Genomic DNA, 461373 nt, shown 5'->3' with positions numbered 1-461373 from the left:
CGCGCCGAAACCTACAGCAGGACCGAGCAGATCATCGGCAGCTACTTCAAGCGGCATGGCGACCGCGCCGACTGGATTCTGGCGAGCAAGATCGCAGGCCCCGGCAACGGCATCAGCCACATCCGCGACGGCCAGCTCAAATTCAACCGCGAGCACATCGTCGCCGCACTGGATGCCAGCCTCAAGCGCCTGCAGACTGACTGGATCGATCTGTACCAGCTGCACTGGCCGGAACGCCCGACCAATTTCTTCGGCCAGCTTGGCTACCAGCATCGCGACGCGGACTTCACGCCACTGGAAGAAACCCTGGAAGTGCTGGACGAGCAGGTCAAGGCAGGCAAGATTCGCCACATCGGCCTGTCCAACGAAACGCCGTGGGGCACCATGAAGTTCCTGCAACTGGCCGAGAGCCGCGGCTGGCCACGCGCAGTATCGATCCAGAACCCCTACAACCTGCTCAACCGCAGCTTCGAGGTGGGCCTGGCAGAGGTGGCGATTCGCGAACAGTGCGGCCTGCTGGCCTATTCACCGCTGGCATTCGGCATGCTCAGCGGTAAATACGAGGGCGGTGCACGCCCGGCCGGTGCACGCATCAGCCTGTTCAGCCGCTTCGCCCGCTACACCAACCCGCAGGCCGAAGCAGCCTGTTCGCGCTACGTCGCCCTGGCCCGCGAGCATGGCCTGGATCCGGCGCAGATGGCGCTGGCTTTCGTCACCGCGCAGCCCTTCGTGACCAGCAACATCATCGGCGCCACCAGCCTGGAGCAACTGGACAGCAACCTGGCCAGCGCCGAGCTGAAGCTGTCCGAGGAAGTGCTCGCCGGCATCGAGGCGATTCACAAGGCACAGCCCAACCCCGCGCCCTAAAAAAGAGAGGACTGATCGCTCCTGGTATCGCGTCGCGATGCCAGGCGATCGGCCAGCCGGGTCGGTTCAGGCAGGCGGTGACGCCTGACGCACGCCATCACCAGCTCGGGCGCCCGCTCTAGACTGACCCGATTGCCCGGCGAAACGATCAGCGGCCGCACGCGATCCTTGCTGCGCAGCACCCAGCCGATCTGCTCGCCTCTCCTGCTCAGCAGCTCGACCCGCGCTCCACGCGTCTCGGCCAGCTCGGCGTGATGCCCGGTCAGGATCTTCTTGGCCACGCCAATGGTTGCAAAGCCGCTGACCACCCCCAGGTGCGCGGCGATGCCCAAGCCGCGCGGGTGGGCGATACCGTGCCCGTCGACGAAGATCAGATCCGGCTCCTGCGGCAAGCCGGCCAATGCCTGCAGCAGGGCCGGCAATTCGCGAAAGGACAGCAGCCCAGGTACGTAGGGCATGCTGGTGGGAATGCGGACCACGCATTCGGCCAGCGGCTGCAGCGTATCGGCATCGAGCAGGACCGCGGCCGCCCGGGTGATGCTGCCGCCCTCCTCGAACCCAACGTCCACGCCCGCCAGGCGCCGCAGCGGCGGGTAGTCGTCCTCCAGGCGCACTCGCCTGGCCAGGTGCGTCTGCAGCTCACGGGCAGCCGCCGGGCTGCCGTCCCAATCCGGGAACGGGGACGCGGCCAGATCGCTCAATCGGCTCATGAAGTTCTCCAGACATTTCTGCCTTGGAGCCGCGGGGCAACGTCCGAGTTCGCCCCGCGGGGCGCTCCCGATCACACCAACGAGCGGGAAATGATCTCCTTCATGATCTCGTTGGTTCCGGCATAGATGCGCTGCACCCGCGCGTCGGCCCAGGCGCGTGCGATCGGATACTCCCACATGAAGCCGTAGCCGCCGTGCAGCTGCACGCATTCGTCGAGCACCTTGCACTGCAGATCGGTGGTCCAGTACTTGAGCATCGCCGCAGTCGGCACGTCGAGTTTGCCCTGCAGGTGCAGCTCCAGGCAGCGGTCGATGAATACCCGCCCAACCTGGATTTCGGTGGCCATCTCGGCGAGCTTGAAGCGGGTGTTCTGGAAGTCCGCCACGACCTTGCCGAATGCCTTGCGCTCGCGGGTGTAGTCCAGCGTCCACTGCAGCGCCGCCTCGGCCGAGGCCAGTGCGCCGACGCCGACGGTCAGACGTTCCTGCGGCAGCTCCTGCATCAGGTAGGCGAAGCCCATGCCCGCCTGGCCCAGCAGGTTTTCCTTGGGTACGCGCACGTCCTGGAAGAACAGCTCGGAGGTGTCCTGGGCCTTCATGCCGACCTTCTCCAGGCGCTTGCCCTTGGAGAAACCTGGGGTGTTGGCCTCCACCAGGAACAGGCTGGTGCCCTTGGCACCGGCCTTGGGGTCGGTCTTGGCCACGACGATCACCAGATCGGCCAGCCAGCCGTTGGTAATGAAGGTCTTCGAGCCATTGATCACGTATTCGTCGCCATCGAGCACCGCGGTGGTCTTCACGCCCTGCAGGTCGGAGCCGGCGCCCGGCTCGGTCATGGCGATGGCGGTGACCATCTCGCCGCTCACCAGCTTGGGCAGGTAATGCTGCTTCTGTGCCTCGCTACCGTAATGCAGGATGTAGGGCGCGACGATGTCCGAGTGCAGCGAGAAACCGATGCCGGTCAGCCCCAGGCGACCGATCTCCTCGATCACCACGGTGCTGTAGAGGAAATCGGCGGCCATGCCGCCGTACTCCTCGGGAATGTGCGAACAGAGCAGGCCAGCCTCGCCTGCCTTGTTCCACAGCGCGCGATCGACATGGCCATCCTTCTCCCACTGCGCATGGAAGGGCACGGCTTGCTGTTCGAGAAACTTGCGCACGCTGTCGCGAAACAGTTCATGGTCGGAGCTGAATATCGTTCTGGGGATCATGGCCTCACCTGCATCTGTCACTGCGTGAAAAGTGGCCTCGACTTTAGCCAAGCAAACGCTTGGTCACACTGGACACATGCGCCAAAAAATAAGACGATCCAGCCGCAGCATGACCACTTAGCCTTTAAAAAGAAGAACAATCATGGTGATCTCCCCGCCGCGTGCGGCTCTGCATCGCGTCAGCATTCTCGCCACCGACGGCGTGTTCGCCTCCACTCTGATGCAGGCCAAGGACTTCTTCCACATGGCCGGCATCCGTTACGCCAAGCAGCAGGGGCTTGGCCATGAGCCGCCCTTCGAGATTCGCCTGGTCAGCCCGGATGGCCAGCCGGTGAACAGCTTCAGCAAGGTGCAGGTTCCCGTGGATGGGAGCCTGGAAGCCTGCGACGTGATCATCCTGCCGGCCTTCTGGGACGATTTCGATGCACTCAGCCGCCGCTACCCGCAGGTGCTGGACTGGCTCAGACGCCAGCATGCGGCCGGTACGGCGATCTGCGGCGAAGCCAGCGGGGTGTTCTGGATGGCCGAGGCCGGCCTGCTCGACGGCAAGGAAGCGACCACCTACTGGCGCTTCTTCGGCGAATTCGCCCAGCGCTTCCCCAAGGTGCTGCTCAACCAGGACAAGCACCTGTCCGATGCCGACAACCTGTATTGCGCCGGCGGCGTCACCTCGGCCTGCGACCTCTACATCTACCTGATCGAACGCTACTGCGGCGCCAGCGTGGCCCAGGGCGTGGCCCGCGACATCCTCTACGAGGTGCAGCGCAGCTACACACCCGGACGCATCGGTTTCGGCGGGCAGAAACTGCATCAGGACGTCACCGTGCTGCAGATCCAGCAGTGGCTGGAGGAGCACTACGCCGACAAGTTCCGCTTCGAGGACGTGGCCCGTGAACACGGCATGAGCATCCGCAACTTCATGCGCCGCTTCCAGGGCGCCACGGGCGACAAGCCGCTGCACTACCTGCAGCGCCTGCGCATCGAAACCGCCAAGAGCCTGCTCTCCTCCACCCGCAAGAGCATCAAGACCATCAGCTACGAGGTCGGCTACGACGACGCCAGTTTCTTCGCCCGCCTGTTCCGCCAGCACACCGAGCTGTCGCCCAACCAGTACCGCCGCCAGTTTCAGCACAAGGACAACCCGGGCTGAGCGCGTCACGCCGCACGACGGCATCCGCCGCCAGCCGGCAAAGCGCCAGCCCACCCTTGGTTAGGTTGGCGCATCCCCTGAGCGCCCTATGATCGGGAGGCGACCATAACAACAACAGGTTCATCGCCATGCGCCGTCTACTGATTGCCCTGCTTGCCACCTGCAGCCTCAGCGCTGCCGCGGCCGACAACTGGAAACCCTTCCCGCTCGACCAGAGCGCCTACGACTACAGCGGCGACAAGCTGCGTCAGGCCTGGCCGCAGCTGACCCGCGGCTTCGGCGACTATCCCTTCCCCGACGCCGACTGGGTGGTGAACATGGCCACCCGCCATCCGCAGGCGCTGGAGAAGACCGTGGCAGCCGGCACCGGCTTTACCGGCCAGCCGGAAGAGGCCGATATCTATGCCCAGAAACTGCAGGACGTCTGGCGCCTGATGTTCCGCGGCGATTTCGCCCAGGCCAAGGAACAGGGTCTGGCGCTCGGCGTCGGCGGCCAGGTCCCGGCCATGTTCGCCCAGGTCATCTACGCCATGTTCCTGGTACCGGACCAGGCCGAGAAGCATCGCCTGCTGGAAGAAGTGATTGCCTATACCGACGAAGCCGGCGAACTGGTGCAAGCCGATACCGTCGCGCAGTTCGGCCGCGTCTACGCCAAGGCGCGCCTGGGCGAGGAACTGTCGGTGCCGGTGGTACTCAAGCGCGGCTATACCACGCAGATTCCCAACGAGCTCAAGGCTCTGCTGGCCAAGCAGCCGCAGCAGCCGTTCGCCCTGGCGCTGTATGGTGGTTATGAAGCGGGAGTGATCCGCAAGGTGGGCAAGCTGGTGGGCAAGATGACCTACGGGGTCAGCGCCGACAACATGGAGAAGTACTTCCAGCGCAGCTTCCAGGCCCGCGACGACCTGCCCATCGGCCATTACGAGTACGCCAACGCCCTGACCTACGTGTACGGCGACGATCAGGAGGACAAGGTGATCACCCACCTCGAGCGCGCCGCAGCGATCAAGCCGATCAATGCCATGGAGGCCCTGGAAGTGGCGCACGCGCAGAAGATGCTGGCGCAGTATCGGCAGAAGCTGGCGAAGAATTGAACGGTGACCGGCGTAGGGTGCGCCGTGCGCACCAACAAACAGGCGCCGACGTAGGGCCTTGATAAGGGGCTTTTGGTGCGTGCGGCGCACCCTAGGTGAAGCACGCACCACCCAGGACACAAAAAAGGCGACCTCTCGGGTCGCCTTTTTCGTGGTTCGGCAGTTGTCAGGGCCGGTGCGGGCGCGAGAGGAACTCGTGCGACTGCATTTCCAGCAGGCGGCTCAGGGTGCGCTGGAATTCGAAGCTCAGGCGGCCACCGGTATACAGGTCCTTGAGCTCCACCTCGGCGGAGATGATCAGCTTGACGTTGCGGTCGTAGAACTCGTCCACCAGGTTGATGAAGCGCCGCGCCATGTCTTCCTTGGCCACGCCCATCTGTTCGACATTGGCCAGGATCACCGCATGGAAGATCTTGCCCAGCTCGATGTAGTCGTTCTGGCTGCGTGGGCCATCGCACAGCTCGCGGAACTCGAACCAGGCCACGTCTTCGCAGACCCGCACGGCGTTGATGGCGCGGTTCTCGATCATCAGCGCCTCGTTCTCGACCATGTGCGTGCAGTCCGGCAGCAGGCTGCGGAAGCTCTTCATCAGGCTGGCATCGGCCTCGGCATCCAGCGGGAAGTGGAACAGCTCGGCCTGCTCCAGCGCCCGCAGACGATAGTCCACACCGCTGTCGACATTGACGATGTCGGTGTGCTCCTTGAGCAGGGCGATGGCCGGCAGGAAGCGCGCACGCTGCAGGCCGTCCTTGTACAGGCCGTCCGGCACGATGTTGGAGGTGGCCACCAGCGATACGCCGTTCTTGAACAGTTCTTCGAGCAGGGTGGCCAGGATCATGGCGTCGGTAATGTCGCTGACGAAGAACTCGTCGAAGCAGATCACCCGCGCCTCGTCGGCGAAGCGCTTGCCGATGATGGTCAACGGGTTCTTCTCACCCTTGAGGGTCTTCATCTCCTCATGCACACGCTTCATGAAGCGGTGGAAGTGGGTGCGCATCTTCTGCTCGAACGGCAGCGCATCGAAGAAGGTATCGACCAGGTAGGTCTTGCCGCGCCCTACGCCGCCCCAGAAGTACAGCCCCTTGACCGGCCCTTGCGGTTTCTTGCCGAACAGCTTGCTCATCAGGCCGGACTTGCCCTGATCGCGCGCGATCAGGTCGTCGTACAGACGCTGCAGGTGACGAACGGCGTTTTCCTGGGCCGCATCATGGAAGAAGTCGGGCCGTTTGAGATCGGCCTGATAACGCTCTAAGGGGGTCATGATTCGTTAGCCGGGCAAGTAAAAACGGGGGCGTCACTTTAGCGACGCCCCCGTTGGTTGGCAATCATGGCCGTAGCCCGGATTGCATCCGGGCTACTTCACTCCTGCGGCGCCAGCGCCTCACGCAGACGGGTGATGGCCGCTTCCAGCGCCTGACCATCGGCGAATTCGGGGCTGCTGGCCACGTTCTCGCCATCGATCCACACCGAGAACGCCAGGCCTTCGGCACGCACATCCAGCGGCTCGCCGGATTGCAGGCGCTTGTTGATCATGCCGGCCGACTTGCCATCGGCGAAGGATTTCGACAGCAGCAGTTGCTCACCATCGGCGTCCAGCAGGCGGAAGCGGAAGCTGCCGTCGTCGTCGCGGAAGCTGACGAAGCGTGCACTCTTGCTGGCTTTCTTCTTCTCGCCGGTAGCCACCTGCACCTGCTCGCGGAACGAGCGCAGGCCCACCGCCTCGCGCAGCTCACCGAGGAAAGGCGTGGCGATCTTGCGCGCCTTGGCAGCGCCGGCGAGGAGGATGTCCTCCAGATCGGCCGGCCGGGCGATCAGCGCGTTGTAGCGCTCGCGTGCCTCGCCCAGGGTGTCTTCGAGCAACTGATACAGGCGGTTCTTCGCCTCGCCCCAGGCCAGCCCGCCTTCCAGCTCGGCACGGAACTCGGCCTGCTGCGCCGGAGTGGCGAAAGCCTGGTACAGGGTGAACAGGTGCGAACCTTCGGCGTCCTTGGGTTCACCCGGCAGCCTGGAGTCGGTGACGATGCGCGCCACGGCGTCCTTGAGCTGCTTGGCGCTGCCGAACAGCGGGATGGTGTTGTCGTAGCTCTTGCTCATCTTGCGTCCATCGAGTCCCGGCAGCGTGGCCACCTCTTCCTCGATCACCACCTCGGGCAGCACGAACAGGTCCTTGCCCTTGCCAAACAGGTGGTTGAAACGCTGGCCGATGTCGCGAGCCATTTCCACATGCTGGATCTGATCACGACCGACCGGCACCTTCTGCGCGTTGAACATCAGGATGTCCGCCGCCATCAGCACCGGGTAGCTGAACAGGCCCATGGTCACGCCGGCATCCGGGTCCTCGCCCTGCTCAAGGTTCTTGTCTACCGAGGCCTTGTAGGCGTGGGCGCGGTTGAGCAGGCCCTTGCCGGCGACACAGGTCAGCAGCCAGCACAGTTCGGGAATCTCGGGAATGTCGGACTGGCGGTAGAAGGTCGCCTTGTCGGTGTCCAGGCCCAGGGCCAGCCAGGTCGCGGCGATTTCCAGACGCGAGCGCTGGATGCGCGCCGGGTCGTCGCACTTGATCAGCGCGTGATAGTCGGCGAGGAAATAGAACGAGTCCATCTGCGGGTCGCGGCTGGCCGCGATGGCCGGGCGAATGGCGCCGGCGTAGTTGCCCAGGTGCGGCGTGCCGGTGGTGGTGATACCGGTAAGGATACGGGTGGTCATGTCAGATTCGCTTTGCTTGAACTATTCGCTGATCGCGCGAGCCGAGGCCGCGGGACGCCTTGAATGCCAGATTGATCGTAGGGTGCGCCGTGCGCACCAGCTTTGTGGTGCGCACGGCGCACCCTACGCCAAGCTCACAGACGCGGCAGAAGGAGGTCCTTCAGATCGGTCAGCTTGCCATGAAAGAAGTGGCCGCATTCTGCCACTTTCAGCAGCTCATGGGCACGTCCGAGGTGAGCCGACCAGTCGTAGACCGCCTGCGGTTCGACCACTTCATCGGCATCGGGCTGGATCAGCACCAGCGGGCACTGGCTTGCAGGCGGCGTGTCGGCCGTCAGCCGGTGCACTGCCGGTGCCACCATAAACAGCTTGCTCGGCACCTGGCCGCGCACCTCCAGGCGTGCCCCCAGCGCAGCGGCGACGAAGCCTCCGAAGGAAAAGCCCAGCAGGGTAATCGGCAAATGCGGATACTTGTCCTGCAGCCACGCCGCCACGGCTTCGGCGTCATCCACCTCGCCCGTGCCCATGTCGTGAGCCCCGGCACTGGCACCAACGCCGCGGTAATTGAAACGCAATGTGTGATAGCCGCAGTCGCGCGCGGTGCGCTGCAGGGTGGACACCACCTTGTTGAGCATGGTGCCGCCCTGCACCGGGTTGGGGTGGCATATCAGGGCTACGCCACGGGCTTCGGGCACTTCGAGCAAAAGGGCTTCGAGCTGCCCCACCGGGCCGGCGATGGAAAGGGGGGTTTCGCGACTGAGCAACACTGAACTCCGTGACCCCGTACCGGGTCGACTCGTCTAGCAAACTGCCTGTGCGGCAAAGCGGCATGACCGTATACAGCACAGGCTCGAGCCGCTAACGTAAAGCAAAGCCGTTTTGAGAGGAAGGACTCGTGGAACAGACACTTGCAGCCTGGTTGATACCCGCCCTGACCCTGGTGGTCGGCATCGCCGTGGGCTTTCTGCTCGCCCGCCTGGCCCCCAATGCCGCACCGGGCCGTACCCAGCGGCAGATGGATGAAATGCAGGCTCGCTTCGAGGCCTACCAGAACGAAGTGGTGACCCACTTCAACACCACCGCCAGCCTGGTGAAGAAACTCACCCAGAGCTACCAGGACGTGCAGGAGCATCTGTCCGACGGCGCCAACCGCCTGGCTCTGGACGAGCTGACCCGTCAGCGCCTGCTGGCCACGCTCAACAGCACCGAAGCCGGCGAGAAGCGCGAGCGCCTGACCCCGCCGAAGAACTATGAGATGCCCAAGGACTATGCGCCCAAGAGCGACGGCCCCGGCATGCTGGACGAGAGCTACGGTCTGAAGAAGTAACCCGTCAGCCAGAAACACCGAGCCCCGCCATTGCGGGGCTTTTTGTTGGGCAAAGTTCGCCCCTACGGCCGCTGCCAGGAATGAAAAAGCCCCGCACGAGGGCGGGGCTTTTCGTTCAGCGCAAGAGCGTCAGATCGCGCCGCGGATACGCAGCAGATCCAGTACTGCCTTGACGCCCTCCTCGACCGACTGCGTCTGGGTGTCGATCACCAGATCGGCATCCAGCGGCACGTCGTAGGGGAAGCCCTCGCCCGGGATGTTGTCGCCACCGGCGGCGTACAGGCCCTGCGGGTCGCGTTCACGGCAAACCTGCGGCGAGGCCTGCACGTACACGGTAACCAGGCGTTCGCCGCCGATCAGCACCTTGGCCTGCTCGCGACCTTCGGCATCCGGGGCGACGAAGGCGGCCAGGGCGATCATCCCGGCCTCGTTGAACTGACGCGCCACATGCGCGGCGCGGCGCCAGTTCTCGGCGCGGCCGGCGCGGTCCTGCGGCAGGCCCTTGTTCAGGTCATGACGCAGGTTCTGCCCGTCGAGCACGTATACCGCACGGCCCATGTCGAACAGCTTGCGTTCCACGGCATAGGCCAGGGTGCTCTTGCCGGCGCCGGACAGGCCGCTGAACAGCACGGTGGCCGGCTGCTGGCCGAAGCGCGCGGCGCGCTCCTCGGTCGATACGTGGGCCAGACGACCGTGCTGGCCGCCACCCTGCGCCACCGGGTCGGCGATGATCATGCCGGCGCCGACGGTGCCGTTGGTCAGGCGGTCGATGACGATAAAGGCACCGGTGGTGCGGTTGTACTCGTAACCATCCAGGGCAATCGGCGCATCCAGGGCGACCTTGACCCGGCCGATCTCGTTGAGCTTCAGCTCGCTGGCCGCGCCCTGCTCCAGGGTGTTCACGTCGACGCGGTGAACGATGCTGGGGATCGAGCCCGGCACATAGCTGGTGGCACGCTTGATGTCGTATTTCTTGCCCGGCAGCATCGGCTCTTCGCCCATCCACACCAGCATGGCCTCGAAGCTGTCGGTGACCTGCGGACGATTGTCGGCATGCACCAGCATGTCGCCGCGCGACACGTCGATCTCGTCTTCCAGGGTCAGGGTGATGGCCTGGCCCGGACCGGCGTGCTCCAGCTCGCCCTCGAAGGTGACGATGGACTTGACCCGGCTGGTCTTGCCCGACGGCAGCGCCATCACTTCGTCGCCCTTGCGCACGATGCCGCTGGCCAGGGTGCCGGCGAAGCCGCGGAAGTTCAGGTTGGGACGGTTGACGTACTGCACCGGGAAGCGCAGGTCGTCGAAGTTGCGATCGCCCGCCACTTCCACGGTCTCGAGGATTTCCATCAGCGACTGGCCGTCGTACCAGGGCGAGCGCTCGGACTTGTTGACCACGTTATCGCCCTTGAGCGCCGACATCGGCACGAAGTGCAGCGTGCTCGGCTTGAGCGCGATGCCTTCGGCGAACTTCAGGTAATCGGCCTTGATCTGCTCGAACACAGCCTGGTCGAAGCCCTTGAGGTCCATCTTGTTGACCGCGACGACGATATGCTTGATGCCCAGCAGGGAGGCGATGAAGCTGTGGCGCTTGGTCTGGGTCTGCACGCCGTAACGGGCGTCGATCAGGATGATCGCCAGGTCGCAGGTGGACGCGCCGGTGGCCATGTTGCGGGTGTACTGCTCATGGCCGGGAGTGTCGGCGATGATGAACTTGCGCTTGGCGGTGCTGAAGTAGCGGTAGGCCACGTCGATGGTGATGCCCTGCTCGCGCTCGGCCTGCAGGCCGTCGACCAGCAGCGCCAGGTCGATGTCGTCGCCGGTGGTGCCGACCTTCTTCGAGTCGCGGCTGATGGCCTCCAGATGGTCCTCATAGATCATTTTGGAGTCGTGCAGCAGGCGCCCGATCAGGGTGCTCTTGCCGTCGTCGACGTTGCCGCAGGTGAGGAAGCGCAGCAGCTCCTTGCGTTCGTGCTGGGCCAGGTAGGCGAGGATGTCCTCGCTGATCAGATCAGACTGGTGACTCATGATGAGGAATCCTTAGAAGTAGCCCTGGCGTTTCTTTTCTTCCATCGAACCGGCGGCGTCGTGGTCGATGACCCGGCCCTGGCGTTCGCTGGTCTTGGTCAGGAGCATTTCCTGGATGATGTCCGGCAGGGTCGCCGCGGTGGACTCCACCGCGCCGGTCAGCGGGTAGCAGCCCAGGGTACGGAAGCGCACCATCTTCTTGTGGATGCTGGCCTTCTGCTCGGGTGTCAGGTAGTTGAGGATGCGCTCGTCATCGATCATCACCAGCGTGCCGTTGAGCTCCACGACTTCGCGCTCGGCGGCGAAGTACAGCGGCACGATCGGGATCTGCTCCAGGTAGATGTATTGCCAGATGTCCAGCTCGGTCCAGTTCGACAGCGGGAAGACGCGGATCGACTCGCCCTTCTTGACCTTGCCGTTGTACACGTTCCACAGCTCGGGGCGCTGGTTCTTCGGGTCCCAGCGGTGCTTGCTGTCGCGGAAGGAGTACACACGCTCCTTGGCGCGGGATTTCTCCTCGTCGCGGCGCGCGCCACCGAAGGCGGCGTCGAAGCCGTACTTGTCCAGCGCCTGCTTGAGGCCTTCGGTCTTCATCACGTCGGTGTGCTTGGCACTGCCGTAGGTGAAGGGATTCATGTCCTGCGCCACACCATCGGGGTTGATGTGGGTGATCAGCTCCAGGCCCATCTCGCTGACCATCTTTTCGCGGAAGCGGTACATTTCCTGGAACTTCCAGCGGGTATCGACGTGCAGCACCGGGAACGGCAGCTTGCCAGGGAAGAACGCCTTGCGTGCCAGATGCAGCATCACGGCGGAGTCCTTACCGATGGAATAGAGCATCACCGGGTTGTCGAATTCGGCGGCCACTTCACGAATGATGTGGATACTCTCCGCCTCCAGCTGCTTCAGGTGGGTCAGTTTATCGAGCATGGCTACTCACGGTTTGCTGTAATGGGGCCGGCGGGCCGTGGACGAGCGCGCACTCTACCACAGCATCTGCTTATACTCAGGGCGCCGGTTAGACCGAAAAGATCTAGCGTTATAGCTGCACGAAAGTCCGAATCAGACCGGATTCGGGCAGTCGATGAACAGGTGTTCCAGGGCGAAACGCCGCGCCAGATAATCGCCCAGCGCCTGCACGCCGTAGCGCTCGGTGGCGTGATGGCCGGCGGCAATGAAGCTCACGCCATTCTCGCGCGCGCTGTGGAAGGTCTGCTCGGAGGCTTCACCGGTCAGGTATAGATCGACACCGGCGGCGATCGCCTGATCGATATAGCCCTGCCCGCCCCCCGTACACCAGCCGACCCGGCGGATCAGGCCTTCGCCTTCGACCAACAGCGGCTCGCGCCCCAGCACCTGCTGCACGTGACGGGCGAAATCGACGGCGCTCATCGGCTCCTCCAAAGAACCCACGAGGCCTACCGTGCGCGGATTGTCCGGCTCCAGCGGGCCTTCGACGACGATGCCGAGCTGACGCGCCAGTTGCACGTTGTTGCCCACCTCGGGGTGCACGTCCAGTGGCAGGTGATAGGCCAGCAGGCTGATGTCATGGGCCAGCAGCGCTTTCAGACGACGCTGCTTCATGCCGGTGACGCAGGGGTTCTCGCCCTTCCAGAAGTAGCCGTGATGCACCAGCAACACGTCGGCTTCGGCCTCGATCGCCGCCTCGATCAGCGCCTGGCTGGCGGTGACGCCGCTGACGATGCGCAGCACCTGCGGCCGCCCCTCGACCTGCAGGCCATTGGGGCAGTAATCGCTGATGCGTGACGCGTTGAGCAGCTGGTCGGCTTCGCCAACCAGGGTAGACAGGGCAATGGCCATGAAAGATCCTCACAAGCTGTTGCGAGCCGCTGCCTAATTGGCGAGCTCCTCACTATAATGCGCCACCTTAAAGGGCCGCCTTTGGCCCTCGCAACCCTCAGGATGCTCTCGATGCCCCAGGCCCTGCGTTTTCTCGGATGGCCCCTGCTGGTCGGCGTGCTGCTCGCGCTGCTGCTGATCCAGCGCTACCCGCAATGGGTAGGTCTGCCAAGCCAGGACGTGCAACTGGTGCAGGCGCCGCTGTACAGCCGCCTGCAGGAGGGCCCGGTGTCCTATGCCGAAGCCGTGGATACCGCCTCACCGGCAGTAGCCAACCTGTACACCACCAAGCTGGTGAGCAAACCGGCGCATCCGCTGTTCGAAGACCCCACCTTCCGCCGCTTCTTCGGCGACAACCTGCCACGCCAGCAGCGCATGGAATCGAGCCTGGGCTCGGCAGTGCTGATGAGCAAGGAAGGCTATCTGCTGACCAACAATCATGTGGTCAGCGGCGCCGACCAGATCATCGTGGCCCTCAAGGACGGCCGTGAAACCCTGGCCCGAGTGATCGGCAACGACCCGGAAACCGACCTGGCGGTACTGAAGATCGACCTGCCCGATCTGCCGGCGATCACCCTGGGGCGCTCCGACAGCATCCGCATCGGCGATGTCACCCTGGCCATCGGCAACCCCTTCGGCGTCGGCCAGACGGTGACCATGGGCATCATCAGCGCCACCGGCCGCAACCAGCTGGGCCTCAACACCTACGAGGACTTCATCCAGACCGACGCGGCGATCAACCCGGGCAACTCGGGCGGCGCGCTGGTGGACGCCCACGGCAACCTGGTGGGCATCAACACCGCGATCTTCTCCAAGTCGGGTGGCTCGCAGGGCATCGGCTTCGCCATTCCGGTCAAGCTGGCACTGGAGGTGATGCGCGCGATCATCGAGCACGGCCAGGTGATCCGCGGCTATCTGGGCGTCGAGGTACAGCCGCTGACGCCCGAACTGGCGGAATCCTTCGGCCTGGAAGGACGCCCCGGCATCGTCGTCGCCGGCGTCTATCGTGACGGCCCGGCGCAGAAGGCCGGACTGCAGCCCGGCGACCTGATCCTCAGCATCGATGGCGAACCGGCCAGCGACGGCCGCCGCTCGATGAATCAGGTGGCGCGCACCAAGCCGGGCGACAAGATCCGCATCGAGGTGATGCGCAACGGCAAGTCGCTCACCCTGACCGCAGAAGTCGGCATCCGCCCTCCCATCAACGGCAACTGACAGGTTCTATTTTTCACCTGGGAACTTTTCTCGATAACATTTAATGTTATGTTATTACATCAAATGTCATCGACTGGAGTTCCCCCTTGCGCGCCGTTCCCGCCCTGCTCGCCAGCCTGCTAGTGCCTTGCGCTCTGGCTGGAGAATCCCCCGCACAGCTGGAAGACAGCATCATCAGCGCCAGCCCGGAGCTGGCCGACGGCCCGGTACAGGGCTATCGCGCCACGCGTTCGGCCAGCGCCACCCGCACCGACACGCCGATCAACGAGATTCCCCAGGCCATCAGCGTGGTGCCGGCTCAGGTGCTAGAAGACCTCGGCAGCAGCCGTATCGACCGAGCCCTGGACTTCGCCGGCGGCGTGTCTCGACAGAACAACTTCGGCGGCCTGGCCTTCCTCAACTACAGCGTGCGCGGCTTCACCACCGGCGAGCTGTACCGCAACGGCTTCGCCATCAACCGCGGCAGCTACAGCTCACCGGACGCCTCGGCCATCGAGCGCCTGGAAGTGCTCAAGGGCCCGGCAGCCGCCCTGTACGGCCGTGGCGATCCGGGCGGGCTGGTCAACATCGTCACCAAGCGCCCGCAACAGGAAGCCTTCACCCAGTTCAAGGCCAGCGCCGGACGCTGGGATCGCTACCGCAGCAGCCTCGACGTCAATACCCCGCTGAACGACGAGGGCACGCTGCTCTCGCGCGTCAACCTGGCGGTGGAGGACAACGGCAGCTTCCGCGATCACGTCGGCAATCAGCGGCAGATCGTCAACCCGAGCCTGAGCTGGCAGCTGTCGCCGGACACCCTGCTGATGATCGACAGCGAGTTCTCGCGCACCGATTCGGTGTTCGACCGCGGCATTCCCGCCGTTGACGGCAAGATGGGGGCCGTCAAGCGTTCGACCTTCCTCGGCGAACCCAACGACGGCGAGATCCGCAACGACAACCAGCTACTGCAGGTGAGCCTGGAACACTTTCTCAGCGATGCCTGGAAGCTGCGCCTGGCCAGCCATTACAGCCAGGGCACCCTGGACGGCAACAGCTCCGAGCCGTCGCGACTGATCGGCGACCAGGTCACGCGCTTCTACCGCGAGCGCAGCTTCGAGTGGAACGACAGCATCACCCAGGCCGAGCTGCACGGCCAGTTCGAGCTGGCCGGCTGGCAGCACCAGACGCTGCTGGGCCTGGAGTACGAGAACTACCGCAACAGCCAGAAGTACCCGCAGAGCGTCACCGGTCTGGGCTACGGCCAGAACATCTACAACCCGATCTATGGCCAGCCCAAGCCGCCCCTGGTCAATCCCAACGACTTCCACGAACACACGGAAAGCTACGCCCTCAACCTGCAGGACCAGATCACCTTCAGCGAACGCTGGAGCGGCCTGCTCGGCGTGCGTCTGGAGCGTTTCGAGCAGACCGCGCGCAACCGCAGCACGCGGGTCAGCAACGAGCAGACCAAGGAGGTCGCCACCCCGCGTGCCGGCGTGCTCTACCAGCTGACGCCGGAAGTCGGCGTGTTCGCCAACGCCTCGATGTCGTTCAAGCCCAACACCATCGGTGCCCAGGGGCAGGTGTTCAAGCCGGAGAAGGGCCTCGGCTACGAGACCGGCCTGAAACTCGACCTGTTCGACAGCCGCCTCGGCGCCACCGTGGCGCTGTTCCATATCGAGAAGGAAAACGTGCTGACCGCCGACCCGAACAATCCCGGCGACAGCATCGCCGCCGGCAAGGCCCGCAGCCAGGGCCTGGATCTGCAGGTCAGCGGCCAGCTCACCGATGCCCTACGGGTGATCGGCGCCTATGCCTACATCGACGCCGAGGTGACCAAGGACAACAGTATCCCCGAGGGTAGCGATCTGCTCGGCATCGCCCGCAACAGCGCCAGCCTGATGGGCGTCTACCAGTTCCAGGGCGGCTCGCTGCAGGGCTCGGAATTCGGCGCCGCAGTCAACTACGTCGGCGACCGTTCCGGGCAGACCGGCAGCAACTTCGAGCTGCCGGCCTACACCACGGTCGATCTGCTGGCCCGCTGGCAGGCCACCAAGGACCTGAGCCTGGGCCTGAACCTCAACAACCTGTTCGATCGCAAGTACTACGAGCGCTCGTTCAACAGCGTCTGGGTAATGCCCGGCGATCCCCGCAACCTCAGCGTCAACCTGACCCTCAACCTGTGAATTGGAGATATTCATGCGCATTCCCGCCTGCCTGCTGCTCGCCGGCCTGTTCGCCAGCAGCGGCGCCCTCGCCCACGGCCTGTGGACCGAAGAGCGTCGCGGCAACATCGAAGTGGTCTACGGCCATGGCGCCGAGGACGACGCCTTCAAGCCGGAGAAGATCAGCGGCTCCTGGGCCTATGACACCGCCGGCAAGATGATTCCGGTGACCGTCGAGCGCCTGGCCGACCATGCCCGCCTGCAACCCTTGAAGAAACCCGCCGTACTCGGCGTGGCACTGGACAACGGCGCCTGGTCGAAGACCCCGGACGGCCAGTGGATCAACCAGGGCCGCAGCCAGGTGCCGAACTCGACCCAGTCGCTGCACACCTACAAGTACAGCCTGGCGATCTACGCCGAAGACGCCAAGCTGCCTGCGCTGGAGCCGCTGAAGATGGTCATAGTGCCGGAAACCGACCCGCTCAAGGTCGGCCCGGGCAAGCCGCTGCCAGTGCGCGTGCTGGTGGACGGCAAGCCGATGGCAGGCGTCGAGCTGGTCGGTGACTATCGTGGCGCGCCGCACCAGGTCAGCGCGGTAACCGATGCCGAGGGCCGTGCCCAGGTCACGGTGCGCAACGAGGCGCTGAACATCATCAGCGCCTCGGTCTACGTACCGGTGGAAAACGACCCGAATATCGAGAGCCGTGGTCTGTTCACCTCGCTGACCTTCCTTGGCCAGCCGCACCACGAATAAGCCCCTCGGTGCCATGAAAAAAGCCGGTGACGCTGACGCGCCACCGGCTTTTTTCAGCCCGCCTGGATCAAAGACCTTGCAGGGCATCCAGCAGGGCCTGGTTCTGCTCCGGCGTGCCGATGGTGATACGCAGGAACTGGGCGATGCGCGGCTGCTTGAAGTGGCGCACGATCACGCCCTGCTCGCGCAGACCGGCCGCCAGGGTGGCGGCATCCTTGCCCGGGTGACGAGCGAAGACGAAGTTGGCGGCCGACGGCAACACCTCGAAACCCAGCCCCTGCAGCCCGGCGACCACCGCCTCGCGACTGGCGATCACCTGCTTGCAGGTCTGCTCGAAATACTCGCGATCGGCGAACGCCGCCGCTGCGCCGGCGATGGCCATGCGATCGAGCGGATAGGAGTTGAAGCTGTTCTTGATCCGCTCCAGCGCCTCGATCAGGTCCGGGTGACCAACCGCGATACCGACGCGCAGACCGGCCAGCGAACGCGACTTGGACAGGGTCTGGGTGACCAGCAGATTCGGGTACTTGTCGACCAGGGCGATGGCGCTCTGGCCGCCGAAGTCGATATAGGCTTCATCCACCAGCACCACCGAATCCGGGCTGTCCTGCAGCAGACGCTCGACGGCCTCGAGTGGCAGCAGGCAGCCGGTCGGCGCGTTGGGATTGGGGAAGATGATGCCGCCATTGGGCCGGGCATAGTCCTCGACACGGATCTGGAAATTTTCGTCCAGCGCCAGCGCCTCGAACTCGATGCCATACAGGCCGCAGTAGACCGGGTAGAAGCTGTAGGTGACATCCGGGAACAGCAGCGGCTTGTCATGCTGGAACAGGCCATGGAAGGCGTGCGCCAGCACCTCGTCGGAGCCGTTGCCGACGAACACCTGCGCCGTGCTCACGCCGTAGTAGTCGGCCACGGCCTGTTTCAGCCGGTCGCCGTTGGGGTCCGGGTACAGGCGCAGGTCGTCGTTCAGCTCGGCCTGCATCGCCGCGATGGCCTTGGGCGACGGGCCGTAGGGGTTCTCGTTGGTATTGAGCTTGACCAGCTTGCTCAGCTTGGGCTGCTCACCCGGCACATAGGGCACCAGGTCCTTGACGAAGGGGCTCCAGAACTTGCTCATCTGCCCTTCTCTCCTCGAAATGCGTTGCATGGGCGATGGATATCGCTTCGTGCAACCTGCGAAGCGTGATCCCGTAGGGTGCGCCGTGCGCACCAAAACATTCACAAGGTGCGCGCGGCGCACCCTACCCTCAGGGCTTGATGCGGTACTCGGCGCTGCGAGCGTGCGCGGTCAGCGACTCGCCACGGGCCAGCACCGAGGCGCTCTTGCCCAGCTCCGATGCACCGTCCGGCGAGCAGAAGATGATCGACGAGCGCTTCTGGAAGTCGTACACCCCCAGCGGCGAGGAAAAGCGCGCGGTGCCGGAAGTCGGCAGCACGTGATTGGGGCCGGCCACGTAGTCGCCCAAGGCCTCCGCGGTGTAGCGACCCATGAAGATCGCGCCGGCGTGACGGATCTCGGGCAGCCAGGCTTCCGGATCGGCCACCGACAGCTCCAGGTGCTCGGGGGCGATGCGGTTGGCCACCTCGATGGCCTGGGCCATGTCGGCCACCTGAATCAGCGCACCACGGCCTTCCAGCGAGGTGCGGATGATCTCGGCACGCTCCATGGTCGGCAGCAGGTTGGCGATACTTGCGGCAACGCGGTCGAGGAAGGCAGCGTCCGGGCTGACCAGGATCGACTGGGCGTCCTCGTCGTGCTCGGCCTGGGAGAACAGGTCCATGGCGATCCAGTCCGGATCGGTCTGGCCATCGCACACCACCAGAATTTCAGAAGGCCCAGCAATCATGTCGATGCCCACCTTGCCGAACACGTGGCGCTTGGCGGTGGCCACGTAGATGTTGCCTGGGCCGACGATCTTGTCCACCGGCGGCACGCTCTCGGTGCCATAGGCCAGCGCCGCCACGGCCTGGGCCCCACCGATGGTGAACACGCGGTCGACGCCGGCGATGGCGGCGGCAGCCAGGACGATCTCGTTGATCTCGCCGCGCGGGGTCGGCACCACCATGACCACCTCGGGCACGCCGGCGACCTTGGCCGGGATGGCGTTCATCAATACCGAGGATGGATAGGAAGCCTTGCCGCCCGGCACGTACAGACCGGCGCGATCCAGCGGCGTGACCTTCTGCCCCAGCACGGTGCCGTCGGCCTCGCTGTAGCGCCAGGAATCCTGCTTCTGCTTCTCGTGGTAGCTGCGCACGCGCTCGGCGGCGACTTCCAGCGCCTGGCGCTGTGCGGGGGAAATACGTTCGAGGGCCAGTTCCAGACGCTCGCGCGGCAGGATCAGGTCGGCCATGGAGGCGACCTCCAGGCCATCGAAACGCTGGGTGTATTCGACCAGCGCGGCATCGCCACGCTCGCGCACGGCCTGGATGATTTCCAGCACACGCTGATTGACGCCATCGTCGGAGACGCTTTCCCAGCTCAGCAGATGATCCAGGTGTCGGGCGAAGTCCTGGTCAGCGGCGTTGAGTCGACGAACGGCAATGGGAGCGGTCATGGCAAAGCCTCGTGTAATGGCAAATCTCAGGCGCCGCTAGAGTAGCAAGCCCACCGTGCGGGCACCCAAGAAAAATGGCTATGACACGGATAGGCTGCCGCGACCAGAAGTCGCGGAAAGGAGTCAGCCTTGGTGTCGCGCCTCGACCGCGCCACGCAGGGTTTCGATCAGCGCCTGGATGCGGCCGTGCTGCATCTTCATCGAAGCCTTGTTGACGATCAGGCGCGAGCTGATGGTGGCGATCAGCTCCTGCGGTTCCAGGCCGTTGGCGCGCAGGGTGTTGCCGGTGTCGACCACGTCGATGATCTTGTCGGCCAGGCCCACCAGCGGCGCCAGTTCCATCGAGCCGTAGAGCTTGATGATGTCGACCTGACGGCCCTGCTCGGCGTAGTAGCGCTTGGCGACATTGACGAACTTGGTGGCTACGCGCAGGCGCCCCTTGGGCTCCGGCGCGCCGACCTTGCCGGCGGTCATCAGCTTGCACTTGGCGATCTGCAGATCCAGTGGCTCGTACAGGCCCTGCCCGCCGTATTCCATCAGCACATCCTTGCCGGCCACGCCGAGGTCGGCCGCGCCATGCTCGACATAGGTCGGCACGTCGGTGGCACGCACGATCAACAGGCGCACGTCATCCTGAGTGGTCGGGATGATCAGCTTGCGGCTCTTGTCCGGATTCTCGGTCGGCTCGATGCCCGCCGCTGCCAGCAGCGGCAGGGTGTCGTCGAGGATACGGCCTTTGGACAGGGCGATGGTCAGCATGAAACGGTTTCCTTGAGCGGAAGCGGCCGCTCCGACAGGGAGCGGCCCTACGACAACGGAGGCTTAGCCCGGTACGCGGCGGATCTTGGCGCCGAGAAGTTGCAGCTTCTCCTCGATGCACTCGTAACCGCGGTCGATGTGGTAGATGCGGTCGATCAGGGTATCGCCCTCGGCCATCAGCGCCGCCAGTACCAGGCTGGCCGACGCGCGCAGGTCGGTGGCCATGACCGGTGCGCCCTTGAGCTTCTCGACGCCGGTGACGATGGCGGTGTTGCCCTCGACCAGAATGTTGGCGCCCATGCGCAGCATCTCGTAGACGTGCATAAAGCGATTTTCAAAGACGGTTTCGATCACCGTACCGGTGCCTTCGGCCACGGCATTGAGGGCGATGAACTGCGCCTGCATGTCGGTAGGGAACGCCGGATACGGAGCGGTGCGCAGGTTGACGGCCTTGGGACGCTTGCCCTTCATGTCCAGCTCGATCCAGTCCGGACCGGTGGTGATCTCGGCGCCGGCTTCCTGCAGCTTGGCCAGCACGGCCTCCAGGGTCGACGGATCGGCGTCCTTGACCTTGACCCGACCGCCGGTGACGGCAGCGGCCACCAGGTAGGTGCCGGTTTCGATACGGTCGGGCATCACGTTGAAACGCGCGCCGTGCAGGCGCTCGACGCCATCGATGATGATGGTGTCGGTGCCGGCGCCCTGGATCTTCGCCCCCATGGCGATCAGACAGTTGGCCAGGTCGACCACCTCGGGCTCACGAGCGGCGTTTTCCAGCACGCTGCGGCCCTTGGCCAGGGTCGCGGCCATCATGATGTTCTCGGTGCCGGTCACGCTGACCACGTCGAAGAAGAAATGCGCACCGCGCAGGCCGCCCTCGGGCGCCTTGGCCTTGATGTAGCCGCCTTCCACGTCGATCTGCGCGCCCATGGCCTCGAGACCGCGGATGTGCAGGTCGACCGGACGCGAACCGATGGCGCAACCGCCGGGCAGGGCCACTTCGGCCTCGCCGAAGCGCGCGACCATGGGGCCGAGCACCAGGATCGAGGCACGCATGGTCTTCACCAGCTCGTAGGGCGCCACCAAGGTCTTGATCGAGCGTGCATCGACTTCCACGGACAGCTTCTCGTCGATCACCGGCTCGACGCCCATGCGACCGAACAACTCGATCATGGTGGTGATGTCGTGCAGGTGCGGCAGGTTGCAGATGGTGACGGGCTCGTCGCCCAGCAGGGTCGCTGCGAGAATCGGCAGGGCGGAGTTCTTCGCCCCGGAAATGCGGATTTCGCCATCGAGGCGAACGCCGCCGGTAATGATCAGTTTGTCCATAGGAATCTCGTCGCCCGCAGGCTCAGGAACGCGCGGCCCAATCGGCCTGGCTGAAGAATTTCATGGTCACGGCATGGATGCTGCCATTGGCGATCCAGGCGTTGAGGTGGGCATAGATCTGTTGCTGACGCTTGACCGGGCTGAGGGCGGCCAGCTCGTCGCTGATCAGGTTGAGCTGGAAGTTGCAGCCTTCGCCTTCCACTTCCACCTGGGTATTCGGGAGTTTTTCCTCTAGGAGGCTTTTTACTTCTGCAGCCTGCATGCTCGACCTCGACTGACGCATTCGGGCACCTGAGCCCGCGGGTCGGCCATCATACAAAAAAGCCTCCCGCCTGCGAACCCCGCATGCAGCGCTGCTGACGGAACGACGGCAGTGCGCCGCGCATGCCTCGCACCCGCGGCACCGCTACTCCAGCGGCAACAACTCCAGCAGCTCGCTGACCTGAGCGATCTGCCGCATGTCCTCCGGCAGGCCGGTGATCACCAGCTCGCGCCCGGCCTTGCGCGCATCGCGGACGAATGCCAGCAGCAGGGCCAGACCGACGCTGCTGGACTTCTCAACCGCGCCGCAGTCGAGCGACAGACGCGCCGCACTGCTGGCGGCGATCCGGCGCGCGCCCTGCTCGCGCAGCAGCGGGCCGGTGCTGTAGTCGAGCACGCCGGAAAGCTGCAGCTGCCCCGGCGCGCTTTCGCTGATGCTCGCCTGACTCACGACTCGCCCCGTGCCTGACGCGCCCTGGCGACGGTGTCGGCCCAGGTGTCGATGACCTTGTCCAGGTCGTTGCGGTTGTTCTGCATCGACTGGGCGAACTGATCACGGAACAGCTTGCCGACGTTGATGCCGTTGATGATCACGTTGCGCAGCTTCCAGGTCCCGTCCATCGCCACCATGGTGTAGGACAGCGGATAGACCGCGCCCTTGGCATCACGGATCTCCATGCCCACCGAGGTGCGCTCGGCATCCTGCTTGCCGCCGGCCGGCAGCACGCGGATGTCCTGGTTGTCATACTCGAGCAGGGCGTTGCCGTAGAACTGCATCAGGCTGCGCTTGAAATTCTCCTGAAAGCGGCTCATCTGCTCCGGCGAGGCCTGGCGCGAATAGCGCACGGTCATCACCCCACGGGAGATGCCGTCGACATCCACCACCGGGCCGAGAATCTGGTTGAGCGAATCGTAGAAGGCAGCGGGATTGCTGCGGTACTGCTCCTTGTTGGCCTTGAGATCGGCCAGCAGGGTGTCGGTGGTCTGCTGCACCACCTCATGGGCGCTCGGCGCAGCCAGCGCCAGCAGCGGCATGGCGGCCAGCAACGCGAACAGGGAATTACGCAAGGTCTTGAGCATCTGGGGAGCCCTCATCAATTGGCTTCATCTTTATTGACCGAATTGAGCAGGAATTTGCCAATCAGGTCTTCCAGCACCAGCGAGGACTGGGTGTCGTGAATGGTGCCGCCATCCTTGAGCACCTCCTCGTCACCGCCGACGCTGATGCCGATGTATTTCTCGCCGAGCAGACCCGCGGTCAGAATCGACGCGGTGGAATCCTCGGGCAGGTTGTTGACGCTACCGTCGAGCTCCAGGGTCACCCGGCCCATGTAGCTGTCGCGATCCAGATCGATGGCGGTGACCTTGCCGATGGTCACACCGGCCATGGTCACCTTGGCGCGCACGGTGAGCCCGGCGATGTTGTCGAAGTAGGCATAGACCTTGTAGGTGTCGCCCGAGGTACCGACGCTCAGGCCGCTGACGCGCAGGGCCAGCAGCAGCAGGGCCAGCACACCGGCCATGAGGAACAGGCCGACACCAATCTCCAGCGTGCGGTTTTGCATCAGAAATCTCCAAACATCAAAGCGGTCAGAATGAAATCCAGGCCAAGCACGGCCAGCGAGGCATACACCACGGTACGCGTGGTCGCGCGGCTGATGCCTTCGGAAGTGGGCTCGCAGTCATAGCCCTGGAACACGGCGATCCAGGTCACCACGAAGGCGAAGACGATGCTCTTGATCACGCCGTTGAGCACGTCGTCATAAAAGGAAACACTGTTCTGCATGTTGGACCAGAACGAGCCCTCGTAGACACCCAGCCAGTCGACGGCGACCATCGCCCCACCCCAGATGCCGACGACACTGAAGATCATCGCCAGTAGCGGCATGGAGATGAAGCCGGCCCACAGGCGCGGCGCGATGATGTACTTGAGCGGGTCGACGCCGATCATTTCCAGGCTGGACAGCTGCTCGGTGGACTTCATGTTGCCGATTTCGGCGGTCAGCGCGGACCCCGCGCGACCGGCGAACAGCAATGCGGTGACCACCGGTCCCAGTTCGCGCAGCAGGGTCAGGGCGACCATCTGCCCCACCGCCTGCTCGGAGCCGTAGCTGACCAGGATGTTGTAGCCCTGCAGGGCCAGTACCATGCCGATGAAAATGCCGGAAACGACGATGATCGCCAGGGACATCACGCCCACGGCGAACAGCTGCTTGATCAGCAGCTGCAGCGGCTTGCCGGCGCGACTGCGGCCGAACACCGCGCCGACGAGAAACAGCACCGAGCGCCCCAGGGTCGCCACCACATCGATACCCGCACGACCGAACAGACGCAGCCGTTCGAGCGGTGAAATTCTGCGCATCAACCTCTCCCCAACAGATCTTCGCGGTAGTCCGGTGCCGGATAATGGAACGGCACCGGACCATCCGGAGTGCCTTTCATGAACTGGCGAATGCGCGGGTTATCCGACTCCATCAGCTCGGCCGGCGTACCATGGCCCAGCACCTGGGCATCCCCGACCACGTAGATGTAGTCGGCGATGCTGGCGGTTTCCGCCAGATCGTGGGACACCACCACGCTGGTGATGCCCAAGGCATCGTTGAGCAGACGGATCAGCCGTACCAGCACGCCCATGGCAATGGGGTCCTGCCCGACGAAGGGCTCGTCGTACAGGAGAATCTGCGGATCGAGCGCGATGGCCCGGGCCAGCGCCACGCGGCGCTTCATGCCACCGGACAGCTCGTCGGGCATCAGCTCCAGCGCACCGCGCAGACCAACGGCCTGCAGCTTCATCAGGACGATGTCGCGAATCATCTCTTCCGGCAGCTGGGTGTGCACGCGCAGCGGAAAGGCCACGTTCTCGAACACGTCGAGATCGGTGAACAGCGCACCACTCTGAAACAGCACGCCCATCTGCTTGCGCATGTCGAACAGTTCGTCACGCGACAGGCTCGGCAGATTGACGCCCGCCACCCGCACCTCGCCGGCGGACGGCCGCAGCTCGGCGGCGATCAGACGCAACAGCGTGGTCTTGCCGCAACCCGACGGCCCCATGATACCGGTGACCTTGCCGCGCGGAATGCGGATGTCGACCTTGTCGAAGATCGCCCGCGTACCGCGCTGAAAGCTGACGCCCTGCAACTCGATCGCGTACTCGTGCTCGGCGCTCATCTGAACTCCTTGAAAATCGGGCCTTCCTGGCAGACGCCCCCTCCACGAGCGAGGACACGCGCCAGCCAGAGGGGCAAAATGGCCGCGGACTATAGCATTTGCCGCTTATCGCGCCCAATAGCAGCCAGATACGGCGTTCAGACTTGCGACAGCTTCGGCATGACGCTGCGCTTCAGCAAAGGTGAGCGCGATCATCTTTTCCGTTTATAATCCCCGTCTTTTTCGTCCGGCAGCCCCATTCGAGCATGAACCAGACCCGCGACCTGATTGATTCCGCACAGCGTACCATCCGCCTCGAACTCGAAGCGGTGCAGGAACTGCTGCCTCGCATCGACGCCAACTTCATCAAGGCCTGCGAACTGATTCTGGCCTGCAAGGGCCGCGTCGTGGTGGTCGGCATGGGTAAATCCGGACACATCGGCAACAAGATCGCCGCCACCCTGGCCAGCACCGGCACCACGTCCTTCTTCGTCCACCCGGCAGAAGCCAGCCATGGCGACATGGGCATGATCACCAAGGACGATATCGTTCTGGCCCTGTCCAACTCCGGAAGCACCGCGGAAATCGTCACCCTGCTGCCGCTGATCAAGCGTCTCGGCATCCGCCTGATCAGCATGACCGGCAACCCGGACTCGCCCCTGGCCAAGGCCGCCGAGGTCAATCTCGATGCCCGCGTGTCGCAGGAAGCCTGCCCGCTGAACCTGGCGCCGACCTCCTCAACCACCGCCAGCCTGGTGCTGGGCGACGCCCTGGCCATCGCCCTGCTGGAAGCGCGCGGCTTCACCGCGGAAGACTTCGCCTTCTCCCATCCCGGTGGCGCCCTCGGCCGCCGCCTGCTGCTCAAGGTGGAAAACGTCATGCACGCAGGCGACGCCCTGCCACGGGTGAATCGCGGTACCAGCCTGCGTGATGCGCTGCTGGAAATGACCCAGAAGGGCCTGGGCATGACCGTGGTGCTGGAAGCCGACGGCCGCCTCGCCGGCATCTTCACCGACGGCGATCTGCGCCGCACCTTGGACAAGGGCATCGACGTGCGCCAGGCCTCGATCGACGAGGTGATGACGCCGCACGGCAAGACCGCCCGCGCCGAAATGCTCGCCGCCGAGGCCCTGAAGATCATGGAAGACCACAAGATCAATGCGCTGGTGGTGGTGGACGACCAGGATCGACCGGTCGGCGCACTGAACATGCACGACCTGCTGCGCGCGGGGGTGATGTGATGAACGACCTGCTGCAGCGTGCCCGCGCGGTGAAACTGGCGGTGTTCGACGTCGATGGCGTGCTCACCGACGGCCGCCTGTACTTCCTCGAAGACGGCAGCGAGTTCAAGACCTTCAATACGCTCGACGGCCACGGCATCAAGATGCTGATCAACTCCGGCGTGCGCACCGCCATCATCAGCGGGCGCAAGACCCCGGTGGTCGAGCGCCGCGCCAACAACCTGGGCATCCAGCACCTGTTCCAGGGCCGCGAAGACAAGCTGGTCGTTCTCGACGGTCTGCTCGCCGAACTCGGCCTAAGCTATGAGCAGGTCGCCTATCTGGGCGACGACCTGCCGGATCTTCCGGTGATGCGCCGGGTCGGACTGGGCATGGCCGTGGCCAGCGCCGACAGCTTCGTGCGCCAGCACGCTCATGGGGTGACCCAGGCGCGTGGCGGCGATGGCGCGGCGCGGGAATTCTGCGAACTGATCATGCGTGCCCAGGGCACGCTGGATGCGGCCCAGGCCGCCTACCTGTAGAGAACAGCATGCCGCGCAAAATCCTCAACACCCTGATCTTTGCCCTGATCGCCGTGATCGTGGCGGCGCTCGGCTACTGGAACATCGCTCCGGACAGCACGCGCCGGACCCAGCAGAGCAATCACGAGCAGGCCATCGACTTCTACGTGATCGGCGCACGCTCCGTGCAATATCAGGACGACGGCAAACTGCACTACCGCATGACCGCCGACAAGCTCGAGCACATCAAGAGCACCGACATCACTCTTATCGAAATGCCCAAGCTGGATCTCTACCGCGGCGACGAACTGCCCTGGAACGTCACCAGCAAGCGTGCCGAGGTCTCGCCCGGCGGCGTCGAGGTAGAACTGATCGACGACGTGCGCATTGCCCGCACAGACGCCAAGAATCGCCCGACCATCATCACCAGCAGCCGCATGACCGTTATTCCCGACAAGGAATATGCGCAGACCGAGCAAGCCGTTAGAATCGTCGCGGCCAACGGGGTGACCACGGCACAAGGAATGAAAGCGTATTTGAATGACGGCAGGATGCTCCTGCAGTCCAACGTAAGAGGCCAGCATGAGGTTCGTTAACACCCTCCCCCTGATTCTCGCCCTCGGCGCCGCATTGGGAAGCGCGAGCGCCTGGGCTCTGCCGTCCGACCGCAACCAGCCCATTCGCATCCAGGCCGACAGCGCCGAACTGGATGACAAGCAGGGCGTGGCGGTGTACCGCGGCGACGTGATCATCACTCAGGGCACCCTGAAGATCACCGGCGACACCGTGACCATCACCCAGACCGCCAGCGGCGACATCGACGTCTTCACCTCGGTGGGCAACCTTGCCTATTACGAGCAGAAGCCGGCAGTGGACAAGGAAATCGTCAAGGCCTACGGCCGTACCATCCAGTATTTCGCCAGCAACGAACGCATCGTGCTGATCGATCAGGCCAAGGTGATCCAGGAAGGCAATACCTTCGAAGGCGAGAAGATCGTCTACGACACCCGTCGCCAGATCGTCAACGCCGGCCGCGCCACTGGCGGCAATGTCAGCACGCCGCGTCCGCGCATCGACATGGTCATCCAGCCGAAGAACAAACCCGCGGACCAGCAGGCAGAGCAGTAATGGCCATTCTCAAAGCCCAACACCTGGCGAAAAGCTACAAGAGCCGCCAGGTCGTGCGCGACGTCAGCCTGAGCATCGAAAGCGGCCAGATCGTCGGCCTGCTTGGCCCCAACGGCGCCGGCAAGACCACCTGCTTCTACATGATCGTCGGCCTGGTACGCGCCGATCAGGGCCGCGTGCTGATCGACGACCTCGACGTCAGCCATCAGCCGATGCACGGTCGCGCCCGTGCCGGCATCGGTTATCTGCCGCAGGAAGCCTCGATCTTTCGCAAGCTGTCGGTGACCGACAACATCATGGCGATCCTTGAGACGCGCAAGGACCTGGACCGCGCCGGGCGTCAGGCAGAGCTGGAGAACCTGCTGCAGGAGTTCCACATCCACCATATCGCCGACAGCCTGGGCATGAGCCTGTCCGGCGGCGAGCGGCGCCGCGTGGAAATCGCCCGCGCCCTGGCCACCAACCCCAAGTTCATCCTGCTCGACGAGCCCTTTGCCGGCGTCGACCCGATCTCGGTGGGCGACATCAAGCAGATCATCCATCACCTCAAGGCCAAGGGCATCGGCATCCTGATCACCGATCACAACGTGCGCGAAACCCTGGATATCTGCGAAACCGCCTATATCGTCAACGATGGCCAGCTGATCGCCGAGGGCGATGCGCAGACCATCCTCGCCAACCAGACGGTGAAAGAGGTTTACCTGGGCCACGAGTTCCGCCTGTAGGCTGCCCGCTGTTTCGCTACAGAAATATGGCAGCCTCTAGGCAAAGCCCAGAAGTTCAGGCATATAATTTGCTTCCTGGCGGCGCTTCGGCGCCCTGATGTGGAAGGCGTAACTCGCCAGTAAATTAAGGTCTGCAATGAAACCATCGCTAGTCCTCAAGATGGGCCAGCAGCTGACGATGACCCCGCAGCTGCAACAGGCTATCCGCCTCCTCCAGTTGTCGACCCTGGACCTGCAACAGGAAATCCAGGAAGCCCTGGAATCCAACCCCATGCTCGAGCGCCAGGAAGACGGCGACGACTTCGACAACAGCGACCCCATGGCCGACGGCGCAGAGAGCGCCCCCCCTTCCCCGGCCAAGGAAGAGAGCTACCAGGAAACCGCGCCGACGGTGGACAACCTGGAAGAGGGCGAATGGGGCGAACGCATCCCCAACGAGCTGCCGGTCGACACCGCCTGGGAAGACATCTACCAGACCAGCGCCAGCAGCCTGCCGAGCAATGACGACGACGAGTGGGATTTCACCACCCGTACTTCCAGCGGCGAGAGCCTGCAGAGCCATCTGCTCTGGCAGCTGAACCTGGCCCCCATGTCGGACAAGGACCGGCTGATCGCCGCCACCCTGATCGACTGCATCAACAACGACGGCTACCTGGAAGAATCGCTCGAAGAAGTCACCGACTCCTTCGACCCCGAGCTGGACATCGAGCTGGACGAAGTGGAAGTGGTGCTGCACCGCATCCAGCAGTTCGAACCCGCCGGCATCGGCGCGCGCAACCTGCGTGAATGCCTGCTGCTGCAACTGCGCCAGCTGCCCGCCAAAACACCCTGGCTCAGTGAAACCCAGCGCGTGGTCAGCGACTATCTGGAACTGCTCGGCAGCCGCGACTACGCCCAGCTGATGCGCCGCACCAAACTCAAGGAAGACGAGCTCAAGCAGGTCATCGACCTGATCCAGCGCCTCAATCCGCGCCCGGGTTCGCAGATCGAATCCAGCGAGCCGGAATACGTGGTGCCGGACGTGATCGTACGCAAGCACAACGACCGCTGGCTGGTGGAACTGAACCAGGAGGCGATGCCGCGCCTGCGCGTCAACCCGCAGTATGCCGGCTTCGTCAAACGCGCCGACTCCAGCGCCGACAACACCTTCATGCGCAATCAGTTGCAGGAGGCGCGCTGGTTCATCAAGAGCCTGCAGAGCCGCAACGAGACGCTGATGAAGGTGGCCACGCAGATCGTCGAGCATCAGCGCGGCTTCCTCGACTATGGCGACGAGGCGATGAAGCCTCTGGTTCTGCACGATATCGCCGAGGCGGTGGGCATGCACGAGTCGACCATCTCACGCGTCACCACACAGAAGTTCATGCACACCCCGCGTGGCATTTACGAGCTGAAATATTTCTTCTCCAGCCATGTCAGCACCTCCGAGGGCGGCGAATGCTCGTCCACCGCGATCCGCGCCATCATCAAGAAACTGGTCGCCGCAGAAAACGCGAAAAAGCCGTTGAGCGACAGCAAGATCGCTGGTTTACTGGAGGCACAAGGCATCCAAGTCGCCCGTCGGACGGTCGCCAAGTACCGCGAGTCCCTCGGCATAGCGCCCTCCAGTGAGCGCAAGCGACTGATGTAGGCCAGATCGACTGGAGACCCCAGGTCCCAGGCCAACGTGTTCCGGCGGCGGGTCGCACATGACCCGTCTCTTACACAAGGCAACAAGGAGAAAGCGGTATGCAAGTCAACATCAGTGGACATCAGCTGGATGTGACCGACGCCCTGCGTGACTATATCGGCGAGAAACTGGGCCGACTGGAACGCCACTTCGACAAGATCACCAACGTTCAGGTGACCATGGAGGTCGAGAAACTCAAGCAGAAGATCGAAGCCACCCTGCACGTCGCCGGCGGCGAAGTCGTCGCCAACGCAGAACACCAGGACATGTACGCAGCCATCGACCTGCTGGCCGACAAACTCGACCGTCAACTCATCAAGCACAAGGAAAAGCAGCTCGAACGCCTGCAAGGCGCCACGGCCCGCTGACATTCCCCATCCATGATCCGACTTGAAAACATCCTGACCCCCGGCCGTTCCCTGGTGAACGTGCCGGGCGGCAGCAAGAAACGCGTGCTCGAACAGATCGCCAACCTGGTGGCGCGCGACCTGCCCGACCTGGACGCCCAGGATATCTTCGAAAGCCTTATCGCCCGCGAGAAGCTCGGTTCCACCGGCTTCGGCAACGGCATCGCCATTCCCCACTGCCGCCTGGCCGGCTGCAGTGCTCCGATCAGCGCCGTGCTGCACCTGGAGACCGCCGTCGACTTCGACGCCATCGACGGTGCGCCGGTGGATCTGCTGTTCGTCCTGTTGGTACCGGAAGCGGCAACCGATGCCCATCTGGAGCTGCTGCGCCAGATCGCCAGCATGCTCGACCGTCAGGATGTACGTGAACGTCTGCGCCAGGCAGCGAGTGGCGGAGATCTCTACCAGGTGGTCGTGGACATTCAGAACGGTCTATAAGCATGCGCCTGATCATCGTCAGCGGTCGCTCCGGCTCGGGCAAGAGCACCGCCCTCGATGTACTTGAGGACAACGGTTTCTACTGCATCGACAACCTGCCTGCCGGCCTGTTGCCGGACCTGGCCGAACGCGCCCTGCTCAATACCGAGATGCTGCTGCCGCAGGTGGCCGTGTCGATCGATGCGCGCAACCTGCAGAGCCATCTGCGGCGTTTCCCCGAATTGCTCGAGCAGGTGCGCCAGCGCAATATCCGCTGCGACATTCTCTACCTCGACGCCGACGACGAGACGCTGCTCAAGCGCTTCTCGGAAACCCGCCGGCGTCACCCGCTGACCGACGAGAACCGCTCGCTGGCCGAAGCCATCGCCGACGAGACCCAGGTGCTGGCGCCCATCGTCGACCTGGCCGACCTGAAGATCGACACCACCCATCTCAACCTCTATCAGTTGCGTGACAGCCTCAAGCTGAGGCTGCTCAACCAGCCGGAACCGGGTACTGCCTTTCTCTTCGAGTCCTTTGGCTTCAAGCGTGGCATGCCGGTGGATGCCGACCTGGTGTTCGATGCCCGCTGCCTGCCGAACCCCTACTGGAAACCGGAGCTGCGCGATTTCTCCGGCCTGCAGCAGCCGGTGATCGACTACCTCGCCGCGCAACCGGAGGTGGAGGAAATGTATCAGGACATCCTCGCCTACCTGGAAAAATGGCTGCCGCGCTTTGCCGCCAGCAACCGCGCCTACGTGACCATCGCCATCGGCTGTACCGGCGGGCACCATCGCTCGGTGTACCTGGCCAATCGCCTCAGCCAGGCCCTGAAGAAACCGCTGAAGAACGTCCAGGTACGTCACCGCGACCTCAGCTAAGGAACCATGCCGCGATGCCTGCACGTGAAATCACCATCATCAACAAACTCGGCCTGCATGCTCGCGCGGCCGCCAAGTTCGTTGGCGTGGCCAGCGCCTACCCCTGCGAGGTACGCATCGGCCGCACCAGCGACAGTCTGGTGGACGGCAAGAGCATCATGGCGGTGATGATGCTGGCAGCCGGCAAGGGCACCCCGGTGCACCTGCACACCGAGGGCGAACGGGATCACGAGGCGCTGGAAGCACTGGTCGGGCTGATCGAGAACTACTTCGAGGAAGGCGAGTAAAGCTTCCAAAACGAACAAGGCCACCCGCGGGTGGCCTTGTCGTCTCTACCATCTCAACTGCCGGCGACGGTCATCTTCTCGATCAGTACCGACCCGGTGCAGATATTGCCGCGCCGTTCCAGGTCGCGCCCCACGGCAACGATCTGGCGGAACATGTCGCGCAGGTTGCCGGCGATGGTCACCTCCTGCACCGGGAACTGAATCTCGCCGTTCTCCACCCAGAAGCCTGCAGCCCCGCGCGAATAGTCGCCGGTGACCAGGTTCAGGCCCTGGCCCATCAGCTCGGTGACCAGCAGACCGCGCCCCATGCGGCGAAGCAGCGCCTGCTGGTCTTCATCGCCATGGGTGACGAACAGGTTGTGCACGCCGCCGGAGTTGGCCGTACTGGGCAGGCCGAGCTTGCGCCCGGAATAAGTGCCGAGCATGTAGGAAACCAGCTCGCCCTTCTCCACGAACGGCTTGGCATAGGTGGCCAGACCGTCGCCGTCGAAGGCTGCGCTGCCCAGCGCGCGTGGCAGGTGCGGACGCTCGTCCAGACTCAGCCACTCGGGGAACAGGCACTGGCCGAGGGCGCCTTCGAGGAAGGACGAGTGACGGTACAGATTGCCGCCGGAAATGGCTGCCAGCAGATGGCTGAACAGCCCGCCAGCCAGCTCGGCTGCGAACAGCACCGGTACCTCGCAGGTCGGGACCGGCCGTGCGCCGAGGCGGCTGACCGCGCGCTCGGCCGCGCGCTGACCGATGCCCGCAGGATCGGCCAGCAGCTCGCCCTGGCGATTGACGTCGTACCAGTAGTCGCGCTGCATCTGCCCTTCGCCCTCGGCGATCATCACGCAGCTCAGGCTGTGGCGGGTGCTGGCGTAGCCGCCGATGAAGCCGTTGCTGTTGCCGTATACGCGGCAACCCTGGTGCGTGTTGAGGCTGGTGCCGTCGGCGTTCTTGATCCGCGCGTCGGCAGCGAAGGCGGCCGCCTCGCAGGCCAGTGCCTGCTCCACGGCCTGCTCCGGGGTGATCGACCAGGGGTGGTAGAGATCCAGCTCCGGCATGTCGCGGGCCATCAGCGCGGCGTCGGCAAGGCCCGCACACTCGTCTTCGCTGGCGTGCCTGGCGATGGCCAGGGCGGCAGCCACGGTTTCGCGGATGGCGGCCTCGCCAGTGGCCGAGGTACTCGCCGAACCCTTGCGCTGGCCGACATAGAGGGTGATGCCGAAGCCCTGGTCGCGATTGAACTCGACGGTTTCCACCTCGCCCTGGCGCACCGTGGTGGACAACCCCTGGCCCGCGGAAACCGCCACTTCACAGGCGCTGGCGCCCTGCCGCGCGGCCTCGGCGAGAATCGCCTCGACCTGTTCCTGCAGCGCCGGCAAGGCCTGCGGCCCGATCCGTTCTACTTCACTCATAACCCACTCCTGATCCATGTATCGCGGGCGCCAGTGGCCCGCTCTCGACTGCCCGCCCACAGGCCGCCAGTCACGGTTGCTGCTATCATGGCGGCGTTTCCCTCTGGACCCACCCCATGTCTGATTCCTACGACGACTTCTCCCTGGAGAAGAGCAAATCCCAGGTCAAACGCGAACTGCATGCCCTGCAGGATCTCGGCGAGCGCCTGACCACGCTCAAGGCGGATCTGCTGGCCAAGCTGCCGCTGACCGATGCCCTGCGCCGTGCCCTGGCCGAAGCGCCGAAACACACCGCCAATGCCGCGCGCAAGCGTCATATCCAGTTCATCGGCAAGCTGATGCGTGAACAGGATATCGAGGCGATCCTCGCCCTGATCGACCAGGTGGACAGTTCCACCCGTGAATACAACGAGCGCTTCCACGCCCTGGAACGCTGGCGCGACCGCCTGATCGGCGAGGGCGACAGCGCGCTGGAAGGTTTCGTCGAGCTCTACCCCGACGCCGACCGCCAGCACCTGCGCGGGCTGATCCGTCATGCCCAGCACGAGGCTGCGCACAACAAGCCACCGGCCGCTGCGCGCAAGGTGTTCAAGTACATCCGCGAGCTGGACGAGATACAACGCGGTCTGCGCTGACTCCCCAGGGCATGTCCGGCGCCCGTCGGGCACGCCCCGCTCCGCTCACCCAGGTGCGCGTGCATCCCAGGATCTACGCGCCGGTTCCACCGACCGTGATCGCATCGATCTTCAGCGTCGGCTGACCGACACCCACCGGCACCGACTGGCCGTCCTTGCCACAGGTACCCACACCGCTGTCCAGGGCCAGGTCGTTGCCGACCATGGACACGCGGCTCATGGCCTCCGGACCGTTGCCGATCAGGGTGGCGCCTTTTACCGGCGCGGTGATCCTGCCGTCCTCGATCAGGTAGGCCTCGCTGGTGGAGAAGACGAACTTGCCGCTGGTGATGTCCACCTGACCGCCGCCCAGGTTGGCGCAGTAGATGCCCTTCTTCACCGAACGGATGATCTCCTCCGGGTCGCTCTCGCCGGCCAGCATGTAGGTGTTGGTCATGCGCGGCATCGGCAGGTGCGCGTAGGATTCGCGGCGACCGTTGCCGGTGGCGGCAACGCCCATCAGGCGGGCGTTGAGCTTGTCCTGCATGTAGCCCTTGAGCACGCCGTTTTCGATCAGCGTGGTGCACTGGGTCGGGGTGCCCTCGTCATCGACGCTGAGCGAGCCACGTCGCCCGGCTAGGGTGCCGTCGTCGACGATGGTGCACAGGCTGGAAGCGACCTTCTGGCCGACCTGGCCGCTGTAGGCCGAGCTGCCCTTGCGGTTGAAATCGCCCTCCAGGCCGTGGCCGACCGCTTCGTGCAGCAGCACGCCGGACCAGCCGGCGCCCATCACCACCGGCAGCGTGCCGGCCGGCGCGGGGATCGCCTCCAGGTTGACCAGCGCCTGGCGCAGGGCCTCGCGGGCGTAGCCCATGGCGCGATCCTCTTCGAGGAAGTAACGGTAGTCGGTACGCCCGCCACCGCCGTGGCCGCCGCGCTCGCGACGACCGTTCTGCTCGACGATGACGCTGACGTTGAAGCGCACCAGCGGACGGATGTCGGCGCTCAGGCTGCCGTCATGAGCGGCCACCAGGATGCGGTCCCAGACCCCGGCCAGGCTCACCGTGACCTGCTTGATGCGCGGGTCCAGCGCGCGCGTGGCGCGGTCGATCCGCTTGAGCAGCTCGACCTTCTCGGCACGCTCCAGCACATCCAGCGGGTTGCCTTCGGCATACAGCTGGGTCACCTGAGGGCTGGCGAAGGCCTGCACGCGGCCCTGCTGGCCGGCGCGGGAGATGGAGCGGGCGGCGCGCGCCGCCTGGCTCAGCGCATCGAGGCTGATCGCATTGCTGTAGGCGAAACCGGTCTTCTCACCGGACTGGGCACGCACGCCAACCCCCTGATCGAGGTTGAAACTGCCTTCCTTGACGATGCCGTCCTCAAGCACCCAGGTTTCCGAAATCTGGCTCTGGAAGTACAGATCGGCGGCATCGATGCCTGGCCCTGCGACTTCGCCCAGCACGCTGCTGAGGCTGTCGAGCGTCAGCTCGCCGGGGGCGAGCAGGTGCTCGCTGACGGATTGCAACATCGTATTCATGGTCACTCCACAACGATCGGACGCGGCACGTCCGACAAGAAAAATCGGCGGTGCTGCTGCACCGGCATGCGTTGGCGGATAGCCGCCTGCTCGGCGGCATCGCGGGCGGCCAGCAGGGCGCCCTCGCCCTGATCCTGCTCCACCAGCACCGTTCCCCAGGGATCGATGATCGCCGAATGGCCGAAGGTCAGACGCTGCCCCGGATGCTCGCCGCCCTGCCCCGCTGCCAATATGTAGCACTGGGTCTCGATGGCTCGGGCCCGGGTCAGCACCTGCCAGTGGGCGGCCCCGGTCACGGCGGTGAAGGCCGCCGGCACGCTGATCAGCTCGGCGCCAGCCTCACGCAGTGCGCCGAACAGCTCGGGAAAGCGCAGGTCGTAGCACACCGTCAGGCCCAGGCGCCCAACCGGCGTGTCGGCCACCACCAGGCGCTGGCCATGAACGAAATCGTCCGACTCGCGGTAGCGGCCGCGGTTATCGGTCACGTCGACGTCGAACAGGTGCAGCTTGTCGTAGCGCGCCACGCGCTCGCCCTGCTCGTCGATCAGCAGCGAGCAGGCATGCGGCCTGCCTTGCGGTTCGTCATCCGGCGGCAGCGGCAAGGTGCCGGCCACTATCCATAAGCTGAGGTCGCGGGCGGCCTGTTTCAACCAGGGCAGGATCGGCCCTTCACCAGCGGCTTCGGCATGGCCGATGGCAGTGAGATCCCGGCGGCCCATGGCGGCGAAGTTCTCCGGCAGCACAACCAGGCGCGCACCGCCCTGGGCCGCACGCTCGAGCATGCGCCGGGCCAGGCGCAGATTGGATTGCACGTCGTCCTGGCTGACCATCTGGATCACAGCGAGATTCATGGGGCTACTCATCGGTTCTGATTGCCACAGAGTACGCCAAGCCGTCCGCTCATTGCGGTTTTTCGAACGGCTTGTCGAAGCTGATTTCCGGATCCTGCAGTGGCCCCTTGACGTCGTACTGCACGCTGGCGAAGCGCGCGACCCTGTCTCCCAGCAGCTTGTCGACCACGAACAGCGCACCGCCGACGGCCGGCGCCCCGACGATCAGCGCGGCCAGCGGCAGGTTGTTGGTCACCGGCAGGGTCACCAGCAGCTTGGCGTCGATACGCTCGTTGCGCATGTCCAGGTTGCCCTTGAGTTCGAGGTTGCTAGACGGCCCGGTCAGGGTGATCGGTTCGCGGGTAACGAACAGACCGTCGTTGGCCTGCAGGTTGCCCTTGACCCGGTCATAGCTCAGGCCCTTGCCGAGCAGGTCCGAGAAGTCCAGGCGCAGGCGGCGGCCGATGGAGTCGAAGTTGAGCAGGCCGAATACCCGCAATGCCTGCGCCGAGCCCTGCACTTCGACGAACTGTCCCTTGCGCAGGGAGGGTTCGAAGGTGCCGGAAAAACGCTTGAGCGAGAACCAGGCCAGCGAGCCCGGCCAGCTGCCGTCGATGTCGACACGAAAACTTTCGCTGGTGGCGCTGGGGGCGAAGTCCCAGGCCAGCAGTACCTTGCCCAGGTCCCCGCCCTGCATGCGCCCCTTGTACCAGCTGCGCGTGGCGCCCGGCGCGCCGCGCCAGCCTGCGCTGCCGCCGATCTTCAGCCCCTGCAGGTCGAGATCGAGTTCGTCGAAGCGCACCCCCTGTTCTTCCGGGCGCACCTTCAGCGACCAGGCACCCAGCACCTTGTCGCCGCGCTGCACGCGCTCGATACGGATGTCCAGCGCCGGAATCTGCCGGGGGTCGACGTCCGCCAGCGGATCGGGCGCATCGCCGGCCTTCGCAGCCTCAGGATCGGGTGCCGGCAGCCTGACATGCTGCAGATCGATGCGGATAGGCACACCCTCGGCATCGGCGCGCAGCACCCGCCCGGCCGCCAGCTCGCTGTCGAGCTGCAGTTCCCAGGCCTGCCCCTGTCGCGTCAGGCCGATGCGCAGCTGCTCGACCTCCTGACCAAACCCGCGGAAACGCCCGATATTCAGCTGCCCCCCACGGAACAGACGCTGGCTGTCGTCGTCCACCTTTACCGGGTGATCCACGGACAGCTGCTTCCAGGCATCGAGATCCAGCTCCGCCAGCGTGCCACGCACCCCCAGCCCCTGCGCAGTGGGCAGCCGAGCCGGCTCGCCGCCCACTACAAGTTCACCGCGTCCGTCGGCCAGAGCCCCTGCCGGCGCCGCCAGATTGAGACTGGCCACCCCCTCGTAGTCGGCCCAGTAGCGCCGCTCGCGTCCGCTCAGGGTCATGCGCCACTCGGCATGGCGCTCCTGCTCGGCCGTCTTGCCGAAGGGCGCGGGCAGATCGATGGCCACGCCGCGCAGATTCGAGTCGACACGCAGCTGACTGTCGTCTCCGTCGAGGGTCAGCCGCAGGCGATAGGGCAGCAGCCCGCCGACCGGAAGCTTCTGCGGACCACCCAGCCACTGACTGAGCGTTTCCACCTGCACCTGGCCGCGCAGATCGAAGAGCGTGCGCGCCTGGCCGCGCGAGCCTTCGGCGCTGACCTTGCCGCGCACCTGACGCCCGAACACCTGCGCCCGCACGTCCGGAGCACTGAGCCCCGACGCGCTGTCGAAGCGAAACGCGCCCTGCACCTGGCTCAATTGCAGATCCGGGTTGCTCAGCTTGAGGCTGGCGCCCTCGGTGGCGAAGTCCACTATCACGCCCGGCTTAGGCCCTTTCTGCAAAGGGACATCCAGCTGCAGGCGTCCGCTCAATGGCCCTTCACCCTGCCAGCCGGCAACGATCTCGGCGGTACCGATGGGGGCTTCGCGCAGCAGCTTGATGGCATCGCCCAGGCTGCTCTGCACCTTGCCGTCGAGCTTCAGGCGCGGCGGCTTGCCGTCATGCAGCAGGGGAATGTTGGCGGTCACCTCGCTGACCCGGCTGTCCAGCAGACGCCCGCTCTGCAGGCGCACGCGTACCGCGTCGTCCTCGATCAGCACCTCGCCGTTGCCTTCGCGCAGAGACGGCCAGTCCGGCTGGAAGGCCAGTTCGGCATCCTTGACCTGGAAGAACAGGCTGAGGCTGCGCGCCCCCAGCGAAGCGCCCTTGTTCAGCGATCCCTGATACTGGAAGTAGCCTTCCTCCACCCGGCCAGAGCGAATGGCAGTCTTCAGCCACTTGTCCAGCTCGGCGCTCATTCCCGGTGAACGGCTCGGCAGATACTTCTCGGTGTAGGCCGCATCGCCGTCACGCAGACCGACGCGCAGGTCCATGTAGTCCTCGGCATCGGGATCGCGACGCAGGCGAATCAGCATGTCTCCGGCGATCTGCCCTTCCTCGCCATCCAGGCGCATGTAAGGGCTGGCCAGGGTCAGGCCGTCGTCGTTCCACGCCCAGCTCAGGCGCGCCTGGGCATGACGGTAGCGCCAGGGCTCGGGGAACAGCTGATCCAGATGCAGGGCGAAGTTTTCGCTGTTCAGGCGCAACTCGCCCTGGAACAGATTGCCCGACGCACTGCCGCTGACGTTCTCTGCCGCCGGCGCGCCGTGGTAGGCGGCGATGCCCACGCGCTCGAGGTTGGCGGCGAAGCGCAGACGCTCGGCGCCTTCTGCTTGCGGGAAGTAGTCCAGCAGCAGATTGCTGACGCTGCCCTGCGGCGCCAGGCCGACCAGCGCCTGCTCGGCGGCCTCCGGCAGGGGCGCCAGGGCGTGCACCAGGGGCGCCCAGGCCGCCAGATCGAGGCGGTCGGCGCTCAGCGCCCAGCGCTCTTCTGCACTGCCGGCGCCGTGCTGCGCCAGGTTCAGATGCACTTCGCCAATGCGCTGCTCGCCATGGGTCATGGCCAACGAATCGAGCTGCGCGTGCACCCCGCCTGCCTCCTGACGGAAGTAGGCATTGAAGGCCAGGTCGTCCAGGGTGATCGGCTCCTGCTCGCCATGCGCGCCGACCACCTGCGGTGCATGCAGGCGCAGGGCACCCTGCTGCAGGGCCAGCCCGCGCGCCTTGAGCCAGAGTTCGCCGCCGGCCTGCAGGCGCTCAAGGTGCCAGTCGCCGGTCAGGCGCTGCGGCAGCCAGGCCGCCCAGTCGCTCTGCGGCAGGCTCAGGTACAGCTCGGCTTCGGCCTCGCGCCAGCTCTGCGGCTGCATCCGCGTGCGCAGGCGCAAGGCCAGCGGCTGACCATCGGGCAGCAGCAGGCGACCATCCAGGCGCTGGCTGTTGCGGCCATAACCCAGGCTGAGGTTGACGTAGCTGAGCAGCAGCGGCTCCTGGTCGCGCGGCTGCAGGACGATACGGCTGTCGAACAGGCTGATGCGCCGCACTATCCGCAACTGTTCCAGCACCTGCTGGACATCCGCGTCGGGGCCGTCACGCTGTGGCCAGCCTTGCAGGTGCCAGGCACCCTCGGCGTCTTCCTGCAGGTTCAGCTGCAGGCCATCGAACTGCAGATGAGCGATGCGCGGTTGCCGCGCCAGCAGGCTGCCGAGCATATCCGGCAGCAGCTGCACGCGATCCAGGCCGAGCCCCAGATCCTGCGCACCGATCTGCACATCGTGAGCCACCAGCACCGGCGCGAAGCCCTGCCAGCGCCCCTCCAGCCGACCGATGCGCACCGGTACGCCCAGCGCCTCGCTAGCGTGGTCCTCCGCCTCCAGGCGGTACTCGGCCACCAGCGGCACCAGCTCGCGACCCAGGCTGACATACAGCGCCGCCAGCACCAGCAGCGCGGCGCACAGACCGAGCCCCCAGCGCAGCAGCTGCAGAAACAGACGCCCCAGACCACCCACCTCAGGGCTTCCCGTGCTCAGAGCAGCACCACATCGTACTGTTCCTGGGAGTACATGGTTTCCACCTGAAACTTGATGGTGCGGCCGATGAAGGCCTCCAGATCGGCGACGTTGCCCGACTCCTCATCGAGCAGGCGGTCGACCACCTTCTGGTTGGCCAGCACCCGATAACCCTCCGCCTGGTAAGCACGAGCCTCGCGCAGGATCTCGCGGAAGATCTCGTAGCAGATGGTTTCCGGCGTCTTCAGCTTGCCGCGGCCCTGGCAGGCGCTGCACGGCTCGCAGAGGATCTGCTCGAGGCTCTCGCGGGTGCGCTTGCGGGTCATCTGCACCAGGCCCAGCTCGGTGATGCCGATGATGTTGGTCTTGGCGTGGTCGCGCTCCAGCTGCTTCTCCAGGGTGCGCAGTACCTGGCGCTGGTGCTCCTCGTCCTCCATGTCGATGAAGTCGATGATGATGATGCCGCCCAGGTTGCGCAGGCGCAGCTGACGGGCAATGGCGGTGGCCGCCTCCAGATTGGTCTTGAAGATGGTCTCTTCCAGCGTGCGGTGACCGACGAAGGCGCCGGTGTTGACGTCGATGGTGCTCATCGCCTCGGCCGGATCGACCACCAGGTAGCCACCGGATTTCAGCGGTACCTTGCGCTCCAGCGCGCGCTGGATTTCGTCTTCTACGCCGTACAGGTCGAAGATCGGCCGCTCGCCGGGGTAGTGTTCCAGGCGGTCGGCGATTTCCGGCATCAGCTCGGCGACGAACTGGGTGATCTTTTGAAAGGTCTCGCGCGAGTCGACACGGATCTTCTCGGTGCGCGGGCTGACCAGGTCGCGCAGGGTGCGCAGCGCAAGGGACAGGTCCTCGTAGATCACCGAGGGGGCCTTGGCGTTCTGGATCTGAGCGGCGATCTGGTCCCACAGGCGGCGCAGGTAACGGATGTCGATGAGAATCTCGTCGGCGCCGGCCCCTTCCGCCGCGGTGCGCAGGATGAAGCCACCAGCCTCCTCGATGCCCTCGGCGGCGACGCAGTCGGCCACCACCTGCTTGAGCCGATCGCGCTCGGCTTCTTCCTCGATCTTCAGCGAGATACCGACATGGCTGGTGCGCGGCATGTACACCAGGTAACGCGAGGGAATCGACAGCTGGGTGGTCAGGCGCGCGCCCTTGCTGCCGATGGGGTCCTTGGTGACCTGCACCACCAGACTCTGCCCTTCGTGCACCAGGGCGCTGATCGGTTCGACGGCAGCGCCTTCACGGGTGGAGATCTCCGAGGCATGGATGAAGGCCGCACGTTCCAGGCCAATGTCGACGAACGCCGCCTGCATGCCGGGCAGCACCCGCACCACCTTGCCCTTGTAGATATTGCCGACGATGCCGCGCTTCTGCGTGCGCTCGACGTGCACTTCCTGCAGCACGCCGTTTTCCACCACCGCCACGCGCGACTCCATCGGCGTGATATTGATCAGAATCTCTTCGCTCATGCATCCGTCCCGCTGGATTCGTTGTCGGTTCGACGTGACGCCGATTGTTTCTGCAGGCGCGAATTCATGGGCGATTCCATCCTGAACGTCGCGCCTGCACCTAGCCTTGCGTCGGCATCTGCCAGCAGGGGATGCCGAAATCCGCCAGCAGTTGCGCCGTTTCGCACAAGGGCAGACCGACCACCGCCGAATAACTGCCCTCGATACGACTGACGAACACCGCCGCCAGTCCCTGAATACCATATCCGCCTGCCTTGTCGCAGGGTTCGCCGCTGGCCCAGTAGGCCTCGATCTCCGCCTCGCTCAGGGCGCGGAAGGTGACGTCGCTGGCCACCACACGCGCCGCTTCGCGATCGCCGCTGACGAGGGCTACGGCCGTCAGCACCTGATGGGTACGTCCGGCCAGGGCGCGCAGCATGCGCTGAAAATCGGCGAAATCCTGGGGCTTGCCCAGAATGCGTCCATCCAGCACCACGGCGGTGTCGGCGCCCAGCACCACGGCATTGGCGCGGCCGCCCAGGGCGGTCAGTCCGGCACGTACCTTTTCCCGCGCCAGACGCTCTACATAGGCCGTGGCAGGCTCATCTGGCAACGGGTTTTCATCTATCGAGGCGATTTGCGTGACGCAGGGCACGGCAATCTGTGCCAGCAGCTCGCGCCGGCGGGGCGAGGCGGAGGCCAGGAACAGCTCGGCCATACGGGTATCTCCCTTGGCGAACCGCGACCAGCCGTGCGGCGGGCCGCGCTCAGTTGACGTTGAGGCGCAGGTGCAGGCCGCGCAGGATGCCGCAGATCCAGGGCCAGAGCAGTGCGCTGACCAGTGCCGGCAGGACGAAGGCCAGGGTCGGCGGACGACTGCCGGTCAGGGCGTTGAGCCACAGCTGCACCAGCTGGGCCAGACCGAACACCACCATCAGCACCACGCTCTGCTGCCACAGTGGGAACATGCGCAGACGCTGATGCAGGCTCAGCACCAGAAAGGTGATCAGGGTCAGGATCAGCGCGTTCTGCCCCAGCAGGGTACCGAACAACACGTCCTGTGCCAGCCCCAGCAACCAGGCCGTGGTCATGCCGACGCGATGCGGCAACGCCAGCACCCAATAGGTGAGGATCAGCGCGACCCACAGTGGGCGGCCGATCTGCATGAACTCGGGCAGCGGTGAAACACTGAGCAACAATCCAAGCGCCAGGCTGAGCCAGATCACCCAGCCGTTGCGCGATTGAACACCGACCATCAGTTCGTCTCCTGGGCGGCAGCAGGGGTCACCGGCGCATCGCCCTCGGCAGGTTTCTGCTCGCCCTGCTCGCGCGCCCGCTCGGCTTCGCGATCAGCCGCTTCCTGGGCCTCGGCCGAATCGTTGGCACGCTGCTCCGGGGTACGCTGATCGGAGAACACCAGAAGCAGGTAACGGCTGCGGTTGAGCGCGGCGGTGGGCACAGCGCGGACGATGGCGAAGGGCTGGCCCGAATCGTGGATCACTTCCTTGACCGTGGCCACCGGGTAGCCGGCCGGGAAGCGCTGGCCCATGCCGGAGCTGACCAGCAGATCGCCTTCCTTGATGTCGGCGGTATCGGCGACGTGACGCAATTCGAGGCGCTCGGGGTTGCCGGTACCGACCGCGATGGCGCGCAGGCCGTTGCGATTGACCTGCACCGGGATGCTGTGGGTGTTATCGGTGAGCAGCAGCACGCGCGAGGTGTAGGGCATGATCTCCACCACTTGGCCCATCAGGCCCCGGGCATCGAGCACCGGCTGGCCGAGGAACACGCCGTCCTTCTCGCCCTTGTCGATCAGAATGCGGTGGGTATAGGGGTTGGGATCGACGCCGATCAGCTCGCCGACCAGCACCTCTTCGTCCACCAGCGCGGCGGAGTTGAGCAGTTCGCGCAGGCGCACGTTCTGCTCGGTGAGCGCGGCCAGTTTCTGCAGACGGCGCTGCAGCAGCAGAGCCTCGGCCTTGAGCTTCTCGTTCTCGGCCATCAGCTCGCTGCGCGAGGAGATCTGCTGGGTAGCACCGTCCCAGGCGCGTACCGGCAGGTCGGCCAGCCAGTAGAAGGGCGTCAGCACCAGGCCCATCTGGCTGCGCAGTGGCTTGAGCGCCTCGAAACGCGCGTCGACCACCATCAGCACCGCCGAGAGCACGGCGAATACCAGCAGGCGGATGCCCAGCGAGGGACCTTTGGCGAAGAGCGGCTTAATGACCTGCTCCTTGTGCGCCACATGGGCGGAAAGCGCGCGATTTCATGCGAAGGGCAAAACCGGTCAGGCGAAGGTTGGGCCGAGTGTACTGCAATGCTCGAATATGCGCGTGCCGCCCGGAGGCGGCACGACAGCGAGCCACTAGCGGAACCCTTACTCGGTGGAGAGCAGGTCCATGGCGTGGCGATCCATCATTTCCAGCGCCTTGCCGCCGCCACGGGCGACGCAGGTCAGCGGGTCTTCGGCGACGATCACCGGCAGACCGGTTTCCTGGGCCAGCAGCTTGTCCAGGTCACGCAGCAACGCGCCGCCACCGGTCAGCACCAGGCCGCGCTCGGCGATGTCCGAGGCCAGCTCGGGCGGCGACTGCTCCAGCGCGCTCTTGACCGCCTGGACGATGGTCGCCAGGGATTCCTGCAGCGCTTCGAGCACTTCGTTGGAGTTCAGGGTGAAGCTGCGTGGTACGCCCTCGGCCAGGTTGCGACCGCGCACGTCGACTTCGCGAATCTCGCCGCCCGGGTAGGCGGTGCCGATTTCCTGCTTGATGCGCTCGGCGGTGCCTTCACCGATCAGCGAGCCGTAGTTGCGGCGCACGTAGGTGATGATGGCTTCGTCGAAACGGTCGCCGCCGACGCGGACGGACTCGGCGTAAACCACGCCATTGAGGGAAATCAGCGCGATCTCGGTGGTACCGCCGCCGATATCGACGACCATCGAACCGCGGGCCTCTTCGACCGGCAGGCCGGCACCGATGGCAGCGGCCATCGGCTCTTCGATCAGAAACACTTCACGGGCACCGGCGCCCAGGGCCGATTCGCGAATGGCGCGACGCTCGACCTGGGTCGATTTGCACGGCACGCAGATCAGTACGCGCGGCGACGGCTGCAGGAAGCTGTTTTCGTGAACCTTGTTGATGAAGTACTGCAGCATCTTTTCGCAAACGCTGAAGTCGGCGATCACGCCATCCTTCATCGGGCGAATCGCAGAAATGTTGCCGGGGGTACGGCCGAGCATGCGCTTGGCCTCGGTGCCGACGGCCACGACACTCTTCTGGTTGCCGTGGGTACGGATGGCGACCACGGACGGCTCGTTCAGCACGATGCCGCGTTCGCGCACATAAATAAGGGTATTGGCAGTGCCCAGGTCGATCGAAAGATCGCTGGAGAACATGCCACGCAGTTTCTTGAACATTAGGAAGGGACCCTAGGCAACGCGTGGGTGAAGGCCAGGCGCGGAAAACGCGCAGGTAAAAAGTGCGGCAAACTCTAACAACGGCAGGGATTTTGAGCAAGGCGGCAATATGGTAGATTGCCTGTTTTTCCGGGCCTTGCAGCCGCACATCGCGGCCTTTGACCGCCAGCTCACGACATCCGTTCCCTGCAGCCTGGCTACCCGCGCGCCCTTCACACTTCCACTGGAGAACCCCCGATGGCGCTTGAACGCTCCGAGGTGGAAAAAATCGCCCACCTGGCCCGCCTTGGCCTGAACGAAAGCGATATTCCGCAAACCACCGAAACCCTGAACAGCATCCTCGGCCTGATCGACCAGATGCAGGCGGTCGACACCCAGGGCATCGAGCCCCTGGCCCACCCGCTGGAAGCCACCCAGCGCCTGCGCGCCGACGTGGTCAGCGAGCACAACCAGCGCGACGCCTATCAGGCCATCGCCCCGGCCGTGGAAAGCGGCCTGTACCTCGTGCCGAAAGTCATCGAATAAAGGAAAGGGCTCGACATGCATCAAATGACCCTCGCCGAGATCGCCAAGGGCCTCGAGGCCAAGCAGTTCTCCGCCGAAGAGCTGAGCCGCGCCCTGCTGGCGCGCATCGCGCAGCTCGACCCGCAGCTCAACAGTTTCATCACCGTCACCGAAGATCTGGCCATCGAACAGGCCAAGGCCGCCGACGCCCGTCGCGCGGCCGGCGAAAACAGCCCGCTGCTCGGCGCCCCGATCGCCCACAAGGACCTGTTCTGCACCAACGGCGTGCTGACCTCCTGCGGCTCGAAGATCCTCACCGGCTTCAAGGCGCCCTACGACGCCACCGTGGTGGAGAAGCTCAAGGCCGCCGGCACCGTCACCCTCGGCAAGCTGAACATGGACGAGTTCGCCATGGGCTCGGCCAACGAATCCAGCCACTACGGCGCGGTGAAGAACCCCTGGGACACCAGCCGCGTACCCGGCGGCTCTTCGGGCGGCTCGGCTGCTGCCGTGGCCGCACGCCTGCTGCCGGCCGCCACCGGCACCGACACCGGCGGCTCGATCCGTCAGCCGGCGGCGCTGACCAACCTCACCGGCATCAAGCCCACCTACGGCCGCGTTTCGCGCTGGGGCATGATCGCCTACGCCTCCAGCCTCGACCAGGGCGGCCCGCTGGCCCGCACCGCTGAGGACTGCGCCCTGCTGCTCGGCGCCATGGCCGGCTTCGATGCCAAGGACTCCACCAGCGTCGATCAGCCGGTGGATGACTACCTGGCTGCGCTGGCCCAGCCGCTGGCCGGCCTGCGCATCGGCCTGCCCAAGGAATACTTCGGCGCCGGCCTCGACGCGCGTATCGGCGAGAAGGTGATGGCTGTGGTCGAGGAGCTGAAAAAGCTCGGCGCCACCGTCAAGGACATCAGCCTGCCGAACATGCAGCATGCGATTCCCGCCTACTACGTGATCGCCCCGGCAGAAGCCAGCTCCAACCTGTCGCGCTTCGATGGCGTGCGCTTCGGCTATCGCTGCGAAAACCCGGTGAACCTCGAAGACCTGTACAAGCGTTCGCGCGGCGAAGGCTTCGGTGCCGAGGTCAAACGGCGCATCATGGTCGGCACCTACGCGCTGTCGGCCGGCTATTACGACGCCTACTACATCAAGGCGCAGCAGATCCGCCGCCTGATCAAGAACGACTTCGTCGCCGCCTTCAAGGATGTCGACGTGATCCTCGGCCCGACCACGCCCAACCTGGCCTGGAAGCTGGGCGAGAAGAACGCCGACCCGGTGTCCGCCTACCTGGAAGACATCTACACCATCACCGCCAACCTGGCCGGCATCCCCGGTCTGTCAATGCCGGCCGGCTTCGTCGATGGTCTGCCGGTGGGCGTGCAGCTGCTCGGCAACTACTTCCAGGAAGGTCGTCTGCTCAATGTCGCGCACCAGTACCAACAGGTCAGCGACTGGCACAAACAAGCACCGACTGGTTTCTGAGGAATAGACAGATGCAATGGGAAACCGTAATCGGGCTCGAGATCCACGCTCAGCTCAGCACGCAATCGAAGATCTTCTCGGCCAGCGCCACCAGCTTCGGCGCCGAGCCCAACACCCAGGCCAGCCTGATCGACCTCGGCATGCCCGGCACCCTGCCGGTGCTCAACGCCGAGGCGGTACGCATGGCGGTGAAATTCGGCCTGGCGATCGACGCACATATCGCGCCGCAGAACGTCTTCGCCCGTAAGAACTACTTCTATCCGGACCTGCCCAAGGGCTACCAGACCAGCCAGATGGATCACCCCATCGTCGGCAAGGGCCATCTGGACATCACCCTGGAAGACGGCACCGTCAAGCGCATCGGCATCACCCGCGCGCACTTGGAAGAGGATGCCGGTAAGAGCCTGCACGAAGACTTCCACGGCATGAGCGGCATCGACCTGAACCGCGCCGGTACGCCGCTGCTGGAGATCGTCTCCGAGCCGGATATCCGCAGCGCCAAGGAGGCGGTGGCCTACGTCAAGGCCATCCACGCCCTGGTGCGCTACCTGGGCATCTGCGACGGCAACATGGCCGAAGGCTCGCTGCGCTGCGACTGCAACGTTTCCGTGCGCCCGAAAGGCCAGGAAGCCTTCGGCACCCGCGCCGAGATCAAGAACGTCAACTCCTTCCGCTTTATCGAGAAGGCGATCAACCACGAGATCCAGCGCCAGATCGAGCTGATCGAGGACGGCGGCAAGGTCATCCAGGAAACCCGCCTGTACGACCCGAACAAGGACGAGACCCGCTCCATGCGCGGCAAGGAAGAAGCCAACGACTACCGTTACTTCCCCTGCCCCGACCTGCTGCCGGTGGTGATCGAGCAGAGCTTCCTCGACGAGGTGCGCAGCCAGCTGCCGGAACTGCCGACGCAGAAGCGCGAGCGTTTCCAGAGTCAGTACGGTCTGTCCACCTACGACGCCAGCGTGCTCTCGGCCAGCCGCGAGATGGCCGAGTACTTCGAAGAAGTGACCAAGGTCTGCGGCGATGCCAAGCTGGCGGCCAACTGGGTGATGGGCGAGCTGTCCAGCCTGCTCAACAAGGAAGGCCTGGAGATCGAGCAGTCGCCGGTTTCCGCCGAGCACCTGGGCGGCATGATCCTGCGCATCAAGGACAACACCATCAGCGGCAAGATCGCCAAGATGGTGTTCGAGGCCATGGCCGCCGGTGAAGGCAGCGCCGATGCGATCATCGAGAGCAAGGGCCTCAAGCAGGTTACCGACAGCGGCGCCATCGAGGCGATGCTCGACGAGGTGCTGGCCGCCAACGCCGAGCAGGTCGAGCAGTACCGCGCCAGCGACGAAGCCAAGCGCGGCAAGATGTTCGGCTTCTTCGTCGGCCAGGCCATGAAAGCCTCCAAGGGCAAGGCCAACCCGGGGCAAGTGAACGAACTGCTGAAGAAGAAGCTCGAAGGCTGAGCCAGGCCGTTTCGCTTGATACTGAAAAACGCCGGTTCCCCCGGCGTTTTTTCATGGGGAAAGAACAGATGACGATCCGTAGCCCGGATGCAATCCGGGAACCTTCATTGCCCCGGATTACATCCGGGCTGCGCACCTGCGCATTACTCGGCGCGCTCGCCCTGCTGGTCGGCTGCTCCACCTTCGGCGGCGGCTCAGGCAGCAGCGAGACCGGCAAGGCCTCCTACTACGGCGACCGCCACCACGGGCGCAAGACCGCCAGCGGTGAACGCTTCGATCAGCAGGCGCTGACCGCCGCACACCGCAGCCTGCCGTTCGGCAGCCGGGTCAAGGTCACCAACCTGAACAACGGCCGCACCGTGGTGGTCCGTATCAACGACCGCGGTCCCTTCGTGCGCGGGCGCATCATCGACGTGTCGCGACGCGCGGCGCAGCAGCTGGACATGCTGCGTGCCGGCGTGGTGCCGGTGCGAGTCGAAGCGCTGGACTGAACAGGGTCGGTAACAAATCGCTGCCAGCACCCACTGGCGCGGCGATACGCCATCGCTACACTAGCCGCACTTTTTTCGGAGCTTTCCTGCAATGACAATGATGACCTACGTCTACCTGATCGCCGGCCTGGTGCTGCTGGTTGCCGGTGCCGAAGTGCTGGTGCGCGGCGCCGCCAAGCTGGCTGCGCAGTTCGGCATTCCGCCCCTGGTGATCGGCCTGACCGTGGTGGCCTTCGGCACCAGCGCCCCGGAAACCGCGGTCAGCGTGCAATCGGCCTTCAACGGCAGTGGCGATCTGGCCATCGGCAACGTGATCGGCAGCAACATCGCCAACGTGTTGCTGATTCTCGGCATGACCGCCCTGGTGGCGCCGCTGATCGTCTCGCGCCAGCTGATCCGCCTCGACGTGCCGATCATGATCGGCGCCAGCCTGGTGGTCTATGCCCTGGCCTGGGACGGCGCGCTGAGCCGCCTCGACGGCGCCCTGCTGTTCGGCGGCGTGCTGACCTACACCGGTTTTCTGATCTACAGCGCACGCAAGGAAAACAAGAGCGACGATGACGAGTTCGCCAAGGAATTCGGCCTCGATGAACCGGCCAAGCCCTATGCCTGGGTCATCAACCTCGGTCTGATCGTCGCCGGCCTGGCGCTGCTGGTCGGCGGCTCCAACCTGCTGGTCGAAGGCGCCGTGCAACTGGCCCGTGCCCTCGGCCTGTCGGAACTGGTGATCGGCCTGACGGTGATCGCCATCGGCACCTCGCTGCCGGAGCTGGCCACCTCGATCATCGCTGCCTTCAAGGGCGAGCGCGACATCGCCGTGGGCAACATCGTCGGCAGCAACATCTTCAACCTGCTGTGCGTGCTGGGCCTGGCCTCGCTGGTATCGCCTGCTGCCATTTCGGTATCGCCCAATGCCCTGGCCTTCGACTTCCCGGTGATGATCGCGGTTGCCGTCGCCTGTCTGCCGATCTTCTTCACCGGCTTTCGCATCAACCGCTGGGAAGGCGCCCTGTTCCTCGCCTATTACGTGGCCTACACCCTGTATCTGGTGCTGTTCAGCACCGGTCGCCCGTTCGCCCAGACCTTCGGCGACGCCATGCTCGGTTACGTGCTGCCGCTGACCGCCGTCACCCTGGTGATCGTCGCCGGGCGCTCCTGGCACAACCATCGCAAGGGGGGCATCTGAGCATGACCGACAACCATGACCGCGGCGTGCAGGTGCGCCGCGAGGTGATGGGCGACGCCTTCGTCGACCGTGCCCTGGGCAATGCCACCGAGTTCACCCAGCCGCTGCAGGACTTCGTCAACGAACACGCCTGGGGCGGCGTGTGGACCCGCAGCGGCCTGCCGCGCGCGACCCGCAGCCTGATCACCCTGGCAGCGCTGACCGCGCTGAAATGCCCGCAGGAACTCAAGGGCCACGTGCGCGGCGCACTGAACAACGGCTGCACCGTCGAGGAAATCCGCGAGACCCTGCTGCACTGCGCGGTCTACGCCGGCGTACCGGCCAGCATCGATGCCTTCCGCGCGGCGCAGGAAGTGATCGAGGAATACCAGCGCAACGTTTCCTAGGACTTCGTAGGGTGCGCCGTGCGCACCAGCCATCACCGCCATCGGGCGCATGGTGCACCCTGCCGCCCGCCCTTAGATCCAGCCGCCCCACTGCAGTATCAGCAGCCCGACGTTGGTGGTGATCACCGCCGCCAGCGTGGTGATGACGATGATCGCCGCCGCTAGTTCATGGTTGGCGCCCACCGCGCGGGCCATGACGAAACTGGCGGCCGCCGTGGGGCTGGCGAAGTAGAGAAAGAGGATCGCCAGGTCCGCCTCACGGAAGCCGTACATCCAGGCGCCGTAGGTGGCTAGCAACGGCAACCAGACCATCTTCATCAGGCTGGCGCTCAGCGCAATGCCGCTGCTCTGCCGCAGGGAAGCCAGGCTGAGGGTGCCACCGATGCAGATCAGTGCCAACGGCAGGGTCATCTGCGCGAAGTATTCGGCCGAGGTCATTAGCCACGCCGGCAGCGCGATCTGCCAGTAGGCGAAGGGAATGGCCAGCAGCACACCGATGATCAGCGGGTTGATCAGAATGCTCCTGGCGATGGCCAGCGGCCCGGTCCTGGCTCCTGGGCTGTAGATGGCCAGGACGATGGCCGAGAGCACGTTGTAGCAGAGGATCACCACGCCACCGAGCACCGCGCCCAGGGACAGGCCGTAGTCGCCGTAAAGGCTGGTGGCCAGGGCCAGACCGATGATGCCGTTGTTGCCGCGAAAGGCGCCCTGGGTGTAGATGCCGCGCTCGGCATGGGCAATGCGCCAGATCGCCCAGCCCCAGGCCAGCAGGAAGCAGACCAGGGTGGCGGCGACGAAGAACAGCAGCAGCGCCGGTTGCAATGCCGCGCTCAGATCGGCGCGCACGATGCCGAGAAACAGCAGGGTCGGCATGGTGCCGCGAAACACCAGGCTCGAGGCGGTGTCGATAAAGGCGCGATCGATCCAGTGCAGGCGCTTGAGCGCCACGCCGAGAAACAGCATGGCGAACACGGGCGCGGTGATGGCGAGGGTTTGTGCAGCGACGGCGAACATGGCGACACCAGCAGGTTGTCTGACGACCTATGTTAGCTGGCTAAGCATCCTTCGACCATGGGCAATAGCCGCGCAGTTGTAGGGTGGGCCGGGGCATGCTTCGCCATTGGCAAAAGCTACGCAGTTGTAGGGTGGGCCGGGCGGCGGGTCTAGGTATGCAAAGGCTCAGCGACGAACCGGGCGCTTCTGCAATTTGCGCTGCAACGTGCGGCGGTGCATGCCCAGGGCGCGGGCGGTAGCGGAGATATTGCCCTCGTGCTCGGCCAGCACACGCTGGATGTGCTCCCACTGCAGGCGGTCCACCGACATGGGGTTTTCCGGCACCAGACTGTCGAGGTCGGCATGCTCGGAAAGCAGCGCGGTGAGCACGTCATCGGCATCGGCCGGCTTGCACAGGTAGTTGGCCGCGCCGCGCTTGATGGCCTCCACCGCAGTGGCGATGCTGGAATAGCCGGTGAGGATCACCACACGCATCTCGGCGTCCAGCTCCAGCAGCTTGGGCAGCAGCACCAGACCGGAGTCGCCCTCCATCTTCAGGTCGACCACGGCGTAGTCCGGCAGGTCTTCCTTGGCCAGCGCCAGGCCCTCGTCGGCGCTGGAGGCGGTGGACACGCGCAGGCCGCGGCGGCTCATGGCCCGCGCCATCACACGGGTAAAGGTAGGGTCGTCGTCGACCAGCAGCAGATGGGGCTGCTCTTCACCTTCGAACAGGGATTCTTCGCTCATGCTGGGTTTTCCTTGTCAGGCCACGCCGTAGGCTCGCGGTAACTTCAATTCGGTGAGGGTGCCGCCTTCCTCGTGGTTATACAACTTAACCGTGCCGCCGGCACGGGTCACGCTGGCCTGGCTGAGGAACAGACCAAGACCGAAGCCCTTGCCCTTGGTGGTGAAGAAAGGCCGCCCGAGCTGCTCGGCGATGGCCAGCGGCACGCCGGCGCCGTGGTCGCGGATGCTCAGGCGCAGCCACTGGTGGTCCCAGTCCAGGCGAATGTCGAGTTTGTCCGGGCAGGCGTCGGCAGCGTTGTTGAGCAGGTTGAGCAGCGCCTGGGTCAGATCCGCCGGCGGCATGATGCGCGGCGGCGTGCCACGCCCCAGGCACTGGTAGCGGTAGCTGGCCTCGGGGCGCATCAGGTGCCAGCGGTTGAGGGTGGTTTCCAGCCACTCGACGCAGGATTGCTCCACCACCGCCTGACGCCGGTCGTTCTCGGCGGCACGCACCAGTTGCTGCAGAGTGTACTTGCACAGCTTGACCTGCTCCTGCAGTAGCGCCAGGTCGTCCTGCAGCGCCGGGGTGTCGCGGTACTCCTGGCGCAGCTCCTTGAGCAGCACACTCATGGTGCCCAGCGGCGTGCCCAGCTCGTGGGCAGCGCCGGCAGCCTGGGTGGCCACGGCCAGCAGTTGCTGGTCGCGCAGGCTTTCCTCGCGGCGCTCGGCGCGCAGCTCGTCCTGGCGGCGCAACTCCTCGGCCATCTTGGCGACGAAGAAGGTGATCAAGGACGCCGCCAGGGCGAAGCTCAGCCACATGCCGTAGACCAGCAGGCTCTCGCGCGCGGCGGGCAGCTCGAGCGGGTGGGTCCATACCAGCAGCAGGGTGTAACCGGCCAGCGCCAGACCGGCCAGGACGATGGTGAACATCCACGGCAGGGTCGCCGCGGCGATGGTCAGCGGCACCAGGTAATAGGAGACGAAGGGGTTGGTCGAGCCGCCCGAGTAATACAGCAGCACGCTGTGAATGATCAGATCGCAGGCCAGTTGCACGGCGTATTCGAACTCCGTCACCGGCCAGGGGCCACGCAGGCGCACAGCCGTGCCCAGGCACAGCAGCAGGGAAATGCCAAGGGTGACCGACAACTGCAACCAGGGCAGCGGTAGCATGCCCGACTTGTAGGCGAGACCGACCGAGCCGGCCTGAGCCGCCAGCACGAGAATACGGATGAGGGTCAGGCGCCAGAGGTTCTGGCGACTGGCGGATAGCAACTGCACGGGCTCGAGCATGGCGACTCCATTGGTTGCGGCGAGTATAACCAAGCCTGGCGCGGCCTTCCGCCGCTGCGGCAACCGGCCGCACGCCCCCGCTGCCGGCGGATTGCCGAGCGGGCTGAAAAAAATTTCATCGGCGTTAACCCGGATCGCCACTCGCCTACGTCTAACCTCGGGAAACGGCCAACAGGCCATCGAAAAAAGGAACCGCACCATGCGCACCATGACCCGTATCGCCACCGCCCTCGCCCTGACCGCCGCCAGCCTGGCCAGCACCGGCCTGCTGGCCGCCGAGGCGCGCTACAACCAGATCGCCCTGCGCGCCGAGGTCAACCAGGAAGTGGCCCACGACCTGATGCACGTCACCCTCTATACCGAGGCGCAGCATGCCGACCCGGCCAAGCTGGCTGCCGAGATCACCAACACCCTGAACAAGGCGCTGGAGCAGGTGCGCCAGGTCCGTGGCGTTTCGGTCAAGCTGGGCAGCCGCCACAGCTATCCGGTGTACGACGACAAGGGCCAGAAGATCACCGCCTGGCGCGAGCGCGCCGAAGTGCGCCTGGAAAGCGCCGACTTCGCCCGCCTGTCCGCGCTGACCGGTGAGCTGCTGCAATCGATGAAGATGGCCGGCATGGACTTCAGCATCGCCACCGACACGCGCAAGACCCGCGAGGACGCCATGCTCAAGGACGCCGTCAACGCCTTCAAGGCACGCGCCCAGCTGGCCACCGAAGCACTCGGCGGCAAGGGCTACAAGCTGGTCAGCCTGAACCTCAACACCGGTGGCTTCCAGCCGCCGATGCCGATGCGCGCGTATGCCGCCAAGGGCATGGCGATGATGGAGGCGGCACCGACCCCGGAAATCGAGGCCGGCACCAGCCAGGTCACGGTCAGCGCCGACGGCGTCATCGAAGTGCAGATGCCCTGAACCACGCCCCGCAACAACGCAACGCCGTTATCGCCAGATAACGGCGTTTCGCCATCTTTTTCCTGCGATTTTTTCATAAATGCGACAGCAAGTTACAACGCTGTAGCGCTAACCATTTCCGGCGCGACATCTCGCTTGCCTCGGGCACAGGGGCTGCATAGCTTCGGTGGTGGCCTCCACAAGAGGCTCCTCAAGGATCACAACCACAACAACGATGAGGTCAAGATGCGCAAGAACGCCGTTATCCAGGCTTTGCTTACCGCTGGGCTGATCGCCAGCGCCCCCCTCGCCAGCGCCGCCAATCTGGTGTTCTGCTCCGAGGGCAGCCCCGCCGGTTTCGACCCCGGCCTGTACACCACCGGTACCGATTTCGACGCGGCAGCGGAAACCGTCTTCAACCGCCTGACTCAGTTCGAGCGCGGCGGCACCCAGGTCGAGCCTGGCCTCGCCGAGAGCTGGGAGGTCTCCGACGACGGCCTGACCTACACCTTCAAGCTGCGCCCCGGGGTGAAGTTCCACACCACCGAGTACTTCAAGCCCAGCCGCGAATTCAACGCCGACGACGTGCTGTTCACCTTCAACCGCATGCTCAACAAGGACGACCCGTTCCGCAAGGCGTACCCCACCGAGTTCCCGTACTTCACCGACATGGGCATGGACAACAACATCGCCAAGATCGAGAAACTCGACGAGCACACGGTGCGTTTCACCCTCAACACCGTCGATGCCGCGTTCATCCAGAACATGGCCATGAGCTTCGCCTCGATCCACTCCGCCGAGTACGCCGACCAGTTGCTCAAGGCCGGCAAGGCTGCGGACATCAACCAGAAGCCCATCGGCACCGGCCCCTTCGTGTTCAGCCGTTACCAGAAGGACGCGCAGATCCGTTACAAGGGCAACCAGGACTACTGGAAGCCGGACGACGTAAAGGTCGACAACCTGATCTTCGCCATCAACACCGACCCGTCGGTGCGCATGCAGAAGCTGCGCGCCGGCGAGTGCCATGTCAGCGTATTCCCGCGCCCGGCCGACCTGGAAAACCTGAAGAAGGACCCCAAGCTGCAAATGCCCGAGCAGGCTGGCTTCAACGTCGGCTACCTGGCCTACAACACCGAGCACAAGCCACTGGACAAGCTCGAAGTACGCCAGGCGCTGGACATGGCGATCAACAAGCCGGCGATCATCAACGCCGTCTACCAGGGCGCCGGCCAGGTGGCGGTCAACGGCATGCCGCCGACCCAGTGGTCCTATGACGACACCATCAAGGACACCCCCTACAACCCGGAAAAGGCCAAGGAACTGCTCAAGGCTGCCGGCGTGAAGGAAGGCACCGAAATCACCCTGTGGGCCATGCCCGTGCAGCGCCCATACAACCCCAACGCCAAGCTGATGGCCGAGATGCTGCAGGCCGACTGGGCCAAGGTCGGTATCAAGGCGCGCATCGTCAGCTACGAGTGGGGCGAGTACAACAAGCGCGCCAAGGCCGGCGAGCACGACACCCTGCTGATCGGTTGGACCGGCGACAACGGTGACCCCGACAACTGGCTGGCCGTGCTGTACGGCTGCGACGCCATTGGCGGCAACAACTACAGCCGCCTGTGCAACAAGGAGTTCGACGCGCTGATCAAGAAGGCCAAGGCGATCAACGACCAGGAAGAACGTACCGTGCTCTACAAGCAGGCTCAGCACCTGCTCAAGGCCGATGTGCAGAACACGCCCATCGCCCACTCCACCGTGTACCAGCCGATGCGCAAGGAGGTGCAGGACTTCCGCATCAGCCCGTTCGGCCTCAACTCCTTCTATGGTGTGAGCATCGGCAACTGACGGCAGACGGCGCACCTTGGGGTGCGCCGTTTCTATCTGGATCGGGAGTTCAAATGTCTACCCTGCCCCTCAAGCGCGGTGGCGTGCTGCTGGCCGCCCTGTTTGCTGCTCAGGTCCAGGCGGCCAATCTGGTGGTGTGCAGCGAAGCCAGCCCGGAAGGTTTCGATATCGTCCAGTACACCGCTGCCACCACCGCCGACGCCACGGCGGAAACCCTGTTCGAACGCCTGGTGGCCTTCGCCCCCGGCAGCACCGACATCGTTCCGGCGCTGGCGCAGAGCTGGGAAATCAGCGATGACGGCCTGAACTACACCTTCACCCTGCGCGAGGGGGTGAAATTCCACGCCAACAAGGAATTCACGCCAAGCCGCACCTTCAACGCCGACGACGTGCTGTGGAGCTTCCAGCGCCAGCTCGACCCGGCGCATCCCTGGCACAAGCTGTCACTGCGCGGCTTCCCCTACGCCGAGTCCATGGGTCTGGCGCAACTGATCGAGCGCATCGAAAAGCTCGACGAGCATCGCGTGCGCTTCGTTCTGAAGCATCCCGAGGCGCCTTTTCTGGCCAACCTGGCCATGGGCTTCGCCTCGATCTACTCGGCCGAATACGCCGAGCATCTGCTCGCCAGCGGCAAGCCCGAGCGGCTGAACAACGCCCCCATCGGCACCGGCCCCTTCGTCTTCGAGCGCTACGCCAAGGACGCCCAGGTGCGCTTTCGCGGCAACCCGGACTACTGGGACGGCGCACCGGCAATCGAACGCCTGATACTGGCCATCACCCCCGAGCCCAACGTGCGCCAGCAACGGCTCAAGGCCGGCGACTGCCAGATCGCCCTCTACCCGCGGCCGGTGGACATCCCGGCGCTCAAGGCCGATCCGCAACTGCAGGTGCTGGAGCTGGATTCGCTGCTGACCGCCTACATCGGCATCAACACCCGCCATCCGCGGCTGGGTGACGTGCGCGTGCGCCAGGCGATCAACCTGGCGTTCGACAAGGCCGCCTACATTCGCGCGCAGTTTGGCGAGGGCAATGCCACGCCGGCCGTGGCGCCCTACCCGGCGCCCCTGTGGGGCCATGACGAAACGCTGCAGGACTGGCCGCACGATCCCGAACGGGCCCGTCAGCTGCTGGCCGAGGCCGGTCACCCCGATGGCTTCGCCCTGTCGATCTGGACTCGCCCCGGTGGCGGGCCGACCAACCCCAACCCCGGTATCGGCGCGCAGATGCTGCAGGCCGATCTCGCCGCCATCGGCATCCGCAGCGACATTCGCGTGTTCGAGTGGGGCGAGCTGATCAAGCGGGCCAAGAACGGCGAGCACGATCTGGTGTTCATGGGCTGGGCCGGCGACAACGGCGACCCGGACAACTTCCTCACCCCCAATCTGTCCTGCGCCGCCGCCGAGAGCGGCGAGAACCAGGCGGGCTGGTGCGACAAGGCCTTCGATACGCTGATCGCCCAGGCGCGCCGCGAACCCGAGCAGGATAAACGCGCCGCGCTGTATCGCCAGGCCCTGGGCATCTTTCACGAACAGGCGCCGTGGATCGCCCTGGCCCACCCCAAACAGTTCGCGGCGCTGCGCAAGGGCGTCGAAGGCTTCGTGCTCAGCCCGCTGGGCTCGAACAATTTCGCCAAGGTGAAAGTACCCTGACGCCGGGAACCGGTGACGGCGCTCCGGCACCGGTTCCGCGCGGTTAAACGTCCAGACCGAAGGGGTCGTCCACCGAATGGCTGGGCTGGGTAAACCAGCGCGGGCCGTCGGCGGTCATGTAGAAGTGATCCTCCAGGCGGATGCCGAACTCGCCCGGCACGCAGATCATCGGCTCGTTGCTGAAGCACATGCCCTCTGCCAGCGGTGTGTCATCGCCGCCGACCAGATAGGGTCCCTCGTGAATGTCCAGGCCGATACCGTGCCCCGTACGGTGCGGCAAGCCCGGTAAGGCGTAACCAGGCCCAAGCCCTGCGGCCTCCAGGCTACGCCGCGCCGCCGCGTCCACCGACGAACAGGGCGCCCCCAGGGTGGCGGCCTCGAACGCTGCCTGCTGCGCGGCTTTTTCCTTGTTCCAGAAGTCGCGCTGGCGCGCGCTGGGCGTGCCGAAGACGTAGCTGCGGGTGATGTCCGACAGGTAACTGTGCACCTTGCAGCCGGTGTCGATCAGCACCATGTCGCCGTCCTTGAGCCGCTGCGCATGCTTGACCCCATGCGGAAAGGCGCTGGCAGCACCGAACAGGACGATGCAGAAGGTCGAGCCAGGCGCACCGACGCGGCGGTGCGCCTGGCGGATGAACTCGGCGACCTCGGTGGTGCTGATGCCTTCATGGAGGATGCTCGCAGCAGCCTTGTGCACCTCCAGGGTCATGTCCTTGGCGCGCTGCATCAGCGCGATTTCCGCCGGCGACTTGCATTGGCGGCAGGCCGTGGTGACGCACCCGGCGTCGACGAAGCGATAACCGCCGGTCAGCTGGCGGATGCCTTCGAACATGAAAAAAGGCAAGGAAGAACAAAGGCCTACCTTCGGCGGCGCACCATCATTGGGCAATACCCCGAGGCGCTTCAGGCAGTTCAGAAACAGCACATAGGGGCTTTCGTGCTCCTGCCAGGTATTGATCGTGCCGGGCACCACCTGAAAGTCGCGCACCGTGCCCTCCTCGAAGGCCGGCGCCAGATATTCCAGTGCGCCGCTGGCCGGCAGAATCGCACCGACCATGCGCTCGCTGGCATTCCACTGCACGCCGGTGAAGTACTGCAGGTTGCTGCCGGCGGCAAGGAACAGCGCGGCGATATCCTGGTCGCGCATCAACGCCTGAGCGCGGGCGATGCGTGCCTGGTACTCCGCCTCGCTGATCGGCTCCGCGCCGGCCATCATGTTCTGCAGGCGCGCCAAGGCCTGCTCCGGCGTACTGCCGCCGACTCCCAGTGTCATCTGCACATCCTCGTCTGGCCCCAAGACGGACATCGTCGGCGGGCAACTTGTCGCAAAAATTTAAGTTCTACTTAAATTTTGGTCAAAGCCTTTTTCAGCCTGACTTAAAAAGCTCGCCGGTATCGGGCTGGAGTCGCGGCGGCTCATGGGTATACTCCGCTGACCCGAATAGCGAGCCACTTTCATGACCGCAGATCGCATTGGCGAACGTTTGCGCCGCTACCGGCGGGCCGCCGGCAAGACTCTCAATCAGGTGGCGGCCGAGGCCGGCCTGACCGCCAGCTTCCTGTCCCAGGCAGAGCGCAACCTGACCGGCGTCTCGCTATCCTCGCTGGCCAGCATCGCCAAGGCGCTCGATGTGCCGCTCAACGTGCTGTTCGACCAGCCCGCCCAACCGCAGCCGGATTCGCACGTGAACGAGCGGGTGCGCTACACCGTCGGCGGCCAGCTGCTGGCCTACGAACGCCTGTCCAGCTCTTTTCCTGGTAACTCGATCAATGCGGTGAAGATGAACATTCCGGTGGGTTACCAGTCGGAGCTGATTGCCCACGAAGGCGTGGAGTTTTCCTACGTGCTCAGCGGGCGGATCGTCTACACCATCGAAGGTCGCGACTACCCGCTCGGCCCCGGCGACTCGGTGCATTTCGATGCCGGCAAGCTGCATCGCCTGGCCAACAGCGCCGACACCCCGGCCGAAGTGCTGACCATGACCACCATGGCGCTTTTCGACGATCACCCCGTCAACGAGTGATTTTTGCCCCGATTTAGGGCAAACATGCGCAATGTTAGTGCTGCTTAATTTTTGTTGACCCCTATTTCAGCATGACTTAATTTCGAGTTCGACCCGGTTGGGCTACCCGCCTTCACCGCATACCGAGCTCGCGCTGCACCCAGGCGCGAACAAAAAAAGAAAAAAGAGGTTCGCATGCGTATGTCTCCCCTGTGCAAGGCCCTGCTTACCGCAGGCCTGCTCACCAGTGCTTCGTTCGCCCACGCCAGCAATCTGGTGTATTGCTCCGAAGGCAGCCCGGGTGGTTTCGACCCCGGCCAGTACACCACCGGCACCGATTTCGACGCGGCCTCGGAAACCATCTTCAACCGCCTCGCCGAATTCGAACGCGGCGGCACCAAGGCCCAACCGGCCCTCGCCACCTCCTGGGACGTCAGCGAAGATGGTCTGACCTACACCTTCCATCTGCGCGAAGGGGTCAAGTTCCACACCACCGATTACTTCAAGCCGACTCGCGACTTCAACGCCGACGATGTGCTCTTCACCTATCAGCGCATGCTTGATCGCAACCACCCGTTCCGCCAGGCCTACCCCAGTGAATTTCCCTACTTCACCGACATGGGTTTGGACAAGAACATCGCCAAGGTCGAGAAGACCGACGACATGACCGTGGTCTTCACCCTCAACGCCGTCGACGCCGCCTTCGTGCAGAACTTGGCGATGAACTTTGCCGCGATCCACTCGGCCGAATACGCCGACCAGCTGCTCAAGGCCGGCAAGGCCGCGGAGATCAACCAGAAGCCCGTCGGCACCGGCCCCTTCGTGTTCAGCCGCTACCAGAAGGACGCGGTGATCCGCTTCAAGGGCAACACCCAGTACTGGGCGCCCGAGCAGGTGAAGATCGACAACCTGATCTTCTCCATCAACACCGACGCCTCGGTGCGCGCCCAGAAGCTGCGCGCCGGCGAATGCCACGTCACCCTCAACCCGCGCCCTGCCGATCTGCAGAGCCTGCAGGCCGACAAGAACCTCAACGTACCGACCGAGCCGGGCTACAACCTCGGCTACATCGCCTACAACGTCACCCGCGCGCCCTTCGACAAGCGCGAAGTCCGTCAGGCGCTGGACATGGCCGTGAACAAGACAGCCATCATCGACGCCGTGTACCAGGGCGCCGGCCAGCTGGCGGTGAACGGCATGCCACCGACCCAGTGGTCCTATGACGAGTCGATCAAGGATGCCGCCTACGATCCGGAGAAAGCCAAGGAGCTGCTCAAGGCCGCCGGCGTCAAGGAAGGCACCGAGATCACCCTGTGGGCCATGCCCGTGCAGCGCCCCTACAACCCCAATGCGCGGCTGATGGCCGAGATGCTGCAGAACGACTGGGCCAAGATCGGCATCAAAGCGCGCATCGTCAGCTACGAATGGGGCGAGTACATCAAGCGCGCCCATGCCGGTGAACACGACGCAATGCTGATCGGCTGGACCGGCGACAACGGCGACCCGGACAACTGGCTCGGCACCCTGTACGGCTGCGCCTCGGTAGACGGCAACAACTTCTCCAAGTGGTGCGACGCCGAATACGACAAGCTGGTGGTCGCCGCCAAGCGCGTGACCGAACAGGAGCAACGCAGCGAGCTGTACCGTCAGGCACAGGCGGTTCTCAAGCGCGAAGTGCCGATCACGCCGATCGCTCACTCCACGGTCTACCAACCGATGCGCAGCAGCGTCAAAGGCTTCGAGATCAGTCCCTTCGGGCGCAACAGCTTCAGCGGTGTCAGCAACAACTGATAGCCCGCTGCGCGACCGCCGTTGCGCGACCGCCATCGTGAGACAGCCACGCACGACGGCCCGAACAAACCTTCGGGCCGCGTCGTGATCGAACGGCTAACCTGCTACCTGCGCGAAGCGATCGCCGGAATTCCAGGCGGCTCGATACCGTTCTGACTAGGAGTTACCCACCGCCATGCTGAGCTTCATTGCACGCCGCCTGGGCTTGCTGATCCCCACCTTCTTCGGCGTCACCCTGCTGACCTTCGCGCTGATTCGCCTGATCCCCGGTGACCCGGTGGAAGTGATGATGGGCGAACGCCGTGTCGACCCGGAGATGCACGCCCAGGCCATGGAGCGCCTGGGCCTGAACAAGCCGCTGTACCAGCAGTATTTCGACTACATCGGCCAGCTTGCCAGCGGCAACCTGGGTGAGTCGCTGCGCTCGCGCGAGAGCGTGTGGCGCGAGTTCCTCACCCTGTTTCCCGCCACCGTCGAACTGGCCCTGGCGGCCTTGTTGTTCGCCGGCACCCTGGGGGTGATCGCCGGCGTGGTCGCGGCGCTCAAGCGCGGCTCGCTGTTCGACCACGGGGTGATGGGCATCTCGCTCACCGGCTATTCGATGCCGATCTTCTGGTGGGGTCTGCTACTGATCATGTTCTTCTCGGTGGGCCTGGGCTGGACGCCGGTCTCCGGGCGCATCGACCTGCTCTACGACATCCCGCCGGTCACCGGCTTCATGCTGATCGACACCCTGCTCAGCGACGAGCCTGGCGCCTTCGGCAATGCCCTGCGCCACCTGATCCTGCCGGCCATCGTGCTCGGCACCATCCCGCTGGCGGTGATCGCACGCATGACCCGCTCGGCCATGCTCGAGGTGCTGCGCGAGGACTACATCCGCACCGCACGGGCCAAGGGCCTGTCGCAGGCGCGGGTGGTCTTCGTGCACGGCCTGCGCAACGCCCTGATCCCGGTGCTGACGGTGTTCGGCCTGCAGATCGGCAGCCTGCTGGCCGGTGCGGTGCTGACCGAGACCATCTTCTCCTGGCCCGGCATCGGCAAATGGCTGATCGAATCGATCGGCGCGCGCGACTACCCGGTGGTGCAGAACGGCATCCTGCTGATCGCCTGCCTGGTGATCCTGGTCAACTTCACCGTGGACATCCTCTATGGCCTGGCCAATCCACGTATTCGCCATCAGAAGTAAGGAAGGCGTGATGAATCGTCTTGTAGGGTGCGCCGTGCGCACCAATAGCGGCGACCAACCATCGGTGCGCACAGCGCACTCCACCCAGGGGGCATGCCCATGACTGCAGCCACCAGCCTCGACCAGAGCCTGCTCTACCCCTCGCCGCTGAAGGATTTCTGGCAGGCCTTCAGCCACAACAAGGGCGCGCTTGGCGGCCTGGCGTTCATGCTGCTGATGGTGTTCTGTGCGCTGTTCGCTCCCTGGGTCGCGCCGCACCATCCCAGCGAACAGTACCGCGACTTCCTGCTCACCCCGCCGGTATGGCTGGACGGCGGCCAGTGGCGCTTTTTGCTCGGCACCGACGAGCTGGGCCGCGACCTGCTCTCGCGGCTGATCCACGGCGCGCGCCTGTCGCTGATGATCGGCCTGGCCTCGGTGGTGCTGTCGCTGATCCCCGGCATCCTCCTGGGCCTGGCTGCCGGCTTTTTCCCGCGTCTGCTCGGCCCGTCGATCATGCGCCTGATGGACATCATGCTGGCGTTGCCGTCGCTGCTGCTGGCGGTGGCCATCGTCGCCATCCTCGGCCCTGGGCTGATCAACACCATCTTCGCCATCGCCATCGTCTCGCTGCCTTCCTACGTGCGCCTGACCCGCGCGGCGGTGATGGGCGAACTGGGCCGCGACTACGTCACCGCTGCGCAATTGTCGGGCGCGGGCCTGCTGCGGCTGATGTTCGTCACCGTGCTGCCCAACTGCATGGCGCCGTTGATCGTGCAGGCCACGCTGAGCTTTTCCTCGGCGATTCTCGACGCCGCCGCACTGGGCTTTCTCGGCCTCGGCGTGCAGCCGCCCACGCCCGAGTGGGGCACCATGCTGGCCTCGGCGCGCGACTACATCGAACGTGCCTGGTGGGTGGTGACCCTGCCTGGTCTGGCCATCCTGCTCAGCGTGCTGGCCATCAACCTGATGGGCGACGGCCTGCGCGATGCGCTCGACCCGAAACTGAAGAACGCCATCTGAGGAGGCCCATATGCACATGATGATCCCGGTGCGCATGGCGCACCCTACTGCACGGCCCCCTCGGGTGCGCCGTGCGCACCACGGCGGACTGGAGACCACACCATGAGCCTGCTGGATATCCGCAACCTCTCGGTGCGCTTCGGCGCTGCCGACGCCGTGCCGGTGGTCGACGGTCTCGACCTGCGGGTGGACAAGGGTGAGGTGCTGGCCATCGTCGGCGAGTCCGGCTCCGGCAAGTCGGTGACCATGATGGCGCTGATGGGCCTGATCGATGCGCCCGGCATCGTACAGGCCGACTGCCTGCAGTTCGACGGCACCGACATGCTGCGCCTGAAGGGCCGCCAGCGTCGGCATATCGTCGGCAAGGACCTGGCCATGGTGTTCCAGGACCCGATGACCGCCCTCAACCCCAGCTACACCGTGGGCTTCCAGATCGAGGAAGTGCTGCGCCAGCACCTCGGTCTGAAAGGCAAGGCGGCGCGGGCCCGTGCCCTGCAGCTGCTGGAAAGGGTGGAGATCCCCGGCGCCGCCAGCCGCCTCGAGGCCTACCCGCACCAGCTTTCCGGCGGCATGAGCCAGCGCGTGGCAATCGCCATGGCGATCGCCGCCGAACCCAAGCTGCTGATCGCCGACGAACCCACCACCGCGCTGGACGTGACCATCCAGGCGCAGATCATGGAGCTGCTGCTGAATCTGCAGCGCGATGAAGGCATGGCCCTGGTGCTGATCACCCACGACCTGGCGGTGGTCGCCGAAACCGCCCAGCGCGTCTGCGTGATGTATGCAGGACAGGCGGTGGAACTGGGCCGGGTGCCGACCCTGTTCGACGCGCCCAGCCACCCCTACACCGAGGCACTGCTCAAGGCCATTCCCGAACACAGTGCCGGCGCCCATCGGCTGGCCACGCTGCCGGGCATCGTTCCCGGTCGCTACGACCGTCCGCAGGGCTGCCTGCTGTCGCCACGCTGCCCCTACGTGCAGGAGCGCTGCCGCCAGCAACGCCCGACGCTGGACGCACACGAGCGAGGCGCCGCGCGCTGCTTCTTCCCTCTGGTACCCACGGCGGAGGTGGCCTGATGCACACCGTACTGCAAGCCCACGAGCTGACCCGTCACTACAGCGTCTCGCAGGGTCTGTTCAAGCCATCGGCAACGGTGCAGGCGCTCAATGGCGTGTCATTCACGCTGGCGGCCGGCAGGACCCTGGCGGTGGTCGGCGAATCCGGCTGCGGCAAGTCCACCCTGGCCCGCGCCCTGACCCTGATCGAAGAGCCCAGCGCAGGCAGCCTGCAGATCGCCGGGCGCGAGGTGGCCGGCGCCAGCAGGACCGAGCGCAAGCAATTGCGCCGCGACGTGCAGATGGTGTTCCAGAACCCCTATGCCTCGCTCAACCCGCGGCAGAAGGTCGGCGATCAGTTGGCCGAACCGCTATTGATCAACACCGACCTGTCGCGTGCCGAGCGCCGTGAGAAGGTGCAGGCGATGATGCAGCAGGTGGGCCTGCGCCCCGAGCACTACCAGCGCTACCCGCACATGTTCTCCGGTGGCCAGCGCCAGCGCATCGCCCTGGCCCGCGCCATGATGCTGCAGCCCAAGGTATTGGTGGCGGACGAGCCGACCTCCGCGCTGGACGTGTCGATCCAGGCGCAGGTGCTCAACCTGTTCATGGACCTGCAGGAGCAGTATGAGACCGGCTACGTGTTCATCTCGCACAACCTGGCGGTGGTGCGCCACGTCGCCGACGAGGTGCTGGTGATGTACCTCGGCCGCCCGGTAGAGATGGGCGCGGCCGAAGCGCTCTACGCCCGCCCGCTGCATCCCTACACCCGCGCCCTGCTGTCGGCGACGCCGGCCATCCATCCCGATCCGGACAAGCCGCGGGTACGCATCAGCGGTGAGTTGCCCAATCCGCTGAATCCGCCCTCCGGCTGCGCCTTCCACAAGCGCTGCCCGCATGCCGATGAACGCTGCCGCGGCGAACGCCCGGAGCTCAGGTTGATCGATGCGCGGCAGGTGGCCTGCCATCATGTGGAGCGGATCGTCGACTAGCTCCCGGCCATGGCGCGACGCCGGTGTCGCGGGACCGCCCAGGTCATGCGCACCAGCCGTGGTGCGCACGGCGCACCCCAGGTTACAAGGTGGGCGAGCAATGGATGGCGCGGCGCCGGGTCATGGCGCCGATGGCAGGGTCAGTTCGATGCTTTCGGCCAGCGAATCTTCCAGCCGCTGCAGCTCGACGCCGACCGCAGCGGCGTCGTCGGCCAGGGATTCGGCGATACGGATGAACTGCGGCGTCGCTTCGACGAAGGCCAGCACCACCATCGGATCGAAGCGCGTGGCGCTGGCCGCGCTGATCTGCGCCACCGCCTGCGCCGGGCTGATGCGCGGCAGATAGGGGTGCGGGCAGGTCAGTTCCTCGAAATGGACGATCAGCGCCATCAGTCGCGCCGACAACGGAATCTGCTCGCCATGCAGCCCCTGCGGAAAGCCCTTGCCATCCCAGCGCTCGTGCTGACCGTAGACGATGTCCTTGGCATCGGAGAGGAAGCCGGCATTGCCGCCCAGCTTGCGCTCGGCGCGCTCCAGGGCGTCACGCGCGGCCGTCACGCCCTCCTGCAACAGGCGCAGATCGGCCTCCTCCGGCTCGCCGTGGCTGAGCAGCACGCGGTCGGGCAGGGTCAGACGCCCCAGTACGTGGAGCATGGCCGAACGTCCCAGCTGGGCGATGCGCTCGGCGTCCAGCTCGGCGCTCAGCGCCGGCTGCTGCCGGGCCAGGGCCGTGGCCAGGCACCTCATGTAACGCTCGATACGCTGCAGATGGCGGCTGCGCGGGTTGTCGCGCATCAGCGCCAGGCTGGCCATGGCCTCGATGGTCACGTCCTGCAGTTTCTGGATGTCGCGGGTGCGCCGCTTGACCTCCAGCTCCAGGTATTCGCTCTTGTCGCGCAGGTAGTCGGTGGCAGCCTTGAGCTGCAGCTGCGCCCTGACCCGGGCGAGCAGAATGGGCGGGCTGATCGGCTTGGTGATGTAGTCGGCGGCGCCCAGGTCGAACCCCAGCTGCTCGGCGGCCACCTCGCTCTTGGCGGTGAGGAAGATCACGGGAATGTCGCGGGTCTGCGGGTCGGCCTTGAGCTGGCGGCAGACCTCGTAGCCGTCCATCTCCGGCATCATGATGTCGAGCAGGATCAGATCCGGCGCCGGGCTGGCCTGAGCGATACGCAAGGCCTTGGCGCCGTTGCTGGCGACCTTGACCCGATAACGGTCGATCAGCAGCTCGCTGATCAGCTGCAGGTTGTCCGGGGTGTCATCCACCACCAGCACCATTTCCTGTTCGGGTCTGTCGAGCATCTCGACCATCGCGTCTCTCCGTGCCTCAGCACTCAATGCCTCGTTAGCACTCTATGCCTCGTTGCGCCGCGGCCTCGCGCAGCACCTGCAGCGCCCGCTCGAAGTCGTAGCCCTGTACCGCACGGGCGATGGCTGCATACCCCTCATTAAAGGCGCTCTGCAGCATTTCGCCCTGCTCGGCCAGCAGTTTTCCGCTGCGCGGATCGTCGTCGTCGAGCAGGTGCGCGAGCTGCCGGCAGACCGTTCGCAAGTGCTCCTGATCGAAGCCCTCCGCCGCGCTGCTCGGTACCTGCGGCAGGTGCATGGCAATGGCAGCGAGCAGCGGTTGCAGTTGCCGCTCCAACTCGGCCAGCAGCGCCTCGAACGCATCGCTGCCGCTGGCGAGCGCACGTTCCAGTTCGGCCGCCTGCGCCTGCAGGGCGCTGGCACCGATGCTGCCGGCCAACCCCTTGAAGGTATGAGCCAGGCGCTCGCCACGGGCGTTGTCGCCATCGGCAAGGGCACCGCGCAGCTGTGCCGGAAAATCGGCCTGCACGCTGGCGAACTTGCCGAGCAGCTCCAGGTACAGCTCGCGCTTGCCCAGTACCCGACGCAAGCCAGCGGCCACGTCGACTCCGGGCAGCTGCAGGTCCAGCTCCACCGTCTCCTGCGCCTGCCGCAGGCCGCTGTCCGCGCCCGGCAGCCAACGCATCAGAGTGCTCCACAGGGCCGTAGGTTCGATGGGCTTGCTCAGATGATCGTTCATGCCGGCCGCGAGGCAGGCCTGACGATCGTCGGCCAGGGCATTGGCGGTCATGGCCACGATGGGCAGCGCGGCGAAGCGCGCCTGGGCGCGCAGCAGACGGGTCGCGGCCAGGCCATCGAGCACCGGCATCTGCATGTCCATCAGCACCAGCTGGTAATGGTCGTCCGCCGCAGCCTGCAGCCGCGCGATGGCCTGCTGCCCGTTGCCGGCAACCTCCACCTGCAGGCCGGCCTCCTGCAGCAGGGCACTGGCCACCTCCTGGTTCAACGCGTTGTCTTCCACCAGCAGCACGCGGCGCCCGGCGAAATCCGGTATGCCGGTGCTGACGGCGCCGTGTGCGTGACCGCTGTCGGCGCGGCCATCCAGGCAGCGCATCGCCACATCGAACAGCAGCGAGGGGTTGAGCGGTTTCAGCAGCACGTCCTCGACCCCCATGCGCCGTGCGCCCTGCAGCAGATCCTCGCGGCCGTGGGCGCTGACCATCAGCACCTTGGGCTGCGGAGACAGCGCCAGTGCGCGTACCCGCCGCGCCAGCTCCAGCCCGTCGATGCCGGGCATCTGCCAGTCGATGAACAGCAGTTCGAAGGCATCGCCCGCCGCCTGGGCCTGCTCCAGCAGCGCCAGCGCCTGAAGGCCGTCGGCCGCCTCGCTGACACGGAAGGTCATGCCACGCAGCATCTCGCTGAGCACCAGGCGGGCGTTGGCATTGTCATCGACCACCAGCACGCGTCGGCCACGCAGATCGGCCTGCGGCTGCAGCGCCGCACGCTGGCGGTCGCCCAGGGCGAACGGCAGGCGGCACCAGAAGCGGCTGCCACGGCCAAGCTCGCTGTCCACCCCCACCTCGCCCCCCATGGCCTCGGCCAGCCGCTTGCAGATGGCCAGGCCCAGTCCGGTGCCGCCGTACCGGCGGGTGGTGGAGCTGTCCGCCTGCTGGAAGGATTCGAACAGCCGCGCCTGCTGCGCCGGGCTCAGGCCGATGCCGGTATCGCGCACCGAGAACAGCAGCCAGACCTGCTTGCCGTCGCGCTTCTCCAGTTCGATGGACACCTCGACCTCGCCGTGCTCGGTGAACTTGACCGCGTTGTTGGCGTAGTTGATCAGGATCTGACCGAGCCGCAGCGGATCGCCGAGCAGGACGCAGGGCACCTGCGCATCGCGTCTGAACAGCAACTCCAATCCCTTGCCGGCAGCCTTGTCGCCGATCAGGTTGGCCAGGTTGTCGAGCACCTGCTCGAGGTCGAACTCGATGCACTCGACGCGCACCTTGCCGGCTTCGATCTTGGAGAAGTCGAGGATGTCGTTGATCACCCCCAGCAGGTGCTGGCCGGCCTGCTGGATCTTGTTCAGGTAATCGCGCTGGCGGGGATCGAGATCGGTCTTCAGGGCCAGGTGCGACATGCCGATGATGGCGTTCATCGGCGTGCGGATTTCGTGGCTCATGTTGGCGAGGAAGTCGGCCTTGGCCTGCGCCGCCTGTTCGGCCATCGCCTTGGCCCGCGCCATGGCGACCTCCACCTCCTTGCGCACGGTGATGTCGCGGCCGGTACCGACCAGCCCGAGCAGCTGCCCGCGGTCGTCGTAGAAGGCCGCACGCAGGGTGTCGTAGAACACCCGGCGGCCGTCGGCATGGGTCAGCCAGGTCTCGGTCTCCAGCGGCATGCGGCTGGTCAGGGCACGGCGGTCGAGGCCGGCACGCTCGCGGCTCAGCTCGGCATCGAACAGTTGCTCGTCGCGGCAACCGACCACCGTCTCCGGGCTGCGCCCGAAGATTGCCGCGAACGCCGGGTTGCAGCCGCGGTAGACGCCGTCGCAGTCCTTGAACCAGATCGGATCGGGTATCGCGTTGATCAGCGCCAACAGGGTACTGCGCTGACGCCTGGCCTCGGCTTCGGCGCGCTGACGTTCGGCGATCTGCACGGTCAGGCGGCGATTCCAGATCAGCACGAAGACGATCAGCACGAACAGCCCCAGCACGTAGGGCCAGCCCACCTGCAGGGCCTTGCGCCAGTTGAACTCGGTGAGCGGCGGCAACCAGCGCACCCGGATGGTCTCGCGCTCCTCGCCGCTCAGGCTGGCCAGGGCGCGGTCGAGCAGCTCCACCAGCTGTGGCAGGTCGCGGCGCACGCCGAAGCGGATCTCGCTGCTGCTGAGCCCCGATTCGCCACGCAGCTCCAGGTTGGTCAGGTTGTGCCGGCGGATCAGGTAGCTGGCCACTATCATGTCGCCGAGGTAGGCATCGGCGCGCCCCGAGGACACCGCGCGCAGGGCCTCCTCGGTATTCAGCGCCTCGATCAGCAGCACGTCGGGCACTTCATCGCGCAACCGCTGCTGCAGGACGTAGCCACGCTCGATGGCCACACGCTTGCCGGCCAGGTCGGCGACCCGCTGGATCTGCACCTCGGGGCGACTGAAGATCAGGCTGCTGCTGATCAGGTAGGGGTCGCTGAAACGCATCCAGCTTTCGCGCTCCGGGGTGCGCGCCACCGAGGGCAGGATATCGATCTCCCCCTTGCGCAGCGCCGCCAGGGCCTGCTCCCAGTCGTCGTAGTACACCGCGTCGACCTGCACGCCGAGGCGCTCGCCGAGCAGGCGCAGGTAGTCGGCGCTGATGCCCTGGTAACGACCGTTCTCCACCATGTCGAAGGGCGGCCAGCCGGTACGCTCCACCCCCACCAGCAAGCGCGGATGCTGCGCCAGCCAGGCCTGCTCCGCCTTGCTCAGCGGCAACGCCCTTGCCGGTAGCAGTGCACTGCAGCACAGCAGCACCAGTACCCAGCCAATCAATCGCCGCATGCGCCCTCCCCGGGTTTGCTCGAGCTGCCACCACGTCGCCCGTCCTGGCGCGGCAGCTCCCAGACAGCCTTTAGACTAGCCCGGCTTTGAAAGCGCATTACGGATTGGCACTGACCCGGCCGCGGGCCGACAATCGAGTCAGTCACGAGGAACATACCGATGCTCGACTCCGACCACTGCTGGCAGGCCGTCTGCGCGCGCGATACGCAACACGATGGCGCCTTCGTCTTCGCCGTGCGCACCACCGGCATCTATTGCCGGCCGAGTTGCCCGGCACGGCGGCCGCGGCGCGACAACGTGGTTTTCTACAGCGACGCCGCCAGCGCCGAAGCCGCCGGTTTCCGCCCGTGCAAGCGCTGTTCGCCGCAAGGACAAAGCCCGGCGCAACAGCTCGATACGCTGGTCGCGGCCGCCTGCGCGCTGCTGCGTGGTGAGCAACGCCTGACGCTGCCACAGCTGGCGGCACGCATCGGCCTGTCGCCCTCGCATCTGGCGCGTGCATTCAAGGCGCGCACCGGCCTGACGCCCCATGCCTGGGCTGCAGCTGAACGCCGCAGCCGTTTCGACGAGCGCTTGGCACAGGCGCACAGCGTGCTCGACGCCGCCTTGGCCGCCGGCTACTCCGGCACCCGTGCCCTGTACGAAAAACCCCAGGCCATGACGCCCGCACAGCGCCGCCAGCGTGGCGCCGGCGAATGCCTGCGCTACAGCATCGCCCCCTGCCCGCTCGGCCAGGTGCTGCTGGCGACCAGTGACCGGGGCGTCTGCGCCCTGCTGTTCGGCGATGATCCACAGGGGCTGCGCGAGGAGCTGCAACAGCGCTTCGCCGCCGCCCGCCTCGAAGAGGATGCAGAGAGTTTGCGCAGCTGGCTGCAGCAGGTGCTGACGCAACTGGAAGAACCGCAGCGCGCCATCCATCTGCCCCTGGACATTCGCGGCACGGCCTTTCAACAGCGGGTATGGCAGGCGCTGCAGCGCATACCCAAGGGCGAAACCCGCAGCTACGCCGAACTGGCCGGGCAGCTGCACAGCCACCCACGCGCCGTGGCCCGTGCCTGCGCCAGCAATGCCATCGGCCTGCTGGTGCCCTGCCACCGCGTGGTGGCCAGCGATGGCAGCCTCAGCGGCTACCGCTGGGGGCTGCAGCGCAAACGGCGCTTGTTGGAGCAGGAGCAGTCGTAAGGCATCGCGGATTCTCGGTGCGCGTGGCGCACCCTACACGCCGATGCGCGTGGCAACCGGTGCGCCGTGCGCACCAGCTCTGCTGGGTTTCCACACCAGCTCGTAGGGTGGGCTTTAGCCCACCATTCCTGGACGGCGCTTTGCGTAGCCGGATGCAATCCGGGGACAGATTCAGTGCCGCGGTCCTACACCAGCATCGCCTTCGCCACCTCGTTGCGCGTGCTGCGGCCGACCAGCTGTTCCACCAGGGTCAGGGCGAAGACCAATGCCGTACCCGGCCCCTGACTGGTGATGCAGTTGCCGTCGACCACCACCGCCTCGTCGACGAAGGTGCAACCGCTGAGGCGATCGCTGAAGGCCGGGTAGCAGGTCATGCGCCGTTGCCGCAGCACGCCGTACTGCTGCAGCGCCAGGGCGGGCGCAGCGCAGATGGCGGCGAACAGCTCACCGGCCTTGGCCTGCTGGCGCACCCGCTCGGCCAGCGGCTCGAACTCGGCCAGGTGCTGCGCACCGGGCATGCCGCCAGGCAGCACGATCAGGTCGAAATCCTGCGCCAGCACGTCCACCAGCATGGCATCGGCGGTCAGGCGGGTGCCACGGGCGCAGGTGATCATCCGGCGCTCCTCGATGCTGGCTACCAGCACCTCGATCTCGGCACGGCGCAACACGTCGATCAGGGTCACGCATTCGAGATCCTCGACCCCCTCGGCGACGGCGATCAATGCTCGCTTGCTCATCTTTTTCACTCCTTCGGGCTGAAGCAGAAACTGTCTGCTCGGTCATGAAAATGGCCTCAAGGTTGCATGGCAACGGCCGCTGGGCCGGCCGTCTGCGTCGCAGGCCCATAAGTTCACCGGCGAAAAACCTTGCTGGTATCATGCGCGGCTTTTGCAGAAACCGGCAATTTCCGGCCGGAATATGCTTTGCTTGCTTCTGAGCATTTTTGGTGCACTTGCGCCTCGGGGAGACTCCATGCTGGAAAGACTGTTCCAACTCAAAGCCCACAACACCTCGGTACGCACCGAGGTACTGGCCGGGATCACCACCTTCCTGACCATGGCCTACATCCTCTTCGTCAACCCCAACATGCTGGCCGAGACCGGCATGGATCACGGCGCGGTGTTCGTCGCCACCTGCCTGGCCGCCGCCATCGGCTCGCTGATCATGGGTCTTCTGGCCAACTACCCGATCGCCCTGGCGCCGGGCATGGGCCTCAATGCCTTCTTCACCTATACCGTGGTCATGACCATGGGCTACAGCTGGCAGACCGCCCTGGGCGCGGTGTTCCTCTCCGGTGCGATCTTCTTCCTGCTGTCGATCTTCAAGATCCGCGAGTGGATCATCAACAGCATCCCCCTGGCCCTGCGTGCCGGCATCGCCGCCGGTATCGGCCTGTTCCTGGCGATCATCGCGCTGAAGAACGCCGGCATCGTGGTCGACCACCCGGCCACCCTGGTCGGCCTGGGCGACATGAGCAAGGGCGGCGCGCTGCTGGCCTGCCTGGGCTTTTTCGTCATCGCCGCGCTGGCCTATCGCAAGGTCACCGGCGCGGTGATGATCGGCATCCTGCTGGTCACCGGCCTGTCCATCGTGCTCGGCCTGTCCGAGCTGCCGGGCGTGGTCTCGATGCCGCCGTCGCTGATGCCGACCCTGCTGCAGCTGGATATCGCCGGCGCGCTGGATATCGGCCTGATCAGCGTGATCTTCGCCTTCCTCTTCGTCGACCTGTTCGACACCTCCGGCACCCTGGTCGGCGTCGCGCAGAAGGCCGACCTGCTGGACAAGGACGGCAAGATGCCGCGCCTGGGCCGCGCGCTGATGGCCGACAGCACCGCCACCATGGCCGGCGCCGCGCTGGGCACCAGCACCACCACCAGCTACATCGAATCGGCTGCCGGCATCAGCGCCGGCGGGCGCACCGGCCTGACCGCCTGCGTGGTCGCCGCGCTGTTCCTGCTCAGCCTGTTCTTCGCCCCGCTGGCCGGCTCGGTGCCGGCCTACGCCACCGCTCCGGCGCTGCTGTTCGTCGCCGTGCTGATGATGAGCAGCCTGGCGCAGATCGACTGGGACGACCTGACCGTCGCCGCCCCGGTGGTGGTCGCCGCCCTGGCCATGCCGCTGACGTTCTCCATCGCCAACGGCATCGCCTTCGGCTTCATCGCCTGGACCGCGGTCAAGGTGCTGTCCGGCCGCTGGCGTGAACTGAACCCGGCGATGTGGGTGCTCTCTGCCCTGTTCATCGTCAAGCTGGCCTACTTCGCCTGACCCTCCTCCCACCGACGACCGGCCGCCCAGCCGGTCGTCGCCGCTTTAGAGTGTTGCCATGAGTGCCCCCGTATTCGACCCCGCCACCTACGACGCCCAGCTCGCCGAGAAGAAGCAGCGCCTGATCGAGCTGCTGGCCCCCTTCGCCGCGCCCGAGCCCGAGGTGTTCGATTCGCCGCGCGAGCACTACCGCCTGCGCGCCGAGTTCCGCCTGTGGCGTGAAGACGGCCAGCGCCACTACGCGATGTTCGCGCCGGGCGACAAGCACACGCCGATCCTGCTCGACGACTTCCCCATCGCCAGCCTGCGCATCAACGAGCTGATGCCGCGCCTGCGCGCCGCCTGGCAGGCCAGCGAGGCGCTGTCGTTCAAGCTGTTCCAGGTGGAATTTCTCACTACCCTGGCTGGCGACGCGCTGATCACCCTGGCCTACCATCGCCCGCTGGACGAGGCCTGGCAGGCCGCGGCGGAAAAACTGGCCAGCGAGCTGAACGTCTGCCTGGTCGGCCGCTCGCGTGGCCAGCGCCTGGTGATCGGCCGCGATTACGTGGAAGAGGAACTCACCGTGGCCGGGCGCCGCTTCCGCTATCGCCAGCCGGAAGGTGCCTTCACCCAGCCCAACGGCGCGGTGTGCGAGAAGATGCTGGGCTGGGCGTATGAGGCTCTAGGCGAACGCGATGACGACCTGCTGGAGCTGTATTGCGGCAACGGCAACTTCACCCTGCCGCTGGCCACCCGCGCGCGGCGCGTGCTGGCCACCGAAATCAGCAAGACCTCGGTGAACGCCGCCCTGGCCAACCTGGCTGACAACGGCGTGAACAACGTCGAGCTGGTGCGCCTGTCCGCCGAGGAGCTGACCCAGGCGCTGAACGAGGTGCGCCCGTTCCGCCGCCTGGCCGGCATCGACCTGAAAAGCTACGACTTCGGCAGCGTCTTCGTCGACCCGCCGCGCGCCGGGATGGACCCGGACACCTGCGAGCTGACCCGGCGCTTCGAGCGCATCCTGTACATCTCCTGCAACCCCGAGACCCTGGCCGCCAACATCGCCCAGCTGAGCGACACCCACCAGGTGACGCGCTGCGCCCTGTTCGACCAGTTCCCCTACACCCACCATATGGAAGCGGGTGTATTGCTGGAACGGCGCTGAAGCACCTGCCGTAGCCCGGATGCAATCCGGGCTACGGTTCAGCGTGACAAGCCGCGCAACGCCCACCAGGCCAGGCCGGCCGAGACCACCTCGAGCAGCAGCGCGTAGAGGTTGAAGGTCTGCTGCGTGCCGCCATCGAGCCACAGCCCGGCAATGCGCGCCAGCGCCAGCACGCTGTACAGCAGCACCAGCAGGATCAAGGCCGGACGCAGCAGGTCCTGGCGCATCAGCGCCATCGCCAGGTAGGCCGCCAGCCCCAGTTGCAGCCCTCCGTAGTAGGCCCGGACTTCGGTCACCGCGGCGTTGCTCATCAGCAGCGCGCCGCTGAGGCTGGTCATTTCTTCGGGGCGGATGAAATAGGCCAGCCCCAAGCCGACCAAGGCAGCGATCTGGATCAGCAGGACGATTCGTGCAAGCAGCATCGACGGGTTCCCGGTAGCCAAGGATGCACGCAGCATAGGCCGCCGTCGGTCGCGACGCATAGTCGCAATGGCTTGGGCCATGCCACAGCCGGCGCTATGCTGGGCATTCGTTTTCCCTGGAGCCTTGCCATGCGCCGTTCACTGCTCGCCCTCTTTCTCTTCACCAGCCTGGCCCAGGCCGGCGAAGCCCTGACCATCGACGTGCATCGCGACGCCAACTGCGGCTGCTGCAAGGCCTGGATCGATCATCTGCAGGACAACGGCTTCACCGTCAACGACCATGTCGAGGCCGACATGAGCGCGGTTAAGCAGCGGCTCGGCGTCCCGCCACGTCTGGCGTCCTGTCACACCGGGGTGATCGACGGCAAGTTCGTCGAAGGCCATGTACCGGCCGCCGACATTCTCAAGCTGCGTAAGCGCGTCGACCTGATCGGTGCTGCCGTGCCCGGCATGCCCATGGGCTCGCCCGGCATGGAGTACGGCGACCGTGTCGATGCCTACCAGGTGATCGGCCTGGACAACCAACGCCAGGATGTCGTGCTGAGCGACTATCCGGGCAACTGACCGCACCTACCGCAACGACCGATCAGGGGAGCGAACGATGCGCTGGCAACGCGGCAGACGCAGCGACAACGTGGTGGATGCCCGTGGCCGCACCGGCAGACGCGTGGGCGGCGGCCTGAGCCTGGGCGGCGTCGCCCTGGTGGTCATCGTCAGCCTGATGATGGGCCAGGACCCGCTGCAGATTCTCGGCCAGATCGCCGACCAGGCCACCCAGTCCCAGGTCGGCCCGTCAGGTGGCGTACCGGCCGCCAATGACCAGCAGCGCGAGTTCGTCCGCGCCATTCTCGGCGACACTGAAGACACCTGGCGCGAGCTGTTCCAAAGCGCCGGCCAGCAGTATCGCGACCCGCAGCTGGTGCTGTTTTCCGGCGGCGTGAACTCGGCCTGCGGCTTCGCCAGCTCGGCGGTCGGCCCCTTCTACTGCCCGGGCGATCAGCGGGTCTACCTCGACATGACCTTCTTTCGCGAGATGGAGCAGCGCTTCGCCGCCGCCGGCGACTTCGCCCGGGCCTACGTGATCGCGCATGAGGTCGGCCACCATGTGCAGACCCTGCTCGGCGTCTCGGCCAGGGTTCACGCGGCTCGCCAGCGCGGCGAGCGGGTCGAGGGCGACGGCGGCCTGCTGGTGCGTCAGGAACTGCAGGCCGACTGCCTGGCCGGCGTCTGGGCCCACCATGCCCAGCGCCGCCACGACTGGCTCGAACCCGGCGATCTGGAAGAGGCGCTGAATGCCGCCAGCGCCATCGGCGACGACCGCCTGCAGAAGCGCACGCAAGGCCAGGTGGTACCGGATGCCTTCACCCACGGCACCTCGGAGCAACGCGTGCGCTGGTTCAGCACCGGCTTCGAGACGGGCCAGCCGGGACGCTGCGACACCTTCAAGGCAGCCCGCCTGTAACGCGCCGTATCAGACCACGAAGCGCTTGCTCCAGCAGGCGAAAGCACAGGCGACGCCGCCACACAGGGCGATCACCAGGGCCATCGGCATGGCCGAGCCATCATGCAGGAAGGCCACCAGTGCCGAGGCGCTGGCCGCCACGCTGAACTGCATGCTACCCAGCAGACCCGATGCGCTGCCGGCATGCCGGCCCTGCCCGGCCATGGCACACGCCGTGGCATTGGGCAGCACGCAGCCCAGGCTGGCCACGCAGACGAACAGTGGGATCAGCAGCGGCCACAGCTGCGCCGGCTGCCACAACGCCAGCGCCAGCAGGCACAGGCCGCTGGCCAGATACACCAGCACCATGCGCCGCAGCCACAGCGCCGGGCCGCCGCGCAGCACCAGACGCGCATTGACCTGCGCCATGAGCACGAAGCCCGCCGCGTTGCTGCCGAACAACCAGCCGTAATGCTCGGCCGGCACGCCGTACAGCTCGATGAAGACGAAAGGCGAGCCGGCGATGTAGGCGAACATCCCGGCCATGGCCACACCACCGGCCAGGCTGTAACCCATGAACGGTGCATTGCCGAGCAGGGCCCGGTACTGGCCGAAGGCGCCGCTCAGGGGCGCGGGCTGCAGATGCTGCGGACGGGTTTCCGGCAGCCACAGCAGCACGGCCAGCAGGCACAGGCCGGAGAAGATCGCCAGGCTGTGGAAGATCCAGGGCCAGCCGAGGGTTTTCAGCAGCAGACCACCACCCAGCGGCGCGAGGATAGGCGCCAGGCCCATCACCAGCACCAGTTGCGAGAACACCTTGGCCGAAGCCAGCGGATCGCACAGGTCGCGCACCACTGCGCGGGTAATGACCATGCCGGCGCAGCCGCCCAGGGCCTGCACGAAGCGCGCCCCGATCAGCCATTCCAGGCTCGGCGCCAGGGCGCAGGCCAGCGAGGCCACGGTGAACAGCGCCACCCCCGCCAGCAGCGGCACGCGCCGGCCGTAGCGATCCGCCAGCGGGCCGTAGAACAGCTGACCGATGGCGATGCCGACGAAGTAGGCCGCCAGCGACAGCTGCACATGCTCGACGTCGGTGGCGAACTGCTGCGCCAGGGTGGGGAAACTTGGCAGGTAGAAATCAATGGCCAGCGGGCCGAAGGCGCAGAGCGCGCCGAGAATCAGAAGCGTGCGGAGGTTCATGAGCGTTCCGGGCTATTTGTTAGCCGACTAATCATCTCACCGACCGCACGCTCGACGGAAGGCCGGGCCGCCAGATAGCGGCCCGCCATGTCTCAATGCGCCTCGTCTCCCACCTGCGCCTTGCCGCGACGACTCAGGCGCTGCGCCCCGGTCTCCACCAGCAGGTAGAACATGGGAATGAGGAAGGTGGCCAGCAATGTGGCCGCGAGCATGCCGCCGATCACCCCGGTGCCGATGGAGTGGCGGCTGGCCGAGCCGGCCCCGGAGCTGATTGCCAGCGGCACGCAACCGAGGATGAACGCCAGCGAGGTCATGACGATCGGGCGGAAACGCAGCTTGGCCGCCTCCAGCGCCGAGTCGAAGATACCCTTGCCTTCGGCGCGCAGCAGCACGGCGAACTCGACGATGAGGATGGCGTTCTTCGCCGCCAGACCGATCAGGGTGACCAGGCCGACCTGGAAGTACACATCGTTCTGGATGCCGCGCAGCCACACCGCGAGAATCGCCCCGAACACCGCGAAGGGCACCGCAGTGACCACCGCCAGCGGCAGCGTCCAGCGCTCGTACTGCGCCGCCAGGATCAGGAACACCAGGATCAGGCCGAAGACGAAGGCCTGGGCGCCCGAGCCCTGAGTCGCCAGTTCCTGATAGGCCGAGCCGATCCAGCCCAGGCTGTAGTCCTCGCCGAGCACCTCGTCGGCCACCGCCTGCATGGCCGCCAGCGCCTGCCCCGAGCTGTAGCCGGGCGCCGGGCCGCCGAGTACCTTGGCCGAGGGATAGACGTTGAAACGGTCATAGGAATCCGGCCCGAGGATGCGCCGCACCCGCAGCAGGGTCGACAGCGGCACCAGATCGCCGGTGCTGGAACGGACGTAGACCTGGCCCAGATCCTCCGGTTTGCGGCGGAACTCCGATTCGGACTGCAGGCTGACCTGCCAGGTACGCCCGAAGAGGGTGAAGTCGTTGACGTAGTAACTGCCGAAGGTGGCCTGCATGGCGGTGAACACGTCGCTGACGCTCACGCCGAGCGCGCGGGTCTTGGTGCGATCCAGGTCGATGTAGTACTGCGGCACGTTGGCGCTGAAGGTGCTCTGCACGCCGGCCAGTTCGGGACGCTGGCTGGCAGCCTGGACGAAGGCCTGCACCTTCTCGCCGAGCTGCTCGACGCTGCCACCGGAACGATCCTGAATGTAGGATTCGAAGCCGCCAGTGGTGCTCATGCCGGTGATCGGCGGCGGGTTGAACGACAGCACCAGGCCGTCCTTCTGCGCGGCGCCCATGCCCATGAACTCGTGGGTCAGGTTGCGCGCATCGAGCTCCGGCGTGCGTCGCTCGCTCCAGTCCTTCAGTGGCACGAAGGACACCCCGGCGTTGCTGCGCACGCCGAAGGTGAGCACGTCGAAACCGGCGAAGGTCACCACATCCTCCACCGCCGGGTGCTCCATCAACTGCTGGCTCACCGCACTGCTCAGCGCCTCGGTGCGATTGAGCGAGGCGGCCGGCGGCAGGTAGTAGGCGTTGATCACGTAGCCCTGATCCTCGTCGGGCACCAGCGAGCCGGGCACCCGTGCGAATAGCAGCATGATCAGCGCGATCATGCCGCCGAACAGCAGCAGGCCGACCAGCGAGCGCTTGAGGAAGAAGCGCACCCCGGCGCCGTAGCCCTCGGTGGCCTTGTCGAAGAAGCGGTTGAAGGCGCGGAAGGGCGCCGCCGGCTCATGATGGCCGGGCTTGAGCAACAGGGCGCAGAGTGCGGGCGAAAGGGTCAGGGCGACGATCCCGGAAATCACCACCGACACCGCGATGGTGATCGCGAACTGCTTGTACATCTGCCCGGCCAGGCCACCGAGGAACCCCACCGGCACGAACACCGCGCAGAGCACCAGGACGATGGCGATGATCGGCCCGGTGACCTCCTCCATCGCCTTGATCGACGCCTCACGCGGGCCGAGCCCCTGGGTGCGCATCACCCGCTCGACGTTTTCGATCACCACGATGGCGTCGTCCACCACGATGCCGATGGCCAGCACCATGCCGAACAGGGTCAGCAGGTTGATGGAAAAACCCAGCATGTACATCCCGGCGAAGGTGCCGACCAGCGACACCGGAATGGCCAGCACCGGAATCAGCGTGGCGCGCCAGTTCTGCAGGAAGATGAATACCACCAGCACCACCAGCACCAGCGCCTCGAAGAAGGTGTGGATTACCTCCTCGATGGAGACCTGGACGAACTTGGTGGTGTCGTAGGGAATCTTGTAGGCGATGCCCTCGGGAAAGCGCTTACTCAGGCGCTCCATGGTGCGCTGCACTGCTTCGGCGGTGTCCAGGGCGTTGGCGCCGGGCTGCAGGTAGATGCCGAAGGCGGCGTTCTGCTGGCCGTTCAGGGTGGTGACCAGCGAGTAGTCCTGCGCCCCCAGTTCGACCCGGGCCACGTCCTTGAGCAGCAGGCTGGCGCCGGTGGCATCGGTGCGCAGGATGACGTTCTCGAACTCCTTGGGATCGGTGAAGCGGCCCTGGGTGGTGACCGTGTAGGTGAAGTCCTGCGGCTCCTTGAGCGGCTGCTGGCCGAAGCTGCCGGCGGCGAACTGCGAGTTCTGCTCGCGGATGGCGTTCACCACATCGGTGGGCGTGAGGTTGTACTGCGCCAGCTTGTCCGGGCGCAGCCAGATGCGCATGGAATAGTCCTTGGAGCCGAACTGGCTGGCATCGCCCACGCCGGGCAGGCGCTTGAGCTCGTCGATGACGTTGATCAGGGCGTAGTTGCTGATGAAGATCGGGTCACGCGAGTCATCCGGCGAGTAGAGGGTGATCACCTGGAGAATGTCGGAGGACTTCTTCTCCACCTTCACGCCCTGGCGGCGCACCTCCTCGGGCAGCTTGGCCAGCGCCGCCTGCACCTTGTTGTTGACGTTGATGGTGGCCTGATCGGGGTCGGTACCCACCTCGAAATAAACCGTCAGGCTCATCGCCCCGCTGCTGGACGAGTTGGACAGCTGGTAGATCATGTCCTCGACGCCATTGATCGCCTGCTCCAGCGGCGCCGCCACGGTCTCGGCGATCACCTGCGAACTGGCGCCGGGATAAGCGGCCGAAACCGAGACCTGAGGCGGCAGGATTTCCGGGTACTGGGCGATGGGCAGCGCGCGCATGGCGGCCAGGCCCGCCAGCACGATGACGATGGAGATGACGGTGGCGAATACCGGGCGATCGATGAAGAAGCGCGAGATCATGGCCGTTACTCCTGAGCCGGGGTCTGGGCCGTGGCCGCCTTCGCCTCCTCGACCTGCACCGGGCTGTCCGGACGCACCTTGGCCAGGCCATCGACAATCACCCGCTCACCATCGCTGACCCCGGACAGAAGCAGCCAGCGCCCGCCCGATGTATCGCCCGTGGCGACCTGGCGCATGCGCGCGATGCCCTGATCGTCGACGACGTAGACGAAGGTGCCGCGCGGCCCCTGAGCCACGGCCCGCTCGGGCACAGTGATGGCCTGCGGGCGCGTCAGCCCCTTGACCTTGACGCGCACGAACTGCCCCGGCAGCAGCTTCTGATCGGGGTTGGGCACCACGCCGCGGGCACTGACGGTGCCCGTACCGCGATCGATCAGGCTGTCGGTGAAGTCCACCTCGCCGGGCACCGGATAGGCCGAACCGTCGCCGAAGTGCACCTCCACACTGAGCTTGCCGCTGGCCGGCGGCACCAGGCTGCCCTCGGACAGCTCGCGCCGCAGGCGTTCGGCCTCGGCATCCGGATAGGCGAAATTGACGAAGATCGGGTCGAGCTGGGTGATCTGCGTAAGCAGGCTGGCACTGGGGTCGCCAGCGACGATCAGGCTGCCTTCGGAGACGCTCTCCTTGCTGGTGATGCCGGTGATCGGCGCCTTCACCGTGGTGTAGTCGAGGTCGATCTGGCGCGACTGCACCTCGGCCTGGGCCGCCTCGATATTGGCCTTGCTCTGCTCGAAGTTGGACACCGCATTGTCCAGCTCGCTCTCGCTGGCGAAGCCCTTCTTCTGCAGTTCACGGATGCGCTTGAGGTCGCGGTCGGTCTGTCGGAAACGCGCCTGCTCCTGCGCCAGCGCGCCCTTGGCACGAGCCAGGGCGGCCTCGTAGGGGCGCGGGTCGATGCGAAACAGCACCTGATCCTTCTGCACCCGGCTGCCTTCCTGATAGGTGCGTTCCTGCAGGATGCCGCCGACCTGCGCGCGTACCTGCACCTCGCGATAGCCCGTGGTGCGGGCCGGGTACTCCAGCACGATCGGCAATTCGCCGGCCACCACGCGCTCCACCGTCACCGCGGCTGGCGGCGCATCGGCAGCCAGTGCAACCGACGACAACAGAGCTAGATTGAAGGGCAGGCAGCAACGCAGCAGACGAACGAGCGGCATGGGGAACTCCTCTCCTTGGCGACACGCACTGCAGAAGAGGCGCAACGGACCGGACGGTCACGCTGCGCCACCAGCTGGCAGGGTAAAATCGGTACACTCGGCACCAAAAAAAGCCTAGCTTCAATTAACCGGAGCGCCATGCGTAGAACCAAAGAAGATGCGGAGAAAACCCGCTGCGCCATCCTCGCCGCAGCGGAGCAGTTGTTTCTCGAACAGGGGGTGGCCCATACCAGCCTGGAGCAGCTGGCACGACGCGCCGGCGTGACGCGCGGCGCCATCTACTGGCACTTTCAGAACAAGGCGCACCTGTTTCACGAAATGCTCAACCAGGTGCGCCTGCCGCTGGAGCCGCTGGCCGAGCAGCTGGAGGCGGCCGACAGCCTTGTCTCTCTGCAGATGCTGCGCGATCTGTGCGTCGAGGCCATGGCCAACCTGGTGCAGGACGAGCAACGCCGGCGCATCTTCACCATCCTGTTGCGGCGCTGCGAGTTCACCGAAGAGCTGCGTGAAGCCGAGGAGCGTCACGAAGCCTTCATCAATCAGTTCATCGACCTGTGCGAACGCCAGTTCGCCCAGGAGGCGGTGCAGCCCCTGCTGCAGCCGGGCATCACCCCTCGCCTGGCGGCGCGCACCCTGCATGCGCTGATCGTCGGCCTGTTCAGCGACTGGCTGCGCGACCCCAATCTGTTCGATCCGCAGCTCGACACCCCGGCAATGGTCGACAGCTGCTTCAGGGGGCTGCTGACAGCCTGGACATAGCATCGCCATGGAGCCCTGCGCTCGGCAGGGCTCCGGGCCGAAGGGTGCTCAGGCTGGCTGCGCCTCGTAGCCCTCTTCGCGAATCGCCGCCAGCAACTGCTCCTGACTCAGCCGGCTGGCCACCCGCACTTCACCGCTCGCCAGCTCGACCTGTACTTCGGCCGCCGCATCCAGCGCCCTGATCGCTTCGCCGATGGCCCGCACGCAGTGCCCGCAGGACATGCCACTCACCTTGAAAATCTGCATCTGCCAACTCCTTGAGGTTGATTTGCCTGCAGCCAGTCTCAAGCTTGCCACCATGGCAAGGTCAAGCCCCTGGCCTGGATCACTTGCTCATCCCACCATATCGGCCAAGCTCTGTAGACCACCGAAGGGAGAGTCGCCATGCGCCCCGTTCTGTTGCTCGCCGCCCTGCTGAGCCCGACGCTCGCCGCCCAACCCCTGGCCCCGCTGCCTACCACGACCCAAGGCGAAGGCTATGCGGTGCTGATCGTCTCGCGCGAGCGTCTCGAGGTGGCCACCACCTGCGAGGTGGCGCTGTATCTGTATGACCAGATGGCCGCACGTCTGCACCAGGGCCAGTCGGTGGCGTTCAACCTGCCACCGGGCAAGGTCTCGTTGCGCCTCGGCCTGACCGGCAGCGGCTCCTGCGAGGGCGGGATCGCCCAGCTCAATGGCGAGGCGCTGGACCTGTACGCAGGCGAGGTCCGGCGTTATCGCATCGCCATGGACAGCAGCGGCCTGCGACTGCATGCCGCGCCGCCCTCGCACTGAAGGCTTGACCTTGCCATGGGGTCAAGGTTGATCCTGTAGCCATGCCGTTACAGGGAGCCCGACCATGACCACCTTCGACCTGCCGATCCAGGGCATGACCTGCGCCAGTTGCGCCGGACGTGTCGAACGCGCACTGCGCAAGCTGCCACAGGTGACCAGCGCCAGCGTCAACCTGGCCAGCGAGCAGGCACGCGTCGAAGCGCCGGGCGCCAGCCTGACGCAGCTGATCGCCGCCATCGAGGACGCAGGCTACGCCGTACCCAGCCAGCCGCTGGAACTGGGCATCGAGGGCATGACCTGCGCCAGCTGCGTCGGCCGTATCGAACGCGCCCTGCACAAGGTGCCCGGCATCCGCCAGGTGGCGGTCAACCTGGCCGACGAGAAGGCTCACCTGCAGGTGCTCGCCGGTTTCGATCCGCAGCAGGCCGTGAAGGCCGTGGTCGCTGCCGGATACAAAGCCACCCTGCCCGACGCTCGCCCGAGCACCGACGACGCACACCGTCGCCTGCGCCGCGAGCGCCTGACACTGCTGGCGGCCATTGCCCTGACCCTGCCGCTGGTGCTGCCGATGCTGGTGGAGCCCTTCGGCCTGCACTGGATGCTGCCGGCCTGGCTGCAGTTCCTGCTCGCCACGCCGGTGCAGTTCATCTTCGGCGCACGCTTCTATCGCGCCGCCTGGCAGGCGCTCAAGGCGCGTGCCGGCAACATGGATCAACTGGTGGCCATCGGCACCAGCGCCGGCTACGGCCTGAGCCTGTATCAATGGGCCGTAACGCCGCCTGGCGGCATGCCGCACCTGTATTTCGAGGCCTCGGCGGTGATCATCAGCCTGATCCTGCTCGGCAAGTACCTGGAAAGCCGCGCCAAACGCCAGACCGCCAGCGCCATCCGCGCCCTGCAGGCGCTGCGCCCGGATCGCGCCGTGCGCCTGATCGACGGCCGCGAGGAAAACGTGGCCATCGAGGCCCTGGCGCTCGGCGACCAGGTGCTGGTCAAACCGGGCGAACGCTTTCCGGTGGACGGGCGCGTGACGGAGGGACACAGCCACGCCGACGAGGCACTGATCAGCGGCGAAAGCCTGCCGGTGGCCAAGCAGCCGGGCGACAAGGTCACCGCCGGCGCCATCAACGGTGAAGGCCGCCTGCTGGTGGAAACCACCGCCCTGGGCGCGGAAACCGTGCTGGCACGCATCATCCGCCTGGTGGAAGACGCCCAGGCGGCCAAGGCGCCGATCCAGAAGCTGGTGGACAAGGTTAGCCAGGTCTTCGTCCCGGCGGTGCTGCTGGTCGCCCTGGCCACCTTGCTCGGCTGGCTGGCATTCGGCGCGCCACTGGAAAACGCCCTGCTCAACGCCGTGGCGGTGCTGGTGATCGCCTGCCCCTGCGCGCTGGGCCTGGCCACGCCGACCGCGATCATGGCCGGCACCGGCGTCGCCGCGCGCCACGGCATCCTGATCAAGGACGCCGAAGCGCTGGAAGTGGCCCACGCCGTCGACACCATCGCCTTCGACAAGACCGGTACCCTCACCGAAGGCAAGCCGCGCATCGTCCATATCGGCCTGGCCGAGGCCAGCGAGGACGAACTGCTGCGCCTGGCCGGCGGCCTGCAGCAGGGCAGCGAGCATCCCCTGGCCAAGGCCGTGCTGCAACGTTGCGCCGAACGACAGATCGCCCTGCCCGCGCTCAGCGACAGCCGCGCCCTGCCCGGCCGCGGTATCGCCGGTACGGTGAGTGGCCGTGCGCTGCAGTTGGGCAGCCATCGCCTACTCGACGAGCTGCACCTGCCAAGCGGCCCGCTGGCCGAATACGCCCGCTCATGGGAGGCCGAAGGCCGCACCCTGTCCTGGCTGATCGAAACCGGCGAGACGCCGCGTCTGCTGGGCCTGCTGGCCTTCGGTGACACGCTCAAGGACGGCGCCGTGCAAGCCATCGCCAAGTTGCGCGAACAGGGCATCGGCAGCCACCTGATCAGCGGGGACAACCCGGGCAGCGTCGCCGCCGTTGCCGACGCACTGGGCATCGATCAGCCCCACGCCCAGGTGCTGCCGGCAGACAAGGCGCGCCTGATCGGCGAACTGCGCCAGCACGGCACCGTGGCCATGGTCGGCGACGGCATCAACGACGCCCCCGCACTGGCCGCCGCGGATGTCGGCATCGCCATGGGCGGCGGCACCGATGCCGCCATGCACGCGGCCGGCATCACCCTGATGCGCGGCGACCCGCGCCTGGTGCCCGCCGCGCTGGAAATCAGCCGACGCACCTACGCCAAGATCCGCCAGAACCTGTTCTGGGCCTTCATCTATAACCTGGTCGGCATTCCCCTGGCCGCAGCCGGCCTGCTCAACCCCATGCTCGCCGGCGCCGCCATGGCGCTGTCCAGCATCAGCGTGGTGAGCAACGCCCTGTTGCTGACCCGCTGGAAACCGCAAGACCTCTAGCAAGGGAGCGAGCCCGGACGCCTCGGCGCTTTTTTCATGACCCGGTGCATAGTATGGGAATGCCATCATTGAACCGAGACGCCGCGTCCGGCACCCTTCAGGCCTCGCCCAACTCAAGGATGGAGGCCACGGCATGCTGGATGCCAACCAGGCGCATATCACCCTCGCCATTCCCGCCGTCGACAACGACCTGCAGGTACTGAGCTTCGAGGGGCGCGAAGCGCTCAACAAGCCCTACCGTTTCGATATCGAGCTGGTCAGCCAGCGCGCCGATCTCGACCTCGACGCGCTGATCAACCAGACCGCCTACCTGACCTTCGGCCCCTCCGGCAAGGGTGTGCATGGCGTGGTCTACGCCATCGAACAGGGCGACTCGGGCAAGCGCCTGACGCGCTACCGCATCAGCCTGCGGCCTCAGCTCGCCTATCTGGCTCATCGCCACAACCAGCGCATCTTCCAGCACCTCACCGTGCCGCAGATCATCGGCCAGATCCTCGAAGAGCACGGCATCCAGAGCGACGCCTATCAGTTCCAGCTCGGCTACCTCTACCCCGAACGCGACTACTGCGTGCAGTACGACGAGAGTGACCTGCACTTCATCCAGCGCCTGTGCGAGGAAGAAGGCATCAGCTTCCATTTCCAGCACAGCGAAGACAGCCACCGCCTGGTGTTCGGCGACGACGCCAGCGTCTTCCCCAAGCTCGATCCGCTGAATTACCAGCAAGGCAGCGGTCTGGCCGCCGATCACGAAGTGGTACGCGCCTTCGGCGTGCGCCTGGAAACCCGCAGCACCCATGCCACCTGGCGCGACTACGACTTCGAGCAGCCCAAACTGAGGATGGAGGCGGACTACCGCAGCGAGTTCAGCCCGGCGCTGGAAGTCTACGACTACCCTGGTCGCTTTACCGACCGCACACGCGGCAAGCACCTGGCCAAACGCAGCCTGGAGCGCCTGCGCAGCGACTACGAACTGGCCGAAGGCGAGAGCGATGCGTACCTGATCAGCGGCCACTTCCTCGCCCTGGCCGGCCACCCGCGCCAGCAGTGGAATGACCTGTGGCTACTCGATGAAGTGATTCACGAAGGCAAGCAGCCGCAGGTGCTGGAGGAGTCGGTCACCAGCAACACCCTGCCCGGCGATGGCTTCCAGCAGGGCTACCGCAACCGCTTCACCGCCACGCCCTGGGACATTCCCTACCGCCCGGCGCTCGAACATCGCAAACCCAAGGTACTGGGTAGCCAGACGGCCGTGGTCACCGGTCCGGCTGGCGAGGAAATCCACTGCGACCAGTACGGCCGGGTGAAGGTGCAGTTCCATTGGGACCGCGAAGGCCTGGGCAACGACACCACCAGTTGCTGGCTGCGCGTGGCCTCCAACTGGGCCGGCAAGGCCTACGGCGGCATCGCCATTCCCCGGGTGGGCATGGAAGTGCTGGTCACCTTCCTCGAAGGCGACCCCGACCAGCCGCTGATCACCGGCTGCCTGTACCACGCCGAGCACGTCGTGCCCTACGACCTGCCGGCGAACAAGACCCGCAGCGTGTTCAAGACCCTGAGCAGCCCCGGCGGTGGCGGCTACAACGAATTTCGCATCGAAGACCGCAAGGGCGCCGAGCAAATCTACATCCACGCCCAGCGCGACTGGGACGAGAACATTGAGCACAACCAGAAGATCCGCGTCGGCAACGAGCGCCACGATACGGTCGAAGCCAACAGCTACACCGAGCTTAAGGCCGAAGAACACCGCACCACCGACCTCGACCGCAAAGTGGAAGTGCGCGCCAACGACCACCTCACCGTCGCCGTCACCCAGCACAACAGGATCGGCACCGGCCAGTTCATCGAAGCCGGCAACGAGATTCACTACAACGCCGGCAGCAAGGTGGTGATCGACGCCGGCATGGAACTCACGGCTTCTGGCGGCGGCAGCTTCCTCAAGCTCGACCCGAGCGGCGTGACCCTGAGCGGGGCGACGATCAAGATGAATTCGGGGGGTGGGCCGGGTAGAGGGTCGGGGTTGAAGATTTTGATGCCGGTGATACCGGGGATGGCCGATAGCGACCAAGCGGGCAGTTTGCTCGAACGCGTCACGGCCGGAAAAAAGTTAACGCCCCCCAAGGGCATCTGCCTCGAATGCCTGCGCAAAGCCATGCGCGAAGGTAACGCAATCCTGGCAGGAATCTCGATATGAATGATCTGGACGTCTCGCGCAGTGACTGGGAACAGGCGCTGGCCGCTAGCCATAGCCTGACCATGGTGGTGGAGCTTGGCCTCCTCTCCACCGATGCCCGCCAAGCGCTGCTGGCCGAGCATAGTATCTGGCCGTTGCTGCACCAGGCAGACATGGAGCATCTGCGCTACGAAGGCCCGGCAATGGTCGAACTGAGTGGCCAACCGTTCAGCGCCTTGCAAGAACAATACGAACGGCTCGCACCCGCTGCCCGGCATGGCTGGCTGAGTAGCCGCCTGAGCATGCTGCAGTTGCAGCAACACCTGGGCGATGCCCTCGCCTGCCGCGACATCGATGGCGACACGCTGCTGATACGCAGCTACGCGCGCAACGTGCTGCCCGTCCTTCATGCACGCCAGGAACAACCCTGGCACGCCTGGCTATTCGGGCCCATCGAACACTGGTGGCTACCGAGCGCCCAGGGCTGGCAGCGCTTCGAGGGCCTGGCGCAAGGCAGCGTGCCTGCCTATCACCCCATCGAACTCGACCAGGCGCTGGTCGAAGCGCTGGGTGTCGATCTGCATGCCCAGGCGCTGGTGGAGGAGTTGCAACAGCATGCCCCGCAGGTATTTCTCAGCGACTGCCATGGCGAGCGCCTGGATCAGGTAAGCCAGGCACTATCGCACGCTCGAGAAGCAGGCTTGAGCCAGCAGTCGGATCAAGCCTTCCACGCGCTCTACAGCTTGATGAGTGGCCAATCGTTAAGCCTGCATCCCGATTGGCCATTGATGCTGCAGCGCGTGGAGCATGAGGGGCTGGCCCTCGCCAACGCGCTCGCCGAGCGGGACGAACAGGGATGAAGTGGGCGCCATCATCGCCACACAAAAGCCTGATCGGTTTGTTGCTAGTGGGGGCGTTACTGCTGGTTTGTATGGCTTGGGCTTACCGGCAAATGCCCGGCGCAACTCTGTACGTACACAACCACACCGACCGCCCCATCTTCAGCTACGCCGTCAACGAAGCCTGGGGTGGAAATGCATCGGCTTTTGGCGGAGGAGGTGCCGCCTGCTGCTCACGTATCGAGGGTGATGTGCTGAGCGTGCAATGGATCAAGAGCACCACCCAAGCCCAGTACGATGCTGGGCTGCGTGAGGAAACCATCACCCGGCAAGTACCCAGCCCGCCCCGCACCCGGCAAGACAATTACCTGCATGTGCATTTCTTTCCGGGGGATCAGGTACGTCTGTTCTGGAGCCCCACCCCAGGCAGCCCTTACAAGGCACTAAAGGAAGCCCCCGAACAAGAGATGGCAGATGAACCCCGTTGATCAAGGGCTCCGCCGCTGGCGGGCCTTGCCGGCCTCAGCCAGATCGCTGATCAAACTGCTGCTGCCGATAGTGTTAGTGCTCACCTACGTAGCCTGGGTTTACACCCGCATGCCCGGCGCCATTCTGTATGGACACAACCATACGGATCGCCCTGTCTTCAGCTATTTCGTTAACGAGGCCTGGGGTGGCAATGGTGGGGCCGTATGCTGCACGCGTATCGAAGGCGATGTGCTGACAGTGCAATGGATCAAGAGCACCACCCAAGCTCAGTACGAGGCTGGGCTGCGGGAGGAAACCATCACCCGGCGAGTGCCCAACCCGCCTCGTACCCGGCAAGACAAGTACCTGCATGTGCACTTCTTCCCCGGTGATCAAGTCCGTCTGTTCTGGAGCGCCAATCTGGACAGTCTTTACGAAAACTTCAAGGAAGCACCCGAACAGGAGGTAGCAGATGAACCGCATTAATAAAGGGCTCCGCCGCTGGCGTGCCTTGCCGGCCTCGGCCAGATCGCTGATCAAATTGTTGCTGCCGGTAGCGCTGGTGCTCACCTATGCAGCCTGGGCTTACACCCGTATGCCCGGCGCCATTCTGTATGGACACAACCATACGGATAGACCTGTCTTCAGCTATTTCGTCAACGAGGCCTGGGGTGGCAATGGTGGGGCCGTATGCTGCGCGCGTATCGAAGGCGATGTGCTGACAGTGCAGTGGATCAAGGGACGCACCGGGGAACAGGTTCGCCAGGGCGTTGAAAAAGAGACCATCACCCGGCAAGTGCCCAACCCGCACCGCACCCGGCAAGACAAGTATCTGCATGTGCACTTTTTTCCGGGGGATCAGGTGCGTCTGTTCTGGAGCCCCAATCTGGACAGCCCTTATGAAAACCTCAAGGAAGCACCCAAGGAAGGTACTACGCCATGAGCAACACCATTGCCGAACAGGCAGCGGCCATGTCCGCACGCTGCAACCCTGCGCAACGCAGCTCGCATATCGCGCCCTGTGAACATACCTTGAGGATCGGTTTTTTCTTCGACGGCTTCGGGCGTCACCGCATCAAGGATATGCAAACGGGGCGGGTCAGTAACATCGCTAAACTGTTCCTTGTACATAAGTTTGATCAACCCAATCAGCCTCAGGATCCACTCTTTTCATATAGAAAATTCTATGCATCCGGCCTGGGTGAGGATTTTTCCGCTGACTTGAATCTAATCGCCAATAGTGGACTAGCTAGCTTCGAGTCGACGGCCAGCGATATACCGGCTGACGCGGTCAAGGATGAGGCCATCGAGACTGCTAAGGATATCCTCGATGCCAAACGCAGTTGGTGGGAACGCATCAGCCGAGACCTCAAGGCCTTTCTGCAAAAGCCTGTCAAGGCGGGGAAGTTGCTCCAGGGAGCTTTAATCGATGCCAGCGTCGAGCTATTGGCTCCTGTGCGTGATAACGCCTTCGTAGCCGAGCTGTTGAAGACCGGCGCTGATACGCGTATCGAGGGCGCAATTGATTTCATCAATGACGCAATAGGCAAGATCGAGGCACAAACCGGTCGCCCCCTTCTCAAACGGATCGAATTGACCGTCTATGGCTTCGATTACGGCGCCACTTTGGCACGCGCCTTCCTGCATGAACTGCTAAGCCGTGAGCCGCAACCCGCCGACGGCACTTACCGCTATCAGGGCAAGACGCTGACTATCCTCTTTGCTGGGCTCTTCGATGGTGTTGACCGCAGCCATGTCGACCTTCCTTACCTGCCCTTGCCCGTGCGCACCGTGCTGGACGATGGCGGCCCCTTGCCCGAGCACGTCAAGCAGGCGTTGCATCTGGTGGCGGCCCATGAACGTCGCTTCTACCGCCGTGCTCGCCTGCTTGGCAGCAGCAAGGCCAACTGGCGGGAGAAATGGATGCCCGGCGTTAGCGAGGATATCGGCGGCAGCCTGCTCCCCGGGGAGCAGAAGCCCAGTGCCGAACTGGCCCTGGTGAGCCTGCATGAGATGTATCACGCCGCGCGCAGAGCGGGGGCGCCATTTCCTTCGTTGGATCAGCTGTATGAAATCGATGCGGATACTGCCTCTCTCTTTATCTTCAACGATCACTTCGAGCAGGCCAGCGCCAAAGGGCTGAGCCGCCATTATGAGCGCGAGGCGCAAACCAGCATCGCCGAATTGAAGAGCGTCAAGCCCTTCTATGCCGTCGCCCCCATGCGCCCGCAGGAGTTGCTCTTCGCCGCCCATATGCGTCTGTACATCCGCTGGCTGGCCGCGCTGTGGAGGCCCTACCAGGAACGCCTGCGACAACTGGCAGAAGAGGAAGAGCGCCTGCGCATCAGTGCACTGGGCAGCATGAGCGGCATGCTTGGTATCTCTCGCGAAACTGCGGCGCAACGTGATGACCGTACACAGCGCCTGCAAGCCATCACCGACGAGCGCGCCAGGCTACGGGATGACTTCGGCTGGCTGGAAGAGGTCGATGAAGAGGCCAATGACATGCGCCTGGCCCTGAACAATCCCAAGCTGGGCTGGCGCGCAGCGGGTACGCGGGAGCAGGCCGATATCTGGCTGGTACTGCTGTCGGAATGGTTCGACAAGAACCCCAGAGAAGTCAGTGAGTCCGTGCATCGCTTCTTCGGACACTTCGTCCATGATCGACTCGTGTTCAGCGTCGCGCAGCGCTCAGCACAGCAGTTTCAAGGGCAGAGCTTCTTTGCGTTGCGCGGATTCGATGTGGCTTCGTGATCACGATGTTCGCCATCCCGGGTTGCTGACCTAGCCGGAGAGTGTCTCTACCACCGACTGCACCCACCACTGGCTGGCCGCTGTGCACAGCCAGTGGCTGTCCATCCATCAGGGTATGGGCCTGCGCCTGAGCGGCAAGCTGCCGGCACAGCCGGAGGGCAGCTACTGGCAGTTGCAGGTGATCTACCATAACCCCCTGGCCATGCTGACCGGCACCCTTAACCCCGCCAACTAGTGGTCGGTGGTGCCCAGGGCATGCGCTATATCATCCGTGGTACCAGTATTACCGAGCATGGCAGCAGCGACGGCCCATTGCTCAGCGACAGCCTACCCGCCGTTGAGGTCGAACGGACAGTCTTGACTCCCGAGGATCAGTAATGAACGCACAGGCCGGCGATATCGAACGCGGCTTTCTCCGCCAACAGGAGCATCTGGCCCCTTTGCCGATACCAACCGGGCAGCCACCCCAGGATCTGATGAATATCATCTGGCGCAAAAACTCGGTTTATCTGGATATCGGTAGTTTCGCCATGGGGGGGGGGTGGATGACGCTGCATGCCATGTCCCTCGTATTCATTGCGATTTCTGTTTGGGTCGTTGCAAGCTCTTCTGCCGTTCCAGGTGTAACTTGGGTCTATCTGGGGATTATCCCATTGGTGGGGGCGGCGATCATGGGGCCGCTTTGGTACTTTTTTATAAAGCAATGGCGTAAACCACTGACACCGCCCCTGCGCTTCAACCGACAGCGCCGTGAGGTCTGCGTGACCGAGCCGGACGGCAACTACTGGTTCGTTCCCTGGGAGCGTGTGCATGCTGTGTCCCCCAGCGCGCTTAGCCTCAATACCGGCGGCGCCAGCAAGCAGGGTGCACTTATCCTCTGGTTGCCCCTCGAAGGGCAGGAGCATGAGGCCTATTCGGAGAACAAACCGGGCTGGGTGATGATGCTCAATACCGGAGGTGGCACTGGCTCCATGGCGCAGTGGGAATGTATTCGCAGCTTTATGGAAATCGGCCCGGAGGCGGTGCCTGATACCACCCGTGAAGACGCCTATGAGAAGGTTCAGCGCGGCGGCTACCTGGGGGCATGGATCGAGGCATTCCAGCAGTTGTTCCGCGAGCTGAAGCAAGGCCAGTTCGGTGCTGCCTGCATGACCTTTCTCGGCCTGACCATTTTCGGTTTGCCCTGGATTGCGGTACTGCTGATCCGAAAACTCGCCAATATCCCCGACCTGACCGCCCCAGAAGCGGTGGAATGGTCAAACCCCCTGCCACCCGAACAATGGGCCAAGCGCTCCCCGGAACTGGAGCGTGCTATCGCAGAGCGGGAGGCTGAGCTGGCCCGACAGGTAGGCACAGCGGACGATGAATCGAGCCGATAATGGACGCCACACTATCGGTCAGGGCCGTTCTGGCGAATACCCTATTGCTCATACTGGTGACCGGCACCCTCAATCATGTCTATGCTGCCTTCTTCGGGATTCGCAGGCTGGATAGGTACTTCTCCAGCAAGCCTGATCCAAGCTGGGAATCACGGAGCCCATTCGATGGTTTCTATAGATTGCACAAGTACAGTTTTCTCTACTCGCTAGGCATACGCCGCCCCACTGTAGGCGCGGGTCTATCGCTCTGGCTGTATTTCTCGTTCTTCAGCCTCACCATCATTTGGATCACATTAGGCTTGGCGGCGCTCGGCAGGTATTTACAGATTGGCCCCTTTGCCTAGGCGTATCCCGGCGTGAGTGACGCATCGCCCCTGGAAATCGTGCTGGTCCTCGTCTGGGTGCTGCTTTTCGTCGCCGGCGGCTTCAACGGCATCTACATGTGCTTCCATGGGATAAGTCGGCTCGACCCATACTTTTCCAGGCTTCCTGATTTCAGGCAGGAGTCCGTCAGCCCTTTCGACCGTTTCTGCCGGATGCACCGTTATAGCTTCCGCTACACCCTGGGCTTGAACAAACCCAGGGTCAGCCTACCCCTGTCGATATGGTTGTACTTCACTTGCTTCAGCCTGACGGTATTCTGGATCAGCATGATCATCGGCCAACTCAAGATTCATTTCGGGTTCAACCCTCTGGCATAGTCACGCGGAGTTTCTGCCGACAAGAAGGCTGCATCCATGAACATCGGCCAAGCCGCCAAGCACACCGGCCTCAGCGCCAAGATGATCCGCTACTACGAGTCCATCGACCTGCTGCCGCGCGCCGGGCGGTCGGAGAGTGGTTATCGGCAGTACAGCGCGTCGGATCTGCACCGCCTGGCCTTTATCAAGCGGGCGCGGGATCTGGGGTTTTCTCTGGAGGAAGTGGGCCGGCTTCTGGCCCTGTGGCAGGACAAGCAGCGCGCCAGTGCCGATGTGAAGGCGCTGGCCGAGGGACATATCGCAGAACTGGAACGCAAGATCGCCGAGATGAGCGCGTTACGCGATACGCTGGTGGAGCTGGCCGACAGTTGTCAAGGCGATAGCCGGCCGGATTGTCCGATTCTGCAGGGATTGGAGGAAGGGGTGGGCTGCGGTGCGCCGGGGTGTTCGTCGCACCGTCAACCGTAGGGCCGCGCCAGTTATAAAGTCCCACCCGCGGCACCGGGCGCAGTGTGAAGATGGTGCGAACGGCGCACCCTACGCCCCCTCTCAACGCATCCAGGGTGGTGTGGGTTCGACGTCCTTGGGCTCGTCTTCGGCGTTGCGCAGCGCCTGTTTCTTCGCTTCTTCGGCCAGGGCGGCCTTGATCTCGCGCATCACCGCATCGATATCGGCGGCGTCCTCAGGTTCGGCGAACTCGCCGGTCAGCTGGGTGTGCGGCGTCAGTTTGCCGGCCTCGTAGAGTGCCCACATTTCCTTGGCGTACTTGGTGTATCTCAGCTCGGGGGCGAACTGGCCGAAGTACTCGGCCATGTTGCGCACGTCGCGCTCGAGCATGCTGAAGGCATGGTTGTTGGCCGCCGCGTCCACCGCCTGCGGCAGGTCGATGATCACCGGGCCGTCGGGGCCGAGCAGCACGTTGAATTCCGACAGGTCGCCATGCACCAGGCCGGCGCAGAGCATCTTGACGATCTCCTGGATCATGAAGGCATGGAATTCACGGGCGTCGTCCGGGTGCAGGTCGACGTCGTTGAGCCTGGGGGCCACGTCACCCTCGCCATCGGTGACCAGTTCCATCAGCAGCACGCCATCGAGAAAGTCATAGGGCTTGGGCACCCGCACGCCAGCACTGGCCAGGTGAAACAGCGCAGCGACCTCGGCGTTCTGCCAGGCCTGCTCCTGCTCCTTGCGCCCGTACTTGCTGCCTTTGGCCATGGCGCGCGCCTGGCGGCTGCCGCGCACCTTGCGCCCTTCCTGATACTCGGAGGCCTGGCGGAAGCTGCGCTTGTTGGCTTCCTTGTAGACCTTGGCGCAGCGCAGCTCGTCGCCGCAGCGCACCACATAGACCGCTGCTTCCTTGCCGCTCATCAGCGGGCGAAGCACCTCGTCCACCAGGCCATCCTCGACCAGGGGTTCAATACGTTTGGGCGTCTTCATCGGTGCGAATCACGGGTCCTTTCTGATGGAGAGATTGATTGCCGGCCATCCTCGCACAGCCAGAGACGGATGCCGACTGTTGATCATCATGCGCTGACCAGATGCCGCCTTAGCGCCTCGATGGCATAGCGCACCTTGGCCGGTTGCGCGTCGCGACGCGGGGTGACGATATGCAGGCCGATCGGCTCCAGCTGCCAGTCCGGCAGCAGGGCCAGCAGCTCGCCGCGCGCCAGCAGCTCGCGGATTTCCGGCTCCGGCTGCAGCGAAACGCCCATGCCCGCCAGGGTGAACTGGCGCGCCGCAAGAACGTTGTTGCAGGCGATGCGACTTTCCAGACGCAGGCGCTGCGTTGCGCCGCCCGGCCCGTGCAGCTGCAGATGCTGGCTGCGCTCGGTGTTCAGCGCGATCCAGTCCAGATCGAGCAGTTGCTGCGGCTGCGTCGGCCAGACGTGGCGCGCCAGGTAGGCCGGCGCAGCGCAGACCAGCATGCGCCAGTCCGCGACATGCCGGGCCACCAGGCTGGAGTCATCCAGCTGGCCGACGCGGATGGCCAGGTCGATACGCTGCTCGATCAGGTCGATCTGCTCGTCCTGGAAAAACAGACGCAGGCTCAGCGCCGGATGCGCGCTCAAGAGCGGCGCCAGCGCTTCACTCAACACCGGCCCGGAAAAGCCGACCGGTGCGGCGATACGCAGCTCACCAACCGGCGCGTCACGCTGCTCGGCCAGACGTTGCTCGGCCTGCTCGGCCAACTCGACGATTTGCCTGCAACTCTCGTAGAACTGGGCCCCCGCCTCGCTCAGGGTCAACTTGCGCGTGGTGCGATGCAGCAGGCTGACGCCAGTGGCCTCCTCCAGCCGACGGATCTGCTGGCTGACGGCCGACGCGCTCATGCCTAGGACCTCGGCGGCAGCGACCATCGAGCCCTTCTGCACCACCGTGGCGAACAGCGCCATGCGTTTGAGCTGCTCCATTATGAAGCCCTGCTTAATTATCCAAGTGCATCAAGCCAGTTTTTCCGGCGTTTATCCATAGGGATGATGTGTTCACCTTCACACACCGAGGCACTCCCCATGAAACTCGCCCTGATCGGCGCCAGCGGTTACGTCGGCGCGCCGCTGCTGCAAGAAGCCCTGAATCGCGGCCACCAGGTCACCGCCCTGGTACGCCATCCGGAAAAACTGCCCGCTCATGCCAATCTGGTCGCCGTGCGAGCGGACGTGCACGACAGCGCGGCGCTGGCCGAACAGCTGCGTGGCCACGATGCGGTACTCAGTGCCTTCAACCCCGGCTGGGGTGTGGCCGACATTCGCGAGCAGTTCATCGCCGGCAGTCGTGCCATCCTCGCTGCGAGCAGGCAGGCCGGAGTCAGGCGCCTGCTGGTGGTCGGTGGCGCCGGCAGCCTCTATGTCGCCCCCGGCCTGCAGCTGATCGACACGCCGGATTTTCCCGCCGAGTACGAGGAAGGCGCCGAGGGCGCACGCCAAGCACTGAACATGCTGCGTGACGAGCATGAGCTGGAGTGGACCTTCCTCTCCCCCGCCGCCCTGCTCGAGCCGGGGCCGCGCACCGGCAAGTTCCGCCTCGGAGGCGACGAGTTGCTGATGGACGGCGACCAGCCCGGACGCATCTCGCTGGCGGACCTGGCCGTGGCGCTGCTGGACGAAGTCGAGCAGCCGCAGCATGTCCGTCAGCGTTTCACCCTGGCCTATTGAACCGACTTGCCGCCGCTACGCGATGGAGCGGCGGCCACCAGCAGACCCGGTGCGCAATGCACCCAAGGAGCAGCGATGAACACATTGAGCAGCAGCGCTTTCGTCACCACCGACACGCCCGCGCGCTACATCGGCCGGCTGTGCAAGCACTTCGCACACAAGATTCCGGTCAGCTTCGACGCGCAACAGGGCCGTATCGAGTTCGCCTTCGGCCTGGCCTCGCTGCAGGCCGAAGCTCACGGGCTGCGCCTGCGGGTCGAGGCCGCCGGCAGCGAAGAACTGCAACGCCTGCAGGAGGTGGTGGCCAGTCATTTCGAGCGTTTCGCCTGGCAGGAGGCGCTGACCCTGGACTGGCAGCCGAACGGCCCCCGCTAGCCGGCCTGCGTAGGGGGTGTTGCGCGTACCAATCGCTGCGTGGCTTGCAAAAACTCGCTGGTGCGCACGGCGCACCCTACGTCATGTTTGGCTCGCGCCTCACAATGCATCCAGCTGCGCCCGCAAGCGTCGCAGCACGGCCAGCGACTCGGGGTTGTCGCCGTGCACGCACAGGCTGTCGGCGCGCAACTGCAGCGGCTTGCCATCGATATCGGCAAAGGGCTCGCCACGGGCGATGGCCAACGCCTGGGCGAGGATGCGCTCGGGATCCTGGTGCACCGCGCCACTGAGCCGGCGTGGAGCCAACTGGCCGTCCGAGAGGTAGGCGCGGTCGGCGAAGGCTTCGAACATCAACGGCACGTCCGCCTCGTCGGCCAGGCGCAGCTCTCGGCCGTTGTCGGCCAGAGCCAGCACCATCAACGGCAGGCCCTTGCGGTAGCAGTGGCAGGCATCGAGCACCGCCATCAGCAGCGCATCGTCGCGCACCAGATCGTTGTACAGCGCGCCGTGCGGCTTGACGTAGGCCAACTGGCCACCGGCGGCGCGGCAGAAGGCATCCAGCGCGCCGATCTGATACAGCACCAGCGCCCGCACCTCTTCGGCCGAGCATTGCAGATGGCGGCGGCCGAAGCCCTGCAGATCCGGATAGGAAGGATGCGCGCCGATGCGCACGCCATGCTCCATCGCCAGGTTGACGCTGCGCGCCATGATCAGCGGATCGCCGGCATGGAAGCCGCAGGCGAGGTTGGCCTGATCGATCAGCGGCATGGCCAGCGCATCGTCGCCCATGCGCCAGGCACCGAAGCCCTCGCCCATGTCGCAGTTGAGAAGAATACGGTTCATGCCGGCAGCTTAGAGCGCCTGGAAAACATCCGCAAAGCCTGTCCGCGCATTCGAGAATTTATCGCACTTACAAAATTTACACCTGGCTGCAGCCCAGCCACCACGGCACGTCCAGGCCGTTGCCGTGGTCATCGATCTCACCCGCGATTGAACCCTATATGCAAATCACTATCATCCCGGCCGTTCGCAACCGTTCCGCCTGCACTCTCATACTGCCAGGAGTAGATCGATGTCCGCCCTCAATTCCCGTACCGCCCTGGCTAGCGCCGTTGCGCTGGCCGCCAGCTTCGGCGCCCAGGCCAACGAGCCGATCGCCCTGGGCGACGTGGTCGTCAGCGCTTCCGGCTTCGAACAGAAGATCACCGAAGCCCCCGCCAGCATCAGCGTGATCAGCCGCGAGGAGTTGCAGCAGAAGCGCTACAGCAACCTGGCGCAGGCATTGGAAGACGTCGAAGGCATCGACGTGCGCCAGGGCACCGGCAAGACCGGCGGCCTGAACATCAGCATTCGCGGCATGCCCAGCGACTACACCCTGATCCTCATCGACGGCCGGCGCCAGAACACCGCGGGCAACGTCACGCCCAACGGCTTCAACGAAACCGCCACCAGCTTCATGCCGCCGATGTCCGCCATCGAACGCATCGAGGTGATTCGTGGGCCGATGTCGACCCTGTATGGCTCTGACGCCATGGGCGGCGTGGTCAACATCATCACCCGCAAGGTGGCCAAGGAATGGGGAGCCAGCCTGAGCCTGGACCACACCTTCCAGGAGAACCGCGACTATGGCGCCACCAGCAGCACCAGCCTCTATGCCAGCGGCCCGCTGGTCGAAGGCCTGCTGGGCCTGGCTGTGCGCGGCAGCTTCTATGACCGCGGCGAGTCGGAGCTGCAGTTCGACAACGACAGTACCGTCAGCAAGCGTGGCGCGTCGCCGGTCGAGGGCCGCAACGCGACCTTCGGCAGCCGCCTGACGCTGACCCCGAACGAAAGCCACGACTTCTCGCTGGATTTCGAGCGCGGCCGTCAGGTCTACAACAACGACGACTGCCAGCTGGGCAATCTCGATGGCAAGAACGGCGGCAGTGCGACCGACGGCTGCACCACCAATGCCCCCTTGCGTGCCAATGGTTACAAGGATGAACTGCGCTTCCAGCGCGATCAGTTCGCCCTCAGCCATACCGGACGTTTCAGCTTCGGTACGCTGGAAAGCAGCGTCACCCACAACACCACGGAAACCTTCGGCCGCACCATTCCCGGTAACCCGATCGGCAACTCGTACACCGGATTCCCCTCGATCATCATCGGCGACGACCGCGAGCTGAAGTCGACCGATCTGGTCGTCGACACCAAGCTGGTCGCTCCAGTGGGCGAATCGCACATCACCACCGTCGGCGCTCAGTGGTGGGACGCCAAGGTCACCGACGGCATCGCCGACGAAGATTTCCAGCAGACTTCCTGGGCGCTGTTCGCCGAAGACGAGTGGCGTCTGCGCGACAACCTGGCGCTGACCCTGGGCGCCCGCTACGAAGATCATGAAGCCTTCGGCGGCCACATCAGCCCGCGCGCCTACCTGGTCTGGAACACCACTGACGCCTGGACACTCAAGGGCGGCGTCAGCCGTGGCTACAAGACTCCGACGCTCAATCAGCTGCACGATGGCATCAACGGTGTGACCGGCCAGGGCTCGACCATCACCATCGGCAGTCCGGACCTCGACCCGGAGATCACCACCAACACCGAAATCGGCGCGTACTACGACAACCTCGCCAACTTCAATGCCAACGTCACCCTGTTTCACAACAAGTTCAAGGACAAGATCGACGACGGCACACCGCTGGCGAACTGTTTCTACACGGCGAACCCGAACCAGCCAGGCTGCGTGAGCTATGGCCCGGGTTTCACTCAGGAGAACTTCGCCCAGAGCGTGAACATCGGCGAAGCCGTGACCAAGGGCGTGGAAGTAGCGGGTCGCTGGCAGTTCGCACCGGCCTGGGCGCTGGCCGTCAACTACACCTACACCGACAGCGAACAGAAAAGCGGCATCAACAAAGGCGCGCCTCTCACCAATACGCCGGAGCACATGGCCCATGCGCGCCTGAGCTGGGCTGCCAATGACCGCCTGACCCTGTGGTTCAAGGGGGAGTATCGCGGTGAGCGCGCCCGCTTCACCGATCGTTACGCCAACCTGACCGCCGCGAACAAGGCCCTTTACGATGCCGTCGGTGATCTGAAGGCTTATGAAGTCTTCCACCTCGGGGGTTCGTTCAAGGCGACCGAAAACCTGACGTTCAGCGCCACGATCTACAACCTGTTCGACAAGGACTTCACCAGCGGCAGCTACTACACCACCAACACCGGTTCCACCGGATGGGCGTCCGACTACACGCAGATCGGCCAGTCGACCACCGGCACTCTGGAAGAAGGGCGCCGCCTCTGGCTGTCCACCGTCATCGAGTTCTGATTCAGGACACTGCAATGCAAAACGCCAGCCCCCGGGGCTGGCGTTTTGCTTTCTGGCGACTTCCAGGGAAGCCGCAGCGGCACTCAGAAGCTGTAGGTCGCCGACAGGATCGCCGAGCGCGCATCGCCGTACTCGATGGCCGAGGAGCGGGCGGTGGTACCGATGTTCTGCCGCACACGCTCGACGTAATCCTTGTCGAACAGGTTGTTGACGTTCAGCTGCAGGTCGAGGTTGCGGTTGACCTTGTAGCCGATCATCGCGTTGTGCAGCCAGTAGGCGTCGAGTTTGGCCTGGGTGCTGGCACTGACGTTGCGCTCGCTGACGTAACGGGCGCCATAACCCAGCGTCCAACCCTGAGCGACCTCGTAGGTGGTCCACAGGTTGAACGAGTGCGGCGGGGTGTTGCCCAGCGCCTGACCCTCGCGGTTCGGGTCGATGGTGGACTTGAGGGTCTCGCTGTCGAGGAAGGTGTAGTTGGCGTAGACGTCCCAGCGCTCGCTCAGCTTGCCGGTAGCCCCCAGCTCGACACCCTGCACGCGCTGCTCGCCCGCCAGGATATAGCTGCCATCGGCCAGCTGCTCGCGCGCATCGGTCTTGTCGACGCGGAACAGCGCGCCATCGAGCATCAGGCGGCCGTCGAACAACTCCCACTTGGTGCCCAGCTCCCAGGTCTCGTTCTTCTCGGGATTGAGGCTCTGGGTCGCGGCGTTCAAGCCACCGCCGTTGGAAGCGACGTTCTCCGCCGAGGGGTTGAAGGAGGTGCCCCAGGCGACGTAGATGCGGCCATTTTCGGCCGGCTTGTAGACCAGGCCGGCACGGCTGCTGAGCTCTTCATCGGTGGAGGTGAAGCGGCCGGTGCGCACATGACTGGCGGAGAAGGACTCGCTCTCGGCATCGAACCAGTCATAACGCAGCCCCAGGTTCAGGTCCCACTGCGGGCTCAGTGCAATGCTGTCGAACACGTAAAGCGCACGGTTATCCAGCTGGTTCTCGGTGTAACCGGTGGTGGTCTTGTTGATCGGGCCGTTCCAGCGACCGGGCGGGTTGGACAGGTCGAAACCGCTGCCCGGATACACGGCATTGCCCAGGCCATGGTTGTAGGTCTTGAGGTCGAGATTCTCGCGCGACACCTCGACACCGGTGACCAGCTCGTGGGCCAGCCCGGACGTGTCGAAGCTGGCGCGCAGGTTGGTCTGGTTGATCCACATTTCGGTGGTGACGTCACGCCCATAACCCTGCGGGCCGGCCGGACGATAATTACCCGCCGGCACGCCGGTCAGGTTCACATGCGACGCGGAAACCACCGTCTCGCGATCCACACGGCTGTAACGGGTCAGGTTCTGCAGACGCAGCGCGTCGTTGATGTCGTGCTCGAGGTTGACGGTGAACGCGTCCTGCTCGATGCGCTCCTTGTCCAGATTCTTCCAGCCGAAGTAATCCTCGCGGCTGACGCCGGCCAGCTTCTTGCCATCCAGCGCGGGCACGCCGTAGTCGGGCAGGTTGTCATCGCTCTGGTGGAAATAGCTCAGGGTCAGGCGAGTCGCCTCGCTCAGGCCCAGCGCCAGCGAAGGCGCGATGCCCCAGCGCTCACGGTCGATCTGGTCACGCCCGGGGACATCGTTCTCGTGCGCCATCAGGTTCAGGCGCACGGCGCTGCCGACACCCACGCCATCGAGGGTCTGGTTGGTGTCCAGGGTCAGGCGGTGGTAGTTGTCGGTGCCGAGGCCGGCGCCGATTTCGGTGAAGTCTCGCTGCAGCGGCTGCTTGCTGATGATGTTGATGCTGCCGCCCGTGGTACCTGCGCCCCCGAATACCGAATTGGGGCCCTTGATGACCTCGACCTGCTCGATATTGAAGGTATCGGTGCGGCTGGTCTGGGCGCTGTCGCGCAGGCCGTCGATCTGCAGGTTGGCGTTGGCGGAGAAACCGCGGATGTTGATGCTGTCACCCGAGCCGCCACCGCCCTCCCCGGCGTTGAAGGTAATGCCGGAGACGTTGGACAGCACCTGGCGCAGGCTCAGCGCCTGCTGCTCACGAATCACCTCGGCCGGCACCACATTGATGGTCTGCGGCGTATCGAGCAGCGGTTTGACGTACTTGGCCGATGCGGAGCTCTCCGTCTTGTAGCCGCTGTCCCTCTTTGCCTTGACGGTCAGATTGTCCAGCTGCACGGCGTCGTCAGCCAGAGCGGGCAGGCTCAGCGAGGCGACTGCAAGACCGACGGCAGTGGCCAGCAGGCGCTTGGAAGGCAGGGAGCGTTGGCAGTTCTTGGCGCGCATTTGATAATTGCTACCTTAGACTACTGATAATTATTCACATAAATACTCGGACGTTGCCCTTGATATCCGGGGGTCACGAGCAGCGGGTCGCGCAGGCACGGCGAAGCGGCTTGCAGCTAAATGCAAATCTATATCATCCGCATGAAATAATCAGCAACAACCTTGCGCTCTTATGCGCATGTTGCGCACAGGATCCATGCCCCAGGGGTTGGCGGCGGTCCTGCTGGCCGATGGCAGGCGGCCTAGCGTAGCGTCGAACGCCAGATGACCTGCGGCCCGATACTGGCCAGATCGGCGCAGCCGGTCAGGGCCATGGCCACTTCCAGCTCGGCCCGCAGCAGTTGCAGCACATGCGCCACGCCTATAGCCCCGGCGGTCGCCAGAGCGAAGACGTAGGGCCTGCCCACCAGCACGGCGTCCGCCCCCAGCGCCAGCGCCTTGAGGATGTCGCTGCCACGCCGGATACCGCCATCGAGCAGCAGCGGCACACGCCCCTGCACAGCGGCGGCGACTTCGGGCAGCACGTCGATGGTCGCAGGCAGACCATCGAGCGTGCGTCCGCCATGGTTGGAGACGATCAGCCCGTCCATCCCCGCCGCCATCGCCTGTTCGGCGTCGGCGCCGCTCATGATGCCCTTGAGCAGGATTGGCAAGCGCGTCTGCTCACGCAGCCAGGTGAGGTCGGCCCAGGTCGGCGCCGCGGCCAGCAGCGGGCCACCCAGCAGCAGACTGCCGTTGTGCGGCTCGGCCTGTGCCTGCAGTGGCCGCATTCCGCGCAGATTGACCGCCTCGACGCCTGCCGGCAGGGCGAAACCTGCGCGCTGCTCGCGATTGCGCACGCCATTGACGGGGGCGTCCACGGTCAGCACCAACGCCTGGTAGCCGGCGCTTTCTGCACGGCGGATCAAGGCCGCAGTGAACTCGCGATCAGGCTGGATATACAGCTGGAACCACAGGGGTGCCTGCGCCTGCGCCGCAATGGCCTCCAGCTCGACGCTGGCCTGGGTGCTGACCACCATGCCGGCGCCCAGCGCAGAAGCCGCGAGCACGCTGGCCAGCTCCCCCTCCGGATGCGCCAGCTTCTGATAGGCCACCGGCGCGAGAAAGACCGGATGGGCGAAATCCTGGCCGAACAGGCGCAGGCGCGTATTGCCGCCGCTCAGATCCTGCAGCACCCGCCCACGCAGGCGCAGACGCTCGAACGCGGCGCGATTGTCGGCCAGGCTCAGCTCGTCGGCGGCGCCGCCGGCCAGATAGGCCCAGGCCTGCTCGCTCATGCGCTCGCGGGCATAGGGTTCGTAGTCGGCGACGGCGGCGATGGTCGGTGGAATCTGCTGCAGTTTGGGCAAGGCCATGGCGTTTCTCGGCGCATTGTCATCGTTGATTTGTAGCCGGACGCAATCCGGGGCATGCAGCGCAGTTGGCGCTGGGCTGACTCAGGTCTGCGTCCATTGCCGCAACAGGTTGTGGTAGATCCCGGTCAGCCGAACCAGTTCGGGGCTGTCCGGCACCTGCTGGCGCAGCGCCTGGATGCTGTCGTCCAGCTCCAGCAGCACGCTGCGCTGCTCGTCCTGACGCACCAGGCTCTGCACCCAGAAGAACGATGCCAGACGCGCGCCGCGAGTCACCGGCTCGACCCGATGCAGACTGCCGCTGGAATAGAGAATCAGATGGCCGGCCGGCAGCTTGATGCGTTTGTCCTGCACCACCAGCTCGCCGCCTTCGTACTCGTCCGGCTCGCAGAAGAACAGGGTGGCCGAGAGGTCGGCGCGAATCCGATGCGGCGTGCCCGGCACGCTGAACACGGCGTTGTCGATATGGTCGCCATAGGTGCCGCCCTCGGTATAGCGATTGAAGCGCGGCGGCACCACCTTCAGCGGCAACGCGGCGGCCATGAAACGCGGATGCTGGGCCAGGCAGGCCAGGATGAAATCGCCCAGTTGCTGCGTCAGCGGGTCATCTTGGGCCAGCTGCTGATTGGCCTTGACGTTCACCGCCTGGTGCCCGGCGGTGAGCCGACCATCCTGCCAGTTGCCGCCCTCGAGCGCGGCGCGGCACTGCTGCAGTTGTTCGGCATTCAGCACGTCGGGAATGCTCAGCATCATGTTCGGGGTTCTCCAGGGCAAGCGCCGTTGCGAATGATTCTAAAGGGCAGCCGCACCCGGAAAGAAGTCCGATCGGCTGCCACCCAATGAAAACGCCCCGACTGCGTTGCAATCGGGGCGTCTGGGCACAGCGTGCTTAGAAGTGGAAGTTGGTGCTCAGGGTGAAGGTACGTGGATCGCCGAGCATCACGCGACGCCCGTTCCAGTTGCTGGACACGGCGTATTCCTCGTTGGTCAGGTTGTCGATGTTCAGGCGCACGTCGACATTCTGATTGACCTCGTAGCTGGCCATCGCGGCGAAGGTGGTATAGCTCGGCAGCTTGCCGTACAGACCATTGGCGACGATGCGGCTGGCGTCATCCGGACGTCCGAGGTAGGACGAACCGACATGCTGCGCACCCAGACCCAGGGTCAGCCCCACCGGCAGACGGTAGGTAGTCCACAGGTTGCCGGAAACCTTGGGCGTGAAGGCCAGCTCGTCGCCATCGGTACGCTGGGCGGCGCCGTAGTCGCCCGGATTGGCGCGACGACGCACCTCGTCCAGGTAGGCACTGTGCTTGCGCTCGCTGTCCATGAACACGATGCCGGCGAAGACATCCCAGTTGTCGGTGATCTTGCCGCTGGCGCCCAGCTCCAGCCCTTTGACCACCTGCTCGCCGTAACCCTTGAGGCTGTCGCTGGTCTCGCCGACGTCACGACCGGTGATGGCGACCTTCTTCTTCTCCGTGTAGAACAGCGCCGCGGTGGTGGACAGGCGCTTGTCGAAGAAGTCCCACTTGGTACCGATCTCGTAGTTGTGCGCACGCACCGGATCGGCTCCATCGACGAACCCCGGGAAGGCCTGGCCGTTTACCCGCGAAATGTCCGGGTTGGACAGGTAAGAGCCCGGGGGCTGGGTGGAGACGCCATAAGCTGCGTAGACACTGCCGTTTTGCGCCGGTTTGTAGACCAGACCGAGCTTGCCGCCGATGCTGAACTCACGGTCATCGAAGCCATCGGCACCGACGGCCGCGCCGGTCTGAACGTTACGGCTGCGAATGTCCACGTCGTACTGCTCCAGGCGCAGGCCGCCGGTCAGCTGCCACTGCGGCGTGAACTCCAGGGTGTCGTAGACGTACAGCGCTACGGTATCGACGTTTACGTCGCTGCGCTCACGCAGACGGCTGCGCTTGGAGACCGGCCCGCTGCGCTCCCAGTCCGGGTCGAAGATGTCGGTGTTGCCTGGGTTGACCTCGGCATAGGTACCCGCCTCCGCCTCCTCACGAGTGAGTTCGAGACCGGCCGCAAGGTTGTGCTTGATCGAACCGGTGGCGAACTGCGCCGAAAGGTTGGTCAGGTTGCTCAGGCTGGTGTTGACCCGGTCGTAGAACTGGGTATCGGTGCGCAGCTGCGTACCACCCAGATACTGGAAGGGTACGGTGTAGCGCGCCTGACGGTCGACGCGGGCCCAGCGGGTCTGGTTGCTCAGGGTCATGCCGGTCGAGAGGTCGTGCTCCAGACGGACCAGCAGCGCGTCGCTGGTGGTGTCGTCGAAGTCCGACTTGAGGCCGTAGAACTCATCGCGGTCGACCCCGGAGAGCGCCGGATTGTAGGGAGTGTCGCCCTTCATGCCCTTGACCGAGGCACCCGAGACGCCCCAGTCCGGGCGGTCGTTCATTTCGACATGCTCGTAAGCGAGGATGGCGCGGGTTTCCGTACCCAGGCCGAAGGCCAGCGACGGCGCAAAACCCCAGCTGTTCTTCTCGGCATGCTCACGGCCGGCGACGCCGCTGTCCTCGACCAGCAGGTTGAGGCGCAGCGCGGTGCTGTCGTTGATGATCTGGTTGGTGTCGAGCGTGGCGCGGCGGCGCGGCTCGGAGTCGTACTGATCAAAGCCGAAGCTGGCGCCACCGGCGATAAAGCTTTCCAGCGTCGGCGTCTTGGTCACCTGGTTGACGTAGCCACCGGCGCCACCGCGGCCGTTGTCGGCCGCCGGGCCTTTGAACACCTCGACCTGCTCGACGTTGAACACGTCGCGGGTATAGCTGCCGTTGTCACGCGCGCCATCGACGAAAATGCTGCCGCTGGTATCGAAACCGCGCAGGCTGAAGTTGTTGGTGCCGCTGGCAAAGCCGTTTTCGCCGGCGTTGAAGCTGATGCCGGGGGTGTTCTTCAGCACATCGGTCAGGGTGCGGGCGTTCTGCTGACGGAACAGGGTTTCCGGAATGACGTTGACCGTTTGCGGCGTATCGAGCAATGCGGCGGTCTGTTTCGGCGAGGACGCCTTGTCGACCTTGAGCCCGTTCTCCTGCTGCCCCTGGACGGTTACATCGCCCAGTTCGACTGCCGACTCCTTCGCCACGGCAAAGCCGGACAGCAGGGCCAGGCCGACGGCCGAGGCCAGCAGATGCCGCTGGGGAAAGGGTGCACGCTTGTTATGTTTATCGCTCACGAGAATCACTCCAGATGAAAACTGCGCGCGATAGTATTTGAGATTCAATCGTAATCAATATTTACGAATGATTTACATGAAACTTATTTGTAACAAAATTGTCGGCGCCCTTTCGCTCCATCTGACGGACCGCTCTGGCACGCTGAACAGCGGGAATCAGCCGGCTCTGGTCGGCAGAAACGACAACGCCCACACAAGGTGGGCGTTGATCGAGCAACCGTGACATCACCGGTAGGGTGCGCCATGCGCACCGCTACTAGCGGGCAGGCGCAACCTACGCGGCGGTCTTACAGGTAGTAGGACTTCAGCGGCGGGAAGCCGTTGAATTCCACCGCGCTGTAGCTGGTGGTGTAGGCGCCGGTGGACAGCCAGTACAGGCGGTCGCCGCTGGCCAGGTTCAGCGGCAGGCCGTACTTGTAGTGCTCGTACATGATGTCGGCGCTGTCGCAGGTCGGGCCGGCGATCACCACCTCTTCCATCTCACCCTTCTTCTCGGTCCAGATGGGGAACTTGATCGACTCGTCCATGGTTTCGATCAGGCCGCTGAACTTACCGACGTCGGCATACACCCAGCGCTCGACCGCGGTGCGCGACTTACGCGCCACCAGCACCACTTCGGACACCAGCACGCCGGCGTTGGCGATCAGCGAGCGGCCCGGCTCGAGGATGATCTCCGGCAGATCGTCACCGAAGTCCTCCTTGAGGAAGCGGGTGATTTCCTCGGCATAGGTTTCCAGGTCGTTGGTGCGCTGGATGTAGTTGGCCGGGAAGCCGCCGCCCATGTTGATCATCTGCAGGGTGATGCCGTCTTCCTCGCGCAGACGCTCGAAGATCACCTTGACCTTGGCGATGGCGGCGTCCCACACATCGATATCGCGCTGCTGGCTGCCGACGTGGAAGGAGATGCCGTAGGGTACCAGGCCCAGCTGCTTGGCCAGGATCAGCAGGTCCAGGGCCATGTCCGGCTGGCAGCCGAACTTGCGGCTCAGCGGCCAGTCCGCGCTGGTGGAGCCTTCGGTGAGGATGCGCACGTAGATCTTGGAGCCCGGCGCGGCCTTGGCGATGTTGCGCAGGTCGGCCTCGGAGTCGGTGGCGAACAGGCGCACGCCCTTGTCGAAGAAATAACGGATGTCGCGCGACTTCTTGATGGTGTTGCCGTAGCTGATGCGCTCCGGACCGACACCGGTGGCCATGACTTTGTCCAGCTCGTAGATCGAGGCGATGTCGAAGCTCGAACCCTTGTCGCGCAGCAGTTCGATGATCTCCACGGCGGGGTTGGCCTTGACCGCGTAGTAGATCTTGGCGAAGGGGAAGCAGTTGCCCAACTGATCGTAGGCATCGCTGATGATCTGCCGGTCGATCACCACGAACGGGGTTTCGTGCTGATCGGCGAACGCCTTCATGCGGGCAAAAGTGGCGGGTGCGTAATAGTCTTCGACCTTGATCGACATGCTGGTGACTCCAATGGCAAAACCGGGAACACATTGATTCGGGCAGCAGAACCGCTTACAGGTTCCACCACGTGTCGGGGCTGGCCGCGCAACACGCCGGCCTGAACGTCTGACAGTTTCCCCACTTTGGTTCGCCTACTTCCCAAGGCATGTCGCCGAGCATCACCGGTACCGACCATTCGCCGGCCGGCAACCTCTCGTCGTCAGTACTTGAGCCGGATGGATCGTTTCCAGCATGGACGTTCGGGCGCGGACTTTAAGACCATGCGCCGCGCAGATCAACCGGAAATTCTGCCTAATTTCAGCACGTTCCGGATATCACACAAAACGTCCTGAAATGCTGAACAGGCGGGGCTTTCAGCCAGTTTCGCGCACCCGTGTTTCAGTGCCATTGCAGCACCTCGCGGCGAGCGGCTTGCACCGCTCGCCCACCGGCTCAATACACGTCGCGGCGATAGCGCCCTTCCTCGATCAGATCGTCCACCTCTTGGTCGCCGAGCAGCTCGCGCAATGCCGCATCCACGCCGCCGGCCATGCCCTGCAGGCTGCCGCAAACGTAGATCGCCGCGCCCTCGGCCAGCCAGGCATGCAGACGCTCGCGCTGCTCGCGCAGCAGGTCCTGCACGTAGCGCTTGTCGGCCTGGTCGCGGGAGAACGCCAGATCCACATGCTGCAGCTCGCCTGCGGCCAGCGCCGCCTGCAGCTCGTCGCCACAGAAGAAGTCGCAGGCGCGGTTGCGCTCGCCGAACAACAGCCAGTTGCGCCCCTGCCCGGCCAGTGTCCGTGCGCGCAGCAGCGAGCGCAGTCCGGCCAGGCCGGTACCATTGCCGATCAGGATCAGCGGGCGGTCGTCGTCCGGCAGGTGGAAGCCGCTGTTGCGCCGCACCCGCGCCAGCAATTGCCCGCCGGCTGGCAGATGCTCGGTCAGCCAGCCGGAGCCCAGGCCCAGGCTGCCGTCGGCCTGCATGGCCTGGCGCACGATCAGTTGCAGCACGCCATCGGCCGCCACCGAGGCGATGGAGTATTCACGCGAACCCAGCGGCGCCAGGGCATCAACCAGCGCCTGGGCATGCAGGCCGACCAGATGCGCGAGGCTGTCCGGCAACTGGCGTTCGGCCAGGGCTTCGCAAAGGCTCAGCGCCTGGCCATCGAGGGTCACCGGCTCGAGGCCGTCGCAGCCGGAGTGCTGCAGCCAGGCCTGCACCGCAGCCGGCGCATGACGCGGACGAATCTCCAGAATGTCGCCGGCCTGCCAGGTGCTCTGCGCAGGCGGCGTCAGGCCGAGGAAAAACACCGGCGCACCCTGGCTGCCGGGGTTGAGCAGGCGCCGTTCGGCCAGCGTCCAGCTCTGCCAGGGCGCCTGTTCGAAGCGCATCGGCGCGGCGCCGGTCAGCTCGCTCAGCTGCTGTTGCCAGCGCTGCAGTGCGGCCTGGTCAGCGCCATCGACCTCGACGCTGTCGAACAGGCGCTGCGCGCCCTGCAAACCCAGCCAGTCGTTGATGCGCCGGGCGAAGCCGCAGAAGTGCTGGTACTGCCGGTCGCCCAGCGCCAGCACGGCGTAGCTCAGCTGTTCGAGCGGCAGCGAGCCGCCCAGCACCTTGCGCTCGAAACCCAGCGCGGCATCGGGCGCCTCGCCGTCACCGAAGGTGCTGACCACGAACAGCGCCTTGCGCGTCCGGCGCAGGCTGTCGGCATCGAGGCGCGACAGCGGCTCGACCCGCACCGGGATGCCGGCGGCCTGCAATTGCCCGGCGCTCTGCCAGGCCAGTTGCTCGGCATAGCCGCTCTGGCTGGCGAAGCCGACCAGCCAGCCTTCGCCGGAGTCATGCGTTTTCAGCGCACCGCGCGCAGCCGCTGCTGCGCGCTTCTTGCGTCGGCGATCCAGGTACAGCAGCCAGCCGGTGACGAAGAACAGCGGCATGGCCGCCGTGGCCAGCATCATCAGGATGCGCCCGGTCAGACCGAAGTATTCGCCGACATGCAGGGCATAGACGCTGGTCAGCAATTGCGCCTTGAAGCTCTTGTCGGCGTAGCGCTCATGGCGGCTGACGACGCCGGTAGCGGGGTCGATCTGCAACTGGTTGAAGGCACGCACATGCTCGGCGTCGTCGAGCACATAGAAGACCGTCGCCGGCTGCCCCGCCACCGGTGGCAAGCGCAGGTTCCAGGCGACCAGCCTGGGCCCGGCGGCCTGTTGCACGCCCTGCCAGATGGCCGAGTGATCGACCTGCAGTGCAGGCCCGGCGCTCGCATCACGTCCAGCGCGCGACCGCCCTTCGCCATGCTGCTCGGGCGGATTGTCCGAGAGCAGGCGCGTCAGCCCTTCGCGGTACCAGTCGTAGGACCAGTACAGGCCGGTGAGCCCGGCGCAGAGGTAGAACAGCAGCGCCCAGGTACCGGCCACGGCATGCAGGTCCCAGTTGAAGCTGCGACCCTTCTTCTTCCAGTCCAGTGTCAGCCAGGTGCGCCAGTTCAGCGCCTGGCGCGGCCAGCGCAGATACAGGCCGGACAGACAGAAGAACAGCAGCGCCAGGGTGCTGGCCGCGGTGATCTGCTTGCCCACTTCGCCCATGGCCAGGAAGCGGTGCAGCTGCAGCATCAGGCCGAAGAACTGCTGACCGACGGGCTCGGCCAGTATCTGTCCGGTGTAGGGGTCGAAGGTCACGCGCGGCCCGCGCCGCTCGCCCGGCGGCGGCGCGAGAAAGGCAGTGCCGGGGCCATCGTGGCGGCTATCGAGCCACAGGCTGGCGACCCGGTCGGCGCTGGCCGACTCGATCCTGGCGACCAGTTCGGCGGGCTCGAGCCAGCCCTGCTCGCTGCGCTGGATCTGCCAGCGCTCGGCATTCAGGGCCCGGGTGATCTCGCCCTCGAAACTGTAAAGGGCTCCCGTGATACCCATGATGGCCAGCACCAGGCCGGCGCTGATGCCGAAGAACCAGTGCAACTGGAAGATGATTTTCTTGAACACGACGGAGCAACCCCTGCCCTGACCCACTGCGACGGGCGGCTACTCTATATGGGAATAATTTTCATAACCATTCATTTACGCGTTATTTACGCATCTGCGCAGGTGCCGAGAGGCATCGCCCGGCGCGCTTGAGAAACCCGATGGTCGCCCCTCGGCCAGCGCCTGCAGTTATCGGTATAATCGCCAGTTTTCCAGGCACCAAGGTGCCTTCAACGCTTCCATCCAGGCACATATTCATGACCACCCAGGCCGCCGAAGTCGCCAAGCGCCGTACCTTCGCCATCATTTCCCACCCGGACGCCGGTAAGACCACCATCACCGAGAAGCTGCTGCTGATGGGCAAGGCCATCGAAGTGGCCGGCACCGTGAAGTCGCGTAAATCCGACCGTCATGCCACCTCCGACTGGATGGAGATGGAGAAGCAGCGCGGCATCTCCATCACCACCTCGGTGATGCAGTTCCCCTACCGCGAGCACATCGTCAACCTGCTCGACACCCCCGGCCACGAGGACTTCTCCGAAGACACCTACCGCACCCTCACCGCGGTGGACTCGGCCTTGATGGTGCTCGACGGCGGTAAGGGCGTCGAGCCGCGTACCATCGCCCTGATGGACGTGTGCCGCCTGCGCGACACGCCCATCGTCAGCTTTATCAACAAGCTCGACCGCGACATCCGCGACCCCATCGAGCTGCTCGACGAGATCGAGGCGGTGCTGAAGATCAGGGCCGCGCCGATCACCTGGCCGATTGGCTGCTACAAGGATTTCAAGGGCGTCTACCACCTGAGCGGCGACTACATCGTGGTCTACACCCCGGGCCACGGTCACGAGCGCACCGAAGCCAAGATCATCCAGAAGCTGGACTCCGACGAGGCCCGCAACCACCTGGGCGACATGTACGAGCGCTTCGTCGAGGAGCTGGAGCTGGTGCAGGGTGCCTGCCATGAATTCGAGCCCGAAGCCTTCCTCAAGGGCGAAATGACCCCGGTGTTCTTCGGCACCGCGCTGGGCAATTTCGGTGTCGATCATGTGCTCGACGCCGTGGTCGACTGGGCGCCGCGCCCACTGCCACGCGCAGCCAACGAGCGCACGGTGGAGCCGACCGAGGAGAAGTTCTCCGGCTTCGTGTTCAAGATCCAGGCGAACATGGACCCGAAGCACCGCGACCGCATCGCCTTCATGCGCATCTGCTCGGGCAAGTACACCCAGGGCATGAAGATGCGCCACGCGCGCCTGGGCAAGGACGTGCGCGTCGGCGACGCCCTGACCTTCTTCTCCAGCGAGCGTGAACACCTGGAAGAAGCCTACGCCGGCGACATCATCGGCCTGCACAACCACGGCACCATCCAGATCGGCGACACCTTCACCGAAGGCGAGAACCTGGGCTTCACCGGCATCCCGCACTTCGCCCCGGAACTGTTCCGCCGTGTGCGCCTGAAGGATCCGCTGAAATCCAAACAGCTGCGCCAGGGCCTGCAGGAGCTGGCCGAGGAAGGCGCCACCCAGGTGTTCTTCCCCGAACGCAACAACGACATCGTGCTCGGCGCCGTCGGTGTGCTGCAGTTCGACGTGGTCGCCAGCCGCCTGAAGGAGGAATACAAGGTGGAGTGCGCCTACGAGGCGATCAACGTCTGGTCGGCGCGCTGGATCGAATGCAGCGACGAGAAGAAGCTCAAGGAATTCAAGGACAAGGCCTACGAGAACCTCGCCGTGGACGGCGGCGGCCACCTCACCTACCTGGCCCCGACCCGCGTCAACCTCAGCCTGATGGAAGAGCGCTGGCCGGAGATCAAGTTCCGCGCGACTCGTGAGCACCACTGACATTGAACAAGGCCCGCTCTGCGGGCCTTGTTCCGTTTACTCATCTTCCTCCAGCGTCCAGGCCACCAGCGAGTCGCCCATGCGCGTACCGAACGAGCCGTGCCCGCCGGCCATCACCACCACGTACTGCTTGCCGGTCTTTTCCGAGACGTAGCTGATCGGCGTGGCCTGGCCGCCTGCCGGCAACCTGTCCTTCCACAGCTCCTCGCCGGTGCGCATGTCGTAGGCGCGCAGGTAGTAGTCCAGGGTGCCGCTGAGAAAGCCCAGGCCACTGGCGGTGATCAACGGGCCGCCGAGGTTCGGCACACCGACGGTCAGGGGAATACCCAGCGGCGCACTGTCGCGGCTGGTGCCGTTCTTGCGCTGCCAGACCTTGTCCATGCTGCGCAGGTCGACCGCGGTGACATAGCCCCATGGCGGCGCCTGGCATGGCAGCCCCAGCGGTGACAGGAAGGGCTCCAGGCTGACCATGTAAGGCGCGCCGAGGTTGGGTTGCAGGCCGCGTTCGCTGCCGCCGGCACCGGCCTGCTCGCCGCCCTCCTCGCGCTTGACCAGGCGCGAGACGAAGGCCAGGTAATTGGGCGCGCCGAAGAGGATCTGCCGCTGCGGATCGACCGCCACCGAGGGCCAGTTGAACACCCCGACGTTGCCCGGATAGATCAGCGAACCCTGCTCCGACGGCGGGGTGAAGTCGCCCTCGTAACGCAGTCGATGGAATTGGATGCGGCAGATCAGCTGGTCGAACGGCGTACCGCCCCACATGTCGCGCTCGTGCAGCGGCTCCTCGGGGGCATAGCTGAGTGCCGAGGCCGGCTGGGTCGGCGCGGTGAAGTCGCCCTCCACCGTGCCCTGCGGCACCGGCTGTTCGCTGACCGGCACGATGGGCTCGCCGCTGCGCCGGTCGAGCACGTAGAGGTCGCCGCGCTTGGTTGCCTGGATGATCGCCGGCACCGGCCCCTCGGGGCCTTCGATATCCACCAGGGTGGGCTGGGACGGCAGGTCGCGGTCCCACAGATCATGGTGCACGGTGCGAAACTCCCAGCGCACCCGTCCGCTTTCCAGGTCGAGCGCCACCAGCGCCGCGGTGAAACGCTCGGCCTCGGCGCTGCGCTGCACACCCCACTGATCGGGCGTCTGGTTGCCCATGGGGATGTACACCAGGCCCAGTGCCTCGTCCGCCGTGGCGATGGTCCAGGAGTTCGGCGTGCTGCGCACGTAGGTTTCGCCGGCTGGCAGCGGCTCGGTGGCATCGGGACGGCCAGGATCGAAGTTCCACACCAGCTCGCCGCTGCGCACGTCATAGGCACGAATCACCCCGCCCGGCGAATCCACCGAGCCGTTGTCGGTCACCGAACCGCCAACTATCACCAGCTTCTCGGTGACCACCGGTGGCGAGGTGGGCAGGTAGACGCCCAGCGCGTCATCGCCCAGGCCCACCTTGAGATCGACCATGCCGCCCTCGCCGAACTCCTCGCAGGGCTCGCCGTCGTGCACATCGAGCGCGTACAGGGTCGCGTCGTTGGTCGGCAGGAACAGGCGCTGGGTGCAGCGTGGCGGTGCCTGCGGCGAAAGCTCGGGGAGCGCGCCGTCTCGCGCCGCGATCAGCGGGCCGGCATAGGCAGCCGCATCGTGATAGGCCAGGCCGCGGCAGGTCATGTGCTGGTAGTACTCGGCCTGGCGATTGATGGCCGGGTCGAAGCGCCAGCGCTCCTCGCCGGTATCGGCATCCACGGCGATGGCGATGCTGTGCGGCGTGCAGATGAACAGGTTGTCACCGACCTTCAGCGGCGTCACCTGATTGGTAATCTCCCCGGGGTCGCCTTCACCGGGCAGATCGCCGGTGTGAAACTCCCAGGCCTTCTTCAGCCGCCCGACATTGGCCGAGGTGATCTGCTCGGCACCAGCGTAGCGTTCGCCACGCGACGAGCCGCCGTAAGCTGTCCATTCGCTGGCCGAACGCCGGGTCGGCACCGCGGCGGCAGCGGCCATGCGCGGCTCGTCGAAACGGCCGGGCAGGCGATGGTAATCCTGGGTCAGCGAATAGCCCGCCATGCCCGCGCCCAGCAGCAGGCCGATGCCCAGCACCACGCTGGCGCCGTCACGCCAGGGCTGCCCGGGGGCGATGTGCCGGTTGATCCACGGCAGCAGCAGCCACAGGCCGAGCACGCACCACAGGTCGATGCGCGGCGCCATCTGCCACCAGTCGAAGCGCACCTCGTACACCGTCCAGGCCAGGCTCGCCAGCAGCACCAGGGCGTACAGCCACAGGGCCGCCCGCTGGCGGCGATGAATCAGCACGCCCACCAGCAGCAGACCGAGGCCGGCCAGCAGGTAGTACCAGGACCCGCCCAGCCACGCCAGATAGGCGCCACCCAGCGCCAGCAGCGCACCGAGCATGGCGACCAGCCAGGCCGTCAGGGTGATGCGCAGGGGCTGCACCTTGTTGTTCTCGAACATTCCTAACTCCCCGAATCACCGCCCCGTCCAGACCGGGGCCGTGATCTGTGGATACGGAGCACAGGCGAGAGTTCAGGGATTCTGCGGCGGCATTAGGCTCAGCCAACTCCCCGCAGCACCGGCCTTGGCATAAAGTGGCGCCTGACCCCGATCTCCCTGGAGCGCCAATGTCTCATCCGAACATCGTCATCCTTACCGGTGCGGGGATTTCCGCCGAGAGCGGCATCCGCACCTTCCGCGCATCCGACGGCCTGTGGGAGGACCACCGCATCGAAGAGGTGGCCACGCCCGAAGGCTTCGCCCGCGACCCGGCGCTGGTGCAGCGCTTCTACGACATGCGCCGCGCCCAGCTGCGTGATCCGGCCATCGCGCCGAACGCCGGGCATCTGGCCCTGGCCGAACTGGAGGCCGGCTGGCAGGGCGATTTCCTGCTGGTCACGCAGAACGTCGACAACCTGCACGAGCGTGCCGGCTCCAGGAACCTGCTGCACATGCACGGCGAGTTGCAGTCGATGCTGTGCAGCAACAGCCAGCAGCGCTTTCCACTACTGGATGACATGCCGGTCAGCCGGGCGTGCACCTGCTGCGGCCTGGTCGGCACCTTGCGCCCGGATATCGTCTGGTTCGGCGAGATGCCCTATCACATGGAGCGCATCTACGACGCCCTGGAGCAGTGCGAGCTGTTCGTCAGCATCGGCACCTCGGGGCATGTCTACCCGGCGGCGGGTTTCGTCGAGCAGGCACGTCGTGCGGGCGCGCATACGCTGGAGATCAATCTGGAACCGAGCCAGGGCCATTCGCTGTTCGCCGAGAAACGCTATGGGCCGGCTACCGAGCAGCTGCCGCGCTGGGTGGCGGAACTGTTGGCGGGTTGAGCGGCATGAGCCCGGACGCCGTAGGGCGGACCGGGACGCCGGCCGCTCGTAGCGCCAGCGAACAGTCCGCCGCATCTCCGTGTCAGACACGTCCAACGGCGGCGCACTGCTTCGCGAGTACGCTCTACCCGGCTAAGAGCCACAGACCTTGTAGGAGCCAGCTTGCTGGCGATCAGTCTATCCGCCACAACAAGATCGCCGGCAAGCCGGCTCCTACAAAAGCACCCGCGCCCTTCAGCCAGCCGCGGCGTCGACGGGCGCCGCCGCTTCGGCCGGCACCTCCGGCGTCGGCTTGAACACGCCGTTGCTCCAGGCGTAGTAGCCCAGCCCCAGCGCCAGCAGCAGGGCGATGATCCAGGGCCATACCACCGGCTTGTTGGCATAGGGGTCGCGCAGCGCACGGTCGCTGCCCTTGGGCAGTACCGCCATCTGCGTGAGTTCGGTGCCGAAGGGAATGCTGATGCGCGCCTGGGCATTCACCGCCCAGCCGTTACCGTCGAGGATCGGCCCCAGGCTGCGCCGACGCAGCTTGAACCAGGCCAGCAGCATGGCAGGGCCGGAGATGGCCAGCAGCACGCAGATAAACAGCAGCGGAATCTGCCACCAGACCAATGACAGAATCCCCGTCACCACCGCGGCCAGCGCCGTGCCCAGGGCGCCGACGGCGAGGCCGATGGCGGCGAAGATCCCGGCGAACTTGGCGATATCGAACGCCGGTGCCGGCGTCGCAGCAGGCGCGGCGCCGGTTTCGCCGACCTTGGCCGCGGCCTTGTTGACCATGTCGGCGTCGCGGCTGGCCGCCAGCTTCTGCACCTGATCGGACACCAGCTTGGAAACGCGTCGATACGGCGACCAGAACGCCTCGCGGATGCTGATGGCGTTCTGCACCACCTTGACCACGGTGGCATCCCAGTCGTTGCCGTCGCGGTCGTAGAACAGACCATGGCGACCGGCCTGCAGGTCGCCCTCGCTACCGGCGGTCACCGCCACCACGATGTTCAGCGCCTCCTTGCCGCGCACCGGCTCGCCGCGACGGGTGCAGGCGCAGTAGAGCAGGAAGCAGTCGCTGGCCGCCGCCACCTTGGCATGCGCCTCGACATCGCCCACTTCCACCACCAGATCGCAACTCTTGCCGTCGATGTACAGCACGCCGGCCTGGAACACCGCCTTGTCCTGGCGGGCATAGAAACGCTGGAACGAGACAAAGTTTCGCAGCAGCTCAATCAGGCCGTGACGCAGGCGAATCAGCTTGTCCAGATCGACCAGGCCGCCAGCCGCCTCGGCCACCGCCTTGTCCTGCTCGACCAGGGCCAGCAGGCGCGTCTCGATGCCCTGCTCCACCAGTTCGAGAATGCGCCCGCGGCTCAGCACCTCGGCGATCGCCGGCTTGGGCGCCTCCGCCTGCCAGGCCAGGTAGTTGCCACAGAGCGTCAACAGGTGCTGCCACTGCTCGCGCGACAGGCTGTCCAGCTCGCCATAGACCGGCACCACCACGCGCTGACGGAAAGCGGCAATGGCGTCCTGCCAGGCCGGGTTGAGACCTTTGCTCAGCGGCAGATGATCGCCTTGCTGCACCGCGGCCAGCGGCAGGCCGGCCACTTCGCCGGCATCGGCCAGCGACAGCGAGGCCAGGCGCACCAGCTCCTCTTCTCGGGCGTTCATCAACGCCGCCGCGCGCGGGTCGAACTCAGCCATGGCCACACGGGTGAAATAGTCGTCGATCTTGTCGCGCACCGCGCTCAGCGTCTCGACCGCCGCCACCGTGCCCTCGCCGAACACGTCCAGCCCCTGCTCGGCGACCCGGGCATGCCAGGCGTGCATCTGCCGCGCCTGATCGAAGAAGGCAGCGATCTGCTCGACGCCGATGGCCGGCTCGCCACTGCGGTCGGTCTGCGCGCCCAGGCAGGCGATGATGTCGGCGATGGCCGCCTTGAGCGTGGCGTCGTCGGTAAGGCTGGCCGGCACCAGGCCGTCGCCGTTGGCCTCGTGCGGCGGGAACAGCTGCGCCAGGTTGGCGGTATCGGCTGGCGTCAGGCTATCGCCATCGGCACGCCCGAGTAGGCTCAGCAGGCGCTGGGCGGCCAGACGCAGGCGCGTGCCCTCGGCATCGTCGGTCAGCGAGGCCAGTTGCAGCGGCCCCGGCTGGAACAGCACCGCCGGGTCGGCCAGGCGTGCCAGGGTCCAGTCCACCACGTCGAGAATCTCCGGGGCGCGAATACGACCGTCCTTGTTCAGGTCGATGTAATCGAGCATGCGCCGGTCCAGCTCCAGGTTGTTCACCGGGCAGGCCAGGCTGGCCCAGAGTTTCTGGTCCAGGCCGCGCAGGGCGGCGAGGTCGGCCGGGGTTTCCAGTTGCACCTGATCGAAACCGCCGGCACGGAAGAAGCGCCAGCGATGCGCGAGAGCTTGAGTCATCTACAGAAGATCCTTTCTGGCTGAGGGGGATGGCGCCAAGGGGCAGGCGGGTGAGCCGCCGCCCCTACTTCCCAGGCGCTGATTAGGCCAGTGTAACCGAGCCTCGCGCCCCTGCACTCATTGCGCGCTGGCCACCAGCGGCTGCGCTTCGCCCTGCTTGATCAGCGCATAGAGCACGCCAGTGACCAGGCTGCCGGCGACGATGGCGAGCAGGTAGAGCAAGGCATGGTTGATCGCATTGGGGATCAGCAGCACGAACAGCCCGCCATGCGGCGCCATCAGTTTGCAACCGAAGTACATCGACAGCGCGCCGGTCAGCGCGCCGCCGGCGATGCTCGCCGGGATCACCCGCAGCGGGTCCTTGGCGGCGAAGGGTATCGCCCCCTCGGAGATGAAGCACAACCCCAGCACCCCGGCCGCCTTGCCGGCTTGGCGTTCGCTCTGGGCGAACTTGCGCCGCGCCAGCACGGTGGCGATGGCCATGCCGATGGGCGGCACCATGCCGGCCGCCATGGTCGCGGCCATCGGCGCATAACTGCTCGACGCCAGCAGGCCGACGGAGAAGGCATAGGCCGCCTTGTTGATCGGCCCGCCGAGATCGACGCACATCATGCCGCCGAGCAGCACGCCGAGCAGGATCGCGTTGGTGCTGCCCATGCCGTCGAGAAAGGCGGTGAGCCCCGCGAGCATGCCGGCCACCGGGCTGCCGACCAGGTAGATCATCACCAGCCCGGTGAACAGGCTGGCCACCAGCGGAATGATCAGAATCGGTTTGAGCGCCTCGACGCTGGCCGGCAGGCGCACCCAATGGGCGATGGCCTTGGCCGAATAGCCGGCAAGAAAACCGGCGACGATACCGCCGATAAAGCCGGCGCCCAGCGAGCTGGCCAACAGCCCGCCGATCATCCCCGGTGCCAGGCCCGGACGGTCGGCGATGGAATAGGCGATGTAGCCTGCCAGCAGCGGCACCATCAGCTGGAACGCGGTCTCGCCGCCGATCTTCATCAGCGCAGCGGCCAGGGTGCCCTCCTCCTTGAACGCCTCGATGCCAAAGACGAACGACAGGGCGATCAGCAGACCGCCGGCCACCACCATCGGCAGCATGTAGGACACCCCGGTGAGCAGGTGCTTGTAGGGGCCGGACTTCTCGCCGCTGGCGGCTGGCGCACTGCCGGCGCTGGGCGCCGCCTCGGCCAGCGGGCGTGCCTCGTTCAGGGCGCGTTCCAGGGTCTGTTGCGGCTGTTTCAGTGCCACGCCGGTGCCGCAGCGATAGACCTTCTTGCCGGCGAAACGGGCGGTGTCCACCTCGATGTCTGCGGCCAGCAGCACGGCATCGGCAGCGGCGATGGCGGCCTCGTCGAGCAGGTTGCGCGCTCCCACGGAGCCGCGGGTTTCCACCTGCAACTCGATGCCCATACGCATCGCCGCCTGCTGCAGCGCCTCGGCGGCCATGAAGGTGTGCGCCACGCCGGTGGGACAGGCAGTGACTGCCACCAGCCGCTTGCTCCCGCTCGGCGCGGCGGCATCCTCGGCATAGGGCCGGGCCCGCTCGGGGGCTTCGCGCAGAAAGCGCTGCGGGTCGGCCAGCGCCTCGGCCGGCGTGGCCTGCAGCAGGGGTTTGCCGACGAAACGGCCGAGCGCCAGCTCGCCGGTCTTGACCACCAGCACCAGATCGGCAGCGGCGATATCCGCCTCGCTCAAGGGCGCTCCGATGGCGCGGGCGTCGTGCACCTCGACACGGGTTTGCCAGCCCAGGCGCTCGGCTGCCGCCTGCAACAGACGCGAGCAGAGCACGCTGGTGACCTGGCCATTGGGGCAGGCGGTAACGATCAGCAGGTTCATGTCAGTGCCTCTTATTCTTCTATGGGGTGCAGTTGTACGGCCGCCTCGAGACGGGCCAACTGCTCGCGATCGTGGATGCCGAAACCGATCTGGGTGACCGCCTGCGCGGCCACCGCGGTGGCCAGACGCAAGATGCGTTCGGCCGGCCAGCCTTCGAGCAGGCCATGCAGGCTGGCCGCCAGCAGCGAGTCGCCGGCACCGACCGTGCTGGCCACCTCGACCCGCGGCGGCACCGCACGCAGGGCGATGTCCGGGCCATGCCAGTCGACACCGGCCGCGCCGCGCGACAGCAGCACATGCTCGATGCCCTGTGCACGCAGGCCCTGCACGGCGGCGGACAGATCGCCGCCGCAGACCTCGGCCAGTTCTTCCTCGTTGGGTTTGATCAGCCAGGGCGCGACGCCCAGCGCCGCACGCAGGGCCTCGCCACTGCTATCGGCCGCCAGCGGCACGCCACTGGCCTTAATCTGCCGCAGCAGGCCGGCGAACCATTGCGGCGTCACCCCACGCGGCAGGCTGCCGGCCACCACCACGGCGTCATGCCCGGCCAACAGCGGCTGCAGTTCGTCCTGCAGACGTTGCAGGTGCTCGGCCTCGACCTGCGGGCCGGGACCGTTGAGGTCGGTGATGCGACCATCGGCTTCGGCCAACTTGATATTGCTGCGCGTCTCGCCCGGCACGCGGACGAACAGGTCGTGAAAACCGCGCTTGTGCATCAGGCTGTCGAACGGTGCGGCGTTGGCGCGACCGAGAAAACCGGCCACGCTCAGGTTGTGGCCGAGGTCGGCGAGCACCTGAGCCACGTTCAGGCCCTTGCCGGCGGCGTGGCTGCGCAGCTCATGGCAGCGGTTGATCGCCCCGGCCTGCAGGCGCTCGAGGCTCAGGGTCAGATCCAGCGCCGGGTTCAGGGTGAGGGTCAGAATGCGTGCCATCAGTGCATCTCCGCGACCAGCGCGCGTACCGCGCCGGCACTGTCCAGGGTCAGGGCCCGTGCCGCCAGGGCACGAGCCTGCTGGCAATCCAGTTCGCGCACGCGCGCCTTGACCAGGGCAATCGAGCGCGGCGTCACGCTCAGCTCGTCGACGCCCAGGCCGACCAGCAGCGGCACGGCCAGACGGTCGCTGGCCAGTTCGCCGCAGACGCCGACCCACTTGCCCTCGGCATGCGCCGCCGTGGCGGTCATTTCGATCAGGCGCAGCACCGCCGGGTGCAGGCCGTCGGCCTGCGCCGAGAGGGTCGGATGACCGCGGTCGATGGCCAGGCAGTACTGCGTCAGGTCATTGGTGCCGATGCTGAAGAAGTCCACCTCGCGCGCCAGCACCGGCGCCAGCAGCGCCGCCGAAGGCACTTCGATCATGATGCCGAGCTGCAGATCGGCTACCTCGATCTCTGCGCGCAGGCGCTGCACCAGGTCACGCGCCGCGCGCCACTCCTCTACCGCGCCGACCATGGGGAACATGATGCGCAGCGGACGGCCATCGGCCGATGCCAGCAGTGCGCGCAGCTGGGTTTCGAGAATTTCCGGGCGCTGCAGGCTGAGGCGGATGCCGCGCACGCCGAGGAAGGGGTTCTCCTCGGCCGGCATCGGCCAGTAGGGCAAGGGCTTGTCGCCACCGACGTCGAGGGTGCGCACCACCAGCGGCCGGCCGTCCAGGGCGTCGAGCACGCGCCGATACTCGCGCTCCTGAGCGGCCTGGTCGGGCGCCTGGGCGTGCTCCATGAACACCAGCTCGGTGCGCAGCAGGCCCACCGCATCGGCGCCCAGTTCCACCGCATCGGCGGTTTCGCCACTGGCGCCGATATTGGCCGCCACCTCCACGCGCAGGCCGTCACGGGTCTGCGCCGCCTGCAGGCGTTCGGCATGCGCCTGCTCGCGGCGGCGCTGCGCCTGCTCGCGCTCACGCAGCGCCTGGTCGCGCTCGGCCGCAGCCGGGGCGACACGCAGCAGACCGCTGTCGCCATCGAGCAGCAGCGGCGTGCCCTGGGCCAGCGCCAGCATGCCATCGCCGGCACCCACCAGCGCGGGGATGCCCAGGGCACGGGCGATGATCGCGCTGTGCGCAGTGGCACCGCCGCGCGCGGTGACAATGCCGGCGACGCGCTGGCGATCCAGCGCGGCGACATCCGAAGGACCCACCTCGCTCATCACCAGGATGTAGGGCTCGCTCGGTTCCCCGGGCAGCTCCACACCGCACAGATGGGCCAGCACGCGGTTGCCGATGTCGCGCAGATCGGCAGCGCGCTCGGCCAGCAACGGGTCGTGCAGCGCCTCCTGACGCCTGGCCGCGGCCTCCACTTCCAGCTGCCAGGCCGCCTCGGCACTGGCGCCAGTGGCCAGACGCGCCTCGACATCCTCGCGCAACGCCGGGTCGTCGAGCATGGCCAGGTGGGCACTGAAGATCTCGCGGATGCTCGCCACACCGGCACCGTCCACCAGGCGCTGGAGCTGCGCGGCGACGCTGCGCAGCGCCTCGTCCAGGCGGCTGCGCTCGTGATCGCCGCCCTGCCCCCGTTCGGCGAAGGTGAAGACCGGCGGCGTGCGCACCAGCGCCGGCCCCATGGCGATGCCCGGCGAGGCCGCCACGGCCTGCAGCGAGCTGCCGGCCAGCGGTGCGACCGGCGCGGCCGGCGCCGATGCCTCTTCATGCAGCGGTTCCACGGTTTCCCCCAGGCCGGCTGCAAGCGCCGCGCGCAGCGCCGGCAACGCCGCATCGGCGATGCCGGGCTCGGCGCTGAATTCCAGCATCTGCCCGCGTCGCGCGCCCAGCGCCAGCAGGCGGCTGAGGCTCTTGGCCGAGACCCCGGCGCCCGCATCGCCCTGCAGGCGCACGCGAATCTCGCCGGCAAAACCTTGCGCCAGTTCGCTGAGCACCTTGGCCGGGCGGGCATGCAGGCCATGGGCGTTGAGCAGCGGCAGCGCCAGGCTCGGCCAGTCCGGCGGCACCTCGCCGCCCAGCGCCTCGATCACCTGGCGGCTGTCGCTGGCTTCGCTGAACGCAGCGGCGCGCCCGCCGATCAATACGTCGCACAACCGCTCCAGCGCCTGTCGATGCGCCTCGCCCTGGCTGGCCAGGCAGAACAGGCCGCGCAGCGCCTCATCGCGAAAGCTCAGCGGCTGCGCCGGGGTGACGAAGGCCAGCCCCGGCCGCTCGACGCTGGCCTCGCTGTGCAGCCACCACAGGCCGTCGCCCAGCGGCAGCGGTTCGCCACGCGCCAGCCCGAGGGCGAAGCCGCTGCTGGCGCAACCGGCCTGGCGCAACAGGCGCGCGCCCTGCCAGAGCAATTCGTCGAAGTCTTCAGCCGGCTGCCCCAGGGCCACCAGTTGCCCGTCCAGCGCCAATGCCTGCGGCGCGCCCTGCAGCAGTTCGAGGATCTGCGCCGGCTCACGCGCCTCGCGCAGCGCCTGGCTCAGATCCCCCTCGCCCAGGGCGCGGGTCAGCAGTTGCAGCAGATGCAGGTGCTCATCGGACTGGGCAGCGATGGCGATGGCCAGATGGACCAGCTGGCCGTTGCCCCAGTCCACGCCGGCGGGAAACTGGATCAGGCATACGCCGGTGCGCAGCACCTGATCGCGGGTCTGCGGCGTGCCATGGGGAATGGCGATGCCCTGACCGAGAAAGGTCGACCCCTGGGCCTCGCGCGCCCGCAGGCCCTCGAGATAAGCCGCAGTAGCCAGGCCGGCACTGGCCAGCGCGTCGCCGAGCATGGCCAGGGCTTCGTCCTTGTTCGCCGCAACCCGGCCCATCTGGATCTGGCTGGCATCGAGTTCGAGCATGGGGTACCTCCGGCTTATTGTTGTAGGTGCGAAACCTGCGCGCAGCCTGCTGCGCGTCGGCCCCGGAGCGGGGAACAGGTTCCAGACTAGTCGATGAAGCGTTTTGCTGAAACGATTCATCAAGCACTGGCACCTTAGCCGATAATGGGTGATCCTTGAAGCCCGGTCGTCGTCACGACAGGTTAGACTCCCCGCCCAAAACCTTTCTTCAACAGGGTGCGCCTGTGAAACTCAGCGACATCGCCCGCCTGGCTCAGGTCTCGGTGACCACCGCCAGCTACGTGATCAACGGCCAGGCCGAACGCCGGCGTATCAGCCCGGCAACCGTTGCGCGGGTGCTGGCCGTGGTGCAGGAACATGGCTACAGGCCGGATCAGCAGGCCGCCAGCCTGCGCCGCGGACAGAGCCGCTGCCTGGGCTTCATCCTCCCCGACCTGGAGAACCCCAGCTATGCGCGCCTGGCCAAGCTGCTGGAGCAGAAGGCGCGGGCCGCGGGCTACCAGTTGCTGATCGCCAGCTCCGACGATGACCCCGACAGCGAGCGGCAGCTGCTGGAGCTGTTCCGCTCACGCCGCTGCGAAGCGCTGATCGTCGCCAGCTGCCTGCCGGCGGATGATCCGCTGTACCCCGAGCTGGTCGCCTCCGGCCTGCCGGTGGTGGCGGTGGACCGCGCGCTGTCGCCTCAGCACATCCGCTCGGTGGTCAGCGATGACGAACAGGCCGGCCGCCGCCTCACCGAAAGCCTGCTGCAACCGGCGCCGCGGCATATCGCCCTGCTCGGCGCACGCCCGCAGCTGGTGATCAGCCAGGCGCGCGAACGCGGTTTCCGCGCGGCGCTGGCCGGCTTCGACGGCCGCGTCAGCGTCTATCACGGCGAGCTGTTCAGCCGCGCCAGCGGCCACCGCCAGATGCGCGCACTGCTGGCCGAGGCCGGCCCGCCCGACGCGCTGCTGACCACTGCCTACGTGCTGCTCGAAGGGGTATTCGATGCCCTGCGCGAACAGGGCGGCGCGAGCTGGCCGGCGGTGCGCCTGGCCACCTTCGGCGATACCCAGTTGCTGGATTTTCTGCCGGTGCGGGTCAATGCCATGAGCCAGCAGCACGAACGCATCGCCGAACGGGTGCTGGCCTGGACGCTGCAGGCGGTCGAGCAGGACGACTATCAGCCCGGCATCGAGGCCATCGAGCGCAGCTTCAAGGCCCGCACCCAGAGGTAGGGTGCGCCATGCGCAGCAAATGCTGGGGAAGATCGGTGCGCGCAGCGCACCCTAAATCCAGCTCCGATGCCTCCTGCTAACCACCTCGGATCTTCTGCAACAGCGGCTCGCACTGGCTCGGCTCGTCACCCGCGCTGGGCGCCACCAGCGCCAGCAGACCGGCCGCCGGCGCCACCGCCACGCCCAATGCCACAAGCCCGGCACCACGCAGGGCCAGCGGCGTCGCCTGCACCCCCGGCGCCGGCTGCTTGAAGGTCCCGCGCACGTACAGCGGCGAACGCAGGGAGAAGATGCGAAAGCCCTTGGTCGCCGGGGTGATGGTGAAATCCAGGCGCTCGCTGGCGAAGTTGGCGCTGCCATCGACCTTGATCACCGCGTTCTCGGTGTCGATGACGAACAGGCGCGTGCTCATCAGGCCCTGCTTGATGCCGAGGTCGGCGGCCGCGCAGTTGATCTTCACCTCCTCGTCACCGAACAGCCGGCCCACCAGGTAATTGCCGACGTTCAGCCCGGCGATCTCCATCAGCCCGCGGCTGACCGCCCCGTCGTTGATCAGCATCTTCAGCTCGCCGTTGGCACCGCCCAGCAGGGCCGCCACCGAATTGCCGCTGCCGCTGAGACTGGCGTCGCCATTGAGCGCGCCGAGGCTGGTCTGCATCGGCGCGAAGGTGGGGAACAGCTGCTTGAGCCTGAGCTCGCGCGCGCTCAGGCGCAGCTGCCCCTGCATGGGCGTGAGCGCACCGTTGAGGCGAATCTGCGCGTCGAGCGTGCCGCCGGCCATGCCGAAGCGCAGCGGCTCCAGGCTGAGCATGCCGTCGTTGAGCAGCACATGGGTGTCGAGGTTCCTGATGGGTAGCTGCTCACTGTGCACGATGCGCTTGCCGACGAAACGCACGTCGGCGTCCATGGTGCGCCAGCGCTCGGTACGAAACTCCGCGACGGGCAGCACCTTGTTCGCCGGCTGGCGATCCTGCTCGCCGCGCTTGCGCTTGTCGGCGGCAGAGTCGGCACCGATCAGCGGCGCCAGGTCGCTGAACAGCAGTTGATTGGAGGTGAGTTGGCCGGACAACTTGGGCCGCGGCTGGCGGGCGACGAAGGTCAGGTCGCCATGAATGTCGCTGGCGCCGATGCGCCCGTTGAAATCGAGGTAGCGGAAGATCGCACCATCGGCGTCGCGCAGGTCCGCCTGCAGCCTGCCGTCGGTGCTGTAGGCGGGCGTGTCGGGCAGGGTCACGCCGGTCAGCGGGTAGAGCTGGCTCAGGCTGTTGCCGGACAGCTGCAGGCGCAGGTCCAGCGCGCCGAGGTTCTGCGGGTCGGTCAGGCTGCCGGCGACGCGGATACGGGTAGCGCCGATGCGCAGATCGGCCTGCAGCGGGAAAGGCAGCGAGGCATCGTGCAAGGCCAGCAGGCCACCAACCTTGCCGTCGCCGATTATCGGCTGGCCGCGGAAATCGCCCTTGGTCCGCCAGGCGAACGCATAGTCCTGCGCCGCCGCCCGATCGGCAGCCCCCTTGCCGACGATATCGGCAAAGGGAATCGGCTCGCCGAGCGGCTCCACCACGGCTTCGAGGCGCGTCTTGCTGCTCCGGTCATCGAGCTGAACATGCCCCCTGGCGAAGGCGATGGTGCCGATGTCCAGGGTCCAGGCCGCGGGCTCGTCGCGTGGCTCGGCCTCGGCGTCCTTGCCGAGGTCGAAGCTCCAGTTGGCGCGGCCATCGCCCAGGCGCTGCAGATCGACGAGGGCGGTGCCCAGCTCGATGCTCGGAATGCTCACCGTCTTCCACAGCAGCGGCAGCGGCGCCAGGCGAAAACGCGCGCTGTCGAGGCTGACGAAGGTGTCGCCCTGCGCCCATTCAGGGTTGCCCAGGCGCACCTGCTCGGCAGAAAAATGCGGCCATGGCAGCCAGCCGCTCAAGCCCCGTTCCCCGGCCTCGGGCCTCCAGACCACACGCAGGTCGCCCTCGATGGCGAAAGGCCGCTGCAGCGCCGTCGACACCTGCTCGTTGATCAGCGGCCGAGCACGGTTCCAGTCGAACAGCGCGAGAAACAACATCAGCACCGCCACCAGCAACAACACCACGGCGACCAGCCAGGCCAAAGCTCTGCGTATGCGCTGCAACCTTCTTCCTCCATCGAAACCAAGCCGCCTGCTTGTATCCGTTCGACTGGAAAAATGCGGCGGCGCTCCCTGCAGCTGGCAGGAAGTGGAACAATACGGCAATCCGCGCCCGGATGCCTGCTGGCCACGAGCGACATCAACCGGAGGCAAGCGATGCACCTGATCGACACCCACACCCACCTGGATTTCCCCGACTTCGACGCCGATCGCGACGAAGTGCTCGCGCGCAGCCGCGCGCTGGGCGTGCAGCGCATGGTGGTGCTTGGCGTATACCAGGCCAACTGGCAACGCCTGTGGCAACTGGTGGAGGCGAACGACGGCCTGTATGCCGCCTTCGGTTTGCACCCGGTCTATCTGGATGATCACCGGCCGCAGCATCTCGATGAACTGCGCACCTGGCTGGGCAGGCTGGCCGGACACCGCAAGCTCTGCGCCGTCGGCGAGTTCGGTCTGGATTACTACCTGGAGGATCTGGATCGGCAGCGCCAGCAGACGCTGTTCGAGGCGCAGCTTGAGCTGGCGAACGAGTTCGAGCTACCGGTGCTGCTGCACGTGCGCCGCGCCCATGCCGCGACCATCGCCACCCTCAAGCGCTGGCGGCTGAAGCGCGGCGGCATCATCCATGCCTTCGCCGGTAGCGCCGAAGAGGCACGCGAGTACATCAAGCTGGGCTTTTGCCTCGGTCTCGGCGGCGCCGCCACCTGGCCGCAGGCCAATCGGCTGCGCAAGGTGATGGCGCAGCTGCCGCTGGAGGCCCTGGTGCTGGAAACCGACTCGCCGGACATGGCCCCGGCCATGCACCCCAATCAGCGCAACAGCCCAGAATACCTGGCGGACATCTGCACCGAGCTGGCGGCGCTGTGCGGCGTCACGGCCGAGGAGCTGGCGGCGGCCAGCAGCCGTAACGCGGATGAGCTGTTCGGCTGGGCATAGTGATGGTGCGCACAGCGCACCCTACACCCGGAACGCGCCGATCAGCTGCTTGAGCCGCGCCACCAGCTCGCTGAGCTCGCGGCTGGCCTGCTCGGTCTGGCTGGCGCCGGCAGCCGTGCGCTCACCGGCATGGTTGATCTCGACGATGTTCTGATCGATATCGTGCGCCACCGCCGTCTGCTGCTCGGCCGCCGCAGCGATCTGCTGATTCTGGTCGACGATCATGCCGACCGCGCCGAGGATGTTCTCCAGCGCCTGCTGCACCTTGCCGGATTCACTGACCGTGCCGTCGGCCATCTGGTGGCTGGCGTTCATCGCCTTCACCGCGGCACCGACGCCACCCTGCAGCTTGGCGATCATCGCCTCGATTTCCTCGGTGGACTGCTGGGTGCGCTTGGCCAGGTTGCGCACCTCATCGGCCACCACGGCGAAGCCGCGGCCCTGCTCGCCGGCCCGTGCCGCCTCGATGGCCGCGTTGAGCGCCAGCAGGTTGGTCTGCTCGGCGATGCCCTTGATCACGTCCAGCACCTGACTGATGGCGGCACTGTCGCTGGCCAGCTGGTTGATCACCGCCACCGACTGGTCGATCTCACTGGCCAGGCGCTGAATCGCACCGACCTGCGCCTCGACCAGCGCGCGACCGCTGACGGTCTCCTGATTGACGCTCTGCGCACTGCCCACCGCCGCGGCAGCACTGCGCGCCACCTCCTGGGCAGTGGCGGACATCTGGTTCATCGCCGTGGCCACCTGTTCAATCTGCGCGCGCTGGCCAGCCACCGCCTGGTTGCTCTCACCGGACACCAGTTCGACGCGATCGGCCTGGCCGCCGACCTCGCCCACGGTATGCCCGACGCGCTCGATCAGATCGTGAATGCGCGCCACGGTCTGGTTGAACACCTGGCCCAGCTCGCCCAGCTCGTCGCGGCTCTGCGCGCGGAAGCTGACCGTCATGTCGCCTGCTGCCACCTTGTCCATCACCTGGCCAAGGGTCTTCAGGGTGGTGCGCGTGGACACGTAGAAACCGCTGTAGAGGTAGACGATCAGCAGGAACACCACCACCAGGGCGACCACCAGCAGCACCATCTGTGCGCGGTTATCGACCAGGCGCTCGCTCAGCTGGCTATCGAGGAAGGCCAGCAGGCCGTCGTTGAAGGCGTAGGTCTTGGCCATCTGCTGGCTGACCTGGTCGTAGAACTGGGTCCAGGGCGTGTCCAGGCTATCGGCGATGATCACCTGATCCTCGAACAGCACGGCACTGTCCTTGAGAGTCTGCCGGCTGGCCTCGGCCAGACCGCCGAGGCCGTTCTGCGCGGCGACGTTGCCGGCCAGCGCATCCTGCAGGTTCAGGCCGTACTCGGCATGCAGCTTTTCCAGTTGCAGCAGCAGATCGTCGAACTTGGTACTGGCCGCGGAGTTGAGAAAACCCTGGCCCAGGGAATAGGCACCGACCGCGCGGCCCTGACTGAGCACGTCGGTGACTTGCGGCGTGACATTGGTGATCAACTCGGTGATCTGCCGCACCTGGCGTTGCGGGTCCTGGCTGAGGCCGGCCTGGCTGGCCACCAGCTTGATGAACACCTGGGAGGAGCCGAGCAGCTTCTCGACTATCACCGTCTTGCTTTGCAGGGATGTCTCGGCCACCGCGCTTTTCAGCTCGGCCAGCAGCTCATCGCGCTTGGCGACGAACTCGGCCGCTTGCTCGGCGTCGCGCGCCACGGGTTGCAAGGCTTGCAGACTGTCGGCCAGCGACTGCTGCAGCTGACCGATGCGACCCTCGAGATCGCCAGCCTGGCCGGACTGGCCGATCATCGCGTTGATCTGCACCAGGTCGTTGAGGCTCTGCAGATCCCGACGCAGCCGCAGGCTGCCGCCGAGCAGCTCGAGGCTCTCCAGGGCCGTCTGCGTACCGACGAACTGGCGATAGGAGTCGCGCACCAGATAGAAATTGGTGACCAGCATGGGCAGGAAGAACAGAACGCTGATCAGGCTGAACTTCATGCCGAAGCTGAGGCGGTTCATCAGCGCGATGGCCGGATACAACACGGTCTTCACTAGACGTCTCCAGTTGCCATTATTGTTATTAGATCACTCGAACGGCCGCGCAGCCTCTCATGGGCTGTCGACGGTGTCCTGTGCAGCCCGACCTGTGAATGCGAGTGAACGCAACGACCACCGGCAGATAAATGTGACGCAACGCACCAAACAGGATCGGCTACGGCACCTTATATACCCGTTATCGACACCGCTCTGTGTAACTTAAGGTTAAGAGCATGCCGCGCTCCTTGTCCCCTTACCCTGGTTCGCAAGCGGATTTGCAAGGCAGTCGGGCGGCGCAACCCGTGCGTTAGTGGACCAGCGCTTCTGCCGGAGCGCTGTATCTGGAAGGCCGTCTTAGACCAGTAGCACCCACAGCGCGTAGCCGGCGTACCAGACCACCGCCGCGCGAATCAGCAGCTGCCACAACTGATCCAGGGTATCGACGCCCGCCTCGCCCATCACCGGCTCGGGCATCTCCCCGGCGGCGCGCCCTGCCCTGATCACCACCTGCGCGGCCGAGATGTCCCAGCTCAGCAGTTCATGCAGCAAGGCGCGGCTGACCGCCACGAAGTTGCCGACCAGGGCAAAGCTGGCGGCCAGTACCCGCGCCGGCAGCCAGTCGAAGGCATGGCGCAGCTGCACGGCACGCTCGCGTAGCGCCGGCTGCTCGGCATGCTCGGCGCTCATGGCCAGCAGACGGTAGGCCAAGGCCGCCATCGGCCCCAGCAGCAGATACCAGAAGATCACCGCGAAGAAACTCTGATAGGCCTGCCACAGCAGATGCCCCTGAACCTGCTGCAGCAGCAGCGTGCCGTCCTCGGGTTGCAGGGCGAGGTCGCGTTCAGCCACATGATAGGCGGCCTGCCCGTCGCCACGCCGCCAGGCATCGCGAAACGGCCCCAGTGCAGCCAGCAGGTCGCCGCGGCCCAGGCTGTAGATCAGCACCAGCAGATGCACCGGCAAGGCCAGCCAGCCATATGCCAGCGGCTCGAGAATCAGCAGCACCAGCCCCAAAGCCAGCACGGGCAACAGCACCAGCACCGCCAGACACAACCAGGGCGCCTGTTGCAGGCTGCCCTGCTGCAGGCGCTGCAACTGCGCGAGCCAGGGACCATCCTGCTGGATGCGCAGGCGCCAGGCGGAAAATTTCTCGACCCACAGCACCAGCACAATCACCAGAAAACTCATCGCTACCGCTCCTTCAATGCGTTGTGCAGGCGCGTCCAGTCGAACGCCGGGCCAGGGTCCGTCTTGCGCCCCGGCGCTATGTCGCTATGGCCACGAATGCGTTGCGTCGACAGCGCCGGGTAAGCGTCCAGCAACTGCCGCGTCAGCGCGGTCAGCCTGGCGTATTGCGCGTCGGTATAAGGCTGATCATCGGTGCCCTCCAACTCCACGCCGAGGGAGAAATCGTTGCAGTTGTCGCGCCCCTCGAACCAGGACACGCCGGCATGCCAGGCGCGGTCCAGACAGGAAACGAATTGGGTCAGCGCGCCGTCGCGCTCGATGAAGAAGTGCGCGGAAACCTGCAGCGTGGCGATCTCGGCGAAGAAGGGATGTTCGTCCAGCGGCAGACGGTTCTGAAAGAATGCCTGCACCCTGCCGGTACCGAACTGCCCGGGCGGAAGACTGATGTTGTGCACCACCAACAGGGATATCTCGCCGTCAGGACGAGCATTGAAATTCGGCGACGGGCAATGGCGAATGCCCTGGAACCAGCCGGTGGAAGGGTCAAGCTGCATGCGGCGCTCCTGATCGAGTCACCACTCTAGAGCAGCCAATCGCAGCGGCCAAGAGCGAGACAGCAACAGGATGTGCGCAGGCGGGGAGGCAATGCTATTCACTCAGAGACCAGGGGATTGGCTCTCCTCTCCCATTTATTGGGGGCACGCCGAGTGGAGAGCGGCCGAGAGAACGGCGAAACGACCTGCCTCCCCTCTCCTCGCAGGAGTGAGAGGCTGACCGTGTCAGAACATTTCTTAGGGGAACGGCATTACACCGAGAGGGAAGCAGTTCAAGGCAAGACGTATACAGGTCGAGACCTGACGGGCCAGACAACGGCCCGCAGGCAACGCGTACGCCAAGCATCTCGCAGGAAGCACTCCTGCGAGAACCCGTCAGCTGTGCTTGAGCTTGCGCAGATTGCCGATGACCGATTCCAGAGCGCGGTCGAACAGCAGAGCATCGTCGAGCAGGCGTACGGCGTTACGGCGGAACTCCACGGCCAGCGCATTGCGCGTCTTTTCCAGCACCTTCATGCCGGTGCGGTTGACGAACACATACTTGCCGGTGGGCTTGATGATGGCCGCCAGCTTGCAGCGCAGCTTGTGCTCCTCATCTTCCTGGATTTCCACCCAGCTACCCACACGCAGACTATCCACCTGCAGCAACGCCTCGTCGTCGTCCGGCAGCACCACGTCAGGCTCCTGCGGACGGGTCTGGCCCGGTGCGAGCAGAACGATCTCCTCGACCACCTCGACCATAGCCGGGGTATCCTCGACCTCTTCGGCCGTCGGCAGCTCCAGCAGCGGCAGTTCGATGCCGGCTTCGCTCGGATCGGTATGCACCGCATCTTCGGCAGCGGCCGTCTCGGTTTCCGGGGTGGCGCGCTTGAAGCGCTGGAAGGCCTGCACGTGCAACGCCTCCAGCTGGCTGAAGAATTCGCTGGTGGAGAACGGATCGAAGGCCGCGCTGGCCATGCCCTCGCGCAGGGACTTGAGCAGGCCGGGCACCAGCTCCAGCAAACGCAGACGGGCTTCCGGATCTTCGTGCGGCGAAACGCTCCAGACCAGATCGTCCATGGTCTGCAAAGCAGCCTGCCACTCGTCCGAATCCACGCCATGCTTGAGGCAGGTCAGCATCAGCACCTTGCTCCAGGCCTCCTGCAGCAGACGCACCACCACTTCCGGCAGAGTCTTGCCCAGCAGACGCTCGTTAAGCGCCTGCTCGACCTGGCGGCGAGCCAGCTCGGCCTTGGCGCTGCCCTCTTCGGCGTCGCGGGTGCGCTGTTCCAGCAGTTCGCTACGACGACGCTCATCGCCAGTGAAGGCCATGAACTCGGCAAGCAGCTCGGAGAAGATCGCCGGGTCATCGACGAAGTCGTTGAGCAGACGCTGCACCACCTGCTCGATCTTCTGATACAGGCTGTCGCGCTGGGCGTCGTCCTGATCGACCCAGCCCAATGCCGCAGAAGCGATTTCGTTGAGCAGGCGACGAGCCGGATGGCTGCCACGGCTGAAGAAGGTCTTGTCCAGCACCGCCACCTTGAGCATCGGAATTTGCAGGCGGCCGATCAGCGCCTTGAGCGAATCGGGCAGCGTGCGGTCGTCGAGAATGAATTCGAACAGCATCGACACCAGGTTGATCACGTCCTCGTCGACCTCACCCACCACGCGCGCCTTGCCAGTCTTGGCACTGGCACGGGCGAGCAGCTGCTCGAGCTGGTCGCGCAGGTCGAAATCCTCGAGGCTGACCTGCATCGGGGTACGCTGCTGCATATGCGACAACAGGCGCATCAGGTCGTTGCTGGTGATCGGCAGTGCATCGGCGACCTGGGCGCGGCGCGGCATGGCACTGCCGCGCACCTGGGAAAGCAGATCCTGCAGGGCACCGAAGACTTCCTGCACGCTCTCGTCAGCCCCTTCCAGCAGGGGCATGCGCTCGTCACCGGCAGAGTGGGCATGACTGGTGGCAGCCGGACGTTGCTGGCGGCGCGGCGGCGCAGACTTGAGTTCGGGCAGAACACCGGCGCTGACCAGCGCCTGGTTGGCCTCGGCGTAAAGCTGGTCGCAGCCGCCCAGCACGTACTTTTCGAACAGTTTGAGAATGATCAGTTTGACCTTGATCTCCACGCCCAGGCCGCTGCAGGCGTCGAGGAAATATTCGCTGAGCAGGGTCGGACCGAGCGGGTTGCTCTTGTCGTCGAGCTTCTTGCTGATCACCGCATTGAGACGGGTGGTGAGATGGCCCAGCGCCATGGCGTCGCGGCTCATCACCTTGGCCACCATGGCGTCCAGCGCCACGGTTTCCTCGAGTTCGTCGTTCTGCACCAGGCTCAGGCTGTCGAACGACACCGCATCCAGCGCAGGCTGCGGCTTGCCGATTTCGTACTGATTGAGGGTGGAGAAGGCTTCGAACACCTTCTGCAGGAAACCGCGCTCAATGTTCTTGCGCTTCAGACGCAGGTCGCGCATCGCCTCGAAGAAGGCATTCTGCTCGGCATTGGTGGTCGCCCGATCCGCCATTTCGAAAAGCGTATCGTCGGCATTGTCGAACAGGCTCTGCAGGCTCTGCTTGAGCTGTTGCGCGGCTTTGTCACGCACCTGAATCAGCGCCACGGGCAGTCTTCCTACCGGCGAAGTTGGCGATTGCTCTGTGGCCGCCTTGTTCAGGTGAACCACGTTCGCGTCGGTCTTCATTCTAGTCTCCCGCAGACTGCTCGAACCCGAGCCTCCTGGTCTGCACAGCGTCAACCGAGCGTCGTCCGTAACGTCAAAGGCCTGGCGTCAATAATGAAAAAAGTAAAGGCATTATAGGGAGGCTGCGCGCCATACCAAGCCAATTTTTCACGCATACATGATGCAGATCACAGATAGCACCCAGCCACCTCCAGACGGTCGTTCGCGCAGGACCGGCGTGGCGCATCTACAGCGTATAGCGCTCGGGCAATAGGCGCTGCACCGGCGGTCGGCCCGAACCATGCCCGCTCACAGCGTAGGAGCCGTGCGCCGCGGCAAAAGTGCCGGGTTTCTCGCGAATGAATCCGATAAGGCGCAGCCCCTGCCGGCCATTGCCCTGCATCCGCCTGCCTCTATAATCGCGGCTCGCCTACACCGGAGCCGATCATGCCCAACCTGACCCTCGCCGACCTCAGCAGCGAAATCGAAGCCAACGTCCGTCGCGCCCTGGCCGAAGACATTGGTAGCGGCGACATTACCGCCCAGCTGATTCCGGCCGAGCGCCTCGCCAGCGCCCGGGTGATCACGCGCGAGGCGGCTGTAGTGTGCGGCACAGCCTGGGTGGACGCGGTGTTCCGCCAGCTCGACCCACGCGTGGCGGTGCATTGGCAGGTCCAGGACGGCGACAAGGTCAGCGCCGACCAGACCCTGTTCCGCCTCGAAGGCCCGGCGCGCGCCCTGCTCAGCGGCGAGCGCAGCGCCTTGAATTTTCTGCAAACGCTCTCGGCAGTAGCGACCCGCTGCCGCCATTATGCCGACCTGGTCGAGGGCACCCAGGTAAAACTGCTGGATACCCGCAAGACCCTTCCGGGCCTGCGGCTGGCGCAGAAATATGCCGTCACCTGTGGCGGCTGCCATAACCACCGCATCGGGCTGTACGACGCCTTCCTTATCAAGGAAAACCACATCGCTGCCTGCGGCGGCATCGCCCAGGCAATCAACACCGCCCACCAGATCGCCCCCGGCAAGCCGGTGGAAGTGGAGGTGGAAAGCCTAGAAGAACTGCGCGAAGCGCTGGAAGCGGGGGCAGATATCGTCATGCTCGACGAACTGTCACTGGAAGATATGCGCGAAGCGGTCAGACTCACCGCCGGCCGCGCAAAGCTGGAAGCCTCGGGCGGGATCAACGACAGCACATTGCGCGTGATCGCAGAAACGGGCGTGGACTACATCTCGCTAGGCACGCTGACCAAGGATGTGAAGGCGGTGGATTTGTCGATGCGGCTTACACTCTGAATCAATTGAGCATTATTGACTGAAGAGCCACGCCAGGTTGTCTAGGCGTCCCAACCAGCGGCACTCCCAATGCAGCTCCAGCACCACCGCCACTAAAAGTACTGCAAGCACCATTAATTGGCTGAGCTGGCAAATCCGAAAGCACGCCCCCTTCATGCAGCCAAACTGTTAGCACAGAGGCATAAGCTCTAGTTTCACTCAAACATGCCCGCTCAGCACTTCGAATGGTATAGGCCTGATAAGTAGGTAATGCGATTGCCGCCAATATGCCGATAATAGCGACTACTATCATTAGCTCTATCAATGTGAATGCTTTTTGAAATTGGCCGCGCATTTAAACCCCACAACTAAACAACAACGTGATGTCAAAGCCGTCCATTACCAGAAGCGCCCCGAGAGCGGGGCGCTTCTGCATCACCTAGACGCAGCTTACGCGAACGCCTGTGACTTGAGCATTAAGAATTATTGCAGCGGGACAGATTGGGTCGCGACGCCGGGTGCGCGGGGAGTACCCACTACCGGAGTACCAAATGCAGCGGCGTTACCGCCGCCGGTAAAGCCAGTGCAAGCACCGTTAGCCGGAGCAGCCGGAGCTACGTTATTCGGAGCGGCTTGGTTGGTCCCCCCCTCATGCAGCCACACCATCAGAACATTCGCATATGCTTTGGTCTCAGCCAAGCAAGCACGCTCTGCGCTGCGTACGGTGTAATTCTGGTATTGAGGAATCGCAATAGCAGCCAGGATGCCGATGATCGCGACAACGATCATCAGTTCGATCAGGGTGAAACCCTTTTGAGCTTTCATGAAAAATCTCCTAAGTTGGTATCAGGCTCTATGACCTACCACATGCGCATGCACGCACCATGCCAACAACCACAACACGATAGATAGAGCTCTTGGAAAGCGGAGACTCCACCCGACCTCCATCTAAAGGCATTAGTTGACCTTTTTTGTCACCATGCCAATCTAAATTTGGAAGTTGCTGACTGCTAGGCTATAAGGCTCGGATTCGCATCACGCAGGCCCCTTCCGATGAACGAAGCGATTTCCCTTTCTGGACTAGCAAAGCAGCTGGTTACCGCTCAATTGCTAGATGAGAAAAGCGCCCTACAGGCCCAAGCACAGGCCAAGCGCAATCAGGTGCCACTGGTAACCTACCTAGTACAAAGCAAGCTAGCTAAAGGCCGCGACCTGGCAGAGCTAGCATCTGAGCAGTTTGGCGTGGCGTTTGTTGATCTCACCGCCGTCGACAAAGAAGGTCAACCTAAAGAGTTAATAAGTGAGAAATTGATTCGCCAGCACCGTGCGATACCACTATGGCGGCGCGGCAACAAGCTCTTTATCGGCGTTTCCGATCCTACCAACCATCAGGCAGTTACCGATATTCAGTTCAGCACTGGCCTGAATACTGAAGCCGTGCTGGTTGAGGATGACAAGCTGGGCGATGCCATCGAAAGGTTCTTCGAAAGCGCCAACAGCGGCATGGAGGACTTGGGCGATGTAGATCTGGACGGCCTGGATGTGGAGGCGGTCGACGACGACAAGAACGACACATCCACTGGAGGCGATGCTGATGATGCCCCGGTGGTGCGCTTCGTCAACAAGATGCTGCTTGACGCCATCCGCATGGGCTCCTCCGATCTGCACTTCGAGCCATACGAAAAGGCCTACCGGGTGCGCTTCCGTACCGACGGCATTCTGCATGAGGTTGCTCGCCCTCCCATCCAGCTATCGCCACGGATTGCCGCACGCCTCAAGGTAATGGCCGCTCTGGATATCTCCGAACGGCGAAAGCCTCAAGACGGCCGAATCAAGATGAAGATATCCAAAAGCAAGGCCATCGACTTTCGTGTCAACACCCTGCCCACCCTGTGGGGCGAAAAGATCGTGATGCGGATTCTCGATCCCACCAGTGCGCAGATGGGTATCGACGCACTGGGATATGAGGAAAGCCAGAAAGAGCTGTATATGAATGCGCTCAAGCAGCCACAGGGCATGATCCTGGTAACCGGCCCCACAGGGTCGGGCAAAACGGTTTCGCTCTATACCGGCCTGAATATCCTCAATACCCCAGACGTGAATATCTCCACCGCCGAAGACCCGGTGGAGATCAACTTGGAAGGCATCAATCAGGTCAACGTCAACCCAAAGCAGGGCATGGATTTCACGGCAGCGCTACGCGCCTTCCTACGCCAGGACCCGGACATCATCATGGTGGGAGAGATCCGCGACCTGGACACTGCTTCCATCGCAGTGAAAGCGGCGCAGACCGGCCATATGGTGATGTCCACCCTGCATACCAACAGCGCCGCGGAAACCCTGACCCGCCTGCGCAATATGGGCGTGCCCTCGTTCAATATCGCCACCTCGGTCAACCTGATCATCGCTCAGCGCCTGGCGCGCAAGCTGTGTAATAGCTGCAAGAAAGAAGTGGATGTGCCCCGTGAAACCCTTCTGGCAGAGGGCTTCCCCGAAGGAAAGATCGGCACCTTCAAGCTCTACGGGCCGGCCGGCTGCGAAAACTGCAAGAATGGCTACAAGGGTCGTGTCGGTATTTATGAAGTGGTTAAAAACACGCCCAACCTGCAACGGATTATCATGGAGGAAGGCAACTCCATCGATATTGCAGCGCAAATGCGCAAAGATGGCTTTAATGATTTGCGTGCCTCCGGCCTGCTCAAAGCCATGCAAGGCGTGACCAGCCTGGAGGAAATCAACCGCGTGACCAAGGATTAGCCCCATGGCGACGACAAAAGCTTTAAAAACCAGCACCTTCGTCTGGGAAGGCACCGACAAGCGCGGCGGCAAGGTGAAGGGAACGCTTAGTGGACAGAACATTGCATTGATCAAGGCTCAGCTGCGCAAGCAAGGCATCAATCCGACGAAAGTCCGCCCCGAATCCAGCTTCTCACTGGGCAAAGGTAAGAAGATCAAACCACTTGATATCGCCCTTTTTACCAGACAGATGGCGACGATGATGAAAGCTGGCGTTCCACTGCTGCAAAGCTTTGATATCATCGCCGAGGGCTTTGAAAATCCCAATATGCGCAAGCTGGTAGACGATCTTAAGCAGGAAGTCTCTGCAGGCAATAGCTTTGCGTCAGCACTACGCAAGCAGCCACAATACTTTGACGATCTGTATTGTAATTTGGTCGAATCAGGAGAACAGTCCGGCGCATTGGAAAACTTACTAGATCGAGTTGCGACTTATAAAGAAAAAACTGAAGCTCTCAAGGCAAAAATCAAGAAAGCAATGACCTATCCGATAGCGGTAATTGTAGTAGCCATCGTGGTCAGTGTAATTTTGCTCGTAAAGGTAGTCCCCGCCTTTGAATCCGTCTTTCAAGGGTTCGGCGCTGAACTACCAGCCTTCACCCTGATGGTACTAGGTCTATCAGAAGCCCTCCAAAACTGGTGGCTTCTAATGGTCTTCATTGTTTTTTCCTTTTCCTTTTTAATCAAAGAGCTAAACCAGCGCTCAGAGAGATTTCGCGACACAAAAGACAGAGCCCTACTAAAACTTCCTATAATTGGAGATATTCTTTACAAGTCCGCAGTAGCCCGCTACGCACGAACCCTATCCACGACTTTCGCAGCAGGTGTTCCCTTAGTGGATGCGCTAGACTCTGTTTCCGGAGCCACCGGAAATGTAGTTTTTCGAAACGCCGTACACAAAATAAAAACCGATGTCTCTAGCGGCACTCAACTAAATTTTTCAATGAGAACCACAAATGTATTCCCTCAATGGCAGTACAAATGACGGCCATTGGAGAAGAGTCTGGCGCACTGGATGACATGCTCGACAAAGTTGCAAGTTTCTACGAAGCAGAAGTTGATAACATGGTAGACAATCTAACAGCTTTAATGGAACCGATGATCATGGCGGTGTTGGGCGTATTAGTTGGCGGCCTCATCATTGCCATGTATCTACCGATCTTCCAGCTTGGCAATGTGGTCGGCGGCTAAATACGTATGTCCGTTTTTAATGTCATGGCCAGCAACCCGCTGGCCTTTGTTTTATGCGCCCTGCTGCTGGGCCTGCTGGTCGGCAGCTTCCTTAATGTTGTGATCTATCGATTGCCCCTGATGTTGCAACGTGACTGGCAGAGCCAGGCGCGAGAGGTACTGGAGTTACCGGCGGCGCCCCCTGCACAGACTTTCAATCTGATCCTCCCCAACTCATCCTGCCCACAATGCGGTCATGAGATTCGCCCTTGGGAGAACATCCCGGTCATCAGCTACCTCTTCCTGCGCGGTAAGTGCTCGAACTGCAAGACCCCGATCAGCAAGCGTTACCCCATCGTCGAGCTGGTCTGCGGACTGCTTTCCGGCTACATCGCCTGGCATTTCGGTTTTACCTGGCAGGCCGGGGCCATGCTGGTGCTGGCCTGGGGGCTGCTGGCGATGAGTCTGATAGATGCCGATCATCAGATTCTGCCGGACGTACTGGTGCTGCCGCTGTTATGGCTGGGCTTGATCGTCAATTACTTCGGACTGTTCACCAGCCTGGAGGACGCGCTGTGGGGGGCGATTGCGGGCTATCTGAGCCTATGGTCGGTGTATTGGCTGTTCAAGCTGATCACCGGCAAGGAAGGCATGGGTTACGGTGATTTCAAGCTGCTGGCCATGCTCGGCGCCTGGGGCGGCTGGCAGATCCTGCCTTTGACCATCCTGCTGTCCTCGCTGGTCGGGGCGGTGCTTGGGGTGATTCTGCTGCGCCTGCGTGGTAGCGACTCCAGTACGCCGATCCCCTTCGGACCTTATCTGGCCATTGCCGGCTGGATCGCCCTGCTCTGGGGTGACGTGATTACCGGTAGCTATCTGAAGTTTGCCGGGTTCTGAAATACCGGTCCCGGATTGCACCGGGGCCGGCCGCAGGCAGTACGCCTGCGCAGAAACTGCAACTCCCCCACCGAGGCGGTACGCATGGCGCAGCCTACGGCCTCGCATCACTGGCGAATCCCCCCTACAATCGCGGCCTTGAGCAGCAACGAGACCGCAACGGCGTGATGAAACCCTGGATACTCGGCCTGACCGGCGGCATCGGCAGCGGCAAGAGCGCGGTGGCGCAAGGCTTTATCGATCGTGGTGTACACGTGGTGGACGCCGATCACGCTGCCCGTTGGGTGGTGGAACCGGGCCGGCCGGCGCTGGCGAAGATCGTCGAACACTTCGGCACCGGCGTCCTGCAGACGGACGGCCAGCTCGACCGCGGCGCCCTGCGCAAGCTGGTGTTTGCCGACGCCGAACAGCGCCGCTGGCTGGAGAGCCTGCTGCATCCGCTGATCGGGCAGGAGATCGCCCAGGTGCTGGCACGCGCAGAATCGCCTTATGCGATCCTGGTGTCGCCCTTGCTGATCGAGTCCGGTCAGCGCCATCTGACCCAGCGCGTACTGGTAGTGGATACGCCTGTAGAGCTGCAGGTGCAGCGCACCGTTGCCCGCGACCAGAGCACTGAAGAGCAGGTTCGCGCCATTCTCCAGGCCCAGGCCAGCCGCGAAGAGCGGCTGCGCCATGCCCATGACGTGCTGGTCAATGATCGCGATATGGCCTGGCTGGATGCCGAGGTCGGTCGCCTGCACTCCTTCTATCTCACTCTACGCGGAGGCCAGCCATGACCACCACCGTTCAATGCCCCACCTGTGGCGCGCCAGTGGAGTGGAAAGTCGAAAACACCTACCGTCCCTTCTGCTGCGAGCGCTGCAAACTGATCGACCTGGGTGCCTGGGCCGCCGAGGAGCATGCGATTCCCGGCAATGATCTGGAAGACGACCTGTTTAGCGGCGATCTGCCAACGCGGCCGCATTGACTACCAATCGGAGCCGATACGGAAGCGGTGCGCACAGCGCACCCGACGGTTCTCAGGGGCGCATAAAGGCGTAGTCGCGCTCGTCATCGAGGTTGTCGGCGAGAAACTGCAGCTCGTGGGCCAGTTCCTCGGGATCGCGCAGCGCCTTGTTCATCTGCACGACTTCGGCCAGCAACGCGCGCAACGCCGGCACCGGATCGAAACCCTGGTCTTCGGCATCCTGCAAATCGACTTTCAGAACCGCTCTGGCCCAGCTGTGAATGCTCATGTTCGCGTCCTCGGAGGCGTTTTGCACAGCATGGCGGAGGACTCGCTCCAGGCATTGACCAGGATCAAGCTGCCTGCGCCCATTCAAAAGGCCGATAGCGCGCCATTCACTCGCCGCGATCCTCTTCCTTCCAGGGGGCCTGCAGGTAGCGGGTGCGGTTGAAGGTTTCCAGCCAGTCCGGATAGAACACCACCAAGGCGGTGACCACGGTGCCGTTGATAAAGGCCTCGGGGAACGCTACCAGCCACAGGTAGCCGGCAAAGTCGTCGAGCCAGGGTGGCATGGGAAACAAGCCATCCATCCATAGCAGCCCAAGGCCGCCAAGCAGGGTCAGGAGCGTGGCCAGCGCCGCCGGGAAGAAGCCGCAGAAAAAGATGTAGACGAACAGGTTGCGCGGCTGCGCACGCTCGACCCGCAGTGCACAGAGTTCGGTGACCAGCACCGGGATCAATACCAGCAGCACGCCGTTGACGCCGAGCGCGGCCAGATCCAGACGCCCGATGGCCAGCAGCCCCACCTGAGCCGCCAGCCCCGCCAGCACGGCCAAAGGCCAATCCAGCAGCAGCGTCACCGCGGTCATGCCGATGAAGTGATAGGACAGGCCCGAATCGAAGTCGCGGCGCACCAGCCACAACAGGAACAGGGCGAGCATGGTGCCGAACAGTAGGTGCTGACGCCGCAGATCGCTGAACAGCTCCAGCCAGGGCGCGCGCGTTACCGCCCAGAGCAGCGCCATCCCATAGATCAGCCAGCCAGCCAGCAGAGTGCTGAACGCCAGCAGCTCAGACGCGATCATGCCTATCCACCTTGTCGTTGCTCCGTCATCTGCGCAGTCACGCCAGGCAGTCTACACCGGCCCTCGGCACCGGATCAGCAGCACGATGTCTGGCATCCCGGGCCGCGCTGCGGCTAAGCTTTCGGCATGGACGATTCCGACTACCTGCGCCTGCTCACGCACCAGGCTGAACAAGCCAACGCCTTTCTCTCCAACGCCAAGAAGTGGGAGCGTGAGCGCTGGGTCTGTCAGCGTCTGCTGCAGGCGCTGAACGTGCGTCATCAGACCGAGGACTTCACGCCCGGCGCCCAGGAGCCACCGGACGTGCTCTTTCGCGACGCCAACTTCGAGGTGTTCTTCGTGCTGGACGAAGGCCGCAGGCTCAACGACGAGTGGCGCGCCGAACTCGAGCGTCGGCGCAGCGCCTTTTCGCTCAGCCAGCTGGTGCGGCGCGAGGCGCGCCCCAAACGCATTCCCGCCAGCGAGCTGCAGGCCCGCCTGGCCCCTACCCTGCGCAAGAAGGCGCATAACTACCGCGAGCGCGGTCTGGACTTGAGCGAGCTGGACCTGATCGCCTTCGTCAGCCTCAAGCGTGCAGTGCTGGACTGCAACAGCCACTTTCCGCCGCCCACTGAATACCTGCGCCAGGGCTGGCGTTCGCTGTCGCTGGTCGGCCCACGCTTCGCCCGCGTGCTGTTCGCCCATCCGGATGCTCCGGACTTCCTGCGCCAGAATCTGGGCCGCAGCCTGCTGTTCGATATAGGGATCGGCCTGTGAGCCCGCTGCAGCAGTTACTGGCCGAGGTGCCGCAGATCGGCCAGGTGCGCTGGATAGGAGTAAGGCCCAGGGCGCGCGAAGCGATGCTCGAGGTGGAGGCGGTAGAGGCGCGGCGCGAGGCCGGCCTGACCGGCGATCACAGCCGTCCCGGCCCGCGCAATGCGCGGCAGGTGACGCTGATTCAGTGGGAGCACCTGGCGGTTGTCGCCGCCCTGCTCGGCCGCGATGCGCCTCTGCACCCCGACGAGCTGCGCCGCAACATCGCGGTTGCCGGCATCAACCTGTTCAGCCTCAAGGGTCGGCGCTTTCGCATCGGCCAGGCGCTACTGGAAACCACCGGCTGGTGCCAGCCCTGCGCGCGCCTGGAGGAACGCCTCGGCCCCGGCACCTTCCAGGCCATGCGCGGCCACGGCGGCATCACCGCACGGGTGATCGAGGGCGGCATCATCCGCCTGCACGACGCCGTCCAGGTCAGCCCCCTCGCCCTGCCATCTGACCCGCAGGACAACGAAGCTCGCCAAGGCTGGCGGGCAAGCCTAGAATAGCCGCATTCAAGCAGAGGCCTACCGATGACCAGCCGCCTGAGCCCCGATGACCAGCAGAAAGTCGACCAGTACCTGAGCGCGCCGCAGCATCAGGTGGAGCGCCAGCCCTTTCACGTCTGGCGCCTGCTGGTGGTGGTCGTGGCCGTGACCATTGGCCTGGGCCTGCTGAGCCGCTTTCTGAGTCGACTGGTGCTATGAGCTGCCTCGCGCTCGCCCTCTCGCACTCACACCGACTTTTTCAAAGCCTTGTGAGCGTTATCCATGTCCCATCGCATCGTGATTGTCGGCGGCGGCGCCGGCGGTTTGGAGCTGGCCACCCGTCTGGGTAGAAAACTAGGCAAGAGCGGCGCAGCCCGGATCATCCTGGTCGACGCCAATCTCACCCACATTTGGAAGCCCCTGCTGCACGAAGTGGCCGCCGGCTCGCTGAACTCCTCCGAAGACGAACTCAACTACGTGGCCCAGGCCAAGTGGAACCATTTCGAGTTTCAGCTCGGGCGCATGTCCGGCCTCGACCGCGCAGGCAAGAGCATCACGCTGGCAGCGACGCTGGACGACGACGGCCAGGTACTGATGCCCGAGCGCCGCATCGCCTATGACAGCCTGGTGATCGCAGTAGGCAGCACCACCAATGACTTCGGCACGCCGGGCGCGGCCGAGCACTGCATCTTCCTCGATACCCGGGCACAGGCTGAGCGCTTTCACCGACGCATGCTCAGCCACTATCTGCGCGCCCATGCCAACGAAAGCGAAGCCGGCGGCCAGATCGATATCGCCATCGTCGGCGCGGGCGCCACGGGCGTGGAACTGGCGGCGGAACTGCATCACGCAGCCAAGCAACTGGCCGCATACGGCCTCAATCGCATTCGCCCCGAAGACATGCGCATCACCCTGATCGAGGCGGGCCCCCGCGTATTGCCGGCCCTGCCCGAGCGCATCGCCCGCCCGGTGCACAAGACCTTGGAAAAGCTCGGCGTCACCGTGCTGACCGGCGCCGCCGTCAGCGAAGTGACCGCCGACGGCCTGAAGACCGCCGACGGCAATTTCATCCCGGCCAGCCTCAAGGTCTGGGCTGCCGGCATCCGCGCGCCGGGCTTTCTCAAGGATCTGGATGGCCTGGAAAGCAACCGCATCAACCAGCTACAGGTGCGCCCCACACTGCAAACCACGCTGGACGATGACGTGTTCGCCTTCGGCGATTGCGCTGCCTGCCCGCAACCGGACAGCGACGGCCGCAACGTGCCGCCACGGGCTCAGGCTGCGCACCAGCAGGCTTCGCTGCTGGCCAAGTCGCTGCGGCTGAAGATCAGCGGTCAGGCGCTGCCGGAGTACCGCTACCGCGACTATGGTTCGCTGATCTCGCTGTCGAGCTTCTCCGCGGTGGGCAACCTGATGGGCAACCTCACCGGCAGTGTGATGCTCGAGGGCTGGCTGGCGCGGGTGTTCTACGTCTCGCTCTACCGCATGCACCAGATGGCGCTGTACGGCACCCTGCGCACGCTGTTGCTGATGCTCAGCGACCGCATCGGCCGCAGCACCGAGCCGCGCCTGAAGCTGCATTGATAGCGACCGCCGTGCGGCCTGCTGGTGACCCTCTTCCATTCATGGAATAGGGAGCCGCAGGTGAATCTGCAAATTGCCCCTCTCCCCCAGCCCCTCTCCCGCAAGCGGGAGAGGGGAGACAAGCAGCAAGCACGTAGCCCGGATGAGATCCGCAACGACCATTCAACTTTGAGAATTTCCCCGGATTGCATCCGGGCTACAAAACGCCGACCACCGTTGGTGGACTAAAGCCCACCCTACGAGCTGAAGCGCCCGCACGGAGAATGTTGGAATTACCCTTGTAGACAGCCGACCGCCCGTGATGCGCATGGCGCACCTGCGCGAACCGGCCAGCGCGGCCGCGGCAACGCGAGACGGTCGTATGAGGCGCAAAAACGACAAAGCCCGCACAAGGCGGGCTTTGTCGTTCTATATGGTGGGTCGTGTAGGATTCGAACCTACGACCAATTGGTTAAAAGCCAACTGCTCTACCAACTGAGCTAACGACCCGAAAAATGGTCGGGGTAGGGGGATTCGAACTCCCGACATCTTGCTCCCAAAGCAAGCGCGCTACCGGACTGCGCTATACCCCGTCTGGAAGTTGGCTCCGCGACCTGGACTCGAACCAGGGACCCAATGATTAACAGTCATTTGCTCTACCGACTGAGCTATCGCGGAACTTCGGTCTTCCATCTCTGCCGCGTTTCGGCTTTCGCTTTCCCGCTTCAGAGGCGCGCCATTTTACGTAGCAAAACGCCCCTGTCAACCCCTACAAACTGCTTTTACGACAATGCTTTGCAGGCAGAGCATGGACTACTATATGTTTCATCGAACTGCGGCCCGACGCAGGACGCGCCAGCCGACGACCCCAGCCAGGATAGTCCATGAGCAACCAGGACAAGCCCCCCGTTCATCCCAAGGTGGTCAGCCTCGCCAGCCGCGGCATCCAGCCGCGCTTCAGTGATCTGGTGCAGAGCTGTCGCAAACTGGTGATGAACCGTCTGGCGGAACACCTGAGCGGCGTGTTCGGTCAGGTCGACGACACCCTGTTCGAATGCGCCGAGAAGGCCGAGAACAACAAGGTGCAGACGCTGTTCTTCGACAGCATGCGCGAGATTCGCCGGCAGCGCCCACAGATCGAACGCAGCTACCACCAGACCATCGCCAACAACTTCTCCGACTTCCTCGAAGGCAAGCTGCAGAATCAGACGCAGGCCGAACTGGACCCGGAGCAGCTGGCTCTGGTGCAGAACGAGGATTACGAGGAGACCCTGCAAGTCACCAACATGGTCAGTCGGGTCAAGGCGCGCTGCACCCAGCCGCTGTTCGCCCTGGAGCAGCGCCTGGCGCTGCTCAACAATGGCCAGAAGCTCGGTGAGGACAGCAATCCCTTCGGCCCGCAGGCCATCGCCCAGGCCTTCCGCGATGCACTGGCGCCCTGCCCTTTCCCGCTGCAGATCAAGACCATTCTCTACATGCTCTTCGATCGCCACGTGATGCAGAGCCTCGACTCGCTGTACGGCGCGCTGAACCAGCGTCTGATCGATGCCGGCGTGCTGCCCAATCTCAAGTACAGCGCACAGGTCAATCCGAGCGTCAGTCGCCCGGAAACGCCGAAGACCGAACCGGCGCCGGCAAGAACGGCGCCTCCCGGCAATACCGGACCCCCCGGCAACCCTGGCAGCCCCGGTATCGAGCCAGCCGAGCCGGCACTGCTCGACCTGGACCTCAGCGCACCACCACCCAGCGACCCGGCGGCCCTGTTCAGCGGCCTGTCCAGCCTGCTTGGCGAACATCGCCAGAGCTCGCCGGATGCCCCCTTGCTGGGCGGCACGCGCAGCATCGTCAGCTTTTCGCCGCGCGGAGCCAGCCGCACCTACAGCGCCAGCGAACTGCTCGCCGCGCTCAACCGCATGCAGCAGCAATCCGCCCATGAGCTGGCCCAGCGCCTGCACAAGCCGCAGGCGGTCGAAGGGCTGAAGGCCGATCTGCAGCAGCAGCTGGAATCCCACAGCAGCCTGCCCGGCGACAGCAAGGTGTCCGATCAGGAAGCCGACGTGATCGACCTGGTGGGCATGCTGTTCGACTTCATCCTCGACGACGAGAACCTGCCGGACAGCTGCAAGACCGCCCTCTCCCATCTGCACACGCCCTATCTGAAGATCGCCCTGCAGGACAAGGCGCTGTTCACCCAGCATCACCATCCGGCTCGCCGGCTGCTCAACACCATGGCCCAGGCCGGCGTGCTCTACGGCAACGAAGGCGACGAACGCGGCCTGCTGGCGAAGATGCAGTGGGTGGTGGAGCGGGTCATCCATGGCTTCGTCGGCGACCTGAACCTCTTCGACAGCCTGATCGAGGAGTTCAACGAATACGTCGCCACCCTGCGCCACAAGGTCGAGCTGCGTGAGCGCCGTGCGGTTGAGGCGGCCAAGGGCCGGGATCGTCTGCTCGGCGCTCGCGAACAGGCGCTGGAGGTGATCCAGCAATGCGTCGGGCAGCGCGACCTGCCGGCCATCATTCGCAACTTCCTGGAGCTGACCTGGGCCGACGTGCTGGTCTTCGTGCTGCTGCGCCACGGCGAGCAGAGCGCCGAATGGCTGCGTGCCTGCGAAGTGGCCGAGCAGCTGGCCCGCAGCGGCACGCCGCTGGGCGAGGCCGAGGTGCTGCAGTTGCAGGAACAGCGCGTGCCCATGCTCGCTGATCTGCGCAAGGGTCTGGAGCTGCTCGGCGGCTACCACGAGGACGGCATCCGCCGCCTGCTGCAGGATCTGGTGGCCTGCCAGCACGCAGTGCAGGCCAAGCAGCCGCAGCTGGCTGCCCAGCTCAAGCCCACCCTGCCGGAAAGCCCTCTGGGCGCCATGCTCGGCGAAGACGCCGACCTGGTGCGCCAGGCGCCGACACGCGCCAAGCTGTCGGCACGCGCCCAGGCATTGGCCAGGGAGCTGGCCGATGTCGAGTTCGGCACCTGGTTCGAGTTCGTCAACGACGGGCAGAGCCGCGTGCTCAAGCTTTCCTGGTTCAGCCCCACCACTCACAACTACATGTTCGTCGACCACAGCGGTCAGCGGGTGGCGATCAAGCCCTTGAACGTGCTGGCCAGCGAGATGGAAAAGGGCCTGGCCCGCATCGTTACACCCGAACGCGCGACACCGCTGATGGATCGCGCGCTGACTGCCATTTACCGCGTGCTGCAGCGTTTCACCGGGCGCGCGGCCGAACCCCGCTGAGGAATTACCATGGAAGAGCGTCGCCAACACAGCCGCCATGGCACCGAAATGCAGCTGGAGGTCTTCGACCTGAACAGCGGACAGCGCCTGGGCCGGATCGTCGATCTGTCCGCCGACGGTTTCATGCTGTTCAGCGACACCCCGCATGCAGCCGATGCCGTGCTGCAGTGCCGCCTGGTCTGTACTGCCGGAAAAGAGGAGATACAGGAGGTTCGCCTGGGCGCCGACTGCCTGTGGAGCCGCCCCGGCGCCGACGGCCAGCACTGCTGGGCGGGCTTTCATATCATCGATCTGGCCGAGGACCAGGCCAAGGCGCTGGAAAGCCTGCTGGCCAAACTCTGATCGCTAACAGGCCGAAGGCATCGGTGCGCAGGGCGCACCCTACGCCGCCAACGAAAAACGGAGCCCGCAGGCTCCGTTTTTTCTTCCACTGAACGCTTACTGCGCCAGCTTCTTGTAACGCACGCGGTGCGGCTGCGCGGCGGCATCGCCCAGGCGCTTCTTGCGATCGGCTTCGAACTCGGTGTAGTTGCCTTCGAAGAAGTTGACCTTGCCGTCGTCCTCGTAGGAGAGGATGTGGGTGGCGATACGGTCGAGGAACCAGCGGTCGTGGGAAATCACGATGGCCGCGCCGGGGAAGTCCAGCAGCGCTTCTTCCAGCGCACGCAGGGTTTCCACGTCGAGGTCGTTGGACGGTTCGTCGAGCAGCAGCACGTTGCCGCCCTGCTTGAGGGTCAGCGCCATGTGCAGACGACCGCGCTCACCGCCGGAGAGATCCTTGACGAACTTCTGCTGGTCGGCGCCCTTGAAGTTGAAGCGCCCGACATAACCGCGCGACGGCACCTCGTAGTTGCCCACCTTGATCATGTCGAAGCCGTCGGAGATCTGCTCCCACACGGTCTTGCTGCCGTCGAGCATGTCGCGGCTCTGGTCGACGCTGGCGATCTGCACGGTTTCGCCGATCTCGATGGTGCCGGAGTCCGGCTGCTCCTTGCCGGTGATCATGCGCAGCAGGGTCGACTTACCCGCGCCGTTGCCGCCGATCACGCCGACGATGGCGCCTTTCGGGATGCTGAAGGACAGATCGTCGATCAGCACGCGGTCGCCGAAGGACTTCGACACGTTGTGGAAGTCGATGACCTTGTCGCCCAGGCGCGGACCGGCCGGGATGTAGATCTCGTTGGTCTCGCTGCGCTTCTGGAATTCCTGCGACTGCATTTCCTCGAAACGCTGCAGACGCGCCTTGGACTTGGCCTGACGCGCCTTGGCGCCCTGGCGTACCCATTCCAGCTCGGCCTTCATGGCCTTGGCGTGCGACGCCTCGGCCTTGGCTTCCTGGGCCAGGCGGTTGGCCTTCGATTCCAGCCAGCCGGAGTAGTTGCCCTCGTAGGGGATGCCGTGGCCACGGTCGAGTTCGAGAATCCAGCCGGCGACGTTGTCGAGGAAGTAACGGTCGTGAGTAATCGCTACCACTGTGCCGGGGAAGTCGTGCAGGAAGCGCTCCAGCCAGGCAACCGAGTCGGCGTCCAGGTGGTTGGTCGGTTCGTCCAGCAGCAGCATGTCGGGTGCCGACAGCAGCAGGCGGCACAGCGCCACGCGGCGCTTCTCGCCACCGGACAGGTGTTCGATCTTGGCGTCCCATGGCGGCAGGCGCAGGGCATCGGCGGCGACCTCCAGCTGACGCTCCAGGTTGTGGCCGTCGGACGCCTGCAGGATGGCTTCCAGCTTGGCCTGCTCGGCGGCCAGCGCGTCGAAATCGGCATCCGGCTCGGCGTAGGCGGCATACACTTCATCGAGGCGGGCCTGAGCCTGCTTGATCTCGCCCACGGCCTCTTCGACGATGTCGCGCACCGTCTTGCTCGGGTCGAGCTGCGGCTCCTGCGGCAGGTAGCCGACCTTGATGCCCGGCATCGGCCGGGCTTCGCCGTCGATCTCGGTGTCGACGCCGGCCATGATGCGCAGCAGGGTCGACTTACCGGCACCGTTGAGGCCGAGCACGCCGATCTTGGCGCCTGGGAAGAACGACAGGGAGATGTCCTTGAGAATTTCACGCTTCGGCGGGACGACCTTGCTGACCCGATGCATGCTGTAGACGTACTGAGCCATGGAGAACCTGACTGATGGGGATGGAAACTGAAAGTGGCGCGCCTTGCAGAGCACGTGAAAACGCGGCGCAGCGTGGGCCATGCATGACGCTACCAGCGAAGTGCGCAGTCTACCGCGTGCAGATCAGCAACTTGCGCCGGTTTTCGCTGCCGCATGGCCGCATGCAGCGGTTTTTCACCCAGCCTGCCCGGAGGCGATGTGCAGAGACCTTAGCCCCTGCCGCAGCGAACGCCAAGTACCGCGCGGGCAGATCACGCGCGGGGCAAAGCTACCGGAATGCGCGAAGCAGGGCAAACCTACGCTCGTCGGACAAGCTGGCACTTGGCCATTTTTGCAGGCATGCTACCCGGCTGGCGCGAGCGCAGGCCTGCTTGCGCGCCAATGCCCACCTAGCTCCGTGGTAGCTGCAGGTTTTGAACGTGTCGACTCCCTCCTCCCAGCCGTCGAGCCCCTCGGGCGAGTCGCGCGCGCCACGGCGCGAAGCGCTGCGGCGCGTGCTGATGGCACTGGTGCTGGCGATGCTGGGACTGCTGGCCTGGCAGCTGACGCAGGAATACCGCCAGCTGCTGGACAGCCAGAAGCAACTGAGCCGCGGCTACAGCGAACAGCTGGCCAAACACCTGAGCCTGAACATGCGCCTCAAGGCCCAGGCCGGCCAGGCCATGCTACAAGCGGCCGAAACGCGCGGTGATGTGACCGCGCCGATCGCCCCCCTGCGCAGCATCTTCCCGACACTGCAGAGCATCGTCTGGCTGGATGCTCAAGGTCAGCGGTTGGCCGACAGCGCCGGCGAATCGCCGGACCTGCCTTTCATCCGCGCGCTGCAGCAGCGCATTGGCGCAGCGGACTATCACTTCGCCTTCAGCCCCCAGGACGAGGGTGCCCTCTATCTCCTTCTGCGCCAGGACGACGAGAGCCAGCGTGTGTTGCGCCTGCGCATGACCGCCCTGCGCGACTGGCTTCGCGAGCAGCACCACAGCGAGCACGACTGGCTGCTCGAAGACCTGCAGAGCCGGCGGGTGATGGCCCGCGCCGACGATCTGCGCCAGCCCGGCCAGGTCATCGCACCGGTTACCGCGGCCGAACAGGCGCAGAGCCTGGAACTGATTGCCCTGCCCGGCAGCGACTGGCAGTTGCGTGCGCTGTTCGACGCCGATCGCGCCGGCAACGAACTGATGCCGACCCTGGCCGGCAAGTTCCTGCTGTTCACCCTGTGCAGCCTGCTGACCCTGCTTGCCCTCTACGGTCTGCAGCGGGAACAGCGCCGCCTGCAGCGGCTCAATACCGAGTCGCGACGCTCGCTGCGCCAGGCCGCCAGTGCGCTGGCCGCGGTCGAGGAGCGCATCCTGGTGACCCAGGCCGACGGCAAGCTGCGCTACCTCAACCCTCAGGCCGAGGCCCTGTTCGGCCTGAGCAGCGAAGCGGCCTGGGACCGCCATCTGCTGGATCTCCTGCCCGACCTCGACCCGCTGCTGCTCAACAGTCCGCAAGCGCCCAGCGACCTGGGCCCGGAGCTGGTACGAGTCGAGCAGCAAGGCCGCGGCCGCCTGTTCGCGGTGACCCGCAGCGACATCAGCGAACTCGGTCGGCAGGCCGGCTACGTCTGGGTGCTGCGAGATGTGACCGACGAGCAGCAGGCGATGCGCGTGCTGCAGGAGACGCGCCGGCGCTATCAGGACATTTTCGAGGGCACCGGGGTCGCCCTGTGCGTGCTCGACCTGGCGGGACTGCGCAGCTTCCTGCTGCAGCAGAAACTGCGCGACGCCGCCGGTCTGAACCGCTGGCTGCAGGCCGATGCCCGCCATCACCAGGCGCTTCTGGACCAGCTGCACATCACCGAAGCCAACCAGGTGGCGCTCAATCTGCTGGGCGTGAAATCCACCGAACAGGCCTGGCAGCAACTGTTCGACAACGGCCCGCTGCAGCCGGATGACCTGCGCTACCGGCTCGCCGTGGCGGTGCTGGAAGGCCCCAACCTGGTCGAGCTGGAAACCCAGCTGGTCACCGCCCAGGGCCTGCAGCGCCACGTCTGGCTGGTGCTGCGCCTGCCGGAGATGATCCAGGACTACCAGGCGGTGACCCTCAGCATCAGCGACATCACCAGCCGCAAGCGCATCGAGCTGTCGCTGATCGAGCGCGAGCGCTTCTGGTCCGAGGTGGTGCGCTCGGTGCCCGATCTGCTCTACGTGCACGACATGCAGAACAAGCGGGTGCTGTTCAGCAACCACAGCCTCGGCCTGCCGCTGGGTTACAGCAAGACCGAACTCAAGGCCATGGAGGGGGACTTCTGGGAGCGCGTGCTGCACCCGGACGACAGCGACTACTACTGGCGCATCCGCAACCTGCAGAAGGTGGTCGGCGACGGCCTGCTGCTCGAATCGGTCCTGCGCTGGCGCCATCGCGACGGCCAGTGGCGCTGGTTCAGCATCCGCGAGCAGGCCCTGGCGCGGGACGAGCGAGGCCGGGTCAGCCGCCTGATCGGCGTGGCCAAGGACATCACCGAGCAGATCGAACGCAACCAGTCGCTGCGCGACAGCGAGCAGCGCTACCGCCTGCTGGCCGAGAGCATCAGCGACGTGATCTTCTCCACCGACAGCGCGCTTCATCTCAACTACGTCAGCCCCTCGGTGGAACCGGTGCTGGGCTACTCCGTGGACTGGGTCATGGCCAACAGCTTCTACAGCCTGGCGGCCAATCCGCAGCAACTGAACGGCCTCAACCTGCTGCTCGAACGCATTCGCGACTCGCTCGGCGAACGTGACCGCCTCGAGCGTCTGCGCGAGGAGCTGCCGGATCAGCTGTTCGTCTTCGATTGCCTGCGCGCCGACGGCCACAAGATTCCGGTGGAGCTGCGCCTGGTGCTGATGTGGGACGAGAACGGACGCTTCGAGGGCATCCTCGGTGTCGGCCGCGACATCAGCCAGCAGCGCCGCGCGGAGAAGGACCTGCGCATGGCCGCGACGGTGTTCGAACACTCCACCGCGGCCATTCTGGTCACCGACCCGGCCGGCTACATCGTCCAGGTCAACAAGGCCTTCAGCCGGGTCAGCGGCTACTCGGCCGGCCAGGTGCTCGACCAGTTGCCCGGCATGCTCACCGCCGACCGTCAGCAGGCGGCGCATCTGCAGTACATCCTCAGCCAGCTCAACCAGCGCGGCAGCTGGGAGGGCGAGGTGTGGCTCAAGCGCAAGGGCGGCGAGAACTTCCCGGCCTGGGTCGGCATCACCGCGGTGCACGACGAGGAAGGCGACCTGGTCAGCTACGTGTGCTTCTTCAGCGACATCAGCGAACGCAAGGCCAGCGAGCAGCGCATCCATCGCCTGGCCTACTACGACGCCCTGACCCACCTGCCCAACCGCACCCTGTTCCAGGACCGTCTGCACAGCGCCCTGCAGCACGCCGAGCGGCACAACGAGTGGGTGGTGCTGATGTTCCTCGATCTCGACCGCTTCAAGCCGATCAACGATTCGCTCGGCCATGCCGCCGGCGATCGCATGCTCAAGGACGTGGCCGTGCGCCTGTCGGCCTGCGTCGATGGCGACGATACCGTGGCGCGCATGGGCGGCGATGAATTCACCCTGCTGCTGCAGCCGCGCGCCACCCGCGAGGGTGCGCTGAACCGGGCGATCCACGTCGCCGAGCAGATTCTCGACAGCCTGGCCCGGCCCTTCGTGCTCGAAGGGCGCGAGTTCTTCGTCACCGCCAGCATCGGCATCGCCCTCGCCCCGCAGGACGGCGACGAGCTCAGCCAGCTGATGAAGAACGCCGATACCGCCATGTATCACGCCAAGGAACGCGGCAAGAACAACTTCCAGTTCTACCAGGCTGACATGAACGCCAGCGCGCTGGAGCGCCTGGAGCTGGAAAGCGACCTGCGCCACGCCCAGGAACAGGGCCAGTTCGTACTGCATTACCAGCCGCAGTTCTCCGGCGATGGACGCCGCCTCACCGGGGTCGAGGCGCTGCTGCGCTGGAATCACCCGGGCCGCGGCCTGGTACCGCCCACCGATTTCATCCCGGTGCTGGAAGAGCTCGGACTGGTGGTACAGGTCGGCGAGTGGGTGCTGGAGGAAGCCTGCCGCCAGCTCAAGACCTGGCACGACGAGAAGATTCGCATTCCCAAGATCTCGGTCAACCTGTCCGCCCGCCAGTTCGCCGAAGGCGACCTGAGCGCGCGCATCGCGGCCATTCTGGAGCGAACCGGGGTGGCCCCGGCCTGCCTCGAGGTGGAACTGACCGAGAGCATTCTGATGCGCGATGTGGCCAGCGCCATGCAGACCCTGGGCGAGCTCAAACGCCTGGGCCTGTGCATCGCGGTGGACGATTTCGGCACCGGTTACTCCTCGCTGAACTACCTCAAGCAATTCCCCATCGACGTGTTGAAGATCGACCGCAGCTTCGTCGACGGCCTGCCGGACGGCGAGCAGGACGCGCAGATCGCCCGCGCCATCATCGCCATGGCGCACAGCCTGAACATGATGGTGATCGCCGAAGGCGTGGAGAGCCATGCCCAGCTGGAGTTCCTGCGCGAGCACGGCTGCGACGAGGTGCAGGGCTACCTACTCGGCCGGCCGATGCAGCCGCGCCAGTTCAGCGCCCAGTTCGGCGGCGCGGCGCTGTTCATGTTCAGCTGAAGCTCCCGGCGAATCAGGTGACGAGCCGACAGCGCAACGGGAGCACCTGGCACCTCTCTTTGCAGCCTGCGGCTTGCAACGGTTCTTGAAGGCCACTTGTCTGCCTCATGACCGACCTTCATATGCCTGAATGCGACCTTTGCGGTAGAATCCGCCCCCTCTTTCTACCGCCCAGCTGATTCCCAGGGGACCGCCATGTTCAGCCGTGATTTGAACCTCGCTCGTTTTGACGCCGAACTCTTTGCCGCAATGGAGCAGGAAGCCCAGCGCCAGGAAGAACACATCGAGCTGATCGCCTCGGAAAACTACACCAGCCCGGCGGTGATGGAAGCCCAGGGCAGCGTACTGACCAACAAGTACGCCGAAGGCTACCCGGGCAAGCGCTACTACGGCGGCTGCGAATACGTCGACGTGGTCGAACAGCTGGCCATCGATCGCGCCAAGGAGCTGTTCGGCGCCGACTACGCCAACGTCCAGCCGCACTCCGGCTCGCAGGCCAACAGCGCCGTGTACATGGCTCTGCTCAACGCCGGCGACACCGTCTTGGGCATGAGCCTGGCCCACGGCGGCCACCTGACTCACGGCGCCAGCGTCAGCTTCTCCGGCAAGATCTACAACGCCGTGCAGTACGGCATCAATGACCAGGGCCTGATCGACTACGACGAAGTCGAGCGTCTGGCCGTGGAGCACAAGCCGAAGATGATCATCGCCGGCTTCAGCGCCTATTCGCAGGTGCTGGATTTCCCGCGTTTCCGCGCCATCGCCGACAAGGTCGGTGCCTACCTGTTCGTCGACATGGCCCACGTTGCCGGTCTGGTCGCCGCCGGCCTGTACCCGAACCCGGTGCCGTTCGCCGACGTGGTCACCACCACCACGCACAAGACCCTGCGCGGCCCGCGTGGCGGCCTGATCCTGGCGCGCAAGAACGAAGAGCTGGAGAAGAAGTTCAACTCCGCGGTATTCCCGGGCGGCCAGGGCGGCCCGCTGGAGCACGTCATCGCCGCCAAGGCGGTTTGCTTCAAGGAAGCGCTGCAGCCCGAGTTCAAGGCCTACCAGGCCCAGGTGATCAAGAACGCCCAGACCATGGCCCAGGTGTTCATCGACAACGGCTACGACGTGGTTTCCGGCGGCACCCAGAACCACCTGTTCCTGCTCTCGCTGATCAAGCAGGACATCACCGGTAAGGACGCCGACGCCGCCCTGGGTCGCGCCTACATCACCGTGAACAAGAACAGCGTACCGAACGACCCGCGCTCGCCGTTCGTCACCTCCGGCCTGCGTATCGGCACCCCTGCCGTGACCACTCGCGGCTTCAAGGAAGACGAGTGCCGTCAGCTGGCCGGCTGGATCTGCGAAGTGCTGGCCAACATCGGCAACGATGAAGTCGAAGGCCGCGTACGCGAGCAGGTCAAGGCTCTGTGCGCCAAGTTCCCGGTGTACGGCAACTAAGCCCAACCGAGAAATGAAGAAGCCCGCCAACTCGGCGGGCTTCTTTTTGCCTTGTAGATTTCCTTGTCGTGTACGGAATACAGCCGGTGCACACGGCGCACCCTACTGAACGCTGCGGGCCGTAGGGTGCGCCATGCGCACCGACAACGAAGCGGGCGTTAGCGCCTACGCCGGCTGTTTCACGTAGCGCGCCAGCTGGGCATCGCGGCTCATCACATCCAGAGTCGCGGCCAGCACCTGCTCGCTGGTGACATCGGCACCGGAGAAGATCGAATTGAAGTTCTCATGGGTGACCTTGGCGAAGTGCGCACGGTCCTGCACTTCGATGCCCAGCAGGGTGGCGTAGGCATCCAGCGCCTCGCCCTGCCCCATGGCCATGTCCTCGGCGATGGAGTCGAGCATGCCATTCATTGCCAGCCAGGAACGGCCACCGTAGCCCATCGCCACGCTGGTGTCGCAGCCGTTGGTACCGGAGGTCATACCGAAGGTGGCATTACCCGACGTACCGTTGGTGGTGGTGGCCAGCAGGTGCGGGGCGAGCCCACGTTGCCCTTCGAACACCATGTTGCCCCAGCCACAACCATTACCGCCGGCAGCATTGGCGAAAGCCCCTGCGCTGGCCATGCTCAGCAAACCGAAGATCAACCCCTTGCCCAGCAGTCGCTTGCTCATAGTCTGTTGCTCCGCAATATTCAGTAATAGAAACCGCATAAGGAGCTTTGGCGACACTCGAGCAACTGTCAAATTACTGTCCGACAGGCGCCGAGGGTGGAACAGGTCGCGGTACATTGCCATCAGCCTTGGCTATAGTGAGGGAAACCATCCAGGAGCATGGGCATGAGTGAAACAGCCAACGAGCGTCGACGCTTTCAGCGCATCGCCTTCGACGCCCCCACCGTGATCGCCCAGGGCGAGCGGCAATGGCAGGCGGCGTTGCACGACATCTCGCTCAAGGGCTTGCTGGTCAAGACGCCGCGCGACTGGAGCGGAGACCCGGATCAACCCTTCGAAGCGCTGGTGGAACTGGGTGACGAGGCCAAGGTGAAGATGGAGGTGGTGCTCACACGCACCCAGCAGAATTACCTCGGCTTCGTCTGCCGCCATATCGACCTGGAATCCATCAGCCATCTGCGCCGCCTGGTGGAACTCAACCTGGGTGACGAGCACCTGCTCGAGCGCGAGCTGGCGGCGCTCGGCGAGGACGACTGAGCCGCCTCAATGGCGCGTCTTCGCCGCCTCGGCCTTGCGCTGCTGGCGACGCTGGCGAAGCGCCTGAACACGCAGCACTTCACCATGCGCTTCACGCGACTGCCCGGCCTTGGCATCGAAGTTGAACGCGCGGGAAAAGAAATCGAAGAACAGGAACATGATGGCGTCTCCTTGCTGTGAATACGCCTCGATGCTGCTCGTCGAAAGCTTGCTCCCTATTGATCCGGATCAAGCTGCACCAGGCCGCCTTCGCGACAGAACGCCGCATCTCACAGCCTGAACGAGCGCCGGGGTCAACGAGCCTCCCGAATTTCATCCGGGCTACACCGGATTCGTAAGGACTTACTCGAACAACGCATCCAGCGCCTGCTCCAGGCGTGTCACGGCAATGATCGATAGCCCCGCCGGCGCCTCCTTGGGCGCATTGCCCTTGGGCACGATGGCGCGCTTGAAGCCATGCTTGGCGGCCTCCTTCAGACGCTCCTGACCGCTCGGTACCGGGCGGATCTCGCCGGACAGCCCCACCTCGCCAAACACCAGCAGATCGTGCGGCAACGGACGGTTGCGCAGACTCGAGATCACCGCCGCCATCAGGGCCAGGTCCGAGGCGGTCTCCAGCACCTTGACCCCGCCGACCACGTTGAGGAACACGTCCTGATCGTAGGTGGGAATACCACCGTGACGATGCAGCACGGCCAGCAGCATGGCCAGGCGGTTCTGATCCAGGCCCAGGGTGACGCGCCGCGGGTTGGCCAGGTGGCTGGTGTCGACCAGTGCCTGCACCTCCACCAGCATCGGCCGGGTGCCTTCCCAGGTGGCCATCACCACGCTGCCCGGCACCTCCTCCTGGGCGCGGGTGAGGAAGATCGCCGAGGGGTTGGTAACCTCTTTCAGGCCCTTGTCGGTCATGCCGAACACGCCCAGCTCGTTGATCGCGCCGAAGCGGTTTTTCACTGCCCGCAGCAGGCGCAGGCGACCGTCGGATTCGCCCTCGAAATACAGCACGGTGTCGACCATGTGCTCCAGCACGCGCGGGCCGGCCAGCGCGCCTTCCTTGGTCACGTGGCCGACCAGAAAGACCGCGGTACCGCTCTGCTTGGCGAAGCGCACCAGCAGGGCGGCGCTTTCGCGCACTTGGGCCACGCCGCCGGGCGCCGACTGCAGCTGCTCGGTGAAGATGGTCTGGATCGAGTCGATCACCATGACCTTGGGCTTTTCCAGGCGCGCGGTGGCGATGATCGACTCGATGCAGGTCTCGGTCATCACCTTCAGCTTGTCCTCGGGCAGGCCCAGACGACGGGCGCGCATGGCCACCTGCTGCTGCGACTCCTCGCCGGTGACGTACAGCGCCGGAAAGCGCGTGGCGATATTGCACAGGGTCTGCAGCAGAATGGTCGACTTGCCGATGCCGGGGTCGCCGCCGATCAGCACCACCGAGCCGTCCACCAAGCCGCCGCCGAGCACGCGGTCCAGCTCGCCGGAGGCGGTGGAAAAGCGCGGCACTTCCTCGACGCTGACCTCGGCCAGGGTCTTCAGCGCCGCCTGCTGGCCAGCCCAGCCGGTACGCCCGCTCGGCGACGAAGCGCCTTCCAGCACGGTTTCCACCAGGGTGTTCCAGGCCCCGCACTCGCCACACTGCCCTGCCCATTTGGGAAAGGTGGCGCCGCACTCGGTGCAGCCGTACATGCGTTTTGCCTTGGCCATTGCCGATCAATCCTGCCGGGGTGAAGAAGGCTGGAACGATACCGAACAACTGGATAAATTTACAGACCCGCCAAGTCGTCGCCAGGAACCGTCCATGCAGATCGAACTGCTGCCCACCACCGCCGAGCAGTTGCCGCTGATCGTCAACCTCTACCAGTTCTACGCCTACGAGAGTTCCGACTGGGAGCAGGAAGACGTCGAGACGGACGGCCGTTTCTATATCCATCAGCCGCACCTGCAGCGCTACTGGCAGGAGCCCGGCTGGAGCGCGCAGCTGATTCTCGCCGACGGCTTCATCGCCGGTTTCCTGTTGCTCGAGCGCAGCGAATTGCCCGGCATCGAGGCACCGGAATTCGCCGACCTGTTCATCCTGAAAAAGTACCGTCGCCGCGGCATCGGCCGCGCGCTGGTGCAGCAACTGATGGGCGATGGCAGCCCTTGGCTACTGCGCTACTACCGGCAGGACGCGGTGGCTCTGGCGTTCTGGCAGCAATTGTTCAGCGAGCTGCCCAGGCCGCCGCGTGCGGTGTGGACGGAGGAAGAGGCGGACGGGTTGCTCACCTATCTGATCAACCCGCCGGTGCATTGAGGCCGTAGGCCGGATCACATCCGCAACGGTGGGTACCTGTCAGCCCCGGCAACCATTGCCGCAGCCGCAACAGTGCCCGGCAGCGCGCTTGAGCTGTTTCGCCAGATCGTCCTTGAGCACAACGCGGCTGAGCTTGAGCCCTTGCAGCGCGACATCGTCGAGCAGCTCGATGCCGTCCTCGATGCGACAGATGCGCTTGTCCAGCGCCTCGTATTCCTCGGCCTGACGTGCGAACTGTGCATCGTCCTGACGCAGACGCTGCAGCTCGGCGCGGTGTTCAGGGAAATCATGGATCAGCGGGTGATGATCGACGTGCATGGGTAGCTCCTGAGCAAAATGTCGCTCGCAGCCTAGCCCGCCGTCATCGCCCCGCCCTTGATCCGGGTCAAGCGTGGATCAGGTAGCGTTCTGCAGCATGCCGGCGATCTCGTCCTTCAATCCCACACGCTGCAGCTTGAGCCCCTGCAGGGTCAGATCATCCGTGGCTGAGCGGCCGTCCTCTATCTCGTAGATGCGCTTATCCAGCGCTTCGTATTCCTCCGCCAGACGGGCAAAGCGCGCATCGCTCTGCATCAGTTTGCGCAGGGCGCCGTGCTGTTGAGGAAACTCGCGGTTGAGCGGGTGATGTTCGAGCGGCATGGAAAACCCTCCCAGAAGTGGCCCTAGTTAGCCTAGTTGAAGCTGGGCAAGCTGCAGTTCGCAGACCAGCGCCTATTGTGAAAGTCGGGCACGGATCGCCAGTCTGGTGCGCTACCAGTAGTTCTCCACCGCAACCTGCCCGGGCCGTCTGCTCAGGCTCAGATTCAGGCCGCGTGCCTTCAGGCGCTGGCGCAGGTCGTCGATCATCTGCGGGTTGCCGCAGATCATCACCCGCGAGTGCTCGGGCGTCAGCGGCAGGCCGGCAGCGCGCTCCAGCTCGCCGCTGTCGAGCAGTTCGGTGATGCGTGCGCCCAGGCAGCCCGGCACCTGCTCGCGGGTCACCACCGGCAGGTAGGTGAGTTTGTGAGCGAACTCGGCCAGGTGCTCCAGCGCGCTCAAGCCCTCGATCATCGCCTGGTAGGCCAGCTCGGCGCGGCTGCGCGCGCTGTAGACCAGGTTGATGCGCTCGAAGCGCTGCCACACCTCGAAATCCTGCAGGATCGAGAGGAACGGCGCGATACCGGTGCCACTGCCCAGCAGCCAAAGGTCGCGGCCATCGATGAAGCGGTCGAGGGTCAGGTAGCCCAGGGCAGTCTTGTCCACCAGCAGTTCGTCGCCCACCTGCAAACGGCTCAGCTCGCTGGTGAACTCACCGCCCGGTACCACGATGGAGAAGAACTCGAGAAACTCGTCGTGCGGCGCCGAGACCATCGAATAGGCGCGCCAGACCACCGAGCCGTCCGCCTTGCGCACGCCGAGTCGGGCAAACTGGCCGGCGCGAAAGCGAAAGCCGGGATCGCGCGTACAGCGCAGGCTGAACAGACTGGGCGACCAGACCTGGATAGCGGTCAGCGTCTGACGGGTGAACTTGTCTTCGCTGGCAGTCATAATCGTCCCCTTGTCCGAATCAGCTGTCAGTGTCGCCCATTGCGCGACCGGCAAACACCGATGGTTTCCATGCCTATTTTCACCACGCCCTTTGCCAGCCTCGAGCTGCTGCGCCAGCCGCACCAGCCGAACGAGCCCCTACAGGCCTTCGACGCCGCGGACGAGTACCTGCTCAATCATTTGCACGAGCAGGGTCTGCGCGCGGAGGATTCGCTACTGCTGCTCAACGACAGCTTCGGCGCCCTCGCCTGTTCGCTGGCCGGACGCTGCCAGGTGACCAGCAGCAGCGATTCGCACCTGGGCTTCATCGCCCTAGAGAACAACCTCGCCGGCAATGGCCTGGATCGCGACGCGGTGCGCTTCCTGCCGAGCAGCGAGACGCCGCAGGGACCGTTCGACTGGGTGCTGATCCGCGTGCCGAAGACCCTGGCCCTGCTGGAAGAGCAGCTGATCCGTCTGCACGGCCAGTTGGCGCCGGGAGCGCGGGTGGTGGCGGCCGCCATGGTCAAGCACCTGCCGCGCGCCGCCGGTGACCTGCTGGAGCAATACATCGGCCCGGTGCAGGCCTCGCTGGCGGTGAAGAAGGCCCGGCTGCTGCTGGCCACGCCGGAAGCGAAAGCCGCGCCGCACTCGCCCTACCCCACGCGCTACCGGCTGGACAAGCCGGCGCTGGAGCTGATCAACCACGCCAACGTGTTCTGCCGCGACGGTCTGGATATCGGCACCCGCGCGTTTCTGCCACACCTGCCGCGGCACCTCGACGCGCGCCGCGTCGCCGACCTGGGGTGCGGCAACGGCGTGCTCGGCATCGTCTACGCCCTGGGCAGCCCACAGGCGCAGCTGACCCTGGTGGACGAGTCATACATGGCCGTGCAGTCGGCGCGGGAAAACTGGGCAGCGGCGCTGGGCGAGCGACCGGCGACCATCCGTGCCGGCGACGGTCTGGCCGAGCAACCGGCCGGCTCGCTGGACCTGGTGCTGTGCAATCCGCCGTTTCACCAGCAGCAGGTGGTCGGTGATTTTCTCGCCTGGCGCATGTTCCAGCAGGCCCGCGCGGCGCTGGTGACCGGCGGCGAACTGTGGATAGTCGGCAACCGCCACCTGGGCTATCACGCCAAGCTGGCGCGCTTGTTTCGCGGTGTCGAGCAGGTGGCGGCCAACCCCAAGTTCGTGGTGCTCAAGGCGAGCAAGTAGGCCGCCTACAAGGTCAGGGTAAAGCGCGACAGCAATGCCCCCGGCAGCGCCATCGAGCCGGTCTGCCGGGCGCCGTAGGTGCCGCCGGGCAGCAGCAGTTCGGGCTCGCGGGTCAGGGCTTCGAGCTGCGCGCCGAGCACATCGAACAGCGAGTCGTCGAAGCGCATGGTGTTGACCGGCGCCTGGATCTGCCCATCCTCGATCCAGAAGGTGGCGAAGCGGGTCATGCCGGTCAGGCGGGCGGCCGGCAGATCGGAGAAGTTGCCGTACCATAGGTTGCCGATATACAGACCACTGCCCAACCGCTGCAGAACGTCCTGCTCGTCCAGCTCGCCACCGTGCATGCGCAGGGACAGCGGATACTCGCCGCTGCAGGCGCCATTGGCGATCAGGCCGTATTCGGCGGCGCTACGCGAACTGACCAGGCGCTCGCCGGGCCGGCCCTGGCTGACCAGGCGCAGCGCCTGGCGCGGTCCTTCGGCAGTAAACGCCGGCGCCAGGCCGCCTTCGATACGCTCTTCAATGACCACCTGTGAGCTGAGCTCGGCCTTGCCGCTGAACAGACGCTGCAGGGGGCTGCCACCCGAGGCCAGCGCCTGCGCGCCGAAACCCCAGCAACACAGGCTGATCAGCTCCTCCAGCGCAGCCGGCGCCAGGTAGGCCCGATAAGCCCCGGGCTGCAAGGCCTTGGCCGGGCGGCCGAGATAGGCCAGCTGCTGCCGCGCGTCCTCGAGCTTGCGGGCGAACGCCTGGACGTCCCACTGCTCGCCGGCATAGGCGCTTTTCACCGCCTGGCCGTTGTCATGGAACAGGCTGAATTCGAGGTTGAAACTGCTGGCGGCATACCAGCCGAACGCGCCCCAGGAACTGGCGAAGCCCTGGTACTGCGGCCCGACGGCAAGAAAGCCGACCAGATCCAGACCGCTGGCGGCGCTGACGATCTGCTGCGCCATGGCCGCGCTGTCGGGCAGCGAGGCCTCGACCGCCAGCTCGCTGCGCCAGGCTTCGCGGTTCAGGCGCAGATAGGGGTCGTCGTTCAACGTCGGCAGCACGGCGCGCAGCTGTTGCAGGGCCTGCTGTAGGCGCGGCAGGTCTTCCTCGAGCGTGCCGCCGAGCGCCAGCCGGCTCTCGGCGTGGCGCTGGCTCTGGTACAGCGCCAGGGTCACGTACGACTGCTGCACCTGCCCGGCCTGGCGCACCCGCCCGTGGTTGAAGCGGACAAAGCCGGACTGCTCGGCGCTGTAGGCCAGGGTGAAGCCCTCCTCGCCGGCGACCTGCGCCTGCAGATGAGCCAGCAACTCGCAGAAATGCTGACGTGCGTTCATCAGGCGGCCCCTCCGAAAACGTCGATATCGGCGAATACGCAGGCTGGCGAGGCATGCCCGACACGAATCACCTGATTCGGCTCGCCCTTGCCGCAGTAGGGCGTGCCCAGTATCTCGAAGGTGCTGGCATCGCCCACCGCCTTGAGGCCCCGCCAGAACTGCGCGCTGATGCCGCGGTAGTTGGGGTTCTTCACCACGCCCTTCAGTTCGCCGTTCTCGATCAGTTGGCCCCACTCGCAGCCGAACTGGAATTTGTTACGCGCATCGTCGATCGACCAGGAGCGGTTGTTGCTCATCAGGATGCCGCGCTCGATGCCGCCGATCAGCTCGGCCAGGCTCTTGTCGTCCGGCTCCAGATTGAGATTGGCCATGCGGTCGATGGGCGGCCGGTTCCAGCTGCAGGCGCGGCTGTTGGCCACGCCCGGCAGGCCGCTGCGCCATTGCGACAGCGCGCCGCCGAGCGGGCGCTGGAGAATGCCATCGCGGATCAGGTATTCGCGCTGCGCCGGGCTGCCGTCATCGTCATGGCTGTAGCTGGCCAGCTCGCCGGGCAGTGTCGGGTCGAAGGTCACGTTGAGCAGCGGCGAGCCGTATGGGTAATGACCGAAATCTTCCTGACGGATGAAGCTGGTGCCGGCGAAATTGCGCTCGTCACCGAGGATGCGGTCCAGCTCCAGCGGATGGCCGATGGACTCGTGAATCTGCAGGATCATCTGATCGGGCATCACCAGCAGATCGCGCGGGCCACTCGGGGTATTGGGCGCCAGCAGCAGTTGCAGCGCCTCGTCGGCGATACGGCTGGCGCTGCCGATCACGCCCAGCTGATCGAGCACCTCGGCACCGCCCTGGCGCGCCAGATGAGTGCCGCCGAAGCTGCGGCTCTGACTGTCATGCCCGTCGCTGGCGGTCACGCCGACCTGCGGGAAGACGTAGCGCTGGGCACGGCGCAGGCAGGCACCGGCGCTGTTGAGGTAGATCTGCTCGTGAGCGGTAAAGGTCAGGCCGATGTGGCTGTCCACCAGCCGCGTGTCGCCGGGAAGGCGCGCCGACTCGGCCATCAGCAGCTCGAACCAGTGCGCGGCGCTGGCCTGCGGCTGCTGGTAGCCGGGCATCACGTCATCGGCCCGCTCGGCAGGCTGCGGCAGATCGCCGAAATCCAGCAGGTTGTGTCCGGCCAGCGCACGGGCCAGCTGCTCGGCGCGTTCCAGAGCCGCCTGCAGGCCGGCCTGGCTGGTATCGCTGGTGGCCGCATAGGCCTCGACGCCAGCGATGCGCACGCTGAGCATGGCGCCGGCATCGACGACGAAGGACGGCGCCTGCGCGACCCGCCGGCGCACCCAGTAGGACTCCCGGCGCTCCTGCACATGACGCAGCGAGTGGAAGTCGGCAGCGGTTTTCAGCGCGGCGAAGCGCCGCTCCAGGGTGTCGCTAAGGGCGAACATCGCGCCTCCTCGGCATACGGCAGAGCAGGCAGTATGGAAACAATCGGCCGGGCGGATCAACCGCCGGCCTCAGCCCGGCGTGCCCAGCCCCGCCGCACTCATGAACTGGCGCAGCAGCCAGGCCACCGCGCCCAGGGTCAGCACGCTGGCCGCCCAGATCAGTGCCAGCCAGCCCAGGCGCTGCCACAGGGGTTTCTTCTCTTGCTCGACCTTGGTCATCAGTCGCACCTCAGTGATAGCCATCGTCCTGGGTCACCTTGCCGCGGAACACGTAGTAGCTCCAGGCGGTGTACATCAGGATGAAGGGGATGATCAGCAGCGCGCCCACCAGCATGAAGCCCTGGCTCTGCGGCGGCGCGGCGGCTTCCCAGATGCTGATCGACGGCGGGATCACGTTCGGCCACAGGCTGATGCCGAGGCCGCTGTAGCCGAGGAAGATCAGCACCAGGGTCAGCAGGAAGGGCGAATAGTTGGCGTTGTCGGCCACCGCCTTGAGCAGCTTCCAGGTGCACAGCAGCACCAGCACCGGTACCGGCATGAACCAGAACAGGTTGGGCAGGCTGAACCAGCGCTCGGCAATGGCCGAGTGAGCGAAGGGCGTCCACAGGCTGACGATACCGGTCACGCCGAGCACTACCAGCACCAGCGGCCGCGCCATGTCGTGCATCTGCTGCTGCAGGCGGCCCTCGGTCTTCATGATCAGCCAGGTGCAGCCGAGCAGCGCATAGGCGGCGATCAGCGCCAGACCGCAGAACACCGAGAAGGGTGTCAGCCAGTCGAACGGGCCGCCGGCATAGGTGCGATTCACCACTTCGAAACCATTGATATAGGCACCCAGCGCCACCCCCTGAAAGAAGGTGGCGGTGAGCGAGCCGCCTATGAAGGCCTTGTCCCACAGGTGGCGCCTGTCGGCCTTGGCCTTGAAGCGAAACTCGAAGGCCACGCCGCGGAAGATCAGCCCCAGCAGCATCAGGATCAGTGGCAGGTAGAGGGCGCTCAGCACCACCGAATAGGCCAGCGGGAAGGCGCCGAACAGCCCGGCGCCGCCGAGCACCAGCCAGGTTTCGTTGCCGTCCCAGACCGGCGCCACGGTGTTCATCATCACGTCGCGCTCGCCCTCGTCACGCACGAAGGGAAAGAGGATGCCGATACCCAGATCGAAGCCATCCATCACCACGTACATCATCACGCCGAAGGCGATGATCACCGCCCAGATCAGCGAAAGATCGATACCCATGCTCAGTTCCTCTCCGGCAAGCTGTCGGTTTCGCCCTCTTCCATCCCCTCGTCCGCCGCCGACAGCGGCCGCGCCGGGGTTCGCGACTTGCCCGGCCCGCCCTGGGACATCTCGTCGCCTTCCTCGAGCTGCGGGCCCTTGCGCACCAGGCGCATCACGTAGCTGATGCCAGCACCGAACAGGGCGAAATAAACCACCACGAACAGCGCCAGGGTGACGCCCAGCTGGGTCGCGCTATGCCCGGACGAAGCGTCGGCGGTGCGCATCAGGCCATGAACGACCCAGGGCTGACGGCCGATCTCGGTGGTGTACCAGCCGGCGAGAATGGCAATCACGCCGCTCGGCCCCATCCACACCGCCAGGTGCAGGAACGGCCGCGACTGGAACAGCCGGTCGCCACGGCGCAGCCAGGTGCCCCAGAGGCCGGTGAGGATCATCATCAGGCCCATGGCGACCATGACGCGGAAGGTCCAGAACACGATGGTGGAATTGGCCCGGTCCTCGGGCGGGAAGTCCTTCAGCGCCGGCACCTGCTTGTCCAGGCTGTGGGTCAGGATCAGGCTGCCGAGGGCGGGAATCTCCACCTTGAAGCGGGTTTCCTCGCGCTGCATGTCCGGCCAGCCGAACAGGATCAGCGGCGTCGGCTCGTCACCGACGTTTTCCCAATGCCCTTCGATGGCAGCGATCTTCGCCGGCTGATACTTCAGGGTATTGAGGCCGTGCAGGTCACCGATGAAGGCCTGCACCGGCGCCACCAGCAGCGCCATCCACACGGCCATCGACAGCATCTTGCGGATCGCCGGGTTGTCGCGGCCACGCAGCAGGTGCCAGGCCGCCGAGGCGCCGACGAAGAAGGCGGTGGCGAGGAAGGCTGCCGTGGCCATGTGCGCCAGGCGATAGGGGAACGACGGATTGAAGATCACCGCGAACCAGTCCACCGGGATCACCCGACCGTCGACGATCTCGAAGCCCTGCGGGGTGTGCATCCAGCTGTTGGAGGCGAGAATCCAGAAGGTGGAGATCAGCGTGCCGACTGCCACCATCACCGTGGAGAAGAAGTGCAGGCCCGGCCCGACGCGGTTCCAGCCAAACAGCATGACGCCGAGGAAGCCCGCCTCGAGGAAGAACGCGGTGAGCACCTCGTAAGTCAGCAGCGGCCCGGTGACGGCGCCGGCAAAGTCGGAGAAGGCGCTCCAGTTGGTGCCGAACTGATAGGCCATGACCAGGCCGGAGACCACGCCCATGCCGAAGTTCACGGCGAAGATCTTCACCCAGAAATGGTAGAGATCGCGGTACACCGTATTGCCGGTCTTCAACCACAGCCCTTCGAGCACCGCCAGATAGCTGGCCAGACCGATGGTGATGGCGGGAAAGACGATGTGGAAGGAAATGGTGAAGGCAAACTGGATCCGGGCGAGATCTAGGGCCTCTAAGCCGAACATGGCACGTCCTCGTACAGGTTATCTCGGGCCCGGCACGGTTAGCCGGGCCATGAACTCCAAGGCTTTGGAGCACAGCACGCCAGAATTGTTCTTATCGAATGAGGCACAACGAAGGTGGGGGGCGGCAGCGCACGGGCACATCTACCCCAAATTGCATTGATCTGGATCAACGCTCAGGGAAAAGACTAGCCGGTTCGTCGGCAAACAACGCTGTGGTCATTTGCCGCGCGGCAGGCCACCGCAGGGTGCGCGCGGCACGCAGCGGGTGCGCATGCTTGGCGGGGCGCAGAGTCCGGGCAAAAAAATAGGCGGCCGCGCATCGCGCAGGCCGCCTCAATTCACGGAGTTGCTTACATCGTGTGACCGCGATGACTTGCGATCACCCGTATTGGATTACCGCTCGAGGATTGCGGTCACACCCTGACCGCCCGCGGCGCAGATGGAGATGAGCCCGCGCCCCTGACCGGCCACCGCCAGCAGCTTGGCCAGGTTGGCGACGATGCGCCCTCCGGTGGCGGCGAAGGGGTGGCCGGCGGCCAGCGAGCTACCCTTGACGTTCATCTTGCTGCGATCGATGGCGCCCAGCGGCGCGGCCAGGCCCAGGCGTTCCCGGCAGTAGTCGGCGTCTTCCCAGGCCTTGAGGGTGCACAGCACCTGGGCGGCAAAGGCTTCGTGAATCTCGTAGTAGTCGAAGTCCTGCAGGCTCAGGTCGTTGCGCGCCAGCAGACGCGGCACGGCGTAGACCGGCGCCATCAGCAGGCCCTCCTTGCCCTGGACGAAATCCACCGCCGCCGCCTCGCCGTCGCGCAGGTAGGCCAGCACCGGCAGGCCGCGGGCCTGGGCCCACTCCTCGCTGGCCAGCAGCACCACCGAGGCGCCATCGGTCAGCGGCGTGGAGTTGGCCGGAGTCAGGGTGCCGCGCGGGCCGCGCTCGAAGCAGGGCTTGAGGGTGGCGAGCTTCTCCGCGCTGATGTCCGGGCGCAGGTTCTGGTCGCGGGTCAGGCCGAGAAACGGCGTCATCAGATCGTCCTGCCAGCCGTCGGCATAGGCCGCCGCCAGCTTCTGATGGCTGGCCAGCGCCAGCTGATCCTGCTCGTCGCGGGGGATGGCCCAGCGCTGCGCCATCAGCTCGCAATGCTCGCCCATCGACAGCCCGGTACGCGGCTCGCCATTGCGCGGAATGTGCGGCGCCAGGTGGCGCGGACGAATCTTCAGCAGGCTCTTGATCTTGTCGCCGGTGCTCTTGCCGCGGTTGGCTTCCAGCAGGATCTGGCGCAGCCCCTCGTTGACGCCGATGGGCGCATCGGAGGTGGTGTCGACGCCGCCGGCTATGCCGCAGTCGATCTGCCCGAGGGCGATCTTGTTGGCCACCAGAATCGCGGCTTCCAGGCCGGTGCCGCAGGCCTGCTGCAGGTCGTAGGCCGGGGTTTCCGGTGCCAGACGCGAGCCCAGCACGCACTCGCGGGTCAGGTTGAAGTCACGCGAATGCTTGAGCACCGCACCGGCCACCACCTCACCGAGGCGCTCGCCATGCAGGTTGAAGCGCTCCACCAGCCCCTCAAGGGCGCTGGTGAGCATCTCCTGGTTGCTCGCCCTGGCGTAGACGGTGTTGGAACGGGCGAACGGAATACGGTTGCCGCCTACGATGGCGACCCGGCGCAACTGGGCCATGAGAACTCCTTGCTGGTCGAATGAGCAGAATCGAACGACGAACTATTGCTCGTCAGCCGGTTCCCAGAAACATGAGACTGACACTGTAGCCTGATCGCACAGGCTAAACCTCGGACAGGTGCGAACATTGGCCGCCTTGCCGGCGCGTGGGGCAACAGAGTCAATTGCGCTTTGCCTGTCGCCGCGTACAGTGACACGACTTTCGATTCGCCCGCAGGAGCCCTTCATGTCCGACCGTTACCTCGCCTTCGCCAACTCCCCCACTGGCCGCCGCCTGGTCGGTGCCCTCGGCCTGCCGGCACCGGTGCGCCTGGAGCGCTGGATGGCCGGACGCGTGCGACCGGTGGATGGCGCCCTGTTGCTGGGCGGTGAAGGCGACCTGCTCAAGGCCGTGCTGCCCTTCGCCAACAAGCTCACCGATCAGCTGTTCGCCGCACGCGACGGCCAGCTGGAGCTGCCGCGCTGGACCGCCGAGCACGGCCCGAAACTCAAGGCGCTGGTATTCGACGCCAGCCACCTGACCCGCTTCGAGCAACTGATCGAGCTGCGCGACTTCTTCCAGCCCACCTTCAAGGGCCTGGCCAACAGCCCGCGCGTGGTGGTGCTGGGCCGCGCCCCCGAGTCGCTCAAGGACCCCGTCGCCGCCAGCGTGCAGCGTTCCCTGGAAGGCTTCACCCGCTCGCTGGGCAAGGAAATTCGTCGCGGCGGCAGCGTGCAGCTGCTGTATGTCGGCAAGGGTGGCGATCAGCAGCTGGAAGGTGCGCTGCGCTTCTTCCTCTCGCCCAAGAGCGCCTATGTCTCCGGCCAGGTGCTGCGCCTTGGCGCCTGCGCCGAACAGGTCAGGGACTGGACGCGCCCGCTGGCCGGCAAGAAGGCCCTGGTCACCGGCGCCTCGCGCGGCATCGGCGCCTCCATCGCCGAGGTGCTCGCCCGTGACGGCGCCGAGGTGGTGCTGCTCGACGTGCCACAGGCGGCCGATGCGCTGCAGGCGTTGGCCGCGCGCCTGGGTGGGCGGGCGGTGACCCTGGACATCTGCGCCGAGGACGCGCCGCAGCGCTTGGTCGAGGCGCTGCCCGAGGGCCTGGATATCGTCGTACACAACGCCGGCATCACCCGCGACAAGACCCTGGCGAAGATGAGCGATGCCTTCTGGAACTCGGTGATCGACGTCAACCTCAAGGCGCCGCAGGTGCTGACCCAGGCGCTGCTGGACGCCGACAAGCTGCACGACAACGGCCGCGTGGTGCTGATCGCCTCGATCAGCGGCATCGCCGGCAACATGGGCCAGACCAACTACGCGGTGAGCAAGGCCGGCGTGATCGGCCTGGCCCAGGCCTGGGCGCCGGCGCTGGGCAAGAAGGGCATCAGCATCAATGCCGTGGCACCGGGGTTCATCGAAACGCAGATGACCGCGGCCATTCCGCTGGGCATCCGCGAAGCCGGACGACGGATGAACTCCATGAGCCAGGGCGGCCTGCCGCAGGACGTCGCCGAGGCCGTGGCCTGGTTCGCCCAACCGGGCTCGGGCGCGGTGACCGCGCAGGTGCTGCGCGTGTGTGGGCAGAGTTTGTTGGGGGCTTGATAACGTTACGGTGGTGGGCTGAAGCGGATCGCCGCCCGGCCCACCCTAGGGGCGCATGAGGTAGGGTGCGCCGCGCGCACCGCGGTCATCAGCTGAAGCCGGCAGGGGCGTGGGTGCACATGGCGCACCCTGCCCGGGATCACGCCTTGCCGCGCTTGCGAAACTCCACCGGCGTTTCGCCGACCCAGCGCTTGAACGCGCGGTAGAAGGTGCTCGGCTCGGAAAAGCCGGTGCGCTCGACTATCACTTCGATACGCTCGTCGGTCTTGAGCAGCAGCTCCTTGGCCAGGCGGCAGCGGTAATCGGTGATCAGGTCGTTGAAGCGCACGCCGGCCATGGCCAGGCGCTCACGCAGACGCCGCGCCGGCATGTTCAGGCGGCCGGCTACCTGCTCCAGCGTCGCGCCGCCGTCGACCAGCAGCTCGGCGATCAGCTCGCGCACCTGACGCACCAGATCCAGCCGCTCCACCTCCGCCAGTTGCCGCCGCGCCAGCGACTCATGCATGCGCAGCAGTTCCGGGGCGGCGTGGCGCGAGGCCTTGTTCAGCACAGCGGCATCGAAGACCAGCGCGCAGTCCTCGGCGCCCAGGCGGGCCGGACAGCCATAGGTGGCCTGGTAGCGCTCGGCGGGCGCGCCTTCGGCATGCATGAAGCGCACTTCGCGCGGGCGAAAATCGTTCTCGGTCAGCGCGGCGAACAGACGGATCACCGCGCCGGCCAGCATTTCCGGAAAATGCCGCGGCGTTTCCGCGTCCATGCCCAGGGTCAGCACGGCCACTTCGCCACTCACGTCCAGGCGCGCATTGAGGGTGTCGGAAAGCAGGCGCACATAGCGCAGGGCATGGCGCAGGCCGGCGCCGAAGGTTTCGCTGGAGAGAAACAGATATTCCAGCAGCAGGCCATGGAAAGCCGGCAGGTGCTGGGCCAGGTACAGGCCTACATGCTCCTCGCCACATTCTTCGCTGGCGGCCTTCCAGAACGCCGCCTGCGCCGCATGGGGGAAACGGCCGGCCGGCAGCCCGCCGGGCGGCAGGCCAACGCGCACCAGCACGCGGTCAGGATCGGTTCCGCTGGCACGCAGGGCATCGATTACCGGGCGCATCAGCGCCACATCGTCGGTCAGATCACGCATGATTCCTGCTGTTCTTCTTATTCGTGAGCATTATTCGTGAACCGCGCCATCTTAGGGGCAGCGAGCCGCCGCGCGCAAACCGCGCAGCAGACCGATTGACTGCCCTGCGCACACGCTGGGCAGAACAGCCAATGCCAGCACGGGTCTGAGGGTTAAGCTGCTGCCATCCCTTCGCCAAGGAGTTCGCCAATGGCCATCGACTGGCTCGATCTCGACACCCCACCTGCCCTGCCCGGCCTGTTCCTGCGCGCCGCGCTGCGGCGCAAGGTCACCGGCCGTCAGCTGCCCGACCTGGGCCTGCGCTGCCGCGTGGACATCGATCCGCAGCACCTGGCGCGCTATCGCCAGGTCTGCGGCCTTGCCGAGAGCGCCTATCTGCCGCCGGTGTATCCGCACATCCTCGCCTTCCCATTGCAAATGCAGCTGCTCACCGACCGCCGCTTCCCCTTTCCGCTGCTGGGCCTGGTGCACCTGGAGAACCGCATCCGCGTGCTGCGTCCGCTGGGCGGGCTGGGGCCGTTCCAGGTCAGCGTGCAGGTGAGCGATCTGCAGCCGCACGACAAGGGCGCCACCTTCAGCCTGATCACCCGACTGGAGGACCAGCTCGGCCTGCTCTGGGAAGGCGACAGCCGCATCCTCTGTCGCGCCCTGCGTCTCGAGGGACAGCCGCAACCCCGAGCCGAACAGGAGCCTCTGCCGCTGGCACCACTGGCCGACTGGGCCGTGCCTGCCGATACCGGCCGGCGTTACGCCCGCGTGGCCGGTGACTACAACCCGATCCACCTGTATGCCGTGACGGCAAAGCTGTTCGGTTTCCCCCGCGCCATCGCCCATGGCCTGTGGAACAAGGCCGGCAGCCTGGGCGCGCTGCAGGCGCACCTGCCACTGGCCGGGTACGAGGTGGAGGTGCGCTTCCAGAAACCGGTGCTGCTGCCGACCCATGTCGCCCTGCAGGCCAGCGAGCCGGCCGCAAGCGGGCAGTTCCGCCTGATCGGCGAAAACGATACGCCGCATATGGCCGGGAGCTGGCAGCCGCTGCCTGCCTGACGTAGCCCGGATGCAATCCGGGCTACGGGCCATGCGCTCCCAGCAACGACTTGCGGTCGCCCCCGTTCGGGCCGAAGCTATGCGGCTCGACAGGAGCCGCACCATGAACATCGCTGCACTCACCGCGCGCATGCACGCCATTCGCGATCACAACGACTGGCGTCGTTACCAGAGCCCGAAGAACCTGGCCATGGCCGCCAGCGTGGAAATGGCCGAGCTGGTGGAAATCTTCCAGTGGCTGAGCGAGGAGCAGTCCCGCCAGCTGTCCCCCGAACAGCTCGCCCACGCCGGGCAGGAAGTGGCCGACGTGGTGCTCTACCTCCTGCAGCTGTGCAGCGAGCTGGGCCTCGACATGAACCAGGCCGTGCTCGACAAGCTCGCCGACAACGAACGGCGCTTCCTCAAATGAGCGACCGCCACTTCGACGAACTCGCCACCCGCTTCGCCGAGAAGATCTACGGTGGCGCCAAGGGTGCCATCCGCCTGGCCGTGTTGCAGGCCGACCTGGCCGAAGCGCTGCCGGACCGTCCGCTGCGGGTGCTGGATGTCGGTGCCGGTCTCGGTCACATGAGTCTGTGGCTGGCCGGGCGCGGCCATGACGTCACCCTGGCCGAACCCGCCGAGCCCATGCTCGAAGGGGCGCGCCAGCGCTTCGCCGAGGCCGGGCAGCGCGCCACCTTCATCCAGGCGCCCTGGCAGGAGTTGCTCGGCCGACTCGATCAGCCCTATGACCTGGTGCTGTGCCACGCCGTGCTGGAGTGGCTGGCCGAACCGGGCGCCATCCTGCCGGTGCTGCACCAGCTGACGGCCAAGGGCGGCTGGCTGTCGCTGGCCTTCTACAACAAGGACGCACTGATCTACCGCAACCTGCTCAAGGGGCATTTTCGCAAGCTGCGCAAGGAACGCTTCGCCGGCGAGGGCCAGAGCCTGACCCCGCAACGCCCGCTCGACCCGCGCGAGCTGGCCACGCAACTCGGCGAGCACTGGCAGGTCGAAAGCCGTAGCGGCGTGCGCGTGTTTCACGACTACATGCCGCAGGAATTTCAGGCCAAGGCCGAGCTCATCGACCTGCTGGAAATGGAGCTGGCGCACCGCCGCCACCCCACCTTCGCCGGCCTCGGCCGCTACCTGCACTGGGTCTGCCGGCCCCTTTGAGCGCATTGGACGAAGCCGGCAGCCCGGCGTAGCCTGAAGCCATCGGGGAAGTCGCGCGCGACCACGGAGACGACCATGCGCACCGCCATAACCTTGTTCATCCTGCCGCTGCTGGTGGCCTGCCAGAGCCAGAACCCCTACCAGGCCGAATCGCTGCCGATGCCGCCGGCGCCGCCTGGCGCTGCCAGCACCTTCGACCGCAGCGCCTACCCCGCGCCACCGCGAGACTACGGCCGCTACCGCAGCTGGAGCTGGCTGGACGGCCGCGCCCCCGGCGGCGAGCAGTTGGCAGACAGCGTCAGCGCCGGTCTCGATCAATACGGCCTGCGTCCGGCGCTCAACGGCCCCGGCGACCTGCTGGTCCGCGCCTACATCAGCCAGGAAACCCGTCTGCGTCAGTACCAGGACAACGTCGGCGGCTACTATGGCACCGGCAGCCACTGGGATCGCCGTTACGGCGCCTACGGCAGCGTGCCCATCGTCCGCACCTACGAGCAGAGAGTGGCGGTGGTGCGCATCGAGCTGATCGACCCACGCGACCATCAGGTGGTCTGGTCAGGCAGCGGCGAAGCCGTCGCCGGCAAGGACCAGGCGGCGCAGGCCGATGCCATGCGCGCGGCCATCCGCGCCGCCCTCGACGGCTACCCTCCCTATTGATCGACTGCTTCCGGAGAGCATCATGCGTACCCTGCCCTACCTGCTCCTCGCCCTGCTGCTGAGCGGCTGCGCCAGCGTCAGCCTGGAGCGCGACTTCGACCCCAGCCGCGACTTCGCCGCCTACCGCAGCTGGAGCTGGATGGAGCAGCGGCTGGCCTATCAACCCGACGATGCCCGCCTGAAAAGCGACATCACCGAGGCCCGCATCAGCCAGGCCGTGGCCGAACAGCTCGACCAGCGCGGTCTGCGCCAGGCGGCCGATGGCCAGGGCGACCTGAAGGTGCAGAGCGTGCTGATCGTCGACGAGCGCCAGGACCAGATCACCACCCAGTACGGCGGTGGCTGGGGCGGCTACTGGGGAGGGTATTGGGGCGGCCCGGCCTTCACCGAAACGCGCCGCGTGGACTACAAGGTCGCCACCCTGCAGATCGATCTGTACGACGCCCGCGACGGCAAGCTGGTCTGGCGTGGCAGCGGTGAGCAGGTGATGCGCAGCCAGCCGCCCAGCCCGGCGGAACGCGAACGGGCGATCCGCGAAACCGTCACTCAGGTGCTCTCGCAATATCCACCGCGCTGAACAAGGATCATCCCGCTTGAACGCAAACCTGCAGCACCGCCCGGCCACGGCCGCCGACCTTGGCGAAGTGGTCGGCTTCCCGCAAAACGCCGAGGAACTGTTCTTCTGCTACCCCAAGGCCGTCTGGCCGCTGAACGTCGGCCAGCTCGCCGCCGCCATCGCCGAGCGCCGCGACAGCACCGTGGTCGAACTCGGCGGCAGGATCGCCGGCTTCGCCAACTTCTACCAATGGCAGCATGGCGAATTCTGCGCCCTGGGCAACCTGATGGTGGCGCCCTGGGCACGCGGCCAGGGCGTGGCGCAGTACCTGGTGGAGGTGATGGAAAATCTCGCACGCGAGCGCTACAAGGTGCCGCTGATGAAGGTTTCCTGCTTCAACGCCAATGCCGGCGGCCTGCTGCTCTACAGCCGCCTGGGCTACAACGCCGTCGGCATCGTCGAGCGCCGCGCGCCCGATGGCAGCCGCGTCGCCTTGGTGCAACTGGAAAAGCCTCTGCCGTAACGCCCTTCATCTCGCTTGTCCTTTCTGGAGTTGCCCATGAATCATGTCAGCGGCTGGCTGCTCGCCCTGCCATTCATCGCCGGCGCCGTGCTGCCGCTGCAGGCCGGCATCAACGGCCAGCTTGCCCGCCATCTCGCCAGCGTGCTGGCCGCGGCGTTGATCTCCTTCAGCGTGGGCGGCCTGGCGCTGCTGCTGATGACCCTCAGCCAGCGCGAAATGCCCGGCCTGGGCGCACTGAGGGAACTGAGCTGGTGGCACTGGAGCGGCGGTCTGCTCGGCGCCTTCTTCATCGCCACCGCCGCCTTCGCCGGGCCGCGGGTCGGTGCGCTGCTGTTCATGGTGCTGGTGATCGCCGGCCAGCTGGCCATGGCCATCACCCTCGACCATTTCGGCTGGGCCGGCTTTCGCGAATCGCCGGTGACCCTCGGCAAGGTGGCCGGGCTGCTGCTGATCGTGGCCGGTATCTGGCTGATCCGCCGCGGCTGACGAATGGCGAACAGCTACTGGCAATTAGACATCCTGCGTCTGCGCAAAAGGCGTTATGCTCGAGCAAGCAGTTCCTGTGATCACAAAATATTTTCGGGAGAAGGTGCTGCCCTCGCCTGCGCCGCACCGGAGGCGGCCGTCAGGCAAGGCGGGCCACGACCATGACCGACGCCGAAGTACCGCGCCAGCCCAACACCTTCGCCCTGTGGCGCGAAGTGGACGACACGCGCATCCGCACTCGCCTGGGCGGCTTCTTCTACCTGCTCGCCTGGCTGCTCACCTGGGGTTTCAGCGCCTCGCCCGGCAGCCTGCTGGCCAGCGGTCTGCTCGGCTCCATCCTGTTCGCCGCGCTGCTCACGGCGCGCCTGCTGCATCGTCCGCACGGCCTCGACAGCCCGGTGCAACTGCAGCGCTGGCTGGATCACCACTGGGGGCTGATCCTGCTCACCGCCCTGTGCTGGGGCCAGGCCCACGCCTGGGTGCTGTACCGCAGCGAGTACGACGACTCGGAGCTGATCGCCACCCTGGCCACGGTGGCCTTCAGCACCGCAATGACCTTCAACTTCGCCATGCGCCGCGGCCGTGCACTGTTGGCGCTGGCCCTGCTCTACCTGCCCGGCCTGGCGGTCATGGCGCTGAACTGGCAGAGCATGCACGCCATGCTGATCACCCTGACCTGCTACCTCGGCTATCTGATTCTGGTGCTCGGCCGCAATCACCGGGAATACCGCGCCACCCTGGAGCTGGAGTTGAAACTGCTGGAGCAGCAGAGCCAGCTCGATCTGCTCAGCCGCACCGACAGCCTGACCCAGCTGGGCAACCGCTATCAGTTCAACAACCTGTTCCCCAGCCTGGTGGCCAATGCCCTGCGTCAGGGCGAGCCGCTGTCGCTGGTGCTGCTGGACATCGACTTCTTCAAGAAGGTCAACGATGAGCACGGCCACGCCGGTGGCGACGCCTGTCTGAGTGCCTTCGCCGAACGCATGCGCCAGGTGTTTCGCCGTGACGGCGACGCGCTGTTGCGCCTGGGCGGCGAGGAATTCGGCGTGCTGCTGCCCGGCACCACCCTGGCCCAGGCCCGGGAAATGGCCGAGCGCTTTCGCCAGGAGCTGGAAAGCGAAGGACTGCAACTGGCCGACCAGCGCCTGAAACTGACCACCAGCCTCGGCGTCGGCAGTTTCGACAAACGCCAGGACAGCGATGCCGACGCCTTTTTCAAGCGCGTCGACAGCGCCCTCTACCGAGCCAAGCGCGAAGGCCGCAACCGTCTGGTTGCGGCTGATCACTGAGACCCGCTGATTGCGGATCGCGCGGCACGCCTACCCGGCCGCCGCCGTTCAAAGCCTGAACTTGCCCATCTGTCCGGCCAGGTCATCGGCCAGGCGACGCAGGGTCTGGCAATCCTCGCGGCAGGCTCGCACTTCGCCTGTAGTGGCATGCGCCAGGTCGGCGATGCCCTGCACGTTGCGGTTGATTTCCTCGGTCACCGAGCTCTGCTCCTCGGTCGCCGCCGCTACCTGGGTGTTCATGTCGCTGATGCGCTCGACCTGCTCGGTGATCGCGCCGAGCGACTGCCCGGTACGCTGGCTGGCCTCGACCCCGGTACCGGTCGCCGCCTGCCCCGCGTGCATGGAGCTCACCGCGGTGTCGGCGCCCTGCTTGAGGCGCTGGATCATCTGCTGGATCTCGTCGGTGGAAGCCTGGGTACGGCTGGCCAGGGTGCGCACCTCGTCGGCGACCACGGCGAAACCGCGGCCCATCTCGCCGGCCCGCGCCGCTTCGATGGCGGCGTTGAGCGCCAGCAGATTGGTCTGCTCGGAGATGCCGCGGATCACCGCCAGCACCTGGTCGATGGAGGCGACCTGCTCGGCCAGCTCGGCCACCGCCTCGGCGGCGCTGCCGATATCGGCGGACATCCGCTCGATATGGGCGATGGATTGCCCCACCACCTGGCGGGCGGTCTTCGCCTCGTCACGCGCCGTGTGCGAGGACTGCGCGGCATTGCTGGCGTTGCGCGCGATCTCCTGCACGGTCAGGCCCATCTCGTGCACGGCCGTGGCCACCATATCGGTCATTTCCTGCTGCTGCCCGGCGCGCCCGGCGGTGTTCTCCACCACCTGCGCCACCTGCGCGACCGCCGTGCGCAGGCGTTCGCTGGTGGCCAGCACGTCGCCGATCAGCTCGCGCTGGCTGCCCAGGAAACGATTGAAGCCGCGGGCCAGGTCACCCAGCTCGTCGGCGCGCGACTCATCCAGCCGACGGGTCAGGTCGCCGCCACCGCCGCCGATTTCCACCAGCGCCTGGGTGACCTGGCGAATCGGCCGCACCAGCCCGCGCGCCAGCAATACCACCAGGCCGAGGAACAGCAGCGCCACGGCGACGCCGATCAGGCTGGTCAGCAGCAGCGCCTGACGCGCCTCGGCATAGATCTCCGCCTCCGGCACCTCGCTGACCAGCAGCCAGTCCAGGCTGGCGAACTTCTGCGCCACGGCGAGAAAGGTTTCGCCGTCGCGCTCGAAGCGCACCGCACGGCTGTCGCCAGCCAGCACCTGGCGGCCGGCGTCGGCGCCGAACAGCTCAACGAGCCTGCCGCTGCCGCTCAGCTCCGTGCGCGGGTGCACCTTGACGTTGCCCTGGCTGTCGATCAGAAACACCTGGCCGCGCGTGCCGAAACGGAACTCGCTGATCATCTTCGACATGTCCGCCAGGTTGTAGCCCAGCCCGGACACACCGAGCGTCTTGCCGCCCTGCCTGATGCGCTGATTGATGAACAGCGTGGGCAGGCGCGTGGTCTTGTCGATATCGATCTCCAGCACGCGGTCGCGGTCGCTGTCGACCAGGCGATAGAACCACTGGTTCTCTGCCTGACTGCGGTCGAGGGTGCGCATCAGCCCTTCACCGGTGGTGTAGTTGCCGCTGGCCAGGGCGACGATGGAGGTGGTCATGGCGTTCTGCTGGGCACGCACGCCTTCCAGGTAGCGAGCGAACTCGTCGCGTCGCGCAGCGTCTTCACCGGCGGCCAGCCAGTCCTGCACCAGGCTGTTCTCGGCAATCGAGGCGTTGGCGGTGATCGGTGCGGTGAGCACGCGTTCCAGATCGTTGCGGATCGCCAGCACCCGCGCCGGTAACGCCTCTTCGATCAGGTAGCGCTCGGTCAGACGATTGACCACCGCCGAGTAGATGCCCACGACGATCAGAATACTGGCCAGCAGGGCAGCGCCCATGCTGAGTATCAACTGCCACTGAATACTGCGTTGCCATAGAAGCATAGGGCACTCCAGAAGTTCGCCAGACACATTGGATACAATTGTGTCCACAATATTACAGACAAGACCACGCGCAAACCGTATCGGCGCTCAGGGGCAAGAAATAAGGGGCAATCCGTCGTTTTCAGACGTGCGGTCGGCCCCGGTCATTCACGGCAGCAGGTCCTGATCGGCCAGCAATCCCGCGGGCGGCTCATCGGGAAACCAGCGCAGATGGATGCGCGCGAAGCTGCCGTCGTGCTTCATCGCGTCGAGTTCCGCCTGCCAGCGCTGCACCAGCACCGGGTCGGTGCCGAGGGAGAAGGCGATATAGCTGCTGGTGCGCATGAAGGTATGCACATGTTGCAGGGCATCCGGCGCCGCGCCCACCTCCTGCAGCAGGCCCGGCAGCAACTGGTCCTCGTAGACCATCAGAGGCACCCGCCCCAGCAGGGTCATGCGCACCATTTCGTGGGGTTTCGGCACCAGCTCCAGGTTGCTGAACCCCAGCCGCACCAGCACCTGATGCGAATACCAGTCACGCGGCACGGCGATGCGCCCCAGTTGCCGGGCCTCTTCCAGACTGGTGACCGGCAGCGCCTCGCCACTGCGGGCGTACAGACTGGTGCGGGTACTGATGATCGGCCCGACCCAGCGGAACAGCGTCTCGCGCTCGGGGGTGCGCACCGTCACGAACAGGCCGACGTCGGGCTGGGTGGTCGCCATCCGGTAGCCGCGCGCCCAGGGCACGCTGAGAATCTGCGCGCGGCTGTCGGTGCGCTGCAGCAGCTCCCGGACCACCTCGACGGCCATGCCGTCAGGCTCACCGGCCTGGCTGAAGTTGATGGGCGGATTCTCTTCCGTATAGAGCACCAGCTCCGTCGCCGAGAGTTCGGCACAAAGCAGCGACAACAGCAGCAGGCGCAACAACCCAGTCATCGCTCGTATCACCCGTGCGAACTCTGCCTGCTGAGTTTAGCCAGCAAAACGCCATCTGGGGTGGCCGCTCAACGCGTCACCTCGAACTGCACACGGGCGGTCTGACCCGCCTCGTCGAGCACGCTGAGCTGATGCTGCCCGGGTTCGAAGGCATGACTGAAAGGTGCATCCATCGCGCTGTCGCCCAGCGGCCGACCGTCGACGAACCACCAGCGCCGGCCGCTGCCGCCCAGGGCGGAAAGGCTCAGGCGCAGCGCCTCGCCGCCGACCTGCGGCTGACGCAGACGCTCGCCCTGGCGCACCCCGACGATGGTCAGCGGCGCCGGTTGCGCCTGCGCTGGCGGCGGGCAGTGTGCATCGGCCAGGGGCAGACGAGCGGCACGTCGCTCGCGCCGCGGCAGCCAGGGCTCCAGCGGCGCCGGCCACAGCAGCAGCTCGCGCATCTGTGCACCGGCGCAGCCGGGACCGACGCGTCGGCCTTCGGCATTGACCCAGTAGCGCTCGCGCAGACCGCTGCCCACCGGCTGATCGGCTGCCTGCAAGGTAGGCGGCGTGGTGCCCTCGAGCGTCCAGGCGAAGCGCAGGCGTCGGCAGTTGGGGTCGTCCTTGCTCATCGGCTGGCCCAGCGGCCAGCAGATGGCGGCCACGCCGACCTCGGCCGGCTGCGGATCGGCCGGCGCAGCGATGCCGCGCTGACTGTCGCGATTGACCAGCAGATCATGCACCTGCAACAGCAGCGGCGCGGCGGAAGCCAGACCGAACTGGCCGGGCACCGGGGTGCCGTCCGGGCGGCCGATCCAGATGCCGATCAGATGGCGCGGGCCGACGCCGATGGCCCAGGCATCGCGAAAGCCGTAACTGGTGCCGGTCTTCCAGGCCAGGGTCGGGCGCTGCGCCAGCTGTGCGCGCGGGTCACGATCCGGGCGCGCCTGGCCGCTGAGAATGCGCCGGATGATCCAGGCCGAACCGGGGGACAGCAAACGGCGCTCGCGCAGTTCATCTTCTGGCTGCAGGCGTGGACGGGCCGCCATGCCACCACGCGCGAAGGCGCTGTAACCGGCCAGCAACGATTCCAGACGCGCGCCGCCGCCGCCGAGAATCAGCGCCAGGTTGGGCTCGGCCAGCGCCGGCAGACGGATCGGCAGCCCCGCGCTGCGCAGCTCGCCGGCAAAACGCTTCGGTCCGTAGGCTTCGAGCAGCTGCACGGCCGGCAGGTTCAGCGAGGTGGCCAGCGCCTCGCTGGCCGACACCGGGCCGACGAAGCCGGCGGCGAAGTTGCCGGGACGGTAGTCGCCGTAATGCCGCGGCACGTCCTGCAGCAGCGATTCGGAGTGGATCAGCCCGGCATCCAGGGCCATGCCGTAGAGGAAGGGCTTGAGCGTCGAGCCGGGCGAGCGCAGGGCGCGCACCATGTCGACGTGACCGAAGCGCGACGTGTCAGCGATATCCACCGAGCCCAGGTAGGCGCGCACGGCCATGCTTTCGTGCTCCACCACCAGGATCGCCGCCGAGGTACGCTCCGGCAGGCGCGCGCGCCAGCCCAGCAGCAGATCCTCCAGACGCAGCTGCAAACCCGCATCCAGCGTGGTGCGAATCACCGGCGGGCTGCCGGCGCGATTCAACCGCCGCGCCAGCAGGGGTGCCAGGCTCGGCTCACGGCGCGGCGCGAGGAACACCGGCTCTTCCAGCGCTTCGTCGACCTGCGCCTGCGGCCATACCTGATATTCGCCCAGGCGCCGCAGCACCTTGTCGCGCGCCGCCTGGGCTCGCTCGGGATGACGGTCCGGGCGCAGCCGGCTGGGCGCCTGCGGCAGCACGGCGAGCAGCGCGGCGTCGGCGCGAGTCAGTTGGCTCGGCGGCTTGCCCAGATAGCTCCAGCTGGCGGCGGCCACGCCCTCCAGGGTGCCGCCGAAGGGCGCGCGATTCAGATACAGGGTGAGGATTTCGTCCTTGGACAGGTGCCATTCCAGCTGCGCGGTGCGCCACAGTTGCTTGAGCTTGCCGGGCAGGTCACGGCCATGCGGATCGAGCAGACGCGCCACCTGCATCGACAGCGTGCTGCCGCCTGACACCACGCGCCCGCCGGTAAGGTTCTGCCAGGCCGCACGCCCGAGCGCCAGCGGGTTGATGCCGGGGTGCTGGCGGAACCAGCGATCCTCGTAGGTCAGCAATGCTTCGAGGTAATAGGGCGAGACCTCGCCCGGCGTCACCGGGTAGCGCCACACGCCGTCGCGGTCGGCGAAACGCCACAGCGGCGTGCCGTCTTCGGCCAGCACCACGCGCGCCAGGTCGTCTTCGGGCAGGGGCAGCGGGAACAGGCGGTCGGCCAGCCAGAGCAGGGCGAGGGGAAGCAGGAGGATCAGCAGCCAACGCCGCCAGCGTTTGAATGGCATGGTCAGCACAAGCTCCCGGATTGCATCCGGGCTACAGATCCCGCGTAGCCCGGATGCAATCCGGGGAATACCTCATTCACCAGCATCTTCGATCTCGACACCTGTTCCGCCGGCCCAGTCGATGGGTAGCAAGCCTTGACGCACATAATGATGAAAGCTGGAAAATGGCCAATCCCGTACGCGAGCGACCAGACCATGCTTGAGCGGATTGATATGGATGTAGTCCACATGATGTCGGTAATCCTGCTCGTCACGAATCAGATGCTCCCAAAAACGTCGCTGCCAGATGTTGGCCTCACCTTTGGCGTTGGTGCGCACTTCGCTGCCAACCCGCTGGCGTAGTGCTCCCACGAAAGAGGCCTTGAGCATACGTATTCGCGCAGAGAAATCGGCGTCATCAGGTGGTAGCACCATCAGCATATGAACGTGATCTGGCAGCACCACCAACGCAGGTACACGAAAAGGCAGTCGTGCCTGCGTATCCTGCATACATCGACGTAAAACCGCCGCGTTTTTGAACAGCAGATCACTACGTCTGTCTTGCAGAGCCAGCGTCAAGAAATAACAGCCGCCGGCTACCTTGGCTCTTCGGTATTTCACCATTCGGCACCTCCTTGTGCTCGAAAATCCCCGGATTGCATCCGGGCTACGCAACTCCTGTAGCCCGGATGCAATCCGGGACAGCTTTTAGCGCCCCCTGACGACCAGACTCTCCGGCGCAGTGCCCAACGCCTGCCAGCTCGGCCGGTACATGGACTCCACCTGAGGTGGCGGCACCCGATAGCTGCCCGGTGTCACCGCACGGGCCAGGTAGAGCAGATGGGTGGTGCCGTAGCCTTCCACGTCCACTGCTGCCACGTAGCGATCACCGCGATATTCCTGGTGCTTGATCCGCGCATTCTGCATCGACTGGCGCCATTCCTTGACGTTGCTGCCGGCGTCGTCGAGGCTCGCCGCGCTCTGTGCCAGGTTCTGGTTTTCCAGCTCCAGACCGGCCGGCAGCAGGTCCACCACCAGCGCATCCGGTACCCGCTGCTTGGCCCGCACGGCCAGGTGCACCAGCACCAGCTCACCGCTGTCGAGACGCTGCAGATCGAGCGGACGGCCGTCCATGCCCAGGTACTCGCGCTCGATGCTGAGGTTCTCGCCCCCGGCGCGCGGCGCCTGGCTCGGATAACCGGACAGGGTCAGCTGCTGATACAGCTTGGCGCTGCCGGCGTTGCTGACGCTCAGCGGCTCGGCCAGTTCGCCACGCTCGAGCTTGATGCCGGGCTGCTGGTTGCTCAGCTCGAACTGGAAGGTGCCGCTGGCAAGCTTGGCGCTCCAGGCCTGCTCCGGCTTGCCGAGAATGCCGCGACCGGCGAGGAACAGCGCGTTGCGCTCCTGGGTCGACAGCCAGCGCTGGCCGGCCAGTTCGTCGGCCAGGTCGAACAGCCGCTGCTCGCGCTGGCCGGCCACCAGGTCGTGCTCTTCCAGCAGGGCGAGGATCAGCGCCTGATCACGCAGCGGGCTACCGTAGTCGGCCATCCAGCGCTCGCCATCGCGTTGCTGGATCAGCCCCTGGTTCAACGCCTGCTCGGCACGCGGCGCATCGCCCATCAGCTTCAGCGCCGCGGCCAGTTGCACCAGCGGCAGGCCGGAGCGCGCCTCGCTGCGCCGGTCGAACAGGCTGCGCAGCGTGCCCAGCGGCGCCTGCTGGCTACGCGCCAGAACGTAGCCGGCATAGGCCTGCACGGCGAAGCGGGTGTGGGCGTAGTCCTGGCTGTAGCTGGCCTCGATCAGGCTGCTCTGCTGCAGGTAGCGCAGCAGGCGATCACTGGCCTTCTTCAGCGCCTCGGCCGGTACGCCAAAGCCCTGCTCGCGGGCGCGCAGGAGGAAGTCGGTGACATAGGCGGTGAGCCAGTATTCCTCTTCGCTCTCGGCGCTCCACAGGCCGAAGCCGCCATTGTGGCGCTGCATGCCGAGCAGACGCTCGATGCCCAGCTCGATGCTCTTGCGCCGTTGCTCGTCCGGCTCGCCTTCCAGGCCAAGGCGTTTGAGGCTGGCGGCGTCGGCGTAGAGCGACGGGTACAGGCCGCTGGTGGTCTGTTCCAGGCAGCCGTAGGGGTAGGCCTTGAGCGCACGGATCTGCTCGCCGAGGTTCAGCGGCGGGCGGCTCGACAGGGCCAGCACGGCCTCCAGCCCGGCAGGCTCGAACTGGTTGAGGGTGCCGGCCGGCAGGCTCCAGGGCTCGCCCTCCCCCAGTACCGCGCGGAAGTGCTGCAACTGCGCCGGATACGCCGGGCGAATACCCAGTGTCCACTCACGGCTGAAGTCGCCCAGCGTCTCGTTCGGCAGCGCCAGGCCCTGCACCTCGACATGGATACGGCCCTGGCCCAGGCCGCCCTCGGCGCGCACCGGAATGCGCAAGGTGGTGCGCTGGCCATCCTTCAGACTGATCGGCGATTCACCCTTGCCGAGCAGACGCAGCTGGCCTTCAACGCCCAGCTGCACATCGAGCTTCTGCTCGCTGCCGGACAGGTTGGTCAGGTCCAGCGCCAGGGTGGTTTCATCACCACCGGCGAGGAAGCGCGGCATCGACAGTTCGGCGATCAACGGCGCGGCGACCACCGTCTTGGCCTCGGCCATGCCGAAGCGTTCGTCGCTCCAGGCCTGGGCCATCAGCCGCAGCTCGCCGTTGAAGTCGGGAATGTCCAGGCTGACTTCGCCCTCACCCTTGTCGTTCAACTGCAGCGCATCGCTCTGCAGGGCGACGATCAGCACGCTGGTATCCGGGCGCTTGCCACCGGCGGCAAGGCCGGCGTCACCGCCGAAGGCCAGGCTGGCAACACGCCCCTGCGCTTCGATCAGCTGACCGTAGATATCCAGCTGGTCGGCGCCATAGGCCTTGCGCCCGAAGAAGTTGGCGAAGGGATCGGGGGTGGCGTAGCTGGTGATGTTGAGGATGCCCACGTCCACCGCGGCGACCAGCACATGCACCTTGTCGGGGATGCTGCCGTCGGCGTTGCGCACACTGACCTTGACCTTCAGCGGCTGCTTCGGACGCATTTTTTCCGGCGCTTCCAGGCTCAGCGCCAGCTTGCGCGGGGCGCGCTCCAGTGGCAGGTGCAGCAGGCCAACGGCCCGCTTCGGGGTGACCTGGGCCTTGCGCTCGCCAGGGCGAATCACCAGAGCACTGAGGTAGAGGTCGTGACGCGCCCATTTCTCATCGATGGGCAGCTCGAAGGTCTTGCCGCCTGCCGGCACGCTGATTTCCTGCCACCACAGCGGCCCCTCGCTGGACTCGAGCAGCAGGTAGCCGTTGCCCGCAGCGGGCGGAGTCACGGTGATCTGGGCCACGTCGCCAGCGGCGTAGGCCGGCTTGTCCAGGGCCAGCTTGACCTGGTCCGGGCGCACCGCGCCGCCATCGGCGTTGTCCTGCCAGCGGTAGCCGGCCCAGAAGCGCAGGCTGCTGACCAGGCCGGTCTGGTTGTCCACCACCTCGACCCGGTACGGGCCCCACTCCACCGGGAAGCTGACCTTGGCGGTGCCGCCGGCGGCGACCTTGAGCGGCTCGTCGCTCAAGGTGAGGAATTTCTCGTTGTAGTTGTGGCGCCAGCCTTCACCGTCGGAGAAGCTCCAGAAATAGTCGCGACGCTCACGCACCAGGCGCACGTTGAGGTTGTCGGCCGCCAGTTTGTTGCCGGCGGCGTCGGCCACCAGTATTTCGAATTCGGCCAGGCTGTCGGCATCGACCTCCTCGCCCTCGAACAGCCCGCGCACGCCCGGCAGGCGCTCGGCCGGCCATACCGGCTGGACGATGCGGCGGGTGATCGGGCGTCCGCCGGACTCCTGCAGGCTGGCCTGGAGGATCAAACGCAGCGGCGACTTGGCGTCACCCCAGCGGTTTTCCGGGCGCAACACGGCACGACCCTGGTCGTCGAGATTGACCTCGTCGAGTTCCTGATCCTGGCTCAGATCGGCCTCGGTGATATCGCCGAACTGGTAACCCGGCAGGCTCGCCACCGCTTCGCGCAATGGGCGTACGTAGAGTTGCCCGGTCAGGCGATTACCGGCGGCCGGTGCACCGTAGAGGTAACGTCCGGTCACCGCGAACTCGGCGCTGTCACCCGGCGCGTAGGGCTGCTCCTGGCCCTTGAGTTCGAGGGCCAGGCGCTCGGGCAGGAAGTCCTCGACAAGAAATTCGTAGAGCTGCGGGCTGCCATCGCCCAGGTCGAGCAACAGCTGCCAGCGGCCGGTCGGCGCCTCTTCGGCGAGTGGCAACTGGTACTGATAGAGGCCGTTATCACCGGCATTCCAGACGAACTTGCGGCTGATCTGCTCGTCCGGGCGGCGCACCTCGACGCTGACCGGCTGAGCCTTGACCGGGCGGCCATCGGCATCGCGCAGCAGGCCGTTGAGCAGCACGGTCTCGCCGGGGCGATACAGATCGCGCGGGCCGAACACGAAGAACTGCAGCGCGTGCGCCTTGGGCCCGGCGATATCGAACTCGGCCAGGTCCAGCGCCGGGCTGTTCAGGCGCAGCAGGCTGGTCTGCTCGTCCTGCTTGGCCAGCAGCACCTGGGCCTTGGCCGGCAGCGGCAGTTGCGCATGGCCGGCCGAATCGGTCTTGCCTTCGGCGAGCAGCGCGCCATCGCCATCGAGCAGTTCCAACTGCACGCCGGACTGCGCCTTGCCGCCCTCCAGCGCCTGGGTGAACACGTCGAGACGGTCACGGTAACGATGCGCGGACAGGCCGATATCGCTCAGGGAAAACAGCGTCGCCGGCTGCGAGTAGCTGTAGCTGCCAGCCTCGCGCATCACCGCCAGATAAACACCAGGCTGCTTGAACGGCTCCAGCCCGGCGATGGGCAAGAGCAGGGTTTCACGGGTGTTGCGCGCCGGGTTGAGGTCGAAGCGGCCGCCATAGACCAGATCGGCCATCGGCAACAGCTCGCGCGCCTCCCAGGTATCCAGGTTGCTGGCGCGGCCCCAGCGCGACAGGAAGCGCGGCAGCGCCTCGGGCTTGATGCGGAAGAACTCGACGTTGACCTTGTCGACGTTCAGCGCGATCACCGGCAGGCCTTCGGCCAGGCGCGTCGGCAGCAGCGAACCGCGGCTGGCGAAGCCGACGCTGGCCTGCAGGTCGCGGGTTTCCAGGCGGCTGACGTGCTCTTTGGCGAGTTTGCCGCCATTGATCGACTGCAGACCGGCATCGATGGTCAGCACCAGTTTGCGCTGCGGCTCCAGGTGACGCAGGCGCAACTCGCTGAGGTTGTCGGTCAGTTCCCAGGCGCCGTCGACCTTGCCGCTCTTGCTGTCGACCAGGTGCAGGCGTTCGGCGAACGGTTGGTCGGGGTCCAGCGGCATGGAGAAGGTCACCGACAGCGCGCTGGCGCCATCGAGCTGCACTTCGGAGACGTCCACCACCTCCAGCTCGCGGCCGGCATGACGCTTGGCCAAGGCTTCGCGATCGATCGTCGGCTTCGGCGCCTGCGCTTGTTGCGCAGCGGGGGTGGCTGGGGTGACCGTGGCAGGCGGTTCAGAGGAATCACAGGCGCTGAGCAGGGTCAGCACCAAGGCCAGAAGCAGTCCTTTGTTCGGCATTGCGGGCTCCGGAATCAGGGGGCGCAGAGGCCGACAACTATAGCCGAGCGCCCTTGCGCGAACGAGCTGCGCAGAAAAAATCGCCAAGCCACGCACAGTCCCGAAACCCTTGCCTGCGGCGTGCGCGGCTCGTCAGCCCGAGCCTATAATCGGCGTTTTGTCGGAGCCGCCCATGTTCGCCCTGCTCGACGCCTGGCGCCACGCCCCCACCCAACGCAAGGTCTGGGCGTTGGCCGCACCGATGATCCTGTCCAACCTCTCGGTGCCCATGGTGGCACTGGTCGATACGGCCGTGGTCGGTCACCTGCCGCACGCCCATCAACTGGCGGCGGTGGCGGTGGGCGGCAGCCTCTATACCCTGCTGACCTGGGCCATGGGCTTTCTGCGCATGGGCAGCACGGGCTTCGCCGCCCAGGCGGCGGGCCGCGGCGATGGCGGTGCGCTGCGTCAGGTGCTGGTGCAGGGTCTGAGCCTGGGCGTGCTGCTGGCCCTGCTGCTGAGCCTGCTGGCCTTGCCGCTGAGCAATGCCGCGCTGCATCTGATGCAGCCCTCCGCCGAGCTGGATACGCTGGCGCGGCAGTACTTCCAGATCCGTCTGTTCGGCCTGCCCGCCAGCCTGGCCAGCTACGCCCTGGTCGGCTGGCTGCTGGGCACGCAGAGCGCCCGTGGCCCGCTGGCCATTCTGCTCACTGCCAACCTGCTCAACGTCGCGCTGGACCTGCTGTTCGTGCTCGGTCTCGAATGGGGCGTGGCCGGCGCGGCCTGGGCCTCGGTAATCGCCGAATGGAGCGGCGCCCTGCTCGGCCTGTGGCTGGCCCGTGGCGCGCTCGCAGGCTTTCCCGGCCGTCTCGATAGCCGCGCGCTGCGGCACTGGAGCAGCTGGCGCCCACTGCTGGCGGTCAACCGCGACATCTTTATCCGCACCCTGGCCCTGCAGCTGGTGTTCTTTCTCGTCACCGTGCAGGGCACGCGCCTGGGCGACGCCACGGTGGCGGCCAATGCCCTGCTGCTCAACGGCCTGACCCTCACCGCCTACGCCCTCGACGGCCTGGCGCATGCCGTGGAGGCCCTGTGCGGTCACGCCCTGGGCGCCCGCGACCGCGACGCACTGCGCCGTTCACTGCTGGTGGCCGGCGCCTGGTCGCTGCTGGCCAGCGCCGGCTTCGCCCTGTTCTTCCTGCTCGGCGGACACTGGTTCGTCTGGATGCTGACGGACATCGCCGAAGTGCGCGAACTGGCCCTGAGCTACCTGCCGTACCTGGCCCTGCTGCCGCTGCTGACGGTGTGGAGCTACCTGCTCGACGGCCTGTTTATCGGCGCCACTCGAGCCAGAGAAATGCGCGACGCGATGCTCATCGCCCTGGCCCTGAGCCTGCCGCTGGGCTGGTGGCTGCAAGGCCTGGGCAATCACGGGCTGTGGTTGGCATTTCTGGCCTTCATGGGACTGCGCAGCCTGGTGCTGGCTGGCTATGCTTGGCAGCTGTCGCGGCGCGACCTGTGGTTCGCCCGAGCCGACCGCTGATCCGCCCTCCGCCCGTCTGCCGCAAGGAGCTCCCATGGCCGCCGCCTTCGTCGCCTATCTGCACTTTCTGTCGATCTTCGCCCTGTTCGCCCTGCTCAGCGTCGAGCACGTGCTGTTCAAGACGCCGCTGGATCTGCGCCGTGCGCGCAGCCTGATGCTCACCGACCTGGCCTACGGCATCTGCGCCGTTCTGGTGCTGGCCACCGGGGTGGCCCGGGTGCTGTGGTTTGGCAAGGGCGTCGCCTATTACATGGGCAACGGCCTGTTCCACGCCAAGGTGGGGCTGTTCGTCCTGGTCGGCTTGCTGTCGATCCTGCCCACCGTGGTGTTCATCAAATGGCGCGGCGCGGTGAAGGCCGGCCAGGTGCCCGAGCCGAGCCCCCGGCAGGTGACCCTGGTGACCTGGAGCATCCGCCTCGAACTGCTGCTGTTGCTGGCCATCCCGCTGCTGGCCGCGCTGATGGCGCGCGGCTACGGGATGATCGGCTGAACCCTCGGCTCGATGCGCACGGCGCACCCTGCTGCAGGGTGTGCCGCACGCACCATAGTGCTCAGGAAGCCAGGTAGGAAGAGCGGGTCAGACCCAGGCGCAGGGCATCGAGGAACTGCGTACGCTCGCGGGCGCTGATGCGGGCGCTGGCCACCTTGTCGCGGTAGTGGGTCATCAGCTCCTCGGGCGACAGGTGCACGTAGCGCAGCATGTCCTCGATGGTGTCGTGGGTCTCGATGCCGGCATGCACCACGCTGCCGTCGGCCGCCTGGTAGATGTTCACCGAGTCGGTATCGCCGAACAGGTTGTGCATGTCGCCGAGAATTTCCTGGTAGGCGCCGACCAGGAAGATGCCCAGCACATAGTCCTCACCCTCGCGGATCTCGTGCACCGGCAGGCTGGTCTCGATGGACTGCTCGTCGACGTACTGGCGGATCTTGCCGTCGGAGTCGCACGTCAGGTCCTGCAGCACCGCGCGGCGCAGCGGCTCCTCGTCCAGGCGCGACAGCGGCAGGATCGGCAGGATCTGGCCGATGGCCCAGGTGTCCGGCAGGCTCTGGAACACCGAGAAGTTGCAGATGTACTTGTCGGCGAGCTTGTCGTTGAGTTCGTCGAGCACCGCACGGTGCGAGCGCTGACGGGCCTTGAGCTGGTTGTGCAGGCGACGGCAGATGGCGAAGTAGCACTGCTCGGCCAGGGCCTTCTGCGCCAGGCTGAGCTTGCCGGCCGAGTACTGCGCGGCCACTTCCTCGATGTAGTGGGTGGCGCGCCAGTAGGTCTCGGCGACCATCTCCGGGTCGCTGTCTTCCAGTAGTTCGATCAGCACCTGCAGCACTTCCGGCTGTTCGGCGCTGGGATCGATCTCCGGCACCTTGTCGTTGTGCCGCTCGACGTCGGTGACCTGCACCAGCAGCACGGCGTGGTGCGCGGTCATCGCCCGGCCGCTCTCGGAGAAGATGTGCGGATGGGGGATTTCCTGGCGGTCGCAGAATTCCTTGAGCATGTCGACCACGGCATCGGCGTAGTCCTGCATGTCGTAGTTGATCGAGCTGGCGTTGCGCGAGTGGGTGCCGTCGTAGTCCACGCCCAGACCGCCGCCGACGTCGATGTGATCGACCGGCAGGCCCATGGCGCGCAGTTCGCCGTAATAGCGGATGGCTTCGCGGAAGCCCTTGCGATAGTCGGCGATGTTGGCGATCTGCGAGCCCATATGGAAGTGCAGCAGGCGGATGCCCTGGTCCAGCCCGGCGGCCTTGAAACGCTCGACCACCTGCAGAATCTGCGCGGCGGACAGGCCGAACTTGGACTTCTCGCCGCCCGTGTCGGCCCACTTGGAAGATGCCAGCGAAGACAGGCGCACGCGCAGACCGATCTGCGGCGCGACCTTGAGCTCGGCCGCCTCCTCGATCACCAGGCGCACCTCGGATTCCTTCTCGATGACGATGAACACGTTGTGGCCGAGCTTCTGCCCCATCAGCGCCAGGCGGATGAACTCGCGGTCCTTGTAGCCGTTGCAGACGATGGTGCCGCCCTTCGGCGCCAGCGCCAGCACGGCCAGCAGCTCGGGCTTGGAGCCGGCCTCGAGGCCGATGGAAACATTCTGCGTGGCGATGATGTTCTCGATCACCGCCTCCTGCTGGTTGACCTTGATCGGGTACAGCGCGGTGTAGCGGCTCTGGTAATCCAGGCGCGCGATGCTGGCGTCGAAGGCCCCGGTCAGACGGCGCACGCGATCCTGCAGGATGTCCGGAAAGCGCACCAGCAGGGGCAGCGACAGGCCGCTCTGGCGCAGTTCGTCGACCTGATCGTAGAGGTCGATGGGCGGGCTGTCCGGGCCGTTGGGACGCACCTCGATACGACCGGCGTCATTGATCGAAAAATAGCCGGCGCCCCAATGGCGAATGCCGTAGACACTACGGCTGTCGGCTACGGTCCACTGGCTGCCGTCGTCTTTGCGGGTGCGTCGTGCGGACATCGGGTTCTCCCATGAGAGTGAGTCTGGCCTCGTAGACGGCCAGCCTGGAAATTAAGGGTGCAAGATGACGTTTGCTCGGCGGTTGACCGCATGAGCACCATCGAAGTTTAGGAAATGGAGCTTCAGCCGCCGGACTTCTTCGCGGTAAAACCGCGCTTGCTCAGTTCGGCCAACAGCAGTTCGACATGATCGCCCTGAATCTCGATCACCCCGTCCTTGAGCGCGCCGCCGGTACCGCAACGCTTCTTCAGCGCACTGGCCAGCTCCTTGAGCGGTTCCTCGGCCAGCGGCACGCCGCTGACCGTGGTCACCGTCTTGCCGCCACGGCCCTTGGTTTCACGGCGTACGCGGGCGATACCATCGCCTTCGGGAATGCGCGTCTGTTTGCAGATGCAGGCATCCACCGGCTGGTTGCAGTCCGGGCAATGGCGACCGCCATCGGTGGAGTAGACGAGACCGCTCAGGGCGGAAAATGACGAAGCTTTCTTGACCACCGGCTTGTCCTCGTAGGGGTCAGGATAGCGACTGGCCGACGGGCGTCGACCGCGAAGCCCCACTCAGGCAGGGGCAGCGCAAGCGGACAGACGTCCGCCGAAAAGGTCGCGCAGTGTAACGGCAAAGGCGGCGCTTGCTAAGTATGAATTTGCGTCATTGTGCGGCACTTTGGCGACGCCGTTCGCCATCGTGCATGCGGCGCTCGGAATCCGCGACGCCGTAGGGTGCGCCGTGCGCACCAAGGCCCTGCATCCGAGGCAAGGCGGTGCGCACAGGAGCTAACACAACCACCCTCTCCCGCATGCGGGAGAGGGCCATCAGCCGTCCGCAAGCGGCCTGTTTATGGCCTTTTTATGTAGCGCTCCAACGCCGCCAGCGAATCCGGGCAATACGGCAGGTAGCGGGTTTCTTCCAGCGCCTGCTCGACGCTGATAAAGCGCGCTTCCAGCACTTCCTCCGGCTGCAGCACCAGGGGCGCGTCGGATACCGCCGAGTAGGCCATGCACCACAGCCGGCTTTCCGGTGCGTCATAGAGAAAGTGCGCGTGCTCGGTCAGCTCGGCATCGACGATACCCAGTTCCTCGGCCAGCTCGCGCTGGGCCGACAGCAGGTAGTCCTCGCCCTCGAGCACCATGCCGCCGGCCGCCACGTCCCAGTAACCGGGATACAGCGCCTTGCTCAGGGTGCGCCGATGCACGCAGAGCAGGCCGGCGGAGTTGAACAGCAGGATGTAGGTACCGCGGCCGATCAGGCCGCGCTCGCGCAGTTCGGCCCGCGACACGCCACCGAGCGGTCGGTCGTGCTCGTCGACCCAGGCCACCCGCTCGCTGTCGGAGGCAGCGCGATGCGCGGCCTCGGCGGCCGAGATCGCGTCCATCAACCCTGGCTCAGCAGCTGACGCAGATCGATGATCGCGGCGTTGGCGCGCGAGATGTAGTTGGCCATCACCAGCGAGTGGTTGGCGAGAATGCCGTAGCCGCTGCCGTTGAGCACCATCGGGCTCCACAGGGTGGCCTGCGCCGCCTCCAGCTCACGAATGATCTGGCGTACGCTGACGGTGGCGTTCTTCTTCGCCAGGACGTCGGCGAAATCCACCTCGACGGCACGCAGCAGATGGGCGAGCGCCCAGGCCTGACCGCGCGCCTCGTAGAACACGTTGTCGATCTGCAGCCAGGGCGTTTCGTACACCCCGCCCTCGACTTCCTTGAGACCGGAATCCGGCGGCAGCACCTCGGTGTTCAGGCGCACCTGGCCGACGCTGGCGGACAGCCGCTGCGACAGCGACCCCAGACGGGTGCCGGCATCGCCCAGCCAGTTGTTGAGGTTATCGGCGCGGGTATAGAACTGCGCGTTCTGCTTGCTGGTGTCGGCCAGGCGGCTCAGGTAGCGGTCCAGCGCCTTGATGCCCTCACGGTACTCGGATTCCGAGGCCGGCAGTGCCCAGCTCTTGTTGTCGAAGTGGAAGCGCGGCTCGGCCTTGGCCAGATCCGGGTCCTCGGTGGACTGCGACTGCGAGCGGGCGAAATCCTTGCGCAGCGCGCGGGAGAAGTCGCGCACCTGCACCAGTACGCCGTATTCCCAGCTCGGCATGTTGTCCAGCCACAGGCCGGGCGGCGCCAGGTCGTTGGACAGGTAACCGCCGGGCTTGTCCAGCAGGGTGCTGGCCACCTCCTTGAGGGTTTCCACCGTGGTGTAACCGCTGACCAGTTGGCGCTGCGCCTGCTGCGCCGCGGCCTGGGCATGCTGCTGCACCGCGAAGGCCGCCGGCTCCTGACTCCAGTACCAGCCGACCACCAGCGCCACCAGCAGATACACCCCCAGCAGGCCGCCGAGCGCGCGGCCGATCAGGCTGGCGCCGCCGCGCTCGCGCCCCAGGTTCGCGGTATTGTCGGTACCGTCGGGCGAGCTCGCCGCGCGATTCTTCCAGTCCAGCATGACAGTGTCCTTTTCAAGCGAATTCGAATATTCGACCGCGTCCCGCAGCACGGGTTGCGACCTGCTCCGCACTATAAGGCAAGCCTGCCGCAAAACGCAGGGCGTGGGCGCAAACTTACCGCCGGTAGAGAAAAACCACCTTTCTGTCGCTTATTCGACAGAAATACCGCCGTCAATTGATCGACGGCACTGTCAGCTCCGCCAGCAAGTGATAGCATCAAGCCACCACTGACTCCCTGTCATATAGAAGTCGGCCAATGACCGAGCACCTAGATCCCAGTCGCGACCGCCTCAAGCATCACTTCGCCCAGCGCGTGATCCATCAGGCACGCCAGGTGCTGGAAGTCTGGCAGCGCCTGCAGCGCAGCGAATGGAACGAAGCCGGCATGGCCGAGCTGAGCGAGGCCAATCTGCGCCTGCTGCGCTACGCCGAGCGTTTCGAGCAGATCGAGCATGCGCAGCTGGCGCAAAGCATCGGCGCCAGCCTCGACGAGGTGCTGGAAAACCGCGGTCGCCTCAACAGTACCCTGATCGCCCGTCTCAATCAGGCCATGCAGCGCCTCTCGCGTACCGGCCTGCGGCATAGCGATGCCTTCGAACAGACCTTCCTGCCGCCGCTGCGCAAGCCGGTGTATCTCGCCCTGCAGGATGCCCAGCGCGCCGAGCGTCTGGCCCAGCAGCTGGAGTTCTTCGGTCTGGCGGCACAGGCGCTGAACGACGAGCGCGCCTTCCGCGCCGCCATTACCGAACGTCACCCGGCGGCCATCGTCATGGACGTCGACTTCGCCGGCGCCGGCCTCGAGCTGGCTGGCTCGGTGCAAGAGGGTCTGGAGCAGAAGATTCCGCTGCTGTTCTTCAGCCACTGCGACACCGACACCCCGACCCGCCTGGCCGCGGTGCGCGCCGGCGGCCAGGAGTTCTTCACCGGCTCGCTGGACGCCTCGAGCCTGCTCGAACGCATCGAGGTGCTGACCCACGTCTCGCAGTACGACCCGTACAAGGTGCTGATCGTCGACGATTCCAAGGCCCAGGCGACCCACACCGAGCGCGTGCTCAACAGCGCCGGCATCCTCACCCACACCCTGACCGAGCCGATCCAGGCGATGGACGCGCTGGCGGAATTCCAGCCCGATCTGATCATCCTCGACATGTACATGCCCGAGTGCAACGGCACCGAACTGGCCAAGGTGATCCGCCATAACGACCGTTACGTCAGCGTGCCGATCATCTACCTGTCGGCCGAGGACGACCTGGACAAGCAGCTCGACGCCATGAGCGAGGGCGGCGACGATTTCCTCACCAAGCCGATCAAGCCGCGTCATCTGATCGCCACCGTGCGCAACCGCGCCGCCCGTGCGCGCAACCTCAAGGCGCGCATGGTGCGCGACAGCCTGACCGGTCTGTACAACCACACCCACACCCTCCAGCTGCTCGAGGACGCCTGCTTCCGCGCGCGCCGCGACGAGCAGCCGCTGGCCTTCGCCATGCTCGATATCGACCATTTCAAGAAGGTCAACGACACCTATGGCCACCCCATGGGCGACCGGGTGATCAAGAGCCTGGCCCTGTTCCTCAAGCAGCGCCTGCGCAAGACCGACCATATCGGCCGTTACGGTGGCGAGGAATTCGCCGTGGTGCTGCCCGATACCGACGAACAGTCGGCGCTCAGGGTGCTGGAAGAGATTCGCCAGCGCTTCGCCGAGATCCACTACCCGGCGCAGCCGCAGGATTTGTCCTGCACCTTCAGTTGCGGCATCGCCATGCTGCAACCGGGGCTCGATGGCAATGCGCTGTCCAAGCGCGCCGACGAGGCGCTGTACACGGCCAAGCATGGCGGCCGTAACCGGGTGGAGCTGTACCGAAGCAGCTAGCAGGACCTCACCGGCAGATCCGCCGCCCGGGCCGCCGGAGTTGCGCGCCCCCATCCGGACCGCCCCAGCGCAAAGCGTGACGGCTGCTGGCGACTCGGCGCCGTGACAGGCAAAACGTGACCCAGCGCACAGCGTCATCAGCCTGTAACCAAACCGCAATAAGCTCGCGCGCATCGTTAAGCCGTCGATCGAGCCTGCCATGCGCCTCAAGCTGCTCACCAACCTCAATACCCTGCTGCTGGTCACCGTCTGCGTCGCCCTGGCGGCGACCCTGTGGTGGTCGCAACGTGCGCTGCAGCAGCCGGTGCAGTTGATGGAGCGTTACCTGACGCTGTCGCAGCAGTTCCAGCGCGAGGTGGCCGACAACATCCAGGCCTACCTGGCCAGCGGCAATGCCGTGCAGCACAGCACGGCGACCCAGGCCATCGACACCTTCGAAACCTCCCTCGAACAACTGCCGCGGCAACTGGCCGACGAGCTGCGGCCCAGCCTGGAGCAGCTGCGCGACTTCAGCGCCAACCAGTTGCTGGCCGCCGGCAAGCTGGCCGGCGACCCGCAGGGCCTGCTGCTGCAGGCCGAACGCGAGATGCTCGCCGCGCTGGAACAGCTGAGCCAGTACGTCGACAGTGCCAGCAGCCCGAGCGCGGCCAGCTATCGCAAGCCGTTGCAGGAAGCCGGCTCGCGCCTGCTGAAGCTGGCGCACGCCCGCGAGCGTTTCATCAGCCAGGGGCGCAGCGAGCTGCTCGGCGATGTCGAGCGCGAGCTCAACGCCCTCGGTCAGCAGGTGCAGGCCATCGACGGTCTGCCGCTGCTCGGCGTGCAGCAGGCCGACAGTTCCGCCAGCGTCGGTTTCGCTGCGCTGCTCGGGCTGGACGATGCTCAACAGCAACAGCAGGCCGAAGATCGCGGCGTCGAGCTCAAGCGCGAGCTGGCCAACCTGGTACGCCGCTACCCGAGCGAACTGCAACGCACCCGCGAACTGGTCGAACAACGCCAGCAACTGGCCCTGGCCACCGCCCAGCGGGTGGACCAGCTGCAGCAGGCGCTGGCCGCGCTGGAGCCGGTGGTGAAGGCCGAATACGCCCGCATCCAGGGCGAAGTGCGGCTGATCCAGGGCCTGATGATCGGCCTGATCCTGCTTATCGCTCTGGTCATCGACCGTATCCAGCGGCGCCTGTCGCAGGTGCTAGGGCGTCTGGTGCCGGCGCTGTCGCAGTGGGCCAGCGGCGACTTCGGCACGGCGATCAGCATCGACTCGCGCACCCGCGAGCTGCGCGATATCGAGGACTCGCTCAATCACCTGCGCCGCTACCTGGTCGAGCTGGTCGCCAGCATTCGCGGCCATGCCGAACAGGTCGCCGGCTCCAGCCGCACCCTGGCCGAGCTGAGCGGCGGCCTGCATGCCGGCGCGCAGCGCCAGGCCGGTGACACGGCGCTGATTCGCGACGCACTGGGCGAGCTCGAAGCGACCATCAGCCAGGTGGCGCAGGATGCCAGCCAGACCGCCGATGCCAGCCGCGACGCCGGCCGCGCCCTGGAGCAGGGCCAACGCGTCATCGGCCAGAGTCTCGAGGGCCTGCATGCGCTGGTCGGCGAAGTGCAGGACAACGCCCAGGCCATCGAGCGCCTGGCCGACGAGACCGCCACCATCGGCAGCGTGCTGACGGTGATTCGCGGCATCGCCGAACAGACCAACCTGCTCGCCCTCAACGCCGCCATCGAGGCCGCGCGGGCCGGCGAGGCGGGCCGCGGCTTCGCCGTGGTGGCCGATGAAGTACGCTCGCTGTCGCAGCGCACCGGCAGCGCCACCGCAGAAATCCAGGAAGTGATCGGTCGCCTGCAACAGGCCGCCCACCAGTCGGTACAGGCCATGCGCGCGCAGGTCGAGCACGCCGAGGCGACCGCCGGCAAGGCCGAGGCGGCCGATGGCGCGCTCGACGAGATCGTCTCGGCCATCCGTACCATCGCCAGCATGGCCGAGCGCATCGCGGGCGCGGTTGCCCAGCAGAGCAACGCCGTGAGCGAGATTCGCGAGCATGGCGAACGCATCCATCAACTGGGCGACGACAACCTGCAGCGCATCGGCCAGGGCCGCGCCCAGGGCGAGAATCTGCTGCACCTGGGCGGCCAGCTGCACAGCGCCGTGCAGGCGTTTCGCGTGTAGCGCCCTGCGACACGACAGCGCAGGCCGGAACTCGACGAAAGCTGCCCTCTCCAAGGCTCCGCCCATCGCCGGCATTCGACGCTCCGGCGCGGCGATGACAATGCGGTTGGGCGCTTTCCGGTATCATGCCGCCACCTTTCGCCGAGATATTCGCCTGATGTCACTGCGTCGACTGTTGCTTCCCCTGCTTCTGCTCTGCCTGAGTCTGCCCGCCAGCGCCAATCTGTTCGATCAGCGCCCGGCCGCGTCGCCGCTTGGTGCGCCGCTGAACAACAGCAGCGATTTCCTGCCGGTGCGTGAAGCCTTCAAGCTGAGCTTGGTCGACAGCGACGCCCAGGCGGTGACCCTGCGCTTCGTCGCTGCCGAGGGCTATTACCTCTATCGCCACCGCTTCAATTTCAGCGTCGAGCCGGCCGATCTGGTCCTCGGCGAGGCCGAGCTGCCCGCCGGCCAGGCCAAGCACGACGAGTTCTTCGGCGATGTCGAGGTCTATTACGGTGTGCTGGATATCCGCCTGCCGCTGGACAACCCGGAGCAGCGCCCGCTGCGCCTGCAGGTCGGCTATCAGGGCTGCGCCGACAAGGGCCTGTGCTATCCGCCGGAGACCGAGTTCATCGAGATCGGCGAGATGCCCGCCACCGCCGACACCGGCCGCCTGACGCCCCTGGGCGCAACGGCAGCGGCCTGGAACTGGAAGGAGCTGGCCCTGTTCTTCCTCGGCGGCCTGGCGCTGACCTTCACGCCCTGCGTGCTGCCGATGCTGCCGATCCTCTCCGGAGTGGTACTGCGCGGCCAGTTCGGCGGCATGCGCGGGCTGACCCTGTCGCTGGCCTACGTACTGCCGATGGCCCTGTGCTTCGCCATTCTCGGCACCCTGATGGGACTGTTCGGCGCCGGCCTCAATCTGCAGGCGCGCCTGCAGTCGGCCTGGGTACTGGTGCCCTTCGCCGCCTTCTTCACCGTCTTCGCCCTGGCCATGTTCGGCCTCTTCGAGCTGCGCCTGCCGCGCGCCATCAGCGACCCGCTGGATCGCCTGGCAAGCAAGACCCATGGCGGCTCGCATCTGAATGCCGCCCTGCTCGGCGTGCTCTCCAGCCTGCTGGTCAGCCCCTGCGTATCGGCGCCCCTGGCCGGCGCCCTGCTCTATATCAGCGCCAGCGGCGATGCCCTTGGCGGCGGCCTCAGGCTGCTCGCCCTGGGCCTTGGCATGGGCACGCCGCTGGTGCTGTTCGCCGTCGGTGGCGGCGCGCTGCTGCCCAAGACCGGCACCTGGATGGTCAGCGTGCGCAATGCCTTCGGCGTGCTGCTGCTGGCCGTCTCGGTGTGGCTGCTGGAGCGCGTGCTGCCAGGCAGCCTCAGCCTGGCACTATGGGGCCTGCTGGCCGGTGGTGTGGCGGTGTTCCTCGGTGCGCTGGAGTTCGGCCCCAAGACGCACCGGCAGAAGCTTGGCCAGATCGCCGGACTGGCGCTGCTGGTCTATGCCCTGGCCGCCTGGGTCGGCGCGCTGCAGGGCGCGAGCGATCCGCTCCGGCCGCTCGGCCAGTTGCAGGCCGGCAGCGGCGCGGTGAGTGCCAAGAGCGGTGCCTGGCAAACCCTGAGCAGCCCGGCCGAGCTGGACGCAGCCCTGGCCGAGGCGAAGAACGCAGGCCAGCCCCTGCTGCTGGACTGGTATGCCGACTGGTGCATCAGTTGCAAGGTCATCGAGCGCGAAGTGTTCGGCAATGCCGAGGTGGGCAGCAAACTGGCCGGCTGGCGCCTGATCCGCTTCGACATCACCGACAGCAACCCCGCCCAGCGCGCCCTGCTCGATCGCTACCGCCTGTTCGGCCCTCCCGCCATTCAGCTGTTTGCCGGCAATGGTGACGAATTGCTCGATCTGCGTGTCGTAGGTGAGGTCGATGCCGCCACCTTCGCCGCGCGTCTGGATCAGGCCAGCACGCGCTAGGCACCCTGCTTAGCCTGGCAACGACCAGATCTGCCGCTATAGTCATATTTCTGCCGCAAACGCCGGGCATCGTGTCGGCTATTGCCGACATCGAAGCAGCTACGGCATAGTCCGGCGCAGCTCGAACAACAAGGAACGCGATCATGGCCACCCTTCTGGTGCTGCACGGCCCCAACCTCAACCTGCTGGGCACCCGCGAGCCCGACAAGTACGGCGCCACCACCCTCGCCGAAATCAATCAGGATCTGGAGCGCCGCGCCCGCGAGGGCGGCCACCATCTGCTGCATCTGCAGAGCAACGCCGAGTACGAGCTGATCGAGCGCATTCATGCGGCGAAAAGCGAAGGTGTCGACTTTATCCTGATCAATCCTGCCGCTTTTACCCATACCAGCGTCGCATTACGTGACGCATTGCTGGCGGTGAGCATCCCATTCATCGAAGTGCACCTGTCCAACGTGCACAAGCGTGAACCTTTCCGCCATCACTCCTACTTTTCCGACGTTGCCGTAGGGGTGATTTGCGGCCTTGGCGCCAGCGGTTATCGGCTGGCCCTGGAAGCGGCACTCGAACAACTGACCGGGCGCGCCTGACGCGCAGCCTGGTAGACAAGTCCTACCTCACCTCTGGGAGTTGACCATTCATGGATATCCGTAAAGTCAAGAAACTGATCGAGCTGCTGGAAGAATCCGGTATCGACGAGCTGGAGATCAAAGAGGGCGAAGAGTCCGTACGCATCAGCCGTCACAGCAAGACCCCGGCTCAGCAGGTCTATGCCGCCGCCCCGATGCCGGCGCCTGTCGCCGCTCCGGTGGCTGCTCCTGCCGCAGCTCCGGCGGCCGAAGCCGCTCCGGCCGCCGCGCCGAAGCTGAACGGCACCGTGGCCCGTTCGCCGATGGTCGGCACCTTCTACCGCGCCGCTTCGCCGACCTCTGCCAACTTCGTCGAAGTCGGCCAGAGCGTGAAGAAGGGCGACATCCTGTGCATCGTCGAAGCGATGAAGATGATGAACCACATCGAAGCCGAAGCCAGCGGTGTGATCGAGTCCATCCTGGTGGAAAACGGCCAGCCGGTTGAGTACGACCAACCCCTGTTCACCATCGTTTGATGCGCGGGGAGCCTGCAATGCAGAAGCTGGAAAAAGTCCTTATCGCCAACCGTGGCGAAATCGCCCTGCGCATCCTGCGCGCCTGCAAGGAACTGGGCATCAAGACGGTGGCCGTGCACTCCACCGCCGACCGCGAACTGATGCACCTGGGCCTGGCCGACGAGTCCGTCTGCATTGGTCCGGCGCCCGGGGCGAAGTCCTACCTGAACATCCCGGCCATCATCAGCGCCGCTGAAGTGACCGGCGCCACCGCCATCCACCCGGGTTACGGCTTCCTCGCCGAGAACGCCGACTTCGCCGAGCAGGTGGAGAACTCCGGCTTCGCCTTCATCGGCCCGAAAGCCGACGTGATCCGCCTGATGGGTGACAAGGTGTCGGCCAAGGACGCCATGATCAAGTCCGGCGTGCCGGTGGTACCGGGCTCCGACGGCCCGCTGCCGGAAGACGAGGAAGAGGCCCTGCGCATCGCCCGTGAAGTGGGCTACCCGGTGATCATCAAAGCTGCTGGCGGCGGCGGTGGTCGCGGCATGCGCGTGGTGCACAAGGAAGAAGACCTGATCAAGTCGGCCAAGCTGACCCGCACCGAAGCCGGTGCCGCGTTCGGCAACCCGATGGTCTATCTGGAGAAATTCCTCGGCAACCCGCGTCACGTGGAAGTCCAGGTGCTGTCCGACGGACAGGGCAACGCCATCCACCTATATGACCGCGACTGCTCGCTGCAGCGTCGCCACCAGAAGGTGATCGAGGAGGCTCCGGCCCCGCTGATCGACGAGAAGGCCCGCGCCGAAGTGCTCAAGCGCTGCGTCGATGCCTGCGTCGAGATCGGCTACCGTGGCGCCGGCACCTTCGAGTTCCTCTATGAAGACGGCCGTTTCTACTTCATCGAGATGAACACCCGCGTCCAGGTGGAGCACCCGGTCACCGAGATGGTCACCGGCATCGACATCGTCAAGGAGATGCTCAGCATCGCCGCCGGCAACAAGCTGTCGATCAAGCAGGAAGACGTGAAGATCCTCGGCCACTCCATCGAGTGCCGGATCAACGCTGAAGACCCGGACAACTTCATGCCCAGCCCCGGCAAGGTCAAGCACTTCCATGCTCCGGGCGGCAATGGCGTACGCGTCGACTCGCACCTGTACAGCGGCTACAGCGTGCCGCCGCACTACGACTCGCTGATCGGCAAGCTGATCACCTTCGGCAAGGATCGCGACGAGGCCATGGCGCGCATGCGCAATGCCCTGGACGAGATCGTGGTCGACGGCATCAAGACCAACGTGCCGCTGCACCGCGACCTGACCCGTGACAAGGGTTTCGTCAAAGGCGGCGTGAACATCCACTACCTGGAAAAGAAACTGGGTATGGACAAGCACTGAGGCTTAGGCCTGCTGTACCGACAAGGGCTGCCATCTGGCGGCCCTTGTCGTTTCCGGCCGGCGGCCGAACTGGCAGCCCGGCCATCCGTTCAAGTAAGCTGCGCGGCCAAACGCCCCGCCGCATCGCTCATGAGGTTGCCCATGCCCTGGTTACAAGTCCGTCTCGCCATCACGCCCGAGCAGGCGGAGACCTTCGAGGACGCCCTGCTCGAGGTCGGCGCCGTATCGGTGACCTTCATGGACGCCGAAGACCAGCCGATCTTCGAGCCGGACCTGGGCACCACCCCGCTGTGGTCGCACACCCACCTGCTGGCCCTGTTCGAGGCCGATACCGACGAGACCGCACTGATCGCCCACCTGCAGCTGCTGTGTGGCGGCACGCTGCCGGAACATCATGTCGAGCGCATCGAGGATCAGGACTGGGAGCGCAGCTGGATGGACAACTTCCAGCCGATGCGTTTCGGCCAGCGCCTGTGGATAGTGCCGAGCTGGCACGCCGCGCCCGAGCCGGATGCGGTCAACCTGCTGCTCGATCCGGGCCTGGCCTTCGGCACCGGCACCCACCCGACCACCGCACTGTGCCTGGAATGGCTCGACGGCCAGAATCTGGACGGCTGCCGGGTACTCGACTTCGGCTGTGGCTCGGGCATCCTCGCCATTGCCGCCCTGCTACTCGGCGCGCCGCAGGCGGTGGGCACCGATATCGATCCGCAGGCGCTGGAAGCCTCGCGCGACAATGCCAATCGCAACGGCATCGACCCGGCACGCTTCCCGGTGTACCTGCCGGCCGATCTGCCGCAGCAGCCGGCCGAGGTGGTGGTAGCCAATATCCTGGCCGGCCCGCTGGTTTCCCTGGCACCGCAGATCACCGCGCTGGTCCAAGAAGGTGGACGCCTGGCGCTGTCGGGCATCCTCGCCGAACAGGCCGAGGAAGTTCGCGCCGCCTACGCCGGCGCCTTCGACCTCGACCCAACGGCAATCAAGGATGGCTGGGTACGCATCAGCGGGGTGAAGCGCTAGAGCGTCCTGCACGGCGAATGCGTTCGCGATCGGGCCGACTCGATCATGAAACAAACGGAACGCCGTTCGTTCGCAGCCGCACCCCTGGCTGCAGCTTGCGGCTTGAAGCCTGCAGCTACTGCTTTAGACTAGCCGCCTCGAACTCCCGGATCTGCGCATGAGCGAAAGCCACGTCACCCAGTGCCCCCATTGCCGCACCAGCTTCCGCGTCAGCCAGGCGCAGCTGGCTGCTGCCCATGGCGCCGTGCGCTGCGGGGCCTGTCTGCATGTGTTCAATGCCGCCGAGCAGCTGTTCGGCAAGGCCGCGGCCAGTGCGCCGCCAAGCGCAGCCAAACCGGCGCCCGCGCCGGCCGCCAAGATCCAGCCGGAACCCCCGCGCAAGCCGGCGCCGAGCAAACCCGCCGACGACACGCTGTGGATCCACGACGACCTCGACCTGGACAGCCTCGATCTCGACGAGGAACTGGCCAAGCTGGAGGAACAGGAGCAGCAGCTGTCGCAGCAGTTTCTCGCCCTGGAACGCGCGCCGCGCTACAGCGAGACTTTCAGCAGCGCCCCGCCGCCCGAACAGGACGAACCGCACGACGAGGCCTGGGCCGAAGCCCTGCTGCGTGACGAGCCGGTCAAGCGCAGCGGTTTCGAGCTGCAAGCCGAGGATCAGCAGGCATCGCCGGAAGTAGCCGCCCCGATCCGGCCAGTGGACGAGCCCCCGACCGCCGTCGCCCCGCCGCGCCAGCAACCGGCCATCGAAGAACTCGACGAGCCGGACGAGCCACGCCTGGGCGACCTGGATCAGCACCAGGACGATCAGGACCCGCCGGCGCCACAGGTCGGCGCCAAGCGCGAAGAACCGAGGAGCGCGCGCAGCGAACCCGGTCTGCGCGATGAACGCCTGTTCGAGCTGGACGACGAGCCGCTGCAACTGGAGTGGCAACCGCACCAGAGCATCGCCTGGGGCCGGGTGCTGGGCTGGGGCCTGCTCAACCTGCTGGCCGCCGCCGGCCTGCTGGCCCAGTACGTGGCCTACAACTTCGACGAACTGGCGCGCCAGGATCGCTATCGCCCCTGGTTCGAGCAGCTGTGCCCGAATATCGGCTGCAGCCTGCCGTCGAAGGTCGACATCAGCCAGATTCGCAGCAGCAACCTGGTGGTGCGCAGCCATCCGGAGTTCTCCGGCGCGCTGATCGTCGATGCCATCCTCTACAACCGCGCGCCCTTCGCCCAGCCCTTCCCGCTGCTGGAAATGCGCTTCGCCGACCTCGGCGGCCAACTGGTCGCCAGCCGCCGCTTCAAACCCAGCGAGTACCTCGCCGGCGAGCTGGCCGGGCAGAGCGAAATGCCGCCGCAGACGCCCATCCATATTTCCCTGGACATCCTCGACCCGGGCACCCGCGCGGTCAACTACAGCCTCAGCTTCCACTCGCCGGAATAGCCTGCAGCCCGCGCGACGCCTGGCCGCAGGTCTTCCATCTAACTCCTGGCGATAAGGCCATCGCTGTTCAGAATTTGTTCAAAACAGCCTTTATCCGGTCATCCAGAGCGGGTATCATGCCCACCCTTTCGCGAGCACAGGTCCCCCGCCGTTTCCCCCGAGACACGGTGAAGGACAGGTGTTGATCGCCAACAGTCTCAACTGCGAACCAACAAGCAGGGACGCCCCATGTCGGCCCCACGTATTGGCCCTTACACATTGCCCAATCGGTTGATCCTGGCCCCCATGGCCGGCGTCACCGATCGCCCGTTCCGCCAGCTGTGCCGCCGCCTCGGCGCCGGCCTGGTGGTGTCGGAGATGGTCACCAGCGATGTGCGCCTGTGGAACAGCCGCAAGTCCAGCCTGCGCCTGCTGCATGCCGGCGATCCCGAGCCGCGCTCGGTGCAGATCGCCGGTGGCGACCCGCAGATGCTCGCCGAGGCGGCGCGCAAGAACGTCGAGCTGGGCGCGCAGATCATCGACATCAACATGGGCTGCCCGGCCAAGAAGGTCTGCAACAAGGCCGCCGGTTCCGCCCTGTTGCGCGACGAGCCGCTGGTGCGCGAGATCCTCGAGGCGGTGGTCGCTGCGGTGGACGTACCGGTGACCCTGAAGATCCGCACCGGCTGGGACCGCCAGAACAAGAACGGCATCGCCGTGGCGAAGATCGCCGAAGATGCCGGCATCACCGCCCTGGCCGTGCATGGCCGCACCCGCGCCGACCTCTACACCGGCGAAGCCGAGTACGACACCATCGCCGCCATCAAGCAGGCGGTATCGATTCCGGTGTTCGCCAATGGCGACATCGACTCCCCACAAAAAGCCAAGGCCGTGCTCGATGCCACCGGCGCCGATGCCTTGCTGATCGGTCGCGCCGCTCAGGGCCGGCCGTGGATCTTCCGTGAAATCGAGCACTACCTGCGTACCGGTGAAGTTCTCCCGGCGCCGAGCCTGCTCGAAGTGGAACGCATCCTGCTGGAACACCTGGCCGCACTGCACGCCTTCTATGGCGACCTGATGGGCGTACGCATCGCCCGCAAGCATGTCGGCTGGTATCTGGCAACCCTGCCGGGCGCCAGGGAGTTTCGCGCCCAGTTCAATCGTCTGGACAGTACGGACGCACAGTGCGCCCACGTTCGCGCATTCTTTCGCGAACGGCACAACGATGGAAACGAGGTGGCCGCATGACGTTGATGACAGAGACCCTAGTGAGTGGAATTGCACCCGTGAGTGACAACACCAGCCTTAAACAGCACCTGAATACGCCGAGCGAAGAGGGCCAGACCCTGCGCGGCGCCGTGGAGAAGGCGCTGCACAACTACTTCGCCCATCTCGAGGGCGCGGACGTCACCGACGTATACAACCTGGTGCTCACCGAAGTGGAAGCGCCGCTGCTGGAAACCGTCATGAACCACGTGAAGGGTAACCAGACCAAGGCCTCCGAGCTGCTCGGCCTGAACCGCGGCACGCTGCGCAAGAAGCTCAAGCAGTACGACCTGCTGTAAGCGAATTCCCGGAAAAGGGCGGCCAGGTGCCGCCCTTTTTCACTGATTTACCTGTTCCAATGGACCCTACCATGACCGACCAGACCACCCGCCTCCCCGTTCGCCGCGCCCTGATCAGCGTCTCCGACAAGACCGGCATCCTCGAATTCGCTCGCGAGCTGTCCGCCCTTGGCGTGGAAATCCTCTCCACCGGCGGCACCTACAAGCTGCTCAAGGACAACGGCGTGGCCGCGGTGGAAGTCGCCGACTACACCGGCTTCCCGGAAATGATGGACGGCCGCGTCAAGACCCTGCACCCGAAGATCCACGGCGGCATCCTCGGCCGTCGCGCGCTGGACGGCGCGGTGATGGACGAGCACGGCATCAAGCCGATCGACCTGGTAGCGGTCAACCTCTACCCCTTCGAAGCCACCGTGGCCAAGCCTGATTGCGATCTGGCCGATGCCATCGAGAACATCGACATCGGCGGCCCGACCATGGTCCGCAGCGCGGCGAAGAACCACAAGGACGTCGCCATCGTGGTCAACACCGGCGACTACGCCGGCATCGTCGAGTCGCTGAAAGCCGGCGGCCTGACCTACGCCCAGCGTTTCGACCTGGCGCTCAAGGCCTTCGAGCACACCGCCGCCTACGACGGCATGATCGCCAACTACCTGGGCACCATCGACCAGGCGGCGGACACCCTGTCCACCGAAGGCCGTGGCGCCTTCCCGCGCACCTTCAACAGCCAGTTCATCAAGGCGCAGGAAATGCGCTACGGCGAGAACCCGCACCAGAGCGCGGCGTTCTACGTCGAGGCGAAGAAGGGCGAGGCCAGCGTTTCCACTGCCATCCAGCTGCAGGGCAAGGAACTGTCGTTCAACAACGTGGCTGACACCGACGCCGCGCTGGAATGCGTGAAGAGCTTCGTCAAGCCGGCCTGCGTCATCGTCAAGCACGCCAACCCGTGCGGCGTGGCCGTGGTACCGGAAGACGAAGGCGGCATCCGCAAGGCCTACGACCTGGCCTACGCCACCGACACCGAGTCGGCGTTCGGCGGCATCATCGCCTTCAACCGCGAGCTGGATGGCGAGACCGCCAAGGCCATTGTCGAGCGTCAGTTCGTCGAAGTGATCATCGCCCCGAAAATCTCCGCCGCCGCCCGTGAAGTGGTGGCCGCCAAGGCCAACGTGCGCCTGCTCGAATGCGGCGAATGGTCGGCCGAACGCGCTGCGGGCTGGGACTTCAAGCGCGTCAACGGTGGCCTGCTGGTACAGAGCCGCGACATCGGCATGATCAAGGCCGAAGACCTCAAGGTGGTCACCCAGCGCGCGCCGAGCGAGCAGGAGATCCATGACCTGGTGTTCGCCTGGAAAGTGGCCAAGTTCGTCAAATCCAACGCCATCGTCTACGCCAAGAACCGCCAGACCGTGGGCGTCGGCGCCGGCCAGATGTCGCGCGTCAACTCCGCGCGCATCGCCGCGATCAAGGCCGAGCATGCCGGCCTGCAAGTGCAGGGCGCGGTAATGGCCTCCGACGCCTTCTTCCCGTTCCGCGACGGCATCGACAACGCGGCCAAGGCCGGCATCACCGCGGTGATCCAGCCAGGTGGCTCGATGCGCGACAACGAGGTGATCGCCGCGGCCGATGAAGCCGGCATTGCCATGGTATTTACCGGCATGCGCCACTTCCGGCACTGAGTGACAGGGACGCACTGAAGCAGGCATCTGCTGCGTTGTCCGGCCCCTCCCCAATGCTCATTGCCAGAAGGCAACTCCGCTTGGTGAGGGCCCGGACGCCTTGCATCTACCCGCTCCATCGCGCCCCCGAAGGTCTGCAGGAATAAGCTTTTGTAGGGTGGATGACGCTTTTCTCATCCACCATCGGGGCCCCTGGCCCACCTCCTCGAGGAGAACGCAATGAATGTACTGATCATCGGCAGCGGCGGTCGCGAACACGCCCTGGCCTGGAAAGTGGCGCAGGACAAGCGCGTCGAGAAGGTCTTCGTCGCCCCGGGCAACGCCGGCACTGCGGTGGAAGCCAAATGCGAGAACGTGGCCATCGACGTGCTGGCCATCGAGCAGCTCGCCGACTTCGCCGAGAAGAACGTGCAGCTGACCATCGTCGGTCCGGAAGCGCCGCTGGTGAAGGGCGTGGTCGATCTGTTCCGTTCGCGCGGCCTGGACATCTTCGGTCCCACCGCCGCCGCCGCCCAGCTGGAAGGCTCCAAGGCCTTCACCAAGGATTTCCTGGCCCGCCACAAGATCCCCACCGCCGATTACCAGAACTTCACCGAGATCGAGCCGGCGCTGGCCTACCTGCGCGAAAAAGGTGCACCCATCGTGATCAAGGCCGACGGCCTGGCTGCGGGCAAGGGCGTGATCGTCGCCATGACCCTGGCCGAAGCCGAAGACGCCGTGCGCGACATGCTCGCCGGCAACGCCTTCGGTGAGGCCGGTTCGCGCGTGGTGATCGAGGAGTTCCTCGACGGCGAAGAAGCCAGCTTCATCGTCATGGTCGACGGCCAGAACGTGCTGCCGATGGCCACCAGCCAGGACCACAAGCGCGTCGGCGACGCCGATACCGGCCCCAACACCGGCGGCATGGGCGCCTATTCGCCGGCACCGGTGGTGACGCCCGAGGTGCACCAGCGCGTGATGGACGAGGTGATCTACCCCACCGTGCGCGGCATGGCCAGCGAAGGCAACGTCTATACCGGCTTCCTCTATGCCGGCCTGATGATCGACAAATCCGGCGCGCCCAAGGTCATCGAATTCAACTGCCGCTTCGGCGACCCGGAAACCCAGCCGATCATGTGCCGCCTGGAAAGCTCCCTGGTGCTGCTGGTCGAGGCCGCGCTGGCCAAGGCGCTGGACAAGGTCGAAGCCACCTGGGACCCGCGTCCGACCGTGGGCGTGGTGCTGGCAGCCGGCGGCTACCCGGGCGACTACGCCAAGGGCGACGTGATCGAAGGTCTGGATGAAGCCGCCCAACTCGACGGCAAGGTGTTCCACGCCGGTACCAAGCTTTCGGACGGCCAGATCGTCACTGCCGGCGGGCGCGTACTGTGCGCCACCGCCATCGGTCGCACGGTGGCCGAAGCCCAGCAGCAGGCCTACCGCCTGGCCGAGAAGATTCGCTGGAACGGCATGTTCCACCGCAGCGACATCGGCTACCGCGCCATTGCCCGCGAGCAAGGCGAAGGCTGAGGCCGCTCAGGGAATACGCCGCGGCAGGCCATAAAAAGCCCCGCCGCGCCGTATTCCCCCGAGCAAATGCTTGGCTATAATCCGGCCACTCATTTAGAAGGACTTAACCGTGTGCCGGCTCAGGATTGCCATCGGACTACTCGCCAGCCTGCTGTTGCTCGGCCTCAGCCTGACAGCCAGCGCCGCCCCGTCCTCGACGGGCACCCAGAGCTGGTCCTATCTGGTCGACGCCAGCGCCCGCCTGGGCCTGGAAGAAGTACGCGCCCAGCGCCAGCAGTTCAAGCCGCTTAGCAAACAGTCCTTCACCTTCCCGCCGAGCCAGCATGCCGTCTGGCTGCGCGTCGAACTCGCCCCGCAACAGCAGCCCGCCTGGCTTTGGGTCTTTTCACCGCGGGTGCAGTACCTCGACTACTACCTGCTCAGGGATGGCCAGCTGGAGCAGAACCTGCACACCGGCGAAGCCATGCCGCTGGACTCGCGTCCGCTGCCTTCGCGCTTCTACCTGATGCCCCTGCCCAACGACGGCCAGGCCCGCGTCGCCTACGTCCGTCTGACGTCCAACCATCCGCTGATGACCTGGTTCAAGGTCATGGATCAGGCCGAACTGGTCAGCCTGGAAAAGCCCGCCTACCTCTACGGCATGCTGTTCGGCGCCCTGCTGCTGCTGACCCTGTACAACCTCATCCGCTTCTTCTACAGCCGCAGCGCCACCGGTCTGTGGCTGGCCGGAGTGAATATCGGTCTGGCGGTGTGTTCGTCGGCCAATCTCGGCATTTTCGCCCAGTGGTTGCCCAGCCTGGGCTACAACCAGTCGCTGATCGCCGATCTGTCGGCGCTGTTCGCCGCCTTCAGCGCCCTGGCCTTCGGCCTGAGCTTCTTCCACGGCACCACGGTGCAGCACAGCCCGCTCAACCGCCTGCTGCAGGGCAACGCGCTGCTGTTGCTGGTGTATGCGCTGTGCATCGCACTGACCGGGTTGTTCTGGTTCAGCTCGCTGGTCTATCTGCTGGTGGCGTTGAGCAGCATCAACCTGCTGCTGGTGGGCAGCCTGCACTGGCGCGCCGGTTACCAGCCGGCGCGGCTGATCGCCGTGGGCATGCTGGTGTTCAACCTCGGCTTCGGCTTCTTCGTGCCGGTGCTGCTCGGCTTCGATCAGCTCAACCCGGGTTGGCTGGTGCTCGGCGTGTTCAGCGTGGCGACCCTGGCCGGCCTGATCCTCAGCGTCTCGCTGACCGAACGTCAGCGGCAGATCACCTCCGACACCCTCGACAGCCGCACCGCGCTGGCCGCCAGCAGCGCCGAGCTGCGCGCCAAGGCCGAGTTCCTGGCCAAGATCAGCCACGAGATCCGTACGCCGATGAACGGCGTGCTGGGCATGACCGAACTGCTGCTGGGCACGCCGCTGTCGGCCAAGCAACGCGACTACGTGCAGACCATCCACAGCTCGGGCAACGAGCTGCTCACCCTGATCAACGAAATTCTCGACATTTCCAAGCTCGAATCCGGGCAGATCGAACTGGACGACGTGCAGTTCGACCTCGGCGCGCTGATCGAGGACTGCCTCGACATCTTCCGCGCCAAGGCCGAGCAGCAGAAGGTGGAGCTGATCAGCTTCATCCAGCCGCAGGTGCCGCGGGTGATCAGCGGTGACCCCACGCGCCTGCGCCAGGCCCTGCTGAGCCTGCTGGACAATGCCTTCAAGCAGACCGACGAGGGCGAGATCCTGCTGGTGGCCGCACTCGACAGCAGCGACGGCAAGCACCGCCTGCGCATCGCCGTGCAGGACAGCGGCCGGCCGCTGCTGCCGGAAGAGCGCGACGCCCTGCTCAACGCCGAACTGCAGAGCCGCGACTTCCTCTCCGCCACCCGCCTGGGCGGGCGCCTCGGCCTGATCATCGCGCGCCAGCTGGTGCGCCTGATGGGTGGCGAGTTCGGCATTCAGGGCAGCAGCAACCAGGGCACCACCCTGTGGCTGGCCCTGCCGCTGGACCCCGCCCGCCTGGAACAGCCGGAAACCGATCTGGACAGCCCGCTGCAGGGTGCGCGCCTGCTGGTGGTGGACGACAACGACACCTGCCGCAAGGTGCTGGTGCAGCAATGCAATGCCTGGGGTCTGCAGGTCAGCGCCGTGCCCTCCGGCAAGGAGGCCCTGGCCCTGCTGCGCACCAAGGCGCATATGCGCGAGTACTTCGACGCGGTGCTGCTGGACCAGGACATGCCCGGCATGACCGGCATGCAACTGGCGGCCAAGATCAAGGAAGACCCCAGCCTCAACCACGACATCCTGATCATCATGCTCACCGGCATCAGCAACGCGCCGAGCAAGGTGATCGCACGCAACGCCGGGATCAAGCGCATCCTGGCCAAGCCGGTGGCCGGCTACACGCTCAAGACCACCCTGGCCGACGAGCTGGCCCAGCGCCCCAACGACAGTCCTGCGCAGGCCGCACCGACGCCGGTGAGCACGCCGCTGAACGTGCCGGCCGACTTCCGCATTCTGGTGGCCGAGGACAACAGCATCTCCACCAAGGTCATCCGCGGCATGCTCGGCAAGCTCAATCTCAAGCCGGACACCGCCAGCAACGGTGAGGAAGCCCTCAGCGCGATGAAGGCGCAGCCCTACGACCTGGTACTGATGGACTGCGAAATGCCGGTGCTCGACGGCTTCTCCGCCACCGAACAGCTGCGCGCCTGGGAAAAGAGCGAGAAGCGCCCGCGCACACCGGTGGTGGCACTGACCGCGCATATTCTCAGCGAACACAAGGAACGCGCGCGCGCGGTGGGCATGGACGGGCACATGTCCAAGCCGGTGGAGCTGTCGCAGCTGCGCGAGCTGATCGAGCACTGGATCGCCGAACGCGAACTGCGTCGCCAGCGCGATGCGCTGCCACACTGATAGCCTTTCCTGCCTTTCTGCGAGCCTGCCGCCATGGCGTCCGAGTTGTTCAGCCTGTACCTGAAGATGCTGGTGCTCTACAGCCCCTTCTTCGTCCTTTCCTGCTTTATCGGCCTGAGCCGCGGCTACACCCTCAAGGAACGCAAGCGCCTGGCCTGGAAGGTGGCGCTGGCCACGCTGATCGCCAGTGTGCTGCTGTACCTGTTCGGCAAGCACATCTTCACCCTGTTCGGCATCACCATCGACGCCTTCCGCATCGGCGCGGGCTCGGTGCTGTTCATCTCCGCCCTCGGCATGGCCCAGGGCAAGCCGGCGGTGCAGAGCGACAACGTGCAGCAGGACGTGACCATCGTGCCGCTGACCATTCCCCTGACCGTCGGCCCCGGCACCATCGGCGCCCTGCTGCTGATGGGCGCCAGCCAGCCGCACTGGGACGACAAGCTGGTGGCCGTGGCGGCGATCTTCCTCGCCAGCCTCACCGTTGGCGTGGTGCTGTACCTGTCTAACCAGTTCGAGCGCCTGCTCGGTGACCAGGGCCTGCAGATCGTCAGCCGCCTGATGGGCCTGTTCGTCTGCGCCCTGGCCGCGCAGATCATCTTTACCGGCGTGAAAAACTACCTGGTGCCGTAAATGTGGGTGCGCCAAGCGCACCAGCGGTCATCACAGAACCCCGGTGGTGCGCACGGCGCACCCTACATGCCCGTTGCGCCGAGCGCACCGGCAGCCCCTGAAGCTCTGCACCATCCGCTTGCAGGGCGGCCCCACCGCGGTGCAACCCACCCTGCCAGCGCCCTTACCCATCGCGCTGAAAATCACCTAACCCGCTGAAAACAAAGGCCTTAGCAGAACTGGCACCGTCATTGCTCTAGCGATCCCAACTTGGATACAAGATGGAATCTCGAAGCATGTCCAACGCACCGACCGCCCTCACCCTCGCCGGGTGGCAGCAAGCCTACCGCGACGGTCAATCGCCAGCCGAACTGCTGCACGCCCTGCGCCTGGAGTTGCGCACTGATGACAGCGCCTGGATCGCCCTGGCCAGCGCAGCTCAGCTCAACGCTCAACTCGATGCCCTGGCCAGCGCGCTGCAAGATGCCGCCGGCGACCTGAGCAAGCTGCCGCTGTACGGCGTGCCCTTCGCCATCAAGGACAATATCGACGCCGCCGGCTGGCCCACCACCGCGGCCTGCCCGGAGTTCGCCTACGGCGCCGAAACCGACGCCAGCGTGGTCGCCCGCCTGCGCGCCGCCGGCGCCATCCTGATCGGCAAGACCAACCTCGACCAGTTCGCCACCGGCCTGGTCGGCACCCGCTCGCCCTACGGTGCAGTGCCTAACAGCTTCAACCCGGATTACGTCAGCGGCGGCTCCAGCTCCGGCTCGGCCAGCGTGGTCGCGCGCGGTCTGGTGCCATTCTCGCTGGGCACCGACACCGCCGGCTCCGGCCGCGTGCCGGCAGGCTTCAACAATATCGTCGGGCTCAAGCCGACCAAGGGCTGGCTGCCCAACACCGGCCTGGTGCCGGCCTGCCGCAGCATCGACTGCATCTCGGTGTTCGCCCTGACCGTGGCCGATGCGCTGACCGTGGCCAGTATCGCCGGTGGCTACGACGCCGCCGACGCCTACAGCCGCAAGAACCCGAACAGCGCCAGGGTCGGCATGCCGGCCCTGCCGCGTCTGGCCGTGCCGGCCAACCCCGAGTTCTTCGGCGACAGCCAGAACCAGGCCGTCTATGAGGCCGCCCTGGGCAAGCTGCGTGAACTGGGCGCCGAGCTGGTGGAGATCGATTTCACACCCTTCCGGCAACTGGCCGAGCAGCTTTACTACGGCCCCTGGGTCGCCGAGCGCACCGTCGCGGTGGAAGGGGTCGACCCGGCGCATATCAATCCGGTGGTGCGCGGCATCGTCGAAAACGGCCACCAGTACAGCGCCTGCGACGCCTACAAGGCCGAATACATCCGCGCTGAGCTGAGCCGCCGCATCAACGACGCTCTGGCCGGCTTCGACGCTCTGGTGGTGCCGACCTCGCCGACCATCCGCACCCTGGCCGAGATGCAGGCAGAGCCGGTGCTATTCAACAGCCAGTTCGGCACCTACACCAACTTCACCAACCTCGCCGACCTGTGCGCCCTGGCCGTACCGGCCGGCCTGCGTGCCGACGGCCTGCCGGCCGGCATCACCCTGATCGCCCCGGCCTGGCATGACCAGGCATTGGCCGCCTTCGGCCAGCGCTGGCAGCAGGCACTCAATCTGCCGCTGGGCGCCACTGGCAAGCCGCTGCCCGTGCAAATCGCCAGCGACAAACCGGCGCCGGGCTGCATCCGTGTCGCGGTGGTCGGCGCGCACCTGACCGGCATGCCGCTGAACTTCCAGCTCACCACGCGCGATGCCGTGCTGGTGGAGCAGACCACCAGCGCCGCGCATTACCGCCTCTTCGCACTGCCCGGCACGGTGCCGCCCAAACCGGGCCTGGCGCGGGTCGCCGAGGACGGCGCCGAGATCATCGTCGAACTGTGGGACGTGCCGCAGGCGCGCTTCGGTGAATTCGTCGCCGAGATCCCGCCACCACTGGGCATCGGCAACCTGGAGCTGGCCGACGGCCGTTGGGTCAAGGGCTTTATCTGCGAGCCCTACGCGCTGGATGGCGCGCGCGACATCACCGGCTTCGGTGGCTGGCGCGCCTTTATCGCCGAAACCAGGAAGTGAATAGCAGGGGACAGGGTGGCGTGCATGCCCCCTCTCCCTAGCCCTCTCCCCGAGGGGAGAGGGAACAGATCAGCGCCTGCCCGCACATGCGCGCAGCAAGCCAGGAGGCCGCAACAGATGTTCCATACCGTCCTGATCGCCAACCGTGGCGAGATCGCAGTCAGAGCCATCCGTACGCTCAAGCGCCTGGGCGTGAAAAGCGTGGCCGTCTACTCCGACGCCGACCGCAATGCCCAGCACGTACGCGACGCCGATATCGCCATCGCCCTGGGCGGCGACAAGCCGGCCGACAGCTACCTGCGTATCGACAAGATTCTCGCCGCGGCGCAGGAAACCGGTGCCCAGGCGATCTACCCCGGTTACGGCTTTCTCTCGGAGAGTGCCGAGTTCGCCGATGCCTGCGAAGCCGCCGGGATCGCCTTCGTCGGCCCTACGCCTGCGCAGATTCGCGAGTTCGGCCTCAAGCACCGCGCCCGCGAACTGGCCGCCCAGGCCCAGGTGCCGATGGCGCCGGGCACCGGCCTGCTGCAGAGCCTGGCAGAAGCACTGAGCGCCGCCGATAGCATCGGGTACCCGGTGATGCTCAAGACCACCGCCGGCGGTGGCGGCATCGGCCTGACCCGCTGCAGCGACGCCGCCGCGCTGGCCAGCGCCTACGACAGCGTCAAGCGCATGGGCGAGCAGTTCTTCAGCGATGCCGGGGTGTTTCTCGAGCGCTTCGTCGATCAGGCGCGCCACGTCGAAGTACAGATTTTCGGCGACGGTACCGGCCGCGTCGCCGCCCTCGGCGAACGCGACTGCTCGCTGCAGCGGCGCAACCAGAAGGTGGTCGAGGAAACCCCGGCACCCAATCTGCCGCAGGCCACCCGCGAGCGCCTGCACGCCGCCGCCGTGCAACTGGGCGAGTCGGTGCAATATCGCAGCGCCGGCACCGTGGAGTTCATCTATGACGCCGCCCGTGACGACTTCTACTTCCTCGAAGTGAACACCCGGCTGCAGGTCGAGCACCCGGTCACCGAGATGGTCACCGGCCTCGATCTGATCGAATGCATGCTGCGCGTGGCCGCAGGCGATGCGCTGGACTGGGCCGCGCTGAACCGCGCCCCGCAGGGCGCCGCCATCGAAGTGCGGATCTACGCCGAAGACCCGCTGAAGAACTTCCAGCCCAGCCCGGGCGTACTCACCGACGTGCACTTCCCCGCCGACGTGCGCGTCGACGGCTGGGTCAGCACCGGCAGCGAGGTCTCGGCCTTCTATGACCCGATGATCGCCAAGCTGATCGTGCATGCTGCCACTCGCGCTGAGGCCATCGCCAAGCTGCAGAAAGCCCTGGGCGAAACCCGCCTGCACGGCATCGCCAGCAACCTCGATTACCTGCGCCAGGTGGTGGCCGACGAGCGCTTCGCCAAAGGCGAAGTGTGGACGCGTCTGCTCGACAGCTTCACCTTCAAGGCCAGCGTGATCGAAGTGCTGGAGCCCGGCACCTACTCCAGCGTGCAGGACTACCCGGGCCGTCTCGGCTACTGGGATATCGGCGTGCCGCCGTCCGGGCCGATGGACGACTTCGCCTTCCGCCTGGCCAACCGCATCGTCGGCAACCATGCCGAGGCCGCGGGCCTGGAATTCACCCTGCAAGGCCCGACGCTGCGCTTTCACAGCGATGCACTGATCGCCCTGACCGGCGCCGATTGCCCGGCCACCCTGGACGATGCGCCGGTGGCCTACTGGCAGCCAATCGAGGTCAAGGCCGGCCAGGTGCTCAAGCTGGGCCGCGCGCTCAGCGGCTGCCGCACCTATCTCGCGGTGCGCAATGGCCTGGACGTGCCGCTGTATCTGGGCAGCCGCTCCACCTTCGCCCTCGGCCAGTTCGGCGGCCATGCCGGGCGCACCCTGCGCACCGCCGATATGCTGGCCATCTCCCAGCCCGAGCTGGCGGCCTGCACCACGCCCGCGCCAATCGCCCCGCCACAGGCGGCGCATCCGAGCCTGATCCCAAGCTACGGCAGCACCTGGAACATCGGCGTGCTCTATGGCCCACACGGCGCGCCGGACTTCTTCACCGCAGAAGCCATCGAGGAATTCTTCGCCGCCGAATGGGAGGTGCACTACAACTCCAACCGCCTCGGCGTGCGTTTGAGCGGCCCAAAACCGAGCTGGGCGCGGGCCGACGGCGGTGAAGCCGGCCTGCACCCGTCCAATGTGCACGACTGCGAATACGCCATCGGCTCGATCAACTTCACCGGCGACTTCCCGGTGATCCTGACCAAGGACGGCCCCAGCCTCGGCGGTTTCGTCTGCCCGGTGACCATCGCCAAGGCCGAGCTGTGGAAGGTCGGCCAGGTCAAACCCGGCGACAAGCTGCGCTTTCACCCCATCGGTTTCCAGCAGGCGCAGAGCCTGGAGCAGGCGCAACTGGGCAGCATCGAAGCCCTGGCCGCGATCAGCGCGGTGACCCTGCCGGCGCCGTCGCTGCAAGCGGACACCACGGTTTCCGCCACGGTGCTGGCCGAGCTGCCGGCCGAGGGCAGCCGCCCGCGTGCGGTGTATCGCCAGGCGGGCGATGCCTACATCCTGCTGGAATACGGCGACAACGTGCTGGATCTGGCCCTGCGTCTGCGCGTGCACCTGCTGATGGAGGCGCTCAAGGCCGAGCCGCTGCGTGGCCTGGAAGAGCTCGCCCCCGGCGTTCGCTCGCTGCAGCTGCGCTACGACAGCCGCGTGCTGCACCAGCGCACCCTGCTTGACCACCTGCTGCACCTGGAGGAGAACCTTGGTGATGTCGCCGAGCTCAAGGTGCCGACCCGTATCGTCCACCTGCCCATGGCCTTCGAGGACAGCGCCACCCTCGCCGCCCTCGAGCGCTACCGCGAAACCGTGCGCAGCGATGCGCCCTGGCTGCCGAACAACGTCGACTTCATCCAGCGCGCCAACGGCCTGGCCAGCCGCGAGCAGGTCCGCGACATCCTGTTCGACGCCAGCTACCTGATCCTCGGCCTCGGCGATGTCTACCTCGATGCCCCCTGCGCCGTGCCGCTGGACCCGCGCCATCGCCTGCTCAGCTCCAAGTACAACCCGGCGCGCACCTTTACCGCCGAAGGCACCGTGGGCATCGGCGGCATGTACATGTGCATCTACGGCATGGACTCGCCCGGCGGCTACCAGCTGGTGGGCCGCACCCTGCCGATCTGGAACAAGTACGTGAAGAACGCCCAGTTCGAGAACGGCCAGCCCTGGCTGCTGCGCTTCTTCGATCAGGTGCGCTTCTACCCGGTCAGCGAGGCCGAGCTGGATACATTCCGCGAAGCCTTCCGCGAGGGCCGCGCGCAGATCCGCATCGAGCAGACCGAATTCGACTTCGCCGCCTACAACCGCTTCATCGCCGACAACGCGGCCGATATCGCAGCCTTCCAGCGCCAGCAGAAAGCCGCCTTCGATGCCGAAGTCGAGCTGTGGAAGGACGACGATCCGAGCGCCGCACAAGCGCTGACCAGCCCAAGCCATGACGACGCCGATCTGGATGGCCATCTGGTTGCCGCCGAGATGAGCGGCAGCGTGTGGAAGGTGCTGGTCGAGCCCGGCCAGCACGTGGAAGCCGGCACGCCGCTGCTGGTGGTGGAGGCGATGAAGATGGAGCTGGCGGTGACCGCGCCGGTGGCCGGCACGGTCAAGTCGCTGCGCTGCGCCCCCGGCAAGGCGGTGACGCCGGGCGATGCCCTGCTCCTGCTGACCCCGAGCGAGGCGGCCTGAGATGCAACTGGTCAGCCCCGCCAGGCGTGGCAAGGAGCGCCCGGAGAATCTCGCCGAGCGCATCTATGCCCAGCTCAAGGACGACATCTTCGAGTTCCGCCTGCTGCCGGGCGACCGTTTTTCCGAAGGCGAGATCGCCGAGCGCATGGCCGCCAGCCGCACGCCGGTGCGCCAGGCGCTGTATCGCCTGGAGCGCGAGGGTTATCTGGAGGTGTATTTCCGCAGCGGCTGGCAGGTCAAGCCGTTCGATTTCGCCCACTTCGAGGAGCTCTACGAAGTGCGCATCGTCCTCGAACTGGAGGCGGTCAAGCGTCTGTGCGAACGCCCCGCTGGCGAGCTGCCGGAGGCCCTGGAACAGCTGCGTCGCACCTGGATGGTGCAACCCGAGGAGCGCCTGCAGGACGGCCGCGAAGTTTCGCGTCTGGACGAGCGTTTTCACTGCCAGCTGGTGGAAGCAGCCGGCAACCGCGAGATGGCCCGCCTGCACGCCGAAGTCAGCGAAAAGATCCGAATTATCAGGCGCCTGGACTTCACCCAGGGGCCGCGCGTGGAACTCACCTACGAGGAACACGCCCGCATCCTCGGCGCGATCCTGTCGCGTCGCTGCGAAGAGGCACAGCTATTGCTCAAGACCCATATAGAGGTCAGCAAGGCGGAAGTGCGCAAGATCACCCTGCACATGCTGCACAGCGCCCGCCAGCGGGCGCTGCCGGCGCAAGGGTGACGGTATGACCTTTGAATCACTGCCAAACAATAAAGAGCTGTCCACTTACTCAAGATGAGAATGGAGATCGCACCATGCAACGTCGCAGCCTGATCAAGGCCTTTACCCTTTCCGCTTCCATCGCCGCCATGGGCCTGAGCTGGTCCATCCAGGCCGCCGAGACCATCAAGGTCGGCATCCTGCACTCGCTGTCCGGCACCATGGCCATTTCCGAAACATCGCTCAAAGACATGGCGTTGATGACCATCGAGGAGATCAACGCCAAGGGCGGCGTGCTCGGCAAGCAGCTGGAGCCGGTGGTGGTCGACCCGGCCTCCAACTGGCCGCTGTTCGCAGAAAAAGGCCGCCAGCTGCTGACCCAGGACAAGGTCGCGGTGACCTTCGGCTGCTGGACCTCGGTATCGCGCAAATCCGTGCTCCCGGTCTACGAGGAACTCAACGGCCTGCTGTTCTACCCGGTGCAGTACGAAGGCGAAGAGATGTCGCCGAACGTCTTCTACACCGGCGCAGCGCCGAACCAGCAGGCCATTCCGGCGGTGGAATACCTGCTCAGCGAAGACGGCGGCGGCGCCAAGCGCTTCTTCCTGCTCGGCACCGACTACGTCTACCCGCGCACCACCAACAAGATCCTGCGCGCCTTCCTGCACAGCAAGGGCATCGCCGACAAGGACATCGAAGAGGTCTACACCCCCTTCGGCCACAGCGACTATCAGACCATCGTCGCCAACATCAAGAAGTTCGCCGCCGGCGGCAAGACCGCCGTGGTCTCCACCGTCAACGGCGATTCCAACGTGCCGTTCTACAAGGAACTGGCCAACCAGGGTCTGGAAGCCACCGAAGTGCCGGTGGTGGCCTTCTCCGTGGGTGAAGAGGAACTGCGCGGCATCGACACCAAGCCGCTGGTCGGCCACCTGGCCGCCTGGAACTACTTCCAGTCGGTGGAGAACCCGGTCAACGAGAAGTTCGTCGCCGACTGGAAGGCCTACGCCAAGGCCAAGAAGCTTCCGAACGCCGACACCGTGGTGACCAACGACCCGATGGAAGCCACCTACGTGGGCATCCACATGTGGGCGCAAGCGGTCGAGAAGGCCGGCACCACCGACGTCGACAAGGTGCGTGAAGCCATGGCCGGCCAGGAATTCGCCGCGCCGAGCGGCTTCACCCTGAAGATGGACGAGAAGAACCACCACCTGCACAAGCCGGTGATGATCGGCGAGATCCAGGAAGACGGTCAGTTCTCCGTGGTCTGGGAAACCGAAGGCCCGATCCGCGCCCAGCCGTGGAGCCCCTTCATCGAAGGCAACGACAAGAAAGCCGATACCCCGGTGAAGTCGAACTAAGGCAAAAGCCCTCTCCCGCAAGCGGCAACCGCAGTGCCGCTTGTCTCCCCTCTCCCGCTTGCGGGAGAGGGGCGGGGGAGAGGGTCGCCGTAGCCCGGATGCAATCCGGGAAGCTCGCCCCGGACTTCATCCGGGCTACGCCAAGGACACCCTTATGCCCACTGCCATTACCCGAATTCTCCTGAGCCTGCTGCTGTGGCTGCCCCTGGCGGCGCAGGCTGGCGAGGCCGACGATTTCGTCGCTGCCAACGCCGGCAAGCAGGCCAAGCTGCTGCAGGACTGGGCCGCCGCGCCCAATGCCGAACGCCTGCCACTGCTGCAGGCCCTGCAGCAGGGCCGCGTCGGCAGCGATGCCGACAAGCGAGCCTTCATCGAACAGAGCGGCACCTGGCAGGCCGCCGATGGCGCAGCCAAGGCCAACGGCACGCCGCGCAAACTGCGTCTGAACAACCGTCTGCGCGGCCTGCTGGGCGTGGCCATGGCCAGCCATCAGTTGCTCGCTGACGATGCCGCCGCGCGCCTGGCCGCCGCCAAGCAGTTGCAACGCAATACGCCGCCGGCACTGCTGCCGCTGCTGGAAAGCCGGTTGAGCATCGAAGCCGATGAAACCGTGCGGGACGCCATTACCCTGGCCCTGGCCAACCTGCAGCTGGAGGCCAGCGACCCGACCGTGCGCCTGGCCGCCGTGGAGCGCCTCGGCAAGACCGGCGACCCGCTGGCCCGCACGCGTCTGCAAAGCCTGCTCGATGGCGAGGAAAGCGATGCCGCCGTGCGCGCCGCCGCCGAGAAAAGCCTGGCCCAGGTGAAGAACAAACTGCTGATCGGCGAACTGCTCGGCCAGGCCTTCAGTGGCCTGTCGCTGGGTTCGATCCTGCTGCTCGCCGCCCTGGGTCTGGCCATCACCTTCGGCTTGCTCGGGGTGATCAACATGGCCCACGGCGAGATGCTGATGCTCGGTGCCTACACCACCTATGTGGTGCAGCTGAGCTTCCAGCGCCTGGCCCCCGAATACCTCACGCTCTACCCGCTGGCCGCGCTGCCCATCGCCTTTCTGGTCACCGCCTGCATCGGCATGGTGCTGGAGCGCACGGTGATCCGCCATCTCTACGGCCGCCCGCTGGAAACCCTGCTGGCCACCTGGGGTATCAGCCTGATCCTCATCCAGCTGGTGCGCGTCACCTTCGGCGCGCAGAACGTCGAGGTGGCCAACCCCGCCTGGCTGTCCGGCGGCGTGCAGGTGCTGCCCAACCTGGTGCTGCCGTACAACCGCATCGTCATCATCGGCTTCGCCCTGTTCGTCGTGGTCCTTACATGGCTGCTGCTGAACAAGACGCGCCTGGGCCTGAACGTGCGCGCGGTGACGCAGAACCGCAACATGGCCGCCTGCTGCGGCGTGCCCACCGGGCGCGTGGACATGCTCGCCTTCGGCCTCGGTTCGGGCATCGCCGGCCTCGGCGGCGTGGCGCTGAGCCAGATCGGCAACGTCGGTCCGGACCTGGGTCAGAGCTACATCATCGACTCCTTCCTGGTGGTGGTGCTCGGCGGCGTCGGCCAGTTGGCCGGTAGCGTGCTGGCGGCCTTCGGCCTGGGCGTGGTGAACAAGTTCCTCGAACCGCAGATCGGTGCGGTGCTCGGCAAGATCCTCATCCTCGCGCTGATCATTCTGTTTATTCAGAAACGCCCGCAGGGTCTGTTCGCACTGAAAGGAAGGGTGATCGACTGATGACCATGCCACTGAATCCCATGCCTGTTAACAAGAGCCTACTGGCCCGCGCCAGCGCCAAGCTCGGCCCACAGGTTTCGCTGGCCATCGGCCTGCTGGTGCTGGCCGTGCTGCTCGCCATGCCGCTGCTGCACCTGCTGCCGTCCGATCATGCCCTGCACGTCTCTGCCTACGCCCTGACGCTGGTGGGCAAGATCCTCTGCTACGCCATCGTCGCCCTGGCGCTGGACCTGGTCTGGGGCTACGCCGGCATGCTGTCGCTGGGCCACGGCCTGTTCTTCGCCCTCGGCGGTTATGCCATGGGCATGTACCTGATGCGCCAGTCGGCCGGCGACGGGCTGCCGGCCTTTATGAGCTTCCTGGCCTGGAGCGAGCTGCCCTGGTACTGGTACGGCACCTCGAGTTTTCTCTGGGCGATGTGCCTGGTGGTACTGGCGCCCGGCCTGCTGGCCCTGGTGTTCGGTTTCTTCGCCTTCCGCTCGCGGATCAAGGGCGTGTACTTCTCGATCATGACCCAGGCGCTGACCTTTGCCGGCATGCTCTTGTTCTTCCGTAACGAAACCGGCTTCGGCGGCAACAACGGCTTTACCGGTTTCACCCGCATTCTCGGCTTCGACATCACCGCGCAGGGCACCCGTGCCGCGCTGTTCTTCGCCACCGTGGTGCTGCTGGTGGGCAGCCTGTACCTGGGCTTTCGCCTGGCGCGCAGCAAGTTCGGCCGCGTGCTGACCGCCCTGCGTGACGCCGAGAACCGCCTGATGTTCTGCGGCTACGATCCGCTCGGCTACAAGCTGTTTATCTGGGTGCTATCCGCTGTGCTGTGCGGCCTGGCCGGCGCGCTGTACGTGCCCCAGGTGGGCATCATCAACCCCAGCGAGATGGCGCCGACCCAGTCCATCGAAGCCGCCGTGTGGGTCGCCCTCGGTGGTCGTGGCACGCTGATCGGTCCGCTGCTCGGCGCCGGTATCGTCAACGGCATGAAGAGCTGGTTCACCGTGGCCTTCCCCGAGTACTGGCTGTTCGCCCTGGGCGCGCTGTTTATCGTCGTCACCCTCTTTCTACCCAAGGGAATGATCGGCCTGCTGAAGAAGGAGAAGGATCAATGAGAGCCACTCCCCTGCCCGAGACCATGCTCGAAGCCGCCTTCGACCCCACCGGCCTGGCGCTGGATACCGGCAAGAACGTCGGCAAGGGCGTCAACGTCCGCCATGGCACCATCCTCACCCTGGAAGACATCAACGTCAGCTTCGATGGCTTCAAGGCGCTGACCAACCTGACCCTGTACATCGGCGTCGGTGAGCTGCGTTGCATCATCGGCCCCAACGGCGCCGGCAAAACCACCATGATGGACGTGATCACCGGCAAGACCCGCCCGGACAACGGCGTCGCCTACTTCGGCGAACAGTACGACCTCACCAGCATGAGCGAGGTGCAGATCGCCCAGGCCGGCATCGGCCGCAAGTTCCAGAAGCCCACGGTGTTCGAAGCGCTGACGGTGTTCGAGAACCTGGAGCTGGCGCAGAAGACCAACAAGTCGGTGTGGGCCAGCCTGCGCGCCAGGCTCAACGGCGAGCAGAAGGATCACATCGAGGAAGTGCTGAGCACCATCCGCCTGGAAGCCTCGCGCCATCGCCCGGCCGGCCTGCTTTCCCACGGCCAGAAGCAGTTCCTCGAGATCGGCATGCTGCTGGTGCAGGAGCCGCACCTGCTGCTGCTCGACGAGCCGGTGGCGGGCATGACCGACGCCGAAACCGAGTTCACCGCCGAGCTGTTCAAGTCCCTGGCACGCAAGCACTCGCTGATGGTGGTCGAGCACGACATGGGCTTCGTCGGCTCCATCGCCGACCACGTCACCGTGCTGCACCAGGGCAGCGTGCTGGCCGAAGGCTCGCTGGAGCAGGTACAGAACGACGAGCGGGTGATCGAGGTTTATCTGGGTCGCTGACAGTCGGTGCGCACAGCGCACCCTACCCGGCGCGGTGCATTTCATCCCGTAGGGTGCGCCGCGCGCACCGCATGCTAAGGACATCGATATGCTGCAAGTCCAACAACTCCACCAGTATTACGGCGGCAGCCACATCCTCCGTGGCCTGTCGTTCGACGTGAAGGTCGGCGAGGTCACCTGCCTGCTCGGCCGCAACGGCGTGGGCAAGACTACCCTGCTCAAGTGCCTGATGGGCCTGATCCCGGCCAAGGACGGCCATGTGCAATGGGAAGGCAAGGCCATCACCACCTACAAGCCGCACCAGCGCGTACACGCCGGCATCGCCTACGTGCCCCAGGGCCGCGAGATCTTCGGTCGCCTGACGGTGGAAGAGAACCTGCTGATGGGCCTGTCACGCTTTCCCGGCAGCCAGGCCAAGGAAGTGCCGGCGTTCATCTACGAACTCTTCCCGGTGTTGCGCGAAATGAAGCATCGCCGTGGCGGCGACCTGTCCGGTGGTCAGCAGCAACAGCTGGCCATCGGCCGCGCCCTGGCCAGCCAGCCGCGCCTGTTGATCCTCGACGAACCCACCGAAGGCATCCAGCCCTCGGTGATCAAGGAGATCGGCGCGGTGATCAAGAAGCTCGCCGCCCGTGGCGACATGGCCATCCTGCTGGTGGAGCAGTTCTACGACTTCGCCGCCGAACTGGCCGACCAGTACCTGGTGATGAGCCGCGGCGAGATCGTCCAGCAGGGCCGCGGCGAGAACATGGAAGCCGAGGGCGTACGCGGACTGGTGGCCATCTAGTAGGGTGCGCCCCGCGGTCCTCTCAAGGCATAGGGACCCTGCTGCCGCTCGCAGGCGGGGTTCGCACGGCGGACGGTTACCGCGAACGTCTCGCTGCCCTGGTGCGCACGGCCTAGGCGGCCCCGCGACACCCTACGTGGGTGTGTGGCCGCATGCCGCGCCACACGCACCGAATTGGTTCGAGGCACGCCTCTTGCTTGCCCACTCGGTCAACTATTGCGTGGAACCTGCCCTGCCATGAATCTGCCTGCCGCCCTGTTCACGCCCAGCTGGCCCGCCGAGCTGGAGCTGGCTTACGCGCGCCACGGCGAACGCACCACGCCGGTGCGCAGGCGCCATCTTGGCCCTCTCCGGGTGCAGAAACACCTCCACGCCGAGGGGCCGGAGGTGTGCCAGCACATCATCGTCCACCCGCCCGGCGGCATCGCCGGTGGCGACCGCCTGGACATCTCGGCCCATGCCGGCGAACGCACCTGGGTGCAGCTCACCAGCCCCGGCGCAGCCAAGTGGTACCGCGCCGCCGGCGTCGCCCGCCAGGATCTGCGCCTGCGCGTCGAGGCCGGTGCCACCCTGGAATGGCTGCCGCAGGAAACCATCGTCTATGCCGGCGCCCAGGCCGAACTGCACACGCAGATCGAGCTGCACGGCGACGCCCGCCTGCTGTACTGGGATATCGTCGCCCTCGGCCGCCCCGCCGCCGACGAGCGCTTTGCCAGCGGCCACTTTCAGGCCGCGCTGGATGTTCGCCGTGACGGCAGGTTGCTGTGGCACGAGCGCCAGCGCGTGAGCGGCGGCGACGGCCTGCTCGACTCGCCCATCGGCCTGAACGGCCAGCCGGTCTTCGCCACCCTGCTGGTCAGTGGCGAGGTGGACAGTGATTTACTCGAGCGCTGCCGCGAACTGAAGATCGAAGGCGTACGTGGCGATCTCAGCCAGCTCGCGGGCCTGCTGGTCGCCCGCTGTCTGGCCAGCGAAGCACTCAAGGGGCGTGCCTGGCTGATCGCCCTGTGGCGCCTGTTGCGCCCGGCCCTGCTGGGGCGCGAGGCGGTGCCGCCGCGAATCTGGAGTACCTGAGCACAACGAACAGGTAGGAGCCGGCTTGCCGGCGATCAGCAGAGGCCTAATCGCCGGCAAGCCGGCTCCTACAAATTGCATTACAGCCACGCCAGAGTGGAACAGCGCACGCCGCTGTCCACCAAGCGACCGAAGCACCATTGCGGACAGGGCACAGCCTTGCCCGCTCCAAGACTGGAGCCGTCATGGATTTGTCACCAAGAGAAAAAGACAAACTGCTGATCTTCACCGCCGGCCTGGTGGCCGAGCGCCGTCTGGCCCGAGGGGTCAAGCTCAACTACCCGGAAGCCATGGCCTATATCTCCGCCGCGCTGCTCGAAGGCGCGCGCGACGGCCAGACCGTCGCCGAGTTGATGCACTTCGGCACCACCCTGCTGAGTCGCGAGCAGGTGATGGAGGGCGTGCCGGAGATGATCCCGGAGATTCAGATCGAAGCCACCTTTCCCGACGGCACCAAGCTGGTGACCGTCCACCAGCCGATTGCGTGATTCATGAGTTATTCGATAGTGAATGCCGGCGAAGCCGATCTGCCCGGAATCCTGGCCATCTACAACGACGCCGTGCAGCACACCACGGCGATCTGGAACGAGACCCTGGTGGACCTGGCCGACCGCCGCGCCTGGCTGGCCGAACGCACGGCGGCCGGCTTTCCCGTGCTGGTCGCGCATGACGCCGCCGGCGAGGTAGTCGGCTACGCCAGCTACGGCATCTGGCGCACCATCGAGGGCTTTCGCCACACCGTCGAGCACTCGGTCTACGTACGCGCCGACCAGCGCGGTCAGGGTCTGGGCCCGGCGCTGATGCAGGCGCTGATCGAGCGCGCTCGGGTCGCCAACCTGCACGTCATGGTCGCCGCCATCGAGTCGAAAAATGCCGCCTCGATTCGCCTGCACCAGCGCCTCGGCTTCATCACCACCGGGCAGATGCCCCAGGTCGGCCGCAAGTTCGGGCGCTGGCTGGATCTGACCTTTATGCAATTGATTCTGGAGTGAGCAACCCATGATTCCCGGCCAATACCAGATTGCCGACGGCGAGATCGAGCTCAATGCCGGCCGCCGCACCCTGACCCTGTCCGTGGCCAACAGTGGCGACCGGCCGATCCAGGTCGGCTCGCACTATCACTTCTTCGAGACCAACGATGCGCTGATCTTCGATCGAGCATCCACGCGAGGTATGCGCCTGAACATCCCCGCCGGCACCGCGGTGCGTTTCGAACCTGGGCAGAGCCGTGAGGTGGAACTGGTCGATCTGGCCGGCGCGCGCCGGGTGTTCGGCTTCGCCGGCCGGGTGATGGGCGATCTTTGAGATACCAATTTTCGTAGGGTGCGCCGCGCGCACCAGCAACGACACAGATAGCAACGGTGCGCACAGCGCACCCTACGGGACGAGCCAATGAAGATCAGCAGACAAGCCTATGCCGACATGTTCGGCCCCAGCCTCGGCGACAAGGTGCGCCTGGCCGATACCGACCTGTGGATTGAAGTCGAGAAGGACTTCACCACCTACGGTGAAGAAGTAAAATTCGGCGGCGGCAAGGTGATCCGCGACGGCATGGGCCAGGGCCAGCTGTGCGCCGCCGACGTGGTCGACACCCTGATCACCAACGCCCTGATCATCGACCACTGGGGCATCGTCAAGGCCGACGTCGGCCTCAAGGACGGACGCATCGCCGCCATCGGCAAGGCCGGCAACCCGGATATCCAGCCCGACGTGACCATCGCCATCGGCGCCGGCACCGAGGTGATCGCCGGCGAGGGCATGATCCTTACCGCGGGCGGCATCGACACCCATATCCATTTCATCTGCCCGCAGCAGATCGAAGAGGCGCTGATGAGCGGCGTCACCACCATGATCGGCGGCGGCACGGGACCGGCCACCGGCACCAACGCCACCACCTGCACCTCGGGGCCCTGGCACATGGCGCGCATGCTGCAGGCCGCCGACGCCTTCCCGATGAATCTGGGCTTCACCGGCAAGGGCAACGCCTCGCTGCCGGAGCCCTTGATCGAACAGGTCAAGGCCGGCGCCATCGGCCTGAAGCTGCACGAGGACTGGGGCACCACCCCGGCGGCCATCGACAACTGCCTGAGCGTGGCCGACCAATACGATGTGCAGGTGGCGATCCACACCGACACCCTGAACGAGTCCGGCTTCGTCGAGACCACCCTGGGCGCCTTCAAGGGCCGCACCATCCACACCTACCACACGGAGGGCGCCGGCGGCGGCCATGCGCCGGATATCATCAAGGCCTGCGGCTTCCCCAATGTGCTGCCCAGTTCCACCAACCCGACCCGGCCCTTCACCCGCAACACCATCGACGAGCATCTGGACATGCTGATGGTCTGCCACCACCTCGACCCGAGCATCGCCGAGGACGTGGCCTTCGCCGAGAGCCGTATCCGCCGGGAAACCATTGCGGCAGAAGACATCCTCCACGACCTCGGCGCCTTCTCCATGATCAGTTCCGACAGCCAGGCCATGGGTCGCGTCGGCGAGGTGATCACGCGTACCTGGCAGACCGCCGACAAGATGAAGAAACAGCGCGGCGCCCTGCCCGAGGACGCCCCCGGCAACGACAACTTCCGCACCAAGCGCTATATCGCCAAATACACCATCAACCCGGCGATCACCCATGGCATCAGCCATGAAGTGGGCTCGATCGAAGTGGGCAAGTGGGCGGATCTGGTGCTCTGGCGCCCGGCCTTCTTCGGCGTGAAGCCGACGCTGATCCTCAAGGGCGGGGCGATTGCCGCCAGCCTGATGGGCGATGCCAACGCCTCGATCCCGACACCGCAGCCGGTGCATTACCGGCCGATGTTCGCCAGCTACGCCGGCAGCCGCCATGCCACCAGCATCACCTTCATCAGCCAGGCCGCCTTCGACGCCGGCATGCCCGAGCAGCTGGGTCTGAAGAAGAAGATCGGCGTGGTCAAAGGCTGCCGCGAGGTGCAGAAGACCGACCTGATCCATAACGGCTACCTGCCGAACATCGAGGTCGATCCACAGAACTATCAGGTCAGGGCCGACGGCCAGTTGCTCTGGTGCGAGCCGGCCGAGGTGCTGCCGATGGCGCAGCGGTATTTCCTGTTCTGACGCAAAAGCCGGGCGTTATGCCCGGCTCTCATTGGTCTGTCAGGACGCCTGCTTCATCTGGTCGTAGGCGTTCAGGTAATCACCGGCCAGTTGCTGCTTCTCCTTGTCGCGAAGCAGTTTGCCGGCCATCTGGAAGAAGGTGTGTTCTTCTTCCTTGAGATGGTGCTCGACCTTTTCCGCCAGCGCCTTGGCTTGCGCCAGCCAGCTCGGGCTGCTGGGGTCGGTTTCTTCCAGGCCCTCGACCATTTCATCCATCTGGTGATGCTCGGCAATCGCATGGCGCGACAGATCCACACCAGCATCTTGCTGCATCAGGGGGATATAGAAATGGCGTTCTTCGGCCACCGAATGCACGGCCAGTTCCTGCTTGAGCTGAGAAAACAAGGCGTGGCGCTCGGCGCTGTCGCCCTGGGTGGCGATCAGTTTCTGCGCCAGTTCGCGCTGGATGTCGTGGCTGATGCGCAAGGCTTCGAAAATCGTCATGCAGGCACCTCCTCTTCCTGAGTCACGGTCTTAGTAGCACTAGACCATCAGGACTCGAATAGGTGCCGTACCGCTTGCTCAGCGCAGCTGACTGTCCTTGCTGCCGCGGCGGTTGTAACCGCTGTAGGCGGCGTTTTCCCGGTCGTGCTCGGCCTGGCACTTTACGCACAGGCGCACGCCGGGAATCGCCTGACGACGGGCTTCGGGAATGACGGCGTCGCATTCCTCGCAGTGCCGCAGGCTCTCGCCTTTCGGCAGCTGGCTGCGGGCACGCGCGATGGCGTCCTCGATGCTGCTGTCGATCTGTTCCTGTACCGCGTCGTCGTTCGCCCAACCACTTGCCATGCTGCACCTCCTCGCCCCTACCGAACAGATATGCGCCCGGGGCAGGCGAAGTGCAAGTGCTGCCTGTCGTTACTCGCGGACTTCCATGAACTCCTTGGCCCAGAGAATGTAATCCTCGGGCATGGTGTACTTGTGGGTCAGCTCGGTGGCGTTGAGGTCGCACGGCTGGGCGCCGCGCTGCTCGCGCAGGCAGTCGTAGGTGGCCTTGATCGCGGCGAAGTAGGCCGCATGGCCGTTGACCACGATGCGCACGCCCAGGCGTGCCAGGCGCTGGTTGTCGCGCAGCTCGGGGTTGCCGTAGGTGACCAGCATCAGCGGCACCTTGAGGCCTGCGGCGATCTGCTCCAGGTGGGCGAAGTCCCTGACCCCGACCAGGCAGATGCCGTCGGCCCCGGCCGCCTCGTAGGCGCGGGTGCGGCGGATCACCTCGTCCACCTCCAGTACGCCGGCATGGGTCCGGGCGATGATGGAAAGCTCCGGGTCGACGCGCGCTTCCAGCGCGGCGAGGATCTTGCCGACGCCCTCCTCGATGGAGATCAGGTCGGTGGACTTGCGACCGAATTGGGCCGGCAGCAGGGTGTCTTCAATGGTCAGCGCGGCGACGCCGGCGCGTTCCAGCTCGACCACGGTGCGCATCACGTTGAGCGCGTTGCCGTAACCGTGGTCGGCATCGGCGATCACCGGCAGGCGGGCGACGCGGCCGATGCGCGCGGCCTGCTCGACGAATTCGCTGAGGGTGATCAGGGCGAAGTCCGGCGCACCGAGCACCTGCAGGGAGGCGACGGAGCCGCCGAGGATGCCGACCTCGAAGTCGAGATCGGCGGCGATACGGGCGGACATGGGATCGAAGACCGAGGCGGTGTGATAGCAGCGCTCGGAAGCCAGCAGCGCTCTGAAGGCGCTACGCAGCTCATGGTGGGATGCACGTTGCAGGATGGGCATGGGGCGTATTCCAGATTCGGTTGAATCGCTTCTTGGTCTTTTTGCTATTGGCGTAGACGCGGTGAAGGTTAGCGCAGGGCACTTGCGCTCAGCTTTCAACCGGATCGACGTACGCCTGACCAGCAAATTACCGGCCAGCCAGCCCCGCCGGCAGCGCCGGGAAGAATCCACCGCCGGTCAGCAGCCCGTAAGCCATCCAGCCGGCCACGGCCAGATAGAACAGGCGCGGCAGCCAGGTGGCCAGCGCCTGCTGCCGGGCGGCCAGCTGCTGCGCCTGCAGGCGGGCGAAGCGCAGCAACGCCTCGCCCGGGCGACCGGTCGCCTCGCCGGTATTGAGCACGGCCATCAGCATGGGTTTGCCGGGGAACGCCAGGGCATCGAACGCACGCGCCAGCGACTGTCCGGCCGCCACCCGCGGCGCCAGGTTGGCGAAATCCCGCCGCAGGCGGGCATTGCTCTGCGCCGCGCAGGCACGCGGCAGCGCGTCGAGCACCGGCATGCCGGCCTCCAGCAACAGGCCCAGGCTGTCGCAGAAATTGCGCAGGTCGGCCCGCCGCTGCAGGCTGCCCAGCAGCGGCATGGCCAGGATCAGATCATCCAGCGCAGTGGGCTGCGCCGCGGCACGCAGCTGCCAACGGCGCCACAGCCAGCGCACACCGAAATACAGGCCGAGCAGCCAGAGTACCGGCAACGCCACCTGCGCCAGATAGCCGCCCAGGCCGAGGGCACCGCCCACCAATGCCGGCAGAGGCTTGACCGCCAGCGCCAGCAGCAGAATGCCGGCGGGCAGAAGCAGGCGGGACTTCAGGGCAGCGGCATGGTTGGCCTGCTCGGCGTAACGCTGGGCCAACTGTTCATGAATATGCGCCAGTCCGCCGGCCTCCTGCGCGGCCCGTACCAGGGTGCTCTCCAATGGCGTGAATACGCCACTGAGCTGGCCGGAACTCGCCAGGTCGCGCCCGCCGCCGACCATCTGCCGCAGGCGCCTGACGGCCGGCTCATGGCGGGCGCCAAGCATCAGCCCGGCCAGTGCCTGGTCGATCGGCACACCGGCCCGCTCCATCGCCGCCAGGTGGGCAAATAGCTGGGCGCGGCTGTTCAGGTCGAGAGGCTTGGAAGTACGGGGCATCAGTGCGCTCGTCACAGGGGAAAGTCACAGGTTAACCAGCCTGCCGCGCGCACCTCCAGTCCGAGGTCAGCAAGGCGCGATTCAATCGACACGCAACAGCTCGGCCAGCGCCTCGTCATCGGCGCTGGGAAACCACTGCCGGTAGATGCGCTCCAGGCTGCCGTCCCGGCGCATCTCGTCCAGGGCACGCTGCCAACGCGCCACGCGTTCGAGATCGGTCTGCCGCGAGAAGGCGATGTAGGAGTCGTTGGGCATCAGGTCGAACTGTTCCTGCAACTGGCTGGCGTGCATGCCCTGCTCGGCCAACATGCCATCGAGGGTGAGGTTGTTGGCGAGCAGCAGCTTGACCCGGCCATGGCGGAACATGCGCAACATGTCCTGCGGGGTCGGCACCCCGTAGAGATTCTCCATCTGCTGTTCGCGCAACAGCTCGTAGCTGTACCACTGCTTGGGCACGGCAAGGGTGCCGAGCTGACGCACATCGTCCAGGTTGGCCACGCGCACGCCGGACTCCTTGAGGCTGTAGAAGCGCGTATGACCGCGGGCAATCGGCCCGACCCAGTGGAACAGGGGCTCGCGCGCCGGCGTGCGCACGGTGGAGAACAGGGCGGTATCGGCCTGCTGCCGAACCTGGTGGTAGCCGCGGGTCCAGGGCACCAGCTCGATGCGCGCCACCTCGCCGGTACGGCGGATCAGCTCTTCGACCACCGCCACCGCCATGCCGCTCGGCCGCCCCTCTTCGAGATAGCTGAACGGCCGGTAATCCTCGGTGTACAGCCTCAGCTCGGCAGCCGCCGCGCTCAGGCAGCAGAGCAGCACAAGAACACCGGCCATGCAATTCCGAATCATCGTTCGCCACCGTCTAGGGCGCGCCCTACAGCCAATTCAGGGCGACCAGGCGAAGGATGATAAACGCCCGTCTCGTGCATCACCAAGGCTGTTCTGGCGAGGCCATCTCGGCCAGCTTGTCGGCGGTGAGTACGCGGGGCTCGAGCAGCAGACGCAGACGCGCGGCAGCCGGTTCGCCACGCAAGGCGCGCTGCACCAGGCGCACCGCATGATCGCCGATGGCCTGCGGCTGTTGCAGCAACAATGCCTGGATCTCGCCCTGGCGCACGGCATCGAACAGCAGATCGCCGCCATCGAAACCGACGAAGCGCACCTGCCCGGCCTTGCCCAGCTGGCGCAGGGCCGCCAGGGTCGCGCGAGTGCTGCTGCCATTGGGGCTGAACAGGCCATCGAGCCGGGGCAGGTGTTCGCTCAGGGCGGCGACGATGCCTTCCCGGTCGTCGCCCAGATAGGCGTCAAAGGCCACCTCCAGACCGGCCGCCTGCGCCGCCAGCAGGAAGCCGCGTTCGCGCTCGCGGGTCGACTGCAAATCCTGACGCAGGCGCAGCAGGGCGACCCGGCCACGACCGCCCAGCAGTTCGGCCAGCTGTTGCCCGGCCAGCTGCCCAGCGAGGAAGTTGTCGGTGGCGACCAGGCCGTAGGCACCCTCTCCGGCGATATCACGATCGATGTACACCGTGGGGATGCCCTGCGCGCGCAGGGCCGCGACGCGCGACTCGATGGCCTGCCCGGTCGGGGCGATGATCAGCCCCCTGCAGCCGCGCGCCACCACCCGCTCGATGAGCTGCAACTGCACCTCCACATCGCCATCGTGACTGAGGCCACGGGTGTACAAGTCCAGCTCAAGCTCGTCGGCACTTTGCCGTGCACCGGCCTCCACCGCGCTCCAGAAGGTGGAGCTGCCGGCTGGCACCATGCCGATGCAGTCACGCGCCCAGCTGGCGCCGGGCAACAGAACGGCAGCACTGATCAGCAGATGGCATAGGCAGGCGATTCTCGGCATGACGTGAACTCCCAGGCTGTGCCATCACTTTAGCATCGCAAGGCGCCTGTTCTCGCCTGTCGGCAGGCTGTCGACTCATACTTTTTCACACTCCAAACCGACAGTCGGGCTGGCCCTGGCGCGCCGGGCAGGCGATCATCGGGCCTCCTAAGCAGACTCCAGCTACCATGACCGCAACTACCGACAGCCGTACCCCGACACACAAGCCCCGTCCGCTGATCGATCTGGCCATCAGTATCCTGATTCCCTCCTTCATCCTGATGAAGCTGAGCGGCGAGCATCGCCTGGGAGCCGACGGTGCGCTGCTGCTGGCACTGGCCTTCCCGCTGGGCTGGGGCGCGTTCGAGCTGATCAAGTACCGCAAATTCAACTTCATCGCCCTGCTCGGTCTGATCAGCGTCGCGTTGACCGGCGGTATCGGCCTGCTCAAGCTCGACACCCAGTGGCTGGCGGTCAAGGAAGCGCTGATTCCCGGGCTGATCGGCATCGCCGTGCTGGTTTCCACCCGCACCCGCTACCCGCTGATCCGCACCCTGCTGTTCAACAAGACGGTGCTCAACGTCGACAAGATCCACGAGCGCCTGGAACAGGGCGGCCACGTCGAGCATTTCGAAACGCGGCTGATGCGCGCCACCTACTGGCTCAGCGGCACCTTCTTCTTCTCCTCGTTCATGAACTACGTGCTGGCCAAGTGGATCGTCAACAGCCCGGCCGGCACCGAGGCGTTCAACGACGAACTGGGGCGCATGACTCTGCTCAGCTATCCGATGATCGCCATCCCCTCGATGATCATGCTGATGGCCATCTTCTACTACCTGTGGAAGACCATCCATGGCCTGACCGGCCTGAGCCTGGAAGAGATCATGGCCAACAGCGGCCAGGAATCGCAGTCCTGAACCTCGCCGGCCCAGCGGCCGGCGCGCTCCTGCCATGCTGACGCTGTCCGTCTATCCGGCGCTGTTTCTCTCGGCCTTCGGCGCGGCGACGTTGCTGCCGCTGCAGTCCGAAGCCGTTCTGGTCGCCCTGCTGCTGGCCGGCCAGCACCCGCTCTGGGCCCTGCTGCTGGTGGCCACCCTGGGCAACGTGCTGGGCTCCTGGGTCAACTGGCTGCTGGGCCGCTCCCTCGAACGCTATCGCGAGCGCCGCTGGTTTCCGGTCAGCCCGGCGCGGCTGCAGCAGGCGCAGGCCTGGTACGCACGCTATGGTCGCTGGTCGCTGCTGCTGAGCTGGATGCCGGTGATCGGCGACCCGCTGACCCTGGTCGCCGGGGTGATGCGCGAGCGCCTGTGGGTATTTCTGGCTATCGTCACCCTGGCCAAGGCCGGTCGTTATGCGGTGCTGGCCGCCCTTACCCTGGCCTGGATCTGAAGACGCCGACACGGCGATACGCGCTTGCCTGTTGAGCGAAAGCAGTGCCTCCCTGATACTGCGCAGCGCGCCGCGAAGGGCACCATCTGCCCGCGGCCATCGCGAGCCGACCTACAAGGTCGCTGAACATTAGCCTCGACAGCCCCCTGGCCGGCAAGATCGCCTGACGGGGCTGCCGAGCGAGGAGTCGCAGTGTCCGTTGTCGAAGCCAAACCCAAGCTGAAACGCAGCGATCTGATCTGGACGCTGATCGGTCTGAGCGCCGTGGTCGCCTCCTGCTTCCTGCTCTACCGCGAGCTGCGCACCATCTCCCTCGACGAGATCGCCGACAGCCTGCGCGCCATCAGCCACCTGAACTGGCTCATGGCCGCCGGCGCCACACTCGGTGCCTACTGGGCGCTGGCCTGGTACGACCGCATCGCCATCGCCCACCTGGGCAAGCAGATTCCCTGGCGCTTCATCACCCTGTGCTCCTTCACCACCTACGCCCTGGCTCACAACATCGGCGCCTCGGTGTTCTCCGGCGCGGTGGTGCGCTATCGCGCCTATCGCAGCAAGGGCCTGACGCCGCAGGAAATCGGCATCCTCATCGTCTTCTGCTCCTTCACCTTCGCCCTCGGCACCCTGCTGGCCAGCGGCTGCGTGCTGATCGCCCAGCCCGACCTGATCCACCGCGTCGCCGACATCACGCCGCTGGTCTCGGTGGGCATCGGCACGCTGCTGCTGACGCTGGTCGGCCTCTACGTACTCGGCGCCTGGCGCCAGTTCAAGCCCTGGACGCTGGGCAAGCTGCACGTGGAGTACCCGCGTCTGCCCATCGTCGCTCGCCAGTTGCTGGCCGGCCCGCTGGAGCTGTTGTGCGCGGCGGCGATCATCTATTTCGCCCTGCCGGCCGACAATCACCCCGGTTACCTGGTGGTGCTCGGCGTGTTCCTCGCGTCCTTCTCCCTGGCCCTGCTGTCCCACGCGCCGGGCGGCCTGGGCGTGCTGGAGGTCACCTTCCTCGCCGCCATGCCGGAAATCCGCCCGGCCGACGTACTGGCGGCGCTGATCGTGTTCCGCGTGTTCTACCTGCTGCTGCCGTTCGCCCTGTCGCTGCTGGTGGTGCTGGGCTTCGAGTGGAGCCAGTGGCAGAGCAGGCGGCACAGCGCCAACCTGCCGTCCTGACAGGCGGCTCGCCGTCGCCGCGCCCCTGACATAGAATGCGCGGCCATTTTTTCGGCCCTGCGTTTCCATGTCCTTCTCCACGCCTGCCCGCGCCTGCGGCATCGACTTCGGCACCTCCAACTCCACCGTCGGCTGGCTGCGCCCCGGCCAGGACAGCCTGCTGCTCCTGGAAGACGGCAAGATCACCCTGCCCTCGGTGATTTTCTTCAACACCGAGGAGCGCCGCCCGGTCTATGGCCGCCTGGCCCTGCACGAGTACCTGGAAGGCTACGAAGGGCGCCTGATGCGCTCGCTGAAGAGCCTGCTGGGCTCCAAGCTGCTGAAAAGCGAAACCACCGTGCTGGGCAGTGCCCTGCCGTTCAAGGACCTGCTCGGCTTCTTTATCGGCGAGCTGAAAAAACGTGCCGAAGCCCAGGCCGGGCGTGCCTTCGAGGAAGTGGTGCTGGGCCGCCCAGTATTCTTCGTCGACGACGACCCGGGCGCCGACCAGGAGGCGCAGAACACCCTGGTGAGCGTGGCGCACAAGCTCGGCTTCAGGGAGGTGTCGTTCCAGTACGAACCCATCGCCGCGGCCTTCGACTACGAGTCGAGCCTGGCGCGCGAGGAGCTGGTGCTGATCGTCGATATCGGCGGCGGCACCTCGGACTTCTCCCTAGTGCGTCTGGCCCCTGAGCGCCACCACCTGGCCGAGCGTCAGGACGACATCCTAGCCACTGGCGGCGTGCATATCGGCGGCACCGACTTCGACAAGCAGCTGTCGCTGGCCGGGGTGATGCCGCTGTTCGGCTACGGCAGCCGGATGAAGAGCGACGCCTTCATGCCCACCAGCTACCACCTCAACCTGGCCACCTGGCACACCATCAACGCGCTGTACGCGCAGAAGACCCAGCTGGCCCTGCAGAACATGCGTTACGACATCGTCGACGCCACCGGTATCGACCGCCTGTTCGGCCTGATCGAACAGCGCGCCGGGCACTGGCTGGCGATGCAGGTGGAAGAGAGCAAGATCGCCCTCAGCGAGCAGGATGCACGCCCTATCGACCTGTCGCGCGTCGAGCCGGGCCTGGTCGCCGAGCTGACCCGGCCGCTGTTCGAGAACGCCATCGAGCCGCTGCTCGAGCGCATTCGCGCCAGCCTCACGCAGCTGCTGGCCGATGCCGGCATCACTGCTGAGCAGGTCGACACGCTGTTCTTCACCGGTGGTTCCAGCGGCGTACCGGCGCTGCGCCAGAGCGTGGCGGCGATGCTGCCCAATGCGCGCAGCGTGGAAGGCAACACCTTCGGCAGCATCGGCAGCGGCCTGGCCATCGAAGCGAAGAAGCGCTACGGCTGAGGCAGCGGCGCGCGCCCATTCTGTTTCCAAATGTGCCCATGCGCCGCAGCGCCGGTCAGAGGGTCTAGGTTTACCCGGTGTTCAACCAGCCCACCGGGTGACCCGTCATGCTGAAGAAACTGCTGCTTCTCACCGCCACGCTTGGCTTGCTGCTCAGCGCCGCCCTTGCCCAGGCTCATCACGGCTGGAGCTCCTACGACGCGGACCAGCTCCTGACCCTGGAAGTGCCGCTGCAGAGCGTCAACTATCGCAACCCCCACGCCGATGTGAGCATCGAACACGACGGGCGCACCTGGCAGGTGATCCTCGCCCCGATCAGTCGCCTGCAAGCGCGTGGCCTGCCGGAGGCCGACCTCACAGCGGGCAAGACCGTGACCATAGTCGGCTACCCGCGCAAGGACGGCACCGCGGAAATCCGTGCCGAGCGCATCATCGTCGACGGTCGCACCATCGAACTGCGCTAGATGGACAGCCTGATCGCCTGGGCCGCCTGGCTGGAAGCCTCGGCGCTGGGCGAGCAGATGCGCAGCTCGGCACTGCTCTACCCGGCGTTCAACCTGCTGCATCTGCTGGGCTTGGTGCTGCTGCTTGGGCCCATGCTGCTGCTCGATGCGCGCCTGCTGGGCGCCGGCCGCGGCTTCCCGCTGACAGCGGTGTCGCGCACGCTGACGCCGCTGGCGGTAGCCGGCCTGTTGCTCCTGCTGGGCAGCGGCATCTGTCTGTTCGCCGCCGACGCCGGGCCGCTGGCAGTCGACCGTCTGCTGCAGCTCAAGCTGCTGCTGATCATGCTGGGCGTCGCCAATGCTCTGCTGTTTCGTCATCTGTGGAGTGCCCGGTTGAGCGACTGGGATACGCATGCGCCACTGTTCGGTCGACTACAGGCGGCGCTGTCGCTGCTGGCGTGGATACTGGTGATGAGCCTCGGCCGCCTCCTGGCTTACTTCTAGCGCGGCGTGCTTTGCCTTATCCTGCGCGCCTTCGCCCTCGAACAGGAATGCCCCGATGAAAGCCCAGCTGGAAGAACTGATCGCCAAGATAAGCTCCGGGTGCCTGGCCGAGGACGAGATCGCGCGTATCGCCGACGAGGCCGCGCAAGCCTATGCCGACCCGGCCGCCTTCCTCGCCGCCAATCCGGACGTCAACTACGACGATGAATTCCCCATCCCGCTGGGCGAGTGGGTGGTGGTCGGCAGCCTGCCGGATACCGTGCTGTTTCAGGCCGACAGCTATGAAGAGCTGTTCCAGCGCATCACCGAGTCCTTCGGCCCGCAGGTGCAGTTCGTGCTCAAGCCCAAGCAACTGGCCAAGACCGAGCCGCTCAAGGCGCTCAACCGCATTCAGGTGCAGCTCTCGGCGCTGTCGCCGGAAACCGGCGGCTATGTGCTGGTGGACTTCAGCGAACCGCTGGACGACGAGCTGCAGGCGGTACTGGTGTACGCCAGCGACCTGCCGCGGGTGATGGAGCTGGCGGTGGAAGTGGGCATCTATGCCGCGCCGGCGCTGGAAGCTCTGCAGGCAGAGCAGGCTGGAGAATAAGCCCGCATAACCTGTAGGAGCCCGCTTGCGGGCGATCCGCGATGATCGCCGGCAAGCCGGCTCCTACAAGATCTACGGCAAAGCAGGTCGACAGCTCGCGGATTGCATCCGGGCTACAAGGCCCCGCGCAGCGCTTTCTCGAACAAGGCGCTGTACTGCGCGGCGCTGAAGGCGATGGGGTTGGTGCCCGCCGAAGGGTCCACCTCGGCCATGCGCCCGACCTGCTCGATGCGTGCATCGTCGATGCCGATCTCGCCCAGGCTGTGGGCGATACCCACTTCGCTGCGCAGCGCCAGCACCCAGTCCAGTACCGCCTCGAAGCCGCTGCCCGGCAGCGCCAGATAGCGCGCCATCTTCTCCATCTGCGGCTCGATGGCGCCGCGGTTGGCCACCAGCACGTAAGGCATCAGCACTGCGTTGAGCAGGCCGTGATGGGCGTCGTACAGCGCCCCCAGCGGATGGGCCAGCGCGTGCATGGCGCCGAGGCCGCGCTGGAAGGCGGTGGCGCCCATGCTCGAGGCCACCAGCATCTGCAACCGCGCCTCGACGTCGGTGCCCTGACTGACCGCACGCGGCAGGTACTGCTGCACCAGGCGCATGCCCTCCAGCGCGATGCCCTCGGCCATGGGATGGAAGAGCGGCGAGCAGAAGGCCTCCAGGCTGTGCGACAGCGCGTCCATGCCGGTGGCGGCGGTGAGCTTCGCCGGCAGGCCGACCGTCAGCTCCGGGTCGAGAATCACCAGCGCCGGCAGCATCCGCGCGTGGAAGATGATGCGTTTGATATGCGCCGCGTCGTCGGTGATCACCGAGGCGCGGCCGACTTCCGAGCCGGTGCCGGCGGTGGTCGGCACCGCCACCACCGGCGCCATGCCGGCGACATTGACCCGGCTGGCGTTATCGCCGACGTCCTCGAAATCCCACAGCGGTCGATCCTGGCCGACCATCAGGGCGATGGCCTTGCCGGCATCCAGCGCCGAGCCGCCGCCAAAGGCGATCACCCCGTCATGCCCGCCGGCCTTGAACGCCGCCACACCGTCCATCACGTTGGCGCCGGTGGGGTTGCCCTTGATCGCCGAGAACAGTCCTGCGTTCAAGCCTGCATCGCGACACTGGCGCAGCGCCGCGTCGATCATCGGTAGCGCGGCCAGGCCGGGGTCGGTACACAGCAGCGGCGCGCGCATGCCGAGCTGGCGGCAGGCCTCGGCCAGCTCGCTGATGCGGCCGACGCCGACGCGCATCGAGGTGGGGTAATTCCAGTTCATGCGGTACTGATCGAGAATCATTGCGCGCCTCACAGCTGAGTCTTGAAGTGGAAGGATTTCGGCCGGGTCAGCTGCTCGTAGCCGACCCTTGAGAGGGTGCAGCCACGTCCGGAGTGCTTCACCCCGGTCCAGGCCAGCCCAGGGTCGAGGTAGTCGCAGCGGTTGAGAAACACCGTGCCGGCCTCCACCCGATCGGCCAGGGCCATGGCGGCATCGACGTCGCGGCTGAAGATCGCCGCGGTCAGGCCAAACTCGCTGTCGTTCATCAGCGCCAGCGCCTCCTCGTCGCTGGCGACCTTCTGGATACCCACCACCGGGCCGAAGGATTCCTCGGTCATCACGCGCATTTCATGGTTGACGTTGGTCAGCACCTGCGGCGCCAGGTAGGGCGTACCCGGCGCATCCAGGGGAAACTCGGCCGGGTCGATATGCGCCCTGGCGCCCTGCGCGACCGCCTCGGCGATCTGCGCGCGGACGAAATCGGCGGCGTCGGCCCGCACCAAGGGGCCCAGGGTGATCTGCGGGTCATCCGAGCGCCCCAGCTTGTACTGGCGCACCAGCGCCACCGCCTGCTCGACGAAGGCGTCGTACAGCGACTCGTGCACGTAGATGCGCTCGATACCGCAGCACGATTGGCCGGAGTTGAAGAAGGCGCCGTCGATGGCGGTTTCCACCGCATGGGCCAGGTCGGCGTCGGCGCGCACATAGGCCGGATCCTTGCCGCCCAGCTCCAGGCCGACGCTGATGAAGCGCCCGGCCGCCGCCCGCTCGACCATGGCCCCGCCCGGCACCGAACCGGTGAAGGCGACGTGGTTGATGGTCGGCGCGCGAATCAGCGCTTCGGTCTCGCCGTGGCTCAGGTGCAGGTACTGGAACACGCCTTCGGGCAGGCCGGCCTCGGCAAAGGCCTCGACCATGCGCTCGGCGCACAGCGGGGTCTGCGCCGAGTGTTTGAGCAATACCGCGTTGCCCGCCAGCAGTGCCGGCATCACCGCATTCACGGCGGTCAGGTAGGGGTAGTTCCAGGGCGCGATGACCAGTGCCACACCCAACGGCTCGCGGCGGATGAAGCGGGTGAAGCCGGGCTTGTCCGGCAGGCGGATATCGGCCAGCGAACCCTCGGCGATATCGGCCATATGCGTGGCGCGCTCGACGAAGCCGCGGATCTCGCCGGCGGCGTAGCGGATCGGCCGGCCCATCATCCAGCACAGCTCCTCGGCCAGCTGGCTTTCGCGTGCGGCGAAGGCGTCGATGGCGCGCCGACCGATGGCGATGCGCTCACGCAGCGGTGTGCGTTTCCAGGTCTGCTGCGCCAGCTCGGCACGGGCAAGCGCGGCCTGGATCTCGGGGTTGGAGGCCAGGTGACGTTCGACGTAGACCGAACCGTCGATGGGGGAAATGCATTGCAGTTTGCTCATTAGGTGCTCCACGAATCTTGCCTTCGTAGCCCGGATGCACTCCGGGGACACTCGACGAAAAGCCGCCCCGGATTGCATCCGGGCTACGGGAATGGGGAATCAGATGATTTCGAAGTAGCGATCCAGCTCCCAGTCGCTGACATGGCGGCGGTACTCGCGCTCTTCCCATTCGCGGCTGGCGGCGAAGTGCTCGACGAAGGCGTCGCCGAACAGCTCGCGCGCCGCCTGCGAGCCCTTCAGGCGCTGCGCCGCATCCCACAGCGTGCGCGGCAGCGCCAGCTCCTCGGGGTGCTTGACCGCATAGGCGTTGCCGCTGACCGGCGCGGTCGGCTCCCACTGCTGCATGATTCCGTACAGCCCCGAGCCGATGGCCACCGACAAGGCCAGGAAGGGATTGCCGTCGGCGGCGCCGAGGCGGTACTCCTGGCGCTGCGACTTGTCGCTGCCGGGGATCACCCGCAGCGCCGCGGTGCGGTTCTCCACGCCCCAGGTGGCGTCGGTGGGTGCCCAGAAGCCGGGAATCAGACGCCGGTAGCTGTTCAGGGTCGGCGCCACCATGCACAGGAATTCCGGCATCAGGCGCTGCTGGCCGGCGAGGAAATGCCGCTGCAGCTTGCTCATGTTGTGCGCCTGATCGGGATCAAAGAAGGCCGACTTGTCGCTCGCACGGTCGCGCAGGGACACGTGGATATGCCCGCTCTGCCCGGGGTACTTGCCCGACCACTTGGCCATGAAGGTGGCCATCAGGCCGTTGCGCTGGGCCAGCACCTTCATGAAGGTCTTGAACAGCGCGCCCTTGTCCGCCGCCGCCTCGGCGCGGTCATAGGCGATGGCCGCCTCCAGCACACCGGGGCCGGTCTCGGTATGCAGGCCCTCGATGGGAAAATCCATCGCCTCGCCCATCTCGAGGATCTGGTGATAGAGCTCGGCGTGCACCGAGTTGCGGATCATCGAGTAGCCGAACCAGTCCGGGGTGAACGGCTTGAGATCGCGAAAGCCCTTGGCCCGCGCCGACTCCGGCGTTTCGTCGAACATGAAGAATTCGTACTCCAGCGCCGCATAGGGCTCGAAGCCCATGGCCTGGCAGCGCTCGATCACCCGGCGCAGGGTGCCGCGCGGGCACACCGCCTCGGCCTGCTGATCGAACTCGGCGAGAAACAGCAACATGCCGTTTTCGAAGGGAATCTCGCGACAGGTGTGCGGCAGGATGCGCACCGGCGCATCGGGGTAGCCGCTGTGCCAGCCGGTGTACTGGGCGTTGTCGTAGAGCTGGTCCTTGACGTCCCAGCCGAGCACCACGTCGCAGAAGGCGAAGCCGTGCTCCAGGGCGGAGAAGAACTTGCTGCGGCTCATGTACTTGCCGCGCATCACCCCATCGTTGTCGAACAGACCGACCTTCACGTGGCTCAGGCCACGTTCCTCGACGATGCGCCGGGCATCGCCCAGGGTCTTTACATCCCGTGGTTTGAACATGCTAACCCCTGTGTCTTGTTGTTATCGCGGGCGGGTTCGGCGCACGGCTGGGCATTCATGACCGGCCTGGCAGGGCCGACAGCGCATGGGCACAGCACGACGCCTATGACAGCGTCCGTTTCAGGCCCATTGAGTGTGGTACAGGATTGCCGGGATGGCAGGTCGAGGCGGGAAAAATCTGCCTGCGCGGCGCCAGGCCGGCAGGACTAACCGTAGGGTGCGCCGTGCGCACCAGACAACCGAGGCCGGCCGCGCACCAAACAGACCTGGGGCCTCGCCAATAGAACCGCGCCCGTACCTAGGGGTACGGGCGCATGGTTTCGCCTGACGCTGCGCAGGCTCAACCGCGATAAGGCGCCCCCGCCTTGGCCATCAGCGCGTTGTACTTCTTGAAGATGTCCACCACCTTGGCGCAGCGCGGGCTGGTCTTGGCGATCTCGTCCCAGAACTTCAGCGCCTCGGCTTCCACCGTGGCCCACTCCTCGGCGGGGATGGAGGTCAGCTGCAGCTTGCCGCCCTCCACGCGCAGCTGCGCCTCGCCGCCCCAGTACCAGTGCTGGCGGTAGTAGTTGGAGCTGTCCATGCACAGCTTGAACAGGGTCTTGAGGTGTTCGGGCACCTCGGCCCATTTGTCCGAGTTGGCGAAGTAGGAGCCGATCCAGGCGCCGGAGATGTTGTTGGTGAGGAAGTACTTGGTGACGTTGGCCCAGCCCACCGTGTAGTCCTCGGTGATGCCGGACCAGGCGATGCCGTCCAGCTCGCCGGTCTGCACCGCCACCTCGACGTCTTCCCAGGGCAGGGTCACCGGAATCACGCCGAAGCGGGCGAGGAACTTGCCGGCAGTAGGAAAGGTAAAGATGCGCTTGCCCTTGAGGTCAGCCAGTTTGGTGATCGGCTGCACCGTGGCGAAGTGGCAGGGGTCCCATGCGCCGGCGCCGAGCCAGGTGACGCCCTTGACCTCGCCGTAGGCCTCGGCCCAGATCTCGTTGAGGCCGTACTGCTCGAACAGCACCGGCACGTCGAGGCTGTAGCGGGTGGCGAAGGGGAAGTAACCGCCGAACACCGAGACGTCCACCGGTGCGGCGATGGAGTCGTCGTCGCTCTGCACCGCGTCGATGGTGCCGCGCTGCATGGCGCGAAACAGCTCGCCGGTGGGCACCAGCTGGTCGGCGAAGTACAGCTGGATCTCCATCTGGCCGTTGGCCGCCTTGTTGAAGGCATCGATGGACGGCTTGATCACGTGCTCGGCCAGCGCTGGGCCGGCGTAGGTCTGCAGGCGCCAGGTGATCTTCTTCGGCTCGGCGGCGTAGATGTGCGCCGAGCCAAGGGCAGCGGTGCCGACCGCGGCGGTTTTCAGGAAATCGCGTCTCGTACTCATGCTGGTCTCTCCAATAGTGTCGATGCAGATGCAATACAACCGCTCATTGCCGCCGCGTGCACCGCGGCGGCCTTGCCAGTGACCGGCGGGCGCCGGCTCGACTGTTGGCGCGCCAGGCGCGCCGATTTCCGTGAATCAGCCGCCGTAGTGCAGTTGCGGCAGCCACAGCGCCAGCTGCGGGAAGGCCATCACCAGCACCAGGGCCAGCGCCATGATCAGCACGAAGGGGGTGACCGAGACATAGATGTCGCGCAGGCTCACCTCGGGCGGGGCCATGGCGCGCATGAGGAACAGGTTGTAGCCGAACGGCGGGGTCATGTAGGCGATCTGGCAGGTGATGGTGTAGAGCACGCCGTACCAGATCAGGTCGAAGCCCAGCGCCCCCACCAGCGGCACGTAGAGCGGCGCGACGATGACCAGCATGGCGGTGTCGTCGAGGAACATGCCCATCAGGATGAACGACAGCTGCATGATGATCAGGATCTGCCAGGGCCCCAGGTGCAGGCTGTCGACGAAGAACTGCTCGATCGCCCTGACCGCACCGAGGCCGTCGAACACCGCGCCGAAGCACAACGCGGCGAGGATGATCCACATGAACATGCAGCTGATGGCCAGCGTCTTGCGCAACGTTTCCTCCATCACCTTGCCGTTCAGCCGGCCCTTGAACAGCGCCGCCAGGGTGGCTGCGCAGGCGCCCACCGCCGAGCTTTCCACCAGGCTGGTGTAGCCCAGCAGGAACAAGCCGGTCATGGAGAAGAAGATGAACAGCGGCACCAGCCCGGCGCTGAGCAGGCGCAGCTTCTCGCTCCAGGAGATCTGCTCGCGCTCGGCCTTGGCCAGCGGCGGGCCCATGTGCGGCTGCAGGCGGCAGCGAATGGCGATATAGAGCATGAACATGCCGGCCATCATCAGCCCGGGAATGGCCCCGGCCAGCCACAGCTGGCCCACCGGCTGGCGCGCGATCATGCCGTAGAGCACCAGCACCACGCTGGGCGGAATCAGAATCCCCAGCGAGCTGCCGGCCTGGATCACCCCGGTGATCATGATCTTGTCGTAGCCACGCCTGAGCAGCTCGGGCAAGGCGATGCTGGCGCCGATGGCCATGCCGGCCACGCTCAGGCCGTTCATCGCCGAGATCGCCACCATCAGGAAGATGGTGCCCACCGCCAGGCCCCCCGGCAGCGGGCCCATCCACACGTGGAACATGCGGTAGAGGTCTTCGGCGATGCCCGACTCGGAGAGCATGTAGCCCATGAACACGAACATCGGCAGGGTCAGCAGCGGGTACCACTTCATCAGTTTCATCGCCGCGCTGAAGGCCATCTCCGAGCCACCGTCGCCCCACAGCAGCAGCGCTGCCGCTGCGGCGACGAAGCCGATGGCGCCGAACACGCGCTTGCCGGTGAGCAGCAGCAGCATCATCGAGGAGAACATCAACAGCGCGATCAGCTCGTAGCTCATCACAGGGTCTCCCCACGGGCGGCGTAGAAATCCTTGAAGAAGGTGGCGATGGCCTGCAGCAGCATCAGGGCGATGCCGAAGCACATGACGATCTTGATCGGCGCCATGTAGGGCGACCAGGCCGAATAGCTGGTCTCCTTGTATTCGATGGCGTATTCGGTGGAGGAGATGCCGCCGATCAGCAGCATCACCAGATAGAAGATCAGCATGAACACGGTGATGGCATCGACGACGGCGCGGGTGCGCGGCGACCAGTGGCTGTAGGCCAGGTCCATGCGCACATGGGCGTCGAGCTGCATCGAGTAGGCGCCGCCGAGCAGGAAGTAGGCGACCATGAGGAACTGGGCGCTTTCCAGGGTCCAGATCGACGGGGTGAAGAAGGTCTTGCTGATCGAGGAGTACAGGAGCACCGCCAGCATGGCGAAGATCAGGTACATGGCGAAACGCCCGACCCTCCGGTTGAACGCGTCCACGACCCGGACGAAAACTCGAATGCCCTTGCGCATGCAGTTTCCTGCTGTTCTTGTTCGTTATCCCGTCAGCCTAGACGAAGATTCGCCAAAGCCAACCGCCCCGCGAGGCCATAGCAGGAAACGCGCCAGCCGCCGCCGAAGGATGTCTCCCCGAACAAAATCAATGGCTTGGAAAGTACCGCGCTAGAGCCCTAGCGAGCCAGGAAGGCGAGCAGCACCGCAACGGTGCGCTGCGGGTCCTCTTCCTGGGGCACGTGGCCGAGGTCGTCGAACAGCACCAGCTGGCTGCCGGCGATGTCGGCGGCGAAATGTTCGGCATTGTCCGGCGGAATCAGGCGATCACGCCCGCCCCAGATGATCAGCGTCGGCAATTGCAGTTCGCCGATGCGCTCGTGCAGCTCGCCGCTGGGCGCCTGGGCGAAGCGCTGACGCAGCGCCTGGCGGTTGCCCTCGCGCAGCGTCAGCTGGTAGTAGCGCTCGACCAGTTCGTCATCGACTTTGTCTGGATCGCCATAAACGTTGCGCAGGCTCGACTCGATCATCGCGCGCGGCAACAAACGGCTCATCACCGGCGCCAGGGCCGGGACGCCCGCCAGGCGAAAGCCGATCGGCACCGATTCGGCGTTGCGCGGATAGCCGGCGGCGTCCACCAGCACCAGCCGCGCGCTGCGCTCGGGATGGGCCAGAGCGAAGCGCCAGGCCAGCTGGCCGCCGAAGCTGTTGCCCACCAGCACCGCACGGGGCACCTGCAGCCTGTCCAGCAGGGTGAGGAGAAAGCCGGTATAGCGCTCGAGGCGATAATCGCCATCGGGGAATGGCCCGGTCAGACCGAAGCCGGGCAGATCCAGGCTGATCACCCGGCGCTGCTTGGCCAGCTCCGTCACCCAACCTTCCCAGGTGTGCAGACTGGCCGAGGTGCCGTGCAGCAGGACGATGGGCTCGGGATCGTCGCGCCGGCCCTGGTCACGCAGGTGCACGGACAGGCCATCGAGCTCGACGAACTGCGAAGGCGGTGGCGCCCAGCGCGCCTTGAGCTCGTCCAGAGGACGATCCGGCGCCCAGTTGAGCGCGACGAAGCCGGCAAGGGTCAGCCCGAACACCAGCAACAGGCCGAGCAGCACGTGGGCGAGTCGTTTCATCGATGCAGTCCTCAGCGGAGCGAGAGGCGCGATGCTAGCCAGACACCGCAAACACGCCTATCGCCCGGAAGAGGGAATCGCCTGGCGCAGCGCTCAGAACCCCACCAGCAGCATCCACGCCGGCAGGGAAACCGCCGCCAGCAGTGTGGACAGGGAAATCGCCGCGCTGACGCTGCGGCTGTCTTCGGCGCTACGGGCAAAGGCCATCACGTTGACCCCGCTGGGACAGGCCGCGAGCAGCACCAGCACGCTGCGCGCGGTGTCGTTCAGGCCAGGCAGCTGGCCGCTGAGCCACCAGACCAGCGCCGGGAACAGCAGCAGCTTGGCCAACGCCACGCCCCAGGCCTCGCCGGTCGGGCGCAGGCGGTAACGCGACAGGCTGGCGCCAAGCACGATCAGCGCGCAGGGCAAGGCGGCCTGGCCGAGCCAGGTCACCGCCCGCCACAGGCTCTCCGGCACGACCAGCCCGGACAGATTGAGCAACGCCCCCAATGCCAGGCCGATGATCATCGGGTTGGCCAGGTTCTTCAGCAGCGCGCGCGTATCGACCCGCTCCTGGCTGCCGAAAGCGGCGTAGAAGCTGTGCAGGGAAAACAGCGTGAGGCTGTGAAACACCAGGATGGCGAAGACGTAGAGCAGGCCGTCGTTGCCCATCAGGCTGGCGATCAGCGGAATGCCCACCAGCACGTTGTTGGAGAAGGCCGCCACCAGGCCCAGCGGCGTCGCCGTACCGCGCCGCCAGTGCGCCAGCGCATTGACCGCGGCGAACACCAGCAGCACCGGCAGGTAATAGGCCAGCAGCAGCATCGGCGACAGGCCTTCGGCCAGCGACGCCTTGGCGATACCGGCGAACAGCAGCGTGGGCATGAACAGCTTGAAGGTGATATTGGCCAGGCCAGCGGCCGACTCGCTGGTGAGCCACTGGCGCCAGCCAAGCAGGTAGCCGAGAACGATCAGGGCGAAGATCGGCAAAATTGCCTGTACCGCAAGCATGGCTGCACCCGCCTCTAGAGAACTGCAGAAGGGGCCGATTCGACCGTGCCCCGCAAAAGTCGCCAAGCATACGCGTGCCCGACGGCCAGCGCGATGCCTTGCGAAGCATCCGCCAAGCGCCCTGACGCCAGGCCATAAGTGCCGAGATAGAGCCTCCCAATCAAGTATTGAGGGGATCGATGTTCACTATCAGGTCAGTCAAGTTCTTATCCGTGTCCATGTTCCCAACAATTGACTCCGACGCCACTTATTACTCCCCTACGGAGACATCGACATGAAAACTCAACTGACTCTCGCCGCACTGGCCCTTAGCCTGATAACCACCAGCACATTCGCCGCGCCGAGCAGCGCGCCCTTCCCTCTGGTGGGCGAAGCCAAGGACAGCCAGGTACAACAGCAACCCCTCGCACCGCTGGCCGAGAACGGCTCGGAGCGCACCCCGGGCGTACAACGCATTCAACTGGCCGAAGACGGTTCCGACCGCACTCCGGGCAGCCAGCGCATCCAGCTGGTAGAAGGCGGCTATGAACGTACTCCGGGCGCTCAGCGCGTTCAGCTGGCCGAAGGCGGTTATGACCGCACTCCCGGCGCGCAACGCCTGCAGCTGGCCGAAGACGGCTCCGACCGTACCCCGGGTGCTCAGCGCATCCAGCTGGTAGAAGGCGGCTATGAACGTACTCCGGGCGCTCAGCGCGTTCAGCTGGCCGAAGGCGGTTATGACCGCACTCCCGGCGCGCAGCGCATCCAGCTGGCCGAAGACGGCTCCGAGCGCACCCCTGGTGCCCAGCGCATTCAACTGGCCGAGGGCGGTTCCGATCGCCTGATCAAGCAGCGTGGCCACACGGCCTGAACCCTTGGCGTCCCCCCAAAGCCCGGCGCATGCCGGGCTTTTTTATGCCTTTCACGCGAGTCACGCCGTTCCTGTCGCGGGCAAGCGGTAGATCCAGATGCGCCGCAGCACGGTCGCGAACTGCCCCCACAGGGTGCCGCAGTTGTAATGCTGGCCATAGCGCTGGGCAATCAGGCGCACCTCACGCGCCAGCTCGGCATAGCGCCGCGCCGGTAGATCGGGGAACAGGTGATGCTCGATCTGGTGGCTGAGGTTGCCGGTGAGGATATGCAGCAGCGACCCACCGGACAGGTTGCTGGAACCGCGCAGCTGACGCAGGTACCAGTGCCCACGGGTCTCCCCCTCCAGTATTTCGGGTGCAAATACCGCCGCCTTCTCGGTGAAGTGACCGCAGAAGATCACCAGAAAGGTCCACAGATTGCGCAGCAGATTGGCCGCCAGGTTGCCGCTCAGTACGGCCAGTACGTTGGCGCCGAGCAACAGCGCCAGCAGCGGAAACGCCAGATAGTCCTTGCCCCATTGCCGCACCAGCTTGGCGCCGAACCGACGTGCCAGCGGCTTCACTTCCTCCTTGCTGATACGCCCCTTGACCAGCTTGTCCAGGCGCAGGTGCTGAATGGCCACGGCGTACTGGAACAGCAGCGCCTGAATCGTTACCCACAGCGGCTGCCAGCGATAGAACGGCTTCCAGCGCTGCTCCGGGAACAGGCGCACCACGCCGTAGCCGACGTCATCGTCCATACCCAGCACGTTGGTGTAGGTGTGGTGCACGTGGTTGTGGGTGTGCCGCCAGAAATCGGCCGGCCCGACGATGTCCCACTCGTACTGGCGACCGGCGAATTCCGGGTCGTTCATCCAGTCGTACTGGCCGTGCATCACGTTGTGGCCCAGCTCCATGTTCTCCAGGATCTTGCCCAGGCCCAGCAGCAGGGTGCCGAGCAGCCAGGTCGGCGGGAACCAACCGAGCACCAGCAGCGCGCGACCAGTCCAGCAGCACCCGCGCACGGCCGCGCGTACACGGCGAATGTAGCGCGCATCGGCCTCGCCCAGATCGGCCAGGGTGCGTTGGCGCAGGGCATCCAGTTCCTGGCCGAAGGCTTCGAGTTCGGCGAGGCTCAGTTCACGGTCCAGGCGGGTCGTCACAGGTCGATCTCCACATCCCCATGCGGGGCGCTGACGCACAAGCGAATGGGTTGATTGGGTTCGGCGAACAGCTCGCCGCTGCGCAGATCGCGCACCGTGCCGGCCAGCAGAAGACAGGTGCAGCTGGTGCAGATGCCCTGACGACAGCCATGAGCCGGGCGCAGCCCGCTGGCCTCGGCCTGCTCCAGCAGACTGGCATTGCCGTTGCCCGAAACCTGCTGGCCGCTGCGCGCGAAGCGCAGACGAACCTCGCCGGTATCGGCCTCGGCCAGCACTGGCAGCGGGCTGAAGCTTTCCGCCTGCAGGCTGCCCCCGCGCCCGGCGTCGCACCACCAGCCGCACGCCTGCTCGACGAAACCACGCGGGCCGCATAGCAACAGGTGCTCGCCCGGCAGCGCCGCCAGCTGTGCGGCCGTCAGGCGGCCACCCACCTCACCACTGAAGGCCCAGCGCACCTGCAAGTTGGCATGACGCGCCGCCAGCGCCTGCAACTCCTCGGCAAAGGCCTGCTGCCCCTGGCGACGCACCTGATGCAGCAGCGTCACCGGTGCGGCGAAGCCCCGCGCCAGCGCGTCACGCAGCAGGCCGAGCAAGGGCGTGAGGCCGCTGCCGGCCGCCAGCAACAGCACGGCGCCCTGCTCCTGCGGCCAGGCGAAATCGCCGAAGGCCTGGCCCAGCTCGATCACCTCGCCAACCGCCAGGCGATCGAGCAGCCGATTGGACAGGCGCCCGCCCGGCTGGCGCTTGATCGCCAGTTCGATGCGCCCGTCGGTTGTCACCCTGGTCAGGCTGTAACTGCGCCCGTGGCGCACGCCGTCCTGCTCCAGATAGAGCTGAACGTGTTGCCCGGCTCGCCAGTCTCGGGCATTGCCGTTGCAGCGCAACTCGATTGCCAGCATGTCGTCGGCCACCCAACGACGCGCCTCGACCTGGGCGAACACGCGATTGAGGCGCAGCGCCGGGTGCAGCAGACGCAGGCACAGGTCGACGTCCGCCTCGCGCAGCCAGCCGGATGCACAGAGCCGGCGCAGCGGTTGCAGGCCGCGCGCGACATGCCGCGCCAGCGCCAGGGAAAGCAGAGCCATAAATCGATTCCAGTGAACACTTGTGCACAAGGCTGACAGACCACCTTATTTCAGTCAACAGTTGTTCACTGAAAGCTGCCGACCATGGTTCGACGCTGGCGCCGCGCATTTGCTAGAGTGCGGCATCGCTCAATGACCCGATCTCGCATGACGCCACGCGCCGAACAGAAGCAGCAGACCCGCCAGGCCCTGATGGAAGCCGCCCTCACCCTGATGGAGAGCGGCCGCGGCTTTGGCAGCCTGAGCCTGCGCGAGGTGACCCGCGTCGCCGGCATCGTCCCCACCGGTTTCTATCGCCATTTCACCGACATGGACGAGCTGGGCCTGGCGCTGGTGGCGGAGGTGGGCGAAACCTTCCGCGCGGCGATCCGCCAGGTGCGCCGTCACGAGTTCGAGATGCGCGGCATGATCGACGCCTCGGTGCGCATCTTCCTCGCCGAAGTGGCCGCCAACCATGGCCAGTTCCTGTTTCTCGCCCGCGAGCAGTACGGCGGTTCGCAGCCGGTGCGCCAGGCCATCGCCGCCCTGCGCGAACGCATCACCAGCGATCTGGCCGCCGACCTCAAGCTGATGAACCGCATGCCGCAGCTCGACGATGCCGGCCTCGACGTGGTGTCGGATCTGGTGGTGAAGACGGTGTTCGCCACCCTGCCCGAACTGATCGACCCGCCGGCGGAGAATCTGCCGGCGCACCTCAGCGCCGAAGCCAAGATCATCCAGCAGCTGCGCTTCATCATGATCGGCGGCAAGCACTGGCTGGGCCTGGGCAAGCCCTCCGAGTAGCGCGCACCACAAGCGTGCGCACGCAGCGAAAACGCACCAAATAAATCCTGACCGCTTCGCCAAGTTATCCACAGAGCGCCTGAACGCCCCGTCCAGCGCCGCTTCTCGGCCTTGGCAAGCCACTTGCACTATTTCCGGGCACATTGCCCCGGAATAGATACGCATGCTGGTGATCCACACCCGAATCGCGCCGCAGGCTGCTGCGGACGCCGAACTGGAACTGACCTTCGAAGCCCGCAGCAAAAGTCGCCTGCGCTGCTTCACCACCGCGGGCGAGGAAGTCGGCCTGTTCCTCGAACGCGGCCAACCGGCACTGGCCGATGGTGAGTTTCTGCAGGCCAAGGACGGACGCATCGTGCGCGTGCGCGCCAAACCCGAGCCGCTGCTGCACGTCACCTGCGCCAGCCCCTTCGAGCTGATGCGCGCCGCCTATCACCTGGGTAACCGCCATGTCGCCCTGCAACTGGGCGACGGCTGGCTGCGCCTGCCCGACGACTACGTGCTCAAGGCCATGCTGGAGCAGCTCGGCGCCACGGTCGAGGCCGTCCAGGCGCCCTATCAGCCCGAGCAGGGCGCCTACGGTGGCGGTCATCATCACTCCCATCATGGCGACGAAGAGTTCAACTACGGCCCGCGCCTGCACCAGTTCGGTGTGCGCAAGTGAGCCAAGCGACATCGCCCACGCATATCGGGGTCAGCTTATGAAACCGGCCTGGGCCCTATTGCGCTTGGCCAGCCCGCAGCTACCCATCGGCGGTTACAGCTACTCGCAAGGCCTGGAGTGGGCCATCGACAGCGGCCTGATCCAGGATGCCGACGCCGCCGAACGCTGGCTGGCCGATCAGTTGACGCTCAACCTCGCCCGCTTCGAAGCGCCGCTGCTGCTGGCACATTGTCGCGCCGCGCACGAGGGCGACTGGCCGCGCCTGCAGGAACTGGCCGAACGGCACCGCGCCAGCCGCGAAACCCGCGAGCTGGCTCTGGAAAGCCGGCAGATGGGCTACTCGCTGCGACAACTGCTCGAAGGCCTGCCCGAGCTGGACGAAGCCGCGCGCGAACTTCTCGCAAGCCATCACGAACCGGGCCTGGCCCTGGCCTGGGCGCTGGCTGCCCGTGCCTGGCAGATCACCCCGGACGATGCCCTGGCCGCCTGGCTCTGGGGCTGGCTGGAAAATCAGCTGGCCGTACTGATGAAGGTGCTGCCGCTGGGCCAGCAGGCCGCCCAGCGCCTGACCAGCCGCCTGCTGCCAACGCTCGAGGCCGCCCAGCAGCAGACCGCCAGCCTTTCCCCCGAACACTGGGGCAGCGCCGCCTTCGGCCTGGCCCTGGCGAGCATGGCGCACGAGCGCCAGTACTCGCGTCTCTTCCGCTCCTGACGAGGAACATCAGCACATGAACAGCCAACCTCTGCGTGTCGGTATCGGCGGCCCGGTCGGTTCCGGCAAGACCGCCCTCACCCTGGCCCTGTGCCGCGCCCTGCGCGAGCGCTACAACATCGCCGTGGTCACCAACGACATCTACACCCAGGAAGACGCCCAGTTCCTGGTGCGCAACGAGGCCCTGGAGCCCGAGCGCATCATCGGCGTGGAAACCGGCGGCTGCCCGCACACCGCCATCCGCGAAGACGCCTCGATCAACCTGGAAGCGGTCGAGCAGCTCAACCGCCGATTCCCGGGCCTGGACCTGATCATCGTCGAGTCCGGCGGCGACAACCTGTCGGCCACCTTCAGCCCCGAGCTGTCCGACCTGACCCTCTACGTGATCGACGTGTCGGCCGGCGACAAGCTGCCGCGCAAGGGCGGTCCGGGCATCTGCAAATCCGACCTGCTGGTGATCAACAAGGTCGACTTGGCGCCCATGGTCGGCGCCTCGCTGGAGGTGATGGAGCGCGACACCCTGAAGATGCGCGGCGACAAGCCCTTCGTCTTCAGCAATCAGAAAATCGGCCAGGGTCTCGACGAGATCATCGCCTTCATCGAACGCCAGGGCATGCTCACGGCGGCCTGATTCCACTTCAAGGAGATCCACATGAATCTGCGCAAAACCCTCTACGCCATCGCCCTGTTCTGCACCCCGGCGCTGGCATTCGCCCATCCCGGGCATGGCGACTCGGGCATCATGGCCGGCCTGGCCCACCCGGTGTTCGGCCTCGATCACCTGCTGGCGATGTTCGCCGTCGGCCTGTGGGCCGCGCAGCAAAGCGGCGCGGCGCGCTGGGCGCTGCCGCTGACCTTCGTCGGCAGCATGCTGATCGGCGGCCTGCTGGGTTTCGCCGGCGTGGAAATCCCGCTGATGGAAACCGGTATCGCCGGTTCGGTGCTGGCTTTCGGTCTGCTGGTGGCCGTGGCGGCGCGCCTGCCGGTGGCCGTCTCCATGACCCTGACCGCAGTATTCGCCCTGACCCACGGCGTCGCCCACGGCCTGGAGCTGCCGGACCTGGCCAGCCCCTTTGGCTACGCCATCGGATTCGTCGTCGCCACGGCCGCGCTGCACGCCGTCGGCTTCGCCCTGGTGCGCTTCCTGCCGCAAGCCGCGGCACCGCTGGTACGCATCGCCGGCGCTGCGTCGGCCGCCACCGGTGTCTGGCTGCTGGCCAGTTAAGCGCCGATAGCTCCTGAGGTACAGATCACCCATGGCGGGTGCCCGCGGTGCGCACAGCGCACCCTACCGGCCGCGGCATTGGCGCTTGCCAATGCCGCTGCGCTGGGGCACAAAGTCCCGAACCCTTGTCGAGACCCGGCCCATGTTGCGCTTCGCCCGCTTCCTGCTCGCCCCCCTGCTGCTGCTCGCCATCGCCCTGCTGGTGCTGGCGCTGACCAGCCGCCCGGCCACGGTGCCCGAAGTGCTGGCCGACCTGGGCGAGCGCCCGCTGGTGATCGCCCATCGCGGCGGCAAGGGGCTGTGGCCGGAGAACACCCTGTTCGCCTTCGAGCGCGCGGTGGCACTCGGCGTCGACATGCTGGAAATGGACCTGCACCTGAGCCAGGACGCCGAGCTGGTGGTCATCCATGACGATACCCTCGAGCGCACCACCAATGGCCGAGGCCCGGTGGCCCATTACAGCCTGGCCGAACTGCAGGCGCTCGACGCCGGCTACCACTGGACGGCCGATGGCGGCCAGAGCTATCCCTACCGCGGCCAGGGCACCCGCATCGCCAGCCTGCGCGAGGTGCTGGAACGGTTTCCCCTGATACCCAAGGTGGTCGAGATCAAGGTCCCCGATGTGGGCATGGAAGCGTTGCTGTGCGAAACCCTGGCCAGCTACGACCAGCTCGACCGGGTGCTGGTCGGCAGCTTTCACGAACGCAGCCTGAAACGCTTCCGCGAACTCTGTCCGGAAGTCGCCACCTCCGCCGGACCGGTTTCGGTGCGCCTGCTGCTGGCACTGAACTGGCTGGGCCTGAGCGATCTGCTGTCGCCCTCCTACCCGGTGCTGCAGATTCCGCCCCAACACAGCGGCCTGACCCTGGCCACCCCGCGCCTGGTGCGCAATGCCCAGGCGCGCGGCCTGCACGTGCAGCTGTGGACGATCAACGAGCAGCCCGACATGCGACGGCTGCTGGAAATGGGCGCCAACGGCCTGATCACCGACTATCCGGACCGCGCCCTGCAACTGCTCGGCCGCTCCACGCAGCTTGGCGCGCTGGAGCCACGATGAAGGCGATGAACTCATCGCCTGCCTCATGAGCAAGCCCGACACGGGCCTCAAGGCTTTGCCACCAGCTTATCCACAAAACTGCCAACAGAATCCGGGGATAACCCTGTCTTGTGCAGAGAATCCCCTGCGAAAACGCTGGACATCCTGCCCCGTTTCCGCCCTCGCCCGATGCCTACGAGGCGCTGATCAAAAAACCGGCAAAGTGCTGAAGACCTCGAAAATCATCGCCTGCGGCAATGCTTACAGGCCTTACCAACAAAATTATCCACAGCTATCGTGGACAATCCTGAGATACCTGGAAAACACCCTGAGAGATTGTCAAGCCCCTGTGCACAAAGGAAAAATTGCCTTGCTCAAATATTCGTCAGCTTGCGCTGAACGGCGCATAACGAGGCCGTCAGACAAAGGCCACCAGCTTGTGCACAGAGATACACACAGAGCCCGTGGAAAACTTTCTGTAATTCGCTGGCACGCCATCTGCTAAGAACCTCTGACTTTTTTGCCTGCCGTGTAAGGACACTCCATGTTCAGCTTCTTCCTCGCCGCCATGCTCCTGGGCTTCGTGTTCAACGCCGCGCCGGGTGCCGTGTTCAGCGAAACCCTGCGCCGCGGCTTGCGTGACGGCTACAAACCCGCCCTGCTGGTACAGATCGGCTCACTGGTCGGCGACGCCACCTGGGCCGCTCTCGGTCTCACCGGCCTGGCCCTGCTGCTCGACAGCGCGCAGATCCGTTATCCCCTGACCCTGGCCAGCGCTTTGTATCTGGCCTGGCTCGGCTACCAGTCGCTGCGCGACGCCCATCGTCCGCCGCAACCCAGCGACGACGGCCAGATCGCGGCCGGAGGCGCATTCGCCGCCGGCGCGGCGTTGTCGCTGACCAACCCGCAGAACATCGTCTACTGGGCCGCCATGGGCGGGGCGATGGCGGCCATCGGCGTTGCCCAGCCAACGCCGACGCACCTGGCGGTGTTCTTCGCCGGCTTCATGGTGTCCTCACTGCTCTGGTGCTTCATCTGCGCCGGTCTGGTGGACTGGTTCCGCCGCACCGCCTCGCTGCTCTGGCACCGCCTGACCTACGCGGCCTGTGGCGTGGTGCTGCTGGGCCTGGCCGGCATGAGCGCGATGGAGCTGATGTGATGGAGTGACGGCTATCGCCCTCATCGAAACAATCTAACGGCGCGGCGCCAGCAGCGGGACTAGCCTGAATGACATGTCCCCGCGTCAGGAAGCCGCGTCATGCACCTCAACGACCTGCTCAAGCAACTGCTCGCCAGCTACGCCTGCGCCACCTGCGGCATTGATACGCGGCACTGACCCTTGGTGGCAGCGCAGCGGCTGGTTACCCTTGGCACATTCAGCCAAGGAGCCCGTACATGTCCCTGCGTAGCGTCTGTGTCTTCTGTGGTGCCAGCCCCGGCGCCAGTCCCGTCTATCGTCAGGCTGCCGAAGCGCTTGGCCAGCACCTGGCCCAACGCGGCCTGCGCCTGATCTACGGCGGCGGCGCCGTCGGCCTGATGGGTGTGGTCGCCGACGCGGCGCTGAATGCCGGCGGCGAGGTGATCGGCATCATCCCGCAGAGCCTGGAGCGCGCCGAGATTGGCCACCGCGGCCTGACCTGCCTGGAGGTGGTGGACGGCATGCACGCACGCAAGGCGCGCATGGCCGAACTGGCCGACGCCTTCATCGCCCTGCCCGGCGGCCTCGGCACCCTGGAAGAGCTGTTCGAGGTGTGGACCTGGGGCCAGCTCGGCTACCACGCCAAACCGCTGGGGCTGCTGGAAGTGAACGGTTTCTACAGCAAGCTGGGGGATTTTCTCGATCATCTGGTGGCCGAGCGCTTCGTGCGTCCGCAGCACCGCGAGATGCTGCAGATCGCAGACAGCCCGCAGGACCTGCTCGACGCCCTGAGCGAATGGCGCCCCAGCGTAGCGCCGAAGTGGGTGGATCGCTCGCCCATCTGAGCCTGTACGCAGACATGTAACACGATGCTACGATCTGCGGCCTCTTTTCTCATGGAAGCCGCAACATGGCCGGAAGCAGCCTGCTCGCCCTGATCGACGATATCAGCAGCGTCCTCGACGACGTCGCCACCATGACCAAGATCGCCGCGCGCAAGACCGCCGGCGTGCTGGGCGACGACCTCGCCCTCAATGCCCAGCAGGTCACCGGGGTCAAGGCGGATCGCGAACTGCCGGTGGTCTGGGCGGTGGCCAAGGGCTCGCTGGTGAACAAGGCGATCCTGGTGCCGGCCGCGCTGCTGATCAGCGCCGTGGCGCCCTGGCTGGTGGTGCCCTTGTTGATGCTCGGCGGTCTGTTCCTCTGCTACGAAGGGGCCGAGAAACTGATCCATAAGTTGCTGCACCGGCATGAGGGCGACGAGCAGCAGCCGCTGCTGGAGGCCATCGCCGATCCGCAGGTGGACCTGGTGGCCTTCGAGCGCGACAAGATCCGCGGCGCGGTGCGTACCGACTTCGTGCTGTCGGCCGAGATCATCGCCATCACCCTGGGCACCGTCGCCACTGCCAGTTTCCTCAATCAGGTGCTGGTGCTCAGCGGTATCGCCCTGCTGATGACCGTCGGCGTCTACGGCCTGGTGGCCGGCATCGTCAAACTGGACGACGCCGGGCTCTACCTCAGCCAGCGCGCCAGCGCCTTCGCCCGGGCCTGCGGCCGCGGCATCCTGCGCCTGGCCCCCTGGCTGATGAAGTCGTTGTCGGTGATCGGCACCGCGGCCATGTTCATGGTTGGCGGCGGCATTCTCAGCCATGGCCTGCCGCCGGTGGAAAGCGCCGTGCATCATGCCGCCGAATGGGTCGCCCGCGATGCCGGGCAGCTGCTCTCGGCGCTGGTACCGACCCTGCTCAATGCCTTGCTGGGCGTGGTCGCCGGGGTGCTCAGCGTCCCCCTGGTGAGCCTCGCGGCGCGTCTGTGGCAGGCGCTGCGCAAACCCCACAGTCGTTAACCGCGGCGATTTTCTGGCCAGTTCCCTGCGCCCCTTGCCGGGCGCAGTCGCGAGCGGCTTTCCCCAAGCTTATCCACAGCTTGCTCCACCGCTTTCGGGGATAACCGGCAAACCATTCTCGAGCCGCATGGACAAGTGCCAGCTCTCGCCTCAAGCAATTCATTACAAAGCATTTTTTGTTGCAAACCGGTGATCTGCGCAAAAGCTGACCAGCTACCCAGAAAGCCCGCAGGCACAGGGCCTGGAGAACCCGCTGCAGAGCTTCCTCACAGAGTTATCCACAGATTTGCTGAATAACCAGACGTGGCGTTCGGTCGCATGCATAAGCGCAGGCAGCTGTGCCAGTCTCTACTGACCTGACCGGGTTATCAGAAACTGGAGGAATCAAGATGTTGCGTAACGCTGCTCTAATCGCTCTGCTCGGCCTGGCCAGCACCCCGCTCCTGGCTGCCGAATGCGCAGTGGATGTCGAGTCGACCGACCAGATGACCTTCAACACCCAGGCCATCTCCGTCAGCAAGAGCTGCAAGACCTTCACCGTCAACCTCAAGCACACAGGCAGCCTGCCCAAGACCGCCATGGGCCACAACTGGGTGCTGAGCAAGACTGCCGACATGCCCGGCATCGCCACCGACGGCATTCCCGCCGGCCCAGACGCCAGCTACCTCAAGGCCGGTGACGAGCGCGTCATCGCTCATACCGACCTGATCGGCGGTGGCGAGAGCACCTCGGTGACCTTCGATGTCAGCAAACTGGCCGCTGGCGAGGACTACAGCTTCTTCTGCTCCTTCCCCGGCCACTACTCGCTGATGAAAGGCAGCCTGACCCTGGCCGACTGAGTCACCCCAAGGGCCTCAGGCGAGGCCCTTCATCCCGCCTATCCCAGCGGCAGCACCGTGACCTGCACTTCCGGGTCGTGGCTGCCGCCTCCCAGAATCACTCCACGCAGCGGCGACACATCGGAGAAATCCCGGCCCCAGGCCAGGGTGATGTGCTCCAGCGCCGGGCGCACGTTGTTGGTCGGGTCGAAATCCACCCAGCCCTGCCGCGGACAGTACAGCGATACCCAGGCATGCGACGCGTCGGCGCCGATCAGCCGCGGCTGGCCGGGCGGCGGCTGGGTCAGCAGGTAGCCGCTGACGTAGCGCGCCGCCAGACCGCGCGAACGCAGGCAGGCCAACATCAGGTGGGCGAAGTCCTGGCAGACGCCGCGCTTTTCCTCCAGCACCTGCAGCAAGGGTGTGGCCACCTGGGTGGCGCCGGCATCGAAGCTGAACTCCTCGAAGATCTTCTGCATCAGCGCCTGACCGGCCTGCAACAGGGGACGGCCCGGCGTGAAACAGTCATCGGCGTACTCGGCGAAGACCTGCTTGAGGCGCACGTAGGGCGATTCGAAGCGGTAGCGCGCCGCCTCCAGCAGGGCCGGCGCCATGGGCCGGCCGCCATAGCTGAGCGCCGCGCAGGCCGCCTCCCAGCTCGGCGAATCATCCAGATCCAGCGGCGCGCGCGCCAGCACCTCGACGCGCAAGCGCGCGCTGACGCTGAGCTGCTCGTGCGGGCGCTCGAACACCAGGCGCGTCAGCGGGTTGCCGAACACGTCCAGGCCGTCGCGGCGCTGGCAGGGCTGCGGGTCGATGCGCAGCTCCTGCTCGTGACAGCGCTGCCAAGGGCATTCGCGCGGCCACAGGTGCGCCAGCTGCTGCGCCAGGGAAACCGGCGCCGAGTAGCGGTAGTGAGTATCGTGGAGAACCTGATACAGCGCGCTGCTCATGAGGATTGCGTCCGCTGGCTGACATCGACATGGGCGAAGAAACGCAGCCCGAGGTGATCGGAAACCGCACCTGCGGCTTCACTGATGGCCACCAGCAGGTCGGCCAGGCCTTCGAGCACCGCGCGGGTACTGCCGGGGCCGAACAGCGGGTTCTCCAGGCTGGCCAGGCTGAAGGCGCTCAACTGTTGTTCCAGATAGACCAGGTAGCGCTCGGCCGGTAGCTCGAAGCGCTCGTTGAGCCCCTCCAGCGAGCGCAGCAGGGTGCGCATCTGGAAGATCACCGCATGCGGGTTCTGCTCGTCCAGCAGCAGCAGGTCCAGCACCGGGATCAACTGCGCCGAGGCCAGGTAACGGGTGCGGTAGGTGATGCTGCTGTTGCCCAGCTCCAGCAGCCACTCCAGCGCCGACTGGTCGGTGGCCGAGCCGCTGCGCAGGAAGCCGGCGAAGCTGTCGCAGAGAAACTGCAGGCGCTCGATATAGCGGCCGAGCATGAGAAAGCGCCAGCCGTCGTCGCGGGTCATGTCGTCGAGGGCAAAACCCGACAGCGCCGCCAGCGACATCAGCAGGCGGTTGAGAAAGTCCAGCAGTTCGCCGAAGTCGGCCGGCTGGCCTTCAAGCAGTTGCGCCTCGCGCTGCAACTCCACCAGCGCCTGCCAGTTGGCCTGGGACAGCTTGCCGCGCACGCTACCGGCCGACCATTGCAGGCGCTGCAGATTGGCGCGCAGGCTGGCCGGCCAGTCGCTGCCCAGTAGTGCCTGCAGCAGGCGCGCCTCCAGCTCGCCTTCATCCGCGCCGGCCAGCAGCCCCAGCTCCTGCGCCAGTGCCAGGGCACTCTGCAGCGCCTGCGGGTCGTCGTCATCGTCGACGTAGCGCGCCAGCATGATGCGCAGCAGGCGCGCACCGTCTTCGCAGCGCTCGGCGTACCGACCGAACCAGTACAGGTTCTCCACCACCCGCGAAGGCAGGAAGGGGTCGCTGCGTACCAGATCGGCGCTGCCCAGGGTGCGCTGCGTCTGCCACGGCTCGCCCGCGCTCTGCCGGGTGCCGAGCACCCAGGTGTCCTTGCTCGCGCCGCCGCGCTGCATCGACACCACCTCGGCATCGGCCTCGCCGGCCACGCGGGTCAGGCCGCCGGGCATCACCCGGTAGCCATCGGCGCTGGCCACGGCGAACACACGCATGCCGATGGCGCGTGGCTGCAGGCCGCTGCCGTCCCACACCGGCGCCTGCGACAGCTTGGCCCGCGCCTGCGCCACGTAGGCGTAGGGGCGCTGCCTGAGGCGTGCGGCCAGCTTGGCGCGCTGCGCCTCGTCCAGATCACGGCCAAACACCGGGGCGAAGCTTTGCGAGGGAAAGGCCGGGCGCACCAGCAGTTCGTCGAGCTTATCCAGCGCCTCGTCCAGCACCGGCGGCTCGCCGCACCACCAGCTGGCGATGGACGGCAGCAGCAGCTCCTCACCCAGCAGGTGCTCGCTGATGGCAGGCAGGAAACCGGGCAGGCCGGGCGATTCCAGCACGCCGCTGCCCAGGGCATTGGCCACCAGCACGCGACCACGGCGCACCGCCTCGAGCAGGCCGGGCACGCCAAGGGCGGAATCGGTGCGCAGCTCCAGCGGGTCGCAGTAGTCGTCGTCGAGGCGGCGCAGCACCGCGTGCACGCGGCGCAGGCCGGCCAGGGTCTTGAGGTAGAGGGTGGCGTCGCGCACGGTCAGGTCGCTGCCCTCGACCAGCGGGTAGCCGAGCTGGCGCGCCAGGTACAGGTGCTCGAAATAGCTTTCGTTGAAGCGCCCCGGCGTCAGCAGCACCACCAGCGGCGTCTCGCCGCCACTGGGGGCCTGGCGCGCCAGAGTGTCCTGCAGGGTACGGAAGAAACTGGCCAGGTACTGCACGCGCAGGTCGCGGTACAGCTCGGGGAAGGCGCGCGAGACGATCTGCCGGTTCTCCAGCGCATAGCCGGCGCCGGAGGGCGCCTGAGTACGGTCGGCGGTAACCCACCAGCGCCCGTCCGGCGCGCGGGCCAGGTCCACGGCATACAGGTGCAGCCAGGTACCGCCCGGCGCCTGCATGCCCTGGCACGGCCAGAGGAAGTTGTTGTGGCCGAACACCAGCTCGGTGGGCAGCAGGCCTTCGGCGATCAGCTTCTGCGGGCCATACAGATCGGCCAGCACGCGGTTGAGCAGGGTCGCGCGCTGCGCCACGCCGGCGGCGATCTGCTGCCACTCGTCAGCCGGGATCAGGTTGGGCAGCAGGTCCAGTTCCCACGGGCGGTCGGCGCCATCCGGGTCGGCGTAAACGTTATAGGTGACGCCGTTTTCCTGAATCTGCCGCGCCAGCATGGCCTCGCGCTGCGCCAGGTGCTCCGGGCGGCTGCGCGCCAGCTGCTCGTACAGGCGGCGCCAGTGCGGACGCACGTTGCCCTTGGCGTCGAGCAGTTCGTGGTAGGCGCCGTTGGGCGGCGGGTAATCGGCTAGCAGGTCGTGCATGGCAGGCTCAAAAGGTTTGACGCAGGACGTTCCCAGTAGGAGCCCGCTTGCGGGCGATCCGACGCGACAATCGAAGCATCGCCGGCAAGCCGGCTCCTACGGGGCGCTGGATCAACTACGACGCAGATCCAGGGTCATCGGCAGTTCATTATTGTCTATCGGCTGCATGACGGGGCGCTTGCCCGGGCTGTGGCCCAGGCGGAAGAAGCGCGCCAGGCGCCGGCTCTCGGCCTCGTAGGCGTTGACCGGCAGGCTGTCGTAGTTGCGCCCGCCCGGATGCGCCACGTGGTACTGGCAACCGCCCAGCGAGCGCTGCATCCAGGTATCGACGAGGTCGAACACCAGCGGCGCGTGCACGCCGATGGTCGGCTGCAGACAGCTGGCCGGCTGCCAGGCACGGAAGCGCACGCCGCCGACGAACTCGCCGACCTTGCCGGTCGGTCGCAGCGGCACCGGCACGCCGTTGCAGGTCAGCACGTAGCGATCCGGCGCCATGCCGTTCACCTTCACCTGCATACGCTCCAGCGACGAGTCGACGTAACGCACAGTACCGCCGATGGCGCCCTCCTCGCCCAGCACGTGCCAGGGTTCCAGGGCCTGGCGCAGCTCCAGGTCGATGCCCTTGACCGCGAAGTCGCCGGCCTTGGGAAAACGGAACTCCAGGTGCGGGGCGAACCACTCGGCGCGCAGCGGATAGCCGAAGGCCGACAGCTCCTGCAGCACATCGGCGAAGTCCTGCTCGACGAAGTGCGGCAGGAGGAAGCGATCGTGCAGCTCGGTGCCCCAGCGCACCAGCCTGGCCGGGCGGTAGGGTTCCTGCCAGAACCGCGCGATCAGCGCGCGCAGCAGCAGTTGCTGAGCCAGGCTCATCTGCGCGTGCGGCGGCATCTCGAAGGCGCGCAGTTCGAGCAGGCCGAGGCGACCGCTGGCCGAGTCCGGCGAGTACAGCTTGTCGATGCAGAACTCGGCGCGGTGAGTGTTGCCGGTGACGTCCACCAGCAGGTTGCGCAGCAATCGGTCGACCAGCCAGGGCGGGCAGTCGCGGCCCGGCTCGGGCATCTGCGCGAAGGCGATTTCCAGCTCGTACAGGGCGTCGTTACGCGCCTCGTCCACGCGTGGCGCCTGCGAGGTCGGGCCGATAAACAGGCCGCTGAACAGGTAGGACAGCGACGGGTGGTTGTGCCAGTAGCTGATCAGACTGCGCAGCAGGTCGGGGCGGCGCAGGAAAGGCGAGTCGCCCGGTGTCGCACCGCCGAGGACGAAATGGTTGCCGCCGCCGGTGCCGGTGTGACGCCCGTCGATCATGAATTTCTCGCTGGACAGGCGCGACTGACGCGCCGCCTCGTAGAGGAATTCGCAGCGCTCGACCAGCTCGTCCCAGCTGGCGGCCGGGTGGATGTTCATCTCGATCACGCCGGGGTCGGGGGTGACGCGAAAGTGCAGCAGGCGCGGGTCCAGCGGTGGCTCGTAGCCTTCCAGCAGCACCGGGCAGTTCAGCTCGGCAGCCACGGCCTCGATGGCCGCGACCAGCTCCAGGTAGTCCTCCAGATGCGCCAGCGGCGGCATGAACAGGTACAAGCGGCCCTCGCGCGGCTCGGCGCACAGCGCGGTGCGCACGATGCCGGCAGCCGACTGCCCGCAGGCCGGACGCACGCTTTGCGGGCCGGCACTGGCGCCGCGCCAGACGCCGCGCAACTGGCGCTGGATCTGCGCCGGGCTGGGCAACGGCGGCAACGCCTGACTGGGATCGAGCGGATTGATGTAGGGGTAGTCGGCCTGGCTCACCCAGGGCAGCGAATCCAGCGGCAGACGGTAGCCCAGCGGCGAGTCGCCTGGCAGCAGGCGGCAATGCTCGTCGCGCAGGAACCAGCGCCCGCTCTGCCAGCCCTCGCCCACCACCTGGCGCGCCAGCGGCAGGACGTGGCCGACCACGGCGTCGAGGCCCTGATCGAACACCTTGCGCAGGCGCTCGCGCTCCAGCGGGTCGCTCAGACGCGGGTCGTCCGGGGTGACGTTGTCCGGCAGCTTGCGCTCGCGCCACAGGTAGTAGAACCAGTCCTCATAGGCCGGGAAGACGTTGCCGGCGTCCACATCCAGACGCGCCGCCAGCGCGGCGAGAAAACGCGCGGCGGTGTCGGCGCTGGCACCGTAGCCGCGCTTCTCGTCGGCTAGCAGCTTGGGGTCATGCCACAGCGGCTCGCCGTCGCGGCGCCAGAAGCAGTTCAGCGACCAGCGCGGCAACTGCTCGCCCGGGTACCACTTGCCCTGACCGAAATGCACCAGCGCATTGGGGGCGTAGTGCTCGCGCAGGCGATGGAACAGGTCGGCGGCCAGGCGGCGCTTGTTCGGCCCCAGCGCGGCGGTATTCCACTCGTCGTCATCGGGATAGTCGAGGGCGACGAAGGTCGGCTCGCCGCCCATGGTCAGGCGCACGTCGTGCTTGCTCAGGTCATCGTCGATGCGTCGCCCCAGCGCCTGGATCGCCTGCCACTGCGCCTCGCTGTAGGGCTTGGTGACGCGCGGCGCCTCCCACACGCGCTCCACGCTCATCAGGTGCTCGAACGTCACCTCGCACTCGTCCAGCCCGCCGGTGATCGGCGCCGCTGAAGACGGCTCCGGGCTGCAGGCCAAGGGGATATGGCCTTCACCGGCGAACAGGCCGCTGGTCGGGTCGAGGCCGATCCAGCCGGCGCCGGGCAGATACACCTCGCACCAGGCGTGCAGGTCGGTGAAGTCCTTGTCGGTGCCGCTGGGGCCGTCGAGGGATTTGACGTCAGCAGTGAGCTGGATCAGGTAGCCGGAAACGAAGCGCGCCGCCAGTCCCAGATGACGCAGCAGCTGCACCAGCAGCCAGGCCGAATCGCGGCAGGAACCGGAGGCCAGCTGCAGCGACTGCTCCGGCGTCTGCACGCCCGGCTCCATGCGGATCAGGTAGCGGATGTCGGCCGACAGGCGCTGGTTCAGCTCCACCAGGAAATCGACGCTGGGCCTGGGCGTGCGCTCGATGCCGGCCAGGTACTCGGCGAACAGCGGCGTGGCCGGCAGCTTGACCAGGTACGGCGCCAGCTCGCGCTGCTCGCCCTCGGTGTAGGCGAAGGGAATGCGCTCGGCATAGGGTTCGAGGAAGAAATCGAAGGGGTTGAACACCGCCATCTCGGCGACCAGGTCCACCTCGACCTTGAATTCGCGGGTCTTCTCGGGAAACACCAGGCGCGCCAGGTAGTTGCCCTGCGGGTCCTGTTGCCAGTTGATGAAGTGCTGGCCCGGCTCCACCTTCAGGGCGTAGGAGAGGATGCGCGTGCGGCTGTGCGGTGCCGGGCGCAGGCGCACGACCTGCGGCCCGAGGTTGACCGCGCGGTCGTAGCGGTAGTGGGTGACGTGATGCAGCGCGACATGAATCGACACGGCGGCCTCCTGCTAGCCTGGACGATACCCTGTGCCGCGCAAGACTTATGCCAGAGACAACCCGCTGGTTCTCCAGCGTGCCGCGCCCGGCAGGCCCCTTATCGGGGCACAGCCCGCACCAGGGTCAAATGGACGCACAACTATAGAGCAGGCGCCAGCGACCCTGATGACTATATGCGTGCGGACTTCAACATTCGCCGTCGAGACTGGCGATCCAGCGATCGATCACCTCCAGGCCTTCGCGGTGGGAGGTGGAGCGGCCCAGTTCGGGCATCATGATGCTGGGGTCGGTGCTGTGCAGACGGAAGCTCAGCACCGACTTTTCCGGCGCGCCGGGGTGAATGTCCACCAGGCGGTCGCCGGAGCCCTTGCCCGCGGCCACCGGCTGCTTGCAGAGCCCATAGGCGATGCCAAGGGGCGTAGCCGGGTCGAGATACAGCCCGGAGGTGCGCCCAGGCCCCTCAGGGTTGTGACAGTGCGAGCAGTTGGCGTCCAGATAGCTGCGCGCCTGATGTTCCAGGCCCTCCCCTTCACGCGGTGCGCCCCACAGTGCATTGCGCGGTACCCCGGCCAGGTCGGCCGGCACGCCCTGCAGCAGCCCGTCGGCCTGCCAGCGCTGCAGCTGATTGACCGTGCCATCGGCATAGGCGTAATCCTTGTTCAGGTGCCGCGCCTTCGGCCCCAGCGGCTGCACGCCCTTGCCCGCCTGCTGTTCATGGCAACCGGCGCACTGGTTGGCGTCCGGCACCTGATAGTCCACCGCCAGTACCTCGCCAGTCGCATCCTGCAGCTGCAGGTCGAAACTGGTGCCGGCCCAGTCCAGGGTGGCGTCGCCCTGGGCCTCGTCCCAGACGTAGGGCAAGGCCACCCAGCCCTGCTCCTGGCGCAGCAGGATACGCGTCTCCAGCAGCCGTACCCGATCGAGCTGCAGCGCCTCGACGCCGTGCTGCTCGCTGCGCAGCAGCCGGCCCTGGGCATCGCGCGGGTAGTAGAAGGTCTTGCTCAGCACGGTGCCGACGGGGTAGTCGAATTGCGCCTCGGCGTATTGCGCACTGCGGCCCGCGGGCAGCCAGACGGTGCGCAGCTTGTGCGCGTAGTCGGTGAACAGTGGCGTGTTGAGGTCGTAGGGCAGCACGCCGGCGGCCGGCTGCAGCTGGCCGCCGCGTTGCTGCAATACACCCCAGGCGCTGAGCTTGTCGGGATAGTCCTCGCCACTGGGCAGGTACAGGGGCGCGCGCTGCTGCTCGCAGGCGCCGAGCAACAGGGTGGCGAGCAACAGCCAGCCGGCTCTCATGCCTCCTCACCCGCCTCGGCCAGCGCCGCCTGCAGTTCGACCGCGGGCAGGCGCGGCAACTCGCAGCGATGCGGCGTCATGTCGGTGCTGATGTTCTTGTAGCCGCCGGGACCGTCGACGTTGACGATGCCGGCCTCGCCATTGTCGATGCAGATCGCCAGTTCGGCCGGCAGCCTGCCATCCACCAGCTTGTCCGGGTTGACGTAGCCATCCCAGAGGATGTCGGGCAGGCGGCCGTTGAGCCCGAACTTGGCCAGTTTCAGCGCCTTCAGTTCGAGGTTGTCGGGGCTGTCGCCACCCGGGCCGAAACGGTTGCCATGGATATGAATGGCCTCCGGGTAGGGATCGAAATCCGCCTCGGTGGAGAGATCGGTGTAGCCGGTACTGAAGTAACTGCTGACGATGACGTTGGCGGTGCGGTGCTCGCCGATGTCGTTGTCGAAGATCTCCACCTTGTCGTTGGAGTTGATCACCACGCCGGAGCCGGCCGGGATGCTCGCCACCGGCGTGCCCTTGTGCCCGAAGTTCTTGTGGTTGTTGCCCTCGACCCTGTTGCGGTAGACCCGCGTGGTGTGCCCCGGCTGCGGCAGGTTGGGCATGTTGAACACCAGGATGCCGCCGGTATTGCCGGTGGCGACGTTGTCGTAGACGTCGGCACCGATGGTGTTCTCGATCTCGATGCCGGCGACGTTGCGCTCGGCACGGCTGTTGCGCACCACCACGTTGCGCGACTGACCGACGTAGATACCGGCGTCCGAGGCGCCTATGGCCACCACGCCATCGACCAGCACGTTCTCGGTCTGCACCGGGTAGATGCCGTAGGCACCGTTCTCGGTGGCCGGACCGTTGGTCCACTCGGTGCGCACGCGGCGGATGATGATGTTCCTGCCGCCGACCACCTTGAGCGCATCGCCCTTGGTGTCCTCCAGCGCCAGGTCCTCGATGGTGAAGTCGGACGCGTCCACCAGCAGGCCTTCGGCACCGGACTTCTGGCCCTTGAAGTTGAGGATGGTCTTGTCCATCCCGGCGCCCTTGAGGGTCACCCCGCTGACCTTGAGGCTGAGACTGCGGTCGAGCTGCCAGGTCCCGGCAGGAATTTCGATCACCTCACCGGGCTTGGCCTTGATCAGCTGGGTCTGCAGCTGTTTCTGAAAATCGAGGTTGGCGACGGGCGGCGCTTCGGAATCCCCGCATGCGGTCAGCAGCAGGGGCAGCGCGAGCAGAGAGAGGACGGCGGTGCGCATGGCGGGCTCCAGTATTCTTGTTTAATTGGCACCTTAGTACCAATTAAGACAAAAACCAAGAGCTGCCCGAATCGACCGCCAGACAAGAAAACGCCAGCACTAGGCTGGCGTTCTCCTTCAGCGCGGCGCGACCGGCCTGGGCTTCTTCTTCCCGCCGCCCGGCTTGCCGCCCTTCTTCTGCTCCTGCAGCTTGGCGAAAGCCGCCGCCTTGGCCTGCTCGCGCTTGTCCCAGGGTTTGCCCCCATCGCTGGCACGCGGTGGCAGGCCGTTGTGCTGGGTCAGCACCTTGCCCACCTTCTTGCTGCCGGCCGGCGTCGAGTTCTTGCGCCGAGCGCTCTGATACTCGTCGGTCTGCGGCTGGTAGGTGGGAATCAGATGGTGCTTGCCATTGCCGATCAGATCACTGCGGCCCATGCGCTCCAGCGCCTCACGCAGCATTGGCCAGCCTTTCGGGTCGTGATAACGCAGGAAGGCCTTGTGCAGGCGGCGCTGCTGCTCGCTCTTGACGATGGTCACGCCATCGCTCTTGTAAGTGACCTTGCGCAGCGGGTTCTTGCCCGAGTGATACATGGCCGTGGCGGTGGCCATCGGCGAGGGGTAGAAGGCCTGCACCTGGTCGGCGCGGAAACCGTTGCGCTTGAGCCACAGGGCGAGGTTCATCATGTCCTCGTCGGTGGTGCCCGGGTGCGCGGCGATGAAGTACGGGATCAGGTACTGCTCCTTGCCCGCCTCCTTCGAGTACTTCTCGAACATCTGCTTGAAGCGGTCGTAGCTGCCGATGCCCGGCTTCATCATCTTGTCCAACGGGCCACGCTCGGTGTGCTCCGGCGCGATCTTGAGATAACCGCCGACGTGGTGGGTAACCAGTTCCTTGACGTACTCCGGCGACTCCACCGCCAGGTCATAGCGCAGACCGGAAGCGATCAGGATCTTCTTCACCCCTGGCAGCGCACGCGCCTTGCGGTACAGCTCGATCAGGGAGGAGTGATCGGTATTGAGGTTCTCGCAGATACCGGGGAACACGCACGACGGCTTGCGGCAGTGTTTCTCGATCTCCGGGTCCTTGCAGGCGATGCGGTACATGTTGGCGGTCGGCCCGCCGAGGTCGGAGACCACGCCGGTGAAGCCCGGCACCTTGTCGCGCATTTCCTCGATCTCGCGGATGATCGACTCGTGCGAACGGTTCTGGATGATGCGGCCCTCGTGCTCGGTGATCGAGCAGAAGGTGCAGCCGCCGAAGCAGCCACGCATGATGTTCACCGAGAAACGGATCATCTCGTAGGCCGGGATCTTCTCCTTGCCATACGCCGGGTGCGGCACGCGCGCGTAGGGCATGCCGAACACGTAGTCCATTTCCTCGGTGGTCATGGGAATGGGTGGCGGGTTGAACCACACGTCCACCTCGCCATGCTTCTGCACCAGCGCGCGGGCGTTGCCCGGGTTGGTTTCCAGGTGCAGCACGCGGTTGGCGTGGGCGTAGAGCACCGGGTCGTTGCGCACCTTTTCGAACGACGGCAGACGGATCACCGTCTTGTCGCGGGTCATGCGCGGGCTTTCGAGAATCTGCACCACCTTGGCTTCGTTGGGGTCTTCGACCGGCCCCTTGGCCTGCTCGATGGCGCAGGCTTCCATGTCCTGGGTGTTGACGTAGGGGTTGATGATCTTGTCGACGCGGCCGGGGCGGTCGATACGGGTCGAGTCGACCTCGAACCAGCCCTCGGGAGTGTCGCGGCGAATGAACGCGGTGCCGCGTACATCGGTGATGGCTTCGACCTTCTCGCCCCGCGACAGACGCTGGGCGATTTCCACCACGGCGCGCTCGGCGTTGCCGTAGAGCAGGATGTCGGCGGTGGCGTCCATCAGGATCGAACGGCGCACCTTGTCCTGCCAGTAGTCGTAGTGGGCGATACGGCGCAGGGAGGCCTCGATGCCGCCGAGGATTACCGGCACGTGGGTATAGGCCTCCTTGCAGCGCTGGCTGTAGACCAGGCTGGCGCGGTCGGGGCGCTTGCCGGCCAGACCGCCGGGAGTGTAGGCGTCGTCGGAACGGATCTTCTTGTCCGCGGTGTAGCGGTTGATCATCGAGTCCATGTTGCCGGCCGCCACGCCGAAGAACAGGTTCGGCTCGCCGAGCTTCATGAAGTCGTCTTTGCTGCGCCAGTCCGGCTGGGCAATGATGCCGACCCGGAAGCCCTGAGCCTCGAGCAGGCGACCGATGATGGCCATGCCGAACGAGGGGTGATCGACGTAGGCATCACCGGTAACGATGATGATGTCGCAGCTGTCCCAGCCGAGCTGATCCATCTCTTCCCGACTCATCGGCAGGAAGGGCGCAGGCCCGAAACACTCGGCCCAGTACTTGGGATAGTCGAACAGCGGCTTGGCGGCTTGCATATTTTTTGATCAACGGGCTTTCTCGAGGGGCGCGGATAGTAGCATAAAAAGTGATCAACTCGCGCCAGCCAAAATCCCCGCCTTTGTGATCACATAGCTAGCAAATAGCTATACTGCCGCCGATAAGCCAATCTAGGCCGCTACCAGACGGCTTGATACAAGGGGTGAGCAGGTGGGGCGTTCTCTTTGTAAGGGACTGATGGTCTTGTTCCTGACCTGCTGCTGCAGTTGGGTCTTTGCCGCCTCCATAACACTGCGTGCAGACAGCAGCGGTATGCTGCTGAACGACAGCGTAGAGCTTCTGGAAGACGTAGGCGGCAGGCTGCAAATCGGCGACATGGCCGACCCTGCTGTGCAGGCTCTCTTCAAGCCGGCCGAAGGCCGCGCCACCGTTGGCCAGAGCCGTCACCCCTGGTGGATCAAGGTCACCCTGCAACGCGGCAGCGATGCGCCCGCGCAGTGGTGGCTGGAGAATGCAGGGATCACGATTTATCGCCTGCATCTCTACCTCCCTGATGGGCAGGGTGGCTGGGTAGAGCGCCCAACCGGCACCGCGGTGCCCTATGCACAAGGTCGCGACCATCCGTACCGGCGCATGCTGTTCAAGCTGCCGGAGCTGACCGAGCAACCACTGACGCTCTACTTCCGCAGCCTTGACCCGGCGGGCAATTCATTTCCGCTCAAGGTTTGGCAACTTGCCGATCTGCAACAGCTGGCAAGCCACGAGAATCTGGGCTACGGCCTGATCTATGGCGTCATCTTTGCGCTGTTGCTGTACAACCTGTTCATCCTGATCGCACTGCGCGACAAAGCCTACCTGTGGTACGTCCTAGCCACCGGCAGCGTGCTGGTGTTCATCCTCAGCATGACCGGCCACGGCTTTCAGTACCTCTGGCCCGGCAGTCCAGTACCTTTCTGGCTGGATCGCATTACCCTGCCATCGCTGTGGGGGATCTTCGTCATGCGCTTCACCCAGGAGCTGCTGTTCACCCGGCACGGCCTGATCTGGCCACATCGCCTGCTCAACGCCGGCTGCATCCTGTACGTGATCGCCATCGTCATCAACGCCCTAGGCCATCGCGCCGAAGGCGCCATGATCATTGCACTGACGCCTATCGTTACCGTCCCTTCTGCACTGTTCAGCGCCATTGTTCGCGTGCGCCAGGGCTTCTTCCCGGCCCGCTTCTACCTGCTCGGCTACGGCGCGGTACTCGCCAGTACGCTGGTTCTGGTAATGCGGGCTGCTGGCCTGATCGAACCGAACAACTTCACCGCCTACCTATTCCCTATCTCGGTCGCGGCAGAAACCATTCTGTTTTCGTTCGCCCTCGCCTATCGAATTCAAATGCTCAAACAGGAAAAGGCGGAAGCCTTGCTCCAGGCTGATCGAGAGAAAACGGCACGTCTTGCCCAGATTCAGGCCAGCGCCGACGAACTGCAGGCAGCGGTCAACTTACGCACCGCCGAACTGGCGGCCGCGAACGAGCGCCTGTGCCAGCGCGAACGCGAGCTGGAGCATGCGGCCTTCAATGACCCGCTTACCGAGCTGCCCAACCGGCGCTATCTGGTCGAGCGCTGCGAATCGGCCCTGGCGCATGCCGAACGCCACGGCGAGAGCGTGGCGCTGCTGCTGATCGATCTGGATCATTTCAAACCGATCAACGACCGCTTTGGCCACGCCGCTGGCGACATGATGCTGCAGGTGATCGCCAAGCGCCTGCGCGAGCACGTGCGCGCTGGCGATGCGGTTGCGCGCCTGGGCGGCGACGAGTTCGCCGCCCTGATTGGCGGCAGCGATGCCGAAACCCAGGCCCGCGAGATCGCCGCGCGCCTGCTGGCCGAGCTGTCCGAACCGGTGCACTACGGCGCCGAGCGCCTGCGCGTGACCATCAGCATCGGTGCAGCGCTCTATCCGCGCCATGCCAAAAACTTCACCGGGCTGTACAAGGCCGCCGATCAGGCGCTGTACCGGGTCAAGGAGCTGGGGCGCTCCGGCTCACGCGTGCACGGCGAAGACGGCGAGCTGAGCGAGCAGGCCTGCCTGCAGCTCGATGTACTGAAGGTACCCAGCGGGCTGGCGTGATCCCCGCCGGGCCAACGCGGCGCTAGCCGATATAGCGCCGCGGCACGCGCGCGGTGACCTTGGTCAGCAGCTCGTAGCCGATGGTGCCGCTGGCATGCGCCACCTCGTCCACCGGCAGTTGCGCGCCCCACAGCTCCACCGACGAATCGATACCCACCTCGGGCAGATCGGTGATATCCACCGTCAGCATGTCCATCGATACTCTGCCGGCCAACGGCGCGCGCTGCCCGTCGACCAGCACCGGCGTGCCGCTGGGTGCGTGGCGCGGATAGCCGTCGGCATAGCCGCAACTGACCGTGGCGATACGCGAGGGCCGCTCGGCTACCCAGGCCGCGCCGTAACCGACACTTTCTCCGACCGCCACCTCGCGCACGGCGATCACCCGCGCCGCCAGGGTCATGGCCGGCTTCAGGCCAAGCTCGCGCGCACTGAAGTCGGCGAAAGGCGTGGCGCCGTAGAGCATGATGCCGGGGCGCAGCCAGTCCATGTGGGCGGCCGGAATGGTCAGCACCGCAGCCGAGTTGGCCAGCGAGCGATGATTGAAATCCAGATCCAGCAGATCGAGAAAGCGTTCGACCTGTAGTTCCGTGAGCGGATGACCGCGCTCGTCGGCGCAGGCGAAGTGGCTGAGCAGATTGAGCTCGGCCACCTGCTCGGCCATCTCGAGCCGTGCATGCCACTGGCGCAGACTGGCCGCGTCGAAACCCAGGCGATGCATGCCGGAGTCCAGCTTGAGCCAGACGTTGAGCGGGCGCGCCGGCTCACTGGCGAGCAACGCGTCTGCCTGCGCCGCGCTCTGCACCACCAGATCCAGGCCAAGCTGCGCGGCGATGGCGTACTCGCTGGCCTCGAAGCAACCCTCGAGCAGCAGGATGCGCGCTTCGCCGTGCATGGCGCGCACCTCGGCGGCTTCCTCCAGGCTGGCCACGGCAAAGCCGTCGGCTACCTCGTGCAACGCGGTGACCACCTCGCGTACGCCATGCCCGTAGGCATTGGCCTTGACCACTGCGAACGCCTGGCGCCCCGGCGCGCAGCGCTTGGCCACGGCGTAGTTGTGGGCGATGGCGGAGAGATCGACGATGGCGGCAAGCGGACGCATGAGGGAAGCCTGAACGAAAAACGGGCGCCCATCTTAACCGCTGGGCGCCCGTTTTCATTGAGCAGGATCAGCTGCCGTTATTCGTCCTCGAACTGATAGCTGCCCGGCGCCAGGTTCTCGAAACGCGAATACTTGCCGAGGAAGGCCAGACGCACGGTGCCGATGGGGCCGTTACGCTGCTTGCCGATGATGATCTCGGCCACGCCCTTGTACTCGGTCTCCGGGTGATAGACCTCGTCGCGGTAGACGAACATGATGATGTCGGCGTCCTGCTCGATCGCTCCGGATTCACGCAGGTCCGAGTTCACCGGGCGCTTGTTGGGGCGCTGCTCCAGCGAGCGGTTGAGCTGCGACAGCGCGATGACCGGGCAGTTGAATTCCTTGGCCAGGGCCTTGAGCGAGCGCGAGATCTCGGAAATCTCGTTGACCCGGCTGTCGCCGCTGGAGCCGGGAATCTGCATCAGCTGCAGGTAGTCGACCATGATCAGGCCGATCTCGCCATGCTCGCGCGCCAGGCGCCGCGTACGCGCGCGCATCTCGCTCGGCGAGATGCCCGCGGTATCGTCGATAAACAGCTTGCGGTCGTTGAGCAGGTTGACCGCGCTGGTCAGACGCGGCCAGTCGTCGTCGTCGAGCTGACCGGCACGCACCTTGGTCTGGTCGATGCGCCCCAGGGACGCCAGCATACGAATCACGATGGATTCCGAGGGCATTTCCAGCGAGTAGACGAGGATCGCCTTGTCGCTGCGCATCAGGGCGTTTTCCACCAGGTTCATGGCGAAGGTGGTCTTACCCATCGACGGACGACCGGCGACGATCACCAGATCGGCCGGCTGCAGGCCGCTGGTCTTGCCATCCAGATCATCGAAGCCGGTGGACAGACCGGTGATCGCGTCACCGTTGTTGAACAGCTGGTCGATACGGTCGATGGCCTTGACCAGGATGTCGTTGATGCCCACCGGGCCGCCTGTCTTGGGGCGCGCCTCGGCGATCTCGAAAATCTTGCGCTCGGCCTCGTCGAGGATTTCCTCGCCGGTACGGCCTTCCGGCGCATAGGCGCTGTCGGCGATCTCGTTGCTGATGCCGATCAGCTGGCGCAGCGTGGCGCGCTCGCGAATGATCTGCGCATAGGCCTTGATGTTGGCTACCGACGGCGTGTTCTTGGCCAGCTCGCCCAGATAGGCCAGGCCGCCGACCTGCGAAAGCTGCCCTTCCTTGTCCAGCTGTTCGGACAGGGTGACGACGTCGAACGGCGCGTTGCGTTCGGCCAGCTTGTAGATGGCGCGAAAGATCAGGCGATGGTCATGGCGATAAAAATCGCCATCGGATACGGCGTCGAGCACGCGTTCCCAGGCGTTGTTGTCCAGCATCAGGCCACCCAGCACCGCCTGCTCCGCCTCGATGGAGTGCGGCGGCACTTTCAGGGCAGCGGTCTGCAGGTCGTATTGCTCGGGGATGCTGATGTCGTTCATAGGCTCGGGGAATTATTACTGCAGTAGAAAAAACAACGGGCACGGATCGCCGAAGCGATGCCGTGCCCGATTGTCAGCAGACCCGCACCTGAGCGCAAGTCCGCTTGGCGGCTGCGAGTTAGGCAGCGACCACGATCACCTTGACGGTGGCTTCGACGTCGGTGTGCAGGTGCAGTGCAACGTCGTACTCGCCGACCTGACGGATAGTACCGTTGGGCAGACGAACTTCGGCCTTGGCCACTTCAACGCCGGAGGCGGTCAGGGCGTCAGCGATGTCGTGGGTACCGATCGAACCGAACAGCTTGCCTTCATCGCCAGCGGTGGCGGTGATGGTGACTTCCAGCTCAGCCAGTTGGGCAGCGCGAGCTTCGGCGGAAGCTTTCTTCTCGGCAGCCAGTTTTTCCAGCTCGGCGCGGCGGGCTTCGAACGCAGCTACGTTTTCAGCGGTAGCAGCGGTGGCCTTGCCCTGCGGCAGCAGGAAGTTACGGCCGTAACCGGCCTTGACGTTCACTTTGTCGCCCAGGTTGCCCAGATTGGCGATTTTTTCCAGCAGGATGACTTCCATTTGGGTCTTACCTCTTAACTTTTAACCTTCACCGTTCGCAGAGCCCGGGCCGTTCTTGCGCGCCAGGCGACCGCGAAAATCAAACAGACTGTCGACGATGGCCAGGACCACCAGTAGCGGATAGATCAGCTGCATGAACAGCAGGAGCGTGATGTACATGCCCACCAGCCAGAAGCGAGCGAGCCCTCCCTTTTCCACCAGGCCGTGCACCAGGGCGATCCCGGCGAACAGCAAAGGCACACTGCACAGCGGCGTGAGCATGGCCAACTGCGGCCCCAGATTGGGGCCTAGCATCATGCCCGCCAGCAGCAACAAGGCCTGCGGCAGCGACAGTCTCAGGGCGCGAAACTCGCGACCGAAACCGCCTGGGTTGTACAACACGGCCTGCCAGTAACGCCCAAGAATCAGGCTCAGCAAGCTCAGGATCTGCAGCAAGGCCGCCAGCAATCCGGTCAGCACCGGTGCGATCAGGGCCTCGAGACGCTCGCGTTCACCCACCGACAACTGCTGGTGAGCCCCATCGAACATGGTCGGCAAGAGCTTCTGCAGCTCGCCGGCCATGGCCGCGATGGGTTCGCGGAACACCGCCCCGAGGACCACTCCATACACCAGGCCCAGCGCCACACTGCACAGCAGTATGCGGTTCCAGGTCCAACTGGCGCGCAACAACAACGCCAGGCTCAGCGCACCGACCAGCACCAGCAGGGTGCGCGGTTCGCCGAAGTACCACCAGGCTATCGCCGGCAGCATGGCCCAGGCCAGGATGCCCATGGCATCGCTGGCTCCGCGCCGCAACAGCACCAGGCTGCCGGCGGCGGCACTCAACCAGAACAACAGCGGCATCGCTGCCGATCCCACCACCACGAGGGTGGCCTGCATACGGCCGCGCATGATGTATTCAGCCAGGGCGCGCATGCGATCTATTCCTTAACGCTTGTCGACTATCCGATCTCAGCGGCCGTGGCTGTCGGTGTAGGGCAGCAGGGCCAGGAAGCGGGCGCGCTTGATAGCGGTGGCCAGCTGACGCTGATAACGAGCCTTGGTACCGGTGATACGGCTGGGAACGATCTTGCCGGTTTCCGAGATGTAGGCTTTCAGGGTGTTGAGATCTTTGAAATCGATCTCTTTCACGTCTTCAGCGGTGAAGCGGCAGAATTTACGACGACGGAAGAAACGTGCCATGTGATTGGCTCCTCAATAGATCCGTGGATTACTCGTCAGCGTTGTCGCTGTCGTTGCTGTCGCTGTCATCGCCGTCGTTGGACTCGGCGTTTTCAGGACGTTCACGACGCTCGCGGCGCTCACTGCGGTTTTCTTCGGCCTTCAGCATCTCGGACTGGCCAGTGACGGCCTCGTCGCGACGGATGACCAGGTTACGGATCACGGCGTCGTTGTAGCGGAAGTTGTCTTCCAGCTCGGCCAGGGCCTTGCCGGTGCACTCTACGTTGAGCATCACGTAGTGGGCTTTGTGGACGTTGTTGATGGCGTAAGCCAGCTGACGACGGCCCCAGTCTTCCAGGCGGTGAATCTTGCCACCGTCTTCTTCGATCAGCTTGGTGTAACGCTCGACCATGCCGCCGACTTGCTCGCTCTGGTCCGGGTGAACCAGGAAGATGATTTCGTAATGACGCATAAATGCTCCTTACGGGTTGTAGCCTGCCAACTAAGGTGGTCAGGCAAGGAGTGGGTTTTTCTCGTGATGAGCTTGCCGGGCGGTAGGCGCAAAAAGGCCTGCCGTTACGGCAAGGGGCGCCATTCTAGAGAAGCCCCCTGCCGCACGCAAGGCGAATTGGCGATTATTTGAGCAGTCAGCCCTTGCCCCTGGCCTGACGCTGACGCACCGCCTCGAACAGGCAGACGCCGGTGGCGACCGAGACGTTGAGGCTGCTGACGCTGCCGCCCATGGGCAGCTTGACCAGGTAATCGCAATGCTCGCGGGTCAGGCGACGCATGCCCTTGCCCTCCGCGCCCATGACCAGCACCGTCGGGCCGGTCATGTCGAGCTGGTACAGCTCCTGCTCGGCCTCACCAGCGGTGCCGACCACCCACAGGCCCTTCTTCTGCAGCTTTTCCAGGGTGCGTGCCAGGTTGGTCACCGCCACCAGCGGAATCACCTCCGCCGCGCCGCACGCCACCTTGCGTACGGTGGCGTTGAGGGTGGCGGATTTGTCCTTGGGCACGATGACCGCCTGCGCCCCCGCGGCATCGGCAGTGCGCAGACAGGCGCCGAGGTTGTGCGGATCGGTCACGCCGTCCAGCACCAGCAGCAGGGGTACGCCCTCGCTGCGCTCGAGCAGCTCGTCGAGCATGTTCTCACCCCAGACCTGGCTCGGGCTGACCTCGGCGACCACGCCCTGGTGCACGCCCTCGGCCCATTCGTCCAGCTCCTGGCGTTCCTTGTGCCCGACCGGCACGCGGTGCTGCGCCGCCAGCTCCAGCATCGGCTGGATACGCGGCGCCTGACGGCTCTCGGCCAGCCACAGCTGCTTGACCCGCTTGGGATGGTGGCGCAGCAACGCCTCCACGGCATGCACACCGTAGACCTTTTCCAACTGACTCATCGTTTCGCCTTACGCTTGCTCGGCTTGCTACCGCTTGTCTCGGCCTTGGCCTTGGGCGCAGGCGCGCCCTTGCGATGGCTGGACGTTTTCTTCGCCGGCGCCTTGCCGCCGCTCTTCTTGGCGCTGTCGAGCAGGGCCTTCTTCACCTCACGGCTTTTCTGCACGTCGGTATTGCCCATGCCGCTCGGCTTGCCGCCACGGCGCGCATCATCGCCCTTGTCGGTCTTGCCCTGGCTCAGTTCGAAGTCGATCTTGCGCTCGTCCAGATCGACGCGCATCACCTTGACCTCGACGCTGTCGCCAAGGCGGAAGCTGCGGCCGCTGCGCTCGCCGGACAGGCGATGATGGACCGGATCGAAGTGGTAGTAATCGGCCGGCAGCGCGGTGACATGCACCAGGCCCTCGACGTAGATGTCGCGCAGCTCGACGAAGATGCCGAAGCCGGTCACTGCGGTGATCACACCGGCGAAGGTCTCGCCGACGCGATCCTGCATGAACTCGCACTTGAGCCAGTTGACCACGTCGCGCGTCGCTTCGTCGGCGCGGCGCTCGGTCATCGAGCATTGCTCGCCGAGTTTTTCCAGGGTCGCCTCGTCGTACGGATAGATGCGCGCCTTGGGCATGCTCGCCGCGCCAGCGCGCTCCACGTGCTTGGTTTCACGCTTGGAGCGGATCACGCTGCGAATGGCGCGGTGCACCAGCAGGTCGGGGTAGCGACGGATCGGCGAGGTGAAGTGGGTATAGGCCTCGTAGTTGAGACCGAAGTGGCCCTCGTTCTGCGCGCTGTATACCGCCTGGCTCAGCGAGCGCAGCATCACGGTCTGGATCAGGTGGAAATCCGGGCGTTCGCGGATGCTTTCCAGCAGGCGCTGGTAATCCTTGGGCGTCGGACCGTCCTTGGACTTGCCACGCTGCAGCGACAGCCCCAGCTCACCGAGGAAGGCCTTGAGCTTCTCCAGACGCTCCGGCGGCGGACCATCATGCACGCGATACAGCGACGGAATGTCGTGATCCTGCATGAAGCGCGCGGTGGCGACGTTGGCCGCCAGCATGCATTCCTCGATCAGCTTGTGCGCATCGTTGCGCTGGGTCGGGCGGATCTCGTCGATCTTGCGATCGGTGCCGAAGATGATGCGCGTCTCCTGCGTCTCGAAGTCGATGGCGCCACGCTCGTGACGAGCGGCCACCAGCACCTGGTAAAGCGCATAGAGCTGGTTGAGGTGCGGCAGAACCTCCTTGTACTCGCTGCGCAGGGACTTGCCCTCGCTGCTCTTGGGATCTTCCAGCATCAGGCTGACCTTGTTGTAGGTCAGGCGCGCGTGGGAATGGATCACCGCCTCGTAGAACTTGTAGTCGACCATCTGGCCGCTCTTGGACATGGTCATTTCACAGACCATGGCCAGCCGATCGACGTGCGGGTTGAGCGAGCACAGACCGTTGGACAACTCCTCCGGCAGCATCGGCACGACGCGCTCGGGGAAGTACACCGAGTTGCCGCGTTCGGTGGCTTCGGCATCCAGGGCGGAGCCGGCCTTGACGTAGTGCGACACGTCGGCGATGGCCACGTAGAGTTTCCAGCCACCGGAGAACAGCTTCCAGCGACTGCTGTTCTTCTCGCAGTACACGGCGTCGTCGAAGTCGCGAGCGTCCTCGCCATCGATGGTGACGAAAGGCAGGTGCCGCAGGTCGATGCGCTTCTCCTTGTCCTTCTCCTCCACCTCGGGCTTGAGCTTGCGCGCCTCCTTGATCACCGCCTCGGGCCAGACATGCGGAATGTCGTAGCTGCGCAGCGCCACGTCGATCTCCATGCCCGGCGCCATGTAGTTGCCGATCACCTCGACGATGTCGCCCTGCGGCTGGAAGCGCTGGGTCGGCCAGTGGGTGATCTTGATCTCGACGAACTGGCCGATGCGCGCGCCGGCGGTGCGTCCCGGCGTGACCAGCACTTCCTGCTGGATCTTCGGGTTGTCGGCCACCACGAAGCCGATACCGCTTTCCTCGTAGTAGCGGCCGACGATGCTCTCGTGGGCACGGCTGATCACTTCGACGATGCCGCCTTCACGGCGGCCGCGACGGTCGAGACCGGCCACACGCACCAGGGCGCGGTCGCCATCGAATACCAGGCGCATCTGCGCCGGGCTGAGGAACAGATCGTCGCTGCCGTCATCCGGCACGAGGAAGCCGAAGCCGTCGCGGTGACCGCTGATGCGACCGCAGATCAGGTCGAGCTTGTCCACCGGCGCGTAGGTGCCGCGGCGGGTATAGATCAGTTGGCCATCGCGCTCCATGGCGCGCAGACGGCGGCGCAGCGCCTCGAGCTGGTCCTCGGTGTCGAGGCCGAATTCCTCGACCAGCTGCTCGCGGCTGGCGGGCGAACCCCGTTCGGCCAGGTGGGCCAGAATCAGTTCGCGGCTAGGGATGGGGTTGTCGTATTTTTCCGCCTCGCGGGCGGCCTCGGGATCGAGGGATTGCCAATCGGCCATGTAAAAGGGATTACCTATGCTTATGTATAAAGGTTGTATGCCATACGTCTATTGAAGCGCGAAAAAGGCATTCGCGGCAGCTTTTCCCGTGACAATAATTTTTTTGGGGTCAGGGGTTTACAAGGTAAATGCCCGCCCGTATAGTTCGCGCCCACAGCGTCGAGCAGACGTTGTAACACGAAGCCGATGATGATTCATCGTTTTCAGTGCCCAGGTGGCGGAATTGGTAGACGCGCTGGTTTCAGGTATCAGTGGTGGCAACACCGTGGAAGTTCGAGTCTTCTCCTGGGCACCAAATTTCGTGAAGTGGCTTGATAACCCGCTTTGCAAATAACGGATGCAACGCTCCGTGTCGGCAACGACGAACATTGCAGTGTGCCCAGGTGGCGGAATTGGTAGACGCGCTGGTTTCAGGTATCAGTGGTGGCAACACCGTGGAAGTTCGAGTCTTCTCCTGGGCACCAAATTTCAAAAAACCGAGTCAGATGACTCGGTTTTTTATTGCCTGCAAAACGCCGGTGCGCCGTGCGCACCATGAGCTCAGCAGCAGGCCAGCGAGGTGCGCACGGCGCACCCTACACCCGGAACTGCCCCAGACTGGCCTTGAGTTGCGCCGCCAGCTCGTCCAGGGCCCGCGCATTGCCGGCAATCGCCGCCACCGCTTCGGCGGCATGCTGCGCTTCGGCATGGATGATCTCCACACGCCCGCGCACCGCTCCCGCGCCCTCGGCCTGATGCGCCGCGGCCTGAGTCGCGGCGTTGATTGCGCCATGCACCTCGTCCACCGATAGCTGCACCGACTGCTGCAGGCGCGCACTGTCGCGCAGCACCTCCAGCCCCTCACTGCCCTGCGCACCGGCCTGGGCGATGGCCGCCACGGCCTCCTGCGCGCCACGCTGCAATGCCGCAATATGGGTCTGGATATCCCCGGTCGATTGCTGGGTCTTGCTCGCCAAGGCTCGAACCTCATCAGCCACCACGGCGAAACCACGACCGCTCTCGCCGGCGCGCGCCGCCTCGATGGCGGCATTGAGCGCGAGCAGGTTGGTCTGCTCGGCAATCGACTGGATCACCGTCAGCACCACTTCGATCTGCTCGCTCTGCTTGGCCAGCCGCTCGATCACCGCCGAGCCGTCCGCCACTCGCGCCACCAGCCCCTCGATCAGAGCCGACAGGCGCTGGGCGATGACCGCATTCTCGTGCGCCGCCTGGCGAATGGTATCGACACGCTGCAGCGCCTCCTGCATGGCCTGGCTTTCCGCCTGCGCCTCGTCGGCCATCTGCTCCAGCGCCTGCAGACTGCCGGCCACCTCGTCACGCTGGCGCCCAGCAGCCGCCTCGGCCGCCACACCGCGCTGGGTCAGGCTGCGAATCTGCTCACTGGTGCGCAGCGCCACCTCACCGGACTCACGCACGATCGGCTGCAGCTTGGCGATGAAGCGATTGACCGCATCGGCCATCTCGCCCACTTCGTCCTGGCTGTCGATACTCACGCGCCGGGTCAGATCACCCTCACCCGCCGCCAGGTCGTTGAGCGCCGCACTGAGCAGGCGCAGGCGACTGAGCACGCGCCAACCCAGCACCAGGGCCACCGCTACCAGCGCCAACGCACCGACCAGCAGCAACCCCAGGGCGATGTTCCAGCGCAGCGAATCGGCCGCCACGCGCACCGACTCACCGCCATTGCGTGCCATTTCCTGGGTGTAGCGCTCGGCCGACTGCAGGCGCTCACGCAGCGCCCGCGTCGCCTCCTCGGAAGCGCCGGCCAGACTGCTGTCCACCAACTCGCCCGCGCCATTGACCAAGGCCCCGAAGCGCCCGTCCAGCGCCGCCAGCTCGCGCTCGACCACATCCAGGGAAAGGCCCATCTGCACCTTGCCGATTTGCGCCCCCATGGGGTTGATGTCGGCCTCGACCAGATAGACCCGCGGACTGCGCGAGGCGGCATCGACCAGTTTGTCGAGTGGCGAATCCCCCTCCCCGGCCGCGATCAGCTCACGTACCTGCGCGCTGCTGCGATTGAAATTGCGCGTCAGACGCTTGCCCTCGGCGTCATAGATGATGGCGAAGAGCACCGCCGGATCCTGCTGGGCGATACGAGTCAGGGCGGTGAGCGCCGGGATATCGAGATCCCAGATGGACTTGGGCGCAACACCGGCGAGCAGTTGCGCCAGGGCCTGGCCGGATTGCTTGAGATTGCCTTCGAGCACCACGCGCAATTGCGCCTGCTCACTCTTCAGCTGGCTGGAAAGCCCCTCGCCCAGTCGCGAGCGCGTGCTGCTGGCCAGCGCGGACAATCCCTGACTCATCTCACGCTCGGCAGCGCCCAGCTCCTCACCCAGACGGCGACTTTCACCACCCAGGCGCTGCGCCAGATCCTCGACCATGCCATCGACCGAGGCGCGCATCAGCCATACGGCCAGGCCGACCTGCACCAACATGGCCAGACCAAGGGCAACGAACACCGGGCGCAGCAGACGGCTGCGCAGCATGGAAACGATGGCGAACACTGGGAACACTCCTCAACGACCGTAACAGCTATAACGGCGACTTCCGGGATTTATTGAGCACAAGCAAGGCGCATGCCCAACGCCGAGGCGAAAAACAGCGATCAGCCAAACGAGCAATCCGCAGCATGGATGCAAACGGCTCTCCTGGCTCCGCCAAGCGCAGGCCACAAAAAAGCCGCCCGAAGGCGGCTTTTCAGCACGGTGGCGATCAGGCAAACGGATGACGCAGCACGATGGTCTCGTTGCGGTCCGGGCCGGTGGAGATGATGTCGATCGGCGCACCGACCAGCTCTTCCACGCGCTTGATGTAGGCGCGAGCCGCCGCCGGCAGGTCTTCCAGGGTCTTGGCGCCCAGGGTGGACTCGCTCCAGCCCGGCATTTCCTCGTACACCGGCTGCAGACCGAGGTAGCTGTCGGCATCGGTCGGCGCATCGACCAGCACCTGGCCGTTGGCGTCCTTGTAACCGGTGCAAATGCGGATGGTTTCCAGGCCGTCGAGTACATCCAGCTTGGTCAGGCACAGGCCGGAGATGCTGTTGATCTCGATGGCGCGACGCAGGATCACGGCATCGAACCAGCCACAACGACGGGCACGACCGGTGGTGGCACCGAACTCGTGACCACGCTTGGCCAGGAAGGCGCCGACGTCATCGAACAGCTCGGTGGGGAACGGGCCGGAGCCGACGCGGGTGGTGTAGGCCTTGGTGATACCGAGGATGTAGTTCAGGTACAGCGGACCGAAACCCGAACCGGTGGCGATACCGCCGGCAGTGGTGTTGGAGCTGGTGACGTAGGGGTAGGTGCCATGGTCGATGTCCAGCAGCGAGCCCTGGGCGCCTTCGAACATGATGTCCTTGCCTTCACGACGCAGGTCATGCAGCACGGCAGTGACATCGGCCATCATCGGCTTGAGCAGCTCGGCGTACTCCATGCACTCGTCCAGAGTCTTCTGGAAGTCGATGGCCGGTTCCTTGTAGAAGTTGACCAGCTGGAAGTTGTGATAGTCCAGCAGCTCGCCGAGCTTGGCGGCAAAACGCTCGCGGTGGAACAGGTCACCGACGCGCAGGCCGCGACGCGCGACCTTGTCTTCGTAGGCCGGGCCGATACCACGGCCGGTGGTGCCGATCTTGGCATCGCCACGGGCCTTCTCGCGCGCCTGGTCCAGCGCCACGTGGTAGGACAGGATCAGCGGGCAGGCAGGGCTGATGCGCAGGCGCTGACGCACCGGCACGCCCTTCTCTTCCAGCTTGGTGATCTCGCGCAGCAGGGCGTCGGGCGCGACGACCACGCCGTTGCCGATCAGGCACTCGACACCCTCACGCAGGATGCCGGACGGAATCAGGTGCAGCACGGTCTTTTCACCGTCGATCACCAGGGTGTGGCCGGCGTTGTGGCCACCCTGATAACGCACTACGGCAGCGGCCTGCTCGGTGAGCAGGTCGACGATCTTGCCCTTGCCCTCATCACCCCACTGGGTGCCCAGGACGACGACATTCTTACCCATAAACTTGTCCTCTTCGCGCAAGCTTCGATGCCGGCCGCGGGCCGGCGAAAATGAATTCAGGACGCCAGGGGCGCCACCTGCCAACGTCCATCGCGCAGGGCCAGCAGACGGTCACAGCCTGCTTCGCGCGCATCCGCCTCGCTCTGTCCGGGCAGCGCCTGTACCACGCGCTCACCCTCACTGCGCAGGCGACGCACGGCCTGCCACAGATAGAGATCATGATTGTCCGGCGCCCACACGCCGCGGACCGCCTCGTCCAGGCGCATGTCGCCCAGCGTCACCAGGGTCTTCAGGTCGGTGGAGAAACCGGTTGCCGGGCGCGCCCGGCCGAATACCGCGCCGGTATCGTCGTAACGACCGCCCTGAGCGATGGCACCGCCCTCGCCCGGGACGAACGCGGCGAATACCACACCGGTGTGATAGTTGTAGCCGCGCAGCTCGCCCAGGTCGAAATACAGCGGCAGCTCGGGGTAACGCAGCTCCAGCGCATCGGCGATGGCCACCAGCTCATCGAGCGCGGCGTGCACCGCATCCGGCGCCTCGACCAGCGCGGCCTGAGCCAGATCCAGCACTTCACGACCGCCGCACAGCTCGGCCAGCGAGCGCAGCATGTTGCCCAGCCCGGCCGGCAACGCCGCAGTCAGCGCCTCGATCTCGTCCATGGCCTTGCGCTGCAGCGCATCGAACAGCTGCTGTTCGACCTCGCCGGACAGCCCGGCGGCCCGCGCCAGGCCACGGTAGATGCCGACATGACCGAGGTCCATGTGCACGTCCGGTACCGCGGCCAGCTCCAGGGTCTCGACCAGCAGGCTGATCACCTCGATGTCACTGGCCGGGCTGGCGTCGCCGTATAGCTCGGCGCCGAGCTGGATCGGGCTGCGCGAAGTGGTCAGTGCACGCGGCTGGGCATGCAGCACGCTGCCGGCGTAGCACAGGCGGTTCGGCCCTTCGCGGCGCAGGGTGTGGGCGTCGATGCGCGCCACCTGCGGCGTGATGTCGGCGCGAAAGCCCATCTGCCGACCGGACAGCGGATCGGTGACCTTGAACGTACGCAGGTCGAGATCCTGACCGGCACCGGTCAGCAGGGATTCCAGGTATTCGATATGCGGGGTGACGACGAACTCGTACCCCCAGCGTTGAAACAGGTCCAGCACCTGACGGCGGGCTGCCTCGATGCGCGCCGCCTCCGGCGGCAGTACTTCTTCGATGCCATCTGGCAGCAGCCAGCGGTCTACCGTTGCCATTTCGCCATTCCCCTCTTGATCCGGGCGGCACAAGCCTTCAGTGAAGCAGATATAGAAGGGCAGTACCCAGCAGCATGCTGGCCAGCCCCATCAGGCGCAGTCGGCGGTCGGGCAGGCGAGCTGCCAGCAAGACCGCTCCGCGCCAGTGGCGCGGATAGAGGAAGGGCAGGATGCCTTCCAGCACCAGTACCAGACACAGTGCGATGCCGAGTTCCTGCCACATGATTCCCACAGACGCAAAAAAGCCGGGATTTTCCCGGCTGCCGCATGATACCACGCTAAAAGGCTCAAGCCACAAGCTTCAAGCGACAAGTGAGCGCCAGGCTTGAACTTGTGGCTTGCAGCTCGCGGCTTGCAGCGGTTTTAAGGCTTGGATTTCTCCAGGTAGCGGAAGAAATCGCTGCCCGGGTCCAGCACCAGCACGTCGCGCTTGTCCGCGAAGCTTTCGCGGTAGGCCTGCAGGCTGCGGTAGAAGGAGTAGAACTCCTGATCCTGGCCGAAGGCACGGGCGTAAATGGCGGCAGCCTGGGCATCACCGTCACCGCGCAGCTCTTCGGCTTCACGGTAGGCTTCGGCCAGCAGTACGCGGCGCTGACGGTCGGCATCGGCGCGGATACCTTCGGCCAGCTCACGCCCCTTGGCGCGGTGCTCGCGCGCCTCACGCTCACGCTCGGTGCTCATGCGCTCGAACACGCTGCGGTTCACTTCACGCGGCAGGTCGATGGCCTTGACCCGCACGTCGACCACCTCGATACCCAGTTCACGCTCGGCGGCGCGATTGAGGGTCGCGGTCACGTCGGCCATCAGCGCATCACGCTCGCCGGACACCGACTCGTGCAGGGTGCGCTTACCGAACTGGTCACGCAGCGAGGCTTCCAGACGACGCGCCAGGCGCTCGTCGGCGACCTGCTTCATGCCGGAGGTGGACTGATAGAAACGCTCGGCATCCTTCACCCGCCACTTGGCGTAGGCGTCGACCATCAGCGCCTTCTTCTCCAGGGTCAGGAAGCGCGAGGAGGTCGAATCCAGCGTCAGCAGGCGACCATCGAAGATGCGCACCTGGTTGACGTAAGGAATCTTCACATGCAGACCAGGCGGCACATCGGGATTGACCACACGACCGAACTGCAGCATGACCGCGCGCTCGGTCTGCGCCACGATGTAGAAACTGTTCCACGCCACCAGGGCCAGAACCACGGCCACGATCAGGCCGATCAGGGACTTGTTGCTCATCAACGGCTCTCCCGGGTACGCAGGTTACGCTGGGACATATCGCTGCTCAGCGGTACGGCAGGATCGCGGCTCATGCTGCCACTGCTGCTCGAAGCACTGCCGGCGGAAGAGCCGCCGCGGCTGTCGATCATCTTGTCCAGCGGCAGATAGAGCAGGTTGTTCTGCCCCTTGTCGCCGGTCACCAGAACCTTGCTGGTGTTGCTCATCACTTCCTGCATGGTGTCGATGTACAGACGCTCGCGAGTGATCTCGGGCGCCTTGCGGTACTCGGCCACCAGCTTGGTGAAGCGGTCGGCCTCACCCTGGGCGCGGGCGATGACTTCGTCACGATAACCGTTGGCTTCCTCCAGCAGACGCTGGGCCTGACCGCGCGCTTCCGGAATCACGCCATTGGCGTAGGACTCGGCCTGGTTCTTCTCGCGCTGCTCGTCTTCACGGGCACGGATCACGTCATCGAAGGCTTCCTGCACTTCACGCGGCGCCGCAGCGCTCTGGATGTTCACCTGGGTGATGGTGATACCGGTGCGGTAGTTGTCGAGGAAACGCTGCAGGCGCTCGCGCACCTCGCTGGCCATCAGCTCACGACCCTCGGTCAGCACCTGGTCCATCTCGGTGGAGCCCACCACGTGGCGCACGGCGCTGTCGGTGGCGTGCTGCAGGCTGACTTCCGGCTGGTCGACGTTGAGCACGAAGTCCTGCAGGTTGCTGACGCGGTACTGCACGGTCAGCGGCACTTCGATGATGTTCTCGTCCTCGGTCAGCATCGCGCCCTGCTTGCTGTATGCGCGCTCGCGAGTGACGTTTTCCTGGAACTTGCGATCGATCGGCGGGAAATAGATGTTCAGGCCCGGACCGACGGTTTCGTGGTACTTGCCGAAGCGCAGCACCACGGCCTGCTCCTGCTCGTCCACCACATAGATGGCGCTGTACAGCCAGACCACGGCCAGCAGGCCGAGACCGACGAACAGCAGGCCGAAGCCACCACCGCCGCCACTGCGACCGGAGTCGTCGTCACCACGTTTCTTGCCACCACCGAACAAGCCATTGAGGCTTTCTTGCAGCTTGCGGAACGCTTCGTCGAGATCCGGCGGCCCCTGCCGGCCACCGCCTTTGCGGCCGCCCCAAGGGTCTTGATTGTTCGAGTTGCCACCCGGCTCATTCCAAGCCATAGCGTTCTCCGTACTGATAAAGCGAAGGCGCGCCCACGGCGCGCCGGCCAATGCTACCGAAAGCCCCTTGGTAACGGCAAAGCCGCCGCCCCAGGCTTTATTGCAAAGTATGTTGCTCGATGAAGGCCTGAGGCTCCAGACCTTCGCGACTCACCAGGCGATTGAGCTCGATCCGCGGCAGACGTACCGACAGCAAACTCTGCCCCTGCTCGTCGTGCCCCTCGCTCTGCACCGCCCCCAGCTCGAAGAACTGCGCACGCAGCCGTCCCAGACGCTGTGGCAGCTGCAGCACACCGACGAACAGATCTTCGCCCAACAGCTCCGCCACGGCCTGACGCAACAACTCCAGACCACGCCCCTCTCGGGCCGACAACCAGACTCGCTGCGGCTTGCCATCGGCATCGCGCTGAATCTGCGGCTCGACACCTTCCAACAAATCCAGCTTGTTGTACACCTCGAGCATCGGCAATTCATGCGCGCCGATTTCCTTGAGCACCGCCTGCACCTGCTCGATCTGCGCCATGCGCTCGGGCTCATGGGCGTCGATCACGTGCAGCAGCAGATCGGAATTGCTCGATTCTTCCAGCGTAGCGCGGAAGGCCTCGACCAGTTTGTGCGGCAGATGGCGAATGAAACCCACGGTATCGGCCAGCACGATCGGCCCCAGGTCATCCAGCTCGAGCCGGCGCAGGGTCGGGTCGAGCGTGGCGAACAGCTGGTCGGCCGCATAGACCTCGGAAGCGGTCAGGGCATTGAACAGCGTGGACTTGCCGGCGTTGGTGTAACCCACCAGCGACACCGAAGGGATGTCGGCACGCTTGCGCCCGCGCCTAGCCTGCTCACGCTGGCTGCGCACCTTCTCGAGCTTCTGCTTGATCTGGCGAATGCGCACGCGCAGCAGGCGACGGTCGGTCTCCAGCTGGGTTTCACCCGGCCCGCGCAGACCGATACCGCCCTTCTGCCGCTCGAGGTGGGTCCAGCCCCGCACCAGGCGCGTGCTCATGTGATCGAGCTGCGCCAGTTCGACCTGCAGCTTGCCTTCATGGGTACGCGCGCGCTGGGCGAAGATGTCGAGGATCAACCCGGTACGATCGAGCACGCGGCATTCGAACGCACGCTCGAGGTTGCGCTCCTGGCTCGGTGTCAGGGTGTGATTGAAGATGACCAGTTCGGCCTCGATGGCCCTGACCTGGTCGCGCAGCTCCTCGACCTTGCCGCTACCGATGAGGTACTTGGCGGTCAGACGGCTGCTGGGCACGCTGAAGAAGGCGACCATGTCGGCGCCCGCCGACATGGCCAGCTCCTGGAACTCCTGGGGGTCTTCGCTCGCCTCGGAGTCTTGGCCTTCCAGATGAACCAGGATGGCCCGCTCACCGCCCTCATGACGCTCGAAGAACAATGCAGCCCCCTATCAGGCGTTACCCGGCTCGGCATCGGCCTGCTCGGAGTCGCCAGCGCTCGGCAGGCGCACCGGACGGCTGGGCACGACGGTGGAAATGGCGTGTTTGTAGACCATCTGGCTGACAGTGTTCTTCAGCAGGATGACGAACTGGTCGAAGGACTCGATCTGGCCCTGCAGCTTGATGCCGTTGACCAGATAGATGGAAACAGGGACGCGTTCCTTACGCAGGGTATTCAGGTAAGGGTCTTGTAGCGAATGCCCTTTTGACATGTGCCGCACTCCTTTCAAGGATCAATTTCAATAATTTTTAGTAAGTAAACAATGGCATCAGGCCGCCCCACCCCCAAGGATAGACGGCCAGCGGCAAGGTCTCATTTCAATATGGAGACGCTTTCCAGGTATTTCAAGGTGCGAGGCAGATTGTCGCAGGCCAGACTGTCCAGCCACTGCAGATCGCCCCATCCCCGCAACCAGGTGAACTGACGTTTGGCCAACTGCCGAGTGGCAATGATGCCGCGCTCGACCATTTCCTCCCGTGACAGCTTGCCGTCCAAGTACTCCCAGACCTGGCGATAGCCTACCGCCCGTATAGACGGCAATCCCGCGTGCAAGTCACTTCGACTGCGCAGGGCTTCGACCTCTTCGACGAAACCCTGTTCCAACATCGCCTGAAATCGTTGTGCGATGCGCTCATGCAGAATCTGGCGCTGCGCCGGCGCGATAGCAAGCTGAGCAACAGTATAGGGTAATTGCCCGCTGGCCGATGTGCCCCCTTCGGGATTTCCCGCGGCCTGACGCAGGCGGTGCTCGCTCATGCTCATTCCGCTGACGCGATAGACCTCCAGCGCGCGGGTCAGACGCTGCGGGTCATTGGGATGGATGCGCGCCGCGGACTGCGGATCGACCTCGGCCAGTTCCCGGTGCAGCGCCTCCCAGCCTTCGACGGCGGCGCGCGCCTCGAGCTCGGCGCGCACGACGGGGTCGGCACTGGGCATGTCCGCCAGGCCTTCCAGCAACGCCTTGTAATACAACATGGTGCCGCCCACCAGCAGCGGAATGCGCCCGCGCGCGGCGCTTTCGGCCATGGCGGCCAGGGCATCGGCGCGAAACTCCGCCGCCGAGTAACTCTCGGCCGGGTCGCGAATGTCGATCAGGGCGTGGGGAAACTCCGCCAGAACGGCCTTGTCCGGCTTGGCGGTGCCGATATCCATGCCGCGATAGACCAGTGCGGAATCCACGCTGATCAGGTCGCACGGCAGCACGCGGGCCAGCGCCAGGGCCAGATCGGTCTTGCCGGCAGCGGTCGGCCCCATCAGGAAGATGGCCGGAGGCAGCGCGGCAGCCATCAGCGACCTCGCAGGAACAGCTTGTCGAGATCGTCCATGCCCAGCTGGGTCCAGGTCGGACGACCGTGGTTGCACTGGCCGCTGCGCTCGGTCTGCTCCATGTCACGCAGCAGCGCATTCATCTCGGGGAGGGTCAGACGCCGGTTGGCGCGCACCGCGCCGTGGCAGGCCATGGTCGCCAGCAGCTCGTTGAGATGGGCCTGAATGCGGTCGCTGGTGCCGTATTCGAGCAGATCGGCCAGCACGTCGCGCACCAACTGGGTGGCCTCGGCCTGCTTGAGCAGGGCCGGAATCTGGCGAATCGCCACGGTTTCCTCACCCAGGCGCTGCAATTCGAAGCCCAGGCGCTGGAACCATTCCCCGTGCTCTTCGGCGCAGTCGGCCTCGCGCTGACTGAGGGCGATGGACTCGGGCACCAGCAGCGGCTGACCGCGCAGGCCTTCGCTGGCCATGGCCTGCTTCAGGCGTTCGTAGGTGATGCGCTCGTGCGCCGCGTGCATGTCCACCACCACCATGCCCTGGGCATTCTCGGCGAGGATATAGACGCCCTTGAGCTGCGCCACCGCATAACCGAGCGGCGGAATGTCGCCCTGCTCCTGTGGCAGCGGTGCGGGCTGCGCCCCTGGCAGCGGCGCGAAGTATTCGCGATAGGCCGCCTGCGCTTCGGCGACCGGAACCCCGGGACTGCCGGCCGGCTGCTGATAACCAGCCCCGGCGCCACGCCAGGCCGGCTGCGGGTTGGCCACGGGCGTTTCCAGCACGCTGGCGGCCAGGCCCATTTCCCCCTGCGGGCCGAATTCGCCCGCCGCCAGCCCCGTGGCTCGCACCATGGGCATGACCGCCGCCGGCGCCGCGACCTGATCCTCCGGGCGCACATCGGCCAAGGCACGATGCAGGGTGCCGTAGAGGAAGTCATGGACCATGCGGCTGTCGCGGAAACGCACCTCGTGCTTGGTGGGGTGCACGTTGACGTCCACCGTGCTCGGGTCGATCTCCAGGAACAGCACGAAGGTCGGATGGCGGCCGTTGAACAGCACGTCGCGATAGGCCTGGCGCACCGCGTGGGCGACCAGTTTGTCGCGCACCATGCGGCCGTTGACGTAGAAGTACTGCAGATCGGCCTGGCTGCGCGAGAAGGTCGGCAGGCCCACCCAGCCCCACAAACGCAGGCCGCCGCGCTCGATCTCGATGGGCAGCGCCTGTTCGAGGAAGGCCGGGCCGCACACGGCGGCGACGCGGCGCGCGCGACTGATTTCGTCGCCGGCCTCGTGCAGGGCGAACACCGTCTTGCCGTTGTGGCGCAGGTGGAAGGCCACGTCGAAACGCGCCAGCGCCAGGCGCTTGATCACTTCCTGCAGGTGATCGAATTCGGTCTTCTCGGCGCGCAGGAACTTGCGCCGCGCCGGAGTATTGAAGAACAGGTCACGTACTTCCACCGAGGTGCCGACCGGATGCGCCGCAGGCTGCACCCGAGGCTGCATGTCGCGCCCTTCGGTTTCCACCTGCCAGGCCTGATCGGCATCGGCGGTGCGCGAGGTCAGGGTCAGGCGCGACACCGAGCTGATCGAGGCCAGCGCCTCGCCGCGAAAGCCCATGCTGAGCACCGCCTCGAGGTCTTCCAGCTCACGAATCTTGCTGGTGGCGTGGCGCGCCAGGGCCAGCGGCAGGTCGTCGGCGGCGATACCACCGCCGTCGTCACGCACCTTGAGCAGCTTGACGCCACCCTGCTCGACTTCCACGTCGATGCGCCGCGCACCGGAGTCCAGGCTGTTTTCCAGCAGTTCCTTGGCTACCGAAGCCGGACGCTCGACCACCTCGCCCGCGGCGATCTGGTTGGCCAGACGCGGGCTGAGCAGATGAATACGGGACATAACGCTCACTACTGGGCCGCCAGCGCGGTGGCGGGAATCTGCAATGTCTGGCCGACCTTGATCACGTCGCCATTGAGGTTGTTGGCGCTGCGCAGGACCGCCAGGCTGATCTGATAGCGCTGGGCGATCAGCGCCAGGCTCTCGCCACGCGCTACCACGTGCTCGCGCGGACCGGCGGCGATCTTGCCCTCGTCGCGCAGCCAGGCGACATAGGTGCCAGGCGGCGGATTTTCGTGGAAGAACTGCTTGACCCCGGAGGTGATCGAACGCGCCAGCGCCTGCTGATGACTCGCGGTATGCAGCTTCTTGGCCTCGTTGGGGTTGGAGATGAAGCCGGTTTCCACCAGGATCGACGGGATGTCCGGCGATTTCAGCACCATGAAGCCGGCCTGCTCGACGCGGCGCTTGTGCAGCGGCGTGATGCGTCCCATGTTGCTCAGCACCTTCTGCCCGACGTTCAGGCTCGAGGACAGCGAGGCGGTCATCGACAGGTCCAGCAACACGCCGGCGAGCATCTTGTCCTTGTCGTCCAGGCTGACGTTGCCGGCACCGCCGATCAGGTCGGACTGGTTCTCGGCGTCGGCCAGCCAGCGCGCGGTCTCGGAGGTGGCGCCGCGCTCGGACAGCGCATACACCGAGGCACCGAAGGCGGAAGCCCGCGGCGCGGCGTCGGCGTGAATGGACACGAACAGATCGGCGCCCTTCTTGCGGGCGATCTCGGTGCGTTTGCGCAGCGGAATGAAGTAGTCGCCGGTGCGCACCAGTTCGGCACGGAAGCCCTTCTCGGCGTTGATCTGCCGCTGCAGTTCGCGGGAAATGGCCAGGGTCACGTGCTTTTCGTATTGCCCCTTGACCGGAGACAGCGCCCCCGGATCCTCCCCCCCATGACCGGCGTCGATGGCGATGATGATGTCACGCTTGCCGTTGGGCACGGGGGTCAGCTTGGGCGGTGGCTGGGTCGGCGTCACCGGCACGGGCGGCGCGCTGGCGGCGACGCTGGGCGTCTGGGCCGCGGGCGGAGTACTGCCCTGATCGAACAGATCCACCACCAGGCGATGACCGTACTGCTGGTTGGGCGCCAGGGAGAAACTCTTGGGCGTGACCGGCGCCGACAGGTCGATGACCACGCGCAGATCGTCGGCACTGCGCTGCGCGCTGCGTACGCCGGTGATCGGCGTGTTGGCCAGCGACAACTGTTCGAGATTGGTCGCCAGCTTGGCGCCGCTGACGTCGATGACGATGCGATCGGGCGCCGCGAGCGTGAACACGCTGTGCTGCACCGGGCCGGACAGGTCGAAGACCAGGCGGGTGTTGTCGGGCGCGCGCCAGAGGCGCACGCCCCGCACGTCGGAGGCAGCCAGCACCTCGGCAGCCAGGGCCGCCCACAACACTCCCACAGCGGTAACCAGCGCGCCTATGCGCATACCCAACCCCATCGATTCTTATCTATGCCTTGCTGCTCAGGACCTCGCACCAGGCATCCCCGCGAGCCCCGTGCCCCTGCAGCAACAGCGAACGGCCGCCCGCTTGGGGGCTAATGGTAATGTCCAGGTCGGGCTTTGGCAAAACGCCCGCGCCGCGCTCCGGCCACTCGATCAGGCAGAGTGCATCCCCCTCGAAGTAGTCGCGGATGCCGAGAAACTCCAGTTCCTCCGGATCGACCAGGCGATAGAGGTCGAAATGAAAGGCGCGCAGCGCACCGATTTCGTAGGGTTCGACCAGGGTGAAGGTCGGGCTCTTCACCGCCCCGGCATGGCCCAGGCCGCGCAGCATGCCGCGCGAGAGGGTGGTCTTGCCCGCCCCCAGGTCGCCATGCAGATAGATCACTCCCACGCCACCGCTGGCATGCGCGATACGCGCGCCCAGGGCAAGCATCGCCGCCTCGTCGGCAGCCTCGAGTCTCAACTCAGACAAGGACAGAACTCCTCCAGTAACTGACGAATGGTGTCAGGCAGATCGCCAGCAGCCAGCCCACGCCCCTGCCTGCCGAGATTTTCGCCCGCATGCGCGTGCAGCCACACCGCCAGGCAAGCGGCATCGAAGGCCGTCATGCCCTGCGCCAGCAAGGCGCCGATCAGGCCCGCCAATACATCCCCCAATCCGGCACCGGCCATGGCCGGATGGCCGCGATCACAGAGCGCCAGGCTTCCGTCCGGAGCGGCGATCAGACTGCCCGCCCCCTTAAGCACCACCACCAGACCAAAGCGCTGGGCCAGCGCCCGCGCGGCGGCGGGCCGGTCCGCCTGCACCTCGGCACTCGCCACGCCCAGCAAACGGGCGGCCTCGCCCGGATGCGGGGTCAGCACGCCCTGCCGCGGCGCACCGACCTGACCGGCCGCCAGCAGGTTGAGCGCATCGGCATCCCACACCTGAGGCACCGGCAGACCCGCGGCCACCGAAAGCAGGCTGCGGCCCCAGGCATTCTGGCCCAACCCCGGCCCGACCACGCAGACCGTGGCGCGCTCGGCCAGGCCGAGCAGCTGATTGGCCGACGCCAGCGCCGAACACATCACTTCCGGGCGCCGCACCAGCGCCGCCTGCACATGCTCGGGCCGGGTCGCCAGCGACACCAGACCGGCACCGGCGCGTAACGCGCTTTCGGCACTGAGCAGCGCCGCGCCACCCATACCCAGATCGCCACCGACCACCAGCAGGTGGCCGAACTGGCCCTTGTGCGCCAGCGGCGAGCGCGGCGCCAGACGCGGCAGGTTGGCCAGGTCCAGGCGCTGCGCCAGGGCTGGGGCCTGCGCCAGAAGCCGAGGGTCGCCCTGTAGATCGTCGAACTGCAGCTCGCCGCACAACTCAGGGCCGAGACCGGTGAACAGGCCGAGCTTGAGCGCGATGAAGGTCACCGTCACGTCGGCCTGCACCGCCACGCCAAGGCGCGCCCCATGGTAGGCCTGCAGGCCGGACGGGATATCCACCGCCAGCACCGGCAGACCGCTCTGATTGATCATGCGGATGGCCTGGGCATAAGGCTCGCGCACGGGGCCGGCCAGTCCGGTGCCGAGCAGCGCATCGACCAGCACGCCGGCCAGCGGCGCACATTCGCTCCAGGGTCGCACGTCGACTCCGGCGCTGCGCGCCTCGGCACAGGCCTGCGCCGCATCGCCACTCAGCGCCGCCGGCTCGCCCACCGCCAGTACCCGCACCCGCCAGCCGGCGCGTTGAGCCAGCGCCGCGATCAGATAGCCGTCGCCGGCATTGTTGCCGCGCCCGGCCAGCACGGTGATCTCGCCAGCATCCGGCCAGCGCCTGCGCAGCACGCGCCAGGCGGCATGGGCGGCGCGCTGCATCAGTTCGTAGCCGGGGGTGCCGGCAGCGATCAGCGCGGCATCCAGCGCACGCACCTGCTCGGCGCTGTGCAGGCTCAGGGGCAAGGAGGCGGAAAGTGGATGCATGGCTCGCTCGCGGCAGATGTCTGGCAGAATTATACGCACCTCCATCGCTCGCGCCCGCCTCATGTCCGACCACCGCCTCGACCTCAATGCCCTCGCCCAGTCGATCAAGGACTGGGGCCGTGAGCTGGGCTTCCAGCAGGTCGGCATCGCCGACGTGACGCTGGGTGAGCATGAAGCGCACCTGCAGCGCTGGCTGGCTGCCGGCTATCAGGGCGAGATGGACTACATGGCCGCCCACGGCAGCAAACGTTCGCACCCTGACGAGCTGGTGCCCGGCACCCTGCGCGTGGTGTCGCTGCGCATGGATTACCTGCCCGGCGACACGCAGATGGCCAAACGTCTGGCCGAGCCGGAGAAGGCCTATGTGTCGCGCTATGCGCTGGGCCGCGACTATCACAAGCTGATCCGCAAGCGCCTGCAGCAGTTGGCCGAACGCGTGCAGCAGCAGATCGGTCCGTTCGGCTACCGTGCCTTCGTCGACAGTGCCCCGGTGCTGGAAAAGGCCATTGCTGAAAAGGCCGGCCTGGGCTGGATCGGCAAGAACACCCTGGTGCTCAACCGCAAGGCCGGCAGCTATTTCTTTCTCGGCGAGCTGTTCGTCGACCTGCCGCTGCCGGTGGATGCCGCGCACGGCAGCGAACACTGCGGGCGCTGCACCGCCTGCATGGACATCTGCCCCACCGCCGCCTTCGTCGCCCCCTATGTACTGGATGCGCGGCGCTGCATCTCCTACCTGACCATCGAGCTGAAGGGATCGATACCCGAAGAACTGCGCGCGCCCATCGGCAACCGGGTATTCGGCTGCGACGACTGCCAGATCGTCTGCCCGTGGAACCGCTTCGCCCGGCCCACCGAGCAGGGCGACTTCCAGCCACGCCATGGCCTGGACAATACCGAGCTGGCGGCGCTGTTCTTGTGGACGGAAGAGGAATTTCTCAGCCGCACCGAAGGCTCGCCGCTACGCCGCGCCGGTTACGAGCGCTGGCTGCGCAACCTGGCGGTGGGTCTGGGCAATGCACCTTCGACCATTGCGGTGCTGGAGGCATTGAAGGCGCGGCGCGAGCATCCGTCCGAGCTGGTGCGCGAGCATGTCGAGTGGGCGCTTGGGCGACACCAGCAGTGCGGAAGCACCTAGGGTGCGCCGCGCGCACCGTGAGCCACCACTGGCCGGCCACGCGGTGCGCACGGCGCACCCTACGGAACGATGGTTCTACGCGGTCTGGTGGATAGCAGGCAGGGCCTACACCTTCAGGAAATGCTGACGATAGTGCTTGAGCTCGGCAATCGACTCACGGATATCGTCCAGCGCCTGATGGGTCGCGGTCTTCTGGAAGCTGTCCTTGACCTGCGGCGCCCACATGCCGGCGAGAATCTTCAGCGTCGAGACGTCCAGGTAGCGGTAGTGGAAGTAGGCCTCCAGCGCCGGCATGTACTTGTAGAGGAAGCGGCGATCCTGACCGATGCTGTTGCCACAGATCGGCGACTTGCCCTTCGGTACCCACTGCTCGAGAAAGGCGATGGTCTGCGCCTCGGCCGTCGCCGTGTCGATGCGACTCTCACGCACGCGCTGGGTCAGCCCGCTCTGACCATGGGTGCGGGTGTTCCACTCGTCCATGCCGGCCAGGGTCTCGTCGCTCTGGTGGATGGCGATCACCGGCCCCTCGGCAAGCACGTTCAGCTCGCTGTCGGTGACGATGGTGGCCATTTCGATGATCACGTCCCGCTCCGGCTCCAGGCCGGTCATCTCCAGGTCGATCCAGATCAGGTTGTTGGGGTTCTGCATGATGGGGGCTCCTTGGCTCAGACGCCCAGTTTAACAGGCTGCCGAGAAACTACCTGCTAGCCGATATCCCTGCCCTTCATCTGCCACAGCAGCAAGCGGGTCTGCCGCCCCTCGTTCAGCTCCAGCACCTGGTCGGCCGGCACGCCGGGAATTTCGAAGCTGTTGCTGATCAACCAGCATCCGGCACGCATCTCGGTCCTGGCCTTGGCCCACAGCCGCGGCATGGGCACCGGCGAAAGAAAACAGTAAACGCCGTCGAACTCCGCCAGATCAGTGCGCCACAGGCACTGGTAGCGGATGCTGCAGTTGTCCTGCAGCAGGCAGCGCAGCCAGGCGAGGGCGAACAGCAGGGGTGCGGTTTCCACCCCGACGAAGCGCCCGCGGGGAAACTGCCGCGCCAGGTACAACAGCGTCCCGGCCGTACCACACCCCAGATCGACGAAGCTCGGCGGCTGCTCGCGCTCGGCCAACCATTGTTGCAGTTGCTGCCGGGCTCGGCGCCCGCTGAGGTAGAGCGGCACCTGCTCGCGCAGGCTGTTCCAGTTGACCAGCAGCAACAGCACGAACCCCAGGAGGAACAGCCAGGCCGGCAGTTCGGCACGCTGCACCAGCAGCAAGGCGGGAAGGAACGCCAGGTTGATCCACAGCCACCAGCGCGACAGCCCCAGGCGCCAGCCGATGGCCGCCGCCGCCACGCCTTGCACCAGGCTCACCGCCATCAACGGCAGCGGCCGGCCCAACAACGCCAGCAGGTACACCAACCCCACCACCAGGATGATCGCCAGCCCTTGCGCCAGCATCGCCCGCACCAGCGGCAGACGCGTCACCGCTCCCCCTTGCCCCATCGCTACCCGGCTCCCCGTGACGGCGACCGAATCGCCGCCAGGCGCTCATGCTAAACTCGCCGCGATCGACTCTCCACCACCCGGAAGCTCCATGGCCAAACGCCAACTCAATCGCCGCCAGAACTGGCGTATCGAAAAAATCCAGGGCGAACGCGCTGCCCGCGCCGCCAAGCGCGAATCACGCGCTGTGGAAGCACTGGAAGGCGGCGACCTCGGCCCGGAACAGACCGGACTGGTGATCGCGCATTTCGGCGTGCAGGTGGAAATCGAGGGGCTGCAGGGTGAACTGGCCGGGCGGGTATTCCGCTGCCACCTGCGCGCCAACCTGCCGGCGCTGGTCACCGGCGACCAGGTGGTCTGGCGCCCCGGCAACCAGGGCGATGGCGTGATCGTCGCACAGCTGCCGAGAAGCAGCGAGCTGTGTCGTCCGGACATGCGCGGCCAGCTCAAGCCGGTGGCAGCCAACGTCGATCAGATCGTCATCGTCTTCGCGCCCCTGCCCGAACCGCACGCCAACCTGATCGACCGTTACCTGGTGGCCGCTGAACATGCCGGCATCCGTCCGCTGCTGCTGCTGAACAAGGCCGACCTGATCGACGAGCAGAATCAGGTGGCGCTGGAGGCCCTGCTCAAGGTCTATCGCCAGCTGGGCTATCCCCTGCTGGAAGTTTCGGCGCATCAGGGCGATGGCATGGAGCAGCTGAAGAAGCGCCTGGACGGCCACGTCAGCGTCTTCGTCGGCCAGTCCGGGGTCGGCAAATCGTCACTGGTCAACGGCCTGCTGCCGGGCGTCGACACCCGCGTCGGCGCGCTGTCGGAGCTGACCGGCAAGGGCACCCATACCACCACCACGGCGCGGCTATTCCACTTTCCCGGCGGCGGCCAACTGATCGATTCCCCCGGCATCCGCGAATTCGGCCTGGGCCACGTCAGCCGCGACGATGTGGAGGCTGGTTTCATCGAGTTCCACGACCTGCTCGGGCGCTGCCGTTTCCGCGACTGCAAGCACGACCGCGAGCCCGGTTGCGCGCTGCTACAGGCCCTGGAGGACGGGCGCATTCAGGCGCAGCGCATGGCCAGCTACCGCCACATCCTTGCCAGCCTGCCCGAAGACGATTACTGATTGCCCAGCTGATCGAACTGCAGGGCGCCTTCCTCGAAGATGTTCAGCCGCTCGCGCACCTGGCCGGCCGGCAGCGGTTCGTTCGCCGCGCCGCCCGGTGCGGCGCCGTCGGCCGGAGCGGGCGGCTCTTCGCCACCTTGCTCACCCTCGATGGCACGCTGCGCCTTCTTGGTCAGCACCACGATATCGATGCGCCGATTGACCGGGTTGAAGGGATCGTTGCGATCGAACAGCGCCGAGGAGGCGTAGCCCACCACCCGCGCCACCTGCTCATCGGCATAACCGCCGGCGATCAGCGCACGCCGCGCCGCATTGGCACGGTTGGCTGACAATTCCCAGTTGCCGAAATCGCCACGCCCGACGAAGGGCTTGGCATCGGTATGGCCACTGATGCTGATCTTGTTCGGCACCGCGCGAATGGTGTCGGCCATGGCCAGCAGGATGTCTTCGAAGTAGGGCTGCAGGTTGGCGCTGCCGAGGGCGAACATCGGACGGTTCTCGGCATCCACGATCTGGATGCGCAGGCCGTCCTGGGTGATCTCGAACAGGATCTGATCCTTGAAACGCTGCAGCTCGGGGTTTTCCTCGACCTTGTTCTGCAGCTCCTGCAGCACCAGCTCCAGACGCTCGCGCTCGAGCTTGTCGGCCAGGCTTTCGACCTGGTCGGCGTCGATGTCCACGTCCTGGCTATCGGTCAGGTCCTGGATTTCCGGGTTGAGGGTGCGGTCGGGCGCCGGCGTGGGCGAGCCGCCCAGATCGATGGCGTGCGGGCTGGCGCTCTCGGTAAAGCCGATGGGGTCCTGGAAGTAACCGGAAATGGCCTTCTTCTGCTCCGGCGTGGCCGACGACATCAGCCACATGACCAGAAAGAACGCCATCATGGCGGTGGCGAAGTCGGCGAAGGCGATCTTCCAGGCGCCACCATGATGCCCGCCAGCGTTCTTCTTGACCCGCTTGACGATGATGGGTTGGTTGTTTTCCATGGCTCAGCGTCTCGGCTCAGTTGCCACGCATGGCCTGCTCGAGCTCGCTGAAGCTCGGCCGGTGCGCAGGGAACAGCACCTTGCGCCCGAACTCCACGGCCAGGCTCGGCGGCATGCCGGACGCCGAGGCCACCAGCGTCGCCTTGATCGCCTCGTAAAGGTTCAGCTCTTCCTTGGCGTCATGCTCCAGCGCATTCGACAGCGGGCCGAAGAAGCCATAGGAAGCAAGGATGCCGAGGAAGGTACCGACCAGCGCCGTGGCGACCTTTTCGCCGATCTGCGCGTTGTCCGCCTCGGCGAGGATCGACATGGTGATCACGATACCCAGCACGGCCGCGACGATACCCATGGCCGGCAGGCCGTCGGCGATCTTGGCCACCGCATGGGCCGGATGCTCCACCTCCTCCTTGAGGCTGGCCAGCTCCATGTCGAACAGGCCTTCCAGCTCGTGGGGGGCCATGTTGCCGGAGGACATGATGCGCAGGTAATCGCAGATGAACGCCGTCATCCGCGCATCCTTGAGCACGCCGGGGTACTTGCTGAAGATCGGGCTGGCGTTGGGGTCCTCGACGTCCGCCTCGATGGCCATCATGCCCTCGCGGCGGCTCTTGTTGAGGATCTCGTAGAGCAGCTTGAGCACTTCCAGATAGTAGGTATGGGTGAAGCGGGTGCCGAACATGCTCAGCGACTTCTTGAACACCGTCATGAACATGCTGCCCGGGTTGGCCTGGAGGAAGCCCCCCAGGGCCGCCCCGCCGATGATCAAAACCTCGAAGGGATGGACCAGTGCCATCAGTTGACCACCGGAGAGAACGAAGCCGCCGAACACGCACGCAAACACGACGACGATGCCTATGATTTTGACCATAAAGAAGTACTTATGAACTCAAGAAAGAAGGTTATTAAAAACAGCCCTTCTAATTATCGGAACTTATACGCCAGACTATAGCCAGTTAAGGTCAAAAGCCAGATCGGCTCAACCCACATGTCGACGCCAAAGCCCTTGCCACGCACCCTCGACGCCTGGTTGCAACAGCTGGGCAAGCTGCCCCTGCCAATCGAGCAGGAGCAGCATGCGCGCTTGCGTCGCACCCTGAGCGACAGCCGCCGCACCTGGCGCGAGATAGCCGAAGCCATCGAGCTCAGCCCTTCCTTCGCCCTGCAGGTGTTGCGCGAAGCCAACCAGTCGGGCAGCAGCCTCAGCGCCCCCGCCGACAGCCTGGAAACCGCGTTGTCACGTCTCGGCCTGAGTCGCTGCGAAGCGCTGCTCAATCAGGCACCCGCCCTGCCGGAAAACGACATTCCCCTGGCGTTGCGACAGATCCTGCTGATCAGCCAGCACGCCAGCCAGCAGGCCCGCGGCCTGTTCGGCGCCCGGCTGGCGCGCCTGTGGAACGAGCTGCACGGCTGCAGCCTGCTGTTTCTGGCGCCGCTCTGGCCCTTGCTGTGCGCCCATCCCCAGCTGTTCGAGGCCTGGGAGCAGCGCATTCTGCTCAAGGGCGAGCGTCCCGCACGGGTCGAGCAGGAACTGCTCGGCGTTCCGCTGATTCATCTGTGCATCAAGCTGGCGGAGCGCTGGCGCCTGCCGGAATGGATCGTTCAAGGCTACCGCCTGCTGGAACGCGACCGACGCCTGCTGGTCAAGGCGCTGCATATCGCCCGCGACAACGAACACCCGCTGCATCAGCAACAATTGCTCGACGCCGATATCCCGCTGCGCCGCTGGCTGACCCAGCCGAGCAACTGCGTGCTGCTGGCCAACGGCCTGGCGGTATCGGCCCACCACGCCTGGGACACGCCGCACAGCCTGCGCTGGCAACGCCTGACCGGCCTCTATCTGCAGTTGCCGCTGAGCGAACTGCAACAGGAGGTGCACCAGCATGCAGTGAGCAGTGCGCGCCTGATCCACGACGCCGCACTCTGGCACCCGGCCGAGGCTCTGCTCTGGCCCTGGGACGCGCACCGCCTGAAGCCCGCGCCGACTCCAGCGGCCATCCCCAAGCGCGACCATCTCGCCGCCTGGCGCGAGCACTGCGCGCGCCTGCTTGCCGACCCCAGCAGCTTCGCCAACGTGCCGCAACTGACCGCCTGCGCCCGCGATGCGCTGCAGGCCTGCGGCCTCAAGCGCGTACTGCTGCTGCTCGCCGACCGCCAGCACAGTCGCCTGCAGGCCCAGCAGCAGGCCGGCCTCGGCCCCGACGCAGCAACCCTGACCCTGGACCCGGCGCATAGCCAGGTCCTGCGCCGCCTGCTCAGCGAGCCCGGCCAGCTGCGCCTGAGCCCGGCCAATGTCGCGCAGTTCTCGGCGTTGCTGCCGGGCAATCTCAAGGCCCTGTTCCCCAGCGAACACCTGCTGCTGCGCTCGCTGGCCAACAACGGCCGAGTGGTGATGCTGCTGGTCGCCGACCAGGGCGGGCAGCCGCTCAACGAGCTCAGCCTGCAGGCCTTCGCCAAGACCGTGCAGTGCATCGAGCGCGCCCTGGCCAGCTTCTCCAGACGCGCGCGCTGACGCGGGCGGGTAACGCGACGCGCGCTTTCCGCTACAATCGACCTCTTTTCATACGAGGAGGCCGCCATGTCCGCCTTCGACAATCTGCCCCTGGTCATCGAGCCCGCCGAACTGGCCGAGCGCCTGGACGCCGCCGACCTGATCCTGCTCGATCTCAGCGGCGCCGCACGCTATGCCGCCGGGCACATTCCCGGCGCCCGCTGGGTCGATGCCAAGCGCACGCAGCTGGGCCAGCCACCGGCGCCCGGCCTGCTGCCGCAACGAGACCAGCTCGAAGCGCTGTTCTCCGACATAGGCCATCGACCGGACGCCACCTACGTGGTCTACGACGACGAGGGCGGTCCCTGGGCCGGACGATTCATCTGGCTGCTCGACGTGATCGGCCACACCCGCTACCACTTCCTCAACGGCGGCTTGCATGCCTGGATCGGCGAAGGACGCGAGCTGAGCCAGGAAACGCCCCCTGTGCAGCGCAGCCAGCCGTCGCTGACCCTGCATGAGCAGCCCACCGCGACGCGGGACTATCTCCAGTCGCGCCTGGGCGCCAGCGATCTGGCCATCTGGGACGTACGCGGCGCCGACGAGTACCGCGGCGAGAAGCTGAGCTCGGCGCGCGGCGGACACATCCCCGGCGCCGTCAACTTCGAATGGACCGCCGGCATGGACCCGCAGCGCCACCTGCGCATCCGCACGGACATCGCCGACGTCCTGCAGGATCTGGGCATCACCCCGGACAAGGAAGTGATCACCCACTGCCAGACCCATCGCCGCTCCGGCTTCACCTACGTGGTGGCCAAGGCGCTGGGCTATCCCAGAGTGAAGGCCTACGCCGGCTCTTGGGCCGAGTGGGGCAACCTGCCCGACACCCCCATCGAACGCTGAGCCGCATCGCCCATTCGCTGCATGCCGGCAACGACCTTACCCCTCAAGGACACATGATGAAACAACGTCTGTTCATTCTCAGCCAGTACCTGCTTCCCCATCACCTGCTGTCGCGCCTGATCGGCTGCGTCGCCGAGTGCCGTATCGGCTGGCTGAAGAATCGTCTGATCGCCTGGTTCGCCAAGCAGTATCGGGTCGACATGAGCGAAGCCCAGGTCGAGGACCTGAGCGCTTACGAACACTTCAACGCCTTCTTCACCCGCGCGCTGAAAGAGGGTACGCGTCCTCTGGACGAGACCCCCGGCGCCATTCTCTGCCCGGCCGACGGCGCGATCAGCCAACTCGGCGTCATCGAACACGGTCGCCTGTTCCAGGCCAAGGGCCACAGCTTCAGCGCCACCGAGCTGCTCGGCGGCGATGCCGAACGCGCCGCGCCCTTCATGGGCGGCCAGTTCGCCACCGTGTACCTGTCGCCCAAGGACTATCACCGCGTGCATATGCCGCTGGCCGGCACGCTGAAGGAAATGGTCTACGTGCCGGGGCGCCTGTTCTCGGTCAACCAGACCACGGCAGAGAACGTACCGGAACTGTTCGCCCGCAACGAGCGGGTGGTCTGCCTGTTCGACACCGATCGCGGCCCGATGGCCGTGGTGCTGGTCGGCGCGATGATCGTCGCCAGCGTGGAGACCGTGTGGGCCGGCCTGGTCACTCCGCCCAAGCGCGAGCTGAAGAGCACACGCTATGACGCCGAGTCGCGCGGACCTATCGAGCTGGCCAAGGGCGCTGAGCTGGGTCGTTTCAAACTGGGCTCCACCGCCATCGTGCTGTTCGGTCCGCAGCAGGTGCAGTGGGCCGAGGAACTGACCGCCGGCAGCACGGTGCGCATGGGCCAGCTGCTGGGCAACGCGCAGCTCTGAACGATCAGGGAAACTGAACCCGAAGATCGACCATCTGGTCATAGAGCCGTACTCTGGCGAGGCAGCCCTACCCGAGGACGGGCTGCCAGCGCAGCTAGATGCTGCTAGAGTTCGAAAGACTATTACTAGAGCCGCTTGCTTTGCGTGGCCGGAGTATCCGAGTTTGATGGATAAACAGAGTCCCCACCTTCAGTTGTTGCGCGTTCCCACACCGAGCAAGCAAAGCCTCAGCTTCTGCGACGGCAGCCCCCGCGATCTCAAGCGCTGGATCGCCGGTCTGCCCAAGGCGAACATCGGTGAAACCGCGCGCCAGCTGTACCAGAGCCTGGTGGAACTCAACCAACTCCTCACCCCTTCGGAAAACCGCCTGCAACTGCTGGAGCTGCTGCGCCCGGAAGTGAACTTCGTCTGCCAGCACCTGGAGCGGCACTTCCTCAATCAGGCCATCGTGCTCGACGAACGCCCGCGCAAGGTCGCCAACCTGTGCCAGGCCCTGCAGAACCATCTGGCCGTCGGCTACAAGCTGATTATCTCCCGCGCCATGACCCGCAGTGGCAAGGATCGCGACCAGTTGCTCGCCATCGCCCTGCAGCGTGCCAGCCATAGCCTGTGCAGCCCGCTGATTCGCGCCAGCCAGCTGTACTGCCCGGTACCCGAAGGACTCTGGCTGGAGCTGCACCAGCTGTACCAGATCGCTCTCGAGCAGCGCCTGCAGCGCCAGGTCATCCGCGACCCGCTGGCGCGCCACACCCAGGGCCTGAGCACCGAGCAGACCTACGTGACGGCGCTGCTGCTCGGCTGCGCCCGCACCAACCAGATGCGCCAGAGCGGCATCGCCCGCCTGGCAGAAGCGCTGGAACCCTGGAGCGCACTGATCAAGCTGCAACCGGGCGACCAGCCCGGCAGCCTGTTCGTCCTCGCCCCCCAGGTCGACGGCCCGCCGCGCTATCGCTCGCTGTATCAGAGCGGCGAGCTGCACAACCTGCTGGGCATCGATACGCAGCCCCTGGTCGATGCACTCAAGGAGTACCTGGAACTGCCGGAAGACCAGCGCAGCAAATCGCGCCTGCTGATACCGGAGGGCATTAGTCTCGACTTGCTGCAGCACGTGGCCGCTGCCTGGGGCGATATCGCCGAGCGCACCTTCCAGCGCACCCCGGGGCAGGGCAATCTGACACTATGCATTGGCATGACGGCGCTGCACTTCTTCCTCTCGGGACGCCGCTCCTTCGCCGAGATGCTAAAGCGTCCGGTCGAGGTCGGCGCAGCGGTGTTCAAACCCGCTACCGGCGAGCCCGATGTCTGGTCCAATGCCTTCGACGCCCAACGCAACGCGGCCGACGAGATCCATTTCGAGGAAATCCAGTACACCAAGGTGACGCCCGGCGAGCAGGCGCAGCCCGAGAGCAATGGCGAGAGCTACCCCACCTATCCGCTGGCCATCGTCAATCACAGCCCCGGCGGCTACTGCCTGTCCTGGCCCAAGGAAGTGCCCAGCCAGCTGCAGGCCGGTGAACTGCTGGGCGTACAGGACAACCCAAACCAGGCCTGGAGCGTGGCGATCGTGCGCTGGATCCGCCAGGTCCGCGGTGGCGGCACGCAGATGGGCATCGAACTGATCGCACCGCATGCACAGCCCTGCGGCCTGCAGCTGCTGCGCAAGGCCGAACAGAGCAGCCAGTACCTGCGTGCCCTGCTGCTGCCGGAGATCAGCGCCATCTCGCGCCCCGCCAGCCTCATCACTCCCCGCCTGCCCTTCCAGGAAGGCAGCAAGGTGCTGATCAACGACCAGGGCGAGGAACACCGCGCGGTGCTGATGCGCAAGCAGGTCAGCAGCGGCAGTTTCAGCCAGTTCGAGTATCGTCGGGTGGGCGATGACGAGGGCGCTGCCGGGAAGCCGGTCACAGCCTCGCAAAGCGAGAAGCCTGCCGGGGAGGAAGATTTTGACTCACTCTGGAAGTCGCTGTAGGCTGCGGCCAACTCACCATTTGTCGCCTTTTCGCGCCCGTTCGGCGCGGTATTGACCCCCACCTATGGCCATCGAAAAGAAAACCATCCGCCTGCTGATTCTCGAGGATTCGCAGAACGAAGCCGAGCGCCTGGTCAGTCTGTTCCGCAACGCCGGGCATGCCACGCGCGTGCATCGCCTGACCTCCAGCGAAGACCTGGCCGAAACCCTGCAACAGACCTGGGATCTGCTGATCTGCGCGCCCAGCAGCGAACAGCTCGACCCCAGCGAAGCCATCAGCGCCATTCGCCGCCAGGCCAAGGACATTCCGGTGGTGCAGCTGGTGGACGGCAACGACTCGGAGAGCATCACCGAAGCGCTGCTGTTCGGCGCCCAGGATGCCCTGCCCCAGGGTGAAGACGAACGCCTGGTGCTGGTGGCCAAACGCGAGCTGGCCAACCTCGAGGAACGCCGCGCCCGCCGCGCCGCCGAAGTCGCGCTGCGCGAGGCGGAAAAACGCTGCCAGCTGCTGCTGGAAAGTTCGGTCGACGCCATCACCTACGTCCACGACGGCATGCATATCTACGCCAACCGCGCCTATCTCGAGCTGTTCGGCTACGAGGATGGCGAAGAACTGGAAGGCATGCCGATGATCGACCTGATCGCCAGTGCCGATCAGGGTGCCTTCAAGGACTTCCTGAAGAACTACCAGAGCGCCGAAGGCAATGCCGAACTGAACTGCCAGGGCGTACGCGCCGACGGCAGCAGCTTCCCGGCGCAGATGAGCTTCTCCCCGGCCACCTATGATGGCGAACCTTGCATCCAGGTGGTGATCCGCGCGGAAACTTCCAACGCTGAGCTGGAAGAGAAACTGCGCGAGATCAGCAGCCAGGACCTGGTCACCGGCCTGTTCAACCGCAGCCACTTCCTCGAGCTGATGGATGGCGCCGCCGAGCGCGCCGTCAGCACCGGTCAGCCTTCGACCCTCGCCTATATCCGCGTCGACCGCTACGCCAGCCTGCAAGGCGAGATCGGCCTGGCCGGCATCGACCTGCTGCTGACCGACCTGGCCGGCCTGCTGCGCGCGCATTTCCCGGCCGACACCCAGCTGGCCCGCTTCGGTGACGACGTGTTCTCCGCACTGCTGCCTGGGCAGACGCCCGAACAGTGTCAGGCCAGCCTGGCGGCACTGCTGAAGAAAGTCGAAGGCCATCTGTTCGATGTCAGCGGGCGTACCGCGCAGACCACCCTGTCGGTCGGCGTCGCCGGCCTCAGCGAGAAGACTGCCAAGGCCCAGGAAGTCGTCGAACGCGCCCACCGTTGCGCCGACGAACTCACCAATGGCAATGCCATCAAGCTGTTCAACCCGGCCGACGAGCTGGCCGCCGCCGCCAGCCGCGGCAACCTGCTGGCGATGGTGCAGCAGGCGCTGGAGAACAACAGCTTCCGCCTGCTGTTCCAGCCGATCATCAGTCTGCGCGGCGACGCCAACGAGCATTACGAGGTGCTGCTGCGCCTGCTCAGCCCGCAGGGCGAAGAGGTGCCGCCGATGGAATTCCTCGCCGCCGCCAAGGAAGCCGGCCTGGGCGAGAAGATCGACCGCTGGGTGATCCTCAATTCGATCAAGCTGCTCGCCGACCATCGCACCAAGGGCCACAACACCCGACTGTTCGTGCACCTGTCCAGCGCCAGCCTGCAGGACCAGACCCTGCTGCCGTGGCTCAGTGTCGCGCTCAAGGCCGCCCGCCTGCCCTCCGACGCGCTGGTGTTCCAGTTCAGCGAACCGGACGCCATCGCCTACCTCAAGCAGGCGAAGGCCCTGACCCAGGGTCTGGCCGAACTGCACTGCAAGGTGGCGCTGAGCCAGTTCGGCTGCGCGCTGAACCCGTTCAATACGCTGAAGCACCTGCACGTGGATTTCGTCAAGATCGACGGGTCCTTCTCCCAGGACCTGGGCAACGCCGACAATCAGGAAGCGCTGAAGACATTGCTCAGCAGTCTGCATGCGCAGGCCAAGCTGACCATCGTGCCCTTCGTCGAAAGCGCCAGCGTGCTGGCCACACTGTGGCAGGCCGGGGTCAACTTCATCCAGGGCTACTACCTGCAGGGCCCGAGCCAGTCGATGGACTACGACTTCTCCGCCGGCGACGAATGATGCCGCGCAAACGAAAAAGCCGCCCGAGGGCGGCTTTTTCGTTTGTTTGGTCTTACTCCTGGCCTTCGCGATCGCGGAAACCCAGCAGGTAGAGAATGCCATCCAGGCCCAGGGTGGAGATCGCCTGCTTGGCGGACTGCTTGACCAGCGGCTTGGCGCGGAAGGCCACACCCAGGCCGGCCAGCCCGAGCATCGGCAGATCGTTGGCGCCGTCACCCACGGCGATGGTCTGTTCCAGCTGCAAGCCTTCCTTCTGCGCCAACTCGCGCAACAGATCGGCCTTGCGCTGGGCATCGACGATGGGCTCGACGGCCACGCCGGTGACCTTGCCGTTCTCGATCTGCAGCTCGTTGGCGAACACGTAGTCGATGCCCAGCTTGGCCTGCAGCTGCTTGGCGAAATAGGTAAAGCCACCGGAGAGAATCGCGGTCTTGTAACCCAGGCGCTTGAGCTCGGCGAACAGCACCTCGGCGCCCTCGGTCAGACGCAGGGACGCGCCGATCTCCTCGAGCACGTCCTCCGACAAGCCCTGCAGCAGGCCCAGACGCTCCTTGAAGCTGGCGCGGAAGTCCAGTTCCCCGCGCATGGCGCGCTCGGTGATTTCCGCCACCTGCTCACCCACGCCGGCAGCCTTGGCCAGCTCGTCGATCACCTCGGCCTCGATCAGCGTCGAATCCATGTCGAATACGGCCAGGCGGCGGTTGCGGCGGAACACCGAGTCGCGCTGGAAGGCGATATCGACGTTGAGCTCCTGGGCCACGCTGAGGAACTCGGCGCGCAACGCCGCCGGGTCGGCCGGCTCGCCGCGGACGGAGAATTCGATGCAGCCCTTGCCCTGTTCGGCCGGCATGTCCAGCGGCATGCGCCCGGAAAGACGGTCGATATGATCGATGTTGAGGCCGTACTTGGCGGTGATGGCGCTGACCCGCTGCAACTGCTCGGCGCTGACCTTGCGCGTCAGCAGGGTGACGATATGGCGGGCCTTGCCCTGGCCGCTCACCCACTGGCGATAGTCGTCCTCGGAAACCGGGGTGAAGCGCACCTGCTGATCGAGCTCGTAGGCGGTGAACAGCAGATCCTTGAGCACGGCCTGGGAGCGGCCGTTGTCGGGAATTTCGATGAGGATGCCGAACGACAGGGTGTCGTGGATCACCGCCTGGCCGATGTCGAGGATATTCACCCCACCCTGGGCCAGTACGCCGGTGATGGCCGCGGTGAGTCCGGGGCGATCTTCGCCGGTGATATTGATCAGGACGATTTCGCGCAAGACGCGCCCTCCGCAGCAGACGAGTTGAGGCCGGGCAACGGCGAATGGGCCACCGACCGACGAAAAGGCGCACATTCTACCCAGTTTCCCCCTTCTCCGGGCAGTCGCGCGCTTTGCCCGCTCCAGGCCGCTCGCTATACTGCGCGGCATCTTCAGTCGACAAGAGCCGTGCTCTGTGAACCGGCCCGCGCCCGTCAAACCCGACAACTTCTTCATCATGATCTTCCACGCGCTGCGTCAGCGGCGGGTGCCCCTGGTGCTGCGCATCGCCAGCCACAGCCTGCTGCTGGTGGCCCTGGCCATGCTCATCTATGCCTGGGTCATGGGCATGCAGTTCAAGCAGGCCATGCAGCAGCAGGCCGACGCACTGGGGCAGGCGCTGATCACCCAGACGGCGGCCTCGGCCACCGAGCTGCTGGTGTCCAACGACATCCTCAGCCTCAACGTGCTGCTGAACAACCTGGCGAAGAATCCGCTGGTGGCGCACGCGGCGATCTACAGTGTGGACAACCGCATTCTCGCCGAAGCCGGCGCGCGCCCGACGCGCAGCGTGCTGGGCGAGACCGAGGGCCTGTACTCCACGCCCATCACCTTCCAGGAGGTGATCGCCGGGCAACTGCGCATCAGCCTGGACATGGGCCAGTTCCAGCAGCCGATGACCATCAGCCTGCAGAGCATGGGCATTCTCAGCCTTATCCTGCTGGCGCTGACCCTGTCGCTGAGCATGCGCCTGGGCCGGCATATCTCCACGCCGCTGCTGCAGATGCGGCTGTGGCTGCGCGACCCGGACGACCCTGCTCCCGGCGCCGGACGCAACGACGAAATCGGCGATCTGGCGCGCCAGCTGCAGGCGCGACTGGTGCCGGAAAAGCCGGAAGCCGAGCCGGAACTGGACGATGAGCCGGTCTTCGAAGAGGACGAAAGCTACCTGGACGAGCCGGACGACGGCGCCTTCGTCGAGCTCGACGAGGAGGCCGAGGTCAGCGAGCGGGCGTTCGATGAATACGACCTCGACGCTGCCGACGACGAACCGCTCAAGCCCTGGCCCGAGGCCATCGAGCCGGACGATCCCTTTGCCGAGCTGAACGACGAGCCGGCGGCGCCTGCCCCAGCGGCCAAGGCTCCGCGCCAGGTGCAGGCCAGTGCCGTGCTGGCCATCCAGCTCGGCGCTCAGGAGCAGCTGCGCCGCCTGCCGCGCACGCGCCTGCTGGACCTGCTGGAGCGCTACCGCGGCTGCCTGGAGCAGGCGGCTGCGCTGTACCAGGGCCAACTGCACACGCTCAAGGACGGCAGCAGCCTGATGCTGTTCCATGAGAGCGAGTGCGGCGAGGACTATCTGACCCACGCCATCTGCTGTGGCGAGCTGATGCGTGCGCTCGGCCATGCCCTGCAGATCGAGGTTGCCGACAGCGGCATTACCCTGCAGCTGCAATTGGGTCTGACCCTGGGCAGCGATCTGGAGGAGCTGGGTCAGGCCGAGCTGCTGCTGAGCGACAGCGCGCTGGATGCCCTGGCCCTGTCGCAACACAGCCGCAACCTGCTGCTGGTGGAACAGCGCGTCGCCCAGGATGCCCTGGCCAGACAGCGCGCACGCATCCGCCCGATCGCCAGCCCGGAAGGCGCCAGTTGCGTCGAGCGCCTGCTCGACCCCTACCCGGCGCTGCTGGAGCGGCAACTGACGCGCATGCACGAAAGCCGGGCGCACTGACGGACGGCTCAGGTATGGTGCGCACGGCGCACCCTACGACGCGACGCTACGGCCCGTAGGGTGCGCCATGCGCACCAGCGCTCCCCAAGAGATATGCCCTACGACGCACCGACCAGCGCCCGCCGCGGCTGCGGCTGCGGCTGCGGCTGCACACCGCAGCGGCGCAGCCAGTCCTTCCAGCGCACACGCTCGTCACGCACCAGCCAGCCGTCCTGCTCGGCAAAACTCTCCGACAGCCACAAGCCGCGCGTATTGGCCGGCAGCAGCTCGCCCTTGCGCAGGGTGAACAGCCCGCCATTGGGTACCCCACGCTGCAGGGCCAGCAGGTAGATATCCGGGCGGCGGCGCTCCAGTCGCGCCACCAGTTGCCCGTCCTCGAGGCACTCGTCGACGTGAAACAGGCTCAGCTGACGGGCATCGCGCGGCAGCTCCAGGCTCAGGTCATAGACCAGCTGCAGCGAGGCGGTGGGCAGGTGCACGTAGGCCCGCGGGCGTTCCAGCAGGGTGAGATTGCCGCATTGCACCGGACGCGCCGCGCCGGACAGCGGGCTCAGGCGAAAATGACTGGCCTCGCGGTAGCGCAGCGCGCCCTGATAGGGCGTCGGCAGCCAGGTATCGGCGAAGCGCCCGGACAACCAGCCGTCAGCACTCTCCAGCAGGCACTCCTCGGCCACCTCCTGAATGGCGGTGAGCAATGGCAGGTTGAGTTCATGTGCTGGCACGTAACCGGAGATCAGCTTGAGCACGGTGTCGCCCCGATCAGGACGGCGCTGACGCACCAGCAGCCAGTAGTCACGCCCCTGCAGGCGCAAGGTCAGGCGCACCGAGACGCCAAGGTTGGCCAGCTCCACGGCAAAGCGCGAGCTGTCCGCCACCTCTACCGGGCGGCGCCGCTCGAGCATCTGGCGGAAGTTCAGCGGCTGCCCCAGGCTCTGGTATCGCAGCCCGTCCGGTCCGGCCTCGACGAACAACGGCAGGGTCTTGAAGTTACTCGGGTCCTTGCGGATCAGCGTACGCGGCATCTCGACTCCTTCATCCGGCTGGTCATGCCCCCGGCCAGGCAGCCGGGATCCATGCGTGGGTCAGGGTGAAGCGAAAACGGCTCAAGGCTGCCCCAAGCACAGCGCCCAGCACAACCCGAGCCTGTAAGAGGACGTGACGACTCAGCAGATGTCCTGCAGCACCGCCGCGGCGGTGGCCACGTTGGCCGCCAGATGGGCCGGGTTGATGGTACCGACGATGGCACTGCTGACCCCCGGGTGATCGAAGATCAGCTCGAAGCTGGCACGCACCGGATCGACACCCTCGGCCAGGCAGGCGTGCCCGCTGGCCAGGGCCTTCTTGATCAGAATGCCCTTGGCGTGACTGGCAGCGTAGTCCAGCACCGGCTTTTCGCCCTGCTCGCTCAGGTTATAGGTGACCATGGCGCAGTCGCCCAGTTCCAGCGCCAGCAGCCCGCCCTCGACCGTCTTGCCGGAGAGGCCATAGGCGAGGATCTTGCCCTCGCGCTTGAGCGAGGCCAGCGTCTCGTACACCCCCGTATCGCGCAGCACGCTGAGGTCGTTGCCATCGGAATGCACCAGCAGCAGGTCGATGCGGTCCGTCTGCAGACGCTTGAGGCTGCGCTCCACCGACAGCCGCGTGTGTGCCGGGGAGAAATCGAAGTGCGACTGGCCGCCCTCGAATTCCTCGCCCGTCTTGCTGACGATCACCCACTCATCGCGCTGACCACGCAGCAGCGGGCCGAGACGCTGCTCGCTGATACCGTAGGCCGGAGCGGTGTCGATCAGGTTGATGCCCAGCTCGCGGGCCTGGCGCAGCAGGGCCGAGGCCCGGGCATCGTCTGGGATGGTGAAGCCGTTGGGGTATTTGACGCCCTGATCACGACCGAGCTTGACCGTACCGAGGCCAAGCGGCGAGACCATCAGGCCGGTGGAACCCAGCGGGCGGTGCAGGTCGTGCAATGTGCTTTTCATGGCAGCAGTGCCTCCCAGATCGGCTGACCCAGCGCCGGGCGCGGCAGCTCCGGCAGCGGCGCATGAGTGGCCGGCTGCACCCCGTCGCGCTGCAGGCTCGCCAGCACGCGATCGGCGAAGTCCGGCGCCAGCGCCAGCTTGGTCGGCCAGCCCACCAGCAGGCGCTGCTGCTCGGCGAGAAAGGCGTTGTCCGGCCGTACCAGGCCGGACTGCGCGGGCTCGGCACGGTCCACGCGCAACGTGGCCCAGCGCGTCTGGCTCTGATCGACCCAGGGCAGCAACGCCGCCATTTCCTTCTGCGCCGCCTGAATCTGCGCCGACTCGTCACGGGCCACGCCATCGGCCTCGGCCAGATCGCCGCCGAGGTACCAGACCCACTGGCCATCGGCCGCCGGATGGGTGGTGACGGTCACCCGCGGCTTCGGCCCGCCGCCGAGACAATGGGCGTAAAGCGGTTTCAGCGCCGGCCCCTTGGCCAGCACCATGTGCAGCGGACGCAACTGCTGCGCCGGCTGCTCGACACCCAGCGCAGCGAGCAGTGCGGCGTTGCCGGCGCCGGCACTCAGCACCACTCGCTGCGCACGGATCTCGCGGCCATCGACGATCAGGCCACACAGCTCGCCGTCTTCGCGCAGCGGCTCGATCTGCCGCGCGGCGAGCAAGCCATCGCCAGCCAGCTCGGCCAGACGGGCGATCAGGCTGGGCACGTCGAGCACCAGCTCGGCCAGGCGATAGACCTTGCCCTTGAATTTCGGATGCTGCAAAGCCGGTGGCAGCTGCTCGCCCTTGACCTGATCGACGCGCCCGCGCACGGCCTTGCTGGCGAAGAAGCTGGTGAGGTTGCCGGCCAGGGTGCCTGGCGACCACAGGTAATGGGCATCGGACAGAATGCGCACGCCGGCGAGGTTCAGCTCGCCCGTGCCGGCCAGCGCCTCGCGCCAGCGGCGCGGCATGTCGGCGATGGCCTCGGAGGCGCCGGTGAGCGCACCGTGCAGCGCATACTTGGCACCGCCATGAATGATGCCCTGCGACTTCAGGCTCTGCCCGCCGCCCAGGCTGCCGCACTCCACCAGCACGGTGGCGAAGCCCTGCTGGCGCAGACGCGCATTGAGCCAGAGGCCGGCGATACCGCCGCCGACGATCAGGACATCGGTGCTGAGAGACTGGGACATGAACGGGCCTCGGCGAAAAAACAGGCGCGCAGTATAACCCGTCAGCCTCCTCGGCCGCGGCCGATCAGTGCCCGGTCGATTGCGAGAACAGCTGAATCACCACCACCCCGCTGACGATCAACCCCATGCCGAGCACGGCCGGCAGGTCGAGCTTCTGCTGGTAGAGAAACAGCGCGGCGATGCTGACCAGCACGATGCCCAGGCCGGCCCAGATGGCGTAGGCGATGCCCACCGGAATGGTGCGCACCACCAGGGTCAGCATCCAGAAGGCGATCGCGTAACCGCCCACCACCAGCAGCAACGGCAACGGCTTGCTGAAGCCGTCGATGGCCTTCATCGAGGTGGTGGCGACCACTTCGGCGGCGATGGCAATGGCGAGGTAGAGGTATCCGGGCATGATGGCGACTCCTGAAACATGGCGCGATTCTAAGCAATTCGGCGATGGGATAAAGTCATTACCTATCTACTATGAAGATAGGCCAGCCATGAACTGGAACCTCGACCAGCTGCATCTGTTCGTGCGCACCGCCGAATGCCGTTCCTTTTCCGCGGTGGCGCGGGAAACCGGGCGCGCGCAGTCGGCGGTCAGCACCGCCATCGCCCTGCTCGAAACCGATCTCGGCGTCACCCTGTTCGAGCGCAGCAGCGGACGCCAGCCGCGCCTGACCGAAGCGGGAACGGCGCTGCTGGAGGAAGCACGCAGCGTGCTGCAGCAGTGCCAGCGCCTGGATGGCCGCGCGCTGGGCCTGGCCCGTGGCGAGGAGGCACGCCTGCGCCTGGCGCAGGATGAGGCCATGCCCTACCAGCCGGTGCTGGCCAGCCTGGAGGCGCTGGCCAATGCCTTTCCCCTGCTCGAGGTTCAGCTTTCCAGCGGCGCCCAGGGCGACGTGGCGCGCAAGCTGCTGCAGCACCAGGCGGATCTCGGCCTGCTGTTTCATCACGAGCAGATGCCGCGGGAACTGGAGAGCCAGCGCCTGGGCACCATCGAAATGGTCACGGTGTGCAGCCCGCAGCATCCGTTGGCGCGGCTCGATTCGGTGGAACGACGCGACCTGGCCGAGCATCGCCAACTGCTGATGACGCCGCAGGACAGCCACTATCCGGGCGGCGAGCAGATCAGCCCGCTGGTGTGGCGCGCCGACAGCTTCTACGTGATGGCCGAGCTGGTGATCCGCAGCGTCGGCTGGGCCTGGCTGCCGCGTCACGTGGCGCAGTACCCGACCTATCAGGGCCACCTGCAGGAACTGCGCAGCGACTGGGCACCGCTGCCGCTGGTGGTGGAACTGGTATGGCGCCGCGACGGCGCCCTCGGCCCTGCGGCCAGCTGGCTGGCCGACTGCCTGGCGCAGGAGCTGCTGCGCCCGCAGACCTGATCGCACTTCCAGGCTCAGGCTGGCGACGCTAAGCTGCGCGCCCATGAACAGATACCTCTATACCCTGCTGCTGCACCTGGCCCTGCCTCTGATCGCCCTGCGCCTGGCCTTGCGTGCGCGCAAGGCACCCGCCTATGCGCGGCGCGTTCGGGAGCGCTTCTCCTTCGGCCTGCCGGCGATGAAGCCGGGCGGCATCTGGGTGCATGCCGTATCGGTGGGCGAAAGCATCGCCGCCGCGCCAATGATCCGCGCGCTGCAGGCGCATTATCCGGACCTGCCGATCACCGTCACCTGCATGACGCCGACCGGCTCCGAACGCATCCAGGCGCTGTTCGGCGACAGCGTGCAGCACTGCTACCTGCCCTACGATCTGCCCTGGGCCGCGTCGCGTTTTCTCCAGCGCGTGCAACCACGCCTGGCGGTGGTGATGGAAACCGAACTGTGGCCCAACCATATCCACCAGTGCGCCAAACGCGGCATTCCCGTAGCCCTGGCCAATGCGCGGCTGTCGCAGCGTTCGGCACGCGGTTATGCGCGCTTGCGCAAACTCACCGCGCCGATGCTCGCCGAGCTGTCGCTGATCGCGGTGCAGACCCAGGCCGAGGCCGAGCGCTTTCTCGATCTGGGCGCACGCCCGAACTGCGTGGAGGTGACCGGCTCGATCAAGTTCGACCTGAAGATCGATGCCGAGCTGCCCCGCCGCGCCAGCGAACTGCGCCACCAGTGGCAGGCCGAGCGGCGCCCGCTGTGGATCGCCGCCAGCACCCACGCCGGCGAAGACGAGATCATCCTGGCCGCCCATCGGCAGCTCCTGCTCGCCAGGCCGGACGCCCTGCTGATCCTGGTGCCGCGCCACCCCGAGCGCTTCAACGCGGTGCATGAGCTGTGCCTGAACCTGGGCCTGACGACGCGCCGGCGCTCCAGCGGCGAAGCCGTGCAGGCCGGCGACCAGGTGCTGCTGGGCGACACCATGGGCGAGCTGCTGTTTCTCTATGCGCTGGCCGACGTGGCGTTCGTCGGCGGCAGCCTGGTGGCCAACGGCGGGCACAACCTGCTGGAGCCGGCAGCCCTGGGCAAGCCGGTGCTAAGCGGCCCGCATCTGTTCAACTTCCTCGAGATCGCCGCACAACTGCGCGAGGCCGGCGCGCTGGGCGAGGTGCAGGACGCCACCGACCTGGCCGACGAGGTCGAGGCGCTATGGCGCGAACCGGATCGCGCCGAGCGCATGCGCGAGGCCGGCCTGCAGGTGCTGCGGGCCAACCAGGGCGCGCTGGACAGGCTGCTGGAGGGCTTGCGCCGCCTCATGTAGGGTGGCGCGGGGCCGTCCAGGCCTTGCCACCGGCATCTGATCCCTGGTGCACACGGCGCACCCTGCGGGTGGCACGCCGCCTGTAAAGCAAAAGCCCGACACGAAGTCGGGCTTTTTTCGTTGCGCAAGCGGCTCAGAAATCCGGATTGCCCTGCAGGCGCGACTCGGCGGCCGAGGCCAGATCCGGCGGCAGGAAGTCCTCGTCCGGGTTGTAGTCCGGCTTGAGGAAGCTGCCCAGCGCTTCCAGGTCGGCCGGGCTGAGAGTGCCGGCGGCCTGCTTCAGGCGCAGGTTGTTGAGGATGTAGTCGTAGCGCGCATCGTTGTAGTTGCGCACGGCGCTGTACAGCTGACGCTGGGCATCGAGCACGTCGACGATGTTGCGGGTACCGACCTGATAACCGATCTCGGTGGCTTCCAGGGCACTCTGGTTGGAGATGATCGACTGACGACGGGCCTGCACGGTTTCCACGTCGGTGTTCACTGCGCGGAACAGGTTGCGGGTGTTCTGCACCACCTGGCGACGCAGGCTTTCGCGCAGCTGCTCGGTCTGCCCCAGACGCTGGTAGGCCTCACGCACCTGGGAGCTGGTCAGGCCGCCGCTGTACAGCGGGATGTTCAGCTGCAGGCCGATGGAGCGCTGGGAGACGTCGCCGCTGTAGCGCGGCGCACCAAAGGCGCCGGAATTGGTGAAGCCCAGGCTGTCGTTGTCACCCTTCTGATAGCTGGCCACGGCGTCCAGGGTCGGCGCATGGCCGGCCTTGCGCTGGCGCAGGTTCTCTTCGGCAGCCGTGACGGCATACAGGCTGGCCTGCAGGTTGAGGTTCTGCGCTGCAGCGGTATCGACCCAGGCCTTGGCATCGTTCGGTGTCGGCGCCAGCACCGGCAGGGTGTGGACGATCCCTTCGACGGCCAGGTAGTCGCGGTTGGTCAGGGTCACCAGCGCTTCGAAGGCGTCATCCACGGCACGCTCGGCGAGCAGGCGGTTGGCACGCGCGGTATCGAAACCGGCCTGCGCCTCGAGCACGTCGGTCTTGTCGGAAAGCCCGACGTCGAAACGTTCGTTGGCCTGATCGAGCTGACGCTTGAATGCCGCCTCCTCGGCCTTGGTCGAAGCCAGGGTGTCCTGGGCACGCAGCACGGCGAAGTAGGTCTCGGCGCTCTGCAGGATCAGGTTCTGTTCGGTGGCGGACAGTTCCAGAGCAGCCTGTTCGCTGGTGGCCTCGGCCGCCTGCAGCTGGAACCAGCGATCGGCGCGGAACAGTGGCTGGCTGAGGTTGGCCTGATAGACCAGGCCGCTGCGCGAGACGGTGGCGCTCGGCGAATCGACTTCGGTGCGCGTGTCCCCGTAGTTGGCGCCAGCGGAAAGGTTGGGCAGCAATCCGGCACGGGCCTGCGGTACCACTTCGCGGCGAGCCTGATAATCGGCGCGCGCGGCGGCGATATCGGCGTTGTTTCTCGCCGCTTCCTGATACACGGTGACCAGGTCGGTCTTGCTCGATAGCGGGGCCTCTTCGGCCTGGGCCAGGCCCACCGAAGCAGCGGCAATAGCAACAGCCAGGGAAAGTCTGCGCAACATGGAGGTCAATCCTTGAATAGGCGGTAATCGGCAAGGCTACGGGGCGCCGCAGGCGAGGGTCAAGAGCGCCGCAAGCGGCATAAGTCTAGCTGGCGGCAAGCTATGTTGCTCGTCCGCAACAATCCCTCAGCGGCGGCGACGGCAGTCGCTTTCCGACGCACGGGTCGACCTTTATTGACCGCCGGGTTGGTTTTCTCCCACCAGCTTGTTTAGACTGCCCGAGTTCTTGTCGGGGTGCCCCATATGCGGGGCTGAGATTGGCAGCTGCCGGATCCCGTTGAACCTGATCAGGTTAAGGCCTGCGTAGGGAACAAGATGTCCTCGCCAGCATATCGGCGAGTCCTCTCGGCACCGCCCATGGTGCGCCTTCGCCCTCTTCTCTCAGGTTCTACCTCCGACATTTAATCTGGAGAGAGCCTTGATGAGCGCACAACAACAAAAGAACCTGAGTGAATCGGCTCAGGTCGATCAGCAGTCGGTACAACCCTTTCCCCGTTCGCAGAAGGTCTATGTCCAAGGCTCGCGCCCGGACATCCGCGTGCCGATGCGCGAAATCAGCCTGGACGTGACGCCGACCGACTTCGGTGGCGAGATCAACGCCCCGGTCACCGTCTATGACACCTCCGGCCCCTACACCGACCCGAACGTCACCATCGACGTGCGCAAGGGCCTGGCCGACGTGCGCAGCGCCTGGATCGAGGATCGCGGCGACACCGAGAAGCTGCCGGGTCTGTCCTCCGAGTTCGGCCAGCGCCGTCTGAACGATGCCGAGCTGTCGGCCATGCGCTTCGCCCACGTGCGCAACCCGCGCAGGGCCCGCGCCGGGCACAACGTCAGCCAGATGCACTACGCCAAGAAAGGCATCATCACGCCGGAGATGGAGTTCGTCGCCATCCGCGAGAACATGAAGCTGGCCGAAGCCCGCGAAGCCGGCCTGCTCAACGAACAGCACGCCGGCCACAGCTTCGGCGCCTCGATCCCAAAGGAAATCACCCCCGAGTTCGTGCGCAGCGAAGTCGCCCGCGGCCGCGCCATCATCCCGGCCAATATCAACCACGTGGAACTGGAGCCGATGATCATCGGCCGCAACTTCCTGGTGAAGATCAACGGCAATATCGGCAACAGCGCCCTGGGCTCCTCCATCGAGGAAGAAGTGGCCAAGCTGACCTGGGGCATCCGCTGGGGTTCGGACACGGTGATGGACCTGTCCACCGGCAAGCACATCCACGAGACCCGCGAGTGGATCATCCGCAACTCGCCGGTACCGATCGGCACCGTGCCGATCTACCAGGCGCTGGAGAAGGTCGGCGGCATCGCCGAGGACCTGACCTGGGAGCTGTTCCGCGACACCCTGATCGAACAGGCCGAACAGGGCGTGGACTACTTCACCATCCACGCCGGCGTGCTGCTGCGCTACGTGCCGCTGACCGCCAAGCGCGTCACCGGCATCGTCAGCCGCGGCGGCTCGATCATGGCCAAGTGGTGCCTGGCGCATCACAAGGAAAACTTCCTCTACACCCATTTCGAAGACATCTGCGAAATCATGAAGGCCTACGACGTGTCCTTCTCCCTGGGTGACGGCCTGCGCCCCGGCTCCATCGCCGATGCCAACGACGCCGCGCAGTTCGGCGAGCTGGAGACCCTCGGCGAGCTGACCAAGATCGCCTGGAAACACGACGTGCAGTGCATGATCGAGGGCCCTGGCCACGTGCCGATGCAGCTGATCAAGGAGAACATGGACAAGCAGCTGGAATGCTGCGACGAGGCGCCGTTCTACACCCTCGGCCCACTGACCACCGACATCGCCCCCGGCTACGACCACATCACCAGCGGCATCGGCGCAGCGATGATCGGCTGGTTCGGCTGCGCCATGCTCTGCTACGTCACGCCCAAGGAGCACCTGGGCCTGCCGAACAAGGATGACGTGAAGACCGGCATCATCACCTACAAGATCGCCGCGCATGCTGCTGACCTCGCGAAAGGTCATCCGGGCGCACAGATTCGCGACAACGCCCTGTCCAAGGCGCGCTTCGAGTTCCGCTGGGAAGACCAGTTCAACCTGGGCCTGGACCCGGACACCGCGCGTGCCTTCCACGACGAGACGCTGCCCAAGGACTCGGCCAAGGTGGCGCACTTCTGCTCCATGTGCGGGCCGAAGTTCTGCTCGATGAAGATCACCCAGGAGGTGCGCGACTATGCTAAGGAACAGCGTATCGACGCCGTCGACCTGGACGCCGAACAGGGCATGCAGGCCAAGGCGGCGGAGTTCAAGGCACAGGGCAGTCAGCTGTACCAGAAGGTCTGAGCAGGCGTTTTCCGTCAGCCAGGCTTGATCGGCGGGCCGGATGCTCGCTAGTGTGATGCGTAACGGGCCGCGGTTTGGCCCGTTACGACCATCTGGGGGCAATATGGGCAACGACGACATCGAAATCCTCTCGCGCGAGAACTGCTTTCGCGGCTTCTATCGGCTCGACCGGATCAAGCTGCGCCATCGCCAGTTCTCCGGGGACATGGGCCCCTCCATCACCCGGGAGCTGTTCGTGCGTCACGACGCGGTGTGCGTGCTGCCCTACGATCCGCAGCGCGACGAGGTGGTGCTGATCGAGCAGTTTCGCGTCGGCGCCATGGACAAGAGCACCAACCCCTGGCTGCTGGAGCTGGTCGCCGGCTTGATCGACAAGGACGAGGAACCCGAGGAGGTCGCCCGTCGCGAAGCCGTCGAGGAAGCCGATCTGACCCTGACCTCGCTGTGGCCGATTACCCAGTATTACCCCTCGCCCGGCGGCTCGGACGAACGCGTGCATCTGTTCGTCGGGCGCTGCAGCAGCGAGGGCGCCGGCGGCGTGCATGGCCTGCCTGAAGAAGGCGAGGACATTCGCGTGCAGGTGATGGCCCTGGAAGATGCCCTGGCCGCCGTACGCGACGGGCGCATCGACAACGCGGCGAGCATCATCGCCCTGCAGTGGCTGGCCCTGAATCGAGACGAAGTACGAGGAATGTGGTCGTGAATCTGTTGCGCGAGCGCTATCGGGTCGACCTGGTCGAGCTGCAGGCGGCTTGCGAGGCCAACTACGTGCGCCTGATGCGCCTGTTGCCCAACATGCGCACCGATCACCAGGTACGCCGCGTGGCCCTGAGCCAGGGCGACCACCTGCTTGGCATCCTCAGCCTGGAAGTGCTGGAAGCCTGCCCCTACACCACCACCCTGCGCGCCCGCCAGGAGCACAGCCTGCCCTGGCTGCCGGTGCCGCAGCTTGAAGTGCGGGTCTACCACGACGCGCGCATGGCAGAAGTGGTCGGCGCCGAGAATGCCCGCCGCCTGCACATTCGTTACCCTTACCCGAACGCGGCCATGCATCAGCCGGACGAAAAGAGCCAGCTCAACCTGTTTCTCGGCGAGTGGCTGAGTCACTGCCTGGCCTGCGGCCACGAAGCCCTGCCGGTGCAGTGAACGGCAGCATCGGCCGATCAAGCTTCGACCCGTCTGGCCGATAGCGCGAGGTTGCGCTGTTTTCTGTGATCTGCGTCCGCTTCCCGGGTTTTCCCTTTACCGCGGCAACCACCATAATTCACTCGATTGTGCCTTAGGAGACGGTCTTGCCGAGCCTGCCCACCCCTTCCGCTGATTCCTCGGTCCTGCTGGTGCAGCTGTCCGACAGCCATCTGTTCGCCGAAGCGGACGGCAAGCTGCTGGGCATGGATACCCGCGACAGCCTGCAGCGGGTGATCGAACGGGTGCAGCAGGAACAAGCGCAGATCGACCTGATCCTGGCCACCGGCGATCTGTCGCAGGATGGCAGCCAGGCCTCCTACCAACGCTTTCGCCAGCTCACCGCGGCCATCGGCGCACCGGCGCGCTGGCTGGCCGGCAACCATGACGAAACCCCACCGATGCAGGCCGCCTGCCAGGGCAGCGACCTGCTGGAGCCGGTGATCGACCTGGGCGCCTGGCGCATCGTCATGCTCGACTCGTCGATTCCCGGCGCCGTACCGGGCTTTCTCGCAGACAGCCAGCTCGAGCTGCTGGAGCGGGCATTGAGCGAGGCACCGCAGCGTCATCACCTGATCTGCCTGCACCATCATCCGGTGCCCATCGGCTGCAAGTGGATGGCACCCATCGGCCTGCGCAACCCCGATGCCCTGTTTGCCGTGCTCGACCGCCACCCGCAGGCCCGCGCCCTGCTCTGGGGGCATGTCCATCAGGAATTCGATCAGCAGCGCGGCAATCTGCGCCTGCTCGCCTCGCCCTCGACCTGCGTGCAGTTCGCCCCCGGCAGCGAGGAATTCCAGGTCGGCAGCGAAGCCCCCGGCTACCGCTGGCTGCGCCTGCATGCCGACGGCACCCTGGAAACCGGCGTCTCGCGCGTCACCGGCATCACCTTCGAGATCGACTACAGCGTCAAGGGCTACTGAGCCGCACCAGGCCGCACGTCACCATGCGCAGTTCCGGCAGGTGCCGTCCTGCATTTTCTTGTAGCTTGCGGCTTGCAGCTTATAGCCGCTTTTTGTAGTAGCCTCCCGCTCCATGACCGCATCCATCCTCTATATCCACGGCCTCAACAGCTCGCCGGCCTCGCACAAGGCCTGCCAGTTGAGCGGTGCCATGACCCGCCTGGGCCTGGCGCAGCAGTTGCGCGTGCCGGCCCTGCATCATCATCCGCGCCAGGCCATGCTGCAGTTGCAGGCGCTGGTCGCCGAGCTTGGCGCGCCGCTGCTGGTGGGCAGCTCCCTGGGCGGCTATTACGCCACCTACCTGGCCGAGCAGCACGGGCTCAAGGCGTTGCTGATCAACCCCGCGGTGCGCCCGCACCTGCGCTTCGACGGCTACCTGGGCCCGCAGAAGAACTATTACAGCGACGAGACCTGGGACCTCACCGAGGACCACATCCACACCCTGGCCGAACTGGAAGTGCCGCCGCCAAACGACCCGGCGCGCTATCAGGTGTGGCTGCAGACCGGCGATGAAACCCTCGACTACCGCGATGCCGAACGTTACTACCGCGGCTGCGCCCTGCGCATCCAGGCCGGTGGCGACCATGGCTTCCAGGGCTTCGCCGAACGCCTGCCGATACTCTTCGCTTTTGCCGGCATTAACGCCACACTTTGGCGTGATATCGACTTTTCCGTATCCAATTGACGAACAAGAGAGCCCATGGCCCAGCAGAACGCCTACAACGCCGATGCCATTGAAGTCCTTTCCGGCCTCGACCCGGTGCGCAAACGCCCGGGCATGTACACCGACACCACCCGCCCCAACCACCTGGCTCAGGAAGTCATCGACAACAGCGTCGACGAGGCGCTGGCCGGGCATGCCAAGTCGATTCAGGTGATCCTCCACGAGGACAACTCGCTGGAGGTGATCGACGACGGCCGCGGCATGCCGGTGGATATCCACCCCGAAGAAGGCGTGCCGGGTGTGGAACTGATCCTCACCAAGCTGCACGCCGGCGGCAAGTTCAGCAACAAGAACTACCAGTTCTCCGGCGGTCTGCACGGCGTCGGCATCAGCGTGGTCAACGCCCTGTCGACCCGCGTGGTGGTCACCGTCAAGCGTGACGGCAACGAGTACCAGATGAGCTTCGCCGACGGGTTCAAGGCCAGCGAGCTGGAAGTGATCGGCACGGTGGGCAAGCGCAATACCGGCACCAGCGTGCACTTCTGGCCCGACGCCAAGTACTTCGACTCCTTCAAGTTCTCGGTCAGCCGCCTCAAGCACGTGCTCAAGGCCAAGGCCGTGCTGTGCCCGGGGCTGAGCGTCACCTTCGAGGACAAGGCCGCCGGCGAGAAGGTCGAATGGCATTACGAGGACGGCCTGCGTTCCTACCTGGTCGATGCCGTCAGCGAGTTCGAGCGCCTGCCCGCCGAACCCTTCGTCGGCAGCCTGGCCGGCAACAAGGAAGCGGTCGACTGGGCCCTGCTGTGGCTGCCCGAAGGCGGCGATGCGGTGCAGGAAAGCTACGTCAACCTGATCCCCACCGCCCAGGGCGGCACCCACGTCAACGGCCTGCGCCAGGGCCTGCTCGATGCCATGCGCGAATTCTGCGAGTTCCGCAACCTGCTGCCGCGCGGCGTGAAGCTGGCCCCGGAAGACGTCTGGGAGCGCATCGCCTTCGTCCTCTCGATGAAGATGCAGGACGCCCAGTTCTCCGGGCAGACCAAGGAGCGCCTGTCCTCGCGCGAGGCGGCCGCCTTCGTCTCCGGAGTCGTTAAAGACGCCTTCAGCCTGTGGCTCAACGCCCACCCGGAAACCGGCCTGGCCCTGGCCGAGCTGGCCATCAGCAACGCCGGTCGCCGTCTCAAGGCGGGCAAGAAGGTCGAGCGCAAGAAGATCACCCAGGGCCCGGCGCTGCCCGGCAAGCTGGCCGACTGCGCGGGGCAGAACCCGCTGCGCTGCGAGCTGTTCCTGGTCGAGGGCGACTCGGCCGGCGGCAGCGCCAAGCAGGCGCGCGACAAGGAGTTCCAGGCCATCATGCCGCTGCGCGGCAAGATCCTGAACACCTGGGAAGTCGACGGCAGCGAGGTACTGGCCTCGCAAGAGGTGCACGACATCGCCGTGGCCATCGGCATCGATCCGGGCTCCAGCGACCTCTCCGGGCTGCGCTACGGCAAGATCTGCATCCTCGCCGACGCCGACTCCGACGGCCTGCACATCGCCACCCTGCTCTGCGCCCTGTTCGTCCGTCACTTCCGCCCGCTGGTGGATGCCGGCCACGTCTACGTGGCCATGCCGCCGCTGTACCGCATCGACCAGGGCAAGGAGATCTTCTATGCCCTGGACGACGCCGAGCGCGACGGCATCCTCGACCGCCTGGTGGCCGAAAAGCGCCGCGGCAAGCCGCAGGTAACCCGCTTCAAGGGCCTCGGCGAGATGAACCCGCCGCAACTGCGCGAAACCACCATGGACCCGAACACCCGCCGGCTGGTGCAGCTGACCCTCGACGACTTCGAGGGCACCCGCGAAGTGATGGACATGCTGCTGGCGAAAAAACGCGCCGGCGACCGCAAGAGCTGGCTGGAAACCAAAGGCAACCTGGCCGAGGTACTGGCCTGATGCGCAGTCTTTTCCTTGCACTCGGTCTGTTGGCCGGCGTGGTCCACGCCGAGCCAGTGGTGCTGGAGGAGCTCAAGCTGCAGGCCGAATACCCGGTAGAAGGGATCAACGGCGGCAACCTGTCCGGCCTGGCCCTGTGCGGCGAGATCATGTGGGCGGTGTCCGACCGCGATGACGACCGCCTGTACCAGCTGCAGCTGGACGGCAGCCTGCTGCGCGCCGAGGCGGAGACGTTCGTCGCCCCCGAGCCACCGGAAAGCGCCCTGCCCTGGGGCCTGCGCATGCGCAACTGGGCAGCCGGCCTGGTGCGCGGCGGCAAGCTGGATTTCGAGGGCCTGTCCTGCGATGCCCAGGGCAACCGCTATCTGGTCAGCGAAACCCGCGCCGCCGTGCTGCAGGTGAGCAGCAACGGCAACGCCCAGTGGCTCAACCTGCCCAGCGGCCTGGTGCGTCAGGCACGTGCCAGCGGCATGCTGCTGCACTTCAACCAGGGCTTCGAGGGCATCGCCATCGACCCGGCCGGCGAGCGCCTGTGGCTGGCCGCCGAGCAGCGCCGCCGCGGCCTTACCGTCATGCATCGCCGCGGTAGCGGCTGGCGCTGCACCGGTGGTTGCGTGCTGACCAGCGAAAGCGGCGAGGAAGCCTCTCCCGAGGCCCTGGGCGGCCATATGGCGCCGCGCGATTTCTCCGGCCTGGCCTATTTCGGCGAGAAACTCTTCACCCTCGAGCGCCAGGCCCACCGCATCTGCCGGCGCACCCTGGGCGACGGTGAGATGGACATCTGCTGGTCGTTCGCCGGCGAGGCGCTGGCCGAACAGCGCCGTTATGCGCGGACCTACGGCATGGCCGAAGCCCTGTGGATCGACAAGGACGGCGCCTGGATCGGCGTCGACAACGGCGGCCAGACCCGCGCCGACGGTGAATCACGCCCCCTGGTCTGGCGCCTCGCCGCGCCCAAGGGCGGCTGGAGCCGCCGGCCGTGAGCGAACAGGCACCTGGCCGCCGCGCCGGACGGGTGATGCTGGTGCTCGCCTGGGGCGCCGGCCTGCTGCTGGCCACGCATTTCTTCGGCAATTGGGAAGACCGCCAGCACAATCCCAACCGCACGCCGCAGTCGCTGCATGGCGACGGTTTCGTCGAAGTCAGCCTGGCCAGCAGCCGCCAGGGCCATTACCTGGTGGACGGGCAGATCGATGGCCAGAAGGTCACCTTCCTGCTCGACACCGGCGCCACCCAGGTTGCCGTGCCCAGCGCGGTGGCCGAGCGCCTGGGCCTGGTGCGCGGTGCGCCGATCGTCATCAGCACCGCCAACGGCCGCGCCACCGGCCACCGCACGCGCCTGGCCAGCCTGCGCCTGGGCGACATCGAGCTGCGCGACGTCGCCGCGCTGATCGCCCCCGGCATGGACGGCGACGAAGTGCTGCTGGGCATGAGCGCCCTGAAACAACTCGAATTCAGTCAGAAGGGCGGCACCCTGGTGCTGCGCCAATCAACCTTGCAATGAGGCCCGCATGAGCGAATCCCTCGATTTGAGCCTGGAAGGCGTTGAACGCCGGTCACTCGCCGATTTCACCGAGCAGGCTTATCTCAACTACTCCATGTACGTGATCATGGACCGCGCCCTGCCGCACATCGGCGACGGCCTGAAACCCGTGCAGCGGCGCATCGTCTACGCCATGAGCGAGCTGGGTCTGGACGCCGACGCCAAGCACAAGAAGTCCGCGCGCACCGTCGGTGACGTACTCGGCAAGTTCCACCCGCACGGCGACAGCGCCTGCTACGAAGCCATGGTGCTGATGGCGCAGCCGTTCTCCTACCGCTACACCCTGGTCGACGGCCAGGGCAACTGGGGTGCACCGGACGATCCCAAGTCCTTCGCCGCCATGCGCTATACCGAGGCGCGCCTGTCGCGCTACTCGGAGGTGCTGCTGTCCGAGCTGGGCCAGGGCACCGTGGACTGGGTACCGAACTTCGACGGCACCATGCACGAGCCAGCCACTCTGCCGGCGCGCCTGCCCAACCTGCTGCTCAACGGCACCACCGGCATCGCCGTGGGCATGGCCACCGACGTGCCGCCGCACAACCTGCGCGAGGTAGCGGCTGCCTGCGTGCGCCTGCTGGACGAGCCGGGCGCCACGGTCGAGCAGCTGTGCGAACACATCCAGGGCCCGGACTTCCCCACCGAGGCCGAGGTCATCACGCCCAAGGCGGACCTGCTGAAGATCTACGAGAGCGGCCGCGGCTCGGTGCGCATGCGCGCCGTCTATCGCATCGAGGACGGCGATATCGTCGTCACCGCCCTGCCGCACCAAGTGTCCGGGGCCAAGGTGCTGGAGCAGATCGCCGCGCAGATGCAGGCCAAGAAGCTGCCGATGGTCGCCGACCTGCGTGACGAATCCGACCATGAGAACCCCACCCGCATCGTCATCATCCCGCGCTCCAACCGCGTCGATGCCGACGAGCTGATGACTCACCTGTTCGCCACCACCGATCTGGAGTCCAGCTACCGGGTCAACACCAACGTCATCGGTCTCGACGGCAAGCCGCAGGTCAAGGATCTGCGCACCCTGCTCAGCGAGTGGCTGGTGTACCGCGTCGGCACCGTGCGCCGCCGCCTGCAGTTCCGCCTGGACAAGGTGGAAAAGCGCCTGCACCTGTTGGAAGGCCTGCTGATCGCCTTCCTCAACCTGGATGAAGTGATCCGCATCATCCGCACCGAAGACCAACCCAAGCCGGTGCTGATGGAAGCCTTCGGCCTCACCGAGGTGCAGGCCGACTACATCCTCGACACCCGCCTGCGTCAGCTGGCGCGCCTGGAAGAGATGAAGATCCGCGGCGAGCAGGACGAGCTGGCCAAGGAGCGCGAGAAACTGCTGGCCCTGCTCGGCAGCGAAGCCAAGCTGAAGAAGCTGGTGCGCAAGGAAATCATCGAGGACGCCGAGAAGTACGGCGACGACCGCCGCTCGCCGATCGTTGCCCGCGCCGAGGCCAGGGCGCTGTCGGAAACCGAGCTGATGCCGACCGAGCCGGTCACCGTGGTGCTCTCGGAAAAAGGCTGGGTGCGCTGCGCCAAGGGCCACGACATCGACGCCACCGGCCTGTCCTACAAGGCCGGCGACGGCTTCAAGGCCGCCGCGCCCGGACGCTCGAACCAGTACGCGGTGTTTATCGACTCCACCGGCCGCAGCTATTCGCTGGCCGCCCACAGCCTGCCGTCGGCGCGTGGCCAGGGCGAGCCGCTGACCGGCCGCCTGACCCCGCCGCCAGGCGCGACCTTCGAATGCGTGATGCTGCCGGAAGACAGCGCGCTGTACGTGATCGCCTCCGACGCCGGCTACGGCTTCGTGGTCAAGGGCGAGGACCTGCAGGCCAAGAACAAGGCCGGCAAGGCGCTGCTCAGTCTGCCCAATGGCGCGAAAGTGGTGGCACCCAAGCCTGTAACCAACCTGGAAGACGATTGGCTGGCCGCGGTGACGACCGAAGGCCGTCTGCTGCTGTTCAAGGTCACCGATCTGCCGCAACTGGGCAAAGGCAAGGGCAACAAGATCATCGGCATACCCGGTGAGCGAGTGGCCAGTCGCGAGGAATACCTGACCGACCTGGCCGTGCTGCCGAGTGGCGCCAGCCTGGTGCTGCAGGCCGGCAAGCGCACCCTGACGCTCAAGGCAGACGACCTGGAGCACTACAAGGGCGAGCGTGGCAGGCGCGGCAACAAACTGCCCCGAGGTTTCCAGCGAGTCGATCAGCTTCTGGTGGAATAGCCTCGCCCGATCACCCCATTGCTCCGCGATTACCTGCTACCGGCAAGCGGCCAAGGCTGGAGTCGTAGCGCGGTTTGACGGATGATACGCGGCCCGGGTCATGAGGAAGTGACCCGCTGGCATGATATGGGATTGATGTGCAGCTGCCTCAGAAGCGGCTGCCGGGAACGAATGATGACTGTAGTACGCCCTCTGGCCCTGCTTCTGACCACTCTGCTCGTTCTGAGCGGTTGCAGCCTGCTGCAGCAGAAGCCGGTGCCGCTCTATCAGCTCGACAGCGGCGACGCCGTCACCCCGACCAAGGACACGGGTATGGCGGTACTGGTGGGCCCGATCAGCGTGGCCGACTACCTGCGCCAGCAGCACCTGCTGCAGCGTCAGCCCGATGGCAGCCTGGTGGCAGCGCCGGAAGCGCGCTGGGCCAGCGGTCTGGCCAACGATATCGATCAGCAGATGCTGCGCCAGCTGGCCTGGCGCCTGGAAAGCCAGCGCCTGGCCCTGGCCCCTGCCGCTCCCGGCTTCAACGCCGATGCGCAGGTGATGCTGACCATCACCCGCCTGGACTCCGGCCCTACTCAGCCCGCCATTCTGGAAGCCCAGTGGCGCCTGCTCGATCGCAACGGCCAACTGCGTGACAGCCGCCTGATCCGCATGGAAGAGGCCCATGGCGGCCCGCTGGCCGAGCAGGTCAAGGCCCAGAGCGCGCTGCTGCAGCGCCTGGCTGCAGAGCTGGCAGTGGCCATCCAGCCCATCGCCGTGGTCGAAGAGCCTGTACCCGAGCCGCCCCGCAAGAAGCCGCCAGTGGCCAAGGCCAAACCCCAGGAGCCGCCCGCCGCGGGGCCGAGGATCCCGGTGGCAGAACCCATCAAGATCGATACGGAAGTCTTCCGTTTCTAGAAAAAAGCCCGCAGATGCGGGCTTTTTTTCATGGCTGCTGCGTTGCCGGATCTACCTGAGCTCACTGGAACTCTTGCCCAGCAGGCGCCGCGCGATGATCAGCAATTGAATCTGCTGAGTGCCCTCGAAGATGTCGAGAATCTTCGAATCACGCGCCCATTTCTCCAGCAGTTCGTCCTCGCCATAACCCAGGGCACCGGCCAGCTCCACGCACTTGAGCGTGACCTCGCTGGCCACCCGCCCGGCCTTGGCCTTAGCGATGGAGGCCTCCTTGGAGTTGGGCAGCTTGTTGTCGGCCATCCAGGCCGCTTTCAGCGTCAGCAGGCGCGCCGCCTCCCATTCCGCCTCCAGCCGGTACAGGGTGGCCTCGGCATGGGTGACGCTGAGCAGCGGCCTGGCGTAATCGAAGCGGCAACCGGCCTTGCTCAGCAGCTCGCGGGTACGCTCCAGCGCCGCGCGGGCCACGCCGACCGCCATGCCGGCGACCAGCGGCCGGGTGTTGTCGAAGGTCTCCATGACCCCGGCAAAGCCCTTCTGTACGTCGATTTCGGCGTTGCCCAGCAGGTTGGCCGCCGGTACCCGGCAGTCGCTGAAGCTGATCGAGGCGGTGTCCGACGCCTTGATACCCAGCTTCTTCTCCAGACGGGTCACCGTCATGCCCGGCGTACCCTTCTCCACCACGAAGGACTTGATCGCCGCGCGCCCCAGGCTGCGGTCGAGGCTGGCCCAGACCACCACGGCATCGGCACGCTCCCCCGAGGTGACGTAGATCTTCTCGCCGTTGATCACGTAGTGATCGCCATCCTTCACCGCCGTGGTGCGGATCGCCGCCGAATCCGAGCCACAGCCCGGCTCGGTAATGGCCATAGCCGCCCAGGTCTTGCCGAAGCGCGCCAGTTGCTCGTCGTTGGCCACCGCGGCAATGGCCGCGTTGCCCAGGCCCTGGCGCGGCATGGCCAGCAGCAGGCCGACATCGCCCCAGCACAGCTCCATCACACCGAGCAGCGCCGCCAGGTTGCCGCCGTTCTTGATGCCGTCCTGCTGTTCACGGGCAGCGCCGCGCTTGCTCGCCGAACCGGCGCCGACGGCATCGGGCGAGCCTTCGTTCATGCCGTCGAGCAACGCGGCGAGCAGATCCAGCTCCTTGGGATAGGCGTGCTCGGCCTTGTCGTACTTGCGCGAGATCGGCCGGAAATAATGCCTGGCCACTTGCTGCGCCTGCTGCTGCAGGCCGCGGAATTTCTTCGGGGTTTCCAGATTCATGGTTGCCTGCCTGCTAGAGATGAAGGCCGCCGGCCAGAACGGCCACGCTGCGCAGATCGCGATACCAGCGCTCGACCGGATGTTCCTGGGTAAAACCATGGCCGCCGAGCAGCTGCACCGCATCGGAGCCGATCTTCATCGCCTTCTCCGCGCAGAACAGGCGCGCCAGGTAGGCTTCGCGCCGGAACGGCAAGCCGGCCTCGGCGCGGGTGCAGGCGCGCCAGAGCAGCAGGCGCATGGCATCCAGTTCGATGGCGATGTCGGCGACCATGAAGGCCACGCCCTGGCGATGGCTGATGGGCTCGCCGAAGGCCTGGCGCTCGTTGCAGTAGGTGGTGACGTAATCCAGGGCCGCCTGCGCGGTACCGACAGCGAGGGCGCAGAGGGCCAGCGCGGAGTGATCGAGAAAGGCCTGAAAATCGAAATCGGCCGCTGCCAGGCGGCGCTCGGCCGGCACCTTGACGCCCTTGAGGCGCACGCGCGCCAAGCCGCAGGCCCTGAGCCCCATGCCCGGTTCGGCGCGCCGGCTGATGCCCTTGCTCGTCGCATCGACGATGAACAGCCCCGGCCCGTCGCCGGCCTGGGCGCTGACGATCAACCGGCTGGCTTCCAGCCCGCCGAGCACCAGGGCTTTCTCGCCATCGAGCAGGTAGTGCTTGCCACGCTTGCGTGCACGGGTGGCGGGCCGTCCCGGATCGCTCAGCACACCCGGTTCGCTTACCGCCAAGGCGAAGGCATCGGCGCCCGCCTCACTGACGAAGGCCGGCAGCCAGGCCGCCTGCTGCGCCGGCGAGCCCCAACGGCGGATGCAGTTGGCCGCCGACAGCGGCAGCAGCAACGCGGCGGCCAGGGAGAAGTCGCCCTGGGCCAGGCTTTCGGCGATCAGCGCATTGCTCAGCACGGTGCGCTCGCCGGCCAGTCCACCCTGCGCCTCGCCGACGCCGTAGTGGGCCAGGCCCAGCTCGCGGGCCTGATTGATCAGCGCAGCCGGCACCCGCGCCTGGGCATCGGCCTCGTGCGAAGCGGGGCGTAGCACTTCCAAGGCAAAGCCCTGAAGCATCTCCACCAGCATCTGCTGCTCGTCGCTCAATGACAGGTCGAACAGATCGTCAGCCGCCGGGCGCGCCTGACGCGGCTTGCTGGCTGCACGCCCGGCAGCCAGGCGAAAGCTGGCGCGGCTGCCGTTGTAGACGAGTTTCTCGAAGGGTTTGCGCAGCTTGAGGCGGTCTGGCCAGTCGGCCTGGGCCAGCTTGCTCAGCATGCTCAGGGCCTGGCCCTGTACATCGACGGTCATGGCATCTCACTCCACATGAGGGATGCCAACGATGATGCGCCGCCAGCCGGCGAGCGCCTATGACCCTCAAGCCGCCGCCGGACGGCAATCGGGTCAAGGCAGACTCAGGCTCATCGGCCGGCTAGGCACCGAGCCCATCGCAAAGGGGCGCTACTTGTTGCGAATTTTCTCGACGATGGCGGTGGTGGAGCTGTTTTCCACCAGACCGAGCACGCGCACTTCGCCGCCATAGGCCTGGACGATATCGGCGCCGACCACCTGGTCGATGCCGTAGTCGCCGCCCTTGACCAGCACATCCGGCTGCACCTGCTTGAGCAGGCGCTCGGGAGTGTCCTCGCCGAAGCTCACCACCCAGTCCACCGCGCCGAGGCCGGCGAGCACCGCCATGCGCCGGTCGACGGCATTGATCGGCCGGCCCGGGCCTTTCAGGCGGCTGACCGAGGCGTCATCGTTGATCGCCACGATCAGACGGTCGCCCTGGGCGCGGGCCTGCTCCAGATAGGTCACGTGACCGGCGTGGAGGATGTCGAAGCAGCCGTTGGTGAAGACGATCTTCTCGCCGTGGGCGCGGGCGTCCTCGATGGCGATCAGCAATTGGTCCAGGCTCAGCACGCCGCGTTCGGAGCCTTCCTCGCGCTGTACCGCACGGCGCAGTTCGGGGGCGCTGATGGCGGCCGTGCCCAGCTTGCCGACCACGATACCGGCGGCCAGGTTGGCCAATGCCACGGCATTTGGCAGCTCTTCGCCAGCCGCGATGGAAGCGGCCAGGGTGGAGATCACCGTATCACCGGCACCAGTGACGTCGAACACCTCACGGGCGCGCGCCGGCAGGTGCAGCGGCGCGTGCTCCGGGCGCAGCAGGGTCATGCCATGCTCGCCGCGGGTCACCAGCAGCGCACCCAGTTCCAGTTCGCGCATCAGCTTGGCGCCCTTGCTGACCAGCTCGGCCTCATCGGCACAGCCGCCGACTATGGTTTCGAACTCGTGCAGATTGGGGGTGATCAGGCTGGCGCCGCGGTAGATGGAGAAGTCCTTGCCCTTGGGGTCGGCCAGCACCGGAATGCCCTTCTTGCGCGCGGCCTGGATTAGCACCTGATGGTTTTGCAGCGCGCCCTTGCCGTAGTCCGAGAGCACCAGCACCTTGACCCCGGCGAGCAGCGCCTCGACCTCGCGCGCCATGGCCGCGGCATCGGTATTGAAGGGCTCTTCGAAATCCATGCGCAGCAATTGCTGGTGCCGGCTCATGACGCGCAGCTTGACGATGGTCGGCTGATCCTCGATGCGCTGGAAATGCGCCTCGACGCCAGCGGCAGCCAGGCTGTCGGTGAGGCTGTCGGCGGCCTCGTCCTCACCGGTCACGCCCACCAGCAGCGCCGGCGCGCCGAGCGCGGCGATGTTCAGCGCGACGTTGGCCGCACCGCCCGGACGGTCCTCGATCTGTTCGACGCGCACCACCGGCACCGGCGCCTCCGGCGAGATGCGCGAGGTGCCGCCATGCCAGTAGCGGTCGAGCATGACGTCGCCCACCACCAGAACGGGGGCTTGGTCGTAACGGGGCAGGGTCAGCTTCATGAAGGCTCCGGGGGCGACGAAATCGTCGCGGATCATAACATAGGGGTTCGAAGGCGCTGGTTCAGCGACCGATGGGGCGTACCCAGAACAGCTCATGGCGGCGCACCGCCTTGCGGAAGAACTCGTCCTCTCCGCTGGCCGGCCAGCGTCGCCCGGCCAGCAGGCGCTGGATCGAGCGGCGCAGGCGCTTCTTCAGCGGCAGCGGCCCTTGCAGGTCGTGCTGCAGCGCCAGGGCCATGGCCTTGTCCAGCTGCTGCTCGGCATCGAGCACGGGGCTCCACAGACGATCGGCCGGCAGCGCCGTGATCGCCGGCGGCAGGGCGATGCCGTTGCCCGCCGGGCCCATGGGCCAGCGGTCGTTGTCATGCAGGTGATTGGCATACAGCAGCAGCGTCTGCGGCTGCCAGGCGCAGGCGGCCACGGCCTCGAGCAGCGCCTGGGTGCTGGCGACGTGGTCGTGATGCGGGTCGAGCTCGGGGTGCGGGGTCAACACCACTTCCGGGCGGAAGTGCTCGAGCACGGCCCCCAGATCGGCGACCAGATTGCGCCAGGTGGGCAGGCCATCGTCATCGGCCGGCAGCGTCAGCGGGTTGTACTGGCGCACGCTGCGGATATCGCTCTCGCCGGATTCGCGCGAGGCGAAGGGCTGTTCGGGAGCCGCGGCCATGGCGGGCAGCTGCAGGCAGTAGTAGCCAAGCTGCACGCAGCGCGCCTGCGAAACCCCGCCCCAGAGCGGCGCGGCCAGGCTGTCCCAGGCGCGCAGACGGCCCTTGAGACGCGCAGCGGCGGCCTTTTCCAGGCCCAGGCGCTGGTAATGCTCAGCCTCGATCTCGCCCTGGGTCAGGGTGACGATGGCGACCTCGGCCGCCCGGCTGTAGAGGCCGAAGGCCGCCAGCTCGGCGTCATCGGCATGCGGCGCGACGATCAGCAGACGTTGCCCGGCGTAATCCGGGTTGCGCATGGCATGCAGGCGCGGCTCGCCATGGATGCGACAGAAACGCGGCACGAGGGCCAGGCCATCGACCTTCTGCCCGGAGAGATTGAGATAGCGCCGCCCGGCCACGCCACGCTCGAAATCCTGGCGGTCGCCGCCGAACAGGACATGGGGGTCGAGCCAGCGCCCCAGCCAGGTGGCTTCGAGCCGCAGTTCGAGAATCAGGGTGTCATGACCATCCAGCTCGGCATCGACGCGCAACACACCCTGTTCCAGCCGCGCCGGGACGCTCAGGCAATCCGCGGGGAAGTCGTAGCGGTAATCGTCGCGCGGCGAATAGAACAGGTGATCGGCGAACCAGGCCTCATGCGCCACCCAGCCCAGCACCAGGAGCAGCGGCGGCAACCACCAGGCGACCAATACCCCCAGCAATACCAGCACCGGCAGCGCCCCCAATAGGGCGATGCGCTTGTTGCGCCGGTGGCGCTTGAGCAGTTGCTGCTTGCGTCCGTTCATGGCCTCAGACCTGGTAGACCGGCACCCGGTGGCACCAGCGATCCTTGTATTCGCGGTCGGCGCGTCCGAAGGAATAGCGCAAAGGCTTGCCCAGCGCACGCGCCTGCTCCCACTCGCTCTGCGTGTTGACGAAGCTGAGCACGCTGCCGGGGCTGAACTCGCGCTGCTGCGGGTCGACCCCGCCGTTGATGTACTCCAGGCTGACCCACCGCGGCGCCTCGACCCGGTAGAGCACCTGGATCGCCACCGGCTCGTCGTTCAGGTAGATCAGCGAGCCGGTCATGAAGTTGCGCAGCCGGGTAAACACTTCCGCCAAGTGAGCCTTGCCGGTGGCCTCGAAGCCCCAGCGGCGCTGGAACAGATCGGCATAGATGCGCGCCTGCTCCTGCGCCGTCAGCTCCAGCATCGGCCGGATCACCCCGCCCGCCTCCTCCAGCAGACGCTGCTCGCGGCGCTGGTTGTAGCGGAACTTCTTGCTGTACTGCTCCGGCTCGCGCGCCAGCGCCAGACCCTCCGGCTGTTCGCGCAGCGAGCTGATCTGCGCCGCATTGAGCTCGGATACGTAACGCATGCGGTGCTGCACCGCCACTTTCACATTCTGGGCTATGGGCAGAATCACCTCGGCATTGCCCAGGTCGAACAGGCCGCGCCGGCCCTGCTGCTTCAGTACGTCCTTGGACAGCGCCAGATGCCGCCCCCAGGTGGGCATCGCCGCCTGCAGCTGACCGTCGGCCAGCCAGCCCAGATAACGCACGGGAATCCCGGCCAGATCGGCCAGGCGCGCCACCACCTCGGGATGGGTGGCGACGCTGCCGCCGAAGTTGGCCCAGGCATCGGCATAGTCGGCGGCGGAGATCGGCGCCCAACCGCGCTCGCGCCAGAATCGCAGGTGACTGAGCATCAGACGTCCTGCTCGACCACGACGGGCTCGCCGCCTTCCTCGAACTGCTTGGCATGCAGGCGTGCGTAATAGCCGTTCTGCGCCAGCAGCTCGGCATGACTGCCGCGCTCGACGATCTGCCCCTGGTCCATCACCAGAATCAGATCGGCCTTCTCGATGGTGGTCAGGCGGTGCGCGATCACCAGCGTGGTGCGGCCCTGCATCACCTGATCCAGCGCGGCCTGGATATGCCGCTCGGATTCTGTATCCAGCGCCGAGGTGGCCTCGTCAAGGATCAGCAGGGGCGCATCCTTGAGCAGCGCGCGGGCAATGGCCAGGCGCTGGCGCTGGCCGCCGGAGAGCAGCACGCCGTTCTCGCCGACCAGGGTGTCGTAGCCCTGCGGCATCTTCTCGATGAACTCGGCGGCATAGGCATCGCGCGCCGCCTGCTGCACCGCTTCCAGCGGCGCGCCAGCCAGATCGCCATAGGCGATGTTGTTGCGCACCGTGTCGTTGAACAGGGTGACGTGCTGGGTCACCAGCGCGATGTGGCGGCGCAGGTTGCGCAGGCGGTAATCCTCCACATCCACGCCATCGAGCAGGATGCTGCCCTGCTCATGGTGATAGAAGCGCGGAATCAGATTGGCCAGGGTCGACTTGCCGCTGCCGGAACGTCCGACCAGCGCCACCATCTGCCCGGGCTCGGCGACGAAGGAAATGTTGTTCAGCACCGGCTTTTCCGATCCGGGGTAGCTGAAACTCAGATCGCGCACCTCGAGGCGGCCGCTGATGCGCTCGCGCTCCTGGGTGCCGCGGTCGACTTCCGGCTCCTCGTCGAGCTGCTCGAAGATGCTCTCGGCACCGGCCACGCCCTTCTGGATGGTCGAGCTGACCTCCGAGAGCTGGCGAATCGGCTTGGGCAGCAGGCCGGCCAGGGTGATATAGGCCACCAGATCACCGGCCGAGGCATCGCCACGCAGCAGCAGAACCAGGAACATCAGCACCGCCATGGCACTGTAGATCACCAACTGCAGCGACGGGGTGTAGACGGCGTTGGTCTTGACCATCTTCAGCTGCTTGAGCTTGTTCTGCTCGCTGGCATCGAGGAAACGCTGCCGTTCGTAGTCCTCGCCACCGAAGCTGCGCACCACGCGATAGCCCTGGATGCTCTCCGAGGTCACATGGGTGACGTCGCCCATGCTGGTCTGGATCTTCTTGCTCTGCTTGCGGAATTTCTTGCTGGTACTGGTCACCATCAGACCGATCACCGGCAGGATCGCCACCATCACCAGGGTCAGCTTCCAGTTCATCCACAACAGCGTGGCGAACAGGAAGATCACCGTCATGCCCTCACGCACCACCACCTTGATCGCATCGGTGGCGGCACCGGTGACCATGGTCACGTTGTAGGTGATCCGCGAAATCAGGTGCCCGGAGTTGTGGTTGTCGAAGTAGCGATTGGGCAGGGTCAGCAGGTTGTTAAACAGCGCCACGCGCAGATCCTGCACCAGCCCCATGGAGACCTTGGCCAGATAGTAGTTACCCAGGAAGGAACCGATGCCCTGCCACAGGGCGATCAGCACGATCAGCAACGGCACGGCCTGCAGCAGCTTGAGGTGCGCCACCCACGGCGCATGCTCGAGCAGCCAGGGCACGCCTGCGAACAGGCTGGCGTCAGGGTTGGACAGGCCGTCGACGAAGTACTTGAGGATGTAACCCAGCATCGGCTGGGTGGAAGCGAAGATCAGGAAGCCGAGGATACTGATGGTGAACAGCCCCCAGTAGGGGACCACGTAGCGCAGCAACCGCAGATACACCTTCATGCTGGATTGCTGGTTGGAATTGGCCATTCGGCTCGCCTCACGCACTGGCAGGATTAGCAAGGGGCGGATTGTAGCAGCACGTGCCTATTAAGCACGTCGGCAACCTTACAAGTTTTCCTCGCCCCCGCCCAAGACGCTTGCGCTGGAAATGACGCGGCAAAAATGTTTCAGGGGCGTCGGGGCACGCCATGTTCCTCTACTCGACCACGCTGAATGGCGAGAGCCATGGCCAGGCCTATCGGCAGCCAAGTCACGAACCACTCCGCTCTAGGGCTTCCCCAGAGGCTGGCAGCGTCGAACTGCTGTGCGACAAACGAAACCAGAAGACTGCTTAGCAGAATGCGTCCCTCTCGTGACTGACGCGCCCCCCATGCCACCCTGAACGCCGCCAGCCACAACGCAGCCCATAGCACCAGCCCCGGTATCCCGAGTTCAATCGCGGCGTGGGTGAACACATTATGGGAATGGTCGACTCCCCTGGGAAAGTGGGTTGTCACTACACGGTAATCCGCCCCTATACCCAGGCCCAGCCAGGGGTTCTGCGAGATCATATCCACGCTGGACCAGAAGATGTCCGGACGGTGGGAGAATCCGCGTTCAAGGATGAAAGGAGCAAAAAAGAAAAAACCTCCAAGGGCTATCAGGCATGCAGAAAGGAATACCAGCCAGGCCCCCCGACCGCCGCCCCAGAAAGGCATCGAAATGGCAGCCAGGCCCAGCGCCAGCATGGCCCCGCGGCTTTGCCCCAATGCGATAAACAACATGAGCATGACGAGCAGAGCACCCCATACGATGCGCTGCCAGCCGATACGGGGTAGGCACTGCAGCCCCCACACTACCGCCAACGCCATCACGTAGGCGCCCAGAATAGGATGACCTGCCTGCCCTATCCCGTGGAGCCTCGCTTGAAGGGGGTGAATATCCAGTCCGTAAAACAGATAGATACTGATGGGGCAGGACAGCGCCAAGAGAGCGAAGGCCAGCCCCAAACCTTTCCACACGAAAGCAGGCTTCTCCAGTGCCAGCAGAACGAAGGCGCCCAGAAACAGGCCGACGTAAAGAACGCGCTTAAGCTCTCTTAAGGGTTCTCCGGCTTCCGTCCAGGTGACACTCAGTCCAGCCCAGGCCAACAGCAGGAAGACCAGCCAAAGAAGAAGCTTTTCAGACTGCCATGCTGCGGTCAGACGTTTCCGCCAAAGCACAGCAGTCACGAGAGCTGGAAGCCAAAGCAAGACTACCAGCCCCTGCTGATACAGCTTGTTGGTGGGGATCCAAACGATGCCGATCAGGAACCATAAATAACCCAGACACAAAACACTGGTCACGCCTGCGACACGAACCCCTACCATCTTCGCTCCAATAAGATGGGCCACATTCTGACGGCCCGTAATGAGAGGCGAGCATTCTACAGTTCATTGGCAGACTGTTCCGCTCCGGCATATGCTCGGTCGACCTGATATTCTATATCGACACCCTCAGGACGACTGGAATCACAAAGCTCGCATTACGCACCAAGCTCAACTCTGGCCGGCCGCGCGACACCTCTCTGAGCTCGGCTTAGCAGCCGTTCAAGCGGCGCTCGTCTGCAATGGCAAAAGCAACAACAATGACCGATGCGAGCACAAAAAACTCGACGAAGACGAAAACGCCGCTTGCTCGGCGGCATGCTCTTCGCCAATCCCGACTCCACATGCACGCCTCAAGACCCATGCCCATCAAAACCAAACTCAACAATGACATGTTGGCCACCCTGACGGCCGGCGCGCAGGTACTGGAGGAGGACAGCCTCGGCCCCAAAGTTTACAGACTGGCCGATGGCAACTTTCTCAAGCTCTTCAGACGCAAGCGTCTGATCTCTTCGGCGCTGTTCGTTCCTTATTCGGATCGCTTCTGGCTCAACGCCGTGCGACTGAAGGAACTGGGCATTGCCACTCTCACACCGCTGGAACTGTATCGGCTAGAAGACTCTTCCCTGAGCGCGGTGCTGTACAGTCCGCTGCAGGGAAAAACGCTTAAAGACATCTATCTGGATGAACCGGATGCGTTCGGCAAACACCTGCCAATCCTGAGCGACTTCATTCGTACGCTGCATCGCCGTGGCATCTATTTCCGCTCGCTTCACCTGGGCAATATCGTGCTGACGCCGGAAGGCTCGCTGGGCCTGATCGACATCGCCGACCTGAGCTTTCAGCGCCGGCCGTTATCGAAAGCCAAAGCCCGGCGCAATCTCGCCCACTTCACACGCCTACTGGAAAATCTCGGTCTCGCCGAACAGTTCCCGCTGGCAGCCCTGACATCGGCCGTCCTAAAGGACTAACGCAACAGCGCACCGTATCGCTCACGGAAGCGCAACCAGGCTCCCTCGGGATCCAGACCCGCGCGCTGCACTCGCGCCAATGCGTGGGGATCACTCTGCAGATGCTCATTCAAGGCTGCCACCCAGGCGGCCTTTTGATCCAAGGCGACCAAACCAGAGCTGCCCGCCAGCTGTTCGCGGAAAACCGGCAGGTCCGTCGCCAGCACCGGAACGCCGGCGATCACGGCTTCGGGCAACACCAGGCCCAAACCTTCCTGTCGCGAGGGGATACACAACAAATCGAAGGCCCGGTAAAGGCGAGGAGCCTCTGCCACGTGACCTGGCAAATGCACCTGATGAGCTATACCGAGTTTATACGCCAACGCCAACAGCGCCTGCCGTTCCGAGCCCTCGCCGACTATGACCAGCCGGTCAGCGGGATGCGCCTTCAACCACCCTGACGCCACCTCGATCAGCAGGCCGAACCCCTTTTCTTTGACCAACCGGCCAACAGCCCCGATGACGCGCCCTTCCACAGGTACCGATAGGCCGAGAATACGCCTGGCCTCTTCCCTGCTCTTGAGGGCCGCGCCCAGAGCAACCGGCTCCAGGGCGATGCGAGCGCCCACGACCTTGCGCCCGATCTGGCGCTCAAGATCGCCCGCCAGTGTCTCGGAAACCGCCACCAGCTCCAGCCTCTCGGCAGGGAAGCGTTGCAGCAGCCTGATGTGCTCAGGTTTGAGGCGCTTGTGCCCATGAAACAGCACAATGATTCGCACCTCGCTCAGCGCAGCCAGCAGCGGAAGGATGTAGGCCGCCACGCCGATGCCATCAAGTAGCACCGCCCGCGGCCGACGCGCTGCCAGCCACCTGGCCAGACTGCGGCGATCGAACCAGCGTCTCAACGCGGCAAGCCCGCGCCCCTTGATGCGTGTCGAAGACAATCCCAGACTGAAGACCTCGCCGACCTCCGCCAGCGGCTCAGCCTCTCCACCTTGCAGCAAAAGGCTGTTAACAACCATGCCGGTCCCGACGAGTCGAAGGATGTCACGGTGCACCTTGTGCACGGAGGCGAAGGCCGAGCCGCCCCCCCACATGATGTTGAGGACATCCACCTGCGTCTGCATCAGTAGTAAACACCGATCTTGCGCAGTTGCCGCTGCAGCCAGGATGCCTGTCGTGCGGGACGTAACGGCGGACGCATGGTCTCGACGATCTGGCGCCCGATAGCGCCAAAGCCATAGCGCTGTTCGGCCAGCTGACGCCCCGCCTCTGCGATAGCGGCAGCCCTCTGCGGATCCTGCCGCAGCAGGTTAAGTTTTTCGCGCAGCTCCGGGACGTTTCGATACAGAACCAGATTGTGCATGTCGACGAAGCCCAGCGCCGAGTTCTCCACTTCACCATGGTCATAAGCCAGCAGCACACAACCACAGGCCATCGCCTCGAAGTTCTTGATCATGTACTCGCCCATGCCAACATCCGCGCTAACGAAGAAGCGGATGCGGTTCAGGGTATCGCAATACTCCGCCCCCGACTTGGTCTTGGTCACGAGCAGGTTCTCCACCTGCCCCAGCTCCTCGAGCAACGCCTTGCGCCCACTGTAGGCCACGCTCTTGGTGCTGCCAACAAAGGCCAGTTCGATATCCCGCTCCCGGCCTTGGTAGGACAGCAGGGCCTGGTCATAACCCTTGGGCACGAAACAGGCGTCAAATCCTTCCTCGCGTAGGCGCTGACTGACCTGGGCGCCTGAACTGATGATGCGCGCCCATGGCATCCGCCGGTAGTGCGCACTGAACTTTCCGGTGTACTTGCAGGGGATGTAGTTCTGGTAGGCGTCGTGCTCCAGAATCACCAGATTGGGCAGGGTGCGAATAAAACGCCACTGCCGCATTTCTTTCTTGAAACGTAGAAAGAATAGAATCCTGTCGTAACGCGATACGTCCACATGCTCATGGAAGTAACGCTGCAGATGGGCCTGCTCATCGCTGCTCAGCCAGCGGATGTCACAGCTATCGCACGCTTGCGCGATACCGTCATACAGTCGATCCAGTATTGCCCGCTGCTCGGCCTGGACCAGAAAAAGCACGTTCACCGGAACACCTCGAAAACACGACTAGGAAAGATCACGAGAGCTCCCTGAAACAGCTTCACCCAACAGCCTGGCCAGCTGCTCCTTCTGCGGCCTGCTCAGCACCTTGCTCCAAGGCTGCCCATTGAGACTTTCGCCTTTAGGCATAGCTTTGCGCCGTAGTTCCTCTGCATACCCACGGCCACAGGCCTCAGCATAAGGATCGGTGCGCATCACCGCAGCGTAGTAAGCCAGCTTGGCATGAGAGCGGACTCGAGAGGGCAGGAACAGACTTCGCAAACGAAAGTTCAAACGATGCCACCAGGCAGGCCTGGGTTTTGTAGTTGGCATCTCACGCACCGCCTGCACGGCAAGTGCTGAAAACGCCTCACCATGGCGCTGGAAGAACGCCGCGACCAGGTGACGCCAATAGTTCTTGCCTGAGAAGTAATGCTTTATCACCCCACGAGACTCCGCAGGTCGCCCCAGGTGCCTGGCCGCGACTCCAACGGCGAATTGCTCGATGATATGAATCTTGGGAACCATCGGATGCATGACATCGATGAGACTCAGCACCTCATCCATCAAACCAGAAGCATCATCCTGGAAGCCCAGAACTCCTGAATTGATCAACAACATCTGCTGATCGACACCATGCCGTTCTGCCAAATAGGGTGCCAAAGCATCATGCAGGGCGTCGCCCTTGTATTCTTTCCAGACACCCTCGATTTCATCGACGAGCCAGGGCGCTTTTGCCAGTCGCTCGAAGAGCCTCACTGGCGAGTCCAGAAAGAAGGTATCCGTATCGATGAAGATGCTCTGCTCGGCATACTGCATTGCATCGCGGATGGCAGCAGCCTTGCGGCGATGCAGATAGCTCGCCGGGCCTGTCCAGTCCTTCAAGGTATCGGCATCGAGCGCAATCAGATCGACCGGCCAACCTTGGAACTGCCCAGGCTCGTCGGTGTACAGCAGAATTCGAGGGCAGGCGCCCTGCGCATGGTGCAGGGCCGAGAGAATGCTGTACTTGGCCTCCTGGTGATATTCCGGCTTGCCTCCGTAAACCAGATAAACCAGTTGCCTGGATACGCGCTCAGGCATCACGGCTTCCTCAATGGCATCAGGCCCAGCGACCAGAAACGAGCATGGGCGCCCGCGTCAGTGAAACAGTCCTTCACCGCATGCTCGGCACTTTTGCGCTCGGTGGTCGGTAGAGCCGATAGGCGAGATGCCAACATCGCATCGTCACCCAGTGCAAACAGCGCATCAGGCTCGCCAACCACCTCGGGCGCCCCACCACAATCGGTCGCCAGCACCGGCACCCCTGCCGCCATCGCTTCCAAAAGCACCATGCCGAACGGCTCGTGGTCGGAGGTCAGCACGAACACGTCGAACGCCTTGAAATAATGTCGCCCATTCGGCACCTGGCCGAGAAAGCGCACCGCCTCGCTGACGCCCAGTTCCGCCGCCAATGCCTTGAGCTGCGCCTCCAGGCGGCCGCTGCCCATGATCGCTAGCAGACTGCCTGCCGGCAGTTGCGGCAATGCCAGGGTGAAGCCGCGGATCAGGGTGGCCTGGTCCTTGTCCGGGTGCAGACGGCCGACGTTGCCGACTATCCAGGCATCCTGGGGCAGCCCCAGATGGTCGCACGCGACCTCGCGGGATACCTGCTCGGCCTGCACGGCCTCGACGTCGATGCGGTTATAGAGGGTTTCGATGCGTTCGGCCGGCCAATCGGGCAGACAGGCGCGCATGTCGTCGCGTACGGCGTTGGACACGCCGAGCAGCGCCAGGCGCTTGCGAAAGAAATTGGCGAACAGCTGTCGGGAACGACGCTTGTAGTCACCGAAAGCGTGATGCACGCCGATCACCGGCAGGTTGCTGCCGAGCAGCGCAACGTAGATCGGCTTGAAGCGGTGGGCGATGCACAGGGCGAAGTGGCGCGAGGTGGCGATCCGGCGGAAATCGCGGATCGCTCCCAGCTTGAGGCCGCGCACCTGAGCGCTGGAGTAGTTGAGGAAAATCACCTCGTCGGAGGCCGAGCCGCGCTCGACCTCGGCACTCGGCTTGCCGGTCAGGTAAACCGTGCAGACCTTGTAGGGCGTGCCCTTGAACAGCACGGCGTATTGCCGCGCGCAATCCAGAAAGGGGCCGTCATAGCCGTGGCAGAACTGCAGCACCCAACGTTCGGGCTCGCCATGAGCCTGGTCAGACGTGGTCATACCAGTCCTTGCCGTCCTTGACCACGAGGATGTCCTCCATGATCAGGTACTGCAGGTCGGAGCCGTAGAACATGTTCAGCGCATCGGTCGGCGAGCAGATCATCGGTTCGCCGCGGCGGTTGAGCGAGGTGTTCAGCGACACGCCGTTGCCGGTGAGCTTCTCCAGCTCCAGCATCAGGTCGTACCAGCGCGGGTTGTACTGGCGCTCCAGCACCTGGGCACGCGAGGTGCCGTCCTCGTGCACCACTTCGCCGACGCGCTCCTTCCACTCCTCGTTCACCTCGAAGGTGAAGGTCATGAACGGGCTCGGGTGATCGACCTTGAGCATCTTCGGCGCCACGGTGTCGAGCATCGACGGGCAGAAGGGTCTCCAGCGCTCGCGGAACTTGATCTGCTCGTTGATGCGGTCGGCCACGCCCGGCACGCTCGGGCAGCCGATGATGGAGCGGCCGCCGAGGGCGCGCGGGCCGAACTCCATGCGGCCCTGGAACCAGGCCACCGGGTTGCCGTCGACCATGATCCTGGCGATGCGCTCGGGGGTATTGTCGATGCGCTTGAACACCGGCTTGTTCGGGTGCTTGGCGCAGGCGGCGATGACCTCCTCGTTGCTGTACGAGGGGCCGAGGTAGACGTGCTCCATCTTCTCCACCGGTACGCCGCGCTGGTGCGAGACATAGGCGGCGGCGCCGACGGCGGTGCCGGCATCGCCGGAGGCCGGCTGCACGAACAGCTCCTTGACGTCGTCGCGGGCGATGATCTTCTGGTTCAGCTTGACGTTCAGCGCGCAGCCGCCGGCGAAGGCGATCTTGCCGGTTTCCTTGAGGATGTCGCCTAAGTAGTACTCCATCATCTCCAGCGCCAGCTTCTCGAACAGTGCCTGCATGCTGGCCGCGTAATGGATGTAGGGATCGTCGGCGATGTCGCCCTGACGCTTCGGCCCCAGCCATTCGATCAGCTTGGGCGAGAAGTAGTAGCCCTTGCCATTTTCCTTGTAGCGACGGAAACCGATGACGTTGGCGTACTCGGTGTTGATGATCAGCTCGCCGTTCTCGAACTTGGCCAGGCGCGAGAAGTCGTACTTGGCGGCATCACCATAGGGCGCCATGCCCATGACCTTGAACTCGCCGTCGAGCATCTCGAAGCCAAGATACTCGGTGATCGCGCCGTACAGGCCACCGAGGGAATCCGGATCGTAGAACTCCTTGATCTTGTGAATCTTGCCGTTCTCGCCCCAGCCGAAGAAGGTGGTGGCGTACTCGCCCTTGCCGTCGATGCCGAGGATCGCGGTCTTTTCCTGAAAGCCAGAGCAGTGGTAGGCGCTGGAGGCGTGGGCCAGGTGATGTTCGACCGGTTCGATCTTGACCTTCTTCAGGTCGAAGCCCAGCTGTACCAGGCACCACTCGATACGCTTCTTGTAGCGCTTGTACCGGCGGTTGCCGAACAGGATCGCATCGAGAGCGCGATCCGGCGCGTAGGCATAGCGCTTGGCGTACTGCCAGCGGGCCTTTTCGAAGATGCTGATGGGGGCGAAGGGAATCGCCACCACGTCGACGTCCGACGGTTTGATCCCGGCTTGTTCCAGGCAGAACTTGGCCGATTCGTAGGGCATGCGGTTCTTCGCGTGCTTGTCGCGCACGAAGCGCTCCTCTTCCACCGCCGCGATCAGCTTGCCGTCGATGTACAGCGCAGCGGACGGATCGTGACTGAGGGCGCCGGACAGGCCGAGAATGGTCAGTGCCACAGGTTTGAGCCTCTAATTCGGGCAGGTGCCGGGCACCTGCGGTAAACGTTGGTCGAGCAACTGGTGCAGGGCGGAGTCCGCCGGCCAGTTGCGCAGAAAACGGGCGCGGTCGCGGGCATAGGCCCGGGCGAAACTGCGCGTACTGTGATGCTGGCGCATGGCATCCAGGTCGATCAGCGACCAGGCGCCCTGCGCGTCATCCCAGAACAGGTTGTGCCCCTTGAAATCGCCGTGGCTGATGCGCTCGCGCAGCAGGGCAGCGAACAGTCGATCCAGCGCCAGCAGCTCGTTTTCCGGGGGTACGGCCTGCTTGTATGCCTCAAAACGCGCAATTATATCCTGCCCGCCGCAATAGTCGGTAATCAGGTATGCGCGGCCCCGTAGCCAGCACCAGCGCCGCTCGATCACCGCCAACGGGCGCGGCGTGGCGATGCCGAGCAGCTCCAGGCGATTGCCTTCGATCCAGCTGTGCCAGGCGCGGCTGGGTCGCCAGAAGCGCTTGAGCCAGTGCAGCCAGTTCTTCACGTTGTAGCGCTTGACCACCAGCTGCCGGTCATCGAGCTCGACGCGCGCCACCGTGGCGGCGCCACCGGTCTTGTAGATATGCCCGGCCTCGATGCGAGCATCCAGGTCGGACAGCAGCGGCTGCAGGGCCGCCTCGGCCTCGCGACGCACCACGCGCAGGCCGAAGGCGCCGATGCGCGCGGCGAACAGGCTGCAGTCGCGCGCCGCCTTCTTCAGATAATCGCGCAGACGCCAGCGACGCACCTTGGCGATCTCGGCCTGGAGCATTTCCAGAGGCAACGCGTGCTCGCCATTGGCTAGCAGATAGTGGATCAGCAGCTCTTCGAGAAAGGGATCCAGCTCGGCCGGCAACTGAGCGAAGAACACGCCGAGATTTTCCAGCACGTGCGCGCGGGACAGTGGCTGGCCCGGCGTTTCCCAACGCACGCCGCCGCCATCGATCAGGTACAGGCGCCCCTCGTGCCGCAGCAGGTTGTCCAGATGCAGATCGTCCTGCCACAGGCCCTGCGCATGCATCCGCCCGATGGCGCCCAGCGCTTCTGCCAGTACGCCTTGCTGGCCATCGCCGAGCAGCGGCTGCTGCGCGACCTCGCGCCAGGCCTGCCAGAGACTCTGCGCGCCATCCAGATACTCGAACAACAGCCAGCCGCCCTGCCCCTCGACGAATCCGTGCGCCAGCAGCTCCGGCGTGTCCAGTCCCTGCCGCGCCATCCGTTCGGCGCCCTCCAGCTCACGCTGAAAATGCCGCTGCGCCTTGCCGCCCACCAGCACCTTGGCCAGCACCTGGCGCCCCAGCCAATGGGCCACGCCGACATAACGCTGCCCCGGCAACACGCGTAGCAGGCGTTCCAGCACCAGAGGCTCGCCTGCCAGCTCCAGCGTCAGCGGCAGTGTCGGCGTCCGCCCGGCCTGACTCAGCTTGTGCAAAGGCATCAACGCGCCTCCTTGTGGCGCTGGCGCGCCTCGAGCAGCCGCCACCAGATATCGACCTGCGCAGGGCTGCCCAGATAGGCCACCAGCAGCTCGCGCACCTCGGCCTCGCTCCAGACCCTGGCGCGGCGCAACAGGGGTTCCAAATCCCTGATTCGATCACGTCGCCCCAGCAACAATGGCCGGGTCTTCTCCAGGTCGATCAGTTGCGCCTCGACGTTATCGCCCTGCTCGCGCAGGAAGATGTGCTTGGGATAGAAGCAGCCATGCACCTGCCCAGCCTGGTGCAGGCATCGCGCCAGCTCGCCACAGGCACGCAGGACAGCTGTACGCCGCGCGGCGTCGACGGTCTGCCAGCGCGCCAACCAGCTGTCCAGATCCTGCCAGCCATCCAGCGCACGGGTCAGCAGGATAGCGCGGCGCTCGCCGGGTACTTTGCGCTCGGCAAAGAAGGCAGCCTGCAAGGCCGGAATGTCCAATTCGGCATAACGGCGAATGTTGCGAAACTCGCGAGCGAAGGTTGGCTCACCGAACGGGCGCAGCAGGCTGTAAGTCAGGTGATTGCTCTGCCGCTTGAGGTAGAAGGCGCGGTCGTCCAGCTCAAGGCGATACACCGTGCTCCAGCCACCGCGCTCGGTGTTGGGCTCATCCACGGCCTCCAGTTGCAGCGCCCACAGCGCCTCGAAACTGGAAAGGCCGTGACGCTCGAGCAGCGCGCGATCCTGCGCGGCGATGAAATCACTCATTCGCGTCCCTCGAAGAACCTGAGAATCTGCAGCACACGCTGCTTGTCACCACGACTCAGCCGACTGCGCTGGCGATATTGCAGGTAGAAGCGCAGGCGTTGCGTGCGCGACAGATGGTATTTGGCGACCTTGTCCAGGCAGGCCAGGTCCTTGACGATGCGGTAACGCAGCAAGGGGCCCCACCAGAAGCTGCCGGTGGGGCAATCGATGAAGAACAGCTCGGCCTTGTCATTGACCAGCAGGTTGCGCCACTTGAGATCGTTGTGGGTGAAGCTATGGTCGTGCAGCGTCCGGGTATGGTTCGCCAGTTGCCGACTGACCGCTGCCACCCAGTGCGAATCATGCAGCCGCGGATCGCCCTGACTGGCCATCTCGGCCATGTCGCGGGTGTTTTCCAGCTCGCGAGTCACCAGCGCACCGCGCACGAACGCGCCGGCGCGGCGCTCCAGCCCATGCGCGATGATCGGCGCGGTGGGAATGCCCCACTTGGCGAAGAGCTTGAGATTCTGCCATTCGGCCTTGACCCGCGGCCGCCCCAGATAGCGGCGCAGCCCCTTGCCGGCGCCCCAGTAGCGCTTGACGTAATAGCGCACGCCGTCGAGCTCGACGCGGATCACCTCGGACAGGGGATCGGAAGTGAGGCGCTCTCCCTTGAGGGCGAATACGGCCTCGAGCGTACCGAAAGCCTCAAGCAATTGCGGATGTTGCAGGTCATGCTTCCAAGTCGTCATGCCTGCCGTCCCTTCCAGTTCGGCAAGGCCTGCACGATCCGGCGCAGCGGAATGAAAGGGCGCCAGACCGTATTGCCCAGCCACTTGAAGCTCAGCACCGGATTGATCACGTAATTGAGCTCATTGAAACCCGGACGCCAGGTGAAATCGGTACGACGGCGGGTAATGGTGAACGTACGCAGCCCCATGAGCGAACCGAGATGCCCGCCTCCAGAGTCGTTGCTGATGACAACGGAGCATGTACGCAGAAAGTCGACGAGCCCTTTCAGATCCGCGAAGGCATGCACCCTGTAGTCTGCGTATTCAGCACTCAACCTCTGCTGCTCGGCGGGGATTACAACGAACTCGACCAGCCACCCTCTGGCAGCCAGAGAACGTGCCAGACGGCGAAACCCAGAGCATGAAAAGTTCTTGCTGGCATGGGGCGTCGTTGGAAAAATCGCGACGCGCCGCTCCGCATCCGCCGGCGGAACAGGCATCGCCTGCAGGCCTGCAATGGGCTGAGTCAGGTCGAGCCCCAGTATCTGCTCGGCATAAAGATCGATCCATTGCACCATGCTCTTGCCGGCCTTCGGATCGCGACAGATCACGTTATGCGCCCCGGCGATCTCATACCCGAACAGTGACACGGGTTGTTGCTCGGGCTTGAATGCGCGTGGCAGCTTCTTGCCAGCCAGATAGGCCACATTGCCCAGCGGCGCGTCGACCTGCCAGTCGATGGCACAGATCACCAGGTCATTGCGCTCTGCCAGACCCACCACATCGGGTTTGCCGCCGATTATTTCCAGACCCGGCAGGTACTCATGTATAGAGGCCAACGAAGCGGAAGCCAGGCTGACCTTCGCGCCAGCGGCCTGCAGACGCCAGGCCAGGCGCAGGAACAAAGTGGTATCTCCGAGCGCCGGACAGGGTACGAGCGCGACGCTCACCCCAGGGCCGATCAATGTCTTGCTCTCCGACATCTACAGTCGATCTCCATAACGCTGCTTACGCTCGTACAGTTTCGCCGCCTTGCGCTCCAGCCAGGCGAGCAGGCGCGCCTCATCGCGCAGTACCTGGCGCAGAGGACGCTGGAAGTAGCTGCGTAGAAAGCGCAGCTTGTCGCGGCGGGTCAGGCCGATATCCAGCGCAGAAAAATACAATGCTGCCAGGTCCTTGTCGCGCCAGCGCCTTGGCGTGGCGCTGCGTACCTGGGCGCGGTGCAGGTCGATGACCGACAGGCGCAGGTCATCGGCCTGAATCGGCCGGTCGGTATGCAGCAGGAAATGACAGATATAACAGTCGCGATGATTGACGCCGGCACGGTGCATGGTGCCGGTCATCTGCGCTACCTCGCGAATCAGCGCCCATTTGAGCACAGGCTTGGGTGGCTGCTGCGCCCAGTTCAGGCTGAGCTGTTCCAGGTCGACGGTCGGCGCCAGTTCCTCGGTAATGATGAACGAGTGTTGGCTGGCCGGATTGGCGCCGCGCTCGCCATAGGCTACCGCGGTCATGGTCGGCACCCCGGCCTCGGTCAGGCGGGCGATGGCCTGCCACTCCTGCCCGGCGCCCAGCACTGGGGCCTTGGCAGTGAGCAGGTTCTTGGCGATCTCGCCCCAACCGATGCCACGGTGGATCTTGACGAAGTAGCCACGGCCGTCGACTTCGGTGCGCAGGGTGCGGCGGCCTTCCAGCTCGCGGTAGACCTGGCCCTGCAGCGCCTCGACGGCCTCGAAGGCATCGCGGCCCGCCCACAGCCTCTTGAAGGGTTCGGCGAGCATCAGCTTCACGCGCGCTTCTCCGCAAGGATCACATCGGCGGCCTTCTTCGGCATCGAATACAGGTCGGCGCTGTCGGCGTAGGCCAGGCCGTTGCGCCCCCAAAATGCACGACGCTCGGGGTCGGCGAGCATGTCGGCCAGGGTGCGGTTGAGCTGCTCCTGCTCGAACGGGCTGGACAGCACGCGCCCGCAATCGGCATCGGCGATGTAGTGGGCGTAGCCGCAGACATCGGTGACCAGCACCGGCAGGCCGGAGACCAGCGCCTCCAGCAGTACGGTGCCGGTGTTCTCGTTGTAGGCCGGGTGAATCAGCAGATCGGCGCCGAGCAGAAAGCGCGGAATGTCGCTGCGCCCCTTGAGGATCTGCACCTGATCGGACAGACCCAACGCCTTGATCTGCAGCAGGAAGGGTTTGGGATCATCCTGGCCGATGGCGATCAGGCGCGTGCGCTTGCGCAGCTCGCGCGGCAGCGAGGCCAGCGCCTTGAGGCTGCGATCCAGGCCCTTGGTCTTGAAACCGGAACCGATCTGCACCAGCAGCAGGTCGTCGTCGGCCAGCTTGAATTCGCGGCGGAATTCGGCGCGAATCTCGGCCGCATTGGCCGGCGCGCGGCGATCCTGGGCGATGCCCGGCGGCAGCAGGTGAAAGCGCTGCAGCGGGGTGTTGTAGTGCTTGATGAACAGTGGCTGCTGCACCTCGGAAATCATCAGGATCTCGGTCTTCGATTCGGGCGCGAACACCGCGCGTTCATAATCGGCGAAGTGCTTGTAGCGGCCCCAGCGGCGATAGATCGGGTTGCGCAGGGTCTGCGCCTTGTCCTCGAAACAGCCGTCGGCGGCGTAGTACACGTCGAGACCCGGCATCTTGTTGAAGCCGATCACCCGGTCGACCGGATCGCGCGCCAGGTCCGCCTGCAGCCAGGCCGTGAACTTCTCGTTGCGGCGGTGATTGAACAGCGCACGCACCGGCGCCACGCGCACGTCGAAGCCGCCTGGGTTTTCCCCTTCCCAGATCGGCGTGTAGACGCGAATGGCATGGCCGCGCGCCTGGCACTCCAGGGCGATGCGCATGAAGTCGCGCTGCAGCCCGCCGAACGGGAAGTACTTGTAGAGAACGAAGGCCAGTTGCATAGCCGCTCCTTAAAGGGTGCCGGGAGGCGCCAGCAGCAGCGCCTCCAGTTCCAGGCCAACGCGCTCTGCACCGAGGCCATCGAAGCAGGGCTTGTCACGGTCACCGCTGCCGGCGTTCGGGCCACTGGCGCACAGATGAATCTGGCTACGGCCATAGGCGCCCACCTTGCCGGGCAGGGTCGGACCGTAGAGGGAAATGTTCGGCACATCCAGCGCCGCAGCCAAATGACCGAGACCGGTGTCGACGGAAACGCAGGCGCTGGCGCCAGCGATCACCTTGGCTACGCCGGCCAGGTTCAGTTTCGGCAGCACGGCGGCATGCGTGAGGCCGGCGGCGATGCGTTCGGCACGTGCCTTCTCCGTCTCGTTGCCCCAGGGCAGGCGCACGGCCCAGCCCAGCTCGTCCATGCGCTCGGCCAGGGCGCGCCAGTCGGCTTCCGGCCAGTGCTTGCTGGCCCAGGTGGTGCCATGCAGGAACACCAGATAGGGCTGCGCCACGGCGTCCATCATCGCCGCGCGATTCAGGCCATAGTCGCCGCTGCCGGCCGGCAGTGGATAATCCAGCGCCTGGGCGAACAACTGGCGCACGCGCTCCAGGGCATGCTGATCCCTGGCCACTGCGTAGCGCCGGTCATAGAAGCGGCTGGCCAGCGGTTCACGCGCCGAATCGCGATCCAGCCCGGCCACCGGCGCCTGCACGTAGCGCGTCAGCCAGGCACTCTTGAGCAGGCCCTGGGCATCGATCACCAGGTCGTAACGGGTTTCGCGCAGACGCTGCTTGAAGCGCGCCCATTCGCCGCTGCGCCAGGTGCGCAGCGGGTGCTTGCGCCAGCGACGGATGGCCACCGGAATCACCTGGGAAACGGCCGGATGCCAGGCGGGAATCTCGGCGAAGCCTTCCTCCACCACCCAGTCGAAGCGGATGCCGGGAATGGCGCGAGCCGCATCGGTCAGTGCCGGCAGGGTATGCACCACGTCGCCCAGCGACGAGGTCTTGATGATCAGCACCCGCAAATCAGTCGCCCTCGACCAATGCCAGCGGATCGCCGACCAAACGGTCCAGCGCCTCGATCACCGGCCGCGGCTTGAGCTCGCGCAGGCAGTTGTAGTGACCAAAGCGACAGGTGCGCTCGAAACAGGGGCTGCAGTCCAGTCCCAGGCGCACGATTTCCACCTGGTCGGCCAAGGGCGGCGTGAAACCCGGCGAAGTGGAGCCGTAGACGGCCACCAGCGGGCGATTCAGCGCCGCTGCCACGTGCATCAGGCCGGAATCGTTGGACACCACCGCCGTGGCGGCGGACATCAGGTCGATGGCCTCGGCCAGGCTGGTCTGCCCGGAGAGGTTGCTGACTTCTTCGCGCAGGCCCGGGATCAGGCGCATGCGAATGTCCTCGCCGCCGGCATGGTCGTTCTTCGAACCGAACAGCCAGACCTGCCAGCCGGCGCGAATCTTGATCTCGGCGACCTTGGCATAGTGCTCGGCCGGCCAGCGCTTGGCCTCGCCGAACTCGGCGCCGGGACACAGCGCCAGCACCGGGCGATCCAGCTGCAGCTCGAACTTGGCCAGAGCGGCCTCGCGACTGGCCTCATCGATCTGCAGACGCGGCTGCGGATAAGGCTGCGGCAAGGCGGCGCCCGGCTCATAGGCCAGCGCCATGAAGCGCTCGATCATCAGCGGATAGCGCGCCTTGTCCAGCTTGCGGATATCGTTGAGCAGGCCATAGCGCATCTCGCCCTTCCAGCCGGTGCGCTTGGGAATCCCGGCGAACCAGGGCACCAGTGCGGACTTCAGCGAATTGGGCAGCAGGATGGCCTGGTCGTACTGGCCGGCCAGCGACTTGCCGATGCGCCGGCGCGTGGCCAGATCGAGCACGCCATGGCCCAGCGGCAGGCTCAGCGCGGCGCGCATCTCGGGCATGCGCTCGAGAATCGGCCGGCTCCACTCGGGCGCCAGCACGTCGATCTCGCATTCGGGATGGCGCTGCTTCAGGCACTGGAACAGGGTCTGCGCCATCACCATGTCGCCCACCCAGCTGGGCCCAACGATCAATATCTTCATATCTTTTCCAGAAACGACCAGGGAGGCTTTCGCCTCCCCGTCGAGCCTTCGAGGAATCGCTTACTTGACCAGCGTACGCCACTCGGCGTGGGCGCTGGTCTTGCCGGTGACCAGGTCGAAGTAGGCTTTCTGCAGCTTCTCGGTGACCGGGCCGCGGCGGCCGATGCCGATCTGACGACCATCCACTTCGCGGATCGGCGTGACCTCGGCGGCGGTACCGGTAAAGAAGGCTTCGTCGGCGATGTACACCTCGTCGCGGGTGATGCGCTTCTCCACCACCTTGATGCCATGCTCGGCAGCCAGGGTCAGGATGGTGCTGCGGGTGATGCCGTTGAGGCAGGAGGTCACTTCCGGGGTGTACACCACACCGTCCTTGACCAGGAAGATGTTCTCGCCCGAACCCTCGGCCACGTAACCCTCCGGGTCCAGCAGCATGGCCTCGTCGGCACCGCCGGAGATGGCTTCCTGCAGGGCCAGCATCGAGTTGATGTAGTTGCCGTTGGCCTTGGCGCGGGTCATGGAGATGTTGACGTGGTGACGGGTGTAGGAACTGGTGCGCACCTTGATGCCGCTGACCAACGCTTCCTCGCCCATGTAGGCGCCCCAGTGCCAGGCGGCGACGATCACGTGCACCTTGAGACCCGAGGCGCGCAGGCCCATGCCCTCACTGCCGAAGAACACCATCGGACGCAGATAGGCGCTTTCCAGGCCGTTTTCTCGCACCGCGGTGCGCTGCGCTTCGTTGATCTCTTCCTTGGAGAAGGGGATCTGCATGTTGAAGATATGCGCCGAATCGAACAGGCGGTCGGTGTGCGCCTGCAGGCGGAAGATGGCGGTGCCGTCCGGGGTGTTGTAGGCGCGCACGCCCTCGAACACGCCCATGCCGTAATGCAGGGTGTGGGTCAGCACATGGGTGTTGGCTTCGCGCCACGGCACCAGCTCGCCGTCGTACCAGATCACGCCATCACGGTCGGACATCGACATCTTGCCTGCTCCTCAAATTCGCTTCACGGTTCGAACAATTAGGTGGGGCCGCAGCCCCGTCATTCAACTCAGCCCCAGTTCGCGCCACAGGCGCATCACGGCGCGGCGCTCGTCCTGGAACTGATCGCCCGGCACCACCCCGGGCTGCTTCTGCAGCGCCTGGCGGTGGGCAGCCGAGCGGTAAATCTTGTAGACCTCACGCAGCAGACCGGCATCTTCGGACGACATCAGACCAACGCGTTCGAGCCCCTCGAGGATGCGAATGTTGTCGGTGAATTCGAGCAGTTGCGGGTATTGCCACGACCAGGCCAGGGCCGCGTATTGCACCATAAATTCGATATCGACGATACCACCGGCGTCCTGCTTCAGATCGAAGGAAGCCGCTGCGTCGAAGGCGTTTTCCGCGGTGCCGGCGGCGGTGGCGCGGGTGCCGAGGTTGTCGCGCATCTTCGCCCGCATCTCGCTGACCTCGGTGCGCAGCGCCGCCACTTCGCGCTGCCGCCCCAGCACCTCGCCGCGCACGCGGGCGAACTCGCCGGCCAGACGCTGGCAGCCCACCAGCACCCGCGCGCGCACCAGCGCCTGGTGCTCCCAGGTCCAGGCCTCGTTTTCCTGATAGCGCTGGAAGGCGCCGAGCGAGCTGACCAGGAGCCCCGCCGCGCCGGAGGGCCGCAGGCGCATGTCCACCTCGTACAGCGCGCCGGAGGTGGTCTGGGTGGTCAGCAGGTGGATGATGCGCTGGCCCAGGCGGGTGAAGAACTGCGCGCCGTCGATGGGCTTGGCGCCGTCGGTCTCGGCCTGCGGATCGCCGTCATGGATAAACACCAGGTCCAGATCCGAGCCGTGGCCGAACTCCAGGCCGCCGACCTTGCCGTAGCCGACGATGATGAAATCGGGGTCGCAGGGCGTGCCATCGGTACGAAACGGCCGGCCATGACGCTGCACCGTGTGCTGCCAGGCCAGCGCCAGCACCTGATCGAGAATGGCCTCGGCCAGCCAGGTCAGGTAGTCAGAGACCTTCATCAGGGGCAGCGTGCCGGCGATTTCCGAGGCGGCCACGCGCAGGCTGTGGGCCAGCTTGAAGTGACGCAGCGCCTCCATCTGCTGTTCCAGGTCGTCCTCGGGGATGCGGATCAGCCGCTCGCGCAGCTCGGCCGCCAGCTCCGGCGCCAGCGGCGGATGGTAGAGCCGGCCTTCGTTGAGCAGTTCGTCGAGCAGCAGCGGGAAGCGTGCGATCTGCTCGGCGATCCACGGGCTGGCGGCGCACAGGCTGATCAGCCGCTGCAGGGCACCGGGGTTTTCCGAGAGCAGCACCAGGTAGGCCGAGCGCCGCGCCACCTTTTCCACCAGCGGCAGCACCCGCTCCAGCACGCGGTCCGGCGCCTCGTGCTCGACCGTCTCGGCCAGCAGACGCGGCACGAAGGCATCCAGCCGCTCACGCCCCAGGCGCTGCATGGCGCGAACCTGCGGCCCATTGCGCAGGTCGCCAAGACGCTTGAGCGCGACCAGCGGCTCGACGAAGCCCGCCTCCTGCAGTTGGCGCGCAGCGCTTTCCTCGTCGATGGCCGCTTCCCACAGCGGCAGCCACTCGGCGCCCACGCAGGCGCTACCGGCGGCGGCCTCATCCTCGTCCGGATCGGCGATCACCTGCTGGAAATGCCATTCGATGCGCCCGCGCCAGTGCATCAGACGCTCATGGAAACTCGCCCAGTCGGCAAAGCCCATGATCGCCGCCACCCGCGCCTGGTCGCGCGCGTCCGCCGGCAGCATCTGCGTCTGCCGGTCGCCGATGCCCTGCAGGGCGTGCTCGGTGTAGCGCAAAAACTCGTAACCCTCGCGCATCTCCGCCACCACCGCGGGCGGCAGATAGCCCTGGCCCTCGAGGGTCGCCAGCACCTTGAGCAGGGGCCGCTGCTGCAGGCTGAGGTCGCGCCCGCCATGAATCAGCTGGAAGGCCTGGGCGATGAACTCGATCTCGCGGATGCCGCCGGCACCGAGCTTGATGTTCTCGCTCATGCCCTTGCGCCGCACCTCCTGCTGGATCAGCAGCTTCATCGCGCGCAACGCCTCGATGGCGGAGAAATCCAGATAGCGCCGGTAGACGAAGGGCCGCAGCATCTCCAGTAGCTCGGCGCCGGCGGCCTGGTCGCCGCCGACCACGCGCGCCTTGATCATGGCGTAGCGCTCCCAGTCGCGCCCCTGATCCTGGTAGTACTGCTCCAGCGCATTGAAGCTGAATACCAGCGCACCGGATGAACCATAGGGGCGCAGGCGCATATCGGTACGGAACACGAAGCCATCGACGGTGATGGCGTCCAGGGCTTTTATGAGCTTTTGCCCGAGGCGGATAAAGAACTCCTGGTTATCCAGCGGCCGCTTGACCCCTTCGGTCTCGCCGCCTTCCGGGTAGCCGAAGATCAGATCGATGTCCGAAGACAGATTCAGCTCATGGGCGCCGAGCTTGCCCATGCCGAGGATGACCATGTGCTGCGCCTGGCCGCTGCGTCGACCGATCGGCGTGCCGAACTGCTGGCAATGGCGCGGATAGAGCCAGTGGTAGGCCAGATCGATGCAGGCGTCGGCCAGATCGGAGAGATCGCGGCAGGTCTCGGCCAGCGCCGCCTGGCGGCTGAAGTCGCGCCAGATGATGCGCAGCTGCTGGCGGTTGCGAAAGCGCCGCAGGCAGCGGCCGAGCGCGTCCTCGTCGGCACACTCGGCCAGCAGCGTTGCCAGCTGATCGCGCAACTCGCCGGGCTTCAGGCTGCGCTCCAGCTCGCCGGAGTCGGCCAACGCCATGAACATCTGCGGATCGCGGATCGCCTGCTCGCTGACGAAGTCGCTGAGTGCCGTGACCTGACGCCAGGCCTCGCGCCGCGCCTGCGGCCACTGCGCCAGCTTTGCAGGCAGCGCCTCATGTTCGAGCAATGCAGCCTGTAGCGACTGCTCGGCACGCTCGGCCAGGGGGATCAGAGAAGAGGGCAATTCGACCGGCGACGGCAGGCTCATGGTCTATCCTTTTGGCGGGTTGCCGGACGCACGGCACAACCGCCCGAAGCCCCACTGGCGCAGGGCGCGCGCGGCCGGCAGAACCGCGGATTGTAGTTTTACTACTAAAGAATTGTATCCAGAGGGCTGAATCCGGCGTCGGAATGTAGTAAAACTACAAGCGGCCGGTCCTACCCCCGGTAAATCCAAGAATTTCAACTCGCCCGCTCAAAAAGCCGGCGAGATCCAACTGGCCTCCGATTCTGGAAGCCTTTCCGCCCTGGAGCAAGCCATGCAAGACCTCGATCCGATCGAAACCCAGGAATGGCTGGACGCCCTTGAATCCGTCCTCGACCGTGAGGGTGAAGACCGTGCCCATTACCTGATGACCCGTCTGGGCGAGCTGGCCACCCGTAGCGGTGCGCAACTGCCCTACGCGATCACCACGCCGTACCGCAACACCATCCCGGTCACCCACGAAGCGCGCATGCCCGGCGACCTGTTCATGGAGCGCCGCATCCGCTCGTTGGTGCGCTGGAACGCCCTGGCCATGGTGATGCGCACCAACCTGGACGACCCGGATCTGGGTGGCCACATTTCCAGCTTCGCCTCCTCGGCGACCCTGTACGACATCGGCTTCAACTACTTCTTCCAGGCCCCGACCGAAGAACACGGCGGCGACCTGGTGTTCTATCAGGGCCACGCCAGCCCCGGCGTCTACGCCCGCGCCTTCATGGAAGGGCGCATCAGCGAAGAGCAGATGCAGAACTTCCGCCGCGAAGTGGACGGCAAGGGTCTGTCCTCCTATCCGCACCCCTGGCTGATGCCGGACTTCTGGCAGTTCCCCACCGTCTCCATGGGCCTCGGCCCGATCCAGGCCATCTACCAGGCCCGCTTCATGAAGTACCTGGAAGCGCGCGGCTTCATCCCCGCCGGCAAGCAGAAGGTCTGGTGCTTCATGGGCGACGGCGAGTGCGACGAGCCGGAATCCCTCGGCGCCATTTCCCTGGCCGGCCGCGAGAAGCTGGACAACCTGATCTTCGTCATCAACTGCAACCTGCAGCGCCTCGACGGCCCGGTGCGCGGCAACGGCAAGATCATCCAGGAACTCGAAGGCGTGTTCCGCGGCGCCCAGTGGAACGTCAACAAGGTGGTCTGGGGTCGTTTCTGGGACCCGCTGTTCGCCAAGGACAAGGACGGCGCCCTGCAGCGTCGCATGGACGAAGTGGTCGACGGCGAATACCAGAACTACAAGGCCAAAGACGGCGCCTATGTGCGCGAAAACTTCTTCAATAGCCCGGAACTCAAGGAGATGGTCAAGGACCTCTCCGACGACGAGATCTGGAAGCTCAACCGTGGCGGCCACGACCCGTACAAGGTCTACGCGGCCTACCATCAGGCCGTGAACCACAGCGGCCAGCCGACCGTGATCCTGGCCAAGACCATCAAGGGCTACGGTACCGGCGCCGGTGAAGCGAAGAACACCGCGCACAACACCAAGAAGGTCGATGTCGACAGCCTGCGCCAGTTCCGCGACCGCTTCGACATTCCGGTCAAGGACGAGGACCTGGAAAAGCTGCCGTTCGTCAAACCGGAGCCGGGCAGCCCCGAGTACAAGTACCTGCACGAGCGCCGCAACGCGCTGGGCGGCTTCGTCCCGCAGCGCCGGCAGAAGAGCTTCAGCATCCCCACTCCGCCGCTGGATACCCTCAAGGCCATCCTCGACGGCTCGGGCGACCGCGAAATCTCCACCACCATGGCCTTTGTGCGCATCCTCGCGCAGCTGGTCAAGGACAAGGAACTGGGCCAGCGCATCGTTCCGATCATCCCGGACGAGGCCCGTACCTTCGGTATGGAAGGCATGTTCCGTCAGCTCGGCATCTACTCCTCGGTCGGCCAGCTGTACGAGCCGGTCGATAAAGACCAGGTGATGTTCTACAAGGAGGACAAGAAGGGTCAGATCCTCGAGGAAGGCATCAACGAAGCCGGCGCCATGAGCTCCTTCATCGCCGCCGGTACCTCGTACTCCAACCACAACCAGCCGATGCTGCCGTTCTACATCTTCTACTCGATGTTCGGCTTCCAGCGTATCGGCGACCTGGCCTGGGCCGCTGGCGACAGCCGCACCCGTGGTTTCCTGATCGGCGGCACCGCCGGCCGTACCACCCTCAACGGTGAAGGCCTGCAGCATGAAGACGGTCACAGCCACATGCTGGCAGCGACCATCCCCAACTGCCGCACCTACGACCCGACCTATGGCTACGAGCTCGCCGTGATCATCCGCGAAGGCATTCGCCAGATGACCGAAGAGCAGCAGGACATCTTCTACTACATCACCGTGATGAACGAGTCGTACCAGCAGCCGGCCATGCCGGAGGGTATCGAGCAAGGCATCATCAAGGGCATGTACCTGCTCGAGGAAGACAAGAAGGAAGCCGCACACCACGTGCAGCTGCTGGGTTCCGGCACCATTCTGCGCGAAGTGCGCGAAGCGGCGAAGATCCTGCGCGACGAGTACAACATCGGTGCCGATGTATGGAGCGTCACCAGCTTCAACGAACTGCGCCGCGACGGCCTGGCCGTGGAGCGTCGCAACCGCCTGCACCCGGGCCAGAAGCCGCAGCAGACCTACATCGAGCAGTGCCTCAGCGGTCGCAAGGGTCCGGTCATCGCCTCCACCGACTACATGAAGCTGTTCGCCGAGCAGGTTCGTCAGTGGGTACCGAGCAAGGAATACAAGGTGCTGGGCACCGACGGCTTCGGCCGCAGCGACAGCCGCAAGCAGCTGCGTCACTTCTTCGAAGTGGATCGCAACTGGGTCGTGCTGGCCGCCCTGGAAGCCCTGGTAGACCGTGGCGAAATCGAAGCCAAGGTGCTGGCTGACGCCATCGCCAAGTTTGGCATCGACGCCGACAAAGCCAACCCCCTGGACTGCTAAGGAGCGTAGCGATGAGTGAGTTGATTCGCGTACCCGACCTCGGCGGTGAAGGCGAGGTGATTGAACTGCTGGTCAAGGTCGGCGACCGTATCGACGCCGAGCAGAGCGTACTGACCCTGGAGTCCGACAAGGCCTCCATGGAAGTGCCCTCGCCCAAGGCCGGCGTGGTCAAGGAAATCAAGGTCAAGATCGGCGACCGCCTGAAGGAAGGCGACGAGCTGCTGGTGCTGGAAGTCGAAGGGGCTGCGCAAGCCGCACCGGCGCCGAAAGCCGAAGCTGCGCCTGCCCAGGCCCCGCAAGCGGCCGCTCCGGCAGCCGCACCCGCCGCCGCTGCCACCGGCAGCAGCGTGCAGGACGTGCACGTGCCGGACATCGGCTCCAGCGCCAAGGGCAAGGTCATCGAGATCATGGTCAAGGTCGGCGACCGCATCGAAGCCGACCAGAGCCTGCTGACCCTGGAGTCCGACAAGGCCTCCATGGAAATCCCTGCACCGGCTGCCGGCGTGGTGGAGCAGGTGCTGGTCAAGCTGGACGACGAGATCGGCACCGGCGACCTGATCCTCAAGCTCAAGGTCGAAGGCGCTGCCCCCGCAGCTGCTACTCCGGCAGCCGCTCCCGCGCAGGCCGCCGCACCCGCTGCAACCCCTGCACCGGCCGCCGCACCGAGCGGCAGCAGCGTGCAGGACGTACGCGTGCCAGACATCGGCTCCAGCGCCAAGGGCAAGGTCATCGAGATCATGGTCAAGGCCGGCGACAGCATCGAAGCCGACCAGAGCCTGCTGACCCTGGAATCCGACAAAGCCTCCATGGAGATCCCCTCGCCGGCTGCCGGCGTGGTGGAAGAAGTGCTGGTCAAGCTGGATGACGAAATCGGCACCGGCGACCTGATCCTCAAGCTCAAGGTAGCCGGCTCTGCTTCTGCACCCGCCCCGGCGCAAGCCAGCCAGGAAGTGCACCGTGTGCCGGAAGGTGCGGCGCCGGAAGTGGCCGCCGAAGTGCGCGCCATCGCCTCGCTGTCGGCTGCTGCCGCCGAAGTCGCCAATGCGCCCAAGCGCGATGGCGCCAAGGTGCATGCCGGCCCGGCCGTGCGTCAGCTGGCCCGCGATTTCGGCGTGGAACTGGCGGATATCGCCGGCACCGGCCCGAAAGGTCGCATCCTCAAGGAAGACGTGCAGGCGTACGTCAAGGCGATGATGCACAAGGCCAAGGCCGCACCGCAGGCAGCTGCAGCCGCTACGGGTGGCGCCGGCATTCCGCCGATCCCGGCCGTGGACTTCAGCAAGTTCGGTGAAATCGAAGAAGTGGCGATGACCCGCCTGATGCAGGTCGGCGCCGCCAACCTGCACCGCAGCTGGCTCAACGTGCCACACGTGACCCAGTTCGACTCGGCCGACATCACCGACCTGGAAGCCTTCCGCGTCGCGCAGAAGGCCGTGGCGGAAAAGGCCGGCGTCAAGCTGACCGTGCTGCCGCTGCTGCTCAAGGCCTGTGCCCACCTGCTCAAGGAACTGCCGGACTTCAACAGTTCGCTGGCCCCGAGCGGCAAGGCGCTCATCCGCAAGAAGTACGTGCACATCGGCTTCGCCGTCGATACGCCGGACGGCCTGCTGGTGCCGGTGATCAAGAACGTCGACCAGAAGAGCCTGCTGCAGCTGGCCGGCGAAGCCGCCGCACTGGCCGACAAGGCCCGCACCAAGAAGCTCTCGGCTGATGACATGCAGGGCGCCTGCTTCACCATCTCCAGCCTCGGCCACATTGGCGGCACCGGCTTCACGCCGATCGTCAACGCGCCGGAAGTGGCGATTCTCGGTGTGAGCAAGGCCACCATGCAGCCGGTGTGGGACGGCAAGGCCTTCCAGCCCAAGCTGATGCTGCCGCTGTCGCTGTCCTACGACCACCGGGTGATCAATGGCGCTGCCGCGGCGCGCTTCACCCAGCGTCTGTCGCAGCTGCTGGCCGACATCCGCACCATCCTGCTGTAAACCGTTTCGAGCACGCCACGCTCGTCCCTCAACCCCGCCCATCCAGGCGGGGTTTTTTTATGGCGCGGCACGCCAGGCAGGAACACATCGGGGGCACTGCGAACACGCCGCAGGGCATGGCCTCCCTGCACGCGCCTGCGTGGGTGGCTGCCTTATCCCTTCTGCACGTTGCGAATCAGGAAGCTCAGAGCCTTGGCCAGCTCCGCAGCGCCCTGGTGATCGCGCAGGATGGTCAGCAAGGGGCTGCCGTCGCCCGGATTGATCAGCACGCAACGCACGCCGCCGGCAGGGCACTCGTAACGGATGAAGGGATCGATGCCGAACACCGAGAACCGCTGATTGCGCACGGAGATGGCGGTGCCCTCGGCGCCCCGGCTTTCCTCGCGCAGGATCAGTTCGCCGGCCGCACCGAGACTGATGCGGTACAGCAGGTCCTGGCGTTGCGCCTGGCCGACCTGGTAGCCGGCGCGCAGGGCATAGGTGTCGAGCAGCGCATTGCTGTGCGCCAGCAGCGCCTGGCGCTCGTTGTCGGTCAGGTACAGGCGCTTGAGGCCATCGAGGTAGGCAACCTGCTCGGCGCCCTGCAACGTTGCCGCGTCATCGGCGCTGGCAACCGCCGGCATGGCCACAAAAAGTGCTCCGCCAAGCACCATGGCCATGAGTTTTCTTGTCAGTATCGTTTGCATCATGCACCCTTGCCGAACGCTATAGTGAAGTAGGCCTGAGCCCTAGCCTCCGTCCATGCCGCTGCCCCCTTGGCAGCGGCCCTGTACCGAGAACGGAAGCCTCGCCTGGTCAGCATACTGGAAGCCCAACGCCCAATGAAAAGCCATCCCGATGCCGGCACCCGCTCGGCAGCCGAGGTTGTGACGCAGTTGCCAGTGCCCTCGCGGCTCGGCATGTTGCGTTTCGAGCGCTTGAACGAGCCAAGCTGGGCCCTGCTGTTTCTCGACCCGGCCTGCGAACGCCAGCTGGGCATCAGCGCCAGCGATCTGTGCGCGCTGGTGGATGCTCCCTACGCCAGCCTGATGGAACCCGAGGCGCGCTACCGCCTGCACGACGCCATCCAGCAGCAGCTGCTGCAAGGTCCGCACTACCTGGTGCGTTACACCCTGCATACGCCGCAGGGCGCCCTCACGCTGCTGGAGGTGGGCGAACCGTTCAAGCAGCGCAACCGCCAATTGCTGCGCGGCTATCTGCTGGTGGCGGACGAAAGCCTCGATCGGTACGCCGCCACCGAACAGGAGCTGCACACGCAGAACCAGCAACTGCGCAGTTCCCTGCAGCAGTACCAGCGCACCCAGGATGACCACCTGCAGCACCTGGCGCGCTCACGCACACAGCAGCAGTTGATCGTGCGCCTGGCGCGCCAGCGCTACGCCTCCAGCAACCCGCAGCAGGAGGCGGCCGAACTGATCACCCAGGCCGCCTGCGAGGTCTACGGCGTCGCGCGCGCCGGCATCTGGAAGCTGGGCAGTCACCATCTGGACTCGGTGTCGCTGTACCGCCGCGATCTGGACCGCCATGAACAGCTGCCCTCGATAGACGCGCGCAGTTTCCCGCAGTATCTGCAGGCGCTGCACAGCGGCCGCGCCATCGACGCCCATGACGCCCAGCACGACCCGCGTACCTGCGAACTGACCGCCAGCTACCTGCAGCCGCTGGGCATCTGCTCGATGCTCGACGCCAGCATTCGCATCGAAGGCGAAGTGGTCGGTGTGCTCTGCCTGGAACACGTTGGCGGCCCGCGCACCTGGCAGGCCGACGAGATCGCCTTCGCCGGCGAGCTGGCCGATCAGTTCGCCCAGGTGCTGATCAATCAGCAGAAGCGCCACGCCACCAGCGCCCTGCACCTGTTCCAGCGCGCCGTCGAACAGAGCGCCAGCGCCTTTCTGCTGGTCGACCGCGACGGCCGGGTGGAGTACGTCAACCCCAGCTTCACCGCGATCACCCTGTACAGCAGCGACGAGGTCTGCGGCCATCGTCTGTCCGAACTGCCGGCCCTGGCCAATCTCAGCGATCTGCTGTTCGATGCCCGTTCCAGCCTCGCCGAGCACAGCAGCTGGCAGGGCGAATTCCGCAGCCGGCGCAAGAATCTGGAGCCCTACTGGGGCCACCTGTCGATCTCCAAGGTCTATGGCGACGACGGCGAGCTGACCCATTACATCGGCATCTACGAAGATGTCACCGAGGCCAAGCTGGCCCAACAGCGCATCGAGCGCCTGGCCTACACCGACAACCTGACCAACCTCGGCAACCGCCCTGCCTTCATCCGCAGCCTCGAGGAGCGCTTCGCCCATAGCCCGCGCCCGCCGCTCGGTCTGCTGCTGGTGGACATCGACAATTTCAAGCGCATCAATGACAGCCTCGGCCACCAGACCGGCGACAAGCTGCTCTCGGCCCTGGCCCGGCGCCTGCGCAACAGCCTCGGCGCCAAAGGCACCCTGGCGCGCTTCGCCAGCAACGAGTTCGCCATCCTGCTCGACGGCTGCGACCAGGACTGCGGCCTGCGCGTGGCTCATCAGGTGCTGCAGACCCTGGACAAGCCGCTGTTCGTCGACAATCAGCTGATCAGCATCACCGGCTCCCTCGGCCTGGCCCTGGCCCCGGAGCATGGCGACGACCCGCAGACGCTGATGAAGCACGCCGGTCTGGCTCTGCACAAGGCCAAGGCCAACGGTAAGCACCAGGTCCAGCTGTTCACCGAGGCGCTGAATGCCGAGGCCAACTACAAGCTGTTCGTCGAGAACAACCTGCGCCGCGCCCTGACCCAGAGCGAGCTGGAGGTGTTCTACCAACCCAAGCTGTGCCTGAAGAACGGCCAGTTGCTCGGCATGGAGGCGCTGCTGCGCTGGCACCATCCGGAAAAGGGCATGATCCGCCCGGACCAGTTCATCAGCGTCGCCGAGGAAACCGGCCTGATCATCCCCATCGGCAAGTGGGTGGTGCGCCAGGCCTGCCGCATGAGCAAGCAGATCGCCGCCATCGGCCTGGGCGAGTTGCAGGTGGCAATCAACCTGTCGCCCAAGCAGTTCTCCGACCCCGACCTGGTCGGCTCCATCGCCGCCATCCTGCACGAGGAGCAGCTCGACCCGCGGCTGCTGGAGCTGGAGCTGACCGAGAGCCTGCTGCTGGAGGCCACCGAAGACACTCGCCACCAGCTCGGCCGTCTCAAGAGCCTGGGCCTGACCCTGGCGATGGACGACTTCGGTACCGGCTACTCCTCGCTCAGCTACCTGAAGAAGTTTCCCATCGACGTGATCAAGATCGATCGCAGCTTCATCAAGGACATCCCCGACAACCAGGACGACATGGAAATCACCTCGGCGGTGATCGCCATGGCCCACAATCTCAAGCTCAAGGTGGTCGCCGAAGGCATCGAGACCGGCGCCCAGCTCGGCTTCCTGCGCCGCCAGAAATGCGATGTCGGCCAGGGCTATCTGTTCGACAAACCCATTCCCGGCCGCGAGCTGATCGACAGCCTGCGCCGCTACCCGTGCCGCCCACAGGGCGAGAGCCACCACCCGGCCGACCAGCGGACGTAACATCCCGCACGGCCGATGGTCCATTAGCTGCCCATAGTTCAGGAGACCGCCATGGTTCTGCGTTCCCAGATTCTTGCCCACAAGCTCGCCCTGCCGACCGCCGAGCAGGCGCTGCCCGGCCGCGCCGAGCCCCTGCCCGTGGCGCAGCAGCACCATGTCAACGGCAATCCGATCAAGCCGCCCTTCCCGGCGCAGATGCAGCAGGCGGTATTCGGCCTCGGCTGCTTCTGGGGCGCGGAACGGCGCTTCTGGCAGCAGCCGGGCGTGTTCAGCACGGCGGTGGGCTACGCCGGCGGCTTTACCCCCAACCCCACCTACGAGGAGGTCTGCTCCGGCCTGACCGGGCATACCGAAGTGGTGCTGGTGGTGTTCGATCCGCAGCAGACCAGCTTCGACGCGCTGCTCAAGGTGTTCTGGGAGGCGCACAACCCGACCCAGGGCATGCGCCAGGGCAACGACCAGGGCACCCAGTACCGTTCGGCCATCTATTGCCAGGACCACGCCCAGCTGGAGGCCGCCCTGGCCAGCCAGGCGCGCTTCCAGGCAGAGCTGGACAAGGCCGGCCTGGGCAGCATCACCACCGAGATTCGCGAAGCGCCGACCTTCTACTACGCCGAAACCTATCACCAGCAGTACCTGGCGAAGAATCCGGGCGGCTATTGCGGCCTGGGCGGAACAGGCGTATGCCTACCCCCTGAGCCCGCAGCATGAGTAAGCCATCGTGGAACTGAGCAGCATCGCCAGCCAGGTATCCAGTCAGGCATCGGCGCAGATCTCTGCGCAGATGTCGCTCCTGCTGCTGCGCAAGACCCTGGAGCTGCAGGCCGCCAACATCACCGGCCTGGTGCAGTCGGCGGCACCGGCCAGCGCGCCTAGCAATCCGCCACATCTGGGCAATCACATCGACGTGATGGCCTGACCGTCCCAGCGGAAGAAAGGCTGCCCGGCGACCACGTGGCGGACTAAACTGCGGGCAGATAGCCACCAGCCTGCGAGCACGGCATGCCCGCCCACACTCCTTACATCTCCCCCGAGCAGCTGTGCATCGGTCTTTACGTTCACCTGGACCTGAGTTGGTGGGAGCACGATTTCGCCTTCAGCAGCTTCAAGATCAAGGACGAGGCGCAGATCAGCGCCCTGCGCGCGCTCAAGCTCAAGCAGCTGCGCTACGACCCGGCACGCAGCGATTGTCCGCCCCTGGCCCAGGCCGAAAGCACGCCACCGCCAGCGCCTGCCGAACCGACCGTGGACCCGCAAAGCCAGGAGCGCCAACAGCGCGCCGAGAGGCTGCGCCAGCTGCGTACGCGTCTGGCTGATGTGGATCGCCGCTTCATCGAGGCCAGTCAGCGCATCAAGACCCTCAACCAGACGCTGCGCAGCCGCCCCGAAGATGCCATGCGCCAGGCCGGCGTCATCGTCGGCGCGATGGTCGAGACGCTGCTCGGCGCACCCGGCGTGGTGCTGCACGGCATTACCGGCAAGGCCGCCGAGGACAGCTACTTCCATGCCCTCAACGTCACCGTGCTGTCCCTGCTGCTCGGGCGCCAGCTCGGCCTCGACAGCGAGGCCTGCCACAGCCTGGGGCTCGGCGCCCTGCTGCACGATATCGGCAAGCTGGAAGTACCGAGCAAGGTGCTGCTCAAGGCGGAGCCGCTGACCCGCCCGGAGCAGCAACTGCTGCAGATGCACAGCGACTTCGGCCTGCGCATGGGGCAGAAGCTGATGCTCGACGACGAGGTGCTGCGCATCATCCACGAGCACCACGAGCATTGCGACGGCAGTGGCTACCCGCGCGGTTTGCGCGAAGCCGCTATCGGCCGGCTGAGCCGCCTGGTGGCCATCACCAATCACTTCGACAACCTGTGCAACCCGCTCGACCCGCGCCAGGCGCTGAGCCCGCACGAAGCCCTGGCGCTGATGTTCAAGCAGCAGCGCGAGCGCTTCGACGAGGTGGCGCTGAAGGCCTTCATCCGGGTCATGGGCATCTACCCGCCGGGCAGCCTGGTACAGCTGGAGGATGAGCGCTATGCGCTGGTGCTGGGCATGAACCCGAGCCAGGCGCTCAAGCCCACGCTGATTGTCTACGACGCCGAGGTAGCCAAGGAGGAAGCCCTGATCCTCGACCTCGCGCAGGAGCCGAAGCTGGCCATCGCTCGCAGCCTGCGACCGGCGCAGCTACCGCTGGAGGTGCTGGAGTACCTCAGCCCGCGGCGCAACCTGAGTTATCACATCGAACCCAACCACAAGCCGGCTTGAGCGGCCCGTCGGCGACGACTTCGTCTCCAGGTGACGCCTGCGTGGCCGTGGGGTGCGCCATGCGCACCGGCCCGCTCGCTCAGCCGGCCGACTTTTCCTCGATCAGCCAATCCAGGCGCCAGCCACCCTGGCTCTGCCCGAGCGCGTCGGCCAGCCAGGGCAGCAGCTGCTTGAGCTCGTCCTCCAGGCCCCATGGCGGATTGCTGAGCACCAGACCCGAACCGGTCAGGCGCGTGGCGTCGTCGGGGGCATGCACGTAAAGTTCGGCACGCAGCAGCTTGGGCGCGGCGCTCTTTTGCAGATCGCGGTAGAAGCGCGCCAGCTGGCGCTCGTCCTTGATCGGGTACCAGATCGCGACGATGGCCTGACGCATGCGTCCGTGCGCTTCGTTCAAGGCCTCGACACAGCGCTGCAGCTCGTCGGTCTTTTCGAAGGGCGGATCGATCAGCAGCAGCACGCGCTTCTCGCGGGTCGGCATCAGCGCCCGCGGCACCAGCCAGCCCTCGCCCAGATGCACGGCTACGCGACGGTCGCCACGCATATTGTCCTTGAGCAGGCGGCCATCCTCGGGGTGCTTCTCGTTGAGCTGCAGACGATCCTGCTCACGGCTGAGCAGGCGCGCCAGCTCCGGCGAACCGGGGTAGTAGCGCAGCTCGCCATCCGGGTTCATCGCCCGCACCACCTCCAGATAGGCTTCCACCGCATCCGGCAGCTGCGTGGCCTGCCATAGGCGGCCGATGCCCTCCAGGTACTCGCCGGTACGGCTGGCGGCATCGCCCTGCAGATCGTACAGGCCGAGCCCGGCATGGCTGTCGAGGTAGGCAAAGGGCGCCTCCTTGCGCGACAGCAGGGCGAGCAGGCGGGTCAGCACCAGGTGCTTGAGCACGTCGGCGTGATTGCCGGCATGGAAGGCGTGGCGGTAGTTCATGGAGGTCTCCGAAGCGGTCGCCAAGTTTACCCGTTGGAAGGGCTTTACGCGCGCATCAGCTCCAGCAGCAAGGCCAACGGCGGATGCTCAGCGGCATCGCGGCGGCGTACCAGCAGCGTGCTGGTCGCACCAAGTTCCGGGGCGATGGCCTGGTAGTGCACCAGATGCACACGCGGGTGACTGTCGAGCAGGCTGCGTGGCAACAGGCCGATCCCCATGCCGGCAGCAATGCCGGCAAAGATCGCGTCGATGGAGCCATAGCTCTGCCGCGCCGCCACCTGCAAACCACGACTGACGGCCCAGCGCTCAAGGCGCTCGCGGTAATGGCACCCATCGGGGAAACCCAGCAGAGTCTGCGGTCGACTCTCCAGTTGGGTGCCATCCTGCTCGGGCGGCAGCACCAGCATCAGTTCCTCCTGCCAGATGGGCAGGCAGTCGAGCTGAGGATGCTCGAACGGCCCGCCGATCAATCCGCCGTCCAGTTCTCCTGACAACACCCCCTCGACCAGTCGCCGGCTCGGCCCGGTGCTGAGCTGCAGGTTCACTCGCGGAGCCCGCTGGTGGAAAGCCGCCAGCAGCTCAGGCAAACGCACCGCGGCGGTGGTTTCCATCGACCCCAGACGCAGATCGCCGCTCCAGATATCTTCCTGCACGCTGCGCCAGGCCATCTGGCAAAGCTGCTCCAGATGCTCGGCATGGGGCAACAGGCGTTCGCCGGCCGCAGTCACTCGCAGACGCTGCCCCTGACGCTGAAAAAGCCGGATGTCCAGTTGCTGCTCCAATTGCCGAAGACGCGCCGAGACGTTCGACGGCACGCAGTGCAGGCGCACGCCGGCGGCGCTCAGCGAGCCCTCCCGAGCCACGGCGAGAAAATAACGCAGCAGCTGCGGATTGAGTCGTTGCCAGGCATCCATGACATTCACCAAAAGTGAAAATAGACCGCAATATTTTTCACTAACCATCAAGCAACGACAATGGCTAAGGTGGGCAGCACGACCGGAGGCCCCCATGCCCAGACTCGACCGTGCCCACCTCACTGCCCTGCTCGCCGCCGCACTGGCGCTGGTGGTCGTTCACGCACTGGGCCGTTTCGCCTTCACCCCCTTGCTGCCACTGCTGCTCGACGACGGCCTGTTCGATCTGGCCCAAGGCGCCCAGTTGGCGACCTGGAATTATCTCGGCTATCTGCTTGGCGCCCTGCTCGCGCTGTTCATGGCCAACCCGCGCGGCCTACGCCAGGGCTTGCCGGCTGCCTTGCTGGTCAATGCCGGCCTGACCCTGGCCCAGGTGTTCACCCACGACGTCGACCTGCTGGCCGTCCTGCGCCTGGCCAACGGCGTCAGCAACGGCGTGGTCTTCGTGCTGGCCCCGGCCCTGGTGCTGGAGTGGCTTGCCCTGCGCCAGGCCACGGCGCTGAGCGGTCTGGTCTATCTGGGCTTGGGTGGCGGCATGTTGCTGTGCGGCCTGCTGGTGGCCATCACCCCATGGCAGGGGCCGATGCGCTGGCTGCCGATCGCGCTGTGCGCCCTGCCCCTGGCGCTGCTTTGCGCTCCGATGCTGCGGCGCCTGGCGCGGGATCTGCCCGACAAGCCACCCGCGACCGCCCGTGGCGCATTGTTCGGCAGCCACAACCTGGCGTTGCTGATGGCCTATCTAGGGGCGGGCCTGGGTTACATCCTGCCACTGACCTTTCTGCCGGCCATGGCCCGCGAACAGCTGCCCGCCGGTCATCCGCTACTGGTCGGCAACTGGTGGTGGACGGCGCTCGCCTGCCTGCTCTCGGCGACGCTGTGGAATCGTGCCGGCGCCTGGCTGGGCGATCGTCGGGCCCTGCTGGCCAACTACCTGCTGCAACTGCTCGGCGTGACGATGCCGATCCTGCTGCCCGGCCCCTTTGGCGTCATGACCTGCGCCCTGCTGGTCGGCGGGACCTTCCTCGGCACCGTATTGCTGACCCAGCGCCTGGCCCGCGCCCTCAACCCGGACCAGGGCTTGCGCCTGGCCGCCCTGCTGATCAGTCTGTACAGCGGCAGCCAGTTGCTCGGCCCCTGGCTGGTGCAACACTGGACTGCCGCTGGCCATAGCCTCACGAGCAGCTTCCTTATCGGTACCGCAGCATTGCTCTGGGCCGTCCTGTGGGCCTGGCAGGTGTCCGAACCACGATCCCATGCTGAAATGGAGCCACCCCATGTCTCTCACCGCCCTGCTCGGCACTGACCTGCCCCTGATCCAGGCGCCGATGGCCGGCTCGCAGGATCATCGCCTGGCCGCCGCCGTGTGCCAGGCCGGTGGCCTCGGCTCGATTCCCTGCGCCATGCTCACGCCGGCCGCCCTGCGCCAGGAGCTGCAGGCGATGCGCGAGCTGACCGAGCGGCCGTTCAACCTCAACTTCTTCAGCCATGTGCCGCCCGAGCCGGACGCGGCCCGCGAGGCTGGGTGGCGTGAAGCGCTGGCGCCCTACTATGACGAACTGGGCGTAGACCCGGCGAGCGTTGTCGTCGGGCCCCGACGTCTGCCGTTCAACGCCGAAGCGGCCGCGCTGGTGGAGGAATTTCGCCCGGCGGTGGTCAGCTTCCACTTCGGCCTGCCGCAGCCGGATCTGCTGGAGCGAGTCCGGCGCAGCGGGGCGAAGATCCTCTCCAGCGCCACCACCCTGAACGAGGCGCTGTGGCTGCAGGCGCAAGGCGTCGATGCGGTGATCGCCCAGGGCCTGGAAGCCGGCGGCCATCGCGGACACTTTCTCGATTTCGACCTGAGCCGCCAGCTCGGCCTCTTCGCCCTGTTGCCGCAACTGGTCGATGCGCTGTCGGTGCCGGTGATCGCCGCCGGCGGCATCGCCGACGCCCGCGGCGTAGCCGCGGCCATGGCCCTCGGCGCTGCCGGGGTGCAGGTCGGCAGCGCCTACCTGCTGTGCCCGGAGGCCAGCACCAGCGCCATCCACCGCGCCGCCCTGCAAAGCCCGGCGGCGCGCCATACGGCGTTGACCAACCTGTTCAGCGGGCGCCCTGCGCGCGGCATCGTCAACCGTCTGATGCGCGAGCTGGGGCCGCTGAGCGAACGAGCGCCAGCCTTCCCTCTGGCCACCGCGGCCATCGCGCCGCTGCGCGCGGCGGCCGAGGCCCAGGGCAGCGGCGACTTCTCGCCGCTGTGGGCCGGACAGAACGTCGCCGGCAGCAGGCCCATGCCCGCCGCCGAGCTGACCCGCGAGCTGGCGCTGGGCTTTGCCCCGTTTGCGAAACGCGGCTGAAGCGCAATGCCGCCCAGCCGCTCCTACGGGTGATGTAGGGCTTTATCACCACCGATGATGATGCTGGGCAGCCAGGCGACTGGCTGCCTAGACTCGCTCGATCATCTGGAGGCCCGTTCCATGTCCGAGACCCTGCTCAGCTCCCGCAACCTGGCGTTCGAACTCTTCGAGGTGCTCGACGCCGAAGCCCTGACCCAGCGTCCGCGCTTCGCCGACCACAACCGCGAGACCTTCGAGGCGGCGATCAGCACCGCACGCGGCATCGCCGAAGAACTGTTCGCCCCGCACAACCGCAAGAACGACGAACACGAGCCGCAATACGTCGACGGCGGCGCGGTACTGATCCCGGAGGTCGAACCGGCCCTGCGCGCCTTCCACGAGGCGGGTTTCCTCAATGCGACGCGCGACTTCGAGCATGGCGGCATGCAGCTGCCCAACCTGCTGTCGCAGGCCTGCTTCGCCCATTTCCAGTCGGCCAATATCGCCACCAGCTCCTATTCGATGCTGACCATGGGCGTGGCCAACCTGATCGAGGCCTTCGGCAGCGAGGAGCAGAAGGCCCGCTACCTGCAGCCGATCATCGATGGCCGCTTCTTCGGCACCATGGCGCTGACCGAGCCGCACGCCGGCTCGTCGCTGTCGGACATCCGCACAAAGGCCGAACCGCACGCCGACGGCAGCTACCGCATCAAGGGCAACAAGATCTTCATCTCCGGCGGCGACCAGCCGATCTCCGAGAACATCGTGCACATGGTGCTGGCCAAGCTGCCGGACGCACCGCCCGGGGTGAAGGGCATCAGCCTGTTCCTGGTGCCCAAGTTCCACGTCAATGAAGACGGCAGCCTGGGTGCGCGCAACGACGTCACCCTGGCCGGCCTGTTCCACAAGATGGGCTGGCGCGGCACCACCTCCACGGCGCTGAACTTCGGCGACAACGGCGAGTGCGTCGGCTACCTGGTGGGTAAGCCGCACGCCGGCCTCTCCTACATGTTCCAGATGATGAACGAGGCGCGCATCGGTGTCGGCATGGGCGCGATCATGCTCGGCTATGCCGGCTACCTGTACTCGCTGGACTACGCGCGCAACCGTCCGCAAGGCCGCCAGCCGGACGGCAAGGACCCGAGCAGCGCGCAGATTTCCATCATCGAGCACGCCGACGTGCGGCGCATGCTACTGACGCAGAAGGCCTACGTCGAAGGCGCCTTCGACCTCGGCCTGTATGCCGCACGCCTGTTCGATGACACCCAGACCCTGGAAACCGCCGAACAGCGCCAGCAGGCGCTGGAGCTGCTCGACCTGCTCACCCCCATCGTCAAATCCTGGCCCTCGGAGTTCTGCCTCAAGGCCAACGAGCTGGCCATCCAGATCCTCGGCGGCCACGGCTACACCCGCGAGTACCCGGTGGAGCAGTACTACCGCGACAACCGCCTCAACCCGATCCACGAAGGCACGCACGGTATCCAGTCGCTCGACCTGCTCGGGCGCAAGGTCTCGATGAACGGCGGCGCCGCGCTCAAGCAGCTGCTCAAGCTGATCAACGACTGCTGCCAGCGCGCCAGCGCGCATGAGTCGCTCACCACCCTGCGCCAGCCGCTGGAGCAACTGCTGGCCCGCCTGCAGGCGGTGACCCTGGCCCTGCTCGGCGACCTGATGAGCGGCAAGGTCAACCAGGGCCTGGCCAACTCGGCGCTGTACCTGAAGGTGTTCGGCCACACCGTGATCGGCTGGCGCTGGCTGGAACAGGCGATTCGCGCCGAGCAGGGCCTGGCCCGCACGGACAATGCCGAGGAGCAGGCCTTCTACCGCGGCAAGCTGCAGGCCGCGCGCTACTTCCTGACCTGGGAAGTGCCTGGCTGCCACCACGACCTGGCCATCCTCGAAGCGCGCGACGACACTTGCCTGGGCATGCAGGACGCCTGGTTCTGACCTGAGCCAATGCTCCGAGGCGGCCCGGCCCGCGTCGCTTCGGGGCAATTTAGAAAAATGTAATAACCTTTTTGACAGCGCCACGAGGGCAACGGTTAGAATCCCTGGCACGCGCCATGCATAACGGCGCCTTCACCACCAGGCCAGGAGTACGCCGTTGGACGCCGCCGCCATCAACAATCTGTTCTTGATCGGCGCCCTGCTGGTGGCGGCCAGCATTCTGGTCAGCGCCTTCGGCACCCGCTTCGGCATCCCTATTCTGGTGATCTTCCTCGCTGTCGGCATGCTCGCCGGCACCGACGGCCCCGGCGGCATCGTCTTCGACAACTATCCCCTGGCCTATCTGGTGGGCAACCTGGCGCTGGCCGTGATCCTGCTCGATGGCGGCATGCGCACACGGGTGTCGAGCTTCCGCGTGGCGCTGTGGCCATCGCTGTCACTGGCCACGCTGGGGGTGATGATAACGGCGGGGCTGACCGGCCTGGCCGCAGCCTGGCTGTTCGACCTGAGCCTGCTCGAGGGCCTGCTGATCGGCGCCATCGTCGGCTCCACCGATGCCGCAGCGGTGTTCTCCCTGCTCGGCGGCCGCGGCCTCAACGAGCGGGTCAGCTCCACGCTGGAAATCGAGTCCGGCAGCAACGACCCGATGGCGGTGTTCCTCACCGTCACCCTGATCGCCATGCTCGCCAGCGGCCAAAGCGGCTTCAGCTGGGACCTGCCGATCCAGCTGGTGCAGCAGTTCGGCCTCGGCGCCCTGCTCGGCCTCGGCGGCGGCTGGCTATTGCTCCTGCTGATCAACCGCATGGAACTGGCAACCGGCCTTTACCCACTGCTGGTGGTCAGCGGAGGCCTAATCATCTTCGCCATCACCACGGCCGTGGGCGGCAGCGGCATTCTCGCCATCTACCTGTGCGGCCTGCTGCTGGGCAACCGGCCGATTCGTTCGCGTCACGGCATCCTGCACATGCTCGACGGGCTGACCTGGCTGGCACAGATCGGCATGTTCCTGGTGCTCGGCCTGCTGGTCACGCCGCATGAGTTGCTGCCCATCGCCGTGCCTGCGCTGGGCCTGGCGCTGTGGATGATCCTGTTCGCCCGACCGCTGTCGATCTTCCTCGGCTTGCTGCCGTTTCGCGCGTTCCACGACCGCGAGCGGATGTTCATCGCCTGGGTCGGCCTGCGCGGCGCGGTGCCGATCATCCTCGCCGTCTTCCCGCTGATGGCCGGCCTGCCCAACGCACAGCTGTTTTTCAACGTGGCCTTCTTCATCGTCCTGGTGTCGCTGCTGCTGCAGGGCACCAGCCTGCCGCTGGCCGCCAAGCTGATGCGCGTCACCGTACCGCCGGAGCCGGCACCGGTATCGCGCGCCGGCCTGGAGGTACACCCCACCAGCCAGTGGGAGCTGTTCGTCTATCGCCTGGGCGCGGAGAAATGGTGCATCGGCGCCGCCCTGCGCGAGCTGAACATGCCCGACGGCACCCGCATCGCCGCCCTGTTTCGCGGCCGCGAACTGCTCCACCCCTCGGGCAGCACACGCCTGGAGGCCGGGGATCTGCTCTGTGTGATCGGCCATGAGCACGACCTGCCGGCGCTCGGCAAGCTGTTCAGCCAGGCTCCCAAACGGGGCCAGGACCTGCGCTTCTTCGGCGACTTCGTACTCGAAGGTGACGCCGAACTGGCCGCCGTGGCCGCGCTCTACGGCCTCAAGCTGGACGGTCTGGACGGCCATCAGCCGCTGGGCCGCTTCATCGCCCATGAAATCGGCGGCGAGCCGGTGGTCGGCGATCAGGTGGAGTGGCAGGGTCTGACCTGGACGGTGGCCTCGATGGAAGGGAACAAGGTGCGCAAGGTCGGCGTCAGATTCCCCGAGGGCAGTCGTCCGGGCCCCGGGCTGTTCCTCTGAGACTTTGCTAGGATCGCAGACCTAGGCCGCTCGTCATCGCCGAAGGTGCCAGCGCCTGCCGCCTACACTCAGCTCGTCCACTTCTCTGCCGCCAGGTCATCATGCCCCAGTTGCGCCATTCGCTAGCCCTCATCCTGTTTCTCCTGTGTTTCGGCCTGAGCGCCGCGCACGCCGAAGAGCCGCCCAAGGCCGCTGATGTCCAGCAGAGCCTGGATACCCTGGCCGACCGCAAACTGCCGGAGGCCGAGCAACTGGCGCTGAAGCAGACCCTCGAGCAGACGCTGCGCATGCTCAAGGACCGCGACACCAGCGAACAGCGGCTGAACGATCTGCGCAAGCAGCTCGATGGCGCGCCACGCCTGATCACCGAAGCCCAGCGCGAGCTGGACCGGCTCAAGGCCAGCCCCGAGGTAGCCGCCGCCGAGCGCCACGCGCGCACCTCGCTGGCACAACTGGAACAGCTGCTGAACGAGCGCTCCAACCAGCTGACCGAATGGAACAAGGCGATCATCGAGGCCAATAGCCTGGTGATCACCGCGCAGACCCGCCCCGAGCGCGCCCAGGCCGAGATCAGCCAGAACCAGGCGCGCAGCCAGCAGATCAACAACAGCCTGAAAAGCGGCCGGGACGACGGCAAGCCGCTGACGCCGGAACGGCGCGCCCTGCTCAACGCCGAGCTCGCCCAGCTCGCCGCGCAGACCCAGCTGCGCCGCCAGGAAATGGCCGGCAACAGCCAGCTGCTGGACCTCGGCAGCGCCCAGCGTGCGCTGCTCGAGGAGCGCATCCGCCGCGCCGAGCTGGAGCGCCAGGAGCTGCAGAGCCTGATCAACGAACGCCGCCGCGCCGAGTCGGAGCAGACCGTCGCCGAGCAGTCGCGCGAGGCCGAGCGTGCCAGCTCCGACCGCCTGCTGGCTCGGGAAAGTTCGCTCAACCTCAAGCTGTCCGATTACCTGCTGCGCTCCACCGACCGCCTCAACAGCCTGACCGAGCAGAACCTGAGAACCCGCCAGCAACTGGATAACCTCAACCAGGCCAACCAGGCCCTGGACGAGCAGATCCGGGTGCTGCAGGGCAGCCTGCTGCTGTCGCGCATCCTCTATCAGCAGAAACAGGCCCTGCCGCAGCTGCAGCTGGAAGACAGCCGACTGGCCGACGAGATCGCCGATATCCGCCTGTATCAGTTCGACCTGAACAAGCAGCGCGACGAGATCAGCGATCCGGCGCGTTATGTCGACAACCTGCTGCAGGGCCAGCCGAGCGAGAACGTCACCCCGGAGCTGCGCAATGCCCTGCTCGATCAGCTGAAAACGCGCCGCGAGCTGCTCGAGCGCCTGAGTCGCTCGCTCAACTCCCTGCTCAACGAGTCGATCACTCTGCAGCTCAACCAGCGCGAACTGCACAGCACCGCCAGCAACCTGCGCGCCACCATCGACGAGCAGATGTTCTGGATTCCCAGCAACAAGCCGCTGGATCTCGAGTGGCTGAAAAGTGCCCCGCGGCGCCTGCAGCAGCAGCTAGACAGCCTGCCCTGGGGCGTGGTGCTGAGCGAACTGAGCGCCGCGCTGCTGGAGCGACCGCTGGTGTTTCTGCCGTTGCTGCTGCTCTGCGCGCTGATTCTGTGGCGCCGCCAGTACCTGTTCGGCAAGCTCGGCAACCTGCATGCCGATATCGGCCACTACAAGCGTGACAGCCAGCTGCACACCCCCTTCGCCCTGGGCCTGAACCTGGTGCTGGCGCTGCCGGTCGCGCTGTTCCTGATGCTCTGCGGCTATGCCCTGCTGCACGATGCACGCGGGCAGAACCTCTACCTGGGCGGCGCGTTCTACGAGATGGCCGAAGCCTGGCTGGTGTTCTATACCCTGCATCGCATCCTGGCACCCGATGGCGTGGCGGTGCTGCACTTCCACTGGCCACCGGCCAACGTGTCCTTCTTCCGCCGCCACCTGCGCCATCTGGGCATGGTGGTGATGGCGCTGGTGGCGGTGGTGAGCATCGCCGAGCACCAGCCCGACAGCCTGGCCAGCGACGTGATCGGCATCTGTGTGGTGCTCAGCTGCTATGCGCTGATGGCCTGGCTGATGTTCCGCCTGCTGTTCAATGCGCCGCAGCGGGAACACACTTCGGCGCTGCGTACCAGCGTCGGGATGCTGTTCAATGTGCTGCCGCTGGCGCTGATCGGTGCGGTTGCCTTCGGCTACTACTACACCGCCCTGAAGCTGACCGACCGCCTGATCGACACCCTCTATCTGCTGATCATCTGGCTGATCGTCGAAGCCGCCCTGATCCGCGGCCTGAGCGTGGCTGCACGGCGCCTGGCCTACCAGCGCGCCCTGGCCAAGCGCCAGGCACAGAGCAAGGAAGGCGACGGCGAGATCAGCATCGAGGAGCCGACGCTGGATATCGAACAGGTCAACCAGCAGTCGCTGCGCCTGATCCGCCTGGCCCTGCTGGCCGGTTTCCTGGTCTGCCTGTACTGGGTCTGGGCCGAACTGATCGGCGTGTTCACCTACCTGGAAACCGTCAGCCTGTACGAATACAGCAGCGGCACCGGCGATACCGCCACCATGGTGCCGATCAGCCTGATGGACGTGCTTGGCGCGCTGATCATCGTCGCCATCACCGTGGCCCTGGCGCGCAACCTGCCCGGTCTGCTCGAGGTGCTGGTGCTGTCACGCCTGAAGCTGGCCCAGGGCAGCGCCTACGCCACCACCACCCTGCTGTCCTACGTGCTGGTGGGTATCGGTATCGTCAGCACCCTGTCCACCCTGGGGGTGAGCTGGGACAAGCTGCAATGGCTGGTGGCGGCGCTGTCGGTGGGCCTGGGTTTCGGCCTGCAGGAGATCTTCGCCAACTTCATCTCCGGCCTGATCATCCTGTTCGAGCGTCCGGTGCGCATCGGCGACGTGGTCACCATCGGCAACCTGTCCGGTACGGTGAGCAAGATCCGCATTCGCGCCACCACCATCACCGATTTCGACCACAAGGAAATCATCGTTCCGAACAAGACCTTCATCACCGGCCAGCTGATCAACTGGTCGCTGAGCGACACGGTCACCCGCGTCACCCTCAAGGTGGGCGTCAGCTACGGCTCGGATCTGGATCTGGTGCGCAAACTGCTGCTGCAGGCCGCCCAGGAAAACCCCCGCGTACTCAAGGAGCCGTCGCCGATCGTCTACTTCCTCAGCTTCGGCGAGAGCACCCTGGATCACGAGCTGCGCATCCACGTGCGCGACCTCGGCGACCGCAACCCGGCTACCGACGAGATCAACCGCTTCATCGATCGCGAATTCGCCAAGCACGGCATCAACATCGCCTTCCGCCAGGTGGACGTGTACGTGAAGAACCTCGACGCTGAGCAGCATCTGCAGAAGGATGTGATCAAGGCGGCCGCCGCCGGCGCCGCCGACAAGAAAAATCCGCCGCCCGCGGCGACCTGACGAGGCCTCCGGTGAAAAAGCTCGACCAACTGACTTTCGACAACCGCTTCGCCCGTCTTGGTGACGCTTTCTCCACCGAAGTGCTGCCCGAACCCATCGAGCAGCCACGCCTGGTGGTGGCGAGCAGTGCCGCCATGGCCCTGCTCGATCTCGACCCGGCCGAGGCGCAGCGCGAGGAGTTCGCCGAGCTGTTCGCCGGGCACAAGCTGTGGGGTGAAGCCGAGCCGCGCGCCATGGTCTACTCCGGCCATCAGTTTGGCGGCTATACGCCGCGTCTGGGCGATGGCCGCGGCCTGCTGCTCGGCGAGGTGGTCAACGCGGCCGGCGAGCACTGGGACCTGCACCTCAAGGGCGCCGGCCAGACCCCCTACTCGCGCATGGGCGACGGCCGCGCCGTGCTGCGCTCGTCCATCCGCGAGTTCCTCGCCAGCGAACACCTGCACGCCCTGGGCATCCCCAGCTCGCGCGCGCTGTGCGTGACCACCTCCGACACCCCGGTATGGCGCGAGAAGCAGGAGCGCGCGGCCATGGTCCTGCGCCTGGCGCCAAGCCACGTGCGCTTCGGCCACTTCGAGTATTTCTATTACACGCGCCAGCATGAACAGCTCAAGGTGCTCGGCGAACACGTGCTGGCCAACCACTTTCCCCAGTGCCTCACGCAGGACGAGCCCTGGCTGGCGATGTTCCGCGAGGTGCTGGAGCGCACCGCCGCGATGATCGCCCATTGGCAGGCCTATGGCTTCTGCCATGGGGTAATGAACACCGACAACATGTCGATCCTCGGCATCACCTTCGATTACGGTCCCTATGCCTTCCTCGACGACTTCGATGCCAACCACATCTGCAACCACTCCGACGACACCGGCCGCTACAGCTTCAGCAACCAGGTGCCCATCGCCCACTGGAACCTGGCCGCCCTGGCCCAGGCGCTGATGCCGATGATCGAGGTGGAGAAGCTGCGCGAGACCCTGGAGCTGTTTCTGCCGCTGTATCAGGCCCATTACCTCGACCTGATGCGCAAGCGCCTGGGCCTGACCAGCGCCGAGGATGACGACGAAGCCCTGGTGCAGCGCCTGCTGCAACTGATGCAGCAGGGCAAGGCGACCGACTACAGCCTGTTCTTCCGCCAGCTCGGCGAGCAGGCACCGGCCGATGCGCTGCAGGTGGTACGCAACGACTTCGTCGATCTGGCCGGCTTCGATGCCTGGGGCCGCGACTATCTGGCGCGCTGCGAGCGCGAGGGCCAGCAGCAGGACGAACGCCGAGCGCGCATGCACGCCGTCAACCCGCTGTACATCCTGCGCAACTACCTGGCGCAGCAGGTCATCGAGGCGGCCGAGGCCGGTGACTACGGCCCGGTGCGCGAACTGCACGCGGTGCTTTCGCGCCCGTTCGACGAACAGCCGGGCATGCAGCGCTATGCCCAGCGCCCGCCGGAGTGGGGCAAGCACCTGGAAATCAGCTGCTCCTCGTAAATTGACCGTAGGGTGCGCCGCGCGCACCAACCGCCCGCTGACCGCACGGGATAACACCCGCCATCGCTGGCAGCGGGTTGCCCCCGCCCTACCCATCCGGTCAGCTCGGGCGGATGGACGGATAACGCGCCAGCTACCAAAGCCGGATGCCTTATCCATTAAATCGAAAAGGCATATAAACCTTCCCAAACATTCTTAGACTATCTAACAGAACCCCACTATCTTGGCGCCCTGCCAGGCCGCCCCGGTGCGCGCCCGATACCTCACACGAGATTCGACGCTAAGGATGCTCATGCCCTGGGACTCCCTGCCCTTGCTGTTCGTCGGCGCCCTGCTGATCTGGGTGCTGTACGCCTTCGTGCGCGAAAAGTGGAGCCCGGACATCGTCGCCGCGATCGCCGTGGCGGCGCTGCTGGTCAGCCAGTTGCTGGAGCCCAAGGAAGTGCTCAGCGTGCTTTCCAACTCGGCGCCGGTGACCATCGCCTGCATGTTCGTGCTGTCCGCCGCACTGGAGCGCACCGGCTGCATCGATGCGCTGGGCAACTGGTTGGGCAATCTGGTCGGCACCAGCCCGATCCGCGTGCTCACCGGCCTTACCCTCACCGCGCTGGTGGTATCGGCCTGCCTCAACAACACTCCGGTGGTGGCCATTCTCACCCCGGTGGCCATCGCCCTGGCGCGCCGCGCCGGCACCCTGCCGTCCAAGCTGCTGATCCCGCTGTCCTACGCCACCATCCTCGGCGGCACCCTGACCATGATCGGCACCTCGACCAACATTCTGGTCGACGGCGTGGCGCGCAAGGCCGGCCTCGCCCCCTTCGGCATCTTCGAGATCACCGGCGCGGGCCTGATCATGGCTACGGTCGGCATGCTCTACCTGCTGACCATTGGCCGCCACCTGCTGCCGGAGCGCGAGACCCTGTCGCGCCAGCTGCGCCCCGACCTGTCGCGCACCTTCATGACCGAGCTGCTGGTGCCGCACGACTCACCGATGATCGGCAAGACCCTGCACGAGGCCAACCTCAATGGCGGCAGCGGCCTGCAGGTACTCAAGCTGTTTCGTGAAGAGCTGGAGCTGACCGAACCCGGCGCCGACACCCTGCTGGCCAGCGGCGACCGCCTGGTGCTGCATGGCCAGGTCAAGGACGTGGTGGAACTGCGCGAAAGCGGCCACCTGAGCTTCAACCGTGGCGATGCCTTCGAGACCATCAGCAGCCATGACGTGATCCTCGCCGAGGCCATAGTCGGGCGTAACTCGCGCTACAGCCACCGCCCCATGCGCGACCTCGACCTCACCGCGCGCTACGGCATCGCCGTGCTCGCCGTGCACCGCCAGGACGAGAACGTGCAGGGCAACCTCGACGACTTCGAGCTGCAGTTCGGCGACGTGATGCTGGTCGAAGGCACCCCCGCGCAAATCAAGCGCTTCGCCGACAACGGCGAGCTGATCAGCCTCAACGCCGTGCAGGAGCGCGCCTTCCGCCGCGACAAGGCGCCCATCGCCATCGGCGCCACCCTGGCGGTGATGCTGTTGGCCGCCTTCGGCGTGATGCCCATCGAGGGCCTGGCGATCATCGGCGCGGTGACCGTGCTGGCGACCCGCTGCCTGGATGTGGAGGACGCCTACAAGGCAGTGGACTGGAAGATCCTCAGCCTGATCTTCGGCATGCTGGCCATCAGCATCGCCATGGACAAGGTCGGCCTGGTCAAGCTGCTGGTGGAGAACGTCATGGGCTGGCTGCCCTGGGCCGGGCCACTGCTGATGCTGAGCTTCATCTACCTGTTCACCTCGATCCTCACCGAGATGCTGTCGAACAACGCGGTGGCGGTACTGGTGACGCCCATCGCCATCGGCATGGCCCAGCACCTGGGCGTCGATCCGCGCGCCTTCGTGGTCGCGGTGATGTTCGCCGCCAGCGCCAGCTTTGCCACCCCCATCGGCTACCAGACCAACACCTTCGTCTACAACGCCGGTGGCTATCGTTTCACCGACTTCATGAAGGTCGGTATTCCGCTGAACCTGCTGCTGTGGGGCGTGGCCACCCTGGTCATCCCCTGGTTCTTCCCGCTGACCCCGGTCTGACTTGATATCCGCAGGCGCTGGCTCCATTTAAGGCACATGACCCACGGAGCCTCGCCTCATGTCCGATCCGCTGCTGATTCCCTGCCCGCACTGCAACAGGCTCAACCGCATCCCTGCCGAGCGCCTGGGCGATGCCCCGCGCTGTGGGCGCTGCAAGGCCGAGGTGCTGCCTGCAGCGCCCATCGAACTGACCCAGGGCAACTTCGCCAGCCAGCTCAAGGGCGACCTACCCCTGCTGGTGGATGTCTGGGCCAGCTGGTGCGGGCCCTGCCAGGCCTTCGCGCCGACCTTCGCCCAGGCCGCGGCGCAGCTGCGGGGGCGCTGTCGCCTGGGCAAACTGGACAGCGAGGCCAACCCGCAGCTGTCCGGCCAGCTCGGCATTCGCTCCATTCCCAGCCTCATCATGTTCAAGGGTGGCGTTGAAGTGGCCCGCCAGAGCGGCGCCATGCCGCTGCCGCAACTGCTGGCCTGGCTGCGCCAGCAGGGCGTCTAGCCTGCATCCCGCGGTAACCATCGTCCAAGGGTAGGGTGCGCCATGCACACCGCCGATAAACGCGGTGCCGGTGCGCACAGCGCAGGGACGGCCTCCAGAGCATCGACGGATGCTTGAGCGCTTCGGTCATTCGCAGCGGCCGCTGCGGTCACTTGCAGGGCGCCGGCCAACCCTTAGTCTGGCGGTACGCCCCCTAGGAGTGCCGCCATGCCCCTGCCCGTGGAAATCGCCCGCCAGCTCACCGAACAGCAGATCGCCTTCGTCCGCCGCAGCGGGCTCCAGGCCGAAGTGCTCGAACCTGGCTTCGTACGCCTGTGTATGCCGCTGGAAGGCAACCAGAACCATATCGGCAGCATGTATGCGGGGGCGCTGTTCACCCTGGCGGAAATTCCCGGCGGCGCGCTGTTTCTCACCAGCTTCGACGTGCAGCGCTTCTACCCCATCGTCAAGGAACTGAACCTGCGCTTTCGCCGCCCGGCCAGCGGCGACATCCGCGTCGAGGCGCGCCTGTCGGCACAGGAGATTGACGATCTGCAGGCGCGAGCAGCGCGCGAAGGCAAGGCCGAGTACCTGCTGGAGCTGCAACTGACCGGTGTCGATGGCGAGGTGGTGGCAGAGAGTCGCGGCTTGTATCAGTTGCGACTACGCTGAACGCTTCTGCCGCTCCGCTCACACAATCGGCAACAGTCCGCGAGCTTGCCATAGGTCAAAAGAACGGCTAATTGAACAGGCACAATAAAATTGCCGACTGGTATCGGCAGGAGAGCCGTCACCATGTTCAACCATATCCTTATCGCCCATGATGTTCGTGACACGGCCGACATGGCTCTGTGCCGCGCCACCCAACTCGCCCAGCAGCACAACGCCCGCCTGACCCTGCTGCATGTGCTCGATCCGAGCCAGAGCAGCGAGCAACACGAAAAGGCACGCCAGGCGCTGGACCGCAGCCTCACCCAGTTCGCCCCTGCCGGCACCGAGCTGCGCATGCTCAGCGGCAAACCCTCCGAAGTGGTCCTGCAGCAGGTTCAGGACAGCGGCTGTGATCTGCTGGTGCTGGGCGGCCATCATCAGCGTCACGACTTCTTCTCCGGCACCAGCCTCGATCGCATCGCCCGGCGCTGCACCGTGCCGCTGCTGCTGGTGGCGCGCAACGACTTCGCCCCCTATCAACGCGCCCTGGCCGCCATCGACTTCTCCCTGTGCGCCTGCAGCGCCCTCGGCCAGGCCTATCGCTTGCTACCGGAGGGGACAGAGCTGCATGCACTGCATGTGTTCGAACCGGACAAGGGCACCCCGAAGGAAGTGCAGCTGCAATTGCAGACCCAGCAGGGCCTGATCGACCAGCTGCTACAGGACGAGGCGCAGAACCTGCCGGAGAAAGGCCCGACACTGAGCCACGAGGTTATCCAGGGCGGAATCCTGCGTTGCCTGCAGGAACAGATCAAAGTCCGCCGCAGCGAACTGCTGGTGCTGGGCAGCCACGGCCGCAGCGCGCTGTCCCAGGCGCTGCTGGGCAGCCTGGCGCAGCATTTTCTGCACAAGGCGCCGTGCGACGTGTTCGTGGTGCGCTAGGGCCAGCGACACACGAAAAGGCGCCTCCAGGCGCCTTTTTCATTCTCAACCGGCGTTGAGCAGATCGTGCAGCTCGACGAACTGCTGGGTCAGCTTGTGCCGTGCATCCAGATGGATCAGCGGTGTACAGGCCTGGTGCGACTCGCGCATCTTCACCGAGCTCATTAGATTCACCGGCAACACCGGCAAGCCCTCGGCGATCAGCTCATCCAGCAGCTGCTGCGGCAGGGTGGCGCGCGGCTGGAACTGGTTGACCACGATGCCCTCCACCTCCAGCTCCTCGTTGTGATCGTCCTTGAGCTCTTCGATCTCGGCCAGCAGGCCATAGAGGGCATTGCGCGAGAAACTGTCGCAGTCGAAGGGGATCAGCACGCGGTCTGCCGCAATCAGCGCGGAAACCGTGTAGAAATTCAGCGCGGGCGGGGTGTCCAGGTAGATGTGATCGTAGTCCTCGGCCAGCTCGTCGAGCAGTTTGCGCAGCTTGTTGATCTTGTGCTTCTGCTCAAGCTTGGGCTGCAACTCGGCCAGCTCGGCGGTGGCGGTGACCACGTGCAGGTTGTCGAAGGGCGTCTCGTAGATATCCACCTTGCCCTTCTTGGCGAACGGTCCGGATGACAGGGTCTGCTTGAAGAAATCGGCGATGCCCATGGGGATTTCCTCGCCGGTCAGGCCGGTGAGGTAATGGGTCGAGTTGGCCTGCGCATCCAGGTCGATCAGCAGGGTGCGGTAGCCCTGCGCCGCACTCACCGCTGCAAGATTGCAGGCGATGCTGGACTTGCCTACGCCGCCCTTCTGGTTGAACACCACACGTCGCATCGCACACCTCCCTGAGCTGTCTGTGCTGGGGATTCTATGCAAAGCCCGTGACAGACGCGAGGCATTCGGTCATGTGCTGACCGCCGGACACAGAAGAGGCCGCTCGCGCGGCCTCTGTGAGGTGATCGATCAGCGGTGATAAGCCGCCGACAGCTCGTGCACCGCCTCGAAGAAGGCGCCCGCGTGAGCCGGGTCGACTTCCGGGGTGATGCCATGGCCTAGGTTGAAGACATGGCCGCTGCCGGCGCCGTAGGCGGCCAGGATGCGCGCCACTTCGGCGCGGATCGCTTCCGGCTTGGCGTAGAGCACCGCCGGGTCCATGTTGCCCTGCAGGGCGACCTTGGCACCGACACGGGCACGCGCGCTGCCGATATCGCAGGTCCAGTCCAGACCCAGCGCCTCGGCGCCGCTGTCGGCCATGGACTTCAACCACAGACCGCCGCCCTTGGTGAACAGGATCACCGGCACGCGGCGCCCGTCGTGCTCGCGGATCAGGCCGTCGACGATCTTCTTCATGTAGGCCAGGGAGAACTCCTGATAGGCCGCCGCCGACAGCGCGCCGCCCCAGGAATCGAAGATCTGCACCGCCTGCGCCCCGGCCAGAATCTGCCCGTTTAGGTAGGCTGTGACCGACTGCGCCAGCTTGTCGAGCAGCGCATGCATGGCCTGGGGATTGTCGTAGAGCATGGCCTTGGACTTGCGGAAGTCCTTCGACGAGCCGCCTTCGACCATGTAGGTGGCCAGCGTCCAAGGGCTGCCGGAGAAGCCGATCAGCGGCACACGACCGTTCAGCTCGCGGCGGATGGTACGCACCGCGTCCATCACGTAGCCCAGGTCCTTCTCGGCATCCGGCACCGGCAGCGCCTCGATATCGGCCAGGCTGCCGACCGCCTTCTTGAAGCGCGGGCCTTCGCCGGTCTCGAAGTACAGGCCCTGGCCCATAGCATCAGGGATGGTGAGGATGTCGGAAAAGAGGATCGCCGCATCCAGTTGCGGGTAGCGGTCCAGCGGCTGGATGGTGACCTCGCAGGCCAGTTCCGGGTTCTTCATCAGGCTCACGAAGTCGCCGGCCTTGGCCCGGGTCGCGCGGTACTCCGGCAGATAGCGGCCGGCCTGGCGCATCATCCAGATCGGCGTGACATCCACGGGTTGCTTGAGCAGGGCACGCAGGAAACGGTCGTTCTTCAGGGCGGTCATGGCAGAGTCCTAGAAAAAAGTGCGGGCATTTTCGCAGAGCGCAAAACAAAAGGCACGGCGGGTGCCGTGCCTTTTGTCCATCGGGTCAATTTGTCGCGGGCAGGCCGCGACGAATCAGTCAGACGCCCAGATAGTCGAGGATACCTTCGGCAGCATTACGACCTTCGAAGATCGCCGTCACCACCAGGTCGGAACCACGCACCATGTCGCCACCGGCGAAGATCTTCGGGTTGCTGGTCTGGTGCTTGAACTGCGACTGCTCGGGCGCCACGACGCGGCCCTGGCTGTCGGTCTGGATCTCGAACTGCTCGAACCAGGGCGCCGGGCTCGGACGGAACCCGAAGGCGATCAGCACGGCTTCGGCCGGGATAATCTCCTCGGAGCCGGGGATCGGCTCGGGGCTGCGACGGCCACGGGCATCGGGCTCACCGAGACGGGTCTCGACCACCTTGATGCCTTCCACCTTGTCTTCGCCGACGATGGCGATGGGCTGGCGGTTGAAGAGGAACTTCACGCCCTCTTCCTTGGCGTTCTTCACTTCCTTGCGCGAGCCGGGCATGTTCTCTTCGTCACGACGGTAGGCGCAGGTCACGGCCTTGGCGCCCTGACGGATCGAGGTGCGGTTGCAGTCCATCGCGGTGTCGCCACCGCCCAGTACCACCACGCGCTTGCCCTTCATGTCGATGAAGTCTTCTGGCGACTTCTCGAAACCGAGATTGCGGTTGACGTTGGCAATGAGGAAATCCAGCGCGTCGTAGACGCCCGGCAGGTCCTCGCCCGGGAAACCACCCTTCATGTAGGTGTAGGTGCCCATGCCCATGAAGACGGCATCGTACTCATCCAGCAATTGCTGCATGGTCACGTCCTTGCCGATCTCGGTGTTCAGGCGGAACTCGATGCCCATGCCGGTGAAGACTTCACGGCGACGGCTGAGCACGGTCTTTTCCAGCTTGAACTCGGGGATGCCGAAGGTCAGCAGGCCACCGATTTCCGGGTTCTTGTCGAACACCACCGGGGTCACGCCGTTGCGCACCAGCACGTCGGCGCAGCCCAGGCCGGCCGGGCCGGCACCGATCACCGCAACGCGCTTGCCGGTCGGCTTGACCTTGGACATGTCCGGGCGCCAGCCCATGGCGAACGCCGTGTCGGTGATGTACTTCTCCACCGAGCCGATGGTCACCGCGCCAAAGCCGTCATTGAGGGTGCAGGCCCCCTCGCACAGACGATCCTGCGGGCACACGCGGCCGCAGACTTCCGGCAGGGTGTTGGTCTGGTGCGAGAGTTCGGCGGCGGCCAGGATGTTGCCTTCCGACACCAGCTTGAGCCAGTTCGGAATGAAGTTGTGCACCGGGCACTTCCACTCGCAATACGGGTTGCCGCAGCCCAGGCAGCGATGTGCCTGGTCAGCGGCCTGCGCCGGCTTGAAGTTGTCGTAGATCTCGACGAATTCCTTCTTGCGCTGACGCAGCAGTTTCTTCTTCGGGTCTTTGCGCCCGACTTCGATGAACTGGAAGTCGTTATTCAGACGTTCAGTCATTGCGTTACCTCATCAAACCACTTCAGGCGCATTCTTATTGCGGGTTGGCACGGGTGCTGGACAACAGCGACTTCAGGCTCGCCGCTTTCGGTTTCACCAGCCAGAACTTGCGCAGGTAATCGTCCAGATTCTCCAGCAGGTTCTGACCCCACTCGCTGCCGGTCTCTTCGACGTACTCGGCGAGTACGCTTTCCAGGTGGCTGCGGTAGGCCTCCATCGCTTCATTGTTGATGCGCTGGATTTCCACCAGTTCGTGGTTGACGCGGTCGTAGAAGCCGTTGTCCATATCGAGCACATAGGCGAAGCCGCCGGTCATGCCCGAGCCGAAGTTGTAGCCGGTCTTGCCCAGCACGCAGACGAAACCGCCGGTCATGTACTCGCAGCAGTGGTCGCCCGTGCCTTCCACCACGGCGTGGGCGCCGGAGTTGCGCACGGCGAAACGCTCGCCCGCGGTACCGGTGGCGAACAGCTTGCCGCCGGTGGCGCCGTACAGACAGGTGTTGCCGATGATGGCGCTGTCCTCGGTGGCGAACGGGCTGCCGGCAGGCGGGGTGATGACGATCTTGCCGCCGGTCATGCCCTTGCCTACGTAGTCGTTGGCATCGCCTTCCAGGCGCAGGTTCAGACCACCGGCGTTCCATACGCCGAAGCTCTGACCGGCAGTGCCCTTGAAGCGGAAGGTGATCGGTGCGTCGTTCATGCCCTGGTTGCCATGCACGCGGGCGATCTCACCGGAAATGCGTGCGCCGATGGAGCGGTCGCAGTTACCGATGTTCAGCTCGAACTCACCGCCGGTCTTGCCGGCGATGGCGTCCTTGGCCATGTCCACCATCTTCTCGGCCAGCAGGCCTTCGTCGAACGGCGGGTTCTTCGGCACCTGGCAGAACTGCGGCTTGTCGGCCGGGATATGCGCGCTGGCCAGCAGCGGCGACAGATCCAGGTTGCCCTGCTTGGCGGTTTCGCCCGGCAGCACTTCGAGCAGATCGGTACGGCCGATCAGCTCCTCCAGGCTGCGCACGCCCAGCTTGGCCAGCCACTCGCGGGTTTCCTCGGCGACGTAGGTGAAGAAGTTCATCACCATCTCGACGGTGCCGATGAAGTGATCCTTGCGCAGCTTGTCGTTCTGCGTGGCCACGCCAGTGGCGCAGTTGTTCAGGTGGCAGATGCGCAGGTATTTGCAACCCAGCGCGACCATCGGCGCGGTGCCGAAGCCGAAGCTCTCGGCGCCGAGGATGGCCGCCTTGATCACGTCCAGACCGGTTTTCAGACCACCGTCGGTCTGCACCCGTACCTTGCCGCGCAGGTCGTTGCCGCGCAGGGTCTGGTGGGTTTCGGCCAGGCCCAGTTCCCAGGGCGCGCCGGCATAGCGGATGGAGGTCAGCGGCGACGCGCCGGTGCCACCGTCGTAACCGGAAATGGTGATCAGGTCGGCATAGGCCTTGGCCACACCGGCAGCGATGGTGCCGACACCGGCTTCCGCCACCAGCTTGACCGACACCAGCGCCTTCGGGTTGACCTGCTTGAGGTCATAGATCAGCTGCGCCAGGTCTTCGATCGAATAGATGTCGTGGTGCGGCGGCGGCGAGATCAGGGTCACGCCCGGTACCGCATAACGCAGACGCGCGATCAGGCCGTTGACCTTGCCACCCGGCAGCTGGCCGCCCTCACCGGGCTTGGCGCCCTGGGCCACCTTGATCTGCAGCACTTCGGCGTTGACCAGGTATTCCGGGGTCACGCCAAAGCGGCCGGTGGCCACCTGCTTGATCTTGGAGCTCTTGATAGTGCCGTAGCGGGCCGGGTCTTCACCGCCCTCACCGGAGTTGGAGCGACCACCCAGACGGTTCATCGCCTCGGCCAGCGCCTCGTGCGCCTCCGGCGACAGCGCGCCGAGGGAGATACCGGCGGCGTCGAAGCGCTTGAAGATCGACTGCAGCGGCTCGACTTCGTCGAGGCTGATCGGCGTGGCGGACTCCTTGACCTTGAGCAGGTCGCGGATCATCGACACCGGACGGGTGTCGACCAGCGTCGAGTATTCCTTGTACTTGGCGTAGTTGCCCTGTTGCACGGCTTCCTGCAGCGTGCGTACCACGTCCGGGTTGTAGGCGTGGTATTCACCGCCGTAGACGAACTTGAGCAGACCGCCCTGCTGGATCGGCTTGCGGTTGTTCCAGGCCTCGAAGGACAGCAGCTTCTGCTCGCTCTCGATATCGACGAAGCGCGCGCCCTGGATGCGGCTGGCCACGCCGCGGAAGCACAGCTCGGTGACTTCATCGGCCAGGCCGACGGCCTCGAACAGCTGCGCGCCGCGATAGGACGCGACGGTGGAGATACCCATCTTCGACAGGATCTTCAGCAGGCCCTTGGAAATGCCCTTGCGGTAGTGCTTGAACACTTCGTACAGATCGCCCAGCACTTCGCCGGTGCGGATCAGGTCGCCCAGCACTTCGTAGGCCAGGAACGGGTACACCGCCGAGGCGCCGAAGCCCAGCAGCACGGCGTAGTGATGCGGGTCACGCGCGGTGGCGGTTTCCACCAGGATGTTGCAGTCGCAGCGCAGGCCCTTTTCCACCAGGCGGTGATGCACGGCACCGGTGACCAGCGACGCATGCGCCGGCAGCTTGCCCGGGGCGATGTGACGATCGGTCAGCACCAGCAGCACCTTGCCGGCGCGCACGGCTTCCTCGGCCTGATCGGCCATGTTGCGCACGGCGGCTTCCAGGCCCAGCGACTCGTCGTAGTTCATATCGATGACATGACGGTCGAAGCCCGGACGATCCAGGTTCATCAGCGCGCGCCACTTGGCCGGCGAGATCACCGGGCTGCTGAGGATCACGCGGGTGGCATGCTCGGGCGATTCGCTGAAGATGTTGCGTTCGGCGCCCAGGCAGATTTCCAGGGACATGACGATCGCCTCGCGCAGCGGGTCGATCGGCGGGTTGGTGACCTGCGCGAACTGCTGACGGAAGTAGTCGTAAGGCGAGCGCACGCGCTGGCTGAGCACCGCCATCGGGGTGTCGTCGCCCATGGAGCCGACCGCTTCCTGGCCCTGCTCACCGAGCGGACGCAGCACCTGGTCACGCTCCTCGAAGGTGACCTGGAACATCTTCATGTACTGCTTGAGCTGGTCCGGGTCGTAGAAGGGCGAACCATGGTCGCGGTCTTCCAGCGTCGCCTTGATGCGCTGGGCATGCTTGCGCAGCCACAGCTTGTAGGGATGGCGCGACTTCAGGCGGCTGTCGATGGACTCGGTGTCGAGCACCTGGCCGGTCTCGGTGTCGACGGCGAGGATCTGCCCTGGGCCGACACGGCCCTTGGCGATGACGTCCTCGGGCTGGTAGTCCCACACGCCGATTTCCGAGGCCAGGGTGATGTAGCCGTTCTTGGTGGTGACCCAACGCGCCGGGCGCAGACCGTTACGGTCGAGCAGGCACACGGCATGGCGACCATCGGTCAGCACCACGCCGGCCGGGCCATCCCAGGGCTCCATGTGCATGGAGTTGTACTCGTAGAACGCGCGCAGGTCGGCGTCCATGGTCTCGACGTTCTGCCAGGCCGGCGGAATGATCATGCGCAGGCCGCGGAACAGGTCGATGCCACCGGTGACCATCAGCTCGAGCATGTTGTCCATGCTCGAGGAGTCGGAGCCGACACGGTTGACCAGCGGGCCCAGTTCGTCGAGATCGGGGATCAGCTCGTTGGCGAACTTGGTGCGACGGGCCTGCGCCCAGTTGCGGTTGCCGGTGATGGTATTGATCTCGCCGTTGTGCGCGAGGAAGCGGAAGGGCTGCGCCAGCGGCCACTTCGGCAGGGTGTTGGTGGAGAAACGCTGGTGGAAGACCGCGATGGCGGTCTGCAGGCGCTCGTCACCCAGATCCGGGTAGAACTGCTGCAGGTCCGCCGGCATCATCAGGCCTTTGTAGATGATGGTCTTGTGCGAGAAGCTGCAGATGTAGTGGTCGGCGTCGTCGGCATTGGCCACCGAAGAACGACGGCGGGCGCTGAACAGCTTGATGGCGAATTCCTGGTCGCTCAGACCCTCGCCACCGATGAACACCTGCTCGATCTGCGGCAGGCGCTCCAGCGCCAGCTGGCCTAGCACGCTGGTATCGATCGGCACCTTGCGCCAGCCCACCAGTTGCAGGCCGGCCGCCAGGATTTCGCGATTCATGTTCTCGCGCGCGGCCTCGGCCTTGGCCGGATCCTGATTGAAGAACACCATGCCCACGGCATATTGCGCAGGCAGTTCGACGCCGAATTGCTCCTGGGCGATGGCGCGCAGGAATTGATCGGGCTTCTGGATCAGCAGGCCGCAGCCATCACCGGTCTTGCCGTCGGCGTTGATACCGCCGCGGTGAGTCATGCAGGTGAGGGCCTCAATAGCGGTCTTGAGCAGGTGATGACTAGGCTCACCTTGCATGTGGGCGATCAAGCCGAAGCCGCAGTTATCCTTGAACTCATCAGGACGGTACAAACCTGCTTTCATAGGGGAAACTCTCACCAGGCTGCCTAGACTTCAGGCAAATTGCTTTCTAATTCAACCGCTTAGCCATGAAAAGCGGACACGGGCCAGCTTTGCGTAGGCAAAAGGGAGGTCATTGTACATATCCACCCATGCCGTCACAAATCTTCGTGACGAAGCAATGAAAACTTATGTCGCGAAAACGAAGGATAAGACCGCCAGGTCGTGCTAACGACCAGGCGGTCATGCCAAGCAGAGCGTTTAGCGGCTCATCTCCTGCTGGATGCTCGCCAGCGTACGCGGCCAGGGCTTGTTGGCCTGCAACTTGGCCGGCAGCGTCTTCACCGCCGCCTGAGCAGCATCACGCGTGGCGAAGCTACCGTAGGTCAGGACGTACAGCGGCTGCCCCTGGTGCATCTTCTTGAAGTAACGGTACTCGCCACCCCCTTCGCGCACCAACGCCTGGATATTGGACTCCGACCGCGAGCCCACGACCTGCAGCGCATAACGAGAGCCGGGCTGCTGCGCGTACCAGTTGCTGGCAGCGCTGCTCGGTGCCGCTGGCTGAGCCGGCGCCGACTTGGGCTCGGGAGCCGGCGCTGGAGCTGGAGCTGGAGCAACGACCGGCTTGGGAGCAGCGGGTTCGGGCTGCTTGGCAGGTGCAGGTGCAGGTGCAGGTGCAGGTGCAGGTGCAGGTGCAGGTGCAGCAGGGATTGGATCAGGCGGCAGGGTTACCGTCGAGCGTTCAGGAGAAGCTGGCGGCTCGAAATTGTCCAGCTCTTCACCAGCGGCCTCGGCCAGAGGCTGGCGAATGACCGTCTGCGCCTCGCCCACCAGCGGCAATGGCAGCGGTTGGCTGGCACCGGCAAACTCGATGGCCGGCGTGCGACTTTCAGTCGCAGGCGCCTGAGCCGGCTCACCGGCCTCCACCGCCAGTGCCGAAGACTGCAAAGGCAGCGTGGTATTCGTGGCTACCGGCGCAGGGGACGACTCACGTCCCTGCATGAACCAGGCAGCGGCAACGCCGACCAGCACCACAGCCAATGCCAGCAGATGCTTCTTCGGCAAGGAGAATCCACCACCTGCACCGCGCCCAGCCGAACGCTGGGCCAGCATCTGCTCGACCAAAAGCTCTCGCGCCTCCTGGTTGATGCCTCCCGGCCACCCCTGAGAGCGCAGATGAATCTCCTCGATCTGCTCCTCGCTCAGCACGTCAATGCCCTGTCCGGCGCCCTCCAGGCGCTGCGCCAGGTAATCGCGCGCTTCCTCCTCGCTGTAGGGCTGCAGCTCGATGGCGTGATAGCACTCCTCACCACCGGCCAGCGCCTCCAGCCGGCTCAGCAGGTCCTGCTCGGCGAAGAGAAACACATGCGGCCGCCCCTCACTATCGCCCTCGGCCAATGCCAGCACGCTTTTCAACGCGGCATCGTCCAGCTGGTCGGCATCATCGATGAGCAGGTAGACCTCCTGACCGGTCAGGGCTAATTGCCCCACCTGCGTCAGAATCGAGCGCACATCCGCCTGAGCGACCGAAAGCCCCTGGGCCACCTGACGCAGCAACGCCTCGCTACCCGCCACACCCTGGGCGATCACCACACTTTGCACCGCCTGCTTGTTGGTGCTAGCGACCAACGCCTGGCGCAGCAGGGTCTTGCCGCTACCCTGCGGACCGACTACCGCCAACAACAACTGGCTGTAGCGCGCCAGATGATGCAACTGCCCCAGAACCGGCTTGCGCTGGGCGGGGAAGAACTTGAAACCGGGAACACGCGGCGCGAACGGGTCGTGACTGAACTGGTAATGCGCCAGGAAAGCTTCATCAGCATGCAAACTGGTCATGGATCACTCTTCAAGAGTTGAACGACTGAGCCAGCGCTACGTAGTCGCTACGCAGCGTGGCGTCGAGAATTTCACGCGGATAGTCGGCGGTAACGACGGCCTCCCCCAGGCGCTTGAGCAACACCAGGCGCAACTGGCCATCCAGCACCTTCTTGTCTACCGCCATATGTTCAAGAAACTGCGCCGGCGTCATGTCCCGCGGCGGCACGATAGGCAATCCCGCGGCCTGCAGCAGACGAACGCCGCGATCGCGCTCGGCGACGGAGATCCAGCCAAGCCGATGAGACATTTCCAGCGCCATCACCGTACCGGCAGCGACCGCTTCGCCATGCAACCAGACGCCGTAGCCCTGCTCGGTCTCGATCGCGTGGCCGAAGGTGTGACCGAGGTTCAGCGTCGCACGCACCCCAGATTCACGCTCATCCGCCCCGACCACCTGCGCCTTGGCAGCGCATGAACGTTCGATAGCATAGGTCAGGGCATCCTGATCAAGGCTGCGCAGCGCAGCCATGTTGGCTTCGAGCCAGCCCAGAAACGGCTCGTCGCAAATCAGGCCGTACTTGATCACCTCGGCCAATCCGGCCGAAAGCTCGCGCGCCGGCAACGTATCGAGGCTGGCGGTATCGATCAGGACCGCCTTGGGCTGATAGAAGGCACCCACCATATTCTTGCCAAGCGGATGGTTGATCCCGGTTTTCCCCCCCACCGACGAATCGACCTGCGACAACAGGGTGGTGGGCACCTGGATGAAATCCACGCCGCGTTGATAGCAGGCAGCCGCGAAGCCGGCCATATCGCCGATTACCCCGCCACCGAGCGCAACGACCGTGGTGCGACGATCATGACGCGCCGTCAGCAGGCCATCGAAGATCAGTTGCAGGGTTTCCCAATTCTTGAAGGCCTCGCCATCGGGCAGCACCACCGTGGCGACATTGAAACCTTCCAGCGATTTCAACAGGGTTTGCAGGTAAAGAGGTGCGACGGTTTCATTGGTGACCACTGCAACCTGCCGCCCCGCGACGTGACGAGACAGTAATTCGGGACGCGACAACAGCCCGCTCCCGATATAGATCGGATAGCTGCGCTCGCCGAGTTCAACGTGAAGAGTCTGCATGAGGCCCCCAGGATAAAAAGGGCTCTAGGATAACGCAGTTCGGCCCGACTTTAGCGTGCCAGTCGCGTAGCGATAGCTGTCGCCTTTCGCTTGGGAAGAAGCGGCGAACAGCGCCTGACGAGGTGGGATTACCGTACAGGCTCTGATCATTCGCACCGCCAGAGCGGCACGCCCGTTAACGGGGCGACAAGTCTTCCAGACGCGCGAGAATTTCCTGCACCACCATCCGCGGCGGGCGCTCGTCCGTCTCGATGACAATATCCGCGACCTCCCGATAAAGCGGATCACGCACCGCCATCAGATCGCGCAGCACTTGCGCGGGATTGGCGGTACGCAGCAGCGGGCGATTGCGATCCCGTGAAGTACGGTCGATCTGCTGCTCCACCGAGGTGTGCAGATACACCACGCGACCTCCAGCATGCAGCGCCTGGCGATTCTCCGGACGCATCACCGCCCCACCGCCAGTGGCTAACACAAGACCATCCTGCATCGACAGCTCGGCGATTACCGCCTGCTCCCGCTCACGAAAGCCCTGCTCCCCCTCCACATCAAAGATCCAGGGAATATCGGCACCGGTCCGCTGCTCGATCTCCTTGTCGGAGTCCTTGAAAGGCAAACGCAGCTCTTTGGCAAGCAGACGCCCGATGGTGCTCTTTCCAGCTCCCATCGGGCCAACGAGGATTACATTGCGCACTTAGGTCATCGGTTCACGGCAATGGCTTGAGTGTTCAGAATACGCGGAGTCAAGAAGATAAGCAGCTCCGACTTTTGGTCGGTGACCACATCGCGACGGAATACGCGGCCAAGATAGGGCAGGTCTCCCAAGAACGGAACTTTGTCAACAGCCTTGGATTGCGTATTGGAATAAACGCCGCCTATAACAATCGTCTCACCGTCTGACACGAGGACTTTTGCGTTAACCTCATTCTTCTTGATAGGCGGTACACCAAGCACAGCATTTGTGTAATCCGGCTCGTCCTTATTGACTTTAACCTCGATAATAATCCGATTATCAGGGGTAATTTGAGGCGTCACCTCCAGAGCCAAAGCCGCCTCCTTGAAAGAAACGGTTGTAGCACCGCTCGAACTGGACTCTTGGTATGGCACCTCGGTCCCCTTAAGGATCTTCGCCGTTTCCTTATCGGCCGTCACGACTTTCGGCTGAGAGACAATCTCGCCATTCCCTGTTTTTTCCATCGCAGAAAGCTCAAGATCTAGAATGGTATTATCCGTTACAAAACCGATACCAATTCCCGACGTTCGCCCCGTCACCCCTAGATCAACGAAGGGAAAGTTACCACTTGCCTCATCCCCAGAGTTCCCGCTTTCATCCCCGTTATCGTCGTTACCATAGCCAACCCACTTACCCCCGCCAAATACCTTAGTCCCCCCCCAGCGCACGCCAAGAGCTTTCTCATAATCGACATTGGCCTCAACTATTCTGGCCTCAATCATTACCTGGCGAACTGGAATATCCAATTGAGCAACAATTCTTCTGAGCTCATCCAAACGCTCTTGAGTCTGATAGGCGATGATGCTATTGGTTCGATCGTCGACAGTAACAGAACCTCGCTCGCTGCCGCCCTCTTCAATATTAGCTACCGATTGGAAGAGCGTAGCTATATCTGAAGCCTTCGCATAGTTAACCTGAATCAACTCTCTGCGCAGCGGGGCCAACTCCGCAATCTGCTTCTGAGACTCCAGCTCCTGGCGCTCGCGCGCAGCTATCTCATCAGCGGGCGCGACGAGTAGGACGTTACCAACTTTTCGCTTATCTAGCCCCTTGGTCTTCAAGACCAGATCAAGCGCCTGGTCCCAAGGAACGTTTTGCAAACGCAGGGTAATATTTCCTGCAACAGTATCACTGGCAACAAGATTCAGATCCGTAAAATCAGCGATCAACTGCAGAACGGAACGAACATCAATATCCTGAAAATTGAGCGACAGCTTCTCGCCCGTATAGGCAAATCTCTCTGCCTTGCGCCGATCAGCGTCATCTTGACTCAACGGCTTCACACTGAGCGTTAGCTTATTTTCCGTTTGATACGCCAAATAATCATATAGACCCACAGGCTCGACAATGATACTTGCACTCCCCGAAACGTGCGTAGCACTGACAAACTGCACAGGAGTCGCAAAATCTTTAACATCCAGCCGCACCCTTAAAGAATCGGGCAATTGCGTCTTGGCAAAATCGAGGCGGATTTTTCCACCCTGCTCTTGTATGTTAGGCGTTACCGTTGCATCGGAAAGAGTAATGAAAACATTACCCTCCCCCTGCTCCCCACGCTGAAAATCTATATTACTTACAGATTTTCCGGCGCTGACAGCATGACCACCAGACACCGGCGCAACAGCCACTGGCGCAACCGCCGGTGTATTAGCGACAGTCCCCGCCCCAACCAGCACATAGAGATTATTGCCCTCTACCCGAGTACTATAAGGCGCTAAATTAGTGAGATTGACTATCAAGCGAGTCCGATCCTTGGCCTCCACAATCGTTACACTGCGAGCGTTCCCCACGCCAAGCTCACGATTCTTGGCACCGAGCTTGTTGGTCACACCTGGTAAATCAAGCGCGATCCGCGCCGGCTGTTCGATTGTGTAACCTCGAGGAGCCGATACCGGCTCATCAAACGTTAGCCTGAGCTCAACGCGATCACCTGGGAGACTTGCTACATCGAGAGCTTGTAAGTTTGCCGCCAACACCATAGGCGAAGACATAGCAAGCAGCAACACGACCCCTATACGCGACAAAGAGCTCTTCATTCTCATATTCCGGCTGACAGACTGAGTAATTATATTCATTTTGTACCGCCCTTCTTAAGAGCGCTCCTTAAGGGAAAGGCTCCGCGGCCGCTCCAGCCAGCCACCCTCGCCATCGGGAACAATTTCAACAACATCCACCTTCGAACTATCGATTGCGGCGATACGGCCATGATTACGTCCGAGATAGTCGCCAACCTTGACTCGATGAACCCCTCCCGCACCACTAACAAGAGCATAGAAGCCAGAAGTATTCTCTAACGTACCGACCATTTCGAATGTTTCTATATTGAAACCTTCAAGGAACTGTTTAACACGACTCTCGTCAGGCTTGACCTCTTGCCCTCCTTTCTGCCGACTGACCATATCGATCTTGACTGGCGGCTGAAAAGGGCTGCGCAAGGAAGCAGCACGATAAGTAAAGCTTTCATAGGGTTGGAATGTTGGCAGAGGCTCAATAGCGCCCTTAGGCCTAGCCCGAACCTCATCCATGTAGGCTTGCAAATCCGAAAACCCACCACCGCCACCACAGCCGGACAGCACAGCAACACAGAATACAATAACAAGCGTATAGCGACTCATTATTGGACCCCCTTATCATTATAGCGATAAGTTTTGGCCAAGATATTCATACCAAGAGAACTTCCCGCCTCAGTTTTTAGGGGCGTGAGCTCGAAATCATGCAAAGTCACAATTCGTGGCAGACTAGCAACACCACTAACAAAGGTCGCCAAATCGTGATAGCCGCCCGTCACTTTGATCTGTATCGGAAGTTCGATATAAAACTGTTGGGTGACTTCAGGTTGCAGCTTGATTTCCTCGAATTCCAAGCCACTACCCAGCCCTGTCCGGGTAATGTCTTCTAACAGCCCCGGCACTTCGGTATCACTCGGCAGCTGCCGCAGGAGCGCCCCGAACGAAACCTCCATTTCCTGCATCTGCTCCTTGTATGCCTCCAGATTGGCAGCCTGGAAGGCCTTACTGGAGAATTGTTCCTTAAGCGTGACTTCTTCCTGCTGACGCTGCTCGAGAACAGACTGAAGATCCTTGAGATGGAAGTTGTAACCAAGCGCAAGAACCAAGATAAGCAACAAGACGCCCGCGATAAATTTCACGGCACCCGGCCAAGATCCGACATTATTCAAGTCGAGATCATTGAGATCTATGCTGCGCAGCCCCTCCAGAGAATCCTTGATACTCATTGCGCCGCCTCCACTTTTTCCTGTTCAGGCTGGGTCTGCTGAACGGTCAGCTGGAACACGTTCGCTTGATCGAGAGCCCCCGCTGTAACCGCCTTGACCTCCGTGAGATTGGGAGCCGTCAGCCACTCAGAGCCATCCAGGTTACGCATGAGATTGGAGACACGATTATTCGACTCAGCAGCACCGACAATGGCTATATTCTTACCTTCCATTTTCACACCGGTGAAATACACCCCATCAGGTAATGTTCTCACCAACTGATCGAACACACGCCCAATGATTGGACGGTTGCCTTGCAAATCCTGAATGATCTTCATTCGTTCCAGAAGCTGCTGCCGACGCGTACGCAGTTCACTAATTTCCTGAATACGCGCATCAAGAACCGCAATTTCCTTCTTGATGAACTCATTACGCGCATTCTGATTATCGATTGCGGCACTCAACATCTGGTCCGCGAGAAAAACAAGACCAGCAGCAATGATAAGCACGCCGACAAGACTTACCAGAAACCGCTGCTTGCGCTCCTCGCGCAGCTGTTCACGCCAGGGAAGTAGGTTAATCCGCGCCATCAGTCGAAACTCCTCATCGCCAGACCACAGGCAATCATCAGTGCCGGCGCATCACTGGCCAGCGCACCGGCGTTGACCTTGCTGCTAAGCGCCATATCGGCAAAGGGATTAGCCACTAGCGTCTGCGTGCCGATCTTTTGCTGGATCAGTCGATCAAGATCGGGAATGGACGCGGTTCCACCAGCCAGAAGGATGTAGTCGACATCGTTGAACTGGCCAGCAGCAAAGAAGAACTGCAGGGAACGCGAGACCTGTTGAACGACAGCTTCCTTGAACGGTTGCAAAACCTCGCTGTCGTAGTCATCCGGAAGACCACCTTGCTTCTTGGCAAGGCCGGCTTCTTCGACGGAAAGACCATAACGACGCTGCACCTCCTCGGTCAGCTGCTTGCCACCGAAGAGCTGCTCGCGGGTATATATGGTGCGACCGTTGTGCAGCACGCTCAGCGTGGTCATGGTGGCGCCGATATCGACGACAGCCACGGTGAGCTCGTCGTGGCCGCCACCCAGCTGTGCCTCCAGCAGACTGTAAGCACGCTCCAGCGCATAGGCCTCGACGTCGACCACCTTGGCCGTCAGGCCGGCAAGCGCCAGCGCAGCCTCGCGAACTTCGACGTTCTCCTTGCGGCACGCGGCGAGGAGCACTTCGACGCGCTCAGGATTACGCGCAGCAGGCCCCTGAACCTCGAAATCGATCGCGACTTCTTCGAGCGGATAAGGAATGTACTGGTCAGCCTCGATCTTCAGCTGGTTCTCCAGTTCATCCTCGGAAAGGCCGGCCTCCATCTCGATGGTCTTGGTGATGACCGCCGAACCGGCGACCGCTACGGCTGCGGTCTTGACGCCGGTCTTGGCCTTGGCCAAGACGCGTGACAGCGCCTGACCGACCCCCTCCAGCTCGGCGATGTTCTTCTCAACCACCGCGTTTGGCGGGAGCGGCTCGACTGCGTAAGCCTCTACCTTGTAGCGGCTTCCCGAGCGACTCAGTTCGAGGAGCTTGACCGAAGTCGAGCTGATATCGATCCCCAGCAGCGTATTCGCTTTCTTAGTGAAGAGCCCTAGCACGACCGTTTTCCTATTGGCATCCGCGACTTACGGACTATTTATGTTTTTCCACATTAAATATCAGTCTTGACAGAAGCGCAAATGGCTCCCCGGGAAAAAAAACGCTTATAATGTGAACAGCTTTTCCCTTTTTGCCTCGACTCCTGCTTAACTCATTCTTTTACTTGGAATTCCGAACATTTTGATACGCCTGCTGAAGTTCTTCTGGTGGTCTTGCGTTGCCGTTTTTTGTGGGCTGTTGCTCAGTTTGAGCGGTGCGTTTCTTTATCTTAGCCCGACCCTTCCGTCCGTCGAGTCGCTGCGCCAGGTGCAGTTGCAGATCCCGCTGCGCGTGTACAGCAGCGATGCCAAGCTGATCGCCGAATTCGGCGAGATGCGCCGCTCGCCCATCCGCTTCGATGAAATCCCCAAGGAGTTCATCAGTGCCCTGCTGGCCGCCGAGGACGATAATTTCGCCAACCATTATGGCGTCGATGTGACCAGTCTGATGCGCGCTGCCACGCAATTATTGAAGAGCGGGCAGATTCAGAGCGGCGGCAGCACCATCACCATGCAGGTGGCGAAGAACTTCTTCCTGACCAGCGAACGCAGCTTCTCGCGCAAGGCCACGGAGATCCTCCTGGCCCTGCAGATCGAACGCGAGCTGAGCAAGGACGAGATCCTCGAGCTCTACGTCAACAAGATCTACCTCGGCCACCGCGCCTATGGCATCGAGGCTGCCGCGCAGGTGTATTACGGCAAGTCGATTCGCGATCTGAACCTGGCGCAGATGGCCATGATCGCCGGACTGCCGAAGGCGCCGTCGCGCTACAACCCGCTGGTCAATCCGACCCGTGCCAAGGAACGCCGCGACTGGATTCTCGGCCGCCTCTACCGCCTCGGACGCATTGACCAGGCCAGCTACGAAACCGCCCTGGCGGAAGAAGTCGATGCCCGCTACCACGTCCCGGCGCCGGAGCTGAGCGCACCTTACATAGCCGAGATGGCACGCGCCGAGATGGTGGGTCGCTATGGCAGCGAGGCCTACACGGAAGGCTTCAACGTCACCACCACCGTCCCCAGCCATCTTCAGGAAGTGGCCAATACCGCGCTGCGCGAAGGGCTGATCGCCTACGATCAGCGTCACGGCTACCGCGGCCCCGAGAGCCGGCTACCGGGTCTGACCCGCGACGCCTGGCTGGCAGAGCTGGCCAAGTTCCGCTCCATTGGCGGCCTGGAACCGGCCGTGGTCACTCAGGTGGAAAAAAGCGGCGTCCTCGTCCTGACCCGCAACGGCGAAGAGCAGGCGGTGTCCTGGGACAGCATGAAATGGGCGCGCCCCTTCCTCAACACCAACAGCCTCGGCCCACGCCCCCAGCAACCGGCGGACGTGGCCCAGGTCGGCGACATCATTCGCGTGCAGCGTCAGGCGGACGAAAGCCTGCGCTTCATGCAGGTACCGGCGGCGCAAAGCGCGCTGGTCTCCCTCGACCCCTACAGCGGCGCCATTCAGGCACTGGTCGGCGGCTTCTCCTTCGACCAGAGCAACTACAACCGCGCCGTCCAGGCCAAGCGTCAGCCCGGCTCCAGCTTCAAGCCCTTCATCTATAGTGCCGCGCTGGACAATGGCTACACGGCCTCGACCCTGGTCAACGACGCGCCGATCATTCTCTCCGACGACTATCTGACGCAGAAGTGGCGCCCGAAGAACGACAACAACACCTTCCTCGGCCCGATTCGCATGCGCGAGGCGTTGTACAAGTCGCGCAACCTGGTGTCCATTCGCCTGCTGCAGGACATGGGCATCGACCGCAGCCTGCGCTACATCGAACGCTTCGGCTTCGCTCCGCAGGACCTGCCGCGCAACCTGTCCCTGGCCCTGGGCACCGCCAGCCTGACACCGCTGGAGATCGCCGAGGGCTGGGCCACCTTCGCCAACGGCGGCTACAAGATCGAGCCCTACCTGATCGAGCGCATCGATGATCGCCACGGCAAGCCGCTGTTCCGCGCCAACCCCGCGCGCGTACCCGGCAGCGAGCCGCCGGAGGAGATCGCCAATCTCGCCGTGAACGCCACCGACGACCTGCCGCCGGAAGAACCCAGGACGGCCGAACAGATCATCGACGAACGCACCGCCTACATCATGACCAGCATGCTGCAGGACGTGATCAAGCGCGGCACCGGTCGCCGCGCACTGGCCCTGGGCCGCGATGACCTGGCCGGTAAGACCGGCACCACCAACGAGTCCAAGGACAGCTGGTTCTCCGGCTACAACGCCGACTACGTGACCACCGTCTGGGCCGGTTTCGACCAACCGGAGAGCCTGGGTCGCCACGAGTATGGCGGCACCGTGGCCCTGCCGATCTGGATGAACTATATGGGCACAGTGCTCAAGGACCGCCCGAGCCATCTGCCGAAGGAACCCAAGGGCCTGCTGACCCTGCGCGTCGATCCGGTCAGCGGGCGCGCCGCAGCACCTGGCACCCCCGATGCCTACTTCGAGCTGTTCAAGAGCGAGGACTCGCCGCCGCCGATGAGCGAATTCGAACCGGGCATGGGCATTCCTGGCAGCCCGCTGCCGGCCGACGAGATGGCGCCAATCGATCTGTTCTGATCAGTGCCCGTCACCGAACAACAAAAAACCCGCCGAAGCGGGTTTTTTGTTGGCATCCGAACGGCTTAGCCGTTGAACACTTCATCCACCGACTGCAGCGGATAGTGCTTCGGATAGGGCAGAGTCGCCACGCCGGACTCGATCGCGGCCTTGGCCACGGCATCGCAGACCACGGTGATCAGACGCTGATCCATCGGCTTCGGAATGATGTACTCGCGGCCGAACTCCAGCTTGATGCCGCCGTAGGCATCGCATACATCCTGCGGTACCGGCAGCTTGGCCAGGTCACGCAGCGCCAGGGCAGCGGCGATCTTCATTTCTTCGTTGATGCGGGTGGCGCGCACGTCCAGGGCACCGCGGAAGATGAAGGGGAAGCCCAGCACGTTGTTGACCTGGTTCGGGTAGTCGGAACGACCGGTGGCCATGATCACGTCGCTGCGGGTCTCGTGCGCCAGCTCCGGCTTGATTTCCGGATCCGGGTTGGAGCAGGCGAAGACGATCGGGTTGGCCGCCATGCGCTTGAGGTCTTCCGGGCTCAGCAGGTTGGCACCGGACAGACCGACGAACACATCCGCGCCGTCGAGGGCATCGGACAGGGTGCGGCGGTCGGTTTCGTGAGCGAATACCGCCTTGTACTGGTTCAGGTCATCGCGGCCGGCGTGGATCACGCCCTTGCGGTCGATCATGAAGATGTTCTCGACCTTGGCGCCCATGCTCACCAGCAGCTTCATGCAGGAGATGGCCGCTGCGCCGGCGCCGAGGCAGACGATCTTGGCTTCTTCCAAGGTCTTGCCGGCGATTTCCAGGGCGTTGAGCATGCCGGCCGCGGTGACGATCGCGGTGCCGTGCTGGTCATCGTGGAACACCGGGATGTCGCATTGTTCGATCAGTGCGCGCTCGATCTCGAAGCACTCGGGGGCCTTGATATCTTCCAAGTTAATGCCGCCGAAGGTGATGGAGATGCGCTTTACGGTATCGATGAAAGCCTGCGGGCTCTCGGAATCGACCTCGATGTCGAACACGTCGATGCCGGCGAAACGCTTGAACAGCACACCCTTGCCTTCCATGACCGGCTTGGACGCCAGCGGGCCGAGGTTGCCCAGGCCGAGGATAGCGGTGCCATCGGAAATCACGGCGACCAGGTTGCCTTTACCGGTGTAACGGTAGGCCAGCTCGGCATCGCGGGCGATTTCGCGGACCGGCTCGGCGACACCCGGGCTGTAGGCCAGCGACAGGTCGCGGGCGGTAGCGGTGGCTTTGGTCAACTCGACGCTCAGCTTACCCGGGCGGGGCTGAGCGTGATATTCGAGAGCGGCAGTTTTTAGATCTGACATAGTGGCATTTCCGCTTTTGTTGGCTGTTGAACGGGCAGGCGGCCGAGGATACGCAAGTTGTATACAGCTGCACAAGACTGTTCGGTCGCTATTGAATCAGCCAGCTAGCGCAGGGTTTTCAGCCAGTCGCCAGCACGCGGCACACCGTCGGGATAGAGGCCATTGAGCAGGCGCAGCTGCGCTTCACCATTGCCCTGCTGGGGCACTTCCTTGGCCAGGGCCGCCAGGCTCTGCCCGGCCTTGGCCCGCACCAGATGCAGGCGCACCGGCTCGGCCAGCTTGCGCTCGTCGGCCTTGAGCGGCCGATAGCTGCGGATCACCTCGAGAAAGCGCTGATCCTCGGTTTCCAGCGACGCCCGCCCTCGCACCGCGGCGATGAACAGGTAGGCGTTATCGTCGCGGTAGATCACCGCCACGCGGCGCGCCGACTGCCCCTGCAAGACCGCCGTGTAGCCTTGCAGCGCGCCCAGGCGCAGCTCTTCCCCGGCCACCAGGCGTTGACTGCCGGCACGCTTGCGCAGGAACTCGGCCGGTGTCAGGCGCTTGTCCGCCGGCTCCAGCGTCATGGCGATGAAGGCCTGCTCATCGGCACTGTGGCCGATCAGCACGTCGGGGCGATTGACCAGCTGCCAGCCCTGCGGGTAGCTCAGGGTGAAGTCCAGCTCGCCGTGATAGAAATGCCGCCCGCGACGGATGCCGCTGGCGGCCGAATCACCGAAGACCAGGCCATCGAGCATCTGCAGGAAGGCGTCGCGCCCCACTTCCTGATTGCCGACCGCCAGCGCGCGCGCCGGACCTATCACCTCCTGCAGGCGGCGGTCATTGTCGGGATGGGTGTCGAACAGACCATGATAACCACCCGCTGCCGGCGCCTCGCCACGCTTGGCAGCCTGCGCGCGCGCGAAGTCCTCCTGGTTCTTCAGCACCTTGACCACCTCGATCATGGCCTGCGGGTCATAGCCGCTGCGCGCCAGATACTGCGCGCCGAGGCCGTCGGCCTCCAGTTCCATGTCGCGACCGTAACCACGCACGAAGGCATTGCCCATGACATTGGTCAGGTCGCCGACCGCCCCCACGCCGGTGCCGATGGCGGCCGCGTGGCCGAGCAGGCTCCAGGCGGTCGACTGACTCTGCTGGCGCACGCTGTGGCGGGCCGTGACATGGCCGACCTCATGCCCCAGCACGGCAGCCAGTTCGGCCTCGGAATTGAGATAGGCGAGCAACCCGCGGTGGATGTAGATATAGCCGCCAGGCAAGGCGAAGGCGTTGATGTCCGGACTGTCGACCAGGGTGAACACGTAATTGAGCTGATTGCGATGGCTGCTGCGCGCCACCCGCTCGCCGACGCGCTGGATATAGGCCTGCAGCCCGGCATCCTCGTAGCGTGGGTACTGCTTGAGGATCTCCTGGTTGTAACGGGCGCCGAGGTCGAGCTCCTGGCGCTCGCTCATCATCACGAAATCGGTGCGACCGGTAGCCGGGTTGACGGCGCATCCGGCCAGCCAGCTGCAGATCAGACAGAGCGTCAACGCACGCATCATGGCAACACCTCCAGCATCGCCGAATGGGTAAGCGGCAGCATCCAGCGTGCCTGCCCGTTTTTCAAGCCGCCACGCGACTGGCGATCGATGACCCAGCCGCGCGCCTCCACGCGCCGCCCTTCGAGGCGCTGCAGGGCGCGTGCGTCGAACTGATCGAGCAACTCCGGCGCCACACGCAGCACCCTGCCGCCATCGAGCTCGAGCCAGAGACCGCCTCGATTGCGCTGCACCTCGCGCACCCGACCGCCCAGCAGGGCGAACCCGCCGCCACGCAGCTGCCCGGCCAGCTTCACCTGGTCCTGCCGCCACAGCCCCAGACGTGCATTGCGCGCCTGGCGCTCGGCCGCGGCGTGGCAACTCGCCAGTTCGGCATTCGGCGCGACCGCCACCATGAAACCCAGCCCCTCGCCCAGCAGCTGAGCCTCCAGATTGCGCCCCTGGTGGTCGTAGAGATGGGCCAGGGTGCGCCCGTAACGATCCTTGCGCTGCTTGCCGTAACGCAGGCCGACGTGCCCGTCGCTGGCATCGACCAGCGCCTGCAGACGGCGCTTGGCCTGTACCGCGAACGGTTCGTCAGGGCGCCCCTTGCGCCCCAGCTCGGGGGCATTGAGGCCGATCAGACGGACGCTGCGCCCATCCACCAGGCGCACCGTGTCGCCATCGACCACCTGGCGCACGGCGACCTGGGCAAGATCGCCGCGCAGCGGGCAGAAGGCCTGGGCCAGGTCGATACAGAGAAGAGAAATGAAAAAGGCGCCCACCAGGGACGCCTTTTTCAGTATCACGGAGTGGCGCATGCCAGATTCCGCTGTCGCTCGGTCGCTTACTTGGCGCCGAACACGCCGAAGCGCTGCTTGAAGCGATCGATACGGCCGCCGGTGTCCAGCACCTTCTGCTTGCCGGTATAGAACGGGTGGCACTCGGAGCAGACGTCCAGGCTGATGTTCTTGCCAATGGTGGAGCGGGTCTTGATCACGTTGCCGCAGGAGCAGGTGGCGTCGATCTCGACGTAGTTCGGATGGATATCGGCTTTCATGGTGCTTTCCTCGGGGTAGTCGTGCCGCCACCCGACCAATGTCAGGCACCGCACAGAAATAGGCCGCGCATCTTACCAGACGCGTCGTCCGATGCAAGCCGCGCGGGGCGCCGGCCGTCGCGTGCTAATATCGCCGGCCTGTCCATGGAGGCTCGTGTGCCCGATCTGATCCTGCGCCTCGCCCTGCCCTCGCCGCTGCGCCGCCTGTTCGACTACCGCGCCCCTGCCGGCGTGCCGCGCAGCGCGCTGCAGCCCGGCGTGCGCCTGCGTGTGCCGTTCGGCCGACGCGAGATCATCGGCGTTCTGGTGGAGGTGGACAGCCAGAGCGAGGTGCCGGCGGACAAGCTCAAGCCGGCCCTGCAACTGCTCGATGCCCGCCCACCACTGCCAGCCCCGCTGTTCAAGCTGTGCCTGTGGACGGCGCAGTACTACCAGCACAGCCTCGGCGACACCCTGAGCTGGGCATTGCCGGTGCTGTTGCGCCAGGGCGAGCCGGCGGAGACGCGCCAGGAGCGCTTCTGGCTGGTCAACAGCGGTGCCAGCGTCGACGATCCGCGCCTGGCTCGTGCGCCGCGCCAGCGCGAGGCGCTCAAGGCCCTGGCACAACACCCGCATGGCGTCGCCCACGGCCTGCTCAGCCAGCTGCAGCTCAACCGCGACAGCCTGCAGCTGCTCCACGAGAAAGGGCTGGTGCGCGTGGAAGTGCGTCGCACCCAGCCCCATGCCAAGCCGGCGCACTGGCTGGCGCAACCGGAGCTGCCGCTCAACGCCGAGCAGCGCGCGGCGGTGAATGCCGTGGCGTCGGGCTGGGGTCAGTTCAATGCCTTCCTGCTGGCCGGCATTACCGGCAGCGGCAAGACCGAGGTCTACCTGCAACTGATCCACCAGTGCCTGGCAGCCGGCAAGCAGGCGCTGGTGCTGATCCCCGAGATCAACCTCGGCCCGCAGACCTTCGATCGCTTCGCTCGCCGCTTCAATGCGCGCATCGCCCTGCTGCACTCGGCGGTGAACGACCGCGAGCGCCTGGATGCCTGGCTGGCCGCGCGCGATGGCGAGGCCGACATCATCATCGGCACCCGCTCGGCACTGTTCACGCCGATGAAGAACCCTGGGTTGATCATCGTCGACGAAGAACACGACGCCTCCTATAAACAGCAGGAAGGTCTGCGCTATCACGCCCGTGACCTGGCGCTGGTTCGCGCGCGCCAGGAGAACCTGCCCATCGTGCTGGGCTCGGCCACGCCCTCGCTGGAAAGCCTGCACAACGCCCACAGCGGCCGCTACGCCCTGCTCAAGCTGACCCAGCGCGCCGGCGGCGCCAGCCAGCCGCGCTTCCTGCGCCTGGATGTGAAGAGCCGGCCACTCGACTCGGGCATTTCCGGGCCGATGCAGCAGGCCATCGCCCAGACCCTGGCCGCCGGCCAGCAGGTGCTGGTGTTCCTCAACCGCCGCGGCTTCGCCCCGACCCTGCTGTGCCACGACTGCGGCTGGCTATCGGAATGCCCACGCTGCGATGCGCGCATGACCGTGCACCAGCGCCATCGGGAACTGCGCTGCCATCACTGCGGGCATGTCGAGCGGCAGCCGAGCAATTGCCCCAAGTGCCAGCACGTCGACCTGCGCCCGGTCGGCGCCGGCACCGAACGCGCCGAGGAGCGTCTGGCGGTGCTGTTCCCCGACCATCCGGTGCTGCGCATCGACCGCGACAGCACCTCGCGCAAGGGCGCCATGGACCGGCTGTTCGCCACCATCAACAAGGGCGAGCCGTGCATCCTGGTCGGTACCCAGATGCTCGCCAAGGGGCATCACTTCCCACGGGTGACGCTGGTGTCGATTCTCGATGCCGATGGCGGCCTGTTCTCCGCGGACTTTCGCGCCAGCGAACGCATGGCGCAGCTGATCGTGCAGGTTGCCGGGCGCGCCGGACGTGCCGAGGAACCGGGCAAGGTGATCATCCAGAGCCACCTGGCCGACCATCCGCTGCTGGTACAGCTGACCGAGCAGGGCTACTTCGCCTTCGCCGAACAGGCGCTCAGTGAACGCCGCAGCGCCGGCCTGCCGCCCTTCTGCCACCTGGCCCTGCTGCGTGCCGAGGCGCACAAGCCCGGCCAGGCCGAGAGCTTTCTCGACGAGGCCTGCAACGAAGCCGAGCACCTGCTGGGCGAGCTGGGCCTGTCCGGCATCGAACTGCTCGGCCCGGTGCCGGCGCCGATGGAACGCCGCGCCGGACGCTTCCGCGCGCAGTTGCTGCTGCAGGGCAATGCCCGTGCGCCGCTGCATCGCCTGCTGACGCCCTGGCTGCAGGCGCTGGAGCAGATGCCCGGCGGCCGTGCGGTGCGCTGGTCGCTGGACGTCGATCCGATCGACCTGTTCTGAACGCACCAGTGCTTCCCCAAACCTAGGGTGCACCGTGCGCACCAGCTCGTAGATTCGCAACCAGGCAACCCTTGATGCGCAGCGCGCAGCCCACAAGTTATGGCCTGCCGCTGGTCGCTGCTTCTATAATGCGCAGTTTTCGACCAAAGCCCCAGGCAACCCGAGCCGAACATGAAAGACAGCATTCGCCACCTGATCCAGCAAGCCCTCGACCGCCTGACCGCCGATGGCGTGCTGCCGGTTGGCCTGACCCCGGCCATCCAGGTGGAGAACACCAAGGACAAGAGCCACGGCGACTTCGCCAGCAATATCGCCATGATGCTGGCCAAACCGGCCGGCATGAAGCCGCGCGACCTGGCCGAAAAGCTGATCGCGGCCCTGCCGGCCGACGACGGTATCGCCAAGGTGGAAATCGCCGGCCCAGGCTTCCTCAATTTCTTCCAGAACAGCGACGCCCTGGCCCAGCGCCTGGAGGCGGCACTGGCCGACGCCAAGCTCGGCGTACATAAGAACGGCCCGGCGCAGCGCGTGGTGGTCGACCTCTCGGCGCCCAACCTGGCCAAGGAAATGCACGTCGGCCACCTGCGCTCGACCATCATCGGCGACGGCGTGGCGCGGGTGCTGGAGTTTCTCGGCGACACGGTGATCCGCCAGAACCATGTCGGCGACTGGGGCACCCAGTTCGGCATGCTGCTGGCCTACATGCAGGAAAACCCGGCCGCCGCCGAAAGCGAGCTGGCCGACCTGGAGGGCTTCTACCGCGCAGCGAAGAAGCGCTTCGACGAATCGCCCGAGTTCGCCGACCGCGCCCGCGAACTGGTGGTCCAGCTGCAGGCCGGCGACGCCGAGTGCCTGCGCCTGTGGCACCGTTTCAACGACATCTCCCTGTCGCACTGCCAGGCACTGTACGACCGCCTCGGCGTCAAGCTCTCCATGGCCGACGTCAAGGGCGAAAGCGCCTATAACGACGACCTGCCGCGGGTGGTCGCCGACCTCGCCGCCAAGGGCCTGCTGACCGAGGACAACGGTGCCCAGTGCGTGTTCATGGACGAGTTCAAGAACGCCGAAGGCAACCCGCTGCCGCTGATCGTGCAGAAGGCCGGCGGCGGCTACCTGTACGCCACCACCGACTTGGCTGCGACCCGCTACCGCGCGGGCGTGCTCAAGGCCGACCGTGTGCTGTACTTCGTCGACCAGCGCCAGGCCCTGCATTTTCAGATGGTCTTCGCCTGTGCCCGCCTGGCCGGTTTCGTCCCCGCCAGCATGGAGCTGGAGCACATGGGCTTCGGCACCATGAACGGCCCGGACGGCCGCCCGTTCAAGACCCGCGACGGCGGCACCGTTAAGCTGGTGCAACTGCTCGACGAGGCCGAGCAGCGCGCCTATGAGCTGGTCAAGAGCAAGAACCCGGAATTGGCCGAGGACGAGCTGCGCCGCATCGCCCGCGTGGTCGGCATCGCCTCGGTGAAGTACGCCGACCTGTCCAAGCACCGCACCAGCGACTACAGCTTCAACTTCGACCTGATGCTGAGCTTCGAGGGCAACACCGCGCCCTACCTGCTGTACGCCTACACCCGCGTGGCCGGCGTGTTCCGCAAGCTGGGCAAGGGCATCGACGAGATCGGCGGCCGGATCGCCCTGGTCGCCGAGCAGGAACAGGCCCTGGCCGCCAAGCTGGCGCAGTTTGGCGAGCTGCTCGCCAGCGTCGCCGACAAGGGCACGCCGCACATGCTGTGCAGCTACCTGTACGACCTGGCCGGGCTGTTCTCCAGCTTCTACGAGAACTGCCCGATTCTCGCCGCCGAAGACGAGGCCACCCGTGACAGCCGCCTGCGCCTGACCGCCCTGACCGGCCGCACGCTCAAGCAGGGCCTGGAGCTGCTCGGCCTGGAAACCCTGGAGCGCATGTAAATGGCAGCGCGCAAGAAACCGGCACCCAAGCGCGGCGCCAGCCGCTACCAGGCGCCAGCCAAGAAGCCGGTACCCGGCTGGATCTGGCTGGCCTGCGGCCTGGTGGTCGGCGGTTTCTTCATGTTCCTGTTCAGCCTCGAGCCGGGCCGCGACGAGATCAAGCGCGACCGCGGCGAACAGGCGCGCACGACCAAGCCCGAGCCGAAACCGGCACCGGCCGAGCCGGCGCGGCCCAAGTACGACTTCTATACCCTGCTGCCGGAATCCGAAGTGATTCTGCCGCAGGCCCTGGAAGAGACCCCGCCTGCGCCGCCGGCGCAGAAACCGGTGACGCCCGAGGAGGCGGCGAAGATCGACGCCGCCCGCGCCCAGGCCGCGCTCAATGGCGAAGTGCCCCCGCCGCCACCGCCGGTGATCGCCAGCGCCCCGGTCACCACCCAGTTCTTCCTCCAGGCCGGCTCGTTCCGCAAACGCGACGACGCCGACAGCCTGCGCGCGCAGATCATCCTGCTCGGCCAGAACGTGCGGGTGGAAACCGGCAAGGTGCGCGAGGAAACCTGGCACCGCGTGCTGGTCGGCCCCTTCGCCAGCCGCGAACAACTGGCAGCCGCGCAGAAGACCCTGGCCGGCAACGGTTTCAGCAACCTGCTGTTACAGCAGCGCCAGGTCCGCTGATCGACCTTTCTCCCGCCGCCGGTTGAAAAGCCGCGGCGGGCACCCCATCTGAGTTTCCATTCGGGCAATTCGCCCCGCAGCGCGGAGACTCTTCCCTTGACCACCATCGTTTCAGTACGCCGCCACGGCAAGGTCGTGATGGCTGGCGACGGCCAGGTATCCCTCGGCAACACCGTGATGAAAGGCAACGCCAAGAAGGTCCGGCGCCTGTACCACGGCCAGGTGCTGGCCGGCTTCGCCGGTGCCACCGCCGACGCCTTCACCCTGTTCGAACGCTTCGAGGGCCAGCTGGAGAAACACCAGGGCCACCTGGTGCGCGCCGCCGTCGAGTTGGCCAAGGACTGGCGCACCGACCGCAGCCTGAGCCGCCTGGAAGCCATGCTGGCGGTAGCCAACAAGGACGCCTCGCTGATCATCACCGGCAATGGCGACGTCGTCGAACCCGAGGAAGGCCTGATCGCCATGGGCTCCGGCGGCAACTTCGCCCAGGCGGCCGCACGCGCCCTGCTGATAAAGACCGATCTGTCCGCCCTCGAAGTGGCCCAGACCGCCCTGGGCATCGCCGGCGACATCTGCGTGTTCACCAACCACCACCAGACCATCGAGGAACTGGACGCCGCCGAGTAGCGTCCACTGCCTCACAGTTTTCGATAGCGAGCCAGATCCATGTCCATGACGCCCCGCGAGATCGTCCACGAACTCAACCGCCACATCATCGGCCAGGACGACGCCAAGCGCGCCGTGGCCATCGCCCTGCGCAACCGCTGGCGGCGCATGCAGCTGCCGGCCGATCTGCGCCAGGAAGTCACGCCGAAGAACATCCTGATGATCGGCCCCACCGGTGTCGGCAAGACCGAGATCGCCCGGCGCCTGGCCAAGCTGGCCAATGCGCCCTTCCTCAAAGTGGAGGCCACCAAGTTCACCGAGGTCGGTTACGTCGGCCGCGACGTCGAGTCGATCATCCGCGACCTGGCCGATGCGGCCGTGAAGATGCTGCGCGAGCAGGAAATGACCAAGGTCCGTCACCGCGCCGAGGACGCCGCCGAGGAGCGCATTCTCGATGCCCTGCTGCCGCCCGCACGTCAGGCCTTCGGCGACGAGCCGGTGCGCAGCGAGGATTCCAACACCCGCCAGCTGTTCCGCAAACGCCTGCGCGAAGGCCAGCTCGACGACAAGGAAATCGACATCGAGGTGGCCGAGTCACCCATGGGCGTGGAGATCATGACCCCGCCGGGCATGGAGGAGATGACCAGCCAGCTGCAGAACCTGTTCGCCGGCCTCGGCAAGGGCAAGAAGAAGAGCCGCAAGCTCAAGGTGGCCGATGCGCTGAAGCTGGTGCGCGACGAGGAAGCCGCGCGCCTGGTCAACGAGGAAGAGCTCAAGGCCCGCGCCCTGGAAGCGGTGGAGCAGCACGGCATCGTCTTCATCGACGAGATCGACAAGGTGGCCAAGCGCGGCAATACCGGCGGCGCCGACGTCTCCCGCGAGGGCGTGCAGCGCGACCTGCTGCCGCTGATCGAGGGCTGCACGGTCAACACCAAGCTGGGCATGGTCAAGACCGACCATATCCTGTTCATCGCCTCCGGCGCCTTCCACCTGGCCAAGCCCAGCGACCTGGTGCCCGAGCTGCAGGGCCGCCTGCCGATCCGTGTCGAGCTCAAGGCCCTGAGCCCTCAGGACTTCGAGCGCATCCTCACCGAACCGCATGCCTCGCTCACCGAACAGTACGCCGCGCTGCTCAAGACCGAGGGGCTGAACATCGAGTTCGCCGAGGAGGGCATCAAGCGCCTGGCCGAGATCGCCTGGCAGGTCAACGAGAAGACCGAGAACATCGGTGCACGTCGCCTGCACACCCTGCTCGAACGTCTGCTGGAAGAGGTGTCCTTCAGCGCCGGCGATCTCGCCGGCCAGCAGAGCGGCGAGCCGATCCGCATCGACGCCGCCTACGTCAACGGCCACCTCGGTGAACTGGCGCAGGACGAAGACCTGTCGCGCTATATTCTGTAAGCCCGTAGCCCGGACTCAGTCCGCGGGCGCTCGCAAGCGTCCCGGATTGCATCCGGGCTGCATCGTTTCAGGAGCTCTCTCATGCCCATCCCCAGCGCGATCAAACTGCACAAGGCCTCCAGGACCCTGGAGCTGCGCTACGGCGAGCAGAGCTATCGGCTCAGCGCCGAGTTCCTCCGGGTGCACTCGCCCTCGGCCGAGGTACAGGGCCACGGCAAGCCGATCCTGCAGACCGGCAAGCTCAATGTCGGCCTCAGCAGCCTCGAGCCGGCGGGCAACTATGCACTGAAACTGTGCTTCGACGACGGCCATGACAGCGGTTTGTACACCTGGGACTACCTGTACCAGCTGGCGACCCAGCAGGAGCAGCTGTGGGCCGACTACCTGGCGCAGCTCAGCGCCGCCGGCCAATCGCGCGACCCCAACGAGTCGGTCGTGCGCCTGATGCTCTGAGCGGCCCCCCCCCGGTCGCAGGCGCGCGCAGCATCGCCCGCATCTCGCTCGGCTCGTTCCTGGTTGCCGGCGGTGCGCACAGCCCCCTACGCCAGCTTCACGACAAAGCCTCGCCATAGAGCGGCTGCCTCTACCCGCCCCACCCGATCCCTGCAGTTAGGGCGCGTTTTCTAATCTATCGCGGCATACTCCGGCGCCATCGACCAGCTTGCTTAACTTCAAAAACTCGGGTAACCAAGGAACTGGCAGGTTCCCTGCATTTGGCTGCGCCAGGTGCAACGAAAGATGCGGACTCGATCCGCCCCCGGTAACCCGAGCAGTACCAGGCCCTGTGTCGCCGTGCGCGCCAACACGCCGGTATTCGTCTCAGGACAATGGAGCGTCGTAGATGAGTGATAAGAACAACGAAGACCTGAAACGCCAGGCCTCGGAAAACACCCTGGGACTCAACCCGGTGATCGGTATCCGCGGCAAGGATCTCCTGACATCTGCCCGCATGGTGCTCGCCCAGGCGCTCAAGCAACCCTTCCATAGCGTCAAGCATGTCGCTCACTTCGGCCTCGAACTGAAGAACGTCATGCTCGGCCAGTCCGAGCTCAAGCCCGAAGACGGCGACCGCCGCTTCGCCGACCCGGCCTGGAGCCAGAACCCGCTGTACCGCCGCTACCTGCAGACCTACCTGGCCTGGCGCAAGGAGCTGCACGACTGGATCGAGCACAGCTCACTGTCCGAGCAGGACGCCAGCCGCGGCCACTTCGTCATCAACCTGATGACCGAGGCCATGGCGCCCTCCAACAGCATGGCCAACCCGGCTGCGGTCAAACGCTTCTTCGAGACCGGCGGCAAGAGCCTGCTCGACGGCCTCTCGCACCTGGCCAAGGACATGATTCACAACGGTGGCATGCCCAGCCAGGTGAACATGGCCGCCTTCGAGGTCGGCAAGAACCTGGCCACCACCGAGGGCGCCGTGGTGTTTCGCAACGACGTGCTGGAGCTGATCCAGTACAAGCCGATCACCGAGAGCGTGCATGAGCGTCCGCTGCTGGTGGTGCCGCCGCAGATCAACAAGTTCTACGTCTTCGACCTGTCGCCGGACAAGAGCCTGGCGCGCTTCCTCCTGCGCAGCCAGGTACAGACCTTCGTGGTCAGCTGGCGCAACCCGACCAAGGCGCAGCGCGAGTGGGGCCTGTCCACCTACATCGAGGCGCTCAAGGAAGCCATCGACGTCATCTGCGCCATCACCGGCAGCAAGGACGTCAACATGCTCGGCGCCTGCTCCGGCGGCCTGACCACCGCCTCCCTGCTCGGCCACTATGCCGCCCTCGGCGAGCAGAAGGTGCATGCCCTGACCCTGCTGGTCAGCGTGCTCGACACCCAGCTCGACACCCAGGTCGCCCTGTTCGCCGACGAGAAGACCCTGGAGGCGGCCAAGCGCCGCTCCTACCAGGCCGGTGTGCTGGAAGGCAGCGACATGGCCAAGGTGTTCGCCTGGATGCGCCCCAACGACCTGATCTGGAACTACTGGGTCAACAACTACCTGCTGGGCAACGAGCCGCCGGTGTTCGACATCCTCTACTGGAACAACGACACCACGCGCCTGCCGGCCGCCCTGCATGGCGAATTCATCGAGATGTTCCAGACCAACCCGCTGACCCGCCCGGGTGCGCTGGAAGTCTGCGGCACGCCGATCGACCTGAAGCAGGTCACCTGCGACTTCTTCGTCGTGGCCGGCACCACCGACCACATCACCCCCTGGGATTCCTGCTACAAGTCGGCCCACCTGTTCGGTGGCAAGTGCGAGTTCGTGCTGTCCAACAGCGGCCATATCCAGAGCATCCTCAACCCGCCGGGCAATCCCAAGGCGCGCTACATGACCAACAGCGAGATGCCGCTGGATCCCAAGGCCTGGCAGGAAAGTTCGACCAAGCACGCCGACTCCTGGTGGCTGCACTGGCAAGGCTGGCTGGCCGAGCGCTCCGGCGCGACCAAGGCTGCGCCGAGCAAACTGGGCAACAAGAAATACCCGGCCGGCGAAGCCGCGCCGGGCACCTATGTGCACGAACGCTGATTCGGCGCACCTTGCGCACCACTGCCCGCGGCACTCGGAAGTGCCGCTCGCCGCGACGGCCTGGCCGAGCGCGGTGAACCAGGTTCGCCCTGGTCATTCTGGCAACGGCCGGGACGGTCGTTGTCAGCGTTTCAACCGATAGGGCCTGCGCGCATGCCGTCATCTTTCGTATTTCGCACCATCGACCTCGATGGGCAAACCATCCGCACCGCGGTGCGCCCCGGCAAGGGGCCGCTGGTGCCGCTGCTGATCTTCAACGGCATCGGCGCCAACCTGGAGCTGGTGATGCCCTTCGTCGCCGCACTCGACCCGGACCTGGAAGTGATCGCCTTCGACGTGCCCGGCGTCGGTGGCTCGTCCACGCCCACCACGCCCTATCGCTTTCCCGGGCTGGCCAAGCTGGCCGCGCGCATGCTCGATTACCTCGACTACGGCCAGGTCAATGCCATCGGCGTTTCCTGGGGTGGAGCCCTGGCTCAGCAGTTCGCCCATGACTACCCGGAACGCTGCAAGAAGCTGATCCTCGCCGCCACCTCGGCCGGCGCGGTGATGGTGCCGGGCAAGCCCAAGGTGCTCTGGCGCATGGCCAGTCCGCGGCGCTACATCCAGCCGTCCTATGGCGTGCGCATCGCCCCGGATATCTACGGCGGTGCCTTCCGCCGCGATCCCAAGCTGGCCATGGCGCATGCCAGCAAGGTGCGCTCCGGCGGCAAGATGGGCTACTACTGGCAGCTGTTCGCCGGCCTCGGCTGGACCAGCATCCATTGGCTGCACAAGATTCGTCAGCCCACCCTGGTGATGGCCGGCGACGACGATCCGCTGATCCCGCTGATCAACATGCGCCTGCTGGCCTGGCGCATCCCCAACGCCGAGCTGCACGTGATCGACGACGGCCACCTGTTCCTGGTGACCCGCGCCGAAGCCGTGGCGCCCATCATCATGAAGTTTCTCGAGGAGGAACGTCAGCGTGCGGTGATGCACCCGCAGCCTGCACCATTGCGCCAGCATTGACCGCACCAGCAGAGTGCGCAATGGTCGCGTTGCTCGACCAAGGGGCCGCCAGTGGCCTCTGACATTTCCGACGCGGCGGTCTGGAATGCACTTCCTGCGCGTCTGGTACAGGGCTTGCTGAAAAAGCTGGACGTAGGCGAAGGCACACGTTAAGCCCTGAACCCGTGCCTTGAAGTCTCTAGACGGTTTGACGACGGAGTGTTGCCCCATGCGAGACAAGTCGAATCCGGCGCCCCTGCCGGCACCTGCCACCTTCATGAACGCCCAGAGCGCCGTGGTCGGCGTCCGCGGACGCGATCTGCTATCCACCATGCGCCTGCTCGCCGTGCAGGGGCTGAAGAGCCCGGTGCGCAGCAGCCGTCATCTGCTGGCCTTCGGCAGCCAGCTCGGCCGGGTGCTGCTCGGCGACACCCTGCACAAGGTCAATCCGCAGGACGCGCGTTTCGCCGACCCCACCTGGCACCTCAACCCCTTCTATCGGCGCAGCCTGCAGGCCTATCTGGCCTGGCAGAAGCAACTGAGCGCCTGGATCGACGACAGCGACCTGTCCCCGGACGATCGCGCCCGCGCGCGCTTTCTCGCCTCCCTGATGAGCGATGCCCTGTCGCCATCCAACAGCCCGCTCAATCCGCAGGCGGTCAAGGAACTGTTCAACACCGGCGGCAGCAGCCTGCTCAAGGGCGTGCGCCATCTGTTCGACGATCTGCTGCACAACAACGGCCTGCCCAGCCAGGTCAGCAAGCACGCCTTCGAGGTCGGTCGCAACCTGGCCTGCACGCCCGGCGCGGTGGTGTTTCGCAACGAGCTGCTGGAGCTGATCCAGTACAAGCCGATGAGCGAAAGGCAGTACCTGCGCCCGCTGCTGATCGTGCCGCCGCAGATCAACAAGTACTACATATTCGACCTGTCCAACGACAAAAGCTTCGTCCAGTACGCCCTGAAGAACGGGCTGCAGACCTTCATGATCAGTTGGCGCAACCCCGACCCGCGCCATCGCGAATGGGGTCTGTCGAGCTACGTGCAGGCCGTCGAGGAAGCCATCGAGGCCTGCCGCGCCATCAGCGGCAGCAAGGAGGTCAACCTGCTCGGCGCCTGCGCCGGCGGCCTCACCATCGCCGCGCTGCAGGGCCATCTGCAGGCGCGCCGACAGCTGCGCAAGGTATCCAGCGCCACCTACATGGTCAGCCTGCTGGACAGCCAGATCGACAGCCCGGCCATGCTGTTCGCCGATGAACAGACGCTGGAATCGGCCAAGCGCCGCTCCTATCAGCAGGGCGTGCTGGACGGTCGCGACATGGCCAGGGTGTTCGCCTGGATGCGCCCCAATGACCTGATCTGGAATTACTGGGTCAACAACTACCTGCTCGGCAAGCAGCCGCCGGCCTTCGACATCCTCTACTGGAACAACGACAACACACGCCTGCCGGCCGCCCTGCATGGCGATCTGCTCGACTTCTTCAAGCACAACCCGCTGCGCCGTGCCGGCGGTCTGGAGGTGTGCGGTACGCCGGTGGATCTGACCAAGGTCAACGTCGACAGCTTCAGCGTGGCCGGCATCAACGACCACATCACCCCCTGGGACGCGGTCTATCGCTCGACCCTGCTGCTGGGCGGCAACCGCCGTTTCGTCCTGTCCAACAGCGGCCATATCCAGAGCATCCTCAACCCGCCGGGCAACCCCAAGGCCAACTACTACGAGAATGCCAAGCTCACCTCGGACCCGCGCGCCTGGTTCCACGACGCCCAGCATCAGCAGGGCAGCTGGTGGCCGCAGTGGCTGGAGTGGATCCAGGCGCGCTCCGGTGAGCAGCGCGAAACCGTGATGGTGCTGGGCAACCAGAACCATCCGCCGATGGAGGCGGCCCCCGGCACCTACGTGCATATCCGTTGAAAGCCATGGCCGGCAATCTGCCGGCCGGTTATCGTCACCCTTTCCGCGCCACGACCAACAAGAAGCCACGGATGAAGACCCGCGAGCGCATCCTGCAAGCCGCCCTGCAGTTGTTCAACGAACAGGGCGAACCCAACGTCTCGACCCTGGAGATCGCCAACGAGCTGGACATCAGCCCGGGCAATCTCTACTACCACTTTCACGGCAAGGAGCCGCTGGTGCTGGAGCTGTTCGAACGCTTCCAGGCCGAGATGGCGCCGCTGCTCGATCCACCAGCCGATGCCGAGCTGGACGTCGAGGATTACTGGCTGTTCCTGCACCTGATCGTCGAACGCCTGGCGCAGTACCGCTTTCTGTTCCAGGACCTGTCCAACCTGGCGGGGCGCCTGCCGAAACTGGCGCGCGGCATCCGTCACTGGCTGAATGCACTCAAACGCACGCTGGCGGCCCTGCTCGCCCGGCTGATGGCCGACGGGCAGCTGGTCAGCGGCACCCAGGCGCTCGGTCAGCTGGTGGAGCAGATCACCCTGACCCTGCTGTTCTCCCTCGACTACCAGCGCATCCTCGATCAGGAAGGCGAAGTACGCCTGGTGGTGTACCAGATCATGATGCTCGTTGCGCCCCATCTGGCGCAGCCGTCACGAGGCACTGTCGAGCATCTGGCGCAGCGCTATCTGGAAGCCTGAGGCGCATTGCTGGCTGGGCGCTCCCCTGGGGCGAGAAACGAAAACGCCCGGCACTAGGCCGGGCGTTTTCAGTCCCGAGAAACTCAGGACGGGGTGGCTGGAGTTGCCGGGGTGGCAGCCGGAGCCGGTGCAGCGGCCGGCGTTGCCGCGGCGGCCGAAGCCGGTGCCGGTGCCGCCGGTTTCGGCGCAGCTGCCTTGGGCGCTGCCGGTTTCTTCGCAGCCGGCTTCTTCGCCGCAGCAGGCTTGGCTGCAGGCTTGGCGGCGGCCGCTGGCTTGGCAGCGGGTTTCGCTGCGGCCTTGGCTGCCGGTTTCGCCGCAGGTTTGGCTGCCGGCTTGGCGGCTGCAGGTTTCGCAGCAGCTTTCGCCGCGGCCGGTTTGGCAGCCGGCTTGGCTGCAGCTTTGGCAGCAGGCTTGGCGGCCGGCTTCGCAGCAGGTTTGCTCGCTGCTTTGACGGCGGGCTTGGCGGCAGGCTTGGGCGCAGCTTTGGCAGCAGGCTTGGCCACCGACTTGGCCGATACGCCGGCGATTTTCTCCAGCTGCTTGGTCAGGCTGTCGACCTTGTCGTTCAACGCCTTCACTTCGTTGCGGCTGGGCACGCCCAGGCGCGAGATGGCATTGTTCAGACGCTTGTCGAAGGCCTCTTCCAGCTCGCTCCACTTGCCGATCGCCTTGTCCTTGACCTCATCGACCTTGGACTTGGCGGAACCGACCTTGGCACCGACGCCGGCTTTCACCGCACCGACCTGCTTGTCGACTTCGCTCTTGGCCAGCTTCTCGGCCTTCTCGCCATCCTTGACCAGCGTATCGAACAGCTTGGTGCCGTCCTTGCTGACCTTAGAGTAAGCGCCCAAGCCTGCCAACCAGATCTGACGCGAGTATTTCTCGACCTCGCCGATCCAGGAGCTGGTCTGTTTCTCGGTTTTCTTTTTAACAGCCATCCTGATCTCCTTATTTGGTACGCGCGACATGCTCGAGCAACGCGCTCAGCTCATCCAGCTTAGCAGAGAGTGCTTCAACATCCTGCTTCGAGGGAATGCCGATACGATTCAGGGCGGCGGCGACACGGGTGTCGAAGGCCTTCTCGATCTTGTCGAGCTGCACTTCGACCTTGCCCTTGACGCTGGTGACATTGGAGTTGACGGACTGCTTGACCGACTCGATCTGGCTGTTGGCGGCCTCGACCTGCTCGTCGACCAGCTTCTTGCCTTTGACTTCGACGCCTTCGCCGGTCTTGACCAGCTCCTTGAAGTACTCGACGCCCTCGGCACCGGCCTTGGCGTAGGCGCCCAGGCCTGCGAGATAGATCTTGCGGGCGTAGCCCTTCACGTCATCGAACAGGCCGGCCTTGTCCTCGGCCACGGCTTCGACTTTCTTCTTCACGGCAACTTTCGACATGGTGCACCTCACGCGCTTTGACAGTTAGCGGAAACGCCCACGGAATGCAGGCTTGGGTACACCCTAGGGAGAAAAATTAGAAATCGCATACTAGGAACAGGCAACAGCATGCCTGCCCAAGCAACCCAGGGGCGATGCGCACAGCGCACCCTACCGGCTTGCCGCTGCGCTCAGGCCAACGACTTGTCGAGCACCTGCTCGATCTCGCGCTGGATCATTCCGCCCATGGGCGACAGCAGCAGCCCCAGCTTGAGCTCGACCCGAACCGTGTTCTCGCCCACCGCAATGCTGCCATCGGCACCACTGCGCTTGAACTCCAGCGTGTCGCCGTTCCAGCGGTAGCGCACGTCGTACTCGCTGGCCAGGCGCTCGGCCAGACGCTCGGCTTTTTCTCGGGCGACCTCACGGCCGAGGGAATGGGATCGTTCGATACGAATGCGGGACATGACAGCTCCTCGATCAGGCAGGCGCCGCAACGCTGCGGCATGAAGTCACAGCACTCTAACAGCCCGCCAGCTCACCTGGCACCCAGGCAAGACAAAGGCGGCAGGCAGCTTTAGAATGGGGCGGTTTTCCATCCGGTGAGAGCGACATGAGCGATCCACGCAAGGCCCAGGAGCAGGAACCCACTACCCACTTCGGTTTCCAGGACGTGCCGGAAAGCCAGAAGGCGGAGAAAGTGGCCGAAGTCTTCCACTCGGTGGCGGCCAAGTACGACCTGATGAACGATGTCCTCTCCGGCGGCCTGCATCGCCTGTGGAAGCGCTTCACCATCGAGCTGTCCGGCGTGCGCCCGGGCAACCGCGTGCTGGATATCGCCGGCGGTACCGGTGACCTGACCCGCAAGTTCGCCAGCATCGTCGGCCCCACCGGCGAAGTGGTGCTGGCCGACATCAACGACTCCATGCTCAAGGTCGGTCGTGATCGCCTGCTGGACAAGGGCGTGGCCGGCAACGTGCAGTTCGTCCAGGCCGATGCCGAGAAGCTGCCGTTCCCTGACAACCACTTCGACGTGGTCACCATCGCCTTCGGCCTGCGCAACGTCACCCACAAGGAAGACGCCCTGCGCTCCATGCTGCGCGTGCTCAAGCCCGGCGGCCGCCTGCTGGTGCTGGAGTTCTCCAAGCCGGGCAACCCGCTGCTGGCCAAGGTCTACGACACCTACTCGTTCAGCTTCATGCCGCTGGCCGGCAAGCTGATCACCAACGATGCCGACAGCTACCGCTACCTCGCCGAGTCGATCCGCATGCACCCGGATCAGGAAACCCTCAAGGCGATGATGGTCGACGCCGGCTTCGAGCGCGTCACCTACCACAACATGACCGGCGGCATCGTCGCCCTGCACCGCGGCATCAAGCCCTGATGCTGCTGACCGGGCTTCTGGCGGGCGTCGAGACGGGGCTCAATCGCGTCCTGCGCCTCGATGGCACCGCCTTGCCGCGCTTGCACACCCTGAGTGGCAAGGTCATCGCCGTGCAGTGCCAGAGCCCTGCGCTGGAGCTGTTCATCCTGCCCAGCGGCGATGGCCTGCAGCTGGCTGCGCAGTGGCACGCACCCGCCGACTGCACCCTCACCGCCCCGGTCGCCAGCCTGGCGCGCCTGGCCTTGAGCCGTGACAAGACCGCCGTACTGCACCGCCCGGAAGTCTCCCTCGATGGCGACAGCGCCGCGCTGCTGCAATTGGCCGGCATCCTCCAGGACCTGGAACTGGACTGGGAATACGAACTGTCGCGCTGGCTTGGCCCGGTGGCCAGCACCCTGCTCGCCGGCCACCTGCGCAGCCGGGTCAACCTGGCCAGCCATGGCGCGGCCAGCCTCACCCAGAACCTGGCCGATTACCTGGCCGAAGAGTCGCGCACCCTGGTCGGCCAGCGTGAGGCCGACGCGCGCTTCGCCGAGCTGGATCAACTCAAACTCGCCCTCGACCGCCTGGAAGCACGCATCGAGCGCCTCACTTCTGCCCATAAGCCCGACGCATGAAGCTGCTTGCCGTTCGCCGTCTGCTGCGCATCCAGCGCGTAGTCATCCGCTACCAACTGGACGAATTGCTCCTCGAACTGCCGCTGCCATTCTGGCTGCGTGCGCTGTCCTGGCTGCTGCCCTGGCGCTGGCTGCCGCGCAGGTCACTGGCGCTGTCGCGCGGGGCGCGCCTGCGTCTGGCCCTGGAAGACCTGGGCCCGATCTTCATCAAGTTCGGCCAGCTGCTGTCCACCCGTCGCGACCTGCTGCCGCCCGATATCGCCGATGAGCTGGCACGCCTGCAGGATCAGGTGCCGCCCTTCCCCGAGGATCAGGCCATCGCCCTGATCGAGCGCCAGCTCGGCGCCCCCGTGAGCCAGCTGTTCGCCCGCTTCGACAGCCAGCCGCTGGCGTCGGCCTCGGTGGCCCAGGTACACGCCGCGCAGCTGAAGAGCGGCGAGGAAGTGGTGGTCAAGGTGGTGCGCCCAGGCCTCAAGCCGGTAATCCGCCAGGACCTGGCCTGGCTGTTCCTGCTCGCCCGCATCGCCGAGCGGGCTTCTGCCGACGCCCGTCGCCTGCGCCCGGTGGAGGTGGTCAGCGACTACGAGAAAACCATCTTCGACGAACTCGACCTGCTGCGCGAGGCGGCCAACGCTAGCCAGCTGCGGCGCAATTTCGAGGGCTCGCCGCTGCTCTACGTGCCGCAGGTGTACTGGGACCTGTGCCGCCATCAGGTACTGGTCATGGAGCGCATCTACGGCGTGCCGGTCACCGATCTGGTGACCCTGGCCGACCAGCGCACCGACATGAAACTGCTGGCCGAGCGCGGCGTGGAAATCTTCTTCACCCAGGTGTTTCGCGACAGCTTCTTCCATGCCGACATGCATCCCGGCAACATCTTCGTCAGCACCCGCACGCCGTGGAGCCCGCAGTACATCGCCATCGACTGCGGCATCATCGGCAGCCTCACCGACGAGGATCAGGACTACCTGGCGCGCAACCTGATCGCCTTCTTCAAGCGCGACTACCGCAAGGTGGCGCAACTGCACATCGACTCGGGCTGGGTGCCGGCCGACACCAAGGTCAACGAGTTCGAGGCGGCGATCCGCACCGTGTGCGAGCCGATCTTCGAAAAGCCGCTGAAAGACATCTCCTTCGGCCAGCTGCTGCTGCGCCTGTTCCAGACCGCTCGACGCTTCAACATGGAAGTGCAGCCGCAACTGGTGCTGCTGCAGAAGACCCTGCTCAACATCGAGGGCCTGGGGCGTCAGCTATACCCGGATCTGGATCTGTGGAGCACCGCCCAGCCCTTCCTCGAACGCTGGATGCGCGAACGCGTCAGCCCCCTGCACCTGCTGCGCAACCTGCAGCAGCAGGCCGAGCAGGTGCCGCACCTGTCGCAGATCGCCCGCGATGCCCTGGAGCGCCTGCAGCGACCGGAGCCGCCACGCGAGAGCGACGCACGCGACCAGTGGCCGCTGCGCCTGCTCGGCGCGGCATTGATCGCTGCCGGCGCCGTACAGGGCCTGGCGCCCCTGCTGGCCACCTGGCCGGCCTGGCTGATGGTCGGCGGCGGTCTCTATCTGGTGCTGCGCCGATAGCCAGCTAGCCACAGCACTGGCACACTTGGCGAATTGACCATCCGGCAGGCCCGGCAGATTTGGAACACCGATGAACGATTGGCTCGACGAAATCCACTGGAACGAAGACGGCCTAGTGCCGGCCATCGCCCAGGATCACCAGACCGGCCGCATCCTGATGATGGCCTGGATGAACCGTGAATCCCTCGCCCTCACCGTCAGCGAACAGCGCGCCATCTACTGGTCACGCTCGCGTGGCAAGCTGTGGCGCAAGGGCGAGGAGTCCGGCCATGTGCAGAAGCTGCACGAGCTGCGTCTGGACTGCGATGCCGACGTGATCGTGCTGATGGTCGAGCAGCTCGGCGGCATCGCCTGCCACACCGGGCGCGAGAGCTGCTTCTATCGCGTGTACGAGAATGGCGGCTGGAAAACCGTCGACGCCGTGCTGAAAGATCCGCACGCCATCTATGCAGGACACAGCCATGAGTGACACCCTGAGCCGCCTGGCCGAGGTACTGGAAGCGCGCAAGGGTGCAGCGCCCGACAGCTCCTACGTCGCCAGCCTGTATCACAAGGGCCTGAACAAGATTCTGGAAAAGGTCGGTGAGGAATCGGTGGAAACCATCCTCGCCGCCAAGGACGCCGCCGCCAGCGGCGACTGCAAGGACCTGATCTACGAAACCGCCGACCTGTGGTTCCACAGCCTGGTCATGCTCGCCGCCCTCGGCCAGCATCCGCAGGCCGTGCTGGACGAACTGGATCGCCGTTTCGGCCTCTCCGGCCACGCGGAAAAAGCCGCGCGACCGCAATCGGAATAACTTTCACAACGGAGAACTCATCATGGGTTTCGGCGGCATCAGCATCTGGCAACTCCTGATCATCCTGCTCATCGTGGTCATGCTGTTCGGCACCAAGCGCCTGAAGAGCCTGGGCTCGGACCTGGGTGACGCGATCAAGGGCTTCCGCAAATCGATGGACAATGGCGAAGCCGAGAAACCGGCGGTCGAAGAGCCCAAGGGGCAGACCATCGACGCCCAGGCACGCAAGGTCGAAGAGCCGGCGAAGAAAGACTGAGCCATGTTCGACATCGGTTTCACCGAACTGCTGCTGGTCGGCCTGGTCGCCCTGGTGGTGCTCGGTCCTGAGCGCCTCCCGGGGGCGGTGCGCACTGCCGGCCTGTGGATCGGCCGGATCAAGCGCAGCTTCAATTCGATCAAGGCCGAAGTGGAGCGCGAGATCGGCGCCGACGAGATTCGCCGTCAGTTGCACAACGAGCGAATTCTCGAGCTCGAGCGGGAAATGAAGGCGATGAAGCAGGACATCCTCGACACCGCCAGCCTCAAGCCGAGCAGCGACGCCGACAAGAGCAGCGTCGAGCCGCCACCGCCCGCCGCCCAGGACAAGACTTCACAGCCATGAGCAAACTGCCGGACGCCGACCAGGAAATGCCCCTGGTCTCGCACCTGACCGAACTGCGCACGCGCCTGCTGCGTTGCGTGGTGATCATCCTGCTGATCTTCGCCGGCCTGTTCTATTTCGCCCAGGACATCTACGCCCTGGTCGCCGCACCGCTGCGCGCCTATCTGCCGGACGGCGCGACGATGATCGCCACCGGCGTCGCCTCGCCCTTCCTCACGCCGTTCAAGCTGACACTGATGTGCGCGCTGTTTCTCGGCATGCCGGTGATCCTGCACCAGGCCTGGGGCTTCATCGCGCCGGGGCTGTACACCCATGAACGGCGCATCGCCGTGCCGCTGCTGATCTCCAGCATCTTCCTGTTCTATGCCGGCATGGCCTTCGCCTACTTCGTGGTCTTTCCCATCATGTTCGGCTTCTTCGCCAGCGTGACCCCGGAAGGCGTGGCGATGATGACCGACATCGGTCAGTACCTGGACTTCGTCCTGACCCTGTTCTTCGCCTTCGGCGTGGCCTTCGAGATTCCCATCGCCACCTTCCTGCTGATCTGGGTCGGCATCGTCGACGTGGCCACCCTGCGCAAGAGCCGCCCCTACGTGATCGTCGGCTGCTTCGCCGTGGGCATGCTGCTGACGCCGCCGGACGTGTTCTCGCAGACCCTGCTGGCCGTACCGATGTGGCTGCTGTTCGAAGCCGGCGTGCTGGCCGGCGCCCTGGTCAAGCGCAAGCGCGACGAGGAAAAGGCCGAGGAAGAGGCCAAGCCCGAAGACCAGCCGCCCGCGCCACTGTCGTGAACCTGCTGCTGCTGGAAGACGCAGACTTCGTCGGCGAGGATCGGGTACGCCTCAGCGGCCGACGCCTTAAGCATCTGCATGAGGTACACCGCGCCGAGGCCGGCGACCGCCTGCGCGTCGGCCGCCTTGGCGGGCTGATGGGCGAAGGTCGGCTGATGGCCCTGGATGCCGAGCACGCCGAGCTGCAGGTCAGCCTCGATCAGGCTCCGCCGGCCAAGCTGCCGCTGACCCTGGTGCTCGCCCTGCCGCGGCCGAAGATGCTCAAGCGCGTACTGCAGACAGTCAGTGCCATGGGCGTTCCGCGCCTGGTGCTGGTCAACAGCTACCGCGTGGAGAAGAGCTTCTGGCAGACGCCCTTTCTCGAAGCCGAAGCCATTCGCGAACAGCTGATCCTCGGCCTGGAGCAGGCGCGTGACACCGTCTTGCCCGACGTGAGCATCGAGAAACGCTTCAAGCCCTTCGTCGAGGATCGCCTGCCGGCGTTGGCAACCGGCACGCTGGGCCTGATCGGCCACCCCGGTGACTACCCGGCCTGCCCGCGCGCCGTGCAGGAGCCGGTGACCCTGGCCATCGGCCCGGAAGGTGGCTGGATTCCCTACGAAGTCGATCTGCTGCGCCAGGCCGCAGGCCTGCAGCCGGTGCAACTGGGCGAACGCATCCTGCGGGTGGAGACGGCGGTGCCGGCGTTGCTGGCCAGATTGTTCTAACGAGAACGACCAATCTGTAGGAGCGAGCTCTGCTCGCGAAGCGTTCGAGTCGCGAGCAGAGCTCGCTCCCACAAGCTACCGCTATACCTCGAGGAGAAAGGTCACCGGCCCATCGTTGACCAGATGCACCTGCATATTGGCGCCGAAGCGTCCGGTGGCGACCTGCGGATGCCGGGCTCTGGCTGCCTCGACCAGGGCATCGAACAGTGCCTCGCCCTGCGCCGGCGGCGCCGCGCTGGAGAAGCTCGGGCGCATGCCGCTTTTGGTGTCGGCCGCCAGGGTGAATTGCGAGACCAGCAGCAGCCCGCCCTGCACATCCGTCAGCGAGCGGTTCATCTTGCCCGCCTCGTCGCTGAATACGCGGTAGTTGAGCAATTTGTGCAGGGCGCGAGTCAGGCTGGCCTGATCGTCCTGTGGCTCGACGCCGACCAGCGCCAACAGGCCCTGATCGATGCCGCCCACCACCTCGCCTTCGACCTCGACCCTGGCTGCGCTGACGCGCTGGATCAGCAGCTTCATGCATCCTCCGGCGGCAGGTCGAGCAGGCGCCGGGCCAGTTCGTCGGCGGCGCGCACCAGCGCGTCGGTGATGCCGGGCTCGGCGGCCGCATGGCCGGCGTCGCGGATGATCTGCAGCTCGCTGTTGGGCCAGGCCTGATGCAGTGCCCAGGCGTTGTCCAGCGGGCAGATGGCGTCGTAGCGACCGTGCACGATGATGCCCGGCAGATGGGCGATCTTCGGCATGTCGCGCAGCAACTGATCGGGCTCGAGGAAGGCGCCATTGACGAAGTAGTGGCATTCGATACGGGCGATGGACAGCGCCCGGTGCGCGTCGCTGAAGCGTTCGACCACCTGGGTGTTGGGCCGCAGGGTGGCGGTGCGACCTTCCCAGGTCGACCAGGCCTTGGCCGCGTGCATCTGGGCGATCTGATCGGCGCCGGTCAGGCGCTTGTAGAAGGCCTGCATCAGATCGCCGCGTTCGTCTGGCGGAATCGGCGCGAGGTAGTCCTCCCAGTAGTCGGGGAACAGACGGCTGGCGCCCTCCTGGTAGAACCAGCTGAATTCCTGTGGCCGACACAGGAAGATGCCGCGCAGAATCAACCCGTGCACGCGCTGCGGATGCGTTTGCGCATAGGCCAGCGCCAGGGTCGAGCCCCAGGAGCCGCCGAACAGCACGAACTTGTCTATCCCCAGGTGCTCGCGAATGCGTTCGATATCGCCGATCAGCGCCTGGGTGGTGTTGTTCTCCAGACTGGCATGCGGGGTGGAGCGGCCACAGCCACGCTGATCGAAGGTGACGATACGGTAGAGATTGGGATCGAAGTATCGGCGGCTTGATGCATCGCAGCCGGCGCCCGGCCCGCCATGGATGAACAGCACCGGCAACCCGTCCGCCGAACCGCTCTCGTCGACATAGAGCACATGCGGCGGCTCGACCGCCAGCTCGTGACGGGCGTAGGGTTTGATCTCTGGATACAGAGTCTGCATGGTGGGCTCCTGATGCGATGGGTACGACTACCGAGTTCCGCTCTGCACGGCATCATAACCATGAAAAAGGAGTTCAGCATGTCGAGGCGTTATCTGGCCGGTTTCCTGGCGCTTTTTTTCACCCTGCTGCTGGCCGGCTGCGGTGGCCGCGACGACCCGCAAGCCGCGCTGGAGGCGGCCGTTAAACAGCTGCAGGACAATATCGAGGCCAAGAGCGCGAGCGCGGTGCTGGAGCAGTTGCACGGCGACTTCCTGGCCCGCCAGGAACTCGACCGCGAGTGGGCCAAACGCACCATGACCTTGCTGTTTCTGCGCCACAAGAACATCAAGGTCATCGCCCTGGGCAAGAACAGCTGGATCGACCCGGCGATCAGCAGCAAGGGCTACACCGAGGCGCAGGTCGGCCTGACCGGCGCCGAAGGGCTGCTCCCCGACAGCGCGCGGCACTATTCGGTAAGGCTGGAATGGTGGCAGGAAGGCGGCGAATGGAAGCTGGCGCGCCTGGACTGGGAGTGAAGCGGTAGCCCCCTCACCGGGTAGGAGCCGGCTTGCCGGCGATCCTTCGGATCTGATCGCGAGCAAGCTCGCTCCTACAGAGGGGGCTAACCGATGCGATACGGGCTACAGGCTAGTCAGCCTGGCGCCAGATCAGCTCGGAGGTGTCGTAACCCTGCTCGCGCGCGTGGCTGAGCAGCTTGTCGCGGGTTTCCTGATCCACTTCCGGGGTACGCGACAGCAGCCACAGGTACTTGCGCTGCGGGTGACCGACCAGCGCTACACGGTAGTCGTCATCGCGGTACAGCACCCAGTAGTCGCCCTTGATCGGCAGCAGCTTGCTGGCCCAGTTGTCGAAGCGCACCCAGAGCTTGTCGGTTTGCCCTTCCACCTGAGGCTCGGCGACGCCCTTGGCTTCGATCCACTCGCCGTCCTTGTCGCGGCAGCGATTGGTCACGTCAATGCGGCCATCGTCACGCAAGCCATAATGGGCTTCGGACTGCACGCAGTTGCGCTGGAAGAACATCGGCAGCCGCGCCAGCTCGTACCAGGTGCCCTGGTAGCGCTGCAGGTCGACCTGCACGGTCTTCGGCGGCTCCTGCGGGATGCGGCCCGTGCCGGAGTTGGCGCAGCCGGCGAGGGCGAGAACGGCACTGGCGATAAGGATCGAACGCATGAGATCTCCTGCTTACTTGAGTCCCTTGCCGGAGAACATCATCACCTTGTCCCCGGCGTACTGGACGCTGATATAGCTCTTGTCATCACCCCAGGTGCAGCTGGTCATGCCCAGTGCGCCGGCGCATTCGCCCGGAGCGCCAAGCAGGCTCTCGACCTCCGCCTTGCTCATGCCGGCCTTGAGCTTGGAATAGTTGTCCTGATTGACCTTGTTGCAGGCGGCGAGCAGACAGCAGGCGAGCAACGCGACGATACGCATCGACATGATGGGTGAAACTCCTGATGGGAAGGTGCCAGCAAGCTTGGCATAGCCGGCGACGACTTGCCCGCTTGGAGTTCAGAAACGCGAGCCAGGTTCCCGCAGGAAGGCCTGTTCTTCGTCAGTACAGGCGCGACCGAGAATGGCGTTGCGATGAGGGAAGCGACCGAAGCGCGCAATCACCCGCTGGTGACGCTCGGCGAAGTCGAGAAAGTCGGCGAACAGCTCGCGCTCTGCGTCACCTGCCTGATCGAGCAGAGCGCGAAACAGTTCGACGGCACGCGCCTGCAGAGGCAGATCCTCGGCATGCTCGAAGATCAGGTAGGCAAAAACGCGCTGGATCGGCGTCAACGCACGGTCCCAGCCGCGCTCCAGCCCGGCCTCCAGCAGAGGACGGGCCAGCGCGTCCCCCGCGAAGGCGCGCGGGGTATCGCGAAAGATCATGCGCGGCAGCTGATCGAGCAGGATCAGGTGCGCCAGCCAGCCCTGCGGCTCATCCGCCCAGCCCTTCAGCTCGCCAGCCAGGGCCTGCTCGACCAGCGCAGCGAAACGCGCTTCGGCCTCACGGTCCTGACTGTCACGCTTGCCGAACCACAAGCCCCGGCGCGCCGCTACGATGTCGGTCGCGCTGCCATCGGCACCGAACCACCAGTCGAGCAACGGCTGCCAGGGCTGCATCGGTCAGCCCCGGTGGTAGGCGGTGACGCGCAGCACTTCTTCCTTGGAGCCGAGGAACACCGGCACACGCTGGTGCAGGGAAGTGGGCTGGATGTCGAGGATGCGCTGGCTGCCGTCGGTGGCGGCGCCGCCGGCCTGCTCGATGATCATCGACATCGGGTTGGCCTCGTACATCAGGCGCAGCTTGCCCGGCTTGTCCGGCTCGCGGGCGTCGCGCGGGTACATGAACACACCGCCACGGGTGAGGATGCGATGCACGTCGGCCACCATCGAGGCGATCCAGCGCATGTTGTAGTTGCGCCCCAGCGGCCCGGTCTCGCCGGCCAGCAGCTCGGAGACGTAGCGCTGTACCGGGGCTTCCCAGTGGCGCTGGTTGGACATGTTGATGGCGAATTCCTTGGTCGACTCCGGCACCTTGATGTTGTCGTGGGTGAGCACGAAGCTGCCCAGTTCGCGATCCAGGGTGAAGCCCTTGACGCCGTCGCCGAGGGTCAGCATCAGCATGGTCTGCGGGCCGTAAATGGCGTAGCCGGCCGCGACCTGCTGGGTGCCCGGCTGGAGGAAGGCGTCCTCGCCCAGGTCGCCGGTGTCACCGTTGCGGTCCGGGCAGCGCAGCACGGAGAAGATGGTGCCGACCGAGACGTTGACGTCGATGTTGCTGGAGCCATCCAGCGGGTCGAAGACCAGCAGATAGGCACCCTTGGGGTACTTGCCGGGGATCTGGTAGGCGTTGTCCATTTCCTCGGACGCCATGCCGGCCAGGTGACCGCCCCATTCGTTGGCTTCGAGGAGGATCTCGTTGGAGATGACGTCGAGCTTCTTCTGCACTTCGCCCTGCACGTTCTCGCTGTCCAGGCTGCCCAGTACGCCACCGAGGGCGCCCTTGGAAACCTGGTGGCTGATCGCCTTGCAGGCCCGTGCCACGACTTCGATAAGGAAACGCAGATCGGCCGGGGTGTTATGGCTGCGAGTCTGCTCGATCAGGTAGCGGCTCAGGGTGACGCGGGACATGGACGGCTCCGGAAAGAGAAAAAATCGCGCGCAGTTTAACCGGTTCCCGCTATGGCCGCCTCCCTGAGGCCACAGCGAGTTTGGAGAAACTGACGGAACGCGTTGAATCGACGGCCAGCGCCCTCAAGGAGAGGTGCGCTGGCGTCAGAACAGCTCTTAGAGATCCAACGACAGAGAAAGATTCAAACCATGCTGGGATTCATCGTCAGCGTGCCGATAGCTGTAGCTGCCACGCAGTGACAAGCCGTTTCCGAGGCTATGACTGACCCCGACATGGCCACGCCAGGTACGATCATCGGGGCGATAGCCAGGCAACTCGAAGCCGATCCCCGGCAGACTGTTCAAGGCCATGCGTACTTCGCTGGGGTCATCCTCGTACTCCCTCTCCATGGCCAGCTCACCGAACAGTCGGGTCTGCGGCGCGAGATCGTACAGCCCCTGCAGGCCTGCGCCGAGGCGCTTCGATTTGCGTACCTGATCAGCGTAACTCAGGGCGGTGGAACGCTGGCCATCTTCGGCATAGCCGTCTACTTCGATCCGCACGTAGTCGGCGCTGAAGAACGGGCTCAAATGCCACTGGCTACCCGGCTGGGCGATGTCGTAGCCGAATCGGCCACTGAAGGCCCACAGATCGCCGTCGGTATCCCCCTTCTCAGAGTTGGTAGCCGGACCAATGGCAAACTTGCGTTTGAGATCATCGTAGTCCAGCCGCCCGATACTGGCCGACAGATCCCCCCACCAGCGGTTGTGCTGATACTGGGCGAACGCAGTACCCAGATAGCTGCGAAGATCGTAATCGGAATCCGCGGCCCCGGCTTCCAGACTCTGTTGGTAGAGCCCGGCAGCCAGGCCCAGGCGCCAGGCGTCATCGAGCCTATAGCTGGTACCGAAGTTGAGGCTGTAGCCGTTGCCCTTGGCATCGCCACTGTACAGATCGTAATCCAGGCGCTGGCCGCCGGCATTGATGAAGGCACGCCACTGCCCTTCGCTCTGCCAGGCCTCCCAGTCTGCCAGCCATTGCGCGCGCAGCTGATCCTGATGAGCCCGCAGCGTGCCTAGGGCCATCTCCGGCAGTAGGGTGATTTCCCAGGGAGCGGCGAGGAGTGAGTAGGCGTAGTCGGCAATCAGGCGCTGCCCGGTGATGGTCGGGTGCACGCTGTCGTTGAACAGAAGTTTGGTCGGATCAGGAGCGGTGCCGTTCAGGCCATAGACCGGGTGCGGATTGCTGCAGCCTTCGAAACAGCTGTCAATCACCGTGTCGCGGTCTGCGATCAGGCCGTAGCGCCCGGGGTCACTCAATGTTTCCGAGAGATTGAGCGGTATGTTCAAGGGAATGACGTTTGCATCGAGCGCCGCTAGCTGGCTCACCAGTTCCTGGTTGAAGTCGGCCCCTAACCCGGATACCAGGTCTTGCAAGCCGCCACCATAGAAGTTCGGTGTCAGACCGATATCCGGCAGCAACCACACCATGATGTAGCGCGCGCCGGCTTGCTGCAGAACCTCGACGCTATCGACCAGCCGCCCGGCAGCAGCCTGCGCGCTGGCGGTATCGACTACACGAAACTGGAGAAAATCATTCCCACCGCCAGTGAGGTAATACAACGCATTCGGGTCGGCCCGCCCTCCGCTGGAGGCCAGGTACCCGCCTGGACCGCTGATGGTGTTGAGGATCTCGTCGGTACGATAGCCTCCGACCGCCCAGTTGTTACCGCCCTCGACCGAATTTGCCGGCCCCAGCCCCGCTCCGCCCAGGCCAAGGGCATCGCCAAGCAGCATGGGCGCCACCGGCCCGAAGATCTCGCCGCTGCCATCCTGATAGGTCGGCCCGATACGATTGGTAAAACGGGTGGTAGCTCCCGCCGGCCCATCAGGGTCGGCGAACCAGCCTGCATCGCTGAGGCTATCGCCGAATACGTAGAGCGCGCTGTATGGCGCGGCGGAAAGCGAAGTGGCACTGGCCAGCAGGCAGGCGGCCGCCAGCGGAGACAACAGACGGTTCATGGCAAGTCCTTGTTGTTGTTGGAATGAACTGCCAAGCAAATGTAGCGGTTGTTGCTGCGAAAAACATCTATCTGGCGCGGTTCGCTTCTGCCGGCGGAAGGGCCACCTCCACCCGGTTACGACCATCACGCTTGGCTCGGTAGAGCGCAACGTCGGCAGCCTGCAGGAGGCTATCGAGACCCTGCCCATGCGCCGGCCATATAGCGATGCCTGCCGACAGGGTGACCGGCAGAGTACCTATGCGCGTTGGCTGGCCAACCTGGCTCAATTGCGTCCGTAATGCCTCCAGGCGCGCCATGGCAGCCTGAGCATCAAGCCCCGGCAGGATCAGCAGGAATTCCTCGCCGCCGATACGAAACACCGCATCGGTGCTGCGCAGGTTGTCCAGCAGATGCTTGGCGACAGCCTTGAGCACGTCGTCGCCGACCAGATGGCCGCACTCGTCGTTGAGCCGTTTGAAGTGGTCTAGATCGATCAGCGCCAAGGCCAGTGGCAGGTTTTCGCGTTGCGCCCTGGCCAGTTCGCGCGAGAAGAATTCATCCAGATAGCGGCGGTTGTAGAGGCCGGTCAGCGGGTCGCACAGCGCCTGCTCGCGCAGTTGCTCGTGCAGATTCGAGATGGTGCGCAGACGCTCTTCACTCAGGGCCAGGGCCTCGGCCAGCTTGAGCTCGCTGAGGTGGCGCTGGGTCACGTCGCGTACGTAGAGCATATGGCCCAGCAGGGTCGGGCCGTGGCGAGTGGCGCGTTCGATGGCGCGCACCCGCACTTCGTAGTAGCGCGCCGCGCTGGTCAGGGTCAGCGGGCGCTCCTGATCGCCCTCGCCGGCCTCATTCAGCAGACGCTGCAGGTCGGCGCCGAACACCGGCCACTGCCCCAACTCGGTGCCCTGCCAGCCCTGCTGCAGCCCTGCCAGCTTCAGCGCGGCCGGATTGGCCTCGATCACCCGACCACGCGGATCGATCACCAGCACCGGGTCGAGCAACGCCTCCAGCAGCAGATGGCGCGCCACCGGCAGCAGGTCGAACAGGCGTACGCCGACGATCAGCCAGGAGAACGCCGCCAGGGTGAAGGCGAAGCTGAAGGGGGTCGGGTCGAAGCCGAACAGGGTCCAGCCGAACACCACATAACCGACGTTGGCCACCCAGGGCACCGCGGTGACCAGCACGAACGCCAGATAGTGACGGCGGTGCAGCCCTTGACTGAGCGCCGCGGCGCGGCTTACCACGCCCATGCAGAACGCCATGAACAGGTAGACGTAGACGGCCGTGGCATAGAACAGCGGGCCATGCTGATAGCGCACCGGGGCTCCCGGACTGTCGTCGACGGGAGCGCTGCCGGCACCGTAGAACAGGCCATGCCAGGGATTGCTCAGCGCCAGAGCCCAGACCAGCAGCGGCACCAGGCTCAGCCCCAGGATGCTGCTACGCGGCAACGGCGTGCGCATGCTGTTGACGTACTGCCAGAGGAATACCGCCCAGAACGTGGGCGTGGAAACGATGCCGGGCCAGGCCATGCTGGCCCAGAACATCTTGCATTCGGCGGCGAAGAAGCTCATTTCCAGTGCCGCGGCGCCCATCCACCAGAGGCTGGCCAGGTGCAGCAGAATGAAGCTGTCACGCTCGGGGAAGTCGCGCTGGCGGGTGACCCAGTGCGCCAGCAGGACCACCCCGAAGCACACCAGCAGGGTCATCAGGACCGGCGGTGACAGGCTCCAGCCGGAAGCCAGACAGGCCTGCATCAGCGCCCCCTCCAGCTCGGCGACAACCGGAGAACGGCACGCACGCCGCAGTCGGACGCGGCGAAACGAAATGCATGGGCGGTGACGCGAACCAAAATACGCAAGGGCCTTCCTGACCTCTGATGCTGACTGGCGCAGGGCGCCTAAGATACTGCAAAACCCCTACCACTACAGGGTTTATTCACCCACCGCGCGCCTCAGGCGCCTGGTGGGCGCCGCAGCAGGCTGGCCGCCATGGCAGCCAGCAATCCAACGCCCAGTAGCAGTACAGCCCAGAGTCCCCAGCGTTGCCAGTCACCTTGCGCAACGGCCGCTGGCTCGCCCATGGAGCCGGCCAGTGCGCTCGCATCCCCCAGCTCGGCGCGGCCGAGGCTGGCCAGACGCTCGGCCTGGTAACCGGGAATCAGGCTGGGCAGCGGCAGCGCCGCCGATTGCGCACCGGCATTGCCCAGTGCCAGGCGATAGGGCGCCTCGCCGCGGGCGAGAAAGATCAGCTGGGTGGCGCGCAAGGCGACCTGCAGGTTCGGCACCTCCGGCCCCAGACCGCCACCGCGCGGGTCGAGCTGCAGACGCAACTGACGCACCGGCCAGCCCGGCAAGGCCAGTTCGTCGTGCACCATCTCCCGGCCATTCTCCGGCAGGCGATAGAGCAGACCGCTGGCCAGCGGCCGCCACGCGCCCTGATCGCTGCTGCGCGCCTCGATACGCAGCGGTGCCAGGGTATTGGCCTGCGCCAGCGGCAGGCGCAGCCGCTCCAGAGGTAACGCCAGCGGCAGCTGCCAGCGATACAGCCCATCGGCGCCGCGCTCGGCCGGCAGCGGCTCGGACCAGACCAACGGCGCCGCCTGCTGATCCTGGCGGCGGCTGCGCAGGGTCGCCACCTCCAGCTGCGGCGCCTGCGTCGGCGCGCGCCACAGCAGACGCAGATAGCGGGCGCGCTGGCCGGGCAGCTCGATCTGGCGCTGATCGATGCGTTCGTCGGCGAAGCTCAGCCGTGCCACCTGCCCCTCGCCCCAGCTCTGCCAGCGCTGCAGGTCGTCACTGGCTTCGATGCTGAAACGCTGGAAGCCGTCCTCGCCACCGCTCCAGTCCAGGCTCAGGCGCACCAATGGGGCGTCGATGGCGCTGGCGTCGAGCAGCCAGCCGCGCAGTTGCTGGTCCGGTTCGGCGGCGGACTCGCCACGCAGCTCGATCAGTGTGCCCGTGGTGCTGCGCTCGACCCGCAAGGCCGGCGCCGCCTGTGCATCGGCGCGGCCATGCAGGGGAAACCAGCGCACGCCGTGCTCCTGTTCATGCGCCACGGTCTCGCTGCGCCCCGGGATCAGCGCATAGGCCTGAACCTTGCCCTGGGCATCGAACACGCGAAGGTCGCGCAGGTCGCCATGCTGCGCGGCAAAGTGCGCAGCGATCGGCAGCTCCAGGCGGTACCAGGGGCCCTCGCCGGACAGTTGCAACGGCGCGGCATGACGAAAGTCCTGCGCACGCTCGGCGGCCTGCAGCGCGGCGCTCAGCGACAGGGACAGCAGCAGGCCAAGACGAAGGATATTCACGCGGCAGGCTCCTGCTCGTTGCTGGTTGAAGGTTCGGTCTTGCGTGGCGGCAAGGGGGCGAAGTAACCCACCACCAGCAGCAGCACGCCGACCCCGATGAACGACACGATGCGCTCCAGGCCGCCGCGGTTGCCCAGCTCGACGAAGAACAGCTTGGCCACCACCAGGGCGATCAGCGCCGCTCCCACCAGCCACAGCTCGCGGCGTATGCGCAGGTGGCCGAAGAGCATCAGTGCCAGGGCAATCAGGGTCCAGACGATGGACAGCCCGGCCTGCACCAGCATCGAGTCGAACAGCGCAGCGCTCTGCCAGGGCACGCCGCCCCAGTGGTGCGCGGTACGCATCACCATCACGGTAAGCAGGGCGAACAGCGACAACCCCGCCACGCCCTGCACCACCTGCAGCGCTCGCGCAGGTTCCAGGCCGAGACGCGGCAGGGCGAAGCGGCCCCAGGCCAGCAGCGCGCCCAGGCACAGCAGCAGCCCCAGCTCCAGCGGGTTGAACAGCGGCAGGTAAGGCAGCGGATCGCTGTCGCCGGCACTGTTGGCGTTGGCCAGCCAGAACCAGCCAAGCATCAGCGCCGCCAGCGGCGCCGCTGCCCACAGGCGGTATTCGCGCTCGAAGCCGGCCACCGGCCAGGGTAGGCGACGCGCCTGCGCCATAAGCCAGAGATAGGCCGTCGGCAGCAGCGCCCAGCCCAGCCAGCGCCAGGCGTTGTAGTGATCGGCCAGGCTCAGCAGCAGGTAGCGCAGTTCCAGCGCCAGCACGCCGATCAGCAACCAGCAGCCGAGCACATGGGCAATGCTGGCCGCGCGGCTCGGCAGCAGTTCAGCCAGACGGCGCAGGGCGAGCAGATGCACCACCAGCACCGCAGCCCAGCCGAGCCAGCCGAAATTCGCCGCCGGGTGATGCAAGGGATGCCAGGCATAGGCCAGGATCAGACCGGCCACCGGCGCCAGCAGGCTGCACAGCAGCGACAGCTCGCGCCAGCGCGTGCGCAGCGCCAGCAGCATCCAGAGCAGAGTCGTCAGCGCCGCCGCCAGCAACAGAACAGCTGCCTGCAGCTGCGGCGCCACGAAGCGCAGCACCTCGCTGGCCAGGGCCAGTGCCCACCAGGCCGCGCCCCAGGCCAGTAACAGCTGGCCCAGGCGCTGCAGGCTGACGCCGTCGATCCCCGTCTCGCGACCGCCGTGCGCCAGGCTGTGCAGACGCCAGGCGCCGATCTGCGCGGCCAGGCCGAGCACAGCGGGCGTCCAGAAGCCGGTATGCGCCAACGGCGACAGCCCCTCGCCGCTGATTCCTGCCAGCAGCAGCGGCCCGGCGGCGAGGAAGGCCAGGCCGGCGAACAGCTGCAGCGCCAGGCTGAACAGGAAGGCGGCGCGTTGCTGCAGATACAGCGCCAGCCAAAGAATCAGCAGCCCCGTGCCGCCCCATACCGCCGCAGCCGCCACCCAGGGCAGCACGAAGAGCACGGCCAGATTGATGAACACCAGGCCCACCAGCATGACCATCGACAATGCGCCGAGCAGCCGGCGGTTCTCGCGAATCTGCGGGTCGCGCGCCGCCAGCAGCATGCCGGCAATCAGGCCGAAACCGACCATCGACGCGGCCAGCAAGCCGAACCAGCCCGCCTTGAAGCTGTTACCGCCGAACAGCGAATCCAGTGCCATCTGCCCGAGGAACAGCAGCCCGCCGAGCAGCTGCACGGCAAAGGCGCTGTAGACGAAGTTCGGCGCCGCGATGCGCAGCCCGACCAACAGCGTCGCCAGCCCCGCCAGCGCCCAGGCGATGGCCGTGCCGGGGGCCTCGAACAGCAGCGGTGCGATCAGATAGAGAAACGCCAGGCCGGCAATGCCGAGCCAGGGCAGCAGGCGCCTCTCCCAGGCGCTGCCCGCCTCAGGTTCGCGGCGCAGTTGCCAGTAGCTGAACAGCAGCGCCACGCCGAGCATCAGCGCGCCCAGCGGCGAACCCTCCAGCAGACTGGCGTAGCCGAGATCCAGGCCACTGACGAAGGCCAGCGCTGCGCCGAGCTGCAGCAACAGGGCGAAGGCGCGCGCCAGCGGTCGGCCCTGGCGCAGGCCGAGCCAGTAGATACCGGCGCCTTCCACCGCCCAGGCCGCCGCCGTCCAGCGCGCATCCAGCCCCAGCGGAATGGCCAGGCTGGCGAACACCACGCCGAGCGCCAGGCAGCTTTCCACCAGCAGCAAGGCGCGCTCGCCGGCGCGCGCCTTGAGTATGCGCGCCAGCAGCAGATAGAACAGACCGAGGCCGAGGGCGCTGAACGCCGCAGCGAACTCGATATGGCGCACCAGCGCCACCTGCAGGCCGAAGCCGATCAGTGGCGGGCCGAACAGGGTGGTGGCATCGACATAATCGCCACGCCGCGCCGACCAGCGCAGCAGCTCGTCACGCGTCTCGGGCGCATCCGCCGCGTCACGCAGGGTACGGCGGGCGAACAACAGGCCGATGGCCACGTACATCAAAAAGAACAGGATCAGGAACGGCTGGGTGCTGCCCAGCAGCTCCGGCGTGTAGGAGCGCAGGCCCCAGGCGAAGCCGATGCCGAAGGTGCCGACGAAGCCGATCAGGTTGAGCAGGCGCCAGGCCTTGAACCAGGCGATGGCGAAGATGCCGGCATTGAGCAGGGCGAAATAGGAGAACAGCGCGACATGGTTGCCGCTGCCGGTGGAGGTCAGGATCGGTGCGGCGAAGCCGCCCAGCGCTGCCGCGGCGGCCAGGCCCAGGGCGTTCTGCTGCACGGCGAGAATCGCCGAGAATAGCGTGACCGCCACCAGCAGCCCCAGCGCCATGCCGGGGTCGAGCAATGGGTGCAGGCGCATGGCGGCGAACACCGTCAGGTACAGCACGGCGATACCGGTGCCCTGCAGCACCAAGGCGTAACCGGGATTGCGCCGGCGTAGCCACCAGCCCAGGCCGAGCAGAGCCAGGGCACTGGCCGCCACGCCCATGTAGCGCAGCTCGATCGGCACCTCGACGCCTTCGGTGGCGTAGCGCAGCAGAAAGGCCAGGCCGAGGAACAGCAGCACCACACCGACCCGCAATACGGTGTTGCCACCCAGCAGCCAGGCCTTGGCAGCGGCGAAGCCGCGTTCGAGCAGATTCGGTTCGCGCGGCGTCTGCGCGCGCCAGGGGCTTTGCTGCGGCGCGGGTGGCGGTCGATGAGCAGTTGGTGCGGCGGCGGGTGCAGGTTCTGCGGCCGGCTGCGGGGCTGGCGCCTCGATCTCCGGCGCCAGCGTCCAGTCCAGCTCCGGTTCCGGCGTCGGCTCGGCGGCCTGCGCCACCACCAATTCCACTGGTTGTTCGGCTTGCGGCTCGCTATTGACGCTGGCCTGGGCTGGAGTCGGCTCGGGCGCGGGTTCATCGCGCTGACCCTGCTCCACCTTGACCAGGCGCTCGTGCATGGCGCGCGTGCCGCGCTCGAAGCGCTCGGCGAATTCCTTGAGCTGTGCGGTCAGTTGCGCGTTGCGCGTCTCCAGCCCTTGCAGACGCAGCGCCTGCCCCAGACTGAGGCCGAGCAGGCCGCCAAGAATGGCGCCCGTGACGGATTCGCTGGCGCCCGCGCCGAGCACCAGTCCGACCAGCATGAAGATCCATTGCATGCGTTATGTCCTACCGCTGTGGAAGTGTCCTCGCGTCCCTGCCGGCAGCCCGAGGTGGCTGCCAGTATAGGAGCAGCGAGCGTCCAGCCACAGAGAGACGACTGCCACCCAGGTCACAGGCACAACGCAAAGTAGCCAACTGCCAGCCGGTGCTTCACAAATGCCGCGCGCCCGCTATCATCGCCGCCCCGTGACAGCAGCGGCGCAGACCGCACGATAAAGCCATGATGAAGCCCCGCCTGATAGCCGCCGCCGAGATCGACCGCCTGGAAACCTGGGCCAAATACACGGCCGACATGTGCCACAGCTGCATCTCCAGCTGCTGCACCCTGCCGGTGGAAGTACGCCTGAACGATCTGATCCGTCTGGAGCTGGTGGACGAGTTCGAGCGCAGCGAGCCACCGAAGAACATCGCCAAGCGCCTGCAGAAGGATGGCGTGGTCGAGCGCTTCAACCAGAAGTCGGGCATCTTCACCCTGACCCGCATGTCCAACAACGACTGCCTGTTCCTCGATCGCAAGACGCGCCTGTGCACCGTCTACGACAAGCGCCCGGATACCTGCCGCCATCATCCCAAGGTCGGCCCGCGGCCGGGGTATTGCGCTTACAAACCGAAGTAGGCCGGACATGCGCGGCGCGCTGCAGCGCCGCGCATTTCGGGTATATCAGCGCTGCAGCACGCGGATCCGGGACAGCAGCTCGTCACGGTCGACATAGCACCCCTGGAAATGCCGCGCGCCGCTCGCCGAGTCGAATTCGGTGCGCGCGTGCATCACCCGCCGATTGTCGAAGCACCACAGCTGCCCGGCCTCGAGCCGGCGCTGCAGGCGAAAGCGTGGCTCGCGGGTCAGGGCGATGAAGCGCCGATAGGCACGATACAGCGCCGGCATGCGCTCGACCGGCGCGTCGAACGGGCCACGCAGGAAGTTGGCCATGCGCACCTCGCCGATCCGCCCCTCGGCATCCAGCGCGATGATCGGCGCCAGGCAACGGTAGTCGCTGGTGCGGCTCTTGTTGCGGAACTCCACCGGCGTCGTGCACAGGATGTCGAACAGCTCGGGCGACTCCTGGTGCAGTGCCTCGGCGATGGCGAAACCGTCGACGAACACGCTCTCGCCGCCCGTCGCATCGTTGACCAGGCAATGCAGGAACTGCAGGCCCGGCTGCAGCTCGCGGGTCGGCAGGTCGGTGTGCAGCGGCAGGTTGAAGGCGGTGTAGGCGTTGCTGTCGGCATCGGCCTTGGACTGCACGTCGAACAGCACGCCGAAGTTGCTCTCGCGAATGAAGGAGATGCGCTTGGCGAGCCGGAGCAGAACGCCCTCGCTGGCCGGCACCGCCACCAGCTGGGTCAGGCCCAGATCGCGCACCGCCAGCAACCAGCGCAACAGGGTGGCGTCGTCCTCGAGCACCGCCTGGTAGTCGAAGCGCGGCAACTGCTCGGCCAGTTCGGCACCCCACAGCTGCGGTTGCGGACGCTGCGCCTGGCGCTCTTCGCGCGATGCCGGGTCATAGGCGTGGGCCCGCAGCCAGCCGGGATGGAAGCGGCTGTGGTGACCGCCCAGCCAGTCGATCAGCAGATGGCCCTGCTCGTCGATGCGGGTCCGCTGTGGAGACAGCTCCTCCGCCACGTCGACGATCTCCAGCAGCTGTTCCCGGGTCACGCCGTAGACGCACTGGCTGCAGGGGCAGTTGTCGCGCAGCCACTGGTAATGGAAGGGGCTGACCCGGCCATCGCTCCAGGTGACCAGCAGGCTGTCGCGGGTAGCGTTGAGGCCGACCAGGTCGGCACTGATCGGGTAGGTACGCCAATCGGCGATGGGCGCGGCCTGGAGCGAGGGATCTACGGCATTCATGGCGGTCTCCTTGCGGGATGCTGGCCCGCGAAATTGTTGTCAGAGATGGGGGGACGCACACCAGGCCATCCTGGCCTGCCGGCCGGGCACTAGGCCCTGGCCGGGGGCAAGGCTATGACCCGGCCGACATGCAGCGGTATGGGCAGACTCCGATGGGCCTGCGCCAACGCCAGCAGCCGTTGCCGCACCTGCTCGTCGAACGCGGCCGAACGGCCGCCGGCAGTGTCGATGTTCATCAGCATCTGCTCGCTGGCGGCGAGCAGTTCCTCGCCCTCCGGGTAGTAGAGGCCGTGGTGGATGTGCAGGCGCTTGCCGTCATGCGCCAGCAACTGGGTGCGCACCTCTACCTCGGCGCCGAGCTTGATCTCGGCCAGGTAGTTGAGGTGGCACTCCAGGGTGTACAGAGTGTGGCCGCTGCGGGCGCGCCCCGCCTCGTCCAGGCCCAGGTAGTCCATGAGCGCGTCGGTGGCGTAGCTGAAGATCAGCAGATAGAAGGCATCGCGCAGATGGCCGTTGTAATCCACCCACTCGGGGGGAATGGTGGTGCGATAAGTCGGCAGATTCATGTTCAGCTTCCGTTGAGGCTCTCCCCGCCCCCTCTCCCTTCAACGGGAGAGGGGAGCTGGACAGGAGTCGCCCGTAGGGTGCGCCGCGCGCACCGGAAAGACGCGGTTACTCGGCGAACTCGAAGCCATGCTTGGCCTTGGTCTGGCGGATCGCCTCCAGCACCGCCAGCAGGCAATCGTCGCGATAGCGCTCCAGGGCATCCAGGCTGCGTTCGCCCTGCTGCTCGGCTGTGCCCTCGACCACCGCGTCGATCAGCCCCTCGGTCAGCTCCGGCGCCTCAAGGTACGTCCAGGGCAGCTTCAGCGCCGGGCCGAATTGGGCCATGAAGTGACGCATGCCGGCCGGGCCGCCGGCCAGGGTGTAGGTCAGGAAGCTGCCCATGAACGACCAGCGCAGGCCGGCGCCGAAGCGGATCGCATCGTCGATCTCGCCGGTGCTCGCCACGCCGTCGTTGACCAGGTGCAGCGCCTCGCGCCACAGGGCCTCGAGCAGGCGGTCGGCGATAAAGCCCGGCACCTCCTTGCGCACATGCAGCGGGCGCATGCCCAGCGATTGGTAGACCTCGATGGCGGCCTGCACCGCCTCAGGGGCGGTCTTCGCGCCGCCCACCACCTCCACCAGCGGCAGCAGATAGACCGGGTTGAACGGGTGGCCGACCAGGCAGCGCTCGGGATGCTTGGCGTCTGCATAGAATTCGCTGGGCAGCAGGCCCGAGGTGCTGGAGCCGATCAACACATCCGGGCGCGCCGCGGCACTGATCTTCGCGTGCAGCTCGCACTTGAGCTCGAGGCGCTCGGGGGCGCTCTCCTGGATGAAATCGGCATCGCGTACGCAGTCTTCGATGGTGTCCACGAAGCGCAGGCGCTCCAGCGAGGCGCCGGGGGCCAGGCCCTGCTTCTGCAGCGCCGGCCAGGCGTTGGCCAGGCGCGTGCGCAGCGCGGCCTCGGCGCCGGGCGCCGGGTCCCAGGCGATCACGTCGAGGCCGTGAGCCAGGGCGCGGGCGATCCAGCCGGCGCCGATCACGCCGGTGCCGAGGGCGGCGAAGGTCTTGATGTCGGTAACGAAGGTCATGGTGAACTCCGGTAGCCCGGATGCAATCCGGGGCATGGCAGGTGAAGTTTTCCCGGATTGCCTCCGGGCTACGGGGGATGCACACAGGCCCTCTCCCCCGGCCCCTCTCCCAATGGGAGAGGGGAGAAATCATCAGCGGCGCTTGAGCTTCATCTTCTCGCGGCCTTCGGCCGGGGTCAGGGCGCGGCCGCCGAGGCGTTCGATGATCTCGATGGCACGCTCGACCAGCTGGCCGTTGCTGGCGTGCACGCCGCGATCCAGCCAGATGTTGTCCTCCAGACCGACCCGCACGTTGCCGCCGAGCAGCATGGCCTGAGCGACCATCGGCATCTGCATGCGGCCGATGCCAAAGCCGGCCCAGGTGATGCCCGCCGGCAGGTTGTCGGCCATGGCCTTCATGGTCGTGGTATCGGCTGGCGCGCCCCAGGGAATGCCCAGGCACAGCTGGATCAGCGGGTCTTCCAGCAGGCCCTCCTTGAGCAACTGCTTGGCGAACCACAGGTGGCCGGTGTCGAAGATTTCCAGCTCGGCCTTCACGCCCAGCTCGGTGATGCGTTTGGCGCCGGCACGCAGCTGCGCCGGAGTGGAGACATAGATGAAGTCGCCGTCGCCGAAATTCAGGGTGCCGCAGTCCAGGGTGCAGATTTCCGGCAGCAGCTCCTCGACATGCGCCAGGCGCTCCAGCGGGCCGACCAGGTCGGTGCCGGCGCCGAATTCCAGCGGCTGCTCGCCGCGACCGATTTCCAGGTCGCCGCCCATGCCGGCGGTGAGGTTGATGATCACGTCGGTGTCGCTCTCGCGGATGCGCTCGACCACCTCGCGGTACAGCGCCACGTTGCGGCTCGGCTTGCCGGTGTGCGGATCGCGCACATGGCAGTGGGCAACGGTGGCGCCGGCCTTGGCTGCCTCGATGGCGGCGGCGGCGATTTCCTTGGGCGTGACCGGGATGGCCGGGTGTTTGCCGACGGTGTCGCCAGCGCCGGTCACCGCGCAGGTGACGATGACTTCGTAGTTCATGGAATCTCCATCCTTATTCGAGGCGAAAGGGTGCCGTACGCGGCCAGAGGCGCACGCACGGCAGCTGATGATTGAAGTGGGAGGCGGCGCCGCGGCGCCGCGCATCTCAGTCGAGGGCGGCCCGTACTGCCGCCACGCCGTCCTGACCGTCGAAGGTGGTCACCCCGGCCAGCAGGCGGTCGAGGTCCTGCGGATTTTCCTTGAGCCAGCGACGGGCCACGGCCTTGGCATCCTCGCGAGCCATGATCGGCTCCATCAGCTCGCTTTCCTGGGCGGCGCTGAAGGTCAGGTTATTGAGCAGACGGTCGACGTTGGGGCAGCGCTGGCCATAGTCCGGGGCGACCACGGTCCAGACCGTGGCCAGGCCTTCATCGGCACCGAACACGTCCTCGCTGCCGGTGAGGTAGGTCAGGTCCATCTTGATGTTCATCGGGTGCGGCTTCCAGCCGAAGAACACCACCGGCTTCTTGGCCTTGACCGCGCGACTGACGGCCGCGAGCATGGCCGCCTCACTGGATTCCACCAGTTTGAAGCCACCGAGGCCGAACTGGTTGGTGTCGATCATCTTCTGGATGGTGGTGTTGGCCCCGGTGCCCGGGTCGATGCCGTAGATCTTGCCTTCCAGCTGGTCGCGGAACTTGGCGATGTCGGCATAGGTTCTCAGGCCCGCCTCGGCCAGGTAGGTGGGCACCGCCAGACTGGAGATGCCGTCGCTCAGGCCCGGCTCGGCGAGCACCTTGACCTCGCCCTTGTCCTGGAACGGCTTGATGTTGTCGTCCATCAGCGGTTTCCAGTAGCCGAGGAAGAAGTCGACCTGCTTCTTGCCGATGCCGGAAAAGATGATCTGCTGCGAGGCCTGGGTCTGGGTGGTTTGATAGCCCAGGCCTTCGAGCAGGGTTGCGGCCACGGCCGTGGTGGCGACCACGTCGGTCCAGCCGACCAGACCGATACGTGCCTTCTGGCAACTGGCATCTTCGGCGGCCAGCAGGGAGGAACTGAACAAGCTCAGGGTGCAGCATGCGGCCAGCGCGGTAAGACCTTTCATCTGGGTGCTCCTCATCGTGTCACAGCGGTTTGCTTTCGTTCTTCTAGAGGCCTGTCGGCCCCCACCGTGTTCCGGGATCGATTGGTCCCGATGGAGCCACTTTACGCGCCGTTTCGCCGGAAAATTCCCATTTAGCCGACCATTGCTTGACCTATGGCGACCTTATCTTGCGCGGCGCTGGCGCTTGGCTTCTTAATGAAGGGCACCCTACTGGCGGATTGCCCATGACCCAAACCTTCGCCTTCCTGCTGCTTCCCGGTTTTTCGATGATAGGCCTGATGTCGGCCATCGAACCGCTGCGCGTGGCCAACCGCTTTCGCGGCGAGCTGTACCGCTGGCGCCTGCTCAGCCTGGACAGCGAGGCGGTGGCGGCGAGCAACGGCATGTCGCTCAACGTCGAGGCCGGGCTGGAGCTGCCGGAGGAAACCCAGGCGCTGTTCGTGGTCGCCGGTTTCGAGCCCCTGACGCATTACGACAAGCGCCTGGCGCATTGGCTGCAACGCCGCGAACGCGAGGTCAAGGTGCTCGGCGCCATCGACACCGGCAGCTTCGTGCTGGCCGAGGCCGGCCTGTTCGAGCAGCAGCGCCTGACCCTGCACTGGGAGGCGATCGACGCCTTCTGCGAGCGCTATCCGCAGCTGCAGGTGACCCAGGAGCTGTTCGAGATCGATGGCCGGCGCATCACCAGCGCCGGCGGCACCAGCAGCCTCGACCTGATGCTCGGGCTGATCGGCCGGGATCACGGCGAACCGCTGGCAGTGCAGGTATCCGAGCAGTTCGTGCTCGGTCGCATCCGTACCCGCCAGGACCACCAGCGCATGCAGATCGCCAGCCGCTACGACCTGCACAACAAGAAACTGGTACGGGTGATCGGCGAGATGGAGCGCCACTGCGATCAGCCACTGCCCTGCGAGGAGTTGGCCGAGCAGGTCGGGGTCAGCGTGCGCCAGCTGGAGCGACTGTTCCGCCATCACCTGAACACCACACCTTCGGCGTTCTACCTCGGTCTGCGTCTGGACAAGGCACGCCAGCTGCTGCGCCAGAGCGATCTGAGCGTGCTGGAGGTGGGCCTGGCCTGCGGCTTCGACTCGGCGTCGTATTTCTCGCGCTGCTACCGCCAGCACTTCGCCGCCAGCCCCAGCCAGGATCGTCACGAGCGGCCTGCACCCAGCTAAGGCTGCGTCCCATGGTGCGCACAGCGCACCCTACGACGAAACGCTGGCATATCCGTTCGCGACCTCGACTTGACGCTTTCGGCAAACCCCCAGTCGTTTTTGCACCGGGGCACCCTGCCCCCCAGGGATAAGCTCTCCCCAAAGCGCCGACGACCGATTCGGCGCATCCGTTTAGGGGACAAGCCTGATGAGCCCAGCCGAATTGCACGCCGACAGCATCGTCATCGACGGTCTGATCATCGCCAAGTGGAACCGCGAACTGTTCGAAGACATGCGCAAGGGCGGCCTGACCGCCGCCAACTGCACCGTCTCCGTCTGGGAAGGTTTCCAGGCCACGGTCAACAACATCGTGGCCAGCAACAACCTGATCCGCGATAACAGCGACCTGGTCATGCCGGTGCGCACCACCGCCGATATCCGCAAGGCCAAGGAACAGGGCAAGACCGGCATCCTCTACGGCTTCCAGAACGCCCATGCGTTCGAGGACCAGATCGGCTACGTCGAGGTGTTCAAGCAGCTCGGCGTGGGCATCGTGCAGATGTGCTACAACACCCAGAACCTGATCGGCACCGGCTGCTACGAGCGCGACGGCGGCCTGTCCGGCTTCGGCCGCGAGATCGTCGCCGAGATGAACCGCGTCGGCATCATGTGCGACCTGTCCCACGTCGGCTCCAAGACCAGCGAGGAAGTCATCCTCGAGTCGAAGAAGCCGGTCTGCTACTCCCACTGCCTGCCGTCGGGCCTGAAGGAGCATCCGCGCAACAAGTCCGACGAAGAGCTGAAGTTCATCGCCGATCACGGCGGCTTCGTCGGCGTGACCATGTTCGCGCCCTTCCTGGCCAAGGGCATCGATTCGACCATCGACGACTACGCCGAGGCCATCGAGTACGTGATGAACCTGGTCGGCGAAGACGCCATCGGTATCGGCACCGACTTCACCCAGGGGCATGGCAAGGAATTCTTCGAGTACCTGACCCATGACAAGGGCTACGCCCGCCGTCTGACCAACTTCGGCAAGATCGTCAACCCGCTGGGCATCCGCACCGTGGGCGAGTTCCCCAACCTCACCGAGACCCTGCTCAAGCGCGGCATGCCCGAGCGCGTGGTGCGCAAGGTGATGGGCGAGAACTGGCTGCGCGTACTGGCCGACGTCTGGGGCGAATGATGAATACCTGCGGCGCCTACTGCGCCCACCGATAGCTGCGTCGCGTCCTCTCGACGTGCTCGCTACGGCTCCACAGGCATTCACCCACATTTTTCAACACGCAAGACAACGAATTCTGGAGTTTGAACACATGGCCACCCACGCCCCCGAAATGCCCATCCTGGTCGACGACGAAACCGGCGTCTGGACCACCGACGCCCTGCCGATGCTCTACGTGCCGCGGCATTTCTTCGTCAACAACCACATGGGCATCGAGGAAGTGCTCGGCGCCGAGAAGTACGCCGAGATCCTCTACAAGGCCGGCTACAAGTCCGCCTGGCACTGGTGCGAGAAGGAAGCCGAGTGCCATGGCCTGTCCGGCGTGGCGGTGTTCGAGCACTACATGAAGCGCCTGTCGCAGCGCGGCTGGGGCCTGTTCAAGATCCAGTCGATCGACCTCGAGGCCGGTACCTGCGAGGTGCGCCTGGATCACTCGGCCTTCGTCTACGTCTACGGCAAGTGCGGGCGCCCGGTCGACTACATGTTCACCGGCTGGTTCGCCGGGGCCATGGACCAGATTCTGCAGGCCCAGGGCAGCAGCATCCGCACCGTCGCCGAGCAGGTCTACGGTGCCTCGCAGGAAGGCCACGACCACGGCCTGTTCCGCGTCAAACCGCTCTAAAACAAAGGTATGCAGGAGGGCTTCAGCCGCGACGCCATCGCCCCTGAAGCGCCTTCCGACAAAAAGACCCCAGGCCGCTTTTCCGTGAGGGTGCCGCAATGGCTTTCGAAGCAATGTTCCAGCCGATCCAGATCGGCAAACTGACCATCCGCAACCGCGTGCTCTCCACCGCGCACGCCGAGGTCTACGCCACCGACGGCGGCATGACCACCGAGCGCTACGTCAAGTATTACGAAGAGAAGGCCAAGGGCGGCATCGGCCTGGCCATCTGCGGCGGTTCCTCCGTGGTGGCCATCGACAGCCCGCAGGAATGGTGGAGCTCGGTCAAC

General features: G+C 65.5%; 392 protein-coding genes, 5 tRNA genes, 1 pseudogene and 1 riboswitch (2 of these 399 running past the window's edge). Of the genes and pseudogenes, 198 read left to right on the top strand and 200 right to left on the bottom strand.

What is annotated here, in order from left to right; all coding sequences use genetic code 11:
* Positions 1–867, top strand: partial view of an NADP(H)-dependent aldo-keto reductase gene (locus L1F06_RS04625; RefSeq protein WP_129482917.1) — the 3' portion only. Its footprint begins 171 nt before the window's first position; only the last 867 of its 1038 coding nucleotides appear in the window; its start codon lies beyond the left edge, outside the window; its stop codon occupies positions 865–867.
* Here L1F06_RS04625 and nfi read toward each other — a convergent pair.
* Positions 864–1577, bottom strand: a complete 714-nt coding sequence (gene nfi, locus L1F06_RS04620) for a deoxyribonuclease V (RefSeq protein WP_129482916.1) — start codon at positions 1575–1577, stop codon at positions 864–866. The genes L1F06_RS04625 and nfi overlap by 4 nt on opposite strands.
* A gap of 71 nt (positions 1578–1648) precedes the next feature.
* Positions 1649–2788: an acyl-CoA dehydrogenase family protein gene (locus tag L1F06_RS04615; protein ID WP_129482915.1), complete on the bottom strand. Its 1140-nt coding sequence runs from the start codon at positions 2786–2788 to the stop codon at positions 1649–1651.
* Between the two features lie 142 nt (positions 2789–2930).
* Between L1F06_RS04615 and L1F06_RS04610 the strand changes: the two genes are divergently transcribed.
* On the top strand, positions 2931–3938 hold the full coding sequence (locus tag L1F06_RS04610) for a GlxA family transcriptional regulator (RefSeq protein WP_003242939.1): 1008 nt from the start codon (positions 2931–2933) through the stop codon (positions 3936–3938).
* A 128-nt stretch (positions 3939–4066) separates the two neighbouring features.
* Positions 4067–5029 carry a hypothetical protein gene (locus tag L1F06_RS04605; RefSeq protein ID WP_129482914.1) on the top strand — a complete coding sequence of 321 codons (963 nt, stop codon included), beginning with the start codon at positions 4067–4069 and terminating at the stop codon, positions 5027–5029.
* A 166-nt stretch (positions 5030–5195) separates the two neighbouring features.
* On the opposite strand, the gene zapE is transcribed toward L1F06_RS04605, so the two are convergent.
* The 3 genes from zapE to L1F06_RS04590 all read right to left on the bottom strand — a co-directional run bounded on the left by zapE (position 5196) and on the right by L1F06_RS04590 (position 8499).
* Entirely contained in the window at positions 5196–6290 is a 1095-nt protein-coding gene (gene zapE / locus L1F06_RS04600; protein WP_129482913.1) for a cell division protein ZapE, read from the bottom strand.
* Between the two features lie 98 nt (positions 6291–6388).
* Positions 6389–7735 (bottom strand): tryptophan--tRNA ligase, encoded by a 1347-nt coding sequence (locus L1F06_RS04595; RefSeq protein ID WP_003242934.1) that lies wholly within the window; start codon positions 7733–7735, stop codon positions 6389–6391.
* A 134-nt stretch (positions 7736–7869) separates the two neighbouring features.
* On the bottom strand, positions 7870–8499 hold the full coding sequence (locus L1F06_RS04590; RefSeq protein ID WP_129482912.1) for an alpha/beta hydrolase: 630 nt from the start codon (positions 8497–8499) through the stop codon (positions 7870–7872).
* Positions 8500–8630: 131 nt separating this feature from the next.
* Between L1F06_RS04590 and L1F06_RS04585 the strand changes: the two genes are divergently transcribed.
* Positions 8631–9062 carry a Z-ring associated ZapG family protein gene (locus tag L1F06_RS04585; protein WP_003242931.1) on the top strand — a complete coding sequence of 144 codons (432 nt, stop codon included), beginning with the start codon at positions 8631–8633 and terminating at the stop codon, positions 9060–9062.
* A 129-nt stretch (positions 9063–9191) separates the two neighbouring features.
* On the opposite strand, the gene cysN is transcribed toward L1F06_RS04585, so the two are convergent.
* The 3 genes from cysN to L1F06_RS04570 all read right to left on the bottom strand — a co-directional run bounded on the left by cysN (position 9192) and on the right by L1F06_RS04570 (position 12908).
* Entirely contained in the window at positions 9192–11087 is a 1896-nt protein-coding gene (gene cysN / locus L1F06_RS04580; protein WP_129482911.1) for a sulfate adenylyltransferase subunit CysN, read from the bottom strand.
* A 12-nt stretch (positions 11088–11099) separates the two neighbouring features.
* Positions 11100–12017: a sulfate adenylyltransferase subunit CysD gene (gene cysD / locus L1F06_RS04575; protein WP_003242927.1), complete on the bottom strand. Its 918-nt coding sequence runs from the start codon at positions 12015–12017 to the stop codon at positions 11100–11102.
* Between the two features lie 132 nt (positions 12018–12149).
* Positions 12150–12908, bottom strand: coding sequence for a Nif3-like dinuclear metal center hexameric protein (locus tag L1F06_RS04570; protein ID WP_003242926.1), 759 nt, complete (start codon positions 12906–12908; stop codon positions 12150–12152).
* 111 nt (positions 12909–13019) lie between these two features.
* Between L1F06_RS04570 and algW the strand changes: the two genes are divergently transcribed.
* The 3 genes from algW (at position 13020) to L1F06_RS04555 (ending at position 17060) form a co-directional block, all read left to right on the top strand.
* Positions 13020–14162 (top strand): Do family serine endopeptidase AlgW, encoded by a 1143-nt coding sequence (gene algW / locus L1F06_RS04565; protein WP_011921011.1) that lies wholly within the window; start codon positions 13020–13022, stop codon positions 14160–14162.
* Positions 14163–14296: 134 nt separating this feature from the next.
* A complete protein-coding gene (locus L1F06_RS04560) occupies positions 14297–16327 on the top strand; it encodes a TonB-dependent siderophore receptor (RefSeq protein WP_435301315.1) in 2031 nt (676 codons plus the stop codon).
* A gap of 13 nt (positions 16328–16340) precedes the next feature.
* A complete protein-coding gene (locus L1F06_RS04555) occupies positions 16341–17060 on the top strand; it encodes a DUF4198 domain-containing protein (protein WP_129482909.1) in 720 nt (239 codons plus the stop codon).
* 67 nt (positions 17061–17127) lie between these two features.
* Here L1F06_RS04555 and hisC read toward each other — a convergent pair whose 3' ends face one another.
* The 10 genes from hisC to L1F06_RS04505 all read right to left on the bottom strand — a co-directional run bounded on the left by hisC (position 17128) and on the right by L1F06_RS04505 (position 25141).
* Positions 17128–18180, bottom strand: coding sequence for a histidinol-phosphate transaminase (gene hisC / locus L1F06_RS04550; RefSeq protein WP_129482908.1), 1053 nt, complete (start codon positions 18178–18180; stop codon positions 17128–17130).
* A gap of 130 nt (positions 18181–18310) precedes the next feature.
* Positions 18311–19621, bottom strand: coding sequence for a histidinol dehydrogenase (gene hisD, locus L1F06_RS04545; protein ID WP_003242916.1), 1311 nt, complete (start codon positions 19619–19621; stop codon positions 18311–18313).
* A 123-nt stretch (positions 19622–19744) separates the two neighbouring features.
* Positions 19745–20380 (bottom strand): ATP phosphoribosyltransferase, encoded by a 636-nt coding sequence (hisG, locus tag L1F06_RS04540; protein ID WP_003242914.1) that lies wholly within the window; start codon positions 20378–20380, stop codon positions 19745–19747.
* 63 nt (positions 20381–20443) lie between these two features.
* On the bottom strand, positions 20444–21709 hold the full coding sequence (gene murA, locus L1F06_RS04535; protein WP_003242912.1) for a UDP-N-acetylglucosamine 1-carboxyvinyltransferase: 1266 nt from the start codon (positions 21707–21709) through the stop codon (positions 20444–20446).
* A gap of 22 nt (positions 21710–21731) precedes the next feature.
* On the bottom strand, positions 21732–21971 hold the full coding sequence (locus tag L1F06_RS04530; protein WP_003242910.1) for a BolA family protein: 240 nt from the start codon (positions 21969–21971) through the stop codon (positions 21732–21734).
* 144 nt (positions 21972–22115) lie between these two features.
* A complete protein-coding gene (locus L1F06_RS04525) occupies positions 22116–22421 on the bottom strand; it encodes an STAS domain-containing protein (RefSeq protein WP_129482907.1) in 306 nt (101 codons plus the stop codon).
* Complete coding sequence (locus L1F06_RS04520; protein ID WP_129482906.1) at positions 22418–23050, bottom strand: MlaC/ttg2D family ABC transporter substrate-binding protein; 633 nt, start codon at positions 23048–23050, stop codon at positions 22418–22420. The genes L1F06_RS04525 and L1F06_RS04520 overlap by 4 nt, the downstream gene beginning before the upstream one ends.
* Before the next feature lie 14 nt (positions 23051–23064).
* Positions 23065–23535, bottom strand: a complete 471-nt coding sequence (mlaD, locus tag L1F06_RS04515; protein WP_003242905.1) for an outer membrane lipid asymmetry maintenance protein MlaD — start codon at positions 23533–23535, stop codon at positions 23065–23067.
* The gene (gene mlaE, locus L1F06_RS04510; protein WP_003242901.1) at positions 23535–24332 is read right to left on the bottom strand and encodes a lipid asymmetry maintenance ABC transporter permease subunit MlaE; all 798 of its coding nucleotides are present in this window, start codon (positions 24330–24332) and stop codon (positions 23535–23537) included. The genes mlaD and mlaE overlap by 1 nt, the downstream gene beginning before the upstream one ends.
* Positions 24332–25141, bottom strand: coding sequence for an ATP-binding cassette domain-containing protein (locus L1F06_RS04505; protein ID WP_003242899.1), 810 nt, complete (start codon positions 25139–25141; stop codon positions 24332–24334). The genes mlaE and L1F06_RS04505 overlap by 1 nt, the downstream gene beginning before the upstream one ends.
* A 245-nt stretch (positions 25142–25386) precedes the next feature.
* Here L1F06_RS04505 and L1F06_RS04500 point away from each other — a divergent pair, with 245 nt between their 5' ends.
* The 10 genes from L1F06_RS04500 (at position 25387) to L1F06_RS04455 (ending at position 32375) form a co-directional block, all read left to right on the top strand.
* Positions 25387–26361 carry a KpsF/GutQ family sugar-phosphate isomerase gene (locus L1F06_RS04500; protein ID WP_003242897.1) on the top strand — a complete coding sequence of 325 codons (975 nt, stop codon included), beginning with the start codon at positions 25387–25389 and terminating at the stop codon, positions 26359–26361.
* Entirely contained in the window at positions 26361–26882 is a 522-nt protein-coding gene (locus L1F06_RS04495) for a KdsC family phosphatase (protein ID WP_003242895.1), read from the top strand. The genes L1F06_RS04500 and L1F06_RS04495 overlap by 1 nt, the downstream gene beginning before the upstream one ends.
* A gap of 8 nt (positions 26883–26890) precedes the next feature.
* Positions 26891–27457 (top strand): LPS export ABC transporter periplasmic protein LptC, encoded by a 567-nt coding sequence (gene lptC, locus L1F06_RS04490; RefSeq protein ID WP_129482905.1) that lies wholly within the window; start codon positions 26891–26893, stop codon positions 27455–27457.
* A complete protein-coding gene (gene lptA, locus L1F06_RS04485; protein ID WP_003242879.1) occupies positions 27444–27989 on the top strand; it encodes a lipopolysaccharide transport periplasmic protein LptA in 546 nt (181 codons plus the stop codon). The genes lptC and lptA overlap by 14 nt, the downstream gene beginning before the upstream one ends.
* Positions 27989–28714, top strand: coding sequence for an LPS export ABC transporter ATP-binding protein (gene lptB, locus L1F06_RS04480; protein WP_003242877.1), 726 nt, complete (start codon positions 27989–27991; stop codon positions 28712–28714). The genes lptA and lptB overlap by 1 nt, the downstream gene beginning before the upstream one ends.
* A gap of 136 nt (positions 28715–28850) precedes the next feature.
* A complete protein-coding gene (locus L1F06_RS04475; protein ID WP_129482904.1) occupies positions 28851–30344 on the top strand; it encodes an RNA polymerase factor sigma-54 in 1494 nt (497 codons plus the stop codon).
* Between the two features lie 98 nt (positions 30345–30442).
* Positions 30443–30751 carry a ribosome hibernation-promoting factor, HPF/YfiA family gene (gene hpf / locus L1F06_RS04470; RefSeq protein WP_003242873.1) on the top strand — a complete coding sequence of 103 codons (309 nt, stop codon included), beginning with the start codon at positions 30443–30445 and terminating at the stop codon, positions 30749–30751.
* A gap of 12 nt (positions 30752–30763) precedes the next feature.
* Positions 30764–31228, top strand: a complete 465-nt coding sequence (gene ptsN, locus L1F06_RS04465) for a PTS IIA-like nitrogen regulatory protein PtsN (RefSeq protein ID WP_003242870.1) — start codon at positions 30764–30766, stop codon at positions 31226–31228.
* A gap of 2 nt (positions 31229–31230) precedes the next feature.
* Complete coding sequence (gene rapZ / locus L1F06_RS04460; protein ID WP_003242868.1) at positions 31231–32088, top strand: RNase adapter RapZ; 858 nt, start codon at positions 31231–31233, stop codon at positions 32086–32088.
* A gap of 14 nt (positions 32089–32102) precedes the next feature.
* Positions 32103–32375, top strand: a complete 273-nt coding sequence (locus L1F06_RS04455; RefSeq protein ID WP_003242866.1) for an HPr family phosphocarrier protein — start codon at positions 32103–32105, stop codon at positions 32373–32375.
* Positions 32376–32428: 53 nt separating this feature from the next.
* Here the strand turns inward: L1F06_RS04455 and pmbA are convergent, their stop codons facing one another.
* Complete coding sequence (gene pmbA / locus L1F06_RS04450) at positions 32429–33775, bottom strand: metalloprotease PmbA (protein WP_129482903.1); 1347 nt, start codon at positions 33773–33775, stop codon at positions 32429–32431.
* A gap of 116 nt (positions 33776–33891) precedes the next feature.
* Between pmbA and yjgA the strand changes: the two genes are divergently transcribed.
* Positions 33892–34410, top strand: a complete 519-nt coding sequence (gene yjgA / locus L1F06_RS04445; RefSeq protein ID WP_003242862.1) for a ribosome biogenesis factor YjgA — start codon at positions 33892–33894, stop codon at positions 34408–34410.
* A 73-nt stretch (positions 34411–34483) separates the two neighbouring features.
* Here yjgA and tldD read toward each other — a convergent pair whose 3' ends face one another.
* The 8 genes from tldD to mreB form a co-directional block, all read right to left on the bottom strand.
* A complete protein-coding gene (gene tldD, locus L1F06_RS04440; protein WP_003242861.1) occupies positions 34484–35926 on the bottom strand; it encodes a metalloprotease TldD in 1443 nt (480 codons plus the stop codon).
* 2 nt (positions 35927–35928) lie between these two features.
* The gene (locus L1F06_RS04435; protein WP_041772808.1) at positions 35929–36777 is read right to left on the bottom strand and encodes a carbon-nitrogen hydrolase family protein; all 849 of its coding nucleotides are present in this window, start codon (positions 36775–36777) and stop codon (positions 35929–35931) included.
* 49 nt (positions 36778–36826) lie between these two features.
* Positions 36827–40648, bottom strand: a complete 3822-nt coding sequence (locus tag L1F06_RS04430; protein ID WP_129482902.1) for a YhdP family protein — start codon at positions 40646–40648, stop codon at positions 36827–36829.
* A 17-nt stretch (positions 40649–40665) separates the two neighbouring features.
* Complete coding sequence (rng, locus tag L1F06_RS04425) at positions 40666–42123, bottom strand: ribonuclease G (protein ID WP_003242858.1); 1458 nt, start codon at positions 42121–42123, stop codon at positions 40666–40668.
* A gap of 100 nt (positions 42124–42223) precedes the next feature.
* A complete protein-coding gene (locus tag L1F06_RS04420; RefSeq protein WP_129482901.1) occupies positions 42224–42820 on the bottom strand; it encodes a Maf family protein in 597 nt (198 codons plus the stop codon).
* 49 nt (positions 42821–42869) lie between these two features.
* The gene (gene mreD, locus L1F06_RS04415) at positions 42870–43358 is read right to left on the bottom strand and encodes a rod shape-determining protein MreD (protein ID WP_003242856.1); all 489 of its coding nucleotides are present in this window, start codon (positions 43356–43358) and stop codon (positions 42870–42872) included.
* Positions 43358–44287 carry a rod shape-determining protein MreC gene (mreC, locus tag L1F06_RS04410; RefSeq protein ID WP_036987042.1) on the bottom strand — a complete coding sequence of 310 codons (930 nt, stop codon included), beginning with the start codon at positions 44285–44287 and terminating at the stop codon, positions 43358–43360. Before mreC ends, mreD begins: the two co-directional genes overlap by 1 nt.
* A gap of 189 nt (positions 44288–44476) precedes the next feature.
* Positions 44477–45514, bottom strand: coding sequence for a rod shape-determining protein MreB (gene mreB, locus L1F06_RS04405; protein WP_003242854.1), 1038 nt, complete (start codon positions 45512–45514; stop codon positions 44477–44479).
* A 237-nt stretch (positions 45515–45751) separates the two neighbouring features.
* On the opposite strand from mreB, the gene gatC reads away from it, so the two are divergent.
* From gatC to L1F06_RS04375, 6 genes are all read left to right on the top strand, one after another.
* The gene (gatC, locus tag L1F06_RS04400) at positions 45752–46039 is read left to right on the top strand and encodes an Asp-tRNA(Asn)/Glu-tRNA(Gln) amidotransferase subunit GatC (protein WP_003242853.1); all 288 of its coding nucleotides are present in this window, start codon (positions 45752–45754) and stop codon (positions 46037–46039) included.
* Between the two features lie 15 nt (positions 46040–46054).
* A complete protein-coding gene (gene gatA, locus L1F06_RS04395) occupies positions 46055–47506 on the top strand; it encodes an Asp-tRNA(Asn)/Glu-tRNA(Gln) amidotransferase subunit GatA (protein WP_129482900.1) in 1452 nt (483 codons plus the stop codon).
* A gap of 11 nt (positions 47507–47517) precedes the next feature.
* A complete protein-coding gene (gatB, locus tag L1F06_RS04390) occupies positions 47518–48963 on the top strand; it encodes an Asp-tRNA(Asn)/Glu-tRNA(Gln) amidotransferase subunit GatB (protein ID WP_003242851.1) in 1446 nt (481 codons plus the stop codon).
* Positions 48964–49031: 68 nt separating this feature from the next.
* On the top strand, positions 49032–49454 hold the full coding sequence (locus L1F06_RS04385; RefSeq protein WP_129482899.1) for a septal ring lytic transglycosylase RlpA family protein: 423 nt from the start codon (positions 49032–49034) through the stop codon (positions 49452–49454).
* A gap of 91 nt (positions 49455–49545) precedes the next feature.
* Positions 49546–50640, top strand: a complete 1095-nt coding sequence (locus tag L1F06_RS04380) for a calcium/sodium antiporter (protein ID WP_003242849.1) — start codon at positions 49546–49548, stop codon at positions 50638–50640.
* Between the two features lie 2 nt (positions 50641–50642).
* Positions 50643–51026, top strand: coding sequence for a carboxymuconolactone decarboxylase family protein (locus tag L1F06_RS04375; protein WP_129482898.1), 384 nt, complete (start codon positions 50643–50645; stop codon positions 51024–51026).
* Positions 51027–51098: 72 nt separating this feature from the next.
* Here L1F06_RS04375 and L1F06_RS04370 read toward each other — a convergent pair whose 3' ends face one another.
* From L1F06_RS04370 to L1F06_RS04360, 3 genes are all read right to left on the bottom strand, one after another.
* Positions 51099–52040: an AEC family transporter gene (locus L1F06_RS04370; RefSeq protein WP_129482897.1), complete on the bottom strand. Its 942-nt coding sequence runs from the start codon at positions 52038–52040 to the stop codon at positions 51099–51101.
* Positions 52041–52205: 165 nt separating this feature from the next.
* Positions 52206–52766: a response regulator transcription factor gene (locus L1F06_RS04365; protein ID WP_003242846.1), complete on the bottom strand. Its 561-nt coding sequence runs from the start codon at positions 52764–52766 to the stop codon at positions 52206–52208.
* A 15-nt stretch (positions 52767–52781) separates the two neighbouring features.
* Positions 52782–54035, bottom strand: a complete 1254-nt coding sequence (locus L1F06_RS04360; RefSeq protein WP_003242845.1) for an ATP-binding protein — start codon at positions 54033–54035, stop codon at positions 52782–52784.
* 199 nt (positions 54036–54234) lie between these two features.
* Between L1F06_RS04360 and L1F06_RS04355 the strand changes: the two genes are divergently transcribed.
* From L1F06_RS04355 to L1F06_RS04345, 3 genes are all read left to right on the top strand, one after another.
* Positions 54235–54948: an SIMPL domain-containing protein gene (locus L1F06_RS04355; RefSeq protein WP_129482896.1), complete on the top strand. Its 714-nt coding sequence runs from the start codon at positions 54235–54237 to the stop codon at positions 54946–54948.
* Positions 54949–55173: 225 nt separating this feature from the next.
* Positions 55174–56772: an ABC transporter substrate-binding protein gene (locus L1F06_RS04350; protein ID WP_129482895.1), complete on the top strand. Its 1599-nt coding sequence runs from the start codon at positions 55174–55176 to the stop codon at positions 56770–56772.
* A 53-nt stretch (positions 56773–56825) separates the two neighbouring features.
* Positions 56826–58421, top strand: coding sequence for an ABC transporter substrate-binding protein (locus tag L1F06_RS04345; protein ID WP_177491156.1), 1596 nt, complete (start codon positions 56826–56828; stop codon positions 58419–58421).
* 43 nt (positions 58422–58464) lie between these two features.
* On the opposite strand, the gene L1F06_RS04340 is transcribed toward L1F06_RS04345, so the two are convergent.
* The gene (locus tag L1F06_RS04340) at positions 58465–59694 is read right to left on the bottom strand and encodes a M24 family metallopeptidase (protein ID WP_129482894.1); all 1230 of its coding nucleotides are present in this window, start codon (positions 59692–59694) and stop codon (positions 58465–58467) included.
* A 184-nt stretch (positions 59695–59878) separates the two neighbouring features.
* Here L1F06_RS04340 and L1F06_RS04335 point away from each other — a divergent pair, with 184 nt between their 5' ends.
* The 6 genes from L1F06_RS04335 (at position 59879) to L1F06_RS04310 (ending at position 66451) form a co-directional block, all read left to right on the top strand.
* Positions 59879–60445 (top strand): helix-turn-helix domain-containing protein, encoded by a 567-nt coding sequence (locus L1F06_RS04335; RefSeq protein WP_003242840.1) that lies wholly within the window; start codon positions 59879–59881, stop codon positions 60443–60445.
* A gap of 180 nt (positions 60446–60625) precedes the next feature.
* The gene (locus tag L1F06_RS04330) at positions 60626–62215 is read left to right on the top strand and encodes an ABC transporter substrate-binding protein (RefSeq protein ID WP_435301314.1); all 1590 of its coding nucleotides are present in this window, start codon (positions 60626–60628) and stop codon (positions 62213–62215) included.
* Positions 62216–62390: 175 nt separating this feature from the next.
* On the top strand, positions 62391–63401 hold the full coding sequence (locus L1F06_RS04325; protein ID WP_129482892.1) for an ABC transporter permease subunit: 1011 nt from the start codon (positions 62391–62393) through the stop codon (positions 63399–63401).
* A 99-nt stretch (positions 63402–63500) separates the two neighbouring features.
* Entirely contained in the window at positions 63501–64403 is a 903-nt protein-coding gene (locus L1F06_RS04320; RefSeq protein WP_011920994.1) for an ABC transporter permease subunit, read from the top strand.
* Positions 64404–64505: 102 nt separating this feature from the next.
* Complete coding sequence (locus tag L1F06_RS04315) at positions 64506–65480, top strand: ABC transporter ATP-binding protein (RefSeq protein WP_129482891.1); 975 nt, start codon at positions 64506–64508, stop codon at positions 65478–65480.
* A complete protein-coding gene (locus tag L1F06_RS04310; RefSeq protein WP_129482890.1) occupies positions 65480–66451 on the top strand; it encodes a peptide ABC transporter ATP-binding protein in 972 nt (323 codons plus the stop codon). Before L1F06_RS04315 ends, L1F06_RS04310 begins: the two co-directional genes overlap by 1 nt.
* A gap of 120 nt (positions 66452–66571) precedes the next feature.
* On the opposite strand, the gene L1F06_RS04305 is transcribed toward L1F06_RS04310, so the two are convergent.
* Together L1F06_RS04305 and L1F06_RS04300 are read right to left on the bottom strand one after the other, a co-directional pair.
* A complete protein-coding gene (locus tag L1F06_RS04305) occupies positions 66572–67759 on the bottom strand; it encodes a response regulator (RefSeq protein ID WP_003242834.1) in 1188 nt (395 codons plus the stop codon).
* 34 nt (positions 67760–67793) lie between these two features.
* On the bottom strand, positions 67794–71291 hold the full coding sequence (locus L1F06_RS04300) for a response regulator (protein WP_129482889.1): 3498 nt from the start codon (positions 71289–71291) through the stop codon (positions 67794–67796).
* Positions 71292–71450: 159 nt separating this feature from the next.
* Here L1F06_RS04300 and ada point away from each other — a divergent pair, with 159 nt between their 5' ends.
* On the top strand, positions 71451–72473 hold the full coding sequence (gene ada / locus L1F06_RS04295) for a bifunctional DNA-binding transcriptional regulator/O6-methylguanine-DNA methyltransferase Ada (protein WP_129482888.1): 1023 nt from the start codon (positions 71451–71453) through the stop codon (positions 72471–72473).
* A 185-nt stretch (positions 72474–72658) separates the two neighbouring features.
* On the opposite strand, the gene L1F06_RS04290 is transcribed toward ada, so the two are convergent.
* Positions 72659–73210, bottom strand: a complete 552-nt coding sequence (locus tag L1F06_RS04290) for a DJ-1 family glyoxalase III (RefSeq protein ID WP_003242831.1) — start codon at positions 73208–73210, stop codon at positions 72659–72661.
* 235 nt (positions 73211–73445) lie between these two features.
* On the opposite strand from L1F06_RS04290, the gene L1F06_RS04285 reads away from it, so the two are divergent.
* Together L1F06_RS04285 and trmA are read left to right on the top strand one after the other, a co-directional pair.
* The gene (locus L1F06_RS04285) at positions 73446–74738 is read left to right on the top strand and encodes an NCS2 family permease (RefSeq protein ID WP_003242830.1); all 1293 of its coding nucleotides are present in this window, start codon (positions 73446–73448) and stop codon (positions 74736–74738) included.
* A 58-nt stretch (positions 74739–74796) separates the two neighbouring features.
* Complete coding sequence (gene trmA, locus L1F06_RS04280; protein WP_129482887.1) at positions 74797–75885, top strand: tRNA (uridine(54)-C5)-methyltransferase TrmA; 1089 nt, start codon at positions 74797–74799, stop codon at positions 75883–75885.
* Positions 75886–75923: 38 nt separating this feature from the next.
* Here trmA and L1F06_RS04275 read toward each other — a convergent pair whose 3' ends face one another.
* A complete protein-coding gene (locus tag L1F06_RS04275) occupies positions 75924–76307 on the bottom strand; it encodes a DUF4345 domain-containing protein (protein ID WP_011920987.1) in 384 nt (127 codons plus the stop codon).
* Between the two features lie 129 nt (positions 76308–76436).
* On the opposite strand from L1F06_RS04275, the gene L1F06_RS04270 reads away from it, so the two are divergent.
* Positions 76437–76871 carry a DUF411 domain-containing protein gene (locus tag L1F06_RS04270; RefSeq protein WP_129482886.1) on the top strand — a complete coding sequence of 145 codons (435 nt, stop codon included), beginning with the start codon at positions 76437–76439 and terminating at the stop codon, positions 76869–76871.
* A 37-nt stretch (positions 76872–76908) separates the two neighbouring features.
* Complete coding sequence (ypfJ, locus tag L1F06_RS04265) at positions 76909–77769, top strand: KPN_02809 family neutral zinc metallopeptidase (protein WP_129482885.1); 861 nt, start codon at positions 76909–76911, stop codon at positions 77767–77769.
* A gap of 9 nt (positions 77770–77778) precedes the next feature.
* On the opposite strand, the gene L1F06_RS04260 is transcribed toward ypfJ, so the two are convergent.
* From L1F06_RS04260 to L1F06_RS04250, 3 genes are all read right to left on the bottom strand, one after another.
* Positions 77779–78948 (bottom strand): multidrug effflux MFS transporter, encoded by a 1170-nt coding sequence (locus tag L1F06_RS04260; protein WP_011920984.1) that lies wholly within the window; start codon positions 78946–78948, stop codon positions 77779–77781.
* Positions 78949–79040: 92 nt separating this feature from the next.
* On the bottom strand, positions 79041–82178 hold the full coding sequence (locus tag L1F06_RS04255) for an efflux RND transporter permease subunit (RefSeq protein WP_011920983.1): 3138 nt from the start codon (positions 82176–82178) through the stop codon (positions 79041–79043).
* A gap of 5 nt (positions 82179–82183) precedes the next feature.
* The gene (locus L1F06_RS04250; protein ID WP_003242823.1) at positions 82184–83335 is read right to left on the bottom strand and encodes an efflux RND transporter periplasmic adaptor subunit; all 1152 of its coding nucleotides are present in this window, start codon (positions 83333–83335) and stop codon (positions 82184–82186) included.
* Between the two features lie 138 nt (positions 83336–83473).
* Between L1F06_RS04250 and L1F06_RS04245 the strand changes: the two genes are divergently transcribed.
* Positions 83474–84094, top strand: coding sequence for a TetR family transcriptional regulator (locus tag L1F06_RS04245; RefSeq protein WP_003242822.1), 621 nt, complete (start codon positions 83474–83476; stop codon positions 84092–84094).
* A 48-nt stretch (positions 84095–84142) separates the two neighbouring features.
* Here L1F06_RS04245 and L1F06_RS04240 read toward each other — a convergent pair whose 3' ends face one another.
* A complete protein-coding gene (locus tag L1F06_RS04240) occupies positions 84143–84340 on the bottom strand; it encodes a heavy-metal-associated domain-containing protein (protein WP_041772807.1) in 198 nt (65 codons plus the stop codon).
* 138 nt (positions 84341–84478) lie between these two features.
* Here L1F06_RS04240 and L1F06_RS04235 point away from each other — a divergent pair, with 138 nt between their 5' ends.
* The 13 genes from L1F06_RS04235 to cueR all read left to right on the top strand — a co-directional run bounded on the left by L1F06_RS04235 (position 84479) and on the right by cueR (position 96084).
* Entirely contained in the window at positions 84479–84868 is a 390-nt protein-coding gene (locus tag L1F06_RS04235; RefSeq protein WP_003242820.1) for a hypothetical protein, read from the top strand.
* Between the two features lie 64 nt (positions 84869–84932).
* Positions 84933–87305: a heavy metal translocating P-type ATPase gene (locus tag L1F06_RS04230; protein ID WP_129482884.1), complete on the top strand. Its 2373-nt coding sequence runs from the start codon at positions 84933–84935 to the stop codon at positions 87303–87305.
* Positions 87306–87438: 133 nt separating this feature from the next.
* Entirely contained in the window at positions 87439–89496 is a 2058-nt protein-coding gene (locus L1F06_RS04225; RefSeq protein ID WP_129482883.1) for a type VI secretion system Vgr family protein, read from the top strand.
* A complete protein-coding gene (locus L1F06_RS04220) occupies positions 89493–90335 on the top strand; it encodes a DUF4123 domain-containing protein (protein WP_129482882.1) in 843 nt (280 codons plus the stop codon). Before L1F06_RS04225 ends, L1F06_RS04220 begins: the two co-directional genes overlap by 4 nt.
* Positions 90332–90802: a DUF3304 domain-containing protein gene (locus L1F06_RS04215; RefSeq protein ID WP_129482881.1), complete on the top strand. Its 471-nt coding sequence runs from the start codon at positions 90332–90334 to the stop codon at positions 90800–90802. The genes L1F06_RS04220 and L1F06_RS04215 overlap by 4 nt, the downstream gene beginning before the upstream one ends.
* Positions 90789–91268: a DUF3304 domain-containing protein gene (locus L1F06_RS04210; protein ID WP_129482880.1), complete on the top strand. Its 480-nt coding sequence runs from the start codon at positions 90789–90791 to the stop codon at positions 91266–91268. The genes L1F06_RS04215 and L1F06_RS04210 overlap by 14 nt, the downstream gene beginning before the upstream one ends.
* The gene (locus tag L1F06_RS04205; protein ID WP_129482879.1) at positions 91255–91725 is read left to right on the top strand and encodes a DUF3304 domain-containing protein; all 471 of its coding nucleotides are present in this window, start codon (positions 91255–91257) and stop codon (positions 91723–91725) included. The genes L1F06_RS04210 and L1F06_RS04205 overlap by 14 nt, the downstream gene beginning before the upstream one ends.
* Positions 91722–93536 (top strand): T6SS phospholipase effector Tle1-like catalytic domain-containing protein, encoded by a 1815-nt coding sequence (locus L1F06_RS04200; protein WP_252576730.1) that lies wholly within the window; start codon positions 91722–91724, stop codon positions 93534–93536. Before L1F06_RS04205 ends, L1F06_RS04200 begins: the two co-directional genes overlap by 4 nt.
* 82 nt (positions 93537–93618) lie before the next feature.
* Positions 93619–93771, top strand: coding sequence for a hypothetical protein (locus L1F06_RS04195; protein ID WP_177491153.1), 153 nt, complete (start codon positions 93619–93621; stop codon positions 93769–93771).
* A 142-nt stretch (positions 93772–93913) separates the two neighbouring features.
* Positions 93914–94915 (top strand): hypothetical protein, encoded by a 1002-nt coding sequence (locus L1F06_RS04190; RefSeq protein ID WP_129482878.1) that lies wholly within the window; start codon positions 93914–93916, stop codon positions 94913–94915.
* Complete coding sequence (locus tag L1F06_RS04185) at positions 94915–95259, top strand: hypothetical protein (RefSeq protein WP_252576729.1); 345 nt, start codon at positions 94915–94917, stop codon at positions 95257–95259. The genes L1F06_RS04190 and L1F06_RS04185 overlap by 1 nt, the downstream gene beginning before the upstream one ends.
* Before the next feature lie 12 nt (positions 95260–95271).
* Positions 95272–95616 carry a hypothetical protein gene (locus L1F06_RS04180; protein ID WP_252576728.1) on the top strand — a complete coding sequence of 115 codons (345 nt, stop codon included), beginning with the start codon at positions 95272–95274 and terminating at the stop codon, positions 95614–95616.
* Positions 95617–95652: 36 nt separating this feature from the next.
* Positions 95653–96084 (top strand): Cu(I)-responsive transcriptional regulator, encoded by a 432-nt coding sequence (gene cueR, locus L1F06_RS04175; RefSeq protein WP_129482877.1) that lies wholly within the window; start codon positions 95653–95655, stop codon positions 96082–96084.
* Between the two features lie 81 nt (positions 96085–96165).
* On the opposite strand, the gene L1F06_RS04170 is transcribed toward cueR, so the two are convergent.
* Positions 96166–97053: a PA4780 family RIO1-like protein kinase gene (locus L1F06_RS04170; protein ID WP_129482876.1), complete on the bottom strand. Its 888-nt coding sequence runs from the start codon at positions 97051–97053 to the stop codon at positions 96166–96168.
* An 86-nt stretch (positions 97054–97139) separates the two neighbouring features.
* A complete protein-coding gene (locus L1F06_RS04165) occupies positions 97140–98027 on the bottom strand; it encodes a LysR family transcriptional regulator (protein ID WP_129482875.1) in 888 nt (295 codons plus the stop codon).
* Positions 98028–98126: 99 nt separating this feature from the next.
* On the opposite strand from L1F06_RS04165, the gene L1F06_RS04160 reads away from it, so the two are divergent.
* Both L1F06_RS04160 and L1F06_RS04155 read left to right on the top strand, forming a co-directional pair.
* Positions 98127–98768: an NAD(P)-dependent oxidoreductase gene (locus L1F06_RS04160; RefSeq protein WP_129482874.1), complete on the top strand. Its 642-nt coding sequence runs from the start codon at positions 98127–98129 to the stop codon at positions 98766–98768.
* Positions 98769–98843: 75 nt separating this feature from the next.
* Positions 98844–99143 (top strand): DUF2218 domain-containing protein, encoded by a 300-nt coding sequence (locus tag L1F06_RS04155; protein WP_129482873.1) that lies wholly within the window; start codon positions 98844–98846, stop codon positions 99141–99143.
* Between the two features lie 99 nt (positions 99144–99242).
* Here the strand turns inward: L1F06_RS04155 and L1F06_RS04150 are convergent, their stop codons facing one another.
* On the bottom strand, positions 99243–99986 hold the full coding sequence (locus L1F06_RS04150; RefSeq protein WP_129482872.1) for a 5-oxoprolinase subunit PxpA: 744 nt from the start codon (positions 99984–99986) through the stop codon (positions 99243–99245).
* 229 nt (positions 99987–100215) lie between these two features.
* Between L1F06_RS04150 and L1F06_RS04145 the strand changes: the two genes are divergently transcribed.
* The gene (locus tag L1F06_RS04145; protein ID WP_129482871.1) at positions 100216–102447 is read left to right on the top strand and encodes a TonB-dependent receptor domain-containing protein; all 2232 of its coding nucleotides are present in this window, start codon (positions 100216–100218) and stop codon (positions 102445–102447) included.
* Between the two features lie 83 nt (positions 102448–102530).
* Here the strand turns inward: L1F06_RS04145 and L1F06_RS04140 are convergent, their stop codons facing one another.
* From L1F06_RS04140 to L1F06_RS04115, 6 genes are all read right to left on the bottom strand, one after another.
* Positions 102531–104726: a TonB-dependent receptor gene (locus L1F06_RS04140; protein ID WP_129482870.1), complete on the bottom strand. Its 2196-nt coding sequence runs from the start codon at positions 104724–104726 to the stop codon at positions 102531–102533.
* A 242-nt stretch (positions 104727–104968) separates the two neighbouring features.
* Positions 104969–106081: an alpha-hydroxy acid oxidase gene (locus L1F06_RS04135; RefSeq protein ID WP_129482869.1), complete on the bottom strand. Its 1113-nt coding sequence runs from the start codon at positions 106079–106081 to the stop codon at positions 104969–104971.
* An 81-nt stretch (positions 106082–106162) separates the two neighbouring features.
* Positions 106163–106831, bottom strand: coding sequence for a Fe2+-dependent dioxygenase (locus L1F06_RS04130; RefSeq protein WP_129482868.1), 669 nt, complete (start codon positions 106829–106831; stop codon positions 106163–106165).
* A 136-nt stretch (positions 106832–106967) separates the two neighbouring features.
* Positions 106968–109262, bottom strand: coding sequence for a TonB-dependent receptor (locus L1F06_RS04125; protein ID WP_129482867.1), 2295 nt, complete (start codon positions 109260–109262; stop codon positions 106968–106970).
* A gap of 287 nt (positions 109263–109549) precedes the next feature.
* Positions 109550–110713: a type III PLP-dependent enzyme gene (locus L1F06_RS04120; RefSeq protein WP_003242791.1), complete on the bottom strand. Its 1164-nt coding sequence runs from the start codon at positions 110711–110713 to the stop codon at positions 109550–109552.
* Between the two features lie 436 nt (positions 110714–111149).
* Positions 111150–113681, bottom strand: coding sequence for a PepSY domain-containing protein (locus L1F06_RS04115; protein WP_129482866.1), 2532 nt, complete (start codon positions 113679–113681; stop codon positions 111150–111152).
* A 236-nt stretch (positions 113682–113917) separates the two neighbouring features.
* On the opposite strand from L1F06_RS04115, the gene L1F06_RS04110 reads away from it, so the two are divergent.
* Positions 113918–115501, top strand: coding sequence for a peptide chain release factor 3 (locus tag L1F06_RS04110; protein WP_096827364.1), 1584 nt, complete (start codon positions 113918–113920; stop codon positions 115499–115501).
* Between the two features lie 36 nt (positions 115502–115537).
* On the opposite strand, the gene L1F06_RS04105 is transcribed toward L1F06_RS04110, so the two are convergent.
* Positions 115538–117958: a membrane-bound PQQ-dependent dehydrogenase, glucose/quinate/shikimate family gene (locus tag L1F06_RS04105; RefSeq protein WP_129482865.1), complete on the bottom strand. Its 2421-nt coding sequence runs from the start codon at positions 117956–117958 to the stop codon at positions 115538–115540.
* A gap of 167 nt (positions 117959–118125) precedes the next feature.
* Here L1F06_RS04105 and cobB point away from each other — a divergent pair, with 167 nt between their 5' ends.
* Entirely contained in the window at positions 118126–118833 is a 708-nt protein-coding gene (gene cobB / locus L1F06_RS04100) for a Sir2 family NAD+-dependent deacetylase (RefSeq protein ID WP_129482864.1), read from the top strand.
* A 234-nt stretch (positions 118834–119067) separates the two neighbouring features.
* Here the strand turns inward: cobB and L1F06_RS04095 are convergent, their stop codons facing one another.
* From L1F06_RS04095 to ptsP, 4 genes are all read right to left on the bottom strand, one after another.
* A complete protein-coding gene (locus L1F06_RS04095; RefSeq protein WP_129482863.1) occupies positions 119068–121248 on the bottom strand; it encodes a hypothetical protein in 2181 nt (726 codons plus the stop codon).
* A gap of 117 nt (positions 121249–121365) precedes the next feature.
* A complete protein-coding gene (locus tag L1F06_RS04090) occupies positions 121366–123090 on the bottom strand; it encodes a fructose-specific PTS transporter subunit EIIC (RefSeq protein WP_129482862.1) in 1725 nt (574 codons plus the stop codon).
* Positions 123091–123101: 11 nt separating this feature from the next.
* Positions 123102–124022 (bottom strand): 1-phosphofructokinase, encoded by a 921-nt coding sequence (gene pfkB, locus L1F06_RS04085; RefSeq protein WP_129482861.1) that lies wholly within the window; start codon positions 124020–124022, stop codon positions 123102–123104.
* Entirely contained in the window at positions 124022–126865 is a 2844-nt protein-coding gene (gene ptsP / locus L1F06_RS04080) for a phosphoenolpyruvate--protein phosphotransferase (RefSeq protein WP_129482860.1), read from the bottom strand. Before ptsP ends, pfkB begins: the two co-directional genes overlap by 1 nt.
* 224 nt (positions 126866–127089) lie before the next feature.
* On the opposite strand from ptsP, the gene cra reads away from it, so the two are divergent.
* Positions 127090–128082, top strand: a complete 993-nt coding sequence (cra, locus tag L1F06_RS04075) for a catabolite repressor/activator (protein WP_003242756.1) — start codon at positions 127090–127092, stop codon at positions 128080–128082.
* 76 nt (positions 128083–128158) lie between these two features.
* Here the strand turns inward: cra and L1F06_RS04070 are convergent, their stop codons facing one another.
* Positions 128159–130201: an AsmA family protein gene (locus tag L1F06_RS04070; RefSeq protein ID WP_129482859.1), complete on the bottom strand. Its 2043-nt coding sequence runs from the start codon at positions 130199–130201 to the stop codon at positions 128159–128161.
* A gap of 153 nt (positions 130202–130354) precedes the next feature.
* Between L1F06_RS04070 and L1F06_RS04065 the strand changes: the two genes are divergently transcribed.
* Positions 130355–131134 (top strand): TatD family hydrolase, encoded by a 780-nt coding sequence (locus L1F06_RS04065; RefSeq protein WP_129482858.1) that lies wholly within the window; start codon positions 130355–130357, stop codon positions 131132–131134.
* A gap of 21 nt (positions 131135–131155) precedes the next feature.
* Here L1F06_RS04065 and L1F06_RS04060 read toward each other — a convergent pair whose 3' ends face one another.
* From L1F06_RS04060 to L1F06_RS04045, 4 genes are all read right to left on the bottom strand, one after another.
* Positions 131156–133186 carry a methyl-accepting chemotaxis protein gene (locus L1F06_RS04060; protein WP_129482857.1) on the bottom strand — a complete coding sequence of 677 codons (2031 nt, stop codon included), beginning with the start codon at positions 133184–133186 and terminating at the stop codon, positions 131156–131158.
* 339 nt (positions 133187–133525) lie between these two features.
* The gene (gene ampE, locus L1F06_RS04055; protein ID WP_129482856.1) at positions 133526–134359 is read right to left on the bottom strand and encodes a regulatory signaling modulator protein AmpE; all 834 of its coding nucleotides are present in this window, start codon (positions 134357–134359) and stop codon (positions 133526–133528) included.
* Between the two features lie 2 nt (positions 134360–134361).
* Positions 134362–134913 (bottom strand): 1,6-anhydro-N-acetylmuramyl-L-alanine amidase AmpD, encoded by a 552-nt coding sequence (ampD, locus tag L1F06_RS04050; protein ID WP_003242745.1) that lies wholly within the window; start codon positions 134911–134913, stop codon positions 134362–134364.
* 375 nt (positions 134914–135288) lie between these two features.
* On the bottom strand, positions 135289–137589 hold the full coding sequence (locus L1F06_RS04045) for a DUF1631 domain-containing protein (protein WP_129482855.1): 2301 nt from the start codon (positions 137587–137589) through the stop codon (positions 135289–135291).
* Positions 137590–138015: 426 nt separating this feature from the next.
* Between L1F06_RS04045 and nadC the strand changes: the two genes are divergently transcribed.
* Complete coding sequence (nadC, locus tag L1F06_RS04040) at positions 138016–138864, top strand: carboxylating nicotinate-nucleotide diphosphorylase (RefSeq protein WP_129482854.1); 849 nt, start codon at positions 138016–138018, stop codon at positions 138862–138864.
* A 1-nt stretch (position 138865) separates the two neighbouring features.
* On the opposite strand, the gene L1F06_RS24910 is transcribed toward nadC, so the two are convergent.
* Both L1F06_RS24910 and L1F06_RS24905 read right to left on the bottom strand, forming a co-directional pair.
* Positions 138866–139198 carry a prepilin-type N-terminal cleavage/methylation domain-containing protein gene (locus L1F06_RS24910; protein ID WP_129482853.1) on the bottom strand — a complete coding sequence of 111 codons (333 nt, stop codon included), beginning with the start codon at positions 139196–139198 and terminating at the stop codon, positions 138866–138868.
* Positions 139199–139326: 128 nt separating this feature from the next.
* Positions 139327–139668 (bottom strand): prepilin-type N-terminal cleavage/methylation domain-containing protein, encoded by a 342-nt coding sequence (locus tag L1F06_RS24905; protein ID WP_129482852.1) that lies wholly within the window; start codon positions 139666–139668, stop codon positions 139327–139329.
* A 228-nt stretch (positions 139669–139896) separates the two neighbouring features.
* On the opposite strand from L1F06_RS24905, the gene pilB reads away from it, so the two are divergent.
* From pilB to yacG, 5 genes and pseudogenes are all read left to right on the top strand, one after another.
* A complete protein-coding gene (pilB, locus tag L1F06_RS04025) occupies positions 139897–141600 on the top strand; it encodes a type IV-A pilus assembly ATPase PilB (RefSeq protein ID WP_129482851.1) in 1704 nt (567 codons plus the stop codon).
* 4 nt (positions 141601–141604) lie between these two features.
* Positions 141605–142830, top strand: a pseudogene (locus tag L1F06_RS04020) (type II secretion system F family protein).
* 6 nt (positions 142831–142836) lie between these two features.
* Positions 142837–143706: a prepilin peptidase gene (locus L1F06_RS04015; RefSeq protein WP_129482850.1), complete on the top strand. Its 870-nt coding sequence runs from the start codon at positions 142837–142839 to the stop codon at positions 143704–143706.
* A 167-nt stretch (positions 143707–143873) separates the two neighbouring features.
* Positions 143874–144482, top strand: coding sequence for a dephospho-CoA kinase (gene coaE, locus L1F06_RS04010; RefSeq protein ID WP_129482849.1), 609 nt, complete (start codon positions 143874–143876; stop codon positions 144480–144482).
* Positions 144479–144673 carry a DNA gyrase inhibitor YacG gene (gene yacG, locus L1F06_RS04005; RefSeq protein WP_003242724.1) on the top strand — a complete coding sequence of 65 codons (195 nt, stop codon included), beginning with the start codon at positions 144479–144481 and terminating at the stop codon, positions 144671–144673. Before coaE ends, yacG begins: the two co-directional genes overlap by 4 nt.
* Positions 144674–144725: 52 nt before the next feature.
* On the opposite strand, the gene L1F06_RS04000 is transcribed toward yacG, so the two are convergent.
* Positions 144726–144941: a hypothetical protein gene (locus tag L1F06_RS04000; RefSeq protein ID WP_003242722.1), complete on the bottom strand. Its 216-nt coding sequence runs from the start codon at positions 144939–144941 to the stop codon at positions 144726–144728.
* A gap of 106 nt (positions 144942–145047) precedes the next feature.
* Positions 145048–145737: an energy-coupling factor ABC transporter permease gene (locus L1F06_RS03995; RefSeq protein ID WP_011920933.1), complete on the bottom strand. Its 690-nt coding sequence runs from the start codon at positions 145735–145737 to the stop codon at positions 145048–145050.
* A gap of 126 nt (positions 145738–145863) precedes the next feature.
* Between L1F06_RS03995 and L1F06_RS03990 the strand changes: the two genes are divergently transcribed.
* From L1F06_RS03990 to L1F06_RS03975, 4 genes are all read left to right on the top strand, one after another.
* A complete protein-coding gene (locus L1F06_RS03990; RefSeq protein WP_003242718.1) occupies positions 145864–146493 on the top strand; it encodes a DUF1780 domain-containing protein in 630 nt (209 codons plus the stop codon).
* Complete coding sequence (locus tag L1F06_RS03985; protein WP_011920932.1) at positions 146490–147038, top strand: MOSC domain-containing protein; 549 nt, start codon at positions 146490–146492, stop codon at positions 147036–147038. The genes L1F06_RS03990 and L1F06_RS03985 overlap by 4 nt, the downstream gene beginning before the upstream one ends.
* 24 nt (positions 147039–147062) lie before the next feature.
* Positions 147063–147236 (top strand): DUF3094 domain-containing protein, encoded by a 174-nt coding sequence (locus tag L1F06_RS03980; RefSeq protein ID WP_003242714.1) that lies wholly within the window; start codon positions 147063–147065, stop codon positions 147234–147236.
* A 63-nt stretch (positions 147237–147299) separates the two neighbouring features.
* The gene (locus tag L1F06_RS03975) at positions 147300–148601 is read left to right on the top strand and encodes an NAD(P)/FAD-dependent oxidoreductase (RefSeq protein ID WP_129482848.1); all 1302 of its coding nucleotides are present in this window, start codon (positions 147300–147302) and stop codon (positions 148599–148601) included.
* 413 nt (positions 148602–149014) lie between these two features.
* Here the strand turns inward: L1F06_RS03975 and L1F06_RS03970 are convergent.
* The 3 genes from L1F06_RS03970 to L1F06_RS03960 all read right to left on the bottom strand — a co-directional run bounded on the left by L1F06_RS03970 (position 149015) and on the right by L1F06_RS03960 (position 149258).
* A tRNA-Lys gene (locus L1F06_RS03970) sits at positions 149015–149090 on the bottom strand.
* Between the two features lie 6 nt (positions 149091–149096).
* A tRNA-Pro gene (locus L1F06_RS03965) sits at positions 149097–149173 on the bottom strand.
* Between the two features lie 9 nt (positions 149174–149182).
* Positions 149183–149258, bottom strand: a tRNA-Asn gene (locus tag L1F06_RS03960).
* Positions 149259–149464: 206 nt separating this feature from the next.
* Here L1F06_RS03960 and L1F06_RS03955 point away from each other — a divergent pair.
* The gene (locus L1F06_RS03955) at positions 149465–151810 is read left to right on the top strand and encodes a DUF1631 domain-containing protein (protein WP_129482847.1); all 2346 of its coding nucleotides are present in this window, start codon (positions 149465–149467) and stop codon (positions 151808–151810) included.
* 9 nt (positions 151811–151819) lie between these two features.
* Positions 151820–152152, top strand: coding sequence for a PilZ domain-containing protein (locus L1F06_RS03950; protein WP_003242710.1), 333 nt, complete (start codon positions 151820–151822; stop codon positions 152150–152152).
* A 96-nt stretch (positions 152153–152248) separates the two neighbouring features.
* Here L1F06_RS03950 and ettA read toward each other — a convergent pair whose 3' ends face one another.
* Positions 152249–153916 (bottom strand): energy-dependent translational throttle protein EttA, encoded by a 1668-nt coding sequence (ettA, locus tag L1F06_RS03945; protein WP_129482846.1) that lies wholly within the window; start codon positions 153914–153916, stop codon positions 152249–152251.
* A gap of 419 nt (positions 153917–154335) precedes the next feature.
* Between ettA and L1F06_RS03940 the strand changes: the two genes are divergently transcribed.
* Together L1F06_RS03940 and glyA are read left to right on the top strand one after the other, a co-directional pair.
* Positions 154336–158550 (top strand): EAL domain-containing protein, encoded by a 4215-nt coding sequence (locus tag L1F06_RS03940; RefSeq protein WP_177491151.1) that lies wholly within the window; start codon positions 154336–154338, stop codon positions 158548–158550.
* A 195-nt stretch (positions 158551–158745) separates the two neighbouring features.
* On the top strand, positions 158746–159999 hold the full coding sequence (glyA, locus tag L1F06_RS03935; protein ID WP_003242705.1) for a serine hydroxymethyltransferase: 1254 nt from the start codon (positions 158746–158748) through the stop codon (positions 159997–159999).
* Positions 160000–160164: 165 nt separating this feature from the next.
* Here glyA and L1F06_RS03930 read toward each other — a convergent pair whose 3' ends face one another.
* Positions 160165–160671 (bottom strand): DUF3015 domain-containing protein, encoded by a 507-nt coding sequence (locus tag L1F06_RS03930; protein WP_003242703.1) that lies wholly within the window; start codon positions 160669–160671, stop codon positions 160165–160167.
* Between the two features lie 165 nt (positions 160672–160836).
* On the opposite strand from L1F06_RS03930, the gene L1F06_RS03925 reads away from it, so the two are divergent.
* The gene (locus L1F06_RS03925; RefSeq protein WP_003242702.1) at positions 160837–161208 is read left to right on the top strand and encodes a PilZ domain-containing protein; all 372 of its coding nucleotides are present in this window, start codon (positions 160837–160839) and stop codon (positions 161206–161208) included.
* A gap of 6 nt (positions 161209–161214) precedes the next feature.
* On the opposite strand, the gene L1F06_RS03920 is transcribed toward L1F06_RS03925, so the two are convergent.
* Entirely contained in the window at positions 161215–161367 is a 153-nt protein-coding gene (locus L1F06_RS03920) for a hypothetical protein (RefSeq protein WP_177491148.1), read from the bottom strand.
* A gap of 183 nt (positions 161368–161550) precedes the next feature.
* Positions 161551–162912, bottom strand: a complete 1362-nt coding sequence (radA, locus tag L1F06_RS03915) for a DNA repair protein RadA (RefSeq protein WP_129482845.1) — start codon at positions 162910–162912, stop codon at positions 161551–161553.
* Positions 162913–163006: 94 nt separating this feature from the next.
* Here radA and L1F06_RS03910 point away from each other — a divergent pair, with 94 nt between their 5' ends.
* A complete protein-coding gene (locus tag L1F06_RS03910) occupies positions 163007–163501 on the top strand; it encodes a GNAT family N-acetyltransferase (protein WP_129482844.1) in 495 nt (164 codons plus the stop codon).
* 39 nt (positions 163502–163540) lie between these two features.
* Here L1F06_RS03910 and L1F06_RS03905 read toward each other — a convergent pair whose 3' ends face one another.
* The 3 genes from L1F06_RS03905 to L1F06_RS03895 all read right to left on the bottom strand — a co-directional run bounded on the left by L1F06_RS03905 (position 163541) and on the right by L1F06_RS03895 (position 165028).
* On the bottom strand, positions 163541–163819 hold the full coding sequence (locus tag L1F06_RS03905) for an HP1242/YdcH family protein (RefSeq protein ID WP_129482843.1): 279 nt from the start codon (positions 163817–163819) through the stop codon (positions 163541–163543).
* A 78-nt stretch (positions 163820–163897) separates the two neighbouring features.
* A complete protein-coding gene (locus tag L1F06_RS03900; RefSeq protein WP_003242693.1) occupies positions 163898–164140 on the bottom strand; it encodes an HP1242/YdcH family protein in 243 nt (80 codons plus the stop codon).
* A 111-nt stretch (positions 164141–164251) separates the two neighbouring features.
* Entirely contained in the window at positions 164252–165028 is a 777-nt protein-coding gene (locus tag L1F06_RS03895; RefSeq protein ID WP_129482842.1) for a ferredoxin--NADP reductase, read from the bottom strand.
* 69 nt (positions 165029–165097) lie between these two features.
* Here L1F06_RS03895 and L1F06_RS03890 point away from each other — a divergent pair, with 69 nt between their 5' ends.
* Positions 165098–166222 (top strand): methyltransferase, encoded by a 1125-nt coding sequence (locus L1F06_RS03890; RefSeq protein WP_129482841.1) that lies wholly within the window; start codon positions 165098–165100, stop codon positions 166220–166222.
* 5 nt (positions 166223–166227) lie between these two features.
* Here the strand turns inward: L1F06_RS03890 and L1F06_RS03885 are convergent, their stop codons facing one another.
* The 6 genes from L1F06_RS03885 to L1F06_RS03860 form a co-directional block, all read right to left on the bottom strand.
* Positions 166228–167547, bottom strand: coding sequence for a TldD/PmbA family protein (locus L1F06_RS03885; protein ID WP_129482840.1), 1320 nt, complete (start codon positions 167545–167547; stop codon positions 166228–166230).
* Complete coding sequence (locus L1F06_RS03880; protein WP_129482839.1) at positions 167547–168989, bottom strand: TldD/PmbA family protein; 1443 nt, start codon at positions 168987–168989, stop codon at positions 167547–167549. The genes L1F06_RS03885 and L1F06_RS03880 overlap by 1 nt, the downstream gene beginning before the upstream one ends.
* A gap of 69 nt (positions 168990–169058) precedes the next feature.
* Positions 169059–169208: a DUF2474 domain-containing protein gene (locus L1F06_RS03875; RefSeq protein ID WP_011920920.1), complete on the bottom strand. Its 150-nt coding sequence runs from the start codon at positions 169206–169208 to the stop codon at positions 169059–169061.
* A 10-nt stretch (positions 169209–169218) separates the two neighbouring features.
* Positions 169219–170226 carry a cytochrome d ubiquinol oxidase subunit II gene (cydB, locus tag L1F06_RS03870; RefSeq protein ID WP_129482838.1) on the bottom strand — a complete coding sequence of 336 codons (1008 nt, stop codon included), beginning with the start codon at positions 170224–170226 and terminating at the stop codon, positions 169219–169221.
* 2 nt (positions 170227–170228) lie between these two features.
* Positions 170229–171668 carry a cytochrome ubiquinol oxidase subunit I gene (locus tag L1F06_RS03865; RefSeq protein ID WP_003242675.1) on the bottom strand — a complete coding sequence of 480 codons (1440 nt, stop codon included), beginning with the start codon at positions 171666–171668 and terminating at the stop codon, positions 170229–170231.
* A 393-nt stretch (positions 171669–172061) separates the two neighbouring features.
* Complete coding sequence (locus tag L1F06_RS03860) at positions 172062–173339, bottom strand: acetyl-CoA C-acetyltransferase (RefSeq protein ID WP_129482837.1); 1278 nt, start codon at positions 173337–173339, stop codon at positions 172062–172064.
* A gap of 226 nt (positions 173340–173565) precedes the next feature.
* Here L1F06_RS03860 and L1F06_RS03855 point away from each other — a divergent pair, with 226 nt between their 5' ends.
* Complete coding sequence (locus L1F06_RS03855) at positions 173566–174921, top strand: 3-oxoacyl-ACP reductase (RefSeq protein ID WP_129482836.1); 1356 nt, start codon at positions 173566–173568, stop codon at positions 174919–174921.
* Positions 174922–175060: 139 nt separating this feature from the next.
* Here L1F06_RS03855 and L1F06_RS03850 read toward each other — a convergent pair whose 3' ends face one another.
* On the bottom strand, positions 175061–176053 hold the full coding sequence (locus L1F06_RS03850; RefSeq protein ID WP_003242668.1) for an AraC family transcriptional regulator: 993 nt from the start codon (positions 176051–176053) through the stop codon (positions 175061–175063).
* 189 nt (positions 176054–176242) lie between these two features.
* Here L1F06_RS03850 and L1F06_RS03845 point away from each other — a divergent pair, with 189 nt between their 5' ends.
* From L1F06_RS03845 to L1F06_RS03810, 8 genes are all read left to right on the top strand, one after another.
* On the top strand, positions 176243–177100 hold the full coding sequence (locus L1F06_RS03845; RefSeq protein WP_003242666.1) for a MaoC family dehydratase: 858 nt from the start codon (positions 176243–176245) through the stop codon (positions 177098–177100).
* A gap of 103 nt (positions 177101–177203) precedes the next feature.
* Entirely contained in the window at positions 177204–177509 is a 306-nt protein-coding gene (locus tag L1F06_RS03840; protein ID WP_003242664.1) for a nucleotide pyrophosphohydrolase, read from the top strand.
* On the top strand, positions 177506–178255 hold the full coding sequence (locus L1F06_RS03835) for a methyltransferase domain-containing protein (RefSeq protein ID WP_129482835.1): 750 nt from the start codon (positions 177506–177508) through the stop codon (positions 178253–178255). The genes L1F06_RS03840 and L1F06_RS03835 overlap by 4 nt, the downstream gene beginning before the upstream one ends.
* A 75-nt stretch (positions 178256–178330) precedes the next feature.
* Entirely contained in the window at positions 178331–178912 is a 582-nt protein-coding gene (locus tag L1F06_RS03830) for a DUF4136 domain-containing protein (protein WP_129482834.1), read from the top strand.
* A gap of 19 nt (positions 178913–178931) precedes the next feature.
* Entirely contained in the window at positions 178932–179489 is a 558-nt protein-coding gene (locus tag L1F06_RS03825; RefSeq protein WP_232460463.1) for a DUF4136 domain-containing protein, read from the top strand.
* A gap of 16 nt (positions 179490–179505) precedes the next feature.
* The gene (locus L1F06_RS03820) at positions 179506–179991 is read left to right on the top strand and encodes a GNAT family N-acetyltransferase (protein WP_129482832.1); all 486 of its coding nucleotides are present in this window, start codon (positions 179506–179508) and stop codon (positions 179989–179991) included.
* 36 nt (positions 179992–180027) lie between these two features.
* Positions 180028–180477, top strand: coding sequence for a DMT family transporter (locus tag L1F06_RS03815; protein ID WP_011920912.1), 450 nt, complete (start codon positions 180028–180030; stop codon positions 180475–180477).
* A 161-nt stretch (positions 180478–180638) separates the two neighbouring features.
* The gene (locus tag L1F06_RS03810; protein WP_129482831.1) at positions 180639–181766 is read left to right on the top strand and encodes a GGDEF domain-containing protein; all 1128 of its coding nucleotides are present in this window, start codon (positions 180639–180641) and stop codon (positions 181764–181766) included.
* 48 nt (positions 181767–181814) lie between these two features.
* Here the strand turns inward: L1F06_RS03810 and L1F06_RS03805 are convergent, their stop codons facing one another.
* The 5 genes from L1F06_RS03805 to L1F06_RS03785 form a co-directional block, all read right to left on the bottom strand.
* Positions 181815–183746: a methyl-accepting chemotaxis protein gene (locus L1F06_RS03805; protein ID WP_003242652.1), complete on the bottom strand. Its 1932-nt coding sequence runs from the start codon at positions 183744–183746 to the stop codon at positions 181815–181817.
* Between the two features lie 147 nt (positions 183747–183893).
* The gene (locus L1F06_RS03800) at positions 183894–184661 is read right to left on the bottom strand and encodes a substrate-binding periplasmic protein (protein ID WP_011920909.1); all 768 of its coding nucleotides are present in this window, start codon (positions 184659–184661) and stop codon (positions 183894–183896) included.
* A 68-nt stretch (positions 184662–184729) separates the two neighbouring features.
* Positions 184730–187054, bottom strand: a complete 2325-nt coding sequence (pbpC, locus tag L1F06_RS03795) for a peptidoglycan glycosyltransferase PbpC (RefSeq protein WP_129482830.1) — start codon at positions 187052–187054, stop codon at positions 184730–184732.
* Between the two features lie 72 nt (positions 187055–187126).
* Positions 187127–187657, bottom strand: coding sequence for an REP-associated tyrosine transposase (locus L1F06_RS03790; RefSeq protein WP_096827420.1), 531 nt, complete (start codon positions 187655–187657; stop codon positions 187127–187129).
* A gap of 84 nt (positions 187658–187741) precedes the next feature.
* Positions 187742–192640 (bottom strand): alpha-2-macroglobulin family protein, encoded by a 4899-nt coding sequence (locus L1F06_RS03785; RefSeq protein WP_129482829.1) that lies wholly within the window; start codon positions 192638–192640, stop codon positions 187742–187744.
* Between the two features lie 172 nt (positions 192641–192812).
* On the opposite strand from L1F06_RS03785, the gene L1F06_RS03780 reads away from it, so the two are divergent.
* Both L1F06_RS03780 and L1F06_RS03775 read left to right on the top strand, forming a co-directional pair.
* On the top strand, positions 192813–194162 hold the full coding sequence (locus tag L1F06_RS03780; protein ID WP_129482828.1) for an MATE family efflux transporter: 1350 nt from the start codon (positions 192813–192815) through the stop codon (positions 194160–194162).
* A gap of 34 nt (positions 194163–194196) precedes the next feature.
* Positions 194197–194652, top strand: coding sequence for a DUF2214 family protein (locus L1F06_RS03775; RefSeq protein ID WP_129482827.1), 456 nt, complete (start codon positions 194197–194199; stop codon positions 194650–194652).
* A 61-nt stretch (positions 194653–194713) separates the two neighbouring features.
* On the opposite strand, the gene speA is transcribed toward L1F06_RS03775, so the two are convergent.
* From speA to L1F06_RS03755, 4 genes are all read right to left on the bottom strand, one after another.
* On the bottom strand, positions 194714–196627 hold the full coding sequence (speA, locus tag L1F06_RS03770) for an arginine decarboxylase (RefSeq protein WP_129482826.1): 1914 nt from the start codon (positions 196625–196627) through the stop codon (positions 194714–194716).
* A gap of 122 nt (positions 196628–196749) precedes the next feature.
* On the bottom strand, positions 196750–197121 hold the full coding sequence (locus L1F06_RS03765; protein WP_003242637.1) for a translation initiation factor Sui1: 372 nt from the start codon (positions 197119–197121) through the stop codon (positions 196750–196752).
* Positions 197122–197462: 341 nt separating this feature from the next.
* Positions 197463–197999, bottom strand: a complete 537-nt coding sequence (locus L1F06_RS03760) for an NUDIX hydrolase (protein WP_129482825.1) — start codon at positions 197997–197999, stop codon at positions 197463–197465.
* Positions 197999–199057: a DUF2333 family protein gene (locus tag L1F06_RS03755; protein WP_003242633.1), complete on the bottom strand. Its 1059-nt coding sequence runs from the start codon at positions 199055–199057 to the stop codon at positions 197999–198001. Before L1F06_RS03755 ends, L1F06_RS03760 begins: the two co-directional genes overlap by 1 nt.
* 257 nt (positions 199058–199314) lie before the next feature.
* Between L1F06_RS03755 and L1F06_RS03750 the strand changes: the two genes are divergently transcribed.
* From L1F06_RS03750 to ureC, 27 genes are all read left to right on the top strand, one after another.
* The gene (locus L1F06_RS03750) at positions 199315–200928 is read left to right on the top strand and encodes a response regulator (RefSeq protein ID WP_003242632.1); all 1614 of its coding nucleotides are present in this window, start codon (positions 199315–199317) and stop codon (positions 200926–200928) included.
* Between the two features lie 199 nt (positions 200929–201127).
* Complete coding sequence (locus L1F06_RS03745) at positions 201128–203092, top strand: methyl-accepting chemotaxis protein (protein ID WP_129482824.1); 1965 nt, start codon at positions 201128–201130, stop codon at positions 203090–203092.
* 157 nt (positions 203093–203249) lie between these two features.
* On the top strand, positions 203250–205037 hold the full coding sequence (locus L1F06_RS03740; RefSeq protein WP_129482823.1) for a protein-disulfide reductase DsbD: 1788 nt from the start codon (positions 203250–203252) through the stop codon (positions 205035–205037).
* Positions 205038–205180: 143 nt separating this feature from the next.
* Positions 205181–205627 carry a type II 3-dehydroquinate dehydratase gene (gene aroQ, locus L1F06_RS03735; RefSeq protein ID WP_003242624.1) on the top strand — a complete coding sequence of 149 codons (447 nt, stop codon included), beginning with the start codon at positions 205181–205183 and terminating at the stop codon, positions 205625–205627.
* Between the two features lie 50 nt (positions 205628–205677).
* On the top strand, positions 205678–206142 hold the full coding sequence (accB, locus tag L1F06_RS03730; RefSeq protein WP_003242622.1) for an acetyl-CoA carboxylase biotin carboxyl carrier protein: 465 nt from the start codon (positions 205678–205680) through the stop codon (positions 206140–206142).
* Positions 206143–206159: 17 nt separating this feature from the next.
* Positions 206160–207515, top strand: coding sequence for an acetyl-CoA carboxylase biotin carboxylase subunit (gene accC, locus L1F06_RS03725; RefSeq protein WP_011920892.1), 1356 nt, complete (start codon positions 206160–206162; stop codon positions 207513–207515).
* Between the two features lie 141 nt (positions 207516–207656).
* A complete protein-coding gene (prmA, locus tag L1F06_RS03720) occupies positions 207657–208535 on the top strand; it encodes a 50S ribosomal protein L11 methyltransferase (RefSeq protein ID WP_011920891.1) in 879 nt (292 codons plus the stop codon).
* 157 nt (positions 208536–208692) lie between these two features.
* Positions 208693–209967, top strand: a complete 1275-nt coding sequence (locus tag L1F06_RS03715; protein ID WP_129482822.1) for a DUF3426 domain-containing protein — start codon at positions 208693–208695, stop codon at positions 209965–209967.
* 228 nt (positions 209968–210195) lie between these two features.
* On the top strand, positions 210196–211194 hold the full coding sequence (gene dusB / locus L1F06_RS03710) for a tRNA dihydrouridine synthase DusB (RefSeq protein ID WP_129482821.1): 999 nt from the start codon (positions 210196–210198) through the stop codon (positions 211192–211194).
* A complete protein-coding gene (gene fis / locus L1F06_RS03705; RefSeq protein ID WP_003242613.1) occupies positions 211191–211511 on the top strand; it encodes a DNA-binding transcriptional regulator Fis in 321 nt (106 codons plus the stop codon). Before dusB ends, fis begins: the two co-directional genes overlap by 4 nt.
* Positions 211512–211582: 71 nt before the next feature.
* Positions 211583–213190: a bifunctional phosphoribosylaminoimidazolecarboxamide formyltransferase/IMP cyclohydrolase gene (gene purH / locus L1F06_RS03700; protein WP_129482820.1), complete on the top strand. Its 1608-nt coding sequence runs from the start codon at positions 211583–211585 to the stop codon at positions 213188–213190.
* Positions 213191–213409: 219 nt separating this feature from the next.
* Positions 213410–214699, top strand: coding sequence for a phosphoribosylamine--glycine ligase (gene purD, locus L1F06_RS03695; RefSeq protein ID WP_129482819.1), 1290 nt, complete (start codon positions 213410–213412; stop codon positions 214697–214699).
* Between the two features lie 109 nt (positions 214700–214808).
* Positions 214809–217595, top strand: a complete 2787-nt coding sequence (locus tag L1F06_RS03690) for a hybrid sensor histidine kinase/response regulator (protein ID WP_129482818.1) — start codon at positions 214809–214811, stop codon at positions 217593–217595.
* A 33-nt stretch (positions 217596–217628) separates the two neighbouring features.
* Positions 217629–218225 carry a MarC family protein gene (locus L1F06_RS03685; protein ID WP_011920885.1) on the top strand — a complete coding sequence of 199 codons (597 nt, stop codon included), beginning with the start codon at positions 217629–217631 and terminating at the stop codon, positions 218223–218225.
* A gap of 275 nt (positions 218226–218500) precedes the next feature.
* On the top strand, positions 218501–220300 hold the full coding sequence (gene atzF / locus L1F06_RS03680; RefSeq protein ID WP_252576727.1) for an allophanate hydrolase: 1800 nt from the start codon (positions 218501–218503) through the stop codon (positions 220298–220300).
* Positions 220301–220417: 117 nt separating this feature from the next.
* A complete protein-coding gene (uca, locus tag L1F06_RS03675) occupies positions 220418–224047 on the top strand; it encodes an urea carboxylase (protein WP_129482816.1) in 3630 nt (1209 codons plus the stop codon).
* A 1-nt stretch (position 224048) separates the two neighbouring features.
* On the top strand, positions 224049–224771 hold the full coding sequence (locus L1F06_RS03670) for a GntR family transcriptional regulator (protein WP_090427762.1): 723 nt from the start codon (positions 224049–224051) through the stop codon (positions 224769–224771).
* Between the two features lie 74 nt (positions 224772–224845).
* On the top strand, positions 224846–226111 hold the full coding sequence (gene urtA, locus L1F06_RS03665) for an urea ABC transporter substrate-binding protein (protein ID WP_011920882.1): 1266 nt from the start codon (positions 224846–224848) through the stop codon (positions 226109–226111).
* Positions 226112–226265: 154 nt separating this feature from the next.
* A complete protein-coding gene (gene urtB, locus L1F06_RS03660) occupies positions 226266–227834 on the top strand; it encodes an urea ABC transporter permease subunit UrtB (protein ID WP_129482815.1) in 1569 nt (522 codons plus the stop codon).
* Positions 227834–228940, top strand: coding sequence for an urea ABC transporter permease subunit UrtC (gene urtC, locus L1F06_RS03655; RefSeq protein ID WP_129482814.1), 1107 nt, complete (start codon positions 227834–227836; stop codon positions 228938–228940). The genes urtB and urtC overlap by 1 nt, the downstream gene beginning before the upstream one ends.
* Complete coding sequence (gene urtD / locus L1F06_RS03650) at positions 228937–229779, top strand: urea ABC transporter ATP-binding protein UrtD (protein WP_129482813.1); 843 nt, start codon at positions 228937–228939, stop codon at positions 229777–229779. The genes urtC and urtD overlap by 4 nt, the downstream gene beginning before the upstream one ends.
* 88 nt (positions 229780–229867) lie before the next feature.
* Positions 229868–230566 (top strand): urea ABC transporter ATP-binding subunit UrtE, encoded by a 699-nt coding sequence (gene urtE / locus L1F06_RS03645; protein WP_129482812.1) that lies wholly within the window; start codon positions 229868–229870, stop codon positions 230564–230566.
* A gap of 237 nt (positions 230567–230803) precedes the next feature.
* A complete protein-coding gene (locus L1F06_RS03640; protein WP_129482811.1) occupies positions 230804–231640 on the top strand; it encodes an urease accessory protein UreD in 837 nt (278 codons plus the stop codon).
* 185 nt (positions 231641–231825) lie between these two features.
* Positions 231826–232128, top strand: coding sequence for an urease subunit gamma (gene ureA / locus L1F06_RS03635; RefSeq protein WP_003246897.1), 303 nt, complete (start codon positions 231826–231828; stop codon positions 232126–232128).
* Between the two features lie 3 nt (positions 232129–232131).
* Positions 232132–232632, top strand: coding sequence for a GNAT family N-acetyltransferase (locus tag L1F06_RS03630; RefSeq protein ID WP_129482810.1), 501 nt, complete (start codon positions 232132–232134; stop codon positions 232630–232632).
* A gap of 7 nt (positions 232633–232639) precedes the next feature.
* The gene (locus tag L1F06_RS03625) at positions 232640–232945 is read left to right on the top strand and encodes an urease subunit beta (protein WP_011920876.1); all 306 of its coding nucleotides are present in this window, start codon (positions 232640–232642) and stop codon (positions 232943–232945) included.
* An 87-nt stretch (positions 232946–233032) separates the two neighbouring features.
* Entirely contained in the window at positions 233033–234733 is a 1701-nt protein-coding gene (ureC, locus tag L1F06_RS03620; protein WP_129482809.1) for an urease subunit alpha, read from the top strand.
* A gap of 39 nt (positions 234734–234772) precedes the next feature.
* Here the strand turns inward: ureC and L1F06_RS03615 are convergent, their stop codons facing one another.
* The 6 genes from L1F06_RS03615 to L1F06_RS03590 all read right to left on the bottom strand — a co-directional run bounded on the left by L1F06_RS03615 (position 234773) and on the right by L1F06_RS03590 (position 239484).
* Positions 234773–235216, bottom strand: a complete 444-nt coding sequence (locus tag L1F06_RS03615) for a hemerythrin domain-containing protein (RefSeq protein WP_129482808.1) — start codon at positions 235214–235216, stop codon at positions 234773–234775.
* A 78-nt stretch (positions 235217–235294) separates the two neighbouring features.
* Positions 235295–235561, bottom strand: coding sequence for a DksA/TraR family C4-type zinc finger protein (locus L1F06_RS03610; RefSeq protein ID WP_003246891.1), 267 nt, complete (start codon positions 235559–235561; stop codon positions 235295–235297).
* Positions 235562–235630: 69 nt separating this feature from the next.
* Positions 235631–236494, bottom strand: a complete 864-nt coding sequence (locus L1F06_RS03605; protein WP_090428073.1) for an isocitrate lyase/PEP mutase family protein — start codon at positions 236492–236494, stop codon at positions 235631–235633.
* Between the two features lie 136 nt (positions 236495–236630).
* Complete coding sequence (locus tag L1F06_RS03600; RefSeq protein WP_129482807.1) at positions 236631–237632, bottom strand: type II secretion system F family protein; 1002 nt, start codon at positions 237630–237632, stop codon at positions 236631–236633.
* 81 nt (positions 237633–237713) lie between these two features.
* Positions 237714–238466, bottom strand: coding sequence for a substrate-binding periplasmic protein (locus L1F06_RS03595; RefSeq protein WP_252576725.1), 753 nt, complete (start codon positions 238464–238466; stop codon positions 237714–237716).
* 94 nt (positions 238467–238560) lie between these two features.
* Positions 238561–239484, bottom strand: coding sequence for a substrate-binding domain-containing protein (locus tag L1F06_RS03590; protein ID WP_003246887.1), 924 nt, complete (start codon positions 239482–239484; stop codon positions 238561–238563).
* 167 nt (positions 239485–239651) lie between these two features.
* Here L1F06_RS03590 and L1F06_RS03585 point away from each other — a divergent pair, with 167 nt between their 5' ends.
* The 7 genes from L1F06_RS03585 (at position 239652) to L1F06_RS03555 (ending at position 244888) form a co-directional block, all read left to right on the top strand.
* Positions 239652–240380 (top strand): VC0807 family protein, encoded by a 729-nt coding sequence (locus L1F06_RS03585; RefSeq protein WP_003246886.1) that lies wholly within the window; start codon positions 239652–239654, stop codon positions 240378–240380.
* 34 nt (positions 240381–240414) lie between these two features.
* Positions 240415–240852 carry a YqaA family protein gene (locus L1F06_RS03580; protein WP_011920871.1) on the top strand — a complete coding sequence of 146 codons (438 nt, stop codon included), beginning with the start codon at positions 240415–240417 and terminating at the stop codon, positions 240850–240852.
* 192 nt (positions 240853–241044) lie between these two features.
* Positions 241045–242019, top strand: a complete 975-nt coding sequence (locus L1F06_RS03575; RefSeq protein ID WP_003246884.1) for a lysylphosphatidylglycerol synthase transmembrane domain-containing protein — start codon at positions 241045–241047, stop codon at positions 242017–242019.
* A gap of 67 nt (positions 242020–242086) precedes the next feature.
* The gene (locus L1F06_RS03570; protein ID WP_129482805.1) at positions 242087–243352 is read left to right on the top strand and encodes an Hsp70 family protein; all 1266 of its coding nucleotides are present in this window, start codon (positions 242087–242089) and stop codon (positions 243350–243352) included.
* 107 nt (positions 243353–243459) lie between these two features.
* Entirely contained in the window at positions 243460–243816 is a 357-nt protein-coding gene (locus tag L1F06_RS03565) for a DUF6152 family protein (RefSeq protein WP_003246882.1), read from the top strand.
* Positions 243817–244299 carry a hypothetical protein gene (locus L1F06_RS03560; RefSeq protein WP_003246881.1) on the top strand — a complete coding sequence of 161 codons (483 nt, stop codon included), beginning with the start codon at positions 243817–243819 and terminating at the stop codon, positions 244297–244299.
* Between the two features lie 55 nt (positions 244300–244354).
* Positions 244355–244888, top strand: coding sequence for a hypothetical protein (locus L1F06_RS03555; protein WP_129482804.1), 534 nt, complete (start codon positions 244355–244357; stop codon positions 244886–244888).
* Positions 244889–245001: 113 nt separating this feature from the next.
* Here L1F06_RS03555 and L1F06_RS03550 read toward each other — a convergent pair whose 3' ends face one another.
* The 8 genes from L1F06_RS03550 to L1F06_RS03515 form a co-directional block, all read right to left on the bottom strand.
* Positions 245002–246171: an iron-containing alcohol dehydrogenase gene (locus L1F06_RS03550; RefSeq protein WP_129482803.1), complete on the bottom strand. Its 1170-nt coding sequence runs from the start codon at positions 246169–246171 to the stop codon at positions 245002–245004.
* An 8-nt stretch (positions 246172–246179) separates the two neighbouring features.
* Positions 246180–247568, bottom strand: coding sequence for an aldehyde dehydrogenase family protein (locus tag L1F06_RS03545; RefSeq protein WP_129482802.1), 1389 nt, complete (start codon positions 247566–247568; stop codon positions 246180–246182).
* A gap of 99 nt (positions 247569–247667) precedes the next feature.
* Positions 247668–249041, bottom strand: coding sequence for a glutamine synthetase family protein (locus L1F06_RS03540; RefSeq protein WP_011920867.1), 1374 nt, complete (start codon positions 249039–249041; stop codon positions 247668–247670).
* A gap of 340 nt (positions 249042–249381) precedes the next feature.
* On the bottom strand, positions 249382–250419 hold the full coding sequence (locus L1F06_RS03535) for a TRAP transporter substrate-binding protein (protein WP_003246876.1): 1038 nt from the start codon (positions 250417–250419) through the stop codon (positions 249382–249384).
* 135 nt (positions 250420–250554) lie between these two features.
* The gene (locus L1F06_RS03530; RefSeq protein WP_003246875.1) at positions 250555–251880 is read right to left on the bottom strand and encodes a TRAP transporter large permease; all 1326 of its coding nucleotides are present in this window, start codon (positions 251878–251880) and stop codon (positions 250555–250557) included.
* The gene (locus tag L1F06_RS03525; RefSeq protein ID WP_011920866.1) at positions 251880–252386 is read right to left on the bottom strand and encodes a TRAP transporter small permease subunit; all 507 of its coding nucleotides are present in this window, start codon (positions 252384–252386) and stop codon (positions 251880–251882) included. Before L1F06_RS03525 ends, L1F06_RS03530 begins: the two co-directional genes overlap by 1 nt.
* A gap of 158 nt (positions 252387–252544) precedes the next feature.
* Positions 252545–253492: an alpha/beta fold hydrolase gene (locus tag L1F06_RS03520; RefSeq protein WP_129482801.1), complete on the bottom strand. Its 948-nt coding sequence runs from the start codon at positions 253490–253492 to the stop codon at positions 252545–252547.
* Between the two features lie 93 nt (positions 253493–253585).
* Positions 253586–254485 carry an AEC family transporter gene (locus tag L1F06_RS03515; RefSeq protein ID WP_011920864.1) on the bottom strand — a complete coding sequence of 300 codons (900 nt, stop codon included), beginning with the start codon at positions 254483–254485 and terminating at the stop codon, positions 253586–253588.
* A 274-nt stretch (positions 254486–254759) separates the two neighbouring features.
* Between L1F06_RS03515 and L1F06_RS03510 the strand changes: the two genes are divergently transcribed.
* Positions 254760–255335 (top strand): hypothetical protein, encoded by a 576-nt coding sequence (locus tag L1F06_RS03510; RefSeq protein WP_129482800.1) that lies wholly within the window; start codon positions 254760–254762, stop codon positions 255333–255335.
* Positions 255336–255395: 60 nt separating this feature from the next.
* On the opposite strand, the gene L1F06_RS03505 is transcribed toward L1F06_RS03510, so the two are convergent.
* Positions 255396–256478 carry a fatty acid desaturase family protein gene (locus L1F06_RS03505; protein ID WP_129482799.1) on the bottom strand — a complete coding sequence of 361 codons (1083 nt, stop codon included), beginning with the start codon at positions 256476–256478 and terminating at the stop codon, positions 255396–255398.
* Positions 256475–257563, bottom strand: a complete 1089-nt coding sequence (locus L1F06_RS03500; RefSeq protein WP_129482798.1) for a ferredoxin reductase — start codon at positions 257561–257563, stop codon at positions 256475–256477. Before L1F06_RS03500 ends, L1F06_RS03505 begins: the two co-directional genes overlap by 4 nt.
* Positions 257564–257710: 147 nt before the next feature.
* On the opposite strand from L1F06_RS03500, the gene L1F06_RS03495 reads away from it, so the two are divergent.
* From L1F06_RS03495 to azu, 10 genes are all read left to right on the top strand, one after another.
* Complete coding sequence (locus L1F06_RS03495) at positions 257711–258346, top strand: TetR family transcriptional regulator (protein WP_129482918.1); 636 nt, start codon at positions 257711–257713, stop codon at positions 258344–258346.
* Positions 258347–258509: 163 nt separating this feature from the next.
* The gene (gene ureE, locus L1F06_RS03490) at positions 258510–259010 is read left to right on the top strand and encodes an urease accessory protein UreE (RefSeq protein ID WP_129482797.1); all 501 of its coding nucleotides are present in this window, start codon (positions 258510–258512) and stop codon (positions 259008–259010) included.
* Positions 259011–259047: 37 nt separating this feature from the next.
* Entirely contained in the window at positions 259048–259722 is a 675-nt protein-coding gene (locus L1F06_RS03485) for an urease accessory protein UreF (RefSeq protein ID WP_129482796.1), read from the top strand.
* Positions 259723–259738: 16 nt separating this feature from the next.
* On the top strand, positions 259739–260353 hold the full coding sequence (ureG, locus tag L1F06_RS03480; RefSeq protein WP_003246865.1) for an urease accessory protein UreG: 615 nt from the start codon (positions 259739–259741) through the stop codon (positions 260351–260353).
* A gap of 21 nt (positions 260354–260374) precedes the next feature.
* Entirely contained in the window at positions 260375–260947 is a 573-nt protein-coding gene (locus L1F06_RS03475; RefSeq protein WP_003246864.1) for a HupE/UreJ family protein, read from the top strand.
* A 142-nt stretch (positions 260948–261089) separates the two neighbouring features.
* Positions 261090–262004: a glycerophosphodiester phosphodiesterase family protein gene (locus L1F06_RS03470; protein WP_129482795.1), complete on the top strand. Its 915-nt coding sequence runs from the start codon at positions 261090–261092 to the stop codon at positions 262002–262004.
* 523 nt (positions 262005–262527) lie between these two features.
* Entirely contained in the window at positions 262528–263142 is a 615-nt protein-coding gene (locus L1F06_RS03465) for a LysE family transporter (RefSeq protein ID WP_129482794.1), read from the top strand.
* A 236-nt stretch (positions 263143–263378) separates the two neighbouring features.
* The gene (locus L1F06_RS03460) at positions 263379–263966 is read left to right on the top strand and encodes a cytokinin riboside 5'-monophosphate phosphoribohydrolase (protein WP_096827462.1); all 588 of its coding nucleotides are present in this window, start codon (positions 263379–263381) and stop codon (positions 263964–263966) included.
* A 65-nt stretch (positions 263967–264031) separates the two neighbouring features.
* The gene (locus tag L1F06_RS03455) at positions 264032–264967 is read left to right on the top strand and encodes a DUF808 domain-containing protein (protein ID WP_129482793.1); all 936 of its coding nucleotides are present in this window, start codon (positions 264032–264034) and stop codon (positions 264965–264967) included.
* 389 nt (positions 264968–265356) lie between these two features.
* Positions 265357–265806 (top strand): azurin, encoded by a 450-nt coding sequence (gene azu, locus L1F06_RS03450; protein ID WP_003246859.1) that lies wholly within the window; start codon positions 265357–265359, stop codon positions 265804–265806.
* 38 nt (positions 265807–265844) lie between these two features.
* On the opposite strand, the gene L1F06_RS03445 is transcribed toward azu, so the two are convergent.
* The 6 genes from L1F06_RS03445 to L1F06_RS03420 form a co-directional block, all read right to left on the bottom strand.
* The gene (locus L1F06_RS03445) at positions 265845–266738 is read right to left on the bottom strand and encodes a transglutaminase family protein (RefSeq protein WP_129482792.1); all 894 of its coding nucleotides are present in this window, start codon (positions 266736–266738) and stop codon (positions 265845–265847) included.
* Positions 266735–269221: a circularly permuted type 2 ATP-grasp protein gene (locus L1F06_RS03440; protein ID WP_129482791.1), complete on the bottom strand. Its 2487-nt coding sequence runs from the start codon at positions 269219–269221 to the stop codon at positions 266735–266737. The genes L1F06_RS03445 and L1F06_RS03440 overlap by 4 nt, the downstream gene beginning before the upstream one ends.
* A 111-nt stretch (positions 269222–269332) precedes the next feature.
* Positions 269333–272626, bottom strand: coding sequence for a transglutaminase family protein (locus L1F06_RS03435; protein WP_129482790.1), 3294 nt, complete (start codon positions 272624–272626; stop codon positions 269333–269335).
* A gap of 187 nt (positions 272627–272813) precedes the next feature.
* Complete coding sequence (locus tag L1F06_RS03430; RefSeq protein WP_129482789.1) at positions 272814–273920, bottom strand: SO2930 family diheme c-type cytochrome; 1107 nt, start codon at positions 273918–273920, stop codon at positions 272814–272816.
* Positions 273917–275164: a parallel beta-helix domain-containing protein gene (locus L1F06_RS03425; protein ID WP_011920849.1), complete on the bottom strand. Its 1248-nt coding sequence runs from the start codon at positions 275162–275164 to the stop codon at positions 273917–273919. Before L1F06_RS03425 ends, L1F06_RS03430 begins: the two co-directional genes overlap by 4 nt.
* A 117-nt stretch (positions 275165–275281) precedes the next feature.
* Positions 275282–277558 (bottom strand): YgiQ family radical SAM protein, encoded by a 2277-nt coding sequence (locus L1F06_RS03420; protein ID WP_003246853.1) that lies wholly within the window; start codon positions 277556–277558, stop codon positions 275282–275284.
* Between the two features lie 199 nt (positions 277559–277757).
* On the opposite strand from L1F06_RS03420, the gene L1F06_RS03415 reads away from it, so the two are divergent.
* On the top strand, positions 277758–279641 hold the full coding sequence (locus L1F06_RS03415) for a diguanylate cyclase domain-containing protein (RefSeq protein WP_129482788.1): 1884 nt from the start codon (positions 277758–277760) through the stop codon (positions 279639–279641).
* Between the two features lie 22 nt (positions 279642–279663).
* On the opposite strand, the gene alr is transcribed toward L1F06_RS03415, so the two are convergent.
* The 8 genes from alr to rnr form a co-directional block, all read right to left on the bottom strand.
* Positions 279664–280740 (bottom strand): alanine racemase, encoded by a 1077-nt coding sequence (alr, locus tag L1F06_RS03410; protein ID WP_129482787.1) that lies wholly within the window; start codon positions 280738–280740, stop codon positions 279664–279666.
* A gap of 77 nt (positions 280741–280817) precedes the next feature.
* Positions 280818–282212 (bottom strand): replicative DNA helicase, encoded by a 1395-nt coding sequence (dnaB, locus tag L1F06_RS03405; protein ID WP_003246850.1) that lies wholly within the window; start codon positions 282210–282212, stop codon positions 280818–280820.
* Between the two features lie 118 nt (positions 282213–282330).
* A complete protein-coding gene (gene rplI / locus L1F06_RS03400; protein WP_003246849.1) occupies positions 282331–282777 on the bottom strand; it encodes a 50S ribosomal protein L9 in 447 nt (148 codons plus the stop codon).
* Between the two features lie 21 nt (positions 282778–282798).
* Positions 282799–283692 carry a YybS family protein gene (locus tag L1F06_RS03395; protein ID WP_003246848.1) on the bottom strand — a complete coding sequence of 298 codons (894 nt, stop codon included), beginning with the start codon at positions 283690–283692 and terminating at the stop codon, positions 282799–282801.
* A 36-nt stretch (positions 283693–283728) separates the two neighbouring features.
* A complete protein-coding gene (gene rpsR / locus L1F06_RS03390; RefSeq protein ID WP_003246847.1) occupies positions 283729–283959 on the bottom strand; it encodes a 30S ribosomal protein S18 in 231 nt (76 codons plus the stop codon).
* A 28-nt stretch (positions 283960–283987) separates the two neighbouring features.
* On the bottom strand, positions 283988–284410 hold the full coding sequence (rpsF, locus tag L1F06_RS03385) for a 30S ribosomal protein S6 (RefSeq protein WP_003246846.1): 423 nt from the start codon (positions 284408–284410) through the stop codon (positions 283988–283990).
* Positions 284411–284585: 175 nt separating this feature from the next.
* The gene (rlmB, locus tag L1F06_RS03380) at positions 284586–285338 is read right to left on the bottom strand and encodes a 23S rRNA (guanosine(2251)-2'-O)-methyltransferase RlmB (RefSeq protein WP_129484218.1); all 753 of its coding nucleotides are present in this window, start codon (positions 285336–285338) and stop codon (positions 284586–284588) included.
* Positions 285335–287821, bottom strand: coding sequence for a ribonuclease R (gene rnr, locus L1F06_RS03375; protein ID WP_011920844.1), 2487 nt, complete (start codon positions 287819–287821; stop codon positions 285335–285337). The genes rlmB and rnr overlap by 4 nt, the downstream gene beginning before the upstream one ends.
* Before the next feature lie 208 nt (positions 287822–288029).
* Between rnr and L1F06_RS03370 the strand changes: the two genes are divergently transcribed.
* Both L1F06_RS03370 and L1F06_RS03365 read left to right on the top strand, forming a co-directional pair.
* Positions 288030–288116, top strand: a tRNA-Leu gene (locus L1F06_RS03370).
* An 82-nt stretch (positions 288117–288198) separates the two neighbouring features.
* Positions 288199–288285 (top strand) — tRNA-Leu (locus tag L1F06_RS03365).
* 111 nt (positions 288286–288396) lie between these two features.
* On the opposite strand, the gene L1F06_RS03360 is transcribed toward L1F06_RS03365, so the two are convergent.
* The 13 genes from L1F06_RS03360 to L1F06_RS03300 all read right to left on the bottom strand — a co-directional run bounded on the left by L1F06_RS03360 (position 288397) and on the right by L1F06_RS03300 (position 303501).
* Positions 288397–290331, bottom strand: a complete 1935-nt coding sequence (locus L1F06_RS03360) for a methyl-accepting chemotaxis protein (RefSeq protein ID WP_011920843.1) — start codon at positions 290329–290331, stop codon at positions 288397–288399.
* A 208-nt stretch (positions 290332–290539) separates the two neighbouring features.
* Complete coding sequence (locus L1F06_RS03355; protein WP_011920842.1) at positions 290540–291835, bottom strand: adenylosuccinate synthase; 1296 nt, start codon at positions 291833–291835, stop codon at positions 290540–290542.
* A 56-nt stretch (positions 291836–291891) separates the two neighbouring features.
* Positions 291892–293079 (bottom strand): ATP phosphoribosyltransferase regulatory subunit, encoded by a 1188-nt coding sequence (locus tag L1F06_RS03350; RefSeq protein WP_003246505.1) that lies wholly within the window; start codon positions 293077–293079, stop codon positions 291892–291894.
* A gap of 37 nt (positions 293080–293116) precedes the next feature.
* Entirely contained in the window at positions 293117–293302 is a 186-nt protein-coding gene (locus tag L1F06_RS03345; RefSeq protein WP_011920841.1) for a DUF2065 domain-containing protein, read from the bottom strand.
* A 140-nt stretch (positions 293303–293442) separates the two neighbouring features.
* The gene (gene hflC, locus L1F06_RS03340) at positions 293443–294312 is read right to left on the bottom strand and encodes a protease modulator HflC (RefSeq protein WP_003246507.1); all 870 of its coding nucleotides are present in this window, start codon (positions 294310–294312) and stop codon (positions 293443–293445) included.
* Positions 294312–295481: an FtsH protease activity modulator HflK gene (hflK, locus tag L1F06_RS03335; RefSeq protein ID WP_011920840.1), complete on the bottom strand. Its 1170-nt coding sequence runs from the start codon at positions 295479–295481 to the stop codon at positions 294312–294314. The genes hflC and hflK overlap by 1 nt, the downstream gene beginning before the upstream one ends.
* A gap of 97 nt (positions 295482–295578) precedes the next feature.
* Positions 295579–296880 (bottom strand): ribosome rescue GTPase HflX, encoded by a 1302-nt coding sequence (hflX, locus tag L1F06_RS03330; protein WP_003246509.1) that lies wholly within the window; start codon positions 296878–296880, stop codon positions 295579–295581.
* A gap of 12 nt (positions 296881–296892) precedes the next feature.
* Positions 296893–297153, bottom strand: coding sequence for an RNA chaperone Hfq (gene hfq, locus L1F06_RS03325; RefSeq protein WP_003246510.1), 261 nt, complete (start codon positions 297151–297153; stop codon positions 296893–296895).
* Between the two features lie 101 nt (positions 297154–297254).
* The gene (gene miaA, locus L1F06_RS03320) at positions 297255–298229 is read right to left on the bottom strand and encodes a tRNA (adenosine(37)-N6)-dimethylallyltransferase MiaA (RefSeq protein ID WP_011920839.1); all 975 of its coding nucleotides are present in this window, start codon (positions 298227–298229) and stop codon (positions 297255–297257) included.
* A complete protein-coding gene (mutL, locus tag L1F06_RS03315; protein WP_011920838.1) occupies positions 298229–300100 on the bottom strand; it encodes a DNA mismatch repair endonuclease MutL in 1872 nt (623 codons plus the stop codon). The genes miaA and mutL overlap by 1 nt, the downstream gene beginning before the upstream one ends.
* An 8-nt stretch (positions 300101–300108) precedes the next feature.
* Positions 300109–301536, bottom strand: coding sequence for an N-acetylmuramoyl-L-alanine amidase (locus L1F06_RS03310; protein WP_198134335.1), 1428 nt, complete (start codon positions 301534–301536; stop codon positions 300109–300111).
* A 10-nt stretch (positions 301537–301546) separates the two neighbouring features.
* Entirely contained in the window at positions 301547–301975 is a 429-nt protein-coding gene (tsaE, locus tag L1F06_RS03305; RefSeq protein ID WP_435301313.1) for a tRNA (adenosine(37)-N6)-threonylcarbamoyltransferase complex ATPase subunit type 1 TsaE, read from the bottom strand.
* 26 nt (positions 301976–302001) lie between these two features.
* Positions 302002–303501 (bottom strand): NAD(P)H-hydrate dehydratase, encoded by a 1500-nt coding sequence (locus tag L1F06_RS03300; RefSeq protein ID WP_129481833.1) that lies wholly within the window; start codon positions 303499–303501, stop codon positions 302002–302004.
* A 61-nt stretch (positions 303502–303562) separates the two neighbouring features.
* On the opposite strand from L1F06_RS03300, the gene queG reads away from it, so the two are divergent.
* Positions 303563–304636, top strand: coding sequence for a tRNA epoxyqueuosine(34) reductase QueG (queG, locus tag L1F06_RS03295; protein ID WP_011920834.1), 1074 nt, complete (start codon positions 303563–303565; stop codon positions 304634–304636).
* 105 nt (positions 304637–304741) lie between these two features.
* Here the strand turns inward: queG and orn are convergent, their stop codons facing one another.
* On the bottom strand, positions 304742–305284 hold the full coding sequence (gene orn / locus L1F06_RS03290) for an oligoribonuclease (protein ID WP_003246522.1): 543 nt from the start codon (positions 305282–305284) through the stop codon (positions 304742–304744).
* Positions 305285–305340: 56 nt separating this feature from the next.
* On the bottom strand, positions 305341–306084 hold the full coding sequence (locus L1F06_RS03285; protein WP_177491055.1) for a class I SAM-dependent methyltransferase: 744 nt from the start codon (positions 306082–306084) through the stop codon (positions 305341–305343).
* 136 nt (positions 306085–306220) lie between these two features.
* Here L1F06_RS03285 and rsgA point away from each other — a divergent pair, with 136 nt between their 5' ends.
* Complete coding sequence (rsgA, locus tag L1F06_RS03280) at positions 306221–307252, top strand: small ribosomal subunit biogenesis GTPase RsgA (protein ID WP_129481835.1); 1032 nt, start codon at positions 306221–306223, stop codon at positions 307250–307252.
* Here rsgA and motB read toward each other — a convergent pair.
* Both motB and motA read right to left on the bottom strand, forming a co-directional pair.
* Entirely contained in the window at positions 307246–308235 is a 990-nt protein-coding gene (motB, locus tag L1F06_RS03275; protein WP_129481836.1) for a flagellar motor protein MotB, read from the bottom strand. The genes rsgA and motB overlap by 7 nt on opposite strands.
* A 16-nt stretch (positions 308236–308251) precedes the next feature.
* The gene (gene motA, locus L1F06_RS03270; RefSeq protein ID WP_003246530.1) at positions 308252–309103 is read right to left on the bottom strand and encodes a flagellar motor stator protein MotA; all 852 of its coding nucleotides are present in this window, start codon (positions 309101–309103) and stop codon (positions 308252–308254) included.
* Positions 309104–309220: 117 nt separating this feature from the next.
* Between motA and L1F06_RS03265 the strand changes: the two genes are divergently transcribed.
* From L1F06_RS03265 to L1F06_RS03245, 5 genes are all read left to right on the top strand, one after another.
* Complete coding sequence (locus L1F06_RS03265; protein ID WP_129481837.1) at positions 309221–310744, top strand: HDOD domain-containing protein; 1524 nt, start codon at positions 309221–309223, stop codon at positions 310742–310744.
* A 66-nt stretch (positions 310745–310810) separates the two neighbouring features.
* Complete coding sequence (locus L1F06_RS03260) at positions 310811–311626, top strand: rhodanese-like domain-containing protein (RefSeq protein WP_129481838.1); 816 nt, start codon at positions 310811–310813, stop codon at positions 311624–311626.
* 56 nt (positions 311627–311682) lie between these two features.
* Positions 311683–312543, top strand: coding sequence for an archaetidylserine decarboxylase (asd, locus tag L1F06_RS03255; protein ID WP_129481839.1), 861 nt, complete (start codon positions 311683–311685; stop codon positions 312541–312543).
* 166 nt (positions 312544–312709) lie between these two features.
* Positions 312710–314512 carry a cyclic-di-GMP receptor FimW-related protein gene (locus tag L1F06_RS03250; RefSeq protein ID WP_129481840.1) on the top strand — a complete coding sequence of 601 codons (1803 nt, stop codon included), beginning with the start codon at positions 312710–312712 and terminating at the stop codon, positions 314510–314512.
* A gap of 64 nt (positions 314513–314576) precedes the next feature.
* Positions 314577–316646: an EAL domain-containing response regulator gene (locus L1F06_RS03245; RefSeq protein WP_011920827.1), complete on the top strand. Its 2070-nt coding sequence runs from the start codon at positions 314577–314579 to the stop codon at positions 316644–316646.
* Positions 316647–316698: 52 nt separating this feature from the next.
* Here the strand turns inward: L1F06_RS03245 and serB are convergent, their stop codons facing one another.
* On the bottom strand, positions 316699–317913 hold the full coding sequence (gene serB / locus L1F06_RS03240) for a phosphoserine phosphatase SerB (protein ID WP_003246540.1): 1215 nt from the start codon (positions 317911–317913) through the stop codon (positions 316699–316701).
* A 175-nt stretch (positions 317914–318088) separates the two neighbouring features.
* Here serB and L1F06_RS03235 point away from each other — a divergent pair, with 175 nt between their 5' ends.
* Positions 318089–319621 carry an AhpA/YtjB family protein gene (locus tag L1F06_RS03235; RefSeq protein ID WP_011920825.1) on the top strand — a complete coding sequence of 511 codons (1533 nt, stop codon included), beginning with the start codon at positions 318089–318091 and terminating at the stop codon, positions 319619–319621.
* A gap of 98 nt (positions 319622–319719) precedes the next feature.
* Here the strand turns inward: L1F06_RS03235 and L1F06_RS03230 are convergent, their stop codons facing one another.
* The 4 genes from L1F06_RS03230 to L1F06_RS03215 all read right to left on the bottom strand — a co-directional run bounded on the left by L1F06_RS03230 (position 319720) and on the right by L1F06_RS03215 (position 323166).
* A complete protein-coding gene (locus tag L1F06_RS03230; RefSeq protein ID WP_129481841.1) occupies positions 319720–320643 on the bottom strand; it encodes a metal ABC transporter ATPase in 924 nt (307 codons plus the stop codon).
* A gap of 141 nt (positions 320644–320784) precedes the next feature.
* The gene (locus L1F06_RS03225) at positions 320785–321597 is read right to left on the bottom strand and encodes an aldo/keto reductase (RefSeq protein WP_129481842.1); all 813 of its coding nucleotides are present in this window, start codon (positions 321595–321597) and stop codon (positions 320785–320787) included.
* On the bottom strand, positions 321594–322769 hold the full coding sequence (locus tag L1F06_RS03220) for an FAD-dependent oxidoreductase (RefSeq protein WP_129481843.1): 1176 nt from the start codon (positions 322767–322769) through the stop codon (positions 321594–321596). Before L1F06_RS03220 ends, L1F06_RS03225 begins: the two co-directional genes overlap by 4 nt.
* A 64-nt stretch (positions 322770–322833) precedes the next feature.
* Positions 322834–323166, bottom strand: coding sequence for a DMT family transporter (locus L1F06_RS03215; protein ID WP_003246553.1), 333 nt, complete (start codon positions 323164–323166; stop codon positions 322834–322836).
* 88 nt (positions 323167–323254) lie between these two features.
* Between L1F06_RS03215 and L1F06_RS03210 the strand changes: the two genes are divergently transcribed.
* Both L1F06_RS03210 and waaA read left to right on the top strand, forming a co-directional pair.
* Positions 323255–324142 (top strand): LysR family transcriptional regulator, encoded by an 888-nt coding sequence (locus L1F06_RS03210; protein WP_096827488.1) that lies wholly within the window; start codon positions 323255–323257, stop codon positions 324140–324142.
* Positions 324143–324185: 43 nt separating this feature from the next.
* Positions 324186–325451 carry a lipid IV(A) 3-deoxy-D-manno-octulosonic acid transferase gene (waaA, locus tag L1F06_RS03205; RefSeq protein WP_129481844.1) on the top strand — a complete coding sequence of 422 codons (1266 nt, stop codon included), beginning with the start codon at positions 324186–324188 and terminating at the stop codon, positions 325449–325451.
* A 133-nt stretch (positions 325452–325584) separates the two neighbouring features.
* Here waaA and L1F06_RS03200 read toward each other — a convergent pair whose 3' ends face one another.
* Positions 325585–327027, bottom strand: a complete 1443-nt coding sequence (locus tag L1F06_RS03200) for a TolC family outer membrane protein (RefSeq protein ID WP_003246557.1) — start codon at positions 327025–327027, stop codon at positions 325585–325587.
* A gap of 220 nt (positions 327028–327247) precedes the next feature.
* A riboswitch (TPP riboswitch) is annotated at positions 327248–327354 on the top strand.
* Between the two features lie 94 nt (positions 327355–327448).
* On the opposite strand from L1F06_RS03200, the gene thiC reads away from it, so the two are divergent.
* From thiC to L1F06_RS03150, 10 genes are all read left to right on the top strand, one after another.
* Positions 327449–329332, top strand: a complete 1884-nt coding sequence (gene thiC / locus L1F06_RS03195) for a phosphomethylpyrimidine synthase ThiC (protein ID WP_129481845.1) — start codon at positions 327449–327451, stop codon at positions 329330–329332.
* Positions 329333–329435: 103 nt separating this feature from the next.
* On the top strand, positions 329436–330035 hold the full coding sequence (locus L1F06_RS03190) for an NUDIX domain-containing protein (protein WP_003246560.1): 600 nt from the start codon (positions 329436–329438) through the stop codon (positions 330033–330035).
* Positions 330026–330478 (top strand): DUF1249 domain-containing protein, encoded by a 453-nt coding sequence (locus L1F06_RS03185; RefSeq protein WP_129481846.1) that lies wholly within the window; start codon positions 330026–330028, stop codon positions 330476–330478. The genes L1F06_RS03190 and L1F06_RS03185 overlap by 10 nt, the downstream gene beginning before the upstream one ends.
* A gap of 146 nt (positions 330479–330624) precedes the next feature.
* Complete coding sequence (cpdA, locus tag L1F06_RS03180; RefSeq protein ID WP_096827492.1) at positions 330625–331440, top strand: 3',5'-cyclic-AMP phosphodiesterase; 816 nt, start codon at positions 330625–330627, stop codon at positions 331438–331440.
* 112 nt (positions 331441–331552) lie between these two features.
* On the top strand, positions 331553–332164 hold the full coding sequence (locus L1F06_RS03175; RefSeq protein ID WP_129481847.1) for a YqiA/YcfP family alpha/beta fold hydrolase: 612 nt from the start codon (positions 331553–331555) through the stop codon (positions 332162–332164).
* A 15-nt stretch (positions 332165–332179) separates the two neighbouring features.
* Positions 332180–334078: a DNA topoisomerase IV subunit B gene (gene parE / locus L1F06_RS03170; protein ID WP_129481848.1), complete on the top strand. Its 1899-nt coding sequence runs from the start codon at positions 332180–332182 to the stop codon at positions 334076–334078.
* Positions 334078–335061, top strand: a complete 984-nt coding sequence (locus L1F06_RS03165) for an esterase-like activity of phytase family protein (protein WP_096827493.1) — start codon at positions 334078–334080, stop codon at positions 335059–335061. Before parE ends, L1F06_RS03165 begins: the two co-directional genes overlap by 1 nt.
* Positions 335058–335582: a retropepsin-like aspartic protease family protein gene (locus L1F06_RS03160; protein WP_003246570.1), complete on the top strand. Its 525-nt coding sequence runs from the start codon at positions 335058–335060 to the stop codon at positions 335580–335582. Before L1F06_RS03165 ends, L1F06_RS03160 begins: the two co-directional genes overlap by 4 nt.
* A gap of 7 nt (positions 335583–335589) precedes the next feature.
* A complete protein-coding gene (gene parC / locus L1F06_RS03155; protein ID WP_129481849.1) occupies positions 335590–337839 on the top strand; it encodes a DNA topoisomerase IV subunit A in 2250 nt (749 codons plus the stop codon).
* A gap of 171 nt (positions 337840–338010) precedes the next feature.
* Positions 338011–338736, top strand: coding sequence for a PqiC family protein (locus tag L1F06_RS03150; protein ID WP_003246575.1), 726 nt, complete (start codon positions 338011–338013; stop codon positions 338734–338736).
* 51 nt (positions 338737–338787) lie between these two features.
* Here L1F06_RS03150 and L1F06_RS03145 read toward each other — a convergent pair whose 3' ends face one another.
* The 7 genes from L1F06_RS03145 to L1F06_RS03115 all read right to left on the bottom strand — a co-directional run bounded on the left by L1F06_RS03145 (position 338788) and on the right by L1F06_RS03115 (position 348367).
* Positions 338788–339999 carry an acyl-CoA dehydrogenase family protein gene (locus L1F06_RS03145; RefSeq protein WP_129481850.1) on the bottom strand — a complete coding sequence of 404 codons (1212 nt, stop codon included), beginning with the start codon at positions 339997–339999 and terminating at the stop codon, positions 338788–338790.
* A gap of 13 nt (positions 340000–340012) precedes the next feature.
* Positions 340013–341293: an acyl-CoA dehydrogenase family protein gene (locus L1F06_RS03140; RefSeq protein WP_129481851.1), complete on the bottom strand. Its 1281-nt coding sequence runs from the start codon at positions 341291–341293 to the stop codon at positions 340013–340015.
* A 150-nt stretch (positions 341294–341443) separates the two neighbouring features.
* Positions 341444–342865: a bifunctional D-glycero-beta-D-manno-heptose-7-phosphate kinase/D-glycero-beta-D-manno-heptose 1-phosphate adenylyltransferase HldE gene (gene hldE / locus L1F06_RS03135; RefSeq protein ID WP_129481852.1), complete on the bottom strand. Its 1422-nt coding sequence runs from the start codon at positions 342863–342865 to the stop codon at positions 341444–341446.
* Positions 342866–342926: 61 nt separating this feature from the next.
* A complete protein-coding gene (locus tag L1F06_RS03130; protein WP_129481853.1) occupies positions 342927–344315 on the bottom strand; it encodes a PIG-L deacetylase family protein in 1389 nt (462 codons plus the stop codon).
* A gap of 4 nt (positions 344316–344319) precedes the next feature.
* Positions 344320–345216: a GNAT family N-acetyltransferase gene (locus L1F06_RS03125; protein WP_129481854.1), complete on the bottom strand. Its 897-nt coding sequence runs from the start codon at positions 345214–345216 to the stop codon at positions 344320–344322.
* A complete protein-coding gene (msbA, locus tag L1F06_RS03120) occupies positions 345216–347045 on the bottom strand; it encodes a lipid A export permease/ATP-binding protein MsbA (RefSeq protein ID WP_129481855.1) in 1830 nt (609 codons plus the stop codon). Before msbA ends, L1F06_RS03125 begins: the two co-directional genes overlap by 1 nt.
* Before the next feature lie 140 nt (positions 347046–347185).
* Positions 347186–348367 (bottom strand): O-antigen ligase family protein, encoded by a 1182-nt coding sequence (locus L1F06_RS03115; protein ID WP_129481856.1) that lies wholly within the window; start codon positions 348365–348367, stop codon positions 347186–347188.
* Positions 348368–348726: 359 nt separating this feature from the next.
* On the opposite strand from L1F06_RS03115, the gene L1F06_RS03110 reads away from it, so the two are divergent.
* Positions 348727–349335, top strand: a complete 609-nt coding sequence (locus L1F06_RS03110; RefSeq protein WP_129481857.1) for a BUD32 family EKC/KEOPS complex subunit — start codon at positions 348727–348729, stop codon at positions 349333–349335.
* Here the strand turns inward: L1F06_RS03110 and L1F06_RS03105 are convergent.
* The 15 genes from L1F06_RS03105 to glnE form a co-directional block, all read right to left on the bottom strand.
* Complete coding sequence (locus L1F06_RS03105) at positions 349332–350441, bottom strand: glycosyltransferase (RefSeq protein ID WP_129481858.1); 1110 nt, start codon at positions 350439–350441, stop codon at positions 349332–349334. The genes L1F06_RS03110 and L1F06_RS03105 overlap by 4 nt on opposite strands.
* The gene (locus L1F06_RS03100; protein ID WP_096827503.1) at positions 350441–351406 is read right to left on the bottom strand and encodes a glycosyltransferase; all 966 of its coding nucleotides are present in this window, start codon (positions 351404–351406) and stop codon (positions 350441–350443) included. The genes L1F06_RS03105 and L1F06_RS03100 overlap by 1 nt, the downstream gene beginning before the upstream one ends.
* A 21-nt stretch (positions 351407–351427) precedes the next feature.
* Positions 351428–352483, bottom strand: a complete 1056-nt coding sequence (locus tag L1F06_RS03095; protein ID WP_129481859.1) for a hypothetical protein — start codon at positions 352481–352483, stop codon at positions 351428–351430.
* Positions 352483–353604, bottom strand: coding sequence for a glycosyltransferase (locus tag L1F06_RS03090; protein ID WP_129481860.1), 1122 nt, complete (start codon positions 353602–353604; stop codon positions 352483–352485). Before L1F06_RS03090 ends, L1F06_RS03095 begins: the two co-directional genes overlap by 1 nt.
* Entirely contained in the window at positions 353591–355345 is a 1755-nt protein-coding gene (locus L1F06_RS03085; protein WP_129481861.1) for a carbamoyltransferase family protein, read from the bottom strand. The genes L1F06_RS03090 and L1F06_RS03085 overlap by 14 nt, the downstream gene beginning before the upstream one ends.
* 12 nt (positions 355346–355357) lie before the next feature.
* Positions 355358–356803, bottom strand: a complete 1446-nt coding sequence (locus L1F06_RS03080) for a lipopolysaccharide kinase InaA family protein (RefSeq protein WP_129481862.1) — start codon at positions 356801–356803, stop codon at positions 355358–355360.
* Positions 356803–357546 carry a lipopolysaccharide kinase InaA family protein gene (locus tag L1F06_RS03075; RefSeq protein WP_129481863.1) on the bottom strand — a complete coding sequence of 248 codons (744 nt, stop codon included), beginning with the start codon at positions 357544–357546 and terminating at the stop codon, positions 356803–356805. The genes L1F06_RS03080 and L1F06_RS03075 overlap by 1 nt, the downstream gene beginning before the upstream one ends.
* The gene (locus L1F06_RS03070) at positions 357543–358277 is read right to left on the bottom strand and encodes a lipopolysaccharide kinase InaA family protein (RefSeq protein ID WP_003246603.1); all 735 of its coding nucleotides are present in this window, start codon (positions 358275–358277) and stop codon (positions 357543–357545) included. Before L1F06_RS03070 ends, L1F06_RS03075 begins: the two co-directional genes overlap by 4 nt.
* Positions 358274–359239 (bottom strand): glycosyltransferase family 9 protein, encoded by a 966-nt coding sequence (locus L1F06_RS03065; RefSeq protein ID WP_129481864.1) that lies wholly within the window; start codon positions 359237–359239, stop codon positions 358274–358276. The genes L1F06_RS03070 and L1F06_RS03065 overlap by 4 nt, the downstream gene beginning before the upstream one ends.
* The gene (rfaP, locus tag L1F06_RS03060) at positions 359240–360046 is read right to left on the bottom strand and encodes a lipopolysaccharide core heptose(I) kinase RfaP (RefSeq protein ID WP_129481865.1); all 807 of its coding nucleotides are present in this window, start codon (positions 360044–360046) and stop codon (positions 359240–359242) included.
* Positions 360043–361167: a glycosyltransferase family 4 protein gene (locus L1F06_RS03055; RefSeq protein WP_129481866.1), complete on the bottom strand. Its 1125-nt coding sequence runs from the start codon at positions 361165–361167 to the stop codon at positions 360043–360045. The genes rfaP and L1F06_RS03055 overlap by 4 nt, the downstream gene beginning before the upstream one ends.
* A gap of 9 nt (positions 361168–361176) precedes the next feature.
* Entirely contained in the window at positions 361177–362181 is a 1005-nt protein-coding gene (gene waaC / locus L1F06_RS03050) for a lipopolysaccharide heptosyltransferase I (RefSeq protein ID WP_129481867.1), read from the bottom strand.
* A gap of 1 nt (position 362182) precedes the next feature.
* Entirely contained in the window at positions 362183–363226 is a 1044-nt protein-coding gene (gene waaF, locus L1F06_RS03045) for a lipopolysaccharide heptosyltransferase II (protein WP_129481868.1), read from the bottom strand.
* Between the two features lie 60 nt (positions 363227–363286).
* Entirely contained in the window at positions 363287–364210 is a 924-nt protein-coding gene (locus L1F06_RS03040; RefSeq protein ID WP_003246614.1) for a branched-chain amino acid transaminase, read from the bottom strand.
* Positions 364211–364273: 63 nt separating this feature from the next.
* Entirely contained in the window at positions 364274–367216 is a 2943-nt protein-coding gene (gene glnE, locus L1F06_RS03035; RefSeq protein ID WP_129481869.1) for a bifunctional [glutamate--ammonia ligase]-adenylyl-L-tyrosine phosphorylase/[glutamate--ammonia-ligase] adenylyltransferase, read from the bottom strand.
* A gap of 271 nt (positions 367217–367487) precedes the next feature.
* On the opposite strand from glnE, the gene aceE reads away from it, so the two are divergent.
* Both aceE and aceF read left to right on the top strand, forming a co-directional pair.
* Complete coding sequence (aceE, locus tag L1F06_RS03030; protein ID WP_129481870.1) at positions 367488–370133, top strand: pyruvate dehydrogenase (acetyl-transferring), homodimeric type; 2646 nt, start codon at positions 367488–367490, stop codon at positions 370131–370133.
* 11 nt (positions 370134–370144) lie between these two features.
* Positions 370145–372115 carry a dihydrolipoyllysine-residue acetyltransferase gene (gene aceF / locus L1F06_RS03025; protein ID WP_129481871.1) on the top strand — a complete coding sequence of 657 codons (1971 nt, stop codon included), beginning with the start codon at positions 370145–370147 and terminating at the stop codon, positions 372113–372115.
* A gap of 152 nt (positions 372116–372267) precedes the next feature.
* Here aceF and L1F06_RS03020 read toward each other — a convergent pair whose 3' ends face one another.
* A complete protein-coding gene (locus L1F06_RS03020) occupies positions 372268–372774 on the bottom strand; it encodes a hypothetical protein (protein ID WP_036987361.1) in 507 nt (168 codons plus the stop codon).
* Between the two features lie 162 nt (positions 372775–372936).
* Here L1F06_RS03020 and L1F06_RS03015 point away from each other — a divergent pair, with 162 nt between their 5' ends.
* The 4 genes from L1F06_RS03015 to L1F06_RS03000 all read left to right on the top strand — a co-directional run bounded on the left by L1F06_RS03015 (position 372937) and on the right by L1F06_RS03000 (position 377916).
* Positions 372937–375660 carry a putative bifunctional diguanylate cyclase/phosphodiesterase gene (locus tag L1F06_RS03015; protein WP_129481872.1) on the top strand — a complete coding sequence of 908 codons (2724 nt, stop codon included), beginning with the start codon at positions 372937–372939 and terminating at the stop codon, positions 375658–375660.
* A 51-nt stretch (positions 375661–375711) separates the two neighbouring features.
* Positions 375712–376371 carry a peptide-methionine (S)-S-oxide reductase MsrA gene (msrA, locus tag L1F06_RS03010; RefSeq protein ID WP_129481873.1) on the top strand — a complete coding sequence of 220 codons (660 nt, stop codon included), beginning with the start codon at positions 375712–375714 and terminating at the stop codon, positions 376369–376371.
* Between the two features lie 10 nt (positions 376372–376381).
* Positions 376382–376579, top strand: a complete 198-nt coding sequence (locus tag L1F06_RS03005) for a putative motility protein (RefSeq protein WP_041772794.1) — start codon at positions 376382–376384, stop codon at positions 376577–376579.
* 83 nt (positions 376580–376662) lie between these two features.
* Positions 376663–377916 carry a cyclic di-GMP phosphodiesterase gene (locus L1F06_RS03000; RefSeq protein WP_096827520.1) on the top strand — a complete coding sequence of 418 codons (1254 nt, stop codon included), beginning with the start codon at positions 376663–376665 and terminating at the stop codon, positions 377914–377916.
* A 79-nt stretch (positions 377917–377995) separates the two neighbouring features.
* On the opposite strand, the gene L1F06_RS02995 is transcribed toward L1F06_RS03000, so the two are convergent.
* Both L1F06_RS02995 and L1F06_RS02990 read right to left on the bottom strand, forming a co-directional pair.
* Positions 377996–378844, bottom strand: coding sequence for a 23S rRNA (adenine(2030)-N(6))-methyltransferase RlmJ (locus tag L1F06_RS02995; RefSeq protein WP_129481874.1), 849 nt, complete (start codon positions 378842–378844; stop codon positions 377996–377998).
* Between the two features lie 44 nt (positions 378845–378888).
* A complete protein-coding gene (locus tag L1F06_RS02990; RefSeq protein ID WP_129481875.1) occupies positions 378889–379758 on the bottom strand; it encodes a LysR substrate-binding domain-containing protein in 870 nt (289 codons plus the stop codon).
* 94 nt (positions 379759–379852) lie between these two features.
* On the opposite strand from L1F06_RS02990, the gene L1F06_RS02985 reads away from it, so the two are divergent.
* The 10 genes from L1F06_RS02985 (at position 379853) to L1F06_RS02940 (ending at position 394980) form a co-directional block, all read left to right on the top strand.
* Positions 379853–381061 carry a YbfB/YjiJ family MFS transporter gene (locus tag L1F06_RS02985; protein WP_129481876.1) on the top strand — a complete coding sequence of 403 codons (1209 nt, stop codon included), beginning with the start codon at positions 379853–379855 and terminating at the stop codon, positions 381059–381061.
* Positions 381033–382091 carry an NAD(P)H-dependent flavin oxidoreductase gene (locus L1F06_RS02980; RefSeq protein ID WP_129481877.1) on the top strand — a complete coding sequence of 353 codons (1059 nt, stop codon included), beginning with the start codon at positions 381033–381035 and terminating at the stop codon, positions 382089–382091. Before L1F06_RS02985 ends, L1F06_RS02980 begins: the two co-directional genes overlap by 29 nt.
* A gap of 120 nt (positions 382092–382211) precedes the next feature.
* Positions 382212–384017, top strand: coding sequence for an acyl-CoA dehydrogenase (locus tag L1F06_RS02975; protein ID WP_129481878.1), 1806 nt, complete (start codon positions 382212–382214; stop codon positions 384015–384017).
* A 157-nt stretch (positions 384018–384174) separates the two neighbouring features.
* A complete protein-coding gene (locus L1F06_RS02970) occupies positions 384175–385920 on the top strand; it encodes a potassium/proton antiporter (protein WP_096827525.1) in 1746 nt (581 codons plus the stop codon).
* 101 nt (positions 385921–386021) lie between these two features.
* Complete coding sequence (mscK, locus tag L1F06_RS02965) at positions 386022–389357, top strand: mechanosensitive channel MscK (protein ID WP_129481879.1); 3336 nt, start codon at positions 386022–386024, stop codon at positions 389355–389357.
* Between the two features lie 11 nt (positions 389358–389368).
* On the top strand, positions 389369–390832 hold the full coding sequence (gene selO, locus L1F06_RS02960; protein WP_129481880.1) for a protein adenylyltransferase SelO: 1464 nt from the start codon (positions 389369–389371) through the stop codon (positions 390830–390832).
* Positions 390833–391124: 292 nt separating this feature from the next.
* Entirely contained in the window at positions 391125–392915 is a 1791-nt protein-coding gene (locus L1F06_RS02955) for an SLC13 family permease (protein ID WP_011920773.1), read from the top strand.
* 58 nt (positions 392916–392973) lie between these two features.
* Positions 392974–393408 (top strand): thioredoxin TrxC, encoded by a 435-nt coding sequence (gene trxC / locus L1F06_RS02950; RefSeq protein ID WP_129481881.1) that lies wholly within the window; start codon positions 392974–392976, stop codon positions 393406–393408.
* 207 nt (positions 393409–393615) lie between these two features.
* A complete protein-coding gene (locus L1F06_RS02945; RefSeq protein ID WP_129481882.1) occupies positions 393616–394059 on the top strand; it encodes a PaaI family thioesterase in 444 nt (147 codons plus the stop codon).
* 123 nt (positions 394060–394182) lie between these two features.
* Entirely contained in the window at positions 394183–394980 is a 798-nt protein-coding gene (locus L1F06_RS02940; protein WP_129481883.1) for a universal stress protein, read from the top strand.
* Between the two features lie 45 nt (positions 394981–395025).
* On the opposite strand, the gene L1F06_RS02935 is transcribed toward L1F06_RS02940, so the two are convergent.
* The 12 genes from L1F06_RS02935 to L1F06_RS02880 form a co-directional block, all read right to left on the bottom strand.
* Positions 395026–395796 carry a ParA family protein gene (locus tag L1F06_RS02935; protein WP_129481884.1) on the bottom strand — a complete coding sequence of 257 codons (771 nt, stop codon included), beginning with the start codon at positions 395794–395796 and terminating at the stop codon, positions 395026–395028.
* A 129-nt stretch (positions 395797–395925) separates the two neighbouring features.
* A complete protein-coding gene (gene hemE, locus L1F06_RS02930) occupies positions 395926–396993 on the bottom strand; it encodes a uroporphyrinogen decarboxylase (protein ID WP_129481885.1) in 1068 nt (355 codons plus the stop codon).
* 118 nt (positions 396994–397111) lie between these two features.
* Positions 397112–398530, bottom strand: a complete 1419-nt coding sequence (locus L1F06_RS02925) for an FAD-dependent oxidoreductase (protein ID WP_017678548.1) — start codon at positions 398528–398530, stop codon at positions 397112–397114.
* Between the two features lie 34 nt (positions 398531–398564).
* Entirely contained in the window at positions 398565–403013 is a 4449-nt protein-coding gene (gltB, locus tag L1F06_RS02920; RefSeq protein ID WP_011920767.1) for a glutamate synthase large subunit, read from the bottom strand.
* Positions 403014–403250: 237 nt separating this feature from the next.
* The gene (locus tag L1F06_RS02915; RefSeq protein WP_129481886.1) at positions 403251–404828 is read right to left on the bottom strand and encodes an SPOR domain-containing protein; all 1578 of its coding nucleotides are present in this window, start codon (positions 404826–404828) and stop codon (positions 403251–403253) included.
* A 10-nt stretch (positions 404829–404838) separates the two neighbouring features.
* Complete coding sequence (gene aroB, locus L1F06_RS02910; RefSeq protein ID WP_011920765.1) at positions 404839–405942, bottom strand: 3-dehydroquinate synthase; 1104 nt, start codon at positions 405940–405942, stop codon at positions 404839–404841.
* Positions 405943–406117: 175 nt separating this feature from the next.
* Positions 406118–406636 carry a shikimate kinase AroK gene (gene aroK, locus L1F06_RS02905; RefSeq protein WP_003246673.1) on the bottom strand — a complete coding sequence of 173 codons (519 nt, stop codon included), beginning with the start codon at positions 406634–406636 and terminating at the stop codon, positions 406118–406120.
* A gap of 5 nt (positions 406637–406641) precedes the next feature.
* Positions 406642–408711, bottom strand: a complete 2070-nt coding sequence (locus L1F06_RS02900) for a type IV pilus secretin PilQ (RefSeq protein ID WP_177491049.1) — start codon at positions 408709–408711, stop codon at positions 406642–406644.
* Between the two features lie 54 nt (positions 408712–408765).
* The gene (pilP, locus tag L1F06_RS02895; RefSeq protein ID WP_129481888.1) at positions 408766–409290 is read right to left on the bottom strand and encodes a type 4a pilus biogenesis lipoprotein PilP; all 525 of its coding nucleotides are present in this window, start codon (positions 409288–409290) and stop codon (positions 408766–408768) included.
* On the bottom strand, positions 409290–409910 hold the full coding sequence (gene pilO / locus L1F06_RS02890; protein ID WP_129481889.1) for a type 4a pilus biogenesis protein PilO: 621 nt from the start codon (positions 409908–409910) through the stop codon (positions 409290–409292). The genes pilP and pilO overlap by 1 nt, the downstream gene beginning before the upstream one ends.
* Positions 409907–410479, bottom strand: coding sequence for a type 4a pilus biogenesis protein PilN (pilN, locus tag L1F06_RS02885; protein WP_129481890.1), 573 nt, complete (start codon positions 410477–410479; stop codon positions 409907–409909). Before pilN ends, pilO begins: the two co-directional genes overlap by 4 nt.
* On the bottom strand, positions 410479–411543 hold the full coding sequence (locus L1F06_RS02880) for a pilus assembly protein PilM (RefSeq protein ID WP_003246678.1): 1065 nt from the start codon (positions 411541–411543) through the stop codon (positions 410479–410481). Before L1F06_RS02880 ends, pilN begins: the two co-directional genes overlap by 1 nt.
* Before the next feature lie 181 nt (positions 411544–411724).
* On the opposite strand from L1F06_RS02880, the gene L1F06_RS02875 reads away from it, so the two are divergent.
* The gene (locus L1F06_RS02875; protein WP_129481891.1) at positions 411725–414136 is read left to right on the top strand and encodes a penicillin-binding protein 1A; all 2412 of its coding nucleotides are present in this window, start codon (positions 411725–411727) and stop codon (positions 414134–414136) included.
* 65 nt (positions 414137–414201) lie between these two features.
* Here the strand turns inward: L1F06_RS02875 and L1F06_RS02870 are convergent, their stop codons facing one another.
* The 4 genes from L1F06_RS02870 to rpmE all read right to left on the bottom strand — a co-directional run bounded on the left by L1F06_RS02870 (position 414202) and on the right by rpmE (position 418047).
* Positions 414202–415470 carry a malic enzyme-like NAD(P)-binding protein gene (locus L1F06_RS02870; protein WP_011920758.1) on the bottom strand — a complete coding sequence of 423 codons (1269 nt, stop codon included), beginning with the start codon at positions 415468–415470 and terminating at the stop codon, positions 414202–414204.
* 104 nt (positions 415471–415574) lie between these two features.
* A complete protein-coding gene (locus L1F06_RS02865) occupies positions 415575–417011 on the bottom strand; it encodes a M48 family metalloprotease (protein ID WP_129481892.1) in 1437 nt (478 codons plus the stop codon).
* A complete protein-coding gene (locus tag L1F06_RS02860) occupies positions 417008–417808 on the bottom strand; it encodes a thermonuclease family protein (RefSeq protein ID WP_129481893.1) in 801 nt (266 codons plus the stop codon). Before L1F06_RS02860 ends, L1F06_RS02865 begins: the two co-directional genes overlap by 4 nt.
* Positions 417809–417834: 26 nt before the next feature.
* Positions 417835–418047 (bottom strand): 50S ribosomal protein L31, encoded by a 213-nt coding sequence (gene rpmE / locus L1F06_RS02855; protein ID WP_004372913.1) that lies wholly within the window; start codon positions 418045–418047, stop codon positions 417835–417837.
* Positions 418048–418203: 156 nt separating this feature from the next.
* On the opposite strand from rpmE, the gene L1F06_RS02850 reads away from it, so the two are divergent.
* The 10 genes from L1F06_RS02850 (at position 418204) to L1F06_RS02805 (ending at position 431125) form a co-directional block, all read left to right on the top strand.
* Entirely contained in the window at positions 418204–420423 is a 2220-nt protein-coding gene (locus L1F06_RS02850; protein WP_129481894.1) for a primosomal protein N', read from the top strand.
* Positions 420424–420594: 171 nt separating this feature from the next.
* Positions 420595–422334: an arginine--tRNA ligase gene (argS, locus tag L1F06_RS02845; protein ID WP_129481895.1), complete on the top strand. Its 1740-nt coding sequence runs from the start codon at positions 420595–420597 to the stop codon at positions 422332–422334.
* Positions 422335–423009, top strand: a complete 675-nt coding sequence (locus tag L1F06_RS02840; RefSeq protein WP_011920753.1) for an SPOR domain-containing protein — start codon at positions 422335–422337, stop codon at positions 423007–423009.
* Between the two features lie 96 nt (positions 423010–423105).
* The gene (gene hslV, locus L1F06_RS02835; RefSeq protein WP_129481896.1) at positions 423106–423636 is read left to right on the top strand and encodes an ATP-dependent protease subunit HslV; all 531 of its coding nucleotides are present in this window, start codon (positions 423106–423108) and stop codon (positions 423634–423636) included.
* A gap of 39 nt (positions 423637–423675) precedes the next feature.
* Positions 423676–425016 (top strand): ATP-dependent protease ATPase subunit HslU, encoded by a 1341-nt coding sequence (gene hslU, locus L1F06_RS02830; protein WP_011920752.1) that lies wholly within the window; start codon positions 423676–423678, stop codon positions 425014–425016.
* Between the two features lie 81 nt (positions 425017–425097).
* Positions 425098–425469 (top strand): gamma-butyrobetaine hydroxylase family protein, encoded by a 372-nt coding sequence (locus L1F06_RS02825; RefSeq protein ID WP_011920751.1) that lies wholly within the window; start codon positions 425098–425100, stop codon positions 425467–425469.
* Between the two features lie 388 nt (positions 425470–425857).
* The gene (phaC, locus tag L1F06_RS02820) at positions 425858–427537 is read left to right on the top strand and encodes a class II poly(R)-hydroxyalkanoic acid synthase (protein WP_004372926.1); all 1680 of its coding nucleotides are present in this window, start codon (positions 425858–425860) and stop codon (positions 427535–427537) included.
* 153 nt (positions 427538–427690) lie between these two features.
* The gene (gene phaZ, locus L1F06_RS02815) at positions 427691–428548 is read left to right on the top strand and encodes a poly(3-hydroxyalkanoate) depolymerase (RefSeq protein ID WP_004372928.1); all 858 of its coding nucleotides are present in this window, start codon (positions 427691–427693) and stop codon (positions 428546–428548) included.
* A 208-nt stretch (positions 428549–428756) separates the two neighbouring features.
* Positions 428757–430439 carry a class II poly(R)-hydroxyalkanoic acid synthase gene (gene phaC / locus L1F06_RS02810; RefSeq protein WP_129481897.1) on the top strand — a complete coding sequence of 561 codons (1683 nt, stop codon included), beginning with the start codon at positions 428757–428759 and terminating at the stop codon, positions 430437–430439.
* A 71-nt stretch (positions 430440–430510) separates the two neighbouring features.
* Positions 430511–431125, top strand: a complete 615-nt coding sequence (locus L1F06_RS02805; RefSeq protein WP_004372933.1) for a TetR/AcrR family transcriptional regulator — start codon at positions 430511–430513, stop codon at positions 431123–431125.
* 83 nt (positions 431126–431208) lie between these two features.
* Here L1F06_RS02805 and L1F06_RS02800 read toward each other — a convergent pair whose 3' ends face one another.
* From L1F06_RS02800 to L1F06_RS02790, 3 genes are all read right to left on the bottom strand, one after another.
* Complete coding sequence (locus tag L1F06_RS02800) at positions 431209–432063, bottom strand: phasin family protein (protein ID WP_129481898.1); 855 nt, start codon at positions 432061–432063, stop codon at positions 431209–431211.
* Positions 432064–432073: 10 nt separating this feature from the next.
* The gene (locus L1F06_RS02795; protein ID WP_004372937.1) at positions 432074–432520 is read right to left on the bottom strand and encodes a phasin family protein; all 447 of its coding nucleotides are present in this window, start codon (positions 432518–432520) and stop codon (positions 432074–432076) included.
* A 170-nt stretch (positions 432521–432690) separates the two neighbouring features.
* The gene (locus L1F06_RS02790; RefSeq protein WP_004372939.1) at positions 432691–432966 is read right to left on the bottom strand and encodes a polyhydroxyalkanoic acid system family protein; all 276 of its coding nucleotides are present in this window, start codon (positions 432964–432966) and stop codon (positions 432691–432693) included.
* Positions 432967–433112: 146 nt separating this feature from the next.
* Here L1F06_RS02790 and ubiE point away from each other — a divergent pair, with 146 nt between their 5' ends.
* From ubiE to L1F06_RS02745, 9 genes are all read left to right on the top strand, one after another.
* Complete coding sequence (gene ubiE / locus L1F06_RS02785) at positions 433113–433883, top strand: bifunctional demethylmenaquinone methyltransferase/2-methoxy-6-polyprenyl-1,4-benzoquinol methylase UbiE (RefSeq protein WP_004372941.1); 771 nt, start codon at positions 433113–433115, stop codon at positions 433881–433883.
* Entirely contained in the window at positions 433883–434500 is a 618-nt protein-coding gene (locus tag L1F06_RS02780; RefSeq protein ID WP_129481899.1) for a ubiquinone biosynthesis accessory factor UbiJ, read from the top strand. The genes ubiE and L1F06_RS02780 overlap by 1 nt, the downstream gene beginning before the upstream one ends.
* Entirely contained in the window at positions 434497–436080 is a 1584-nt protein-coding gene (gene ubiB, locus L1F06_RS02775; RefSeq protein WP_129481900.1) for a ubiquinone biosynthesis regulatory protein kinase UbiB, read from the top strand. Before L1F06_RS02780 ends, ubiB begins: the two co-directional genes overlap by 4 nt.
* A gap of 70 nt (positions 436081–436150) precedes the next feature.
* Positions 436151–436549, top strand: coding sequence for a phosphoribosyl-AMP cyclohydrolase (gene hisI / locus L1F06_RS02770; RefSeq protein ID WP_004372946.1), 399 nt, complete (start codon positions 436151–436153; stop codon positions 436547–436549).
* Positions 436542–436877: a phosphoribosyl-ATP diphosphatase gene (locus L1F06_RS02765; protein WP_011920745.1), complete on the top strand. Its 336-nt coding sequence runs from the start codon at positions 436542–436544 to the stop codon at positions 436875–436877. Before hisI ends, L1F06_RS02765 begins: the two co-directional genes overlap by 8 nt.
* A gap of 22 nt (positions 436878–436899) precedes the next feature.
* Positions 436900–437133: a twin-arginine translocase TatA/TatE family subunit gene (tatA, locus tag L1F06_RS02760; RefSeq protein WP_011920744.1), complete on the top strand. Its 234-nt coding sequence runs from the start codon at positions 436900–436902 to the stop codon at positions 437131–437133.
* Positions 437134–437136: 3 nt separating this feature from the next.
* Positions 437137–437478: a Sec-independent protein translocase protein TatB gene (gene tatB, locus L1F06_RS02755; protein WP_011920743.1), complete on the top strand. Its 342-nt coding sequence runs from the start codon at positions 437137–437139 to the stop codon at positions 437476–437478.
* Complete coding sequence (tatC, locus tag L1F06_RS02750) at positions 437475–438269, top strand: twin-arginine translocase subunit TatC (RefSeq protein WP_011920742.1); 795 nt, start codon at positions 437475–437477, stop codon at positions 438267–438269. Before tatB ends, tatC begins: the two co-directional genes overlap by 4 nt.
* Complete coding sequence (locus tag L1F06_RS02745) at positions 438266–438976, top strand: 16S rRNA (uracil(1498)-N(3))-methyltransferase (RefSeq protein ID WP_129481901.1); 711 nt, start codon at positions 438266–438268, stop codon at positions 438974–438976. Before tatC ends, L1F06_RS02745 begins: the two co-directional genes overlap by 4 nt.
* An 81-nt stretch (positions 438977–439057) precedes the next feature.
* Here the strand turns inward: L1F06_RS02745 and dtd are convergent, their stop codons facing one another.
* Both dtd and pip read right to left on the bottom strand, forming a co-directional pair.
* The gene (dtd, locus tag L1F06_RS02740; RefSeq protein WP_129481902.1) at positions 439058–439495 is read right to left on the bottom strand and encodes a D-aminoacyl-tRNA deacylase; all 438 of its coding nucleotides are present in this window, start codon (positions 439493–439495) and stop codon (positions 439058–439060) included.
* Entirely contained in the window at positions 439492–440463 is a 972-nt protein-coding gene (gene pip, locus L1F06_RS02735) for a prolyl aminopeptidase (RefSeq protein WP_004372958.1), read from the bottom strand. Before pip ends, dtd begins: the two co-directional genes overlap by 4 nt.
* Before the next feature lie 78 nt (positions 440464–440541).
* Here pip and L1F06_RS02730 point away from each other — a divergent pair, with 78 nt between their 5' ends.
* Complete coding sequence (locus L1F06_RS02730; RefSeq protein ID WP_129481903.1) at positions 440542–440979, top strand: hypothetical protein; 438 nt, start codon at positions 440542–440544, stop codon at positions 440977–440979.
* Positions 440980–441091: 112 nt separating this feature from the next.
* Here the strand turns inward: L1F06_RS02730 and L1F06_RS02725 are convergent, their stop codons facing one another.
* The 8 genes from L1F06_RS02725 to L1F06_RS02690 form a co-directional block, all read right to left on the bottom strand.
* Positions 441092–441634: a lipocalin family protein gene (locus L1F06_RS02725; RefSeq protein ID WP_129481904.1), complete on the bottom strand. Its 543-nt coding sequence runs from the start codon at positions 441632–441634 to the stop codon at positions 441092–441094.
* 12 nt (positions 441635–441646) lie between these two features.
* Complete coding sequence (gene bamE / locus L1F06_RS02720; RefSeq protein ID WP_004372964.1) at positions 441647–441898, bottom strand: outer membrane protein assembly factor BamE domain-containing protein; 252 nt, start codon at positions 441896–441898, stop codon at positions 441647–441649.
* Positions 441899–441970: 72 nt separating this feature from the next.
* Positions 441971–442570 carry a DUF924 family protein gene (locus tag L1F06_RS02715; RefSeq protein ID WP_129481905.1) on the bottom strand — a complete coding sequence of 200 codons (600 nt, stop codon included), beginning with the start codon at positions 442568–442570 and terminating at the stop codon, positions 441971–441973.
* Positions 442571–442573: 3 nt separating this feature from the next.
* Positions 442574–443581, bottom strand: coding sequence for a class 1 fructose-bisphosphatase (locus L1F06_RS02710; protein ID WP_004372967.1), 1008 nt, complete (start codon positions 443579–443581; stop codon positions 442574–442576).
* A gap of 156 nt (positions 443582–443737) precedes the next feature.
* Complete coding sequence (estP, locus tag L1F06_RS02705; protein ID WP_129481906.1) at positions 443738–445582, bottom strand: esterase EstP; 1845 nt, start codon at positions 445580–445582, stop codon at positions 443738–443740.
* A 67-nt stretch (positions 445583–445649) separates the two neighbouring features.
* Positions 445650–447320 carry a histidine kinase N-terminal 7TM domain-containing diguanylate cyclase gene (locus tag L1F06_RS02700; protein ID WP_129481907.1) on the bottom strand — a complete coding sequence of 557 codons (1671 nt, stop codon included), beginning with the start codon at positions 447318–447320 and terminating at the stop codon, positions 445650–445652.
* A 197-nt stretch (positions 447321–447517) separates the two neighbouring features.
* The gene (locus tag L1F06_RS02695; RefSeq protein WP_129481908.1) at positions 447518–448870 is read right to left on the bottom strand and encodes a DUF3999 domain-containing protein; all 1353 of its coding nucleotides are present in this window, start codon (positions 448868–448870) and stop codon (positions 447518–447520) included.
* Positions 448867–452490 (bottom strand): DUF2339 domain-containing protein, encoded by a 3624-nt coding sequence (locus tag L1F06_RS02690; RefSeq protein ID WP_129481909.1) that lies wholly within the window; start codon positions 452488–452490, stop codon positions 448867–448869. Before L1F06_RS02690 ends, L1F06_RS02695 begins: the two co-directional genes overlap by 4 nt.
* A 224-nt stretch (positions 452491–452714) precedes the next feature.
* On the opposite strand from L1F06_RS02690, the gene L1F06_RS02685 reads away from it, so the two are divergent.
* Positions 452715–453110 carry a YkgJ family cysteine cluster protein gene (locus L1F06_RS02685; protein WP_011920733.1) on the top strand — a complete coding sequence of 132 codons (396 nt, stop codon included), beginning with the start codon at positions 452715–452717 and terminating at the stop codon, positions 453108–453110.
* 45 nt (positions 453111–453155) lie between these two features.
* Here L1F06_RS02685 and L1F06_RS02680 read toward each other — a convergent pair whose 3' ends face one another.
* The 5 genes from L1F06_RS02680 to choX all read right to left on the bottom strand — a co-directional run bounded on the left by L1F06_RS02680 (position 453156) and on the right by choX (position 458043).
* Positions 453156–454343, bottom strand: coding sequence for a gamma-butyrobetaine dioxygenase (locus L1F06_RS02680; RefSeq protein ID WP_129481910.1), 1188 nt, complete (start codon positions 454341–454343; stop codon positions 453156–453158).
* An 89-nt stretch (positions 454344–454432) separates the two neighbouring features.
* Positions 454433–454909 carry a thioesterase family protein gene (locus L1F06_RS02675; protein ID WP_129481911.1) on the bottom strand — a complete coding sequence of 159 codons (477 nt, stop codon included), beginning with the start codon at positions 454907–454909 and terminating at the stop codon, positions 454433–454435.
* Positions 454910–455015: 106 nt separating this feature from the next.
* The gene (locus L1F06_RS02670; protein ID WP_011920730.1) at positions 455016–455981 is read right to left on the bottom strand and encodes an L-carnitine dehydrogenase; all 966 of its coding nucleotides are present in this window, start codon (positions 455979–455981) and stop codon (positions 455016–455018) included.
* A 132-nt stretch (positions 455982–456113) separates the two neighbouring features.
* Positions 456114–456998 carry a 3-dehydrocarnitine:acetyl-CoA trimethylamine transferase CdhC gene (gene cdhC / locus L1F06_RS02665; protein ID WP_129481912.1) on the bottom strand — a complete coding sequence of 295 codons (885 nt, stop codon included), beginning with the start codon at positions 456996–456998 and terminating at the stop codon, positions 456114–456116.
* A 106-nt stretch (positions 456999–457104) separates the two neighbouring features.
* The gene (gene choX / locus L1F06_RS02660) at positions 457105–458043 is read right to left on the bottom strand and encodes a choline ABC transporter substrate-binding protein (protein ID WP_129481913.1); all 939 of its coding nucleotides are present in this window, start codon (positions 458041–458043) and stop codon (positions 457105–457107) included.
* A 224-nt stretch (positions 458044–458267) separates the two neighbouring features.
* On the opposite strand from choX, the gene L1F06_RS02655 reads away from it, so the two are divergent.
* The 4 genes from L1F06_RS02655 to dgcA form a co-directional block, all read left to right on the top strand.
* Entirely contained in the window at positions 458268–459218 is a 951-nt protein-coding gene (locus L1F06_RS02655; protein ID WP_129481914.1) for a GlxA family transcriptional regulator, read from the top strand.
* 187 nt (positions 459219–459405) lie between these two features.
* Complete coding sequence (locus L1F06_RS02650) at positions 459406–460383, top strand: dipeptidase (protein ID WP_004372987.1); 978 nt, start codon at positions 459406–459408, stop codon at positions 460381–460383.
* Between the two features lie 130 nt (positions 460384–460513).
* Positions 460514–461044, top strand: a complete 531-nt coding sequence (locus L1F06_RS02645; RefSeq protein ID WP_004372990.1) for a 4-vinyl reductase — start codon at positions 460514–460516, stop codon at positions 461042–461044.
* 98 nt (positions 461045–461142) lie between these two features.
* Positions 461143–461373: the start of a dimethylglycine demethylation protein DgcA gene (gene dgcA, locus L1F06_RS02640; RefSeq protein WP_129481915.1), read on the top strand. The gene runs 1830 nt beyond the window's last position; the window shows 231 of its 2061 coding nt (coding positions 1–231); its start codon is at positions 461143–461145; its stop codon lies off the right edge, out of view.

The sequence above is a fragment of the Pseudomonas hydrolytica genome (assembly GCF_021495345.1).
GTDB lineage: Bacteria > Pseudomonadota > Gammaproteobacteria > Pseudomonadales > Pseudomonadaceae > Aquipseudomonas > Aquipseudomonas hydrolytica.
This window is presented reverse-complemented; position numbering and strand designations above follow the sequence as displayed.

Coding starts and splice junctions, on each gene's coding strand:
- phaC (WP_129481897.1), top strand. CDS start 428,757: ATGCGAGACAAGTCGAATCCGGCGCCCCTGCCGGCACCTGCCACCTTC.
- L1F06_RS03950 (WP_003242710.1), top strand. CDS start 151,820: ATGGAAGAGCGTCGCCAACACAGCCGCCATGGCACCGAAATGCAGCTG.
- aroQ (WP_003242624.1), top strand. CDS start 205,181: ATGGCCACCCTTCTGGTGCTGCACGGCCCCAACCTCAACCTGCTGGGC.
- L1F06_RS04605 (WP_129482914.1), top strand. CDS start 4,067: ATGCGCCGTCTACTGATTGCCCTGCTTGCCACCTGCAGCCTCAGCGCT.
- L1F06_RS03580 (WP_011920871.1), top strand. CDS start 240,415: ATGCTGACGCTGTCCGTCTATCCGGCGCTGTTTCTCTCGGCCTTCGGC.
- motA (WP_003246530.1), bottom strand. CDS start 309,103: ATGGTCAAAATCATAGGCATCGTCGTCGTGTTTGCGTGCGTGTTCGGC.
- L1F06_RS02915 (WP_129481886.1), bottom strand. CDS start 404,828: ATGACCAGTTTGCATGCTGATGAAGCTTTCCTGGCGCATTACCAGTTC.
- L1F06_RS03780 (WP_129482828.1), top strand. CDS start 192,813: ATGTTCGCCCTGCTCGACGCCTGGCGCCACGCCCCCACCCAACGCAAG.
- L1F06_RS03510 (WP_129482800.1), top strand. CDS start 254,760: ATGAAAACTCAACTGACTCTCGCCGCACTGGCCCTTAGCCTGATAACC.
- L1F06_RS03995 (WP_011920933.1), bottom strand. CDS start 145,737: ATGATCGCGTCTGAGCTGCTGGCGTTCAGCACTCTGCTGGCTGGCTGG.
- gatB (WP_003242851.1), top strand. CDS start 47,518: ATGCAATGGGAAACCGTAATCGGGCTCGAGATCCACGCTCAGCTCAGC.
- uca (WP_129482816.1), top strand. CDS start 220,418: ATGTTCCATACCGTCCTGATCGCCAACCGTGGCGAGATCGCAGTCAGA.
- L1F06_RS03470 (WP_129482795.1), top strand. CDS start 261,090: ATGTTGCGCTTCGCCCGCTTCCTGCTCGCCCCCCTGCTGCTGCTCGCC.
- L1F06_RS04370 (WP_129482897.1), bottom strand. CDS start 52,040: ATGTTCGCCGTCGCTGCACAAACCCTCGCCATCACCGCGCCCGTGTTC.
- L1F06_RS02955 (WP_011920773.1), top strand. CDS start 391,125: ATGCCCTGGGACTCCCTGCCCTTGCTGTTCGTCGGCGCCCTGCTGATC.
- lptB (WP_003242877.1), top strand. CDS start 27,989: ATGGCCATTCTCAAAGCCCAACACCTGGCGAAAAGCTACAAGAGCCGC.
- zapE (WP_129482913.1), bottom strand. CDS start 6,290: ATGACCCCCTTAGAGCGTTATCAGGCCGATCTCAAACGGCCCGACTTC.
- L1F06_RS04045 (WP_129482855.1), bottom strand. CDS start 137,589: ATGAAGACCGACGCGAACGTGGTTCACCTGAACAAGGCGGCCACAGAG.
- L1F06_RS04235 (WP_003242820.1), top strand. CDS start 84,479: ATGCGCCCCGTTCTGTTGCTCGCCGCCCTGCTGAGCCCGACGCTCGCC.
- choX (WP_129481913.1), bottom strand. CDS start 458,043: ATGAAAGGTCTTACCGCGCTGGCCGCATGCTGCACCCTGAGCTTGTTC.
- urtD (WP_129482813.1), top strand. CDS start 228,937: ATGAGAGCCACTCCCCTGCCCGAGACCATGCTCGAAGCCGCCTTCGAC.
- L1F06_RS04155 (WP_129482873.1), top strand. CDS start 98,844: ATGAACACATTGAGCAGCAGCGCTTTCGTCACCACCGACACGCCCGCG.
- L1F06_RS03220 (WP_129481843.1), bottom strand. CDS start 322,769: ATGTCCCAGTCTCTCAGCACCGATGTCCTGATCGTCGGCGGCGGTATC.
- L1F06_RS03895 (WP_129482842.1), bottom strand. CDS start 165,028: ATGACTGCCAGCGAAGACAAGTTCACCCGTCAGACGCTGACCGCTATC.
- L1F06_RS02945 (WP_129481882.1), top strand. CDS start 393,616: ATGCCCCTGCCCGTGGAAATCGCCCGCCAGCTCACCGAACAGCAGATC.
- rpmE (WP_004372913.1), bottom strand. CDS start 418,047: ATGAAAGCCGATATCCATCCGAACTACGTCGAGATCGACGCCACCTGC.
- L1F06_RS03485 (WP_129482796.1), top strand. CDS start 259,048: ATGAAACCGGCCTGGGCCCTATTGCGCTTGGCCAGCCCGCAGCTACCC.
- L1F06_RS02900 (WP_177491049.1), bottom strand. CDS start 408,711: ATGAAGAGCTCTTTGTCGCGTATAGGGGTCGTGTTGCTGCTTGCTATG.
- mreD (WP_003242856.1), bottom strand. CDS start 43,358: ATGGTCGGTGTTCAATCGCGCAACGGCTGGGTGATCTGGCTCAGCCTG.
- hfq (WP_003246510.1), bottom strand. CDS start 297,153: ATGTCAAAAGGGCATTCGCTACAAGACCCTTACCTGAATACCCTGCGT.
- L1F06_RS04315 (WP_129482891.1), top strand. CDS start 64,506: ATGAGCCTGCTGGATATCCGCAACCTCTCGGTGCGCTTCGGCGCTGCC.
- tsaE (WP_435301313.1), bottom strand. CDS start 301,975: ATGCTTGCCCTGGGCGCGCGTATCGCGCATGCCAGCGGTGGCGTGGGA.
- dtd (WP_129481902.1), bottom strand. CDS start 439,495: ATGAAGCTGCTGATCCAGCGCGTCAGCGCAGCCAGGGTCGAGGTCGAA.
- ptsN (WP_003242870.1), top strand. CDS start 30,764: ATGATCCGACTTGAAAACATCCTGACCCCCGGCCGTTCCCTGGTGAAC.
- L1F06_RS03835 (WP_129482835.1), top strand. CDS start 177,506: ATGAGCGACCGCCACTTCGACGAACTCGCCACCCGCTTCGCCGAGAAG.
- urtA (WP_011920882.1), top strand. CDS start 224,846: ATGCAACGTCGCAGCCTGATCAAGGCCTTTACCCTTTCCGCTTCCATC.
- L1F06_RS04095 (WP_129482863.1), bottom strand. CDS start 121,248: ATGACTCAAGCTCTCGCGCATCGCTGGCGCTTCTTCCGTGCCGGCGGT.
- L1F06_RS03395 (WP_003246848.1), bottom strand. CDS start 283,692: ATGCGCGCCCTGGCTGAATACATCATGCGCGGCCGTATGCAGGCCACC.
- dnaB (WP_003246850.1), bottom strand. CDS start 282,212: ATGAACGACATCAGCATCCCCGAGCAATACGACCTGCAGACCGCTGCC.
- msbA (WP_129481855.1), bottom strand. CDS start 347,045: ATGGCCAATTCCAACCAGCAATCCAGCATGAAGGTGTATCTGCGGTTG.
- L1F06_RS03595 (WP_252576725.1), bottom strand. CDS start 238,466: ATGGCCGGTGTTCTTGTGCTGCTCTGCTGCCTGAGCGCGGCGGCTGCC.
- L1F06_RS03115 (WP_129481856.1), bottom strand. CDS start 348,367: ATGGTAGGGGTTCGTGTCGCAGGCGTGACCAGTGTTTTGTGTCTGGGT.
- L1F06_RS04555 (WP_129482909.1), top strand. CDS start 16,341: ATGCGCATTCCCGCCTGCCTGCTGCTCGCCGGCCTGTTCGCCAGCAGC.
- cysN (WP_129482911.1), bottom strand. CDS start 11,087: ATGAGTCACCAGTCTGATCTGATCAGCGAGGACATCCTCGCCTACCTG.
- pilN (WP_129481890.1), bottom strand. CDS start 410,479: ATGGCGCGGATTAACCTACTTCCCTGGCGTGAACAGCTGCGCGAGGAG.
- L1F06_RS04325 (WP_129482892.1), top strand. CDS start 62,391: ATGCTGAGCTTCATTGCACGCCGCCTGGGCTTGCTGATCCCCACCTTC.
- L1F06_RS02840 (WP_011920753.1), top strand. CDS start 422,335: ATGGCAGCGCGCAAGAAACCGGCACCCAAGCGCGGCGCCAGCCGCTAC.
- L1F06_RS02780 (WP_129481899.1), top strand. CDS start 433,883: ATGCTGCTGACCGGGCTTCTGGCGGGCGTCGAGACGGGGCTCAATCGC.
- L1F06_RS04375 (WP_129482898.1), top strand. CDS start 50,643: ATGACCGACAACCATGACCGCGGCGTGCAGGTGCGCCGCGAGGTGATG.
- thiC (WP_129481845.1), top strand. CDS start 327,449: ATGAGCGCACAACAACAAAAGAACCTGAGTGAATCGGCTCAGGTCGAT.
- L1F06_RS03165 (WP_096827493.1), top strand. CDS start 334,078: ATGCGCAGTCTTTTCCTTGCACTCGGTCTGTTGGCCGGCGTGGTCCAC.
- L1F06_RS04270 (WP_129482886.1), top strand. CDS start 76,437: ATGCGCCGTTCACTGCTCGCCCTCTTTCTCTTCACCAGCCTGGCCCAG.
- gltB (WP_011920767.1), bottom strand. CDS start 403,013: ATGAAAGCAGGTTTGTACCGTCCTGATGAGTTCAAGGATAACTGCGGC.
- L1F06_RS03455 (WP_129482793.1), top strand. CDS start 264,032: ATGGCCGGAAGCAGCCTGCTCGCCCTGATCGACGATATCAGCAGCGTC.
- L1F06_RS02985 (WP_129481876.1), top strand. CDS start 379,853: ATGCCCAGACTCGACCGTGCCCACCTCACTGCCCTGCTCGCCGCCGCA.
- L1F06_RS03515 (WP_011920864.1), bottom strand. CDS start 254,485: ATGCTTGCGGTACAGGCAATTTTGCCGATCTTCGCCCTGATCGTTCTC.
- L1F06_RS02715 (WP_129481905.1), bottom strand. CDS start 442,570: ATGCAGCCCTGGCAGCCGTTGCTCGACTGGTGGTTCGGTGCCGATGGC.
- L1F06_RS03775 (WP_129482827.1), top strand. CDS start 194,197: ATGGCCGCCGCCTTCGTCGCCTATCTGCACTTTCTGTCGATCTTCGCC.
- L1F06_RS04110 (WP_096827364.1), top strand. CDS start 113,918: ATGACCACCCAGGCCGCCGAAGTCGCCAAGCGCCGTACCTTCGCCATC.
- L1F06_RS04185 (WP_252576729.1), top strand. CDS start 94,915: ATGGACGCCACACTATCGGTCAGGGCCGTTCTGGCGAATACCCTATTG.
- argS (WP_129481895.1), top strand. CDS start 420,595: ATGAAAGACAGCATTCGCCACCTGATCCAGCAAGCCCTCGACCGCCTG.
- tatC (WP_011920742.1), top strand. CDS start 437,475: ATGAGCAAACTGCCGGACGCCGACCAGGAAATGCCCCTGGTCTCGCAC.
- L1F06_RS03105 (WP_129481858.1), bottom strand. CDS start 350,441: ATGCAGACGCAGGTGGATGTCCTCAACATCATGTGGGGGGGCGGCTCG.
- L1F06_RS03495 (WP_129482918.1), top strand. CDS start 257,711: ATGACGCCACGCGCCGAACAGAAGCAGCAGACCCGCCAGGCCCTGATG.
- L1F06_RS04360 (WP_003242845.1), bottom strand. CDS start 54,035: ATGCTCGAGCCCGTGCAGTTGCTATCCGCCAGTCGCCAGAACCTCTGG.
- ypfJ (WP_129482885.1), top strand. CDS start 76,909: ATGCGCTGGCAACGCGGCAGACGCAGCGACAACGTGGTGGATGCCCGT.
- L1F06_RS03910 (WP_129482844.1), top strand. CDS start 163,007: ATGCAGATCGAACTGCTGCCCACCACCGCCGAGCAGTTGCCGCTGATC.
- L1F06_RS03760 (WP_129482825.1), bottom strand. CDS start 197,999: ATGGACGCGATCTCGGCCGCCGAGGCCGCGCATCGCGCTGCCTCCGAC.
- L1F06_RS04165 (WP_129482875.1), bottom strand. CDS start 98,027: ATGGAGCAGCTCAAACGCATGGCGCTGTTCGCCACGGTGGTGCAGAAG.
- urtE (WP_129482812.1), top strand. CDS start 229,868: ATGCTGCAAGTCCAACAACTCCACCAGTATTACGGCGGCAGCCACATC.
- mutL (WP_011920838.1), bottom strand. CDS start 300,100: ATGTCCCGTATTCATCTGCTCAGCCCGCGTCTGGCCAACCAGATCGCC.
- L1F06_RS03070 (WP_003246603.1), bottom strand. CDS start 358,277: ATGACGACTTGGAAGCATGACCTGCAACATCCGCAATTGCTTGAGGCT.
- ubiB (WP_129481900.1), top strand. CDS start 434,497: ATGAAGCTGCTTGCCGTTCGCCGTCTGCTGCGCATCCAGCGCGTAGTC.
- L1F06_RS03200 (WP_003246557.1), bottom strand. CDS start 327,027: ATGTTGCGCAGACTTTCCCTGGCTGTTGCTATTGCCGCTGCTTCGGTG.
- L1F06_RS03625 (WP_011920876.1), top strand. CDS start 232,640: ATGATTCCCGGCCAATACCAGATTGCCGACGGCGAGATCGAGCTCAAT.
- L1F06_RS03015 (WP_129481872.1), top strand. CDS start 372,937: ATGAAAAGCCATCCCGATGCCGGCACCCGCTCGGCAGCCGAGGTTGTG.
- aceE (WP_129481870.1), top strand. CDS start 367,488: ATGCAAGACCTCGATCCGATCGAAACCCAGGAATGGCTGGACGCCCTT.
- L1F06_RS04145 (WP_129482871.1), top strand. CDS start 100,216: ATGTCCGCCCTCAATTCCCGTACCGCCCTGGCTAGCGCCGTTGCGCTG.
- L1F06_RS03670 (WP_090427762.1), top strand. CDS start 224,049: ATGCAACTGGTCAGCCCCGCCAGGCGTGGCAAGGAGCGCCCGGAGAAT.
- L1F06_RS04365 (WP_003242846.1), bottom strand. CDS start 52,766: ATGAGCGAAGAATCCCTGTTCGAAGGTGAAGAGCAGCCCCATCTGCTG.
- cueR (WP_129482877.1), top strand. CDS start 95,653: ATGAACATCGGCCAAGCCGCCAAGCACACCGGCCTCAGCGCCAAGATG.
- L1F06_RS03055 (WP_129481866.1), bottom strand. CDS start 361,167: ATGCAACTGGCCTTCGTTCTCTACAAGTACTTCCCGTTCGGCGGGCTG.
- L1F06_RS03150 (WP_003246575.1), top strand. CDS start 338,011: ATGATGACTGTAGTACGCCCTCTGGCCCTGCTTCTGACCACTCTGCTC.
- L1F06_RS03080 (WP_129481862.1), bottom strand. CDS start 356,803: ATGCCTTTGCACAAGCTGAGTCAGGCCGGGCGGACGCCGACACTGCCG.
- L1F06_RS04570 (WP_003242926.1), bottom strand. CDS start 12,908: ATGGCCATTGCCCTGTCTACCCTGGTTGGCGAAGCCGACCAGCTGCTC.
- L1F06_RS03860 (WP_129482837.1), bottom strand. CDS start 173,339: ATGGCCCAGTTGCGCCGGGTCGCCATCGTAGGCGGCAACCGTATTCCG.
- L1F06_RS03740 (WP_129482823.1), top strand. CDS start 203,250: ATGTCACTGCGTCGACTGTTGCTTCCCCTGCTTCTGCTCTGCCTGAGT.
- ada (WP_129482888.1), top strand. CDS start 71,451: ATGCTCGACTCCGACCACTGCTGGCAGGCCGTCTGCGCGCGCGATACG.
- L1F06_RS24910 (WP_129482853.1), bottom strand. CDS start 139,198: ATGCGCGGCCAATTTCAAAAAGCATTCACATTGATAGAGCTAATGATA.
- L1F06_RS02655 (WP_129481914.1), top strand. CDS start 458,268: ATGACCCAAACCTTCGCCTTCCTGCTGCTTCCCGGTTTTTCGATGATA.
- L1F06_RS04170 (WP_129482876.1), bottom strand. CDS start 97,053: ATGAAGACGCCCAAACGTATTGAACCCCTGGTCGAGGATGGCCTGGTG.
- L1F06_RS03540 (WP_011920867.1), bottom strand. CDS start 249,041: ATGTTCAAACCACGGGATGTAAAGACCCTGGGCGATGCCCGGCGCATC.
- L1F06_RS03475 (WP_003246864.1), top strand. CDS start 260,375: ATGAATCTGCGCAAAACCCTCTACGCCATCGCCCTGTTCTGCACCCCG.
- L1F06_RS03865 (WP_003242675.1), bottom strand. CDS start 171,668: ATGTTCGGCTTAGAGGCCCTAGATCTCGCCCGGATCCAGTTTGCCTTC.
- L1F06_RS04530 (WP_003242910.1), bottom strand. CDS start 21,971: ATGCAGGCTGCAGAAGTAAAAAGCCTCCTAGAGGAAAAACTCCCGAAT.
- hflK (WP_011920840.1), bottom strand. CDS start 295,481: ATGGCTTGGAATGAGCCGGGTGGCAACTCGAACAATCAAGACCCTTGG.
- L1F06_RS04120 (WP_003242791.1), bottom strand. CDS start 110,713: ATGTCGATCAAGGTCGAAGACTATTACGCACCCGCCACTTTTGCCCGC.
- L1F06_RS02800 (WP_129481898.1), bottom strand. CDS start 432,063: ATGGCTGTTAAAAAGAAAACCGAGAAACAGACCAGCTCCTGGATCGGC.
- cdhC (WP_129481912.1), bottom strand. CDS start 456,998: ATGAACTACGAAGTCATCGTCACCTGCGCGGTGACCGGCGCTGGCGAC.
- cysD (WP_003242927.1), bottom strand. CDS start 12,017: ATGCTCGATAAACTGACCCACCTGAAGCAGCTGGAGGCGGAGAGTATC.
- L1F06_RS03350 (WP_003246505.1), bottom strand. CDS start 293,079: ATGGCAACGGTAGACCGCTGGCTGCTGCCAGATGGCATCGAAGAAGTA.
- L1F06_RS04000 (WP_003242722.1), bottom strand. CDS start 144,941: ATGAGCATTCACAGCTGGGCCAGAGCGGTTCTGAAAGTCGATTTGCAG.
- L1F06_RS03850 (WP_003242668.1), bottom strand. CDS start 176,053: ATGCGTGATCTGACCGACGATGTGGCGCTGATGCGCCCGGTAATCGAT.
- hslU (WP_011920752.1), top strand. CDS start 423,676: ATGTCCATGACGCCCCGCGAGATCGTCCACGAACTCAACCGCCACATC.
- L1F06_RS02990 (WP_129481875.1), bottom strand. CDS start 379,758: ATGGATGCCTGGCAACGACTCAATCCGCAGCTGCTGCGTTATTTTCTC.
- L1F06_RS03415 (WP_129482788.1), top strand. CDS start 277,758: ATGGTCTTGTTCCTGACCTGCTGCTGCAGTTGGGTCTTTGCCGCCTCC.
- trxC (WP_129481881.1), top strand. CDS start 392,974: ATGTCCGATCCGCTGCTGATTCCCTGCCCGCACTGCAACAGGCTCAAC.
- L1F06_RS03640 (WP_129482811.1), top strand. CDS start 230,804: ATGAATCTGCCTGCCGCCCTGTTCACGCCCAGCTGGCCCGCCGAGCTG.
- L1F06_RS04290 (WP_003242831.1), bottom strand. CDS start 73,210: ATGAGCAAGCGAGCATTGATCGCCGTCGCCGAGGGGGTCGAGGATCTC.
- L1F06_RS03110 (WP_129481857.1), top strand. CDS start 348,727: ATGCCCATCAAAACCAAACTCAACAATGACATGTTGGCCACCCTGACG.
- L1F06_RS04160 (WP_129482874.1), top strand. CDS start 98,127: ATGAAACTCGCCCTGATCGGCGCCAGCGGTTACGTCGGCGCGCCGCTG.
- L1F06_RS04420 (WP_129482901.1), bottom strand. CDS start 42,820: ATGGCCGAGCTGTTCCTGGCCTCCGCCTCGCCCCGCCGGCGCGAGCTG.
- pilO (WP_129481889.1), bottom strand. CDS start 409,910: ATGAGTATCAAGGATTCTCTGGAGGGGCTGCGCAGCATAGATCTCAAT.
- L1F06_RS02825 (WP_011920751.1), top strand. CDS start 425,098: ATGCCCATCCCCAGCGCGATCAAACTGCACAAGGCCTCCAGGACCCTG.
- L1F06_RS02805 (WP_004372933.1), top strand. CDS start 430,511: ATGAAGACCCGCGAGCGCATCCTGCAAGCCGCCCTGCAGTTGTTCAAC.
- yacG (WP_003242724.1), top strand. CDS start 144,479: ATGACCACCACCGTTCAATGCCCCACCTGTGGCGCGCCAGTGGAGTGG.
- L1F06_RS04275 (WP_011920987.1), bottom strand. CDS start 76,307: ATGCTGCTTGCACGAATCGTCCTGCTGATCCAGATCGCTGCCTTGGTC.
- waaF (WP_129481868.1), bottom strand. CDS start 363,226: ATGAAGATATTGATCGTTGGGCCCAGCTGGGTGGGCGACATGGTGATG.
- L1F06_RS03460 (WP_096827462.1), top strand. CDS start 263,379: ATGTCCCTGCGTAGCGTCTGTGTCTTCTGTGGTGCCAGCCCCGGCGCC.
- pbpC (WP_129482830.1), bottom strand. CDS start 187,054: ATGCCATTCAAACGCTGGCGGCGTTGGCTGCTGATCCTCCTGCTTCCC.
- L1F06_RS03430 (WP_129482789.1), bottom strand. CDS start 273,920: ATGAGAGCCGGCTGGCTGTTGCTCGCCACCCTGTTGCTCGGCGCCTGC.
- L1F06_RS03125 (WP_129481854.1), bottom strand. CDS start 345,216: ATGCTCAGTCACCTGCGATTCTGGCGCGAGCGCGGTTGGGCGCCGATC.
- L1F06_RS03855 (WP_129482836.1), top strand. CDS start 173,566: ATGTCCGACCGTTACCTCGCCTTCGCCAACTCCCCCACTGGCCGCCGC.
- accC (WP_011920892.1), top strand. CDS start 206,160: ATGCAGAAGCTGGAAAAAGTCCTTATCGCCAACCGTGGCGAAATCGCC.
- L1F06_RS04615 (WP_129482915.1), bottom strand. CDS start 2,788: ATGATCCCCAGAACGATATTCAGCTCCGACCATGAACTGTTTCGCGAC.
- L1F06_RS02710 (WP_004372967.1), bottom strand. CDS start 443,581: ATGTCCCGCGTCACCCTGAGCCGCTACCTGATCGAGCAGACTCGCAGC.
- L1F06_RS03920 (WP_177491148.1), bottom strand. CDS start 161,367: ATGTTCCTGTTCTTCGATTTCTTTTCCCGCGCGTTCAACTTCGATGCC.
- L1F06_RS04595 (WP_003242934.1), bottom strand. CDS start 7,735: ATGACCACCCGTATCCTTACCGGTATCACCACCACCGGCACGCCGCAC.
- L1F06_RS04255 (WP_011920983.1), bottom strand. CDS start 82,178: ATGATCTCGCGCTTCTTCATCGATCGCCCGGTATTCGCCACCGTCATC.
- L1F06_RS02765 (WP_011920745.1), top strand. CDS start 436,542: ATGAGTGACACCCTGAGCCGCCTGGCCGAGGTACTGGAAGCGCGCAAG.
- L1F06_RS04340 (WP_129482894.1), bottom strand. CDS start 59,694: ATGACACTGGGAGTCGGCGGCAGTACGCCGGAGCAGGCCTTGGCGCGC.
- L1F06_RS03245 (WP_011920827.1), top strand. CDS start 314,577: ATGGCCATCGAAAAGAAAACCATCCGCCTGCTGATTCTCGAGGATTCG.
- L1F06_RS04205 (WP_129482879.1), top strand. CDS start 91,255: ATGAACCGCATTAATAAAGGGCTCCGCCGCTGGCGTGCCTTGCCGGCC.
- ureA (WP_003246897.1), top strand. CDS start 231,826: ATGGATTTGTCACCAAGAGAAAAAGACAAACTGCTGATCTTCACCGCC.
- L1F06_RS02700 (WP_129481907.1), bottom strand. CDS start 447,320: ATGCAGGCCTGTCTGGCTTCCGGCTGGAGCCTGTCACCGCCGGTCCTG.
- L1F06_RS03465 (WP_129482794.1), top strand. CDS start 262,528: ATGTTCAGCTTCTTCCTCGCCGCCATGCTCCTGGGCTTCGTGTTCAAC.
- prmA (WP_011920891.1), top strand. CDS start 207,657: ATGCCCTGGTTACAAGTCCGTCTCGCCATCACGCCCGAGCAGGCGGAG.
- L1F06_RS03550 (WP_129482803.1), bottom strand. CDS start 246,171: ATGATTCTCGATCAGTACCGCATGAACTGGAATTACCCCACCTCGATG.
- yjgA (WP_003242862.1), top strand. CDS start 33,892: ATGTCTGATTCCTACGACGACTTCTCCCTGGAGAAGAGCAAATCCCAG.
- radA (WP_129482845.1), bottom strand. CDS start 162,912: ATGGCCAAGGCAAAACGCATGTACGGCTGCACCGAGTGCGGCGCCACC.
- alr (WP_129482787.1), bottom strand. CDS start 280,740: ATGCGTCCGCTTGCCGCCATCGTCGATCTCTCCGCCATCGCCCACAAC.
- L1F06_RS02980 (WP_129481877.1), top strand. CDS start 381,033: ATGTCTCTCACCGCCCTGCTCGGCACTGACCTGCCCCTGATCCAGGCG.
- L1F06_RS02670 (WP_011920730.1), bottom strand. CDS start 455,981: ATGACCTTCGTTACCGACATCAAGACCTTCGCCGCCCTCGGCACCGGC.
- L1F06_RS03075 (WP_129481863.1), bottom strand. CDS start 357,546: ATGAGTGATTTCATCGCCGCGCAGGATCGCGCGCTGCTCGAGCGTCAC.
- L1F06_RS04520 (WP_129482906.1), bottom strand. CDS start 23,050: ATGCTCAAGACCTTGCGTAATTCCCTGTTCGCGTTGCTGGCCGCCATG.
- L1F06_RS04150 (WP_129482872.1), bottom strand. CDS start 99,986: ATGAACCGTATTCTTCTCAACTGCGACATGGGCGAGGGCTTCGGTGCC.
- L1F06_RS04320 (WP_011920994.1), top strand. CDS start 63,501: ATGACTGCAGCCACCAGCCTCGACCAGAGCCTGCTCTACCCCTCGCCG.
- L1F06_RS02925 (WP_017678548.1), bottom strand. CDS start 398,530: ATGACTGAACGTCTGAATAACGACTTCCAGTTCATCGAAGTCGGGCGC.
- L1F06_RS04090 (WP_129482862.1), bottom strand. CDS start 123,090: ATGAACCTGCTGATCGTTACCGCCTGCCCCAATGGCCAGGTCACCAGC.
- L1F06_RS03300 (WP_129481833.1), bottom strand. CDS start 303,501: ATGCATCCACTTTCCGCCTCCTTGCCCCTGAGCCTGCACAGCGCCGAG.
- rpsR (WP_003246847.1), bottom strand. CDS start 283,959: ATGGCACGTTTCTTCCGTCGTCGTAAATTCTGCCGCTTCACCGCTGAA.
- L1F06_RS03065 (WP_129481864.1), bottom strand. CDS start 359,239: ATGTCGGAGAGCAAGACATTGATCGGCCCTGGGGTGAGCGTCGCGCTC.
- parC (WP_129481849.1), top strand. CDS start 335,590: ATGAGCGAATCCCTCGATTTGAGCCTGGAAGGCGTTGAACGCCGGTCA.
- L1F06_RS04355 (WP_129482896.1), top strand. CDS start 54,235: ATGCGCACCATGACCCGTATCGCCACCGCCCTCGCCCTGACCGCCGCC.
- L1F06_RS03585 (WP_003246886.1), top strand. CDS start 239,652: ATGACCGCAACTACCGACAGCCGTACCCCGACACACAAGCCCCGTCCG.
- fis (WP_003242613.1), top strand. CDS start 211,191: ATGACGTTGATGACAGAGACCCTAGTGAGTGGAATTGCACCCGTGAGT.
- L1F06_RS03225 (WP_129481842.1), bottom strand. CDS start 321,597: ATGAAAAGCACATTGCACGACCTGCACCGCCCGCTGGGTTCCACCGGC.
- aceF (WP_129481871.1), top strand. CDS start 370,145: ATGAGTGAGTTGATTCGCGTACCCGACCTCGGCGGTGAAGGCGAGGTG.
- pmbA (WP_129482903.1), bottom strand. CDS start 33,775: ATGAGTGAAGTAGAACGGATCGGGCCGCAGGCCTTGCCGGCGCTGCAG.
- L1F06_RS04210 (WP_129482880.1), top strand. CDS start 90,789: ATGAACCCCGTTGATCAAGGGCTCCGCCGCTGGCGGGCCTTGCCGGCC.
- L1F06_RS03095 (WP_129481859.1), bottom strand. CDS start 352,483: ATGCCTGAGCGCGTATCCAGGCAACTGGTTTATCTGGTTTACGGAGGC.
- L1F06_RS03570 (WP_129482805.1), top strand. CDS start 242,087: ATGTCCTTCTCCACGCCTGCCCGCGCCTGCGGCATCGACTTCGGCACC.
- L1F06_RS04140 (WP_129482870.1), bottom strand. CDS start 104,726: ATGCGCGCCAAGAACTGCCAACGCTCCCTGCCTTCCAAGCGCCTGCTG.
- ureE (WP_129482797.1), top strand. CDS start 258,510: ATGCTGGTGATCCACACCCGAATCGCGCCGCAGGCTGCTGCGGACGCC.
- ureC (WP_129482809.1), top strand. CDS start 233,033: ATGAAGATCAGCAGACAAGCCTATGCCGACATGTTCGGCCCCAGCCTC.
- L1F06_RS03000 (WP_096827520.1), top strand. CDS start 376,663: ATGCCCGCCCACACTCCTTACATCTCCCCCGAGCAGCTGTGCATCGGT.
- L1F06_RS24905 (WP_129482852.1), bottom strand. CDS start 139,668: ATGAAAGCTCAAAAGGGTTTCACCCTGATCGAACTGATGATCGTTGTC.
- L1F06_RS03130 (WP_129481853.1), bottom strand. CDS start 344,315: ATGAACGGACGCAAGCAGCAACTGCTCAAGCGCCACCGGCGCAACAAG.
- rapZ (WP_003242868.1), top strand. CDS start 31,231: ATGCGCCTGATCATCGTCAGCGGTCGCTCCGGCTCGGGCAAGAGCACC.
- L1F06_RS03630 (WP_129482810.1), top strand. CDS start 232,132: ATGAGTTATTCGATAGTGAATGCCGGCGAAGCCGATCTGCCCGGAATC.
- L1F06_RS04345 (WP_177491156.1), top strand. CDS start 56,826: ATGTCTACCCTGCCCCTCAAGCGCGGTGGCGTGCTGCTGGCCGCCCTG.
- L1F06_RS02675 (WP_129481911.1), bottom strand. CDS start 454,909: ATGAATCTGCCGACTTATCGCACCACCATTCCCCCCGAGTGGGTGGAT.
- L1F06_RS03250 (WP_129481840.1), top strand. CDS start 312,710: ATGGATAAACAGAGTCCCCACCTTCAGTTGTTGCGCGTTCCCACACCG.
- L1F06_RS03420 (WP_003246853.1), bottom strand. CDS start 277,558: ATGCAAGCCGCCAAGCCGCTGTTCGACTATCCCAAGTACTGGGCCGAG.
- hisI (WP_004372946.1), top strand. CDS start 436,151: ATGAACGATTGGCTCGACGAAATCCACTGGAACGAAGACGGCCTAGTG.
- miaA (WP_011920839.1), bottom strand. CDS start 298,229: ATGGCTGCCGCGCTGCCTCCGGCCATCTTCCTGATGGGGCCGACCGCT.
- L1F06_RS02730 (WP_129481903.1), top strand. CDS start 440,542: ATGTCGAGGCGTTATCTGGCCGGTTTCCTGGCGCTTTTTTTCACCCTG.
- murA (WP_003242912.1), bottom strand. CDS start 21,709: ATGGACAAACTGATCATTACCGGCGGCGTTCGCCTCGATGGCGAAATC.
- L1F06_RS02795 (WP_004372937.1), bottom strand. CDS start 432,520: ATGTCGAAAGTTGCCGTGAAGAAGAAAGTCGAAGCCGTGGCCGAGGAC.
- rnr (WP_011920844.1), bottom strand. CDS start 287,821: ATGGCCGATTGGCAATCCCTCGATCCCGAGGCCGCCCGCGAGGCGGAA.
- L1F06_RS04610 (WP_003242939.1), top strand. CDS start 2,931: ATGGTGATCTCCCCGCCGCGTGCGGCTCTGCATCGCGTCAGCATTCTC.
- glnE (WP_129481869.1), bottom strand. CDS start 367,216: ATGAGCCTGCCGTCGCCGGTCGAATTGCCCTCTTCTCTGATCCCCCTG.
- mlaD (WP_003242905.1), bottom strand. CDS start 23,535: ATGCAAAACCGCACGCTGGAGATTGGTGTCGGCCTGTTCCTCATGGCC.
- L1F06_RS03805 (WP_003242652.1), bottom strand. CDS start 183,746: ATGCTTCTATGGCAACGCAGTATTCAGTGGCAGTTGATACTCAGCATG.
- L1F06_RS02870 (WP_011920758.1), bottom strand. CDS start 415,470: ATGTCAGATCTAAAAACTGCCGCTCTCGAATATCACGCTCAGCCCCGC.
- L1F06_RS03600 (WP_129482807.1), bottom strand. CDS start 237,632: ATGCCCCGTACTTCCAAGCCTCTCGACCTGAACAGCCGCGCCCAGCTA.
- L1F06_RS03530 (WP_003246875.1), bottom strand. CDS start 251,880: ATGAGCTACGAGCTGATCGCGCTGTTGATGTTCTCCTCGATGATGCTG.
- hemE (WP_129481885.1), bottom strand. CDS start 396,993: ATGACCGCCCTGAAGAACGACCGTTTCCTGCGTGCCCTGCTCAAGCAA.
- L1F06_RS03925 (WP_003242702.1), top strand. CDS start 160,837: ATGAGTGAAACAGCCAACGAGCGTCGACGCTTTCAGCGCATCGCCTTC.
- ureG (WP_003246865.1), top strand. CDS start 259,739: ATGAACAGCCAACCTCTGCGTGTCGGTATCGGCGGCCCGGTCGGTTCC.
- L1F06_RS03745 (WP_129482824.1), top strand. CDS start 201,128: ATGCGCCTCAAGCTGCTCACCAACCTCAATACCCTGCTGCTGGTCACC.
- L1F06_RS03560 (WP_003246881.1), top strand. CDS start 243,817: ATGGACAGCCTGATCGCCTGGGCCGCCTGGCTGGAAGCCTCGGCGCTG.
- rng (WP_003242858.1), bottom strand. CDS start 42,123: ATGAGCGAAGAGATTCTGATCAATATCACGCCGATGGAGTCGCGCGTG.
- L1F06_RS03535 (WP_003246876.1), bottom strand. CDS start 250,419: ATGAGTACGAGACGCGATTTCCTGAAAACCGCCGCGGTCGGCACCGCT.
- L1F06_RS03790 (WP_096827420.1), bottom strand. CDS start 187,657: ATGGTGAAATACCGAAGAGCCAAGGTAGCCGGCGGCTGTTATTTCTTG.
- L1F06_RS03590 (WP_003246887.1), bottom strand. CDS start 239,484: ATGCCGAGAATCGCCTGCCTATGCCATCTGCTGATCAGTGCTGCCGTT.
- nadC (WP_129482854.1), top strand. CDS start 138,016: ATGCCCAACCTGACCCTCGCCGACCTCAGCAGCGAAATCGAAGCCAAC.
- L1F06_RS04215 (WP_129482881.1), top strand. CDS start 90,332: ATGAAGTGGGCGCCATCATCGCCACACAAAAGCCTGATCGGTTTGTTG.
- L1F06_RS04335 (WP_003242840.1), top strand. CDS start 59,879: ATGACCGCAGATCGCATTGGCGAACGTTTGCGCCGCTACCGGCGGGCC.
- hldE (WP_129481852.1), bottom strand. CDS start 342,865: ATGAAGCTGACCCTGCCCCGTTACGACCAAGCCCCCGTTCTGGTGGTG.
- waaA (WP_129481844.1), top strand. CDS start 324,186: ATGAACAGATACCTCTATACCCTGCTGCTGCACCTGGCCCTGCCTCTG.
- mlaE (WP_003242901.1), bottom strand. CDS start 24,332: ATGCGCAGAATTTCACCGCTCGAACGGCTGCGTCTGTTCGGTCGTGCG.
- L1F06_RS04250 (WP_003242823.1), bottom strand. CDS start 83,335: ATGCCGCTCGTTCGTCTGCTGCGTTGCTGCCTGCCCTTCAATCTAGCT.
- L1F06_RS04245 (WP_003242822.1), top strand. CDS start 83,474: ATGCGTAGAACCAAAGAAGATGCGGAGAAAACCCGCTGCGCCATCCTC.
- L1F06_RS03685 (WP_011920885.1), top strand. CDS start 217,629: ATGGCGTCCGAGTTGTTCAGCCTGTACCTGAAGATGCTGGTGCTCTAC.
- urtC (WP_129482814.1), top strand. CDS start 227,834: ATGACCATGCCACTGAATCCCATGCCTGTTAACAAGAGCCTACTGGCC.
- nfi (WP_129482916.1), bottom strand. CDS start 1,577: ATGAGCCGATTGAGCGATCTGGCCGCGTCCCCGTTCCCGGATTGGGAC.
- rlmB (WP_129484218.1), bottom strand. CDS start 285,338: ATGAGTCAGTTGGAAAAGGTCTACGGTGTGCATGCCGTGGAGGCGTTG.
- ampD (WP_003242745.1), bottom strand. CDS start 134,913: ATGCAGCTTGACCCTTCCACCGGCTGGTTCCAGGGCATTCGCCATTGC.
- L1F06_RS03190 (WP_003246560.1), top strand. CDS start 329,436: ATGGGCAACGACGACATCGAAATCCTCTCGCGCGAGAACTGCTTTCGC.
- algW (WP_011921011.1), top strand. CDS start 13,020: ATGCCCCAGGCCCTGCGTTTTCTCGGATGGCCCCTGCTGGTCGGCGTG.
- L1F06_RS03785 (WP_129482829.1), bottom strand. CDS start 192,640: ATGCCGAACAAAGGACTGCTTCTGGCCTTGGTGCTGACCCTGCTCAGC.
- L1F06_RS03520 (WP_129482801.1), bottom strand. CDS start 253,492: ATGAAACGACTCGCCCACGTGCTGCTCGGCCTGTTGCTGGTGTTCGGG.
- tldD (WP_003242861.1), bottom strand. CDS start 35,926: ATGAATACGATGTTGCAATCCGTCAGCGAGCACCTGCTCGCCCCCGGC.
- L1F06_RS03975 (WP_129482848.1), top strand. CDS start 147,300: ATGTCCCATCGCATCGTGATTGTCGGCGGCGGCGCCGGCGGTTTGGAG.
- purH (WP_129482820.1), top strand. CDS start 211,583: ATGACCGACCAGACCACCCGCCTCCCCGTTCGCCGCGCCCTGATCAGC.
- L1F06_RS03525 (WP_011920866.1), bottom strand. CDS start 252,386: ATGCGCAAGGGCATTCGAGTTTTCGTCCGGGTCGTGGACGCGTTCAAC.
- L1F06_RS02995 (WP_129481874.1), bottom strand. CDS start 378,844: ATGAACTACCGCCACGCCTTCCATGCCGGCAATCACGCCGACGTGCTC.
- L1F06_RS03555 (WP_129482804.1), top strand. CDS start 244,355: ATGAAAGCCCAGCTGGAAGAACTGATCGCCAAGATAAGCTCCGGGTGC.
- ptsP (WP_129482860.1), bottom strand. CDS start 126,865: ATGCTCGAACTCGATGCCAGCCAGATCCAGATGGGCCGGGTTGCGGCG.
- cobB (WP_129482864.1), top strand. CDS start 118,126: ATGTCTCATCCGAACATCGTCATCCTTACCGGTGCGGGGATTTCCGCC.
- lptC (WP_129482905.1), top strand. CDS start 26,891: ATGCCGCGCAAAATCCTCAACACCCTGATCTTTGCCCTGATCGCCGTG.
- hpf (WP_003242873.1), top strand. CDS start 30,443: ATGCAAGTCAACATCAGTGGACATCAGCTGGATGTGACCGACGCCCTG.
- L1F06_RS03930 (WP_003242703.1), bottom strand. CDS start 160,671: ATGAGCAAGCGACTGCTGGGCAAGGGGTTGATCTTCGGTTTGCTGAGC.
- L1F06_RS03265 (WP_129481837.1), top strand. CDS start 309,221: ATGTCGACGCCAAAGCCCTTGCCACGCACCCTCGACGCCTGGTTGCAA.
- phaC (WP_004372926.1), top strand. CDS start 425,858: ATGAGTGATAAGAACAACGAAGACCTGAAACGCCAGGCCTCGGAAAAC.
- L1F06_RS02865 (WP_129481892.1), bottom strand. CDS start 417,011: ATGATGCGTGCGTTGACGCTCTGTCTGATCTGCAGCTGGCTGGCCGGA.
- rsgA (WP_129481835.1), top strand. CDS start 306,221: ATGGCCAAACGCCAACTCAATCGCCGCCAGAACTGGCGTATCGAAAAA.
- L1F06_RS02725 (WP_129481904.1), bottom strand. CDS start 441,634: ATGCGTTCGATCCTTATCGCCAGTGCCGTTCTCGCCCTCGCCGGCTGC.
- L1F06_RS04380 (WP_003242849.1), top strand. CDS start 49,546: ATGACAATGATGACCTACGTCTACCTGATCGCCGGCCTGGTGCTGCTG.
- dusB (WP_129482821.1), top strand. CDS start 210,196: ATGTCGGCCCCACGTATTGGCCCTTACACATTGCCCAATCGGTTGATC.
- L1F06_RS02680 (WP_129481910.1), bottom strand. CDS start 454,343: ATGAATGCCGTAGATCCCTCGCTCCAGGCCGCGCCCATCGCCGATTGG.
- L1F06_RS04260 (WP_011920984.1), bottom strand. CDS start 78,948: ATGAACCTCCGCACGCTTCTGATTCTCGGCGCGCTCTGCGCCTTCGGC.
- purD (WP_129482819.1), top strand. CDS start 213,410: ATGAATGTACTGATCATCGGCAGCGGCGGTCGCGAACACGCCCTGGCC.
- L1F06_RS03310 (WP_198134335.1), bottom strand. CDS start 301,536: ATGGGGTTGGGTATGCGCATAGGCGCGCTGGTTACCGCTGTGGGAGTG.
- L1F06_RS04350 (WP_129482895.1), top strand. CDS start 55,174: ATGCGCAAGAACGCCGTTATCCAGGCTTTGCTTACCGCTGGGCTGATC.
- orn (WP_003246522.1), bottom strand. CDS start 305,284: ATGCAGAACCCCAACAACCTGATCTGGATCGACCTGGAGATGACCGGC.
- hisG (WP_003242914.1), bottom strand. CDS start 20,380: ATGCTGACCATCGCCCTGTCCAAAGGCCGTATCCTCGACGACACCCTG.
- L1F06_RS02935 (WP_129481884.1), bottom strand. CDS start 395,796: ATGCGACGTGTGGTGTTCAACCAGAAGGGCGGCGTAGGCAAGTCCAGC.
- L1F06_RS03090 (WP_129481860.1), bottom strand. CDS start 353,604: ATGACCACGTCTGACCAGGCTCATGGCGAGCCCGAACGTTGGGTGCTG.
- L1F06_RS03440 (WP_129482791.1), bottom strand. CDS start 269,221: ATGCACGACCTGCTAGCCGATTACCCGCCGCCCAACGGCGCCTACCAC.
- L1F06_RS03900 (WP_003242693.1), bottom strand. CDS start 164,140: ATGCCGCTCGAACATCACCCGCTCAACCGCGAGTTTCCTCAACAGCAC.
- L1F06_RS03140 (WP_129481851.1), bottom strand. CDS start 341,293: ATGACCGTCGATGTACAGGGCCAGGCCCTGAGCATGCTGAGCAAGCTG.
- urtB (WP_129482815.1), top strand. CDS start 226,266: ATGCCCACTGCCATTACCCGAATTCTCCTGAGCCTGCTGCTGTGGCTG.
- L1F06_RS04200 (WP_252576730.1), top strand. CDS start 91,722: ATGAGCAACACCATTGCCGAACAGGCAGCGGCCATGTCCGCACGCTGC.
- L1F06_RS04435 (WP_041772808.1), bottom strand. CDS start 36,777: ATGAATCTCGCTGTGATCCAGATGGTCAGCCAGGACGACGTGCAATCC.
- L1F06_RS04285 (WP_003242830.1), top strand. CDS start 73,446: ATGCTGGAAAGACTGTTCCAACTCAAAGCCCACAACACCTCGGTACGC.
- L1F06_RS04310 (WP_129482890.1), top strand. CDS start 65,480: ATGCACACCGTACTGCAAGCCCACGAGCTGACCCGTCACTACAGCGTC.
- L1F06_RS03815 (WP_011920912.1), top strand. CDS start 180,028: ATGAATCATGTCAGCGGCTGGCTGCTCGCCCTGCCATTCATCGCCGGC.
- L1F06_RS04300 (WP_129482889.1), bottom strand. CDS start 71,291: ATGCGGCGATTGATTGGCTGGGTACTGGTGCTGCTGTGCTGCAGTGCA.
- L1F06_RS03875 (WP_011920920.1), bottom strand. CDS start 169,208: ATGACCAAGGTCGAGCAAGAGAAGAAACCCCTGTGGCAGCGCCTGGGC.
- aroB (WP_011920765.1), bottom strand. CDS start 405,942: ATGCAGACTCTTCACGTTGAACTCGGCGAGCGCAGCTATCCGATCTAT.
- L1F06_RS03715 (WP_129482822.1), top strand. CDS start 208,693: ATGAGCGAAAGCCACGTCACCCAGTGCCCCCATTGCCGCACCAGCTTC.
- msrA (WP_129481873.1), top strand. CDS start 375,712: ATGGTTCTGCGTTCCCAGATTCTTGCCCACAAGCTCGCCCTGCCGACC.
- L1F06_RS03955 (WP_129482847.1), top strand. CDS start 149,465: ATGAGCAACCAGGACAAGCCCCCCGTTCATCCCAAGGTGGTCAGCCTC.
- hflC (WP_003246507.1), bottom strand. CDS start 294,312: ATGAGCAACAAGTCCCTGATCGGCCTGATCGTGGCCGTGGTTCTGGCC.
- L1F06_RS04105 (WP_129482865.1), bottom strand. CDS start 117,958: ATGTTCGAGAACAACAAGGTGCAGCCCCTGCGCATCACCCTGACGGCC.
- L1F06_RS03230 (WP_129481841.1), bottom strand. CDS start 320,643: ATGCCGCGTACGCTGATCCGCAAGGACCCGAGTAACTTCAAGACCCTG.
- gatC (WP_003242853.1), top strand. CDS start 45,752: ATGGCGCTTGAACGCTCCGAGGTGGAAAAAATCGCCCACCTGGCCCGC.
- L1F06_RS03885 (WP_129482840.1), bottom strand. CDS start 167,547: ATGAACGCACGTCAGCATTTCTGCGAGTTGCTGGCTCATCTGCAGGCG.
- tatA (WP_011920744.1), top strand. CDS start 436,900: ATGGGTTTCGGCGGCATCAGCATCTGGCAACTCCTGATCATCCTGCTC.
- hisD (WP_003242916.1), bottom strand. CDS start 19,621: ATGACCGCTCCCATTGCCGTTCGTCGACTCAACGCCGCTGACCAGGAC.
- L1F06_RS03880 (WP_129482839.1), bottom strand. CDS start 168,989: ATGTTCGCCCTTAGCGACACCCTGGAGCGGCGCTTCGCCGCGCTGAAA.
- L1F06_RS03610 (WP_003246891.1), bottom strand. CDS start 235,561: ATGGCAAGTGGTTGGGCGAACGACGACGCGGTACAGGAACAGATCGAC.
- motB (WP_129481836.1), bottom strand. CDS start 308,235: ATGGAAAACAACCAACCCATCATCGTCAAGCGGGTCAAGAAGAACGCT.
- L1F06_RS02860 (WP_129481893.1), bottom strand. CDS start 417,808: ATGCGCCACTCCGTGATACTGAAAAAGGCGTCCCTGGTGGGCGCCTTT.
- coaE (WP_129482849.1), top strand. CDS start 143,874: ATGAAACCCTGGATACTCGGCCTGACCGGCGGCATCGGCAGCGGCAAG.
- L1F06_RS03830 (WP_129482834.1), top strand. CDS start 178,331: ATGCGCACCGCCATAACCTTGTTCATCCTGCCGCTGCTGGTGGCCTGC.
- L1F06_RS03260 (WP_129481838.1), top strand. CDS start 310,811: ATGTCCGCCTTCGACAATCTGCCCCTGGTCATCGAGCCCGCCGAACTG.
- L1F06_RS03845 (WP_003242666.1), top strand. CDS start 176,243: ATGGCCATCGACTGGCTCGATCTCGACACCCCACCTGCCCTGCCCGGC.
- L1F06_RS04500 (WP_003242897.1), top strand. CDS start 25,387: ATGAACCAGACCCGCGACCTGATTGATTCCGCACAGCGTACCATCCGC.
- L1F06_RS04240 (WP_041772807.1), bottom strand. CDS start 84,340: ATGCAGATTTTCAAGGTGAGTGGCATGTCCTGCGGGCACTGCGTGCGG.
- L1F06_RS02690 (WP_129481909.1), bottom strand. CDS start 452,490: ATGCAATGGATCTTCATGCTGGTCGGACTGGTGCTCGGCGCGGGCGCC.
- L1F06_RS04220 (WP_129482882.1), top strand. CDS start 89,493: ATGAATGATCTGGACGTCTCGCGCAGTGACTGGGAACAGGCGCTGGCC.
- L1F06_RS03840 (WP_003242664.1), top strand. CDS start 177,204: ATGAACATCGCTGCACTCACCGCGCGCATGCACGCCATTCGCGATCAC.
- L1F06_RS03755 (WP_003242633.1), bottom strand. CDS start 199,057: ATGCTGGACTGGAAGAATCGCGCGGCGAGCTCGCCCGACGGTACCGAC.
- pilP (WP_129481888.1), bottom strand. CDS start 409,290: ATGAGTCGCTATACGCTTGTTATTGTATTCTGTGTTGCTGTGCTGTCC.
- L1F06_RS03040 (WP_003246614.1), bottom strand. CDS start 364,210: ATGTCGATGTCCGACCGTGATGGCGTGATCTGGTACGACGGCGAGCTG.
- L1F06_RS03750 (WP_003242632.1), top strand. CDS start 199,315: ATGACCGAGCACCTAGATCCCAGTCGCGACCGCCTCAAGCATCACTTC.
- azu (WP_003246859.1), top strand. CDS start 265,357: ATGTTGCGTAACGCTGCTCTAATCGCTCTGCTCGGCCTGGCCAGCACC.
- L1F06_RS03425 (WP_011920849.1), bottom strand. CDS start 275,164: ATGCGCACCGCCGTCCTCTCTCTGCTCGCGCTGCCCCTGCTGCTGACC.
- L1F06_RS04190 (WP_129482878.1), top strand. CDS start 93,914: ATGAACGCACAGGCCGGCGATATCGAACGCGGCTTTCTCCGCCAACAG.
- L1F06_RS03355 (WP_011920842.1), bottom strand. CDS start 291,835: ATGGGTAAGAATGTCGTCGTCCTGGGCACCCAGTGGGGTGATGAGGGC.
- L1F06_RS03500 (WP_129482798.1), bottom strand. CDS start 257,563: ATGGCTCTGCTTTCCCTGGCGCTGGCGCGGCATGTCGCGCGCGGCCTG.
- L1F06_RS03565 (WP_003246882.1), top strand. CDS start 243,460: ATGCTGAAGAAACTGCTGCTTCTCACCGCCACGCTTGGCTTGCTGCTC.
- L1F06_RS02645 (WP_004372990.1), top strand. CDS start 460,514: ATGGCCACCCACGCCCCCGAAATGCCCATCCTGGTCGACGACGAAACC.
- L1F06_RS02685 (WP_011920733.1), top strand. CDS start 452,715: ATGATGAAGCCCCGCCTGATAGCCGCCGCCGAGATCGACCGCCTGGAA.
- L1F06_RS03615 (WP_129482808.1), bottom strand. CDS start 235,216: ATGACGATTTTCGAAGCCTTGCGCATCAGCCACGACATCCAGCGCGAA.
- L1F06_RS03145 (WP_129481850.1), bottom strand. CDS start 339,999: ATGAATCTGGAAACCCCGAAGAAATTCCGCGGCCTGCAGCAGCAGGCG.
- L1F06_RS04385 (WP_129482899.1), top strand. CDS start 49,032: ATGACGATCCGTAGCCCGGATGCAATCCGGGAACCTTCATTGCCCCGG.
- ampE (WP_129482856.1), bottom strand. CDS start 134,359: ATGAGTTTTCTGGTGATTGTGCTGGTGCTGTGGGTCGAGAAATTTTCC.
- L1F06_RS03345 (WP_011920841.1), bottom strand. CDS start 293,302: ATGTGGCAGGAACTCGGCATCGCACTGTGTCTGGTACTGGTGCTGGAA.
- L1F06_RS03980 (WP_003242714.1), top strand. CDS start 147,063: ATGACCAGCCGCCTGAGCCCCGATGACCAGCAGAAAGTCGACCAGTAC.
- mreB (WP_003242854.1), bottom strand. CDS start 45,514: ATGTTCAAGAAACTGCGTGGCATGTTCTCCAGCGATCTTTCGATCGAC.
- L1F06_RS03890 (WP_129482841.1), top strand. CDS start 165,098: ATGCCTATTTTCACCACGCCCTTTGCCAGCCTCGAGCTGCTGCGCCAG.
- atzF (WP_252576727.1), top strand. CDS start 218,501: ATGTCCAACGCACCGACCGCCCTCACCCTCGCCGGGTGGCAGCAAGCC.
- L1F06_RS04130 (WP_129482868.1), bottom strand. CDS start 106,831: ATGATGCTGAGCATTCCCGACGTGCTGAATGCCGAACAACTGCAGCAG.
- L1F06_RS03905 (WP_129482843.1), bottom strand. CDS start 163,819: ATGCACGTCGATCATCACCCGCTGATCCATGATTTCCCTGAACACCGC.
- parE (WP_129481848.1), top strand. CDS start 332,180: ATGGCCCAGCAGAACGCCTACAACGCCGATGCCATTGAAGTCCTTTCC.
- pfkB (WP_129482861.1), bottom strand. CDS start 124,022: ATGGCACGCATTCTGACCCTCACCCTGAACCCGGCGCTGGATCTGACC.
- L1F06_RS02975 (WP_129481878.1), top strand. CDS start 382,212: ATGTCCGAGACCCTGCTCAGCTCCCGCAACCTGGCGTTCGAACTCTTC.
- phaZ (WP_004372928.1), top strand. CDS start 427,691: ATGCCGTCATCTTTCGTATTTCGCACCATCGACCTCGATGGGCAAACC.
- hisC (WP_129482908.1), bottom strand. CDS start 18,180: ATGAGCAAGTTCTGGAGCCCCTTCGTCAAGGACCTGGTGCCCTATGTG.
- mscK (WP_129481879.1), top strand. CDS start 386,022: ATGCCCCAGTTGCGCCATTCGCTAGCCCTCATCCTGTTTCTCCTGTGT.
- L1F06_RS03210 (WP_096827488.1), top strand. CDS start 323,255: ATGAACTGGAACCTCGACCAGCTGCATCTGTTCGTGCGCACCGCCGAA.
- gatA (WP_129482900.1), top strand. CDS start 46,055: ATGCATCAAATGACCCTCGCCGAGATCGCCAAGGGCCTCGAGGCCAAG.
- ettA (WP_129482846.1), bottom strand. CDS start 153,916: ATGGCTCAGTACGTCTACAGCATGCATCGGGTCAGCAAGGTCGTCCCG.
- L1F06_RS04475 (WP_129482904.1), top strand. CDS start 28,851: ATGAAACCATCGCTAGTCCTCAAGATGGGCCAGCAGCTGACGATGACC.
- lptA (WP_003242879.1), top strand. CDS start 27,444: ATGAGGTTCGTTAACACCCTCCCCCTGATTCTCGCCCTCGGCGCCGCA.
- cydB (WP_129482838.1), bottom strand. CDS start 170,226: ATGGGTATCGATCTTTCGCTGATCTGGGCGGTGATCATCGCCTTCGGC.
- L1F06_RS04225 (WP_129482883.1), top strand. CDS start 87,439: ATGCTGGATGCCAACCAGGCGCATATCACCCTCGCCATTCCCGCCGTC.
- L1F06_RS03810 (WP_129482831.1), top strand. CDS start 180,639: ATGACCGACGCCGAAGTACCGCGCCAGCCCAACACCTTCGCCCTGTGG.
- L1F06_RS03020 (WP_036987361.1), bottom strand. CDS start 372,774: ATGGCCATGGTGCTTGGCGGAGCACTTTTTGTGGCCATGCCGGCGGTT.
- L1F06_RS04135 (WP_129482869.1), bottom strand. CDS start 106,081: ATGGCCTTGCCCAAACTGCAGCAGATTCCACCGACCATCGCCGCCGTC.
- L1F06_RS04065 (WP_129482858.1), top strand. CDS start 130,355: ATGCACCTGATCGACACCCACACCCACCTGGATTTCCCCGACTTCGAC.
- L1F06_RS02790 (WP_004372939.1), bottom strand. CDS start 432,966: ATGTCCCGCATTCGTATCGAACGATCCCATTCCCTCGGCCGTGAGGTC.
- queG (WP_011920834.1), top strand. CDS start 303,563: ATGTCCGACCACCGCCTCGACCTCAATGCCCTCGCCCAGTCGATCAAG.
- L1F06_RS04330 (WP_435301314.1), top strand. CDS start 60,626: ATGTCTCCCCTGTGCAAGGCCCTGCTTACCGCAGGCCTGCTCACCAGT.
- L1F06_RS02650 (WP_004372987.1), top strand. CDS start 459,406: ATGAGCCCAGCCGAATTGCACGCCGACAGCATCGTCATCGACGGTCTG.
- speA (WP_129482826.1), bottom strand. CDS start 196,627: ATGTCCGCACGACGCACCCGCAAAGACGACGGCAGCCAGTGGACCGTA.
- accB (WP_003242622.1), top strand. CDS start 205,678: ATGGATATCCGTAAAGTCAAGAAACTGATCGAGCTGCTGGAAGAATCC.
- asd (WP_129481839.1), top strand. CDS start 311,683: ATGAAACAACGTCTGTTCATTCTCAGCCAGTACCTGCTTCCCCATCAC.
- rpsF (WP_003246846.1), bottom strand. CDS start 284,410: ATGCGTCATTACGAAATCATCTTCCTGGTTCACCCGGACCAGAGCGAG.
- L1F06_RS04505 (WP_003242899.1), bottom strand. CDS start 25,141: ATGAGCGCCGAGCACGAGTACGCGATCGAGTTGCAGGGCGTCAGCTTT.
- trmA (WP_129482887.1), top strand. CDS start 74,797: ATGAGTGCCCCCGTATTCGACCCCGCCACCTACGACGCCCAGCTCGCC.
- L1F06_RS04495 (WP_003242895.1), top strand. CDS start 26,361: ATGAACGACCTGCTGCAGCGTGCCCGCGCGGTGAAACTGGCGGTGTTC.
- L1F06_RS04305 (WP_003242834.1), bottom strand. CDS start 67,759: ATGGTCGAGATGCTCGACAGACCCGAACAGGAAATGGTGCTGGTGGTG.
- pip (WP_004372958.1), bottom strand. CDS start 440,463: ATGCAGACTCTGTATCCAGAGATCAAACCCTACGCCCGTCACGAGCTG.
- L1F06_RS03800 (WP_011920909.1), bottom strand. CDS start 184,661: ATGACTGGGTTGTTGCGCCTGCTGCTGTTGTCGCTGCTTTGTGCCGAA.
- tatB (WP_011920743.1), top strand. CDS start 437,137: ATGTTCGACATCGGTTTCACCGAACTGCTGCTGGTCGGCCTGGTCGCC.
- pilB (WP_129482851.1), top strand. CDS start 139,897: ATGAACGAAGCGATTTCCCTTTCTGGACTAGCAAAGCAGCTGGTTACC.
- bamE (WP_004372964.1), bottom strand. CDS start 441,898: ATGTCGATGCGTATCGTCGCGTTGCTCGCCTGCTGTCTGCTCGCCGCC.
- glyA (WP_003242705.1), top strand. CDS start 158,746: ATGTTCAGCCGTGATTTGAACCTCGCTCGTTTTGACGCCGAACTCTTT.
- L1F06_RS02940 (WP_129481883.1), top strand. CDS start 394,183: ATGTTCAACCATATCCTTATCGCCCATGATGTTCGTGACACGGCCGAC.
- estP (WP_129481906.1), bottom strand. CDS start 445,582: ATGAACCGTCTGTTGTCTCCGCTGGCGGCCGCCTGCCTGCTGGCCAGT.
- rplI (WP_003246849.1), bottom strand. CDS start 282,777: ATGGAAGTCATCCTGCTGGAAAAAATCGCCAATCTGGGCAACCTGGGC.
- L1F06_RS03990 (WP_003242718.1), top strand. CDS start 145,864: ATGGACGATTCCGACTACCTGCGCCTGCTCACGCACCAGGCTGAACAA.
- L1F06_RS03545 (WP_129482802.1), bottom strand. CDS start 247,568: ATGAGCAAACTGCAATGCATTTCCCCCATCGACGGTTCGGTCTACGTC.
- L1F06_RS03215 (WP_003246553.1), bottom strand. CDS start 323,166: ATGCCCGGATACCTCTACCTCGCCATTGCCATCGCCGCCGAAGTGGTC.
- L1F06_RS03285 (WP_177491055.1), bottom strand. CDS start 306,084: ATGCTGGCGCAAGGGCTGGCGATCATCCTGGTGGTGGGGTTGGTGTAC.
- L1F06_RS04455 (WP_003242866.1), top strand. CDS start 32,103: ATGCCTGCACGTGAAATCACCATCATCAACAAACTCGGCCTGCATGCT.
- ubiE (WP_004372941.1), top strand. CDS start 433,113: ATGAGCGATCCACGCAAGGCCCAGGAGCAGGAACCCACTACCCACTTC.
- L1F06_RS03175 (WP_129481847.1), top strand. CDS start 331,553: ATGACCGCATCCATCCTCTATATCCACGGCCTCAACAGCTCGCCGGCC.
- L1F06_RS03445 (WP_129482792.1), bottom strand. CDS start 266,738: ATGAGCAGCGCGCTGTATCAGGTTCTCCACGATACTCACTACCGCTAC.
- L1F06_RS04230 (WP_129482884.1), top strand. CDS start 84,933: ATGACCACCTTCGACCTGCCGATCCAGGGCATGACCTGCGCCAGTTGC.
- L1F06_RS04015 (WP_129482850.1), top strand. CDS start 142,837: ATGTCCGTTTTTAATGTCATGGCCAGCAACCCGCTGGCCTTTGTTTTA.